393 protein-coding genes, 6 tRNA genes, 4 pseudogenes and 1 riboswitch (1 of these 404 only partly in view) are annotated in these 461,373 nt (G+C 67.8%); of the genes and pseudogenes, 180 read left to right on the top strand and 223 right to left on the bottom strand.

Going from position 1 to position 461,373, the window contains the following annotated elements; translation table 11 throughout:
• The 5 genes from IBX18_RS13615 to rplN all read right to left on the bottom strand — a co-directional run.
• On the bottom strand, positions 1–168 hold the 5' portion of the coding sequence (locus tag IBX18_RS13615) for a WXG100 family type VII secretion target (protein ID WP_194834049.1). Its footprint begins 135 nt before the window's first position; the window shows 168 of its 303 coding nt (coding positions 1–168); it begins with the start codon at positions 166–168; the stop codon falls past the left edge of the window.
• A gap of 191 nt (positions 169–359) precedes the next feature.
• Positions 360–545: a type Z 30S ribosomal protein S14 gene (locus IBX18_RS13610; RefSeq protein ID WP_040731429.1), complete on the bottom strand. Its 186-nt coding sequence runs from the start codon at positions 543–545 to the stop codon at positions 360–362.
• Between the two features lie 2 nt (positions 546–547).
• A complete protein-coding gene (rplE, locus tag IBX18_RS13605; RefSeq protein WP_107654148.1) occupies positions 548–1,111 on the bottom strand; it encodes a 50S ribosomal protein L5 in 564 nt (187 codons plus the stop codon).
• A gap of 1 nt (position 1,112) precedes the next feature.
• Positions 1,113–1,430, bottom strand: a complete 318-nt coding sequence (gene rplX, locus IBX18_RS13600) for a 50S ribosomal protein L24 (protein ID WP_107654147.1) — start codon at positions 1,428–1,430, stop codon at positions 1,113–1,115.
• 1 nt (position 1,431) lies between these two features.
• On the bottom strand, positions 1,432–1,800 hold the full coding sequence (rplN, locus tag IBX18_RS13595) for a 50S ribosomal protein L14 (RefSeq protein WP_107654146.1): 369 nt from the start codon (positions 1,798–1,800) through the stop codon (positions 1,432–1,434).
• A 349-nt stretch (positions 1,801–2,149) separates the two neighbouring features.
• Between rplN and IBX18_RS13590 the strand changes: the two genes are divergently transcribed.
• The 3 genes from IBX18_RS13590 (at position 2,150) to IBX18_RS13580 (ending at position 6,873) form a co-directional block, all read left to right on the top strand.
• Positions 2,150–4,192 carry a M13 family metallopeptidase gene (locus IBX18_RS13590; protein ID WP_373889188.1) on the top strand — a complete coding sequence of 681 codons (2,043 nt, stop codon included), beginning with the start codon at positions 2,150–2,152 and terminating at the stop codon, positions 4,190–4,192.
• A gap of 94 nt (positions 4,193–4,286) precedes the next feature.
• Positions 4,287–6,326: a M13 family metallopeptidase gene (locus IBX18_RS13585; RefSeq protein WP_194834047.1), complete on the top strand. Its 2,040-nt coding sequence runs from the start codon at positions 4,287–4,289 to the stop codon at positions 6,324–6,326.
• A gap of 115 nt (positions 6,327–6,441) precedes the next feature.
• Positions 6,442–6,873: a nuclear transport factor 2 family protein gene (locus IBX18_RS13580; protein ID WP_194834046.1), complete on the top strand. Its 432-nt coding sequence runs from the start codon at positions 6,442–6,444 to the stop codon at positions 6,871–6,873.
• A gap of 66 nt (positions 6,874–6,939) precedes the next feature.
• Here the strand turns inward: IBX18_RS13580 and IBX18_RS13575 are convergent, their stop codons facing one another.
• Positions 6,940–8,037 (bottom strand): MAB_1171c family putative transporter, encoded by a 1,098-nt coding sequence (locus IBX18_RS13575; RefSeq protein WP_194834045.1) that lies wholly within the window; start codon positions 8,035–8,037, stop codon positions 6,940–6,942.
• 44 nt (positions 8,038–8,081) lie between these two features.
• Positions 8,082–9,866 carry an MFS transporter gene (locus IBX18_RS13570; protein WP_194834044.1) on the bottom strand — a complete coding sequence of 595 codons (1,785 nt, stop codon included), beginning with the start codon at positions 9,864–9,866 and terminating at the stop codon, positions 8,082–8,084.
• A 165-nt stretch (positions 9,867–10,031) separates the two neighbouring features.
• Here IBX18_RS13570 and IBX18_RS13565 point away from each other — a divergent pair, with 165 nt between their 5' ends.
• A complete protein-coding gene (locus IBX18_RS13565; protein ID WP_194834043.1) occupies positions 10,032–11,012 on the top strand; it encodes an ABC transporter substrate-binding protein in 981 nt (326 codons plus the stop codon).
• Positions 11,013–11,057: 45 nt separating this feature from the next.
• Entirely contained in the window at positions 11,058–12,410 is a 1,353-nt protein-coding gene (locus IBX18_RS13560; RefSeq protein ID WP_194834042.1) for a SagB family peptide dehydrogenase, read from the top strand.
• Here IBX18_RS13560 and IBX18_RS13555 read toward each other — a convergent pair.
• The 6 genes from IBX18_RS13555 to IBX18_RS13530 form a co-directional block, all read right to left on the bottom strand.
• Positions 12,379–13,473 carry an MAB_1171c family putative transporter gene (locus IBX18_RS13555; RefSeq protein ID WP_194834041.1) on the bottom strand — a complete coding sequence of 365 codons (1,095 nt, stop codon included), beginning with the start codon at positions 13,471–13,473 and terminating at the stop codon, positions 12,379–12,381. The two genes, IBX18_RS13560 and IBX18_RS13555, sit on opposite strands and share 32 nt — an antisense overlap.
• A 149-nt stretch (positions 13,474–13,622) precedes the next feature.
• Entirely contained in the window at positions 13,623–18,656 is a 5,034-nt protein-coding gene (locus IBX18_RS13550) for a non-ribosomal peptide synthetase (protein ID WP_194834040.1), read from the bottom strand.
• Between the two features lie 54 nt (positions 18,657–18,710).
• Positions 18,711–23,237 (bottom strand): non-ribosomal peptide synthetase, encoded by a 4,527-nt coding sequence (locus IBX18_RS13545; protein WP_194834039.1) that lies wholly within the window; start codon positions 23,235–23,237, stop codon positions 18,711–18,713.
• A gap of 11 nt (positions 23,238–23,248) precedes the next feature.
• The gene (gene nbtC / locus IBX18_RS13540; protein WP_194834038.1) at positions 23,249–26,326 is read right to left on the bottom strand and encodes a nocobactin polyketide synthase NbtC; all 3,078 of its coding nucleotides are present in this window, start codon (positions 26,324–26,326) and stop codon (positions 23,249–23,251) included.
• Positions 26,319–27,644 carry a polyketide synthase gene (locus IBX18_RS13535; protein WP_194834037.1) on the bottom strand — a complete coding sequence of 442 codons (1,326 nt, stop codon included), beginning with the start codon at positions 27,642–27,644 and terminating at the stop codon, positions 26,319–26,321. Before IBX18_RS13535 ends, nbtC begins: the two co-directional genes overlap by 8 nt.
• 26 nt (positions 27,645–27,670) lie before the next feature.
• Positions 27,671–28,426 carry a thioesterase II family protein gene (locus tag IBX18_RS13530; RefSeq protein ID WP_194834036.1) on the bottom strand — a complete coding sequence of 252 codons (756 nt, stop codon included), beginning with the start codon at positions 28,424–28,426 and terminating at the stop codon, positions 27,671–27,673.
• Between the two features lie 135 nt (positions 28,427–28,561).
• On the opposite strand from IBX18_RS13530, the gene IBX18_RS13525 reads away from it, so the two are divergent.
• Positions 28,562–29,227: a GNAT family N-acetyltransferase gene (locus IBX18_RS13525; protein WP_194834341.1), complete on the top strand. Its 666-nt coding sequence runs from the start codon at positions 28,562–28,564 to the stop codon at positions 29,225–29,227.
• 26 nt (positions 29,228–29,253) lie between these two features.
• On the opposite strand, the gene IBX18_RS13520 is transcribed toward IBX18_RS13525, so the two are convergent.
• Positions 29,254–30,534: a SidA/IucD/PvdA family monooxygenase gene (locus IBX18_RS13520; protein WP_194834035.1), complete on the bottom strand. Its 1,281-nt coding sequence runs from the start codon at positions 30,532–30,534 to the stop codon at positions 29,254–29,256.
• A gap of 179 nt (positions 30,535–30,713) precedes the next feature.
• Between IBX18_RS13520 and IBX18_RS13515 the strand changes: the two genes are divergently transcribed.
• The 3 genes from IBX18_RS13515 (at position 30,714) to IBX18_RS13505 (ending at position 33,539) form a co-directional block, all read left to right on the top strand.
• Positions 30,714–31,196 (top strand): hypothetical protein, encoded by a 483-nt coding sequence (locus IBX18_RS13515; protein ID WP_194834034.1) that lies wholly within the window; start codon positions 30,714–30,716, stop codon positions 31,194–31,196.
• Positions 31,197–31,303: 107 nt separating this feature from the next.
• Positions 31,304–32,011 (top strand): siderophore-interacting protein, encoded by a 708-nt coding sequence (locus tag IBX18_RS13510; RefSeq protein WP_194834033.1) that lies wholly within the window; start codon positions 31,304–31,306, stop codon positions 32,009–32,011.
• 187 nt (positions 32,012–32,198) lie between these two features.
• On the top strand, positions 32,199–33,539 hold the full coding sequence (locus IBX18_RS13505) for a hypothetical protein (protein ID WP_194834032.1): 1,341 nt from the start codon (positions 32,199–32,201) through the stop codon (positions 33,537–33,539).
• Positions 33,540–33,550: 11 nt separating this feature from the next.
• Here the strand turns inward: IBX18_RS13505 and IBX18_RS13500 are convergent, their stop codons facing one another.
• The 3 genes from IBX18_RS13500 to IBX18_RS13490 all read right to left on the bottom strand — a co-directional run bounded on the left by IBX18_RS13500 (position 33,551) and on the right by IBX18_RS13490 (position 37,859).
• Positions 33,551–35,287 (bottom strand): ABC transporter ATP-binding protein, encoded by a 1,737-nt coding sequence (locus tag IBX18_RS13500; RefSeq protein ID WP_194834031.1) that lies wholly within the window; start codon positions 35,285–35,287, stop codon positions 33,551–33,553.
• Complete coding sequence (locus tag IBX18_RS13495; RefSeq protein WP_194834030.1) at positions 35,284–37,128, bottom strand: ABC transporter ATP-binding protein; 1,845 nt, start codon at positions 37,126–37,128, stop codon at positions 35,284–35,286. Before IBX18_RS13495 ends, IBX18_RS13500 begins: the two co-directional genes overlap by 4 nt.
• A gap of 119 nt (positions 37,129–37,247) precedes the next feature.
• Entirely contained in the window at positions 37,248–37,859 is a 612-nt protein-coding gene (locus IBX18_RS13490) for a maleylpyruvate isomerase N-terminal domain-containing protein (RefSeq protein ID WP_194834029.1), read from the bottom strand.
• Between the two features lie 502 nt (positions 37,860–38,361).
• On the opposite strand from IBX18_RS13490, the gene IBX18_RS13485 reads away from it, so the two are divergent.
• The 5 genes from IBX18_RS13485 (at position 38,362) to IBX18_RS13465 (ending at position 43,796) form a co-directional block, all read left to right on the top strand.
• A complete protein-coding gene (locus IBX18_RS13485; RefSeq protein WP_107654127.1) occupies positions 38,362–38,817 on the top strand; it encodes a TIGR03667 family PPOX class F420-dependent oxidoreductase in 456 nt (151 codons plus the stop codon).
• Between the two features lie 14 nt (positions 38,818–38,831).
• Positions 38,832–39,410: a putative glycolipid-binding domain-containing protein gene (locus IBX18_RS13480; RefSeq protein ID WP_194834028.1), complete on the top strand. Its 579-nt coding sequence runs from the start codon at positions 38,832–38,834 to the stop codon at positions 39,408–39,410.
• A gap of 45 nt (positions 39,411–39,455) precedes the next feature.
• Complete coding sequence (locus tag IBX18_RS13475; protein ID WP_194834027.1) at positions 39,456–40,385, top strand: RluA family pseudouridine synthase; 930 nt, start codon at positions 39,456–39,458, stop codon at positions 40,383–40,385.
• A 210-nt stretch (positions 40,386–40,595) separates the two neighbouring features.
• Entirely contained in the window at positions 40,596–41,339 is a 744-nt protein-coding gene (locus IBX18_RS13470; RefSeq protein WP_107660022.1) for a CPBP family intramembrane glutamic endopeptidase, read from the top strand.
• Between the two features lie 285 nt (positions 41,340–41,624).
• Entirely contained in the window at positions 41,625–43,796 is a 2,172-nt protein-coding gene (locus IBX18_RS13465) for a hypothetical protein (protein ID WP_194834026.1), read from the top strand.
• Positions 43,797–43,879: 83 nt separating this feature from the next.
• Here IBX18_RS13465 and IBX18_RS13460 read toward each other — a convergent pair whose 3' ends face one another.
• The 18 genes from IBX18_RS13460 to IBX18_RS13375 form a co-directional block, all read right to left on the bottom strand.
• Entirely contained in the window at positions 43,880–46,036 is a 2,157-nt protein-coding gene (locus IBX18_RS13460) for an MMPL family transporter (RefSeq protein WP_194834025.1), read from the bottom strand.
• A 33-nt stretch (positions 46,037–46,069) separates the two neighbouring features.
• On the bottom strand, positions 46,070–46,528 hold the full coding sequence (locus tag IBX18_RS13455; RefSeq protein ID WP_194834024.1) for an EXLDI protein: 459 nt from the start codon (positions 46,526–46,528) through the stop codon (positions 46,070–46,072).
• A 442-nt stretch (positions 46,529–46,970) separates the two neighbouring features.
• Positions 46,971–48,173, bottom strand: coding sequence for an MFS transporter (locus IBX18_RS13450; RefSeq protein ID WP_306796252.1), 1,203 nt, complete (start codon positions 48,171–48,173; stop codon positions 46,971–46,973).
• A 123-nt stretch (positions 48,174–48,296) separates the two neighbouring features.
• Positions 48,297–49,100 (bottom strand): phosphatase, encoded by an 804-nt coding sequence (locus tag IBX18_RS13445; protein WP_194834339.1) that lies wholly within the window; start codon positions 49,098–49,100, stop codon positions 48,297–48,299.
• 168 nt (positions 49,101–49,268) lie between these two features.
• Positions 49,269–49,706: a PIN domain-containing protein gene (locus tag IBX18_RS13440; RefSeq protein WP_194834023.1), complete on the bottom strand. Its 438-nt coding sequence runs from the start codon at positions 49,704–49,706 to the stop codon at positions 49,269–49,271.
• Positions 49,703–49,957, bottom strand: coding sequence for a DUF6364 family protein (locus tag IBX18_RS13435; protein WP_194834022.1), 255 nt, complete (start codon positions 49,955–49,957; stop codon positions 49,703–49,705). Before IBX18_RS13435 ends, IBX18_RS13440 begins: the two co-directional genes overlap by 4 nt.
• Before the next feature lie 119 nt (positions 49,958–50,076).
• Entirely contained in the window at positions 50,077–50,349 is a 273-nt protein-coding gene (rpsQ, locus tag IBX18_RS13430) for a 30S ribosomal protein S17 (protein WP_107654117.1), read from the bottom strand.
• Complete coding sequence (gene rpmC, locus IBX18_RS13425; protein WP_039822417.1) at positions 50,346–50,585, bottom strand: 50S ribosomal protein L29; 240 nt, start codon at positions 50,583–50,585, stop codon at positions 50,346–50,348. The genes rpsQ and rpmC overlap by 4 nt, the downstream gene beginning before the upstream one ends.
• The gene (gene rplP, locus IBX18_RS13420) at positions 50,585–51,001 is read right to left on the bottom strand and encodes a 50S ribosomal protein L16 (RefSeq protein WP_025347180.1); all 417 of its coding nucleotides are present in this window, start codon (positions 50,999–51,001) and stop codon (positions 50,585–50,587) included. The genes rpmC and rplP overlap by 1 nt, the downstream gene beginning before the upstream one ends.
• Positions 51,002–51,005: 4 nt before the next feature.
• On the bottom strand, positions 51,006–51,809 hold the full coding sequence (gene rpsC, locus IBX18_RS13415; RefSeq protein ID WP_107654116.1) for a 30S ribosomal protein S3: 804 nt from the start codon (positions 51,807–51,809) through the stop codon (positions 51,006–51,008).
• Complete coding sequence (gene rplV / locus IBX18_RS13410) at positions 51,810–52,211, bottom strand: 50S ribosomal protein L22 (protein ID WP_107654115.1); 402 nt, start codon at positions 52,209–52,211, stop codon at positions 51,810–51,812.
• Positions 52,208–52,489 (bottom strand): 30S ribosomal protein S19, encoded by a 282-nt coding sequence (gene rpsS / locus IBX18_RS13405; protein ID WP_107654114.1) that lies wholly within the window; start codon positions 52,487–52,489, stop codon positions 52,208–52,210. The genes rplV and rpsS overlap by 4 nt, the downstream gene beginning before the upstream one ends.
• 15 nt (positions 52,490–52,504) lie before the next feature.
• Positions 52,505–53,344 carry a 50S ribosomal protein L2 gene (rplB, locus tag IBX18_RS13400; RefSeq protein WP_107654113.1) on the bottom strand — a complete coding sequence of 280 codons (840 nt, stop codon included), beginning with the start codon at positions 53,342–53,344 and terminating at the stop codon, positions 52,505–52,507.
• Between the two features lie 33 nt (positions 53,345–53,377).
• Positions 53,378–53,683 carry a 50S ribosomal protein L23 gene (gene rplW / locus IBX18_RS13395; protein ID WP_040731336.1) on the bottom strand — a complete coding sequence of 102 codons (306 nt, stop codon included), beginning with the start codon at positions 53,681–53,683 and terminating at the stop codon, positions 53,378–53,380.
• Positions 53,680–54,354, bottom strand: coding sequence for a 50S ribosomal protein L4 (rplD, locus tag IBX18_RS13390; RefSeq protein WP_107654112.1), 675 nt, complete (start codon positions 54,352–54,354; stop codon positions 53,680–53,682). Before rplD ends, rplW begins: the two co-directional genes overlap by 4 nt.
• Positions 54,351–55,016, bottom strand: coding sequence for a 50S ribosomal protein L3 (gene rplC / locus IBX18_RS13385; RefSeq protein WP_194834021.1), 666 nt, complete (start codon positions 55,014–55,016; stop codon positions 54,351–54,353). The genes rplD and rplC overlap by 4 nt, the downstream gene beginning before the upstream one ends.
• 14 nt (positions 55,017–55,030) lie before the next feature.
• Positions 55,031–55,336 carry a 30S ribosomal protein S10 gene (gene rpsJ / locus IBX18_RS13380; protein WP_003938093.1) on the bottom strand — a complete coding sequence of 102 codons (306 nt, stop codon included), beginning with the start codon at positions 55,334–55,336 and terminating at the stop codon, positions 55,031–55,033.
• Positions 55,337–55,873: 537 nt separating this feature from the next.
• The gene (locus IBX18_RS13375; protein WP_194834020.1) at positions 55,874–56,284 is read right to left on the bottom strand and encodes a hypothetical protein; all 411 of its coding nucleotides are present in this window, start codon (positions 56,282–56,284) and stop codon (positions 55,874–55,876) included.
• Positions 56,285–56,470: 186 nt separating this feature from the next.
• Between IBX18_RS13375 and IBX18_RS13370 the strand changes: the two genes are divergently transcribed.
• Positions 56,471–56,947, top strand: coding sequence for a hotdog fold domain-containing protein (locus IBX18_RS13370; protein ID WP_135234760.1), 477 nt, complete (start codon positions 56,471–56,473; stop codon positions 56,945–56,947).
• Between the two features lie 12 nt (positions 56,948–56,959).
• Here the strand turns inward: IBX18_RS13370 and IBX18_RS13365 are convergent, their stop codons facing one another.
• Positions 56,960–57,895, bottom strand: coding sequence for a triacylglycerol lipase (locus tag IBX18_RS13365; protein ID WP_194834019.1), 936 nt, complete (start codon positions 57,893–57,895; stop codon positions 56,960–56,962).
• Position 57,896: 1 nt separating this feature from the next.
• Positions 57,897–58,901 (bottom strand): alpha/beta hydrolase family protein, encoded by a 1,005-nt coding sequence (locus IBX18_RS13360; RefSeq protein WP_194834018.1) that lies wholly within the window; start codon positions 58,899–58,901, stop codon positions 57,897–57,899.
• Positions 58,902–59,135: 234 nt separating this feature from the next.
• Here IBX18_RS13360 and IBX18_RS13355 point away from each other — a divergent pair, with 234 nt between their 5' ends.
• Positions 59,136–60,326: a lycopene cyclase family protein gene (locus IBX18_RS13355; protein WP_194834017.1), complete on the top strand. Its 1,191-nt coding sequence runs from the start codon at positions 59,136–59,138 to the stop codon at positions 60,324–60,326.
• On the opposite strand, the gene IBX18_RS13350 is transcribed toward IBX18_RS13355, so the two are convergent.
• The 3 genes from IBX18_RS13350 to IBX18_RS13340 are packed head-to-tail and all read right to left on the bottom strand — an operon-like array spanning position 60,296 to position 62,966.
• Positions 60,296–61,165 carry an ABC transporter permease gene (locus tag IBX18_RS13350; protein ID WP_194834016.1) on the bottom strand — a complete coding sequence of 290 codons (870 nt, stop codon included), beginning with the start codon at positions 61,163–61,165 and terminating at the stop codon, positions 60,296–60,298. The two genes, IBX18_RS13355 and IBX18_RS13350, sit on opposite strands and share 31 nt — an antisense overlap.
• Positions 61,162–61,986, bottom strand: a complete 825-nt coding sequence (locus IBX18_RS13345; protein ID WP_373889187.1) for an ABC transporter permease — start codon at positions 61,984–61,986, stop codon at positions 61,162–61,164. Before IBX18_RS13345 ends, IBX18_RS13350 begins: the two co-directional genes overlap by 4 nt.
• Positions 61,983–62,966 carry an ATP-binding cassette domain-containing protein gene (locus tag IBX18_RS13340; RefSeq protein ID WP_306796251.1) on the bottom strand — a complete coding sequence of 328 codons (984 nt, stop codon included), beginning with the start codon at positions 62,964–62,966 and terminating at the stop codon, positions 61,983–61,985. Before IBX18_RS13340 ends, IBX18_RS13345 begins: the two co-directional genes overlap by 4 nt.
• A gap of 366 nt (positions 62,967–63,332) precedes the next feature.
• On the opposite strand from IBX18_RS13340, the gene IBX18_RS13335 reads away from it, so the two are divergent.
• Entirely contained in the window at positions 63,333–64,859 is a 1,527-nt protein-coding gene (locus IBX18_RS13335) for an aldehyde dehydrogenase family protein (protein ID WP_194834015.1), read from the top strand.
• Between the two features lie 55 nt (positions 64,860–64,914).
• Here the strand turns inward: IBX18_RS13335 and IBX18_RS13330 are convergent, their stop codons facing one another.
• Positions 64,915–66,168, bottom strand: coding sequence for a TetR/AcrR family transcriptional regulator (locus tag IBX18_RS13330; RefSeq protein WP_194834014.1), 1,254 nt, complete (start codon positions 66,166–66,168; stop codon positions 64,915–64,917).
• A 130-nt stretch (positions 66,169–66,298) separates the two neighbouring features.
• On the opposite strand from IBX18_RS13330, the gene IBX18_RS13325 reads away from it, so the two are divergent.
• Both IBX18_RS13325 and IBX18_RS13320 read left to right on the top strand, forming a co-directional pair.
• Complete coding sequence (locus tag IBX18_RS13325) at positions 66,299–67,120, top strand: enoyl-CoA hydratase-related protein (protein WP_194834013.1); 822 nt, start codon at positions 66,299–66,301, stop codon at positions 67,118–67,120.
• 211 nt (positions 67,121–67,331) lie between these two features.
• The gene (locus tag IBX18_RS13320; protein ID WP_194834012.1) at positions 67,332–68,357 is read left to right on the top strand and encodes an SDR family oxidoreductase; all 1,026 of its coding nucleotides are present in this window, start codon (positions 67,332–67,334) and stop codon (positions 68,355–68,357) included.
• 37 nt (positions 68,358–68,394) lie between these two features.
• Here the strand turns inward: IBX18_RS13320 and IBX18_RS13315 are convergent, their stop codons facing one another.
• The 7 genes and pseudogenes from IBX18_RS13315 to IBX18_RS13285 all read right to left on the bottom strand — a co-directional run bounded on the left by IBX18_RS13315 (position 68,395) and on the right by IBX18_RS13285 (position 110,171).
• Positions 68,395–69,630, bottom strand: a complete 1,236-nt coding sequence (locus IBX18_RS13315) for an Nramp family divalent metal transporter (RefSeq protein ID WP_194834336.1) — start codon at positions 69,628–69,630, stop codon at positions 68,395–68,397.
• A gap of 136 nt (positions 69,631–69,766) precedes the next feature.
• Complete coding sequence (locus IBX18_RS13310; protein ID WP_107654101.1) at positions 69,767–70,759, bottom strand: alpha/beta hydrolase family protein; 993 nt, start codon at positions 70,757–70,759, stop codon at positions 69,767–69,769.
• 306 nt (positions 70,760–71,065) lie between these two features.
• Positions 71,066–87,841 (bottom strand): annotated as a pseudogene (locus IBX18_RS13305) (non-ribosomal peptide synthase/polyketide synthase); the annotation flags it as partial.
• Positions 87,842–88,168: 327 nt separating this feature from the next.
• Positions 88,169–100,381: pseudogene (locus tag IBX18_RS13300) on the bottom strand (amino acid adenylation domain-containing protein); the annotation flags it as partial.
• A 248-nt stretch (positions 100,382–100,629) separates the two neighbouring features.
• A complete protein-coding gene (locus IBX18_RS13295) occupies positions 100,630–107,976 on the bottom strand; it encodes an amino acid adenylation domain-containing protein (RefSeq protein WP_194834009.1) in 7,347 nt (2,448 codons plus the stop codon).
• A gap of 295 nt (positions 107,977–108,271) precedes the next feature.
• Positions 108,272–109,258, bottom strand: coding sequence for a LuxR C-terminal-related transcriptional regulator (locus IBX18_RS13290; protein WP_107654099.1), 987 nt, complete (start codon positions 109,256–109,258; stop codon positions 108,272–108,274).
• Between the two features lie 91 nt (positions 109,259–109,349).
• Positions 109,350–110,171: a M23 family metallopeptidase gene (locus tag IBX18_RS13285; protein WP_147136003.1), complete on the bottom strand. Its 822-nt coding sequence runs from the start codon at positions 110,169–110,171 to the stop codon at positions 109,350–109,352.
• 249 nt (positions 110,172–110,420) lie between these two features.
• Between IBX18_RS13285 and IBX18_RS13280 the strand changes: the two genes are divergently transcribed.
• Both IBX18_RS13280 and IBX18_RS13275 read left to right on the top strand, forming a co-directional pair.
• Positions 110,421–111,467 (top strand): nitronate monooxygenase, encoded by a 1,047-nt coding sequence (locus IBX18_RS13280; RefSeq protein ID WP_194834008.1) that lies wholly within the window; start codon positions 110,421–110,423, stop codon positions 111,465–111,467.
• Between the two features lie 60 nt (positions 111,468–111,527).
• Complete coding sequence (locus tag IBX18_RS13275) at positions 111,528–111,920, top strand: SCO5389 family protein (protein ID WP_107654096.1); 393 nt, start codon at positions 111,528–111,530, stop codon at positions 111,918–111,920.
• A gap of 70 nt (positions 111,921–111,990) precedes the next feature.
• Here the strand turns inward: IBX18_RS13275 and IBX18_RS13270 are convergent, their stop codons facing one another.
• The 5 genes from IBX18_RS13270 to IBX18_RS13250 all read right to left on the bottom strand — a co-directional run bounded on the left by IBX18_RS13270 (position 111,991) and on the right by IBX18_RS13250 (position 117,914).
• Positions 111,991–113,628 (bottom strand): long-chain fatty acid--CoA ligase, encoded by a 1,638-nt coding sequence (locus IBX18_RS13270; protein ID WP_194834007.1) that lies wholly within the window; start codon positions 113,626–113,628, stop codon positions 111,991–111,993.
• Positions 113,629–113,684: 56 nt separating this feature from the next.
• Positions 113,685–114,914 (bottom strand): serine hydrolase, encoded by a 1,230-nt coding sequence (locus tag IBX18_RS13265; RefSeq protein WP_194834006.1) that lies wholly within the window; start codon positions 114,912–114,914, stop codon positions 113,685–113,687.
• 132 nt (positions 114,915–115,046) lie between these two features.
• Complete coding sequence (locus tag IBX18_RS13260; RefSeq protein ID WP_194834005.1) at positions 115,047–116,024, bottom strand: cation diffusion facilitator family transporter; 978 nt, start codon at positions 116,022–116,024, stop codon at positions 115,047–115,049.
• Between the two features lie 185 nt (positions 116,025–116,209).
• Entirely contained in the window at positions 116,210–116,596 is a 387-nt protein-coding gene (locus IBX18_RS13255; protein ID WP_194834004.1) for a metalloregulator ArsR/SmtB family transcription factor, read from the bottom strand.
• Positions 116,597–116,954: 358 nt separating this feature from the next.
• Complete coding sequence (locus IBX18_RS13250) at positions 116,955–117,914, bottom strand: PHB depolymerase family esterase (RefSeq protein ID WP_194834003.1); 960 nt, start codon at positions 117,912–117,914, stop codon at positions 116,955–116,957.
• A gap of 181 nt (positions 117,915–118,095) precedes the next feature.
• On the opposite strand from IBX18_RS13250, the gene IBX18_RS13245 reads away from it, so the two are divergent.
• The 9 genes from IBX18_RS13245 to IBX18_RS13205 all read left to right on the top strand — a co-directional run bounded on the left by IBX18_RS13245 (position 118,096) and on the right by IBX18_RS13205 (position 128,566).
• Entirely contained in the window at positions 118,096–119,238 is a 1,143-nt protein-coding gene (locus IBX18_RS13245) for an acyl-CoA dehydrogenase family protein (protein WP_194834002.1), read from the top strand.
• 147 nt (positions 119,239–119,385) lie between these two features.
• Positions 119,386–120,852, top strand: a complete 1,467-nt coding sequence (locus IBX18_RS13240; protein WP_194834001.1) for an NAD(P)/FAD-dependent oxidoreductase — start codon at positions 119,386–119,388, stop codon at positions 120,850–120,852.
• 87 nt (positions 120,853–120,939) lie between these two features.
• Positions 120,940–121,773 (top strand): DUF1542 domain-containing protein, encoded by an 834-nt coding sequence (locus tag IBX18_RS13235; RefSeq protein ID WP_373889186.1) that lies wholly within the window; start codon positions 120,940–120,942, stop codon positions 121,771–121,773.
• 121 nt (positions 121,774–121,894) lie between these two features.
• Positions 121,895–123,274, top strand: a complete 1,380-nt coding sequence (locus tag IBX18_RS13230) for a S41 family peptidase (RefSeq protein WP_194834000.1) — start codon at positions 121,895–121,897, stop codon at positions 123,272–123,274.
• An 86-nt stretch (positions 123,275–123,360) separates the two neighbouring features.
• Positions 123,361–124,266: a methyltransferase domain-containing protein gene (locus IBX18_RS13225; RefSeq protein ID WP_194833999.1), complete on the top strand. Its 906-nt coding sequence runs from the start codon at positions 123,361–123,363 to the stop codon at positions 124,264–124,266.
• Between the two features lie 65 nt (positions 124,267–124,331).
• A tRNA-Arg gene (locus IBX18_RS13220) sits at positions 124,332–124,404 on the top strand.
• A 1,185-nt stretch (positions 124,405–125,589) separates the two neighbouring features.
• The gene (locus IBX18_RS13215; RefSeq protein ID WP_194833998.1) at positions 125,590–126,249 is read left to right on the top strand and encodes a hypothetical protein; all 660 of its coding nucleotides are present in this window, start codon (positions 125,590–125,592) and stop codon (positions 126,247–126,249) included.
• Positions 126,246–127,202: an AAA family ATPase gene (locus tag IBX18_RS13210; protein ID WP_194833997.1), complete on the top strand. Its 957-nt coding sequence runs from the start codon at positions 126,246–126,248 to the stop codon at positions 127,200–127,202. Before IBX18_RS13215 ends, IBX18_RS13210 begins: the two co-directional genes overlap by 4 nt.
• 113 nt (positions 127,203–127,315) lie before the next feature.
• Positions 127,316–128,566 (top strand): hypothetical protein, encoded by a 1,251-nt coding sequence (locus IBX18_RS13205; protein WP_306796250.1) that lies wholly within the window; start codon positions 127,316–127,318, stop codon positions 128,564–128,566.
• Here the strand turns inward: IBX18_RS13205 and IBX18_RS13200 are convergent.
• Positions 128,559–129,698: a site-specific DNA-methyltransferase gene (locus IBX18_RS13200; protein WP_194833995.1), complete on the bottom strand. Its 1,140-nt coding sequence runs from the start codon at positions 129,696–129,698 to the stop codon at positions 128,559–128,561. The two genes, IBX18_RS13205 and IBX18_RS13200, sit on opposite strands and share 8 nt — an antisense overlap.
• 682 nt (positions 129,699–130,380) lie before the next feature.
• Entirely contained in the window at positions 130,381–131,259 is an 879-nt protein-coding gene (locus IBX18_RS13195; protein ID WP_194833994.1) for an alpha/beta fold hydrolase, read from the bottom strand.
• A 97-nt stretch (positions 131,260–131,356) separates the two neighbouring features.
• Between IBX18_RS13195 and IBX18_RS13190 the strand changes: the two genes are divergently transcribed.
• Entirely contained in the window at positions 131,357–134,629 is a 3,273-nt protein-coding gene (locus IBX18_RS13190; protein ID WP_306796249.1) for a BTAD domain-containing putative transcriptional regulator, read from the top strand.
• Between the two features lie 94 nt (positions 134,630–134,723).
• Here the strand turns inward: IBX18_RS13190 and IBX18_RS13185 are convergent, their stop codons facing one another.
• Entirely contained in the window at positions 134,724–135,611 is an 888-nt protein-coding gene (locus IBX18_RS13185) for an SDR family NAD(P)-dependent oxidoreductase (RefSeq protein ID WP_194833993.1), read from the bottom strand.
• 70 nt (positions 135,612–135,681) lie between these two features.
• Between IBX18_RS13185 and IBX18_RS13180 the strand changes: the two genes are divergently transcribed.
• The 3 genes from IBX18_RS13180 to IBX18_RS13170 all read left to right on the top strand — a co-directional run bounded on the left by IBX18_RS13180 (position 135,682) and on the right by IBX18_RS13170 (position 138,677).
• Complete coding sequence (locus tag IBX18_RS13180; RefSeq protein ID WP_194833992.1) at positions 135,682–136,605, top strand: LysR family transcriptional regulator; 924 nt, start codon at positions 135,682–135,684, stop codon at positions 136,603–136,605.
• A gap of 159 nt (positions 136,606–136,764) precedes the next feature.
• Positions 136,765–137,913 (top strand): lipase family protein, encoded by a 1,149-nt coding sequence (locus tag IBX18_RS13175; protein ID WP_194834333.1) that lies wholly within the window; start codon positions 136,765–136,767, stop codon positions 137,911–137,913.
• Positions 137,914–138,017: 104 nt separating this feature from the next.
• Positions 138,018–138,677 carry a DJ-1/PfpI family protein gene (locus IBX18_RS13170; RefSeq protein WP_194833991.1) on the top strand — a complete coding sequence of 220 codons (660 nt, stop codon included), beginning with the start codon at positions 138,018–138,020 and terminating at the stop codon, positions 138,675–138,677.
• Between the two features lie 73 nt (positions 138,678–138,750).
• Here the strand turns inward: IBX18_RS13170 and IBX18_RS13165 are convergent.
• Positions 138,751–138,990: pseudogene (locus IBX18_RS13165) on the bottom strand (ornithine decarboxylase); the annotation flags it as partial.
• A gap of 164 nt (positions 138,991–139,154) precedes the next feature.
• On the opposite strand from IBX18_RS13165, the gene IBX18_RS43090 reads away from it, so the two are divergent.
• From IBX18_RS43090 to IBX18_RS13150, 3 genes are all read left to right on the top strand, one after another.
• Positions 139,155–141,488: a galactose oxidase-like domain-containing protein gene (locus IBX18_RS43090; RefSeq protein WP_194833989.1), complete on the top strand. Its 2,334-nt coding sequence runs from the start codon at positions 139,155–139,157 to the stop codon at positions 141,486–141,488.
• A gap of 110 nt (positions 141,489–141,598) precedes the next feature.
• Positions 141,599–142,606 carry an adenylate/guanylate cyclase domain-containing protein gene (locus IBX18_RS13155; RefSeq protein ID WP_194833988.1) on the top strand — a complete coding sequence of 336 codons (1,008 nt, stop codon included), beginning with the start codon at positions 141,599–141,601 and terminating at the stop codon, positions 142,604–142,606.
• Positions 142,607–142,657: 51 nt separating this feature from the next.
• Positions 142,658–143,422, top strand: coding sequence for an RluA family pseudouridine synthase (locus tag IBX18_RS13150; RefSeq protein WP_194834332.1), 765 nt, complete (start codon positions 142,658–142,660; stop codon positions 143,420–143,422).
• Between the two features lies 1 nt (position 143,423).
• Here IBX18_RS13150 and IBX18_RS13145 read toward each other — a convergent pair whose 3' ends face one another.
• Entirely contained in the window at positions 143,424–144,068 is a 645-nt protein-coding gene (locus IBX18_RS13145; RefSeq protein ID WP_194833987.1) for a TIGR03086 family metal-binding protein, read from the bottom strand.
• 87 nt (positions 144,069–144,155) lie between these two features.
• Here IBX18_RS13145 and IBX18_RS13140 point away from each other — a divergent pair, with 87 nt between their 5' ends.
• The 3 genes from IBX18_RS13140 to IBX18_RS13130 all read left to right on the top strand — a co-directional run bounded on the left by IBX18_RS13140 (position 144,156) and on the right by IBX18_RS13130 (position 146,280).
• Entirely contained in the window at positions 144,156–144,593 is a 438-nt protein-coding gene (locus tag IBX18_RS13140; RefSeq protein WP_194833986.1) for a MarR family winged helix-turn-helix transcriptional regulator, read from the top strand.
• 152 nt (positions 144,594–144,745) lie between these two features.
• A complete protein-coding gene (locus IBX18_RS13135) occupies positions 144,746–145,525 on the top strand; it encodes a metallophosphoesterase (RefSeq protein ID WP_194833985.1) in 780 nt (259 codons plus the stop codon).
• 77 nt (positions 145,526–145,602) lie between these two features.
• On the top strand, positions 145,603–146,280 hold the full coding sequence (locus IBX18_RS13130; RefSeq protein ID WP_194833984.1) for a phosphodiesterase: 678 nt from the start codon (positions 145,603–145,605) through the stop codon (positions 146,278–146,280).
• Between the two features lie 4 nt (positions 146,281–146,284).
• Here the strand turns inward: IBX18_RS13130 and IBX18_RS13125 are convergent, their stop codons facing one another.
• Complete coding sequence (locus tag IBX18_RS13125; RefSeq protein WP_306796247.1) at positions 146,285–147,343, bottom strand: AraC family transcriptional regulator; 1,059 nt, start codon at positions 147,341–147,343, stop codon at positions 146,285–146,287.
• A gap of 96 nt (positions 147,344–147,439) precedes the next feature.
• Here IBX18_RS13125 and IBX18_RS13120 point away from each other — a divergent pair, with 96 nt between their 5' ends.
• From IBX18_RS13120 to IBX18_RS13105, 4 genes are all read left to right on the top strand, one after another.
• Positions 147,440–148,906: an NAD(P)/FAD-dependent oxidoreductase gene (locus tag IBX18_RS13120; RefSeq protein WP_194833983.1), complete on the top strand. Its 1,467-nt coding sequence runs from the start codon at positions 147,440–147,442 to the stop codon at positions 148,904–148,906.
• A gap of 72 nt (positions 148,907–148,978) precedes the next feature.
• Positions 148,979–151,111 (top strand): ABC transporter ATP-binding protein, encoded by a 2,133-nt coding sequence (locus IBX18_RS13115; RefSeq protein ID WP_194833982.1) that lies wholly within the window; start codon positions 148,979–148,981, stop codon positions 151,109–151,111.
• Positions 151,112–151,166: 55 nt separating this feature from the next.
• Positions 151,167–151,904: a CbiQ family ECF transporter T component gene (locus IBX18_RS13110; RefSeq protein WP_194833981.1), complete on the top strand. Its 738-nt coding sequence runs from the start codon at positions 151,167–151,169 to the stop codon at positions 151,902–151,904.
• 439 nt (positions 151,905–152,343) lie between these two features.
• Complete coding sequence (locus tag IBX18_RS13105) at positions 152,344–152,991, top strand: ammonium transporter (protein ID WP_194833980.1); 648 nt, start codon at positions 152,344–152,346, stop codon at positions 152,989–152,991.
• A gap of 103 nt (positions 152,992–153,094) precedes the next feature.
• Here the strand turns inward: IBX18_RS13105 and IBX18_RS13100 are convergent, their stop codons facing one another.
• The 6 genes from IBX18_RS13100 to IBX18_RS13075 form a co-directional block, all read right to left on the bottom strand.
• Positions 153,095–154,279, bottom strand: a complete 1,185-nt coding sequence (locus IBX18_RS13100) for a lipase family protein (protein WP_194833979.1) — start codon at positions 154,277–154,279, stop codon at positions 153,095–153,097.
• A 480-nt stretch (positions 154,280–154,759) separates the two neighbouring features.
• Positions 154,760–154,939 (bottom strand): antitoxin, encoded by a 180-nt coding sequence (locus IBX18_RS13095; RefSeq protein ID WP_107654067.1) that lies wholly within the window; start codon positions 154,937–154,939, stop codon positions 154,760–154,762.
• Positions 154,940–155,020: 81 nt separating this feature from the next.
• Positions 155,021–157,354: an ATP-dependent DNA ligase gene (locus tag IBX18_RS13090; RefSeq protein WP_194833978.1), complete on the bottom strand. Its 2,334-nt coding sequence runs from the start codon at positions 157,352–157,354 to the stop codon at positions 155,021–155,023.
• 51 nt (positions 157,355–157,405) lie between these two features.
• Positions 157,406–157,690, bottom strand: a complete 285-nt coding sequence (locus IBX18_RS13085) for an antitoxin (protein WP_147136100.1) — start codon at positions 157,688–157,690, stop codon at positions 157,406–157,408.
• 37 nt (positions 157,691–157,727) lie between these two features.
• Positions 157,728–158,870, bottom strand: a complete 1,143-nt coding sequence (locus tag IBX18_RS13080; RefSeq protein WP_194834330.1) for an MBL fold metallo-hydrolase — start codon at positions 158,868–158,870, stop codon at positions 157,728–157,730.
• Positions 158,870–159,598, bottom strand: a complete 729-nt coding sequence (locus IBX18_RS13075; RefSeq protein WP_194833977.1) for an enoyl-CoA hydratase — start codon at positions 159,596–159,598, stop codon at positions 158,870–158,872. The genes IBX18_RS13080 and IBX18_RS13075 overlap by 1 nt, the downstream gene beginning before the upstream one ends.
• 90 nt (positions 159,599–159,688) lie before the next feature.
• Here IBX18_RS13075 and IBX18_RS13070 point away from each other — a divergent pair, with 90 nt between their 5' ends.
• Complete coding sequence (locus IBX18_RS13070) at positions 159,689–160,792, top strand: NAD(P)-binding domain-containing protein (RefSeq protein WP_194833976.1); 1,104 nt, start codon at positions 159,689–159,691, stop codon at positions 160,790–160,792.
• Between the two features lie 3 nt (positions 160,793–160,795).
• Here IBX18_RS13070 and IBX18_RS13065 read toward each other — a convergent pair whose 3' ends face one another.
• From IBX18_RS13065 to IBX18_RS13040, 6 genes are all read right to left on the bottom strand, one after another.
• Positions 160,796–161,653: an aldo/keto reductase gene (locus tag IBX18_RS13065; protein ID WP_194833975.1), complete on the bottom strand. Its 858-nt coding sequence runs from the start codon at positions 161,651–161,653 to the stop codon at positions 160,796–160,798.
• Positions 161,654–161,790: 137 nt separating this feature from the next.
• A complete protein-coding gene (locus IBX18_RS13060; RefSeq protein ID WP_194833974.1) occupies positions 161,791–163,314 on the bottom strand; it encodes a carboxyl transferase domain-containing protein in 1,524 nt (507 codons plus the stop codon).
• Positions 163,315–163,400: 86 nt separating this feature from the next.
• Positions 163,401–164,003 (bottom strand): ATP/GTP-binding protein, encoded by a 603-nt coding sequence (locus IBX18_RS13055; RefSeq protein WP_014981574.1) that lies wholly within the window; start codon positions 164,001–164,003, stop codon positions 163,401–163,403.
• On the bottom strand, positions 163,984–164,358 hold the full coding sequence (locus IBX18_RS13050) for a DUF742 domain-containing protein (RefSeq protein ID WP_040731099.1): 375 nt from the start codon (positions 164,356–164,358) through the stop codon (positions 163,984–163,986). Before IBX18_RS13050 ends, IBX18_RS13055 begins: the two co-directional genes overlap by 20 nt.
• Before the next feature lie 7 nt (positions 164,359–164,365).
• A complete protein-coding gene (locus IBX18_RS13045; RefSeq protein WP_011207200.1) occupies positions 164,366–164,779 on the bottom strand; it encodes a roadblock/LC7 domain-containing protein in 414 nt (137 codons plus the stop codon).
• Entirely contained in the window at positions 164,776–168,492 is a 3,717-nt protein-coding gene (locus IBX18_RS13040) for a sensor histidine kinase (protein WP_194833973.1), read from the bottom strand. The genes IBX18_RS13045 and IBX18_RS13040 overlap by 4 nt, the downstream gene beginning before the upstream one ends.
• 316 nt (positions 168,493–168,808) lie before the next feature.
• On the opposite strand from IBX18_RS13040, the gene IBX18_RS13035 reads away from it, so the two are divergent.
• From IBX18_RS13035 to IBX18_RS13015, 5 genes are all read left to right on the top strand, one after another.
• Complete coding sequence (locus IBX18_RS13035) at positions 168,809–170,860, top strand: AMP-binding protein (RefSeq protein ID WP_228540919.1); 2,052 nt, start codon at positions 168,809–168,811, stop codon at positions 170,858–170,860.
• A 179-nt stretch (positions 170,861–171,039) separates the two neighbouring features.
• Positions 171,040–171,426 carry a hemophore-related protein gene (locus IBX18_RS13030; RefSeq protein ID WP_194833972.1) on the top strand — a complete coding sequence of 129 codons (387 nt, stop codon included), beginning with the start codon at positions 171,040–171,042 and terminating at the stop codon, positions 171,424–171,426.
• A 161-nt stretch (positions 171,427–171,587) separates the two neighbouring features.
• On the top strand, positions 171,588–172,301 hold the full coding sequence (locus IBX18_RS13025) for a response regulator transcription factor (RefSeq protein ID WP_194833971.1): 714 nt from the start codon (positions 171,588–171,590) through the stop codon (positions 172,299–172,301).
• The gene (locus IBX18_RS13020; RefSeq protein WP_194833970.1) at positions 172,298–173,668 is read left to right on the top strand and encodes a sensor histidine kinase KdpD; all 1,371 of its coding nucleotides are present in this window, start codon (positions 172,298–172,300) and stop codon (positions 173,666–173,668) included. Before IBX18_RS13025 ends, IBX18_RS13020 begins: the two co-directional genes overlap by 4 nt.
• 73 nt (positions 173,669–173,741) lie before the next feature.
• Positions 173,742–174,911, top strand: a complete 1,170-nt coding sequence (locus tag IBX18_RS13015; protein ID WP_194833969.1) for a hypothetical protein — start codon at positions 173,742–173,744, stop codon at positions 174,909–174,911.
• A gap of 57 nt (positions 174,912–174,968) precedes the next feature.
• Here the strand turns inward: IBX18_RS13015 and IBX18_RS13010 are convergent, their stop codons facing one another.
• The 4 genes from IBX18_RS13010 to pdxH form a co-directional block, all read right to left on the bottom strand.
• Positions 174,969–175,328: an FKBP-type peptidyl-prolyl cis-trans isomerase gene (locus IBX18_RS13010; protein ID WP_107654055.1), complete on the bottom strand. Its 360-nt coding sequence runs from the start codon at positions 175,326–175,328 to the stop codon at positions 174,969–174,971.
• A gap of 42 nt (positions 175,329–175,370) precedes the next feature.
• Positions 175,371–176,681, bottom strand: coding sequence for a citrate synthase (locus IBX18_RS13005; RefSeq protein ID WP_135234698.1), 1,311 nt, complete (start codon positions 176,679–176,681; stop codon positions 175,371–175,373).
• A 187-nt stretch (positions 176,682–176,868) separates the two neighbouring features.
• Positions 176,869–178,152, bottom strand: a complete 1,284-nt coding sequence (locus IBX18_RS13000; RefSeq protein ID WP_194833968.1) for an MFS transporter — start codon at positions 178,150–178,152, stop codon at positions 176,869–176,871.
• 70 nt (positions 178,153–178,222) lie between these two features.
• Positions 178,223–178,951 carry a pyridoxamine 5'-phosphate oxidase gene (gene pdxH / locus IBX18_RS12995; protein WP_194833967.1) on the bottom strand — a complete coding sequence of 243 codons (729 nt, stop codon included), beginning with the start codon at positions 178,949–178,951 and terminating at the stop codon, positions 178,223–178,225.
• 163 nt (positions 178,952–179,114) lie between these two features.
• Here pdxH and IBX18_RS12990 point away from each other — a divergent pair, with 163 nt between their 5' ends.
• Both IBX18_RS12990 and IBX18_RS12985 read left to right on the top strand, forming a co-directional pair.
• Positions 179,115–180,263 (top strand): citrate synthase 2, encoded by a 1,149-nt coding sequence (locus tag IBX18_RS12990; protein ID WP_194833966.1) that lies wholly within the window; start codon positions 179,115–179,117, stop codon positions 180,261–180,263.
• A gap of 97 nt (positions 180,264–180,360) precedes the next feature.
• Complete coding sequence (locus IBX18_RS12985; protein ID WP_306796246.1) at positions 180,361–181,233, top strand: polysaccharide deacetylase family protein; 873 nt, start codon at positions 180,361–180,363, stop codon at positions 181,231–181,233.
• 7 nt (positions 181,234–181,240) lie between these two features.
• Here the strand turns inward: IBX18_RS12985 and IBX18_RS12980 are convergent, their stop codons facing one another.
• The gene (locus tag IBX18_RS12980) at positions 181,241–181,918 is read right to left on the bottom strand and encodes a hypothetical protein (RefSeq protein WP_194833965.1); all 678 of its coding nucleotides are present in this window, start codon (positions 181,916–181,918) and stop codon (positions 181,241–181,243) included.
• 168 nt (positions 181,919–182,086) lie between these two features.
• Between IBX18_RS12980 and serC the strand changes: the two genes are divergently transcribed.
• The 3 genes from serC to IBX18_RS12965 all read left to right on the top strand — a co-directional run bounded on the left by serC (position 182,087) and on the right by IBX18_RS12965 (position 185,506).
• The gene (gene serC, locus IBX18_RS12975; protein ID WP_194833964.1) at positions 182,087–183,211 is read left to right on the top strand and encodes a phosphoserine transaminase; all 1,125 of its coding nucleotides are present in this window, start codon (positions 182,087–182,089) and stop codon (positions 183,209–183,211) included.
• 200 nt (positions 183,212–183,411) lie between these two features.
• Entirely contained in the window at positions 183,412–184,482 is a 1,071-nt protein-coding gene (gene sepH / locus IBX18_RS12970; protein ID WP_194833963.1) for a septation protein SepH, read from the top strand.
• A gap of 280 nt (positions 184,483–184,762) precedes the next feature.
• The gene (locus tag IBX18_RS12965; protein WP_194833962.1) at positions 184,763–185,506 is read left to right on the top strand and encodes a hypothetical protein; all 744 of its coding nucleotides are present in this window, start codon (positions 184,763–184,765) and stop codon (positions 185,504–185,506) included.
• Positions 185,507–185,513: 7 nt separating this feature from the next.
• Here the strand turns inward: IBX18_RS12965 and IBX18_RS12960 are convergent, their stop codons facing one another.
• Positions 185,514–185,798, bottom strand: coding sequence for a DUF2537 domain-containing protein (locus IBX18_RS12960; RefSeq protein WP_194833961.1), 285 nt, complete (start codon positions 185,796–185,798; stop codon positions 185,514–185,516).
• A complete protein-coding gene (locus IBX18_RS12955; RefSeq protein ID WP_194833960.1) occupies positions 185,795–186,595 on the bottom strand; it encodes an RNA methyltransferase in 801 nt (266 codons plus the stop codon). Before IBX18_RS12955 ends, IBX18_RS12960 begins: the two co-directional genes overlap by 4 nt.
• Positions 186,596–186,757: 162 nt before the next feature.
• On the opposite strand from IBX18_RS12955, the gene IBX18_RS12950 reads away from it, so the two are divergent.
• Together IBX18_RS12950 and IBX18_RS12945 are read left to right on the top strand one after the other, a co-directional pair.
• On the top strand, positions 186,758–187,963 hold the full coding sequence (locus IBX18_RS12950) for a GNAT family N-acetyltransferase (RefSeq protein ID WP_194833959.1): 1,206 nt from the start codon (positions 186,758–186,760) through the stop codon (positions 187,961–187,963).
• A gap of 103 nt (positions 187,964–188,066) precedes the next feature.
• Complete coding sequence (locus IBX18_RS12945; RefSeq protein WP_107660004.1) at positions 188,067–188,468, top strand: YccF domain-containing protein; 402 nt, start codon at positions 188,067–188,069, stop codon at positions 188,466–188,468.
• 28 nt (positions 188,469–188,496) lie between these two features.
• Here the strand turns inward: IBX18_RS12945 and IBX18_RS12940 are convergent, their stop codons facing one another.
• Positions 188,497–188,934, bottom strand: a complete 438-nt coding sequence (locus tag IBX18_RS12940; protein WP_107654044.1) for a MarR family winged helix-turn-helix transcriptional regulator — start codon at positions 188,932–188,934, stop codon at positions 188,497–188,499.
• 56 nt (positions 188,935–188,990) lie between these two features.
• Here IBX18_RS12940 and IBX18_RS12935 point away from each other — a divergent pair, with 56 nt between their 5' ends.
• Positions 188,991–189,236, top strand: a complete 246-nt coding sequence (locus tag IBX18_RS12935; RefSeq protein ID WP_107654043.1) for a DUF2530 domain-containing protein — start codon at positions 188,991–188,993, stop codon at positions 189,234–189,236.
• A 6-nt stretch (positions 189,237–189,242) separates the two neighbouring features.
• On the opposite strand, the gene IBX18_RS12930 is transcribed toward IBX18_RS12935, so the two are convergent.
• Entirely contained in the window at positions 189,243–191,300 is a 2,058-nt protein-coding gene (locus IBX18_RS12930; protein WP_194833958.1) for a neutral/alkaline ceramidase, read from the bottom strand.
• Positions 191,301–191,424: 124 nt separating this feature from the next.
• Between IBX18_RS12930 and IBX18_RS12925 the strand changes: the two genes are divergently transcribed.
• Complete coding sequence (locus IBX18_RS12925; protein WP_228540917.1) at positions 191,425–192,039, top strand: TetR/AcrR family transcriptional regulator; 615 nt, start codon at positions 191,425–191,427, stop codon at positions 192,037–192,039.
• Positions 192,040–192,069: 30 nt separating this feature from the next.
• Here IBX18_RS12925 and IBX18_RS12920 read toward each other — a convergent pair whose 3' ends face one another.
• Together IBX18_RS12920 and IBX18_RS43410 are read right to left on the bottom strand one after the other, a co-directional pair.
• A complete protein-coding gene (locus IBX18_RS12920; RefSeq protein ID WP_194833957.1) occupies positions 192,070–195,084 on the bottom strand; it encodes a sacsin N-terminal ATP-binding-like domain-containing protein in 3,015 nt (1,004 codons plus the stop codon).
• Positions 195,085–195,128: 44 nt separating this feature from the next.
• Positions 195,129–196,595, bottom strand: coding sequence for a DUF3027 domain-containing protein (locus tag IBX18_RS43410; RefSeq protein WP_194833956.1), 1,467 nt, complete (start codon positions 196,593–196,595; stop codon positions 195,129–195,131).
• Between the two features lie 17 nt (positions 196,596–196,612).
• Here IBX18_RS43410 and IBX18_RS12910 point away from each other — a divergent pair, with 17 nt between their 5' ends.
• From IBX18_RS12910 to IBX18_RS12900, 3 genes are all read left to right on the top strand, one after another.
• Complete coding sequence (locus IBX18_RS12910) at positions 196,613–197,386, top strand: glutaminyl-peptide cyclotransferase (protein WP_194833955.1); 774 nt, start codon at positions 196,613–196,615, stop codon at positions 197,384–197,386.
• A gap of 54 nt (positions 197,387–197,440) precedes the next feature.
• On the top strand, positions 197,441–199,312 hold the full coding sequence (locus IBX18_RS12905; RefSeq protein ID WP_194833954.1) for an MFS transporter: 1,872 nt from the start codon (positions 197,441–197,443) through the stop codon (positions 199,310–199,312).
• A gap of 64 nt (positions 199,313–199,376) precedes the next feature.
• Positions 199,377–199,883, top strand: coding sequence for a DUF2771 domain-containing protein (locus IBX18_RS12900; protein WP_194833953.1), 507 nt, complete (start codon positions 199,377–199,379; stop codon positions 199,881–199,883).
• A gap of 176 nt (positions 199,884–200,059) precedes the next feature.
• Here the strand turns inward: IBX18_RS12900 and IBX18_RS12895 are convergent, their stop codons facing one another.
• On the bottom strand, positions 200,060–200,491 hold the full coding sequence (locus tag IBX18_RS12895) for a cold-shock protein (RefSeq protein ID WP_186818879.1): 432 nt from the start codon (positions 200,489–200,491) through the stop codon (positions 200,060–200,062).
• A gap of 202 nt (positions 200,492–200,693) precedes the next feature.
• On the opposite strand from IBX18_RS12895, the gene IBX18_RS12890 reads away from it, so the two are divergent.
• A complete protein-coding gene (locus tag IBX18_RS12890; RefSeq protein WP_306796244.1) occupies positions 200,694–200,960 on the top strand; it encodes a hypothetical protein in 267 nt (88 codons plus the stop codon).
• 459 nt (positions 200,961–201,419) lie between these two features.
• Positions 201,420–202,058: a resuscitation-promoting factor Rpf1 domain-containing protein gene (locus IBX18_RS12885; RefSeq protein WP_194833952.1), complete on the top strand. Its 639-nt coding sequence runs from the start codon at positions 201,420–201,422 to the stop codon at positions 202,056–202,058.
• Positions 202,059–202,130: 72 nt separating this feature from the next.
• Here IBX18_RS12885 and IBX18_RS12880 read toward each other — a convergent pair whose 3' ends face one another.
• The gene (locus IBX18_RS12880) at positions 202,131–202,319 is read right to left on the bottom strand and encodes a hypothetical protein (protein WP_040731009.1); all 189 of its coding nucleotides are present in this window, start codon (positions 202,317–202,319) and stop codon (positions 202,131–202,133) included.
• Between the two features lie 201 nt (positions 202,320–202,520).
• Between IBX18_RS12880 and IBX18_RS12875 the strand changes: the two genes are divergently transcribed.
• Positions 202,521–204,815, top strand: coding sequence for a helicase-associated domain-containing protein (locus IBX18_RS12875; RefSeq protein WP_194833951.1), 2,295 nt, complete (start codon positions 202,521–202,523; stop codon positions 204,813–204,815).
• On the opposite strand, the gene IBX18_RS12870 is transcribed toward IBX18_RS12875, so the two are convergent.
• Positions 204,816–205,346 (bottom strand): hypothetical protein, encoded by a 531-nt coding sequence (locus IBX18_RS12870; protein WP_194833950.1) that lies wholly within the window; start codon positions 205,344–205,346, stop codon positions 204,816–204,818. It abuts the gene before it with no gap.
• Between the two features lie 301 nt (positions 205,347–205,647).
• Between IBX18_RS12870 and IBX18_RS12865 the strand changes: the two genes are divergently transcribed.
• Entirely contained in the window at positions 205,648–206,469 is an 822-nt protein-coding gene (locus IBX18_RS12865) for a hypothetical protein (protein ID WP_194833949.1), read from the top strand.
• A gap of 10 nt (positions 206,470–206,479) precedes the next feature.
• Here IBX18_RS12865 and IBX18_RS12860 read toward each other — a convergent pair whose 3' ends face one another.
• From IBX18_RS12860 to IBX18_RS12840, 5 genes are all read right to left on the bottom strand, one after another.
• Positions 206,480–207,883 carry a M1 family metallopeptidase gene (locus IBX18_RS12860; protein ID WP_194833948.1) on the bottom strand — a complete coding sequence of 468 codons (1,404 nt, stop codon included), beginning with the start codon at positions 207,881–207,883 and terminating at the stop codon, positions 206,480–206,482.
• A 70-nt stretch (positions 207,884–207,953) separates the two neighbouring features.
• On the bottom strand, positions 207,954–208,592 hold the full coding sequence (locus IBX18_RS12855) for a LysE family translocator (RefSeq protein WP_194833947.1): 639 nt from the start codon (positions 208,590–208,592) through the stop codon (positions 207,954–207,956).
• Positions 208,593–208,645: 53 nt separating this feature from the next.
• Positions 208,646–209,314 (bottom strand): DUF3239 domain-containing protein, encoded by a 669-nt coding sequence (locus IBX18_RS12850; protein WP_194833946.1) that lies wholly within the window; start codon positions 209,312–209,314, stop codon positions 208,646–208,648.
• Positions 209,315–209,355: 41 nt separating this feature from the next.
• Positions 209,356–211,014, bottom strand: a complete 1,659-nt coding sequence (locus tag IBX18_RS12845) for a DNA repair helicase XPB (protein ID WP_147140431.1) — start codon at positions 211,012–211,014, stop codon at positions 209,356–209,358.
• A gap of 105 nt (positions 211,015–211,119) precedes the next feature.
• Positions 211,120–211,722 carry a GNAT family N-acetyltransferase gene (locus tag IBX18_RS12840; protein WP_194833945.1) on the bottom strand — a complete coding sequence of 201 codons (603 nt, stop codon included), beginning with the start codon at positions 211,720–211,722 and terminating at the stop codon, positions 211,120–211,122.
• A 107-nt stretch (positions 211,723–211,829) separates the two neighbouring features.
• Between IBX18_RS12840 and IBX18_RS12835 the strand changes: the two genes are divergently transcribed.
• The 3 genes from IBX18_RS12835 to IBX18_RS12825 all read left to right on the top strand — a co-directional run bounded on the left by IBX18_RS12835 (position 211,830) and on the right by IBX18_RS12825 (position 214,616).
• Positions 211,830–212,735 carry a sigma-70 family RNA polymerase sigma factor gene (locus IBX18_RS12835; RefSeq protein WP_194833944.1) on the top strand — a complete coding sequence of 302 codons (906 nt, stop codon included), beginning with the start codon at positions 211,830–211,832 and terminating at the stop codon, positions 212,733–212,735.
• A 95-nt stretch (positions 212,736–212,830) separates the two neighbouring features.
• Positions 212,831–214,000 carry a pyridoxal phosphate-dependent aminotransferase gene (locus IBX18_RS12830; RefSeq protein WP_194833943.1) on the top strand — a complete coding sequence of 390 codons (1,170 nt, stop codon included), beginning with the start codon at positions 212,831–212,833 and terminating at the stop codon, positions 213,998–214,000.
• A 67-nt stretch (positions 214,001–214,067) separates the two neighbouring features.
• The gene (locus IBX18_RS12825; RefSeq protein ID WP_194833942.1) at positions 214,068–214,616 is read left to right on the top strand and encodes a dihydrofolate reductase family protein; all 549 of its coding nucleotides are present in this window, start codon (positions 214,068–214,070) and stop codon (positions 214,614–214,616) included.
• 30 nt (positions 214,617–214,646) lie between these two features.
• On the opposite strand, the gene IBX18_RS12820 is transcribed toward IBX18_RS12825, so the two are convergent.
• The 4 genes from IBX18_RS12820 to IBX18_RS12805 all read right to left on the bottom strand — a co-directional run bounded on the left by IBX18_RS12820 (position 214,647) and on the right by IBX18_RS12805 (position 218,146).
• Positions 214,647–215,354 carry a trimeric intracellular cation channel family protein gene (locus tag IBX18_RS12820; RefSeq protein WP_194833941.1) on the bottom strand — a complete coding sequence of 236 codons (708 nt, stop codon included), beginning with the start codon at positions 215,352–215,354 and terminating at the stop codon, positions 214,647–214,649.
• Between the two features lie 68 nt (positions 215,355–215,422).
• Entirely contained in the window at positions 215,423–216,067 is a 645-nt protein-coding gene (locus tag IBX18_RS12815) for a LysE family translocator (protein WP_194834328.1), read from the bottom strand.
• A gap of 211 nt (positions 216,068–216,278) precedes the next feature.
• Entirely contained in the window at positions 216,279–217,370 is a 1,092-nt protein-coding gene (locus IBX18_RS12810) for a 3-deoxy-7-phosphoheptulonate synthase (protein ID WP_194833940.1), read from the bottom strand.
• A 305-nt stretch (positions 217,371–217,675) separates the two neighbouring features.
• Positions 217,676–218,146, bottom strand: a complete 471-nt coding sequence (locus IBX18_RS12805; protein WP_194833939.1) for a carboxymuconolactone decarboxylase family protein — start codon at positions 218,144–218,146, stop codon at positions 217,676–217,678.
• A gap of 174 nt (positions 218,147–218,320) precedes the next feature.
• On the opposite strand from IBX18_RS12805, the gene IBX18_RS12800 reads away from it, so the two are divergent.
• Both IBX18_RS12800 and IBX18_RS12795 read left to right on the top strand, forming a co-directional pair.
• A complete protein-coding gene (locus IBX18_RS12800; RefSeq protein WP_194833938.1) occupies positions 218,321–218,485 on the top strand; it encodes a DUF5993 family protein in 165 nt (54 codons plus the stop codon).
• A complete protein-coding gene (locus tag IBX18_RS12795; RefSeq protein WP_194833937.1) occupies positions 218,485–219,114 on the top strand; it encodes a disulfide bond formation protein B in 630 nt (209 codons plus the stop codon). The genes IBX18_RS12800 and IBX18_RS12795 overlap by 1 nt, the downstream gene beginning before the upstream one ends.
• Before the next feature lie 12 nt (positions 219,115–219,126).
• Here the strand turns inward: IBX18_RS12795 and IBX18_RS12790 are convergent, their stop codons facing one another.
• A complete protein-coding gene (locus IBX18_RS12790) occupies positions 219,127–220,005 on the bottom strand; it encodes an oxidoreductase (RefSeq protein WP_194833936.1) in 879 nt (292 codons plus the stop codon).
• 27 nt (positions 220,006–220,032) lie between these two features.
• Positions 220,033–223,554: a non-ribosomal peptide synthetase gene (locus IBX18_RS12785; RefSeq protein WP_194833935.1), complete on the bottom strand. Its 3,522-nt coding sequence runs from the start codon at positions 223,552–223,554 to the stop codon at positions 220,033–220,035.
• A gap of 131 nt (positions 223,555–223,685) precedes the next feature.
• Here IBX18_RS12785 and IBX18_RS12780 point away from each other — a divergent pair, with 131 nt between their 5' ends.
• A complete protein-coding gene (locus IBX18_RS12780) occupies positions 223,686–225,299 on the top strand; it encodes a (2,3-dihydroxybenzoyl)adenylate synthase (protein ID WP_194833934.1) in 1,614 nt (537 codons plus the stop codon).
• A 106-nt stretch (positions 225,300–225,405) separates the two neighbouring features.
• On the opposite strand, the gene IBX18_RS12775 is transcribed toward IBX18_RS12780, so the two are convergent.
• Together IBX18_RS12775 and IBX18_RS12770 are read right to left on the bottom strand one after the other, a co-directional pair.
• Positions 225,406–226,722, bottom strand: a complete 1,317-nt coding sequence (locus IBX18_RS12775; RefSeq protein ID WP_194833933.1) for a salicylate synthase — start codon at positions 226,720–226,722, stop codon at positions 225,406–225,408.
• Positions 226,723–226,825: 103 nt separating this feature from the next.
• Positions 226,826–227,593: a DUF2127 domain-containing protein gene (locus IBX18_RS12770; protein ID WP_194834327.1), complete on the bottom strand. Its 768-nt coding sequence runs from the start codon at positions 227,591–227,593 to the stop codon at positions 226,826–226,828.
• A gap of 130 nt (positions 227,594–227,723) precedes the next feature.
• On the opposite strand from IBX18_RS12770, the gene IBX18_RS12765 reads away from it, so the two are divergent.
• From IBX18_RS12765 to IBX18_RS12755, 3 genes are all read left to right on the top strand, one after another.
• A complete protein-coding gene (locus IBX18_RS12765) occupies positions 227,724–230,186 on the top strand; it encodes a glycerol-3-phosphate 1-O-acyltransferase (protein WP_194833932.1) in 2,463 nt (820 codons plus the stop codon).
• Positions 230,183–231,598 carry an HAD-IB family hydrolase gene (locus IBX18_RS12760; RefSeq protein WP_194833931.1) on the top strand — a complete coding sequence of 472 codons (1,416 nt, stop codon included), beginning with the start codon at positions 230,183–230,185 and terminating at the stop codon, positions 231,596–231,598. The genes IBX18_RS12765 and IBX18_RS12760 overlap by 4 nt, the downstream gene beginning before the upstream one ends.
• A 160-nt stretch (positions 231,599–231,758) precedes the next feature.
• Positions 231,759–232,193 carry a DUF6069 family protein gene (locus tag IBX18_RS12755; RefSeq protein WP_194833930.1) on the top strand — a complete coding sequence of 145 codons (435 nt, stop codon included), beginning with the start codon at positions 231,759–231,761 and terminating at the stop codon, positions 232,191–232,193.
• A 72-nt stretch (positions 232,194–232,265) separates the two neighbouring features.
• Here the strand turns inward: IBX18_RS12755 and IBX18_RS12750 are convergent, their stop codons facing one another.
• The 8 genes from IBX18_RS12750 to IBX18_RS12715 form a co-directional block, all read right to left on the bottom strand.
• The gene (locus IBX18_RS12750) at positions 232,266–232,967 is read right to left on the bottom strand and encodes a polyprenol monophosphomannose synthase (RefSeq protein ID WP_107654018.1); all 702 of its coding nucleotides are present in this window, start codon (positions 232,965–232,967) and stop codon (positions 232,266–232,268) included.
• Positions 232,968–233,243: 276 nt separating this feature from the next.
• A complete protein-coding gene (locus tag IBX18_RS12745; protein ID WP_194833929.1) occupies positions 233,244–233,411 on the bottom strand; it encodes a hypothetical protein in 168 nt (55 codons plus the stop codon).
• Between the two features lie 113 nt (positions 233,412–233,524).
• Complete coding sequence (locus IBX18_RS12740) at positions 233,525–234,205, bottom strand: GAP family protein (RefSeq protein ID WP_194833928.1); 681 nt, start codon at positions 234,203–234,205, stop codon at positions 233,525–233,527.
• A 91-nt stretch (positions 234,206–234,296) separates the two neighbouring features.
• Complete coding sequence (locus IBX18_RS12735; RefSeq protein WP_306796243.1) at positions 234,297–235,154, bottom strand: sulfite exporter TauE/SafE family protein; 858 nt, start codon at positions 235,152–235,154, stop codon at positions 234,297–234,299.
• Positions 235,155–235,630: 476 nt separating this feature from the next.
• A tRNA-Phe gene (locus IBX18_RS12730) sits at positions 235,631–235,704 on the bottom strand.
• 59 nt (positions 235,705–235,763) lie between these two features.
• A tRNA-Asp gene (locus IBX18_RS12725) sits at positions 235,764–235,837 on the bottom strand.
• A 28-nt stretch (positions 235,838–235,865) separates the two neighbouring features.
• Positions 235,866–235,938 (bottom strand) — tRNA-Glu (locus tag IBX18_RS12720).
• Between the two features lie 95 nt (positions 235,939–236,033).
• Positions 236,034–236,699, bottom strand: coding sequence for a TetR/AcrR family transcriptional regulator (locus IBX18_RS12715; protein WP_147140395.1), 666 nt, complete (start codon positions 236,697–236,699; stop codon positions 236,034–236,036).
• A gap of 862 nt (positions 236,700–237,561) precedes the next feature.
• Between IBX18_RS12715 and IBX18_RS12710 the strand changes: the two genes are divergently transcribed.
• From IBX18_RS12710 to IBX18_RS12690, 5 genes are all read left to right on the top strand, one after another.
• A tRNA-Lys gene (locus tag IBX18_RS12710) sits at positions 237,562–237,634 on the top strand.
• 162 nt (positions 237,635–237,796) lie between these two features.
• Entirely contained in the window at positions 237,797–238,390 is a 594-nt protein-coding gene (locus IBX18_RS12705; protein WP_194833926.1) for a DUF937 domain-containing protein, read from the top strand.
• 318 nt (positions 238,391–238,708) lie between these two features.
• Complete coding sequence (locus IBX18_RS12700) at positions 238,709–239,680, top strand: acyl-ACP desaturase (protein ID WP_107654014.1); 972 nt, start codon at positions 238,709–238,711, stop codon at positions 239,678–239,680.
• Between the two features lie 453 nt (positions 239,681–240,133).
• Entirely contained in the window at positions 240,134–241,279 is a 1,146-nt protein-coding gene (locus IBX18_RS12695) for an acyl-CoA dehydrogenase family protein (protein WP_194833925.1), read from the top strand.
• A gap of 148 nt (positions 241,280–241,427) precedes the next feature.
• Positions 241,428–242,294: an SDR family oxidoreductase gene (locus IBX18_RS12690; protein ID WP_194834326.1), complete on the top strand. Its 867-nt coding sequence runs from the start codon at positions 241,428–241,430 to the stop codon at positions 242,292–242,294.
• Between the two features lie 30 nt (positions 242,295–242,324).
• Here the strand turns inward: IBX18_RS12690 and IBX18_RS12685 are convergent, their stop codons facing one another.
• Complete coding sequence (locus IBX18_RS12685) at positions 242,325–243,368, bottom strand: AraC family transcriptional regulator (RefSeq protein ID WP_194833924.1); 1,044 nt, start codon at positions 243,366–243,368, stop codon at positions 242,325–242,327.
• Between the two features lie 122 nt (positions 243,369–243,490).
• Here IBX18_RS12685 and IBX18_RS12680 point away from each other — a divergent pair, with 122 nt between their 5' ends.
• The 9 genes from IBX18_RS12680 (at position 243,491) to IBX18_RS43085 (ending at position 253,467) form a co-directional block, all read left to right on the top strand.
• Entirely contained in the window at positions 243,491–244,477 is a 987-nt protein-coding gene (locus tag IBX18_RS12680; protein WP_228540907.1) for a MaoC/PaaZ C-terminal domain-containing protein, read from the top strand.
• Positions 244,474–245,673 carry a lipid-transfer protein gene (locus tag IBX18_RS12675; protein WP_194833923.1) on the top strand — a complete coding sequence of 400 codons (1,200 nt, stop codon included), beginning with the start codon at positions 244,474–244,476 and terminating at the stop codon, positions 245,671–245,673. The genes IBX18_RS12680 and IBX18_RS12675 overlap by 4 nt, the downstream gene beginning before the upstream one ends.
• A gap of 45 nt (positions 245,674–245,718) precedes the next feature.
• Complete coding sequence (locus IBX18_RS12670) at positions 245,719–246,153, top strand: SRPBCC family protein (RefSeq protein ID WP_107654010.1); 435 nt, start codon at positions 245,719–245,721, stop codon at positions 246,151–246,153.
• A gap of 29 nt (positions 246,154–246,182) precedes the next feature.
• The gene (locus IBX18_RS12665) at positions 246,183–247,061 is read left to right on the top strand and encodes an SDR family oxidoreductase (protein ID WP_194833922.1); all 879 of its coding nucleotides are present in this window, start codon (positions 246,183–246,185) and stop codon (positions 247,059–247,061) included.
• 101 nt (positions 247,062–247,162) lie between these two features.
• Positions 247,163–248,305 carry a tRNA dihydrouridine synthase DusB gene (dusB, locus tag IBX18_RS12660; protein WP_194834324.1) on the top strand — a complete coding sequence of 381 codons (1,143 nt, stop codon included), beginning with the start codon at positions 247,163–247,165 and terminating at the stop codon, positions 248,303–248,305.
• Between the two features lie 191 nt (positions 248,306–248,496).
• Entirely contained in the window at positions 248,497–250,740 is a 2,244-nt protein-coding gene (locus IBX18_RS12655; RefSeq protein ID WP_194833921.1) for an LCP family protein, read from the top strand.
• Positions 250,741–250,841: 101 nt separating this feature from the next.
• Positions 250,842–251,504: a phosphate signaling complex protein PhoU gene (phoU, locus tag IBX18_RS12650; RefSeq protein ID WP_135234648.1), complete on the top strand. Its 663-nt coding sequence runs from the start codon at positions 250,842–250,844 to the stop codon at positions 251,502–251,504.
• A gap of 161 nt (positions 251,505–251,665) precedes the next feature.
• Positions 251,666–251,959: a type VII secretion target gene (locus IBX18_RS12645; protein ID WP_194833920.1), complete on the top strand. Its 294-nt coding sequence runs from the start codon at positions 251,666–251,668 to the stop codon at positions 251,957–251,959.
• Positions 251,956–253,467, top strand: coding sequence for a hypothetical protein (locus IBX18_RS43085; RefSeq protein WP_194833919.1), 1,512 nt, complete (start codon positions 251,956–251,958; stop codon positions 253,465–253,467). Before IBX18_RS12645 ends, IBX18_RS43085 begins: the two co-directional genes overlap by 4 nt.
• Before the next feature lie 82 nt (positions 253,468–253,549).
• On the opposite strand, the gene pstB is transcribed toward IBX18_RS43085, so the two are convergent.
• The 6 genes from pstB to IBX18_RS12610 form a co-directional block, all read right to left on the bottom strand.
• Positions 253,550–254,326 (bottom strand): phosphate ABC transporter ATP-binding protein PstB, encoded by a 777-nt coding sequence (gene pstB, locus IBX18_RS12635; protein ID WP_194833918.1) that lies wholly within the window; start codon positions 254,324–254,326, stop codon positions 253,550–253,552.
• Between the two features lie 9 nt (positions 254,327–254,335).
• Entirely contained in the window at positions 254,336–255,238 is a 903-nt protein-coding gene (gene pstA / locus IBX18_RS12630; protein WP_194833917.1) for a phosphate ABC transporter permease PstA, read from the bottom strand.
• A complete protein-coding gene (pstC, locus tag IBX18_RS12625; protein ID WP_194834323.1) occupies positions 255,238–256,209 on the bottom strand; it encodes a phosphate ABC transporter permease subunit PstC in 972 nt (323 codons plus the stop codon). The genes pstA and pstC overlap by 1 nt, the downstream gene beginning before the upstream one ends.
• Before the next feature lie 93 nt (positions 256,210–256,302).
• Entirely contained in the window at positions 256,303–257,415 is a 1,113-nt protein-coding gene (gene pstS, locus IBX18_RS12620; protein WP_194833916.1) for a phosphate ABC transporter substrate-binding protein PstS, read from the bottom strand.
• 242 nt (positions 257,416–257,657) lie between these two features.
• Positions 257,658–258,578, bottom strand: coding sequence for a mycothiol synthase (mshD, locus tag IBX18_RS12615; RefSeq protein ID WP_194833915.1), 921 nt, complete (start codon positions 258,576–258,578; stop codon positions 257,658–257,660).
• A gap of 196 nt (positions 258,579–258,774) precedes the next feature.
• On the bottom strand, positions 258,775–259,539 hold the full coding sequence (locus IBX18_RS12610) for a response regulator transcription factor (RefSeq protein ID WP_194833914.1): 765 nt from the start codon (positions 259,537–259,539) through the stop codon (positions 258,775–258,777).
• 195 nt (positions 259,540–259,734) lie between these two features.
• On the opposite strand from IBX18_RS12610, the gene IBX18_RS12605 reads away from it, so the two are divergent.
• From IBX18_RS12605 to IBX18_RS12580, 6 genes are all read left to right on the top strand, one after another.
• Positions 259,735–260,532, top strand: coding sequence for a DUF2993 domain-containing protein (locus tag IBX18_RS12605; protein ID WP_147131000.1), 798 nt, complete (start codon positions 259,735–259,737; stop codon positions 260,530–260,532).
• Complete coding sequence (locus tag IBX18_RS12600) at positions 260,529–260,969, top strand: thioredoxin family protein (RefSeq protein ID WP_194833913.1); 441 nt, start codon at positions 260,529–260,531, stop codon at positions 260,967–260,969. Before IBX18_RS12605 ends, IBX18_RS12600 begins: the two co-directional genes overlap by 4 nt.
• A gap of 288 nt (positions 260,970–261,257) precedes the next feature.
• Complete coding sequence (locus IBX18_RS12595; protein WP_194833912.1) at positions 261,258–261,755, top strand: DUF4395 domain-containing protein; 498 nt, start codon at positions 261,258–261,260, stop codon at positions 261,753–261,755.
• A 29-nt stretch (positions 261,756–261,784) separates the two neighbouring features.
• Entirely contained in the window at positions 261,785–262,618 is an 834-nt protein-coding gene (locus IBX18_RS12590; protein ID WP_107653991.1) for a sulfurtransferase, read from the top strand.
• A 5-nt stretch (positions 262,619–262,623) separates the two neighbouring features.
• Positions 262,624–262,929, top strand: coding sequence for a DUF1416 domain-containing protein (locus IBX18_RS12585; protein WP_040730884.1), 306 nt, complete (start codon positions 262,624–262,626; stop codon positions 262,927–262,929).
• Between the two features lie 191 nt (positions 262,930–263,120).
• Positions 263,121–263,828 (top strand): FABP family protein, encoded by a 708-nt coding sequence (locus IBX18_RS12580; RefSeq protein WP_194833911.1) that lies wholly within the window; start codon positions 263,121–263,123, stop codon positions 263,826–263,828.
• Between the two features lie 359 nt (positions 263,829–264,187).
• Here the strand turns inward: IBX18_RS12580 and cydC are convergent, their stop codons facing one another.
• The 5 genes from cydC to IBX18_RS12555 all read right to left on the bottom strand — a co-directional run bounded on the left by cydC (position 264,188) and on the right by IBX18_RS12555 (position 271,462).
• A complete protein-coding gene (cydC, locus tag IBX18_RS12575; protein WP_194834322.1) occupies positions 264,188–265,840 on the bottom strand; it encodes a thiol reductant ABC exporter subunit CydC in 1,653 nt (550 codons plus the stop codon).
• A gap of 98 nt (positions 265,841–265,938) precedes the next feature.
• Positions 265,939–267,717: an ABC transporter ATP-binding protein/permease gene (locus IBX18_RS12570; RefSeq protein ID WP_194833910.1), complete on the bottom strand. Its 1,779-nt coding sequence runs from the start codon at positions 267,715–267,717 to the stop codon at positions 265,939–265,941.
• Between the two features lie 3 nt (positions 267,718–267,720).
• Positions 267,721–268,743: a cytochrome d ubiquinol oxidase subunit II gene (cydB, locus tag IBX18_RS12565; protein ID WP_194833909.1), complete on the bottom strand. Its 1,023-nt coding sequence runs from the start codon at positions 268,741–268,743 to the stop codon at positions 267,721–267,723.
• A gap of 9 nt (positions 268,744–268,752) precedes the next feature.
• Positions 268,753–270,249 carry a cytochrome ubiquinol oxidase subunit I gene (locus tag IBX18_RS12560; protein WP_194833908.1) on the bottom strand — a complete coding sequence of 499 codons (1,497 nt, stop codon included), beginning with the start codon at positions 270,247–270,249 and terminating at the stop codon, positions 268,753–268,755.
• Positions 270,250–270,541: 292 nt separating this feature from the next.
• Positions 270,542–271,462, bottom strand: a complete 921-nt coding sequence (locus IBX18_RS12555; protein ID WP_135234634.1) for an aminodeoxychorismate lyase — start codon at positions 271,460–271,462, stop codon at positions 270,542–270,544.
• Positions 271,463–271,656: 194 nt separating this feature from the next.
• Here IBX18_RS12555 and IBX18_RS12550 point away from each other — a divergent pair, with 194 nt between their 5' ends.
• From IBX18_RS12550 to IBX18_RS12535, 4 genes are all read left to right on the top strand, one after another.
• Positions 271,657–272,769, top strand: a complete 1,113-nt coding sequence (locus tag IBX18_RS12550) for a folate-binding protein (protein ID WP_306796242.1) — start codon at positions 271,657–271,659, stop codon at positions 272,767–272,769.
• A gap of 122 nt (positions 272,770–272,891) precedes the next feature.
• Positions 272,892–273,632 (top strand): MOSC domain-containing protein, encoded by a 741-nt coding sequence (locus tag IBX18_RS12545; protein WP_373889185.1) that lies wholly within the window; start codon positions 272,892–272,894, stop codon positions 273,630–273,632.
• Positions 273,629–274,582 (top strand): asparaginase, encoded by a 954-nt coding sequence (locus IBX18_RS12540; RefSeq protein WP_135234632.1) that lies wholly within the window; start codon positions 273,629–273,631, stop codon positions 274,580–274,582. Before IBX18_RS12545 ends, IBX18_RS12540 begins: the two co-directional genes overlap by 4 nt.
• Before the next feature lie 176 nt (positions 274,583–274,758).
• The gene (locus IBX18_RS12535) at positions 274,759–274,965 is read left to right on the top strand and encodes a DUF3073 domain-containing protein (protein ID WP_194833905.1); all 207 of its coding nucleotides are present in this window, start codon (positions 274,759–274,761) and stop codon (positions 274,963–274,965) included.
• 146 nt (positions 274,966–275,111) lie between these two features.
• Here IBX18_RS12535 and purM read toward each other — a convergent pair whose 3' ends face one another.
• From purM to purF, 6 genes are all read right to left on the bottom strand, one after another.
• Entirely contained in the window at positions 275,112–276,188 is a 1,077-nt protein-coding gene (gene purM / locus IBX18_RS12530) for a phosphoribosylformylglycinamidine cyclo-ligase (protein WP_107653981.1), read from the bottom strand.
• A gap of 221 nt (positions 276,189–276,409) precedes the next feature.
• The gene (locus IBX18_RS12525; protein ID WP_373889191.1) at positions 276,410–278,086 is read right to left on the bottom strand and encodes an ABC transporter ATP-binding protein; all 1,677 of its coding nucleotides are present in this window, start codon (positions 278,084–278,086) and stop codon (positions 276,410–276,412) included.
• An 11-nt stretch (positions 278,087–278,097) separates the two neighbouring features.
• Positions 278,098–279,108, bottom strand: a complete 1,011-nt coding sequence (locus tag IBX18_RS12520; RefSeq protein WP_228541039.1) for an ABC transporter permease — start codon at positions 279,106–279,108, stop codon at positions 278,098–278,100.
• A 92-nt stretch (positions 279,109–279,200) separates the two neighbouring features.
• Complete coding sequence (locus IBX18_RS12515) at positions 279,201–280,211, bottom strand: ABC transporter permease (protein ID WP_255528054.1); 1,011 nt, start codon at positions 280,209–280,211, stop codon at positions 279,201–279,203.
• A 122-nt stretch (positions 280,212–280,333) separates the two neighbouring features.
• Complete coding sequence (locus IBX18_RS12510) at positions 280,334–281,950, bottom strand: ABC transporter substrate-binding protein (RefSeq protein WP_228540900.1); 1,617 nt, start codon at positions 281,948–281,950, stop codon at positions 280,334–280,336.
• Positions 281,951–282,521: 571 nt separating this feature from the next.
• Positions 282,522–284,102 carry an amidophosphoribosyltransferase gene (gene purF, locus IBX18_RS12505; RefSeq protein ID WP_135234629.1) on the bottom strand — a complete coding sequence of 527 codons (1,581 nt, stop codon included), beginning with the start codon at positions 284,100–284,102 and terminating at the stop codon, positions 282,522–282,524.
• A gap of 235 nt (positions 284,103–284,337) precedes the next feature.
• Between purF and IBX18_RS12500 the strand changes: the two genes are divergently transcribed.
• On the top strand, positions 284,338–285,606 hold the full coding sequence (locus IBX18_RS12500) for a YhgE/Pip domain-containing protein (RefSeq protein WP_194834319.1): 1,269 nt from the start codon (positions 284,338–284,340) through the stop codon (positions 285,604–285,606).
• A 67-nt stretch (positions 285,607–285,673) separates the two neighbouring features.
• On the opposite strand, the gene IBX18_RS12495 is transcribed toward IBX18_RS12500, so the two are convergent.
• Positions 285,674–286,066, bottom strand: a complete 393-nt coding sequence (locus tag IBX18_RS12495; RefSeq protein ID WP_194833903.1) for a sterol carrier family protein — start codon at positions 286,064–286,066, stop codon at positions 285,674–285,676.
• Between the two features lie 10 nt (positions 286,067–286,076).
• The gene (locus tag IBX18_RS12490) at positions 286,077–286,847 is read right to left on the bottom strand and encodes a phytanoyl-CoA dioxygenase family protein (protein ID WP_194833902.1); all 771 of its coding nucleotides are present in this window, start codon (positions 286,845–286,847) and stop codon (positions 286,077–286,079) included.
• A gap of 204 nt (positions 286,848–287,051) precedes the next feature.
• Here IBX18_RS12490 and IBX18_RS12485 point away from each other — a divergent pair, with 204 nt between their 5' ends.
• From IBX18_RS12485 to IBX18_RS12475, 3 genes are all read left to right on the top strand, one after another.
• Entirely contained in the window at positions 287,052–287,585 is a 534-nt protein-coding gene (locus tag IBX18_RS12485; RefSeq protein ID WP_194833901.1) for a hypothetical protein, read from the top strand.
• A gap of 137 nt (positions 287,586–287,722) precedes the next feature.
• Positions 287,723–288,373 carry a TetR/AcrR family transcriptional regulator gene (locus tag IBX18_RS12480; RefSeq protein ID WP_194833900.1) on the top strand — a complete coding sequence of 217 codons (651 nt, stop codon included), beginning with the start codon at positions 287,723–287,725 and terminating at the stop codon, positions 288,371–288,373.
• On the top strand, positions 288,370–289,530 hold the full coding sequence (locus IBX18_RS12475; protein WP_194833899.1) for an FAD-dependent oxidoreductase: 1,161 nt from the start codon (positions 288,370–288,372) through the stop codon (positions 289,528–289,530). The genes IBX18_RS12480 and IBX18_RS12475 overlap by 4 nt, the downstream gene beginning before the upstream one ends.
• 58 nt (positions 289,531–289,588) lie before the next feature.
• On the opposite strand, the gene IBX18_RS12470 is transcribed toward IBX18_RS12475, so the two are convergent.
• From IBX18_RS12470 to IBX18_RS12460, 3 genes are all read right to left on the bottom strand, one after another.
• Positions 289,589–291,049 carry a serine hydrolase gene (locus IBX18_RS12470; protein ID WP_194833898.1) on the bottom strand — a complete coding sequence of 487 codons (1,461 nt, stop codon included), beginning with the start codon at positions 291,047–291,049 and terminating at the stop codon, positions 289,589–289,591.
• Between the two features lie 204 nt (positions 291,050–291,253).
• The gene (locus IBX18_RS12465; RefSeq protein WP_306796240.1) at positions 291,254–291,859 is read right to left on the bottom strand and encodes a CPBP family intramembrane glutamic endopeptidase; all 606 of its coding nucleotides are present in this window, start codon (positions 291,857–291,859) and stop codon (positions 291,254–291,256) included.
• A gap of 26 nt (positions 291,860–291,885) precedes the next feature.
• Positions 291,886–293,601 (bottom strand): alpha/beta-hydrolase family protein, encoded by a 1,716-nt coding sequence (locus IBX18_RS12460; RefSeq protein WP_194834318.1) that lies wholly within the window; start codon positions 293,599–293,601, stop codon positions 291,886–291,888.
• Positions 293,602–293,884: 283 nt separating this feature from the next.
• Here IBX18_RS12460 and IBX18_RS12455 point away from each other — a divergent pair, with 283 nt between their 5' ends.
• Positions 293,885–294,175 (top strand): YiaA/YiaB family inner membrane protein, encoded by a 291-nt coding sequence (locus IBX18_RS12455; protein ID WP_107653970.1) that lies wholly within the window; start codon positions 293,885–293,887, stop codon positions 294,173–294,175.
• 57 nt (positions 294,176–294,232) lie between these two features.
• On the opposite strand, the gene IBX18_RS12450 is transcribed toward IBX18_RS12455, so the two are convergent.
• Entirely contained in the window at positions 294,233–295,933 is a 1,701-nt protein-coding gene (locus tag IBX18_RS12450) for an alpha/beta-hydrolase family protein (protein WP_194833896.1), read from the bottom strand.
• Between the two features lie 131 nt (positions 295,934–296,064).
• Positions 296,065–298,359 (bottom strand): phosphoribosylformylglycinamidine synthase subunit PurL, encoded by a 2,295-nt coding sequence (gene purL, locus IBX18_RS12445; protein ID WP_194833895.1) that lies wholly within the window; start codon positions 298,357–298,359, stop codon positions 296,065–296,067.
• A gap of 273 nt (positions 298,360–298,632) precedes the next feature.
• Here purL and IBX18_RS12440 point away from each other — a divergent pair, with 273 nt between their 5' ends.
• Positions 298,633–299,958, top strand: a complete 1,326-nt coding sequence (locus IBX18_RS12440; RefSeq protein WP_194833894.1) for a glycosyltransferase 87 family protein — start codon at positions 298,633–298,635, stop codon at positions 299,956–299,958.
• On the opposite strand, the gene IBX18_RS12435 is transcribed toward IBX18_RS12440, so the two are convergent.
• From IBX18_RS12435 to IBX18_RS12420, 4 genes are all read right to left on the bottom strand, one after another.
• Entirely contained in the window at positions 299,910–301,205 is a 1,296-nt protein-coding gene (locus tag IBX18_RS12435; RefSeq protein WP_194833893.1) for a M18 family aminopeptidase, read from the bottom strand. The two genes, IBX18_RS12440 and IBX18_RS12435, sit on opposite strands and share 49 nt — an antisense overlap.
• Before the next feature lie 28 nt (positions 301,206–301,233).
• A complete protein-coding gene (locus tag IBX18_RS12430) occupies positions 301,234–302,697 on the bottom strand; it encodes a S1 family peptidase (protein ID WP_194833892.1) in 1,464 nt (487 codons plus the stop codon).
• 105 nt (positions 302,698–302,802) lie between these two features.
• Positions 302,803–304,023, bottom strand: a complete 1,221-nt coding sequence (locus IBX18_RS12425) for an ABC transporter permease (RefSeq protein WP_194833891.1) — start codon at positions 304,021–304,023, stop codon at positions 302,803–302,805.
• Entirely contained in the window at positions 304,020–304,928 is a 909-nt protein-coding gene (locus tag IBX18_RS12420) for an ABC transporter ATP-binding protein (RefSeq protein ID WP_194833890.1), read from the bottom strand. The genes IBX18_RS12425 and IBX18_RS12420 overlap by 4 nt, the downstream gene beginning before the upstream one ends.
• 399 nt (positions 304,929–305,327) lie before the next feature.
• On the opposite strand from IBX18_RS12420, the gene IBX18_RS12415 reads away from it, so the two are divergent.
• Positions 305,328–305,762: a hemophore-related protein gene (locus IBX18_RS12415; protein WP_228540898.1), complete on the top strand. Its 435-nt coding sequence runs from the start codon at positions 305,328–305,330 to the stop codon at positions 305,760–305,762.
• 875 nt (positions 305,763–306,637) lie between these two features.
• On the opposite strand, the gene IBX18_RS12410 is transcribed toward IBX18_RS12415, so the two are convergent.
• The 4 genes from IBX18_RS12410 to IBX18_RS12395 form a co-directional block, all read right to left on the bottom strand.
• Positions 306,638–307,486, bottom strand: coding sequence for an SAM-dependent methyltransferase (locus tag IBX18_RS12410; RefSeq protein ID WP_194833888.1), 849 nt, complete (start codon positions 307,484–307,486; stop codon positions 306,638–306,640).
• 240 nt (positions 307,487–307,726) lie between these two features.
• Positions 307,727–308,749: an alpha/beta hydrolase family protein gene (locus IBX18_RS12405; RefSeq protein ID WP_194833887.1), complete on the bottom strand. Its 1,023-nt coding sequence runs from the start codon at positions 308,747–308,749 to the stop codon at positions 307,727–307,729.
• A 309-nt stretch (positions 308,750–309,058) separates the two neighbouring features.
• Positions 309,059–310,234 carry a lipase family protein gene (locus IBX18_RS12400; RefSeq protein WP_194833886.1) on the bottom strand — a complete coding sequence of 392 codons (1,176 nt, stop codon included), beginning with the start codon at positions 310,232–310,234 and terminating at the stop codon, positions 309,059–309,061.
• Positions 310,235–310,570: 336 nt separating this feature from the next.
• The gene (locus IBX18_RS12395) at positions 310,571–311,002 is read right to left on the bottom strand and encodes a MarR family winged helix-turn-helix transcriptional regulator (RefSeq protein WP_194833885.1); all 432 of its coding nucleotides are present in this window, start codon (positions 311,000–311,002) and stop codon (positions 310,571–310,573) included.
• 52 nt (positions 311,003–311,054) lie between these two features.
• On the opposite strand from IBX18_RS12395, the gene IBX18_RS12390 reads away from it, so the two are divergent.
• Positions 311,055–312,131, top strand: coding sequence for a substrate-binding domain-containing protein (locus tag IBX18_RS12390; protein ID WP_194833884.1), 1,077 nt, complete (start codon positions 311,055–311,057; stop codon positions 312,129–312,131).
• Positions 312,132–312,200: 69 nt separating this feature from the next.
• On the opposite strand, the gene purQ is transcribed toward IBX18_RS12390, so the two are convergent.
• Both purQ and purS read right to left on the bottom strand, forming a co-directional pair.
• The gene (purQ, locus tag IBX18_RS12385) at positions 312,201–312,878 is read right to left on the bottom strand and encodes a phosphoribosylformylglycinamidine synthase subunit PurQ (protein WP_107653957.1); all 678 of its coding nucleotides are present in this window, start codon (positions 312,876–312,878) and stop codon (positions 312,201–312,203) included.
• 73 nt (positions 312,879–312,951) lie between these two features.
• Positions 312,952–313,188, bottom strand: a complete 237-nt coding sequence (purS, locus tag IBX18_RS12380) for a phosphoribosylformylglycinamidine synthase subunit PurS (protein WP_194833883.1) — start codon at positions 313,186–313,188, stop codon at positions 312,952–312,954.
• Between the two features lie 128 nt (positions 313,189–313,316).
• Here purS and IBX18_RS12375 point away from each other — a divergent pair, with 128 nt between their 5' ends.
• A complete protein-coding gene (locus tag IBX18_RS12375; protein ID WP_147131056.1) occupies positions 313,317–313,961 on the top strand; it encodes an MBL fold metallo-hydrolase in 645 nt (214 codons plus the stop codon).
• A gap of 60 nt (positions 313,962–314,021) precedes the next feature.
• Here the strand turns inward: IBX18_RS12375 and IBX18_RS12370 are convergent, their stop codons facing one another.
• Positions 314,022–315,386: a dipeptidase gene (locus IBX18_RS12370; protein ID WP_194833882.1), complete on the bottom strand. Its 1,365-nt coding sequence runs from the start codon at positions 315,384–315,386 to the stop codon at positions 314,022–314,024.
• Between the two features lie 247 nt (positions 315,387–315,633).
• Here IBX18_RS12370 and IBX18_RS12365 point away from each other — a divergent pair, with 247 nt between their 5' ends.
• Positions 315,634–317,031, top strand: coding sequence for a glutamate decarboxylase (locus IBX18_RS12365; RefSeq protein ID WP_194833881.1), 1,398 nt, complete (start codon positions 315,634–315,636; stop codon positions 317,029–317,031).
• Positions 317,032–317,261: 230 nt separating this feature from the next.
• Here IBX18_RS12365 and IBX18_RS12360 read toward each other — a convergent pair whose 3' ends face one another.
• A complete protein-coding gene (locus IBX18_RS12360; RefSeq protein WP_194833880.1) occupies positions 317,262–317,963 on the bottom strand; it encodes a DUF2334 domain-containing protein in 702 nt (233 codons plus the stop codon).
• Positions 317,964–318,047: 84 nt separating this feature from the next.
• Positions 318,048–320,228, bottom strand: coding sequence for a S9 family peptidase (locus IBX18_RS12355; protein ID WP_194833879.1), 2,181 nt, complete (start codon positions 320,226–320,228; stop codon positions 318,048–318,050).
• A 146-nt stretch (positions 320,229–320,374) separates the two neighbouring features.
• On the opposite strand from IBX18_RS12355, the gene IBX18_RS42035 reads away from it, so the two are divergent.
• Complete coding sequence (locus tag IBX18_RS42035; protein WP_228540896.1) at positions 320,375–320,725, top strand: alpha/beta fold hydrolase; 351 nt, start codon at positions 320,375–320,377, stop codon at positions 320,723–320,725.
• Positions 320,719–321,069 carry an alpha/beta fold hydrolase gene (locus IBX18_RS42030; protein ID WP_228540894.1) on the top strand — a complete coding sequence of 117 codons (351 nt, stop codon included), beginning with the start codon at positions 320,719–320,721 and terminating at the stop codon, positions 321,067–321,069. Before IBX18_RS42035 ends, IBX18_RS42030 begins: the two co-directional genes overlap by 7 nt.
• 10 nt (positions 321,070–321,079) lie before the next feature.
• Here IBX18_RS42030 and IBX18_RS12345 read toward each other — a convergent pair whose 3' ends face one another.
• Positions 321,080–321,313: a hypothetical protein gene (locus tag IBX18_RS12345; protein ID WP_194833878.1), complete on the bottom strand. Its 234-nt coding sequence runs from the start codon at positions 321,311–321,313 to the stop codon at positions 321,080–321,082.
• Between the two features lie 166 nt (positions 321,314–321,479).
• Between IBX18_RS12345 and IBX18_RS12340 the strand changes: the two genes are divergently transcribed.
• Together IBX18_RS12340 and IBX18_RS12335 are read left to right on the top strand one after the other, a co-directional pair.
• Positions 321,480–322,685, top strand: a complete 1,206-nt coding sequence (locus IBX18_RS12340; protein WP_194833877.1) for a sensor histidine kinase — start codon at positions 321,480–321,482, stop codon at positions 322,683–322,685.
• Positions 322,682–323,350, top strand: coding sequence for a response regulator transcription factor (locus IBX18_RS12335; RefSeq protein WP_194833876.1), 669 nt, complete (start codon positions 322,682–322,684; stop codon positions 323,348–323,350). The genes IBX18_RS12340 and IBX18_RS12335 overlap by 4 nt, the downstream gene beginning before the upstream one ends.
• Positions 323,351–323,399: 49 nt before the next feature.
• On the opposite strand, the gene IBX18_RS12330 is transcribed toward IBX18_RS12335, so the two are convergent.
• The 6 genes from IBX18_RS12330 to IBX18_RS12305 form a co-directional block, all read right to left on the bottom strand.
• On the bottom strand, positions 323,400–324,359 hold the full coding sequence (locus IBX18_RS12330; RefSeq protein WP_194833875.1) for an alpha/beta hydrolase family protein: 960 nt from the start codon (positions 324,357–324,359) through the stop codon (positions 323,400–323,402).
• Between the two features lie 138 nt (positions 324,360–324,497).
• Positions 324,498–324,920, bottom strand: coding sequence for an HIT family protein (locus tag IBX18_RS12325; protein WP_194833874.1), 423 nt, complete (start codon positions 324,918–324,920; stop codon positions 324,498–324,500).
• 271 nt (positions 324,921–325,191) lie between these two features.
• Entirely contained in the window at positions 325,192–325,728 is a 537-nt protein-coding gene (locus IBX18_RS12320; protein ID WP_194833873.1) for a hypothetical protein, read from the bottom strand.
• A 64-nt stretch (positions 325,729–325,792) separates the two neighbouring features.
• On the bottom strand, positions 325,793–327,214 hold the full coding sequence (gene purB / locus IBX18_RS12315) for an adenylosuccinate lyase (RefSeq protein ID WP_147131080.1): 1,422 nt from the start codon (positions 327,212–327,214) through the stop codon (positions 325,793–325,795).
• A gap of 6 nt (positions 327,215–327,220) precedes the next feature.
• On the bottom strand, positions 327,221–327,865 hold the full coding sequence (locus tag IBX18_RS12310) for a TetR/AcrR family transcriptional regulator (RefSeq protein ID WP_107653948.1): 645 nt from the start codon (positions 327,863–327,865) through the stop codon (positions 327,221–327,223).
• Between the two features lie 125 nt (positions 327,866–327,990).
• Positions 327,991–329,112, bottom strand: a complete 1,122-nt coding sequence (locus tag IBX18_RS12305; RefSeq protein ID WP_228540893.1) for a pyridoxal phosphate-dependent aminotransferase — start codon at positions 329,110–329,112, stop codon at positions 327,991–327,993.
• Positions 329,113–329,226: 114 nt separating this feature from the next.
• On the opposite strand from IBX18_RS12305, the gene IBX18_RS12300 reads away from it, so the two are divergent.
• Positions 329,227–330,216, top strand: a complete 990-nt coding sequence (locus tag IBX18_RS12300) for a M23 family metallopeptidase (protein ID WP_194833871.1) — start codon at positions 329,227–329,229, stop codon at positions 330,214–330,216.
• Here IBX18_RS12300 and purD read toward each other — a convergent pair.
• Complete coding sequence (gene purD, locus IBX18_RS12295; RefSeq protein WP_194833870.1) at positions 330,209–331,486, bottom strand: phosphoribosylamine--glycine ligase; 1,278 nt, start codon at positions 331,484–331,486, stop codon at positions 330,209–330,211. The genes IBX18_RS12300 and purD overlap by 8 nt on opposite strands.
• Positions 331,487–331,646: 160 nt before the next feature.
• Here purD and IBX18_RS12290 point away from each other — a divergent pair, with 160 nt between their 5' ends.
• Both IBX18_RS12290 and IBX18_RS12285 read left to right on the top strand, forming a co-directional pair.
• Positions 331,647–332,024, top strand: coding sequence for a PH domain-containing protein (locus IBX18_RS12290; RefSeq protein WP_194833869.1), 378 nt, complete (start codon positions 331,647–331,649; stop codon positions 332,022–332,024).
• A 45-nt stretch (positions 332,025–332,069) separates the two neighbouring features.
• Positions 332,070–332,495, top strand: a complete 426-nt coding sequence (locus tag IBX18_RS12285) for an HIT family protein (protein ID WP_194833868.1) — start codon at positions 332,070–332,072, stop codon at positions 332,493–332,495.
• 114 nt (positions 332,496–332,609) lie between these two features.
• On the opposite strand, the gene IBX18_RS12280 is transcribed toward IBX18_RS12285, so the two are convergent.
• Positions 332,610–333,509: a S8 family serine peptidase gene (locus tag IBX18_RS12280; protein WP_194833867.1), complete on the bottom strand. Its 900-nt coding sequence runs from the start codon at positions 333,507–333,509 to the stop codon at positions 332,610–332,612.
• Positions 333,510–334,078: 569 nt separating this feature from the next.
• On the opposite strand from IBX18_RS12280, the gene IBX18_RS12275 reads away from it, so the two are divergent.
• Positions 334,079–334,657, top strand: a complete 579-nt coding sequence (locus IBX18_RS12275) for a hypothetical protein (protein WP_194833866.1) — start codon at positions 334,079–334,081, stop codon at positions 334,655–334,657.
• A pseudogene (locus IBX18_RS43405) lies at positions 334,555–335,541 on the top strand (nucleotidyl transferase AbiEii/AbiGii toxin family protein). Before IBX18_RS12275 ends, IBX18_RS43405 begins: the two are co-directional and overlap by 103 nt.
• 114 nt (positions 335,542–335,655) lie before the next feature.
• Here IBX18_RS43405 and IBX18_RS12265 read toward each other — a convergent pair.
• The 3 genes from IBX18_RS12265 to IBX18_RS12255 all read right to left on the bottom strand — a co-directional run bounded on the left by IBX18_RS12265 (position 335,656) and on the right by IBX18_RS12255 (position 337,088).
• Positions 335,656–335,727, bottom strand: a tRNA-Thr gene (locus IBX18_RS12265).
• Between the two features lie 113 nt (positions 335,728–335,840).
• Entirely contained in the window at positions 335,841–336,083 is a 243-nt protein-coding gene (locus IBX18_RS12260; protein ID WP_011207082.1) for an MbtH family protein, read from the bottom strand.
• Positions 336,084–336,254: 171 nt separating this feature from the next.
• A complete protein-coding gene (locus IBX18_RS12255) occupies positions 336,255–337,088 on the bottom strand; it encodes an alpha/beta fold hydrolase (protein ID WP_194833865.1) in 834 nt (277 codons plus the stop codon).
• A 165-nt stretch (positions 337,089–337,253) separates the two neighbouring features.
• Here IBX18_RS12255 and IBX18_RS12250 point away from each other — a divergent pair, with 165 nt between their 5' ends.
• The 4 genes from IBX18_RS12250 (at position 337,254) to IBX18_RS12235 (ending at position 341,413) form a co-directional block, all read left to right on the top strand.
• Positions 337,254–337,424, top strand: a complete 171-nt coding sequence (locus IBX18_RS12250; RefSeq protein ID WP_167768913.1) for a hypothetical protein — start codon at positions 337,254–337,256, stop codon at positions 337,422–337,424.
• Positions 337,425–337,515: 91 nt separating this feature from the next.
• Entirely contained in the window at positions 337,516–339,072 is a 1,557-nt protein-coding gene (locus tag IBX18_RS12245; protein WP_107661294.1) for a trehalose-6-phosphate synthase, read from the top strand.
• Positions 339,073–339,138: 66 nt separating this feature from the next.
• A complete protein-coding gene (locus IBX18_RS12240; protein WP_194833864.1) occupies positions 339,139–339,873 on the top strand; it encodes a response regulator transcription factor in 735 nt (244 codons plus the stop codon).
• Between the two features lie 58 nt (positions 339,874–339,931).
• Complete coding sequence (locus IBX18_RS12235; RefSeq protein WP_194833863.1) at positions 339,932–341,413, top strand: cell wall metabolism sensor histidine kinase WalK; 1,482 nt, start codon at positions 339,932–339,934, stop codon at positions 341,411–341,413.
• Between the two features lie 13 nt (positions 341,414–341,426).
• Here the strand turns inward: IBX18_RS12235 and IBX18_RS12230 are convergent, their stop codons facing one another.
• From IBX18_RS12230 to IBX18_RS12175, 12 genes are all read right to left on the bottom strand, one after another.
• Complete coding sequence (locus tag IBX18_RS12230; protein ID WP_228540887.1) at positions 341,427–341,912, bottom strand: h domain protein; 486 nt, start codon at positions 341,910–341,912, stop codon at positions 341,427–341,429.
• On the bottom strand, positions 341,909–342,712 hold the full coding sequence (locus IBX18_RS12225) for a hypothetical protein (protein WP_194833862.1): 804 nt from the start codon (positions 342,710–342,712) through the stop codon (positions 341,909–341,911). Before IBX18_RS12225 ends, IBX18_RS12230 begins: the two co-directional genes overlap by 4 nt.
• Positions 342,709–344,136, bottom strand: coding sequence for an MCE family protein (locus IBX18_RS12220; protein ID WP_194833861.1), 1,428 nt, complete (start codon positions 344,134–344,136; stop codon positions 342,709–342,711). Before IBX18_RS12220 ends, IBX18_RS12225 begins: the two co-directional genes overlap by 4 nt.
• The gene (locus IBX18_RS12215) at positions 344,133–345,425 is read right to left on the bottom strand and encodes an MCE family protein (RefSeq protein WP_373889184.1); all 1,293 of its coding nucleotides are present in this window, start codon (positions 345,423–345,425) and stop codon (positions 344,133–344,135) included. Before IBX18_RS12215 ends, IBX18_RS12220 begins: the two co-directional genes overlap by 4 nt.
• Positions 345,422–346,678 carry an MCE family protein gene (locus IBX18_RS12210; RefSeq protein ID WP_194833860.1) on the bottom strand — a complete coding sequence of 419 codons (1,257 nt, stop codon included), beginning with the start codon at positions 346,676–346,678 and terminating at the stop codon, positions 345,422–345,424. The genes IBX18_RS12215 and IBX18_RS12210 overlap by 4 nt, the downstream gene beginning before the upstream one ends.
• Positions 346,675–347,739, bottom strand: coding sequence for an MCE family protein (locus tag IBX18_RS12205; RefSeq protein WP_147131132.1), 1,065 nt, complete (start codon positions 347,737–347,739; stop codon positions 346,675–346,677). Before IBX18_RS12205 ends, IBX18_RS12210 begins: the two co-directional genes overlap by 4 nt.
• The gene (locus tag IBX18_RS12200; protein WP_194833859.1) at positions 347,739–348,761 is read right to left on the bottom strand and encodes an MCE family protein; all 1,023 of its coding nucleotides are present in this window, start codon (positions 348,759–348,761) and stop codon (positions 347,739–347,741) included. Before IBX18_RS12200 ends, IBX18_RS12205 begins: the two co-directional genes overlap by 1 nt.
• Complete coding sequence (locus IBX18_RS12195) at positions 348,758–349,954, bottom strand: MCE family protein (RefSeq protein ID WP_194833858.1); 1,197 nt, start codon at positions 349,952–349,954, stop codon at positions 348,758–348,760. Before IBX18_RS12195 ends, IBX18_RS12200 begins: the two co-directional genes overlap by 4 nt.
• A 6-nt stretch (positions 349,955–349,960) precedes the next feature.
• Positions 349,961–350,812, bottom strand: a complete 852-nt coding sequence (locus tag IBX18_RS12190) for an ABC transporter permease (protein ID WP_107653934.1) — start codon at positions 350,810–350,812, stop codon at positions 349,961–349,963.
• Positions 350,813–350,816: 4 nt separating this feature from the next.
• Entirely contained in the window at positions 350,817–351,581 is a 765-nt protein-coding gene (locus IBX18_RS12185; protein WP_107653933.1) for an ABC transporter permease, read from the bottom strand.
• A 341-nt stretch (positions 351,582–351,922) separates the two neighbouring features.
• Positions 351,923–352,825: a 3-oxoacyl-ACP reductase gene (locus IBX18_RS12180; RefSeq protein ID WP_194833857.1), complete on the bottom strand. Its 903-nt coding sequence runs from the start codon at positions 352,823–352,825 to the stop codon at positions 351,923–351,925.
• A gap of 45 nt (positions 352,826–352,870) precedes the next feature.
• On the bottom strand, positions 352,871–353,059 hold the full coding sequence (locus tag IBX18_RS12175; RefSeq protein ID WP_107659980.1) for a ferredoxin: 189 nt from the start codon (positions 353,057–353,059) through the stop codon (positions 352,871–352,873).
• A gap of 156 nt (positions 353,060–353,215) precedes the next feature.
• Between IBX18_RS12175 and IBX18_RS12170 the strand changes: the two genes are divergently transcribed.
• From IBX18_RS12170 to IBX18_RS12160, 3 genes are all read left to right on the top strand, one after another.
• Positions 353,216–354,409 (top strand): acyl-CoA dehydrogenase family protein, encoded by a 1,194-nt coding sequence (locus tag IBX18_RS12170; RefSeq protein ID WP_194833856.1) that lies wholly within the window; start codon positions 353,216–353,218, stop codon positions 354,407–354,409.
• Positions 354,410–354,430: 21 nt separating this feature from the next.
• Positions 354,431–355,528 (top strand): acyl-CoA dehydrogenase family protein, encoded by a 1,098-nt coding sequence (locus IBX18_RS12165; RefSeq protein ID WP_194833855.1) that lies wholly within the window; start codon positions 354,431–354,433, stop codon positions 355,526–355,528.
• Between the two features lie 259 nt (positions 355,529–355,787).
• Positions 355,788–356,222 (top strand): hypothetical protein, encoded by a 435-nt coding sequence (locus IBX18_RS12160; RefSeq protein WP_194833854.1) that lies wholly within the window; start codon positions 355,788–355,790, stop codon positions 356,220–356,222.
• 79 nt (positions 356,223–356,301) lie between these two features.
• On the opposite strand, the gene IBX18_RS12155 is transcribed toward IBX18_RS12160, so the two are convergent.
• On the bottom strand, positions 356,302–356,889 hold the full coding sequence (locus IBX18_RS12155) for a TetR/AcrR family transcriptional regulator (RefSeq protein WP_194833853.1): 588 nt from the start codon (positions 356,887–356,889) through the stop codon (positions 356,302–356,304).
• Between the two features lie 100 nt (positions 356,890–356,989).
• On the opposite strand from IBX18_RS12155, the gene IBX18_RS12150 reads away from it, so the two are divergent.
• The 3 genes from IBX18_RS12150 (at position 356,990) to IBX18_RS12140 (ending at position 359,049) form a co-directional block, all read left to right on the top strand.
• A complete protein-coding gene (locus IBX18_RS12150; protein ID WP_194833852.1) occupies positions 356,990–358,171 on the top strand; it encodes an FAD-dependent monooxygenase in 1,182 nt (393 codons plus the stop codon).
• Positions 358,172–358,234: 63 nt separating this feature from the next.
• On the top strand, positions 358,235–358,699 hold the full coding sequence (locus IBX18_RS12145; protein ID WP_194833851.1) for a hypothetical protein: 465 nt from the start codon (positions 358,235–358,237) through the stop codon (positions 358,697–358,699).
• On the top strand, positions 358,696–359,049 hold the full coding sequence (locus IBX18_RS12140; protein ID WP_194833850.1) for a hypothetical protein: 354 nt from the start codon (positions 358,696–358,698) through the stop codon (positions 359,047–359,049). The genes IBX18_RS12145 and IBX18_RS12140 overlap by 4 nt, the downstream gene beginning before the upstream one ends.
• A 108-nt stretch (positions 359,050–359,157) precedes the next feature.
• Here IBX18_RS12140 and IBX18_RS12135 read toward each other — a convergent pair whose 3' ends face one another.
• Together IBX18_RS12135 and IBX18_RS12130 are read right to left on the bottom strand one after the other, a co-directional pair.
• Positions 359,158–359,988, bottom strand: coding sequence for a thioesterase family protein (locus IBX18_RS12135; protein WP_306796239.1), 831 nt, complete (start codon positions 359,986–359,988; stop codon positions 359,158–359,160).
• 26 nt (positions 359,989–360,014) lie between these two features.
• Positions 360,015–361,667, bottom strand: coding sequence for an acyl-CoA synthetase (locus IBX18_RS12130; protein ID WP_194833849.1), 1,653 nt, complete (start codon positions 361,665–361,667; stop codon positions 360,015–360,017).
• Between the two features lie 97 nt (positions 361,668–361,764).
• Here IBX18_RS12130 and IBX18_RS12125 point away from each other — a divergent pair, with 97 nt between their 5' ends.
• A complete protein-coding gene (locus IBX18_RS12125; protein ID WP_107653924.1) occupies positions 361,765–362,547 on the top strand; it encodes a crotonase/enoyl-CoA hydratase family protein in 783 nt (260 codons plus the stop codon).
• A 51-nt stretch (positions 362,548–362,598) separates the two neighbouring features.
• On the opposite strand, the gene IBX18_RS12120 is transcribed toward IBX18_RS12125, so the two are convergent.
• Positions 362,599–363,015: a VOC family protein gene (locus IBX18_RS12120; protein ID WP_107653923.1), complete on the bottom strand. Its 417-nt coding sequence runs from the start codon at positions 363,013–363,015 to the stop codon at positions 362,599–362,601.
• A gap of 191 nt (positions 363,016–363,206) precedes the next feature.
• Here IBX18_RS12120 and IBX18_RS12115 point away from each other — a divergent pair, with 191 nt between their 5' ends.
• Positions 363,207–364,205, top strand: a complete 999-nt coding sequence (locus IBX18_RS12115; RefSeq protein ID WP_194833848.1) for a sigma-70 family RNA polymerase sigma factor — start codon at positions 363,207–363,209, stop codon at positions 364,203–364,205.
• A gap of 425 nt (positions 364,206–364,630) precedes the next feature.
• On the opposite strand, the gene IBX18_RS12110 is transcribed toward IBX18_RS12115, so the two are convergent.
• Positions 364,631–366,187, bottom strand: coding sequence for an acyl-CoA synthetase (locus tag IBX18_RS12110; RefSeq protein ID WP_194833847.1), 1,557 nt, complete (start codon positions 366,185–366,187; stop codon positions 364,631–364,633).
• A gap of 22 nt (positions 366,188–366,209) precedes the next feature.
• Positions 366,210–367,247, bottom strand: coding sequence for an LLM class F420-dependent oxidoreductase (locus IBX18_RS12105; protein ID WP_194833846.1), 1,038 nt, complete (start codon positions 367,245–367,247; stop codon positions 366,210–366,212).
• 146 nt (positions 367,248–367,393) lie between these two features.
• Here IBX18_RS12105 and IBX18_RS12100 point away from each other — a divergent pair, with 146 nt between their 5' ends.
• From IBX18_RS12100 to IBX18_RS12080, 5 genes are read left to right on the top strand one after another with little or no spacing between them, the layout of a single operon-like run.
• Entirely contained in the window at positions 367,394–368,353 is a 960-nt protein-coding gene (locus tag IBX18_RS12100; RefSeq protein ID WP_228540885.1) for a Zn-ribbon domain-containing OB-fold protein, read from the top strand.
• 12 nt (positions 368,354–368,365) lie between these two features.
• Positions 368,366–369,421 carry a thiolase domain-containing protein gene (locus IBX18_RS12095; RefSeq protein ID WP_194833844.1) on the top strand — a complete coding sequence of 352 codons (1,056 nt, stop codon included), beginning with the start codon at positions 368,366–368,368 and terminating at the stop codon, positions 369,419–369,421.
• Complete coding sequence (locus IBX18_RS12090) at positions 369,418–370,584, top strand: thiolase domain-containing protein (RefSeq protein ID WP_194833843.1); 1,167 nt, start codon at positions 369,418–369,420, stop codon at positions 370,582–370,584. Before IBX18_RS12095 ends, IBX18_RS12090 begins: the two co-directional genes overlap by 4 nt.
• A 5-nt stretch (positions 370,585–370,589) precedes the next feature.
• Positions 370,590–371,480 carry a TIGR03619 family F420-dependent LLM class oxidoreductase gene (locus IBX18_RS12085; RefSeq protein WP_194834314.1) on the top strand — a complete coding sequence of 297 codons (891 nt, stop codon included), beginning with the start codon at positions 370,590–370,592 and terminating at the stop codon, positions 371,478–371,480.
• On the top strand, positions 371,477–371,890 hold the full coding sequence (locus IBX18_RS12080) for a nuclear transport factor 2 family protein (RefSeq protein WP_107653917.1): 414 nt from the start codon (positions 371,477–371,479) through the stop codon (positions 371,888–371,890). Before IBX18_RS12085 ends, IBX18_RS12080 begins: the two co-directional genes overlap by 4 nt.
• A gap of 75 nt (positions 371,891–371,965) precedes the next feature.
• Here IBX18_RS12080 and IBX18_RS12075 read toward each other — a convergent pair whose 3' ends face one another.
• On the bottom strand, positions 371,966–373,267 hold the full coding sequence (locus IBX18_RS12075) for a cytochrome P450 (RefSeq protein WP_228541013.1): 1,302 nt from the start codon (positions 373,265–373,267) through the stop codon (positions 371,966–371,968).
• A 98-nt stretch (positions 373,268–373,365) separates the two neighbouring features.
• Here IBX18_RS12075 and IBX18_RS12070 point away from each other — a divergent pair, with 98 nt between their 5' ends.
• Positions 373,366–374,529, top strand: coding sequence for a steroid 3-ketoacyl-CoA thiolase (locus IBX18_RS12070; RefSeq protein WP_194833842.1), 1,164 nt, complete (start codon positions 373,366–373,368; stop codon positions 374,527–374,529).
• A gap of 362 nt (positions 374,530–374,891) precedes the next feature.
• Entirely contained in the window at positions 374,892–375,308 is a 417-nt protein-coding gene (locus IBX18_RS12065) for a helix-turn-helix domain-containing protein (RefSeq protein ID WP_011207048.1), read from the top strand.
• A gap of 322 nt (positions 375,309–375,630) precedes the next feature.
• Here IBX18_RS12065 and IBX18_RS12060 read toward each other — a convergent pair whose 3' ends face one another.
• The 5 genes from IBX18_RS12060 to IBX18_RS12040 all read right to left on the bottom strand — a co-directional run bounded on the left by IBX18_RS12060 (position 375,631) and on the right by IBX18_RS12040 (position 380,172).
• Positions 375,631–376,641: a hypothetical protein gene (locus tag IBX18_RS12060; RefSeq protein WP_194833841.1), complete on the bottom strand. Its 1,011-nt coding sequence runs from the start codon at positions 376,639–376,641 to the stop codon at positions 375,631–375,633.
• The gene (locus IBX18_RS12055; RefSeq protein WP_107653913.1) at positions 376,638–377,153 is read right to left on the bottom strand and encodes an ImmA/IrrE family metallo-endopeptidase; all 516 of its coding nucleotides are present in this window, start codon (positions 377,151–377,153) and stop codon (positions 376,638–376,640) included. The genes IBX18_RS12060 and IBX18_RS12055 overlap by 4 nt, the downstream gene beginning before the upstream one ends.
• A gap of 88 nt (positions 377,154–377,241) precedes the next feature.
• Positions 377,242–378,261 carry a hypothetical protein gene (locus tag IBX18_RS12050; protein WP_194833840.1) on the bottom strand — a complete coding sequence of 340 codons (1,020 nt, stop codon included), beginning with the start codon at positions 378,259–378,261 and terminating at the stop codon, positions 377,242–377,244.
• Between the two features lie 176 nt (positions 378,262–378,437).
• Positions 378,438–379,349: an SDR family oxidoreductase gene (locus tag IBX18_RS12045; protein ID WP_194833839.1), complete on the bottom strand. Its 912-nt coding sequence runs from the start codon at positions 379,347–379,349 to the stop codon at positions 378,438–378,440.
• 31 nt (positions 379,350–379,380) lie between these two features.
• Positions 379,381–380,172: an SDR family oxidoreductase gene (locus tag IBX18_RS12040; protein ID WP_194833838.1), complete on the bottom strand. Its 792-nt coding sequence runs from the start codon at positions 380,170–380,172 to the stop codon at positions 379,381–379,383.
• A gap of 97 nt (positions 380,173–380,269) precedes the next feature.
• Between IBX18_RS12040 and IBX18_RS12035 the strand changes: the two genes are divergently transcribed.
• From IBX18_RS12035 to IBX18_RS12015, 5 genes are all read left to right on the top strand, one after another.
• Positions 380,270–381,034, top strand: coding sequence for an enoyl-CoA hydratase family protein (locus IBX18_RS12035; protein WP_194833837.1), 765 nt, complete (start codon positions 380,270–380,272; stop codon positions 381,032–381,034).
• 14 nt (positions 381,035–381,048) lie between these two features.
• Entirely contained in the window at positions 381,049–381,933 is an 885-nt protein-coding gene (locus tag IBX18_RS12030; protein WP_194833836.1) for a CoA transferase subunit A, read from the top strand.
• Positions 381,930–382,688, top strand: coding sequence for a CoA-transferase subunit beta (locus tag IBX18_RS12025; RefSeq protein ID WP_194833835.1), 759 nt, complete (start codon positions 381,930–381,932; stop codon positions 382,686–382,688). The genes IBX18_RS12030 and IBX18_RS12025 overlap by 4 nt, the downstream gene beginning before the upstream one ends.
• A complete protein-coding gene (locus IBX18_RS12020) occupies positions 382,685–383,746 on the top strand; it encodes a nitronate monooxygenase family protein (protein ID WP_194833834.1) in 1,062 nt (353 codons plus the stop codon). Before IBX18_RS12025 ends, IBX18_RS12020 begins: the two co-directional genes overlap by 4 nt.
• 271 nt (positions 383,747–384,017) lie before the next feature.
• On the top strand, positions 384,018–384,884 hold the full coding sequence (locus IBX18_RS12015; protein WP_194833833.1) for a LysR family transcriptional regulator: 867 nt from the start codon (positions 384,018–384,020) through the stop codon (positions 384,882–384,884).
• 7 nt (positions 384,885–384,891) lie between these two features.
• Here the strand turns inward: IBX18_RS12015 and IBX18_RS12010 are convergent, their stop codons facing one another.
• The 5 genes from IBX18_RS12010 to IBX18_RS11990 all read right to left on the bottom strand — a co-directional run bounded on the left by IBX18_RS12010 (position 384,892) and on the right by IBX18_RS11990 (position 389,891).
• Complete coding sequence (locus IBX18_RS12010; protein WP_373889183.1) at positions 384,892–386,085, bottom strand: acetyl-CoA C-acetyltransferase; 1,194 nt, start codon at positions 386,083–386,085, stop codon at positions 384,892–384,894.
• A gap of 10 nt (positions 386,086–386,095) precedes the next feature.
• Complete coding sequence (locus tag IBX18_RS12005) at positions 386,096–386,716, bottom strand: TetR/AcrR family transcriptional regulator (protein WP_194833832.1); 621 nt, start codon at positions 386,714–386,716, stop codon at positions 386,096–386,098.
• An 80-nt stretch (positions 386,717–386,796) separates the two neighbouring features.
• A complete protein-coding gene (locus tag IBX18_RS12000) occupies positions 386,797–387,525 on the bottom strand; it encodes a hypothetical protein (protein WP_135234556.1) in 729 nt (242 codons plus the stop codon).
• 328 nt (positions 387,526–387,853) lie between these two features.
• Positions 387,854–388,648 (bottom strand): SDR family oxidoreductase, encoded by a 795-nt coding sequence (locus IBX18_RS11995; protein ID WP_194833831.1) that lies wholly within the window; start codon positions 388,646–388,648, stop codon positions 387,854–387,856.
• Between the two features lie 37 nt (positions 388,649–388,685).
• A complete protein-coding gene (locus IBX18_RS11990) occupies positions 388,686–389,891 on the bottom strand; it encodes an acyl-CoA dehydrogenase family protein (protein WP_373889190.1) in 1,206 nt (401 codons plus the stop codon).
• A gap of 85 nt (positions 389,892–389,976) precedes the next feature.
• Here IBX18_RS11990 and IBX18_RS11985 point away from each other — a divergent pair, with 85 nt between their 5' ends.
• The 8 genes from IBX18_RS11985 to IBX18_RS11950 all read left to right on the top strand — a co-directional run bounded on the left by IBX18_RS11985 (position 389,977) and on the right by IBX18_RS11950 (position 398,306).
• A complete protein-coding gene (locus IBX18_RS11985; RefSeq protein ID WP_194833829.1) occupies positions 389,977–391,530 on the top strand; it encodes a FadD3 family acyl-CoA ligase in 1,554 nt (517 codons plus the stop codon).
• A complete protein-coding gene (locus IBX18_RS11980) occupies positions 391,530–392,408 on the top strand; it encodes an enoyl-CoA hydratase (protein WP_194833828.1) in 879 nt (292 codons plus the stop codon). The genes IBX18_RS11985 and IBX18_RS11980 overlap by 1 nt, the downstream gene beginning before the upstream one ends.
• Entirely contained in the window at positions 392,408–393,550 is a 1,143-nt protein-coding gene (locus tag IBX18_RS11975) for an acyl-CoA dehydrogenase family protein (protein ID WP_194833827.1), read from the top strand. The genes IBX18_RS11980 and IBX18_RS11975 overlap by 1 nt, the downstream gene beginning before the upstream one ends.
• A complete protein-coding gene (locus IBX18_RS11970) occupies positions 393,547–394,569 on the top strand; it encodes an acyl-CoA dehydrogenase family protein (protein ID WP_194833826.1) in 1,023 nt (340 codons plus the stop codon). The genes IBX18_RS11975 and IBX18_RS11970 overlap by 4 nt, the downstream gene beginning before the upstream one ends.
• Positions 394,566–395,618: an acyl-CoA dehydrogenase family protein gene (locus IBX18_RS11965; protein WP_194833825.1), complete on the top strand. Its 1,053-nt coding sequence runs from the start codon at positions 394,566–394,568 to the stop codon at positions 395,616–395,618. The genes IBX18_RS11970 and IBX18_RS11965 overlap by 4 nt, the downstream gene beginning before the upstream one ends.
• 118 nt (positions 395,619–395,736) lie before the next feature.
• Positions 395,737–396,180, top strand: a complete 444-nt coding sequence (locus IBX18_RS11960; RefSeq protein ID WP_306796238.1) for a MarR family transcriptional regulator — start codon at positions 395,737–395,739, stop codon at positions 396,178–396,180.
• Positions 396,181–396,191: 11 nt separating this feature from the next.
• On the top strand, positions 396,192–397,439 hold the full coding sequence (locus IBX18_RS11955; protein ID WP_194833823.1) for an MFS transporter: 1,248 nt from the start codon (positions 396,192–396,194) through the stop codon (positions 397,437–397,439).
• A 114-nt stretch (positions 397,440–397,553) separates the two neighbouring features.
• Entirely contained in the window at positions 397,554–398,306 is a 753-nt protein-coding gene (locus IBX18_RS11950; RefSeq protein ID WP_194833822.1) for a DUF427 domain-containing protein, read from the top strand.
• Between the two features lie 70 nt (positions 398,307–398,376).
• On the opposite strand, the gene IBX18_RS11945 is transcribed toward IBX18_RS11950, so the two are convergent.
• Together IBX18_RS11945 and IBX18_RS11940 are read right to left on the bottom strand one after the other, a co-directional pair.
• On the bottom strand, positions 398,377–398,634 hold the full coding sequence (locus tag IBX18_RS11945; protein ID WP_194833821.1) for a type II toxin-antitoxin system Phd/YefM family antitoxin: 258 nt from the start codon (positions 398,632–398,634) through the stop codon (positions 398,377–398,379).
• Positions 398,635–398,704: 70 nt separating this feature from the next.
• Positions 398,705–399,622, bottom strand: a complete 918-nt coding sequence (locus tag IBX18_RS11940) for an AraC family transcriptional regulator (RefSeq protein ID WP_194833820.1) — start codon at positions 399,620–399,622, stop codon at positions 398,705–398,707.
• Positions 399,623–399,717: 95 nt separating this feature from the next.
• Here IBX18_RS11940 and IBX18_RS11935 point away from each other — a divergent pair, with 95 nt between their 5' ends.
• A complete protein-coding gene (locus IBX18_RS11935) occupies positions 399,718–400,767 on the top strand; it encodes a saccharopine dehydrogenase NADP-binding domain-containing protein (RefSeq protein ID WP_194833819.1) in 1,050 nt (349 codons plus the stop codon).
• 72 nt (positions 400,768–400,839) lie between these two features.
• The gene (locus IBX18_RS11930; RefSeq protein WP_147141182.1) at positions 400,840–401,250 is read left to right on the top strand and encodes a cupin domain-containing protein; all 411 of its coding nucleotides are present in this window, start codon (positions 400,840–400,842) and stop codon (positions 401,248–401,250) included.
• 75 nt (positions 401,251–401,325) lie between these two features.
• Here IBX18_RS11930 and IBX18_RS11925 read toward each other — a convergent pair whose 3' ends face one another.
• Together IBX18_RS11925 and IBX18_RS11920 are read right to left on the bottom strand one after the other, a co-directional pair.
• Positions 401,326–401,655: a hypothetical protein gene (locus IBX18_RS11925; RefSeq protein ID WP_147141181.1), complete on the bottom strand. Its 330-nt coding sequence runs from the start codon at positions 401,653–401,655 to the stop codon at positions 401,326–401,328.
• Positions 401,655–402,869 carry a Rieske 2Fe-2S domain-containing protein gene (locus IBX18_RS11920; RefSeq protein ID WP_194833818.1) on the bottom strand — a complete coding sequence of 405 codons (1,215 nt, stop codon included), beginning with the start codon at positions 402,867–402,869 and terminating at the stop codon, positions 401,655–401,657. Before IBX18_RS11920 ends, IBX18_RS11925 begins: the two co-directional genes overlap by 1 nt.
• Before the next feature lie 198 nt (positions 402,870–403,067).
• Between IBX18_RS11920 and hsaA the strand changes: the two genes are divergently transcribed.
• From hsaA to IBX18_RS11885, 7 genes are all read left to right on the top strand, one after another.
• Positions 403,068–404,231, top strand: a complete 1,164-nt coding sequence (gene hsaA / locus IBX18_RS11915; RefSeq protein ID WP_373889182.1) for a 3-hydroxy-9,10-secoandrosta-1,3,5(10)-triene-9,17-dione monooxygenase oxygenase subunit — start codon at positions 403,068–403,070, stop codon at positions 404,229–404,231.
• Between the two features lie 88 nt (positions 404,232–404,319).
• On the top strand, positions 404,320–405,198 hold the full coding sequence (gene hsaD, locus IBX18_RS11910; protein ID WP_194833816.1) for a 4,5:9,10-diseco-3-hydroxy-5,9,17-trioxoandrosta-1(10),2-diene-4-oate hydrolase: 879 nt from the start codon (positions 404,320–404,322) through the stop codon (positions 405,196–405,198).
• Entirely contained in the window at positions 405,198–406,103 is a 906-nt protein-coding gene (gene hsaC / locus IBX18_RS11905; RefSeq protein ID WP_194833815.1) for an iron-dependent extradiol dioxygenase HsaC, read from the top strand. The genes hsaD and hsaC overlap by 1 nt, the downstream gene beginning before the upstream one ends.
• A 62-nt stretch (positions 406,104–406,165) precedes the next feature.
• Complete coding sequence (gene hsaB, locus IBX18_RS11900) at positions 406,166–406,732, top strand: 3-hydroxy-9,10-secoandrosta-1,3,5(10)-triene-9,17-dione monooxygenase reductase subunit (RefSeq protein ID WP_147141170.1); 567 nt, start codon at positions 406,166–406,168, stop codon at positions 406,730–406,732.
• A gap of 32 nt (positions 406,733–406,764) precedes the next feature.
• Positions 406,765–407,040 (top strand): type II toxin-antitoxin system Phd/YefM family antitoxin, encoded by a 276-nt coding sequence (locus tag IBX18_RS11895; protein ID WP_194833814.1) that lies wholly within the window; start codon positions 406,765–406,767, stop codon positions 407,038–407,040.
• On the top strand, positions 407,037–407,444 hold the full coding sequence (locus IBX18_RS11890; RefSeq protein WP_194833813.1) for a type II toxin-antitoxin system VapC family toxin: 408 nt from the start codon (positions 407,037–407,039) through the stop codon (positions 407,442–407,444). The genes IBX18_RS11895 and IBX18_RS11890 overlap by 4 nt, the downstream gene beginning before the upstream one ends.
• A 137-nt stretch (positions 407,445–407,581) precedes the next feature.
• Positions 407,582–408,910, top strand: a complete 1,329-nt coding sequence (locus tag IBX18_RS11885; protein ID WP_306796237.1) for an NAD(P)/FAD-dependent oxidoreductase — start codon at positions 407,582–407,584, stop codon at positions 408,908–408,910.
• 42 nt (positions 408,911–408,952) lie between these two features.
• Here IBX18_RS11885 and dmpG read toward each other — a convergent pair whose 3' ends face one another.
• Genes dmpG through IBX18_RS11865 form a run of 4 tightly spaced genes read right to left on the bottom strand, consistent with a single transcriptional unit; the run spans position 408,953 to position 413,355 of the window.
• Entirely contained in the window at positions 408,953–409,990 is a 1,038-nt protein-coding gene (gene dmpG, locus IBX18_RS11880) for a 4-hydroxy-2-oxovalerate aldolase (RefSeq protein WP_194833812.1), read from the bottom strand.
• Between the two features lie 12 nt (positions 409,991–410,002).
• Entirely contained in the window at positions 410,003–410,914 is a 912-nt protein-coding gene (locus IBX18_RS11875; protein ID WP_194833811.1) for an acetaldehyde dehydrogenase (acetylating), read from the bottom strand.
• 10 nt (positions 410,915–410,924) lie between these two features.
• Positions 410,925–411,710, bottom strand: coding sequence for a 2-keto-4-pentenoate hydratase (locus tag IBX18_RS11870; RefSeq protein WP_194833810.1), 786 nt, complete (start codon positions 411,708–411,710; stop codon positions 410,925–410,927).
• 1 nt (position 411,711) lies between these two features.
• Positions 411,712–413,355, bottom strand: a complete 1,644-nt coding sequence (locus tag IBX18_RS11865; RefSeq protein ID WP_228540876.1) for an FAD-binding protein — start codon at positions 413,353–413,355, stop codon at positions 411,712–411,714.
• A 113-nt stretch (positions 413,356–413,468) separates the two neighbouring features.
• On the opposite strand from IBX18_RS11865, the gene kstD reads away from it, so the two are divergent.
• Together kstD and IBX18_RS11855 are read left to right on the top strand one after the other, a co-directional pair.
• Positions 413,469–415,175 (top strand): 3-oxosteroid 1-dehydrogenase, encoded by a 1,707-nt coding sequence (gene kstD / locus IBX18_RS11860; RefSeq protein WP_194833809.1) that lies wholly within the window; start codon positions 413,469–413,471, stop codon positions 415,173–415,175.
• Positions 415,175–416,041 (top strand): MaoC family dehydratase, encoded by an 867-nt coding sequence (locus IBX18_RS11855; RefSeq protein ID WP_194833808.1) that lies wholly within the window; start codon positions 415,175–415,177, stop codon positions 416,039–416,041. The genes kstD and IBX18_RS11855 overlap by 1 nt, the downstream gene beginning before the upstream one ends.
• 30 nt (positions 416,042–416,071) lie before the next feature.
• On the opposite strand, the gene IBX18_RS11850 is transcribed toward IBX18_RS11855, so the two are convergent.
• The 6 genes from IBX18_RS11850 to zapE form a co-directional block, all read right to left on the bottom strand.
• Complete coding sequence (locus IBX18_RS11850) at positions 416,072–416,560, bottom strand: hypothetical protein (RefSeq protein WP_194833807.1); 489 nt, start codon at positions 416,558–416,560, stop codon at positions 416,072–416,074.
• On the bottom strand, positions 416,557–417,831 hold the full coding sequence (locus IBX18_RS11845) for a DUF58 domain-containing protein (protein ID WP_194833806.1): 1,275 nt from the start codon (positions 417,829–417,831) through the stop codon (positions 416,557–416,559). Before IBX18_RS11845 ends, IBX18_RS11850 begins: the two co-directional genes overlap by 4 nt.
• 227 nt (positions 417,832–418,058) lie before the next feature.
• A complete protein-coding gene (locus IBX18_RS11840; protein WP_194833805.1) occupies positions 418,059–419,021 on the bottom strand; it encodes a MoxR family ATPase in 963 nt (320 codons plus the stop codon).
• A gap of 29 nt (positions 419,022–419,050) precedes the next feature.
• Positions 419,051–419,548, bottom strand: a complete 498-nt coding sequence (locus IBX18_RS11835; RefSeq protein WP_135234528.1) for a hypothetical protein — start codon at positions 419,546–419,548, stop codon at positions 419,051–419,053.
• Positions 419,545–420,462: a DUF4129 domain-containing protein gene (locus tag IBX18_RS11830; RefSeq protein ID WP_306796236.1), complete on the bottom strand. Its 918-nt coding sequence runs from the start codon at positions 420,460–420,462 to the stop codon at positions 419,545–419,547. The genes IBX18_RS11835 and IBX18_RS11830 overlap by 4 nt, the downstream gene beginning before the upstream one ends.
• A 179-nt stretch (positions 420,463–420,641) precedes the next feature.
• A complete protein-coding gene (zapE, locus tag IBX18_RS11825; RefSeq protein ID WP_194833803.1) occupies positions 420,642–421,667 on the bottom strand; it encodes a cell division protein ZapE in 1,026 nt (341 codons plus the stop codon).
• A gap of 62 nt (positions 421,668–421,729) precedes the next feature.
• On the opposite strand from zapE, the gene IBX18_RS11820 reads away from it, so the two are divergent.
• On the top strand, positions 421,730–422,341 hold the full coding sequence (locus IBX18_RS11820; protein ID WP_194833802.1) for a TetR/AcrR family transcriptional regulator: 612 nt from the start codon (positions 421,730–421,732) through the stop codon (positions 422,339–422,341).
• On the opposite strand, the gene IBX18_RS11815 is transcribed toward IBX18_RS11820, so the two are convergent.
• Together IBX18_RS11815 and IBX18_RS11810 are read right to left on the bottom strand one after the other, a co-directional pair.
• Complete coding sequence (locus tag IBX18_RS11815) at positions 422,314–422,751, bottom strand: NUDIX domain-containing protein (protein WP_194833801.1); 438 nt, start codon at positions 422,749–422,751, stop codon at positions 422,314–422,316. The genes IBX18_RS11820 and IBX18_RS11815 overlap by 28 nt on opposite strands.
• Complete coding sequence (locus IBX18_RS11810; RefSeq protein ID WP_194833800.1) at positions 422,748–423,329, bottom strand: TetR/AcrR family transcriptional regulator; 582 nt, start codon at positions 423,327–423,329, stop codon at positions 422,748–422,750. Before IBX18_RS11810 ends, IBX18_RS11815 begins: the two co-directional genes overlap by 4 nt.
• 83 nt (positions 423,330–423,412) lie before the next feature.
• Between IBX18_RS11810 and IBX18_RS11805 the strand changes: the two genes are divergently transcribed.
• On the top strand, positions 423,413–424,534 hold the full coding sequence (locus tag IBX18_RS11805; protein ID WP_228540874.1) for an agmatine/peptidylarginine deiminase: 1,122 nt from the start codon (positions 423,413–423,415) through the stop codon (positions 424,532–424,534).
• 9 nt (positions 424,535–424,543) lie between these two features.
• Here IBX18_RS11805 and IBX18_RS11800 read toward each other — a convergent pair whose 3' ends face one another.
• From IBX18_RS11800 to IBX18_RS11775, 6 genes are all read right to left on the bottom strand, one after another.
• Entirely contained in the window at positions 424,544–425,716 is a 1,173-nt protein-coding gene (locus tag IBX18_RS11800; protein ID WP_194833798.1) for a lipid-transfer protein, read from the bottom strand.
• A gap of 49 nt (positions 425,717–425,765) precedes the next feature.
• Entirely contained in the window at positions 425,766–426,185 is a 420-nt protein-coding gene (locus tag IBX18_RS11795; RefSeq protein WP_194833797.1) for a MaoC family dehydratase, read from the bottom strand.
• A complete protein-coding gene (locus IBX18_RS11790) occupies positions 426,182–427,108 on the bottom strand; it encodes a bifunctional MaoC family dehydratase N-terminal/OB-fold nucleic acid binding domain-containing protein (protein WP_194834311.1) in 927 nt (308 codons plus the stop codon). The genes IBX18_RS11795 and IBX18_RS11790 overlap by 4 nt, the downstream gene beginning before the upstream one ends.
• A 46-nt stretch (positions 427,109–427,154) precedes the next feature.
• On the bottom strand, positions 427,155–428,315 hold the full coding sequence (locus tag IBX18_RS11785) for an acyl-CoA dehydrogenase family protein (protein ID WP_194833796.1): 1,161 nt from the start codon (positions 428,313–428,315) through the stop codon (positions 427,155–427,157).
• Positions 428,300–429,364 carry an acyl-CoA dehydrogenase family protein gene (locus tag IBX18_RS11780; protein ID WP_194833795.1) on the bottom strand — a complete coding sequence of 355 codons (1,065 nt, stop codon included), beginning with the start codon at positions 429,362–429,364 and terminating at the stop codon, positions 428,300–428,302. The genes IBX18_RS11785 and IBX18_RS11780 overlap by 16 nt, the downstream gene beginning before the upstream one ends.
• A 67-nt stretch (positions 429,365–429,431) precedes the next feature.
• On the bottom strand, positions 429,432–431,585 hold the full coding sequence (locus tag IBX18_RS11775; RefSeq protein ID WP_194833794.1) for an acyl-CoA dehydrogenase: 2,154 nt from the start codon (positions 431,583–431,585) through the stop codon (positions 429,432–429,434).
• 140 nt (positions 431,586–431,725) lie between these two features.
• On the opposite strand from IBX18_RS11775, the gene kstR reads away from it, so the two are divergent.
• From kstR to IBX18_RS11740, 7 genes are all read left to right on the top strand, one after another.
• Positions 431,726–432,451, top strand: coding sequence for a cholesterol catabolism transcriptional regulator KstR (gene kstR, locus IBX18_RS11770; RefSeq protein WP_147142792.1), 726 nt, complete (start codon positions 431,726–431,728; stop codon positions 432,449–432,451).
• Between the two features lie 375 nt (positions 432,452–432,826).
• Entirely contained in the window at positions 432,827–435,397 is a 2,571-nt protein-coding gene (gene otsB / locus IBX18_RS11765) for a trehalose-phosphatase (protein WP_194833793.1), read from the top strand.
• A gap of 175 nt (positions 435,398–435,572) precedes the next feature.
• A complete protein-coding gene (locus IBX18_RS11760; protein WP_194833792.1) occupies positions 435,573–436,457 on the top strand; it encodes a metal ABC transporter solute-binding protein, Zn/Mn family in 885 nt (294 codons plus the stop codon).
• 29 nt (positions 436,458–436,486) lie between these two features.
• Positions 436,487–437,401: a metal ABC transporter ATP-binding protein gene (locus IBX18_RS11755; RefSeq protein ID WP_228540985.1), complete on the top strand. Its 915-nt coding sequence runs from the start codon at positions 436,487–436,489 to the stop codon at positions 437,399–437,401.
• A gap of 29 nt (positions 437,402–437,430) precedes the next feature.
• Positions 437,431–438,267 (top strand): metal ABC transporter permease, encoded by an 837-nt coding sequence (locus IBX18_RS11750; protein ID WP_147142813.1) that lies wholly within the window; start codon positions 437,431–437,433, stop codon positions 438,265–438,267.
• A 307-nt stretch (positions 438,268–438,574) separates the two neighbouring features.
• Positions 438,575–439,747 carry an acyl-CoA dehydrogenase family protein gene (locus IBX18_RS11745; RefSeq protein ID WP_194833791.1) on the top strand — a complete coding sequence of 391 codons (1,173 nt, stop codon included), beginning with the start codon at positions 438,575–438,577 and terminating at the stop codon, positions 439,745–439,747.
• A 55-nt stretch (positions 439,748–439,802) separates the two neighbouring features.
• Positions 439,803–440,612, top strand: a complete 810-nt coding sequence (locus tag IBX18_RS11740) for an enoyl-CoA hydratase/isomerase family protein (protein WP_194833790.1) — start codon at positions 439,803–439,805, stop codon at positions 440,610–440,612.
• Here IBX18_RS11740 and IBX18_RS11735 read toward each other — a convergent pair.
• The 6 genes from IBX18_RS11735 to carD all read right to left on the bottom strand — a co-directional run bounded on the left by IBX18_RS11735 (position 440,609) and on the right by carD (position 445,145).
• On the bottom strand, positions 440,609–440,887 hold the full coding sequence (locus IBX18_RS11735; RefSeq protein ID WP_194833789.1) for a DUF4190 domain-containing protein: 279 nt from the start codon (positions 440,885–440,887) through the stop codon (positions 440,609–440,611). The genes IBX18_RS11740 and IBX18_RS11735 overlap by 4 nt on opposite strands.
• Positions 440,888–440,982: 95 nt before the next feature.
• Positions 440,983–441,963 carry a 23S rRNA (guanosine(2251)-2'-O)-methyltransferase RlmB gene (gene rlmB, locus IBX18_RS11730; protein WP_194833788.1) on the bottom strand — a complete coding sequence of 327 codons (981 nt, stop codon included), beginning with the start codon at positions 441,961–441,963 and terminating at the stop codon, positions 440,983–440,985.
• Entirely contained in the window at positions 441,963–443,393 is a 1,431-nt protein-coding gene (cysS, locus tag IBX18_RS11725; protein WP_194833787.1) for a cysteine--tRNA ligase, read from the bottom strand. Before cysS ends, rlmB begins: the two co-directional genes overlap by 1 nt.
• A gap of 65 nt (positions 443,394–443,458) precedes the next feature.
• Positions 443,459–443,926 (bottom strand): 2-C-methyl-D-erythritol 2,4-cyclodiphosphate synthase, encoded by a 468-nt coding sequence (ispF, locus tag IBX18_RS11720; RefSeq protein WP_194834310.1) that lies wholly within the window; start codon positions 443,924–443,926, stop codon positions 443,459–443,461.
• 2 nt (positions 443,927–443,928) lie between these two features.
• Entirely contained in the window at positions 443,929–444,654 is a 726-nt protein-coding gene (gene ispD / locus IBX18_RS11715; protein WP_194833786.1) for a 2-C-methyl-D-erythritol 4-phosphate cytidylyltransferase, read from the bottom strand.
• Between the two features lie 2 nt (positions 444,655–444,656).
• A complete protein-coding gene (gene carD, locus IBX18_RS11710) occupies positions 444,657–445,145 on the bottom strand; it encodes an RNA polymerase-binding transcription factor CarD (protein WP_011206964.1) in 489 nt (162 codons plus the stop codon).
• A 361-nt stretch (positions 445,146–445,506) separates the two neighbouring features.
• On the opposite strand from carD, the gene IBX18_RS11705 reads away from it, so the two are divergent.
• Together IBX18_RS11705 and radA are read left to right on the top strand one after the other, a co-directional pair.
• Positions 445,507–446,214, top strand: a complete 708-nt coding sequence (locus tag IBX18_RS11705) for a hypothetical protein (RefSeq protein ID WP_306796235.1) — start codon at positions 445,507–445,509, stop codon at positions 446,212–446,214.
• 122 nt (positions 446,215–446,336) lie between these two features.
• On the top strand, positions 446,337–447,749 hold the full coding sequence (radA, locus tag IBX18_RS11700) for a DNA repair protein RadA (protein ID WP_194833785.1): 1,413 nt from the start codon (positions 446,337–446,339) through the stop codon (positions 447,747–447,749).
• Between the two features lie 25 nt (positions 447,750–447,774).
• On the opposite strand, the gene IBX18_RS11695 is transcribed toward radA, so the two are convergent.
• Positions 447,775–448,464 (bottom strand): hypothetical protein, encoded by a 690-nt coding sequence (locus tag IBX18_RS11695; protein WP_194833784.1) that lies wholly within the window; start codon positions 448,462–448,464, stop codon positions 447,775–447,777.
• 122 nt (positions 448,465–448,586) lie between these two features.
• On the bottom strand, positions 448,587–449,210 hold the full coding sequence (locus tag IBX18_RS11690; RefSeq protein WP_107659967.1) for a carbonic anhydrase: 624 nt from the start codon (positions 449,208–449,210) through the stop codon (positions 448,587–448,589).
• A 90-nt stretch (positions 449,211–449,300) separates the two neighbouring features.
• Between IBX18_RS11690 and IBX18_RS11685 the strand changes: the two genes are divergently transcribed.
• A complete protein-coding gene (locus tag IBX18_RS11685; RefSeq protein ID WP_306796234.1) occupies positions 449,301–450,197 on the top strand; it encodes an A/G-specific adenine glycosylase in 897 nt (298 codons plus the stop codon).
• A 22-nt stretch (positions 450,198–450,219) separates the two neighbouring features.
• Here IBX18_RS11685 and IBX18_RS11680 read toward each other — a convergent pair whose 3' ends face one another.
• Positions 450,220–450,966 (bottom strand): alpha/beta fold hydrolase, encoded by a 747-nt coding sequence (locus tag IBX18_RS11680; protein ID WP_194833783.1) that lies wholly within the window; start codon positions 450,964–450,966, stop codon positions 450,220–450,222.
• A 94-nt stretch (positions 450,967–451,060) separates the two neighbouring features.
• On the opposite strand from IBX18_RS11680, the gene mhuD reads away from it, so the two are divergent.
• The 4 genes from mhuD to IBX18_RS11660 all read left to right on the top strand — a co-directional run bounded on the left by mhuD (position 451,061) and on the right by IBX18_RS11660 (position 453,223).
• Positions 451,061–451,375, top strand: coding sequence for a mycobilin-forming heme oxygenase MhuD (mhuD, locus tag IBX18_RS11675; protein WP_135234505.1), 315 nt, complete (start codon positions 451,061–451,063; stop codon positions 451,373–451,375).
• 71 nt (positions 451,376–451,446) lie between these two features.
• Positions 451,447–451,612: riboswitch (cobalamin riboswitch) on the top strand.
• Between the two features lie 65 nt (positions 451,613–451,677).
• Complete coding sequence (locus IBX18_RS11670) at positions 451,678–451,872, top strand: CbtB-domain containing protein (protein WP_039794710.1); 195 nt, start codon at positions 451,678–451,680, stop codon at positions 451,870–451,872.
• Positions 451,863–452,696, top strand: coding sequence for a CbtA family protein (locus IBX18_RS11665; protein ID WP_373889181.1), 834 nt, complete (start codon positions 451,863–451,865; stop codon positions 452,694–452,696). The genes IBX18_RS11670 and IBX18_RS11665 overlap by 10 nt, the downstream gene beginning before the upstream one ends.
• Before the next feature lie 35 nt (positions 452,697–452,731).
• Positions 452,732–453,223 (top strand): hypothetical protein, encoded by a 492-nt coding sequence (locus IBX18_RS11660; protein WP_194833782.1) that lies wholly within the window; start codon positions 452,732–452,734, stop codon positions 453,221–453,223.
• Positions 453,224–453,297: 74 nt separating this feature from the next.
• Here the strand turns inward: IBX18_RS11660 and IBX18_RS11655 are convergent, their stop codons facing one another.
• From IBX18_RS11655 to IBX18_RS11645, 3 genes are all read right to left on the bottom strand, one after another.
• The gene (locus IBX18_RS11655; RefSeq protein ID WP_107653849.1) at positions 453,298–453,738 is read right to left on the bottom strand and encodes an OsmC family peroxiredoxin; all 441 of its coding nucleotides are present in this window, start codon (positions 453,736–453,738) and stop codon (positions 453,298–453,300) included.
• A 191-nt stretch (positions 453,739–453,929) separates the two neighbouring features.
• Complete coding sequence (locus IBX18_RS11650; RefSeq protein ID WP_107653848.1) at positions 453,930–454,250, bottom strand: multidrug efflux SMR transporter; 321 nt, start codon at positions 454,248–454,250, stop codon at positions 453,930–453,932.
• A 1-nt stretch (position 454,251) separates the two neighbouring features.
• Positions 454,252–454,899: an FMN-dependent NADH-azoreductase gene (locus IBX18_RS11645; protein ID WP_194833781.1), complete on the bottom strand. Its 648-nt coding sequence runs from the start codon at positions 454,897–454,899 to the stop codon at positions 454,252–454,254.
• A 159-nt stretch (positions 454,900–455,058) separates the two neighbouring features.
• Between IBX18_RS11645 and IBX18_RS11640 the strand changes: the two genes are divergently transcribed.
• Positions 455,059–455,661, top strand: coding sequence for a TetR/AcrR family transcriptional regulator (locus tag IBX18_RS11640; protein WP_194833780.1), 603 nt, complete (start codon positions 455,059–455,061; stop codon positions 455,659–455,661).
• Positions 455,662–455,713: 52 nt separating this feature from the next.
• On the opposite strand, the gene IBX18_RS11635 is transcribed toward IBX18_RS11640, so the two are convergent.
• Positions 455,714–456,565: an ABC transporter permease gene (locus IBX18_RS11635; RefSeq protein ID WP_194833779.1), complete on the bottom strand. Its 852-nt coding sequence runs from the start codon at positions 456,563–456,565 to the stop codon at positions 455,714–455,716.
• The gene (locus tag IBX18_RS11630; protein WP_194833778.1) at positions 456,562–457,464 is read right to left on the bottom strand and encodes an ABC transporter ATP-binding protein; all 903 of its coding nucleotides are present in this window, start codon (positions 457,462–457,464) and stop codon (positions 456,562–456,564) included. The genes IBX18_RS11635 and IBX18_RS11630 overlap by 4 nt, the downstream gene beginning before the upstream one ends.
• 160 nt (positions 457,465–457,624) lie before the next feature.
• Here IBX18_RS11630 and IBX18_RS11625 point away from each other — a divergent pair, with 160 nt between their 5' ends.
• Positions 457,625–459,103 (top strand): sensor histidine kinase, encoded by a 1,479-nt coding sequence (locus IBX18_RS11625; RefSeq protein ID WP_228540872.1) that lies wholly within the window; start codon positions 457,625–457,627, stop codon positions 459,101–459,103.
• 8 nt (positions 459,104–459,111) lie between these two features.
• Positions 459,112–459,774, top strand: a complete 663-nt coding sequence (locus IBX18_RS11620; RefSeq protein ID WP_194833777.1) for a response regulator transcription factor — start codon at positions 459,112–459,114, stop codon at positions 459,772–459,774.
• Here IBX18_RS11620 and IBX18_RS11615 read toward each other — a convergent pair whose 3' ends face one another.
• Complete coding sequence (locus IBX18_RS11615) at positions 459,775–460,422, bottom strand: vWA domain-containing protein (RefSeq protein WP_194833776.1); 648 nt, start codon at positions 460,420–460,422, stop codon at positions 459,775–459,777.
• Between the two features lie 106 nt (positions 460,423–460,528).
• Positions 460,529–461,373, bottom strand: an 845-nt coding sequence (locus IBX18_RS11610) for an AAA family ATPase (protein ID WP_194833775.1), incomplete at its 5' end; no start/stop codon positions are given.

The following is a 461,373-nucleotide window of genomic DNA, read 5'->3' as shown; positions in this document are numbered from 1 at the left end:
GTCCCACGCGGCCGTGAAAGCGCCTGCGTTGTTCCCCGCCCAGCTGTCGATCGTGACCTTCGTGTCGGTGACCAGCGACGAATACCCGGACTTCAACTCGTCCGCGATCTGGTAGGCCATCCGCCCCAACGCTTTCACCTCTTCGGGCTCGACCGATAGATCTCCCATGGCCCACTCCTCTCGATGGTGACGCAGGCGGTGCTTTATCCCCGTTTCTTATATGACGCACCAGGCACCGCTGCGGTTCCGTTGGATTCGCCCCACACCGCGAATAAACGCGCAAAGGCACGGCCTCCACTGGAGGCCGTGCCTTTGTACGGGTTCCCGCTTACGCGGGCGCACTCACGAAGAGCGCAAGCTCACCAGGAGCTCTTGTGCACGCCCGGCAGCTCACCGCGATGCGCCATCTCACGAAGGCAGACGCGGCAGAGGCCGAACTTGCGGTAGACCGCGTGCGGGCGACCGCAACGCTGGCAGCGGGTGTAGGCGCGAACGGCGAACTTCGGCTTGGCCTCAGCCTTGATCCGCAGTGCTTTCTTGGCCATCGTCAGTTCTCCTTGAACGGGAAGCCGAGGTGCTTGAGCAGGGCGCGGCCCTCTTCGTTGTTCGTCGCGGTGGTCACGACGGTGATGTCCATACCGCGCGGACGGTCGATGGAGTCCACGTCGATCTCGTGGAACATCGACTGCTCGCTGAGGCCGAACGTGTAGTTGCCGTTGCCGTCGAACTGCTTCGGCGACAGGCCGCGGAAGTCGCGGATACGGGGCAGCGCGATGGAGACCAGACGATCCAGGAACTCCCACATGCGATCGCCACGCAGGGTGACCTTCGCACCGATGGGCATGCCCTCACGCAGTTTGAACTGCGCGATCGACTTGGTCGCCTTGCGGATCTCCGGCTTCTGACCGGTGATCAGCTCCAGGTCCTTGACGGCGCCGTTGATCAGCTTCGCGTCCCGGGCGGCGTCGCCGACACCCATGTTCACGACAACCTTGACCACGCCGGGGATCTGCATGACGTTGGCGTAGTTGAACTCGCTGTTCAGCGCGTCCTTGATCTCGGCGCGGTAGCGCGCCTTCAGACGCGGCTGGGTCTGCTCAGAGGTAGTCATGTCAGATGTCCTTCCCGTTGTTACGGGAGATCCGGACCCGCTTGCCGCTCTCCTCGTCGGTCCGGTAACCGACGCGGGTCGGCTTGCCATCGGAGTCGACGATCATCACGTTGGACACGTGGATCGGAGCTTCCTGGGTCACGATGCCGCCCGAAGAGGCGCCGCGCTGGTTGGCGGAGTTCGCGACGTGCTTCTTGATCCGGTTCACGCCCTCGACCAGGATGCGGTTGCGCTCGGGGTAGGCCTGAATGACCTTGCCCTTGGCGCCCTTGTCCTTACCCGAGATGACGAGCACGGTGTCGCCCTTGTGCACCTTCATGTCAGAGCACCTCCGGGGCCAGCGAAACGATCTTCATGAACTTCTTCTCGCGCAGCTCGCGGCCGACCGGGCCGAAGATGCGGGTGCCACGCGGGTCGTTGTCCGCCTTGATCAGCACGGCCGCGTTCTCGTCGAACTTGATGTACGAACCGTCCGGGCGACGGCGCTCCTTGGTGGTGCGCACGATGACGGCCTTGACGACCTCACCCTTCTTGACGTTGCCACCGGGGACAGCGTCCTTCACGGTAGCGACGATGATGTCGCCGATACCGGCATAGCGACGCGACGAACCACCGAGAACGCGGATGCAAAGGATTTCCTTCGCGCCCGTGTTGTCGGCGACGCGCAGTCGCGACTCCTGCTGAATCACTTCAGCTCCTCCTGGACCTGGATGTATACGCACGCCGGATTGCCGACCCGACGGGCATGGTCAGTTGCCCTCCGGACGCGTGCCTGCCAGCGGTTTCGTGGCTCTGAATGTGCAACTCGAGAACCAACCACTGGGGGTTCACTGCCGGATTGCGGGCATAGCTCCCGCAGGCAACCGGTCTAGTGTAGGTGAATCCCCAGGTCGTTCCCAAATCGGGGGTCGGTCGGGAATCCAGGAGGTGCGGACGCGCCCCGGGAAACTCGGGCTAGCAGGCGCGCGCCACTACCCTCGGATCGAGCAAGATCAACGAAGCACCGTTCGGCTCGACCGTACCGAAAAGGGGATGCTCTTGAGCTCGTCCGCTCGTCTCGATCGCCGCGCCTTCCTGCTCGCCCTGGCGGCCGCGCCCGCCGCGGCGGCGCTGGCCTCCTGCTCCCAGCAATCACAGGTCTCCGATGTTCGGCTCACCGGCGTCGATCTGGCGGGTGCGAATCCGGCGGTCCGACCGCAGGACGACCTCTACCGCCACGTCAACGGCACTTGGTTGCGCGACTATCGGCTGCCGCCGGACAAGTCGTCGTTCGGGTCGTTCGACGAGGCCAACGATCGCACCGAGCAGCAGTTGCGCGGCATCGTCGAGGGCATCCGCAATCCACAGCCGGGTTCGACGCAGCAGCAGATCCGCGATCTGTACGACGCCAGGCTCGATCGCGAGGAGATCGAGCGACTCGGCATCACACCTGTCGCAGACCTGCTCGCGGCGATCGACGGCGCGGCGACAAAGGCGGACCTCGCTCGCGTGATGGGCTCGCTGCCGATCGCGGGCCTGATCGGCTTGCAGGTCGTGGTCGACCAGAAGAACTCCGCCAATTACATCGCCATGGTCAGCCAGTCCGGCATCGACATCAATCTGGACGAGCAGTACTACCGCGAGCCCGAATACGCCGAGCAGCTCGCGGCCTACCGCACCTATCTGGAACGCATTGCCGCGGGCGCGAAGCTCACCGATCCCACCGGCACCGCGCAGCGGGTGCTCGACCTGGAGACCCGGATCGCCGCGGGCTACTGGGACAGCGTCCGCGATCGGAATCCCGACACCACCTACAACCTGCTGAGCTGGACCGAATTGACCAGGCTCGCACCGCAATTCGACTGGGATCCGTGGCTGACGGGCAGCACCGACCGGCCCAAGCAGCTCTTCGACAGCATCGTCGTCCGGCAGCCCTCGTTCGTCACGACCGCAGGACAACTCTGGGCCGAGGTCGATATCGATCGGTGGCGGGAGTACCTGCGCCTCAGCGTCATCAAGGAATTCGCGCCCTACCTGCCCAAGGAAATTGCCGACGCCGCCTTCGATTTCGTCGACAAGGCACTGCAAGGCCGCGATCAACGCCAGGAGCCCTGGAAGGACGGCCTCGCGACGGTCAGCCTGTATCTCGGCGAGCCCTTCGGCAAACTGTATGTGGAGCAACACTTTCCAGCGCAAGCCAAGGATCGGGCCAAGGCGCTGGTGGCCGATTTGATGGACGCCTACCGGCAAGATTTCACCAACTCGTCGTGGATGTCGCCGCCGACCAGGCAGGCGGCGCTGGCGAAGCTGGACAAGATCGTCGCCAAGATCGGCTATCCGGACAAGTGGATCGACTACTCCGGAGTGAAGATCACCAGGGGCAAGCTGGTCGAATCTCTGCGCGCCGCAAGGGCTTTCGAGGTCAACCGATCCCTCGTCAAGCTCGGCACACCGGTCGACCGGGCCGAGTGGGGCTTCCCGCCCCAGACGGTCAACGCGATGTATGACCCGACCGCCAACGAGATCACCTTCCCCGCCGCCATCCTGCAGTCACCGTTCTTCGACGCCGATGCCGCACCCGCGGTCAACTTCGGCGGCATCGGCGCGGTGATCGGCCACGAGATCGGACACGGCTTCGATGACCAGGGCGCCAAGTACGACGGCGACGGCAATCGACGCGACTGGTGGACCCCCGAGGACATCGCCGCCTTCGAGGCCAAGACCAAACAGCTGATCGAGCAGTACAACGCGCTGGTGCCCGACGGCTTGGATCCGAGCAAACACGTCAACGGCGCACTGACCGTCGGCGAGAACCTCGCCGACCTGCGCGGTTTGCAGATCGCATTCGCCGCATACCGCGCCGCCGCACGGCGCGACGGTACGGAACCGGACCTGAAGACCGTGTTCCTGTCCTGGGCCAGGATCTGGCGGCAGCAGGCGACCAAGCAGACCAAGGAGCGGCTGCTCACCATGGACGTGCACTCGCCCAACGAGTTCCGCGCCAATCAGGTGGTCCGCAATATCGCCGACTTCTACAGCACCTTCGGCGTCGTGGCGGGCGACAAACTCTTCCTCGCACCGGATCAGCGGGTCACCCTGTGAGATGGGGCAGCCGGTAGCACCGCGGGCGGGTAGCCTCGGGCGAACAAATTGCGCCTGACGAGATGCGGCGGACCGCATCGGGAGAGGAATCCGCGTGACACGTCTCGGACAGCTGGACCGTCGTGCCTTCCTGATCGCGCTCGGGGCGGTGCCGGCCGCTGCCGCGCTCGCGTCCTGCGCGAGCGATACCAAGGAGACGAGTAAGACGCTCACCAGCGTCGACATGGGTGGTGCGGACGAGGCGATCCGGCCGCAGGACGATCTGTACCGCCATGTCAACGGGAAGTGGTTGCGCGAGTACCAGTTGCCGCCGGACAAGACGTCCTTCGGCTCCACGAGTGAGGCCTTCGAACGCACCCAGCAGCAACTGCGCGAGATCGTCGAGGGCATCAAGGATCCCAAGGACGGCTCCGAGGAGCAGCAGATCCGCGACCTGTACGACGCCAGGGTGGACTGGGACACGATCGAGCGGCTCGGGATGACCCCGCTGGCCGGGCTGTTCGCCAAGGTGGACGGCGCGGCGACCAAGGCGGACCTGGCCAAGGTGATGGCCGAGTTGCCGATCGGCGGCTTGATCGGACTCGGTATCGGCACGGACCGGAAGAACTCCAACGCCTACATTCCCTCGGTCGGCCAGTCCGGGCTCGGGCTCGGCGAGCAGTACTATCGCAAGCCCGAGAACGCCGAGGTGCTCGCGCAATACCGGGTCTTCCTCGAACGTATCGCCGCGGGTGCGGGTTTCGCCGATCCCGCCGCGATGGCGCAGCGCGTGTTCGATCTGGAGAAGCGCATCGCGCCCGCGCATTGGGACAATGTGCGCAACCGCGATGCCGACGCGACGTACAACCTGTTCAGCTGGAAAGACATGGTCGCTCTCGCACCGGGATTCGACTGGGACCCGTGGCTGGCGGGGAATACCGACCGGCCGAAGCAGCTGTTCGACACCATGGTGGTCGGCCAGCCGTCCTTCATCACGGCGGCGGGCCAGCTGTGGACCGAGGTCGATATCGCCACGTGGCGTGACTATTTGAAGCTGAGCGTGCTGCGCGAGTTCGCACCGTTCCTGCCGAAGGCGATCAACGACGCGAACTTCGAGTTCAAGGGCCGCGTGCTCAACGGTCAGGAAGAGCGGCCGGAGCGCTGGAAGTACGGTGTCGGCATCGTCGACGAGAAACTCGGCGAGCAGCTCGGAAAAGTGTACGTGGAGAAGTATTTTCCGCCCGCGGCCAAGCAGCGCGCGAAGGAAATGCTCGATGATGTCATCGCCGCGTATCGGGAGAACTTCACCAACTCGTCCTGGATGTCGCCCGCGACCAGGGAGGCGTCTCTGGCGAAGCTCGACAAGATCGATCCCAAGATCGGTTACCCGGACAAGTGGGTCGACTACTCCAAGCTGAAGATCACCAAGGGCAAGCTCATCGAATCATTGCTCGCCATCAATGAATTCGAGGTCAAGCGCGCCTTCGCCCGGCTCGGTGGTCCGGTCGACAAGACCGAATGGGGAATGTCGCCGCAGACGGTGAACGCCTACTACTCGGCGAGCTCCAATCAGATCGTCTTCCCCGCCGCCTACCTGCAGCCGCCGTTCTTCGACAAGGACGCCCAGCCCGCCGTCAACTTCGGCGCCGTCGGGGCCACCATCGGCCACGAGATCGGCCACGGCTTCGACGACCAGGGCTCGAAATACGACGGCGACGGCAATAGGCGCGACTGGTGGACCCCTGAAGATCGGGCCGCCTTCGACGCCAAGGCCAAGCAGCTCGTCGACCAGTACAACGCATTGGTGCCGGAAGGGCTCGAGCCGAGCCAGCACGTCAACGGTGAACTCACCGTCGGTGAAAATCTCGCCGACCTGCGCGGCTTGCAGATCACGTTGGCCGCGTTCCGAATCGCCGAAAAGCGGCGCGGCATAGACGATCCCGACTACCGCACCATGTTCCTGTCCTGGGCCCGCAGCTGGCGCGAGAAGCAAACCGAGGAACTCACGGTCCGCTACCTCTCGTCGGATACCCACTCTCCCGCCGAGTTCCGCTGCAACCAGGTCGTACGCAACCTGGAGGAGTTCTACCGCACGTTCGGTGTCAAGGAAGGCGACAAACTCTTCATGGCACCGGATCAGCGCGTCACCTTCTGACCGCAGCCCTCGGCTTCTCGCATGCACCCAGCGTGCGGGAAGCCCGGGCTGCTACGTCGAAAGCGACGTCCGATTAGCGCCGGTCCCGGCCGACGGACCTGGGCAGACTGGGCGCATGACTCGATCCACCACTGATCCGATGACCGTGTTGACCAGCATGTATGCGGCCGAGGCGCAGTACATGGCGGCGGGTGGGCCGGGCAGTGCTTCGTTCGACCTACTCGCCCCGTATTTCGCCACCGATGTGGTGCTGCACCAAGCTGCCGGATTGCCTTACGGCGGAACTTGGCATGGGCACGCGGGCATGGAGCAGTTCTTCCTCGCAATGGCGCGCACCTGGGAAATCTTCGAACTGCTGGAACAGAAGTTCCTGGCAACCGGCGAAACACCGGTGGTGCACACGCTGGTCCGCGCCCGCGCCCGCACAACCGGCCGCGAGCTCACTTTCCCTATCCTGCAGGCGATTACGATCACCGACGGCCGGATCGCGGAGGTTCATCCGTTCTACTGGGACACGGCGGCTATCGCGGCGGCCTGTGCGCCCTAGCCAGAGGACCGTGCCGCTTCCGCAAAGGAAGTCGTTGTGCCGTAACCGCTTTCCGCATCGACCAGTTCATGGATGAAGTCGCGGCTGATCGACATACGTGAAGGCGGCTGCTCGGGCGCGGGCCTTCGGCCACTCGCGGGCGAATTCGAGTAGGTTCTGCAGCTCAGACGTGCGATCGCCGGTCGCGGGCGGTATGGCGTATCGCTCGGGGTCGGCGGCGTAGCCGAACGCGTTGCCGCGTGCTTTTATCTGGACCGCGTAGGCGAGTCGCAGTGCGTAATCGGCGACGCTGGTCTCCGGTCGAATTGCCTGGTCGGTACCCAGATCGGGCATATAGGGCCGCAGGTGCAGCGCGGCGTCTTGGATCTCGACTGTCATGCGATACAGACGTGGCGCGGATTCCTGTTCGGACGCCTGCTCCTGGCTCAGGACCACCTCGGGCATCGCATCGGTGAGGTCGCGCCACAGCGGTTGCAATCGGCGGCAGGCCCGCCCGCTGCTGTCCCAGCCGATCAGCGCCATTATCGCGAGCACCAGCGGGACCGCGATCAGTCCGGCAAGGATCGCGAAGGCCACGCCGGCCGCCGCGATCCACGCGATCCCCGCGTTCTGCGGCGCACTCCCGTGCATCGCCCGCCAGATGGTGACGGTTCCGGTCAGTTCCCAGTAGAGGACAACGACGAGCAAACCCCAGTAGGCCAGCTTTTCCGTGGTCGAAGAACCCGCGGTGCGCAGCTCCCGGACGCAGGCCAGCGCGACAAACAGGCCCGAAACCATCCCCAGCAGATTGCAGCCCAACCACACCACCGTGAACAACGTCGGCGGTCCGACCAGCACTGCGATCGCGACCGCCGCGGCCAGGGCGTGGTAGCGCCGCTGCCGTAGCGGCGCCGCCGCGGTGTCGCCGTCGGCGAGCGTCCGCGCGAAACCATAGAGATTGGCGCCCGCCAGGACGCCGCCGACCAGGAACAGTTGGGGCGCAAGCCCGTCCAAGTGCAGGGTGGCCGCCGAGCCATACAGCGCCAGCGCGCCGACATACCAGCTCAGCGCGGAATTGATGCGACGGTCCAGAGTCGTTTCGTTGACCAGGATCCACCTGCCGACGACCACGGAGATCCCGATTACCGCTATCGGCAGCACGATCCATAACGGGATGTCACTCATCGCTGTCGAGCTTAGAGCCAACCGCTGAGCAGCGGGACCGCCGATCAGTGCGCGGGAACGGGGACGGTGTGTGCGAGTTCTTCGGCCTCGGCAAGCTCGGACTGCTCGTCGTGCACGTATTTGTTGCCCGCGAAGAACGATGCGGCGGCGGCCAGGAACATCATGATCGCGGCAACGACGAACACGACGACCAAGCCGGTGTGGAAAGGACCGGTGAGCAGGTGGGGGAAGAACTCCTGACCGGTGAGGGTGTCGGCCTGCACGCCGGGCCTGGTCAATTCGCCGGTGGGGCCGAGCAATTCCTGGATGGGATTGAAGCCGAGGAAAGCGGCGATCATGCTGGCCACCGGGGGCAGCCCGGCGACGTCGGCGGCGGCCGCCGCGGAAACACCCTGGGCGCGCAGCCCGGCATCCAGTGCCGAGGGCAGGCTGGCGGCGAGGCCGACGACCATGAGCGAGAAGAAGATGCCCATGGACAGCGCGTTGCCGCCGTTGAACAGCGTGCCGCGCATGCCCGAGGCCGCGCCGCGCTGTGCGGCGGGCACGCTGGACATGATGGCCGCGGTGTTGGGCGAGAAGAACAGTCCGCTGCCGATGCCGTTCAGCAGGATGATCGCGGCGAACACCCAATAGTTGAAATCGACGGGGACGACCAGCAACAGCAAGAAGGTCAGTGCGGCGATCAACGCGCCGCCGGTGGTGAACGGACGCGAACCGTAGCGATCCGACAGCCAGCCCGAAATCGGCCCGGCGGCAAGGAATCCTACGGTCAGTGGCAACAGATAGATACCGGCCCACAGTGGGGTCGACTCGAAGCTGTAGCCGTGCAACGGCAACCAGATGCCCTGCAACCAAATGATCAACATGAACTGCATGCCGCCGCGACCGATGGAGACCATCAGATTGCTGAAGTTGCCGAGACCGAAGGCACGGTTGCGGAACAGCGCGAGATGGAACATCGGGTCGGCGACCTTGCTCTCCACCACACAGAACATGCCGAGCAGGGCGATACCACCGATCACCGATCCGAGCACCCAGGGACTCGACCAGCCGGTGGCGTGGCCGCCGTAGGGCTGAATGCCGTAGGTAATGCCCGTGAGCAGCGCGGTGAGCCCGAGCCCGAAGGTGATGGTGCCCGCCCAGTCGAGCTTGCCCGCCGACCGGACGCCGACCTCGTGCAGCGAGCGGTACGACCAGAGCGCACCGAGCACACCGATCGGAACGCTCACCCAGAACACCGCGCGCCAATCCCATTCCGACAGCACGCCACCGATGAGCAGGCCGAGAAAGGAGCCCGCGACCGCCGCAACCATGTTGATGCCCAGCGCGGTACCGCGCTGCTTGGCCGGGAAGGCATCCGTGAGGATCGCGGCCGAGTTCGCGGTCAACATCGCGCCGCCGACGCCCTGGAGCACGCGCCAGACGATGATCCACATCGCACCGGCGCCACCGTGGAACGGATCGAAGGACAGTGCCAGCGCGCAGCAAGCGAAGGCAGCAAAACCCCAGTTGTACACGCGAACTCGGCCGAAGAGGTCGCCGAGCCTGCCGAACATGACGACGAGCACCGCCGTCGCCAGCAGGTAACCCATCAACATCCACAGCAGGTATCCGACATTGCCCGCGTCGAGCGGGTTCAGACCGATACCCCGGAAGATCGCGGGCAGCGAGATCAGCACGATGGACGAGTTGATCGCGGTGAGCAGCACCCCGAGCGTGGTGTTGGTCAGCACGATCCACTTGTAATGGGGGTGATCCCGGTCGTATCGCGCCCTACGGCGCACGGTGCTGACCTCGCCGAAGTCGAGATCGGTGGATGGAGTCGTCACGGCAGCCCCTCACAGATGATTACCTCGGCAAACTATATAATTAGCCGATCTAACTATCAACAGGTGGCCGACCAGCGCGCGAGTTAGATAGGTTAGCCTTGGCTGAATTGCCGGGCGGTATCTCGACCGAACGCGGCGGAGCACTTCCTCGAAGGGGGCCAACTGATGGAGTCTGTTCGGATGTCGCGCTGGGCAAAGGCGACGGTTGCCGTCGTCGCGGCCGCGCTGACGCTGGGCCTGACCGCCTGCGGCTCGTCGAGCGACGACGCGGATGCCGGGGGCGAGCCGGTGACCATCACGCACGCACGCGGCTCGACCACGGTGCCCGGCACCCCCAAAAGAATTGTCACCCTCGGCAATCAATGGCTCGACACCACGCTGGCGCTCGGTGTGACGCCGGTCGGGTACGTGGATAACGTCGCGGCGACGACCAAGAGCACACCGCCGTGGGCGCCGAAGACACTGGATGCCGCGAAGGCGCTGAACACGATTGGCAATATCGCCGAACAGGTGGCGGCACTGGAGCCGGATCTGATCCTCGCCGATCCGTTCGTCGCCGATCAGAAGACCTACGACGAGCTCTCCAAGGTGGCCCCGACCCTGCCCGCGCTCGACAAGAACACGGTGACGCCGTGGCAGGACCTGGTGAGCGCGCTGGGCAAGGTGCTGCGTAAACCGGACGCTGCCGCGAAGGTCATCGCCGACGTCGACCAGAAGGTCGAGGCGATTGCGCAGGCCAATCCCGGACTGAAGGGCAAAACCTTCGCCAGCACCTGGTTGGCGAGCGCCGCCCAGCTCATGGTGCTCATCGATCCCAATGACGGATCCAGCAGGCTGTTCGCGAAGTTGGGCATGGGCATTCCGAAGGACCTGACCGAACTACCCGGAAACCAGGGTGGACGAGTGGCGTTGTCACCGGAGCGCGTCGACAAGCTCACCGCCGACCTGCTGCTCGCCGGCTACTCCCCCGGCCTGGACGAGAAGTATCGCCAGCTGCCCGGCTACGGCGACCTGCCCGCGGTACGCAAGGGCTCGGTGGTGTTCCTCACCACCCAGGAGATCAGCGCGATCAATCAGCCGACGGCGCTGTCGGTGCCCTACATCCTGAACAAACTGGAGCCAGCCTTCGCCGCCGCGGCGAAGTAGCCGACGCTTCCCCACCATCGGATCGACAAGCGGAGGTCAGCGGTTTTGTCCGCCGTCATATATCCCGACCAGACCAGGTACGCGCTGCGTGCGGGTGTCACGTGCCTGACCAGCGCCGCGGGCGCGGTGTTGCTCGATCCGCCGCGCAACGAGCGGCTTTCCGACCTCGATAGCGGGCAGCTGCAGGCGCTGCGGACGCTGAATCAGGGTCCGGCCACGGTGTCGCAACTGTCCGCCGGATCGGGTACCGATGATGTCGCCGGGCTGATGGACCGGCTGACCGACGGCGGCTGGCTGTCGATCACCGTGCGGGACGGCGGTCGCAATCTGTACAGCATCCGGCCGTTCGGGCAGCCGCCCACGCGGCCCGCCACCCGGCTGCCGTGGCGCGCGACGCTGTCGAAATTCGCCGTGCTGCATCGGGATTCGGACGGCTTCGTACTCGAGCACCCGCGGTCCTGGTGCGATGTGCGGATCCACGATCCGAGACTGCTCTCCCTGCTCGACGGTTTCGGCGCAGCCGAGTCGCCGCTAGCGGTCTCGATCAAGTCCCAGCTCGCGGCGGATCTGCACTGGTGTGGATTTCTCGTCGCGGATCCGGACGACGAGGAGCAGGACTTCGCCTCACGCAGCTGGCATGCCGCCGATTTGTGGTTCCACCGTCGCCGGACGCTCGGCGAGCGCTCCACCCCATTCGGCACCCCGACGTGGGGCGAGCAGAGTTTCCCGCAGCCGCCCGCACGGAAGCCGAATTATCCCGGCGAACCGGTGCCGCTCGCGACGCCCGACCTGGCCGCTCTGCGCGCCACCGATCCGACGCTGACCGCGGTATTCGAGGAACTGCACGCCAACCGCGCGCCCGATACTCCCGCCCCGATCACCCGGAACAGGTTGGCCGAGCTGCTGTATCGGACCGCACACACCCGAACTGCCGGTCCCGGTGCGGAATCGGCTGCGCCTTCCGATCCGTCCGGCGGCAGCGGGTACGAATTCGAGTTCTATCCGATCGTGCGGCAGGTCGCCGGGCTGACACCGGGCATGTACCACTACAACTCCGTCGACCACGTGCTGCGACCGGTGGCCGACCTGGATTCGCCTGCGGTGCAGCGGCTCCTGCGCCCACTCTCGGCTACCGGCGCGGATGACGCCGCATCACAGCTGCTGTTGCTGCTCGCCGCGCGGACGGGGACCGCACAGCAGGTGCCCTATGCCGACATCTTGAAGCGCGTCGGAGTCGTGATGCAGACCGTCTCCCTCGCCGCGGCCGCGATGGGACTCGGCACCTGCGCCGAGGGCCGCTGCGACACCACCGCATTCGCCACCGCGGCGGGCGTGGACGAGCTGGTGGAGTGCGCGGTCGGCAGCATCATTGTCGGCTCACCCGCGCGCGACCGCTGACCGAGGCGCGAGCTTTCGGCCAGTGGCGGGCCAGGTCGAGCAGGTGGCCGAGCTCGGAGGTCTTGTCCCGCGCGGACATCTGACGCCGATGCGACGGCTGTGCGCCGACCGGTGGGTGCCCCTCGGCTCGGGCTCGTGCCGCCAGGGCGAGCTGCGTGGCGTAGGTCTCGACGGACGACTCGGGCCCGTCGCCGACGGATAGATGCGGCCTGAGTTGCAGCAAGGCGTCGGTGATTTCCACCCGCATCCGGTACAACCGTGACTCGGGATCACGGCCACGGCCGACACCCGCGGGCAGCACCACCTCGGGTACCGCCGTGGTGAGATCCCGCCAGAGCAGCGCGAGCCTGCGCAGATGTCGACCGGTCCGATCCAATCCGGTGCGCGCAGCGATCATGTGCGCCAACGGCACGGCGATGATGAGCGCCACCAGCACACAGAACAGGCTCGACACCACACTCCACCTGGCCGAGAGGGCGCCGGGTGGTTTGCCGTCGAAGGCCTGCACCATCATCAGGGCCGCCCCGACGAACCAGCCCGTCGTCAACATGAGCAGGCCGAGATACGGAACCCGGGTCAGCAACGAGGCTTCCGCTCGGATATCGCGCACACAGGCCCGCGCGATGTGCACACCGGCCACCAGCAACGGAATATTGAAAACCGCCCAACTGACCACCGTCGACACCCAGAAGTCCGCTCCGCCAACACCTTCCGCCGGACCGGGCAGCACCGCCGTCAGGCCGCCCACAACGGCCATGATGTCGTAGCGGCGCTGACGATCGTGGGTACCCGCCGGGTCGGCGCCGACGAAAAGCTTTGCCACCCCGTAGATATTGGCAACCGACAGCACCGAGCAGAACAGGTAGAGCTGAACCGCTGCCGCTTCGTGGCCCGCGGCGAGCACGCAGTGCTGCATCACCGCCCCGACCGACACCCACGCGGCCGCGCGAGTGACGAGCCGGGCGGTGAGCGTGGCGTCGACCAGCAGCCATCGAGCCAGTGTGACCGCGCACAACGCCGCGATTGCCGCGATGACCACCGGCATCGGTGCGGGCGCAGTCATCGCCGCAGTCCAGCTCGGCGCGCCGAGGCGGGGACCTCGGTCGGCACCAGAGACGACATCGACATTTCCCTACGCGTTCGACTGATCAGCGGGAGCTGATATTACGGGGTCTCCCCGCCCAGGGCTGTGGCGTAGCCGGCAGGATCCGTTCAGCCCTGGGCGGCCCAGGAGTTTCGCAACGCGGCCAGGGCCGCCTCGGACAGACCCGACGTCGACATCGGCTCGTGCCGATGTTCCTCGACGCGTGGTTGTACCGACTCCGTTGCCGAACAGTCCTTGCCCGCCGAGTCCACTGCCGCCGACAGTGCCGCGATGGTGGGATGCTCGAACACCAGCTGCGGAGTCAATGCGAGGCCCGCCTCGGCCGCGCGCGCGGCCAATCGAATCGCGATGACGCTGTCACCGCCGAGCGCGAAATAGCTGTCCGAGCGGTCGATCTCGGTGATCTCCAGCAATTCTTCGAGCAGTGCTACCAGGACTCGCTCGGTGTCTGTGCGCGGCGGTCCGGCCTCGGCGGTCGCCGCGGTCGCGGCATGGCGCACCACGGTGCGCGCGGTGTCCCAACCGTCCGGCCGGATGTCCAGCTCGCTGAGCGACACCTCGGCATCGGACGCGAACGCGGTCATGATCGCCGCCAATGTGTCGGCGAACAGTGCCCCGGTCGCCTCGTCGTAGAGGTCGGCATTGAGTACGACTCCCACCGCGAGCGCGCCGGTGGGTTCGACCAGGAAATCCAAGTGCACATCGACGAAGGCCGCGTCGTACTGCGGCGTGAGCACGGTGACTGTCGTCTCGCCGCGTGGTCCGAAGCCGACCGGACGCGGACGGTGCCCGAACTGCATCATCACCTGGAACAACGGATTGCGAGCCAGTGCCCTTGGCGGATCGAGTGTTTCGACGATCCGCTCGAACGGCACATCCTGGTGCGCGAGGGCGCCGAGCGCCGTTTCGCGGGCGCGATCGAGCACGGTACGCAGCGTCGGGGCACCCGACAGGTCGTTGCGCAGTACCACCATGTCGGCGAACAATCCGACGAGCCGCCCGACCTGCGCGTCGATGCGGTTCGCGATGGTCGCACCGATCGGCACATCGTCGCCACCGCCGAGGGTGTGCAGCAGCACCGCACTGGCCGCCTGGCACAGCATGAACTCGGTCGCACCGCAGGACTCGGCGAGTGCGCGCGCGGCGTGCCAGGTCGCCGCCGGGATGATCCTGGTCGTGGTGAGCCCGGTGTTGCCGAGGACAGCGGGCCGCGGACGATCGTGTGCCACCGCAATCTCGACGGGCAGCCCGGCGAGTGCGTCACGCCAGTAGTCGAGCTGGGCCCGACCGTAATCGCCGAGCTCGTCGCGGCCGGGGTTACGGTCGAAGGTCTGTCGCTGCCAGCTCGCGAAATCGGGAAATTGCAGGCCGAGCGCGGGCCAGTCGGGAGCGGCGCCACCCAGCCGGGCGCGGTAGGCCAGGATGAGATCTTCGATGAAGATCCGGCAGGATTCGCGGTCGGTGATCAGGTGATGCATCAGCACCGACAGCACGTGTGTCTCGGGTCCCAGCTCGAACAACCGAGGCCGGATCAGCGAGTCGCCGGCAAGGTCGAAGACGTGCGCGGCATCGGCGGCCAGCGCATCCGCCAGCCGAGCCGCGATCTGGTCCGGCGCGCCGTCGAGCACGACAGTCGGCACCGGCACTTCGACCGCTTCCCGCACCCATTGGTACGGCGTCCCCTCGTGTTCCGGAAAGACTGTGCGCAGCGCGTCGTGCCGGGTAATGACGTCACCGACCGCCGCGATGAGCATGCCGGTGTCGATCGGCCCGTCGATTCGGATGGCGAACCGGAAGTTCTCCCACTCGAACGCACCTTGCAGTTGCCGCCGCAGCCACAGCGCCCGCTGCGAGTACGACAGCGGAACGCGTTCGGGCCGTGGCTGTGCACCGAGCGTCGAAGCAGGCGCGACCGCGCTGCGGCGCAGCACTGCCGCGTCATCGAGATCTGCACCGTGCTGATCGCGATAACGCTCGACCAGGTGTGCGGCCAGCTCCGCGACCGTCGGCGCGTCGAATGGCGCGCGCACGTCGATCTCGACGCCGAAGGCGGCGCGCACCACCGTGACCAGCCGGACGGCCAGCAGGGAGTGGCCACCGAGCTCGAAGAAGGAGTCGTCGGCACCCACTCGGTCGACGTCGAACATCTCGCCGTACAGCGCGGCCACTCGAACCTCGATGGGCGACTCGGGCGCTCGGTAGCTGCGGGTCAACACCAGTTCCGGCTCGGGAAGCGCCCGGCGATCGAGTTTGCCGTGCGCGCTCAACGGCACCTCGTCGAGCACGGCGAACGCGGCAGGCACCATGTGCTCCGGCAGCGCGGCTGCGACGGCGGCGCGCACCTGTCGCGGATCGATGTCGCTACCAGGTTCCGGTACGAGATAGGCCGTGAGGAGCGGCCCCAGCGTGTCGTGCTCGGTGACGATCGCGACACACTGTGCGACGGTGGGGTGATCGGTGATCGCCGCCTCCACCTCACCGAGTTCGATCCGAAAGCCGCGCACCTTCACCTGCTCGTCGGCGCGCCCGATGAATTCGATCTCGCCTTCGGCGGTGCGCCTGGCGAGATCGCCGGTGCGATACAACCTTTCCCCGGCCAGGAACGGATCGGCGACGAATCGCTCCGCGGTCAGCGCGGGCCGGTCCAGGTAGCCCCGCGCGAGCTGCCGACCGCCGAGATAGATCTCGCCGACCACCCCGGGCGGCACCAACCGCATCGATTCGTCGAGCAGATAGACGTAGACGTTGCGGTTCGGATATCCGATCGGCACTATCCCGGCACCCTGTGGGCCGTCGACCGGCATCGAGGTCGAGCAGACGACCGCTTCGGTCGGCCCGTAGTGGTTGCGCATTTCGGCGTCGAATTGCGCGGCGAACCGGTCGGCGAGCTCACCGGGCAGCGCCTCACCGCCGATCGGTACGTGCCGCAGCGCGCGCCAGTCGTTCGATTCGGGCAGCATCAGCAGGGCCGACAGCAGCGAGGGCACCATCTGTAGCACGGTGATGCCGTGCCGCGCGATCAATTCGGTGACATACGGAATGTCGCGGTAGGGATTGGCTTTCGGGACGACGATGCTCGCGCCCGCGATCAACGGCAGGAAGAGCTCGGGCAGCGACGCGTCGAAACTCACGGAGGTCGCCTGCAGCGCCCGCTCCGGCACGCTCGCGTCCCAGTCGGCGGCGAAACACACGAGATGGTCGGCGATCGCCGCGTGCGAGACCGGCACGCCCTTCGGCTTGCCGGTCGAGCCCGAGGTGTAGATGACATAGGCGAGATTCGATGGGCGCAGCGGCGCCAACCGATCGGCATCCGTCGGATCGGCATCCGGTAACTCGCCCGCTTCGGCTTCGGCCGCCGCGACATCGACGGCATTCAGCGACAGCGTCGGCCGCGCATCCGACAACAGATAGTCGATCCGGTCCTCGGGGTAGGCCGGGTCGATCGGAAGGTACGCGGCACCGGCTTCGAGCACCGCGAGGCTGGCGACGATGAACTCGACGGAGTTCGCCATCCGCAGCGCCACCAGCTGTTCGGGCCCGATACCGCGCCGAATGAGCCAGTGCGCAAGACGATTGGTGCGCTGGCGCAGCGCACGGTAGGTGAGCTCCTCGGTGTCCGACAGCACCGCGACCCGGTCCGGCGTCGCCGCTGCCTGCCGTCGCACCAGCTCGACCAGCGTGGTCGCGGGTGCGTCGATGAGCGGTCCGTGCGACGCGGCGAGAATGGCAGCCCGATCATCGGGGCCGAGCATGTCCATATCGCGCAGCGGGCGGTGCGGATCGCGGACCACGCGATCGAGCAGCCGGAGATAGTGCCGCAACAGCTGAGCCACGAGCGCTCGGTCCAGCTCGTCGACGAGATAGGTGGCCGCCACGTGTGCGCCCGCCTCGTCGAGGACCACCATCAGGCCGAGAGTTTCCTGCGCGACCGAGCTGTCCCACGGCAGTTCGGTGGCGTCGATCCCGGGCAGGTCGAAGCCGTTCGCCCCGCCACGCACGCTGAAACTCAGCTGCACCAATTGGGCGAGGCCGTCACGCCCGCCGACCCGGTCGGGACTCACTTCGCGGACCACGCGCTCGACGCCGACACCCTGGTGTGCGAATGCGTCGAAGCAGGCGTCTCTGGTCGAATCCAACAGGTCCGCAAAGGTTTGCGCAGGCGACGGCGCCGCGCGCACCAGCAGGGTATTGCCGAAGTACCCGATGAGCGCCTCGGCGCCGCGGCCACGGCGATCGGTCACCGGCACCGCGACCAGGAAATCCGTTGCGGCCGTGTATCGCTGAACCAGCGCCTGAAACACGGCGAGTAGCACCGTGAACGAGGTCGCCGAGTGCTCGCGGCCGAGCCTCGCGACCAGCTCGAGCAATTCCGCGGACAGCGGAAGCACACACTTGCCCGCGGCGCGCGTCGCGCCGTCGGCTGCCCGCGCGCCGGGCAGTTCGAGGCGCTCCGGCGCGGGGGTCAGCGTGGTGCGCCAGTACGCCAGATCGGCCGCGTCGTCGGCGGCCCGTTCGGTGAGTGCCACATCGGCATACTGGGAACGGATCCCGGGCAGGACGCCGCCGCGATAGGCGGCGTTCAGCTCGGCGAAGAAGACCGGCCAGGAGTCATCGTCCCAGCCGATGTGGTGGATCACCAGCACCAGCACGTGTTCGGTCGGGCCGGTGCGCACCAGCGTCACGCGCAGCGGCACGTCGGCGGTCAGGTCGAACGGGCGCGCGAATTCCCGCTTGGACAACACCTCGAGCCGTCTGCGCCTGCCGTCCTCGGGAAGGTCGCTGAGATCGTGGTGCTGCCAGGTCGTCTCGGCGACGGCGTGCGAAACCTGGTACGGAATACCGTCGGCGCCGACATGGTAAGTGGTGCGCAGGATTTCGTGCCGTGCGACGACGGTGTCGAAGGCCGTACGCAAGCGTGCAACATCGAGCGGACCATTGAGACGGTAACCGACGCACACATTCAGCGTGGTGTCATCCGGTTCGACCGTCTGCAAGAACCACATCCGTTGCTGCGCAGGCGAAAGCGGACCAGGCTCGCCCGCGCGCCTGACCGATTCTGCGGCGGGAGTCGTCGCCAAGGCGCGTTCCCGCAATCGTTGCTGGAGCAACTGCTTGCGGCGAGCGAGGATTTCGTCTGACATAGCGGTCCTTCGAGGTGTGGATTCGATACGGCTGAACGGCGCGTGGACCGCCGATCAATCGGCGCCGACGGCAACCGTGGCCAGCCCGCGGTCCATGGCGTCGACGGCGGCGTGCCAGAGCTCGCCCAGCCGTCGCGCCGCCTCCGCGGTGAATATCGCGTCGCTCCAACGCAGGTAGGTGACCAACTCCGGACCGTCCGCGGTGGTGCGCACCGCCGCGATGACGTCGAGGGCGTAGCGCAGCGGGAAGTCCGGCTCGGCGACGAGCGGCAGGCAGCCGTGCAGCACCGGGTCGGGGATCGGCGCCCACGGCCTGCCCGCCCCGGTCAGGTCGAAGCGACCGAGGTAGTCGAACAGGACCTGCGGCTGCGGCGCGTCGACCAGCTCGGGTGCCGCATCCAGATAGCGCAGCACGCCGTAGTCGATGCCGTTGTTCGGCATGTCGGCCAAGTGCGTGGTGACAGCATCGAGCAGAGCCAAGGCGCGGCCCGGATCCCGCTGTGCGGTGATCACATCCACGCAATCGCCGCCGACGCCGAGCCGGGCGGGCATGATACTGGTGAACCACCCGATCGTGTGCGCGGTGTCGATGTCCGCGCCGAGCACCGCGTCCTCTCTGCCGTGCCCTTCGAGCGCCAGGTAGGTTCCCGCCGTCGCGTCCTGACCGCGCTCGGTGCGCCAACTCGCCAAGGTCATGGTGAGCGCGGTAAGCAGGAATTCCCGCACGCCCGCGGTGCTGCGACGCAGTCCATCCAGGATCGACGCGGTCATCTCCGCTGACGCGGACACCGGGTGCACCTGATAGGAAGACCAGGTATCGGAGGCCGGATCGGGCAACCGGGTGCCGAGCACCGGGTCGGGCGCGGCAACCTGGCCGATCCAGTACTCCCGCTGCGCCGAAACCGCTGCGGTGCCCGCGCGTTCGCGGAGCCGACGGGCCCATTGCCGGTAGTCGACGTGTTCGACCGGCGGGGTCGCCGCGTGCCCGGCGACGATGCGCGCCCAGCTCGCGGCGAGGTCGGCGCCCAGGACATGCCAGGAAACCGGGTCGATGGCCAGGTGATGGACGGTCAGTAGCAGTACGTCCGGGGCGTCGCGCCGGACGAACCACACCGTCCGCAGCATGTCACCGGTGTGCGGATCGATCTCGTCGAGGACCGCACGACTGCGCGCCGCCAGCGCCGCCGGAAAGTCCGTCCCGACCTCGACCATGGACAAGATGTCCGCTGCCCGCACACTGCCGGGTGCGCGCGTGACAAGCTCGTATCCCGTTGTCGTGCTGGTGAATACGGACCGCAGAAGGTCGTGCCCGTCGAGCAGGGCTTGCAACACCGAGGTCAGCCCGGCTCGGTCGATGTTCTCGGGCAGTTCGAGCAGATTGCTCAGACCCAGCCTGCGATAGCCGCCGTACTCGTGCATCCACGACACGATCGGTACCGGACCGACGACGCCGTAGTCCCGCGTCCTCGGCACCTGTTCGGCGCGCACGGTCGCGTCGACGCGCGCGCCGAGCTCACGAATCGTCGACGCGCCGAGCACCAGCTTCGGACTGATCGAAATGCCTTCCCGGCGTAGCGCGTTCACCAGGGTTATCGCCACGATGCTGTCGAGACCGAGACCGACCAGATCGTCGTCGATTCCGGGCACCACACCGCCGCACAGTTCGGCTACGGCGGCGCACAGGCGCTGTTCGGTCGCGCTGCGCGGTCGCGCCTGCACAGTCTCCGCGGCCGACTCCTCGGCGAGTAGCTCGAGTCGCTTGGCATCGAGCTTGCCGTTGCCGGTCACCGGCAGCTGCGCGACGACCAGGATCCGGTACGGAACCATGTAGGCAGGTAACCGCTCACCCAGCGCGCTGCGCAGTTCCGCAGGGCTCAGTCCGGCACCGACCGCGCAGGCGAGCAATGCGGGTCCACCCGCCTTGCGCACCACGATCACCGCGGCGTTCCGCACGCCGGGCAGCGCGAGCAACGCGCTTTCGATATCGCCGATCTCGATCCGATAGCCGCGAATCTTGACTTGGTCGTCCGCACGCCCCAGGTAGGCCAGCTCACCATTCGGCATGCGGCGCACCAGATCTCCGGTGCGATACATTCGCGCACCCGCTCGGAAGGGGTCGGCGACGAATCGCTCGGCGGTGATTCCCGGCTGCCCTACGTACCCGCGCGTCACCTGGGCACCGGACAAATACAATTCACCGGCCACCCCGATCGGGACCTGGCGTAGCCGCGAATCGACGACGTAGCCGGTCATCCCGGTGACCGGCGTACCGATGGTCGGTTCCGCATCCGGTCCGGCCACCGCGGCGACCACCGCCTCCACCGTCGTCTCCGTGGGGCCGTAGCAGTTGTGCACGGCGATATCGGCGAGGGCGCACAGTCGTTGCCACAGCGGCACACCGATCGCTTCGCCACCGAGCGCGAGGACCGACAGCGGCGTGTCCGCGTCGACCAGCCCGGCCGCGGCGAGCTGAGCGAACATCGACGGCGTCGTGTCGATCATGTCCAGCCGGTGCCGCCGGACGCCGGCGACCAGCCGCTGCGCATCGCGCATGTCCTCGGCGTCGAAGAGGTGGACGGCGTGTCCGTCGAGCAGTCCGATCAGCGGCTGCCAGGACGCGTCGAAGCTCAGCGACCAGGCATGCGCGATGCGCAACGGCCGGCCGAGCCGGGCGACCGCGGGGCGGTACACCCGGTCGCGGTGGTCGGCGAAATACGCGGTCAACGCGGCGTGGGTGCCGAGGACGCCCTTGGGTTCTCCGGTGGATCCCGAGGTGAAGATCAGGTAGGCGCCGTGCTGTGGCCGCGGTGGTTTCGGCTGCAGACCGGACGCGCTGTCGACGAGCTCTGCATACGCCAGCACCCGCGGACGTTCGGCAAGAGTGTCGAGCGCGGGCAGGCCCGCATCGTCCACCACGACCAACCGCGAACGAGACTGGCGCAGAATGGATTCGATGCGGGCGGGGGGCAGTTCACGGTCGACCGGGACGTAGGCCGCACCGCTGGCGAGCACCGCGAGGATCGCGACGATCGACTCCGCAGAACGAGGGAGAGCAAGGGCGACAACATCTTCCGGGCCGACGCCGTGAACGGTCAATGCTCCGGCCATCCGCTCGACAGCGTCGGACAACTCGCGGTAGGTATACCGCCCGCGCTCGGTGCTCAGCGCGAGCGCATCCGGTGTCGCCGCCACCTGGCGGGCGAACAGTTCCGGCACGCTGACCTCACCTACATCCGGCGCGAGCGCTGCCGGGGCTTGCGGATGTTCGCCGGGCAGCAGGATATCCATGGCGTCGGGGCCGAGCTCGCCGATCACGGGCAGTTGCCGCAACACCGAGAGCAATCGAGCGCCGATATCGCGGCCGGACAACGCGCCGAGCACCGCTTGCACGGCCTCGATCGTCACGACCAGATGCCCCTCGTACAGGAACGAGGTGACCGCCAAGGGGTAGTGCGTCAGGCTCTCCGACGTGATCGGCCGGAACCGGGTGCCGTCCGCGGTCACGGTGGGGCGCAGGACATCGGCCATGGGCGCGTTCTCGAACACGAACAGCGTGTCGAAAAGGGCTCCGGAACCGGCAGCACGCTGGATCGACGACAGACTCACGTAGGCGAGTTCGCGCATCGGTGCCGACTCACGCTGCAGCCGCAGGCAGCCGTCCAGCACGGTGTCGGCGCCGACGTGCACCCGGACCGGGATGGTGTTGATGAACAGGCCGATCATGGTTTCCACGCCGGACAGCTCGTCCGGCCGGCCGGAAACGGTGGTACCGAACACGATGTCGCGCCGGTCGCACAACCTGCCGAGGACGACGGCCCAGGCGTACTGCACCACCGTATTCATGGTGAGCCCGTTGGTTCGCGCCCATGCCGTCAACAACGCGGTGTCGGCCGGGTCGAGAGTCGAGGTGTCGATGGTGGGGACGATGGTGTTCACCGTCGCGTCCGCGCGATCGGCCAGGTGCAGTGGGTCGACCTCGGCGAGGTAGGCACACCAGCGGTGCAGTGCGGCGTCGGTATCGCGCGCCGCGAGCCAGCCGATGTAGTCCCGGTACGGACGTGGCGGGGGCAGCGCGTCCGCCGCCGCGCCCGCTTCGTACAGTGCATAGAGCTCGCGGAAGAACACGCCGAGGGACCAGCCGTCCAACAGGATGTGATGCGCGGTCAGCACCATCCGTCGCGACTGATCCGGCAGCGTGAGCAACAGCACGCGCAACAGAGGGCCACGCGCCAGCTCGAACGGGCCGCGGGCTTCGGCGGCGACGACATCGTCGAGTTCGGCTGTGCCGACGCTGCGTTCGGCCCACGGCAGCTCGGCTACGGTGGGTACGATCTGCACCGGTTTCGGCAGATCGCGGTCCCAGAAGGACGCGCGCAGATTGGCGTGCCTGCGCAGGATCATCTCGACACTGCGACGCAGCAGCGCGATATCGACCGGGCCTGCCACCTCGAAGACGAACTGGAAGGAATACAGGTCGCCCTCGCCTGCCAGCCTGGCCAGCGTGAACAGGCCCTCCTGCAAGGGGCTCAGCGCAAGCACGTCCTCGATGTCCGGCACGGTCGCCTGGGTATTCTGCGTCATCCGGCGACTCCTCAGCTTCGGTTCTCGGATACGAGCAGCACGACATCGTCCAGCGAGGCGCCGGCCAGAATCCGCGTCACCGGTACGTCGCGGTCCAGCGTCGACGCGAGCCGCGCGTGCAGGTCGAGTGCCTGCAACGAGTCGAACCCGAGTGCGACCAGTGGGACCGAACTGTCGATCTCGTCGCGGCCGTCGGTGAGCATCACTCGAGCGACTTCCCGCCGAATAATCTGCGCGTAGTCGACGGGCACGTCTGCGGCTCGGACCGATTCCACTGTGGCCTGCGCAGGCTCCGCGAGTACCGGCCGCGGGACCGCAGGCGCCAGTGCGGTCAGCGCCGGCGCGAAAACCGATGCGAGACCGGCAATCTCGATAGTCTCGCGCAGGCGATCCCACTGTGCCGACAGGACAACGCTGTTCGCGCTGCGGCCGGTGAAGCCGGCGGTTATCGCCGCCGCGGCGTCCATCGTGCGCAAACCGGCGCCGAGGACCCGGGTCTCGGCCTCGCCGTGCTCCTGAGCGGACAGCCCCCACAAACCCCACTGCACCGCAACACAATCCAAACCCTGCGCACGTAGCCGCACAGCGAGGCCGTCGAGCATGCGATTCGTGCCCGCATAGAGGGCCTGCCCGCGACCACCGAGGCTGGCCGCGAACGAGGAACACAGCAGCACTGTGCAGTCGTCGGCCAAAGGCACCGCGCGCAAAACCTCGCCGACCCCGAGCACCTTGGCCGCGGTCGCCCGGCCCACCGCCGCGGGATCCAGCTGGGACCACACGTAATCGACCGCCGCATGCACGACGACGCTCGCAGGCCGCTGGGCATAGCGGCGCGCCAAGCCCGCGACCGCGGCCGAGTCGGTGATGTCGCAGGCGACCACCTCGATCTCGGCCGGACCGAGGGCGCGGATCTGCCGCAATCGTTCGGTGAGCGCAGGGGTTTCACCGGTCCGGCTCACCAGGGTGATCCGGTCCGCGCCGTCGCGTACGAACCGTGCGCAGAACTCGCGGCCGACATGTCCGGTACCACCCAGAATCAGCACGTCGCGCGGTGGCGGCGCAGGCGCAGTGGACCGTTCGGCCACGACAAGTCGTTTCGCATGCAACTTGCCGTGTCGTATCGCGACTTCCGGCTCGTCGCCGACATGGACCGCCTGAATGATCTTGTCGGCAACCGCTTGCGGATCCTGGTCACCGACCTCCCCAGGCAGATCGAGATGCCGGAAAGCGACGCCGAGATGATCGAGCCCGAGGCAACGAAACGCCGCGCTGATCGCCGCGTGACCGAGCGCGGGCAGGTCGTCCGGCGTGACCGCCTCCGCTCCAGTGGTCACCAACCAGCATTCGGTGACCCCTGGTGCCAGCGTGGTCAATCGCGCTGCGGCCGAGGCAAACGCGGCGAGTTCGGCTACTGCGCCGGCCTCGTCGGTGGCGCCGACCGTCGGCAGCAACAGCATGACCGTATCGAATTGTTGTGCACTGCTGAATATTTCGGCACTGCTCGATATTTCGGCGCCGAATCGAGGGGCACGCGCGTGCAGCAGCGCCGCCAAGTCGCCGTCGCGCTCGTCGTGGTCGATGAGCAGCACCGTCCGCGGCGCCGTCAGTGATCGCTGAGCCAGGGTGGTCCACTGCTCGTGCAGCCGGACCGGTGCTGCGGCGGCTGTCACGACGGTAGCGGCCTGCGGCTCTGATTGGTACGGCGCCCACAACCTTTTCGTGCTCATCACCGTCGCGGGGAAGTCACGCAGCGGCAGCGAAGGTACCCGCTCGTCAGCCCCACTGCGCAAGCTCTGCCAGGGGTAATGCGCGTCGTTCACCGCGATCTCCGCCACGTTCCTGGTGAACTCGGCCAGACCCACCGCTGTGCGTTGCGAGGTTCCCACGACCAGGAAATCTCGCGCGCTCGATCGCGAACTGGGCGACCGGGCCGACAAGTTCTCCCGTATCGCGGGCTGCAGCGTCGGATGCTCAGCGATCTCGACGAACGTGTCGACGGTCTCGGCGGCCGCCATGATCGCTCGATCGAAACGGACGCGGTTGCGCATGTTCCAGTACCAGTACTCTCGATGGGTCAGGTCCTGCGTGACCACCGCGCCGAGAGTTGCTCCGTAGCAAGCGATCTCGCTCGGCAGGAAGGTGGAGTCGGCGAACTCGTCTTCGAGCAGCTGCTGGAACTCGGTGCGCAAGCCGGTGATCATCGAGGTATGCGCCGGGAAGGACAGCTGGAGCTGCCTGGCGAAGATTCCCTTCGCGGTCGCGAATTGCACGAGGTCGGCGATGGTTTGCCGCTCGCCGGAAACACCGACCAGCCGTGGCGCGTTGACCACGGAGACCTCCGCCCAGCCGGAATGCCTGGCCAGCAGTTCCTCGCAGTCCGCACGACCGGTGCCGAACACCGCCACCGCGTACTCCTGCGGTAGCCGTTGCTCGAGCAACTCGGCGCGATGCGCCACGATCAGCACGGCGTCGCGCGTCTCGAGGGCACCCGCGACCGCACAGGCAGCGAGCTCGCCCTGGCTGTGCCCGACAGTCACCACCGGGTCTACCCCGACGGATCGCCACATCGCGGCCAGGCCGATCAGGTGAAACATCCTGGCGGGCTGGACTTCCGGAAGCGAACCGGCGGGCGCCGCCACAGTGCCGAGCAGATAGCGCAACGCGCGGTCATCGCCGAACCGGTCGCGGTGCAGGGCCGCGCAGTCATCCACCGCCGCGCGATAGGCAGGCGAGAGTTCGTAGTAGAGCTTGCCCATGCCGGCATGCTGGCTACCCTGCCCGGGGAACACGAAACCGATCCGTCGCGGCGCGGCCGGGCCGTCGGAAGTCACCAGGGCGGGGTGCGCGCTGTCCGTGCACACGGCGCGCAGCGCGTCGAGCAGATCCGCGCGCTCGGTCGCCATGATCAGTGCCCGGTATCGGCGCGCGATCCTGGTCCGAAACAATTGGCCGGCCAGGCGTTCCGGCGTGGTGTGCGGGTTGTCGTGCAAATACGCCAGGATCGCCGCCGCCTCGGCGCGCACGCCGTCGGCACTGTCGGAGGAGAGCAGGACCGGGACGGTGTTGTCCGGCAGCCGGTAGTTACCCATTGTTGTCCTCCTGAACGGGCATACCGACGATCGCGTGCGCGTTGGTCCCGGCGACACCGAACGCCGACACCGCCCCGTAGCGGACCCCGTCCACCGGATCCCACGGTTGATATTTCGTGGCCAGGCGCAGGCTGGTGGCGCTCCAGTCGACCGCTTCGGTCGGATCCTCCGACCAAAGGCTCGGCGCCACATGACCGTTCGCCCCGCACAACAGCACCTTGATCAGGCCGAGGATGCCTGCGGCCGCTTGCGTATGACCGATATTCGACTTGGCCGACCCGAGCAGTGGCCCACGCTCACGCTCCGGCGCGCCATAGGTCCGGATCAGGGCCGACAATTCGAGCGGATCCCCCACCGGCGTTCCGGTGCCGTGCCCCTCGACCACTCCGATGTGCTCGGCCGAGAGATCGGCGGCCGCGAGGGTGTCGCGGATCAATCGTTCCTGTGCCCGCGCGTTCGGCACGGCCAGCGGCGCCCCTTTGCCGTTGTGGTTCACCCGCGAGCCGAGCAGCCTGCCGTAGATGTGATGGCCGAGTGCCCGGGCACGTGACTCACGTTCCAGCACAATGACTCCCGCGCCCTCGGCCCACAGTGTTCCGGTGCTGCCCGCGGCGTAGGCCCGGCAGTGACCGTCGGCGGACAACGCCTTGTTCTTGGCGAACTCGACGAACATGCCCGGCGAACCCATCACGCACACACCGCCGGCCAGGGCCCATTCGCATTCGTTGGCCCGGATCGCCGCCGCCGCCTGATGCACGGCGGTCAAACCCGAAGCGCACGAGGTGTCGACGCTGATCGACGGACCGGTCAACCCGAGACTGTGCGAGATTCGTCCGGCTACCGCACCCAGCGTGGTGCCGGTCATCCGATAGCCGCTGTGTTCGGTGACCTCGGCCATCCGTGGGCCGTACTCCAACGGCGTCGCACCCATCCAGCAGCCTGCGGCGTTCCCATCCAGCGCACCGGGATTCAAGCCCGCGTCTTCAACTGCCCGCCAGGCGACGCGCAGTCCGACACGCTGTTGCGGGTCCATGGCGACCGCTTCGCGCGGTGTGATCCCGAAGAATCCGGGATCGAATTCCGCTGCACCCCGCAGAAATCCACCCGCGTCGCACACCTCGGCCCAACCCTGGTTATCGCCGAGGGCGAATAGCTGTTCGAGCGGCCAATCCCGATCCCGCGGAAAAGGTCCGATGAGTTCCCGCGAGCCGGCCAGCGCCGACCAGAATTGCCCTGGACTATCGATGCCGCCGGGCGCCTCGACGCCTATTCCTACGATGACTACGCCGTTTTCGTCCCCCGAAACCGATACTGCCATGGTGCACCTAACGTGAACGAGCGGGTTTATCTGACGTAAACCGCTGCGGAGGAAAGCAATTCGGCAATGCCGTCGATATGGTCGTGCACATAGAAGTGCCCTCCATCGAAAAGAGTCACCGCGCCGCCTCGGCTGCTGTGCTCCACCCATGGCCGCAGTTCGGCGGCGGTCACGAACTCGTCGTCGGCGCCCCCGATCGCCTCGATCCTGGCCGCTACTCGCACTTCCGGATCGCAGACGTAGTTGTCGAACGCGCGGTAGTCAGCCTTCAGCACCGGCAGGGTCAGCCGGATGATCTCGCGGTTGGCCAGCACCTCGGCGCCGGTGCCGTTGAGCGCTACCAGCCGCTCGAGCAGGGCGTCGTCCTCGGTCGGCAGCGGTGGGGTCTGCGCGACCAAAGCCGGCGCGACCGCGCTGGAGGCGCCGAGCAGCGCCACCGGCACACCGGCAGCCTCGGCCTGCCGGACGAACTCGAAGGCCACCATCGCGCCGATGCTGTGACCGAAGACGGTAATCGGAACACCGCGGTGCCAAGGAGATTCGACGAATTCCGCGAGAGTCCCCGCCGCGAGCTCGGCACAACTGGCTGCCAATGGTTCGGCGGCCCGGTCTTGGCGTCCCGGGTACTGCACGATGACAACGTCGAAATCGTCGCTGAGTCGCTTGGAAAAGGTGCGGTAGGTCGATGCTCCCGCGCCCGCGTGCGGAAAGACGACCAACGGTGCCGAGTCCGCCGCGGCGGGTTTATGGAATTTGCGAATCCACCCGAGATTGTTGGACATACGACTCCTCCAGATAACCGGCTACCAGCACCTCGACGGCATTGCCAGCACTCCAACGGCAACCATGCCGCAGCGAACGTTAGCATAGGCTAACCTCACTTCAATGCTCAGTCACTACCCACGGAGCTCGACATGATGAACACCACCGGAACGCGCTACGTCCTGGCCCGCGAGCAGACCGACCTCTCCGACGAGGTGCGCGCCGCGCCTGCCCCGCCGCTGCCGACGGTGTCCGAACCGTTCGGCCTGCGGGTCGCCGATCCGGACGGATCCGACCCGATGATGCTGAGCGAGTGGATGCACCGGCCACACCTGCTGGCAGCCTGGGAACAACCATGGTCGGCCGAACGGCGCGAGCAGGACCTGCGCGCGCAGCTGGCCGGAACGTATTCCCTGCCATGCATTGTCAGCTTCGACTTCGCCGCCGATGACCGACCGGAGCTCGGTCGGCGCGACGTGGCATACCTGGAGCTGTACCGCGCGGCCAAAGATGAGATCGCCCGCCTCTACCACGCCGATCCCTACGATGTGGCAATGCATCTCGCCACCGCGGAGCAGGACTTGACCGGGCGTCGCATGATGGCAGCGTTCGCCGCCCAGTTGTTGCCCGCGATTTTCGCGGCCGAGCCGAAGTGCCGCCGCATCATGGTCGACCCGGACCATCGCAATGTCGCGGTCCGGCGCGTCGCGGAGCGCTTCGGCGCCCCTAGTCTCGGGGAATTCGACATCCGGCCCGATCGCCGGATCACGCTCTACACCCAGCCGCGCACGCCCGTGGACATGCCGACACTGCGACGCTGACCGCGGTAGACGCTGCGCACGCATCCTCAGGTGACAGCTCGCGCGAAGTGCGGCCGCGCTCCCTTGGCCGCTGTCTGCGAACACAGCACCCGATCCGAGAGTTCGCCCAGACAACTGAGATTCGGAAATCCGGGCCCCTGTGCGACGGCGGCCAAATTGGGTAGATAGAGCTTGGCGTCCAGGTTCGCGACCGCGAGGTCGTAGCCGATCGATGCCTCGATTCGCTGGTGGGTCGGCCGACCACCGATGGCCAACTCCAGCAGATCGGTCGCGTCCTGATCGAACAGGTCGAGAAACCACAGCGGTTGCCCACCCGTCGCATCGATCACCAGATCGAAGACGTGCGATTGATCGGGCCGCATGTCGTTGCGCAGCGTCAGCGCGATTCCGTCGCCCTGCTCGGTTACCCGAACAGCACGGCCCTGCAGATGATGCACCCGGCTGTCACCGAGCAGACTTTCCTGGACACGGACCGAGAAGACACCGCGATCGGTTCTGCGGATGACGTCGCGACGTTCCTGGATGCTCAATGCCGCCCACTTGACCGGGTCACTGAACAGCGAGTTCTCGAAATAGCTTTCACCGCGGGTGTAGATCGTGGCCATCGGTGAGACCACCGAGATGGACAGCATGCCGTGGCGGACCAACTCGTCCAGTGCCGAGCCCGCGGTCTCACCGCCACCGATCACCGCGACCCGAGAAGAGACGGGCAGCGCGCGGCGACCGGCCAGGTCCCAGAATTGCGCGATGGTCAGCACCCGCGGATGGTCGGCGATGGCGCGCGAGCTGGCGCCGGGACCGGTGATCATCAACTTGTCGCCGGTCAACTGGACCGGGTCACCGCTGGGGCCGGTCGCGGTGAGCTGCCAGCCGTCGACCGCTGCCGCAACGGATCGCACGGTGCCTGTGACGATTTCGAGGTCGATCCGGCGCGCCACCCACTGCAGATACTTGGCCCAGACGTGATGGTGCGGATTCGGGCGCCCTCGGTCGACCCATTCGGCGTAAGTGCCGTGCTCGACCAGGAAGGAAGTCCAGCTGTAAGCCGTCATCGCCGCGTTGATCTCCGCGTTGCGGCCGCGCGCCCAGGTCGAATGATACGGGAAGCCGATGTCCTTTTCCGGGCTGGTGCCGAGGCGATGTTGACCGTCGGTCCAGCCGCCGCTCGGCAGCCAATTGCCGCCGACCACATGCGCTTCCACGACGACGACGCGCGGGGCGGGCAGGCCGAGTTCGCGGAGCACCTTCGCCTTCGTCGCCACCGCAAGGGCTTTCGGCCCCGCGCCGACTATCAGAAGCGTTTCCACCGATTCTCCACTCTTCTCCGACACGCAAACGGCCGCGTTGCGTGCATTCCGACGCACACGTGTCGGTGCCCACAATCCGAAACTCTTCGTCGCTATGTTTGCATAGCCTTACCTTATATTGAACACCTGTGCCGCAAATAGCGGCGGCACTCACACCCGTGACCGATTGGATGACATTGATGACCAGCAACTCGAACAAGCCGCTTTTACGCCGTGCGGCAACGACATTCGCACTGACCGCTGCCGTGCTCGGCGGCGCGACGGCTACCGCGATCACCGCTTCGCCCGCGCTCGCGGCCCCACTTTCGGCGCCGATGCACGCTGCGGCGCCGAGCGCGGCCGAGCTGACCACCAAGCTGCGCCTCGCCGTGAACACCGGCGCGCCACGGTCCGCCAGGGCCGCTGAGCTCGAATCCGGTGAAGCCGGCGTGGCGACCATGGACAAGATCGGCGCGATACTGCTCGCCGCCCCGCCGAGCCTGCGGTACAACGTGGTCAACCCCTCCGTCTCCGGCGATCGGATCGACGCCCAGTTGCGGGTCACCACCGAGGGCTACCCCGATTTCAACTACGACGCGTCCTGGAAGCAGCTCGACGGCACTTGGAAGTTGAGCCGCGCGTCCGAGTGCAGCATCGCCTCGGCGCTCGGACTTTCCTGCTGAACCCGACCACCTTGCCGCACAAGGTCCGTCGTCGCCGGTCGGGCGACGACGGACCGGCACACAGCCACCGGCGCGACAATCGACTTTCGTTAGGCTAACCTAACGACATGGGTAAGGGATTCAATGGTCTGCTCGTCAAAGCATGGGGCGGCACCGACTACCAGATCACGGTGACGTCGACCGAAGTCGTCACCGACAAGTACCTGCGACTCGGCTTCACCGCAGGTGGTCTGCTCGCCGACAATCCCGTGCATCCGACGCAATGGGTGCGCTGCTGGTTTCCCGACAGCACCGGCGAGAAGCTGCACCAGCGTGGATACACCCTGGTCGACCCCGATCCCGCCGGCGACCGCTTCGCGATCGAATTCGCCATCCACAACGGACATGCGGCTCGGTGGGCCCAGAACGCCGCCCCCGGAGACAAGCTCGACGTGACCGTTCTCGGTTCCGACTTCCAACTGCCCGAGGCGACGCCCAGCGAGTACCTTGTTTTCGGCGACACCGCGTCGATCCCCGCGATCAACTCGCTGCTGGACGCGATCGGTGACGTGCCGGCCAGGGTTTGGCTGGAGTGGCAGTACGAGTCCGACCGGCAGATTCCGTTGCGCGGCAAGCCCCATCACCAGGTGACCTGGGTGCAACGTATCGACGACGGCCGTTTGCTCCGCGAAGCCGCGCACGAGCTCGACTGCCCGGACAATGTGTTCGCCTGGGTGGCCTGCGACGGTCACACCACTCGATCGATCGTCAAGTCGCTCAAGCAGGTACACGGTGTGCCCAAAACCGCCATGAAATATCAGGCGTACTGGAAGTAGTCCGTGCGGCGTAGCTGCCTTCGCCCGATACTCACCCGGGCATCTGATAGGTCATCCCACAGGATGAATCGAATCGCGACCTGCGCCCGACGCGCGGTGCCCCGCCGGTCCGCAAGGCTGACAGTCGGATTCGAGGCCGGTCGCACAGCAGCTCCGTAGCCCGGTATCCGGAGCGGAGGTCAGCTGGATGTCGACCCTGGACGTGGTGCTCGTGCTGGCCACCCTGGCCTTCGCGGTGACCGCGATCGCCGCTCCGCTCCGCGCGCGCCGGATCAGCTCCGTCGCGGTGCCGGGGCTGGTAGCCGCAGGCGTGACGCAGCACCTGATCGAAGGGTTCTACTGGCAGTTCGCGCCCACCTACCTATTGTTCGGTGCGACGGTCGGACTCGTTGTCCGGCAGTCGAAACGACGCGTCGACGGGCCACGCAGTCGGTGGCTGACCAGTGCCCGAGTCGGCGTGGGGTTTCTGACGCTGCCCGCCGTGCTTGCGTGGTCGCTGGTTCCCGTGCCGGCCCTGCCGCGGCCGAGCGGACCGTACGCGGTGGGTACCGAGATCTTTCGCTGGGTCGACCGGGACAGACCCGAGCCCGCAACGGACTCGGTCGAGGACCGGCGCAATGTCGTTGTGCAGGCCTGGTATCCGGCCGACCCGGCAGCGAAGGGTCGATCCTCGCCGTATCTCGACGGGCTGGACCGGTTGCCGAAGCAGGTCTCGCTGCTGCCCGGATACCTCATGCGCGGCTACCACCGTATCGATACCCATACCCGGTTGGACGTCCCGGTCAGCCCGGACCACGAACGCTGGCCGGTCGTGTTGTTCTCGCCCGGATACGGTGCTCCGCGTGGGTTCTACACCGGGTTGATCGCCGATCTCGCGAGCCGGGGCATCGTGGTGCTCGCCGTTGATCATCCGTACGAGGTCGCGGTCACCGAACTCGCCGACGGCACCCTCGCAACACCGCGCCCGCACTTCCTGGACGACGATCCGGACCAATCGCGCTATATGAGCGGACAACTCGACGTTCGCGCGGCCGATCTGCGCTTCGTGGTCGATCAGCTACAACGCCCGAATACGCTGGGGCCGAGCCTTTCCGATCGACTCGATACCGGACATATTGCCGCAGTAGGGCATTCGTTCGGTGGCGCGGCCGCGGCGGCAGCGCTGGCGGGCGACCATCGGCTGATGGCCGCGGCGAATATCGACGGCACGTTGTACGGCACGCTGCCCCAGCAGTCGCTGACGAAGCCGTTCCTACTGGTGCAGAGCGATTATGCGGAGACCGAACACTACGAGCAATTCCTGGAAGGCAACGGATCGTTGCTCGCCCGCTCGACAGCACCGGTCTTCCGGCACGAGATCAGCGAGGCCAACCACTACAGCTTCACCGACGCTCCCCAATTCCTCGCTGAGCCAGTCAGATTCCTGGTGGCCCAACTGATCGGCGGTTCCCGAGGTCCGCGAGAAACGCAGCGGGTGACCAACGACCTGTTGACCGCGTTCCTGCGGGAACCACTCAGCGTGCCCTAGTGCAGTTTCGATCAGACCGCGACCGGCTCCAACCGCCATCCGGCGGCGCGTGAGCGTTCGTTCCAGAAGTCGGCGTAGCGTCCGCCCATCGCCAGAAGTTCAGCGTGCGTGCCGCGTTCGACGATCCGGCCGCCGTCGAGGAACAGGATCTGGTCGGCGTGCGCGATCGTGGCGAGTCGATGCGCGACGACGACTACTGTCTTGCCCTTGGTGAGCTGGTGCACGCCGCGGACGACGACCGCCTCGCTGTGCGGATCCAGTGCGCTGGTCGCCTCGTCGAGCAGCACGATCGGCGCATCCTTGAGCAAAGCGCGGGCGATCGAAACCCGCTGCCGCTCACCGCCGGACAGCGAGACGCCGCCTTCGCCGACCGCGGTGTCGAGACCGTCCGGCAGTCGCTCGACGATCTCGTCCACCCTCGCCGCCTCGGCCACGCGCCACACCTCGGCATCGGTGGCAGCGGGTTTGCCGATCCGAATGTTGTCCGCCACCGAACGATTGAAGAGATAGACGTTCTGAAAGACCAGCGACAGCTGGTTCAACAGCGACTCCGACGGTTGGTCGCGTACGTCGTGTTCACCGACGACGACCCGGCCCGAATCGGCGTCGTAGAAGCGCGCGGCCAGCCGCAACAGTGTGGTCTTGCCCGCGCCGCTCGGTCCGACGATCGCGGTGGTGGTGCCCGCGGGCACGCTGAAGCTCAGCCCGGAGACGACCGGCTCACCCGGTCGGTAACCGAAGCTCACATCATCGAAGACCACGGACGCGACACCGGGTGTGACGGGCGTTGTCGCCTCGGGCAGCACCGGCTCGGCCAGCAGTTCGCCGACCCGGTCGACCGCGGACGCGGCAGCACGCAGGCCGTTGCCGAGCTGAGCGGCCTGATTCAGCGGCTCGATGAATCGGGAGCTGACGGCGATGAGCGCGATCGCGGCGGCGGCCGAGACGGCACCGTCGGTGACCAAGCCCACCACCACATAGGTGAGCACCAGGAAGACCGCCTGGACGAACAGCGAGAACACGATCAAACCAGGTACCGCGGTGAACACCATCCTGGTCATCGCGGAACGCTGGCGATCCAGCGCCGTGTCGAGTGCGCCGCCACCGGTGCCGGGCGCGCCGAACGCCCGCAGCACCGGCTGTGCCTGCGCGAATTCGACCACCCGCGAATCGGCCTCGGACGCGGCGGCGTGCATGCGCTGATCGGACCCGGTATATGCCCGGTTGGCCAGCGTGTTCACCAGGAAGAGCACTGGTGCCGCGAGCAGCATGGCAACACAGATGCGCCAATCGATGAGCAGCATGCCGACCGCGACACCGAGCGGAACCAGGATGCTGTTGAGCACCTTGGCAAGTAGATAGGCGACGGTTCCCTGGATTTCCCGTACGTTCTCCACAGCGATCCTGGAAAGCTTTCCGGCACTCTGGTTTTCGAACCAGCCGAGCGGAAGCGCATTGAGGTGATCGCCGATCCTGGTCTGCAGCCGCAACTGCATGCCGACCGCGATGCGCAGACCGAGCACCGTTTGCAGATAGCCGAAGATCGCCACGCCTGCGACCGCTGCGGTCATCAGCAACGTCCAGAACCAGGCCAGGCCGAGATCATGATCGAGCAGTGCCGCCAGCACCGGAACGAGCATCAGATACGCGGCCGCCTGGCTCAGGGCCTGCGCGGTGATCGCGGCGAACAGTTTCGGTGTCAGCGGGGCGAATTCGGCCGGGACGAGCCCGAGTACCTTACGAATCATCGCGTCGCTTCCTTCTCGATCAGCGCAACGGCATCGAGCGCTTTCTCATTGATTTCCCAGAGCCGCTGATAGGTGCCACCCGCATCGCGCAGACTACGGTGGTCACCCTGTTCCACCACGGTGCCGTTCTCCAACACCAAGATCCGGTCCACACCGGTGATGGTGTGCAGACGGTGCGCGATGACCAGCACGGTACGGCCCGCCACCAGTACGGCCAGGGCGTCCTGCACCGCGGCCTCGGATTCCGGGTCCGCGAAGGCGGTCGCTTCGTCGAGCACCAGCACCGGGCGGTCGGCGAGCAGCGCTCGCGCGATCGAAAGCCGTTGCGCCTCACCACCGGACAAACTGGCATCGACGCCGAACTCGGAGTCGTAGCCACGCGGCAACGCGACAATACGGTCGTGGATCTGCGCCGCCCGCGCCGCCCGCTCCAGTGCCTCGTCGTCCGCATTTCGATCGGCCAGCCGCAGGTTTTCCCGGATCGTGCCGCGGACCAATCGCACATCCTGGAAGACGAAACCAACGGTACGGTAAAGACCTTCGGTCGAGTACTCGCGAATATCGCGCCCTCCGATGGTGATTCGGCCGGAGTCCACGTCGTAGAAGCGGGGCACCAATTTGGCCAGGGTCGACTTGCCCGAACCACTGGGGCCGACCAGCGCGGTGATGGTGCCCGGCGTCAACTCGATATCGACATCGCGCAGCACTTGATGATCCACGCGGTAGCCGAAGCAAACCGACTCGAAACGCACCTCCCCCGCCGCGGCCGACACGGGCGAAGCGCTCGTCCCAGCAACCAATTCGGGTGTCTGCTGCAATTCGTGCAGCCGCAGCGCGGCGGTACCCGCGGTACGCAGCGCCTGACCGCCGTAACCGAGGCCGAGCAGCGCACTACCGAGGCCGAGGCCGACCAACAGGAATGGCAGCACGTCCAGCGGCGTCAGCCAATCCGAGCCGACTCCGACCAGACCGGCGACCACGATCACGATCATCACGAACACCGGCGCGATCGCGATGTCGGCGGCCGCCTGCGATCGGATCATCGGCGACTTCCAGCGGTCCAGACTGCGCGCCTGACCGTCCACAGCCGCCTGGAACTCGTTGTGCGCCTTGCCCGCCTGGCCGAACGCCCGCACGACCTGGATGCCGTCGACGAACTCGATGGTCGCCTCCTGCACCCGACGCTCCCAGCGGTGATAGATGGCCAGCCGATCCCTACTGTCCTGCCCCATCATCTTGCTCAGCACGATCCCGTAGGCCGCCAAGGGAACCAGCAGTATCAGGGTCAACCGCCAGTCGACCGTCACCAGATAGCCGAGGGTGACCACCGGCACGACCAGCGCACCGACGAACTCCAGTCGCGCGTGCGCGACCAGATAGTGCAGCGCCTCGACATCGTCCTGGAGGTACTTCTTCACCTCGGTGGAGGTGCGCTCGCCGAACCAGCCGAGCGGCACTCTGCTCAGCTTGGCCGCGAGCGCCCGACGGACGGTGAGCTGGTAGCCGGCGTCGACCAAGTGTGTCCAGGTCAGCGCCAGGGCCTGCAGCAGGCCGCGCGCCACGAGCACGATCATCGCCGTTCCCACCAGTCGCCACACTCGATCGGTGTCGACCTGGTCGGCGAGCAACTCCCGGCACGCCTCGACGATCAGCACGAACGGCACCACGGCGCAGACCGAGGCGACAGCCATAATCAGGCTCGCGAGCGTCAGCGCCCCGCGCACGGGCGCCAGGATCTCCCTGCGCGCCAAGGCCTCCGCCTTCTTGCGCGCTTGCTGCGCCGCACGCGGCGGCCGGTTCCCCGTCTCCGCCGCGGGCAGCGGCGCGAGCTCCACCGTCATAAGTTGTTGCCTCTCGCCATCATCGCCAGTGCCCCCGAACCGGACCCATCGTCACACACAATGCGCCCGAAAGGTAGGTTAGCCTAACTTTCCTTCGGCGAGGGTGGCGGGCCAGCCCGCTACCGCATCACCGGCAGCACTGCTACTGCGCTCCGCCCGGTCGCGGCCTCGATGAAGTCGGCCGGGTCGGCCACGGCGGCCAACACCTGCACGACGCTCTGCAACGTGGCCTGCGGCACCGGCGGGCCGCCGACCGCCGCGATCAGATCGAGCAGGTGCACGGTGAGGTCGACGACGGCCACCTCGAGCAGGGCCTGAAAGGTCACGGCACCGAGGTACGGATGCGGCAGCACGGTGGCCGGATCGATATCGCCGAGTTCGGCGAGGGCTCGCGGGCCGTCCTCGGTGAAGCGGCGCAGCAGTGCGTCGGTGTCGATATGCTCCGCCGTTTCGCTGGCTTGCACGGCGATGTCGTCGGCTGCTGTGTGCGCTAAACCGCCGGGAGCGTTGAAGATTCGCAGGATCTCCGCTCCGTTGGCGGCTGCGGGCGGGCCCGTCACCCTGGCGTCACGCATCGTGGCCATGATCGCGGGATCGGGCGCTACATGCGCGAACAGTGCGCGCACCGACCAGCCGGGCAGCCGCGTCGGCGTCGCCCATTGTTCCTCCGTCAGGGCAGCCCCACGTTCGGCCCACGCTCGCCAAAGTGCCTCCAGCATCTCGGTGTTCATTCGACCTCCTTCAGAAATGCGCGCGTTTATCGCCGAATAGCTTGTCGCGCTGCGGACTTGTTCTGGTTACCTGCGAAAACGGCTTCGTACACAAGGCTTTCCGATGTCCATCACCTCGGGGAACGCTCCATGAACGGTGGCTCGACCAGGCCCGATAGCGCGGATACATGGCTAGCTTTCACCATACGGAAACACCACATTGGAGTCGTGAATATGTTTGTTACACGGATCATTTCCACAATTTCGTCGTGTTCTATCGACCCGGGTGCGCTGACACCGGATCAGGCCCACCGCGCCATGCAGGTGCATTTGAACTGCAGCGTGGATATGTGCCGGATGCGCCGCCGAGCAAGGCGGACGTTGGTGGAGGCGCGGCGGATGGTTCTCGACGAGCGAGCGACGCCGTAGCCCGATCGCGCACCGATCCGGGATGGACCGGGGCCGCGACAGCCGAAATGCGCCGAACAGGAATCGTCCCGGCTGTCGCGGTGTTGTCCCGAGCATGACCACAACGGCATCCGATCGATCCGCTGCTGCCCCCGTCGTCGATCCGAGCACCGACTTCGGTGCCAAGGTCGCCGAGCGCCTCGACAAAGAACGCGTCATCTGGCTGACCACCGTCGGGGCCTCCGGTACCCCGCAACCCAACCCGGTCTGGTTCCAGTGGGGTGACGACGAGTTCCTGCTGTTCAGCAAGCCCGATCAGGCCAAGCTGCGCAACCTGGCCCGCAACCCGCGCGTTGCGCTGAACTTCAACGCCACCGAGTGGGGCGGCGAGGTCGTCGTGTTCACCGGCACCGCCCGCATCGATGACGTGGCCGCCACGCCTGACGAAATCGCCACGTACACAGCGAAATACACCGACGGGCTGAAGGACATCTCGATGACCGCCGAGCAGTTCTTCACCGAATACTCCGCTGTGGTCCGGATCCGCCCGGATCGCCTGCGCGGCTTCTGAATTCGCGCGCCACAATGTTCGAACCCGTACCGCAGTCGGCCGCCTGGCAGCATCGCGGCGCGCGCACCGGTTTCGAGATCGCCTACTTCAAGGTGACCGAGAGCGGCGTGCAGATCGATGGATGCACCACGGCGGTCGAGGACGGCCGCGCGTGGGCGGTGGACTATCAGCTCACCCTCGACCCGTCGTGGCACACCCGGCGAGCCAGGGTCGCGACCCGGCGTCCCGGCGGCTGGCACACGGTCGCGCTGGACACCGATGGCGCGGGCAATTGGACGGTCGACGGGGTGCCGCACGCCGGGCTGAGCGGTTGCCTCGATGTCGATCTGGCGGCTTCGGCACTGACCAACGCGTTCCCGGTGCACCGGCTCGGCCTCGACGTCGGCGCGGCGATCGATGCGCCGGCGGCCTACGTGCACGCCGTCGGACTGGAGGTGACCCGGCTGGAGCAGGTCTACCGCCGGATCGCCGACGACGGTTCGCACCAGCGGTTCGCCTACCAGGCACCGCAGTTCGATTTCCGCTGCACGCTCACCTATGACGAGTCCGGTTTCGTCCTCGACTACCCGGGCATCGCGATACGCGCCCACTGACCCGGGGGCGCGCGGCGAAACCCCCGGCGACTAGGGTCGATGCCGATGAGAAGGCGGCAGCAACCGCCGTTGCCGAAGCGGCACGGCCTGGACCCGGCCCGGCTCCGGCTGCCGGAGGACGGCGACTGGGCGACGATTCGCGACCATTTGGTCGAGCGGCTGCCCCGGGTGGATCCGGCCCGGATCGATGAGTTGCTGCGCGACGGCGGGATCGTGGATCTCGACGGCCCGATCAGGCCGGACGCGCCCTATGTTCCCGGCGGCGCGGTGTGGTTCCACCGCGACCTGCCGGTCGAGACGCCGGTGCCGTTCGATCTCACCATCGTGCACCGCGACGACGACCTGCTCGTCGTGGACAAACCACACTTCCTCGCGACCATTCCGCGCGGCCAGCACATCCTGCAGACCGCGCTGGTGCGCTTGCGCCGCGACCTCGAGTTGCCGGACCTGATCCCGGCGCATCGGCTGGATCGGGTGACGGCCGGGCTGGTGCTGTTCATCATCAACCCGGCGCGGCGCGGGGCGTATCAGACGATGTTCCACAAGCGGACCGTCTTCAAGGAGTACGAGGCGATCGCGCCGTACGATCCGGCGCTGAACCTGCCGCGCGTCGTGCGCAGCCGGATCATGAAAGAGAAGCATGTGCTCGCGGCGCAGGAGGTCGAGGGCGAGCCCAATGCCGAGACCTCGATCGAGCTGGTCGAGCATCGCGACGGGCTCGGCCGGTATCGGTTGCGCCCGTTGACCGGCCGGACCCATCAGCTGCGGCTGCACATGAACGGCCTCGGCGTCCCGATCCTCGGCGACGACTTCTACCCCGTACTGACCGACAAGCCGGTCGACGACTTCACCCGGCCGCTGCAGTTGCTCGCCGCGTCGCTCGAGTTCACCGATCCGATCAGCAACGTGCCACGCCGCTTCGAGACCACCCGCAAGCTGCAAGCCTGGACCGACCCGGTGGGATGGGCCGGCTGACAAGCACTGGCAGTCAGCCGGCCCGGGGCGCCCGCCGCGGTGGCTCAGGCCACGTCGGGCGCGGCTCCTGTAACTGAAACAAGTTCTAGTCACAGTAACCGGTGCCACGCGCCACCACATCGAGACCGATGGATCCGGCCGATTCGGGTATGCCGACCACAAATGACCGACCACGCGGCAGGCCCGGCACCCATCCGTACACTGGGCGGGATGCTCGCACAGGACCTCGCGGAAACCACTCCGCCCCGCCACAAATTGCATGCATATGCCGACGTGGCCGTGGTTGTCGTGGTCCTGGCGGGGACCAATCTGATCGCGCACTTCACCACCGCCTGGGCCAGCATTGTGACCGTGCCCGTGGCCGCCCTCGTGCTGCTGGCGTTGATGCGCCGCCGCGGCATGAACTGGCATGAATTCGGCCTCTCCCCCCGGCATTGGCGACGCGGCACGCTCTACGCGCTCGGCGCGGTCGGCGTGGTGCTCGCGGCGGTGGCCATCGGGGCGGCGCTGCCGATCACCCGGCCGTTCTTCCTGGCCGATCGCTACGCCACCATCTCCGGCGCGCTGATCGCCTCGATGATCGTGATTCCCTTGCAGACGGTGATTCCCGAGGAGCTGGCGTTCCGCGGCGTGCTGCACGGCACGCTCGATCGGGTCTATGGCGCGCGCGGCGTCTTCGCTGCCGGATCACTGCTTTTCGGGTTGTGGCACATCGCCTCGTCGCTGGGTTTGACCAGTAGCAATCGCGGGCTTTCCGGATTCGTCGGCGGTGGCGTCATGGGGCAGATCATCGGGATTCTGCTCGCCGTCGTCGCCACTGCGGCCGCCGGTGTCGTATTCACCTGGCTGCGCCGGCGCAGCGGCAGTCTGCTGGCGCCGATCGCGCTGCATTGGTCGGTCAATGGCGCGGGAGCGCTGGCTGCTGCCATCGTTTGGCATACCACTATGAATTGAGCGGCCGCGGTGGTCGATCGCGCGCTTTTCTCACCACGCACGCCGCCGAAATCGTGCACGTCGCATAGGAATTCCCGCCTTGTCGGCCGCCGCTTCAGGCGCTAATTCAGCTCGGGTCCAACGGCGTGTTGCTTTAAGCGGCGTGTCACGCGAACGTCCGAGATATTCGCACTGGTTTTCGAGCGTCGGCATTGACCTCGGCCGGTGGCCGGTTTAGCCTCATTGCGATCACACATACGTTCGAGCAAGTAGGTCTGCTGACGATCTGCTCCGGGAAGGCTCGCGATGCGCGACGAACAATCCACCGGTAGTTCCGAGATCGCCGCGTTGGCGCAGCGGGTCGAGACGGCCCGTGGCAAATTGCCGCTGCAGCACGATACGGCGCTGTTCGAGGTGTTGTCCGAGGGGGAAATCGGGGCGGAACGCGAGCTCGCGGAATGGGTTCGGGCGCAGCGGCGTAAGCAGCGGCGGCGGGCGGTCGAAGAAGAGCTGGCCACGGAGAAGCGAGATCGCCGGACGGCGGCCAAGATTCGGCGAGCCGACGAGGCGGACGAGCGGTGGCATCGGCGGGCGCTGGCCGCGCGGCGGCGGGTGTCCAGCGAGGACGCGCGGCTGGCCCAGCTCTACCGGCGCGCCGAATGGTCGTCGCGGGCGCTGATCGCCGTCGTCGTGCTCGGTATGGTGTGGGCGGGTGTGAACGTGCAGCACAACCTGGTGCCCAGCGGCGACATGTCCGATCCGCTGTACTGGTTGAGCTACGGGATCGAGGCGATGATCTCGATTCCGATCATCACCATCATGGTCGCCGCGACCACCGCCGCCCGCTGGGGACGCGAGCTCGCCCGCGGCAAGGTGATCTTCTTCGAGACCGCGCTGCTCGGCACCACCATCGCGTTGAACGCCGGGCCGCATGTGGCCACAGGTTCGTGGGGGCGCGCCGCGGAATACTCGATCGCGCCCATCATGGTCGGCGTCGTGATCTGGTTGCACGCATGGGTTTCCGCGCGTTATGCGCTACTCATTGATGGTGCGCCGGTGGTGGACCGGGACACTACGGTTCGGCATCGGGTCAGCGAACGGGATTCACGGGTCGGGCTCACCGTCGATGCGCCGGATGATCGGCGGTGGTTGCTCGGTGGGGCCGATTCCTACGAGGCGACGGTCGCTGCTCGGGTGCCTGGAGCCGAGCGGGTGGACGCGGGGCCGATGGGTGTCGATCGGCAGTCGGCGGAATCGCGGAGCGGTGAGGCGGATGCGGTGACCGCGCCGACGGCCAACGGGCATGCGGTGCCTACGTTCTCAGCCGAGAGTGCCCACCGGCCGACCCAGGCCCGCGCTGACGATTCTCGCCCTGCGGCCAATGGTCATGCCGTGCAATCAGTTCCGGCTGACGATCAGCGGGAACCGAATTCGGCGCCCATAGCTGGCCGTGCCCCCACCAACGGCCATACCGCAGCGCCGTTCTCGGCCATCAACGGCCATCCGCTGCCCGTCGAGTTGCGCGACCCGCGTACCGCGCTGCCCATCGACAGTGCGCCCGCCGCGACCAACGGATCTGTTCTGCACGCCGATTCGGCCAACGGTGCACCTCAGGACACAGCCGCCACCTCGAGCCCCACCGGAACAGCCGCGCAGCCGCCTTCCCGCACCGTCGCGTCCAGCAACGCCCATCCGTTCGCGACCAACGGCCACGCCGTGACGAACGGCCGCGCGGTCTCCGACGACGAGCGCACCGCGTCAACGAATGGCCAGCCGGTCAATGGTGCCGTCCGCACCACACCCAGCAGCGGCGACACCGCACACACCAACGGACGCGCTGTCGCGCCGCCGAACGGCCAGCCCACACACAACGGGCACGCGATGCCGCTGTTCCCGATAGACGACATGCCGCGTGAACCCGCCGATTCCGGACCCACCGCCCCGGCACCCGGGCCCATCGCAGACGCGTCGCTCGGCGACGAGCCAGAAGAGCCTCACCCTGGTGACCCCATTCGGAAGGCCGCAGCAACGATCGCCGACACTGTCGCACAGGCGATCTCGGGGGAAACGGTTTCTCGCCCCACCACCAGCCGCCGAAAGTCGGCCGCCGCAGGCATCTCCGATGCCGAGATCGAACAACTCGTCTTCGAGGAGAACCCGGAACCGCCGCGCCCCAGCCAGCGCGCCGAGCCCGCCAGCATTGTCGGGCGCGCTCCCATGGCGGACATGGAGCAGGAGCTCCTGGACGACGAGGACGAGATCGATGAGGACGACGAAATCACCGCTCTCGCACACGAGATCGCCCGTCGCGGGATGTCGAATCTCTCCGTCGAGCAGCTCGCCGAGATCCTTCGGCTCGCCGACGAATCCTGGCTGACTCCGGGCATTGCCAATGAGGTCGGCGTCTCCCGTGCGGCCGTAGCCCGTGCGGTAGAGGCGGGGATCAAGGTCCGCCGCCCGTTCGCCATCAGCGGCTGATCGCGCGCGGGTCGTTCCCGCTGGACAGCAGCAGGGCTGCCCGCCGGAGTGACCGGAGGGCAGCCCTTTTCCGCTCGGCACGATCAGCGTGCGGTCGGCGCCGTCACCTCGCTGGTGGCGTGCGCCCTTCGCTCCGCGAACGCACCAGGCTTCTCGTCACCGTGCCCCGGCCACCACGCACGGTGCCCGAGCAACGCCGTCAGCGCCGGGGTGAAGAACATCGCCATCACAAAGGCCGCGATCCCGATGCCGACGGAGATGGCGAACCCCATCTGCGAGAGCACGTTGTTGCCCGCCAACATCATCGAGGCGAAGGTGCCCGCGAGGATCAGGCCCGCGGCCGCGACCGTCGGACCCGTGTGCTGCAGACCGAGCGCCGCCGCCTGCCGCGGATCGCGCCCCTCCCTGGCCTCTTCGCGCAACCGGGCCACCATCAGGATGTTGTAGTCCGTGCCGAGCGCGACCACGAACAGGTACATGATCACCGGCAGCGTGAAGATCAGGCCGGTCTCCCCCTGGAGGTGCTGGAACACCAGCACCGCGGCGCCGAGCGTGGCGGCGAAGCCGAGGAACACCGACGCCATCAGATACCACGGCGCGACCAGACTGCGCAGCAGCAAGGCCAGCACGATCATGATCAGGATCGCCGCCACCGGGAACACGATCGCGTAGTCGTGGTTCATCGCGTCCTGGAAGTCGACGAAGATCGCCGTCATCCCGCCGACGGCTGCGGTCGTGCCGGCCGGCGCGGCCGCATGTGCGGCGTCGCGCAACGGATTACGGACCGTCTCGATGGCGGCGTCCGACTCCGGTGCGGAGGTGAGCGTCACCTGGAAGTTGGCGGTTGCCTTGTCCGCGGACAGCTGCGGCTCCGCCACCTGGCCGACGCCGGGCACCGCGATCAACGCTGTCCGGTAGGTCGCGAGCTGATCGCTGGTCAGCGCGCCGTTGTCGGCCCGCAGCAACACGTCCGACGGCTGGGTGGCGCCGGCGGGCATGCCCTTGAGCAGTTCCTTGTTGTAGACCACCGATTCGGACGCATCCGAGGTCGAGCCCGAACTCAGATCGAATGTCGGATTGAAGCCGACGGCCAGGATGCCCAGCGCGACGAGCAGACCGCCGGAGACCACCGCGAAGGCGGCGGGACGACGGCCGAGCGCCGCACCGAGTGCGGCGAAACGTGCACCCTTCGGCTCCGCCTGCCACGCCTTGGACGGCCAGAACACCTTGGTACCCAACAACGAAACCACGGCCGGGACCAATGTGAGACCGGCCAGCAGCGCCACCGCGACCGCGATGGCCAGCGCGGGACCGAGTGCCCGGAACATGCCGAGCGTGGACAGGGTCAGTGCCATGAACGCGATGATCACCGCGGCCGCTGCGGAGGTGATGGCCTCGCCGACCCGGGCGACGGCGCTGACCATGGCGGTCTTCGGATCTTCCCCCGCCCGCAGCCGTTCCCGGTAGCGGAACATCAGGAACAGGATGTAGTCGGTGCCGACGCCGAACAATACGACCAGCAGGATGGCGTTCACCGAACTGTCCACCTTGAGGTCGAAGGCCTCGGCCGTCATCGCGATCAGCCCACCGACCAGACTGGAGACGGCGCCGATGGTGACGATCGGCAGCAGCGCGATCACCGGGCTGCGGAAGATGATCAGCAGCAGCACGAGGATCAGGACGATCGTCGCGACACCGATGATCGCCATGCCTTTCTCGCTCGACTCCATCTGATCCAGCATCTGCGCCGCCTGACCGGTGATGCCGGCCTTCAGTTCGCCGCCTTGCACTTCCGTCTTCAGCGCGTCACGCAGCGCCTTGACCGCGTCGTTCTGCGTCGTGTCGCCCGCGCTGGTCACCTTCGTCAGCTGCACCGCGATCACTTGGATCAGCCGGTTCTCCGACGGCGGAATCGGCTGCAGCCCAGTGACATCCTTGATGTTGGCCGCACTGAGTTTTGCGCCGACGGACGCCACCGCGGCCGTATCGCTGTCGCTCAACTGCGCTCCGTCTGAGCGGGCGAAGACGATCAGCGCCGCGGGCGCCGCACTCTGCGGAAAGGCCTTCTGTTGCATGTCGAGTGCCTGGATCGACTCGTAATGCGAAGGCAGGAAGTCGGATTGGTCGGTGGTCGATTTGAGTTGCGGCGCCGTCGCCACCACACCGACGATGATGAGCAGCCACAGGCCGATCACCTTCCACGGATGGTGCACGACCAACTGCCCGAGTCGAGCAAACATGGGACTGAGTCCTTTCGGTATCCGAGCTGCCGCTCAGATGTCGAGATCCTCGATGGGAGGGTGCGCGGAAGTGTCGGTGAGTGTGCGAAAGATCTTGGCGGGCACCCGCTCCCGCAGTTCCTCGAACGAATCCACCACCTCCAGCGTGCGGTCGCCCCAACTCTGATTGTCCAGGTCCACCCCGCCACGCCAGTTCTTCTTCTGCATCTTCTTCAATTCCTTGACCCAATCGGCCACCACCGAAAAATCGGTCCACTCCGCACTTTGCTTGTGCACCACGTACTTCCCTTTACGGCTCAGATAGACCCGGACCAGCTCGACCCCGGCCTTGGTGACCTGCGTCGACTCCCCCACCCGCCGCCCGGCAAACCGCTGCACCCGCCCACTCCCGGGCCCCACCTTCAGCACGACTTCCCCAAATCCCTCCGGGTCCGCCTTCTCGAAGTCGACACCCCCCTCGACCACAACCGCCTGCACCGATTCACTACTCATGACGACTCCATCCATACGTAAATGCGCATGCACGCATCGATCCAGAACGACGGGCCCCTCATTCGCCCCGCCGGCCCAGATCCTCAGTCAATTTCCCCGGGCCACTGCACACCAGCACCCGTCGCGATCACTATATGTAGATGTATACGTATAACGCAAGACCTGGTGAAAACCTGACCCCACCACCGATCACCACGGGTCAGCGGGACCTCGCTCGCCCACGACACGGGGACTACCACAGCGGAGTCGTCAGATACGCGAAACCTGTTGTCGACCAGTTGGTTTCGAAGGACGAACCACTGGAATCCCCTCATGCCGAGGCGGGCATTCAGCCACTCATGGCCGAACTACCCACTGCCACAACAGTTCGGTCGAACAGCTCCGATCGGAGGCACATCCGACAGCGGCCCCTGACCGCGATGTCTCGAATACCGGCCGAGGCTCAGGCGCCGACTTGGCTCGGTTGTTTGTCGACGGCTGGGCGGCGGCGGTTGTGCAGGGCGAGGAGGAGGGGGATGCCCAGGCCTATGCCCAGTCCGAGTGCGGCAGCGGCGCCGAAGCCTGCGGGGAAGCCGCCCGCGTCGATGGCGATGCCCGCCATGGAGCTGCCGATGCCGTTACCGAGGGTGAGGGCGGCGCTGTGCCAGCCGATGGCTTCGCCGCGGCCGCCTTCGGGGACGATTCGGCTCATCTGGTCGATGGAGGCGGTAATCGTTGGGGCGCAGAATAATCCGGCGACCAGGCCGGTGATGGCGAGGGAGATGGGGCCGACGGCGAAGGCCATCGGCAGGGTGACGGCCCCGAGCGCGGCGAGCAGGAGGTAGGTGGAGATCTTGCGGTGCAGCGCGCCGTAGGTGAGGCCGCCGACCACCGAGCCGAAGCCCCAGACGGCGAGGACGACGCCGAGCCATTTCTGCGCGTCGAATTCGCGGATGGCGGAGACGAAGGTCAGTTCGGAGCCGGCCAGGACGGCGATGGCCGCGCTCGCGCCGACGCACAGGGCGACGAACTCCAGGCGGAACCAGCTGCGGCGCGGGACGGCGACGGCGTTCGCGCGGTCGGCGTCCTGGGCGGAGCGCAGTGGCGGATTGCGCACCCAGAGCAGGATGCCGGCGAGCACCAAAGTCATTTGCACGAAGAACAACACCATCGTGGTCGACCAGATGCTGGCGGCGGCGACGCCGACGATCGGCCCGACCATGAAGGCGCACTCGACCGACACCGACTCCAAGGCGAGCGCGGGCTGCCGGTTCTGCTCGGTCGTCGCGGCGATGACCGCCTGCCGGACGACGGTGAAGATGGGGACGTCGAAGAGTCCGGCGATCGCGGCGAAGATGAGCAGCGGCACATAGTCGACGAACGGCGCGATCGACCAGCACACCGCGCCGACCAGAATGGACGGCGCGACCGTGCGGCGCAGTCCGAATCGATCGAGCAGGCGCCCGCGCCATGGCCCGCTCAGCGCGATGCACACGGTGGCGATGGTGCTCAGCACACCTGCCTGCACGTAGGAACCGTGCAACGTCTGCACGACGTGGAGTGCGAGCAGCACGGCCCCGGCGAAGAACGGGATGCGCACCAGCGCCCCGAGCAGCAGTACGTTGCGCACATCCGCACTCGCCAAAACCACCCGATAGGACCGCACCAACCGAGCTTGTCACGCGATACCGACAAGCCGCCACCGATTTATCCCATGAATTTTGCCGCTGCCACTTGCTGCCCAATGATCAAGCAGTAGTTGACATTTGCGCTCGGCCGTCGGGCCGGTTCAGCCAGCGAGACCCGCGCGGTCGAGCAGGTAGTCGGTCATGGGTTCGTAGTATTCGGGGAAGACGCCGTCGTCTAGTGGGACGGTAACCGCGATCTTGCCTTCGGCGCGGCCCGCGAACAGGGCCGGGTCGTTGGAGTCCGCGAAGCCGACAGTGTCGATGCCCGCTTCGCCTGCGGCGCCGGCCCAGCCGTGGTCGGCGATGACGAGGTCGGGCCAGGGGTGCGGTTCGGGGCGGTCGCGCAGTTCTTGCAGCATCGCCTGCATGGGGTTCGGGTCGTGCGTGTGCTGCAATCGGCCGCCGGTGCTGAGCGCGGCAACGCCTGAGCTGTAGACGATTTCGCGAATCCGCGAGCCGTTCGCGGTGATGACGGGGTACGACCAGCCCGCGGCGGGGGTGAGCACCTCGCACCCGGCGGCGCGCAACGCGTCTTCGACTGCGCGGTAGACGCCCATGAGCGGCCCGGGGTGCCCGGTGGCCAGCAGCACCGTCTCGTGATTGCGCGCGGCCTGCCCGATTCTGGCGCCCATCTCGTCGAGGGCCTCGATGGTCAGATCCACCCCGATGGTGTCGGTGCCTTGCCGGTGCCGCGGGTCGGGGTTGACCCCACACAGCCGCGCCATCATGTCCAAGGTCTCGTCGAACGTCCAGTCCTTCAACGCCAACCCGAATTGGTACCCGGGATCCTTGGCGACCATTCTGCGGTAATGCGCCAGGTTTCCCTCGCGTGGCGTCGCGACATCGCCCGCTATCCGAGTCTGTAGCAAGTGCTTACGCAGCAGCGCCCGGTCGTATGGCTGCACCAACAATCCCACCTCCGCATCGGCCGGCACTGCTACCGAGGCCAGATGCTTCGACGCAGTGTTCGCCGTCAACACGACACTACAAGGACGGGCGCGACCGGCAACCGCAGTACGCGCCCGCCGGACTGTTCAGTTCTCGCCGCGATCTCCCGCGGGTCCGGATCTGGGCTACCCCGCTCGTTCGAGGAAGGGGTTGCGCACCTCCAGCCCGAGGAAGCTGCGGCCGTGTTGAAGATCTTCCGACAGTAGGTATTTCGCGCCGGACCAGGAAGCTGCCTCGATGATCAATGCGTCCCACCACGACACCATGTGTGTTTCGGCAAGAAATGAAGCGTTCATGATCACCAGCGGGTCGGTGTCGCGCGCGCACCATTCGCTGTAGGTCGCAATGACCCGGCGGGCCTTCGCTGGACTCATCCGTGGCGTCAACTTGCGCGTCGCCACGTTGTAGAACTCCTGCAGCACCTGGGTGCTGAGCAAACCGACGCCGCGACGCCACAGGTCCGCGAGGACATCTCGAGCGATCCGGTGCCGTTCCCCGGCTTCGATGTCGTGTGCGTAGATGAGGATGTTGGTGTCTATGAAGGTGCGCTCAACCGCGATCACGCGTACCTCTGCTCCCCTCGGTCGTAAAGCTCCTCTCGCGTCCACGTGACGCGCCCCCCGTGCCCTTCGGCCTCGGCCATCAGCTGGAGCGCCTGCTGTTTGGCGTACTCGTAGCGCTCGGCGTCTTGAGCGAGCTCGCGCAGGTACTGCGTCACCAGCGCGCTGACCGACGTGCCCCGTTGTACCGCAATCACCTTCGCGGAGGTGATCACCTCTTCATCGAGCTGGATCGTCAGATTACGTTTGGACATGCCACATGTATACCACGTGCGCCACGTGAAAGTAACGTGGATATCGAACTGCCGCGCGAAACGACGAAGGCCCGCCTCCCAACCGGGAAGCGGGCCTTCGCCTTACAGACCGAAAAGACCTACTTGGCCTTCTCCAGCACCTCGACCAGACGCCAGCGCTTGGTCGCCGACAGCGGTCGGGTCTCCATCAGCTGGACGCGGTCGCCGATGCCGGCGATCTCGTTCTCGTCATGCGCCTTCACCTTGGAGGTGGTGCGAATGATCTTGCCGTAGAGCTTGTGCCGGTTACGGTCTTCCAGCTCGACGACGATCGTCTTGGTCATCTTGTCCGAGACAACGTAGCCAACTCGAACCTTGCGGCTGGCGCGCTGCTGCTCTTTCTGTTCGCTCATGCCGCATCTCCCTTGTCAGCGGGTCCGGAGGCCAGACCGAGCTCGCGCTCGCGCATGACCGTGTAGATGCGCGCGATCTCGTGACGAACCACGCGCAGCCGACGGTTGTTGTCCAGCTGACCCGTCGCCATCTGGAAGCGCAGGTTGAACAGCTCTTCCTTGGAGTCGCGCAGCTTCTGCACCAACTCTTCTTCGGTGAGCTCGCGGAGCTCTGCGGCCGGTGTTTCGGTAGCCATCAGAACTGCTCCTCCCTGGTCACGATCCGGCACTTCATCGGGAGCTTGTGCATCGCGCGGCGCAGGGCCTCACGAGCGATCTCCTCATTGGGGTAACTCATCTCGAACATCACGCGGCCGGGCTTGACGTTCGCGATCCACCACTCCGGCGAACCCTTACCGGAACCCATGCGGGTTTCGGCAGGCTTCTTGGTGAGCGGGCGATCCGGGTAGATGTTGATCCAGATCTTGCCGCCACGCTTGATGTGGCGGGTCATCGCGATACGTGCCGACTCGATCTGCCGGTTGGTCACGTAAGCAGGCTCCAGCGCCTGGATCCCGAACTCGCCGAACGCCACCGAGGTGCCGCCCTTGGCCATGCCGGAACGACCGGGGTGGTGCTGCTTGCGGTGCTTGACCTTACGAGGCATCAGCATTGCGTCAGCCCTCCTGTGTCTCTGCCGGAGCGTCCACCACCGCGGTGGCGGCGCGCCCGGCCTCGGTGCTGGTCGCCGTGGTACCGGCGGATCCGGAGCGACGCGGGCGAGACGGACGCTCGCGGCGCGGACGATCGCGATCGCCTGCCGGAGCGGCCGCGGCGGCGAGCTCACGCTTGCCACCGACGATGTCGCCCTTGTAGATCCAGACCTTCACGCCGATGCGACCGAAGGTGGTCTTGGCCTCGTAGAGGCCGTAGTCGATGTCGGCGCGCAGCGTGTGCAGCGGCACCCGACCCTCGCGGTAGAACTCCGAGCGCGACATTTCGGCGCCACCGAGGCGGCCCGAGCACTGCACACGGATGCCCTTGACGTTCGGCGAACGCATGGCCGACTGGATGGCCTTACGCATCGCACGACGGAACGCCACGCGGTTGGACAGCTGCTCGGCCACGGCCTGAGCAACGAGCTGCGCATCCGATTCGGGGTTCTTGACCTCGAGGATGTTCAGCTGCACCTGCTTCTTGGTGAGCTTCTCCAGCTCGGCCCGGATGCGATCGGCCTCGGCGCCACGGCGGCCGATGACGATGCCCGGACGAGCGGTGTGGATGTCGACGCGAACCCGATCACGGGTGCGCTCGATCTCCACCTTGGAGATGCCCGCCCGCTCCATGCCGGTGGCGAGGAGCTTACGGATGGCGACATCTTCCTTGACGTAGTCCGCGTACTGCTTGTCCGCGTACCAACGCGACTTCCAGTCGGTGGTGATACCGAGGCGGAAGCCATGGGGATTGATTTTCTGTCCCATTTACTTTGCCCCTCCCTTCCGGCGGTTGCGAGTTGCTCCACCGGCGGTGGGGATGCTCTCGACCTCGATGGTGATGTGGCTGGTGCGCTTGCGGATGCGGAACGCACGACCCTGGGCGCGCGGCTGGAACCGCTTCATGGTCGCACCCTCGTCGACGTAGGCCGTCGAGATGACCAGGGTGGCCGGGTTCAGGCCGAGGTTGTTCTCGGCGTTCGCCGCGGCACTGGCCACGACCTTGGCAACTGGCTCGCTCGCGGCCTGGGGCGCGAACTTCAGGATCGCCAGGGCATCCTCGACTCGCTTGCCGCGGACCAGGTCCACGACGCGACGAGCCTTCATCGGGGTCACGCGAACGTGCTTGGCCGTCGCGCGTGCAGTCGGATTCTGAGTGTCAGTCGTCATCGCCGCTTGCTCTTCCGGTCGTCCTTGATGTGGCTCTTGAACGTCCTGGTCGGCGCGAACTCACCGAGCTTGTGCCCGACCATGTTGTCCGAGACGAACACCGGCACATGCTTGCGACCGTCATGGACGGCGAAGGTGTGGCCGATGAAATCGGGGATGATGGTCGAACGACGCGACCAGGTCTTGATGACCTGCTTCGTGCCCTTTTCGTTCTGCACGTCCACCTTCGCGAGGAGGTGGTCGTCGACGAACGGGCCTTTCTTGAGGCTGCGTGGCATTTCTTACCTCCTCCTTCAGCGCTTGTTCTTGCCGGACTTGCGGCGGCGGACGATGAGCTTGTCGCTCGGGCGGTTGGGCTTGCGGGTACGGCCTTCCGGCTGTCCCCACGGCGAGACCGGGTGGCGACCACCGGAGGTCTTACCTTCACCACCACCGTGCGGGTGGTCGACCGGGTTCATCACGACACCACGGACGGTGGGGCGACGGCCCTTCCAGCGCATACGGCCGGCCTTGCCCCAGTTGATGTTCGACTGCTCGGCGTTGCCGACCTCGCCGACGGTGGCGCGGCAGCGCACGTCGACGCGGCGGATTTCGCCGGAGGGCATACGCAGCGTGGCGTAGGAGCCTTCCTTACCGAGCAGCTGGATGCTGGATCCGGCCGAACGGGCCATCTTCGCGCCGCCGCCCGGACGCAGCTCCACCGCATGGATGGTGGTACCGGTCGGGATGTTGCGCAGCGGCAGGTTGTTACCCGGCTTGATGTCGGCCGTGGGGCCGGACTCGATCGGGGTGCCCTGCGCGATGCCCTTGGGCGCGATGATGTAGCGCTTCTCGCCGTCCACGAAGTGCAGCAGCGCGATGTTCGCGGTGCGGTTCGGGTCGTACTCGATGTGCGCGACCTTGGCCGGGATGCCGTCCTTGTCCAGTCGACGGAAGTCGATCAGACGGTAGGCCCGCTTGTGGCCGCCACCGCGGTGCCGGGTGGTGATGCGACCGTGCGCATTACGACCACCCTTGCTGTGCAGCGGACGGATCAGCGACTTCTCGGGGGTCGACCGAGTGATCTCAGCGAAGTCCGAAACGGACGACCCGCGGCGACCCGGGGTTGTCGGCTTGTACTTACGAATTGCCATGAGTTCTTCTCTTCTTTCTGGAGTCCCAGGCGCTTACGCGACCGGGCCTCCGAAGATCTCGATGGGCTTGCTGTCGGCCGAGATGGTCACGAGCGCGCGCTTAGTGTTCTTGCGCTTGCCGTAACCGAAGCGGGTCCGCTTGCGCTTGCCCTGACGGTTGGCGGTGTTGACGCTGGTAACCGTGACACCGAAGACCTTCTCGACGGCGATCTTGATCTGCGTCTTGTTGGAATCCGGGTGCACGATGAAGGTGTAGGTGCCTTCCTCGATGAGTCCGTAGGACTTCTCCGAGATGACCGGCGCCAGCAGGATGTCGCGGGGGTCGGCGATGGTGGTCACTTGCTCTCCTCCTGTGCCGCCTCGGCGGGGCCGTGCACGAAGGCGTTGAGAGCCTCCACGCTGAACACGACCTCGTCGCTTTCCAGCACGTCATAGGTGTTGAGCTGGTCCGGCGCGATCGGGTGCACGAACTCGAGGTTCTGCACGCTCTTCCAGGCCGCGATGTCCTCACGTCCGAGGACGAGGAGGAACTTCTTGCGGTCCGACAGCTCCGCGAGGAAGCTCTTGGCCGTCTTGGTCGACGGGTCCTGCCCGGCAACCAGTTCGGTGATCACGTGGATGCGCTCGTTACGCGCCCGGTCCGAAAGTGCTCCACGCAGTGCGGCGCGGATCATCTTCTTGGGGGTGCGCTGGCTGTAGTCGCGCGGCTGCGGGCCGTGCACGACGCCACCACCGGTGAACTGGGGCGCGCGGGTCGAGCCCTGACGGGCGCGGCCGGTGCCCTTCTGCCGGTACGGCTTCTTGCCACCACCGCGGACTTCACCGCGGGTCTTGGTGGAGTGGGTGCCCTGGCGGGCCGCGGCCAGCTGCGCGATGACCACCTGGTGCATCAGCGAGATGTTCGCGGTCGCGTCGAAGATCTCCGCGGGGAGATCGACGGTGCCATTGGTCTTGCCGCCCAGTTCCTTGACCGGCAGGGTCAGGTTGGCCTTCTTTTCGAGGCTGGTCATGCGTGCGCACCACCCTTCACTGCGCTCTTGACGATCACGACATTGCCGCGACGACCCGGGATCGCTCCCTTGATCAGCAGCAGGCCGTTTTCGGCGTCGACCTTGTGAACCGAGAGGTTCTGCGTGGTGACGCGGTCATTACCCATGCGGCCCGACATGCGCATGCCCTTGAACACGCGGCCGGGGGTGGCGCAGCCACCGATGGAGCCGGGGCGACGGTGCACAGCCTGCGCACCGTGCGAAGCGCCCTGACCGGCGAAGCCGTGACGCTTCATGGTGCCGGCGAAGCCCTTGCCCTTGCTGGTACCCGTCACGTCGACGTAGGTGCCCTCTTCGAAGACGTCGGCGTTGATCTCCTGGCCGACCTCGAAGGTGGACGCGTCGGCGACGCGGATCTCGGCAACGTGGCGACGCGGGGTGACACCGGCCTTGGTGAACTGGCCGGAGACCGGCTTGTTCACCTTGCGCGGGTCGATGGCGCCGAAGGCAACCTGGACGGCGCTGTAGCCGTCGCGTTCCACGGTGCGGATCTGGGTGATCACGTTCGGTCCGGCCTTGATGACGGTCACGGGAACGACGCGATTCTTCTCGTCGAACACCTGGGTCATCCCGAGCTTGGTGCCGAGGATGCCCGCCGCGGGCCTGTTCTTGTTGTCAGTCATATCTCCAGTCCCCGTCACTGAATGTTGACGTCGACGCTGGCCGGGAGGTCGATGCGCATGAGCGCGTCGACCGTCTTCGGCGTCGGGTCGAGGATGTCGATAAGCCGCTTGTGCGTACGCATCTCGAAGTGCTCGCGCGAGTCCTTGTACTTGTGCGGCGAACGGATGACGCAGTACACGTTCTTCTCGGTCGGCAACGGCACCGGCCCGACGACACGGGCCCCAGTGCGGGTCACCGTCTCAACGATCTTGCGCGCTGACGCGTCGATCGCCTCGTGGTCGTAGGCCTTGAGCCTGATGCGGATCTTCTGTCCCGCCACGCTAAGTGTCCTTTTCTCCGCTTATACCTTCGTGATCCGGAAGCTGGCTTCCGTACCACCCTCAATTTGCACAGCCCGAACACACGAAGACGTCTCACGTGAGACCACGACCGAGCACGCATGCTTCGGTCCTCGCCGCTGTTCATCTGTCATGGTTCTCCGGTCCACGCGGTCGGGCGTGTCGCCCATCCGCTCATTCTTCGGCACTGGATCGAACTTCATCTCAGGCCTGGAATCGTGTTCCCGGACGTACCCACACCGGATGAACCGGTGAGGTACACGATTGGTACTGCTCGCCTTCCCTAGCCATCCCGTCTCAACTCGGAAACAGGCACGGCCCGGTGCAAGGCAACCCGAACAGTATGCCCGACGCGCTCGGCTACTTCAAATCCGGCCCTCGCGAACGGCTCCGCCCAGGTCATCGGCGTGCCGGCAAGGCAACCAGAGCGGCGGCCGTGCCGATTCCGAGGAACCGGCACGGCCGCCGCCGTTCGTTTTTTCGAAGATCCGACCCCACCCCGCCGGAGGCCGATCAGGTCAGCGCAGCACCTGGACGATCACATACTTCGAGTTGTCGTAGAGCGCCGGATCGACCACGGCGATCGCGATCGAACCACTGCGCGTGTTGGCCGCCTCCGCGGTGACGCCCGCGAACTCGAGGTCGTCGCTGTACTGGATGCCGTCGATCAGCTCGCCGCCCTGATAGACGGACTCCTCGTCGAGGTAGAACAGCCCGTCGGTGGTCAGCGGACCGTTCAGCACGCCCATGAGCGGACTGCGCTGCAACGCGACCGTCTCGTTGTGATCGAGTTCGAGGCCGAGATAGATGCCGTCCTGCGGCGCGATGACCGGAGTGACGGCGGCGGCCTGGCCCGCCCCTGCGGTTGTCGCGAGGACAGCGCCGCCCAGCGCGATACCCAGCGTGGCGGCGATTGTGCGAATACCCATGCTCGAGAACTCCCGGTTCCCCTCTACGCCAACAGAAATGGCGTCGGCCCCCAGTTTCGTCACCGATCGACGCAACGGATCAACATAGCAATTCGGACAGGCGACCAGATAGCCCCCGAGCCCGCTGCCACCGTGATTTGGGGCACACTCGACAGACCGAACTTACTCCGCAGTAAGATGAGCCCCATGACGAAAGCGACCGCGACCTACCGCAGCTGGCAGAAACTGCCGGACAATCGGCTCGGCCACACGCTGTTCTCGCTGGGCATGGTGGCGCGGGTGCCGTATTTCGGCACGGTGCTGCCGAGCGTGGTGCGACTCGAGCCGGGCCTGTGCGAGGTGACCTCGCCGAAGTGGTTCGGCATCCACAACCATCTCGGCACCTACCACGCCATCGCCGCCTGCAACCTGGCCGAGGTGGCCATGGGCATGCTGAGCGAGGCGACCGTGCCGGAGACGCACCGCTGGATCCCGAAGGCGATGAACGTGCAGTACCTGGCCAAGGCCGAGACCGGCCTGCGGGCCGTCGCGAAGCTGCCGGAGGTGCCCGACTTCGCGGCGATCACCGAGGGCCGGGACCTGATCATTCCGGTGTCGGTCTACGACAAGCACGGCCTCGAGGTCGTGCACGCCGACATCACCACCTGGATCACGCCGAAGTAGTCGCACCTGTTCTCAGCAAGGCAGCGGGCGGTTGTCGTTCGCCAGTGCGCCGAGCACCGCTGCGGCCGCACGCGGATCCCCCAGCAGCCCACTGTGATTGGCGATGTCGGTCGGGCAGCCGTCCTGCAGCCAGATATTGCGGTTGTCACCGGTGGGCGCGGTGAGCAGCGCGGTCTCCTGTGGGGTGATGATCTCGTCGGCGCGGGAGGCGAGGGCCGTGTACCGGACACCGGGCACGGTCTCGCCTCCCGCGTTCAGCCGGTTCAGCAGCGGTGACCCAACCACCTGCTGCTGACCCGGAGTTCCGAAGACCTGGGCGGCGATCTGCGCGTTCTCCAGACCTATCGAGGCCAGGTCGGGGTAGTTGTCGCGGAGTCCGGCCCAGGTCGAGCCCCGGTACGGGGTACCGAGCGTGATCACCTGGGTCACCGCGGCCGGGCCGTGCGAGCGCAGGTACTGACGGATCACATTGCCACCGGTGGAGTGACCGACCAGCGCCACCTGCTGCGCGCCGGTGGCCTTCTGCACGGCCTGCACGACGTCGCTCAACTCGGTCGCCATCCGATCGATGTCGGCGACGCCGTAGATGGTGCGGCCGAGCACCGCGGCGCCGACCGGGCCGATACCCACTGCGCTGGAACCGGCTTGGCCGCTGACCACATCACGCAGGCCCGGGGTGGGGCCGAGATTCGCCGCGAAGACACAGTGACCCTCGGCCCGCAGCAGCGGTGCCAGCATCGCGAAACTGTTGGCCGCGTCGGTGCCCGAACCGTGTACGAGCACGACCGGCTGCGGGTGCACCGCCAACGGACGGCAGGCCCAGTCGTTGGCGCCGGCGAAGGCCGGGATCGGCGGGGCGGCCGCCGCGGCGGGCGCGTGCCATACCGCCGCGCAGGCGGCAGCGAACATCAGGCCGGCGATCCGCGCGGCCTGTTTGCGAATCCACATCTCAAATTCCCAACGGAGCAGACAGCGCGGGCCACGAGTTCTTCAACGCGTCTTCCCAATATCCCCAGGAATGGGTGCCGTCCGGGTGAATGTCGTACGTTGCCGGAATACCGAGCGTATTCAAGCGGGTCTGCATATTGCGTGAGCAGTAATTGGTGGCCGCCTCGATGGCGCCGCCCTTGATGAGCTGGGCCGCGATACCGTCGACGCCGGGCAGCGAATACTTGCCGTTCAATTCGTCGTATTTTCCGGGGATGCCGCCGCCGCTGGAAATATAGATGGACTTGCCGCGCAGACCCTCGGCCTGCACGTACGGGTCGTTGGCCGCCCAGCGCGGGTCGTTGGCCGCGCCGTACATGTTGGCCAGCTTCGCCCAGCCCCAGGTCTCCACGGTGAGCTTCATGAACTCCTGGCCGACCGGGTCGCTGATCTGCGCGCAGCCGCTGTAGGCGGCGACGCTGGAGTAGAGGTCGCCGGTGGTCGCGGCGAGCGCGAGCGTGGTGGTGCCCGCCATCGAGAGGCCCGCGATGGCATTGCGCCCGCTGGTCGCCAGATATTTATCGATGAGGGGCGGCAATTCGCGCGTCAGAAAGGTCTTCCACTTCTGCTTGCCCAGGCGCGGATCGTCGTTGATCCAATCCGCGTAGTAGCTGAACATGCCGCCGATCGGCGAGACCACGTGCACATTCTTGTCCGAAAGGAACTGCAGCGCATCGGTTTCCGTCTCCCAGGTGACGCCGTCCTCGCCGCCGCCCGCACCCTGCAACAGGTACAGCACCGGCCGCGGCACGCTGGTGTCGGCCGCCCGCTGGGTCTCCACCTGGATATCGCGCTCCATGGCCGCCGAGTGAATTGTCAAGGTGAGCTTTCGCGCATCATGCTCTTGCACCGCAACAATTGCGGACTCCGCGGGCGCACCGTGCGCCGACGCCGGCATAACCGCGAATACAGCCGCACCGGCTGTGACCGCGAGCACACCAAGCCTACGGAGGGTATTGCCACTCATGATTCCCCTTCTCCTGAACGCGGAAACCACCCGCGTCCGGCACCGAGACTACGGTGTGACACAGCACTTTTTCATCACTGAAGTTGCTGGGCCACCAATTCTGGGGGCACCGTGAAAAGCAATTCTCGGACCGCACGCATTCACCGTGTTCGGTTTAATGCGAGACCCGATTTCCGGGGGCTCGATGTGCGCGGACAGTTGCGTCGGCCCGGCCGCAGCGGATTGAATGCCCTCATGGGTGTCAGCGCGGTCCGAGATGTCGACGTGTGCGTGGTCGGGCTCGGTCCGACCGGCCGGGCGCTGGCGCATCGTGCGCTGCGCGCCGGGCTCAGCGTGACCGCGGTCGATCCGCGGCCCGATCGGCTGTGGCCGCCCACCTATTCCTGCTGGGTCGACGAACTGCCGGACTGGCTGCCCGCGAGCGCGATCGCCAGCACGATTCCGCAGCCCACCGTCTGGACAAAAACGGCGCTCCGCATCGATCGCCCTTACTGCGTGCTGTCGAAAACGGGCCTGCGCGAGGCGCTCCCGCTCGACGAGGCCACCGTGCTGGCGGGCCGCGCCACCCAGGTCGACGCGCACGTCGTCACCCTCGCCGACGGGACGTCGGTGACCGCTGCGACGGTTTTCGACACCCGCGGCCTGCCCACGCTCGGCCGGCGCCGGGCCGCTAGCGCGCACGGCATCTTCGTCGCCGCCGAGACGGCCGCGCCGATGGTCGAGGAGGGCGAGGGGCTGCTGCTGGACTGGCGTCCGGAGAACGGCGCGGGGCCCGACGAGCCGCCGTCGTTCCTCTACTCCGTGCCGCTCGGCGACGGCACGGTGATCTTCGAGGAGACCAGCCTCGGCCTGCGCGGTGGCATGCCGCAGCACGAACTGCGCAAACGGACCCTGAATCGGCTTGCCGCGCACGGCATTCGGCTCACCGGCACGGAACCGACCGAGGCCGCGCACTATCCGCTCGATCAGCGGCCGCCGAAAAAGGGCGTCGCCCAGGCTGTTCCGTTCGGATCACGCGGCGGCATGATGCATCCCTGCACCGGCTACAGCGTCGCCGACTCGCTGGCACTGGTGGACACCGCGATCACCGCGCTACAGCAGGGCCGCGACCCGATCGCCGAACTGTGGCCGCCCCGCGCCCGATTGGTGTACTGGATGCGGATGCGCGGCTTATGGGGACTCGGCCGGCTGACCACCGAGCAGTCCATCGCCATGTTCGACGCGTTCTTCAACGCCTCACCGCGCGGACAGCGCGCCCTGCTGTCCGCCCACGACGACTACACCGCGCTCGGCGCGGTCCTGTTCAACACCGTCGCGCACACCTGGCCGTTCCACTGGCGCTACGACCTGGTCGGCTGGACCCACCGCAATCGCTGGCTCGACTACGACTTCGATCAGGCGCCGGTCTCGGCCGCCCGTCGATAACCGCGCACCGCGGGGTAGGCGAACACCAAGATCAGGCCCAGCGTCCACAACACGGTCTTCATCAGCGGCTCGGCGACCGGTCCGCCGTAGGACAGGCCGCGCATCGCGTCGATCGCACAGCTCATCGGCTGGTTCTGGATCGTCGACTGCAACCAGATCGGATAGGCGAACGCCGGTGCGAAGCCGGTGTTGAAGAACATCAGCAGCGTGTTGATGATGCCGATGATGTTCACCAGCATCACACCCTCGGTGACGGTGGCCAGCGCGGTGACGAGCACGGCGAAGGCGACACCGAACAGCACCGGAATGCCGATCAGGGCAAGGCCGGCGAGCGGGCCCTGGTTGAACCGGAAGCCGAGCAGCAGCCCGACGCCGACGACGAACAGGGTGGTGACCAATACCCGCACCGCTTCGGCCAGCAGGCGTCCGGTCAGCCCCGCCGCCCGATGGATCGGCATGGTCCAGAACCGGCCGAGCAGGCCGGACATCTTCTCGCCCTTGAAACCGAGCGCACTCACCACCGCGCCGGACATCGCCGCGACCAGCGTGAGCAACGCCATCTGCGCGTAGATGCTCGGCTGGCCGGTGTAGTTGGTGATCGACTTGCCGAGCACGATCTTGAACATCAGCAGCGTGAGCGCCGGGTACACCAGCGTCTGGATCGTGGTCGCGGGATCACGCGCCCAGACCAGCAGCAGACGCTTGCACTGGATCAGGCTGTGCGTGAACCAATTGCGCAGCGAGTTCTCGGGTGTCGCCGCGACCTCGGGCAGCGGTGTCTTCCAGGAGATCTTGTCGGTCTCCTCGATGGGCGCCATGGTGGCCTCTACCGAACTCATGATCGCCTCACGCTTGCCCAGATCGACAGTGGGATGAACACGAGCGCGAGCCCGATCACCCAGGTCAGCGGTACCCACAACACCTGCCACGTGACACCGCCCGCGGCCATGTCACGCAGTGCGAAGGAGAACTGGGAGATCGGCTGATTGCGCACGAATCCCTGAATCCATTCCGGGAAGCTGCGTTCCGGGACGAACCCGCAGGACAGCATGCCGAAGATCAGCGTGGGCAGGGTCAGTGCCTGGCTCAGCGATTCCGGGCTCTTGGTCAAACTGCCGAGGGCGTCGGCGCCGAGCGCCAGCGTGGTGCCGACCGCCAACGAGAACACACAGAACAACACCGCCTGCCCGAAGCCCGCGACGAAGCGGAAGCCGATCAGGTGGCCGAAGATGACGGCGGCGGTCAGCGAGGTGACCGAGCGAACCAGCCCGGCGGCGATCCGCGCCGACAACGGCACCAGCATGCCGATCGGCATCGTCTGCATTCGGGTACTCAGCCCGGTCAACGCCTCGAACGCCGCCAGCTGGGCGTTCGACATCATCGTGAAGGCCATGGTCTGCAGCACGATGATCGGCATGACGTACTGGGCGTAGTCGATGCCCTGGAACTTCATCACCAAGCGCAGCGGAAAGTAGAACCCGAGCGTGAACACCAAGGGCGTCACCACCGCGACGATCAGCTCGCCCTTGGTGGCCATGGTCCAGACGATCCGGCCGGACAGCGCGCGCCACTGCGCGAACGAGGACAGTCGAGCCTTGGGTAGGTCCGCGAACAGTGCGGCCGCGTCCGCGGCCCGATCGGGGGCAGTAGCCGTCGTCACGCCGTCCCACCCGAACGTCCGGTGATGGACAGGAAGACGTCGTCGAGCGAGGGTCGGCGCAGCGCGATGTCGGCCAGGTCGATGCCCGCGCTGTCGAGGCGACGCAGTGCCTCGGTGAGCGTGGCCGCACCCTCGGGGGCCGGGATGGAGAGCCGGTCGCCGCCGTTGATGTCGGCGAGTACCGCGGCGGGCACCAGGTCGCCGAGGGCATCGGCGGTCGGGCGCAGCTGCGTCGGGTCCAGCGGGACCACCTCGCAGTAGCTGCCGCCGGTCTTCTCCTTGAGTTCGTCGGCGGTGCCCTCGGCGATCACCGTGCCCTTGTCGATGACGATGATGTTGTCGCTGAGCACGTCGGCTTCCTCGAGGTACTGCGTGGTCAGCAGGACCGTGATGCCTTGGGCCTTCAGCGCGTTCACCAGATCCCACACGCCCTGACGGCTGCGCGGGTCCAGGCCGGTGGTCGGCTCGTCGAGGAACACCACCTCCGGTCGCACCACCAGGCCGCACGCGATGTCGACCCGGCGGCGCATGCCACCGGAGTAGTGGCGCACCGCCCGGCGGCCCGCGCTCACCAGGTCGAACTCCTCGAGCAGGGTGTCGGCGCGCTTACGGGCGGTGCTCTTGGTCAGACCCATCAGGCGACCGAAGAGTTCCAGGTTCTCCCGGCCGGAGAGGTTCTCGTCGAGAGCGGCGTACTGGCCGGTCATCATGATCGACCGGCGCACCCCCGCCGCGTCCTTGAGCACGTCGTGCCCGGCGACCACGGCGGTGCCGGAGTCCGGGCGCAGCAGCGTGGACAGGATCTTCACCATCGTCGTCTTGCCCGCACCGTTCGGGCCGAGGATGCCGAGGACGGAGGCGCGGTCGGCAACGAAGCTGACCCCCTGCAGTGCATGCACATCGCCGAACGACTTCCGGACGTCCGTCACCCGGACCGCTGGCTCACTGGCATGCAGATCTGCTTGGTTCAAGCTCGGCATCAACTCTCCACTATCGGCAATTGCGACGACTCGGGGGCCGCCGGAGCGCGCGCGTATACGTCCCGATGAATGATCCGTAGCGCTTGGCGTGATGTTACCGGCATGCAGGATTCACACCGGGTCGCCCGCGCGGTACCCAACAGGACCGCCGATTAATTGTGTCCTTACTCACACTCGCCGATATCCGTCCGGCGCGGCGCAGATCGGCGCTGGTGGACCGTGTCAAGGGCAGCGTGGCGGCAGCGGACGAGCCTTGTCGGCCCGGCGCGGCGACCATAGTCTGCTAATCGGGGGAACACTCACTCGTCCGCGGCGGCCGCTCCACCGGTGGCCCGCACGCCGATTTCGACACTGCGAGAGGTGATCATGGCCGAGTCCGCGCAGCCACGAGTGGCGGCGCAGCCGGGAGGATCTGGCCGATCGAACGTGCTGACGTCCTACGACCCGCGCACCGGCGAGACCGTCGGCAACTACGCCGTCATGGGCGCCGGGGAAATCAATCGCACCGTGCGTGGTGCCCGTTCGGCCGAAAAATGGTGGGCCGAACTGGGATTCAGCGGACGCAAGCGCTGGCTGCTCGACTGGAAACGCGACATCACCCGCCGCGCAGGCGAATTGGCCGAGATCCTGTCCGAGGAGACCGGAAAGCCGGAGGCGGACGCCGCGATCGAGGTGATGCTCGCCGTCGAGAACCTGGACTGGGCGGCCCGGAACGCGGCGCGCGCACTCGGCAGGCAGAAGCTCGGCTCCACCTGGCTGACCCGCAATCAGCGCGCGTCGGTGGGTTACCTGCCGCTCGGCGTGATCGGGGTGCTCGGCCCGTGGAACAACCCGGTGTTCACGCCGATGGGGTCGATCGCCTACGCGATGGCCGCGGGCAACACCGTGGTGTTCAAGCCGCACGAGCTGACCACCGGCGTCGGCGTCTGGCTGGCCGACAGCTGGACCAGGCTGGCGCCGAATCAGCCGGTGCTGCAAGTGGTTACCGGCGATCAGGCGACCGGCGCCGCGCTGTGCCGGGCCAAGGTGGACAAGATCGCCTATGCCGGTTCGGAGTCCGGCGCGCGCGAGGTGATCGCGCTGTGTACCCAGACGATGACGCCGGTGGTCGTGGAGCGCAGCGGCAAGGGCAGCATGATCGTGCACGTCGACGCGAAGCTCGACGACGCCGCCGAGGCCGCGGTGTTCGGCGCGATGGCCAATGCCGGGCAGAACGCCACCGGCATCCAGCGGGCCTACGTCGCGGAGTCGGTGTACGACCGATTCCTGGAGCTCGTCGTCGCCCAGGCGGTCAAGTTACGGCCCGGCGCGGACAAGCGCGCGTCGTACGGTCCGATGATCCTGGAGTCGCAGGTCGAGGTGGTGCGCAAGCAGGTTCGCGACGCGCTGGCCCGCGGCGGTCGCGCGGTGGTCGGCGGACTGGATTCGATCCGCGAGCCGTATATCGAACCCGTCGTGCTCGCCGAGGTGCCCGAGGAGAGCCTGGCGATCACCGGCGAGGGCATCGGGCCGGTGCTGGTGGTGAACAAGGTGACCAGCATGGCGGAGGCCGCCCAGCGCATCAACGCCGTGGGCAACGATGTCGCGGTCTCGGTCTTCACCAGGGACGTGCACGAGATCGAGACCTTCGCCGAGCACCTGCGCGTCGGCGTGGTCACCATCAACTCCTCGACCGCCTACGCGGGCATCCCCGCGCTGCCCTTCGGCGGCGTCGGCGAGTACGGGCAGGGGCACAGTCACGGCGATCAGGGGCTGCGGGAGTTCAGCCACACCCTGGCCATTGCCCGCAAGCGCTATCAGGCGCCGGTCAACCTGTCGACGTTCGACCGTCACCCACGCCATCTGCGTTTGGCCAGAACCATCTTCCGCATTCGGCACGGTCGCCGCGCCTGAATTTCCGCACACTGCTCGGCTTTCCGTACAGCGACTCGGTGTGCGGAAAGCCGGGTTACGCCTCGGAACCGAGCAGGACCGCTTGCATCAAGGCGGTCACCCGGGCCAATTGCGCAGGGCGGGAGTCGAACCGGAGCAGACGACCGACGTCGATCACCTGACCGATGGCGGCGTGCACCCGGAACCGAGCCTCGACCGGATCACCGTCGAGCAGGTTGGCCCATTCCAGCACGTTCTGGCGTTGAATGGCGCGCAGCTTGTGCTGCTCGGCCTGCGGCAGATTGCTGAACTCGGCGTAGTACACCGGCATGATCTCCGGCATCGCGAAGGTCAGGCGGGCCTGCCGCTCGGCGATCCGGCGCACCGCGTCCTCGCGGCTGGTGGCCTCGGCCAGTGCCTCGGTGATCGCGAGGGCGACCCGATCGCCGGTCCGATAGAACGCGGCGGCGAGCAGGTCGGACTTGCTGGCGAAGTAGCGGTACACGCTGGAGGCGTTGATGCCGACGGCCGCGCCGATCTCCTCGATGCTCGCCTCGTGATAGCCCTGCCTGCCGAAGATCCGGATCGCCTCGGTGAGCAGTTGTTCGCGCTTCGAGGACACCGGCAGGCCCCGCGTGACGGGTCCTGGATCCGGCTCCGGCGGGGCGGGCGGCAACTCGGCGCGCAGGATCGCCCACGACATGTCGTGCAACAACGGCAGCAGCCTGGCCCCCGACAACGCACTGCGATGCGCGGAGATGCTGGCGATCGCGCTGAGCACCGCGGCCGCCAACATGGCGACATCCGCGGGTGGCGCCGCCGGACGCAGCAGTGCGATGGGCTCGGCGAGTGTGCCGTTCAAATCGTCGTAGATCTGCCGGATCCGGACTCGATCTTCGCGTTCCAGGTAGCGCCGCTCCCAGCGGTACAGCCCAGCCTCGCGGCGGATCTCGATGGTGTGTTCGCTGATCGCGCGGATCAGTGCGTCCAGCCGCTGCGCCGGCTCCAGTTCCGTGTCGTCCGCGGCGCGGGCCACGTTCAGCAGGTGGCGCGCGCCCTCTTCGGCCGCCGCGACGAGCAAGGCGTACTTGTTCGTGAAATGCCGGTACAGCGCGGGCCCGGAGATCCCCACTTCGGCGGCGATCTCGTCCACGCCGACCGGGTAGTACCCGCGATCACTGAACGCGCGCGCGGCCGCCCGGATGATCTGCACCTTGCGGTCCTTGGGCCTGCGGCGCACGGGGCTCGCCGCGGTCCGACCGCCACCGCCGCCGGAATCGGCATCCGGCCGCGCGGAAGCGAGGCCGACCTCGCTGCGATCCGCGACCATGCACCTCTCCGTTCTCCGGCGGCGCCGCTGGTTGACAGCGCCCGACAATGGAACCTAAGTTAACCACAATTCGCAAAGTTAACCAGTATTCATGGCAGAGTAGCTGCTGAGTTGCAGCGTAGGAGCAGACATGAGTAATTCCGATTCTGCGGCATCAGTCGCGTCCGCCACGCCTGCCACGGGCTTTTCGGCGGTGCACGACGGCAAGGTGCTGCGGGTGACGATCACCAACCCGAAGCGCAAGAACGCCGTCGACTACGACACCATGGTCGCGCTCGGGGACACCTTCGTCGCGGCCGCCGCGGACCGCTCGGTGCGGGTGATCGTGCTGACCGGCGAGGGCGGCGATTTCTGCACCGGCGCCGACCTCTCGGCCACCGCGCGCGAGGCCCAGCGCGGTATCACCCCGGACATGACCATGGACGCCGCGAACCGTCTGGTGAAGGCCATCGTCGACGCCCCGGTCCCGGTGGTCGTCCGCGTCAAGGGCTCGGCGGCGGGCGTCGGCGTGGCCATCGCGTTGGCCGCCGATCTGGTTTATGCCAGCGAGGACGCCTACCTCCTGCTGGCCTTCATCAACATCGGCCTGATGCCCGACGGCGGCGCGGCCGCCATGATCGCCGCCGCCGCGGGCCGCCCCCTCGCCGCGGAGATGGCGCTGCTCGGCGAACGCCTGCCCGCCACCGCCGCGAAGCAGGCCGGCCTGTTCACCGCGGTGGTCCCCGAAGCCGAACTCGACGCGAAGGTCGAGGCCGCCGCCGCCAAACTCGCCGCAGGCCCGCGCCGCGCCCTCGAACTCACCAAGAAGGCCCTCAACCAAGCGACGCTGACCGCCCTCGACACCGCCCTGGCAGCCGAAAAGTCCGGCCAGACCGAACTATTGACCTCCCCCGACTTCATCGAGGGCGCCACCGCGATGCTCACCAAGCGCAAAGCAGTCTTCACCGACTGACCCATCCACACTTCGGACTCCGCTCCGAGCACCGGACGCCACCGAACATCGGATCCCCTCCAGAACAACTGATTTCGCAAGCACATGGGTAACTCCTCGGGCACGGGCCAACCCAACTCACCACCCGACCGCCGGTCGCCGACGCGACATCCAACGCGCACGAGTCCGGCCTGAAGTCCCGGAGCGGCGGCCCGAGCTAGGCTCATCGGCTATGGGCTACCTGGTTACCGGGGCAACTGGGTTCATCGGTCGGTTCCTCATCCCCGAGCTGCTGAAACGCGAGGGTGACATCCACGTACTGGTACGGCCGGGCGCCGAGTCCGCCGACCGGTTCGCCTGCTGTGCCCGCGAGTGGGATGGTGCGGATCGGGTGCTACCGGTGCCCGGCGACCTCGGTGCGCCCGGGCTGGGTATCGACCCGACGTGGCTGGCCGCGCACCGCGGCGCGATCGACCATGTCTTCCATCTGGCGTCCAGCTACGACCTGGCGGAGCGGGCCGACGGTACCCGGCATGTGGTCGATGTCGCCGAAAGCTTGAAAGCCGGTCTGCTCCATCATGTCTCGACGGTGGAGGTGGCCGGCTCGGCCGAGGGCCTGTTCACCGAGGACATGTTCGACGTGGGCCAGGTGTTGACCACGCCGACGCAGCGGGCCAAGTTCGAGGCCGAGCGGATCGTGCGCGCGGCCGCGCTGCCCTGGCGGATCTACCGGCCCTCGATCGTGATCGGTCATTCCCGGACCGGTGAGATCGACCGGATCGACGGCCCCTACTACTTTTTCCGGCTGCTGCGCATGGGTGCGCAGTTGCCGCGCATCCTGCCGGTGCTGGTGCCCAAGCTCGGCGAAACCAACATGGTCCCGGTCGATTTCGTGGCGCGAGCGCTGGATCACACTGCGCACCAACCCGGCTCGGACGCGACGACCTACCATCTGGTCGATCCCCGTAGACAGAGCGTGGCCGAGGCGTTGAACCTGTTCGCCGACGAGGCGGGCGCGCCGCACCTGGTCGAGGTGATGCCCAAGCGCGCGCTCGACATGGTGTTGCAGGTGCCGGGCGCGAGCTGGGTGCTCCCCCGCGTCGGTGTCCCGCAAGATGTGTTGGAGCACAGCGAGTTCAGCTGCTGGTTCGACTGCCGCAACACCACCGCCGCCCTCGCGGGCACCGACATCAAGGTGCCGCCGCTGGCCGGTTATGCGCCGCTGATCTGGAAGTACTGGATCGAGAACTGGGTCTGACGATCGGACCCCGAATGCCCCGGCGGCCGTACTGCTTTCAGGCGCCGGTGAGCGTCAGATAGATCAGCGCGACATTGAGTGCCGAGATGATGGCGGCGATCAGCCAGGCCAGTGCGGTGGTGACCCGATGGTTGACGTCGTTGCCCATCAGGACTCGATCGCTGGTGAATCGCACCAGCGGGATCAGCGCGAATGGGATACCGAACGACAACACCACCTGGGAAATGATCAGTGCCCGAGTCGGATCGATGCCGACGGCCAGGATCACCAGGGCGGGGATCAAGGTGACCAGGCGGCGCACCATCAGCGGGACCTGCTTGCGCAGCAGGCCCTGCATGATCATCGCGCCCGCGTAGGCGCCGACCGAGGTCGAGGCCAGTCCGGAGGCGAGCAGGCCGATGGCCAGCAGCAGCGCCGCGACCGGTCCGAGCGCGTCGCCGACGGCGGTGTGCGCGTCCTGCAGCGTCTCGATTTCCCGGTCGCGCAGCGTATTCGCCGCCATCAGCAGCATGGCCAGGTTCACCGTGCCCGCCAGCACCATGGCCAGTGCGACGTCCACTTTGGTGATCTTGAGCAGCCGCACCCGCAGCGGCCCGGGCGCCGGATGTCCGTGCCGGTCCCTGGCCAGGCCCGAATGCAGGTACACCGCATGCGGCATCACCGTCGCGCCGATCATGGCCGCGGCGAGCAGCACGCTCTCGGCGCCCTGGAACCTGGGCACCAGTCCGCCGAGGGTGCCGCCGACCGAGGGCGGTGAGATGAACACGCTGGCCAGGAAGCCGATGGCGATGACGGCGAGCAGCCCGGTGATCACCCGCTCGAACGGCCGCTGCCCGCGCCGGTCCTGCACCAGCAGCAGGCCCATCGACACCACGCCGGTGATCACGCCACCGACCAGCAGCGGCAGCTGGAACAACAGGTTGAGTGCGATCGCGCCGCCGACCACCTCGGCCAGATCGGTGGCCATGGCGACGGTCTCGGCCTGCCCCCAGTAGCCGAGCCGGGTCCACTTGCCCGACCGCTCCCGCACCGCCTCCGGCAGCGACATGCCGGTGACCAATCCCAGCTTGGCGGAGAGGAATTGGACGAGACCGGCCATCACGTTGGCCATCACGATGACCCACACGAGCAGATACCCGAACTGCGCGCCCGCGCTGATATTCGACGCCACATTGCCGGGGTCCACATAGGCGATCGCCGCCACGAAGGCCGGCCCCAGCAGGAGGCTGGCCGCACGGGCCCGCTGGGACACAGACTTAGCGGACTCGACCATCGTTGCACTCACGGAACAGAATTTTACGGGTTCCCAAACTTTTTGGTTAGCCCTACCCCTGAAAGCCGACCGCCTGGTCATACCCGAAGGTATAACCAGGCGGTCAGTCCGTATTCAGTTGGTGAAGCGGAGAGCCTCAGATGCCCAGGCCGCGGGCCAGCACCGGCCACGACAGCTGGAATTCGTCGCGCCAGTAGCCCCACGAGTGGGTGCCGCTGTTGCGGAAGTTGTAGGTCGCCGGGATGCCCAGCGAGTCCAGCTTGCCCTTGAGGTTGTTGGTGCAGTAGTTGGTGCCTGCCTCGATCACGCCGCCGATGATGATCTGGTTCGCCAGACCGTAGGCGCCGGGCAGCGCGTACTTGCCGTCGAGGGTGTCGTACTGGCCGGGCAGGCCGTTGCCGGTGGAGATGTAGAGGTCCAGTCCGCGCAGGCCTTCGGCGTGCACGTACGGGTCGTTGGCCACCCACTCCGCCGAACCCTGCGGGCCCCACATGTTGTCGGTGTTGCCGCCGCCCCAGGTCTCGACGGTCAGCTTGACGAACTCCGAGCCGACCGGGTCACTGGTCTGCGCGCAACCGCTGTAGGCCGCGGCCGCCTTGTACAGGCCCGGCTTGGCGATCGGCAGCGCGAGCACGGTGGTGCCCGAGGTGGACAGGCCCGAGATCGCGTTCACGCCGTTGGTGCCGAGCGCGCCGTCGATCAGCGGCGGCAGCTCCTCGGTGAAGAAGGTCTTCCACTTGTTGCGCCCGAGCGCCGGGTCGTCCTTGATCCAGTCGGTGTAGTAGCTCCACTTGCCACCGATCGGCTGCACCACGTTGACGTTCTTGTCCGAAAGGAACTGCAGCGCATCGGTCTTCGCCTGCCAGGAGGCGTCGTCCTGGCCGCCACCCGCGCCGTTGAGCAGGTAGAGGGTCGGGCGCGGCACCGAGGCGTCGGCCGGGCGCTGGACGTCGATGATGACCTTCTGGTCCATCGCCGCCGAGTACACGTACAGCCGGATGTTGCGCGCATCCTTGTACTCGGCCTTGGTGATACGTGATCCGTCCGGGGCGGTCGGGTTGGCGAGCAGACTCTTACCCTCGATGATCGGGTCGGCTGCCGACGCGGTGGTCACGCCGAGACCGGTCATCACTCCCGCAAGGACCGCCGTGGCCGCGATCGCCGCGGCGGCACGTAGGCCGCTGCGCCGGGTCTGTCGACGTATCAATTTCGCACCTTCGCTTCGTCTCGAGATTCCATCTGCATTCCCCTTTGGAGCGCTTGCGAGTCGCGCATGCGCGAGGCCGCGCGCGCCTGCGGTGGATGCCCTGGACACACCACGGCAGACCATACGGCTTATGTAGTCGCGGCAAAAGGGGTGATCGTTACCGCAAGGTTGCCCCATCATGCCTGAACTACCCCGATTCCGGCGCGCCCGACCCACCTTCGCACACACCTAGTGCGCCCGCGGGTCGAGCAGGTCGGACAGGCCCGGCCCGATCTCGGCCAGCGCCTCCGGCGTGGTCATCTGATCGTGTGCGACGCCGACCGGGTGATCTTCGACACGGCCGTCGACGAACGGTTGCCAGTTGGCTGCCGCGGTCTCGTGCCCGGCCGCGCTGTAGTAATCGAGCCTGCCGCGGAACACCTCGGGGCGATGCTCGGCGATGAGCTCGGCCGACCGCACCGCGCTGCGGTAGATCCGGCGCACCCGCTCCGGCGTGAGCACGGCCATGTCCGGCGGGATGGTGGCGTGCAGCGCGGCGAGCGCCTCGTCGCTGAGGTCGTGGATATCGCCCTCGGTGGGCAGCAGCGCGTCGGCGCCGATACCGAGCTCGCTCAACGCCTCCCGGATCGCGGCCCGGAAGTCGGTCACATCGATGTCGGGGTGGCTGTCCAGCATGGCCAGCAGCGCGACTTCTTCACCCGCGGCCTGCAGTTCGGTCGCGACGGCGTGCGCGAGCACACCGCCGAGCGACCAGCCGAGCAGCCGGTACGGCCCGGCCGGTTGGACAGCGCGGATCTCCGCGACGTACCGGCTCGCCATCTCGGCCAGCGACACGGGCAGATAGCCGTCTTCGGTGAGCGCGGGCGACTGCAGACCGAAGATCGGCCTGCTGGCGGGCACGTAGCGGGCCAGACCCGCGTAGCACCAGGACAATCCGTACATCGGGTGCAGGCAGAACAGCGGCTCGGCGGCGGCCGTGTCGTGCGGCACCCTGGTGCGGATCGGCAGCAGCACACCGAGCGCCGCGTTCGAGTCCAGGTCGTAGTCGTGGTCCCCGGCCAGCGCCGCGAGGATGCGGGCGGCCAACGCGCCGGGGGTGGAATCGGTGAAGAACCACTGCACCCAAACCTCGGCGCCGGTGAGCGTGCGCAACCGGCTGACCGCACGAGTGGCGACCAGTGAATTGCCGCCGAGATCGAAGAAGTCGTCGTCCAGGCCGACCCGTTCGACGCCGAGGATCTCGGCGAACACCTCGACGATGGTCCGCTCCAGCGGGGTGGTCGGCGGCCGGTACGGGCGGGCGGCGAGTTCGGGGACCGGCAGCGCCTTGCGGTCGAGCTTGCCACTGGCGTTGAGCGGCAAGGCATCCAGCACGACGAACGCCGACGGCACCATGTACGACGGCAGCGCGCCGCGCGCGTGCAACAGCACCGCGGTCTGGTCGACGGTCTCCCCCGGCATGGCGACCAGGTAGGCGACCAGCCGATCGCCCGACGAGCCGCCGACGAGGGAAACGGCGGCGTGGCGCACCGATTCGTGGCCGAGCAGCACGGTTTCGATCTCGCCGAGCTCGACGCGCTGACCGCGCAGCTTGACCTGGAAGTCGCTGCGCCCCAGGTACTCCAGCGCACCAACGCGCCAGCGGACGATGTCACCGGTGCGATACAGGCGCGTACCGCCCTCGTGCGCGACGAAACGCTCCGCGGTGAGGGCGGGGGCACCGAGGTAGCCGCGGGCCAGCTGTACGCCCGCGATGTACAGCTCGCCCGCGGCGCCGGGCGGCACCGGGCGCAGCTGCCGGTCGAGCACGTGCACCTGCGTGTTGGCCACCGGTGTACCGATCGGAACCGCCAGTGCGGCAGTGTCTTCCACCCGGTAGTCGGTCACCACGGTCGCCTCGGCGGGCCCGTACCAGTTCACCAGCTGGGTATCCGGAATGGTGTCGGCGAAGGTCGTCGCGGTCTCCGCGGACAGCGCCTCACCCGCGGCGAACACCCGGCGCAGGCTCGGGTAGTCCGCCGCCGCATCCGGCACGAGGAAGGCATCCAGCATGGACGGCACGAAATGCACCGTGCTGACCGCGTTCTCGGCGATGACCTTCGCCAGATACACCGGATCGCGGTGACCGTCCGGCTCGGCGACGACGATCGAGGCGCCGGTCTGCAAGGGCCAGAACAACTCCCAGGTGGAGATGTCGAAGGTGATCGGCGTCTTGTGCAGCACCACGTCGCCGGTGTCGTGCGGATAAGCCCGCTGCGCCCAGCGGAACTGGTTGACCATCTGCCGGTGCGTGATCACCACGCCCTTGGGGCGGCCGGTGGAGCCGGAGGTGTAGATGACGTAGGCGACGTTGTCCGGGTGTAGTCCGCTGTCCGTGCGCGCGACTGAATCCAGCGGCAGGTAAAGCGTGTCCACCGCGACGACCGCGATATCGGTGTCGGTGACGAAGGCGTCGCCGGTGGTCAGCACGCAGGCCGGGGCGGCACTGGCCAGCACGTATTCATTGCGCTCGGCCGGGTGATCCGGGTCGATCGGCAGGTAGCCCGCGCCGGCCCGCAGCACCGCGTAGACGGCGACGACCAGGTCGGCACCGCGCCGCATGGCCACGCCCACCAGCGATTCCGGCCCGACGCCCCAGCGGGCGATCTCCGCGGCCAGGGCCCGAGAGCGCAGGTCGAGCTCGGCGTAGCTGAGCGTGACGTCGCCGTAGCGCACCGCGACCGCGTCCGGCGTGCGGGCCACCTGAGCGTCGAACAGCGACAGCAGCGTCGCGTCGTCCCGCAGCTCCGGCACCTCGGTGGCGTTGCGGGCGGCCAGCTCGGCCCGCTCGCTGTCCAGCAGCACGTCGATGTCGGCCACGCGCGCCTGCGGGTTGGTCACGAAGCGGCGGATCAGGGCCGAAAGCCGTTGCGCGAGCGCCTGTGCCGCCGTCTCGTCGAACAGGTCGCGCAGGTACTTCACCGAGACCCGCAGCTGACTGTCCAGCACCACCATCACGGTGAGCGGGTAGTGCGTGCCGTTGACCGCGCCGACGCCGGTGACGCTCATGCCGTCGATGGCGCTGGCCTTGTCCAGGCCGTCGCGGTCGACGGGGAACGATTCGAACACCACCAGGGAGTCGAAAAGCCCTTCCACGCCGACGGTTTCCTGAATATCGCTCAGCCCGAGGTAGTGGTGGTCCAGCAGCCCGGCCTGTTCGGCTTGCAGCTGGCGCAGCAGCCCGCCCAGGGTGTCGGTGGCGCCGAGGCGCACCCGCACCGGGATCGCGTTGAGGAACAGCCCGACCATGCTCTCGACGCCGTCCAGCTGCGGCGGCCGCCCGGAGACGGTGGCGCCGAAGACCACATCGTCGCGATCGACGCTGCGCCCGATCAGCAGACCCCACGCCGCCTGCACGACGGTGTTCACGGTGACGCCGAGACCCGAGGCGAGCCGGGTGAGCGCGGTGGTGTCGGACTGGGCGAGCTCGAAGCCGACTTCGCCCACCCCCGCCGAGATTTCGCGGCCCGGATCGACCGGTGCCAGCGGCGTCGGCTCGGTGATCCCGCTCAGCGCGGCCCGCCAGGCTTCGCGCGCGGCGTCGGCCTTCTGCGCGGCCAGCCAGGCCAGGTAGCCCCGGTAGGACGGCACCTTGGGCAGATGCCGGGAATTGCCGCCGAGCGCGTACAGCGTCAGCAGGTCCTTCATCAGCAGCGGCATCGACCAGCCGTCGATCAGGATGTGATGGCTGGTCACCAGCAGGTGGTACGTGCCGGTGGCGGGTCCGTCCGCGGTCGCGGGATCCGCAGCGGCGGACCGGATCAGCGCGAACCGCAGCAGCGGCGCGGTCCGCATATCGAAGTGATCGGCCAGGTCGGCCGCCTTGATGCCGGCCAGTTCTTCGGCAGCGGCCTCGGGCGCGAGCTGACCGAGATCGATGTAGCGCCACGGCACTTCGAGCGAGTCCTGCACGACCTGCAGTGGATTGCCCGCGTCGTCCTCGGCGAAGGCGACGCGCAGGTTGTCGTGCCGGTCCAGCACGCCCTGTGCCGCGGCGTGCATCCGTCCGGTGTCCACCGTGCCGCCCAGGTCGAGGATGAACTGGGTGGTGTAGACGTCCACCGACGACTCGGCGAGCAACGCGTGGAACAGCATGCCCGACTGGAGCGGGGTCACCGGCCAGACATCGGTGAGGGTCGGGTAGGCGGCGGCGAGCCGGTCGATGGTGGGCTGCTTCAGCCGAACCAGCGTGAAGTCCGACGGCGTATAGGTGACCCCGTCCGCCCGCAGCCCGTGCTCGGCCAGCCCGCCCAGCGCGTAGATCCAGTGCTCGGCAAAGGTTTTCACCTCGTCGGCGGCGAATACCGCGGCGGCGTAGTCGAACCGGGCCACCAGGCCGTCGTCGGCGGCGTCGATTGTCAGGTCGAGCAGCAGGTCGTCGGCCGGGGTGTCGGTGTGCACCCGGGCCGGGCGCAGATCCCGGTAGCGCAGCGCGAATCGACCACGGCCGAGCTCGCTCAGTTCGGCGGCGGTGTCCGCATTGAGGTAGCGCAGCAGGCCGTAACCGACGCCGTGCGAGGGCACCGAGCGGCGCAGCTCCTTGATCTGGGCCAGCGCGGCCCCGGCCGCCGGACCGCCGACGAGCGCGTCGTCGGCGTCGATCCTGGTGAGCCGCAACGGAAGCGGGAACTCGGTGGTGAAGCCGCCGACCATGCTCTCGTCGGCATCGGTCGCGGACCGCTCGTCGGCGGACAGCCGGATCACCGTACCGAGGGCGCGGGTGACGGATTCGCCCGCCGAGGTCTGCAGCGCCAGCGCGACCGCGGTCAGCAGGACGTCGTCCACGGTGGCGTGGTAGGCCGTCGCCGCGGCGACCACCGCGGCGGCACCCTCCGCGGTGATGGCCAGCGAGACCCGGCTGCGCACCCGCAGATCGCGCCCGTCGGCCACATTCCCCTCGGGGACGGTTGCCAGAATCCGCTCCCACCAGCCCAACTCGCCGACGGTGCGCAGATCGTGCGCCTTGGTCGAGAGCGCGCGAATGAGCACGCCGAGGCCCGATTCCGGCGCCGCGGGTGCGGCGTGCCTACCGCGGCTCCAAGCCGCGGTGAGCTGATCGACCATGGTCCGCCACGAGATGTCGTCCACGACAAGGCCGTTGGCGACGACGATCAGTGTGGATCGACCCTCGGGGCCGCCGGTCAGCACGAAGTGGATATTGCGACCCTGCTCGGGATCCAGCGCCGCGGCGGCGGCCTGCACCACATCGTCGACGGGCAGCGTGGTTTCGCCGTGCTGCGCGTCGAGGCGACGGAACGCCTCGCCCGTGCGTTCGTCGGCGGGCGGGATCCGCAGCACCGGGGTGTCGCCCGAACGATCCAGCCGCACCCACAGCATCGGATGCTGATCGAGCACCTTGCCGACCGCGGTGTGCACGGCTTCGACGGCGCAGCTCTCCGGCACGTCGAGCGCGATGGCGCGCACCTCGACGCCGGTGTCGAGCAGCCGGGCCGCGTGCGGCGTCAACGGCAGATCGCCGGATTCGTCGCCCGGCCCGTCCTCGACCGTGGCGGCCTTGGCCAGCGCGGCGACGGTGCGCAGCTCGAAAACGTCACGCGGGGCGAAGGTCACGCCACGGACGCGCGATCGCGACACCACCTGGATGGAGACGATGCTGTCGCCGCCGAGGGCGAAGAAATCGTCGTCGAGGCCCACCCGGTCGATGCCGAGCACCTCGCCGATCACCTCGGCGATGGTCAGTTCCGCCCGGGTCTGCGGTGCGCGGTACGCGGTGGTCTCGCGGGCGGGTTCGGGCAGTGCGCGCCGATCCAGCTTGCCGACCGGCGTCAGCGGGATCTCGTCCAGCACGACGATGGCGGTGGGCACCATGTACTCCGGCAGGACGGCGCCGAGCTCTTCGGTCAGGTCCGCGACATCGAGCGTGACGCCCGTGCCGGGCAGCACATAGGAGACCAGCATCGTCGCGCCCGAACCGGATTCGCGGCCGAGGGTGACCGCGAACTCGACGCCGGGCTGCGCGGTGAGCGCGGCGTCGATCTCGCCGAGCTCGATCCGGAAACCACGCACCTTCACCTGGAAGTCGTTGCGGCCCACATACTCCACCACCGGCTCGCCACCGGAGCGGGCCCAGCGCACCACATCACCGGTCCGGTAGAGCCGCTCGCCAGGAACCCCGTACGGGTCCGCGACGAACCGGCTCGCGGTCAGCCCCGGCTTGGCGTGGTACCCACGCGCCAGCTGGATGCCGCCCAGATACAGCTCGCCCGCAACACCTTCGGGCACCGGACGCAGTCTGCGGTCCAGCACCAGAGACCGCATACCGCGGATGGGGCCGCCGATGGTGACCGGCTCCCCGGGCCGCAGCGGGTCGCTGATGTTGGTCATGATCGTGGTCTCGGTGGGGCCGTAACCGTTGTAGAAGCGCCGGTTCTCGGCACCCGCCCACTTGGCGACCAGGTCGGCGGGCACCGCTTCGCCGCCCGCCACGATCGCCTGCATGCCCGCGAGCGCGTCCGGGTCGAGCGAGGCGAGCACCGAGGGCGTGAGGAAGGCGTGCGTCACCCCTTCGTCCCGGATGAGGTCGGCCAGTTCGCTACCGCCGAACGTCAGCGGCGGCGCGACCACCAGTGCGCCCGCCGAGCCGAGCGCGAGCAGCAGCTCCAGCATCGAGGCGTCGAACGACGGCGAGGCGAAAGCCAGTGCGCGGGTGGACTGGTCGAGTCCGTACCGCTCCACCTGTTCGGCACTGAAGTTGGCCAGGCCCGCGTGCGTGACCACCACACCCTTGGGCAGCCCGGTGGAGCCCGAGGTGTAGATGACGTACGCGGCGTTGCTGCTCCGGATCGGGCCATGGCGTTCGGTGAGGCTGATCGGGCGGTCCGAGCGGGACGCGACGTCGAAGGTGAAGTCGCGATCGTCGAGCACGAACCAGAAACGCCCGCCCGCCAAGGTGGGCAGGGCACCCAGCTCGGCGGTGAGCGTCACGCCCAGTGCCGCACCGGAATCGGCCACCATGTGCGCGATGCGCTCGGGCGGGTAGGTCGGGTCGATCGGCACGATCGCCGCGCCGGTCTTGGCGATCGCCCACAGGGCGAGCAGGGATTCGACCGAGCGCCGGACCGCCAGCGCGACCAGCACATCCGGGCCCGCGCCGCGATCGATGAGTGTGCGCGCCAATTGCGAAGAGGCGGCGTCGAGTTCGACGTAACTGAAGGACCGGCCGCCGACGACGAGGGCAGCACCGGTGGGATTCCTGGTGACCGCCGAGGCCATCAGCTCCGGCAGGCTGCGCGGCGCCACGGCGTCGCCGCCCGAGCGGGTGACCAGCTCGGCCCGCTCCGACTCGTCCAGGATCTCCAGGTCGCCGACGGCGGTGGCCGGATCCTGCGCGACGGCGGCCAGGATGCCGCGGAAGCGGCGACCGAACTCGGCGACCGTGTGCTCGTCGAACAGGTCACGGGCATAGGTGAATTCGGCGGCGAGGCCGGCTTCGGCGCCCGCCTCGGTGCGCTGCTCGCGCACGGTCAGCAGCAGGTCGAACTTGGCGGTGTCCGCCGCCGGATCCAGCGCGGCGAAACTCAGGCCGGGCAGCTCGAAGCTGGTGGCGGCGAGGTTCTCGAAGGACAGCGCCACCTGGAACAGCGGGTGGCGACCTGCGGAACGCTCCGGATCGAGCACCTCGACCAGCCGCTCGAACGGGGTGTCGGAGTTGGCGAAGGCGCGCAGGTCGGTCTCCCGGTTGGCCGCGAGCAACTCGGTGAAGCCGAGGTCGGCGGCGACCCGGCTGCGCAGCACCAGCGTGTTGACGAACATGCCGATGAGATCGTCGAGTTCGGGCTCGCCGCGGCCCGCGATCGGGGTGCCGATGGCGACGTCCTCGGTGCCGGACATGCGCGCCAGGAACACCGCGAGCGCGGTGTGCACGACCATGAACAGCGTCGCGTTGTGCTGTTTGGCCAACCCGACAAGCGCGGCATGCACCTCGGCGTCGACGACGAAATCGGTTTTGCCGCCCGCGAAGCTCTGTGCGGCGGGCCGTGGCCGATCGGTCGGCAGGTTCAGCTCGTCCGGCAGATCGGCGAGTTCGGTTGTCCAGTAGGCGAGTTGGGCGCCCGCGAGGGACTCGGGGTCGTCGTCGCTGCCGAGCACGCTGCGCTGCCAGAGCGCGTAGTCGGCGTACTGGATCGGCAGCGGTGCCCAGGAGGGTGCCTCGCCACCGCTGCGAGCGGCGTAGGCCAGCATCAGATCTCGGGTCAGCGGACCCATCGACCAGCCGTCCGCGCTGATGTGGTGCGCGACGAACACCAGGACGTACTCGGTGGCCGCGAGCTGGAACAGCCTGGCGCGGAACGGCACCTCCATGGTGACGTCGAAACCGGCGGCGACGATGCGCTGCACCTCGTGCGCCACGCGTTCCTCGCCGATCTGCGCGGGGGCCAGATCCACCGAGACCTCGTGCGGCGCGAGGACGCGCTGCTCCGGACCGTCCATCGTCTCCGGGTAGACGGTGCGCATGATCTCGTGGCGCGCGACGAGGTCGGCGACGGCCTGCTGCAACGCGTCAACATTCAGGTCGCCGGACAGCCGGATGGCGGCCGGGATGTTGTAGACGGCGGCGGAGGTGTCGAACTGGTTCAGGAACCACATCCGCTGCTGCGCGGAGGACAGCGGAATGTGCTCGGGGCGCGGCTGGGCGACCAGCGGAGTGCGGGTGGTCTCCGCCGTCGTGTGCTCGACCTTGATCGCGAGTCCGGCCACGGTGGCGGCCTCGAACAGGGCGCGGACGGGAACGCGGGCATCCAGCGCGGCACCGATGCGCGCCGCGACCTGGGTGGCCAGCAGTGAGTTGCCACCGAGAGCGAAGAAGTCGTCGTCGGCACCGACCCGCTCGACACCGAGCACCTCGGCATACACCGACGCGACGATCTCTTCGATCGGTGTCGACGGAGCACGGAACACCTGAGCCTCGAACTCCGGCTCCGGCAATGCCTTCCGATCCAACTTGCCGTTCACGTTGAGCGGCAAGGCGTCCAGCACCACGAACGCCGACGGCACCATGTACGACGGCAACGCTTCGCTCAGCACCGACTTCACCTGCGCCACCTCGAGACCGGCGTCCTCGGACGCCTCGCCATCGGCGGCTTGGGCAGCGAAGGCGGCGGCCTGCACGGCGAATGAGGCGGCGGGCCCGGCCGGGGCGACCGGCTCGGCTCGGCCGACCAGGTAGGCGACCAGGCGATCACCGGTCTTGGGATCGGACTTGGCGACCACCGCGGCCTGCGCGATCTCCGGCAACGCCAGCAGCGCCGCCTCGATCTCACCCAGCTCGATCCGGAAACCACGGATCTTCACCTGGAAGTCGGTGCGGCCCTGGTAGTTCAGCTCGCCGTCGCGGTTCCAGGCCACCAGGTCACCGGTGCGGTACATGCGCTCGCCGGGCTGGAACGGGTTGGCCACGAACCGATCCGCGGTCAGATCGGTCCGGCCGAAGTAGCCGCGGGCGAGCTGAGCGCCCGACAGGTACAGCTCGCCGAAGACGCCGACAGGTACCGGGCGAAGTCGCGAATCCAGCACGTAGACCTGGCTGTTCCACTCGGGCGCACCGATCGGCACGGAGCCGTTGTCGGCCTTGCTCACCCGATGATGGGTAATCGAGACCGCGGCCTCGGTGGGGCCGTACAGATTGAAGAGTTCCGCCTCCGGACGCGTCGCCAGGAAGCGCTGCGCCAGCGCGGCGGGCAGCGCCTCACCGATGGCGAGCACCCGCCGCAACGGCGACGGTTCCGGCGCGGATTCCGTGCCGGTGTGCACCAGCAGCGCGTCCAGCATGGACGGGACGACATGCAGCGTCGTCACCGCTTCCCGGGTGATCAGCTCGTTGAGGTAGGCCGGATCGCGGTGCCCGTCCGGCGCGGCGATCACCAGCTTGCCCGCGCAGGCCACCGCCGACCAGAATTCCCAGACCGAGAGATCGAAGGTGGCCGCCGTCTTCAGCAGCACGGCGTCGCGCTCCGACAGGCCGAATTCGGCTGTCTTCCACTGCAACTGGTTGGCGATGGCGGCGTGTGAGACGGCAACGCCCTTCGGGCGACCGGTCGAGCCCGACGTGAAGATCACGTACGCGGTGTTCGCGGGCCGCAGCGGCGCAAGGCGTTCGGTGTCGGCGAGCGGTCCGCTGGGGAAGGAGCTCAGGACGAGCTCATCGATGGGCACCACGGGCGCGACCTCGGTGTCGAAGCCGGCGTCCGCGTTGGTGAGCACGCACACCGGTGCCGCGGTCTCCAGGATGTAGCCGGTGCGCTCGGCGGCCTGGTCCGGGTCGACCGGTACATACGCGCCACCGGCTTTGGCGACCGCGTACATGGCGACGACCAGGTCCACCGAACGGCGGAAGGCGAGCGCCACCCGCGACTCCGGCCCGACCCCGATCGAGATCAGGTAGCGGGCAAGGCGATTCACCCTGGTGTCCAGCTCGACGTAGGTCAGCTCGTGCCGGGCGCCGTCGGGCAGGTCGGCCACCACGGCGACGGCCTCGGGTGCCGCCGCCAGCACCGCGCGCTGCAGGAACCACGGCAGCGTCACGGCAGCGTCGGCCTGGTGCGCGGTGTCGTTCCACCGGGACAGGACCGCATCGCGTTCGGTAGTGGCGAGCAGGTCGATGTCACCGACGGGAATCGTGGCGTCGGCTACGACGGCGGCGAGGATGCGCGCGAGCCGCTCGGCGAAGCCCTGCACCGTTGCGGCGTCGAAAAGATCTGTCGCATAGGTGAAGAACCCGCCCATGCCGGTGGGCGTGCCGGACTCGTCGTAGCTGTCGCCCACGATCAGGTGCAGATCGAACTGCGACACATCGAGATTCGCGTCGACGCCGGTCACGGCCAGGCCGGGTAGCTCCAGCGCGGTGCGCGCGATGTTCTGGAACGACAGACCCACCTGGAACAGTGGGTGATGGGCGGTCGAGCGGGGCGGGTTGAGCACCTCGACCAGTCGCTCGAACGGGATGTCCGCGTGCGCGAACGCCTGCAGGTCGGTATCACGCTGCTCGGCAAGCACATCGGTGAACGCCGCGCCGCCATCGACCGTGGCCCGGAAGACCACGGTGTTGACGAACATGCCGATCAGGTCGTCGAGTTCCCGCTCGCCGCGGCCGGCCACCGGGGTGCCGATGGCGATGTCGCCGGAACCGGACAACCGGGCGAGCAGCACCGCCAGCGCGGTGTGCACGACCATGAACAGCGTCGCACCATGCGCGCGTGCGAGTTCCACCAGACCGGCATGGGTGGCGGCGTCGATCTGTACGTCCACCCGGGCACCGGCCATCGACGCGATGGCAGGCCGCGGCCGATCCGTCGGCAACTCCAGCAGGTCGGGCAGGCCCGCGAGCTGCTTGCGCCAGAACAGGATCTGCTGCGCGGCAATCGATTCCGGGTCGGCCTCGTCGCCGAGCACCGCCCGCTGCCACAGCGCGTAGTCGGCGTACTGCACCGGCAATGGATTCCACCCGGGCGCCTCGCCTGCGGTCCGCGCGGCGTAGGCCACCATCACGTCGCGCACCAGCGGGCCCATCGAGGACGCGTCCGCCGCGATGTGATGCACCACCACCGCGAGGACGTGATCCGATTCCGCTGTGCCGTCGGTAATTTCGAGCAGGCGCACGCGCACCGGCACCTCGTCGGTCACGTCGAACGGTGTCGACGCCAGCGCATACACCTCGCCGGGCACCTCCGCCGCGGCGACGGGACGCGCGGTGACGTCCAGCTGCACCCGGCTCGCGGGCAGCACCACCTGGATCGGGCCGTCCGCGTTCTCCGGGTACACGGTGCGCAGCACTTCGTGCCTGCTCACCACGTCGTCGAGGGCCGCACCGAGGGCCGCGACATCCAGCGCGCCGGTGAGCCGCAAGGCGAACGGCAGGTTGTAGGCGGCCGAACCCACCGCCGCGTCACCGTCGGACTGGTCGAACCGATTGAGGAACCACATCCGCCGCTGCGCGAGCGACAGCGGCAACTGGTCGGGGCGGGCGATGCTACCCAGCGGCACGCCGCGCGCGCCGTGCGTCTGCGAGTCGATGGCGGCGGCCAGCGACTGCACCGTCGGCGTCTCGAACAGCGTCCGCACCGGGACCCTGGCATCGACCGCGGCACCCAGGCGGGCCACCAGCTGGGTGGCGATCAGCGAGTTGCCGCCGAGGGCGAAGAAGTCGTCGTCGGCGCCGACCCGGTCGAGGCCGAGTACCTCGCCGAACACCTCGGCGACGATCTCCTCGACCGGCGTTGCGGGCGCCCGGAATTCGCGCGCGGTGAAGGACGGCTCGGGCAGCGCCTTGCGATCCAGCTTGCCGCTAGGGTTCAGCGGGAAGGCGTGCAAGGCGACGATGGCCGTCGGAATCATGTAGGCGGGCAGCGTCGCCGCGATCGCGGCGAGCAGTTCCGCCTGCTCGACCCGCTGTCCCGGCCCGGCGACGACATAGGCCACCAGCTGATCGCCCAGCGTGGACCGGCTGACCAGCGCCACCGCCTGGTTCACCGAAGGCTGGGCCAGCAGCGCGGTCTCGATCTCGCCGAGCTCGATGCGCTGGCCGCGGAACTTCACCTGGAAGTCGGTGCGGCCGAGGTAATCCAGCCGATGGGACCGGCCGGCGGCGCGGTCGCGCCACACCACCAGGTCGCCGGTGCGGTACATGCGCTCGCCGAAGCCGAACGGGTCGGCCACGAACCGATCCGAGGTCAGATCGGGACGGCGGACGTAGCCGCGAGCCAGCTGGTCACCGGACAGGTACAGCTCGCCGGGTACCCCGGCGGGGACCGGGCGTAGTCGCCCGTCGAGCACGTAGACCCGGGTGTTCCACTGCGGCAAGCCGATCGGCACCGTACGGATATCCGAGCCGTCGGCCGGCCAGTAGGTCACCGACACCGCGGCCTCGGTCGGGCCGTAGAGGTTGTGCACCCGCGCGTCCGACACCGCGGCGAACGCGGCGACGGTCTCCGGCGGCAAGGCCTCACCGATCACGAAGACGTCCCGCAGGGTCGGGCAGGCACCCGCTGCGGTGTGTGCGGCGAACACGGTGAGCATCGACGGCACGAAGTCGGTGACGGTAACCCGCTGCGCGGCAATGGTTTCCGCGACGTAGACCGGGTCGCGATGCCCGTCGTGGGTGGCGACGACCAGTTTCGCGCCGACGCGCAGCGGCATGAAGAAGCCCCACAGCGACACGTCGAAGGTCGTCGCGGTCTTCTGCAGGTAGACGTCGTCGGGGCCGAGCGGGTACTCCGCCAGCATCCATTCGATCTGATTGTTGATCGCGGCGTGCGAGACCGCGACACCCTTGGGGCGACCGGTCGAACCCGACGTGAAGATGACGTACGCGGGATGCTGCGGCAGCACCGTGCGCACCAGTTCTTCGTCGCGGACCGGTGCACCGTCGAAGGCGTTGGTATCGACCGTATCCAGGGTCAGCACCGTCGTCCCGGCGGGCACCTCGACCGCATCCTTCGACGTGGTCACCACGCAGGCCGGCTGCGCCGTATCGAGGATGTGCGCGATCCGCTCGGCCGGATGATCCGGATCCAGGGGCACATACGCGCCACCCGCGGTCACGATCGCATACATACCGACAACGAGGTCGAGGGACCTCCGAATCGCCAGTCCTACCAGCGACTCCGCACCGACACCCTGCGAAATCAGCAGCCGGGCAAGCTGGTTGACTCGGCGATCGAACTCACGATAAGTAAGCTCGGTGCCCTCGTAAGCCAGCGCGACAGCGTCGGGATACGCCGCCGCCGCCCGCCGGTATCCGTCGAGCAGCAGTTCGGGAGCGACCGCGTGCCGGGTCTCGTTCCAGCCGACGAGAATCCGCGCCAGCTCATCCGGCGCCAGTAGATCGATCTCCCCGACCGCGCGATCCGGGTCGGTGCCCACGGCGGCGAGCAGGCGCTCGAAGCGTTGCGCGAACTCCGCGATGGTCGCCTCGTCGAACAGATCCGTGGCATAGGTGAACTGCGCCGAGAACCCGTCCTCGGCCTTGGGCACCACGGTCAGCTGCAGGTCGAACTTGGCCACCGCGCCGTCGAATTCGACCGCGTGAGCGGACAGGCCGGGCAGCTCGACGTGCGCCTTGCTCATGTTCTGGAAGAACAGCGCCACCTGGAACAGCGGGTGGTGGGCCTGCGAGCGCACCGGATCGAGCACCTCGACCAGCCGCTCGAAGGGTAGCTCGGCATGCGAGAACGCGGCCAGGTCCGTCTCTTTGGTCGCGGCGAGCAGCTCGGCGAACGAGGCGCCGGGAGCGATCGGCGTGCGCAACACCAGGGTGTTCACGAACATGCCGATGAGCCCGTCGAGCTCGCGCTCGCCACGGCCGGCGACGGGGGTGCCGATGACGATGTCGTCGGTGCCGGTGAGCCGGGCGAGCAGTGCGGCGAACGCGGCGTGCACCACCATGAATTCCGAGGCGCCCGCCCGCTGGGCCAGCTCGGTGAGCCCGCGATGGACCGCGGCGGACACCTCGAAGGTGTACTCCGCTCCGGCGTTCGAGGCGATGGCCGGGCGTGGCCGGTCCGCGGGCAGGTCCAGTCGATCCGGGATGCCGGCCAGCGCGTCGCGCCAGTAGGCGATCTGCGCGGCGGCCACCGAGTCGGGGTCGTGCTCGTCGCCGAGCACCTCGCGCTGCCACAGCGTGTAATCGGCGTACTGCACCGGCAGCGGCGGCAAGGCGGGCGGTGCGCCGTTGCGCCGAGACAGGAAGGCGCCGAGCAGATCCCGCAGGAACGGGGCGACCGAGGCGCCGTCGGCGGCGATGTGGTGCACGACCACGACGACCACGTGTTCGCTGGGCGACAGTTCGGCCAATGCGACGCGCAGCGGCACCTCCGCGGCGACATCGAACCCGGCCAGCGCGAGCCCGCGCAGCCAGTCCGCCAGCTCGTGCTCGGCGAGCGGCTTCGGCGCCAGGTCCGGAACAGCCTGTGCCGCAGGAAGAACCACCTGGTAGCCGGTGCCGTCGATGGCCGGATACACGGTGCGCAGCGTCTCGTGCCGTTCGATCACATCCATGATCGCGGCCTGCAGCGCCGACACGTCCAGCGCGCCGGACAGCCGGACCGCGATCGGAATGTTGTTCGCCGCCGACGCGGTGTCGAACTGGTTCAGGAACCACATCCGCTGCTGCGCCAGCGACAGCGGAATGTGTTCGGGCCGTTCGGTCGGCGCGAGCGCGCGCCGATCCCCGGCACCCTTCAACGACTCCATCCGCTCGGCCAGGCCTGCGACGGTGGGTGTCTCGAAGATGAGCCGCGCGGGCACCCGAGCGGACAGGGCGGTGCCCAGCCGGGCCGCCGCCTGCGTGGCGATCAGCGAATTGCCGCCGAGTTCGAAGAAGTGATCGTCGGCGCCCACCGGGGCGCCGGGTCCGAGCAACTCGGCGAAGACGTCGGCGACCAGCTCTTCCAGCGGGCCGACCGGTGCGCGGAACACCTTGGTCTGCAGGCGCGGTGCGGGTAGCGCGGCGCGGTCGAGCTTGCCGACCGGCGTCAGCGGGATCGCGGCGATCACCATGACCACCGTCGGCACCATGTGCGCGGGCAGGCGCTGCTCGGCGACGGCGGCCAGCTCGGCGGCGTCGGCATCCATGCCCGGCGCGGAATGCACGTAGGAGACGAGAATCGTGGCGCCGCTGTCCAGTTCGTGGCCGACGGTGACCGCGAAGTCCACCGTCTCGTGCGCGGCGAGCACCGCGTCGATCTCGCCGAGCTCGATGCGGAAGCCGCGAATCTTCACCTGGAAGTCGTTGCGGCCCAGATACTCCAGCGCACCGTCCGCTGTCCAGCGGACCAGGTCGCCGGTCCGGTACAGCCGAGAGCCGTTGGCGTCGAAGGGATTCGCGATGAAGCGGGCCGCCGTCAGCCCGGCCCGGTCGTGGTAGCCCCTGGCCAGCTGCGCGCCGGTGATGTAGAGCTCGCCGACCGTCGCGCCGCTGACCGGCACCAGTTGCTCGTCCAGCACGTACTCGGTGACCGCGCGGATCGGCCCGCCGATCGTCACCGGCGCGTCCGGGACCAGCGGCGCACTGATGTTCGTCATGATCGTGGTCTCGGTGGGCCCGTACCCGTTGTAGAACTCCCGGACCCGCTTGCCGGACACCGGTACCACCCAGCGCCGCACCAACTCCGGCGGGCACGCCTCGCCACCCGCGACGACCACCCGCAGCTCGTCCAGCCCGGCGGGATCCACCGACGCGAGCGCCGCGGGCGTGATGAACGCGTGTGTCACGCGTTCCCTGTGGATCAGCGCCGCGAGTTCCTCGCCGCCGAACACGGTCGGCGCCACCACGACCATGGTGGCCGCGCCGCCGATCGCGAGCAGCAACTCCAGCACCGAGGCGTCGAACGACGGCGACGCGAAATGCAGCGTCCGCGAATCACCCGTCACCTGGTAGCGCTCGCGCTGCTCGTCGCAGAAGCCGGACAGGCCGGCCTGGGTGACGACGACGCCCTTGGGTGTGCCGGTGGATCCGGAGGTGTAGATGACGTAGGCCGGGTGTTCGGCCCGCAGGGGGCGCACCCGGTCGATATAGGTAACCGGGTCCGCCGGGAACTCCTCGAGCCACCTGGCGCAGTCGGCGGTGTCGATGGCCAGCCAGTCGACCCGGTCCGGCAGTTCGTCGCGTACCGCGGCGACGGTCAATCCGCAGACCGCGCCGGAGTCGGCGACCATGTGCTCGACCCGGTCGGCCGGGTAGTTCGGATCCACCGGCACGAAACCGGCGCCTGCCTTGGCCACCGCCCAGACCGCGATCACGGACTCGATCGAGCGCGGGATGCCGACGGCCACCAGGTCCTCGGGGCCGACGCCACGGTCGATCAGCAGCCGCGCCAGCCGGGTGGACCGCTCATCGAGTTCGGCGTAGCTCAGCTCCGCCAGCGTGCCGGTGGCGTCGGCGAGGACGACACCGAGGCCGTTCGGGTTCGCCTCGACGGCCGTCGCCATCAGCTGCGGCAGTGTGGTGACCCTGGCTCGTCTGGTTCGGGTAGGCCGAACTCTGGCTGGGCGGGTCATGCGCACACCGCTGCGCGAGCGTCGTCATACCGCTGCCCGACCGACCGAACCATGGAGATGCCTCACCCTGCCTGTTGTCGCCGCACACACGCCTCGCTGGCCCCACCCCCATGGACATCGAATGCGCGCATACCCATCGTTACCGACCGCACCGGCACACACCGAACACAGCCCTCGCGATCTGTGCCACAGACCGCTCCCCGACCGCGCGAAACGAGCGCCGGGAACGATTATTCCCTGCCGAGGCGCGATTGGTGATCTCACCTCGGCCGGGGCCGCTCAGCTCGAGGTATCGAGCAGAACGGCCAGCTGAGCACCGATGTCGGCCAGCGCCTCCGGTGCGGTCATCTGCGCGTGCGTCACCCCGATCGGCCGGTCGTGCACCGCACCCGTGACGTGCGGAGCCCAGTCGGTCGCAGTGGCGCGAAGCACATCCGCGGGATCGGCCACGGCGGCGCTGAAGTACTCCAGCGTGCCGTGGAACACCCCTGGACGGTGCTCGGCGATCAGTTCGGCCGAGCGGACCGCGCTGCGATAGATGCGACGCAACCGTTCGGGGGTCAGTGCGACCAGTTCCGGCGGGATCATCGCGTGCAGCGCGGCCAGCGCCTGGTCGCTCAGGTCGTAGATGTCGTCCTCATCAGCGATCAGGTCGCTGCCGAGCCCGAGTTCGGCCAGCGCGCCGCGCACCGCCGCGCGGAAGCCCGCGACGTCGGGCTTCGGGTGGCTGTCCATCATGGCCAGCAGCGCGACCTGCTCGCCGTCGGCCTGCAGCTCGGTCGCGATCGCATGGGCGAGCACGCCGCCGAGCGACCAGCCGAGCAGTTGGTACGGCCCGTGCGGCTGCACGGTCCTGATCTCGCTGACGTAGCGGTGCGCCAGCTCGGCGATCGAGGCGGGCAGTTCGCCGTCCTCGGCGAGCGCCGGGGACTGCAGGCCGTAGATCGGCTGGTCGGCGGGCAGGAACTGGGTGAGCCCCGCGTAGCTCCAGGCCAGGCCGTACATCGGGTGCAGGCAGAACAGTGGTGCCGCGGTGCCGCCGGTGCGGATCGGCAGCAGGACCTGCATCGCGGCGTCGGCGTCGGACTCCCCCGCGGTGTCGATCCGCGCGACGAGGCCGGCCACCGTGGCATCGGTGAAGAACCACTGCACGCTGACCGTCGCGCCGGTGGCCTCGCGCAGCCGGCCGACCGCCTGCGCGGCCAGCAGCGAGTTGCCGCCGAGTGCGAAGAAGTCGTCATCGAGCCCGACCGTCTCCGCGCCGAGCAGCTCGGCGAAGACCTGTGCGACCGTCTGCTCCAGCGGCGAGCTCGGTGCCCGGAAGACGGTGCCGCTGACGAATTCCGGAGCAGGCAGGGCCTTGCGGTCGAGCTTGCCGTTCGGCGTCAGCGGGAGCGCGTCGAGCGACACGATCGCATCCGGCACCATGTAGCCGGTCAGGAACTGCGCGGCCTGGGCACGGACGGTCACCGGTTCGACGGCGCTGTCGGCGACCACGTAGCCGATGAGCCGATCGCCGTTGCCGTCCGAACGGACCAGGGCGACAGCCTGATTCACGCCGTCACACCGCAGCAGGGCCGCCTCGACCTCGCCGAGTTCGATCCGGAAACCGCGCAGCTGCACCTGCTGGTCACTGCGACCGGCGTATTCGAGCTGCGCCTTGTCGCCGCAGTCCCGCCAGCGGCCGACGTCACCGGTGCGGTACATCCGAGAACCGGGTGCGCCGAACGGGTTCGCCACGAAGCGGGTCGCGGTGAGGCCGGGCCTGCCCAGGTAACCGCGGGACAGTTGCGCGCCGACGACGTGGATCTCGCCGGGCACGTCCAGCGGGGTCGGGTGCAGGCGCGGGTCGAGCACGTACGCGTCCAGGCCGGGGATCGCGCGGCCGATGGCGCTGGCCGGATTGTGCCGGTCCCGCTCGTCCAGCGGCAGGAACGACACGTGCACCGTGGTCTCGGTGATGCCGTACATGTTGACCAGACGGGTTGCCGCGCCGTGCCGTTCGTACCAGCGCTCCAGCTTGCGCAGATCCAGGGCTTCACCGCCGAACACCACATAGCGCAGTGCCAGCGCGTCCGGCTCGGCGGTCCGGTCCGCCTCCACCAATTGGTAGAAGGCGGACGGGGTTTGGTTCAGCACCGTCACACGTTCGCGAATCAGCAACTCGCGGAACTGTTCCGGCGACCGCGAGGTCAGGTAGTCGACCACGACAACAGCGCCGCCGTGCGCGAGGCCACACCACAGTTCCCACACCGAGAAGTCGAAGGCGAACGAGTGGAACAGCGTCCAGACGTCGTTCTCGTCGAATCGGAACAGGGTCTGGGTGTTCGCGAACAGCTCGACGACATTGCGGTGTGCGACACCGACGCCCTTCGGCACACCGGTCGAGCCCGAGGTGTAGATGACGTAGGCCAGATTGTCGGGGTGCAGCGGCGCGAGCCGGTCCGCGTCGTGGATGGGCGCGTCGGCGAAAGCCGCTGTCTCCTCGAACAAGACGACGGGCAGGTCACCGGTGGGTACGGCGGCGCGTTCGTCCAGCGTGGTCAGCACGCAGACCGGGGCGGCGTCGGCGAGCATGAATTCCAGCCGCTGCGCCGGGTAGGTGGAGTCGATCGGGAGGTAGGCGGCACCGGTGGCGAGCACACCGAGCAGCGCGACCGGCAGGTCCTCGGTGCGCGGAACGGCAACGGCCACCAACGATTCCGGGCCTGCGCCCTGGGCGATCAGTGCGCGGGCCACCTGGTTGGCGCGGCGTTGCAATTCACGGTATGTGAGCGTCGCGGAGCGACTCGATGAGGGGTGGTGGTCGGGCGACGGGTGGGCGAGCGTGCGGTCACCGAACCGGATGGCGACAGCGTCCGGGCGACGCCATACCTGATCGGCGATGAGGCCGGGCAGCGTGGCGCCGGGCACCCAGGCGCCCAGCGAATTCCATTCGTGCAGGACGAGTTCGCGTTCACCGGCGGCGAGCAGGTCGATATCGCCGACCACTACCGCATCGTCGGCCGCCACCGCCGCGAGGATGCGGCGGAAACGGTCGGCGAAGTTCTGCACGGTCGCGGCGTCGAACAGGTCGGTCGCGTAGGTGAGGACCGCCGAAATGCCCTGCGTGTCGGGCTGTTCCGCGACGGTCAGTTGCAGGTCGAACTTGGCGGGCTGGACCTGCGGGTCGATGCCGGACACGGTGAGTCCGGGCAGTTCGAGCGAGGTCTGCGCCAGGTTCTGGAAAACCAGCATCACCTGGAACAACGGATGCCGCGCCGCGGAACGGACCGGATCCAGCAGCTCCACCAGGCGTTCGAACGGCAGGTCGGCGTGGCCGAAGGCGGCCACGTCGGTCTGCCGGACGTCGGCGAGCAACGCGTCGAAGGTGGCGCCCGGCTCGATCTCGTTGCGCAACACCAGGGTGTTGACGAACATGCCGATCATGTCGTCGAGTTCGGCCTCGCCACGACCGGCCACCGGAGTGCCGATGGCGATGTCGGTGCTGCCGGACAACCGCGACACCAGGACGGCCAGCGCCGCGTGCACCACCATGAACAGGGTCGAGTTGTGCTGCTGAGCAACGCGATCGAGGGCGGCGTGCAGATCCGCGTCGAGCTCGAAGTCCAGCGTCGCGCCCCGGTAGGAGGCCGAGGCCGGCCGCGGTCGGTCCACGGGCAGGGCCAGTTCGTCGGGCAGCGCGGCCAGCGCGGTGCGCCAGTATTCGGCCTGCTGAGCGATGAGGCTCTGCGGGTCGTCCTCGGCGCCGAGCACGTCGCGCTGCCAGATGCTGTAGTCCGCGTACTGGACCGGCAGCGGTGCCCAAGCCGGTGCCGCGCCGCCGGTGCGGGCGGCGTAAGCCAGCACCAGGTCGCGGGTCAGCGGGCCCATCGACCAGCCGTCGGCGCTGATGTGATGCGCCACGAAGACCAGGACATGGTCGGTGGTGTCGGCGACATGGAACAGCTTCGCGCGGAACGGCACCTCGGTGGTGACATCGAAACCCGCTGCGACGACGCGATATACCGCGTCCGGCACGTCGGCAGCGTCGATGCGTGCCGGCGCGAGATCGACCGGCACCGCTGCGGCGATGGACTGCACCGGGCCGTGCTGGGTCTGCGGATAGGTGGTGCGCAGGATCTCGTGGCGGGCCACCAGGTCGCGCACCGCCGCTTGCAGGGCGGCGACGTCGAGGTCGCCGGACAGGCGGATGGCGGCCGGGATGCTGTAGACGGCCGAGGCGGTGTCGAACTGGTTCAGGAACCACATGCGCTGCTGCGCGAGCGACAGCGGGATCTGTTCCGGACGGGGCCCTGCGACCAGGGCTTTGCGGCCGCCGGTGCCCGCGTGCTGTTCGACCTTGACGGCCAGGCCTGCGACGGTAGAGGCTTCGAACAGAGTACGAACGGGGACACGGGAATCGAGTGCGGCACCGATGCGCGCCGCGACCTGAGTGGCCAGCAGGGAATTACCGCCGAGGCCGAAGAAGTCGTCATCGGCACCGACCCGCTCGACACCGAGCACCTCGGCATACACCGACGCGACGATCTCTTCGATCGGCGTCGACGGAGCACGGAACACCTGAGCCTCGAACTCCGGCTCCGGCAACGCCTTCCGATCCAGCTTGCCATTCACATTGAGCGGCAACGCATCCAGCACCACGAACGCCGACGGCACCATGTACGACGGCAAACCAGCGGTCAGCGCCGACTTCACCTCGGCGACTTCGACACCGGTGGTCGCGGGGACCAGGTAGGCGACGAGACGGTCACCGGTGCGCGGGTCCGACTTGGCGACGACCGCGGCCTGGGCGATCTGCGGCAGCGCGAGCAGCGCGGCCTCGATCTCGGCGAGCTCGATGCGGAAACCGCGGATCTTCACCTGGAAGTCGGTGCGGCCCCGGTACTCCAGCTCACCGGAGGCCTTCCACGCCACCAGGTCACCGGTCCGGTACATCCGCTCGCCGGTCTGGAACGGATTGGCCACGAACCGATCCGACGTCAGATCCGCCCGACCGAAGTAGCCGCGGGCGAGCTGCGCACCGGCCAGATAGAGCTCGCCGGAAACGCCGACCGGGACCGGCCGCAGCCGCGAATCCAGCACGAAGACTTGGCTGTTCCACTCGGGCGCACCGACCGGCACGGACGCCTGGTCGTTACGGGTGACCCGATGGCTGGTGATGGACACCGCGGCCTCGGTCGGGCCGTACAGGTTGAACAGTTCGACGCGGGGATAGTCGCGCAGGAAGCGTTGCGCCAAGCCACCGGGCAGCGCCTCGCCGATCGCCAAGACCCGCCACAGGGAGGTCGGGAAGTCCGCCGTCGCCAACGCGTCGAGCATGGAGGGAACCACGTGCAGCGTGGTGACCCACTCGCGGGCCATCAACTCGTTCAGGTACGCCGGATCCTGATGACCATCGGGTGCCGCGATGACCAGACGACCACCACACACCGCCGCCGACCAGAACTCCCATACCGAAAGGTCGAACGTCGCAGCCGTCTTCAGCAGAATCGCATCCGCCGCATCCAACCCGAACTCAGTGACCTTCCACTGCAACTGATTCGCAATAGCCGCATGCGAAACCGCAACACCCTTAGGCCGACCCGTCGAACCCGACGTAAAGATCACATACGCGGTATTCGCCGGACGCAACGGCGCAACCCGATCGGCATCGGTTACCGGGGAAGAATCCAGTCCGTCGAGGTCGAGCTCGTCGATCCGCACCAAAGGTGCTACCGGGGTATCGAACTCGGCCGCAGCGTTCGTCAGCACACACACCGGTGCCGCCGACTCGAGGATGTAGCTCGTACGCTCGGCCGCCTGCGCCGGATCCACCGGCACATACGCGCCACCGGACTTCGCCACCGCGTACATCGCCACGATCAGATCGATCGACCGCGGGAACGCCAGCGCGACCCGCGACTCCGGGCCGACACCGATCGAGATGAGGTACCGGGCAAGGCGATTCACCCGAGCATCCAGCTCGCCGTAGGTCACCTTCGCGCGACCCGCGGGCAGATCCGCTACCAGCGCCACGGATCGCGGATCCGCCGCCACAGCGGCATCCAACAGCGAGACCAGCGTCGCCGACTCGTCGACCTGCTGCTCGGTCACGTTCCAATGCGCCAGCACCGCATCGCGTTCGGCCTCGTCGAGGATCTCGATATCGCCGACCGGCACCCGTGCGTCCGCCACCACGGCGGCGAGAATCCGCGTCAACCGCTCGGCGAAGCCCTGCACCGTCGCGGCGTCGAAAAGATCTGTCGCATAGGTGAAGAACCCACCCATGCCGGTGGGCACACCCGACTCGTCGTAGCCGTCGCCCACGATCAGATGCAGATCGAACTGCGACACAGCCAGATCCGCGTCCAGTCCCGCGACCGTGAGCCCGGGCAGTTCGAGCGCGGTGCGCGCGATGTTCTGGAACGACAGGCCCACCTGGAACAGCGGGTGATGCGCGGTCGACCGCGGCGGGTTGAGCACCTCGACCAGGCGCTCGAACGGAATGTCCGCGTGCGCGAACGCCTGCAGATCGGATTCCCGCTGCCTGGTCAGCAATTCGGCGAACGATTCACCCGACTCGAACTGTGTCCGGAACACCACGGTGTTCACGAACATGCCGATCAGGTCGTCGAGCTCGCGCTCACCGCGGCCGGCCAGCGGCGTACCGATGGCGACGTCCGTAGCGCCCGAGAGCCGGGCCAGCAGGACGGCCAGCGCGGTGTGCACGACCATGAACAGCGTCGCACCGTGCGCCCGAGCAAGTTCCACGAGACCGGCATGGGTGGCCGCATCGATCTGCACGTCCACCCGCGCACCGGCCATCGACGCGATCGCTGGACGCGGCCGATCCGTCGGCAACTCGAGCAGATCCGGCAGGTCGGCCAGGTGCGCGCGCCAGAAGCTGATCTGCTGCGCGGCAATCGATTCGGCGTCGGACTCGTCGCCGAGCACCGCCCGCTGCCACAGCGCGTAATCGGCGTACTGCACCCGCAGCGGCGCCCAGCTCGGCGCCTCGCCCGCGGTCCGCGCGGCGTAGGCGATCATCACGTCGCGCGCCAGCGGGCCCATCGAGGAACCGTCGGCGGCGATGTGATGCACCACGACGGCCAGGACATACGTGTCCGCCATGCCGTCGACCTGCAGCAGCGCCACCCGGACCGGGACCTCGGCGGTCACGTCGAACGAACTCGACGCCAGCGCGTACACCGCGCCCGCGACGTCGGCCTCGCTCAGTACCCGCGGCGTGACATCGAGGGCAACACCGTTGGGCGGCAACACCACCTGGACCGGGCCGTCGGCCGTTTCCGGGTACACGGTGCGCAGCACCTCGTGCCGCGCCACCACGTCGTGCAGCGCCGCGCCGAGCGCGACCACATCCAGCGCCCCGGTCAGCCGCAGCGCGAACGGCAGGTTGTAGGCGGCCGAGCCGGCCGTCTCGTCATCCTGGTCGAAGCGGTTGAGGAACCACATCCGGCGCTGCGCCAGCGACAACGGCAACTGGTCCGGCCGCGCGATGCTGCCGAGCTCGACGCCGGGGCGTCCGTGCACCTGCGAGTCGATCACCGCCGCGAGACCGGCCACGGTGGGCGCCTCGAACAGCGTCCGCACCGGCACCCGGCCGCCGACCGCGGCGCCGAGCCGCGCCACCACCTGGGTGGCGATCAGCGAGTTGCCGCCGAGGGCGAAGAAGTCGTCATCGGCGCCGACCCTGGCCAAGCCGAGCACCTCGCCGAACACGCCGGCGATGATCTCCTCGACCGCCGTTGCGGGGGCACGGAATTCACGCGCGGTGAACATCGGCTCCGGCAGCGCCTTGCGATCGAGCTTGCCGCTGGGGTTCAGCGGGAACGCGTCGAGCGCGACGATGGCGGCCGGAACCATGTAGGCGGGCAGTGTTTCCGCGACGGCGGCCCGCAGCTCCTGCGGGTCGATGTGCGCGCCGGGCGCGGCGACCGCGTAGGCGACCAGCTGGTCACCGAGCGTCGACTGGCTGACCAGTGCGACGGCTTGGCTCACCGAATCGTGGGCGAGCAAGGCGGTTTCGATCTCGCCGAGCTCGATGCGCTGGCCGCGGAACTTCACCTGGAAGTCGGTGCGGCCGAGGTAGTCCAGCACCATCTCGTCGTCGGCGTCGGCACCGGAGGCCTTGTGCCACACCACCAGATCGCCGGTGCGGTACATGCGCTGACCGGTGCCGAACGGGCTCGCCACGAAGCGGTCCGCCGTCAGGTCCGGTCTGCGGACATAGCCGCGGGCCAGCTGGTCACCGGCCAAGTAGAGCTCACCCGCCACACCGTCGGGAACGGGGCGCAACCGCGAGTCCAGCACGTAGACCTGAGTGTTCCACTGCGGCAACCCGATCGGCACCGAGCGGGTATCCGATCCATCGGCCGGCCAATAGGTCACCGACACTGCGGCCTCGGTCGGCCCGTAGAGGTTGTGCACGTCCGCATCGATCACCGCGTGCACCGCCGTGACCGTCTCCGGCGGCAGCGCCTCGCCGATCACGAAGATCTGCTCCAGCGTCGGCACCGCGCCCTTCGCGGTGTGCGCCGCGAAGATCGTCAGCATCGACGGCACGAAGTCGGTGACCGTCACCGACTGCGCGGCAATGGTTTCCGCGACGTAGGCCGGGTCGCGATGACCGTCCGGGGTCGCGACGACCAGTTTCGCGCCGACCCGCAGCGGCATGAAGAAGCCCCACAGCGACACGTCGAACGTGGTCGCGGTCTTCTGCAGGTAGACGTCGTCCTGATTGAGCGGGTACTCCGCCAGCATCCACTCGATCTGATTGTTGATCGCCGCATGCGAGACCGCGACACCCTTGGGGCGGCCGGTCGAGCCCGAGGTGAAGATGACGTACGCGGGGTGCTGCGGGAGCACCTTCCGCAGCAGCTCGTCCTTGCGGACCGGGGCGCTGTCGAACTGGGCGAGGTCAGCGGTGTCGATGGCCACCGTGTGAACACCGGCGGGCAATGCGGCCGCGTCGGTGGAAGTTGTCACGACGCAGGCGGGTTGCGCGGTATCCAAGATGTGCGCGATCCGCTCGGCCGGATGATCCGGATCCAACGGAACATACGCACCACCCGCGGTCACGATCGCATACATGCCGACAACCAGATCCAGCGAACGCCGAATCGCCAGTCCTACCAGCGACTCCGCACCCACACCCTGCGAAATCAGCAGCCGGGCAAGCTGGTTGACCCGCTGATCGAACTCACGATAGGTGAGCTCAGTGCCTTCATAGGCCAGCGCGACAGCATCCGGGGTCGTGGCCACCATCTGCCGATAGCCGTCGAGCAGCAGGTCCGGTGCCACCCGCTGCCGGGTGTCGTTCCACTCGAACAGGATTCGATCCCGCTCGACCAGCGACAGCAGATCGGCATCGCCGAACGCCCGGTCGGGATCGGCGGTGACCGACCGGAGCAGCCGGCGCAGCCTGGCGGCGAAGCGCGCGATCGTCGCCTCGTCGAACAGGTCGGTGGCATAGGTGAACATGGCCGACAGACCCGCGTCGTCGCCCTCGTGCGGGGTGACGGTCAGCTGCAGGTCGAATTTGGCTGCCGCGCCGTCGAGATCGAGGGCCGCCGCGGACAGCCCCGGTAGTTCCAACGCGGGCTTGTCCATGTTCTGGAAGAACAGCGCCACCTGGAACAGCGGATGGTGCGCCTGCGAACGGGCGGGATCGAGCACCTCGACGAGTCGCTCGAACGGCAGCTCGACATGCGAGAACGCCGCGAGGTCCACCTTTTTGGCGGACTCGACCAGCGCACGGAACGACTTGCCCGGCGCGGTGTCGGTGCGCAGGACCAGCATGTTGACGAACATGCCGATCAGGCCGTCCAGCTCGGCCTCGCCACGGCCCGCCACCGGGGTACCGATGGCGATGTCGGCGGATCCCGACAGCCTGGCCAGCAGCGCCGCGAAGGCCGCGTGCACCACCATGAACAGTGAGGCGCCGGTGTCCAGTGCGATCGCCTCGAGCTTCGCCCGGATCTGCGCGTCGACCTCGAACGTGTAGACCCCGCCGCGGCCGGAGGCCAGCGCGGGCCGGGGTCGATCCGTCGGCAGCTCGAGCCGGCCGGGCAGACCCGCCAAAGCGGTACGCCAGTAATCGATCTGGGCGGCGGCCACCGACCGTGGATCGTTCTCGTCGCCGAGCATCGCGCGCTGCCAGAGCGCGTAGTCGGCGTACTGCACCGGCAGCGGCGCCCAGTCGGGCGCGGTACCCGCGGCGCGCGCGAAGTAGGCGACGGTCAGGTCTTGCACCATCGGCGCCATCGAGGTGCCGTCGGCCGCGATGTGATGCACGACCACCGCGAGCACGTAATCGTCGCTGCCCACCTGGAACAGCGCCATCCGCAGCGGCACCTCGGCCGCCACATCGAAACCGGCCAGCATGAACTCGGCCAGCGTGTTCGGCAGTGCCGACGCCGCGACCTCGGTTACCACCAGCTCCGGAGTCGCCTGCGCCGCAGGCAACACCACCTGATAGCCGGTGCCGTCCACCGCCGGGTAGACCGTGCGCAGGGTCTCGTGCCGCTCGACCAGATCGGCAACCGCCGCCCGCAACGCGGGCACGTCCAGCGCGCCGGACAGCCGGATCGCGAACGGAATATTGTTCGCCGCCGACGCGGTGTCGAACTGGTTCAGGAACCACATCCGCTGCTGCGCCAGCGACAGCGGAATGTGTTCGGGGCGCGGCATGCGCGTCAGGGCCTGCCGCCCGCCCGAGCCCGCGATCGGCTCGAGCCGGGCCGCCAGACCGGCGACCGTCGGTGCCTCGAAAACCGTCCGGGCCGGGACCCTGGCGCCGATCTGCGCGCCGAGCCTGGCCACCACCTTGGTGGCGATCAGCGAGTTGCCGCCGAGTGCGAAGAAGTCGTCGTCGGCGCCGATCGCGGTATCGGCGTCGAGCAGCTCCGCGAAGATGCCCGCGACCAGCAGCTCCAGTTCGCCACTGGGCGCACGGAATTCCTTGGTCTGCAACTGCGGTGCCGGTAGCGCGCGCCGGTCCAGCTTGCCGACCGGGGTCAGCGGGATCTCGTCGAGCACCGTGATGCTGGTGGGCACCATGTGCGCGGGCAGCTTGCGCTCGGCGAGCGCGATCAGCTCGTCGGTAGCCACCGCCGCACCGGGAGCCGCCAGCACGTAGGAGGCCAGAATCGTGGCGCCACTGTCGAGTTGGTGGCCGATGGTGACCGCGAAGTCCACGCTGTCGTGTCCGGCGAGTACCGCGTCGATCTCACCGAGCTCGATGCGGAAACCACGCACCTGCACCTGGAAGTCGTTGCGGCCCGCGTACTCCAGCCTGCCGTCCGCCGTCCAGCGGACCAGGTCGCCGGAGCGGTACAGCCGAGAACCGGTGGGGTCGAACGGGTTCGCGATGAAGCGCGTCGCGGTGAGCGCGGGGCGCTCGTGGTAACCGCGCGCCACCTGGGCGCCCGAAATGTACAGCTCGCCCACCACGCCGTCCGGCACCGGCGAAAGCCGCTCGTCCAGTACGTATTCGGTGACGCCGCGGATGGGCCCGCCGATGGTCAGCGGCGCGTCCAGCTCCAGCGGCGCGCCGATATTCACCACGATGGTGGTCTCGGTCGGTCCGTAGATGTTGAACAGCGCGCGCATGCCGCCGGACACCGGAAGCAGCCAGCGCCGCACCAGATCCGGCGGCCACGCCTCGCCGCCGACCGCGACGACCCCGAGATCGTCCAGACCGGCGGGATCGATGGAGGCCAGCGCGGCGGGGGTGATGAACGCGTGGGTGACCCGCTCACGGCGCAGCAGCTCGGCCAGATCGTCGCCGCCGAACACCGTCGGCGCGACCACGACCATGGTCGCCGCGCCGCCGAGCGCGAGCAGCATCTCCAGCATCGACGCGTCGAACGACGGCGACGAGAAGTGCAGGGTGCGTGCGGTACTGGTGACGCCGTAGTGGGTGCGCTGCTCCTCGCAGAAACCGGCGATCCCGGCCTGGGTGGCCACGACGCCCTTCGGCGCACCCGTCGAACCGGAGGTGTAGATCACCCAGGCCGGATGCTCGGCGCGCAGCTGACGCACCCGATCGGCGTTGGTGATCGGCTCGGTCGAGTGCTGTTCGAGCGAGTGCAGCGTCGAATCACCGTCGATGGCAAGCCATTCGACCTGCCCGGGCAGCTGGGTCGCCGCCTGCCTGGTGGTCAGGCCGAAGACCGCGCCGGAGTCCTTCACCATGTGTTCGACCCGGTCGGCCGGGTAGTTCGGGTCCACCGGCACGAAGCCGGCGCCGGACTTGGCCACCGCCCAGACCGCGAGCACGGACTCGATCGAGCGCGGAATGCCGATCGCGACGAGGTCTTCCGGGCCGATGCCGCGGTCGATGAGCAGCCGCGCCAACCGGGTCGACCGCTCGTCGAGCTCGGCGTAGCTCACCTGCGCCAGTGTCGCGGTGGCGTCGGCGTAGCGCAGGGCGATGCCGTCGGGGTTCGCTTCGACAGCCGTCGCCATCAGCTGCGGCAACGTGATGACGCGGGGCCGCCGGGTTCGGGCCGGGCGGACACGAGCGGGACGCGTCATGCGGTCACCAGTGCCAGGGTCTTGCTTCCCCGTCGCCGAGCCGACCGCACGTCCCCCACTACACGAACCATGAAACTCTGCTCATCCTGCCTGTCGAACATGTTTACGCCACACTTGCAACGGCTGCCCTGATTCGGCAAACCGGTCCCGAGTGACCCTAGTCATGTTTTTAGGGGCTTGCACCCGGTACTTGACGGGTTTTACCCCGCACGCAGCAGATCGGACAGGGCGACCACGGTCGCCACCTGCGTCCATGCGCTGTCGACATCGGCGCCGTCGGCGAGCGCCACCGTCCGCAGATCCGCCAACGCCGCCGGATCGAGGGTACCGAGTCCCGCTCGGTCGGTCAGCAGGTGGCTGACCCACTCGTCGGCCAGCGCCTCGGTCAGGTCGGCATCGGCCGGGACGAGCACCATCGACGCCCCGCACGAGCCTGCGGCCACCGCCTCGATCAACGCCAGCTCCGCCGAGCCGCCGAACTGGAAGGTCCGCGATTCGAAGGTCAGCTCGGTGTCGGTGCGCAACCGGTCTGCCGCACCGGCTAATTGGTCGTAGTCGAGCGTGCGCGCCCCGACGAAGGCCGGGTCGGTGCCGCGCAGCACCCGCGTGCGGTGTGCGTAGGTGACCGGCCGCGGCGATTCGGCCGCGATCTGGGCGGCCACCGCGGGATCGTCGAGCACGAGCCAGTCGACCTCGCCTGCCACCGGCGCCGTGGCACCGGTGAGCCCGGTCTTCACGACCGGTCCCGCCGGAATCGGCGCGTCGAGCGAGGCCACCGGTACCACCGCGGCCCCGGCCTTGAGCACGGCCCAGGTCGCCACCACGGCATCGACCCCGCGGTCGAACCGCACGGCGACACCGTCGCCCGGGCCGCAGCCACGGGCGGCGAGCACGCGCGCCAGGCGGGACGAGCGGGCATCGAGTTCCTGGTAGCTCACCGCGTCCTCACCGAAGACCAGCGCGGGACCGTCGGGGTCGTCCTCGACCACGGCGGTCAGCGCCTGCGTCAGCGCGGTGCCGGTGGTGGCGGTGCCGCCCTTGGCTGCGGACTCCTGCGCGGACTCCGCGGCGGACTGCACCCGCTCGCGCTCTTGCGCGTCCAGCAGGTCGATATCGCCGACCCGCACCAGAGGATCGGCCACCACCGCGGTCAGCACCCGGTCCAGCCTGCGGCACAGCGCCTGCACCGTCGACTCGTCGAAAAGGTCTGTCGCGTAGGTGATCGCGGTGATCAACTCGTCGGGCGCACCGTCGGGGCGGTGCCGCGGGTCGACGTTCACCTGCAGGTCGAACTTTGCCGCGATCTCGCCGCCGTCCAGTCCGGTGACGGTCAGGCCGGGCAGCTCCAGCGACGGCTGCTCGTTGTTCTGGAACGAGAGCACCACGCCGAACAGCGGGTTGTAGACCGAGGCGTGACCGGCGGCCACCACCTCGGCGACCCGTTCGAACGGGATGTCCGCGTTGGCGAAGGCGGCCAGGTCTGTCTCGCGGGCCCGGTCGATCAGTTCGGCGAACGTCACGCCGGGCTCGACAGCGGTACGCAGCGTCAGCGTGTTGACGAACATGCCGACCAAGTCGTCCAGCGCGCGTTCGCCGCGGCCCGCGATCGGGGTGCCGATGGCGATGTCGCTGCTGTTCGACTGCCGGGCCAGCAGCACCGCCAGCGCGGCGTGCACGACCATGAACAGCGTCGAATTGTGTTCGCGCGCCAGCCGAACCAGCGCCGCGTGCACGTCGGGCGACACGGCGAAGCCGGTGGAGGCACCGCGCATCGACGGGATGGCGGGGCGCGGGCGGTCCAGCGGCAGGTTCAGCTCGCCGGTCAGCCCGTCGAGCTGGCTGCGCCAGTACGCCAATTGCCGTGCCGCGATGGAGTTCTCGTCGTCATCGGTGCCGATAACCGTGCGCTGCCAGCCGGCGAAGTCGGCGTACTGCACCTCGAGCGGCGACCAGCGCGGCGAATTACCGCCGATGCGAGCGAGATACGCGGTCACCAGATCGCGCGCCAGCGGTGCCATCGAGGCGCCGTCGGCGGAGATGTGGTGCACGACCAAGGCGAGCAGGTGCTCGTCCTGGCCGACCGCGAGCAGCAGCGCCCGCACCGGAACCTGTTGCGTCACATCGAAGCCGGTGGCCATCAGCTCGGTGATGCGACCGAGCGGATCCGCGGTGGTGACCGTCTCCAGGCCGCCGGGCAGTGCCTCGCCGACCGAGAGGATCTCCTGGTAGGCCACTCCGGACGGGTCCGCGGGGTAGCGGGTGCGCAGGGTCTCGTGCCGCTCCAGCACGTCGGCGACGGCGTTGCGCAGCGCGGGCACGTCGAGCACGCCGGACAACCGGATGGCCAGGGGGATGTTGTAGGCGGGCGAGTCCGGATCGAACTGGTTGAGCACCCACATCCGTTGCTGGGCAAGCGAAAGCGGCACCCGATCGGTGCGCGGCATCCGGGCCAGCGGCGGCCGCGCGCCGGCCGCCTTGGCCGCGCCGGGCACCACGCGGGCGGCCAGCGCCGCGACGGTGGGCGACTCGAACAGTTCGCGCACCACGAGGTTCGCGTCCAGTGCCTCGTTGATCCTGGCGACCACCCTGGTGGCGAGCAGTGAGTTGCCGCCGAGGCCGAAGAAGTCGTCGTCCAGGCCGATCTCGTTGGCACCGAGCAGTCCGGCGAACACCTCGGCGACCGCCTGCTCGACCGGCGAGCCGGGCGCGCGGAAGGTGGCCGTGCTGAGGAACTCCGGTGCGGGCAGGGCCTTTCGATCCAGCTTGCCGTTCGGCGTCAGCGGCAGCACGTCCAGCACCACGAGCGCGTCCGGAACCATGTAGCCGGTGAGGAATTCGCCCACCTGACCGCGCAATTCGAGCGGGTCGAGCTGAGCACCGGTGTCGGGCACCACATAGCCGATGAGCCGGCCGCCCGCGTTCTCGTCGGTGCGCACCAGCACCACCGCCTGGCTCACGCCAGGGCAGCGCACCAGCGCCGACTCGATCTCGCCGAGCTCGATGCGGAAGCCGCGCAACTGCACCTGCTGATCGCCGCGGCCGGCGTATTCGAGCGTCGCCTGCCCGCCGAAGCCGACCCAGCGGCCGATGTCGCCGGTGCGGTACATCCGGGATCCGGGCGCGCCGAACGGATTCGCGACGAACCTGGTCGCGGCCAGGCCGGGGCGGCCGAGGTAACCGCGGGACAGCTGCTGACCGGCGACGTAGATCTCGCCGGCCACGCCGACCGGCGACGGGTGCAGCCGATCCTCGAGCACGTAGGCGTCCAGGCCGGGCAGCGCGCGGCCGATGACGCTGGCCGCGTTGTCCACCATCTGCTCGTCCAGCGACAGGTACGACACGTGCACCGTGGTCTCGGTGATGCCGTACATGTTCACCAACCAGGGCGCGTCCACCGCGTGCCGGTCGTACCAGCGCTGCAGCTGGCGCAGGTCCAGGGCCTCACCGCCGAACACCACGTAGCGCAGCGCGAACTTGGCCTGGTCGGCGGTCTGCGCGGCCCGGTCGGCCTCGGCGAGCTGATAGAACGCCGACGGCGTCTGGTTGAGCACGGTGACCTGCTCGCGAATCAGCAACTCGCGGAACAGTTCCGGGGACCGGGAGGTGAGGTAGTCGACCACCACGACGGTGCCGCCGTTGGCCAGCGCGCACCACAGCTCCCACACCGAGAAGTCGAAGGCGAACGAGTGGAACAGGGTCCACACGTCGGTCTCGTCGAACTCGAACATCATTTGGGTGTTCGCGAACAGCTGCACCACATTGCGGTGCGCGACGCCGACACCCTTGGGCACGCCGGTGGAGCCGGAGGTGTAGATGACGTAGGCCAGGTTGTCCGGCCGCAGCGGCGCGGTGCGTTCGGCGGACCGGATCCGGCCGTCCGCGAAGTCCGCCGTGTCCTCCAGCAGAATCACCGGAATATCGCCCGCGGGAACGGATTCCAGCTCACCGGCGGTGGTCAGGATGCAGGCCGGGGCCGCATCGGTGAGCATGAATTCCAGCCGCTGCGCGGGGTAGGTCGTATCGATCGGCAGGTATCCGGCACCGGCGGTGAGCACCGCGAGCAGCGCGACCGGCAGCTCCTCGGTACGCGGAACCGCAACGGCGACTAGGGATTCCGGGCCGACGCCCTGGGCGATCAGCGCCCGCGCCACCTTGTTGGCGCGGCGCTGCAACTCACCGAAAGTCAGCGTGGTGTCGCCGTAACGGATCGCTCCGGCGTCCGGACGACTGCGGGCCTGGGCACCGATCAGGTCCACCAGGGTCACCTCGGGCACCGCGGCACCCGGGCTGTTCCACTCGTGCAGCACCAGCTCGCGCTCGCCCGGGGCGAGCACGTCGATGTCGCCGATGGTCACGTCGGAATCGTTCGCGACCGCACGCAGGATCCGGCCGAAGCGATCGGCGAAGTCCTGCACGGTGGCCTCATCGAACAGATCGGTGGCGTAGGTGAACGCCGCCGAAATGCCTTCGGCCGCACCGTGCCTGTCGATCCGTTCCACCAGCGCCAGTTGCAGGTCGAACTTCGCCAGCGGCATCGCGAGATCGACCGCCGACACCGAAAGGCCGGGCAGTTCCAGCTCGGTGCGCGCCAGGTTCTGGAAGGTCAGCATCACCTGGAACAGCGGGTGCCTGGCCGCCGAGCGCGCCGGATCCAGCAGCTCGACCAGCCGCTCGAACGGCACGTCGGCGTGGCCGAACGCATCGACGTCGATCCGGCGCACCTCGCGCAGCAGGTCGTCGAACGTCGCGCCGGAGTCGATATCGGTGCGCAGCACCAGGGTGTTGACGAACATGCCGATCAGGTCGTCCAGCGCGGCCTCACCGCGGCCGGCGACCGGGGTGCCGACGGCGATGTCGCGCGTGCCGGACAGGCGAGCCAGCAGCACGGCGAGGGCGGCGTGCACGACCATGAACAGCGTCGAATTGTGGTTGTGCGCCAGGCGGCTCAGCGCGGCGTGCACCTCGGGGCCGATCTCGAAGCCCAGCGTGGCGCCGTGGTTGGAGGACACCGCGGGACGCGGCCGGTCCGCGGGCAGCTCCAATTGCTCGGGCAGCGCGGCCAATTGGGTGCGCCAGTACTCGATCTGCTTGGCCAGCACCGATTCCGGATCGTCCTCGGCGCCGAGAATCTCGCGCTGCCAGATCGCGTAGTCGGCGTACTGCACCTCGAGCGCGGGCCATTCCGGTGCGCCACCGCGCATCCGGTCCAGGTAGGCGGCCATCAGGTCGCGGGTCAGCGGGCCCATCGAGAAGCCGTCACCCGCGATGTGGTGCACCACGCAGACCAGCACGTGCTCGGTGTCGCTCAGCTCGAGCACCCGAACCCGCACGGGCGGTGCGACGGTCACGTCGAAGCCCTCGGTCACCACCGCGGCGACCAGCCCCGGCAGCTCGGCCTCGGTGGCCTGCTCGACCACGAACTCTGGCACCGCGCGCGGATCACCGGTGGCCAGCACCCGCTGGTAGCCCTCGCCGTCGACCTCCGGATACACCGTGCGCAGCACCTCGTGCCGCTCCGCGAGATCGCGCACGGCGGCGCGCAGCGCGTTGAGATCGAGGTGTCCGGACAACCGCACCGCGGCCGGAATGTTGTTGACGGCACTGGCCGGATCGAACCGGTTCAGGAACCACATCCGCTGCTGCGCGTAGGACAGCGGTACCCTGGCCGGACGCGGCCGGGCGTGCAACGCCTGTCCCGCAGCCGAACCCGCATGCTGCTCGACCCGTTCGGCGAGCGCGGCCACGGTGGTCGCCTCGAACAGCAACTGCACCGGCACCCGCACCTGCAACGCCGAGCCGATCCGGGCGGCGGCCTGCGCGGCCAGCAGCGAGTTGCCGCCGAGCTCGAAGAAGTCGTCGTCCACGCCGACGCGACCCTCGTCCCCGGACATCAGCAGCGCGGCGAACACGTCGGCGACGATCTCCTCGACCGGCGTGGACGGCGCGCGGAAAGCCTTGGCGGCGAACACCGGAGCAGGCAGTGCCGCGCGGTCCAGCTTGCCGACCGGGGTCAGCGGGATCTCGTCGAGCACCATGATGGCGGCGGGAATCATGTACGCGGCCAAGGACTCCCCGAGGAACTCGGCGAGTTCGCCGGTGTCCACGGTGGTTCCGGGTCGCGGCAGCACGTAGGACACCAGCGCGGTCGCGCCGGACGGCAGCGTCTTGCCGAGCGTGGCCGCGTAGTCGATGTCCGGATGCGCGGTCAGCGCGTTGTCGATCTCGCCGAGTTCGATACGGAAACCACGGATCTTGACCTGGAAGTCGGAGCGCCCGAGATACTCGATCACGCCCCCGTCTTCGGATTCGGTGCGGCGCACCAGGTCTCCGGTGCGGTACAGCCGCGCGCCAGGAGTGTCGGTGTCGGCGCCGAACGGGCTGGCCACGAAACGCTCCGCGGTGAGCCCCGGCTTACCCAGATAACCCTGGGCGAGCGCCGGACCGGACAGGTACAGCTCGCCGACCACACCGGCGGGCACCGGCCGCAGCCGCGAATCCAGTACGAACGCACCGACTCCCGGAATCGCCGAGCCGATCGTGATGACGTCGTCGGGCAGCATCCGCGCCGAGCTCGTCGCGAGAATGGTGGCCTCGGTCGGCCCGTAGCCGTTGTAGAACTCGCGGTCGGCGGCCCAGCGGCCCACCAGTTCCGGGCCGAACTTGTCGCCGGCCACCACCACGACGCGCAGGTCGTCCAGGCCGGTCGGGTCGACCGATTCCAGGGCGCCCGGCGTGATCAGCATGTGCGTGACCCGTTCGCGGCGCAGCAGATCGGCGAGTTCGTAGCCGCCGAACACCGACGGCGGCGCGATCACCAGCGTCGCCCCCGTGGAGAAGGCGAGCAGCAACTCCAGCACCGACACATCGAAGTTCGGCGAGCACACGTGCAGCACGCGCGAATCGGCGGTCACCCCGTAGTGGTCGCGCTCGGCGGCCACCAGGCCGGCCAGGCCGGTGTGGGTGACCACGACGCCCTTGGGCCGCCCGGTCGAGCCGGAGGTGTAGATGACGTAGGCCGGGTGCCGCTCGTCCAGCGGACGCACCCGGTCGGTGTAAGAGATCGGGTGCTCGGGCCGGGCGGCGATCCGCGCGGCCTGCACCGGATCGTCGAGCTCGATCCAGTACACGCCGGTGCCGAGCACCGGGCGGTGGGCCGAGGTGGTGAGACCGACCACGGCGCCGGAATCGGAAAGGATGTGGTTGATGCGATCGGCCGGGTACGCCGGATCGACCGGCACGTACGCCGCGCCGGTCTTCGCGATGGCCCAGACGGCGACCACGGACTGCAGGCTGCGGGCGATACCGATGGCGACCACGTCGCCCGGTCCGACACCGCGCTCGATCAGTTCCCTGGCCAGCCGCGAGGAGGCCGCGTCGAGCTGGCCGTAGGTGAGCTGGCGTTCGTCGTCGAGCTGGCCCGACGGATTGAAGCGAACAGCGACCTCATTGGCCTCGGATTCGACGGCGGCGGTCAGCAACTGCCCGAACAGCGGGCTGCCCGACCTGCGGCGACGGCTACCACGAGCGGAACGACGGGCAGTTTCCATTCGAGTGCATTCACCTCTCGCATCGAGCTAGGACCCGGCCCAACCCCCATATCAAGGGCGTATCGTCCGGGGCCAGCGCGGTCCGAGCAATCATATAAGGGACTGTTCGGTGTCCACGCAGTGCTGTCTTGGATTAATACGGCCCGCTGACAGCGGTCCGCCCCCTTGTTGGGCTCCTGTTCTCACGTCGTACATCCGCCGCTACCCCCATGGAAGCGGTGTCTTGCCAGATGCCAGGGTTTATATCGGTCTCGAGCCGGTCGCGTTGCAGGAGTACCCGGATCGGTGAACTAGTTCACAACCAACCACGCCGGGTTGCCTGCACCCCGGCCTGGAATCGGGTGCTCGCGCCGAGCCGCTCCAGCAGTCGCGCGGTCCGGCGGACCACAGTACGCCGCGACATACCGAGCCTGCGCGCGATGGTGTCGTCGGTGGCACCGAGACCCATCAGGGTCAAGATCGCGCGGTCACGTTCGTCCAGCGCCTCCGCCGTCGGGTTCACCGAGATCGGAGCGGCCAGTGACCACAGCACGTCGAAGGTTTTGATCAGCAGATCCAGCGCGGGTGAGCCGGTGATCCGCAAGCCCATGGGGTCCGGGCGGCGTTCGTCGACGTGCAGCACCAGGCTAGCGCGTTCGTCGTCGCTGATAATCATTTTGAACGGCGGCTCGGGCAGCGTGCGCGCCTGTGCCCCACTGGCATTGGTGGACAGCGCGTGCCGCAGCCGTTCCGGATCCTGATAGATGGTGTCCTGGTAGAGCGTCTGGTAGCGGATGCCCTCGCCGAGCCGGCCGCGTTTGAGCAGGAACAACTGCCGCTCACGCTCGACATCGCTCAGATACGGTCCGCGCTCGATGACCTTGACGCCGCTGCGCGCCGCGGTCTGCATCTCCTCGAAATCGGCGAGCATCTCCAGGCGTTCGAAGACCGGCACCACGGCGCCGTTGCTGCGCGGCGAGCGGCGCACCGAACGGAACGTCTCGCTGAGCCGCGCTGCGGCCGTGTGCATCTGGTTGATCTGCTGCTGTCTTCGCCGAGCCTCGGCCTCCGACAACGACTCCGGGGCGTGGGCGTCCCACACCGCGGGCGCGCCGTCGGGAGTGCTCACGCGCACGGCGGCGCGCAAGTCACACAGCACGTCCAATGAGGCCGCGGCCGCCTCCTCCGAAACGCCCAGATACTGCGCGATATCGGCGAGACTCGATCGCGGATGATGCACCAGCACGGCATAGGTCCGGCCGTGTGGTGATCCAGGCTCGAAGATGTCGCCCAGCTCGGTCACGGCCCGAGCCTATCGACCGACCGGTCCTTGTGGGGAGCCCTGCCCGCAGAGAGGCGGGGGGATCGGCGGAATATCAAGCCCGGCAGCGAAATCAGTGCGCCGAGGGGCCCCACTGCAGCGGCACACCCTTGGCCGCGAGGTACCGCATCGGATCGATCTTGTTGCCGCCCTGGTCCCAGATCTCCAGGTGCAGGTGCGGACCGGTGGAGTTGCCCCGGTTGCCGACGGTGGCGATCACGTCGCCCGCGTTCACCCGCTGGCCCGCCCGGGCGAGCATCTCGTTCACGTGGCCGTAGACGGCGATGGTGCCGTCGTCCTGCTGCACGCGGACCCAGAGGCCGAAGCCGGACGCGGGGCCCGCCTCGATCACGGTGCCGTTGCTCACCGAGTGGATGGGGGCGCCGATCTGGTCGGCGAAGTCGAGGCCGTAGTGGAATTCGCCCCAGCGGCTACCGAATCCGGAGCTGACCTCGCCGGCGACCGGGCGCACCGCACCCGACGGCGCGGGCGCGACCTGCTGCTGCACACCCTTGAGGATCTGCTCGGCCTGGGCCAGCGGGCCGGCGATCTCCGGCGGCAGGTTCGGCAGGCCGAACGGGGCGGCCACCGGCGCGGCGACCTGGGTGGCGACCGGCGCCTCTGGGGCCGGAGCCTCCGGCGCGGGGGCGATCTTGGTCTGGGCGACCGGCATGATGCCGGTGCCACGGAATGTCATGGGGGCGTCGGCCTCGTCGCCGTCGTGCGCACCGGGCAGCAACGGGCTGGCGACGGCCGGGGCGATCTGGGTGACGGTGCCGATCAAGGCGCCCGCGGCGACCGCGACACCGGCGGCGGCCTTCACCCGCTCGGTCGCGGTGGACTCGACGCGATGCCGCGTCGGCCGACCCGAAATCTCATCGCCGATAAGGCTCATGACGGTAATGGAACTGGGGCCTACCCGATGGTGCGACAAAGCTGCGTCCTTGCGTCCGAAGAACAGGTGGTTCAGCGGGTGCCGGGCCGCTCGCGAGCCGGGTTCGGTAACGATCCGATCAAGCTTGCGATGTAACGGTTTGGCATCCGTTGTGATGGGAACTCTACGCCAGCGTGACCATTCCGCAACCTTCTGCGCAAAGACGCAGGTAAACACTGGGTCGGGCGTCCAGTAAGCCACACTGGAGCCGTGATCATCGATGATTTGGCCGTCCCCATCGTGCTCGCGCCGATGGCAGGCGGACCCTCGACGCCCGAGTTGACCGTCGCCGTCACCGAGGCCGGTGGCTTCGGATTGCTGGCCGCCGGTTACCTCAGTGCGCACGACACCGCCGCCCGGATCACCGCGACCCGCGCCGCGACCGACGCACCGTTCGGCGTCAATCTCTTCGTACCGGGCCCCGCGACCCCCGCCGACCGCTACGCCGGATATCTCGCCGAACTCGCGCGGACCCATTCGGTCGGCGAGGCGAAGTACGACACCGACGACTGGGCCGCCAAGCTGGACCTGCTCGTCGCCGATCCGGTCGCGGTCGTCTCGTTCACCTTCGGCTGCCCGACCGCCGAGGAGATCGCCCAGCTGCATGCGGTCGGCTCGGAGAGCTGGGTGACCGTGACCTCGGCGGCCGAAGCACGGATCGCGGTCGAGCGAGGCGCCGACGTGCTCATCGCGCAGGGTGTGGAGGCGGGCGGGCACCGCGCGACCTTCGTCGACCGCCCCGAGGACGACGCCACCGATCCACTCAGCGTGCTCGTCCTGCTGCAGATTTTGACCGCGACGACGGATCGACCGGTAGTGGCCACCGGCGGTATCAGTACCGGCGCGGGCATTGCGGCAGCACTCGCCGCGGGGGCGGCGGCCGTGCAACTCGGCACGGTGTTCCTGCGCTGCCCCGAGGCGGGTACCAATCCGGTGCACCGCGCCGCGCTGGCCACGGAAACCCCGACCATGCTCACCCGCGCCTTCACCGGCCGCCGGGCCCGTGGCCTGCGCAATCAGTTCATGGTCGAGCACAGCGCGACGGCACCCGCCGCGTACCCGGAGATCCATTACGCCACCGCACCTTTGCGGGCCGAGGCCCGGGCCGCGGGCGACCCGGACAACGTGAATCTCTGGGCGGGGCAAACCCATTCGCTGGCGCCGGAGTTACCGGCCGGCGAACTGGTCCGCACGCTGGCGGCCGATACGAAATCCGCACTGAACGCAGCACTTTCGCGGCGAATCCAGGTTTGTTGACAACGACTTTCGATTAGAATCGGGACGCATCGCATCGGCCATCCACTCTGGAGGAGCGCTATGTCTCTCGATGTCCCCACCGCACTGCTCGAACGCGCCGAACGCGGCGAAGTCGACGACGCCGACTTCGTCGAGGTCGTCCGCACTTCGTTGCCCTACGCCTGGGAAGTGGTGAGTCGGGTGGCCGGCGAACTGCGTTCGGGCACCGCGGAATACGCCGACAACGTGGTTCCGCCGCCGGACGAGGTGGCCCGCGGGCAGCTGCTGCGCGCCATGGCCTCCGACGCGATCCGCGGCGGCCTGGAGCGGCACTTCGGCGTGAAGCTCGCCTTCCAGAACTGCCACCGGGTGGCCGCCTTCCCGCTCGCCGCGGTCGGCGGCGAGACCTACAGCACGTTCATCGGCACCAGGGCCCAGCTGCTGAATCAGAACCCGGAACTGCGTAACTGCTGATCGTCGAACGCAACGGCCCGGCGCGGCAAGGGTTTCCGCCGCGCCGGGCCGATGCGTCGACCGAGTCCGATCAGGACAGCGTGGTGACCGTCAGGTCGCCGTCGGCGTACTGGGCGCGCAGCCGCTTCTTGTCGAACTTGCCGACGCTGGTCTTGGGCACCTCGGCGATGAACGTCCAGCGTTCCGGCAGTTGCCATTTCGCGAACTTGTCGGCGAGGAAGTCACGCAGCTCGTCGGCCTTGGCCTCGGCGCCCTCGGCGAGCACGATCGCGACCAGCGGCCGCTCGTCCCACTTCTCGTCCGGCACGCCGATCACGGCCGCCTCGGCGACGGCGGGGTGACCCATCACGGCGTTCTCCAGGTCCACCGACGAAATCCATTCGCCGCCGGACTTGATCACGTCCTTGGACCGGTCCACCAGGGTCAGGTAGCCGTCGCTGCTGATCTTGCCGACGTCACCGGTGCGCAGCCAGCCGTCGTCGAACTTGTCCGGGTCCACCTCGGCGCCGTCCGGTGCGTAGTAGGAGCCGGTGATCCACGGACCACGAACCTCCAACTCGCCCAGCGCTTCTCCGTCGTTCGGCAGCACGGTGCCGTCGTCGCCGACCAGCCTGGCCTGCACGCTCGCCGGGAATCGGCCCTGGGTGTAGCGGTACTCCCACTCGTCCTCGCCGGTCACGCCGGTCGGCGGATGCGCGACGCTGCCGAGCGGGGAGGTCTCGGTCATGCCCCACGCGTGCAGGATCCGCACACCGTGCTTTTCCTGGAAGGTACGCATCATCGACGGCGGCACCGCCGAGCCACCCACCACCGCGGTGCGCAGATGCGTGATGTCCTGCGGGTGCGCGGCCAGCCCGGCCAGCACGCCGCCCCAGATGGTCGGCACCGCCGCGGCGAAGGTCGGCTTCTGCGCCGCCATCATCTCCAGCAGCGGGCCCGGCTGCAGGAACCGGTCGGGCATCAGCACATTCGCGCCCGACATCAACGCCGCATACGGGATGCCCCACGCGTTCGCGTGGAACAGCGGGACGATGGCCAGGATCGAGTCCCGCCCGGTGAAGGCCATGCCGCTCGGCGAGCACACCTGCATGGCGTGCAGCCAGTTCGAGCGGTGCGAATACACCACGCCCTTCGGGTCGCCGGTGGTGCCGGAGGTGTAACACATTGCCGCGGCGGATCGTTCGTCGATCACCGGGAAGTCGTAGGTGTCCGGCTGTGCGGCAAGGAGTTCGGTGTAGGCGTGCACCTGCACGCCCTCGGGGGCGTCCAGCGTCGACGCGTCGCCGTTGACCACGATGACGTGGCGGACCGTCTTCAGGTTCGGCAAGTACTGGGCGAACATCGGCAGCAGGGTGCCGTCGACCAGCACCACCTTGTCCTCGGCGTGATTGGCCACGTAGACCAGCTGATCGGGGAACAACCGGATATTGAGCGCGTGCAGCACCGCACCCATCGCGGGTGCCGCGATGTAGGCCACCATGTGCTCGTTGTTGTTCCACATGAAGGTGCCGACCCGATCGCCGATGCCGATGCCCAGCTCGCGCAATGCGTTCGCCAGTCGGGCGGCGTCCGCGCCGAGTTCGCGATAGGTCATGGTGCGCACGCCTGTACCGGTCCAGGTGGACACGGTCGAATCGCCGACAAACGTCGATGCGTAGCGCAGCAACGTCGCCAGCGACAACGGCTCGTCCTGCATAGTGCTCAACATCGGAACTCCTTCTTCTTCAGTGACCTGTCCCGCCTCTCCGCGGATTCAGGCCAGATTCAGGTGCAACGGTAGTTGCGTCGGCGGCCGGCGGTAACGCTGTGCTTGGAATTAGCCCGTCCCCGGCGAGTTACCGATGTGCTCACGAAATCAGTCGGCGAATGAGCAGGACGCCGCCTGCGTAGACGAGGGCCGAACAGGCTCACCACCCGGCCGCCCAGCATCGGGCCGTAGCCGAAGCCGAAGTTCATGCCGAGCGACAGGTCGGGCTCGATCCTGGACTGCGGAACGAGGGCGGCGGCAATGGTTTCCGGCCGCATCACCCGGACGCCGTCGAGTTCGCCACCGCGCCGGAAGATCTCGTAGAAGCGCGACAGCTCGTTCGCGGTGCTGACCACGTTCGCCGCGGGCGCGATGCTGCTGAGATAGGCGGGGTCGTTGCCGGTTTCGACGGCCTCGGCGAAGGACACGCCGAGCAGCCGCTCCATCGCCAGCGACAGCGGCGGCAGCGGGGCGATACCGGTCCGGTAGTTCCGCGCGAGGGCGGGAAAATCTCGAGGTGCCACACCGTAATTGGTCCAGCGGAACCCCAGCGGGTTCAGGATCTGCTCGGCGAGCACGGTGCGGATGTCCTTGCCGGTGACGCGGTGAACCACTTCGCCGAGGATGAATCCGCCGGATAGCGCGTGGTAGGACTGAAATCGGCCGGGTGCGACGGACGGCCGCACCGCGCACAGATTCCGTACCAGCAGTGCGCGATCCGCGACGGCTTCGGCGGTGAGTGCTTCTCTCGGCAGGTTCGCCACCCCGGAGCGGTGCGCGAGCACCTGCCCGACGGTGATGGATTCCTTGCCGTGGCAACCGTATTCGGGGATATACCGGCAGATCGGCGCGTTCAGCTCGATCAGGCCACGGTCGACGAGCAGGTGCACGACGAACGCCGTGACGCCTTTCGAGGCCGAGTAGGTGACGAACGGGGTGCTCGGAGTGGCGGGCACCTTCGGTGTCTCCGGGAGATCGTCCGGGCCGTTGCCGTGCGCGTGGCCGAGTGCTCGGTCGAAGACGACAACTCCGTGCCGACGGACACAGACCTGGATCGCGGGATGGACGCCGCTGCGATACACCACCTGCATCCGCCGCCAGATCCGCTCGGCGTAGTCGGGCGGCAGCCCTAGCTCGGTCGGTTCCGCCTCGTCGCCGACGCTCGCGACGGACTCGATGTCGTCCGGAATCCGGCTGCGATGTAGCAGGTCAGGCAGCTTCGAGAGGTTCCGGACGCGAGTCAGCATTGTTCACCCCACACTGACCATGAGCCACATCACATCGCGAATGCTACCCAACGGTAAGGCGGCTAGGGCGGGCCCGATCACTAATGCGCTCCGGAGAGTAAACCGATGGCGTCTGCCCTCAGTCGTGGCAGGTCAGCCCGCATGCGCCGGGTAGGCGTGCACGACGGCGGTGTTCAGCTTGGGGACGACGTGGGTGAGGGTGTGCTCGGCCTCGTGCGCGACGCGGTGCGCATCGGCCAGGGTGATGGTCGGTGCGACGTCCAATTCGACGTCGGCGTGCAGCCGATGCCCGATCCAGCGCATCCGCAGGCTGCGCACGCCTTGCACGCCCGGCTCGGCGGCGAGGGCCCGCTCGGCGGCGGTCACCAGGCCCGGCTCGACCGCATCCATCAGGCGGCGCAGCACGTCCCTGGCCGCGGTGCGCAGCACGGCGAGGATGGCGACGGTGATCAGCAGGCCGATGATCGGGTCGGCCAGCGGGAATCCGAGCGCGACACCCGCCGCGCCCAGCAGCACCGCCAGCGAGGTGAATCCGTCCGTGCGGGCATGCAGGCCGTCGGCGACCAGGGCGGCCGAGCCGATGCGCCGTCCGGTCCGGATGCGATACAGCGCGACCGTCTCGTTGCCGAGGAAACCGATCACGCCGGCCAGCGCGACCCAGCCGAGATGCTGGATCGGCACCGGCGCGATCATCCGGCGAACCGCCTCGTACCCGGCGATCAGGGCCGACAGCGCGATCATGGCGACCACGAACAGGCCGGCGAGATCCTCGGCGCGACCGAATCCGTAGGTGTAGCGCCGGGTTGCCGCGCGGCGTCCGAGGGCGAACGCGATCCACAGCGGCACCGCGGTCAGCGCGTCGGAGAAGTTGTGAATAGTGTCGGCGGCCAAGGCCACCGAGCCGGACGCCAGCACGACCAGCACCTGCAATACCGCGGTGACGCCGAGTACGGCCAGGCTGATCTTCACCGCCCGGATGCCGACGGCGCTGGCTTCCAGTGCGTCATCGACGCTGTCGGCCGCGTCGTGACTGTGCGGCACGAAGATCTCGCGCAGGACCCCGCGCAACCCTTTCGGATGCTCGTGGGTGTGCCCGCCGTGCTCGTGCATGTGCGCATGCACTCCGTGACTTCGGTTGTGCGCGTGGGGTTCCGGGTGCACATGTCGGTGCCCGAAACCTGGAGTGCGTCCGCCGTTTTCGTGATGGCCGCCGCCGAGCTCGGGGCCGGGCTCATCCGTCGCACTCACCACGTCACACTCCGAGAGATGTTGTCCAGTAACATGTTTCGTGCAGCTCATTCCGCTGCCCGCCGTCCCGGTAGCGCGCGAACGGTGGCCTCGTCGCGGTGATGCGGCGGCACTCCGGGGCCGGCGTGCTCGGCGTTGTAGACCGCGTCCACCACCAACTGCCGGACGTGCTCGTTCTCCAGGCTGTAATAAATCGTGGTGCCGGAGCGGCGGGTGCTGACCAGCCGCGCCATCCGCAGTTTGGCCAGATGCTGGGAGACCGAGGGCGCGGGTTTGCCGACACAGCCCGCGAGGTCGTTCACCGAGAGTTCGCGGTCGACCAGCGCCCACAGCACCTGAACCCGGGTCGCGTCGGCGAGCATCCGGAAGACCTCGACGACCAGACCTACCTGGTCGTCCGCCAGCGGGCGGGCTTCCTGGTTATCTGCATTCATACGCAGATAATAGAGCAGACGGATGGGCGCGGCTACCCCGAATCGCACGCGCCCGTGTCCCCCTCGGACCGGAATGGCGGCGACACCCCCTGCGTGGCCGCCGACATGCCGGTCCGTCCCGATCGAACCACTCACATACTTAGTCGCTATGGCACTACTGCGCCAGGCGACCTGCCGAATATCATCCCGAATGAGACAAAACCAGCCGGTCGGCCAGTACTGGCTATCCCTTGGCGACCGCTGTGACCTGCGCGAATTCAGCCATGCGCCAGCAAAGTTCGAGCCATCGAGATGCACTCACATCTGCACGTGCATCGCGAGCCGACCGGTCGGCTCGGTCCGATTGCGCGCCGGACGCTCAGCCGCACGCCTGCCGAGGGCCGCCGAGCCGTTGTGCCAGTAGGAAATTCATCAGCTCACGCTGCAGGGCGAGCCCGCGCTCGGACTGCATCAGCAGCCCGCCGCCGATGTGGTCAGGCCCGATGGGCGTACGGAATTCGGCGAGGACGCAACCGCCCGCGTCGTATCGCTCGATGGTCGTCGGCACCGGATTTGCGCTCGCCGTAACCGTGCTGGGCACCGCGGGCACGGCGAGATCGCTTGCGAGACGGTAGGCGCCGAGCCACTGCACCAGGTTCGTGCGCCCGATCGGATACAGGCTCGTCTGATCGGCCAAGTCCTGCAGGAAGAACCCGGGCACCGGCCTGGCCCGCTCCCCCATCGCCGCCACGATCGACGCGCCACTCAGGTCGGCACGGAACGTCTGCGGATCCAGTTGGTACGGCCCGCCTGCCATCGGTGCGATGGCCGCATACAGGTCAGGGTAGGTCGCGGCCAGCACGGTGGACATCGCGCCGCCCGCGGAGTATCCGCCCACGTAGACCCGCGACCGGTCCAGCCCGAACTCGCCGATCAACGCGGCGGTGAGGTCGGCGATGATCGACGACTCCCCTTGCCCGCGTGCTTGATTCGCCGGATCGAACCAGTTCCAGCAGTACCGGTCGTTGGCCTCTTCGGTCTGGATCGGGTAGGCGAGGACGAATCCGAGTTCGTCGGCGATCCTGGTCAGCGTGAATCCGGTGTCGGCGAGCTGGCGCCACGGGTCGGTGCAGCCGTGCAGGTAGATCATCAGCGGCTTGCCCGCCGGGTCGCCGGGCGGGACATGCAGGTAGTAGTCGCGGGTGCCCGCCGCATTGGCAAAGCCGCGCTCGACCACCGCCTGCGCCGATGACGGCGCGGTCAGCAGGAATTGCATACTCAGCGCCATCAGGGCGAGCACGACGACGAACCTGCCGCGACGAGTAGTACCGCGCACCATCGATTCCTTCCAGCGAGGGTCACGGTCGAATGTACCGGGCGCCAAATAATAAACGGGCACAGTGGATTCCACGCGTCCCGAACGAGCGCCGGCAACCTCGGCGCGACCTACCGCGCCGGCTACCCGATCGATGGGGACGACCTGGCGCCCCGGACGGCGGCGGACTCGCTAGCGTAGGGGCATGCCAGTGGATCGAATGCTGCCGACGTCCGAGGCTCGGGACCTGCTCGAGCTGACCCGCGATATCGCCGACAAGGTGCTCGAGCCGCGGGTGGTCGAGTGCGAGAAGACCGGGACCTTTCCCGACGGCGTCTTCCCGGCCCTCGGTGCGGCCGGCCTGCTGAGCCTGCCGTATCCCGAGGAATTCGGCGGTGGCGCCCAGCCCTACGAGGTGTATCTGCAGGTACTCGAGGAACTCGCGGCGCGCTGGGCGGCGGTCGCGGTGGCGGTCAGCGTGCACAGCCTGTCCTGCCATCCGCTGTTCACCTTCGGCACCGAAGAGCAGCAGCAAAGCTGGCTCGCGACCATGCTCTCCGGCGAAACCATCGGCGCGTACAGCCTTTCCGAGCCGCACGCCGGTTCCGACGCGGCCGCGCTGCGCTGCCGGGCGACGAAGGTCGATGGCGGATACCGGATCAACGGCGCGAAGGCCTGGATCACCAACGGTGGTCGCGCCGATTTCTACACGCTCTTCGCGCGGACCGGCGAAGGCTCCCGCGGCATTTCGTGTTTCCTGGTACCGCGCGACACCGAGGGCCTGAGCTTCGGCAAGCCCGAGGAGAAGATGGGCCTGCGCGCCGTGCCGACCACCACCGCCGCCTATGACGATGCGTTCCTGCCCGTCGAGCGGCTGATCGGCGAAGAGGGACAGGGGCTTTCGATCGCCTTCAGCGCCCTGGATTCCGGTCGGCTCGGCATCGCCGCCGTGGCAACGGGTTTGGCGCAGCGCGCGCTCGACGACGCGGTCGCCTACGCCAAGGAGCGAGAAGCCTTCGGCCGCCACATCATCGACCATCAGGGGCTCGGTTTCGTGCTGGCCGACATGGCCGCCGCCGTCGACTCGGCTCGTGCCACCTACCTCGACGCCGCGCGCCGGCGCGACGCCGGACTTCCCTACTCGCGCCAGGCGAGCGTCGCGAAACTCATCGCCACCGACGCCGCCATGAAGGTGACCACCGATGCCGTCCAGGTCTTCGGCGGGTACGGCTACACCCAGGACTTCCCGGTCGAGCGCTACATGCGCGAGGCCAAGGTGATGCAGATCTTCGAGGGCACCAATCAGATCCAACGCCTGGTCATCGCCCGCCAGCTCGCGGGCAACTGACCGCCGCACCCGTCGTCGGTATCGCACCGGCGGCGGGGTCTGCGGACCTGAAAGCGTGCGGACTTTCGCGGCAGATATGGCCGAAAATGCCGATTCATTGACCGCGGATCTCTTCGGACCTGCGGGTTCGCACCTTAGGCTCAGATCATGACAACGCCGTCCATCATCATTATCGGAGCCGGGTTCGCGGGGCTCGGAGTGGCGCTCGAGCTGCGGCGGGCCGGGGTGGAGACGTTCACCATCCTGGAGCGTGCCGCGGATCTGGGCGGGGTGTGGCGGGAGAACACCTACCCCGGCGCCGCGTGCGACGTGCCTTCGCCGCTGTACTCCTGGTCGTTCGAGCCCAAATCCGATTGGCCACGGCGTTTTTCGGAGCAGCGCGACATCCACGAGTACATGCGCGGTGTCGCAGGCAAGCACGACCTGGAGCGGTTCATCCGGTTCGGCACCGAGGTGACCGACGCCGAGTTCGACGAACAGACCGGCCGCTGGACCGTCACCACCGCGGACGGTGCCCAGCTCACCGCCGATATTCTCGTGCCCGCGGTCGGTCAGCTGTCCCGGCCCGCCATGCCGAACATTCCCGGCATCGACACCTTCGCCGGCCCCGCCTTCCACTCCGCCGAGTGGGATCACGACGTCGAACTGAGCGGCAAGCGGATCGCCTGCATCGGCACCGGAGCCAGTGCGATCCAATACATTCCACGCATCCAGCCCGAGGCCGCGCACCTCACGCTGTTCCAGCGCTCGGCGGCGTGGGTGCTGCCCAAGTTCGATACCGAATACAGCACCACGCACAAGGCGGTGTTCAAATACCTGCCGCCGACCCGGTTCGCCGAGCGGTTCGCCATCTGGTCACTGTTCGAGGTGCTCGCGCTGGCCCTGACCGATATTCCGGCGATGAAGACGCCGGTGATCGCGCTGGCCGACCGGCACCGGGCCAAGCAGGTCCCCGACGCCGGCCTGCGCGCGAAACTGACTCCCGATTACGCGGCGGGCTGCAAGCGTGGCCTGTTCTCCAACGAGTACTTCCCGGCGCTGGCCCAGCCGAATGTCACCGTGGAGACCACCGCCATCGAGGCGATCACGCCCACCGGTATCCGGACCGCCGACGGCGTCGAGCACGAGGTCGACGTGATCGTCTACGGCACCGGGTTCAAGGGCACCGAGTTCCTCGCGCCGATGAACATCTACGGCATCGGCGGTCGCAAGCTGACCGACGTCTGGGGTGCGGAAGGCGCACGGGCCTTCCTCGGCCTGTCCGTGCCGAACTTCCCGAACCTGTTCATGATGTACGGCCCGAACACCAATGTGGGCTCCGGCTCGATCATCTACATGCTGGAATCGCAGGCGCGCTACATCCGTCAGGTGGTGCAGTACCTCACCGACCGGCCCGGCCGTTATCTCGCCGCCCGCGCGAATGCCGAACAGCAGTGGGACGACTGGCTGCAGCGGCGGCTGAAAGATACGCCGTGGAACTTCTGTTCCAGCTGGTACCGCAACGCTGCGGGTAGGATCACCAACAACTGGCCGGGCGCCACCGTGCTCTACCGTTGGAAGACAAAGACTTTCGACCTGGCCGACTTCGACGAAGCACAGGCGGACGCGCGCTGACCCGCGCCACCGTTTTTCAGCCGGGTCTCAGCAAGCGCCCAGTAAACTGGACGCCAGTTCGGATCCCGGCAACGGAAGAGGTGCGCGGTGTTGTGGCTACTGATCGTCGTGGTGATCGTGGCGGTGGGCGCCTTCGTCCTCGTGCTGGCCCGGCAGAGCAAGCAGCGCACCGCCGACGCGCTCGCTGACGCGCTGGCCGACGCCCGCCAGGTCAACGAGCGGCTCGGCGGTCAGATCTACAACCTCAGCGGCAGTAACGAGGCGGCCAAGCAAGCGTTGGTCGACGCGTCCGAACGGCATCTCGCCGCCGGGTCGCAGCTGGATCAGGCGCGCACGCCCACACAGGCGCGGCTGGCCAAGCAGACCGCGGTGGAAGGGTTGTATTACATCCGGGCCGCGCGTAGTGCGATGGGCATGGATCCTGGGCCCGAGGTGCCCGCTCTCGACGGGCAGGACGCCGCGGGCAAGGTCACTGAGCAGCGGGTAATCGAGCACGAGGGGCGGGAGATCGCGGCCTCGCCCAATCCCTCGTCGGCGACACCGAACTACTACCCGGGTGGTCGGGTGGCTGGGCGGCCGGTGCCCGCGGGCTGGTACTCCGAGCCCTGGTGGAAGCCCGCGCTGATCGGCGGGGCCTGGGGGATCGGGTCGGCGCTGCTGTTCTCGTCGCTGTTCTCCGGGATGGCCGGGGTCGGGTATGACGCGCAAGGGTTCGAGAGTGGGTACGGCGACGGGTTTCAGGACGGGTTGGCCGCCGGGGACAGTGGGTTCGAGGCGGGTGGCGACAGCGGTGCGGTCGACTCCGGTGGGTACGAGTCCGGCGGTGACACAGGCGGGTTCGATGGCGGTTGGGACAGTGGCGGGTTCGATAGCAGTGGTGGGTTCGATGGCGGTGGTGGGTTCGATGGTGGGAGCTTCTGAGACCCCGTTGGCGAACTGACGGCAAATTCGCTGTGCGTGCCGAGTAGTACGGTTAACCCCACCCTCATTCGACCTGCCTCCCCGGTTGCCACCGCACCGAGCCATGGTGAACCGTGGACGAATGACCATGCAGCGCAAGCGAACCGCAGCCATCGCCGCCGCACTGGTGGCCGTCGGCACGATCACGGCCTGCGGGAATTCCGCGGATACACCGCCCGCCGTCGACTTTCCATCCGGCTTTTGGCAGGTGGACGATTACGGCAGCGTGCTTTCCGTGCATGCCGACAAGCTCGAGAGCTACCAGCTGACCGCGCTCAGCTGCCTGAAGGACGACACCGCAGCACGTTCCGGGAACCAGGGCCGTTACGTCACCGAAGACAAGGACGTACTCACCCTGCGCCCCGGCGGCAGTCCGGATCAGGCCACGCTGCACATCGACGGGTCGCCCGGAGATCGCACGCTACAACGTCTTTCCGCTTTACCGCTCTCGTGCACCAGCTCGGTCGTGCCCGCCGCCTTTGACGTCTTCTGGCAGACCTTTCAGGAGCACTACCCTTTCTTCGCGGCGAAAGGCGTTGACTGGCAGCAGGTTCGGGACAAGTCTCGCGAGCGCGCCGTCCGGGCCGAGCAGCGCGGCGATGATGACGCACTCTTCACGGTGCTGCGGGAAATGGTTGCGCCACTGCACGACGCCCACGTGGTCGTATCGGCAGGCGACGGCAGGTTCTTCGGCACGGTCAGGCCGGGAACGACCATCCCCAGCCCGCAACTCGACCAACAGGTCAAGGAGTACGTGCAACGCCGCGACCTCCAGCAACATCCACTGACCGAATACGCCAACGGCCGCATCGGCTACGCCGACCTGCCCGGCCAGAACTACGGCTACCTGCGGCTCTCCGCGTTCAGCGGCTACACCACCGAGCGAACCTTCGCCGCCGACAGCGCCGAACTCGACCGCGCCATGGACGCGATATTCACCGAGGACCGGCGTATCCGGCTGCAAGGACTCATCCTGGACCTGCGGATCAACGGCGGTGGCTCGGACAGTCTCGGCCTGCAACTGGCCGCCCGGCTCACCGACCGCCCGTACTTCGCCTACGCCAAGAAGACCCGCACCGTCGGACCCCAGCCGCAGCGCGTCGAACCCGCGCACGGGGCGTACGCAGGTCCCGTCGCGATCCTGACCGGTGGCTCCACCGTCAGCGCCGGCGAGACCTTCACCCAGGCGATGCTCGAACGGCCCTCGCGCACAACACGAATCGGGCAACCGACGCAGGGCGTGTTCTCCGATGTCATGCAGCGCAAGCTGCCCGGCGCCGGCCACGAGGACTGGTGGTTCGGCGTGCCGAACGAGGAATTCCTCACCTCCGACGACCGCACCTTCGACGGCACCGGCATCCCACCCGAACTGACCGAGCCGGTCTTCACCGAAGAAGAGTTCGCCCTGAACCATGACTCCGCCTTCGATCGCGCGGTCAGCTGGCTGACCAGCGGCTCTTGACGGTTCGAGCAAACTGTCTGAGACTGTCAGCATCGGGAATCCGAATCGACTGGCGGCGACTGGTCGAGCGAGCATCGGGAGAGCTCATGACGCTGACCACCGCCGACTATTCAGTCGAGGACTTCCGGACGCGATCCTTCCGCTGGGCCAAGGAATGCTACGAGTGGTCCAGAGTCCCATTCCTGCCCGCGGGCGAGCGAGTCGGCCGAGTCTACGACGTAGTCGGCCCCCGTAACCTGTTCGGCGAAGACTCCCTGTTCATCAATCTCGGCTACTGGCGCGACAACCCGGCCACCCTCGACGAGGCGAGCCGGGACCTGGCGCGCCTGGTCGCCCGCGAGGCCGAACTCGGCCCCGGCGACATCCAACTCGACGTCGGCTTCGGCTACGGCGACCAGGACTTCCTCTGGGCCCAGGAATTCGAGCCCGAGCAGATCATCGGCGTCAACATCGCGGTTGAACAGATCGAGATCGCCACCCGCCGCGCCGCCGAACTCGGCCTGGCCCACCGCATCCGCTACCAATACGGCTCAGCAGTCGACCTCCCCTACCCAGACGAGTCCTGCACCAAGGTGACCGCCCTCGAGTCAGCCTTCCACTTCCCGTCATACCCAAAGTTTTTCGCCGAGGCCCACCGCGTCCTCCGCCCCGGCGGCAAACTCGTCACCGCCGACATAGTCCCCCGCACGACCCCCACCACCCGCGCCCTCCTCCGCCTGACCGACCACCCCAGCCCCCTACCCAAAACCGACATCTTCGACCTCCACCACTACCGCCGAGCCCTAACCACCGCAGGCTTCAGCAACGCCACCACCTACTCCATCCGCCGCCACGTCTACACCCCCCTAGCCGCCTACCTCACCAAACGCCTCCGCGACCCCGACATGCGCCGCGTAAACCCAGCCCTCCGCCTAGCCTTCAGCCACCCCGCCCTCACCCTCTGGGGCCCCTGGGCCGACTACATCATCGCCGTCGGCACCAAGTCCCCTTGAATCCGTTTCGGTCCAAACGCCCTCCACCCGGTAGACTCCCCGACGTCCCGGTGGGAACCGGGCCAGCCCTCGTAGCTCAGGGGATAGAGCACCGCTCTCCTAAAGCGGGTGTCGCAGGTTCGAATCCTGCCGAGGGCACGTAGAACATGGGTAACTGGGGGTGCCCATGCAGTGCGGTTTCGCGCTGTGCCCCCCCCCCCGATGCGGACGAAAGCACAGCGGCGGGTTCTTGGGTTGTAGTCGGCCGCACGGCGGTTGGTCCCGCAGGGTGTCGGGGGCGGCGGTGAGGTGCAGCGCCAGACGGGCTGGCTCATGGATCAAGTCGGGTTGCTGGCGGACGGCTTGTTGGCGCAGGGTGTCCAGTTCGGCGTTGCTGCTCGAGTTCGCTGAACCGGTGACGTAGCCGCTCGGCCCACGCGTCGGCGAGTTCGTAGCTGCTGGTGATCGGGCGGGATTCGCGTTCACCGAGGTGATTCGCTGCTCGATGTCGTGGCAGTCGCCGAAGGCGTGGCCGCGTAGCTGTTGGCGCAGCAGCGTGGTGCGGTCGGGACCGAAGACCCCGTTGGTTGAAGAACTTTCGAGGCATTCCAACAGGGCTTCGCGGACGTACACCGAGCGGGTGTGGTCGGCGTATTCCTCGGGTTTACCGAAGAGGTCCGGCTTCGGTGCGCACGTGTAGTAGCCGTAGTGCTTGTGGGTCTTGCCGAACATTCTCTTCCACGGGCCACTCAAGCAGGACTGCGCGGATGAAGGCGCGGAACACCCGCATTACGGGACGATCGTCTTGTCACTTTTCTTGCCACTAGTAACTGGTCTACTACTGCCGGGGCGAGGCAGTCAAGAACGTCATCCGAGCCGTGACAGCAGCACTGCCTCGCCGAAGGCCTACGAGTGCGTTAGCCGAGCTGAACGAAGTGCTGCAACAACCTCTCGCACCAGCCCGACAGCGACCGCAACTGAAGATCATCACGGCGGGACTTCTGCACAGACGCCAGCAACCACGACATCCCATCGCCCGAGGCGACACCACAAGACCGCAACCCAACACAAAGGCGACAACTGGCGACACCGAGAGGCGACAAGCCCGCTCCATGGCGACAACCCGGCCGACACCTATGGCGCTGCTGCCTCATCCCCTCCGCAATGTGGCGGTACCTGGGCACACATCGGTTCCGGGCCGCTCAGCTTCAATTCGGGCGGCGCCTGGTCTGGCGCGAGAGCGCGATCCTGGTTGGATCGATATTCGAGATGGGCTATCTTCCAGCGTAATGACCGCTGCCGCATGTTTGAGGCCGAGATACAGCGTTGGCATATCCTCAGCGGGTGACCTCGCTCGCACCGCCCCGAAAAGTCCTCACCGTTGACGCCGTGCGCCGCAGCATCGACACACTACACAAGCCTTTCATCCACGAGCAGTTCCTCGCGTATCTGCACATCCGCAAGCGCGGGATCGAGGGAGGGTCCATGACGAGCATTGAGCCGGTTTGGACCGAAGTCAGCAAGCTACTGGCGGTCGACGGAGGGCCGCCGAACAAGCCGAACTACCTGCCGTTCTCGTCGCGAACCACGCATGACCCAAGCCGCTACTGGAAGAATCGGAACATCCCTGGTAGCTACGCGCCGAGTTCGCTGCGGAAAACGTCGAGGTTCATGCTCGATGCATCCGAACGCAAGTTCAGTCTGCCAGCGGATCACGCGCAGCTGGCGTTGAACGTACACCTCAACAATCATCGCCAGCCAGCCTGGCCATTCGCGGGGTTCTTCCTCCGCAACTACAGCTTCGACTCGTCGGCTGCAACGGCCGCTGACTTGATCGACGGGTTCTGCCAGGTATTCCGATTCGACTCCACCGCCGCTGGCTCGGATTTCGATACCCTGTTCACCACCGGAGCTGAACCCGATGTCGCGTGGTTCGAATCCATGCCGGTCAAGGCCACAGAGGAATCGGCAGACATGGTCACGTTCGGGGAGGGAGACCGATGACTAATCTGATCGCTGACAGCCGCCGCCTCACTGCTGACGAACTCGGAATCGGTTCTGACGCCCGCATCGCGGTGTCACATGGGTCGAGCGCGCCGGATGCACCTCTACTGTCTTCGGAAGACTCGCGACTGAAGGAGATCGCACGGCTGCTCGATCAGTTCGGTGGGGTCATTCTCAGCGGCCCACCTGGTACGAGCAAGTCATGGCTGGCCGGTGAAGCCGCCGCGCTCCTTACCGACGGCGACACCGATCGCCAGGCGTTCATCCAGTTCCATGCCTCGTACCAGTTCGAGGACTTCATGGAAGGATTTCGGCCGAAGAAGAACGGCAACGGTTTCATCCAGAAAAAAGGCGTGTTTCTGCAACTGGTGGAGGCCGCTGTCACGGACATGCAGGAGCGACCGCACGTGCTCGTCATTGACGAACTCAGCCGTGCAGACGTTGGCCGCGTATTCGGAGAAGCTCTAACTTACATCGAGAAGTCCAAGCGCGGCATTCCGTTCACTTTGCCATCAGGGGATGAGTGCATCATCCCCAAGAACCTGTGGCTTATCGCCACAATGAACCCGCTAGACCGTGGCGTGGACGACGTGGACGCGGCGTTTGAGCGTCGGTTCGCAAAAATCGAGATGCTGCCCGACACTGATACGTTGCGAAAAATTCTCAGCGCCAACGGTGCTCCCGAGGGACTTACCAATCGACTGCTGGCCTGGTTCTCGAAGACCAATGCTCGCGCGAAGAATAACCCGGCGGCATCTATCGGCCACGCCTACTTCTCTTCAGTTGTCGACGCGGACAGCCTGCAGGACGTGTGGAAATACCAACTCCACTATCTTATCGACCGAGCCTTCAAGTACGACGAACCAACGCACAAGGAAGTCGTGAACGGGTGGAACAAGGTTCTCGCGACTAGTCAGGCAGACGATATTCTTGACACCGGCGAGCAGTCGTGAGTCCCGTCGTCACACACCTGACTGCACCTGGACGCACGCTGCTGACATGCATCGAGTACGCCGAGATAAAGGTGGCACCCGAACTGGTACTGCGCAGCGACGGCACTCTTCGAGTGTCGGACGACGTGCTGAACCGGTACGTCATGACCGATTTCAAGAACGGGAAGCTCCGCTTCCTTGCCCGCGGTGTCAGCGGAATCTTCGCCCTCACTGATGATCTCAGCGTTCAGGTCCGACCGAGGTTCCCGCTGACAAACCTGACCCACATGGTCACGGTGTGCGGTTACGTCCCCACGGCACTTGCCGCGCTGCGGCCCTACCACGTCACCGATCGTTGGGAAGACTGGATGCTCGATGTCGTCACCGACGCGTTGTTGGTCGCGGTCGACACCATCGAGGAACGCGGTCTCTTTCGCACCTATCACCGACGGACGGATAGTTCCTCCTACCCACACGGACGGATCGAGATCGCCCCGACGATCAACCAGTTCGCCTCCCGCGGGATCGACCACAGAGCGGTGTACTCGTGGTTCGAAAAAACAGCCGACAACCCGGCCAATCGCTGCCTGAAGGCCGCTACCCGGTTCCTCCACAGCAGATACCGCTCACGACAACCCATCGGCGAGGTTCGACACCGCATCGCCCGCCTCAGCAACGCACTTCGTGTGCTCGACGAAGCTGCCGACGACCGTCACCACACCTTTATGAACGACGCGATCGTCCGATCATCGGCCGCGCTACCCGAGGCCCGCACGTACTACCGGTCAGCGCTCGACCTGGCCGTGGCAGTCCTCAGTGGGCGCGGCCTCGATCTGGATGCCGAGACTGGATCCATCTCCGCGGGCTCGCTGCTGGTCAAGACCGAGGACCTATTCGAAAGCTTCGTCCGCCTCAGTCTGCAACGAGTCCTCACAGACCATCCCGAGTTGAGAGTTCTCGACGGCAACGTCTCGCCGGGCAAGCGACCGCTTTACGAAGCAGTCGCCGATGAGGAAAAAGCGTCTCTTCCGGAGCACTCTGAAGTGGGAAAGGGCACCGACCCGAACGCCACACCCGACATACTCTTCACCCGGCACGGCGGGGGCGTGCCGCTGGTGGCGGACGTCAAGTACACCAATGTGACCCGATACGCCGACCGAGCCGAACTTGAGCAGGTGGTGGTGTACGGCGTGCGTTATGGCAGCCCGGCGGTGTTGACGATTCATCCTCGCCGCAAGTACGCCGCAGGCGGCCTCGTGATTTGTGGGCGCGTGGGCGAGGTTCTCGTCGCCCAGTACCGCATAGACCTGGCTGCCGACGACCTCGACGCTGAAATGGCTGCGATGGCGCAATCGCTGGTCGAGTTGATCGCCGCGACTAGCTGACCTGCTTCACCACCCGAGGGGCCTGATGATCAACCATCGGGATGAGGTCCACCCCCACCGCGTCACGTCCGAGGCTCATCGCGACGTTGAGGGTGGTCCCCGTTCCTACGAATGGGTCGAGCACGACTCCGCGTGAGGGGGTGTCGTGGCCGCAGTCGGTCCAGCCTGTCGTCACCTTCTTGGCGAAGGTGAACTCGCGAAAGTACCCACCAAGGATCTCCTTCGCTTCGGCGGCGAGGGCTTGCACGGCCTTACTGTTGCGCCCTGTACCGGATTGGAACTTCGTGGCCTTGCCCACATCGGAGACACCAGTGGCCTGGATAGCGCGAATGTGTTCGTCGGTGAGGCCGGCCTCGTCGGCAAGCTCCATCGCGCGACGAGCCTGAGGACGGCTGGGGTCGAGGATGCGGGTGCGCTCAAGTACTCGAGTTCGAGGTTTGCCGCACGTTTCGCAGACCTGCGGAGGGCAGCCCAGCAAGATCGCTCGGCGAACCAGCTCCTGGGGGTACGGCGCCAGGTGCGCGCTCATATTGCGCTCGGGGTTGATCTGCCAGACGTCGCCGGGGTTGGCCCCATTTCCGTAGGCTTCTGAGTACTCGTACAGGTCGTAGTAATAGCTCTGTTTTGGTGCAAGGTGGATGATGTACTCGTGCCGGTTGGCCAAGCGGTTTTTCGCTGGCTCCGGCATCCCGCCATCCTTTGTCCAGATGATGCGATTGCGGACCAACCAGCCATTGTCGACGGCGGCGGCTTCAATGCGGCCGGGGATGCCTACCAGAGACTTCTTGTAATAGGTGTCGCCGACATTGAGGAATACCGACCCCGTGGGGCGCAATACACGCTTCCACTCGTCTAGGCAGTCCATCATCGCCGAGACGTAGCCCTGAGGAGTTGCCTCCTGTCCGATCTGATCGTCGTGGCCGTAGTCCCGCTTCTGCCAGTACGGGGGCGATGTCACGACGAGATCCACCGAGTCGGCGACCAGAGTGGTGTCACGGGCATCGCCGGTAACGATCCTCTTCTCGGCCTTGCGTAGCCCCTGTTCCCAGTCGGCTAACTCCCCTGTGCCGACGACGCCCAGATTTGGCTTCTGCTCGGGCTCAGGGGAGCTGGTATCCGGGGCGATCGACACTGGGTTCTCCTTCAGGCGGGCGCAGTGACAGCATTGCGGGTTTGGTTGGCCAGATCATGTATGTAAGCGCCCCGTGAAGGGCCAAGATCGGACCGCGCTGTAACACCGTAGCCAACCCCACCGTCAGATTCGGAATCTCTCAAGATCAATGACCCCAGGCGTGTCATGCCATCTAGCCGCTGGTCGCCTCGCGCAGGTTGTTTGTTCCATGCGACCGGGGGGATGCTTGTCGGCGGTTCTCGGATGACGGCACCGCTGGATCGTGGCGGGAGACGAGCACGGGCGAAGTCCCCGAGTCCTAGTCGCGTTGCCCACGTCGTAGCAACTCGCCTACACCGAGCATGGCGGGCGCGTTCGCATTCGGCCGCGCTGCCACGACGCAGCATCCGCCCGCATCACATGGGAAGTTGACTTCAACTACCAAGTTGTCACCGCGCGTTCCCATCTTCGATGTGCCGCGCTGAGGGCGCGGCGAAGAGGGGGTATAGGAACCCACCCGGAGCGGCGGGCCAGCATTGCCAGATCGGATAGCAATCCGCGATGAACAGGCGTTTTCCGGCGTCCTATGCTTAGCATGTCCTGCCGACGGCACAGCGAAACAGTTCGCCCGCATATGGGCATGGGCACTCACTTTCACCTATCACAGGCAGCACTGGCGTGCTGTCCGTGCCGGTCTGTGGGGTCAGCGGGTCAGTAGGGCGCGGATGGCTTGGGTGACGGTGGCGGGGGATTCTTCGGCCATGAAATGGCCGGAGGTGACGGTGGTGTGGGTGAGGTTGGGGGCCCAGGGTTTCCAGAGGGCGGGGGCGTCGAAGCCTAGGGCGGCGCCCCAGTCTTGCTGGAGGACGGTTACCGGCATGCGGAGGTGGTTGCCGGTGGTGCGGTCGGTGCGGTCGTGGTCGAGGTCGATGGTGGCGGAGGCTCGGTAGTCGGCGACGATGCTGGGGATGGCGGCGGCGGAGGCGGTGAGGTAGGCGGCGCGGAATTCGGGTGGGATGGCGGCGGGGTCATGGGTCCAGGTGTCTAGGAAGTGGGCGAAGAAGAAGTCGGGGGTGGCGGCGATCATTTTTTCGGGGAGGCCGGGGGGTTGGGCCATGAGGTAGAGGTGGAAGCCGACGGCGGCGGTTACGCCGTGCATGACGTCCCACATGTCGAGGGTGGGGAGGACGTCGAGTGAGGCCAGGTGGGTGATGGTGTCGGGGTGATCTAGGCCGGCGCGGATGGCGACGAGGGCGCCGCGGTCGTGGCCGGCGAGGGCGAAGCGGTCGTGGCCGAGGGTGCGGGCGACGGTGACGATGTCGGCGGCCATGGTGCGCTTGGAGTAGGTGGTGCCGTCGGCGTCGGCGGGCTTGTCGCTGTCGCCGTAACCGCGCAGGTCGGGGCAGATGACGGTGTGGTCGGCGGCGAGGTCGGCGGCGACGTGACGCCACATCAGGTGGGTTTGCGGGAAGCCGTGCAGCAGCACGATGGGGCTGCCGGAACCGCCGACCGCGACATTCAATTCGACCTGGTCGGCGACGGCGATCCGCTGGTAGTCGAATCCGGTAATCTTCGGTGCCATGAGGTGTCCTTCCGATGTTCGTTGGTGACGGTGGACAGTCTTTTCTCGCGCACTCAGCAACTGGTCAGCAGCGACTGAGTACGGCGTCGGCGGACGCGTGGCGCAGCTGAACTTCGGCGTTCTCGGCCCGATCGGCGCCGAGCGCGCCGGGACGCCACTGCCGCTGAAGGGGCCGAAGCATCGCGCGGTGCTCGCGCGGTTGCTCGTCGCGCGGGGGCGCATGGTCACGGTGGATCAGTTGATCGACGACCTGTGGGAACGGCCGCCGAGCGGTGCGGTGGGCGCGATCCAGACGTTCGTCGCCGAGCTGCGGCGGGTGCTGGAACCCGACCGCGCACCACGTACACCGGCACAGGTGCTGGTGACCGTCACGCCGGGATACGCGTTGCACACCGAGCCGGATGCGGTGGATGCGGACCGGTTCGAGACCGCCGTCGCGCGGACGGCGGAACTGCTCGCCGCGAAACACTTCGAGCGCGCATTGACGATGGCCGACGTGGCGGCCGCACTGTGGCGCGGACCCGCCTACGCGGAATTCGCCGAACAGGGTTGGGCGCGTGCCGAAGTCGATCGGCTCGACGGGCTGCGACTGCTGGCCGTCGAACATCGGGCCGCCGCGCTGATCGAGCTCGCGCGGCCCGCCGAGGCCGAATCGGCGCTGAATGCCTTGCTCGCCGAACATCCTCTGCGCGAGCACGCTTGGCAACTGCTCGCTGTCGCGCTCTATCGCTCCGGCAGACAGAGTGACGCACTTGCCGCCTTACGCCGCATCCGTCACCTGCTGCGCAGCGAGTTGGGCACCGACCCCGGACCGGAACTCCAGCGGGTGGAGGCGGACATCCTGGCACACGCGCCGCACCTACTTTCCTCGGCCGTACCCGCCCGAACATCCTTGCCCGGCAAGGATTTCGTCGGTCGTCGGCAGGAGTTCGCCGCCATACAGCACGTTGCGAACGAAGTAGCCGGGCACGGCCGCACCCGGCTGGTGCTGCTGGCGGGCGAAGCGGGAGCCGGTAAAAGCGCTCTCGCCGAAGAGGTTTCGTCTGTGTTGACCGACGATGGCTGGATCGTCGCACGCGGCGAGAGTCCGGCCGACCTCGGCGTTCCACCGAGCTGGGCCTGGACCAGGATCCTCGCGGCGCTGACCTCCGCAGGGGCAGCACACGAGCGTCCTCCAGCGAATAGCGACGAACAACCGAACAACGAAGCCACACCCACAGATCCGGTCGAGGCGCGCTTCCTGTTCCACCGTGCCGCGGCCGACTATCTGGCGTCGGTGGCGCAACGCGCACCGGTCCTGCTGGTATTCGACGACATCCACAACGCCGGTTCGGAAACCCTGGATCTGCTATCCGTGCTCGTCACCGGCGGTATCGCGGCACCGGTGCTGATACTGGCGACGTACCGCAGCACCGACATCACCACCGAACTCACTGCCGCGCTGGCCAAGATGGCGCCCGTCGAGCCGGTTCGTGTGTACCTGAGCGGTCTGCCCGAAAACGACACCGTCGCACTGGTGCGCGCAATCGCCGGACCGGATATCGCCGAGCGCGACGGCCATCGAATTCACCGGCGCGGCAACGGTAATCCGTTCTTCGTTCGCGAGCTGGCCCGGCTGCTTCGCGACGAGGGGCCCGACGCACTCGACGCCGTCCCGGCGGGCGTGCGCGAGATCATCCGGCATCGTCTGGCGATGCTGCCGCAGTCCGCGCAGACCCTCATCCAGCAGGCGGCGCTACTCGGTGAGGAGGTCGACCGCGAGATCCTCATCGAGCTCGCGGGCGACACCGCCCGGGCCCTCGATGACCTCGAGATTTCGCTGACAGCAGGGCTGTTCACCGAATCGCCCGACGAATCACTGCGATTCACCCACGCGCTGGTGCGCGATACCGTGTACCGCGACATCAGCGGTCCGCGCCGGGCCGGATGGCATGGCGAGATCGGCGAGCTACTCGAAAAGATCGGCCTCGCAGATGTTTCCGTCTTGGCACATCATTTCGTCCGCGCGAACAGCCGGGCCACCGCGGCGAGCGCAGCCCGGTACGCGGGTGCCGCGGCGGTCGCGGCGGAACGAGGCTTCGCACTCGCCGAGGCAGTGCGGCAATGGCGTGCAGCCCTCGAAGCCTTCGACCGGATGCCCCGGCCCGATCCGGCCGCGCGACTCGACGCGATCACCGGTCTCGCTCGGACGCTCGCGGTCACCGGCAACCTGGCCGAGGCGAGGCACTACCGTGGGCTGGCCATCGAACAGGCCGGACAGTGGGCCGATCCGGTGCAGGCCGCACGAGTGATTAGCGCGTTCGACGTCCCCGCCCTCTGGACCACCAACGACGACCCTGGCCTCGCACGCGACATTGTGACCGCCGCCGAACGTATCCTCGCGGCCCTGCCCGCCGAGCAGCGTGAGCTGCGCGCCAGGCTGTGCACGACGGTTGCCCTCGAACTGCGCGGCGCAGACGACGACCGCGGTCTACGCGCCGCCGAAGAAGCCGAAACGATCGCCAGGGAGCTCAACGATCCCGCCCTGCTGGCATTCGCCCTCAACGGGCGTTTCATGCATACCTGCCAGCGCACCGGCCTGAGTGCCGAACGCGCTCGCATCAGCGACGAACTCACCGCTGTCGCACGGCAGCACCGGCTGGTCACCTTCGAGGTGCTCGGCAACTTGATCAGCATCCAATCAGACTGCGCTACAGCCGATTTAGCATCAGCAGACATACATGCGGCCACAGCCGACCAGCTGGCCACCGAGTACGAGCTTCCGATGGTCGGCGTCTTCACCCACTGGTACGCCGCGCTCCGCACCGCACTCACCGGCACCCAGCACGCCGCCGAGACCGCTTACCGCACCGCCGCCAGGATGCTCACCGGCAGCGGCATGCCCGGCGTCGAACAGGGCCTCCTCCCCCTCGCATTACTGTGCCTCCGACTCCAGCACCGGCTGACGCCCGGTGACGACGCAGCGGCCTGGGGACCGTACGAACCATGGGTCCGCCCGATCATCTTGTTGGACAACGGCCTTCGTGCCGAAGCTGCCGCCGCCCTACAAGAAGTCCCCGACTCTCCACGCGACCTGCTGCTCGAACTACGCACCTGCCTCGTCGCCCGCGCCGCCCACGCCCTCGCAGACATATCGACCATGCAGCGCTGCTACGACCAACTCCTACCGGCCGCAACCGAACTCGCCGGCGCGGGCAGCGGCCTCATCACCCTCGAACCTGTCGCTTACTACCTGGCAGAGCTGGCCACTGCCCTCGGCAACCCGGAAGCCGCCGAAACGCACCGCCAGCAAGCACTCACCCTCGCCCGCCGAGCCCACTCGACCCACCTCATCGAGGCCGTCACCGCGTCACTGCGCACACACGAATAGTCCTCACAGGCTCGCGACTCACGACCATTCGACTCACCTCGACAACCGAGAACCGCAGCAGCCCAACCTCCTTGCCCGACTGATGCCGACGACTTCACGGAGTAAGCAGAAGATCCTGCTCGACAGGCGGTTTCCCGGAATACCAAGGCACCACCCGACCAAAGCGAATCAGTTCTCCATACATTGCTGGATCAACGCCCGGCGTCAGCGCCAGATCGAGCACAGCGCGGGCCGCCTCGTCCGGTGTCTGCGCATGACTGAAATCGCTGAACCACGGCCGCGACGTCGCGGTGTCGACCATGCCGGGACACACTGCGGCAACCAAGGTGCCACTGGCCAAGTCACTGTCGCGACGCTCAGCGGCCACCGCGCGCACAGCGGCAACCTGAGCCACCTTCGACGGCACGTTCAGCCAACGCGGCCACCCTGCCTCCTGCACGGTCTTCGAATGTATTGCGCTGCGCCAAGATTCGACGGCCTCCTCGACCTGATCAAGAGTGGCACCATCGAACAGTGGACGCAGTCGCTCAGGCAAGTGCCCCAGCGCACCCAATGTGCTTGCCACCACAAGCAATCGCCCACCGGGCCGCAGCATCGGACCGAAGCTGCGCAGGACAGCATGCGTCGCAGTGTTGGAGACATCGATGAATTCATCGGCCATCGCCGACTGGGACCGATCGGGAGTGAGCCGAGTGATGGCGTTGGAGAACACAAGGTCCACACCGCCGTAGCTGTCCCACAGCTCCGCGGCGAAATCAGCGATGCCCGCAGTATCGGCAACATCGAGCACCCGGCCCTGCACCTGACTCCGGGTGCCGGCTGCCTCCGCAACCTCGGCCGCGGCCTCCGCAACTCGCTGCGCATGGCGTCCGGTGAGCAACACCAGATCAGCCGCGTCCATCCGGGCCGCCAGCCCTTCGGCCAGCGCCCGCCCCAAACCTTGATTCGCCCCGGTCACCAGGGCAATACGTGCGACATTCATGACTCCAAACTAGGAACGCCGCAACCATGAGTCCAACGAAAGTCAGGCACACCTGGTATGCGTAGAACTCATGGACTTCACCGACGTCTCGCTCACCGCGCTGCGCGTTTTCCGCGCCGTCGCCGAACAGGGCACCTTCACCGCAGCGGCGGGCTCACTCGGTTACACCCAGTCCGCGGTCTCCCGGCAGATCGCGTCGGTCGAGCGGATGGCGGGTACGGAACTGCTCGAGCGTCGTCGTGACGGCGTAAAACTCACGGCGGCAGGACATCTCGTGTTGCGCCGAGCCACCACAGTGCTGGAGCAGATCGACGCGACGGCCCGCGAACTGTCCGGGTTGCCCGCCCAGACGGCGACGGTACGGGTGGGCTGGTTCCCCAGCACAGGTGCCGCGCTGCTGCCGAAAGCCATTGCGGCACTGCGCCGAACCCATCCCGGCATCACCGTACGGAGCCGGGAAGGCAGCACACCCGCACTGGTTCGCGCCTTACGCGCCGGCAGCGTGGACCTCGCACTCCTCGGCTCCGAGCCACCGTTTCGGCCGCCGGATACCGAGTCGCCCGCGCTCATCCTGCAAACCCTCACCGAGCGCAGCCTGTGCGTGGCCGTACCCGCCGCGCACGCACTCGCGCGCGGCGACTACATCGACGTCGCCGACCTGCACGGCCGGCAGTGGATCGCCGGGCCGAACACCACGGACGACCGGCTGATGGGCGTCTGGCCCGGACTGGACGAGCGCGCCGAGATCACGCACACCGCGCGCGATTGGCTGGCCAAGCTCCAATTGGTCGCCGCGGGTTGCGGACTCACCACCCTCCCCGCCATCCTGGCTCCCGCCGCACCGCCCGGCGTGCGCATCCTGCAGGTCCGCGGTGGCCCACAGGAACAGCGGCGTTTGCTGCTGGCACACCTTCCGTCCCCGCTCAGCGACGCGGCGGCCCGGACCGCCGAAGCACTCCGGGCCGCCGCGATCGAGCTGGACATACCCCGCTGACCACTCACCGCGACTCCACCCCGCGGTGCACGACGACCCGACTCAGCGCGGAGTACCGTGGATTTGCTTGTAGTTTGCTTCCGCTCGTTGCAGCACCTGCATAACCGTCCTGAGCTGCTCTTCACCTGGTCGCCCGCCCAGCACAAGGAGAAGTCTTCGATGCGCGTTATTCGTGGTTGGAAGAGTGTGGTGGCCCTGGCGACAGCCTCGGCAAGCGTCCTGCTCGGTCTCCAGGCCGCACCGGCCACCGCGGAAACTCCGGGAACGCTGATCTCATCGACCCCGCGGGCCGACGGCTGGCGGCCGATGCCGAACGGGTCGGTCATCACCTACTGGATGGCCGGGTCGGACGGCACGCCACAGCAGGCCAGCGGGGCCCTGTTCGTGCCGACGGGCACGCCGCCGCCGAACGGGTGGCCGGTCATCGCGTTCGATCACGGAACCACCGGCCTCGGCCGCGGGTGCGGTGGCGAGTCCGATCCGAGCACGGCGCCGCACTCGCATTGGCATACCGAGGAAGACGACATCATGCTGCGCCTGATCGACCAGGGCTTCGCCGTGGTGGCTCCCGACTACCTCGGGCTCGGACTGTTCGACACCGGCCCGCACCCGTACCTGGAGCTGAAGACCGAGGCGACCGCCACCATCGATCTGCTGCGCGCCGCCCGCTCCGCGCACCCCGAGCTGTCGCGCACCTGGGCCGCGTTGGGCCCCTCGCAGGGTGGCCAGGCGGCACTGGGCACCGGTCATCTCCAGTCGAGCTACGCCTCCGACCTCGACTACCGCGGCACCATCGCGATCGACCCGGAGTCCGATGTCGAAAAGGCGCTGCCCATAGCGGGTCCCGCCATTCCGACGGTGCCGGGAACGTCGGAAACACTGGGCTTCTTGACGAGCATTTTCGCCGGCTTCCGAGCCGCGCGCCCCGATGTCGACTTCAATCAGTATCTGAGCCCGGCGGGGCGGACGCTGCTCGATGAGATCGGCACCATGTGTAAGCCGGAGATCGAGGCAAGGGTGGAGGGTGTCGGCATCGGCGAGTTGCTGTCGAAGCCGTTGTCCGACAGCCGTGTCCGAGCCGCTTACGAGTCCTATCTGACGGTGCCGACCAGCGGCTACGACGCCCCGATCCTGTTGCTGCTCAACGTCACCGATACGACGGTCCCTTCGCCGCTGCACGCGGCACTGGCCGCTCAGTTCGCCGCCAACGGGGTCGACTTCCAGACCGTCACGGGCACCGGGACGCATACCCAGCTCAACCCCCAAATGTGGTCCGCCATCGACGCTTTCCTCACTCGCGTCCGGTAGCAGGCGCACCTGGCGAGAATCCGTTGGAACCTGACGGTCGAGCTACTTCTCGTGGACCGGCGCGGCACTTAGCGTCGTAATCACCGAAGAGAAGGAGACTTTCGATGCTCGCACAGTTCGTACTGTTCGACGGATTCGATCCGCTGGACGTGATCGCGCCCTACGAGGTGCTCGGCGCTGGCGGCACGGTCACCGGTGGATCGCTCGAGGTCGAACTGGTCTCCGCAGAGGGCGAACGGGAGGTGCCCAGCGGCGTAGCCCCGGTGTCGTTGCGGGCCACCGGGCGGCTGGATCCGGAACGTGCGGACCTGGTCATCGTGCCCGGTGCGATGGGCCGGATGCCGACGGACGCGGAGGATCACCGGGACGACAGTGTGCTGACCATCCTCGTCCGAGCCCTCGGCACCGAACTGGCTGCCCTGCTGAAGGAAGCAATGGATCGGCCGGGGCTCACCGTCGCGAGCGTCTGCGGCGGCTCGCTGTTGCTCGGGTTCGCCGGCTTGCTCACCGGCCGTCCAGCGACCACGCATCCGCTGGGCATGACGGCACTGGCGCGCACGGGGGCGCAGGTGGTGGACGCCCGCGTCATCGATGACGGTGATCTGATCTGCGGTGCGGGCGTCACCTCCGGTTTGGACGTCGGCCTGTATTTGCTGGAACGCGAACTCGGCCCGCAGGTCGCCCACGCCGTGGAGCAACTGATCGCCTACGAACGTCGCGGAACCGTCTGGCGCAATACGGGTTCCGTACCCGTCGCCGCCTGATCGGCTAACCGCAAGTCATCATCCGTTCGCCCGCCACCCCATCCCAGCGGAGCGTCTCTGCCCGGTGAGTTGCTCAGCGGGCGACCACGCGGATGGTCTTCAACTCCGAATCCGCGGGATCCGGGACGTTCATGCCCGCATCGATGCCGGAACGCAGGTACTCGATCACAGCGTCATCGACCAGTTCACCGGGCAGGATCACCGGTATCCCCGGCGGGTACGGAGTGACCTGCTCGGCCGCGATCCGGCCCGCGGACTCCGCGAAGGGAACCGTGTTGGGGCTGAAAAAGGCGTCCCTTGGCAGCATGACGGTCTAGTGGTACTCGGCCAGTGCGTCGACAAGCGGCGCCTTCGAGTGATCCACGTTGGTCGAGTACCCACGCCCCAGCACGGCACACTCCGGGCTACGCCCCCGTTTTTCGGTAACCACGAAAGGATGGTCTCGCCGGATCGGCGGCGACGGACGACCATATAAGTGTGGCCGGACAGTTTGTTCCCGTCCCGGGGTGGTTCGCCTGGGAAAACCAGGATTGCGGCGTCGCGGTCGCGGATATCGACGGCGACGGAAACACCGATGTCGTGGTGTTCATGGTGGACAACCCGGAGGGCCAGAACGCGGGTTTCTACCGGGTCGGCTCGGGGTTCGCGGCCGACGGCACGGTGCCCGCGTGGGGGCCGTGGCTGGAGGTGCCGGAGTGGTTCGGCTGGGAGAACCAGGGTGCGGGGATCGCCCTGGCCGATCTCTCCGACAACGGCCAGCTGGACCTGGTCATCTTCCTGGTCGACAATCCGCCGGGCCAGAATCAGGGCTACTACCGGATCGGCCGCGACCTGGCCGCCGACGGCACGGTGACCGGCGGCTGGACACCGTGGTTGCCGGTGCCGGACTGGTTCGGCTGGGAAAACCAGGGCGCCGATATCTGTCTCACGGTGCTCGACGGGCAACCGGTGCTGGTCCTGCTCACCGTCGACAACCCGCCGGGTCAGAACAGTGGCCAGTTCCGGCTGGCTAAGGGCCTGGGGGCGGACGGCTCGGTGGCCGAGTGGACACCATGGCTCGCGGTGCCCGACTGGTACGGCTGGGAAAACCAGGGCGCGGGCCTCGCTGTCGCGGATCTGGACGGTGACGGCAGGCCCGAGCTGATCGTGTTCGCGGTGGACAATCCGGTCGAGGGCAATGTCGGGGTGTACACCATCGGCTGGGGGCTGGACGGCTCCGGTCACGCGGTCGACGGCTGGAGCACGTGGTCCACGGTGCCCGACTGGGGATTCACCGAAAATCAAGGTGCCGCAACGGCTTTACTCACCAGACCGGGTGCGCCGCCGGAGCTGGTCGTCTTCACCATCGACGCGCTGCCCGGCCAGAACGCGGGTTACCTGCGGGTGGTCGAGCTCGAGACCGACCTGATGCACGCCGCGCACATGGGTGTGTGGCGGATCCTGGATTTCGACACCGAGATCAACCCGGTGCACGCCGCGCTGCTGCACACCGGCGACGTGGTGTTCTTCGCCGGCTCGGGCAACGACCCCGATCGCCACCACGCGCACGACTTCCGCACGCGCGTATGGCATTACCCGAATCCCGGACTGGACTCGGTGGATACGCCGATCGACCTGTTCTGCGTCGGCCAGGCCATGCTGCCGGACGGCCGGCTGCTCGCGGCGGGCGGCACCGAACGCTACGACCCGTTCTACGGCCTGCCCGACGCGCTGATCTTCGACCCCGCCGCACTGTCCTGGAACCGCATGCCGGACATGGCTTTCGGGCGCTGGTACCCCTCGCTCGTCACAATGCCGGACGGCAACGTGGTCTCGGTGTCGGGTCTCGGCGCCGACAACTTCCTCTCGGTGGTGCCCGAACTCTTCGACACCGCGACCCAGACCTGGTCGCAGCTGCCGGTTCCGGGCCCCATCCCGATGTACGGCCACCTGGTGCTGCTCGCCGACGGCCGCCTGTTCTACACCGGCGGCCAGTACGGTGGCAACAACGGTATGCGGCCGTCGATCTGGGATCCGGCGACCGGCGCGACCACCGAGGTGCCCGGCCTCGCCGATCCGGGCTCACGCAACCAATCCGCCAGCGTGCTGCTGCCACCCGCGCAACAGCAGCGGGTGATGATCCTCGGCGGCGGCGGATTCGATATGCACAGTCCCGCACCGGCTTTGGCCGACACGCGGATCGTCGACTGTTCCGGGCCGACACCCGTCTACCAGCCGGGCCCGCCGATGGACCACGCCCGCATGCATCTGAGCGCGGTCATCCTGCCGGACCGGACCGTGCTGGCCACGGGCGGCTCGGGCATGGAGGAGATGGCGCACGCCGCGCCGCCGCACGCCGAGATCTTCGACCCGGCCACGAACCGCTGGATGCACACCGCGAAATGTCGCGTCCCCCGGCTCTACCACTCCGTCGCCCTGCTCACCCCGGACGGCAAGGTGATCACCGCAGGCTCCAATCCGGCGCGCAAGACCGAGGAGCTGCGGATCGAAATGTATTGGCCGCCCTACCTTTTCCAGGGTGACCAGCCCGAGCTCCAGCTCGGCGCCGAGTCCGCGACGTACGGTGCGGCCATCACCGCGACCAGCGCCGCGGCGCTGCGGGAGATCAACCTCGTCCGCCCCTGCGCGTGCACCCACTCCTGCGACAACGAACAACGCCTGGTCGACCTCGAATTCACCAGCACCGCACCGGATTCGGTGACCATCACGTTGCCGGACAACCCCGCGCTCGCGCCACCGGGCTGGTACCTGATCTTCGCCGTCGACACCGGCGGCGTGCCCTCGCTCGGCCGCCGGCTACGCCTCGGCTGACACGCGGCTAACCGTTCCTAGGACACGCCGACCGGGCCGCCCGCTGTGAGGTGGCCCAATGGTGGCGGTGTTTGCGGCGAGTAGCGCCGCGGTCGTCGTAAGGTACGGGCATGGTGCCCACCGAGAAGTCCGAGTTGGTGCAGTCGATCGTCGAGTCGTATCTGCTGGACGGGGCCAGGCAGTACAGCCGCACCGACGTCGCCGACCAGGCAGGCACCACCACGGCGCTCACCAAGCGACTGTGGACCGCCCTCGGCTTCCCGGCCGGGCTGGACGACGACGCCGTCGACTACACCGACGCCGACATCGCAGCCCTGCGCAACTTCCGCGACCTGAACGTGCTGGCCTCGGCCGACTCGCGGCAGCAGGCGGCGACCGCGCGCACCCTCGGCCAGGGCATGGCGCGGCTCGCGGAGTGGCAGGTGGACCTGGTGCTCGCCGAGATCGGCGAACGCATCGCCGCAGCCGACCCCGCCGCCGACCCCGAGGAAACGGTGCGCACCGCCACCGAGGGCACCATCGCGACCCTCGAAGAGCTCAATACCTACGCCTGGCGCCGCCACCTCGCCGCCGCGCTCTCGCGGTCGCTCGATCCGGGCACCTCCGCCGGGGACACCGTGCGCGAACTGGCGGTCGGCTTCGCGGACATGGTCGGCTACACGCGACTGACCAGGCACCTGCACCCCGACGAGCTCTCGCTGCTGCTCGAGTCGTTCGAGTCCACCACGACCGCCGCGATCACCGAGAACGGCGGCTGGGTGGTCAAGAACGTCGGCGACGAGGTGATGTTCGCCGCGAACAGCGCGGCCAACGCGGCCCGCATCGCGCTGGCCATCCAGGAGTCCACCATGATGGTCGGCGGCACCCCGGAACTGCGCGTCGCGGTGGCCTACGGCGCGGTGCTGCAGCGGTTCGGCGATCTGTACGGCTCGGTCGTGAACATCGCGTCCCGGCTCACCGGTGTCGCCCGGCCCGGCACGGTACTCATCGATGACGAGGCCGCCGCGGCGCTGGACGGCGAGCCCGAGTTCCTGATCAAGAACCTGCGCAGCGTCCGCGTCCGCGGCTTCAATCGGCTGCGCCCGCACATCCTGCGGCGCAACGAGAAGAACCACTGAGCACCGCTTCGAGCGCGGTACCTGCCGCGACCTAAGCTCGTTCCAGTGGAGATGGACTGGTCCGAGCTGCGCGCGCGATTCCTTGTCGAAGAAGACGCGGCGATCCTGGCCTTGCACAAGCCCGCCGGCATCTCGGTCACCGGCGAGCGGCACGACACCGACCTGGTCGAGATGGCTGCCGCGGCGGGCGAAACGCTCTATCCGGTGCACCGCATCGACAAGGTGACCTCCGGACTGGTGCTGCTGGCCAAGGAACTCGGCGCGCACGGCCAGTTGACCAGGCAGTTCAACAAGCAGACCGCCGAAAAGGCCTACCTCGCCATCGTGGCGCCGGGCGAACTGCCCGACACCGGGACGATCGACCTGCCGCTGAGCGTCGGACGCAAGAACCGGGTCCGCATCGCGGCGCCGCGGGAGAGCATTCGCCGCGACGCGGACCGCTGGTTCGTCGCCGACGCCGATCTGCTGGATACCAAGAACTATCCGTCGCGCACCGAGTTCGCCACGGTGCTGCGCCGCGACGACCACGCGGTACTCGCGCTGCGCCCGATCACGGGTCGCCGCCACCAGATTCGGGTGCAGCTGGCCTGGATCGGCCACCCCATCGTCGGCGACCCGCTGTTCGACAAGTCGGGCGCACACGAGCGGACTTACCTGCATTCATGGCGGCTCGGCCTGACGGCGGACTGGCGTACCCCACCGGAACTCGCACTGGCGGCGACACCCGACGCGGACTTCTGGCGGCCGATCCAGGCCGAGCCGAACGAACCCGCCGACCTGCTACGCCGCGCGGGCGAGTTGCTGCGCGGCGCTTAGTTCAGTGCGGCCATTCCGGCGACCGGCCGAGCATCGCGACGATCCGGTCCAGCCGATCCGCACTCGATGACGGCAACACCGGGCCGAATGCGGCACCGGGCGCCAGCCGGATCTCGCCGCCGGGAACCGCCTCGGCCACCGGGAACGCGGCATCGAGAACTTCGTCGTCGAAGTGCACCGGCAACCCCAAAGTCTTTGCCACATCCCAGGAATGCACGACGTAGTCGATGAAGTGGAAGCTCACCGCCTGAGCTCCGGAGAACTGGAAGTCGGTACTGAACTCCACCAGCGGAACCTTGCGGTCGAGCACGCCGGGTTCGGCGAACGCCGCGAGGACATGCTCGGCGGCGGCGCGATAGCTCGCCACCGGGTCGGTACCGAGTGCGCGCAGCTTCCACTGGACCGGGTCGGCGTCGCCACGGGATGCCGCGGCGAATCCGTAATGCTGGGCGATCATGTGCGTCAACAGGCCGTGCAGCGTCCAATCGGCGCACGGCGTCGGCTTGCTCAGGTCCGCACCGGTCAGTTGCTCGACCAGGCCGATGCTCGTCCGCACCGCCCGCTCGTTCAACGCGATGAGATCGACGGCGCTCATCAGCGCGTCGAGGGTGCGCAGTTCTGCGCTGGTATCCGAATCGGTCGCCATCTATGGCTGCTCTCTACTAGTCCAAATAATAAGTACGCGCCTATCGTATGCTCATGCTTATCATCTGCCAAGCAGTATTTTCTTCCCATGCCGCACGCTCATCGTCCCGATCTCGCCGCGATGATGGCCCCACTCATGCGGGCGCTCATGGCGGCGGAACTGCCTGTGCTCGAACGACATGAACTGTCCATGTGGGGCTATGCGGTGCTGCTCGGGCTCGGCAAGGAGCCCGTGTACACCCAGGCCGCACTGGCCAAGTCGATCAACGCCGACAAGACCCGCATCATCCCGGTGCTCGACGAGCTGCAACAGGGCGGGTTGATCCGGCGCGAACCCGATCCGGCGGACCGGCGCGTCAATCTCGTGTCGATCACCCCGGCCGGGCGCGGTCTGCGCGACCGGGTGCAGGCCGAGATCCAGGAGGTGGAGAATCGCCTGCTTTCGCAGTTGCCCGCGGCGGATCGGCGCGTCTTCCTGCACTCGCTGCAGACCTTGGCAACGCACGCCGAAGAGCAGTCATCGTGAGCGCAAACACAGACCACCGCGCAGGTTTCCGCTGGTGGCGAGCCTCATGGCGACGCGTAACACGCAGGTCAACTAGCCTTATTACGTGCCGCGCACGGGAGGCGGGCACACTCTGACGCAACGGAGCGATCCCCCAGAGAAAGCGAACGCCGATGATCCTGGTGGCTCAGGTCAGCGACACACATTTCGATCTCGGCGCCCGCAACGCCGAACGGGTCGAGCAGGTCATGGCCTTTCTCAGCGGCCTGCGCCGCAGGCCGGACGCGATTCTGGTGACCGGCGACATCACCGACGGGGGCAAGCCCGACCAATACGCGCAGGCCAGGCTCGCATTCGACATCGACATTCCGGTGTACGCGATCCCCGGCAACCACGACGATCGCGCCGCCTTCCGCGGCACGCTGCTCGGCGAACCGGCCTCCACCGCGCCGATCAACCACGCCCATCGGATCGGGGATCTGACCGTCGCACTGCTGGATTCGAGCATTCCCGGCGAACCGAGCGGCCGGCTCGCCGACGAGACCTACACCTGGCTGCACGATGTGCTGGCCACCGCCCCGGCCGACAAGCCCGTGCTGCTCGCCCTGCATCACCCGCCCGCGTACCTGTTCAGCCCGATCGTGGACGAGATCTCGCTCCAGGAGCCGGAGAAGTTCGCCGAACTGGTCGCCGGCGACAAGCGCATCGTCGCGGTGCTCACCGGGCACGCACACTCCGCGGCGACAACGACATTCGCGGGGCGTCCGCTGCTGGTTGCGCCGAGTACCGCGTCGGTGCTCGGTGGCATCTGGGAGCTCGACCTGCCCGACCATGTGATGGACTACGCGCCCGACCCCGCCGTCGCGCTGCACATGATCGATGAAAAGCACAGCCTGACAACACATTTCCGCAGCATCCCGATGGGCGGCTGGCTCGGCGTCGCGCCGAACTGAGGCGGGCCCGGCCGTTTAGCCGACCGGGGCCCGGGCAGTCGAGGGATGACAGTTCCCCTCGATTCGAAGGAACTCCGATGACCGATCTCGCCGCTTCAGTAGTGCGCAGCACCTTCGCCGTGGGAGCCAAGCTGCGCCATGCCAGGGTCTTTCACCCCGACGGCCTGCACCTGTCCGGGCGGCTGCACGCGGAAAGCGAGTACGAGCACCTGTTCGGCACGGGTGAGCGGGCCGTGATCGCGCGCCTGTCGAAGGGCGCGGGCACGCCGGGCAGCCTGCCGGATGTGCTCGGCTTGGCGTTCCGGGTGCTGGATCGCCACGACGAGCCGTGGGATTTCGCGCTGGCCACCACCGGCGGCGGACCGCTGAGCAAGTTCCTGATCACCCCCGCGCGTGGCTGGGTCAGCGCCAGGTACGGCAGCCTGATGCCCTACCGGGTCGGCAAGACCGCGCCGCTGTGGTTCTTCGCCGAGCCGGACACCGGCCAACCCACCTCCGCGTCGCTGGCGGAGCTGACCGAGCACCTGCGCGCGCAGCCGATCTCGTTCACCCTGCTGGCGAGCGGGTTGACGGGGGCGACCCTGCGTCTCGCCGAGTTGACGCTGCGGCTCTCGGAAGCCGCGGACCATCGGACGGACTACTTCGACCCGATGCTCAATCACCCGGACGGCGTGGAGCTGTTGCCCAGGATCGTCGGCAAGGTAAGGGAATTCGCCTACTCGGGCAGCCGGACCGGACGCGGCGAAAGGGCCTGACCGGTCAGCGCCGCACGGCCCGTTCGCGGCGATAGGCAGCGGGCGTCGCGCCGGTCCAGCGCTTGAACGCGTAGATGAACGTCGACGATTCCGCGTAGCCGAGCCGGATCGCGACGTCGCTCACCGAAAGCGGTGTCGCGGTGAGCATCTCCTCGGCCAGCGCGCGGCGCACCTCGTCTAGCAGCGCGCGGTAGCTGGTGCCCGCGGTGTCGAGGTGGCGGCGCAGCGTGCGCGTGCTCATATTGAGATCGCGTGCGACGGAGTCGATTCCGGGCGGCGCGGTGAAGCCGTCGGCGCCGCCGGGGACCAGGCGTTCGCGCACCTCGGCGGCGATGCCGGTGCGGGCCCGGCGACGATCCACCAGCTCCCGGCACTGGGCCAGGCACATGGCCCAGGTCTGCTCGTTCGCCTGCGGCAGTGGCTGATCCAGCACCGCGGGCTCGATCGCGAACAGGTTGCGCGGCTGCCCGAAGCGCGGGCGCACACCGGTGACCTCTTCGAGCCGATCGGCGTATGCCGGTTCCGCGAAACGGAACTCGGCCCTGGCGAGCGGCAAATGCCTGCCCAGTAGGTCGCTCATCACCTGGTGCATGGCGGTGACGTCCCGTTCGACCAGGAACTGCCGGACATCGGCCGGAATCAGCTCGTCGTGCACCCAGGCCACGAACTCCCCCGCCCGCCACTCCCCGACGGGCAGGCAGAAGGTGAAACTCAGCTCCAGGTAGCGCAGCGCGAAGGAGATCGCCTCACCGAGCGTCGGGCTGCTGACACACGCGAAGCCGAAGATGCCGAAGGTGGTGATCCGGTAGCGGCGGCCGACCTCCACGCCGAGCGCGGGCCGGTCGGCGAGTTCGCGCACCAGATTGCGGACCACGGCGAGTTCGATGTGCGCGTCGATCTGCCCGTCCGGGTCACGCAGCAATGCCTCGGACAACCCCGTTCCGGCGAGCATGCGCCCGGCGGACACACCGTGCTCGGCGGCATAGCCGACCATCAGCGCCACGCTGGCTATCCCGCGCGGAAAGTTCCAGTCACGGATCCCCGGATCCTGCACCCGCTCCACAGCGGACAGTATGCGGCCTGCTTGGCCGAATTTCTCGATCGGCTATCCGTGCGCCCCCTACAGTGGAATCATCTTCGGTGTTGTGAGGAGTGTCACATGACAGCGGGCAACCGGCCATCAGCCCTCATCATCGGCGCGGGCTTCGGCGGCATCGGGATGGCGATCGAGCTGCGCCGCAACGGTTTCGACGACATCACCATCCTGGAGCGGGCCGCCGACCTCGGCGGCGTGTGGCGGGAGAACACCTATCCCGGTGCCGCCTGCGACGTGCCGTCCCCGCTGTACTCCTTCTCGTTCGAGCCGAAACCGGACTGGCCACAGCGCTACTCCGGGCGCGAGTCCATCCACGCCTATCTGCGCGGCGTCGCGGAGCGCAACGGCGTATTCGACACGATCCGGTTCGGCGCCGAGGTGACCGATGCCGAATTCGACGATGCCGCCGGCCGCTGGACCGTCCGCACCGCCGACGGCGCCGCCAGGACGGCCGACGTGTTGATCTCGGCGGTCGGTCAGCTGTCACGGCCCGCGCTCCCGAATATCGCGGGGCTCGACACCTTCGCGGGCGCGGCGTTCCACTCCGCCGAGTGGGACCACAGTGTCGACCTGCACGGCAAGCGCGTGGCCTGCATCGGCACCGGTGCCAGCGCCATCCAGTACATCCCGGAGATCCAGCCGGAGGTGGAGCAGCTCACCCTGTTCCAGCGCACGCCGGCCTGGGTGATCCCGAAGTTCGACACCGACTACTCGCCCATCCAGCATCGGCTGTTCGCCCGCCTGCCCGGCGCGCTGCTGGTCGAGCGCTTCGGCTGGTGGTCGATCGCCGAGTTCGTCTCGCTCGGACTGGTCGAGTTCCCGGCCATCGCCAGGCTGGTGGCGACGCTCGCCGAGCGTCATCTACGCAAGCAGGTGGCCGACCCCGAGCTGCGGGCCAAGCTCACCCCCGACTATCCGATCGGCTGCAAGCGCGGCCTGTTCTCCAACGACTACTACCCCGCGCTGACGCAGCCGAATGTGCGGGTGGAGACGACTGCGATCACCGAGGTGGTGCCGCAGGGCGTGCGCACCGCCGACGGCACCGTGCACGAGGTCGACGTGATCATTTACGGCACCGGCTTCAAGGGCACCGAGTTCCTCTGGCCGATGCACATCTACGGCCGCGCGGGCCGCAAGCTGTCCGACGTCTGGGCCGACGGAGCGCACGCCTACTACGGCGTCACGGTGCCGGAGTTTCCGAATCTGTTCCTGGTCTACGGGCCGAACACCAATCTCGGTGTCGGCTCGATCATCTACATGATCGAATCGCAGGCCCGCTACATCCGCCAGGCGGTCGAGCTGCTCGGCCGGCACCCAAGGCACTCGCTGGAGGTTCGCGCCGATCAGGAGGCGCGGTTCAACGAGGCCCTGCAACAACGCCTCGCTCGCACCCCGTGGAACTTCTGTGCCAGTTGGTACCGCAATGCCGCGGGCCGCATCACCAACAACTGGCCCGGCTCGCAGACCAGTTATCGCCGCAGGCTGCGCAAGCTCGACCCCGCCGATTACACCCTCACTCCGGCCGCATGACGGCCACCGAACGGAGTGCCGCCGGGACGCGCCCGCACACTGACCGCCCGCGCGCACTGGCAGACTTATGCCGTGACTGGACGCCCGATAGCTGACGGCACGGCCGAACACGGGCCGCTGCGACCGATCGAGCTGGCGTTCGGCGCCGTGCTGGGCGGTGCCACCGTCGGATTGGTCACCGTCGGCTCGGTGATCCCGTTGGCGGCCGCGCTGAACCTGGTCGCCGCGGTGCCGATGGGGCTGCTCGCACAGCGCTATCGGCTGCGCGCGCTGGTCACCGCCGCCGTCGCGGCGACCGTGGTCGCCTTCGTCGCCACCGGCCTGCTGGCCACCACCGGGCTGATGGCGACCGCCACCATCGCGGGCATCATCGGCACGACCAAACGACGTGGCGGCGGGCTGGCCGCGGTGCTCGGGCTTTCTACCCTCGCCGGTCTGGTCTGGGCCGGCTTCGCGGTCGGCATGCTGCAACTGCTCTCCGCCACCAGGAACCTGCTGTTCGACACCGTCCGCAACACCTCGCGCGGCATCCAGGAACTCGCGGAGCGCCAGGAACAGCTGGCGCCACTCGGCCGCGCGGCCGTCGACGTCACCGATTCCGTGCTGCGCTGGTGGTGGCTCTGGGTCGGCAGCGGCGTGGTGACGGGCATGGTGGCGACCGCGCTCTTCTCCTGGTTCGTGCTCGGCTCGGTGCTGGATCGGCTGGCCTGGCTGCCCGGTCACGACCGGCTCGACGCGCCGCCGGACGATCGCGCGATCGCACCGCTGCCGGTCACCCTGCGCGGGGCGGGATTCCGCTATCCGGGCGCGGTGCGCGACGCGCTGCGCGACATCGACCTCACCGTGGACGTCGGCGAGTTCGTCGCGGTCGTCGGGCACAACGGCTCGGGCAAGTCGACGCTCACCCGGCTGCTCGCCGGGCTGCCGCCCACCACCGGAACCGTGCAGCGACCCGGTTCCGCGGGGCTCGGACACCTCGGCGGCACCGCGCTGGTGTTGCAACGGCCGGAGAGCCAGACCCTCGGTGTGCTCGTCGCCGACGATGTGGTGTGGGGGCTGCCCACCGAACTCGCCGCGGACGTCGACGTCGCCGGACTGCTGCGCGAGGTCGGGCTGGACGCCATGGGCGACAAGGAAACCGCCACCCTGTCGGGCGGGCAGCAGCAGCGGCTCGCGGTCGCCGCGGCCCTCGCCCGGAAACCCGCGCTGCTCATCGCCGACGAGGCCACCTCGATGATCGACCCGCAGGGGCGCCGCGAACTCGTCGAACTGCTTGCGGCACTGCCGAAACGCCACGGGATGGCGGTGGTGCTGGTGACCCACCACGAGGCCGACGCGGCCGCGGCGAGCCGAGTGGTGCACCTGGCGCAGGGCCGCGCGGTCGAGCGGCTGGCCGCCTGGCCGCGCCCGGTCCGGGACGTGCGGCGCAGGCCGATGGGTGAGCCGCTGCTCGAACTGCGCGACGTCCGATACACCTACAACCGCGGCACACCGTGGGAAGCGGCGGCGCTGCACTCGGTGGACCTCTCGGTGCGTCGCGGCGAGGCGCTGCTCATCGTCGGCGGCAATGGCTCGGGCAAGTCCACGCTGGCCTGGATCATCGCCGGACTGGTCGCACCGACTTCGGGCCGTTGCGAACTCGACGGCAAGGCGGTCACCGCGCAGATCGGCCGGGTCGGGCTGGCGTTCCAGCATTCCCGGTTGCAACTACAGAAGCAGACGGTCGGCACCGAGATCGCGGACTGGGGTGGGCGGGCCACCGGATCCGGGGCCGTCGGCCGGGCGCTGGACGCGGTGGGGCTGGATCGATCGCTGGCCGCGCGGTCGATCGAGGAACTCAGTGGCGGACAGGCGAAACGGGTGGTGCTCGCCGCGATCGTGGCCAGCCACCCGCAGGTGGTCGTGCTCGACGAGCCGCTGGCCGGGCTCGACCCAGAAGGGCGGGCGGACATCGTGGAACTGCTTGCGCGGCTGCGGGATTCCGGTTTGACGTTGATCGTGATCTCGCACGATGTGGAGGACATGTCCACGGTGTGTGATCGGACGGTGCACCTGCGGTCCGGGCGGATACTGGCGGGAGATGCGGTGCCCGACGCTGCGCCAGCGACCGATAACTCTGCGCCCGAGCATGATTCCCGCACTGCGGCGCCGCCGCACCGGTCGGGCGAACCCGCATGGCGGATCGAGCACGGAGGCCAATCATGAGTGACCGACGCGTGACGCCGCATGTTGCGGATTTGAAGGCCAGCGAGGTGCAGGCATGAGTGTTGTTCTATTCCGCCGGGTTCCGGTGCAGAGCCCCGTGCACGACCTGTGGGCCGGTACCAAGATGATCGGCGCGTTCCTGATCAGTCTGCTCATGTTCCTGCCGACCTGGCCGGTGCTCGGCGTGATGGTCGCGTTTCTGGTGTTCATCGGCGTGCTGGCCCGCATCCCGCTCGGCACGCTGCCGCGCCTGCCCTGGTGGTTCTGGGGATTGCTCGGGATCGGCGGGCTGGTCAACGCCGCGGTGGACGGCCAAGCGGTGCTGCGTTACGCGCAGACGGTGGTGCTCGGCCTGCTGCTGGTCGCCACGTCGTTCCTGGTCGCCTGGACGACGCCGATGAGCGATATCGCCCCCGCGCTGGCCAAACTCGGTGCGCCACTGCGCAAACTCAAGCTGCCCGTGGATGAATGGGCCGTGGTCGTCGCCCTCACCCTGCGCGGATTGCCGCTGCTGATGGAGGAGATCCGGGTGCTGCGCGCGGCCCGCAAACTCCGCCCCAAGAACACCCTGGTCGCGCTCGCCACGGAGAACCCGCTGATCGACATCCTCACTGCCGCCATGGCCGTATCCACCCGGCGCGCAGGCGAACTCGGCGAGGCGATCACCGCGCGCGGTGGCACGGGCGAACTCGCGGCCTACCCCAGCTCCCCCGGTCGCCGCGACGCCGTCGCATTGATCGTCGTCGTCGCAGTGTGCGCAGGCGCCTTCACGCTCGGCATCGCGCTCCTGTAGCCGCACGCCGACGCTTCCAGGACCGGGCCAAGCCACGGTGCGGCCCTGGCGGTCGTGGTGTTGCCAGATGGATTCTTATCCGAATCTGAATGGTTGCTACTCCGGTTCGCGGCGCTGCTTTTGGTGTGCGGTGATGGGTGCCGATGCGGTGCGGTTCGAGCGGAACGAGACATCGATTCGCGCACGGGTCATCGTGCGCACCGATCAGGGTCCTGCACAGAAAGACGTGAATAGCCAACGGCTATAACCTGTTTCGCGGTATTTAAAAGGATTGCTGCCCCCTATTTCATGGGCTGTAGCACCGTCGAGGCAGTAGAGTTATCTGTGGAGTAGCTGTCCGTCGAATCACGTGGCCGCGCACCGCAGTGGGGGAAAGGAATTCGGAAGTGCGCGCCGTTTCTCCGATGCTTGAAAACCTGATGAAGAATGGAACACCCGAATGATTTTCCGCAAGATCACTGCGGCCGCAGTGCCTCTCGTCGCCGCGGTCGCGGTCGGCGCGGGCACCGCCCATGCGCAGCCCACCGCCGCGCCGACTCCTGAGATCGGTTACTCGGCACAGCTGGTGGGCGACACCATCATCACCACACTCACCGGCGGATCGTTCGAGCTGGCGGGCAATGTCGTCGACATCAAAGACGAAGCCGGGAACACGGTGGTCACCATGCCGCTGGCGTTCCGGCAGGACGGTCTGGAATTCCCGCTCCCGCACGCGGTGCGCGACGCGGGCCGCGTGCTGGAACTGACCGTGGTCAAGGACCTCACCCAGGCGCGCCCGGTGGCGACCCCGATCGCCTCGCCGTTCGAGAACCAGCGCGCCCAGGACGCCTTCCTGACCCAGTTCGGCATCGCCACCGCGATCGGCGGTTTCATCGGCACCGTGATCGGCGCGCTGGTCGGGCTGACCGGCATCCTCGGCGGGCCGACGGTGATCGCCAGCGTGCTGGCGGGCGCGGCCATCGGCGGGGTCATCGGCACCATCGTGGCGGGCGGTCCCACCCTGATCGTCGCGGGCATCGACCTGATCAACACCCTCGCCGCGCCGCCGGGGACCACGAAGTGGATGGATGACCCCCGGTCGCGGTAGGAACTGACCCGGATCGACCGAACGCGGCCCGCACCGAATCCTCGACAATTCGGTGCGGGCCGCGACATTGTCTGCGCGCCAAGGGTTGTGACCGGTCCGTGCGCTACCTCGCGCGGCAGCCGGGTGCGACCGGCGCACCCGCCACCCGGTCCGCTAGATAGGACATCGCGCCGAGCGCCTCGCCGACCGCGGCCGGGTTGTGGCCGGGCAACGCGGAATGCACGGAGGTGACCGTCGCGCCCTGGGCGCAGTAGCGGCCGAGGATGTCGGTGAACCCGGCCACGGGGACCACATCGTCAGTGGTGCTGTGGTACAGGTACATCGGGACGGTGGGCGCGGGGTTGCCGAGTTCGTGCGGGTCGGTCGCCGCGCGGAAGGCGGGGTGCGCCAGCAGGTTCGGCACCGCGGCGTAATCGTCGACGCGCGCGTTCATGTATTTCGCCACCAGGTCGGGGCCGCAGGCGGCACCGTCGGCGGCGATCATCGCGCGGCCACGGTCGTTGAGCAGCTCCATCAGGCCCGCGTTCGGATTGTCGCGGACCGCCGCGATCACGATGAGCATGGCCAGACCCGCCTGCATGGTGCCGTCCACATGCTGGGCGATGGCGGGCCAATTCGACGGGACGCCACCCGCGGCAATACCGGCGAATCGCACGTCCGGCGCATAGTGCGGCTGCATCTGGGCGGCCCACAGGGTGGCGAAGGCACCCCCCGAATAACCCCACGCGGTAACGGGAGTCGCCGGTCCGAGCCCCGCGGCGGGCAGGGCGCGGGCGGCCCGAATACCGTCCAGCACGCCGCGCCCGGAATTGACGCCGTCGAGGAACCTGGCTTGCGGACCCTCGTAGTCGCTGGTCACCACGGCCCAACCGCGGCTCAGCGCGGTTGCCATGAACGGGATGTCGATCAACGCCTGCGCACCACCGGGGTCGCCGCCGCCGCGCAACGCGTAGGAGGGCGCACATCGAGTGCCGAGGCTGTCCTCGGCGATCTGATAGGACAGCAGCGGGCGGGGGCCCGGGCCGAGCCACGGCAGCATCGGCACCATGATGGTGGCCACGTCGGCCACCGGGTTGCCGCCCGCGTCGGTGCTCCGGTACTTCACCTGCCACGTCGAAATCGGTAACGGCAGACCGAACAACGTACTCTGGCGCGACTCCACGATCGCGCCCTCGGGGTAGGCGGCGAGGTCGGCGGGCGCAGCGTAGAACGGGTCGGCGTCCGGCGGCAGCACCTGTGCTCGCGCGCTGCCCGGCGCCATGATCAAGGTCGAAGCCAGCGCAAGCACCGACAGGATGATCGCTGACGAGCCAAACCGAGCCACTCTCTTGCCGAGGCCCCGAGTCGGCGGACCGAAGGCCGTTGTGCTGAGGAGTGAAGTCCCCCTACCGATTCCGTGCGGAGTCGCCATGGCAGGCAACCTACCTTGCGCGCGGCCGAACCGTTCGGCACTCGCGCGACGTTTCCCCGACACCCCTAACTTGTTGCCGGACCGAAATACTCGGCCGACCAGTATCGATAGCGCGGGCACACCGGCTCCGGCCGGTTCATGGCTGCTGCGCATGGGGACCTCCCCTGTCCGGTGCGGCCACGACGCCGTGCGCCGGATACGGGTCCGCGCCGACGCACTCGGGCCTCGAGGCCATTCACGGTACTGACCGTTCCGGACCTCCGGCAACGGTCAACCCGTGGTCAGACCCATCGCCGCGAATGTCCGGCGCGGCCCGGCCCTGCGTGTCGAAAGTGCCTCAGGCGCAGGCGAGCCGGGTCACTTCTGCTCGCGCAGCGCCTTCTTGGCGGCTTCCTGGGCGGAGTCGACCTGGCCTGCGTACTTGCCACCGGTCTTCTGGTCGACCAGGTCGCCGGCCTTGTCGATGACGGTCTCCACCTTGTCCGCGTGCTGCTGGGCCAGGTCGACAGCCTTGTTCGCCAGGTTCTTGAAGTCCACTACACACTCCTCGTTCGAGATGGGTCCACCAGCGGATCACTGTAATCGGCGCGGCCGTACGGGTGTACGCGCCGGTACACCTCAGTCCGTGGCGCCCAGCCACGCCGGATGCCACAGGCGGCCGGTCTCGGTCCAGTTCATGAAGCGCACCGTGCCATGGATTTTCGGGGTCACCCAGACCGCTTCCTTGCGCTCCTCTGCGGTCAGGTCGTTGTCGAACGGGCTGGTCTTACGCTCCGAAGGGCTCAGCCGTTTGGCCAGCTCCCGCATGTCGGTGTCGTTGAATCCGGTGCCGACCCGGCCGACGTAGATCAGCCTGCCCTCGTACGGGATGCCGACGAGCAGCGACTTGAAGTCCCTTGCGTCGCTGCGCCGCCAGCCGCCGATGACCACCTCCTGGGTGCGCCAGTTGCGCTGCTTCACCCAGGAGTGGCCGCGTTTGCCGGGCAGGTACACCGAATCCTTGCGCTTGGCGACCACGCCCTCCATGCCCTGGTCCTGGCTGTAGCGCACCGCGTCGGCTCCGGAGCCGTCCAGTCGCGGCGGCACGAGCAGCGAGGGCGCGGTACCGGCGAGCGCCTCCAGCACCCGGCGCCGATCCGAATACCGTTTGCGGACAAGCGAAGTGCCGTCCAGATACAGCACGTCGAAGCCGACGAACACGGCCCGCGCCGCATCCGCTTGGAGCAGGCCGAGATTGGCCACCCCGTGGTCGTCGAAGACCACCGCCTCGCCGTCCAGGACCACGTTGTGCCCGGCCAGCTCGTCGCCGAGCACCGCCATCCCCGGGTAGCGGTTGTTCACCACGATGCCGTGTCGGCTGCGCAAAGTGACTGTGCCGGACTCGATTTCAGCGATCAGCCGGAAGCCGTCCCACTTCGTCTCGAAGCACCACTCGTCTGCGGTGAGATCCGCGACGTCACCGGGGGTCGCGAGCATCGGCGCCAACCCCCTCGGGAAGGGCGACGGCCCGCTCGACACCCGGATGATGCGGCCGGACGGCTTGGCGGGCTCTTCGCCGAGACCGCTCGCGGCCCTATCACTCGGATCGGCTCCGTCGGGATGCTGCTCGCGCATCAGATGCATCAGCCACTGGTTGCCGTTGGTCTGGATCAGCGCGTAGCGCCCGTTGAGCCGCTCGCCGTGGAATCGGACGATCACCTCGTCGTCGCGCCACTTCTCGGTGTCGTAGGTGCCGGAATCCCAGATCGTCATCTCGCCGGCGCCGTACTGCCCCTTCGGGATGGCGCCGTGGAAATCCAGGTACTCCATCGGGTGGTCCTCGGTGTGCACGGCGAGCCGGTTCTGATCCGAGGTGGTCGGCGGGCCCTTCGGCACCGCCCAGGACACCAGCACGCCGCCGCGTTCGAGCCGCACATCCCAATGCAGCCGCCGCGCATGGTGTTCCTGCACGACGTAGCGATTGCCCGCCCCCGGTTCCGGCCGCTCGGCGGGCACCGGCTCGGGTGTTCGCGCCGGGTCGCGCATCGATCGATACTTGGCCAGCGCGTCGGCACCGGACTCCGGCGACGCGGTATTGCCCTGCGGCAGTGCCGGATCGAGCTCGGCGAGCAGGTCGCCGTCGGCCTGCCAGCGGGCGAGGACCTCGTCGAACCGCAAGTGCCGCAGCTTCTTCCGGTTCTCGATTTCCTGCCAGGTGCGCGGCGCCGCCGCGGTGGGCTCCGCGCGACCGCGCATGGAGTACGGCGCGATCGTGGTCTTGGCGGCGTTGTTCTGGCTCCAGTCGAGGAAGATCTTGCCGCCGCGGGCCGCCTTCGCCATCGTCGCGGTGACCAGATCCGGGTGCAGCCGTTCGAGATTCGTGGCCACCTGCTTGGCCACGGTGGACGCGCCGCTCGAACTCACCTCGCGATCCAGCGGGACATAGATGTGAATTCCTTTGCTACCACTGGTGACCGGGAACGCGCGCAGGCCGATGTCCTCGATCATGTCGCGTACCGCGAGCGCCACCCGCGCGCAATCCGCCAGCTCCATATCGGGGCCGGGATCGAGGTCGAAGACGATGCGGGTCGCCGGCCCGACCGAGTCGCCGTCGAAACGCCATTGCTGCACATGCACTTCCAGCGCCGCCTGCTGCCCGAGCCAGGCCAGCCCGGCCTCGGAGTCGATCATCGGATAGGTGACCTTGCGGTCGGAGTGCTGGATGGTGTGCCGTTCGAGCCACGACGGCGCGTGCGCGGGGAGGTTCTTCTCGAAGAAGGAAGGCTCGTCGACCCCGTTGGGCCAGCGCTTCCTGGTGACCGGGCGACCGGCGATATGCGGCAGCATCGCCGGCGCGATCGCCGAATAGTAGGCGATGACTTCGCCTTTGGTGGTGCCGGTGGCCGGATACAGCACTTTGTCGAGGTTGCTGAGTTCAACCTCGATACCCCCGAACCGCCGGCGGGAAGCCATGACAACGATTTTAGAGGCGGGGACCGACAAAAAGCGGGCCCCCGCCGCTCGTCAGACCTGTGTGCCCGGCTGATCCGGGGTGCCGGGCTGATCCGGGGTGGTGCCCGGCGCGCCCGCACCGCCCGGCTGACCCGGCGCACCCGGCTGATCCTCCGGCGGGACCACCTTCTTGGCGGCCTCCTTACCCTTCGCGATCTTGTCCGAGTACTTGCCCTGGGTCTTCTGGTCGATGAAGTCGCCGCCCTTGTCGATGGCGTCGTTGATCTTGTCCGCGTTCTTGGCCGCCGCGTCCTTGCCCTTGCCGACGAGGCCCTTCAAAGTATCTGCGAAGCTCATAGCTTTCCGATCCTTCCTCTAGCCCACTAGCAGGATGTCAACCCACATCTTCCCACCATGAATCCCGCAGTGGTACACCACCGGGGTCGACCCGCTGGCCGGGCATCGGAATCGCGATCGCGGTGCCCGCCGCCTCGGCCGCCGTCACCATCCGCCGCACCGGCTCGGACCACCCGTGGAACGCCAGATTGAAGGTGGCCCAGTGGATCGGCACCAGCAGGCCGTGGCCTGCGTCACCCGCGCACAGATCGGCGTGCGCGCGGACCGCTTCCTCCGGATTCATGTGCACGTCGCGCCACCGCTCGTCGTACGCGCCGATCGGCAGCAGCGTCAGATCGAACGGGCCAAGGGCCGCACCGGCTTCCGCGAACGCCTTGGTGTAGCCGGTGTCACCGCCGAAGTACGCCCGCTTGGTCGGCCCGACGATCGACCAGGACGCCCACAGGGTGGTGTTGCGGATCAGCCCGCGGCCGGAGAAGTGCCGCGCCTCGGTACAGGTGAGCACCAGATCGGAGCCCTCGTGGGCCCGGCCCAGCGCGGACAGCGAAACCGAACCGCTCCAATCCAATTCGATGATCCGGTGCTCCGGCACGCCCCAGTGCCGCAGGTGCGCGCCGATGCCGATCGGCACCAGGAACGGCGCGGTCTGGCGCAGCACGAGCTCGCGAACGGTGTCCTTGTCCAGATGGTCGTAGTGGTCGTGCGAGATGAGCACCGCGTCGACCGCGGGCAGCTCCGCCAGCGGCGTCGGCACCGGATGCATCCGGGTCGGCCCGACCAGCGCGGACGGCGAAACCCGTTCGCTCCACACCGGATCGGTGAGCACCCGGTAGCCGTCGATCTCGATCAGCGCGGTGGCGTGGCCGTACCAGGTGACGGCCAGGTCGGCGGCCGACTCCGGCAGCTGCGGCGTCTGCAGCGGGATCACCCCGGTCGGGCGGCCCACATTGCGCTTGGTGAACGCCGAAACCAGCAGCGACGGCGCCGATCCCGCGGCCAGCTGACTACTCGGTTCGGTGTTGTGGAAATGGCGGTCGCGGTAGGTGGTCGCGCCCGCCGCGTACGGCTGGATGGCCGAGATCGAGGCGCCCATCGCGGATGGGATGCCCCACGCCGCCCGGACCACCCAGGTGAGGCCGAGCGCGCCCGCCGCGGCACCGGCAATGCTGCGGATGTTCATCATCGCCCCACGAATTTCGCGGCGCGCTTCTCTTGTCTGGCCAGCCTGCCCTCCTGCGCGTCGGCGCTGGACCACGCCGCCTCGAGCGCGTCGCGCTGCTGCGCGGTCTCCGGCTCGCGGGTGCCGTCGTCGTTGAGCACCAGTTTCATGTGCCGCAGCGACAGCGGGGCGAGCTCGGCGATCTGCTTGGCCCAGGCCTGTGCGTCGGCCAGCGTGCCGAGCCGGTTGGCGAAGCCGAAGGCGTAGGCATCGGCCGCCGTGACCGATTCCGCGCCGATCAGGATGGTCCGGGCCGGGCCGCCGCCGATCAGCGAGACCAGCCTGCGCATCGTCCACCGGTCGACCGAGATGCCGAGCTTGGCCGCGGGGATCGCGATGTAGGCGTCCGGCCCGATCACCCGCAGATCCGAGGCGATGGCCAGCTGCACGCCGGCGCCGAGCGCACCGCCGTTGATCGCCGAGATCACCGGCACCGGCACGGACTCGACGGTGTGCAGCATCTCCATCAGCCCGGCCAGGAACTCCTCGGAGTAGACACCGGACAGATCCGCGCCCGCACAGAAGATGGGGCCGCGGCCGGTCAGCACGATCACCCGTGCGCCGTCCGCGACGGCGGCGATGACGGCTTCGCGCAGCAGCGTGATGAGCTCGAGGTTGAGCGCGTTGCGCCGCTCCTCCCGCTGAAGTTCGATGGTCACTACGTCACCGTCTCGGCTAACTCCGAGCATGCGACCTCCCCAACTGAGCGATCCGTCTGGTTACATTCACTTTGCCACAGCCGACGGCGCAGACCGCTCAAGCGGATACGATCTCCGGCTGTGCCGACAGACTTCGAAATCCTGGTGATCGGCGCTGGTCAGGCCGGACTGTCGGCCGGTTACCACCTCCAGCGCCTCGGGCTACGCCCCGAACAGGACTTTCTCATCGTGGACCATGCACCCGGCCCCGGCGGGGCCTGGCAGTTCCGCTGGCCCTCGCTCACCCTGACCACCGTCAATCGGGTGCACGACCTCCCGGGCATGTCGTTCGCGAAAACATTGCCGCCGGGCTCGGAATCGGCACCCGCGGCGACCGCGGTGCCGCACTACTACGAGCTCTACGAGAAGCGCTTCGACCTGCGGGTGCGCAGGCAGGTGACGGTCACCGTGGTCTGCGACCGGACCGAGGACGGTAGCCCCGCCGAACACGGGCCGATCCTCAACGCCGAGACCGACGCGGCGGGCACGATCCGGGTGCGCGGCCTGATCAACGGAACCGGCACCTGGGAACACCCCTTCATCCCCCGCTATCGCGGCGCGGAGACCTTCGCCGGGCGACAGCTGCACACGCACGACTACCGCACCGCGGCGGAGTTCGCGGGCAAGCACGTGGTGGTGGTCGGCGGCGGTGTCTCGGCGGTGCAGTTGCTCGACGAGATCTCCCAGGTCACCTCGACGACCTGGGTGACAAGGACCGAACCGGTCTTCCGCGACGACTCCTTCGGACTCGAGGACGGACGCGCGGCGGTGGCCCAGGTGGAGGACCGGGTACGCCGGGGCTTGCCGCCCGGGTCGGTGGTCTCGGTGACCGGGCTGCGGCTCGACGATCGCCTGCGGGCCGCCAAGGCACGCGGCGCGCTGCACCGGCTGCCGATGTTCGACCACATCGAACCGGACGGGGTGCGCTGGGCCGACGGTTCGTTCCAGCACGCGGAGGTGATCCTGTGGGCCACCGGATTTCGCAGCGCACTGGACCATTTGGCGCCGCTGCGCCTACGCGGGCCCGGCGGCGGCATCACCATGACCGGGCGGCTCGCCACCCAGGTGGCCGCGGATCCGCGCATCCACCTGATCGGTTACGGGCCGTCCGCGAGCACGATCGGCGCGAACCGCGCCGGGCGCGCGGCGGCCACGGAGCTCACCCGATATCTGAAGGCGCAGTGACCCTCAGTCCTCCAGGCCCATGGTGAGCGTCTCCGGGTCGCCGCCGATGCGCGAGCCGGTGTCCAGCGCGTTGATCGCGTCCAGCTGATCGCGGGACAGTTCGAAGCTGAACACGTCGAAGTTCTCCGCGATCCGGGACGGGGTGACCGACTTCGGGATGACGATATTGCCGAGCTGCAGGTGCCAGCGGATGATCACCTGGGCCGGCGTGCGGCCGACCGCGGCGGCGACCGAGGTGATGGTCTGATCGTCGAGCAGGGTGCCCTGGCCGAGCGGGCTCCACGCCTCGGTGGCGATCGCATGACCCGCGTGGAACTCGCGTAGCTCGCGCTGCGCGAGCCGCGGATGTAGCTCGATCTGGTTCACCGCGGGGATCTCACCGGTCTCGCCGATGACCCGTTCCAGGTGCGCGGGGTTGAAGTTGGAGACGCCGATCGACTTGACCCGGCCCTGGGTCTTGAGCGCCTGCAACGCGCGGAAGGTGTCCACGTAGCGGTCGGCCTTGGGCACCGGCCAGTGGATCAGGTACAGGTCGAGGTAGTCCAGGCCGAGCCGCTGCATGCTGGCGTCGAACGCGCGCAGCGTGGAGTCGAAGCCCTGCTCGGAGTTCCAGACCTTGGTGGTGACATAGATTTCGTCGCGCGGCAGCCCGAAATCGCGGATCGCGCGACCGGTCCCCTCTTCGTTGCCGTAGACCGCCGCGGTGTCGATACTGCGGTAGCCGACCTCCAGCGCGGTGGTGACAACCGAGGTCACATCCTCCTCGGGCACCTGGAACACACCGAAGCCGAGTTGCGGGATCACGTTCCCGTCGTTGAGGACGATCGAGGGGACGGCGGAGGTCTCGCTTCTGAAGGTCACCCTGCGACGGTAGAAGTGTGGCGGCGAGCCGTCAACGCTGCCCCTTGGCGTGTTGGTCTCCGGTTTACCGCTCGACCTGCACTTTCGTGCCGTCCGACAGTGATGGTGATGACTCGATGGCCGCTGCGGGCGCGGCTCTAGCCGTCCGCCTGGTCGACCGCGCCCGGCAGGCCGAGCCTGCGGTAGCGCTGCTTGCGCAGCGCAAGGAGTTCGGCGGCGGGTCGGTTGCGCAGCCCGGCGAGCTCGCCGGAGACGGCGGCGACCATGCGGCGGGCGAAGTCGACGGATTCGTCGGCGGCGTCGAGGAATTCGGGGACGATGCGGTCGACGACACCGTCGGCCAGTAGGTCGGCGGCGCGGATGCGTTGGGACTGCGCCAGTTCAGCGGCGTGCTCGGTGTCGCGGTAGACGATGGCGCTCGCGCCCTCCGGTGGCAGCGGGGCCAGCCAGGCGTGGGTGGCGGCCAGGACGCGGTCGGCGGGCAGCAGGGCCAGCGCGCCGCCGCCGGTGCCCTGACCGAGCAGCACCGAGATGGTCGGCGTGTTCAATGTCACCAAATCCGCGATGCAGCGGGCGATTTCAGGGGCCAATCCGCGTTCCTCGGCCTCCTTCGACAGCGCGGCACCCACCGTGTCGATGACCAGAACCAGCGGCAGGCGCAACTCCTCAGCAAGCGCCATGCTGCGGCGCGCCTCGCGCAGCGCGGCGGGCCCCATGGGGTATCCGTCCTGCTGCCCGGAACGGTCGTGACCGAACACCACGCACGGCTGGCCGCGGAAGCGCGCCAGCGCGTGCACCACGGTTCGATCGGATTCACCCTGCCCGGTCCCGCTGAGCGGAACCCGTTGCGTCACATGACGTAGCAAGTCACGAATGCCGGGCCGCTCCGGGCGTCGGGAGATCTCCACGGATTCCCATGCCGAGACCGGCTCGGCGGCCGTGCGTCGGCCCTGGATCGGATCTTGTTCACCCACAGTCGAATCCGGCACCGGGACGCCGCTGAAGACGCTGAGTGCGCGGTGCGCGATGCGGCGAAAAATGCGGACCGTGACGGCGCCGTCGATAACACCGCGGCGGTACAGATTTTCGGCGGTCTGCACGCCCTCGGGAAAGGGCTCACCGTACAGGGCCTGATACACGCGCGGGCCGAGGAAGCCGATCAAGGCGCCGGGTTCGGCAAAAGTCATGTGCCCCAACGAACCCCACGACGCGAACACGCCGCCCATGGTGGGGTTGCGCAGGTAGACCAGATAGGGATGGCCCGCGCTCTTGTGCGCGGCGACCGCACCGGCGATCTTCACCATCTGCACGAAGGCGACGGTGCCCTCCTGCATCCGGGTGCCGCCGGAGGTCGGCGAAGCGACCAGGGGCAGCCCGAGTTCGGTGGCGCGCTCGACGGCCGAGACGATCCGCTCCGCCGCGGCGACGCCGATCGAGCCCGCCAAAAAGCCGAACTCGCAGGCGATTACGGCCACTCTGCGGCCGCGCAGCAGTCCCTCGCCGGTGAGCACCGATTCATCGGTGCCCGCCGCGACCGCCGCCGTGCGTAACGTCTCGCGGTACCGCGGGGTCGCGGCCACCGTGATCGGTGACCGGTCCCAGCTGACATACGAGTCGGTGTCGAGCAGTTGCCCGAGCAGCTCGCGCGCCGAAATCTTCACCGAGGGAGCTTATCCACTCGGCAACCGGCGGGCGGGACGCTGACCGTTTCGAGCGACCTGCGAACAGCCGCTCAGTGCGCAAACGGTCAGTAGCCCTGCATCACCTTGCGCAGGGCGTACTCGGTGAGCGCGACCAAGGCCTGCTTGGCCGGCTCGCGACGCCGAGCGTCGATGGACAGGATCGGCACGTCCGCGGGCACCGCGAGCGCCTGCCGGATGTCCTCGATCGGATACCGCGGCGCGTCGTCGAATTCGTTGAGCGCCACCAGGAATGGTAGGCCGCGCGCTTCGAAGTAGTCGACAGCCGCGAAGCTGTCCTCCAGTCTGCGGGTGTCCACCAGCACCACGGCGCCGATGGCGCCGCGGATCAGGTCGTCCCACATGAACCAGAATCGGTACTGGCCCGGCGTACCGAAGAGGTACAGCACCAGATCGTCGGCGAGGCTGATCCGGCCGAAGTCCATCGCCACCGTGGTGGTCGACTTCATCGGAATGCCGGTCAAATTGTCGATTCCGGTACTGGCATTGGTCACCAATGCCTCGGTGCGCAGCGGAACGATCTCCGAGACAGCACCCACCATCGTGGTCTTACCGACACCGAAGCCACCCGCGACGACGATCTTGGCCGACGTCGGCTTGCTGGTGCGGGTGTCGACCTGCGCCGTCGAATCAAATACGCCGGAGTCCACTGAGAACCCTTTCGATCAGCTCGCGACGTTCATCGTCGCTGGAATCGTCTTTCAAAGTCGCCGAAACGCGTACATGCCCGGCCTCGATCAGGTCGGCGACCAGCACGCGTGCCACCCCGATGGGGATACCAAGTCGGGCTGCTACCTCGGCAACGGACGGCGATTCTCTGCACAACTCCACGATTGACGTCTCGATGTTGGTCAGTTCGAACTGCCGCTCCAGGGCGACCGGATGCGATGCGACGAGAGCCTCCAACGCCAACTCGACCGCGGGCCTCGTTCGGCCTGCGGTCAACGAGTATGGGCGGACGAGACTGGGCTCGGCGCTCCCCAAGCGGTGATCTTCTATGTCCATCCCACCATCAGGAACCCATCGTGACGCGTGGCGTGGCCTGAACTGTCTGGCCAACCCGCTCGACCAACAACGCCATCTCGTAACCGACCTGACCGATGTCGCACGACGTGTTGGTCAGCACGGCAAGGTACGAGCCGTCGCCGACCGCCATGAGTAGCAGGTAGCCGTGCTCCATCTCGACGACGGACTGCAGCACGGTGCCGCCCTCGAACAGGTTCGAGACACCGACCGAGAGGCTGGCCAGTCCGGCGGTGACGGCCGAGAGCTGCTCGGCACGGTCGACGGGCAGCTGAGCGCTCGCGGCCATGAGTAGGCCGTCAGCCGAGACCAGGACGGCATGGGCTACGCCAGGAACCTCGTTGGCGAAGTTCGAAACCAGCCAATCCAGCTGACGATTCGTACCACCTAGATCGGGGTTCATCGGTCTCCTTTATCTCCGGTTAAGTTCATTGCTCTCATTGCGCGGCCATCCCGGACGCCCTGCTGATGACGACTCAAGCTGGACCTGATCGTTTCTGGATCACGGCTCGGTGCCCGTTCCACCGCACCGTTGACGGCGCCCGGGACCAGCCTTCCGCCCGGATTGCGTTGCGGCAACCCAGCCGCCGTCCTCGTCTCGGATTGTGCCTCGCTGGCCCGGCGAGCCGCCTGCCAACCCTCATCACCCGGTGACTCGAAGGACGCGGCCACTTGGGACCTGTCCATATTCGGGTCTGAGAGCCACGCCGACATCATTTCCGCGAAAATCGGTGTTCCGCCCATGACGGAGTCGCCGGTTTCGACCGCGGGCTGCAGCCTGGTCTGGAAGAACGACGCCGTCCTGGACGGGTTGGCCCGGTAGCTGTGCCTACCCGGGTCGGCGCCGGCGGCTTCGGTGTCCTTCGGCTGCTCGTCGCTGCCGGGCAGCGTACCGCGTCCGCGCTGCGAAAGACCAAGTCCCGGCGTGGAATCCCGCTGGGGCAGACCGTCACCCGGTTCGCGCTGCGGCAGATTCGGCGGCACCTGGCTGCCCGGCTGCCGCTGTGGCAGCCCGGTCGGCGTCGCGTCCCGCTGCGGCAGGCTCGACGCCGCCGCGTGGCGCTGGGGCAGACCACCGGCGTTGGGATCACGCTGGGGCAGGCTCGAATCCCGCTGCGGCAAACCACTGGCACCCGGATCGCGCTGCGGCAGACCACCGGACGCGGTATCCCGCTGCGGGAGCCCACCGGCGCTCGGATCACGCTGCGGCAGAATCGAATCCCGCTGCGGCAAGCCACCCGCACTCGGGTCGCGTTGCGGCAGACCACCGGCGGTCGGGTCGCGTTGCGGCAACCCACCGGACGCGGACTCCCGCTGCGGGAGACCGTTCTCGCCACGCTGACGCTGCGGCAGACCACCGGCGCTGGGATCCCGCTGCGGCAAGCCACCCGCGCTGGGATCCCGCTGCGGCAGACCGCCCGCGCTCGGATCACGTTGCGGCAGACCACCCGCATTGGGGTCCCGCTGCGGCAGGCCGCCCGCGCTCGGGTCGCGTTGCGGCAACCCACCGGACGCGGACTCCCGCTGCGGCAGACCGTTCTCGCCACGCTGACGCTGCGGCAGACCACCCGCAGCCGGATCACGCTGGGGCAGACCGCCCGCGCTGGGATCACGCTGCGGCAAGCCACCGGCACTCGGATCACGTTGCGGCAGACCACCAGCGTTGGGATCACGCTGCGGCATCCCGTTCTCGCCACGCTGACGCTGCGGCAGGCCGCTGGGCGGCTGGGCGAGGCCACTGATGCTCGGCTGCGGCACGCCGTTGTTGCCCGGCTGCCGCTTCGGCAGTTCACCCGAGTTCGCGTCCCGCGGCGGCAGTCCCGTCACGGTCGGCTCGGCCGGGGCACCCGGCTGCCGCGGCGGCGGACCGCCGGGAGCGAGGTTGCGCTTGGGTAGGTTCGCGGCGGCGAGCTTGCCGCGCTGCGGTGCGCTCGACTGCTGGCCCGGTGCGGGTCGCAGGGTCGGGCTCGCCTGCTGCGCGTTCGATTGCAGGCCGGACGCCATGCTGTTGCCCGGCTGCCGCTGCGGCAATCCGCCGCCGGCCGGAACCGGACCGCTCGGATTCGCATTGGGGTTGGTGATCGGAATCGGCCCGCTGACACCCGGATCCACGGTGACCATGACGTTGCCGCCGGGGGTCCGGGTGATCGCCCGCATCTGCATCGAGGACGGGGCGGACGGCCGCTGCCGCTCGGGGGCCTGCGGGGACGGGGTGACGGGCTGGGCCGTGATCGGCTTGCCCGCCACGATCAGATTGCCGGGCACGTGCACGGTCACGGTGACGCCGGGATCGCGCGCGGTGTCGAAGGTGGGACGCAGCCGCACGGTGAGACCGTGCCGCTCGGCCAGCCTGCCGACCACGAACAGACCCATGTGCCGCGCGGTGTCGGGGCCGGGCTCGGCGGTCTGTTCCAACCGCCGGTTGATGTCGGCCATCTCGGTGGGCGGCATACCGATGCCTCGGTCGGCCACCTCGATGAGCATGCCCTGGTCGTGCGCCTGCGCGAAGGTGAACTTCACGTCGGTCTCCGGCGGGGAGGCGCGCAGCGCGTTGTCCAGCAGCTCGGCGAACAGGTGCGCCATGTCGGAGGCGGCGGGCTCGACCAGCGAACCACGTGGTGTGGCACCCAGTTTCACCCGCTCGTAGTCCTCGACCTCGGAGATCGCGGCGCGCAGCACGTCGGCGATCTCGACCGGGGCGGACTTGGCGCGACGCTGCCTGGTGCCCGCCAGGATCAGCAGGTTGTCGCCGTTACGGCGCATGCGGGCGGCGAGATGGTCCAGCCGGAACAGGTTTTCCAGCAGGCGCGGGTCCTTCTCGTCGTACTCCATCGCCTCGATCAGGCTGAGCTGATGGTCGACCAGCGACTTGGACCGCCGGGCCAGCGTCTCGAACATGTCGTTGACCTGGGAACGCATCTGCGCCTGGTCACTCGCGAGGCGCAGGGCCTGGCCGTGGATGTCGTCGACGGCGCGGGCCAGCTGGCCGATCTCCTCGGTGCTGCGCACCGGCATCGGTTCCAGCGGCACCTCTTCCGGCGAGGCGCCGTTGCGGAGCTGGGCCACCTCGTGCGGCAGGTCGCTCTCGGCCACGCGCAGCGCGGCGAGGCGCAATCGGTGCAGCGGCACGATCATCGAGCGCGCGACGAACACGGCGAGCAACAGCGCGGCGAGGATGGTCGCGACCACGACGCCGGTGTAGGTCCACGCATCCCGTTGAGCGGTGGACACCAGCGCGTTCATCGCGCTGTCGATGTCCTTGGTCGCCCGGGTCACCACGAGTTCGTAGACCGCGAGACTGTCGGTCAGCGACTTCTTCAGTTCGCCGACCGGAATCCGACCGGCCTGTGCCTCCGGGCTGTTCAGCAATGTGACACGAGTGTCGATGCCCGCACGAAGATCGGCGATCGAGGTGTCACCGTCGGAGAACCGATGTGACAGCACGCCGAGCAGCGAACGCTCGGTGTTGGCCGCGGTCAGGAAGCCCGGCGTACCTGCCTTCGGGTCCTTCAATACGCCTGGGAACGCCGCGACCTCACCGACCAGCGTGGCTCGGGTGTTGAGCGAATCGACCAGGCGCAGCTTGGCCGTATCCACCGCGGTGTCGCTGACCTGGCCGACCGTCGTCTCGACGATCCGCACACTGTCGTTGCGCACCCGGTCGATCAGACCGATGGCGTCCTCGCTCGACCCGGTGTTCACCGCTTTGCCTTGCTGGCGAACGGCTTTTGCCTGGTTGAGCATGCTGTCCAGCGCCGCACGGGCACCGGCGACACCACTGAGCTTGTCGGCTGCCTTCTCCGCGTTGGCGATCGCCTTGTCGAGATCGGCGAGGTTCTGATCCGTCACCACGGACACGTTCGGCGCGACGGCGATCATCTGCGAACCGACGGTCGTTGCCGTCTGCGCACTCAGCGCCGTGACCGCGGGGATGGCCCCCACGTTCTCGGCGACATCGGCGAGCCGACCCGAGTTGGTGAACTCCGATGAAATCCTGGACACGCCAAGGCCTACCGCGACCGCCAGCGGGACGGCCAGCACCGCCGTCACCTTCCAGCGCAGGTCCCAGTTGCCGAGCGCCCAGCGCCTTCTGCCGGACCTAGCGGCCTCACGCATCTCCCACTCACTTTCCAAACTGGCCCCAACCACGCGCCATCAGCGAACCTCCACACGCATACTGGCTCGACAGGCGGAGCTGGCCGAGAACTGCGGCTGGCCGAGAAATTGCGTCTACGACGGCCCAAATAAGTGACATCAGATTCTAACGGATCAATAACTTCTTGGGTGACTCCGAGTAAGCATGCGATCCTTGACCTGCCCGTTCCAGGCAAAACCAATGGTCACAACACCCACCCGGGCGTCGCGTGAAGTCTGCCACAATCAACCAGATCTATCGAGGCGGGCATCGAGGCGAGGCTAGGGAGTCACGGGTTTGAACGTGCGGCACGAGTACCGACCGGTCTATCAGACCAGCTTGGTCGACCCCGCCGAGTTCTGGGCCGGGGCGGCTGAAGCGATCGATTGGGAGGTTCCGCCAACCCAAATCGTGGACCCGGCCGCTCGTCCGGTGGCCAGGTGGTTCACCGACGCTCGCCTCAACACCTCCTTCAACGCCCTCGACCGGCATGTGCACGGTGGCGCCGCGGCGGAGGGGGGCCTAGCGAATCAGCCCGCCTTAATATACGACTCCGCTATGACCGGCACCAGAGGCGTTTTCACGTACGCGGAGCTGCTGGAAGAGGTAGCCAGGTTCGCAGGCGCGATGAGCCGGCTCGGCGTCGTCGCGGGTGATCGCGTCGTCATCTACCTGCCGATGATCCCCGAAGCCGTAATCGCCATGCTGGCCTGCGCGCGGATCGGCGCGGTGCACTCGGTGGTGTTCGGTGGCTTCGCCGCGCCGGAGCTCGCCGCGCGCATCGATGACGCGAAGCCAGTGTTGATCATCACAGCATCCGGCGGCCTGGAACCGGGCAAACAGCTCGAATACCCGCCGATTGTGTTGCAGGCCTTGGACCTCGCGGAGACCACCGCGCCGCGCACCGTCATCGTGAAGCAGCGCCCGCAGTTCCCGACCATCCACTTCTCCGCGCCGCAGGCCGCGACCGAATCACTGCCGAGTTCATCACAGACCATCGCGGCGCAATGGCTCGATTGGGACGACGCTGTCCGAGGTGCGCCACTGGCCGAGCCGGTCCCGGTCGCCGCGACCGACCCGCTCTACATCCTCTACACCTCGGGTACCACCGGGAAACCCAAAGGCGTGGTGCGGGACAACGGCGGACACGCGGTTGCCCTCGCCTGGTCCATGCGCAATATCTACGACGTAGGCCCCGGCCAGGTGATGTGGACGGCCTCCGACGTCGGCTGGGTCGTCGGGCACTCCTACATCGTCTACGCGCCGCTGCTGGTCGGCGCGACCACGCTGCTGTACGAAGGCAAGCCGATCGGCACCCCGGATGCGGGCGCGTACTGGCGAGTGATCGCCGAACACAATGTTCGCGTGCTGTTCACGGCGCCGACCGCGCTGCGCGCCATCCGCAAGGCCGACCCGGACGCCGCGCTCGCGCACGGCCACGACCTCTCCTCGCTGCGCGCACTGTTCTGCGCGGGCGAGCGACTAGATCCGGCCACCTACGCCTGGGCCGACGAGATACTGCTCGCCGACCGCACGGACTGCCCCGTCGTCGATCACTGGTGGCAGACCGAGACCGGCTGGCCGATCTGCGCGAATCCGCTCGGTCTGCAACAACTTCCGATCAAGGCGGGTTCGGCGTCGGTGCCGGTGCCGGGGTATCGCCTGCGGGTGCTCGATTCCGAGGGCAACCCGGTGCCGCCGAATACCGAGGGCAACATCGTGATCGGGCTGCCGCTGCCGCCCGGCACGCTGACCGGGCTGTGGCACGACGACGAGCGCTACAAGCGTTCGTACCTGTCCGCCTACCCCGGCCACTACCTCACCGGCGACTCCGGGTACTTCGACGAGGACGGTTACCTCTATGTGCTCGGCCGCAGCGACGATGTGATCAATATGGCCGGGCACCGGTTGTCGGCCGGCAGTATCGAGGCGGCCATCTCCGGCCACGAGGCGGTCGCCGAGTGCGCGGTGATCGGACTGCCCGATGAACTCAAGGGGCACCGGCCGCTGGCCTATGTGGTGCTCAAGTCGGGGGTCGAGGTGGACCCCGCGCAGTTGCGGGACGAGCTGATCGAGCGGGTGCGCAGCCAGATCGGCGCGATCGCCACGCTGCACGACGCCGTGATCGTCACCGCGCTGCCGAAGACCCGCTCCGGCAAGATCCTGCGCAAGACGATCCGGCAGATCACCTCCGGCGATCCGTACGAGGTGCCGTCCACCATCGAGGATCCCGCGGTGCTCGAGGCGCTGGAGGAGCAGATCCACGCGGCACGCGATCTCCCGCCGCTGAGCGAATTCGGGCCGGACTCGGCTGCCACCCCGGTGACCTCGGCGCCCGGCGGCGAGTAAGGCCAGCTCAGCCGGTACCTGCGTGCTCATGAGATCAGTTGTCTCGCTGGGTATTCCGTCGTAGATCCCGGCTCGGAGAGTCGACTGCTCAGAGATTCCTTAGGAAGCGTTCACACGCGTGCCAGTGCGGCGGCCTAGCGTCGAGGGCGCTAGTACCCCTCGATATTTGGAGTCACACCATGAAGCGTTCCGTTGGCCGTCCCGCTGTCGCCGCATTCGCCGCAGGCGGGCTGGCCACTGTCGCCATGTTCCTCAGCCCCGCCATCGCCTCCGCCGACCCGATGGAGCTCGCCGGCCCGCTGCTCACCTCGGACTGTTCGTTCGCCCAGGTCGACGCCGCCCTGCACGACAAGGCACCGCAGCTCGCCGCCATGCTCGACGCGAACCCGAAGCAGAAGGCCGAGCTGCAGCGCAAGTTCGATCAGCCGGTCGAGCAGCGCCGCGCCGAACTCCAGCGGGCCATCGACCAGAACCCGGGCGCGGTCCAGGAAGCCCAGAACGACCCGCGCTACAACCAACTGCGCGACACCATCCGCACGGTCGCCGATTCTTGCCACAGCTACTGACGGGCGCCGTTCCCCGATGACCACAGGTCACCTGATCTCGTGAGGACATGGGTAACTCACCGGGTACCGGCTGACCTGCCCGTTATCTCACCGCCGGACGCCGACGCGACGATCGCGACACTCGAGTCTGGCCTCGAGTCTCGGAGAGGCGGGGGAGCACAATGACAGATGTGACGCCTACTTCCACCCCGACCGTCCTCGTCGTCGATGACGACGAGGACGTGCTCGCCTCGGTCGAGCGGGGGCTGCGGCTGTCCGGGTTCCATGTGCTGGTCGCCAGGGACGGGGCGCAGGCGCTGCGCAGCGTGAACGAGCACGCGCCGGACGCGATCGTGCTCGATATGAACATGCCGGTGCTCGACGGCGCGGGGGTGGTCACCGCGTTGCGCGCGATGGGCAACGAGGTGCCGATCTGCGTGCTCAGTGCGCGCGCCTCGGTGGACGATCGCATCTCCGGGCTGGAGTCCGGTGCCGACGACTACCTGGTCAAGCCGTTCGTGCTCGCCGAGTTGGTCGCGCGGATCCGGGCGCTGCTGCGCAGGCGGACCGACACGCAGTCACCCGCGACGCCGGGCGCGATCACCGTCGGCCCGCTCGAAGTCGATGTCGCCGGGTACCGCGCGCTGCTGAACGGCGATGAAATCGAGCTCACCAAGCGGGAATTCGAGCTGCTGTCCACGCTGGCGCGCAATGTCGGCGTGGTGCTGAGCCGGGAACGTTTGCTGGAACTGGTGTGGGGCTACGACTTCGCGGCCGACACCAATGTGGTGGACGTTTTCGTCGGCTACCTGCGGCGCAAGCTGGAGGTGGACGGCGCGCCCCGGCTGCTGCACACGATCCGCGGCGTCGGGTTCGTGCTGCGGGCGCCCAAATGACGCAGGTCACCGCGCCGAAATCCCGTCGGCGCCGGGCCTTTTCGCTACGCACCAGGGTCGCGGGCGCGGCAGCGGCCGGTGCGATCGTGATCGTCTCGGTGATCAGCGTGATCAGTATTCACGCGATCGAACGCAACAATGTGCAGCAATCCGATCAGCAGCTCGCGATCGCCGCGCGCATCGTGCTGATCGAACCGGTCATCGCGGTCCGGTTCGTCAGCTTGACGGGTTTGAACAACGACATGGCCGTCACGGTCCGCGACCACGGCGCGGTCACCGCGAGCACGCCGACCCAATTGCCCGATCTGGCACCGGGTTCGCGCACCGTCCCGGTCGGTGGCACGCCCTACCGAATCCTGTCGACGACCGAGAATCAGCCAGCGGGACGGGTGGTTTCGATCGGCATCCCCGCCGCCTCGGCGGCCGCGGCCACCGCCGACCAGCAGCGCTGGGTACTCGGCGGGGCATTGTTCGCCATCGCCGCCGCGGCGGCACTCGGCTGGCTGCTGGCCGGACGCGCGGTGCGCCCGATCGTGCGGCTCACCCGTCAGGTCGGCGCCCGCAGCGGCCTGCCCGATCCGCATAACCCGCAGACACCGGTGGACGGGTCGGGCGTGCGGGAGGCGGAAAAGCTGGCGGACGCGGTGAATACCATGCTGCAACGGGTGGATCAGGCGCAGTCCGCGACCGCAGCGGCCTTGGAGACCGCGCGTGACTTCGCCGCCGTCTCCGCGCACGAGTTGCGCACGCCGCTCACCGCCATGCGCACCGACCTCGAGGTACTGCGCACCCTGGACCTGGACGAGGCGCAGCGCACCGAGATCCTCGCCGACCTACAGCGCAGTCAAGGGCGGGTGGAGACCACGCTGGCCGCGCTGGAGCGCCTCGCCACCGGCGATCTCACCAACGAACGCGATCATGTCGCCACCGATGTCGGCGACCTGTGCGACCAGGCCGCGCACGACGCCATGCGGCACTTCCCCGGCTTGAAGGTCCGCATCGACAGCGACACCGAGCTGGTCACCCGCGGCCTGCCCGCGGGTCTGCGCCTCGCGGTGGACAACGCGCTGGCCAACTCGGTCAAGCACGGGCGGGCCACCGAGGCGCTGGTGTCCGCGCACCGGGCGCCGAACGGGCACATCGTGATCAGCATCGACGACAACGGTCGCGGCATCCCGGCGCACGAGCGTCAAGCCGTGTTCGATCGGTTCTTCCGCGGTAGCCAGGCGAGCAAGGGCGGCTCCGGACTCGGCTTGGCCCTGGTCGCCCAGCAAGCCCAAGTGCACGGTGGGCGCGCCTATTTCGATGACGGAACGCTGGGCGGCATCCGACTCGTCCTCGACCTGCCCGATCCGACCTGCGCCTGACCGCCGCGGGTCCTTAGCGAACTCTCATAGAAACGCCAGCGGTTGGGTCATGGGGCGGCTCTATCGTCTGGCTGTGATCGGAAAACGCGCCCGCTGGGCTCTTCTCGCCGTTGCTCTCGTCAGCGCTGGCGCGCTCGGTGCCGGCCTCACCGCGTGCAGCCGATCGGACGACGGCCCCACCGGCATCGCCCTGGTGAACGCCGACACCGGGCCGACGGGCGCACGGGTCGTCAAGGCGCTGACGGAAGCGGGCGGATACGAATGGACCGCCGCGAAGCCGGGTGAGGCGAGCACCGACGACTACGCCGCGGTGATCACCCTGCCCGCCGACCTCACCGAATCCATGGGCACCCTGGCCGGTACCCAGCCGCGCCGGGCCAAGGTCACCGTCGCCACCCACAAGAGCGCGGACACCGACCTGGTGAACGGCGCGGTGTCCGAGGTGACGCACCGGGTCGGCGCGGCGGGAGTCGACGCCGCGCTCGCGGCGGTCGGGCAGGCCCGCAGCCAGATGTCGCAAGTGCAGTTCACTGCGCAGTTGCTCAAAGCCGGCGTGAACACGGCCGCTTCGGGCACCGAGCAGTTCAGCGCGGGCGCCGACCAGCTGCTCGGCTTCCTGAGTTTCGCCAAAGAGGGTTCCGCACAGCTGACTTCGGCCATCGCACTGCTGAACTCGACCGTCGACGGCGCCGCCAAGCAGGCGAACGAGCTTGCCTCCGCACTGGATTCGACCGGCATCACGATCGCTCAAGTCGAGCAGACAGCCAACACGGTGAACTCCGGCCTGGACCAGATCCTCCCGCTGCTGCGCGCCCTGCCCTTCGCCAACGATCCGGCGCTGGCCGACATCATCAAGAAACTCGAAGCGCTCCAGGGCATTTCGGGTCAGGCCGGCTCCCAGCTCACCGGCCTCGGCTCGCTGGTCGGCGGCGCGGTCGACCCGAACACCGACCTCGGCACGCTGCTTCGCACCGTGGTCGACCGATTGACCAGTGCCAGTGCGCAATTGAACGAGGGCGCGAAGCTCGCCGAGGGCCTGCCCAAGCTCGCCGACGAGGGCGGCGCCCAATTGGTCAGCGCCATCAGCCAGCTCACCGGCGGCGTCACCCAGCTGCAGACCATCGTCAACAACCTGAGCACCCAGACCGACAAAGCTGTAGACGCCCTCCCCCAGCGCAGCTCGGCCCAGCAGTCCGCGCTCGCCCTGGCCCTCACCGATCCGGTCGAGATCGTCCGCGAGTAGCACGACAGCGGCCCGTGCTCCACCGAGTGGAACACGGGCCGCGGTACGCGTTTCGGTTTAGCTCGCGTCCAGCAGGTCGATGATGAAGACCAGCGTCTTGCCTGCCAGGGGGTGTCCGGCACCGGTCGGGCCGTAGGCCAGCTCCGGGGGGATGGTGAGCTGGCGACGGCCGCCGACCTTCATGCCGGGGATGCCGTCCTGCCAGCCCTGGATCAGGCCGCGCAGCGGGAAGTTGATGGATTCGCCGCGGTTCCAGGAGGAGTCGAATTCTTCGCCGGTGTCGAACTCAACGCCGACGTAGTGCACCTCGACGTTGCCGCCGGGCACGGCTTCTTTGCCTTCGCCCTCGATGATGTCCTTGATCACCAGCTCGGCGGGCGCGGGCCCACCCTGGAACTCGATCTCCGGCTTGGTCATTCGGCATTTCCCCTTCGGTGGGTGATGGTGGTGATGGTGGAACTAACGGTTGGTGATCTCGCGGTAGTCGCGGGCGCCGTAGCCGGTGTAGATCTGCCGCGGGCGGCCGATCTTCAGTGGCTCGCTGTGCATTTCGCGCCAGTGGGCGATCCAGCCCGGCAGTCGGCCCATCGCGAACAGCACGGTGAACATGCGGGTGGGGAAGCCCATGGCCTTGTAGATGACGCCGGTATAGAAGTCGACGTTCGGGTACAGGCGCCGCTCGACGAAGTAGTCGTCGGTGAGCGCGGCCTCTTCCAGCGCCTGGGCGATCTCGAACAGCTCGTCGTTGCCGAGCTTGTTGAGGATGGCGTCGGCGTGCTTCTTGGCGATGGCGGCGCGCGGGTCGTAATTGCGGTAGACGCGGTGCCCGAAGCCCATGAGCTTCACGCCGTCTTCCTTGTTCTTGACCTTGCGGATGAACTCCTTGACGTCGCCGCCGTCGGACTTGATGCCGTCGAGCATCTCCAGCACCGCCTGGTTGGCGCCGCCGTGCAGCGGGCCCCACAGTGCGTTGATGCCGCCGGACACCGAGGTGAACAGGTTGGCGTCGGAGGAGCCGACCAGCCGCACCGTCGAGGTGGAGCAGTTCTGCTCGTGGTCGGCGTGCAGGATGAGCAGCATGTCCAGCGCCGCGGCGACCTCGGGGTCGACCTCGTACGGCTCGGCCGGGAAGCCGAAGGTCATCCGCAGGAAGTTCTCCACCAGGCTCAGCGAGTTGTCCGGGTAGAGGAACGGCTGGCCGACCGACTTCTTGTACGAGTAGGCCGCGATGGTGGGCAGCTTGGCCAGCAGCCGGATGGTGGACAGCTCGACCTGTTCGGGGTCGCGCGGATCCAGCGAGTCCTGGTAGTAGGCCGACAGCGCGTTCACCGCGGAGGAGAGCACCGGCATCGGGTGCGCGTTGCGCGGGAAGCCGTCGAAGAAGCGCTTCAGGTCCTCGTGCAGCAGCGTGTGCCTGCGGATCCGGTCGGTGAAGTCTTCCAGCTGGGCCTGCGAGGGCAGCTCGCCGTAGATCAGCAGGTAGCTGACCTCGATGAAGGTGGAGGAGCCCGCGAGCTGGTCGATCGGGTAACCGCGGTAGCGCAGGATGCCTGCCTCACCGTCGATGTAGGTGATCGCCGACTTGGTCGGGGCGGTGTTCATGAAGCCCGGGTCGTAGGTGACGTAACCCGTGCTGGCGAGCAGCTTTCCCAGCTCGATTCCGTCGTTGCCTTCGGCGGCCTTGGCGACCGTCATCGGGAACTCCCCGCCGGGGTAGGTAAGCACCGGCTTGGCGTCTTCGTCGACGTTGATGATGTTCTCAGCGGGCACGGAAGGATCCCTCTCAGGCTAGAACCGTAGGCATCGTCGCGGTCGGCGCACGATGCACTTGTCTCAACGCTAGACGTTCACCGACGCGGACAACCAGGAGGGTAGTCCTGTGCGACCTCACAAACATCTCGTGGCGGTGTGAGGTCCGAAGTACGCGCCGAACAGCGATTGCTGGATATTCGCAGGCTCATGGTGCCACTATTTCCGCATGTGCGCGCCCTACCCGGTATCGCACGAATGCCGGGAACGCGATCGCGGCGATCACTACGCCGATCACCACGAGAACACCACCACCGGCCGCCGCGACAGCGGTACCCAGACTCGCTGCCGCAAAACCGTGGGCAACATCACCGATTCGGGGCCCACCTGCGACAACCACGATGAACACGCCTTGCAGCCGTCCGCGCATCTCGTCGGTCGCGACCTGCTGCAACATGGTGACCCGCAGCGCGGCCGAGACCATGTCCACCGCGCCGCCGAAGGCCGAGCAGAGCAGCGCGAGCGAGAGCCCGAGGCCCAGGCCCAGTCCGTGCCCGGTGAATCCGACGGCCGCGCCGAAGCCGACCATGGCCAGGCCCCACAGCACGATGCAGACGAGTACGGCCAGCCCTTGACGCTGGATGCGCGGTATCCAGCCGGAGAACACCCCGCCCAGCACCGCGCCCACCGACATGGACGCGAACAGCAGGCCGAGCGCGACCCCGCCGGTGGTCGAATCGCCGAAGGTCTCGTGCGCGATCTGCGGGAACAGCGCGCGCGGCATGCCGAACACCATGGCGATCACGTCCACTGCGAACGAGGCGAGCAGGATCCGCTGGGTAGCCAGATAGCCGAAACCGTCCAGCACCGTGCGGAATCCGGCCTTGCGCGCGGTTCCGGTCGGCGGCAGGGCGGGCAACTTCCACACCGCCCAGATCGTGGCGAGCAGAGCGATGGAGTCGATGAGATAGAGGGTCGACAGCCCGATCACCGGGATCAGCGCGCCCGCCAGCACCGGTCCGGCGATGGCGCCGAACTGCATCACCGTCATGCTGAGCGAATTGGCCGCGGCCAGTTGGTCTTCCGGCAGCAGGCGCGGGATGGCCGCGCTGCGCGTCGGCTGGTTCACCGCGTAGAACGCCTGCTGCACCGCGAACAAGACGAGCACAACCCAGACGTTGTCGATGCCCGACGCGGCCTGCGCCCAGAACGCCACCGCGGTGAGCCCGGTGCCCGCGTTGGTGATGAGCATCAGCTTGCGCCGGTCCATCACATCCGCGAGCGCGCCGCCCCACAGCCCGAACACGATCAGCGGCACCAGGCCGAACAGCCCGGCCAGGCCGACATACCCTGAGCTGCCGGTGATCTGGAAGATCTGCTGCGGCACCGCGACGATGGACAGCTGCGCACCGATCATGGTGACGATGCCCGAGGTCCACAGACGCCGGAAGTCGGGATGTCGCAGCGGAGCGGTATCGGCCAGCAATCTCACCGGCGGGAGCGTAGCGAGTCGAACCCGGCCGGCTCGATACGAGATTTCTCACCGGCCGGCCGGGAATAGTTCAGGGTTGTAGTCGCTCCACCTTCATGGTGCCGTTCTCGACGAGCACCCGAATCCGGTTGTGCAGCCTGCCGCGTCGGCCCTGCCAGAACTCCACCTCGTCCGGCCGCAGCAGAAAGCCACCCCAGTGCGGCGGCACCGGAATCTCGTCGACATTCTCGAAGCGCGCGATCGTCTCGGCCATGGTGCGGTCCAACTCGGCCCGCGACCCGATCGGCTTCGACTGCCGCGAGGCCCACGCGCCCAGCTGCGAGTCGCGCGGCCGGGAGCGCCAGTAGACCTCGGTCGTCTCGGCGGGCACCCGCTCGATCGCGCCGCGCACATGCACCTGCCTGCCGAGCGCGGGCCAGACGAAGGTGGCGGCGGCGAACGGCACGGCCGCGAGCTGGCTGCCCTTGGCCGAGTCGTAGTTCGTGTAAAAAGTCACACCCTCGGGGGAGAGCCCTTTACACAGGACGGTTCTGGCGACCGGTCGCGGCGTGCCGTCGGCCAGCGAAACGGTGGCCAGCACCATGGCGTTCGGCTCCGCGACGCCGACCGCGGTCGCTTGCTCGATCCAGTGGCGCAGCAACGGCTCCCAGCCGCCGGCCAGCCACGTTTCGTCCAGATCGACGTCTTCGCCGCTGCCGAACGGGGCGCCCCCGTACTCGGCGCGCATGCCGGCTAAATCGGCGCTGGGCAGGGTATCGGCCGTCTCCTGGCCGCCGGGTGAATTGTCCAGGTCACGCATGGGCCAGACGTTACTCCGGGGTAGCAAGGATCTAAGGTGTTGGTGATCGGCATGTGCTCGGCGAGCCTCGTTATACCCCTCATCGCCGAGGATCAGGCCTGTTCTAGCGAGCTGCGAGCAGTCGCTACGGAGCGCGTCCCGAAGTGCAAGGAGAAGTCCCGACATGACTACCAGCCCCGCGGTGCCTACCGGGCAGACCGCCGTACCCAGCGATTTCGTCAGCGGCCTCGAGGGTGTGGTGGCGTTCACCACCGACATCGCCGAGCCCGACAAGGACGGCGGCGCGCTGCGCTACCGCGGCGTCGACATCGAGAACCTGGTCGAGGGCCAGGTGACCTTCGGCGACGTGTGGGCCCTGCTGGTGGACGGCGAGTTCGGTCGCGGCCTGCCGCCCGCCGAACCCTTCCCGCTGCCGGTGCACACCGGTGATGTGCGCGTCGACGTGCAGGCCGGCCTGGCCATGCTCGCCCCGATCTGGGGTTACCAGCCGCTGCTGGACATCGACGACGAAACCGCGCGCGACAACCTGGCCCGCGCCTCGGTGATGGCGCTGTCCTATGTCGCGCAGTCCGCGCGCGGCATCTACCAGCCCGCGGTCCCGCAGAAGAAGATCGACGAGTGCAACACGGTCACCGAGCGGTTCATGACCCGCTGGAAGGGTGACCCGCACCCCAAGCACACCGAGGCCATCGACGCCTACTGGGTGTCGGCCGCCGAGCACGGCATGAACGCCTCCACCTTCACCGCGCGCGTGATCGCCTCCACCGGCGCCGATGTCGCGGCCTCGCTGTCCGGCGCGATCGGCGCGATGTCGGGCCCGCTGCACGGTGGCGCGCCCGCCCGCGTGCTGCCGATGATCGAAGAGGTCGAGCAGACCGGCGACGCACGGGCACTGGTCAAGGGCATCCTGGACCGCAAGGAAAAGCTGATGGGCTTCGGGCACCGGGTGTACCGGGCCGAGGACCCGCGCGCCCGCGTGCTGCGCGCCACCGCCAAGCGGCTCGCCGCGCCGCGCTACGAGGTGGCCGCCGCGCTGGAGCAGGCCGCACTGGCCGAGCTGCGTGAGCGTCGCCCGGATCGGGCGATCGAGACCAACGTGGAGTTCTGGGCCGCGGTGATCCTCGACTTCGCCGAGGTGCCCGCGCACATGATGCCCGCCATGTTCACCTGTGGCCGGACCGCGGGCTGGTGTGCGCACATCCTCGAGCAGAAGCAGCTCGGCAAGCTGGTGCGCCCGGCGGCCATCTACACCGGACCGGCGCCGCGTCAGCCTGCCGATGTCGCGGGCTGGTCGAGCATTCAGCACGCCTAGCAATAGCTGGAACGCATTACCGCGAGCCGAATGTCCTGCACCGACAGGACATTCGGCTCGCGTAGCATCCGGGTCCGGACGGACGAAGGAGGGCCGGGTGCAGGAACGAGGGATGTCGCGACGGATGTTCGGCGTCGCCGCCGCGCTGGCCGCCGGGTTCGCCGCCACCGGATGCGGGACCGCACACAGCGATACTGCGGCCGCAGCACCGAGTTCGACCCGCGCCCGGACCTCGATCGGCGACGCCGCCGTGGCCTCCAAGACCGCGCCGCCGCCGGACAACTCGCCCGCCGCGGTGGCCGCCAGGCACGCCGCTGACCAGCCGCAGCGGTGGGGCGTGCAAATGCAGGGCATCACAAGCACTTTCGAGGCCACCGGCAAGCAGCTGGCGCTGACCTTCGACGCGTGCGGCGGGCCGGGCAACAACGACATCGACGACTCGCTCATCAACTTCCTTGTCACCCAGCAGATTCCGGCGACGCTGTTCCTGAACAAGCGCTGGATCGACGCGAACCCGGTGCGGGCCGGCCAGCTGGCGGTGAACTCACTGTTCGAGCTGGCCAATCACGGTGTCGCACACAAGCCGCTGTCGGTGAACGGCCGCGCCGCCTACGGCATCGCGGGCACCGGCTCGGCGCAGGAGGCGGCCGACGAGGTCTGGGCCAACCACGAGCGGCTGACCGGACTGGTCGGCAAGCCGCCCCGCTTCTTCCGCGCGGGCACCGCGCACTACGACGACGTCGCAGTCGCCATCGTGCGCGAATTGGGGGAAACCCCCGTCGGTTTCAGCATCAACGCCGACTACGGTGCGACCGCGAGCGCCGCCAAGGTCCGCTCCGCGATGAATGCCGCTGCGCCGGGAGCGATTTCGCTCGCCCACATGCACCGCCCGCAGTCCGGCACCGGCACGGGCATGATCGCCGTCCTGCCGACCCTGCGCGAGATGGGGTTCACCTTCGTCCACCTGTGAGGCTGGGTCAGTCCTCGCCGAGGGAGGCGGCCCAGTCGACGGCCACCGACTCGCCGTGGTCGACGGTGAAGAAGGCGACCTCCAGGTGCTGGCCCAGATCGATCAGGCCGATCGCGGGCAGCGGCACCGGTTGCACGAGCCGGACCAGCCACGGGGTCGGCTCGTCCCAGGCGCGCAGCTCGAGGTCGAGGCGCAGCACCGGATCGTCGCGGCCGACGTAGTCCGCGGCGACCGGGGCCGCGGCGAGCACCGTCGCGTCGGCGCGGCGGCCGTCGGCGAGAATCTTCGCGACGCTGACCCGGCCGGTCTCCGCGAAATCGGGCACGTACAGCACCAACCGATCCCGGTCGCCGGGGTCGACCCGGCAGCACACGACATCGCCCGGCTGCATCCACTCCAGGTTCGCCGCGGACACCCGCTGCCGCACTCTGGCGTCGTATGGCGCCGTCCCGTCGACCTCGACCCGCACCCAGAACACCTGGCACGGCGACGAGCCGTCCGCGTCGTGCTCGCCCGCAACCGCTTTGTTGCTCGGCCGCACGCCGAGGATTGTTGCCGAGCCGAGGGTGCCGTGTAGCAGCAACTCCCGGCGCGCGCTGTCGGATATCGCGCCGATGCGCAGCCCGAAGGTCCGTGGTCGTCGACCGAGCAATCGCCACCCCGAATTAGCCGGCGCCATGTTCATGGGCGCAAAGGTTAGCTGGAGTGTGGTGCGCGACACAGCAATTCCACCGCAACCGGAGTGGACCGTGACAATTCCGGCACAGGGCACCCGCGCGGGCGCCGGTGGCAGAGGGCACAGCTGCCGACCCGCACGAACCGAGCTGGTCCGACACGCTTTACCCTGTTTGGCATGACCACTGCGTTCCCGACGATTCCCGACGACCTCAAGCCCGCCGACGGACGGTTCGGCTGTGGCCCCTCCAAGGTGCGACCGGAGCAGTTGCAGTCTCTGGTGACGGTCGGCGCCTCGGTGTTCGGAACAAGTCACCGGCAGAAGCCGGTGAAAGATGTGGTCGCGCGGGTGCGCTCGGGCCTACGCGAACTGTTCGGCCTGCCCGACGGTTACGAGGTGGTGCTCGGTAACGGTGGCACGACGGCGTTCTGGGATGCCGCGGCGTTCGGCCTGATCCGCGAGCGTTCGCTGCACCTGACCAACGGTGAGTTCAGCTCCAAGTTCGCCGCCGTGGCCAAGGGCAACCCGTTCATCGGCGACCCGATCGTCATCTCGGCCGAGCCGGGCAGCGCGCCGGAGCCGGTGTCCGACCCCGCGGCCGACCTCATCGGCTGGGCGCACAACGAAACCTCCACCGGTGTCGCCATTCCGGTGCAGCGCCCGGCAGGTTCGGAGAACGCGCTGATCGCCATCGACGCCACCTCGGGCGCGGGCGGTCTGCCGGTGAACATCACCGACGCCGACGTCTACTACTTCGCGCCGCAGAAGTGCTTCGCCGCCGACGGTGGCCTGTGGGTCGCGCTGATGAGCCCGGCCGCGCTGGCCAGGGTCGACGAGATCAAGGCGAGCGGCCGGTGGACCCCGGAGTTCCTGTCGCTGCCGATCGCGATCGACAACAGCACCAAGGATCAGACCTACAACACCCCGGCGCTGGCCACCCTGCTGCTGTTCGCCGACCAGATCGAGTGGCTCAACGGCAACGGCGGCCTGGACTGGGCGGTCAAGCGGACGCTGGATTCGTCGTCGCGCCTGTACAACTGGGCCGAGTCGAGCGAGTACGCCACGCCGTACGTCACCGACCCGGCGCACCGCTCGCAGGTGGTCGGCACCATCGACTTCGCCGACTCGGTCGACGCGGCCGCGGTGGCGAAGGTGCTGCGTGCCAATGGAATCGTGGACACCGAGCCGTACCGCAAGCTGGGCCGCAACCAGCTGCGTGTGGGCATGTTCCCGGCCATCGACCCGGAAGACATCAGCCAGTTGACCCGCAGCATCGACTGGGTCGTGCAGAATCTGGGCTGAAACAGCCGAATCCGAGCGCGACACGCCACAATCGACACGCCGCTTCCGGCGGTGCGCCAAGTCGAACAGAGCAGATTAGCGGGGTGCGGGAGTCTGCACAGAGATTTCCGCCCCGCGTGTCTCGCCCCACGGATCCCAGAAGTGCACTACTGTTTCGGAAAGTGGGCGGTGTCGCGAGTCGACGCGGTAAGGAGGTAACGGTGCGTGAACTTCGAGTGATCGGGGTGACGCCCGACTCCACGCACATCGTGTGTATCGACACCGAGTCCGGAGCGAAGTACCGGCTTCCCGCCGACGACAAGCTACGAGCCGCAGCACGCGGAGACCTTGCCCGATTCGGCCAGATAGAGATCGAAATGGAAGCAACTATGCGTCCTCGCGATATCCAGGCTCGAATCCGGGCCGGCGCCTCCGTCGACCAGGTCACCGAAGAATCAGGCATGCCGGCCAGCCGCGTCGAGCGGTTCGCCTACCCGGTGCTGCTGGAGCGTGCCCGCGCTGCCGAACTCGCGCAGAAGGCGCACCCCGTCCGCCCCGACGGCCCCGCCGTGGAAACCCTCATCGATGTCGTCACCGCCGCCTTCACCGAGCGCGGGCACAACATCGAAGGCGCCGAATGGGACGCCTGGAAAGACGAAAAAGGCTTCTGGGTCGCCCAATTGCAGTGGCAGAACGGGCGTTCCGAAATCGCCGCGCACTGGCGCTACCAGCCCGACGCGCACGGCGGCTCGGTCTCCCCGCTCGACGACCCCGCCTCCGACCTGATCGATCCCGACTTCGGCCGAGCGCTACGCGGCCTCGCGACGATCCTGCCCGCCGAGCCCGAGGTGGCCGCGCCCGCACCGCAGCCCGAACCGGTGGTCGAGCCACGCCCCACCCCGGCGGCACCGCCCGCGCGCCCCGCCGCCCGGCAGAGCCAGCCCACCCTGGACGAGTACTACGAGCAGCGGGCCGTCGCGGCCGGTGGCAGCAGCACCCCCGCCATCACCGCGGGCGCGACCGCAACCCCCACTGCCGCAACCACGACGACGCCCGCCGCGGCGAGCCAGGCACCCGCGCCCACCGCGCCGGCACCGACTCCGCCGGCCGAGCCCCCCGCCGAAACCGCTCCGCCCGCACCCGCCGCGTCGACGAAGCCCGCCGCCGAGGAACCGGCCAAGCCCGCCGCCAACGGCAAGACGACAGCCAAGCCCGCCCGCACCAAGCGCGGCAAGGCACCCATGCCGTCCTGGGAGGACGTCCTGCTCGGAGTGCGCAGCTCGGGCCACTGAGCAAGACCCACAAGCTGAACGACAAGAAGGCACGCCACCACGGTGGCGTGCCTTCGTCAGCTACGCCGCAGCATTGCGCGCGACCGGATAGCCGGTTCCCCAGCGTGTTCAGAAGCGGAAGGTGCGCCTGGACGGGCTCGAGGCGAGTAGATTTTTTGGTGTGTTGTCGACTGCGTGCGACGGCGTCGGGTGATTCACCGCAGCGGTGAATTGTTCGAAACCCCGTGCGTTGCTCGAAGTTCGCGGAGCTGATTCGTGCAACCATCGGGAGGTGCCGGAAATGCTATCGAAAGCTTCGTCCCTCTGGTACGTCGACGCACTCGATCCGTTGACGGTACTGCGCGCCAACCATGATCCGGATCCCGATGCCGCACTGGCGCTTGCGAAACAGCTGCACAGCGACCGGGACGTGCTGCCGATCATGGTCGGCACGCTCGCGGGCTGCGCGGGTCCGGACCTCGACGAGGTGTACATCGGTTGCTACCCGGGCGTGACGGTGGTGTGTTCGGCGCAGGCAGCCCGCATCCACCCGACCGAGCTGCCGGAGTTGCTGGTTCGTCCGCTGGCCTCCGAGCACACCTATCTGGTGTCCTTCGACACCGCGCATGGCTGGGGCGCGTTCGCGCACTGGGAGCGTGGCGAATTCCGCAGGGCGTTCAGTTCCAGCCGGGTGAACATCTTGGAGGACGAGGGCCTGCCGCTGGTCTGGGAGCGCCCGTACTGGGCGGGCGAACATCCGGTGCGCTGGCACGCGGGCGAGCTGCCCGACCCGCAGACGCTGCCGTTCGACCCACCCGATTTCGCCGACGCCGCCAACAACGAATGGCTCGGCTTCCACTACCGCGCCCCCGCCGCCGAGGGCGCGCTGGTCCCCGGCGACGTCGCGGTGTGCGGGTTCACGCTGTACCCGAAAGGCCAAGCGCCCGACCCGGCCACCCTCGCCCCGCCGCGGCACGAGCCGGACAATGTGCGCCCCAAACGCGGCCTGTTCAGCTGGCTACGCGGGCACGACCGGGTGTCCTGACCACGTCTCAGCCCGCTAACCCGTTGATCAGCAACGCCACCCAACCCAGCAGCACGCCCGCCGCACCACCGCCGACCACCCACCTGGTCACCGGTTCCCACCGCATCCGCCAGGCCGTCGGCGCGGCACCACCCGCCGCGATCAGGTTCACCGCCACCGCGAGCAGCGGATGCACCTCGGCGAGCGCACGACCGAAGGAGAACACCGCGACCGCGGCCAGCAGCGCGACCATGATCGCGACGCCAACGCCGGCGCCCCACGGGGTCGGACCTTGATACGGCGGGTAATTCACATCCGTACCCGCTCATAGAAAGCCATTGCGGCCGCGGTGGCGACGTTGAGCGAGTCGGTGCCGGGTGACATCGGGATGCGCGCCCGTACATCGGTGGCTCGCATCGCGTCCTCGCTCAAACCCGGTCCTTCGGCACCGAGCAGCAGTGCCACCCGCTCCCCCGTCATCGCCGTGGCCAGATTCACCGCCGCCGGGTTCGGCGTGAGCGCGATGATCTGGAACCCCTTGCGCCGCAGTATATCCAGACCGTCCGGCCAGTCGGGGACGGAAGCGAACGGAACGCGCAGCACGTGACCCATGGACACCCGCACCGCGCGCCGGTACAGCGGGTCGGCGCATCGGTCACCGAACAGGATGGCCGCCGCGCCGAGGCCCGCCGCGTTGCGGAACATCGACCCGATGTTCTCGTGATCGTTGACACCCTCCAGCACGGCGACCGTGCTCGCCTTGTCGAGCACCTCGTCCAGCTCCAGCGCCGCGGGCCTGCGCGCGACGGCGAGCACACCGCGGTTGAGGTGGAACCCGACCACCTCGGCCATCACCTCGGCCGAGGCGCGGTAGTAGGGCACATCGACGGCGACGAGATCGTCCGCTAGTTCTTCGCGGCGCTTCTCCACGCCGAGCAACGCGGTCGGCGCGAACCGGGAGTCCAGCATCCGCTGCACGACCACCACACCCTCCGCGATCACCAAGCCCTTCCGGCCGGGCAGATCGGGTCGGCGGTCGGCGGACTTCAGGTCGCGGAAGTCATCGACCCGCGGGTCGGCGGGGTCGTCGATATCGATCACTTCGGCCACGGGCTACATCCTGCCGGGTAAACCGGACAAACACCGGAACAGGTGTGATTTCCGCCGGTGGGGAGGCGCGTGCAGGAGCCGCACCGACGGTTGGCGATGGCAGCTCGTGCGCCCGCCGAAATTGGAGTGCGGCGCGGTATCGCGCCGTGGGAGGGTGCAACGATGACGCTGACGCACGGCATCACTATCCGATCGGCCACCCCCGAGGACGCGACCGCGATCCGGACGCTGGTGGCCACCTCCTTCGGCGGTCGACCGGACGAGGACGAGCTCGACCGCTATCGACAGCTGTTCCCACCGGCGGACGCGATCGTGGCGGCGGACGGCGCGCGGATCGTCGGACACGTGCAGTCCAGGACGATGACGGTGACCGTGCCCGGCGAACGGGCGGTCGACGCGTGCGGAATCGCGGCGGTCGGTGTGGCGCCGACGCATCGGCGGCGCGGGATTCTGATCGCTATGTACACCGAGCAGCATCGGCGCACCGAGGCGGCCGGGCTGCCGCTGACCATCTTCACCGCGAGCGAAGCCACCATCTACGGACGCTTCGGCTACGGCCCGACGGTGCGCGAGAACGCGGTCACCATCGATCGCCGCTTCGCCGAATTCCGGCCGACCGCCCCGGATCCGGGCGGTGTCGACCTGGCGGCGCCGGACGAGGTGGCCGAGCACATCAAGACCGTGTACGACCGGTGGCGCAGGCTCGTGCCCGGCGCGCAGGTGCGCCCGGACGCCTCCTGGGCCGGGCTGTTCGCCGACGCGGAACGCTCCCGGCGCGGCGGCACCAGCCTTTTCGTGTTCACCCACCCGGATGGCTATGCCCTGTACCGCTACCACTATCGCGAGACCGGCATGGACGTCGACGTGGTCGAGCTGCGCGCGGTGACCACCGAAGCTCACGCCGCGCTCTGGCGGGCGCTGCTCGGGCTCGATCTGGTCAAGCAGGTGTCGGTCACGCTCAGCGACAACGATCCGCTGCCCTACCTGCTGACCGACACTCGGCTGGTGCGGACCACCGGACGCTACGACGGACTGTGGTTGCGGCTCATGGACATTCCCGCGGCGCTCACGGCACGCATCTATCAGCGGGACCTGGATCTCGTACTCGCGGTGACCGATCCGTTCCGCGAGGCGGGCGGCACGTTCGCGCTGACCGTGCGCGACGGCCTCGCCGAGTGCGCGCCGACCACCGGGGCCGCCGATATCGAACTCGGCATCGACGTCCTGGGCAGCATGTACCTCGGTGCCTACCCTGCCCGGGTATTCGCCGCCGCAAACCGCCTGCAGGCCAAGGACAGCAACCATCTGCGCGCCATCGAAGAGGCCTTCGGCACCGACCGCGACGCCGTACTCGGCTGGTTCTTCTGAGTCATGCCGTCGAGTGGCACAGGGTGGCGGGGCCCTGTGCCACTCGCGAACTGTGATCGAGGAGAAATGTCCGGATCGCCGCGCTGCTGGCATGCTGGTGGGCATGAAGCCGATTCAGCTCGTCCTCAACGTTCTCTGGCTGGTGTTCGTCGGGTTGTGGATGGCACTGGGCTACATCCTGGCCGGGATCATCTGCTGCATTCTCATCATCACGATTCCGTGGGGCATCGCGTCGTTCCGGATCGCGGCGTACGCGCTGTGGCCGTTCGGCCGGACCACGGTGGAGAAGCCGGGCGCGGGCACGGGGTCGCTGATCGGCAACATCATCTGGGTCGTCGTCGCGGGCTGGTGGCTCGCGCTCGGCCACCTGCTCACCAGCATTCCGCTGTTCATCTCGATCATCGGAATCCCGTTCGGCTGGGCCAATTTGAAGCTGATCCCGCTGTCGCTGTTCCCGCTCGGGCGCGACATCGTGGACAGCGACCAGCCGTTCGGCGCCCGATAGCACCGGCGAAAGCACCGGCCGGGCAAGGTCACTCGGATTCGGCGACGATCTGCTTCATGATGGCGACGGCCTTGGTGAGCACCACGACCTGATCCTCGGTGAGGTTGGACAGCTGCTCGGTCATCCAGGCTTCGCGGGCGTGGGTCTCATCGGCGATGAGGGCGCACCCCGCGTCGGACAGCGAGACGATGATCTGCCTGCCGTCGGTCGGATGCGGCTTGCGTTCGACCAAGCCGAGATCGGTGAGCGAGGCGATGACGCGCGTCATCGACGGCGGCTGGACGCGTTCCTTGGCGGCAAGCGCCCCGGGGGTCATCGCGCCGTCGCGAGACAGGGTCGCGAGGGCGGAGAGCTGCGTCAGCGAAATCTGCGAGTCGGCACGGCGGCCACGCAGATGACGCGTCAGACGAACCACCGCCAGTGAGAGCTCACCAGCGAGGGCTCGAACATCGGATGGCGTTGTCACAGAGGTGAACGATACGGGAAGGGTGCGCGTCCGACGTGTGTTCTCGCCGCTAGGCTATGACTGTGACGCAGAAAGTGCCCCAGATCCCGGCGCGGCTCACCGACCCGCGGCCGGTGCTCGCGGTCGGCAGCGCGCTGTGGCTGCTCGCCACCGTGGTGGTGTGGGCCACCGGCGACCGGTGGGCTTCGGTGCTGCCGGTCTGCCTGATGGGCATGGTGGTCGGCGTGCTCGCGCTGGGTATTTTCCTGATCCAGCGGCGCGGGGCGCGCCGCGGCGACAAGGGTGCGCAGACGGGGCTGTGAGGCCGCTCAGCCGACCTGGAAGTCGTTGGTAGTTCCGGTGAACGGGTGCAGTGCGCCGTCGGGGCTCAGGCTGTCGGCGTAGTGCTGGAACCGATACCGCCCCGGCGTGGCGTCGGCGGGAATGTCCCAGGTGAATCGCGCCACGGATTCGGCCGTGCCGCGCTTGCTCCAGAAGAACTTCACCGCCCATTCGCCCTCGTTGGCCACCCGCACCCACTCCCCTGACGCCTGCTGTCGCTGCACCTCCAGGAAGGTGCCGTTGCGGCGGATGTTGTGTTTCGGGTGGGCGGAAACGAATTCGGCGGCGACCTGCGTGCCCGGGGCATACGCCGGGGCGGGCTGGGTCAGCACGTCGCCGAAGGTACGACCGGGCGGGACGGTGTCCGGTCCCGCACCGGGCTGGAAATTCGGCTGCAGGTTGGACACATCGCGCGGGGCCGGACCGCGCGGCACCACCTGGCGGGCGGCGAATGCCGTTGCCAGCCGGGCGAATTCCTGCTGGTACGCGCAGAGGGTGTAGCGGCCGAACAGGGTCGAGGCGCCCTCGTACTGCTGGGAGTCGTATTCCTCAGGGGTGGTGACGTATTCGTGGTAGGCGTTGGCGTAGCCCTGCAGGAGCACCTGCTCCAGCGGCACGCCGAGCGCGGCCGCGACGGCACGGCGCACGCGCAGGCCCGAGGCGATGGTGAACTCGCCGCCCGCGGCGGCCAGGTAGAGCTCGCCGAGCCGAACGAGCTGGATCGGCAGCACATTCGGCACCCACGCGACCGGCGGCATCAGCCCGAACGGCACGGCAATCGCCTTGGGCGCCTGGGCATCCGCGAGCCACCCGGGCACGGGGGCGTCCTGGCCACCCAGCGCCTGCAGGAACGGATTGCGCACCCCCTCCGGGATGGGCGCGCCGGGGAGCCCCGGGCCGTCCTCGATGCTGCCCGCGATGAGCGAGACCCCCGCCGCCGCGGGGGCGGTGCGCCTGGGCTGTCCGTCCGGGGTGAACCGGCCGTCGACGGCGATGTCGGCCAGGTCGATGTAACAGAGCATCGAGTCGACCGGACCGCTCATCGATCGCGCTTGGGCCAGTGCGGCTTTCGACGCCGCATACTGGCGCTCGCCGATGATGCGGGTGTTCTCGAACTCGTCCTCGGTGGGGCCGGAGCCTTGGCGCAGATTCAGGTTCGGCGACATGTCGCCCGCGTTGGTCTGCGCGAAGGCGGCGACGAAATCCGGTGCGCCGTCGAGGTAGCGGACGCCGTGCTCGATGTGCTCGTAGGCGAAGGACGCGTAACCCTTGTTGTCCGAGCTGATCAGGCGATTCTCGTTGGTCATCGAGGTGTTGTGAGTGGCGAACCAGGTGATGGCGCCGACCTGCCGACCACCCTTGACAAGGGAAAGCGCGGTCACCGCCGGATCGATCGCATCCGGGAAGTGTTCTTTGTCGGCAACCGGATTGAGTTCCCAGGCCACCCGCGACCGGTTGACGCTCGCATTGTGCAGCTCGCCGCGCCCGAGCGCCAGCGAACCGGGGCCGAGATCGGCGTCCGCGGCGGCGATGGCCGCCACGATGCCGTCGACCTCCGCGTCGTACACCTGCTGCTGAAAACCCAAGATGGACAGGTTGTATGCGTAATCGTTACTGGAGCCGCCACAGGTCGCGTGCGAGTGCGTCGAGGTGAGCAGCACGTTCTGCTCGGTGTACCGATCGCCGAAGCGGCGGGCCAGCTCGGCGAGCACGCCGCGGTGCACGGACTGGAAGATCATGCCGTTCTCCGCGACGACGAACACGATGCGCCGCCCGCCGTGGCCGATGATGAATGCCCTGGCGCGCGGGCGCAGGTGGATGCCCGCCGTCTGCTGCTCGAGCTGGGAATAGCCCATCATTCCGCATTCGGCGGCCGGACCGGTGATGTCGGAAAGCCCGACACCGATCTCGTACCCACCGGAACCGGGAGCGGCCGACGCTGCGGCTCCGAGCGGGCCGGACATCGCGGGCACCGCAGCCGCGGCGGCCAGCGTCGCCGAACCGACAACGCTTCGAGCAAGAACGGTTCTGCGCGACACCGACATACGCGTCTCCTTCGATCTGATGGCACTGAACCACACAACTGGTCACTCGTCCAGTCGAGATTTTTCCACCGACGAATTGACTGCACGCTTCGCGAGCGCTTAACTCCCTTGGGTGTCCTCCCGATTGAGCGTCGAAGAAAGACGGGCCCACCTTATCGAGGCCGCGATCGGTCTTGCCGAAAAAAAGGGCGTTGCGGGCGTGACCACGCGCGATGTCGCCCAAGCGGCGGGCGTCTCGCTTGGTGTGGTCCATTACTGTTTCGAAAACAAGGATGCGCTGATGACCGAGCTGGTCAAGGCGCTGTCGATGGAATTACGCGATTCCGTCGACGCCAATGAAACAGTATGGCAGGACGTCGGAAGTGGAAAAGAAGCACTTCAAAAATTGATCCGCGCGGGACTGGAACTCATGTGGCTCAACATAGAAGCCACTCCGGAACGTCAACTGCTCACTTATGAAACGACGACTTACGCACTGCGCGAGGGTGAGCAAACTCCGGCGAAACTCGCGATTGCCCGCGAGCAGTACAACTTCAACGACTCCACCGTCGCCGACATCCTGGAACACGCGCGCGACGCGACCGGGAATCAGTGGTCGGTTCCGCTCACCTCGCTCAGCCGATTCACCCTCAATGTGATCGACGGAGTGGTGCTGCGCTGGCTGGTGGACAACGACAGCGAGAGCGTGCGTGCGCAGCTGGATCTGCTCAGCCACATGATCTCCGAGTACGCGGCTTAGTCCGCTATCGCTGCGGCACAGCCGGATTCGCTACCGCGGCAGCCGGAAGTGCACGGTGTCGCCCTCGCGCCACCAGGGCACCGAGGCGGTGGTTTCGACGGCGCCGTGCAGACGTACCGTCAGGTCGTCGTGCAGCACCAGGTCGCCCTCCTGCGGCGGCAATGAGAAGAGTTGCCGCAGTACTACACCCAGCGGCTCGGTGGACCAGCTGGTGCGACGGCCCGCGCTCAGCACCTCGGCGGTGACGGACTCCGAAACCAGCGGCAGGTCGAGCAGCGTCGCCAGCGCGGGTGCGGTGTCGATGTCGCCGACTACCAGGCGATTCGGGGGCAGCGCGAAACCGAACCAGGGCTGGTCGAGGACGACGGCCTGCGCCGGATCGATGACCGCGCCGGACAGAGCGCGGACCTGATCGGGCAGCTCCAGGTCGGCGAGATCGAGGTGCTCCGCGGCGACAGCGGCGGCCAATCGCGCGTGAGTTCGCGAAATGACCTCGGGGGTAGGCGTTTTCGCGAAATCCGCGAGAGCCTCGAGCAAGGCTGCGGCCAATTCCGGAGTGATCACCGCCGGATCGGCGAGTATTGCGCGGACCGCGGCAGCGTCCTCCGTCAGGCCGGGCACGGCGAATGTCGGGAGTAGGCTGGCGAATTCGGTGTCCGTGGGGTGGCGGAACAAACCCAGGGGCGTGCCGTCGATGCGTGCGTTGGCGCGCAACCACCACGCCGTGTAGCCGTCGCGGTCGGTGAGCAGACGGCGGGTGCGCGGGGTGGAAGCCAACTGCCACAACGCTTCCGGCCACGCGGCCTCGTCCACCAGGTCCAGATCGCGGACGGCGGCCAGCTCCGGCGGGTCCTCCGGCAGCGTCGACCACCAGGTGTCCTCGTCGTCCAGGTCGTGGTCCGGGCCGGTCGGATCGGCCTCGACCACCACGCTGAAATCCCAGCCGACGCCGATGGCCCGTAGCGCTTGTGCGCCATAGCGTTCCACCATGGCGGGGTCGATCGAGCTGAACGGTGAGTCCTCGACCAGCAGCTCGCGCAGCGGTGCGTCGGGCAGCAGCAGTTCGTCGGCGGGCCGCGATTCGCCGTCGGCAGCGGGCAATTCGAGCAGCCCGAGCCAGGACGGGAGCGCGGCCGGATCGGCGTGCGCGGCCAACCGGAGCACGGCATCGGTGATGTCCGGGTCGTCCGGGTGGTCTTCCAGCTCGGCGCGGAGATCAGGTTCGCTCAGCAGATCTTCGGCGGTCGCCGAACGCGCCCCCAGCCGGGCCAGCAGCGGGTGCGCCGCCTCCGGGTGCACGAGCCTGGCCCAATGCACCGGGATCGCGACCTCGAGCTGGTCGTCGAGCACCGCGGTACGCGGGCCGGTGACCAGACGACCGTCGGCCAGCGGAACAGCCAGCGCGCCAAGCTCTTCGGCCGCCAGTGGATCCACCACGAACGGTTCCAGCGCCGCATACAGCGCGTACCACCAGTGCGGCGGGCGCTCCAGCCCGCTCGACAGTTCCGCCAAGCGTGCCAAACCGAGGCGGTGCACATCCAGCACGCCGAGCGCCTCGGCCTGCCCGCGGCCGGACAACTCCGGGATCACCAGTGGGCCCACGACGTCATCGAGCAGTCGCGCCAATTCCTCGGTCAGTCCGGTGAGTGCGCTTGCCCGGGTCGGGACGGCGACGTCGATCTGTTCGCGGGGCGAATCGGCAAGCAGCCCACCGGGCGAATCGTTGAATGGCCCGCCGAGCGAGTCGGTAAGCGGCCCGCCGAGCGGATCGGCAAGCGGTGCGTTAACCGAATCGGCAGTCGGTGCTTCGAAAGATTCGGCGCTTGGTGCGTCGAACAAGGTGAAGCTGTCGGCTTCAGGGGTCTTGCCTGAGGGCGAGCTCGATGCCGCCGTGCCGGCTGTGGCGGGCGAACCGTGGTGCGGCGCGGGGTCGTACAGGCCGGTGGCTGCGTCGTCAGCGACTTCAGGGGTGGTGGGCCGGGTGGCGACGACCGGCAGCCAGGGATGGGTCTGGAGGTCACGCACGAGGGCCTCGCGGAGCAGGCCGTCGGCTTCGCTGCGGGCGAAGGCGGGGGTGGGGACCAGGACGAGGCGGTCGCGGGGCGGCAGGGCGCGGGCGAAATCGGCGTAACCGGTGGCCAATTCGGTGAGGCGGGCGCCGGGGAGCAGGCGGCGGCGGTCCGGTTGCATGGGGATGTCGGCGATCAGCAGGGCCGGGAGGGACAGTTCCTCGTCGGAACGGGTCGGGGCGCGCAGCACATCGGGGGCGGCGGGGATCGGCCTGCCGTTGCGGATCGGGAGCAGCCAGCGGGCGTGTGGTGCGCGGTACTGCCACCAGACTCGGTGTGCGTCATCAGGACCGGCGACGCGCACCTCCTGCAAGCCGTTCCCGAGATCGGCGGTGGTGTTGGTGACCTCCGCCGTATCGATCGTGATGCTCTGTAGCGCAGGCAGTTCCAGCAGCAGATCGATGGCTTCCGCGTGCATAGCCGCGAGCAATGCGGCGGCGTCCACATCAGGGCGCAGCCGCAGCACGACCTCGGTATCGAAGCCGGCCATCGGCGCGGTCTCGATCGGCCAGGTCATCCGCAGCACCGGTGGTGTGAAACCGTCGGCGTCCTCCGCTGGACTTCCCGGGATATGAATGCTGTGCTGCCGCAGGGCGTCCCACGTCAGCTCGCGAGAGAACCGCAGCGACCCGGTGGCAGAACGCAATTCGATCTCATCGCTGACCGACAGCACCGCGGTGAAACCGACACCGAACCGTCCGACAGCGGTGACATCCGACTTCCCGGACGCCCGCAGCGCGGTGAGCGCGTGCACCCCGGAGACATCCAGCGGCGCACCGGCATTGGCGACATGCAGCGCCTCGCCGTCCAACCGAACCAGCAGCCGCCCGGCGACACCCGCCTTGGCAGCCGCATCCGCAGCGTTCTGCGCCAGCTCGGTCAGCAGCCGGTCACGGTACCCGGCCCGCACCAGATCCGCCTCGGTCGCCGCGTCCTCGCGCAACCGGGTCGGCGAATCACGCCATGCGGCAAGCACACCCGCCCGCAACGCCGACGTGCCGAACGGGTCGGCCGTCTCGGTCAGTTCTGCGGCGATGACTCGACCGCCCGGCCCTCAGCCACCTCGGCCGCAGCATCGGCAACCTGCTCGTCACCCGCAGACGCCTGCGCGACTTCAGCGTCGTCAGCCTGAGCCGCCGCGTCGACAGCCACCTCGCCCGAGTTATCCACAGGGGACTCGGCATCCGCAGTGGCGTCGCCACTTTCGTCGGCGGCCCGCGCAACCACAGCCTCGTCGGCAGCGCTGTCCGCCGCACTCGGCTCCGCTGCGACGCTCGACTCACCTTCCGCCACCGCATTGCCGGCCGCGGTGTCCGAAGCAGACTCGGTAACCGCAGCGGCAGAGCCACCTTCGTCACCGGCTTGCACGCCGGCACTCGGCACGGAATCCGAAGCAACCGCGTCACCCGCGGCAGCACTGTCGGTTTCGGCGACTGCGCTCGGCGCCTCGGTGACCGCGGCAACTGCTGCACCGGCCTCAGCGACCGCGTTCGGCGTCTCAGTGTCCGCGGCAACTGCCGCATCGGCCTCGGCAACCGCAGTGTCGGCGTTCGGCTCGGACTCGGCAGCCGGCGCATCGGCCGATCCGGACTCGGCACTGGGCGCTTCCCCAGTCGGTGTCGTCTCGGCGACAACAGCGACGTCCTCCGACGCAACGGACACGTCGGGCGTTTCCACCACCGGTGCGACCGCATCCGTGGCAGCCGCTTCGACCGCAGGGGTTTCCTTGACCGGCGCCAGCTCCTCGGCGGGGATCAGCTCCACTGCGGCATCGTCGAACGCCTCGTAGAGCGGCGAACCACCGCCGGTGGGGGCGACGGTGTCGGAGTGGGCGCCGCAGCCGTAGGCGGCGTGTACGACGTGGCCGTCGGCGCCCATGGCGTTGCCGCAGACACCGAAGGCGGCGCGCAGGGATCCGGCGAGCGGGAGGTAGAAACCGCACAGCCCGCAGGTGGACGGTGCCGCCTTGGCCATCTCGGTATCGGGGCCGAACTCGCCGTACCAGCGCTCGGCGGCCATTTCGCGGCCCTCGAGACTCAGCACCTGGGTGCGGCCGAGGCCGATCTCGGTGGCGACCTCGTCGACGGCCGGGTCGCCGTTGGCGACGTAACCGGGCACCAGGCGCGGGTCGTTCGGCTGCGGGGCGAGCAGGTCGCCGGGCGCGAGATCACCGGGCCTGATCCGCTGGTCCCACGGCACGAAGTCGGGCGCGACCAGCGCGTCGGGGCCGGGCAGCAGCGCCGATTCGCTCACCGTCGCATAGTCGGCCTCCGGTGGGGCCGCCACCACGACCGCCCACTGCCAGCCGCGATAGCCGGGCAGTGTGGCCTCGAAGCGGTGGGTCGCCGCGCTGTCGTCCTCGGTAGCCACGCCGAGATGCGCCCCGACACCAGCTGGTTCCAACGCCAGGAGCGCACGGCGGGCCAGATCGACGGCGTCGGCCAAAATCGGCCTGACACCGGACTCAGAAACAGAAACTGCGCTCACGGCCTACATTTTGCCGTATGAAACGCAATCGGCGTTCGTTGGCCATAGGTGTGCTGGTCGGTCTGGTCATCTGGAGCGGGTGTGGGGCGGCCGAAGAACCGTCGCCCACGATGAATATCGAGGTCGTGGCCACCAGGTCGCACGATCCGCGCGCCTTCACCCAGGGCCTGGAGATCCACGGTGAGGTGCTCTACGAAGGCACCGGTCTGTCGGGCGCGTCGAGTGTGCGGGCGACGAACCTCAGCACCGGAGCCGAACTGGCCAGGGCCGACCTGCCCGCACCCTTCTTCGGCGAGGGGATCACCCTGGCCGGGGACACCCTGTGGCAACTGACCTGGCAGAACCACATCGCCTTCGCCAGGGACCCGCACACCCTGGCCGAAGTCGGCCGCGCGCCCTACGAAGGCGAAGGCTGGGGACTGTGCACCCGGGCCGGGCGGCTGGTGATGAGCAACGGCACCGACACGCTCACCTTCCGCGATCCGGTCACCTTCGCGCCGACCGGCTCGATCCGGCTGACCAGCAACCACAACGCACGGCTCAACGAACTCGATTGCGCCGAGGACGGTTCGGTGTACGCCAACGACTGGCCCAGCGATCGCATCCTGCGCATCGATCCGGACTCCGGCCAGGTGCTCGCCGTCATCGACGCGGGCGCGCTGCTGCCACACCTGACGCGGACGAGCGAGGACACGCTCAACGGCATCGCACAGATTCCCGGCACCGACCGATTCCTGCTCGCCGGCAAGAACTGGCCGACCACCTTCGAGGTCCGCTTCGTGCCCGCCTGAGTACCGCACCCGCGATTCGCTTGCGATTCGCGGCGGCGGGGAAGTCCTGGAGACATGCCCCGCCGTCCGCGACGCGACGAACGTCACCTTCCGCCGACACCTTCGAGAGCGAGTGAACACCCAGTACCGAAGTACGACAGAATTGACGACGTGACTCCCCGCGAACCTTCCGGTCCCGACCGTGATCGGTGGGACGGCGAGGAGTACCCGCCGGTCGAACGGCATCCCGGTTTCGATCGGTATCCGCCGCCGAACGCGCCCGCGGGCCGCAGGCCGCTGCCGCCGCTGGACAAGACTCCCCGGCGCGTCTTCCCGCATCGCCCGGAACCGCCACGCCGCCCGGAGCCGGAGCCCTCGGCCCCGCCGCCCACCGCACCACTGCCCGAGCAACCGGACGCTGCCGCGCCCACCGAAGCTCCCCCGCCGCCCGGCACCGCGCGGGTGCCCCGCAAGCTCACAGTTACCCGCGTCGCCGCCATGCGCGGCCGCCAGCTGACCGAGAAAGGCATCGCCACTTTCCAGCGCGCGGCCAAGGCCGACGGCGCGGACAAGTCCGGCCTCACCGCGCTCACCTACGCCACGATGGCGAACTTCGCCCTCGACGCCGCGGTCGCCGTCTCGCTGGCCAACACGCTGTTCTTCGCCAGCGCCACCGCGGAGAGCAAGACGAAAGTCGCGCTGTACCTGCTGATCACGATCGCACCGTTCGCGGTGATCGCCCCGCTGATCGGCCCCATGCTCGACCGGCTACAGCACGGGCGCCGGGTCGCGCTGGCGACCTCGTTCGCGTTGCGCGCGGTGGTCGCGGTGGTGCTGATCCTCGAATTCGACAGCTGGGCACTGTATCCGCTCGCGCTGTGCATGCTGATCGGCAGTAAATCGTTCTCGGTACTCAAGAGCGCGGTGACACCACGCGTGCTGCCACCGGATATCGACTTGGTACGCACCAACTCTCGGCTCACCGTGTTCGGTTTGGTCGGCGGCACCATCGGCGCGGGCGCGATCGCCGCACTCGCCGCGGCGATCGCCGACTCCAAGGGCGCGCTGATCTTCGCGATCGTGATCGCCTGCGCCGGAACGTATCTGAGCTTGCGCATCCCGTCCTGGGTCGAGGTCACCGAGGGCGAGGTGCCCGCGACGCTGAGCTATCACGCGCCCACCGAGGTCCTCACGCCGGAGAAGGAAGCCACCACCCCGCCGCGCAAACGCAGGCAGCCGCTGGGCCGTTCGGTGGTGACCGCACTCTGGGGCAACAGCGCCATCCGGGTGCTGACCGGATTCCTGACCTTCTACGTCGCGTTCGTCGCCAAGGCCACCGAGCACCGCCCGGCCCAGCAGGCCGCCATGCTCGGCGTGGTCGGCGCGGCGGCGGCGCTGGGCAACTTCACCGGCAATGCCACCGGCGCCCGGCTCAAGCTCGGCAAACCGACGCTGATCGTGCTCGCCTGCACCGCCGCCTGTGCGCTGGTCGCGCTCTTCGCGACGTTCACCAACAATCTGCTGGGTGCGGCCATCGCCACCGTGGTCGCCTCGGGCACCAGCGCGCTGGCGAAGGTGTCGCTGGACGCCGCGATCCAGGACGATCTGCCGCCCGAGTCGATCGCCTCCGGTTTCGGCCGTTCGGAAACGGTGTTGCAGCTCAGCTGGGTGGTCGGCGGCTCGGCGGGCGTGCTGCTGCCGACCGACTACTGGAAGGGTTTCGCGGTGATCACCGCCATCCTGGTGATCGGCCTGGTGCAGACCTTCGTCAGCTACCGCGGCCATTCGCTGCTGCCCGGCCTCGGCGGAAATCGTCCGCAACACGCGGAGCAGGAAGTTCCGCCGACCCGGCCGATGCCACACACTGCGAACGCATACCGTAGGCCGGCGTCCAGTGGCGGCGAGACGAGCCGTATCCAACCAGGAATAGGAGACCCCAGCCAGTGAGCGAGCGAACCTTCGATACAGCAGCTGTACTCACGGCGCGGCCGTGGGTCAGCGAGGTGGCGGCGTGAAGAACCCCCGCACCATCCTCGCGCTGGTCGTCGCCGCCCTACTCGTGTTCACCGTCGCCTTCGTCGGCGTCCTGGTGGTCCTCGTGCGCAACGCCGACGAGCACGACCCGGTGATCACCGCCTACGCCCACGGCAAAACCGTCGAGGTCGAACCGTACGTGTACTGCTCGGTCAAAATGGAAGACTGCCGCTACGGCCAAACCGTCCAGCTGGACGTCCCGCCGGACTACCCCTTGCAGCTGTCGCTCCCGAAGCAGATCGCCGACGCCCCCTGGCTGGCCCAGCTCGTCTACGCCCGCCCCAACGGGGACCGCATCGACCAGGTGATCAACCACACCAACTTCCCCGAGGGCGCCATGGCCGTCACCATCGACTCCCGCCCGGAACCCGACCTGCGCCTCGTCGGCCTGGAACTCCAGCTCCCGATCCTCGCCCTGGACAAGGACACCGGCAAGGAGTTCTACCTCCCCCACGCAGCCTGGTCGATCAGCACCGCGACCTAACCGCGCGCAACATCACTCGGCAACCCAGCCAGCACAGCGCGAGTCTTACGAGCGCCGTTCGTGGCCCGTCTCGCGTCCGAGCTGTCGAAGCGCATGCGCCGAAGGCGCGAGTCTCGACAGCTCGGACGTGAGACACCCAGGGGCCACGAACACGCCGCGGCCACGCGGCCAAAAATTCAGTGGTCGAGTTCGCGCGCTACCGCGCGGACAACCTCTGAGATGCGTTGTGCGGTCTTGCGATCGGGGTAGCGGCCCTTGCGCAGGTCCGGCTGCACCGTCGCTTCGAGCAGGGTGATCATGTCTTCGACCATCCCGTGCAACTCGTCCGGTGTGTGCCTGCGGGCGACGGGCTCCTTGCGGGCGCGCTCGCGTTCCTGGCGTTCTTGGCCCTGGCGGACCGAGGGCGGCGCCTCGAGCAGTTTGAGGCTCAGCGCCTGCGGTCCGCGGCGGCCCGCGGCCATCCCGAATTCGACGCGCTGGCCCGGCTTGAGTCCTTCGACTCCGTCGGGCAGCGCGGACGAGCGGACATAGACGTCCTCACCCTCGTCTTGGGAAAGGAAGCCGAAGCCCTTTTCGACGTCGTACCACTTCACCCTGCCGGTCGGCACTGCGCTCACCCGTTCATCATCGAAAACTCGGACCCCACCGGCCCGAGCACATCTGTCCACGGAACCTGCTGCGGCACAACGCCACGAACAGGTCCTTCTTCTGTTTGCGAAAAGAACGCGCCCAGCAGTGATGCGGGACGCGCGTGCCTAAGAGTCTACCCCGGTGCCCATAACGCAAGCACATCAGTTTTACGGTCATGCGGTGACGAACCCTCCCGCTCCGCCACCGTCCAGCGACGCCGATCCCGCATCGAGTGGGAGCGGTGGGCGCAGGCCGGGTGATTGGTTGCTGCAAGTCGCGCTGGGGCTGTTCGCGCTGGGATTGCTGGCGATCATCGCCATCTTCTTGATCCCGGTGCTGTCGGACGGCACGCCGGGGCTGTGGCTCTATTTCGCCGCGATGCTCGCGCCGCTCGGGTTTCTGGTCGCGATCGTGTTCACGCTGCGTTCGGGTCGACGCTCGCGCTGATCGACGTGATTGTCGACCGGTCGCGGTGACTCCGACCTGGGCGTCGTGCCGATCTGACGGAACGGCCACCAGCGGGCTGCGAACGGGTTACCCGAGTCTGTCGTTACCAAATCCCGACTGTGATCCTAGTCACATAACGGAGAGGTCACGGACCGGTGACGGACCGGCACTGCTCTGAGCGCACCGCTTCTAGCTGCAAAGAAGGGGCTACGTCGGCGTTGAGACCGCACCGAGACCCGCTCGTACACGCCGGTTATCAAATGGTGATTTTTCTCGGCGATCGTCGTACCGTTCTTAGCGAGCCGGGACAACCGGCAACCACCGGCCCGCCGCACCGAACCTCGCCCCGCGGGACCCGGAAACCCGACGGAAACGTAGGGGCGAGGGCGGGCATGACGACCTCTCAGTCCAGCCCGACCGATGACCTCGCAGGTGCGTCGAGAGGAAGACGAACCCGATATGAGTGGACGCCATCGCAAGCCAAGCTCCACCGGGCGCACGGTTGCCAAGGTTGCCGTGACCGGCGCGATCATGGGCACCGCAGGTGTGGCCCTGGCAGGCAACGCCAGCGCGGCACCCGACTCCGACTGGGATCGCCTCGCACAGTGTGAGGCCGGCGGTAACTGGGGCATCAACACCGGCAACGGCTACCAGGGCGGGCTGCAGTTCTCGCCGAGCACCTGGAAGGCCCACGGCGGCGGCGAGTATGCCGCCAGCGCCAACCAGGCCACCCGCGAACAGCAGATCGCGGTCGCCGAGAAGGTGCTCGCCTCCCAGGGTTGGGGCGCCTGGCCCAGCTGCTCCTCCAACCTCGGCCTGAGCAGCGCACCCACTCCGCGTTCGGCTCCCGCCACCAACGAAACCCCCCGCTGGAACCCCGCGCCCGCGCCGCAGGCCCAAGCCCCGCAGGCCGCGCCGGACAGCACCCAGCAGGTCTTCACGGCCGTCGACCGCGCGCTCGAGGTCGTGCAGGGCCAGGGCGTTCAGGTGCCCAAGGAAGCCTTCGACTTCTTCAACGCCGCCAAGGCGAGCAACACCAAGCTCGATCCCGCCATCGTGAACTTCTACGAGGCGAACAAGGGCCTTCTGCCCTCCTGATCGACCACGACTAAGGCCCCGCATCCGAGGATGCGGGGCCTTAGTCGTATCTACGGACTTTCCGTCCGGAAATCAGCGGTTGATCACCGTGTTCGGGTGCATGTAAGGCAGCTGATCCGCCGGGACCGGAAACTCGGTGTCCTCACCGTACGGCGAGAGCCCACCGGAACGGGTCGACGAGAGTTCGGTGACCGCGTGGTCACCTTCGGCGACCTTCGGCCAGCCGTTGTCGACATAAGGTTTCTTCGATTTGTTCACCACGAGCCTCATGCTAATGCCGCCGCTGCGAGTCTTCAGGCCGGACCCTGGTGTGGCGCTCGGCACATCGGCGGCCGGCGGTAGGGACGCACTGGAGTCAGCCGATATCCAGTGAGTTACCCGCGTGCTACCGAAATCGGGCGTGACGTGGGTATCCGATGTGCGCCCCGGCAGGCCACGGCCCGAGACCGTAGGCTGGATCGGATGACCGCGACCTCCTTAGCCGGGTGGCTCGGTGCGCGTACTGATGCCCAATTGGTAACGCTGCTGGAGCTCCGGCCCGATCTGGCTGTGCCGCTGCCCTCGTCGATGGCCGTGCTGGCCGCGCGGGCCGAGCAGCGCGCCTCGGTGCTGCGCGCCACCGATGACCTGGACACTCTCGATTTCGCGATCCTGGAAACCCTTGCGGTGCACGGGGTGACGCGGACCGACAGCAACGGCGCCCCGCTGACGCGCGCCGAGTTGCACGTGCAGCTGAGCGATCGCGTGCCCGCCGCCGCGATCGACGCGGCCATCGAGCGATTGACCGCCCGCGCCCTGGTCTGGACCAGCGAAGACGAGCTGCATCTGATCACCGCGGCCGTCGAGGCGCTGCCCTGGCCGATCGGCAGCACCACCGAGATCCCCGATTCGCTCACCGAACCCGAAGTGCGCGAGGCACTGCCCGAGCTCACCTCGGCGGCGCGGGCACTGCTGGACAAGCTGGCCAGCACCGGCCCACGCGGGCGCACCAGGGACGCCGCGCCGGGCACCCCGGCCGACCGGCCGGTCCAGCAGCTACTGGCCCGCAGGCTGCTGAACCGGATCGACGACGAGACCGTGGAGTTGCCCGTCACCGTCGGACAGGTGCTGCGCGACGAACCGGTCACGCATCCGCACGCGTTGACGCCGCCTGCCCCGAAACCGAAGAAGCAGGCCGCCGCCGACGTGAACGCCGTCGCGGCAGGCGAAGTGGGCGAACTGCTGCGGCACTGCACCGCCGTCCTCGATATCCTCGGCCAGGCACCGGCCCCCGCTCTGCGCGCAGGCGGGCTGGGCGTGCGGGAGCTACGCCGCATTGCCAAACAGACAGGCATCGACGAGCCCCGCGCGGGTTTGCTGGTCGAACTGCTGGCCGCCGCGCGACTGATCGAAAAGGGTTTGCCAGACCCGCCGCCGGAGGTCGATTCGGCCGACGATTTCTGGGCGCCGACCCCCGCGGTCGACGCCTGGCTGGAGGCCCCACTGGCCCGCCGCTGGGTCGCCTTGGCCATGGCCTGGCTCGAATTGGACCGGATGCCATGGATGATCGGCATGCGCGACGCCAACGACAAACCCCTCGCGGCCCTCGCGCTGGAGCTGCGCAACCCGCACGCGCCGCGCGACCGGCACGCCATGCTCGGCCTGCTCGCCGAGTATCCGTCCGGCAGCGCCCTCACCCCCGCCGATATCGGCCGCGTGCTCGCCTGGCGGCAACCGCGCTGGCGCAGGCACTTCCGGCTGGAGGCGGTGGAGCAGACGCTGGCCGAGGCCGCCGCGCTCGGCTTCGTCGGCCGTGGTGCGCTCGGCTCACCGGCCCGCGCGCTGCTGCACGGCGCGCCGACCAGTGCCGCCGATGCCGAGGCCGCGATGGAAGCGGCGCTGCCCGCGCCGGTCGATCACGTGCTCGTCCAGGCGGATCTGACGGTGATCGCGCCCGGCCCGCTCACCGCCGAATTACAGCATCGGGTCGAGCTGGTCGCCGACGTCGAATCCGCCGGTGCGGCAACGGTTTACCGCATCAGCGAAACGTCGGTGCGGCGCGCGCTCGATGCCGGGCTCACCGCGGCCGAACTGCACGCGCTGTTCACGAAGCATTCGCGGACCCCGATTCCGCAGGCGCTGACCTATCTGATCGACGATGTCGCCCGCCGGCACGGGCAGTTACGCGCGGGCATGGCCCAGTCGTTCCTGCGCAGCGACGACCCGGCGCTGCTGGCCCAGGTGCTGGCCGCGCCGGTGGCCGGGGCCCTGGCGCTGCGGGCCATCGCACCGACGGTGGCGATCGCCCAGGCACCGCTCGGCGAGGTGCTCGAGCAGCTGCGCGCGGCCGGTTTCGCGCCTGCGGGCGAGGATTCCTCGGGCATCATCGTGGATCTGCGCCAGCGCGGCGCCCGGATCTCGGCGCGGCCCAATGCCAGGCCGCCGTGGCGGCCGACGCCGCCGAGCACCGAACAGCTGGAACTGCTCGTCACCGAGCTGCGCGCGGCCGACCGCGCCACCAGCGCCCGCTCCGGACAGTCGGTGCGGATGGACGGCACCCGCACCAATACCGCGGCGACCCTGGCGCTGCTGCAATTGGCGGCGCGGGTGCGGCGGTCGGTGAACATCGGCTACGTCGACGCCTCCGGCGTGGCGACGCAGCGTGTGGTGGAACCGCTCAAGGTCGGCAACGGCCAGCTCGACGCGCTCGACCCGGTGACCGGCGCGGTCCGGCACTTCACGCTGCACCGGATCGCGTCGGTCGCCCTGCTCGAATGATCAGGCCTTGGGCTTGGCCAGGCAGAAGGTGATCTTCGGGGTCTCCGAGATCAGCCGGAAGCTGTCCGCGTCGGCCCCGCACAGCAGCTCGTCGGCCTCGCCGTCGATCCGCTTCACCACCTTGAAGCTCGCCTCGGGGGTGGTGCAGTCCACGTGCTTGTAACCGGTGGCCGGACTCTCGTTGTAGCAGCTGTCCTGCTTGAAGTTGGGCGCCAGGCACAGGAACGCGGTGGTGCCGCCCGCGAGGGTCTCCTCATAGGAGGTGTAGTCGGTCGGGCACTCGGTCTTCTTGTCGAAGGTCTGCGCGATCTTGTAGACCGCCTTCTCCGACGAGCAGTCGACCGGCTCGGTCTTGGCGTCGGTCGACGAACTCTTGGTGACATTGATGCAGTCACCGACATTGGCCTTGGCCGTGTCGGACTTACTGGCATCCTTGGCCGCCGAACAACCGACCACCGTGACGACCACCGCCGCCACCGCTACGAGGGCAAGCACCACGCGTGCCAGCAGCCTCGCTCCTGGAAACTTCACCTGAAAACCTCTCTCACCGAACACATTCACGCCGCTCGCGAACGCGGTGAGGATACCCGGACGCCGAGTACGGCCGCATCAGCTCCTGGGGTGATATCAGTGGACGGGATGCGACGGGCCTAAAACATGTAGGACATGCCGAGCAACGCGTACCCGAGGATCCTCGGGAGCAGACTGCCGAGCACTTGCAATCCAAAGAAGTTCACTAGCAACGCCTTTCGCGTATCACCCATAACGTGGACGTTCGTCCAATACGTGGGTTCTTTCGCTTCGACAGACCGAGTCGTTACGCTTGGCCAGTATGACGCTGGACGACGTTGCCCGCGACTTGTATGGACTCGCTCCGAGTGAGTTCGTCGCTGCCCGCACGGCCCAGGTCAAACAGGCCAAGGAGGCGGGCGACAAGGAGCTCGCGACCGCCATCGGCAAATTGCGTAAGCCCACGGTCACCGCGTGGACGGTGAACCTGCTGGCCCGCGAGGCGCCCGCGGACGTCGAGGCGCTACTACAGCTGGGCGCGGCACTGCGCTCCGCCCAGCGGAAACTCTCCGGCGACGAGCTGCGCAGCCTCACCGGGCAGCGGCAGCAGGCGGTCAACGCGCTGGCGAAGAAGGCGGGAGCACTGGCCGAGCAGCACGGACACCCGGTGAACGAGAACGTGCTGCGCGAGATCGGCCAGACCTTGACCGCGGCACTGGCCGACCCGGACGTCGCCGAGCAGGTGCACTCGGGAACGTTGGCCACCGCGGCGACCTACGAGGGATTCGGCCCCGCCGGTCCCGGCCTGGTCGCGGTCGACGACGAGGCACCCGAGCCCGCCGCCGAGGAACCAGCCGAGGACAACCCTCGCCGGGAATTGGACGACGCACTGGAGGCACTCGAATCCGCCCGGGAGGCAAGGGATTCCGCGCACGAAGAGGTCGAGCGGGCAGCCGATCAGCTGGGTGACATCGACGCTCGAATCACCGAATTGAAAGAAGAACTCGCCCGCGCGGAGCAGGAGCGGCAGTTCTGCCGCACGACCGAACGCACAGCCCAGGACCAGTTGCGTTCGGCACAGCGACAGCTCGATCGAGTGGAGCGGTGGGTCGAGCGGGCGCGCGAGCGCGTCGACGGCGACTAGCGAAACCGGCTCAGCCGCGCAGGCCGCCCGGGAAGAGGTACTCCTCCGGCGGCGGCGCCGCCTGGTTGAGCCAGGCGTCGAAGAACCCGGTCAGGTCCGTAGCCGACTTCGACTGGACGAACGTGCGGAACTCCGGCATGGACGCGTTCCCATACACGTGGCGCGCGTTGAACTCTCGCACCGCCGCGAAGAACACGTCGTCACCGAGCTGCTTGCGCAACGCGTGCAGGAACAGCGGACCGCGGTAGTAGACGGAGGTGAATTCCGTTCCGGCACCGGGGTTTCCCAGCGGTATCTGCCAGAACTCACTGTTGCCCAGGAACTTCTGAATGGTCTCGCGGTACTGCTGGTCGACGTCCATGCCTTCCTTGTGCTCCGGCCAGAGGTAGTCGGCGGTGTAGCTGGCGAAGCATTCGTTCAGGCAGATATCGGACCACTGGCGCACCGATACCGAATCGCCCCACCACTGATGCGCGATCTCGTGCACCACGGTCGGCAGGTCCGTCCACGGCGCGTAGATCGGACGGGTCTGGGTCTCCAGCGAGAACATGATGTCGGCGTCCACGTAGATGCCGCCCGACGAGTCGAATGGGTAAGGGCCGTAGAGGCTTTCGATGAAGTCGAGGATCTCCGGCAGCCGCTGCTCGGTCTCCCGGTTGCGTTCGGCCCCCGGGGCGAAGGCGCTGATCAGCGGAGTACCGTTGGCGCGCTGCTGGTCCAGGAAGCTGAACTTGTCGATCGCCACGGTGGTCAGGTAGCCGAGCACCGGCTGGCGGGCCTCCCAGCTGACGGTCCGCCGCTCGCCCTGCACCACGTCCTGGGTGCGCAGACCATTGGAGACGACCTCCCATTCCGCGGGAACGGTGGCGTGCAGCGCGAAAGTGGCCTTGTCCAGCGGGGTGTCGTTGAGCGGGTACCAGGTGGTGGCCGAATGCGGTTCGCCCGCGGCGAAGGCGCCGCCGCTCGGCGCGAACGTCCAGCCCTCGCCCTCGGTGTGCACGGCGGGACCGGCGTAGTCCACGGTCACCGTGAAGGGCAGGCCGGGCAGCAGCGGCAGCATCGGCGTGACGGTGAGTTCGTGCGCGCCGTTGCGGTGGAACGCGGCCGGCAGGTTGTTCACCGACACCACCCGCACGTCCGGCCCGGCGAAGTCCAGGTTGAACGCGCGCAGCGCCTGGGTCGACACGGCGTCGATGCGGGTCGACCCGGTGAGCTGGTGGCTGGGCGGGTCGTAGTCGATGGTGACGTCGTAGTGGCGGACGTCGTAGCCGCCGTTACCGTCCTCGGGGTAGTACGGGTCGCCGAGCCCGGACGACCCGGTGATCGGGTCGGGCGGCGGTTCGGCGGCAGCGGGCACCGCGGCGGTGACCAGTGCGCCCACGACCGCGGCGCTTATCCAGCCGGACAACCTCATTCGACAACCACCCCTTTTCGCCCCCCACCTTTCGGTACGGCCGTACCGACCCCGATGGATGGTAGCCGGTTCAGTCCGTGCTGCCGCTGAGCGCCACCGACGCGCCGAGGCCGACGATCATCATTCCGCCTGCTCCACCGACCGCTTCGAGCCTGCGCGGCGAGCGGGCGAACCAGGTCCGGGCCGAGGCCGCGAGCAGGGCCCAGGCACTGTCGGACACCACGGCCACCGCCAGGAAAACGGAGCCGAGGATCAGGAATTGCAGCGGCAGCGAGCCGGCGGCGGGCTCGGCGAAATGCGGCAGGATCGCCGCGAAGAACACGATCGCCTTGGGGTTGGTCAGCCCGACGATGATGCTCTGCCGCAGCACCTTCGCATCCGGCACGGACTCGATCGTGGTGCCCAGCGCGGCACGCAGCGACTTGCGCTCACGGAACGCCTGGACCCCCAGGTACATCAGATACAGCGCGCCCGCGAACTTGATCACGGTGAGCGCCAGCGACGAGGCCATGAGCAAGGTGCCGAGCCCCACCGCGACCAGCAGCAGCACGAAGAAGACACCGATGCAGTGCCCGGCCACCGAGAGCAGCGCGGCGCGCCTGCCGAGCGTGAGCGCTCGCCCGATGGTGAACAGCACACCGGGTCCGGGGACGATGATGAGGATGGTCGCCGCCGCGAGGAACGCCAGCAGGTTGGACACTGGAACCATTTACGGAGTCTAAGCGGGCGCGCAACCCGAAAAAGGGTAGATCGCCGGCAGACTCAGGAGCCGAAGTCGCCGGGCAACTGGTCCGGATCGAGCAGCAGCCGCTTGGCAGGCGCGCGCCGCACCTTGTCGGTGAGCGCGAGATTGTCGGTGAGCAAACGCCATTCGATGTCGCTGATCGCGGCGCGGGCGCGTTCGATGACCTCCGCGTCGGTGGTGCCCCAGGCGATCGGCATGGCGCTGACCGACTGCCAGCGCTCGCCCACCTGCCGCGGCGCCCGGTCGGTGCGCACCGCGACCGCGGGCACCCGCTCCCCCGCCTCCGCCGCATGGCCGGGCAGCGCGCGGACCCGGCGGATCACCAGTGCGTAGCGGGAATCGGTGGCGCCCGGCTTGGCCACATCGACCAGGGCGAGCAGCACCACGCTCGACGGATAGGTCTCCGAGACCACCGCGGGCACGAGCTCACCGTCGGTGTACAGCTTGTCGATGCTGGCGTGCCGCGCGGTCCAGAAGGCCACCCACAGGGCCACCACCGCGCCGAGCACGAAGGCGACGGCCAGCAGATAGGCCCACGGGTGGTCCAGCCAGATCAGATACGCGGCGCACGCCGTCGCGACGACCGCGGCGGCCAGCGCCATGACTCGTAGCCGCCGCTGGTCGGCGAAGACTTCGTTGACCGCATGGGCATGCTTGCGGTCCACCGGAAATTCGAAGCGTCGCACGTCCCTATTCCTAGCACAGTTTGCGGAGGAAAAGCCTCCACTTATCCGATGGCCGGACCGAGCAGGTCGTCGGCGTCCATGATGCGGTAGGCATACCCCTGTTCGGCCAGAAAACGCTGACGGTGCGCGGCGTATTCGGCATCGAGGGTGTCCCGGGCCACCACCGAGTAGAAATGGGCTTGGCCGCCATCGTGTTTCGGCCGCAGCAGCCTGCCGAGGCGTTGGGCCTCCTCCTGCCGGGAGCCGAAGGTGCCCGAAACCTGCACCGCGACCGACGCTTCCGGCAGATCGATGGAGAAGTTGGCCACCTTGCTCACCACCAGCACCGGGATCTCGCCCTGCCGGAACGCCTCGAAGAGCTCTTCGCGCTCTTTGGTTTTCGTCGAACCCTGGATCACCGGCGCGTTGAGCGCCGCGCCGAGCTCGTCCAGCTGATCCAGGTAAGCGCCGATCACCAGGGTCGGCGCGTCCGCGTGCTTGGCCAGGATGGACTGCACCACGGGGATTTTCGTGCGCGCGGTGGAGCACAGCTTGTAGCGCTCCTCCGGCTCGGCGGTCGCGTAGGACATCCGCTCGGCGTCGGTGAGCGTCACCCGCACCTCGATGCACTCGGCGGGCGCGATCCAGCCCTGCGCCTCGATGTCCTTCCATGGCGCGTCGTAGCGCTTCGGGCCGATCAGCGAGAATACGTCGCCCTCGCGGCCGTCCTCGCGGACCAGCGTCGCGGTCAGGCCGAGGCGGCGGCGCGACTGCAGATCGGCGGTCATCCGGAAGACCGGCGCGGGCAGCAGATGCACCTCGTCGTAGATGACCAGGCCCCAGTCGCGGCTGTCGAACAGCTCGAGGTGCTTGTACTCGCCCTTGGTGCGCCGGGTGATCACCTGGTAGGTCGCGATGGTGACCGGGCGGATCTCCTTGCGCTCGCCGGAGTATTCGCCGATCTCCTCCTCGGTCAGCGAGGTGCGCGCCAGCAGCTCGCGCCGCCACTGCCTGCCCGCGACGGTATTGGTGACCAGGATGAGCGTGGTCGCCTTGGCCTTGGCCATCGCCGCGGCGCCGACCATCGTCTTGCCCGCGCCACACGGCAGCACCACCACGCCGGACCCGCCCGCCCAGAACGAGTCGGCGGCCATTTCCTGGTAGTCGCGCAGGTGCCACTTGTCGTCGGAGTAGTCCAGTTCGATCGGGTGCGCCTCGCCGTCGACGTACCCGGCCAGGTCCTCGGCGGGCCAGCCGATCTTCAGCAGCATCTGCTTGATCCGGCCGCGCTCGGAACCGTGCACGATCACCGTGTCGTCGTCGAGGCGGGCACCGAACATCGGCGCCAGCTTCTTGTGCCGCAGTACTTCCTCCAGCACCGCCCGGTCCAGGCTGACCAGCACCAGCCCGTGCGCCGGATGCTTGACCAGCTGCAACCGCCCGTAGCGCGCCATCGTGTCCACGATGTCCACCAGCAACGGCTGCGGCACCGCGTACCGGGAGAAGCTGACCAGCGCGTCCACCACCTGCTCGGCGTCGTGCCCGGCCGCCCGCGCGTTCCACAGCGCCAACGGGGTCACCCGGTAGGTGTGCACATGCTCGGGCGCCCGCTCCAACTCGGCGAACGGCGCGATGGCCTGCCGCGCCGCGTCGGCCAACTCGTGGTCGACCTCCAACAGCAGCGTCTTGTCGCTCTGCACAATCAGCGGACCGTCCGTCACAGCCCCTCCTCGCGTCGATTCTCCGACCATTCTCCCTGAGACCTCCGACAGCCCGGCACGGCCGGGTCCCTGACCACGACAATCGCGGACTCGGCGCGGGCAGGCTCAGTGCGGTCGAGGCGTCTGTTCGAGGGCGCGGTGGAACTCCGCGGGCCAGTCGAGGGCGGGGCCCGGCGGGTCGGTGGGCAGGCGGGCGGCCAGCCAATGGTCGCGGCGGCGGCCGCGCTGCAGGCTGCCCTGACGTGACAGGCCCTCATAGTGGAAGCCGGCCCGCCGGGCGACCGCGGCGGAGGCGTAGTTGCCGACGAAGGCGCGCCAGCTGATGCGCTGTAAGGCCAGGCCGGCGGGGCGGAAGCCGTAGTCGCAGACCAGGTTCACGGCCTGGGTCATCAGGCCGCGCGACCGCGCGCCGGGGGCCAGCCAGTAGCCGATCTCGGCGGACGACTCGTCGCGTTCGCCGAGGCCGATCATGCCGACGACGGGGCCGCTCTCGTACAGGCGCAGGGCCCAGGTGGGGCTGTGGCCCGCCCAGCCCGGTCGGACGATGTCGTCGATGAAGGTCTGGGCATTGTCGCGGGTGTAGGGCACCGGGATGGTCACCCACTCGCCGATGGACGGGTCCTGACAGCACTCGGTGATGACGTCGATGTCCGCCTCGGTGGGGATGGAGAGCCAGACGGTTCCGTTCGACAGCGCTTGTGCGTCCATCGAGTCATGTTGTCACGAATCGCCCGGTGGGATCATCGGGTTTACCGCGTGTTCAGTCGGCGGCACCGCGGTAAATCGACCCGCCGGGAGCTCGTACAATCTCCCTGATGGTTGCCGCTCTGCTTGCCGGATTGTTCGAATCACATCGAGCGCATCTGCTCTCGGTCGCGTATCGGCTGACGGGCAGCGTCGGCGACGCCGAAGACGCGGTACAGGAGAGCTGGCTGCGCTTGGCGGGCGCCCGGCAATCCGAAATCGACGACCCGCGGGCGTGGCTGACGACGGTGGTGAGCCGCATCTGTCTGGACCGGCTGCGCAGTGCCGCGGTGCGCCGGGAAAGCTATGTGGGGCAATGGCTGCCGGAGCCGGTGGTGACCGGTCGGACGCCGTCGAGCACGCCGGACCCGTTGGAGACGGTGGTGCGCAGGCAGGAATACCGCCTCGCGGCCATGGTGGTGCTGGACAGCCTGACCCCGCCGCAGCGGGTGGCTTTCGTACTGCACGACGGGCTTTCGGTGCCGTTCGACGAGATCGCCGAGATCCTCGAGGTGTCCCCCGATGCGGCCAGGCAGCTCGCGGTGCGGGCGCGCAAGGCCGTGGCGCAGACACCGCCGCCGGTGCCCGATGCCGAGCACGAGGTCGCGGTGCAGCGGTTCCTGACGGCGCTGCGGTCCGGGGATGTCGGCGCGGTAACCGCTGCGCTGCACCCGGATTCGGTGGTGATCGGCGACGCCGACGGGACCACGTCGACCGCGGTGAACATCCTGCGCGGCGCGGACCGGATCGCTCGGTTCTACCTGGGGCTGGTGCGCAAGTACGGATTGGACGGCACCGACGTGGAGCCGGCGTACGACTACGAATTCGCTTCGGTCAATGGACAACTGGGGTTGGTGGTCGCCGCGGGGAACGGGCATCCCGCTCGGGTCATGGGCTTCACCGTGTGCGACGGACTGGTTTGGGGCACTTACGATCTCGCGAACCCGGCCAAGCTCACCGGCATTCGATTGGGTTGAGCCCGTCCCCGACCCGCCGTAGCAGACCGGGTACGGATCCGTCGACCCCCGATGTGGCCGGATTCACACCACGAATGCTGAGCTAGTCTCCGAACATGCCTTCGCAACCCGCCACCGTTGCTCGACTGCGCCCGTTCGCCGCCACCATCTTCGCCGAGATGACCGAGCTCGCCGTCCGGTACGACGCGGTCAACCTGGGCCAGGGTTTTCCCGACACCGACGGGCCCGCCGGCATGCTCGAAGTCGCCAGGCAGGCCATTGCCGACGGTCTCAACCAGTACCCGCCGGGGCGCGGGATGCCGGTGCTGCGGCGGGCGATCGCCGACGACCGGGCCCGCCGCTACGGCACCCAGTACGATCCCGACACCCAGGTGCTGGTGACCGTCGGGGCGACCGAGGCGATCAGCGCCGCCGTGCTCGGTCTGGTGGAGCCGGGGTCGGAGGTGGTGTTGATCGAGCCGTACTACGACTCCTACGCCGCCGCAGTCGCTTTGGCGGGTGCGCAACGACGCACCGCACGACTGGTCGCCGACGGCGATCGGTTCGTGCTCGATCTGGACAGCCTGCGCGCCGCGATCACCCCGGCGACCGGGATGCTGATCGTCAACTCCCCGCACAACCCGACCGGCACCGTGCTCGGCCGCGCCGATCTACAGGCGATCGCCGAAATCGCCTGCGAGCACGACATTCTGGTGCTCACCGACGAGGTCTACGAACACCTCGTGTACGACGGCGTCGAACACATCAGCCTGGCCACGCTGCCCGGCATGGCCGAGCGCACCATCGTGGTGTCCAGTGCGGCAAAGACTTTCAACGTCACCGGCTGGAAGACCGGCTGGGCGTGTGGCCCGGCGGGGCTGATCGACGGCGTGCTCGCCGCCAAGCAGTTCATGACCTTCGTCGCGGGCGGGCCGTTCCAGCCCGCGGTCGCGCATGCGCTGAACCACGAGCTCGAGTGGGTCGCCGGACTGCGGGACACGTTGTCCGACCGGCGTCTTCGCCTTTCCGCGGCGCTCGCCGACACCGGGTTCGGCGTGAAGTCCAGTGCGGGTGGCTACTTCGTGTGCGGCGACATCACGGCCCTCGGCGCGTCCGACGGTCTCGCCTTCTGCCGCGAGCTGCCCAAGCGGCTCGGCGTCGCCGCCGTCCCGGTCAGCGTCTTCGCCGACGATGCCGCGGCATGGAGCCATCTGGTGCGCTTCACCTTCTGCAAACGCGACGAGACGCTCGACGAAGCCGTGCGCCGCCTGCGGACGGCCGGCTGAACCGCGCGCGGAAATCCGCCGGAAAACCTGACATACCCTGTCAAGATTCGCTGACAGGGTATGACGCATGGCAACCCAATACTTCACCGCGACCAGCCTCGACGGCTACATCGCCGACGAGCACAACTCGCTCGACTGGCTGTTCCAGATCGACGACGCCGACGGCTCCGCAGACCACCACATCACCGAGTTTCTCGGCAACGTCGGTGCGATGTGCATGGGCGCGACCACCTACGAGTGGATCGTGGCCAACGACCCGCCGGAGAACTGGGCGAAGAACTACGGCGACCGCCCGTGCTGGGTCTTCACCCATCGCACACTGCCTGCAATCCCCGGCGCCAATCTGCGTTTCGTGTCCGGCTCAGTCGAGTCGGTGCACAAGGAAATGGCGGAAGCCGCAGGCGAGCAGAATATCTGGGTCCTCGGCGGTGGCGACCTGGCCGGTCAGTTCGCCGACGCCGGGCTGCTCGACGAGATCATCGCGGGCATCGCGCCGGTGACCTTGGGCGCGGGTGCGCCGGTGCTGCCGCGCCGAATCCTGTCCGCGCGAATGAAACTCGTCGAGGTTACGCACATGGGGCAGTGGGCGGAGCTGCGCTACCGGTTGTCGCGCTAGCCGTCGTGCGGCACCCGTCCTGCATTCCGCTCAGGACGGGTGCGGCAGCGTCGGATCGGCCGGTGGCCTGCTGCGTGGATACCGACGGGCCTGCGGCGCATGCCATCCGAAGCGCAACGCGAGCAAACGGAAGGCGATGGCGCCGAGCGCGGCCAGCGCCCCGGTCCACGCCTGATAGACGCCGAAGTGCAGCAGTGTCGCGGTGGCGGCGGCACCGATGAGGGCGGGCACCGCGTAGATCTGGTCCGGCCGAAGCACATTCGGCGTCTGCCCGCCGAGCAGATCCCGGATCACGCCGCCGCCGATCGCGGTGACCAGGCCGAGCAGCGCCGCCGAGGGGGCACCGAGGCCGCGTGAGTAGGCGATGACCGTCCCGGTCACGCAGAACAAGCCGAGCCCGAAGGCGTCGGCGACCTCGAGCGGACCGCGGGTCAGCCGCCGCGACGGATGCCAGAAGAAGATCACCGCCGCGGCCAGCATCGCCGTGTACAGATAGCTGAGGTCGACGAACGCGGCGGGCGGTGTGCGGCCGATCAGCAGATCCCGGATGATGCCGCCGCCGAGCGCGGTGGCGCACGCGAGTACCAGGATGCCGAAGATGTCGAAATCACGCCGCACGGCCAGCAGCGCACCCGAACTCGCGAACGCGAACACCCCGAACAACTCGCCGAGATGCTGCACCGCGTCGACCGAGAGCCCGAAGTGAGCGGCCGACACCCCCGCACCGAAATCCACCATGCCGCTCACCGTGTCATATCCCGCCGTACATACCGCACGGACAGGCGCGGATGAGACGGGTCGCAGCGTCAGGCTGGAACGGGGCGGGCGCGATCAGTAGCGACGAGGACCGCGATGGTGCCGAGCATGGTGCCCATGACGTACCGCTGGGTGCGCAGCCAGAGCGGGCGGCCGGTGAGGAAGGTGGAGATGCTGCCCGCGCCGAGCACGATCAGCCCGTTCACCGTCAACGCCACCGCGATCTGCACCAGTCCGAGGCACAGGCTCTGCAACCAGACCTGTCCCTGATCGGGCGCCACGAACTGCGGGATCAGCGCCATGTACATGATCGCGATCTTCGGATTCAGCAGGTTGGTGACGAACCCCATCGTGAACAACCGCCGCGCCGGATCCGGAGCCAACGCCGAGGGCGCGAATACCGAAGTCCCGCCCGGCCGCAACGCCTGCCACGCCAACCACAGCAGATAAGCCGCACCGGCCAGCTTCACCGCGAGATACAACCCGGGCACCACCGCGAACACCGCCGCGATCCCCACCGCCGCCGCGATCAGATACACCCCGAACCCCGCCGCGACACCGCCCAGCGACACCAACCCCGCGCGCCGCCCCTGCGACACCGTCCGGGAAACCAGATACATCATGTTCGGCCCCGGCGTCAGCACCAACCCCAACGCCACCACCGCTACCCCGAACACCGCCGCCATTTCGATCACACAGTCGATCGTCACGCACCCACGCCGCCCAGTCTCGGTCCACTTCGAGGTTGCTGGCCCGGTGATCGACGGCGTGCCGTGACTGTCAGCTTCCCGCCGGGGTGCCCGGGCGGGAAGCTGAAAACAGCTGTGTTCGATTGGCGGCGTTCGCAAGCCCTGCGTGGTTACGCTGCGCTACCGCCTCCGGGCCGGTCGCTCACGCCGCGCGCGGTCAGAGGTTACGGCGCTCTTGGATCGCGTCCGCGAGCCGGTCGAGCTGGCGGGCGGTGGTGTCCCAATCGAGGCAGGCGTCGGTGATCGACTGGCCGTAGGTGAGCTCGTCGGCGTGGCCGAGGGTCAGATCCTGCCGACCGGCGACGAGGAAGCTCTCCAGCATCACGCCGACCACGCCGGGTTCGCCGACGGCCAGCCGGGCCGCGATGTCGGTGACCACGTCGACCTGCTTGTTGTGGTCCTTGTTGCTGTTGCCGTGGCTGGCGTCGACCACCAGTCGCTGCGGCAGCCCGGCCTTCTCCAGCAGCATGCACGCCTCGGCGACGGACGCCGCGTCGTAGTTCGTGCCGGAGGTGCCGCCGCGCAGGATGACGTGGCAGTCGGGGTTGCCGGTGGTACGGATGAGCGAGGCGCGCCCGTCCAGGTCGGTGCCGGGGAACACGTGGCTGGCCGCGGCGGCGCGGACACCGTCCACGGCCACCTGCACATCGCCGTCGGTGCCGTTCTTGATGCCGACCGGCATGGACAGCGCGCTGCTCAGCTGGCGGTGCACCTGGCTGGCCGCGGTGCGGGCGCCGATCGCACCGTAGGAGACCAGGTCCGCGATGTACTGCGGGGTGATCGGGTCGAGGAACTCACAGGCCACCGGCAGGCCGAGCGCGCTGATGTCGGCGAGCAGCTTGCGGCCGAAGCCGAGGCCGGTGTTGACGTCGAAGGAGCCGTCCAGGTGCGGATCGTTGATCAGCCCCTTCCAGCCCAGGGTGGTGCGCGGCTTCTCGAAGTACACCCGCATCACCACGTGCAGCCGGTCGTCCAGCTGAGCGGCCTTGGCGGCGAGGTGGCGCGCGTAGTCGAGGGCGGCGGCCGGGTCGTGCACCGAGCACGGGCCGACGATCACCATCAGGCGGTCGTCCACACCGTTGAGCACATCCACGGTGGCCGCGCGGCCACGGCGGACCGTGTTCGCGAGTCCGTCGGTGATCGGGTGCACACTGCGTACCTCGGCGGGCGAGCGCAGCGGGCTCACGCTCAGGGTGCGTTGATCGTCGAGATCAGAATGCCGCGCATCGATGTCGGCTGCGGTAGTCATGGTCGTGGGTTCCTTTTCTTCGGCCGACCCCACGGACGTGAAACCCCGTCGAGCCGGTCCATAATCCGGCTCGGGGTGGAATGTTGTCAGCGCAGCTGGCGGCCGCAGACCTGCCCACCCAGGGCCGGCTTGCTAAACCAGAAATACGCGCGCTGCACGTCAGGGACTGTACCAGGCAGGTACCGAGGGGAGCGGGGACCGTGCCGTATCGCACAGTGCGGGCCGGTCGCGCATATCGCGCTGCCCGCCGAACGTCAGGCCGGACACCGGCCCGACGTTCGGCGCGCGGCGGCATTGCCACCAGCTCAGCCCCACTGACCGGGTACGTAGTCGCCGGCCGGGGTGCGGGCGATGACGTTCATCCGGTTCCAGGCGTTGATCATCGCGATGGCGGCGATCAGCGCGGCGATCTGGTCGTCGTCGTAGTGCTTGCGCACCTCCTGCCACACTGCGTCGCTGACAGCGCGGCCGTCCCCGATCCGGGTGGCTTCCTCGGTGAGCGCGAGCGCAGCCCGCTCGGCCTCGGTGAACACGGTCGATTCGTGCCAGGCGGCAACCAGATTGAGCCGCACGGAGGTTTCACCGGCGTGCGCAGCGTCCTTGGTGTGCATGTCGGTGCAGTAGCCACAGCCGTTGATCTGGCTGGCGCGGATCTTCACCAGTTCGTAGGTGGCGGCGGGTAGGCCGGAGTCGTTGACGACCTTGGACGCCGTGACGAGTCGCCTGGCGAAGCTGGCGGCGATGGCGTTGGCGTGCAGGTTGAAGCGGGGTTCCATGGGGTGCCTTCCTTCGTTGTTCTGCGTCTGCACAGAGACGACGACACTGGTCGGCAGAGTGTGACTCGGCGGCGCACGTGACTTGGGCCACTCTCGATTTCGATCAATCGTCGCAGCTCAGGGCGCGGCGTGTCCACGGTCGACATCCCCAGACCGGAGTAATGTTCGTCAGCTATGGATACGCTCATCTTCGGCGGCCTGCTCGCGGTCCTGGTAATCCTGTGCGGGCAGCGCTCCCGGCGGATGGTGCTCGGCGCCTGGTGGGTGCTGTTGATCGCCTCGCTGCTGCTGATGGCGCATCACATCACCGGCGGACTCGGCCTCGGGTTGAACTACTGATGGCCACCGAGATCGTGCCCGTCCGGACGACGGAAACCGTTGCAGGACAGCTCCAGTACTGGCTCGCCGTGCTCTTCGTGGTGGGCTGGACCGGCGTGATCTGCGGCGGGCTCGGCGTGCAGTTCGGCAGCTGGGACTATCCGTGCCCGCTGTGCATGGTGCAGCGCATGTTCATGGCGCTCGCCGCGCTGGGTGCCGCGGTCATCGTCCGCAAGGGCATGACCGGGGCGATCGCCGCCCGCGACTACGCGACGGGCTGGGGACTGGCCATAGTCGGCTGTGTCGCAGGTGGATTCACGTCCTGGCGGCAGACCATGCTGCACATCTTGCCCGGCGACCCCGGTTACGGTGCGCCCGTGCTGGGTCTGCACCTATATGTCTGGGCCCTGATCCTTTTCGTTGCCGCGATCGCGACCGTCGGTGCGCTGCTGTCGTTTTCACACGGCACCGCGGCGCAGACCATCCCGACGATTCCGCATCGACTGATCGGGCTGATCGCGCTGTGGTTCCTCGGCATCGTGCTGGCGATCAACCTTGTTGCGGTCTTCGCGCTGGAAGGGTTCCACTGGTTCCTGCCGGACGATCCGAGCCGCTACCAGTTGTTCTACGACCTGCACATCCTCAGCTGACGCGGCGGGCGTTCACTTCGCGAAGTCGTAGGTGACGCCGGTCAGCTTCTCCGACAGTTCCCACAGTCCGCGGGCGACATCGGCGTCCCGCGACGCCCTGGACGAACCGGAGACACCGGGGTAGCCACGCAGACCACGCAGGCCGGTCGGACCGTAGTAACCGCCCGGTTCGACCTCCGCCGTGGCGGCATAAAGCGTTGGCAGCGCACCCATTTCGGCGTTCTGCGCGAGCACCAGGTTGCCGAGCCACATCACCGCGTCCAGGATCGACTCGGTGTGCGACTGCAACTCGGTCGAGGCGTAACCGGGGTGGGCGGCGACGGAGATCTTCGATGAACCCGCTGCGGTCAGTTTGCGCTGTAGTTCGTAGGCGAACATCAGGTTGGCCAGCTTCGCCTGCCCGTACGCGGCCCAGCGCTGGTACTTGCGGCGCTCCCAGTTGAGGTCGTCCAGATCGATCTTGCCGATGGTGTGCGCGCCGCTGGCGACGGTGATGATCCGCTCCGAGATCTTGTCCAGCAGCAGCCCGGTCAACGCGAAGTGCCCGAGATGGTTGGTACCGACCTGCATTTCGAAGCCGTCGGCGGTCCGCAGCTCCGGCAGCGCCATCACGCCCGCGTTGTTGATCAGCACATCGGCCGGTTCCGCCGCCGCGGCAAACTCCCGCACCGACGCCAGATCCGCGAGATCCAGCTTGCGCACCACCGCGCGGTCGCCGAACGGCGCGGCCACCTGCTCCCCCTTCGCCACGTTCCGGCAGGCGAGCACCACCTGCGCGCCGGCCCCCGCCAGCGCGCGCACCGTGGCCGCCCCCAGCCCACTGTTCGCGCCGGTCACGATGAACGTGCGACCGGTCTGATCGGGCATCGACGAGGTATCCCACCTGCTCATACCGGCGAGTCTAAACCGGCTACCGGCTCAGGCCCGAGCAAGCACCTCGTCGTCGCTCATCGCGGCGACCTCCAGGTAAAGCTCGGCGACGCCGTGCAATCGGTCGGGTGTGCCGAGGTCGGTTTCCCTGGCCGTGAGCCGCTGAGCGAGGTCGGCGACGGTGCGGCCGATCAGGAGGTCGGCCACCAGCGCGTGGTCCACATCGAGCCATTCGCGCACGCGGGCGATGGCCGTGGTCGCCAGCACCGAATCGCCGCCCGCGGCGAAGAAGTCGTCGTGCACACCGATCTTCTCCAGGCCGAGTACTTCCGCGACGATCGCGGCCAGTGCCGCTTCCAGCGGACCGCTCGGCGTCGCGTCCCGTGCTTCGGTGTCTGCCGGTTCGAGCAGGGCGAGTACGGCGCGGCGATCCAGTTTCCCGTTGTCGGTCAACGGCATTCGGTCGAGGAGCTCGATCCTGGACGGAATCATGTAGCCGGGCAACAGGTCCGAGACCGCTGCGACGATCTCGTGGGCGGTGCCGGTCGCGCCGGCGACGGCGGCGACGAGTTTCGGAGCCGCGCCGCCCACCACGGCGGCCACCGCGTGCCGGACACCGGGGGCGCTGCGCAGTCCGCTCTCCACCTCGCCGAGCTCCACGCGGTAGCCGCGGATCTGCACCTGATGGTCGGCGCGGCCGAGGAATTCGATGGTGCCGTCCGGCCAGTACCGCGCCAGGTCGCCGGTTCGGTACCAGCGGATGTCGTTGTGCAGGACGAAACGTTCGGCGGTCCGCTCGGGGTCGTTGCGGTAGCCCGCCGCGACATTCGCGCCGCCGACCCAGAATTCGCCGGGCACCCAGTCGGGGCAGTCACGACCGGCCGCGTTGACGACCCGGCAGCGCACATTGCGCAGCGGGACCCCGAAGGGCACCGTCGTCCAGTGCTCGGGCGGGTCGGTGACCTCGCAAATGGTGTTGTGGATGGCGGTTTCGGTCGCACCGCCGAGGCCGGCGAAACGGCAGCCGGGCACCTGGCGGGCGAGCCTGCGCGCCAGGTCGGCGCCGACCCAGTCGCCACCAAGGGTTACCGCGCGCAGCGAATCGCCGAGCTGGTCGCCGCCGACGTCCAGGATCATGTCCAGCATGCTGGGCACACAGTTGAGGATCGAAACCCGATGGTGCCGAAGCAGTTCCACCCAGGTGGTGGCTTCCGCGCGCTGCTCGGCGTCCAGTGCGACCACGGCGCCGCCCACCGAGAACATGCCGAACATGTCGTAGACCGAGGCATCGAATTCCAGTGCGGAGAGCCCGAGTACCCGGTCGTGCGCGCCGACCTCGAACCAGCTGTTCACCGCGTCGATGGTGTTCATCGCGGCGCTGTGCGGCACGTCGACTCCCTTCGGCACGCCGGTGGAGCCGGAGGTGAACAGCACGTAGGCGATCGCGTCCGTCTCGGGAATCACCGGTTCGGAGAGTGGGTTCGGATGATCGCGCGCCGTGGACAATGGCACGCAGGTGATCTCGGTGCGGCCGAGGTCCGCGCCGTCGACGGTGAGCGCCGCGACCACGTCGCCGGTGCGCAGGATCTCCGCGCGGCGCCCGACCGGCTGGTCGAATCCGATCGGGAGGTAGCAGGCGCCGACGGCCAGCACACCCAGCACGGCCAAAATCTGATCGGGCCCCTTGGGCAGTTGCACTGCGACCGTCTGGCCCTGTCGAACTCCGTTGTCTCGCAACGCTCCTGCGACAGCGAGTGCCTGGGCGGCCAGTTCGCGATAGGACCAGCCGCCGTCGACGCCCCACAGAACCGCGGGAGAATCGGGGGTAGCGATGGCGTGCTGGAAGAAGCCCTCGTGCAGCACGCGCCCGCTGACCGGTCCGTCCGTCGCGTTCACCGCGGCGCGCACCGAAGCCTGCGCGACCGGCAGTCGCACAGCGGCTTCGGCATCCCACCCGGCTGAGCCCGCGAGTCTGCCGATGGCGTCGGTGTAGCTGGCGAACATGGTGTCGATCATTCCCGCGGGGAAGGCCGATTCCCGCACATCCCAGTTGAGCAGGAGTCCGCCGCGTACCTCGGTGACCTGCGCGTCCAGCAAGACCTGCGGGCCCTGCGAGATGATCCAGACCGGCTCGCCGAAGGTGTCGGCCACCGACTCGGCGAACAACTCGCCCAGGTTCAGTGCGCTGGTGTAGACGATGGGCGCGAGCACCGGCTCGCCGCGCTGACGCCCCAGATCGCGCAACACCTCCAGGCCCGAATACGCGGTGTGCGCGCCACTTTCGTGCATGGCGCGCTGTAAGGCCTTGGCCCGCTCCGTGACCGTCACGTCCGCGCTGACATCCACCTCGAGCATGATCGACGAGGTGAAATCGCCGATGACGCGCTCCACGTCCGGATGCACCGGTTCCCGATGGAACAGCGGCACATTCAGCAGGAACCGGCTCTGCGCCGACCAGCCGCCGATGGTCTCGGCGAACACCGCGGCCAACGCCATCGCCGGGGTGATGCCGCGGGCATGCGCGGCGGCGAGCAGGCGCTGCTTCGCCTCCGGCGCGAGCCAATGGTCGTAGCGGACGGTACGGTGCGGGTCGGTACGTTCACTGACCGGAATCGTCGGCAGCTCGGGTGCGCCCGGCAGCTCGGGCAGCCGCTGCTGCCACCACTGCCGATCCCGCTCCCACGCGGCGGTGTCCGCGGTGCGCTCGGTGCGGTAGCGCCGATAGCTGTAGCCCTGCGGCAGCAACGTCGCGCCGTGGTACAGCTCGGCGAGGTCGGCGATCAGCACCCGGTAGCTCATCGCGTCACCGGCCAGCATGTCGACATCGAGGTGCAGCCGGGTCCGGTCGTCGGCGAGCAGACTCAGCGTCACATCCAGCACCTGGCCGTCCTCGATCGCCAGCCGCTGATGTGTTTTGCTGTCGCGCAGGCGAGTCAGTTCCGCCTCGGCCGCGTCGCCGGAGAGTTCGCGCAGATCGACCACCGAGAAGACCGGGCGCCCCGCCGCCGCCATGGTCTGCTGCGTGCCGTCCGGCAGAAACCTGGTGCGCAGCATCGGATGTGCGGCAACGAGGTCACCGACCGCGCGCTCGAGCCGCACGGGATCGACTGCGGTGCCGTCGAATTCGACGTACAGGTGCGCGGCGACACCCCCGAGATCCTGCTCGTCCGACCGGCCGATCCAGTAGGCATGCTGCATTGTCGCCAGCGGGAAGGGGGCGAATTCGTCCTCGGAAGCCGCGTCGAGGTCCATCGTTTCGGCTACCTCGGGGTTCGCGGCGATCTCGTCGTCGGCCCCGAGCAGCTGCGCCCATTGCGCGACCGTCGGCGCGGCGGCTAGCTGGGCGAAGTTGATGTCGGCGCCGCGCTTTCGCCAACCGCCGGCCAGCTTCATGGTGCGGATGGAGTCCAGGCCGAGCTGGATGAGGTCGGCGTTGTCGTCGATCGCGTCGGCGGGCACGCCGAGGTGCTCGGCGAGGGCGGCGCGGATGTCGGCGCGTGCGATCACCGGTCCCCTGGCTGCGCTGTCCTTACGTTCCGCCCCGTCCCCCGGTCGCTGTGCTGGCTCCATCTGGCGCTGTCACTCCTTGGTCGCCGCCGTGTCCGGCGGATCGAGACTGCTCGATCGAGCGTATCGCATTGAGATAGGGTTGCCTTACCTATGTTCGCCGGGATCGGCGTGAGCTATCTGTGAGGCAGACCGTGACTTCGACATCCACCCCGCATCGCGACGGTTATGTGCCCTTCCCCACCGCGGCGGGCGAGGCGTATCGGGCGGCCGGGTACTGGCGCGGGCGCGCGCTGGGTGACCTGTTGCGGGAGACCGCGCGGCGGCATCCGCACCGGCCCGCACTGCTCGATGCCGAGGCCACGCGCAGTTATGCCTGGCTGGACGCCGAGGCCGACCGGATGGCGCACGGACTGCTGGCGTTGGGCATCGCGCCCGGCGACCGGGTGGTGGTGCAGCTGCCGAACGTGCCGGAGTTCTTGACCGTGCTGTTCGGCTTACTGCGCGCCGGAATCATTCCGGTGCTCACCCTGCCCGCGCACCGGCGGGCCGAAATCGAGCACCTGGCAGCGCTTTCCGAGGCCGTCGCGTACATCGTCATCGATCAGCTCGGCGATTTCGACTACCGGGAGCTGGCCGCCGCCGTGCGCACGTCGGTGCCCTCGCTGCGGCACGTGCTCGTGATCGGCGAGCCCGGGTTCGGCATCGACCTGAATTCGGTACCGCGCGAGGGCGGGTCGCTGCCGGAGATCGACCCGCACGATATCGCGTTGATGCTGGTCTCCGGCGGCACCACGGGTCTGCCGAAGCTGATCGCCCGCACGCACGACGATTACGCCTACAACGCCACGGCAAGCGCCGAGGTGTGTGCGCTCACCGTGGACGACGTCTACCTCGCGACTTTGCCCGCGGCGCATAACTTCCCGTTGGCCTGCCCAGGCATCCTCGGCACGGTGAGCGTCGGCGGCGCGGTCGCCTTCGTCACCGATCCCAGTCCGGAGAGCGCGTTCGCGACCATCGAACGGCACGGCGTCACGGTGACCGCCGTGGTGCCGCCGCTGGCCCAGCTGTGGTGTGCCGCAACCGAATGGGAGGCGGCCGACCTGAGCTCGCTGCGACTGCTCCAGGTCGGCGGCGCCAGGCTCGCGGAGGTCAATGCCCGCGAGGTCGGACCCGCGCTCGGCGCCACCCTGCAGCAGGTGTTCGGCATGGCCGAGGGACTACTCAACTTCACCCGGCTCGACGACCCCGACGAGCTGTTGCACACCACGCAAGGTCGGCCGCTGTCGCCCGCCGACGAGATCCGGATCGTCGACGCGGCAGGCAACGATGTGGCACCGGGCGCGGAGGGCGAACTGCTCACCAAGGGCCCGTACACCATTCGCGGCTACTACCGCGCGCCCGAGCACAACGCCCGCGCCTTCACCCCCGACGGTTACTACCGCAGCGGCGACCTGGTGCGCCGGTTGCCCAGCGGGCACCTGGTGGTCTCCGGCCGGATCAAGGACGTCATCAATCGCGGCGGCGAGAACATCTCGTGCGACGAGCTCGAGGAGCATCTGCTCACCCACCCGGCCGTCCGGCACGCCGCCGCCGTCGGCCTGCCCGATCCGGCCCTCGGCGAAAAGGTCTGCGCCATACTGGTGGTCGACGGCGAGATGCCGACCCTGGCCGAGATCAAGACCTTCCTCGCCACGCGCGGCTTGGCGACGTACAAGCTGCCCGATGTGTTGCGCCGCTCGGCGCAGCTGCCGATCACGGCCGTCGGCAAGATCGACAAGAAAGCACTGCGCGCCACCGAGAGCTGACGGGACTGTCGAAACAGCGGCTTGCCGGTACAGCATGCCGGTGAACACAACGGGCAGCACACCTTTCGATGCGCTGCCCGATGGCGGTACTACCCGGAGGAGTTCGCTACTGCGCCCGCACCACGTAAGGCGCAATGCTGCCGAGCTTTTCGCAGGTCTCCTCGAATTCTCGCTCCGGCTTGGACTGCGCGACGATGCCCGCCCCCGCGCGCAACCAGGCGCCTTCGGTGTTCTGATAGATCGCGCGCAGCACCAAGGTCGCCTCCAGTGCGCCGTTCGGCGAAACCGTCACCACCGCACCGGAATACAACCCGCGCGGGTCGTGGTCGAGCCGGAACACCGAGTCGATGCCCGCATGCTTGGGGATCCCGGAGGCGGTGACCGAGGGGAACAGCACCTCGAGCGCTTCCCAGCTGGACCGGTCGGCCGCCAGCCTGCCGCACACCGTGGAGGACAGGTGCTGCACGCTGCCGCGTTCGCGCACCGCCATGAAGTCGGAGACGGCGGTGGTACCCGGATCGGACACCGAGGCCATCTCCGCGAAGGAGGTCTGCACCGAGATCGCGTGCTCCACGATCTCTTTGGGGTCGGTGAGCAGGTCGGCCCGCGCCGCCATATCGATCTCCGCGCCACGGCCGAAGGCACGGGTGCCCGCGACCGGTTCGGTGGTCACCAGACGGTTCTGGTCGACCGAGGCGACGAGCTCCGGACTGAATCCGGCCGCTTCGAGCCCACCGAGCCGCAGCAGGAACGAACGGGCGGGCGTGTTGTGCGCGCGACCGAGCCGATAGGTCGCGGGGATGTCCACTACGAACGGCAGATCGACCTTCCGCGACAGGATGACCTTCTGATAGCGGTTCGCCTCGATCTCACCGACCGCCTTGGCCACCCGGTCCGCGTAAGCCGTCGGGTCCAGCCGGACATCCGTCGGATGCGGCTGCGGCAGTTCGGTTTCCTGCGATTCGGTGATCAGGTCGTGGATATCACCGGTCTCCGCCGGGGTAGCACCGGAGACCCGGATGCCGAACTCACCGATCCGCACCTCGATGCGCGGAATCATCAACTGCACCAGCGTGGTCCGCGGGTCCAGGTACTGGGTGGCGTCGAACGCCCATGCGCAGAACTCGAATCCGATCCAGCCGTAGGCATTGCGTCCGTCGAGCGGCAGCGAGCCGAGTGCCCGATCGACGACGCCGGCCGGGCGGCCCTCCCACCGGGTCGCGGTGGTCTGCCCCTCCCAGGTGACCCGCAGTTCCTCGACATCCAGTTCGATGCCGCCGATCGGATCGGCCGCGAACACCCACTCGCCCGGTCGCTCGTACATCACGTACTCACCGAACCGATCGGCTCCCGCCAGCCGGGACATCGCTGCCGCCGGATCGGTCACATACTCAACCCGCAAGCGTTCGTCCGTGGTCGACAACGATCCTCCAAAGCTCTAGCTGGCCCATCTTTGGAGGTAAGGTTAGCATTACCTGATTACGCGAGTACTGTGCTCGCGGACACAGCGACCGATAATTACGCGGCTACTTCGCCGGAACAGCCAGCGCGGAGCGCTCGACGCTCAGCAAACTCTCCGCACTGTGTTCCGCGTGGTACGCGGCCGCGCCACCGCGCAGCCCGAACAGCCGCTTGGAGTACAGCAGCCACACCACCGCGGCGATATTGACCAGGAGCGCGCCGACCCGCAGGGCGGTCACCTTCTCGGTCAATTCGTAGATCTCCAGCGGCAGAAACAGACTCGTCGCGACGACGGCGAAGTACTCGCCCCAGCGTTTCACCAGCCACAGCCCGAGTGCCTCGATGCCCTGCAGCGTCGCGTAGACGAAGATGCCGATCGCCACCCACAGCAGCGTCGTGTTCGACAAGGAGAACGCCTCATCGATCAGATGCACGATCTTGGACCGATCGATATCCCAGCCGATCTGATCGGCGAACGGCCGCAGCAGCGGCAGATCCTGATCGAACGCGGCCCGCATGGTCTCCCGCGATGACCGGAACTTCAACACCCCCAGCGCGGCGACCACGAGCAGCAGCCCGCGCAGCAACCGCTCGATCGCCAACGCCCGCATCAGCCAGCGATCTCGCAGCAGCCGCCCACGCGGCACCTCGGGCGCATGATCGGCGGGCCCCGAACCCACCGGCGCACCCGGCACGAAGGTCCCGCACCGCAGACAGCGCCACGCCACCCCGGCCACGGTGTCGACCCGCAACCGTTCGGCCAGCTCCGCCTCGTCCGGCGCATAGGTGTAGTGACCGTGCCAACCGCACGCGCGTAAGGCCCAATCCATCAGCGCAGCGTAGATCGCCGCGCCGACGGAACGCGGGATCCTGGCCGCGCGTTCAACTTGCACGCCCGAGTGCCTGCGCGAAACAGACCTGGGGGGATTCAATAGGGAGATCTCAGTCGGAGGGAACCAGAGCATGATCGAGCACCGTGGCGGAGCGCCCGCGGACATCGGGCGAGCGACGGCACCGGGTTCGGTGGTGGCGCTGGTGGACGCGGCATCCGGGGTGGAGCGCGAACTCATCGGCAATTGGTTGGCCGAGGGCGGTATCGCCAAGGAATTCGGCACCGATGCCCCGATCACCCAGTTGGATCTGGACGCGGGCGCCATCGCTACCCGGATGGTCGGCAGGCACGATGATCCGCTGGTGGTGCCGGTGCGCGTGCTCTGGCTGCCGCCGGAACGCGACGGCGTCCGCCGGATCACCTTCGCGGACATGGCACTGCTGACCAACCCGCGCAAGCCGAACCGGCTCGCACAGCGGAAGCTGGTCGGCCAATCGAACCGGCATGTGGTGCTGACCGGGCAGCCCGCGCTGCTCAGCGACCTGCGCACGAACAACCCGGAGGCCGCCGCGCTGGTCACCAAGGGCAGCGCCGAGCCGTTCGCCCGCGCCATCGTGCGCGCCGCGGTGGTGGCGCTGGAACGCGCCGAGCGCACCATCATCGGTGACCGGTACAAGGTGCCCCGGCTGGTGGCCGAGGAAATCATGGACTCCCCCGACTTCGTGCGCAGGCTCGAGCTCATCGCCGACCAGATCGGCGCCGCCCCGCACGAGGTGTATCGCCGCGCGGAGAAGGCGTTGAACGAACTCGTCGCCGCGCAAAGCAGATTGGTCTCCGACCTGTTCACCCAGGCGATGCGGCCGATCCACGCGTCGACCTGGAAGGTGGACTCCGACGATTCGGGGCTGGCCGCTCTGCGCGACCTCAACCGCCGTTATCCGCTGGTGTTCCTGCCCTCGCATCGCTCCTACGTCGACGCGTTCGTGCTCGGTGATGTGCTGGCCCGCAACGACTTCCCGCCCAACCACGTGATCGGCGGGGCCAACCTCAGCTTCTGGCCGATGGGGCCGATCGCCCGGCGCACCGGAACCGTGTTCATCCGGCGCAGTTTCGGCGACGACGAGGTGTACAAGGCGGTCGTCGAGGAGTACTTCGCCTTCCTGCTGGCCAAGCGCTTCAACCTGGAGTGGTACTTCGAGGGCGGTCGCACCCGCACCGGCAAGCTGCGCCCGCCGCGCTACGGGCTGCTGAATTACCTTGCGGCGGCGGTGCGTGCCGACCGGGTCGAGGACGTCATGCTGGTTCCGGTGTCGATCACCTACGAGCGGCTCAACGAACTCGGCGCCATCGCCACCGAACAGGTCGGCGGCCGGAAGAAGCCCGAGGGTCTCGCCTGGCTCGCGCGTTACATCCGGAGCCAACAGCATTCGGCCGGGCACGTGTATGTGCGGTTCGGCGAACCACTTTCGGCTCGCGACCGGCTCGCGGCACACGGCGACCCGCTCGTCACACCACCGTTGACCATCCCGCTGCACCGCACCGAACCCGCACCGGCCGGGCTCACCGAGATCGGTCAGGGCGAGCCGGAGGCGCCCGAGGCCGCCGAGCTGGAGCGGAAGGCCGTGCAGCGGTTGGCATTCGAGATCGCCGTCGGGATCAACGCGGTCACGCCGGTGACGGTGAACGCGCTGGTCACCCTCGCACTGCTCGGTGTGCACGAGCGCGCGCTCACCCTCGGTGAGGTGCGCACGGTGCTGGCTCCCGTGCTCGGCTACATCCGCAAGCGCGAGCTGCCGCACGGCGAACTGGACACGCTGCAGGACGATCAGGGCCTGGCCGTTGTGCTGGAACAGCTTTCGCTGGCGAAGGTGGTGACGGTCTATCGCGGCGGGTTGGAGCCGGTGTACTCGATCGAGGCGGGCGCGCACCTCGAGGCCGCGTTCTACCGCAACAGCGCGGTGCACTGGTTCGTGCACCGCGCCATTCTCGAACTGTCCATCCTGGCCGCGCTCGACAGCGACGGCGCCGACCAGCTGAGCACCGGCTGGGACGAGGCGTTCCGGCTGCGCGACCTGTTGAAGTTCGAGTTCTTCTTCCCCGAGCGGGCCGAGTTCGCCGAGCAGATCACGGCGGAGATGCTGCTGCTGGATCCGCAGTGGCGCAGCCACACCCGCGACAACACCCTTGGCTCCGAGGTGATGGCCAAGCTCACCGACTCCGGCTTCATGATGGCGCACCGCGTGCTCCGCTCGTTCTTCGACGCGCAACTGGTGGTGGCCGAACGACTGGCCGACCGTGACCCCGAGATCGAGCTCGACCGCAAGCAGTTCATCGCCGAATGCGTCGCGGTCGGCAAGCAGATGATGCTGCAGCAGCGGCTGCACAGCCCGGAATCGGTCTCCACCGAATTGTTCACCAGCGCACTGAAACTCGCCGACAACCACGGTCTGCTCGAACCGGTGTCGAACGACTCGGCCAAGCGCAGAGCGGAATTGACCGAGCGCCGAGTGGAATTCGCGGATCGGCTGCGCACCATCGGCGCACGCATCTCGCAGGCGGCCGCGCTCGATCCGTCCAACCGGGAGACTCGGTGAACAGTGAGCTGCACGCCGCGACCGAGGCGATCCGAACCGGACCGCAGGGTCCCGAGGTGGCCGCGATCTTCGACTTCGGCGGGACCGTCGTCAGCGGGTTCAGACGCCCGAGGCTGTTTCGCCGCCGCAGTGTCGAGGCCGTCCTGCTCGGCGGGATCCGCAACGGCACCACCGACGGTGAATACGGGCGCTACCTGCACCAGCTCACCGAGGCGCTGGCGGGCAAACCGGAGGACGAACTGGCCGCGCTGGGCGAGCGGCTGTTCCGGCGCACCGTTTACGGCCACCTGTATCACGAAGCATGGCAACTGATCCGGACGCATCAGGCGGCCGGGCACACCGTGGTGCTGGCCAGCTCGCTGACCCGCTTCCAGGTCGCCCCCACGGCGGCCGCGCTGGGCATCGAGCAGGTGCTGTACACCCCGATGGCGACCCAGGACGGCGTACTCACCGGTTACGTCGACGGCAAGACGCTGTGGCGCAACGGCAAGGCCGAAGCCGTCCGCGAGTTCGCCGCCGACAACGTGGATCTCGCGCGCAGCTACGCCTACACCGCCAACGCCGCCGATCTGCCGCTGCTGTCGCTGGTCGGTCATCCGACGGCGGTGAACCCCGATGGGCAGCTGACCGCTCTTGCCGCGGAACATGATTGGCCGACGCTGCACTTCCGACCACGGCAAGGCCCCCGCCCGGCCGACTACCTCCGCACCACAGCGGGCTTCGCCGGACTGCTCGGCGGCGCGTTCTACGGTGTCGCGGCCAAGTCGCCCACCAGGGACCGCCGGCAGATGGCCGATGCGCTGCTCGAGCACGCGGCAGGAAACACCCTGAGCATCGCGGGCGTGCACCTGCGGGTGACCGGCGCCGCCAACGCCCGCGCGCCCAGGCCCGCGGTGTTCCTGTTCAACCACCAGAGCCAGTTCGACATCATCATCGTCCCCGAGGTGCTCAACGGCGGCGTCACCGGAATCGGCAAGAAGGAGTTGACCCGCAACCCCGTCTTCGGCCCGCTGATGCGTTTCGTCGGCGTCACCTTCATCGATCGGTCCAGCACCGACAAGGCCAAGGCCGCGCTCGCCCCGGTCGTCGACACCTTGCGTAGCGGGCTGTCGATCGCCGTCGCCCCCGAGGGAACCCGTTCCTACACACCGGATGTCGGGCCGTTCAAGAAGGGCGCGTTCCACATCGCCATCCAGGCCGGGGTGCCGATCATCCCGATCGTCATCCGCAATGCGGGCGAAATCTGCTGGCGCAACTCGATGGTCGCGCGCCCCGGCACGGTGGACGTCGCGATCCTCGACCCCATCGACGTCAGCGGCTGGGATCCGAACGACATGGACGACAAGGTGGCGGCGGTCCGGCAGCTGTACCTGGATACGTTGCTGAACTGGCCGGAGCCCGACGCAGGCTGACCCACGCTCGCGCGAACCCCGTTGCGCCGCCCCGCATTCCGCTGCGGCGGTTTTGCTCCTGTGATTCAGGCTACTCGACGTCCAGCTTGACCTAAACAATTGTTCAGGTTCCACCATTGTTCTCAGTACCAAGCACACAGCTTCGGATGAGGAGAACACCATGACCACCACGCAAACCATCGCCCCCGCCCTGCGTATCCCGGCGGTCAACCGTCCGGTCGCCGTCCTCGGCAGCGTCGTCGTCGCGGTCGCCGTCAACCTCGTCGTCTGGTTGATCGGCGAGGCGGCGGGCGGCTCGTTCGAGGTGGTCGACAAGGGCGTCACCACCTACGTCGGCGGCAGCGGGGTGATCATGTCGTCCGGGGTCCCGCTGCTCATCGGCATGACTCTGGCCGCGCTGCTGTCCTACCGCTGGGTCGGCGTGCTGCGGGTGGCTCAGGTCGTCGGCAGCGTGCTCGCCGTAGCGACCATCGGGCTGACCGTCTCCGCCACCTTCGACACCGCAAGCACCATCGCGCTGTCGGTCATGCACCTGGTGCTCGCACCGGTCATCATCGTCGGACTGGAGGCGCTGCGTCGCGGACTGACCGCTTGATCCGCCACGAACCACACAGGGCCCCATCTCCATTGCGGAGACAGGGCCCTGTGTGGTTGTTCGGTGGTGTGCTCAGACCGACTTGCCGAAGAGCAGCTTCCACGGCATCAGCGCCGACTCCAGCTGCACCTTCAGGCTCATCTTGGAGGCGCCCAGGGTGCGCTCCTCGAAGCGGATCGGCACCTCGGCGATCTCGATGCCCCGCTTGACCGTCCGGTAGTTCATCTCGACCTGGAACGAATACCCGTTGCTGCGGATCGACGCGACGTCGATGGCGCGCAACGTGTCCGCCTTCCACGCCTTGAACCCGGCGGTGGCGTCCTTCACATGCAGCCGCAGGATCAGGTTCACGTAGAAGTTGGCCCACGCCGACAGCGCCTTGCGGTGCCACTTCCACTCTTCGGCGGTGGAGCCGCCCGGCACGTAGCGCGAGCCGAGCACCACGCCTGCGTCGGTGGTCGTAAGCCGCTCCAGCATGGCCGGAATCACCTCGGCCGGGTGCGACAGGTCGGCGTCCATCTGGATCACCACGTCGGCGCCTTCGTCCAGCGCCCGGGTGATCCCGGCGATGTAGGCCCGGCCCAGGCCGTCCTTCTCGGTGCGGTGCAGCACGCCGACCACGTTCGGCAGCTCCGCGGCCAGCTTGTCGGCGACCTCACCGGTGCCGTCCGGTGAACTGTCGTCGACCACGAGCACGTGCAGGTCGGGCACCGGCAGCGCGGTGAGCCGCGCCACCGCAACCGGCAGATTTTCCCGCTCGTTGTAGGTCGGCACAACAACGGTAACCCTCAAGGGTCGCCCTCCCTGCTGATCCTGGTCCAGCTCGCAGCCCACGTCAGGACCACCGAGCATTCGTCTGAGTTCTGAGAAACCGTACTTGATGGACCTGAACAGGGCTCCCTCGCCTCTCCGGGCCTCAGGCCCGGCTCAGCAGGCGCCGGAGAGGTATCGGCGGCGCGCGATAGTCAGCCGGTACCCGCCGAGTTACCCCTGTTCGGACGAAATCGGTTGCCCCTCAGCATTATGCGAGAAGCACCCGTCACCGTCGCGTCAATCCGCGTCCGCGGCATCCGCCTGCGCATTGCGCGCCTTGACGATCTCCAATGCCCGCTCCGCGGTCGCCTGGTCCGGATACGGTCCCATCCGATCCTGGAACCAGCACTGCCGACCTTTCTCGGCGCGCTTGTGCTTTAAGCAGTAATACCAGCGCTCAGCCATGCCTCCAGCATTCCACCGTCAGCCGCCCCCACACTGCTTTTCCAAGATCACGATTGTCGTGCGTGGCACACCATGGAGTGAACTACTCGCGTTTTGCCGCAGCCGTGTGCCACTCACGCGAGGTGACGGAAGTTGACGAGCGCGTTGATGAGCAGAATTGCGCCGAACGTCACGAACAAGACCCGTAATGCGGGAGGCGCGTACCGAGTGAGCACCCGCACGATCGTGCGGTATACCCGTCTGGCTCTCCGTGTTCGCCGGAGCGAAAGCAACAACACCAGCAACGGCGGCAACAAAGCCAGCGCACAGTAGGCGACCACGATCAATGGCCAGAACGCAGGCAACGGATCCTGCGCCGAGATCATCGCCAACCCCGCCAGATACGGCACAGCCGTCGGCGCCTGCACGAGACCAATTGCCATCCCGACGAATCCGAACAACCACGGCCGCCGCCGCAACACCCCCGCCCACGCCGGCGTCCCCCGCTGCCGAACCACCGGCACCGCACTGACCGCGATCAACACCACCCCCAACACCAACTCTCCCCAATATCGCACCCCAGGCGTCAATTCGAACGCCACCAGCTCGCTCAAAAAGTTCAGCCCCAGCACCGTACAGAGCCCAAACCCCGTGGTAACCGCGAAAACCCCCGCAATAAAACTCACCCCACCCGGCACCGGCGACCGCCGCGCGAGCCGACTGTCCGCCACCACCGCCGTGGTAACCCCCACCAACAGCACATCCAGGGAATCCAGCACCGCAAACCCCACGAGCGCCAGCAAAAGAGTCACCATGACCCGGCCAGCCTACGGACGGCCGCGCCATCGGGACATCACGCAGGCGCGACTCACACTTCGCCGCCCCCATGCCCCACTCGCGAGCGGGTTATCGGTGCCGCCAAACCTTGACCGCGGAGACCACCAGCAGCAGGACGAGCACCGGGATCAGGGCGACGCTGGGCACGACACCCAGCAGCAACCCACCGATCACGGTGCCGACGACGGACCCCGCAGCCATGACAAGCAGGAACCGAGGGTTATCACGCACCACCTGAAAACTCTGATCCCGGCTGTAGCGAGCGAACGCAACCAACATCGTCGGCAGCGACACCACCAACGACAGACTCCCCGCGATCTTGATGTCCACCGCGAACAACAGCACGATCGTCGGAATCAGCAACTCACCCCCCGCCACCCCCATCAACGCCGCAACCACCCCGATCCCGACCCCAGCGACCACAGCGGCCACAACCCGGGCGATCGGCGGTAACGACAGCGAACCGAGGGGACCGATGTGACTGGCCGCCAACGCGATTGCCATGAGCACCAGCAGCCCCGCCAGCACCCGATACAGCGTCCGCGACCGCATCCGGGTAGCCCACCCCGCCCCCACCCAGGCACCCACCAAACTCCCCGCAAGCAGGTTCACCGCAACCGACCAGTGCGCCGCAACATCGCTGTACGGCAGCACAACCAACCGAGCAGGCAGCGCAGTAGCCACCACAACCAAACTCATCGCCTTGTTCAGCACCACCGCATGCAAGGCAACAAACCCGAACACCCCGATCAACAGCGGCAGCCGAAACTCCGCACCCCCGAGCCCGATCAACCCCCCGACCACCCCGATCCCCGCCCCCGCCGCGAACACCACCGGCACCGAAGACCCCACCCCCGCAGGCACCCCAGCCACCGGCCGCACAGACCCCTGGCTAGCCGCACCCATGAGACCGGACCCTACCGCCACCACCCCACCCCAAACCTCCCGCAGCTCCCCACTAACGCCACCACGGCGGAGTCCAGGGACAAAGGCCCGCCGAGCAGTTCCGACCCAATTCCCCAGCCGCCCACACCAACGCAACCACAGCCGAACGGTTCAGCGGACGAAGGCCCTCGCCGAGCAGGTCCCAGCCAATTCCCCAGCCACCGAACCAACGCAACCACAGCCAGGCGGTTCAGCGGACAAAGGCTCCCGCCCAGCAGGTTCCAACCAATTCCCCAGCCACCGAACCAACGCAACCACAGCCAGGCGGTTCAGCGGACAAAGGCTCCCGCCCAGCAGGTTCCAACCAAATCCGCAGCTGCCAAACCAACGCAACCACGGCCGGGGGTTCGGGGGGCGAAGCCCCGCCGAGCGGGGCGTGGGGGTTGCACCCCCACAAGACACGAACGAAACGAGCCCCGCACGCGCATTCCGCGTGCAGGGCTCGCCTACGAGTGAAGTGGCCAGGGCCGGGATCGAACCGGCGACCTTCCGCTTTTCAGGCGGACGCTCGTACCAACTGAGCTACCTGGCCGCAGGCACCCGAGTTGAATGCCATACGCGAAACGCCGGATTGCTCCGGCGCCTCTTTTGCGACCCTGACGGGACTCGAACCCGCGACCTCCGCCGTGACAGGGCGGCGCGCTAACCAACTGCGCCACAGGGCCTTGCGTACTACCAACGGTCCGAAGACCGTACCCCCTACGGGATTCGAACCCGCGCTACCGCCTTGAAAGGGCGGCGTCCTAGGCCGCTAGACGAAGGGGGCTCGTCTCCGGATTTCTCCGGAACCGGCTTCAACGGCTGTCCGTTGGGAGCCCGGTTAGCTTATGACAGACCGGACTCGTTTCCCAAACCGGCTGGTCAAAGGCCCAAACTGAGCTCTTCGAGCCGGGCACGTGTGCGCCAGCCGTCGTTGCGGAACTTCTCGGTCCATTCCGGGGTGGCCATGGACTCGACGACGACCTCGAGTGCTTCCTCGAAGCGGGCGCGCAGGTCGATGCCGGTGCCTTGCGCGTCGACCAGGTAGCGCTGGCCGGCCAGTGCGGCGGTCAGCGTGCGGGTGAATCGGTCGGCGTCCGCGTCGGCGCGCAGTTGCCCTTGATCGATGGCGCGGACGGTGAGCGCGCGGGTGGCGCGCCCGAGGATCCGTCCGCCACCGCTTTGCACGTCTCGATAGAAGTCCGGTTCGATGATCAACCGGTATTCGGCTTGCACGATGATGTCGTGTTCCAGCCGTAGCGCCATCTCGTCGACCATGCCGTGCATGATGTCCAGTGGTCCGAGATCCGTTCGGCCGAGCCAACGCTCGGCCGATGCGCGATAGCGTTCGACCGCCGTCTCCAGTACGGCGCGCGCGAGATCTTCCTTGGAATCGAAATGGAAGTACATGGCGCCCTTGGTGGCACGCGACCCTTCCAATATGCGGTTGAGCGATGCAGCGGCATAGCCGCTCTTCCCGAACTCAACGGCGGCGGACCTGATAATCGCCGCACGTGTCCGGCGGGCCCGCTCTTGCTGCCGTGCCATGCTCGAAACGCCTCCGAAGCCTACTCGCCGCCAAACAGCCACCCCCAAAGGAACGGGCCCTTGGCGCGAAGTTATGAGTTTTATCAATACTTCAAACCGGGTTTTCGCCCAGTTTCAAACTTTCGGTACGAAAACTTGCGAAAAACCTGAAACACACCAGCTGGTATAGTTTTCCTGCCCGGGTGCACCGCAGGGGGTGCGCACCCGGGTATTCCTTTGTCTCGGATCTGCCTCCCGCGGCGTTGTGTTCAGGGAAGCCGCGATCGGCCGGACCGGTCGCGACAAGTTCGGGCACATCAACGATAAGCCGAATTCCGAATCACCGGACCAGTCGGCGATTCTTTCGGAATTCATCAAGTCGTCACCGTACCCGGAAACCCCATCCGACACGCGGCAAACCGACGAGTCAGGTAACTGATCGGGTCGGTTTACTGTTACAGCAAACATCTCGCAACCAAACTTCGGCGCATACCCGTTCCCCCAATTCGACAGCGTCGCAGCAACGTTCACCCGAGGAGACCGGCCGACCGGCCCACCGATCCTCGGCCGCGCGCCTGCCCGCTCACCCCACCGGCGCACGCACCCGAGCTCAGACCCCTCACCCCCCGCAAATCCAAAGACATTGCTAGCCAACATGATTGGATGGTAGCCAATTATCGGCGCGATGAACAAAGTTGGGTACCAAATGTTTACCGACAAGATCGTGCGCCACGCGTCCCGCGTTACCAGGCGCCACAACAAGTCTCGGCGCCGGATTGCCCTCACTCGCCGATACCCGCGCACCGCGGCAGCGGCGGACTCGCGACGCGCCCGCTCCCCCATTTGGGCCATCGCGGCAGCGCCTACTACACTGGCCCACCGCGCCCCTATAGCTCAGTTGGTAGAGCTACGGACTTTTAATCCGCAGGTCGTAGGTTCGAGCCCTACTGGGGGCACTCCTCGGGCGCCCGGTGTTCTACCGGGCGCCCGCTCTCGTTTCACAGCGGCCGCAAGCACACCCGGCGCGCGGGACTCGAAAGACCGCACTCCCTCCGAGCATTCCCCTACTGTGAGCCCGACAGGGGCAATCCTGGTCTTCCCTCGACAAGGCGGAGCTGATGACTTCCTTCGATGATTTGCTCGCTCAGGTACCCATCGCCCAGATCGCCGCGAAGCTCGGCGTAGACGAGAACACCGCGACCACCGCGGTCCAGGCGGCGCTGCCCACGCTGCTCGGCGGCCTGCAGGCGAACGCGACCCAGCCCGAAGGCGCGGCCTCGCTGGTCGGCGCGCTGGACAACCACGGCGGCCTGGTCGAGGGCGCGGGCCAGGTGGACATCGACCAGGTCGACGTCGCCGACGGCTCGAAGATCGTTGAGAACGTTTTCGGCGACGAGAAGAACACGGTGATCAGCGCGCTCGGCGCGACCGAGGGCACGGGCGGCAACGACCTGATCGCCAAGCTGATGCCCATCCTCGCGCCGATCGTGCTCGCCTACCTGGCCAAGCAGCTGACCGGCGGCGGCGGAAACGCCGCGCCGCAGACCCAGCCGCAGGCAGGCAACGGCGGGATCGGCGACGTGCTCGGCGGTTTGCTCGGCGGCAGTAGCAAAAGCGGTGGCATCGGCGGCGCGATCGGCGAGGCGCTGGCCAAGAACGCCGGTGGCGCACTTGGAAACGTACTCGGCGGTCTGTTCGGCGGGAAACGCTGACCGGGGCGGACTATACGATCTACCGCTCGGTGTGCGGCCTCGCGCATCCGCGACTCGCAAGCGCTCTGTGCAGTGCAGCACGCCGCGCTAACACTCCTCGGCCCGTGGCGATAATCCCCTCGCTGCGGGCCGAAGCCATACAATCGACAGTGGTCGCCGAACGCCAACGAGGGCGTATGACGTGTATCACGGGGCATCAACAGGCATTCGGATGCGTTTCGCATCACACCTACGGTGCCGTAAGGTATGGCCGCACGGCATCGGTCTACCTTGGGGGATGACCTGCACGACCGGACGCACAGACTGAAGGGTTCATACATGGCAAGGGATCTGACTCAACTCGAGCTTCTTACGGAGTTGGAGCCGGTTGCCGCAGAAAACGTCAACCGGCACTTCTCCTTGGCAAAGGAATGGCATCCGCACGACTACGTCCCGTGGGATGAAGGCCGCAATTTCGCCGCACTCGGGGGCATCGACTGGGATCCCGAGCAGTCCCGGCTGGGCGAGGTCGCGAAAGCCGCCATGATCACCAACCTGCTCACCGAGGACAACCTCCCCTCCTATCACCGCGAGATCGCCGAGAACTTCTCCCAGGACGGCGCGTGGGGCACCTGGGTCGGCCGCTGGACCGCCGAGGAAAACCGGCACGGCATCGTGATGCGCGACTACCTGGTGGTCACCCGCGGCGTCGATCCGGTCGCCCTCGAAGAGGCGCGGATGATCCACATGACCAACGGTTTCGCGTCGCCGACCGAGGCCGACGCGGGCTTCCTGCACTCCGTCGCGTACGTGACGTTCCAGGAGCTGGCCACCCGAGTGAGCCACCGCAACACCGGCAAGGTGTGTGACGACCCGATCGCCGACCGCATGCTCCAGCGCGTCGCCGCGGACGAGAACCTGCACATGATCTTCTACCGCAACATGTGCGGCGCCGCGCTCGATCTGGCCCCGGACCAGACGATCGAGGCCATCACGCTGATCCTGGAGAACTTCCAGATGCCCGGCGCCGGTATGCCCAACTTCCGCCGCAACGGCGTGCTGATGGCCAAGCACGGCATCTACGACCTGCGCCAGCACATGGAAGAGGTGGTGCAGCCGGTGCTCAAGAAGTGGAACATCTTCGACCGCACCGACTTCACCGGTCGCGGCGAGGCCTGCCGTGAGCGGCTCGCCGCGTACCTCGACAAGCTCGGCAAGGACGTGGTGAAGTTCGAGGAGCAGCGCGACCGCATGCTCGCCCGCGAGGCCGCCAAGGCCGAACGCCAGATGGCGAGCAGCACCGCGAGCTGAGCTCGCTTCCGATAGACCTCGAGCCGCCGCCCGGACTTTCCGGGCGGCGGCTCGCGTATGTCCGGCTACCTCAGCCTCAGCAATTACCGAGTTTTGAGGTTTATTGCGTCGAAGATCGCTTCGACGCAATAAACCTTCAAACATTGCGGCCGTCGCTGGGTAGCTCGCAGGGCGCGTCGTAGATTCCACCGGCCCCGGCCATCTTCGAAGTGGAACCAGAAATTCGAACTCGGGTCACCTCGTTCGCCGACCGCAGGTTGTATTCGACTCGAACCCATTCGTCGCGCCATTGATGGGCCGCTAGTCGAAGCGCCGAATCGGTGATTATCCCTTCGCCCGGACGAGAGCGCTGCGGTCATCGGATTCGGGCGGCTCGGTCCTACCCGTACGCCCCGGCGGTTTCTACCGTGAGGACACGACGACGGCGTCGGATGCGCGAAGGGACGGGCGAACATGGCAAGGCACCGCTCACGGTGGATGGATGCGGAGATGGACGCGCTGGCCGAACTGTCGCGCGATTTCTTCGGTAAGGAGTGCGCGCCGCACGAAGAGCGGTGGGCCCAGCAGCAACACATCGATCGCGAAGTGTGGTTGCGCGCCGGCGAGCTCGGCCTGCTGTGCCCCAGCATTCCGGAGGAGTACGGCGGCGGGGGCGGCGATTTCCGCCATGACGCGGTGATCGCCATCGAGCAGGTGCGCGCGCTGGCGCCCAGCTTCGGCGGGCCGGTGCACAGCACGATCATCGCGCACTACCTCGCCGGCTACGGCACCGACGAGCAGAAGAAGACCTGGCTGCCGAAGCTGGCCTCCGGCGAGATCGTCGCGGCGATCGCGATGACCGAGCCCGGTACCGGATCGGACCTGCAGGCGATCCGCACCACCGCGACCGTGCAGGGCGAGGAGTACGTCGTCAACGGCGCGAAAACCTTCATCTCCAACGGTTTCCTGGCCGACCTGGTGCTGGTCGTCGCCAAGACCAACGAGGCGGGCGGCGCGGGCGGTCTGTCGTTGATCGCGGTCGAGACCAGCCGGGCGGGTTTCCGGCGCGGGCGCAATCTGCACAAGATCGGCCAGCACGGGCAGGACACCTGCGAGCTGTTCTTCGACGAGGTGCGGGTGCCGCGCACGAACCTCATCGGCGAGGCCGAGAACATGGGCTTTATCCAGCTGATGCAGCAGCTCGCGCAGGAGCGGCTGATCATCGCCGTCACCGCGATGGCGACGATGGAGAAGACGGTCGAGCTGACCCTGGCGTACACCAAGGAACGCAGCGCCTTCGGCAAGCCGATCTTCGCGTTCCAGAACACCAAATTCACGCTGGCCGAGTGCGATACGGCGGTCACCGTCGGCTGGAGCTTCCTCGACGAGTGCATCGAGAAGCACGTCACCGGCGATTTGGACATCCCGACCGCGGCCAAGGCCAAGCTGTGGCTGTCCGAGCAGCAGAACATTCTGGCCGACCGCTGTCTGCAGCTGTTCGGCGGCTACGGCTACATGGCCGAGTATCCGATCGCGCGGATCTTCACCGACTCGCGGATCCAGAAGATCTACGGCGGCACCAACGAGATCATGAAGGAGATCATCGCGCGCGGGCTATGAGCGTCAGATTTTGCTCCGTCGCAACGTGATTGCCGAATCCGCAATCAATCCTTCGCCGAGCGTCGACACTGGATACAGCGCCGAGGTGGCTGTGATCGACGGCCAGGCCGCCCTGCGGAACCCCACGGGCCACCGGGAGGCCGAGAACATGACCAGTGCACCCAACGGCGACGCCCCGCTCAGCGGCAAGGTCGTCGCGATCACCGGCGGAGCGCGCGGGATCGGCCGAGCCACCGCCGAGGCGTTTCTCGGGGCGGGCGCCGCGGTCGCGATCGGCGACATCGATGTGGAACTGGTCGACAAGGCCGCGGTGGAGCTCGGCGCCGACCCGGCGGCCAGGATCATCGGCCTGCCGCTGAACGTGACCGACCGCGCCTCGTTCGCCGCGTTCCTCGACACCCTCGAAAAGGAGCTCGGTCCGCTGGACGTGCTGGTCAACAACGCGGGCATCATGCCGACCGGGTTGTTCGCCGACGAGGACGAGGCGATGACCGATCGCATCGTCGACGTCAACCTGCGTGCGGTGATCCACGGATCGCGGCTGGCCACCCAGCGATTCCTGGCGCGCGGCAGCGGGCACCTCATCAACATCGCGTCACTGGCTGGGACGCAAGGCTTTCCGGGGCTGGCCACCTACTGTGCGACCAAGCACGCGGTGGTCGGCTTCACCTCCGCGCTGCATCTGGAGCTGAAGGAGCACGGCGTGCAGGTCTCGGCGGTGCTGCCGGGCATTGTGCGCACCGAGCTGTCGGCCGGTGCGAACATGCCGGGGTGGATCGAGCCGATGACGACCGTGGATCCCGAGGATGTCGCGCAGGCGATCGTGCGGACGGTGATCAAGGGCAAGCCGTTGGTGACGGTGCCGCGCAGGCTGGCCGCGATCATCAAGTCCGCGCAGTTGCTGCCGTATCGGGCGCAGCTCTACGTCGCGCGAATCACCGGGGCGACAACGGCTTACGCCCAGCCCGATCCGGAAATCCGGGAGAAGTACCATCGCCGTTTGCGCGGTGAGTGAGCTCGGGATACCCCTGCCGCGTCACTGGATTCAGCTCTCCGCCGGCGGTGCACCGCGATAGGAACCGGGCGGGCTCCCCGTCCAACGACGGAACGCCCGCCGGAACGCACTGGGTTCGGAGAAGCCGAGCCGGGCCGACAGCGCCTCCACCGTCTCGTCGCCGCGCACCAGGCTGGCCACCGCGGCGTCCCGCAGGATGTCCTCGCGGATCTGGGTGATCGAGGTGCCCTCCTCGCCGAGCTTGCGGCGCACCGTCTGTGGGCTCATGGCCAGCCGCTTGGCCACCTCGTCTGCGGTAGGCCAGTGTTCACCCGCCCGGCCGGCTGCCGTTGCCCGCCCACCGTGCAGCCCCCGCGCGAGGATCTTGCGCACCTGCTCGGCGAGCGAGGTGCCGTAGTCGCGCCGGGACAGCACGTCTATCGGCGCGTTGCGGGCCCAGTCGATGAGGTCTTCCTCGCTCTTGGTGAGCGGGGCAGCGAGTAGCTCGCTGTCGAAGGTGATCGCCGCGGTGGCGGCCTCGAAGACGAGCGGGGCGCCGAAGACCAGGTCGTAGTCGGCGACATTGCGCGGCCGCGGATAGGGAAACTCGACCTGGCGCAAGGGAACTCGGCGGCCGATGCCCCAGGAGATCATCCGGTGGATCGCGGCGAGCAGGAACACGGTGAGCAGTTCTTCGGCCGCGGCGAGCACGCTGGTGTCGAGCGTGCACCGGGTGCGCCCGCCGGCCGTGGTCACCACCATCGGCGGCAATCCGGGCAGCAGTCGCTGGTATTCGCCGAACCGCGCGATCGCCGCACCCAGATCGGGGCAGCCGACCAGGCCGAAGCCGACCAGCCGGGTCGACCCGCGCGGCACCGGCGCCGGACCGAGGCCGAACAGTTCGTCGTCGGTGATCCGCCACAGTTGACGCATGGTCGCGGCCATCTGCTCGACCGTCACCCGCGCGCGATCCTGGGCCAGTAGCTCCGGCGCGACCCCGGCGCTGCCGAGCAGCTGGCCGATGTCGACACCTTCGCGTTCGGCGGTGGCGACGGCGGAGCGCACGAAGTCGATCGGCACCGTCCTCGCCGTCACCACTACCTCCTGCGTCCCTGGTCGAGGCGAACCTACCAGGCCGGATGCGGTGAGCGCGGCGGTCACCGAACGTGCGCCGCGCGGTCATCCCGAGCGGGTCTGCCGATTCCTAGCGTTGGGTTATGGGCAACGACGCGACGGCCGAGCGGCCGGACGAGACATCGGGCGCGGCGCTCGTCTGCATGCCGGAGCGCGGGAACTCCCGCAGCACACCGGCGGCGGTGCCGGACGGGACGACCTTCAACCTGGACCGGTTGGGCAGCTGGGGTGCGCGGGACCGGTTCGAGGTGGATCGCGAGCGCACCATCGCCTACGCCGCGGCGACCAACGATCCGATCCGGCAACATCTCGACGGGGTCTACGCGCCACCGGTTTTCGCCGTGGTGCCGATCACCGTGATGATGGCGGACGCCGCGATGTCGGTGGTGCCCGACGATCTGATGCTGCGAATCCTGCACGGCGAGCACGACTTCCGGTTCCACCGGCCGATCGAGCCCGGCGAGCTGCTGGAGGTGCGCGCGCGGCCGGTCGGGATCGAGGGCAAATCCTCGGGCGTGGTCGTCACCTCACACATCGAGACCTACAGCGTGCGCGGCGGCGACCTCGTCAACGAGCAGTACTTCGTCGGCTTCTTCCGCGGCGGCCGATTCGACGGCGCCCGCGGCGAGCCGAGCCCGGCGCACTCCTTCGAGGAGAACCTGCGGGCCCGCGAGCCGGACTTCACCGCGGCGCAGACCTTCGACGCGGATCAGACCTTCCGATACGCCCGGGCCGCAGGCGATCCGATGCCGATCCACCTCGTCGACGAGTTCGCCAAGGCGATGGGGCTGCCCGGGATCATCGTCCACGGCTTGTGCACGATCGCGTTCGTCTCGCACGCACTGATCACCCGGATCAGCCCGGACGACCCGAGCCGGCTGAAAAGGCTTGCCGTGCGGCTGAGTTCGCCCGCATTTCCGGGACAGACCATCACCACCGCGACATGGGCGGCCGGCCACCGGGACGGGCGGGACCGCTACGCCTTCGAAACCTCGTCGGACAGCGACCGATTCGTCATCCAGGACGGGCTCGCGGAGTTCGAGCCCGCAATCGACAAGGAAACAACATGACCAACAGAGTTTTCGTGATCGGTGTCGGCATGACGAAGTTCGAGAAGCCGGGCCGCCGCGAAGGCTGGGACTACCCGGCCATGGCGAAGGAATCCGGCGGCAAGGCGCTGGCGGACGCAGGCATCCGCTACGACCAGGTGCAAGAGGCCTATGTCGGCTACGTGTACGGCGATTCGACCAGCGGCCAGCGCGCCGTCTACGAGCTCGGACTGACCGGACTGCCGGTGGTCAACGTGAACAACAACTGCTCCACCGGGTCGTCGGCGCTGTACCTGGCCGCCAGGGCGATTCGCGGCGGACTCGCCGACTGCGCCCTGGCGCTCGGCTTCGAGAAGATGCAATCGGGTTCGCTGGAGGCCGGGTACACCGATCGCGAGCAGCCGCTACTGCGCCATATCGAGGCGCTGGCCCAGCTCCGGGACTTCGCGATGCCGGTGGCGCCCTGGATGTTCGGCGCGGCAGGCGTCGAGCACATGGAGCAGTACGGCTCCACCCCAACGCATTTCGCGAAGATCGCCGAGAAGAACCACCGGCATTCGGCCGACAATCCGTACGCGCAGTTCCAGGACGTGTACTCGTTCGACGAGATCGCCGGCGCCAAAATGGTTTACGAGCCGCTCGGCCTGACCCGGTTGCAGTGCTCGCCGACCTCCGACGGTTCCGGCGCGGCGGTGCTGGCCAGCGAACGCTTCGTCGACGAGCACGGCCTCGCCGGTCGAGCCGTGGAGATCGTCGGCCAGGCCATGGTGACCGACCTGGAATCCACCTTCGCCACCAAGACGGCGCGCTCGCTCGTCGGTGTCGGCATGAGCAGCGAGGCCGCGCGAAAGGTCTACGAGCAGGCCGACATCGGCCCCGACGACCTCGATGTGATCGAGCTGCACGACTGCTTCTCGCCCAACGAGTTGCTCACCTACGAGGCGCTCGGCCTGTGCGGTATCGGCGAGGGGCACAAGCTGATCGACGCCGGGGACACCACCTACGGCGGGCGGTGGGTGGTCAACCCCTCCGGCGGCCTGATCTCCAAGGGACATCCGCTCGGCGCCACCGGCCTGGCCCAGTGTGCCGAGCTGACTTGGCAATTGCGCGGCGAGGCCGACGCCCGCCAGGTCGGCGACGCGAAAGTCGCGCTGGCGCACAATATCGGGCTGGGCGGCGCGGCGATCGTCACCGCGTACCGCCCGGCCGATCGCTGAATTCGGCACTACGCCAATCGCTTTACCGAATTGAGGAGAACCCCCATGGCGCAAGCCAAGGTTTCCAAGGAGTTTCCGGCCGCCCAGGAGAAGGTGTGGGCGGTGCTGTCCGACCCGAACCGCTTCGCGGAATGGCTGACGGTGCACACCAAGTGGAAGGAGCCGCCGCCCGCCCAGCTGTCGACCGGGGCCACCATGACCGAGGTGCTCACCATCATGGGGATGGCGAACACCATCACCTTCACCGTGGACGACTACGACGCGCCGAACTCGACGAAGTTCTCCGGTACCGGCCTCGCGGGCGCGCGGATCACCTTCACCCTCACCGTTGCGGCCAAGGGCGACAACGCTTCCGAGGTCAGCATCGACGCGGAGTTCGTCAGCCAGATGATGGTCGGCGCCATCGGCGGTGCCATCGAACGCGCCAGCACCAAGGAACTCGACGCCTCCCTCACCAACCTCGCCGGCCTGCTGGTCTGACCGCGCGTACTCACCTCGAAAGGAACGACATGGGATCGCTGGACGGACGCGTCGCCATCGTCACCGGCGCAGGCCGCGGCATCGGCCGGGCACACGCGCTGCTCCTGGCCGCCGAAGGAGCGGCCGTCGTGGTCAACGACCTCGGCGGGAACAACGAAGGCGTCGGCGCCGACGCCGGGCCGGCCCAGCAGGTGGTCGACGAGATCACCGCGGCGGGCGGGCGCGCGATCGCCGACACTGCGAACATCGCCGACTGGGCGGGCGCGAAAGCCCTTGTCGAGCAGGCGATCACCACCTTCGGCGGGCTGGACGTCCTGGTGAACAACGCGGGCATCCTGCGCGACGCGTTCATCGCCGCGATGGACGAGACGCAGTGGGACGCGGTGATCGCGGTGCACCTCAAGGGCCACTTCGCGGTACTGCACCATGCCGCCGCGTACTGGAAAGCACAGTCGAAGGCGGGACAGCCGGTCGCCGCATCGGTGATCAACACCGCCTCCGCGTCGGGCACCTTCCTGCCGAACCCAGGTCAAGCCAACTACGGCGCCGCCAAGGCGGGCATTGCCGCACTCACCCAGGTCGCCGCACTGGAACTGGAGCGATACGGCGTGCGCGTCAACGCCATCGCCCCCGTCGCCCGCACCCGCCTCACCCTCGCCACCCCCGGCATGGGCGCCATGTTCGCCGCGGCGGTCCCCGCCGGCGAGTTCGACGCCTTCGCCCCCGAGAACATCGCCCCCATCGTCGCCTACCTCGCCCAGGAGAACTGCCCCCTCACTGGCCAGGTCTTCGCCGTCCAGGGCGGCGCCATCTCCACCCTCACCGGCTGGACCGCCACCGCAACCATCGAAACCGACGGACCGTGGCAACTGACCGACCTGGCCGCCCGACTCCCCGCCCTCGCCTGATCCAGCGCTGCGACGCCGCTCCCCGCATGACGTACGCCACACTCGCGTGACACCCCCACAGCCTCCTTACGTGCGGAAATGAGAGACTGGACGGCGTGACGATGACTACCGGAGTGCCGAGCGCGCTGCGGATCGGGCCGTATCCGGTCGATCCGGCGGTGGTGCTCGCGCCGATGGCGGGCATCACGAATCTGGCGTTCCGCAAGCTGTGCCGCGAATTCGGTAGCCCGACCTCGATCTATGTCTGCGAGATGATCACGGCGCGGGCGGTGGTCGAGCGCAATGAGAAGACGCTGGAGATGATGTCGTTCGACGCCGACGAGTCGCCGCGGTCGATGCAGCTCTACGGGGTCGACCCGGCCACGCTCGCCGAGGCGGTACGGATCATCGTCGGTGAGGGTTGGGCCGATCACATCGATATGAACTTCGGCTGCCCGGTGCCCAAGGTCACCCGGCTCGGCGGCGGCGCCGCGCTGCCGTACAAGCGGGCGCTGTTCAGCCGGATCGTGCGCGCCATGGTGGAAGCCGCCGAACCGGCGGGCGTCCCGGTGACGGTGAAGTTCCGGATCGGCATCGACGACGAGCACCTGACCTACCTCGACGCCGGGCGCATCGCGGAAGCCGAAGGCGCGCAAGCGGTTGCGCTGCACGCCAGGACCGCCGCCCAGCGCTACTCCGGGCAGGCCGACTGGACCGCCATCGCCCGGCTCAAGGAGGCCGTCAGCACCATTCCGGTGCTCGGCAACGGCGATATCTTCTCGGCCGCCGACGCGGTCCGGATGATGGCCGAAACCGGCTGCGACGGTGTCGTGGTCGGTCGTGGCTGCCTCGGCCGCCCGTGGCTGTTCGCCGAGCTCCAGGCGGCGCTGCGCGGCGAAGAACTGCCCGAACCACCGAACCTCGGCCGGGTCGGCGAGGTGCTGTACCGGCACGGCGCCCTGCTGTCCGAGCACGTCGGCGAGGACAAGGCCATGCGCGACCTGCGCAAGCACATGGCCTGGTATCTGATGGGCTTCCCGGTCGGCGCCGAACTGCGCCGCGCGTTCGCGACGGTGTCCAGCCTCGTCGAGCTGGAAGACCTTGTCGGACAGCTCGATCCGACGGCTCCGTTCCCCAGGGACGCCGAGGGTCCACGCGGAAGACAAGGCTCCCCAGGCAAAGTCGCGCTGCCGCACGGTTGGCTCGACGACCCACAGGACCCGGCGGTCCCGCACGGCGCCGACGTAATGCACAGCGGCGGCTGAGAACCGAGCGACATCGACAGGGCTGACACCCAGGCGAAGCGACGGCGAATCGGGTATCCAAACGACACTGTGGCCAATTCGATTTCGTACTCGAGTGGCCCGCCGTGGCGGAATCGTTATCATTGCGGAATCGGTCATGCCGGTCGAGTACGGCCCGAGGCGGCGACGTAGACGAAAAGCGAGGTTCGTTGGTGGGTGACGATCGGCACGGGCGTTCGCCACGGCCCGGAGATCGCGCCCCGTGGGAGCGCTATCCCACGGAGGACAACACCGAGCGAGACGGTGGCCGGTCGTCCCGGCGATCCCGCCACACCGATGCCACGGCAGACCCGGGTGCCGCCCCGCTGACCGTGCAGGATCTGGTGCAAAAGGTGGACAACGAGCGGTCCGGCCGCCGTGGCCGCCGCGCCGCGGCCACGCCCGAGGCCGCCGCACCGAACCGAGGCGTCCGACGCGGCGAACCGCCTGCCGGATCCGACCCGGCTTATCAACGACCTGCCGAACCCACCCAGCGTCGCCCTGCGGAACCGACGCGACGCCAAGGCGAGCCACCCCGTCAGCCGGACCAGGCGGCCCGCCGCCAAGGGGATCCGGCCGCTCGGCGCCCAGCGGCGCCGGGACGCCCGACCGAGCAGGCTCCGCGCCGCTCGGCCGATGGCCCACCACCGCGCACCGCCGGTTCCCCGGTCGTGCAGGACATCGCCGGCACCCCGGCTGCACGGACCCCGAATCGTCGCGGCCCGAGCGCCGAGGACGGCAGGAAAGCCCCCGCCCCGGCCCGTGGGAAGCCGGAGACGGCCGAAGAGGTCACCGACATCCTGCCGCCGCTGGCCGAGACCACCCGCGCCAAGCGCAAGAAGCCCGACGACGAAGCCGGTGCCGCACAACCCAAGTCCGTCGGCGCCGCGCCGCTGTCCCGCCTGGCGGCCAGCAAGCAGCGCCGCAACAAGCGGCTACGCCTCGCGGGCCGCAGCGCGCTGGCCATGTTCGCGGTGCTCTGCCTGCTCACCACCGGCGGCGGCTGGAGCTACCTACGGTCCACCGGCAACAACTTCACCCAGATCTCGGCGATCGACAACAACACCGACGACGTCGTCGACTCCAATGCCCAGCTCGGCGACGAGAACTATCTGCTCGTCGGCACCGACACCCGCGCGGGCGTGAACAGCCAGGTCGGCGCGGGCACCCTCGACGATGCCGAAGGTTCCCGCGCGGACACCGTCATGCTGGTGAACATCCCGAAGAACCGTTCGCGGGTGGTGGTCGTCTCCTTCCCGCGCGACCTCGACGTCACCAGGCCGCAGTGCAACGGCTGGGACAACGAGAAGGTCCAGTACACCGCCGAGACCTTCCCCTCGGCCATCGGCGACAAGCTCAACGCCGTCTACGCGCTCGGCGGGCCCAAGTGCCTGTTCACCACCATCCAGCGCATGACGGGTAGCGCGATCAACCACTTCATCGCGGTCGACTTCGCCGGCTTCGAGGCCATGGTCGACCAGATCGGCGGCGTCGAGGTGTGTGCGCCGAAGCCGATCACCGACGAGGTGCTCGGCACCGTGCTCGAGCACCCGGGCAAGCAGAAGGTGGACGGCTCGACCGCGCTGAACTACGTGCGGGCCCGGCACGTCTACGGCGAGGAGCGCAGCGACTACGACCGGATCAACCGGCAGCAACGCTTCATGGCCTCGCTGCTGCGCGGCGCGCTCTCCAGCAAGGTGCTCTTCGATCCCGGCAAGCTGAACGGCTTCATCGGCGAGTTCACCAAGCACACCTGGGTCGACAAGGTGCAGCCGTCGGATCTGCTGACGCTCGGCCGCTCGCTGCAGAAGCTGGACGCGGGCACCGTCACCTTCCTGACCATCCCGACCGCGGGCACCACCTCCTACGGCAACGAGATCCCGCGCGAGCAGGACATCAAGGCGATCTTCAAGGCGATCCGCGACGATCAGCCGCTGCCCGGCGAGAAGAAGGTGACCCCGGCCCCCGGTTCCATCCCGTCGGCGCCGCCCGCCCCGCCCAAGTTGAATGCGGTCGATCCGAGCACGGTGTCGCTGCTGGTCTCCAACGCCTCGGGCACCTCGGGCCTGGCGCAGCGCGCGGCGACCAAGCTCGGCAACCAGGGTTTCCAGATCTTCAACATCGGCAACTATTCGGGCGGCAGCGAGGTCACCTCCAAGGTGCGCTACGGCCCGGGGCAGGAGGCCGCCGCAGCGACGGTGGCCAGCTCGATACCCGGTGCGCTGATGGAGTCGGCGAGTGATCTCGGCGGCATCGTCGAGGTCGTCATCGGCGGCGATTTCACCGGCACGGTGCGCGCGCCGACCCCGGTCGGCGATGTCATCTCGAACGTGCCCGCGACGACCGCGCCTGCGACGCCGGTCACCTTGCCGTCCGATCTGGAGCACGTCAACGCCGCCGACGAGACCTGCAAGTGAGCGGAGCCGCGACCTGCGGCAACTCCAGCGCTAACGTTCGGCACCGGTCATTCACCCTCCGTTCGTGACTTGGTCAGCGCCGCCAACTAATGTCTGGTTTCATGCGTGTCATCTACAACGAGCAAATGGCCGATCTCGCCCACCTGCTGGGTGAGATGGCCGGGCTGGCCGGATCGGCCATGGACCGGGCCACCCAGTCATTGCTCCAGGCCGACCTCGCTCTGGCAGAGCAGGTGATCACCGAGTCGGACCGGATCGCCGAGCTGATCCAGGACGCCGAGGAGCGTGCGTTCGCGTTGCTCGCGCTGCAGGCACCGGTCGCGGGCGATCTGCGCCAGGTGGTGAGCGCGATCCAGATCGTGGCCGATGTGAACCGGATGGGCGCGCTCGCGCTGCACGTGGCCAAGGTGGCCCGGCGGCGCCACCCCAACCACGCGCTGCCCGAGGCGGTCAACGGCTACTTCGCCGAGATGGGCCGCATCGCGGTCAACATGGGCGCGGGCGCCAAAGAGGTGCTGGAGACCCGCGACCCGGAGCGCGCCGCGCAGCTCAACGAGGACGACGAGGCGATGGACGACCTGCATCGTCACCTCTTCACGCTGCTGATGGATCGCGACTGGAAGTACGGCGTCGCCGCCGCCGTGGACGTCACCCTGCTCGGCCGCTACTACGAGCGCTTCGCCGACCACGCCGTCGAAATCGGCCGCCGCGTCATCTTCCTCGTCACCGGCGTATTGCCGCCGGACACCGACGTCGAGTCGTAAGCCGCGACTGCCTGCCACGCCGCCGCAGGTTGGCAGGCAGTTTTCCGCCGGGGGGGCTTGACGTCTCATAGTCGAGAGATGAAAGATTGACCGCGCAGTAGAGCGATGCATGACTCGCTGCGCGGATGCCGTTATGGGAGTTACGGCACGAAGGGGCGGAAATGAAGGTCGATCCAACAGAGTTGCGCGCGTTGGCCACATCGATGGACACAATCAGTGGCGAAATCGCCGCGCTGAAAGCGCGTGCCAAGACGGATGCGCTGAGTGCGGCGCTGCCCGGCTCCACGATCACCACGGCGTGCACCACCGCCGGTGACCAGATCGAAGCAGGCTGGCTGCGAATGGCGGAGCGCTGCAAGGCGATAGCCAATATCGCCAAAGGTGGTGCCGCCGATTACGAAGTGACGGACCAGGATTTCCGCGACAGCCTCAAAGCACTCGGCGGCGGACAATGAGGAGCGGCGACCAGACCGCCGCCGCGATTCCGACGCTCAGCCAGGTGCAAACACAGTGGCAGCCTTGGAAACTCAACGAGGCCGGCGAGGAAATCAAGGCACGCAACACCGATTTCGTCACGATGATCGACAAGACCGTCACCCAGATCAGGGAGGCGGGCTCGCACTGGAGCGGCGACGCCTACTACGCCGCCTACGACCGCATCGCCGGCGACCGGGACACCGCCAACAAGATGGCGCAGGAGACGACCGAACTCGCCAACGCGCTGATCAACGGCGGCAACACGCTCACCGGTTACCGGCAAGCGTTGCTGGACAAGGTCACCGAAGCCACCGCCGCGGGTTACAAGGTCTCCGAGGACTGGCAGGTCACCGCGTCGGGCGAGGGCTCGGGCGACGACCTGCACACCTATCAGACGGCGATCACCACCGCCCTCAACGAGATGGTCGGCACCCAAACAGGTATCACCACCGCCATCGAGCAGGCGAACACCGCGGTGCAGACGCAGAGCACCGCGCTGGGCACCGGCGATCCGCTCGATACCCTGACCGGACAGCCGAAGTCGACGCTCACCGCACAGCAGATCAGCGCCGAGCAGCCGGCCAACACGGTGCCCGCCGGGACCGACGAGAAGTCCAAGGAGAATCCGCAGACGCAGGCGGCGGGTACTCCGAAAAACATTGCGGAAACCCAAGATCCGACGAAGACGACTGACCCGACCAAGACAGCTGACCCCACCAAAACAGCTGACCCCACCAAAACGGCTGACCCCACCAAAACGGCCGACCCCACCAAAACGGCTGACCCGACCAAGACGGCTGACCCGACCAAGACGACCGACCCCACCAAGAACACTGCTTCGCCGGGAACCGGTTCCGCCAACGATCCGAACTCCTGGACGCCAGCGAACGTCATCAGCATGGTCACCGCGGTTGGCGCGATCACCGGCAACGTGCCCACCCTGCTCGACTCGATCGGCAAGCTCGACGACAACTGGGACGACACCATCAAGGCGGCCGGTGACGCAGGCAAGGGTCTCCTCGACTCCGCTGGCACCGCGGCCGAAAAGGTGATCAACAGCGTCGATAAGGCGGTCGACAACGCCCCTGGCGAGGCGCCGAAGAAAGACCAGCCCGCTGGCACGCCGCAGTCCGGCACACCCGCAACACCGCAGTCCGGCACACCCGCAACACCACAGTCCGGCACACCCGCAACACCACAGTCCGGCACACCCGCAACACCACAGTCCGGCACACCCGCAACACCACAGTCCGGTACACCCGCAACACCCCCTGCGGCTACCTACACCCAACCGCAGAGCTCACTCGCGGAGCAGACCCCTGCCACCAGCGTTCCCGCGTCCATCGCGAGTCCCGCTGCCACATCCCCCGCGAGCAGCAGCCTCTTCGGCTTGCCCTCACCCACCCGTGGCGCCGAATCCGACAGCGAGCATCGCCCGAACAACTACGTGATCCAACCGGCCGAACCCGCGGAACAGGAATCCTGACGCACCGCGAAAAGCCCGAACACACGACAATGGCCCGCGCACCGCGCGGGCCATTCTTCGTTCGTACCAACCGATTTCGGATTTACCCGAAACGACCGGAGATGTAGTCTTCCGTCGCTTTCTTACCGGGGTTGGAGAAGATCTTCTCGGTGTCGTCGATCTCGACCAGCCGACCGGGCTTGCCCTGGGCCTCCAGGTTGAAGAACCCGGTCTGGTCACTCACGCGGGCAGCCTGCTGCATGTTGTGGGTGACGATAACGATGGTGAATTCCTTCTTCAGCTCGGTGATCAGGTCCTCGATCGCGAGCGTGGAGATCGGGTCGAGCGCCGAACAGGGCTCGTCCATCAGCAGCACGTCCGGGGAGACCGCGATCGCACGCGCGATGCACAGGCGCTGCTGCTGACCACCGGACAGGCCGCCGCCCGGCTTGTCGAGGCGGTCCTTGACCTCGTTCCAGAGGTTCGCGCCGCGCAGCGAGCGCTCGGCGACCTCGTCGAGTTCCTTCTTGCTCCGCACGCCCTGCAGCTTCAGCCCGGCCACCACGTTGTCGCGAATCGACATGGTGGGGAACGGGTTCGGGCGCTGGAACACCATGCCGATGGTGCGGCGCACACCCACCGGGTCGATCTGCGAGCCGTAGATGTCCTCGCCGTCCAGCAGCACGGCGCCCTCGACGCGGGCGTTCGGCGTCACCTCGTGCATGCGGTTGAGCGAGCGCAGCACGGTGGACTTACCGCAACCGGACGGGCCGATGAAGGCGGTGACACTGCGGGGCAGCACGGTCAGGTCCACGTCGGCGACCGCGTGGAACTTCGCGTAGAAGATGTTCAGGTCTTTGACGTCGATCCGCTTGGCCATCTGAGTTTCCTATCGATTCCGCGTGAGCAGCTTGTTGACGACCGCGGCCGCCGCGTACAGCAGCGCGATGAGCAGGATCAGTGTCAGCGCCGCGCCCCAGACCCTGGCCCGGCCTTCGGGCTCCGGGTTCGCCAGCTCCTGGTAGATCATCAGCGGCAGCGAGGCCATGTTGCCGTCGAAGACGTTGCTGTTGATCGACTTGCTGTAGCCGACGAGCACCAGCACCGGCGCGGTCTCGCCCATGACTCGGGCGAGGGAGAGCAGGATGCCGCTGATCATGCCGGGCAGCGCGGTCGGTATCACGATCCGCGCGATGGTCTTCCATTTCGGAACGCCGAGCGCGTATGCGGCCTCGCGCAGTTCGTCGGGAACCAGCTTCAGCATTTCCTCGGTGCTGCGCACCACCACCGGCAGCATCAGCAGCACCATCGCCAGCGCGACCGCGAACGCGCTCTGCGGTGCGCCGAAGGTGGCGATCCACAGCGCGAAGATGAACAGCGCCGCGACGATGGACGGCACACCCGCGAGGATGTCCACCATGAACGTGGTGGTCTTGGCCAGCCAGCCGCGACCGTATTCGACCAGGTAGACGGCGGCCATGATGCCGATCGGCACGGCGATCACCGCGGCGATCGCGGACTGCACGATGGTGCCGTAGATGGCGTGGTACACACCGCCACCGGACTGGTCGGGCAGGATGCCCTTCTGCGACTTCTGCCACCAGTCGATGGAGATGACCGATTCGAAGCCCTTGCTCACCACCATGATGAGCACCCAGGCCAGCGGGATCAGCGCGATGGCGAAGCACAGCCACACCAGGCCGGTCGCAAGGTGATTGCGCAGCCGGCGACTCGTGCTGACGTCACGGAAGGTCGGCGCCTTGATCGGCTTGTCGAGCGTTGTCGTGGTCATTACCCGTTCACCCTTCCGCCCGCGGCGAGCCGGGCCAGCGCGTTGACGACGAAGGTCAGCGCGAACAGCACGAAGCCGGCCGCGATGTAGGCACCGGTCGGCAGCGGCGAACTGAATTCCGAGGCCGAGGCCGCGATCCGGGAAGCGAAGGTATACCCACCGTCGAACAGCGACCAGCCGCCGGCCTGCGCGGAGGTCTTCAATACGACCAGTACCGCGATGGTTTCCCCGAGCGCGCGCCCGAGTCCGAGCATGGAGCCTGCGATCACACCGCTGCGGCCGTAGGGCAGCACGGTCATCCGCACCATTTCCCACTTCGTCGCGCCGAGGGCGTGTGCCGCCTCGACGTGCGCGGGCGGCGTCAGCGCGAAGACCTCACGCGACACCGAGGTGATGATCGGCAGAATCATGACCGCGAGCACCACACCCGCGGTGAAGATCGTGCCGCCACCGGAGATCGTCACATTGCCGTCGGAGAAGAGAAAGAACCAGCCGAGATTGTCGTTCAGGAACTCCTGCACCGGCTTCAGATGTGGCGCGAGGACCAGAAAGCCCCACAGGCCGAACACGATCGACGGCACCGCGGCAAGCAGATCGACGAGCATCGCGAAGGGCCGCGCCAATGGCTTCGGCGAGTAGTGCGTCAAGAACAGGGCGATGCCAACCCCGATCGGCACCGCGATCACCAGCGCGAAGATCGAGCTCAGCACCGTCACCATGAACAGATCACGGATACCGAAGCGGAGATTGTCCGCGTTCGAGGTGTTGAACTCGCTGCTGGTGAAGAAGTTCGCGTCGTTCGCCATGACCGAGGGCACCGCGCGGATCAGCAGGAACAGCGCGATCAGCGCGATAACGGCGACGATGGTCGCGCCCGATGCCGTGGCCAGAGACCGGAAAATGATCTCGGCCCGGTGGTTATGGGCGGGGCGAGCCTTTTTGGCCGGCTCGGTGCTCGGTTCACTGGACATGGGGTCGATGTCTCCGGCCGCCCGCCGGCCCGTCGAATCCGACGAGCCGGCGGCGGTCACCTCAGGGTGCACGGTCATGGCTTCGGCGTGCGATCAGGAGATGGCGTTGATCGCGGTGGTCAGGCGGGTCTTGAACTTCTCCGGGATCGGGACGTACCCGGCCTCGTCGAGACCCTTCTGGCCGTTGCTGATCGCCGAGGTCAGGAACGCCTTGACCGCCTTGGCCGTGTCGGCGTCCTTGTACTTCGAGCAGACGATCTCGTAGGTGGGCAGGATGATCGGGTAGGCACCCGCTTCGGTCGGCTTGTAGAACGAGCTGGTGTCGAGCACCAGGTCGTTGCCCTCGCCCTTGATCTTCGCGCTGTCGATGGCCTTGCCCGCGGACGCGGTATCCAGCTTCACCGGAGTCTTGGAGGCCGAGGTGATGATCTGCGCGATGGACAGGTTCTGCGCCTTCGCGAACGACCACTCGTTGTAGGTGATCGCGTTCTTGGTGCTCTTGACCGCGGCCGAGGAGCCTTCGTTGCCCTTCGCGCCCTCACCGACACCGCCGGTGAACGCCTTGCCCGCACCCTTGCCCCAGGCGCCGTCGGAGGCGGCGTCGAGGTAGAGCTGGAAGTTGTCGGTGGTGCCCGACTCGTCGCTGCGGAAGATCACCGCGATCTTGTCGGAGGGGAGCTTGGCGTTCGGGTTGAGCGCCTTGATCTCCGGGGCGTCCCAGGTGGTGACGGTGCCGTTGAACACCTTGGCGGCGGTCGGGCCGTCGAGCACCAGGTCGGTGACGCCGTCGATGTTGTAGGTGATGGCGATCGGGCCGAACACGGTCGGCAGGTTCCAGGCGGGGGAACCGCAACGCTCCTGAGCCTTGGCCGGCTCTTCCTTCTTCGAGCTGAGCGGCGAGTCGGAGCCGGCGAAATCGGTCTGGCCACCGAGGAACTCGTTGACGCCTGCGCCCGAGCCGCTCGAGGTGTAGTTCAGCGTGTTGCCGTCGCAGTTGGTTTCGTAGGCGGCGACGAAGCGGTCCATCGCGTTCTTCTGCGCCGACGAACCGCTGGACTTCAGCGCCTTCTTGCCACCACAGGCAATCTCCGAATTGGCGTTGTTGCCTTCGGTGCCGGCCGTGTTGTCGTCACTGCCACACCCGACGAGGGTCATGGCACCAACGGCCAGCACACCAACGAGGGCGCTGCTGCGCTTGAAATTCACTGATTCCTCCGGAAAGGCGTCCTACTCGTCCGGTCCCTCACCGGCCCGGACGGGTGATGTGGTGCTGTTCGCGGGGAACTTGCGCACCAGGCAGCCGTGGGCTGCCCACCACTCAACGTAAAGTCACGTGGTTTACAGTTGGACCGAACTGAGTGAACGGCGAGTGAACAGGCAAGCGCGATTAGGGCGTTATGTGTGACATTAGCCGCAGTTTTACTCGGCAGCCCCCGCCGTGGCCCCTGCTATTCAGTTGAGCCCGCCGCATAGGCGACATCGATGTGCGCCGGTGTGAACCCCAGCCGGGTGTAGGTATGCACCGCCGACGTGTTGTCGGCCTCGGTGTAAAGCAACACCTCGGCGAGGCCGCGATCGCGCAGATAATGCAGGCCGACCAGGGTCAGCAGGCGGCCGAGTCCGCGACCCTGCGCGGCCGGATCGATGCCTACGACGTAGACCTCCCCGACCGCCGGCGTCTCGTCGTAATGCACCTTCGTCCAATGGAATCCGAGGACTCGGTCGGGGTGGGCGGTGTCGGTCGCGAGGAACAGCCCCTTCGGGTCGAACCAGGGCTCGGCGCGGCGGGCCTCGATGTCGCGTGCGGTCCAGCCACCCTGCTCCGGATGCCAGGCGAAGGCGGCGTTGTTCACCCGCAACAATTCGGCATCGTCGGCGGCACCGGCATAGGTCCGGATCGTCACCCTGCCGCGCGCAGCAACCTGCGGTAGCTCGGGAGTTGCCAGCGGTCGGCGCATCTGCCACAGCTCGCGTGCGGTGGCCAGGCCGAGCCGAGCCGAAACTGCCTTCGCGGCGGGCAGATTTCCGTGCGCCCAGACTCGGGTATCGGGACCGCCCTCGGTGAGTGCGGCCGCGACCAGTTCGCTGCCGATGCCGTTGCCCCGGGCCGGCGGATCGACCGCGACCTCGGCCATCGCCGGATGTTCGCCGTGTGCCGGTACCAGATTCGCGTAGCCGGTGACGACGTCGTCGCGTACCGCCAGCAGATGCCGTACCGAGGGATCATCGCCCGCGCTCAGCGACAGCACCGCCTGTTCGGAAACGGGGGCGACACCGTCGGTGGCGGTCGCGCGTTCGAGTAGTTGCCGGACGGCGGCTGCGGCGGCCGAATCCAGCCGCTCGGTCCACTGTGCTGCCACGCCGTTCATCGGGCTCCAATCCTCGTTTTCCGCGGCAGCCCGACCGGGCTGCCCACTCGGACAACGTCATTGCGCGGCGCGGCATTTCGCGTCCGTCCGGGCCGGTGCGCGGCCGCCTGGTGACGCGGCGAATACCGGGCTGAACACAGCGCGAACACATAATGACGCGACGGTGTTTCGGATTGGGCGGCTTCGCCCACCGACCTCACTGCACAGAGCCGTTGACCGGAGCGAGCGGCGCGTCGTCCGTGCCCTCCGACTCGTCCTCCGCAGCGGGGGCCTGGTCGTTCTTGCTCGCCGTCCTGGACGGCCGCACCGCCTTGTAGCCGACATTGCGCACAGTGCCGATGAGCGATTCGTACTCGCTGCCGAGCTTCGCGCGCAGCCGCCGGACGTGCACGTCGACCGTGCGGGTGCCGCCGAAGAAGTCGTAGCCCCACACCTCTTGTAGCAGCTGGGCCCTGGTGAACACCCGGCCCGCGTGCTGCGCGAGGTACTTGAGCAGCTCGAATTCCTTGTAGGTGAGATCGAGCGGGCGCCCGCGCAGGCGGGCGGTGTAGGTGCCCTCATCGATCACCAACTCGCCGAGGGTGATCTTGCCGGAGTTCTCCGGACTCGCCACGCCGCCGTTGCGGCCGACCAACAGCCGCAGCCTGGCGTCCAGCTCGGCCGGGCCGGTGCCGGGCAACAGGATGTCGTCGAGTCCCCAGTCTGCGTTGACCGCGACCAGGCCACCCTCGGTGAGCACGGCGACCACCGGCACCGACGACCCGGTGCTGCCGAGCAGGCGGCACAGGCCGCGCGCGGCGGCCAGGTCGGTCCGTGCGTCGACCAGCGCGACATCCGCACTCCCCGCCTCCAGCAGCGAGGAGACCTCGGTGGGCGCCGGACGCACGTGATGCGCCAGCAACGCCAGTGAGGGCAGCACCGCTTCGGGGTTGGGGTCGGAGGTCAGCAGGAGTAGCTCCACAAGCTCTCCTCCCATCTCGTAGCTCCGAGGACAACAGCCGCACTGCCGGGGGCCACGTCGCTGATCACAGGTAATTCGATGCAAGATTAGCGTGTCGACCCCGATGACCTCGTCATCCGGGTCGCCGAGTCATCGTGAGTGATATGTCTGATACCAGAAATGCACCGTCGCGCCGGGGATGGCTAAGGTGCACCAATGCGCAAGCTCATCATCGGGCTGCTGATTCTCGCGGGACTCGCAGTAGTCACTGATTTCAGCGTCGCGGCCTATTCGGAATACCGCGTCTCGCGCGCGCTCCGTAAGGGCGCCGATCTGCCCGCCGATCCGGCGGTGGCCATCCGCGGCGTCTCCTTCCTGGTGCAGGCGCTCGACGGCCGCTACGACAATGTCTGGATCAGGGCGGGTGGAAACCAGCCGCACACACCGGGCGAATACGAGTTCGAAGCGACGCTGACCGGCGTGCGGCTGCCGCTGCGCGAGCTGGTCGACGGCAGCCTGCGCAACGTGCCGGTGGAGCGGGTCGAGAGTTCGCTGCGCATCGGGCCGACCGAGCTCGGTCGGCTGTTCAACATTCCTGACCTGCAGGTGAAGGGCCCGCCCGCGGACAAGTCCGACGGCACCGGCGGATCGGGCGGTTCCGGGATGACCGCGACCGACGGCGTGCTGTGCCTCACCGGCAGCCTGCCGGAGGGGACGGACAAGCAGTTCGCAGGAAAGAAGGTCGCCGTGCGGGCCGAGCTCGTGGTCGACGGCGGCGAGGTGAAGATCACCGCGACCGGTTCCTGCCCGGCCGAGACCGACACCATCCCGCTGGCGCTGCTCCCGCAGCCCGATCAGCCCGCGGTGCTCGCGCGGTTCACCCGTACTATCGACATCAAAGAATTGCCGTTCGGTGTCCAACCCGCCAAGGTGCGTGCAGACGGTGGGTGGATCGTGGCTGAAGGCAAGGGTGTGAATGTGACGATCGACCTCGACCGATTGCAGCAATCATGATTGAAATCACAATTCTGGCAGCGGTGTTGCTCGCCGCGTTGGCGGTGGGCATTTTCCTACGCCGCCGCGAAGGCAAGGTCCGTGCCGCCGATGTAATCGAAATCGGCTCGGCGCGTGCCGATCTGCTCGCCGCCGTCGGCGTGACCGGCACCGGCCCCGCCGTGCTGCACTTCTCCGCCGACTGGTGCGGCCCCTGTGTCGCGGTGCGCCGCGTCGTCGCCGACGTCACCGGCCAGCTGGCCGAGTCGGCGCAGCCGCCGCTGGACATCGAGATCGATATCGATGCCGACCCCGTGCTCGCCAAGGAACTGAACGTGCTGTCCTTGCCGACCACGTTCGTCTTCGATAGTGAAGGCCGCGAACGCTTTCGGATCTCCGGCGTGCCGAAGGTGACCGATCTGCGCTCCGCGCTGGAGCCACTGACTGTTGCCGCCTAGCGGCCTTGACAAGGTCCCCGGACGGCTGTGATCAACCCGGGGTCCAATTCTCCCGCCTGATTAGGTAAACTGTATTCGTGCTTTACAACCACGAGCTGATGCTCACCCGACGCCGCACAGTTGACCTGTGCCGCCTCGGTGGTTGTTGCTGCCTGTGCCGCTGAGCGGTCGGCTCTCCTCAGATTTCCTGACGCCGACCTTTGTCCGCCGTGCGAGTGATCTCGTTGATCCCCCGGCGAACTGGCAATTTTCCAGCCATCAGTCGCATCCAGCGCAGGAGTACGCACAATGTCCACCGAAATCGGTAACACTTCGCAGAATCAGCCAATTCCCCAGGGACAAGTAGACGTTCGCGGACCGCGGTTCGCCGCGTGGGTCACCACCGCCGTCCTGGTCCTGGTGCTGATCGCCGCCATCTTCTCCCCCGTCGCCGCCGCGGTGCTCATCGCCGCGCAAGCCGTCGTCTTCGCGCTCGGCGCCGCCTACGGTCCGCGCAAGCATCCGTACGGCCGCCTCTACGCGAAGTTCGTCGCGCCGCGGGTCGCCCCGACCACCGAGACCGAACCCGTGCCGCCGCTGAAGTTCGCGCAGCTGCTCGGCCTGGTCTTCGCGGTGGTCAGCCTGCTGGGCTTCGCGCTCGGCTCCACAGTTGTCGGCGCGGTCTTCGCCGGCTTTGCCCTGTTCGCCGCGTTCTTGAACGCGGCGTTCGGGATTTGCCTGGGTTGCCAGATCTATCCCCTGGTCGCCCGCTTCCGCCGGATTACCCCGTCCCCGGCACCGAACTGATCCGCTGTTTCATCTCTGAAAGGAACAACATGGCTCGCTCCGATGTCCTGGTCTCCGTGGACTGGGCCGAAGAGAACCTCAACGCCCCCGGCGTCGTCTTCGTCGAGGTCGACGAGGACACCTCCGCCTACGACAACGGCCACATCGAGGGCGCCGTCCGGCTCGACTGGAAGAAGGACCTGCAGGATCAGGTTCGTCGTGACTTCGTGAACCAGGAGCAGTTCTCCGACCTGCTCTCGGCGCGCGGCATCTCGAACGACGACGAGGTAATCCTGTACGGCGGCAACAACAACTGGTTCGCCGCGTACGCCTACTGGTATTTCAAGCTGTACGGCCACACCAACGTCAAGCTGCTCGACGGTGGCCGCAAGAAGTGGGAGCTCGACGGCCGCCCGCTGTCCACCGACGGCGTCAACCGCCCGGCCACCCAGTACAAGGCCGCCGCCCCCGACGTGACCATCCGCGCGTTCCGCGACGAGGTCATCGCCGCCATCGGCACCAAGAACCTGGTCGATGTCCGCTCGCCCGACGAGTTCTCCGGCAAGATCCTGGCCCCCGCGCACCTGCCGCAGGAACAGAGCCAGCGTCCCGGCCACATCCCCGGCGCCATCAACGTGCCGTGGAGCAAGGCCGCGAACGAGGACGGCACCTTCAAGTCCGACGCCGAGCTCGCCGAGATCTACAAGGAAGCGGGCCTGGACGGCGAGAAGGAGACGATCGCCTACTGCCGGATCGGCGAGCGTTCCTCGCACACCTGGTTCGTGCTGCAGGAACTGCTCGGCCACAGCAATGTCAAGAACTACGACGGGAGCTGGACCGAGTACGGCTCCCTCGTCGGTGCACCGATCGAGTTGGGAGCGTAATCAACATGTGTGCAGCACCTACCCAGGGTCAGGCCATCCCGGCAGGCGTCGACGTGGAGAAGGAAACGGTCATCACCGGCCGCGTCCTGAGCACCGACGGCCAGCCGGTCGGCGGCGCGTTCGTGCGCCTGCTCGACGGCAACGGTGATTTCACCGCCGAGGTCGTCGCCTCCGGCACCGGCGACTTCCGCTTCTTCGCGGCGCCGGGCGCGTGGACCTTGCGGGCGCTCTCCTCGGCCGGTAACGGTTCCGCCGAGGTTCGTCCGGAAGGCGCGGGAATCCATCCCGTGGACGTCGCGGTCGCCAAGTAAGAGACCGTACGCAGCTAACGACCCCGGACTTCCCGCACCGTGACGGGAAGCACCGGGGTCGTCTGCATATGCGGCGGTGGTTGTCGATAGACTCCAGACGTGGTCCTCTTCTTCGAGATTCTGCTGGTGGCCGTCGCCATTCTCATCGGCTGGTTCGGCCTGTACGTCTTCTACCGGCTGTTCACCGAGTCATGAGTGATCTCGCGAGCGAAGGTTCCAATCCGGCCGAGCAAGCGAGTGAACAACTGAACGGCAACGGCTCCCCCGAATCGGCTGGTCGCCGCAGCGGCGATCAAGCCGTGTCCGAGGCCGTCGAGCGGGCCAAGACGACCGGCGCCCGCAACATTCCGGTGCTGCCCGATCTGCCGCTGCCCGAGGACACCGCGAACCTGCGGCTCGGGCCGGATCTGAGCTCCTCCATGCTGGCGCTGCTGCCGATGGTCGGCGTGTGGCGCGGCGAAGGTGAGGGCAACAACCCGGAGCGCGGCGATTACCGCTTCGGTCAGCAGATCATCGTCGCGCACGACGGCGGCGACTACCTGTCCTGGGAGTCGCGGTCCTGGGCGCTGGACACCGAGGGCAACTACGCGGGCCCCGATCTGCGCGAGAGCGGTTTCTGGCGGGTCGGCATCGACGGCAACGACGAGGTCATCGAGCTGCTGCTCACGCACAGCACCGGCATCGTCGAACTCTTCTACGGCCAGGCGCTCACCCAGTCCTCCTGGGAGCTCGCCACCGACGTGGTCATCCGCAGCCAGTCCGGCATCGTGGTCGGCGGCGCGAAGCGCTTGTACGGCATCGTCGAAGGCGGCGACCTCGCTTATGTCGAGGAACGCGTCGTAGCCGACGGTCCCCTGGAACCCCGCCTCTCGGCCCGGCTCCAGCGCTACATCGGCTGATCGGGAACGCGACTGCTGATTTCGCGGGTACATGGGTAACTCACCGGGTACCGGCTGACTCGCACCAGCACCTCACCGCCGGTCGCCAACGCTACCGAGCACGCACCTGAATCTGGCCTGAATTCGCGGAGGGGCGGAACAGAACAGCCCCCGAGCCCTACCAAAGCGGGGTTAATCGCTCGGGTCCTGGTCGGACTCAACCAGGGGCTCGGGGGCCGGGTGACTGCGTGGTATTCGCTAGCGCTCGCGCGGCGAAAACACTGCAGCGGTGGCGCTAGCGCGCAGCCACCTCACGCGTCCTTTGAATAACCATTCTTCGAACCACCTCCTTCCTGTGTACTGACGAATTTAGCCACGGATCAGCCGGTCGGCAACGGAATTTCTCCGAGGGCGGAAGTGGGCATCGCACGATCTGCGAAATCGGCTTTCACCTGGGCTGATGCTTCGACTCGGACGATGACGTCGGCATTGTGGTGCGGTGGCAGCTGATGTGTGACGACCACCACAATTCGATCGGGCTCCACCAAACCACTGTCCACGTCCAGCAACTCGCGCAGCAGCTCGGCACCCGCGTCCGCCTCGAGGTGTTCGGTCGGTTCGTCGAGCAGCAATACCCGGGCCGGCGATACGAGTGCTCGGGCAAGCAGGATGCGGCGACGCTGACCGCCCGAGACCGCCGCCGCGCCACCGATCAGATCGGTGTGCACGCCCTTGGGCAGGGAATCGAGCCAGTCGCCGAGACCCACTCTGGCCAAGGCTTTCTCGGCTTCGGCCGCAGTGAGATCGCCGCGGGCAACGCGCAGGTTCTCCAGTACGGACGTGCCGAAGAGATGCGCGTCTTCGGCGAAGAAGGTGACACCGGGCCGGGGAGTATCGAAGAGCCCCGCCCACGCCATCAGCAGCGTGGTCTTTCCGGCACCGCTCGGCCCGACGACGGCGATCCGGCGACCCTCGGGCAGCTCCGGAAGTTGTTGCAATAGAACGTTGTCGAGCCCACGGTCAGCAGGCGCGGGTTCGGCCGCATCGTGCTCGGTCAGCCGACGCAGGGCCGCGCGGGCGGTCGTCAACGCCTGTGCGGCGGCGGGCAGCGGCCCGACCGCCTCGAAGGCCGACAGCGGAAGCAGGACGAGCACGGTGAGCGCCATCGGTGTCATCGCGCCCGGCGCGCCGCCCGACGGACCGTAGAGGGTGATGCCGATCAGCAAGGCGCCCAGCACGCTCACACCGATCGAGAGCGGGGTGGCCGCGGCCGACCATGCGCTGCGTGCGGCCGCCGCATCCTCCGCCGCGACCGCCCGGCGCGAGGCCTTGGTGGCGGCGCCGAGGGCCGCGTCCAGCCGACCCGCGACGCGCAGTTCGGCCGCGTGGTCCAGCACCGTCAGTGCCTGCGCGGTGAACTCGGCACGGTCCGCGCGCACGGCCCGTTCGGCGTCCCGCGCGGCCTTTGCCGACAGCCATGGGGCGACGACCCCCGAAACGGCCAGTGCCCCGGCCAGAATCGCGGCCGCGGCCACCGAAATCGTGGCGAGCAGGCCGATCGCGACCGCGGAAAGCACGACGGCGACCGCGACGGGGACGAACACCCGCACCACAACAGCGCCGAGATCGTCTATGTCGCTACCGATTCGGACCAGCAGGTCGCCCCGGCGCAGCTGCCCGCCCGACCGGCCGGCACCGACGACAGCCGATCGCCGGCCGCTCGACGGCCTGCGCAGCCAGAAGTCGGATCCGGCCAACGTTCGATAGACCGTGGTGCGTGCCGTCGCCATCGCGCGCAGCGCGACGTCATGGGTGGCAAGCCTTTCCAGGTATCGGCACAGCCCTCGTGAAATACCGAGCGCTCGCACGGTCACCACGGCGATGCTCAGATCCAGCACCGGCGGCATCTGCCACGCGCGAGCGATCAACCACGCGGCCAGCGCCGCCAGCCCGAGCCCGCTGCCGAGCGCCAGCACGCCCCAGGCGACGGCCACCACGACCCGCCAGCGGGACAGTTCGAGCAATGCCCACATGCGCCGCAGATCGCCGAGCAGCGTCACAATTTCCGTTGCCGCGCCGACCGGTAGCGCGCCAGGCGTCTTCGCTGCGGCGCCGTCCGCCCTAGCACCCATCAGACCCCCACCTCCGCCCGCTCATCGATCGAGGCGCGTACGTGAACCACCTGATCGGCCGCTGTGAGAACCGTTGGGCGGTGGCCGATCACGATGACCGTCGCGCCGTCTCGAGCGCGCTGCTTCAACGCCGCGAGGACCGCGGTCTCGCTGTCGGCGTCGAGGTGGGCCGTCGGCTCGTCCAGCAACAGGATCGGCCGGTCCGCGGCGAGCACCCTGGTCAACGCCAATCGCTGGCGCTGGCCGAGGGACAGCCCGACGCCGCCCGGACCGACCACCGTGTCCCACCGATCGGGCAGTTCCTCCAGCACCGTGTCGAATCCGGTAGCCACACAAGCGGCTTCGAGGTCGTCGACCACGCGTGCCGGTCCATGCGGAGGCGACGGCTCGGCCTGCGCACCGAACAGTTCGAGGTTTTCGCGCAACGTGCCGGGCACCAGGACGGGGCGCTGCGGCAGCCATGCGACGCGGGCCCACCATGCGTCCTGATCCAGCTCGCGCACATCGATACCGTCGACGGTCACCGCGCCCTGGTCCGGCTCGATCAATCCCAGGATCGCCTGCACCGCTGTCGATTTCCCGCTGCCGTTCGGTCCGGCGAGGACCGTGACGACACCGGGGCGCAGCAGCCCGGACAACCCGTCGGGCGCGAAACCGCCACGCGCCCCGACGGACAGATCGTGCAGTTCGACAACTCCGGCAACCCGTGCAGGCGCTACCCCGCCGGCCAGCGCCACGCTGCCGCTGTCCGGCTCGAGCACCGCGAAGGCCTTGTCCGCGGCCGCCATTCCGTCCTGTGCGGCATGAAACCGCTCCCCCACCATTCGCAGTGGCAGATACACCTCCGGGGCCAGCACCAGGGCAACCAGGCCCGCGTACAGGCTCATCTCACCGAACACCAGCCGCAGTCCGATGGACACCGCGATCAGCGCGACGCTCAACGTCGCGAGCAGCTCGAGCACCATCGAGGACAGGAACGCGATCCGCAGCGCGCGCATCGTCCGCTGCCGCAACGCATCGCCGAGCGCACGCACGCGGTCGGCCATGGTGCCCGGGCGGACCGCCGACGAATCGGCCGCGTCGTGCTCCGGATCCCGTGCCGCGGCAACCACTCCGCCGCGCTCCCGCCCGAGCGCTCGCAACGTCGGCATCCCCGCGAACAGGTCGAGCAGTTGATCCGACAGCCGGGTGGTGGCGGCCAGGGTTGCCTCGGCGCGCCCCTGCGTCAGCAGCCCGATCAGGATCATGAAGATCGGGATCAGCGGCAGCGTGATCACCACGATGAGGCCGGAGAGCGGATCGTGGATCGCGATGACCGCCAACACGATCGGCGGCACCAGTACCGCGAGCAGCAGGGCGGGAACGTAACCGATGAGATAGCCGCGCAATCCCGACAGTCCGGTGCCGACCACGACCGCGAGTTCGGTTCTGCGGGTTTCGAGTTCCCGCGGTGGCAACCGGGCCCCGGCGGTGAGCACCGCGGTCTCCAGCTCGGCCACCACGCCCGCGCCCGCCCGGTGCGCCAGCCGCGACTGCAGCCAGGTGGCCAGCACCCGGCAGGCGATGGCGAGCGTGAGCACCAGCAGCTCGGTCGTCCATGCGCCGAGGCTGCGCTGCCCAGGATCGGTGACGACCCCGGACAGCACCCGGGCCAGCATGACCGCCGCGACCACGATCGATCCGGTGATCACCACGGACAGCGCGACACTCAGCACCAGGTAGCGGCGTGCCGAGCGGGCATACCGCCACAGGCGCGGGTCGACGGGCGGGCGGGCCATGGCTCAGTCCTTCAGCGGGAGCCCGACCGGGGCCGGGATCTGGTCGACCGTGATCCGCTTGCGGAACACCCAGTACGTCCAGCCCTGGTAGAGCAGCACGACCGGCGTGACGATCACCGCCGCCCAGCTCATCACCTTCAGCGTGTACGGGGTGGACGACGCGTTGTGGATGGTCAGGTCGAACGCCGCATCGATGGTGGAGGGCAACACATTCGGGAACAACGACCCGAACAGCAGCGTGGTCGCCGCCGCCACCGTGACGGTGGTGCCGGTGAAGGCCCACCCGTCGCGATCGGCGAGCACCGCGGCGCAGGCGGCGACGAGCCCGAGTACCGCGACCCCCAACGGAATCCACGTCCACCCGGTGCCGTAGGCCAGCTGTGTCCAGAGCCCGAACGCGCCGACGATCACGGCGGTCGGCGCCAGCAGCAGCCTGGCCGTGCGCTGGGCGTCGTCGCGCACCTCGCCGCCGGTCTTCAGCCCGAGGAACACCGCGCCGTGCAGCGCGAACAACAGCGCGGTGGTCAATCCGCCGAGCAAGGCGTAGGGGCCCAGCAGATCCCACACCGAGCCGGCGAACTGCTTCTTCTCGTTCAGCGGCACCCCGCGCACGATATTGGCGAAGACCCAGCCCCACGCGAGCGCCGGAATCCAGGAACCGATACCGATGCCGAGATCGCAGCGGGCCCGCCAGCGCGGATCGTTGATCTTGCCGCGATATTCGATGGCGCAGATGCGCAGGATCAGCGCGACGAGCAGCAACAGCAGCGCCAGGTAGAAACCGGAGAACATGCTGGCGTACCACTCCGGGAAGGCGGCGAACATGGCGCCGCCCGCGGTGATCACCCAGACCTCGTTGCCGTCCCACACCGGCCCGATCGTGTTGAGCACCACCCGCCTTCGCCTGTCGGAGCCGCGGCCCAGGATGGGCATCAGCATGCCGACCCCGAAGTCGAAGCCCTCCAGCACGAAGTAACCGGTGAACAGCACTCCGATCAGCACGAACCAGAACTCTTGCAAACTCATCGTCGGCTCCTAGTAGGCGAACGAAAGTTGTTCGACGGCAGGCTCTTCGGTCCGCGGCCTGCCCGGGCCGCCGGTATCGTCGGGCTTGTCGTCATCGGCGACCACCGGCGCCGGATCGGGCCCGTGCACCACGTAGCGCCGCATCAGGTAGAACCAGACCACCGCCAGCGCGCCGTACAGCAGCGTGAAGACGATCAGCGAGAACAGCACCACACCGGCCGAATGGTTCGACACACCCTGCTGCACCATCAACCGCACGTTCGGGTCACCCGTCGGGTTCGGCACGACAACCCAAGGCTGGCGGCCCATTTCGGTGAACACCCAGCCCGCGCTGTTGGCCAGGAACGGTGTCGGAATCATCAGCAGGCTGAGCCAGGAGAACCAGCGCTGGTTCGGCACCCGGCCGCGCCGGGTGAGCCACAGCCCGGCCAGCGCCAGCACCGCCGAGCCCGCCGCGAGGCCGATCATCGCGCGGAACGACCAGTAGGTGACGAACAGGTTCGGCCGGTAGTCGCCGACGCCGTACTTCTCGTTGTATTCCTTCTGCAGGTCGACCACGCCGGGCAGGGTGACGCCGCTGAACTCGCCCTTGGCCAGGAACGGCAGCACGAACGGCACCTCGAGCACATGGACGACGCTGTCGCAGTTGTTGTGTGTGCCGACCGTGAGGATGGAGAAATCGGGGTCGGTTTCGGTGTGGCACAACGACTCCGCCGAGGCCATCTTCATCGGCTGCTGCTCGAACATCAGCTTGCCCTGGGTGTCGCCGGTGAAGAACAACGCCACCAGCGACACCAGCATCACCCAGGTGCCGACCAGCGCCGCGGGCCGCCACATGGTGCGCGCCTCCGCCAACTGGGTGGCGTCCCCGCTGCGCGCCTTGCGCACCATCCACCAGCCCGCGATACCCGCCACGAAAGTGCCTGCCGTGACGAAGGATCCGGCGACCACGTGCGGAAAGGCCGCCAGCAGTGTGTTGTTCGTGAGCACCGCGACGATGCTCTCCAACTCCGCCCGTCCGGTCTCCGGATTGAACCGCGCGCCGACCGGATGCTGCATGAACGAGTTCGCGGCGACGATGAAGTACGCCGAGGCGTTCACCCCGATGGCCACCATCCAAATCGCGGCCAGGTGCGCGAGTTTCGGCAATCGGGACCAGCCGAAGATCCACAGGCCCAGGAAGGTCGACTCCATGAAGAAGGCGACCAGCCCCTCCAGCGCGAGCGGCGCGCCGAACACGTCGCCGACGAAGCGGGAGTACTCGCTCCAGTTCATCCCGAACTGGAACTCCTGCACGATGCCGGTGGCGACGCCGAGCGCGAAGTTGATCAGGAACAGTTTGCCGAAGAACTTGGTCAGCCGCAGCCAGTGATCCTTACCGGTGATCACCCACGCGGTCTGCATGGCGGCGACCAGAGGCGCGAGTCCAATGGTCAGCGGCACCAGCAGAAAGTGGTAGACCGTGGTGATCCCGAACTGCCACCGCGAGATATCCAGCGCATTCATAACTGCGCCTCGCTACCGCGCAGCTCCGTCATGACCGCCGAGGCGGCTCCGTCATCGGTTCGCTCGCTCACGGTGCCACGACCTCCTCGTCGTCTACGACATGACGTAGTAATACTACGTCGGAGGAGGGTTGGAAGAAGTGAGTCGTAGGACACGACACACGGGGACTTTCGGCCTTCAACAGCGCTTTTGCGCGCTCGCACCGGCCTGCGGACGTGCGAGTAGGACGCACATCACGTCGACCGTTGCCCGTCGGCGGCCGGTGCGGGCAGTCACCGGTCGCCGCGGAGAGTTACCAGTCGCCGATAGCTCCGGCCCGTTCGACGCCACGGTCGACCAGGTCGATGATTTCCTGCGCGTTATCGGGCGCCGACATCCGCAAGCCGTCCAACGAGTTCACCCGCGCGGCCAGCGAGATGCTCGACATCATCCACACGCTGTCGCAGGTGAGCAGGTCGGCGGTGAACAGCGACTTGTAGATACATTCCCACCCCGCCTTCTCCGCCTCGGCGAACAGCGCGCGCTGGGTGACACCCGGCAGCACACCGTTCTTGGCGGGCGGGGTGATCAGTTGCTTGTCCCGCGCGATCACCACGGACGAGCGCGGACCCTCCAGCACCCGGTTCTCGGTGCTGGTGAAGATCACGTCGTCGGCACCCATCCGCGCCGCGAACCGCAGCGCCGCCATGTTGGACGCGTAGGACAGCGTCTTGGCGCCGAGCAGCTGCCACGGCGCGGCCTGCGCCAGGTCGATCGAGATGCCGCGGGACAGCGTCACCACCGCGACACCGTCGGTCCGCGCCTTCTGCACGCGATCCGGCACGGGTAGCACGAGCACGTACGCGGTGGGCACCGGAACGGCGGCGGCGAGATCGCCGGTCGTCACCTTCTCGGTCACGCCCGATAGCTCGGAGTCACGCCCCCGCGTGAGCACCAGCCGCATGACCCCTTCGCGGTCTGCACCCCACTCCTTCGCGGCCCGCTCGACCGCCTCCCGCCACCGCCCCAGTTCGGGCTCGGGCAGATCCAGCGCCTGCGCCGACCGGCGCAGCCGGCCTAGATGAAACTCGATCGCACACGCGTTGCCCGCGCGCACCAGAACTGTTTCGAAAATACCGTCGCCCCGCAATACGCCGATATCGTCCGCATACAACAACGGCGCGTCCGGATCCCGGACAGCGCCGTCGAGTGAGACAAGAACCCGATCTACCATGCGTCGAGAGTAGGCGGTGTTGCTAGGTCTCGCCTATGTCACGGCAGACTTCGCGGCATCTTTTACAAGCTGCCGCCCGAGGTTCACCCGGACGCTGCGCACTCGCCGTCATGAAGGTCTCCGAACGGGCTCGCGCGCACTCCCCCACCGCCCCGGTTCGGGCACCCGACTCCGGGCCCGCCTACAGTGGAAACGTGTCCGTGGTCGTTGCGCCCAGCCCCATCCTCGCTGTTTCGGGAGCCGTCGCGGGAGCGCCGGGTTCGCCCGATGCCGCCGTCGCGTGGCACTACGGTGACCCGCTCGGTGAACAACGCGCCGCCGTCCAGCACGCGGCGGTCGTCGATCGCTCGCACCGTTTCGTCCTGACCATCACCGGCGCCGAGCGGTTGACCTGGCTGCACACCATCAGCAGCCAGCACATCGCCGCACTGGGCGACGGGCAGTCGGCGGAGAACCTGGACCTCGATCTCAACGGCCGGGTGCTGAACCATTTCGTGCTCACCGAGCTGGACAACACGGTCTGGATCGACACCGAGGGCGACCGCGGCCCCGCGCTGCTGGAGTTCCTGCGGAAGATGGTCTTCTGGGCCGACGCCAAGCCGGTGGAGTCCGAGTACACGGTGCTGAGCCTGCTCGGCTCCAAGGCCGCCGAGGTGATCGCGGCCGTCGGCGTCGCGACCCTGCCCGGCACCTACGAGGCAGTGCCGCTGGCCGACGGCGGTTTCCTGCGGCGCATGCCGTGGCCCACCGCCGACTCCTTCGATCTGCTGATCCCCCGCGACCGGCTCGCCGAGTGGTGGACCCGCCTGACCGAGGCCGGCGCCGAACCGGCGGGCATGTGGGCGTTCGAGGCGCTGCGCGTCGCCGCCGTGCGACCCCGCATCGGCCTGGACACCGACGAGCGCACCATCCCGCACGAGGCCCGCTGGATCGGCGGGGCCGCCGAGTACGGCGCCGTGCACCTGGACAAGGGCTGCTACCGAGGCCAGGAGACGGTGGCGCGGGTACACAACCTCGGCAAGCCGCCGCGGCACCTGGTGCTGCTGCACCTGGACGGTTCGGCCGACGAGCGCCCCACCACCGGCGACGACATCACCGCGGGCGGCCGCACCATCGGCCGCTTGGGCACCGTCATCGACCACTACGAACTCGGCCCCATCGCGCTTGCCCTGATCAAACGCACCGTCCCGGCGGACACCGCGCTGACGGCCGGAACGACCGCCGCGGCCATCGATCCCGACTCCGTCCCCAGGGACGACGAACCGCAGGCGGGCAGGCTCGCCGTCGATCGGCTCCGCGGCCGCTGACCCGCCATGGCCATCGAATACCGCAGGGGCGCAAAGCCCCGCGTCGCCCGCTGGGCACCAGCCGAGCGACCCCATCCCGCCTTCCGGCATATCGCCGACCCCCGACCAGGTGACGAGAGGAAGTGACTGTGCGACCAGGTGATACCGGCCGGGTGCTGGCCGTCTGCGTGGTGCACGCCGACCTCGACGTGCCGGGCCGCGTCGGCAAATCCGCGATCGACAAGCGGCCGAGGCCGGGCCGGGTGCCGGTGCGCGCGCTCGGGCTCGACGGCGATCACGTCTGCGACGTCAAGCATCACGGCGGTGTGCACCAGGCCGTCTATGCCTACGCCGACGAAGACGCTCGGCGCTGGGCCGACGAACTGGATCGGGACTTGCCCGCGGGCTGGTTCGGCGAGAACCTGCGCATCGAGGGACTCGCGGTCAGCGACGCGGTGGTCGGCGCGCGGTGGACCATCGGCGACACGCTGCTCGAGGTGAGCGCGCCGCGGGTGCCGTGCGCCACCTTCCAGCACTGGGCCGGGGAAGCCAAGTGGGTCAAGCGATTCGCGCTGCGCAGCGACACCGGCGCCTACCTGCGGGTGCTGACCGAAGGCACGATCGGCGCGGGCGACCCGGTGTCGGTGGTGCACGTGCCGGACCACGGCATCACCGTGCGCGACGTCTTCACCGGCGCCGACCCGGACCGGCTCGCGTTCCTCGCGGCCGCGGAGCCGACCCTCTCCGACGACATCCGCATGCAGATCGAACGCCATGCCCGCAGGCAGGTCAGCGCCGACCGCGCGGCCCGGCAGCGCGCCGAGCAACCAGCAGATCCGGCCACCCGACGTGGCGCCGAACTCGACACGGGAGCACAACTGTGAGTGTGGAACTGGTCGAAGTAGTCCGCTCCGGATTCCGCGAGTGCGTACACCGCGGCTCGGCGGTCATCCTCGATCCCGACGGCGAGCCGACGCTCACCCTCGGCGAGGTGCATCTGCCGATCTTCCCGCGCTCCACCAACAAGCCCATGCAGGCGATCACCTTGCTGCGCCACGGGTTCGAGCCCGTCGACGATGCCGAGCTCGCCATCGCGACCGCCTCGCACTACGGCGAACCCGATCATGTCGCGCTGGTGCGCAGGCTGCTCGACCGCTTCGGCTTCGACGAGAAGTCGCTGGAGTGCCCGCCGGATCTGCCGGTCGACGACAAGGCGCGCGCGGCCGTGCTTTCGGGTTCGCAGGGATCTCGGCGCATCTACATGAACTGTTCGGGCAAGCACGCCGCGATGCTGGCGACCTGTGCGATCAACGGCTGGCCGACCGAGGGCTACCTAGACGAGGGCCACCCGCTGCAGCAGGCGGTGATCGCCACCGTCGCCGATCTCACCGGCGAACCCGAGACCGATCTCGGCATCGATGGCTGTGGCCTGCCGATCATTCCGGTGTCGCTGGTGAACCTGGCCCGGGTGTTCGCGACCATGGCGACCGCCGCGCCCGACGCGCCGGAGCGCCGCGTCGCCGACGCCATCCGCGCCCATCCGCGAGTGATTTCCGGCACCAACGCCCCCGATTTATTGACCATGCAGGCCACCCCGGGACTGGTCTGCAAGATCGGCGCGGACGGTGTGCACGCGGGCGCGCTGCCCGACGGCACCGCGTTCGCATACAAGATCGACGACGGTAGCGACCGTGCTCGAATGCCCCTGACGCTGGCCATTTTGCACCGGATCGGGATCGACTGGACCGACGCGCACGCCGAGCTCGCGGCACCCCCGGTGCTCGGCGGCGGGGCCAGGGTCGGCGTGATCCGGGCGATCCCCGGGGTGCTCTAGCCGGACGGTCCGAGGGCGACAACCGGGCAAACGGAACCACTTCGGCGGCTCTTCAGCCACTCCTGGAAGCGGGACGGCCGGACACACGCTAAAGTGTCTGTCAGGAAGAGTATTAATTCGAACGGGGCCGCCAACCAAACCCCAGGCCGCCCCGCAGTGACGCGAGGGGGTCAGCCATGGGCCGTGGCCGGGCTAAGGCAAAGCAGACCAAGGTCGCACGCGAGCTGAAGTACAGCAGCCCGCCGAGCGACTTCGCGAGCCTTCAGCGCGAGCTTTCGGGAAGCCCCCACTCTCAACGGAGTGGTGTGCTGTCCGATGAGCACGACGCGGACAAGTCCTCATCCACCTGGGAAGAGGACGACTACGACGACTGGCGCCGCTGACTCGGAGCAACGTCTGAAAGGGGAGGACAGCGTTCCTCCCCTTTCAGACGTTGCCGCGCGTTGACGGATACCGCCGAAAAGGCTTACAACGCACCAGCGTCCCGCATCTGAGCGATGCGGGACGCTGGTTTGTGTTTGCGTGAAGCTCAGAACCGTGGGTGTTCGCCGACCAGGACGGCGCGCAGGGCGTCGGAATCCTTGGCCTTCTTGACGGTGCCCAGGGTCCAGCACTCGATGTGCCGGGCGGTGAGCACGGCCAGGGCGCGGTCGACGTCCTCGGGGGCGACGATGGCGACCATGCCGACGCCCATGTTGAAGGTCTTCTCCATCTCGACCCGCTCGACTCGGCCGCGCTGCGCGATCATCTTGAACACCGGCGCCGGATTCCAGGTGCCGCGGTCGAGCTCGGCCACCATGCCCGCGGGCAGCACCCGGCCCAGGTTGGCGGCCAGGCCGCCGCCGGTGACGTGGGCGAAGGTGCGCACGTCGGTCTCGGCGATCAGCGCGAGGCAGTCCTTGGCGTAGATCCGGGTCGGCTCGAGCAGTTCCTCGCCGAGCGTGCGGCCGAACTCCTCGACGTGGCCGGTGAGCGACATCCGGTCGATGTCGAGCAGCACCTTGCGGGCCAGGCTGTAGCCGTTGGAGTGCAGGCCGGAGGAGCCCATCGCGATCACCACGTCGCCGGGGCGCACCCGGTCCGGGCCGAGCACCGCGTCGGCCTCGACCACGCCGACGCCGGTCGCGGACAGGTCGTAGTCGTCCGGGTCCATCAGGCCCGGGTGCTCGGCGGTCTCGCCGCCCAGCAGCGCGCAGCCGGCCCGTACACAGCCCTCGGCGATGCCGGAGACCAGTTCGGCGACCTTCTCCGGCACGACCTTGCCGATGGCGATGTAGTCCTGCAGGAACAGCGGCTCGGCACCGCATACGACGAGGTCGTCGACGACCATCGCGACCAGGTCGAGGCCGACGGTGTCGTGCTTGTCCATCGCCTGCGCTACCGCGATCTTGGTGCCGACCCCGTCGGTGGACGCGGCGAGCAGCGGTTCCCGGTAGCCACCCTTGAGCGCGAACAGCCCGGCGAACCCGCCGAGGCCACCCTGCACCTCGGGTCGGCTCGCCTTCTTCGCCAATGGCCCGAACAACTCGACTGCGCGGTCACCTGCCTCGATATCCACGCCTGCCGCGGCGTAAGAGGCACCACCACTGGGGGTCTGTTCAGTCATTTTCGGGGAAAGCTCCAAACCGAATCGGCGGATAGATGCCTGCTCACGCTACCGGAACCGGATAACGACCTCGCAGCTGTCCCGCCGCTGATCCGCCTCTACGCGTATTTTGCCGGTCGGCAGCGTCGTGGGACTTGACAACCGGACCGGCGGGAGGTTGCTCGTCGGGTGTCGGACTTACCCGACGAGCAACCCGAGTACCTACGAGATCACTTGTCGCGTCACGTGATCTCGGTCGCGAACAATGCCGCGCTCTCCGCCCGGCGCCTGCGCTGCTCCACCGGATCCGGCACCGGCACCGCGGCGACCAGGCGCTGGGTGTACTCCTCGGTCGGTGCGCGCAGGATGCGATCGCGATCGCCCTGCTCCACCACCGCACCGTTGCGCAGCACCACGATCCGGTCGGCCAGCTGGTCGACCACCGCGAGATCGTGGCTGATGAACAGGCAGGCCCACCCGCATTCGCGCTGCAGCTGACCGAACAGCTCCAGCACCGCGGCCTGCACGGAGACGTCGAGCGCACTGGTCGGCTCGTCGGCGACCAGCAGATCCGGATCCAGGACCAGCGCCCTGGCCAGGCTGGCGCGCTGGCGCTGACCGCCGGACAGCTCGTGCGGATACCTGCGCTCGGTGCCTGCGGGCAGCTGCACGTCGTCGAGCAGTTTGCGCACCCGCGCCTTGATCTCCGCGGCGCTGCCCATCTTGTGCACGAGCAGCGGCTCGGCGACGCACTCACCGACGGTGAGCCGCGGATTCAGCGAACTGGCCGGATCCTGGAACACGAAGCCGAAGCGCCGCCGGATCGGCCGCAGCTTGCGCCCGGACAGACCCGCGATGTCCTGTCCGCGCACCTTCACCACGCCCGAGGTCGGGCGTTGCAACGCGGCGACACAGCGGCCGATGGTCGACTTGCCCGAGCCGGATTCGCCCACCAGGCCCAGGGTTTCGCCGGGTCCGATGCGCAGATTCACCTCGTCGACCGCGCGGAACGGCGGCCGCCCGAACGAGCCGGGGAACTCTACGACCAGATCGCACACCTCGAGCACCGGCTCGGCGGTCGCGGCCACCTCTTCGGCCGGACCGTGCGCCAGCTGCTCGGTGCCCAGGTGCGGGACGGCGGCGAGCAGCGCCCGGGTGTACTCCTTTTTCGGGCTCGCGAACAGCTCGTCCACCGGCGCCTGCTCGACCACCCGGCCGTTGCGCATCACCACGACGCGGTCGGCCAGGTCGGCCACCACACCCATGTTGTGGGTGATCAGCACGATGGCGCTGCCGATCCGGTCGCGCAGGTCGCGCAGCAGTTCGAGGATCTCGGCCTGCACCGTCACGTCGAGCGCGGTGGTCGGCTCGTCGGCGATGATCACCTTCGGCTCGCAGGCGATGGCGATGGCGATCACCACGCGCTGCTTCTGCCCGCCGGAGAGCTGGTGCGGGTAGAAGTTGACCCGATGCTCCGGGTCGGGCAGCCCGACCAGCCGGAGCAGTTCGACGGCGCGGGCCTTCGCGTCCTTCTTGCTCATCTGCGAGTGCGCGCGCAGCGCCTCGCCGATCTGGAAGCCGACGGTGAACAGCGGGTCGAGCGCGAGGCCCGGCTCCTGGAACACCATCGAGATCGCACCACCGCGCAGCGCGGTGAGCTGGCGCTCGTTCATCGAGGTGATGGTCTCGGTGCCGAGGGTGACCAGACCGCGCACCCGTGCGGTCTGCGGTAGCAGACCCATCGCGGTGCGCGAGCTGACCGACTTGCCCGAACCGGACTCCCCGACGATGGCGAGCACCTCGCCGGGGTACACCTCGTAGGAGACGTCGGAGACCGCGTAGACGGGTCCGGCGTCGGTGGCGAAGGTGACCGAGAGCGACTCGATGGACAGCGCAGGCTGCCCGCGATCGACGGCCACCGCGGGGGTGGTCATGGTGTCTCCTTCCCGGCAGTACCGTCATTGACCAAATCGACGTTCTTGCTGTCGGTTTCGGTGTCGGCGGCACGGTCGAGTTCGGCCGGGTCGGCGACTTCGATGCCCGCGACGGTGATGGCGTCGCCCGGCGCCGAGTCGACCGAGCGCCGGGTACGCAGGATCGGGTTGAGCACCTCGTTGAGGCTCTCGCCGACCAGGGTCATGCCGAGCACCACGAGCACGATGGCGAAACCGGGGAAGATACCGGTCCACCAGATGCCGTTGGAGACGTCGGACAGCGCCTTGTTCAGGTCGTAACCCCACTCGGCGGCCTGGGTCGGCTCGATGCCGAATCCCAGGAAGCCGAGCCCGGCCAGCGTGAGGATGGCCTCGGACCCGTTGAGGGTGACGATCACCGGCAGCGACTGGGTGACGTTGGCGAAGATGTGCCGGAACAGGATTCGCGTGGTGGACGCGCCGGTCACCCGGGCGGCATCCACGTACGGTTCGTTCTTCACCGCGATGGTCGCGTTGCGCACCACCCGAAAGTATTGCGGCACAAAGACGGCCGTGATGGCCACCGCCGCGGACAGCACGCCACCCAAACTGGTGGACCGGCCACCCGCGACCACGATGGACACCACGATCGCCAGCAGCAGCGTCGGGAACGCGTACATCGCGTCCATGAACAGCACGAGCACGCGGTCCAGCCAGCGCCCGACATAGCCGGACAGCAAGCCGAGCGGCACCCCGACGAACAGCGAGAGCACCAGCGAGATCGCGATGACGAACAGCGCGGTCCTTGCGCCGAAGATCACCCGGGAGAACACGTCCTCGCCGCGGACCGAGGTACCGAACCAGTGCTCGGCCGACGGTGCCTGCTGCCGCGCGAAATCGACTCCGTCAGCGGCGCTTTGGGCGAAGCCGTAGGGCGCGATGAGCGGAGCGAAGATAGCCGCGAGCACGAAGAACCCGACCAGGCTCAGCCCGAAGATCAACGTCACCCGCTGCAAGCCTGCGGTCATCGAGAACAAGCGCAGACCGGGTATCCCCCGGCGCGCCTTCACGGGCACCGGCGGCGCGATGACCGGTTCGTTCAGCAATTCCGGTGCGGTCATCAGAACCTCACCCTCGGATCAATCAGTGCCACAAGGGCATCCACCAGGAAGCTCATCACCGCGACGACCAGCGCGATGAACGCGACGATGCCCTGCACGGCGATGAAGTCACGCGCCGACAGATACGTCGCGAGCTGATAACCCAGGCCCTTCCATTCGAAGGTGGTCTCGGTCAGCACGGCACCGCCGAGCATCATCGCGATCTGCATGCCCATCACCGTGACGATCGGAATCATCGCGTTGCGGAAGGCATGCCGGCCGGTGACCACCCGCTGCGACAGACCACGCGCCCGCGCGGCGTCCACATAGTCGGCCCGCAGGGTCTGGATCAGGTTGATCCGCACCAGCCGCAGGAAGATGCCCGCCGTGAGCAGCCCGAGCGCGATCGCCGGCAGCACAGCGTGTTTCAGCACGTCGAGCAGGTAACCCATGTCGCCGTAGAGGATTCCGTCGATCAGCATGATGTTGGTCTTCGGCGAGACGTGCTGCAGCTGCAGCTCGACATTGGTGCTGGCCCGGCCCGCCACCGGCAGCCAGCCCAGCTGCACCGCGAAGACCAGCTTCAGCAGCAGACCGACGAAGAACACCGGCGCCGCGTAGGCCAGGATCGCGAACAGCCGCAGACCGGTGTCGGTCGGCGAATCACGCCGGGTCGCCGCGTATCTGCCGAGCGGAATGCCGACCGCGAAGGCCACGATCAGCGCCCAGAACATCAGCTCCAGCGAGGCGGCGCCGTAGGTCATCACCACTTCGCTGATCTGCCGATTGTCTTGCGACTTACCGAAATCCCCGCTCAGCAGGCCGGTGATGTACTCCCAGTACTGCGACAGGATGGGCCGGTTCAGCCCGGCCGCCTCCTTGCGAACCTCGATCTGCTCCTGGGTCATCCGCCCACCCATGGCCGCACTGATCGGGTCGCCGGCCACGCGCATCAGGAAGAACACGACGGTGACCAGGATCCACGCGGTCACCGGGATCAACATCAATCGCACACCCAAGTAGCGCAGCAGGGCGAGCTGGCGCGAATCGCCGCCGCCCTTCCGTGCTCGTGGCACGCCGAAGCGCCGGGCCCGGGCCGGCGCTGGCTTCGTTTCTGGAGCAGCTGTCGTCCCGGGCCCGGCTTCGCCGGATGTCACTTGCTCAGCACCGTGTAACGGAACTTGAACGACGCGTCGAGAGTCTGCTCCACTCCCTGCACGTTCTTACCCGAGACGGCGATCTGCTTGCCGGACAACAGCGGAACGATCGGCAGGTGGTTCTGTGCCAGATCCTGCTGCACGTTCTCGAGGATCTCCATCCGCTTGGTCTTGTCGCGTTCGGTGATCTGGGCGATCAGCTGCGCGGTGACGCCGGGATTCTCGAAGTGCGACTGCAGGAAGTTGTTCGGACCGAAGAACGGGGTCAGGTAGTTGTCCGGGTCCGGAAAGTCCGGGAACCAGCCGAAGTGATAGAGCGGGTACGAATCGCGCGCCCGTTCCCGCTGGTAGCTCACCCATTCGGTGGACTGCAGGTTCACCCGGAACAGCCCGCTGGCCTCCAGCTGCGACTTGATCGAGGCGTACTCCTCGGAGCTGCTCGAACCGTAGTGGTCCGGGTTGTACTGCAGGTTCAGCTCGACCGGCGTCGCGACACCCGCGTCGGCGAGGAACTTGGCGGCCTTGTCCTTGCTCGGATCGGCGCCGTAGATGTCCTTGAACGGCTCCGTCGCGCCCGGAACACCCTGCGGCACCGACGAATACGCCGGCGTGTAGGTGTTCTTGTAGATGTTCTTGGCCAGCGCGGCCCGGTCCACCGTGGAGGCGAGCGCCTTCCGCACCGCCAGCTTCTGCTCCGGAGTGCCGCCCGGCATGGTGTTCATGTTGAACACGATGTAGCGCAGCTCGCCACCGGGACCCTCGTGCACGGTGACCTTGCTGTCGCCGCGCAGCGACTCGATGTCGGTCGGCGTCAGCGACCGGTAGGCCACGTCGAGCGACCCGTTCTGCAGGTCGAGCTTCATGTTGTCGGTGGTGGCGTAGTACTTCGTCGAGACGGTCTTGGTCTTCGGGGTGCCGAGGATCCCGTTGTAATCCGGGTTCGCCTTGTACTCGACCAGCTTGTTCTTGTCGTAGCTCGCGATGGTGTACGGGCCGGAGTAGCCCTTGTTCTTCACCACGTCCTCGTCGGCCATCACCTTGTCCGGCGAGTACACCTTCTCGTCGACGATCGGCCCGGCCTGGGTCGGCAGGATCGCCGGGAAGGTCTGGTCGTTGGCGACCTTCAGCGTGAAGTTCACCGTGCGATCGTCCGGGGCCTCGGTCTTCTCGAGGTTGCCGAGCAGCGAGGCGGGCCCGTTCGGGTCATTGATCTTGACCATGCGGTCGAAGGAGAACTTGACGCTCTTGGCGGTCAACGGGTTTCCGTTGGCGAACTTCAGGCCCGGCTTCATGGTGCAGCTGTACACCGTCGGGGTGGTGAACTCGCACTTCTCCGCCGCGTCCGGCTTCGGCGTCGCGTCGCCGGGCGCGAAGTTCAGCACGTACTGGTAGAACTGCGTCTCCGCGACCAGCGAGCCGTTGTCGTAGGCGGCTACCGGGTCGAGCGAGAAGATTTTGTCCGTGGTGCCGGCCAGCAAGCCGCCACCGTCACCACCATCACCGGTCCGGCCGGAACCGCAGCCTGCCAATGACGACGCCACCAGCGTCGCCAGGCCGACGGCCGCGATAGTTCGCGTCCGGGTCCGGCCCCCAGGTGTTCTAGAAACCAACATCAGGGCCCCACTTCTCGAGCGCCGCACCGCGCTGTCCTGGATCGCAGGACAGGTGCGGACGCAATGAACTTCCGATCTGACGGGCACCGTACCCACGAACCATTTCCGGCACGTTGCGTTTTCACAGAAAAAATCACCGGGCCGTTAGCAGGCGTTGCAAATAGTGCACCGAGGGGGCCAGATCACCGGACGAATGTCCAGGAACGCACTGGATCGCCCGTGCGGGCGTCTCGAAGACGCCACGGCACGCAGCCGGACAGTTGCAGCCGTTTACCGCGACGCGCGAAATCGACTCGCCGTGTGCGCGGCGCGAAATGGGCGCGTTTCGGTGCACCGGATGGTGGTTCGTACCAACGAGAAGAGACCGGCTCGAGATAGGCGGTTGGGTGTCGCAGTTACCGACAACGCGGCAGCACGAGGGCTGCGGAAAGAGTGATCCGGCGGGAGGCGGACCGACGACGGAAGCCCCCACGGCAGACGGCCGACCACGACGGCACAGCGGGAATCACCAGTTCGAGGTGGAGCTTCATCACGCAAGGCGCCGGCCCGGACTTCCCGGGCCGCCCAAGCCCTACGGACGACTCAGCGCACTCGCATTCGCGTTCTCGCCCAGCAGCAGCGCCTCCGGCTGCCCGGTGAGCATGCCTTCGAGCACGTTCTTGCCGATGGCCGCCTCGGTGGGCAGTGCGATCGGGTAGTTGCCGTCGAAGCAGGCGCAGCACAGCCGCGAGCGGGGCTGCTCGGTGGCGGCGATCATGCCCTCGGTGGAGATGTAGCCGAGGGTGTCCGCGCCGATGGAACGGCGCACGCCCTCCACCATCTCGTCGAAGCTGCCTTCGGCGCCGGACCCGTTGGCGATCAGTTCGGCGGGCGAGGCGAAGTCGATGCCGTAGAAGCACGGCCATTTGACCGGCGGCGAGGCGATCCGGACGTGGATCTCCAGCGCGCCCGCTTCGCGCAGCATGCGGATGAGCGCGCGCTGGGTGTTGCCGCGGACGATCGAGTCGTCCACCACGATGAGCCGCTTGCCACGAATGACCTCGCGCAGCGGGTTGAGTTTCAGTCGGATGCCGAGCTGACGGATGGTCTGGCTCGGCTGGATGAAGGTGCGCCCGACGTAGGCGTTCTTCATCAGGCCTTGGCCGTAGGGGACGCCCGAACCTTGGGCGTAGCCGACCGCGGCCGGGGTGCCGGATTCGGGCACCGGGATCACCAGATCCGCGTCGACCGGATGCTCCTTGGCGAGCAGGCGCCCGATCTCGACGCGGGTGGCGTGCACCGAGCGGCCCGAGATGGTGCTGTCCGGCCTGGCCAGGTAGACGAACTCGAAGACGCAGCCCTTGGGTTCCGGATTGGCGAAGCGCATCGAGCGCACGCCGTCGGCGTCGATCGCCAGCAGTTCGCCGGGCTCGATCTCCCGGACGAAGGCCGCACCGACGATGTCGAGTGCTGCGGTTTCGCTGGCAACAACCCAGCCACGGTCCAGCCTGCCCAGGCACAGCGGGCGGACGCCGTGCGGGTCACGCGCGGCGTAGAGCGTGTGCTCGTCCATGAAGGTCAAGCAGAACGCGCCCTTCAGCGTCGGCAGCAGTTCCATCGCCGCCTGCTCGATGCTGGAGTCGGCGGAGGCGTGCGCCAGCAGCGCGGTGATCACATCGGAGTCCGACGTCGCGGCGATCGGCTGCGGGCGGCCGTTGGCCACCGTCGCCCCGATGAGCCCGAGTTCCCTTGCGCGGCCTGCCAATTCGGCGGTGTTGACGAGATTGCCGTTGTGGCCCAAGGCAAGTCCGGAACCCACCGAGGTGGTCCGGAAGATCGGCTGGGCATTTTCCCAGGTCACGCCGCCGGTGGTGGAGTAGCGGCAATGCCCGACGGCGATGTGGCCCGGCATGGCGGCCAGCGTCTGCTCGTCGAACACCTGGCTGACCAAGCCGAGATCCTTGAAGACCAAGATCTGCGAACCGTCGGATACCGCGATGCCCGCCGCCTCCTGTCCGCGGTGTTGCAGCGCGTACAAGCCGTAGTACGTGAGCTTCGCCACGTCCTCGCTCGGCGCCCAGACTCCGAACACGCCACACTCTTCGCGTGGCTCGTTCTCGTCCTGATCGGGGGTGGCGGAAGTAGCGTCAACCGGCAGTTCGGCGTTGGTCACCGTTTGCTCCCTGTTCGGGCGGGCTGGGGGCACGTTTCATTCTACGGGTGAAACTTCGATCGCGATCACCGCCACCGCATACCAGTAGCAATCCGGCGTGGCGCAGCGGCCGGGGAATTCGGCGACGGTAGCTGTTACGGTGCGATCCGTGACGACTACCGACAGCGCGGGTTCAGGCAGCGGGGCGGGATCGAACACCGGGGGCACCGCGCCGCAGCGCAGGCCATGGGCACGGCTGGTGCTGTTTCCCATCGGCGTGCTGACGCTGCTGACGGCGTTGCTCGGCATCATGTATCTGGATTACGTCGTCGATCCGGAGAAGAATCTGCACGATTTCCCCATCGCCCTGGTGAACCAAGATGTGGGCGATGTCATCAAAAAGGCCGACAGCCAGCAGCAGGTGAATTTCGGTAACCAGATCACCGACGCGCTGGAGAAGGGCGTTCCTGCGGACAAGGTCGACCTGCGGGTGATCAGCATCAGCGAGGCCGAGCGGCAGATGCAGTCCGGCGAGGTCTACGGCGCGCTGGTCATCCCGAGCGACTTCAGCAAGCGCCTCGGCATCCTCGGTGTCGGCAGCGTGATTCCCGGTGACATGGAACGCCCGATCATCACCCTGCAGACCAACCCGCGCACCGGCGCGTTCGGCACCCAGATCGTGCTGCGGGTAGGCAACCAGGCGCTGACCGAGGTGAACAAGCAGGTCGGCAAGCAGCTCACCGATCAGGTGACCGAGCAGCTGAAACCGCAGGCCGGTGCGCCGCCCGGGCCCGAGCTGTCCGGCGCGGCCCGGGTCGCGCTCGCCGATCCGGTGAAAGTGGTTGTCCAGCAGTACCATCCGCTGCCCGACGGCACCGGCCAAGGGCTGAGCGCGTTCTTCTACGCACTGCTGTTGCTGCTCGCCGGGGTGGTCGGCGCGATGGTCATCCACACCATGATCGACGCCCAGCTCGGCTTCATCCCGACCGAGTACGGGCCGTGGTACGTGCACTATCCGCCGACGCCCATCTCCCGCTTCCGCACCCTGCTGATCAAGTGGGGCGTGATGGTGGTGACCGCGAACATCGTCTCGGCGGTCTTCCTGATCGTCGGCAAAATCCTGGACATGCCGATCGATCATCCGCTGGCGCTGTTCCTCTACAGCGCACTCGCGATGATCGCCGTCGGCGTCACCGGTCTGTCCACGCTGGCCGCGATCGGCTCGGCGGGGCTGCTGGTGAACCTGATCCTGTTCATCATTCTGGGCCTGCCCTCCTCCGGCGGCACCGTGCCGATCGAGGCGACGCCGCAGTACTTCGGCTGGCTGGCCTCCTTCGAACCGATGCACCAGGTGTTCCTGGGTATCCGCGCCATCCTCTACTTCGACGCCAACTTCGAAGCGGGCCTGGCCCGCGGCGTCTGGATGGCCGTGGCCGGCCTCGCGATCGGCTTGGCCTTCGGCGCCATCATCACCCGCTTCTACGACCACAAGGGCCTGCACCGCAGCAACCGCGTCGCCGCCTGAGCAGGGCGGATCCGCGCTCGCTGCGGCCCCCTGGAGCGAGTGCGGATCCCACGAAGGAATGCAGCGATCAGCCTTCGGCTAGACGGGCGATCGGGAGCCAGCGGGCGACTTCGGTCGCCCGGCTGCCCGAGGCCGTAAGCGTGCCGGAGTCGAGGGCGGTGGCGAAGTCCAGCAGGCCGGTGGCCAGCAGCAGCCAGGTGCGCGGGTCGGTTTCGACGACGTTCGGCGGGGTGCCTCGGGTGTGCCGAGGACCTTCGATGCATTGCACCGCGACGAACGGCGGGACCCGCACCTCCACCGAGTGCCCGGGGGCTGCGGCCGCCAAAGTGCGCGCGGTCGTGCGGACCGCCGCCGCGAGTTCGGTGCGCGCGGGCGCGTCCACCGAGTCGTCCCGCAGCCACGCACTCACCGCATCCACCGCCGACCGCAGCTCGGCCGGACTCACCGCTTGTCGAGCCACGTAGCCGAGATTACCGGTCGAGTCCGCGGCGGATGGCGCGCTCCACCGGCGAGTACGCGCCGTCCGGGCGATCCAGTACGCAGGGGCCGCGCGACAGCAACGGCGGCTGCGCCAGAAAACGCGCCGACGTGCCCCGATGTCGTTGCGCGGCATGCACCAGGAAGGGGTGGCAGAGGTAGACGTCGCCGGCCCGGCCGGTGGCCACGGCCTCGGGTAGATCGGCGGTCGCCTGCGCGTACGGGATCAGCGCGAGGTCCGCACCCGCCTCCCCGAACGGTGCCAGCAGGGCGGGCACCCGCAGGTGCGACCCGACCCGGATGCGGGTCGGCGCGTCGTCGACACCGATATCGGAGAACAGGAACAGCATCAACAGGGCACGCCCTTGCGACCACAGATTCACCCGCCAGGTGAAGTAGTCGGTGGGGTCCTCACCCGGGAAACTGACATCGATATGCCAGCCGCCGTCACCGGGCGGCCCGCCCACCGGAAAGCGAACCGGGAAGGTGCCCAGGCTGTTTCGCGGCAGCCAGCGGCCTCGGCCGACGAGCTGATCGAACGCCGCCGTCAAGGCGGGCGCGGTGGCGGCGCGCGCGAACGGTTCGTCGGCGAAGTCGCCGAGCCGGATCACCGGCTGCGTCCAGGTCGAGCGGTCGTCGGGTTCGCAGCCGGTCGCACGCCACAGAATCGCCCGGCCCGCAGCCGCCACTTCACTCGGAAACGCCTGCTCCAGTTTGACGAAGCCATCGGTGATGAAGGATTCGATCTGCGTGTCGTCGAGCATGAGGTCCTTTCGTCGCCCCAACGATGGCCGAGCGCGGGCACGTATCGCCACCGATTTTTGTCCCGCCGCGGCGGCATCCCGGAGCGGCCGACCTGAACGCGCTCGCCTGCGGAGACCAGGCGAAACGTGGAAATGCTTGCGCGGCTGCGCTGCCCCGATCGTCGACGTCTCGGCAAGGCCGCATGCGGCGAATACGCTGCATCGGTGATTGTGCAGGAAGACCAGTTCGCCGCAGCCTTGGCTCGGGCTATCGCCGAAGACCTGAAAGTGCATCCGCCCGCCGGTGCGCTCGTGCGCATCGTGATCCGCTGGTTCGAGGAAGACAACCCGCTGAACTTCGGCGTCCATGTGCTCGACTCCGCGCAACGAGCCGACGTTGCGGCGGAAGACGCGTGGTATCCCCTGGAGTGGGCGAACCTCGAAGACGAAGGTGCGCGATTCGAGCGTCTCTCCGAACATCCCGACGTGCAGCGGACCGGAGCAGCACTCGCCGCCGCGTACCAGGCGGGCACCGTGGAACCGGTCGGCGACGACGCATGGCTGCCGGCCCCGGCCATCCTCGACGCCGTCCGCCGTCTCCCCGCGGAACTACAGGCGGCGGGACTACCGCTCGACGATGACTTCGCGGCGGCGGCAGCACATTTCGAGGGCATGGGACCACTCGCCGTGCTCCAGCAGCTCGCCGCCCCGCACGTTCTTGCCGCTTTGGCGGCACGCGGCGAGCTGCCGACCGAATAGCACTCGGGGTGCCGGCGCCGCTACTCACCGGTTTCGAGACGACCCGCCGCACTCACCCGTGCGCGAATCGCGCAAAGGCTTGCGCCACTGAGCCGCTCGCTTCTACTGTAAGTAAGTAGTTACTTACAGGAGTGCGGATGGCTGATTCGACGCGGGAACGAGTCATGGCGGCGGCGCTGCGGCTGTTCGGCGAGCAGGGTTTCGCGCGGACCACCGTGACGCAGATCGAGCAGGCCGCGGGGCTCTCGGGCGGTTCGGGGGCGATGTACCGGCATTTCCGGTCCAAGGACGAGTTGCTGGTCGAGGCGGTGCGGTCGAAGCTGACCGAGCGGGGCGAATGGGCGTCGCTTCTCGACCCGGACTTCTCCGTGCTGGCCTGGCTCGATTCGCTGGAGCCGCAGGGCTCCACGGTCGACAAGCTGACCATGCTGTGCCGGATGGGGCTGGCCAGGCTCGAGCACGACCGCGATGTGAACCGAATCCTGATGCGGGACAACTCGATCGGGACCGATGTGCTCGAGGTGTTCCGCCGCGAGGAGTACCTGGTCTTCGTCTCGGCGGTACTGCGCGGACTGATGGAGCTCACCGATCCGCAACGGCAGGAACAGGATTGGGAGGCCGCCGCGGCGGTGGTCGTCGGCGCGGTCGCGCACTACTGGCTGATCAGTGACACCTTCGGCGGCGAACACCCCACCGCGGTCGGCCCGGACCGCTATCTGCGCTCCATCGCCGAGATGGTCGTCGCCCGACTGGGGTGGACCGGCACACAGGGAGAGGGAACAGCATGAAAACACACGTCACGGTGATCGGCGGCGGCCTGGCCGGCCTGACCGCGGCCATCGCACTGGCCGAGGCGGGCGCGGCGGTGCGCCTGTACGAGGCACACCACACGCTGGGCGGCCGCGGCCGGGCCACCGCGCCGCCGTATGTCGCCCACGACGGTGCGCATGTCTTCTACGCCGACGGCCCGCACTACACGTGGCTGAAGGAGCACGGCTTCGTCAACGATCTGGGTTGGCCCCGCCCCGGGGACTGGGCGCGGGCGGGTTTCCGGGTCGACGGCCGGGTACGCGCGCTGCCGCCGATCGGCATGCTGCGTGCCCAGGCCCGCGGCAGGCTGCGGGCCCCGGTCGATCAGGACTTCCGCGGCTGGGCCTCGGCTCGCTGGGGCGAGGTCACCGCCGAGCAACTGGCCAACGCGATCAGCGTGGCGACCTATGACGCCGACACCGGCCGCCTGTCCGCGGCCTTCGTATGGGATTTGTTCCAGCGTGTCTTCGGGCCGAATATTCCTGCGGTGCGCTGGGTACGCGGCGGCTGGCAGCGCGTCATCGGCCGAATGGCCGAGCGCGCAACAGAACTCGGCGTCACCATCGAGACCGGCGCGCGGGTAGATCAGCTGCCGACCGACGGGCCGGTGCTGGTCGCCACCGAATTGAGCTCCGCCAGAATGCTGCTCGGCGACGACAGCCTCCAGTGGACCAGCGGCCAGTGCGCCCTGCTCGACATCGCGGTCACCGCGTCGCGCGCCGACCGGACCCTGGTGTTCGATCTGGACGAGGGCGGGTTCCACGAGAGCTACACCATGCAGGACGACACCATCGCGCCGCCGGGTGAATCGCTGTTCCAGCTCCAAATGCCCACCCGCACCGGCGAATCCCCCGGCGACACGCAACTGCGGCTGGGCCGGTTCGCCGACACCGTCCTGCCCGGTTGGCGTGACCGCACCACATTCCACCGCACCGGGGCCGCGAAGGGCCGCACCGGCGCACTCGATCTACCCGGTCAGACCTGGCGCGACCGGCCCGCCATCGACCGCGGCAACGACGTCTACCTGATCGGCGACCAAGTCGCCGCCCCCGGGATGCGTGGCGAAATCGCGATCAACAGCGCGCTGCAAGCGGCCCACCGAGCGGCGAGATCGGCCACGAAGACCGGGGCTTGACCACCGGGGGCACGCCGAAAGGGCCGGGTTATGGCCCGGCCCTTCGGTTTCGGATTGATCAGACGGACTGCTTCGGGGTGGCGCGCATACCTACGTAGCAGACCTCGGTGCCGTCTGCGAGGGTGGCGAAGACGACGGGCATGTAGTCCTCGCTGAACGACGGGCCCGCACCGGACGCGGCGAACACCGTCTCGGCGACCGGGGTGAGGTCCATACTCAGCGGCGGGGACATGTCCTTCATCTCGTCCACGAATTCGTAGAGCATGTGCGCGGAGCCGTCGTCGCGCTTGCTGACCGTGACCACGACGCCCGCGCGGCGGTAGGTGCCGACGAACGGTGGGACGTCCACCTGGACCGGCGGATCCGCGGGCGCGAAGGGCTCCGGCATCTGCACCCCGGCCAGTTCGGCGAGCAGTTCCCGGAACAGCGCGGCGTAAAGCTGGCGTGCGCCACCACCATTGGTGAGCAGAGCGACGGCGACACCCGCCTCGGGGATGGCTCGCAGGTAGGCGTACTGGCCGATCGCGGCGCCGTCGTGACCGAAGCCCTTGATGCCGTCCCAGTCGTACAGGGTCCAGCCCAGGCCCCAGCCGTCCGCGCTGACGGTCCACTTGTCCGGCACGTCGACCTCGCGCTGCTGCATCGCCGCAACGATTTCCGGCGACATCACCGCGGTGCCGTCGGCGGCGCGGCCCCCCTCGAGGTGCATCCGGGCGAACCGCACCATGTCCCCCGCGGAGCTGATGACCCGGGCCGCGGGCGCGACCGAACGCGGCATGATGTCCCACTGCGGCGCCGGATCCGGGTACCGACCAGGCTCGCCCAGGTGGCTCATCGCGACGCGGAACCGCAGGGCCTGCTCCGGCAACGTCATCAGATGGTCGAGACCCAGCGGGGTGGCGAGCAGGTCCTGCACGGCCTCGTCGAAGGTCTTGCCGGTCAGCACCTCGATGACCCGGCCGAGCACCACGAAACCCAGTCCGCCGTAGGACGTCCCGGACCCCGGCTTGCAGTCGAGCGCCACTTCCCTTGCAGCCCGGACATACTCGGCGAGGCAGTTGTCACCGCGGCCGCCGTCGTAGTTGAAGTCGTTGGTCACGCCGCCGGTGTGGCTGAGCAACTGCCGGACGGTGATGGTCTCGGTAGCTTCCTCGTCCGGGGTGGCGAACTCGGGCAGCACGTCGACGACGGGTGCGTCGAGGTCGAGCTTGCCCTGGTCGACCAGTCGCATGATCATCGTGGCGGTGTAGACCTTGGCGACCGAGCCGCAGAGGAACACCGAGTCGGGGGTGACCTCCACACCGGTACCGCGATGCAGGACGCCGCTGGCGAGCTCGTAGACCTTGCCGTCGACCAGGATCGCCAGCGCCGCACCCGGCACGTGGTGGGTGGCCCGGAGTTCGTCGAGGCGCCGCTGCCAGCGCGCAACTGAGAAATCCCGTCCGGTCGAATCGGTGCTGCCCCAGTCGCCCTGCGCCTTCCAGTCACCCTCGGTGCCCCAGCTCACGGTGTTCGACATTGCGCTCTCCTGCTCTGAATCCTGTCGGCATGTACGCCGTTCTCCTGTTGCGAACACTGTACGCACAACGGAACACTGTGCGCAAGTGCGCATGGCGTTCTTCGATACCCGCCTCGTAAGCAGTCGGAGGGTTATGCAGACGTCATGTGCGGCGAGGAAGGAGCTGGCCCGCCGACGGCAGGTACCCGGATGTGTTGAGCCGGTTTACTTTTCGGCAGGACCGATCAGCCGAGCCAGGCGAGGCGCGACAGCGCCACCCACATTGGTGGCCAGATGCAGCATGGCCGGCGCCGTGACGCTTCCGGTGCGGCGGCGCAACCAGCCGAGCGCGAAACCACCCGTAGCCGTGGCGACCACGGTGACCGGAACGCTGTCACCCGCGGCACGGGCCGGGTGCACATGCCAGAGCCCGAAGGTCAACGCACCGAGCACCGATCCGGCACGAGCACCGAAGACGTTGTCCAGCAACGGCTCCAAGGTGGCGCGAAAGATCATCTCTTCGCCGTAGACGGTGCCGATCGGGATATGCACCATGATCCATTCGGCGTCGTCGACCTCCGGCCCGCGATCGATGAACTCGCGCAGCCCTTTCCGCACCGAGGGAATCGCTAGGACCACCCCGTAACCGGCGGCGACCAGCGCAGCGGACACAGCTCCGTATCGAAACCCCTTCGCAGAGAACCATTTCGGCTCACCACGGAAAGCAACGGCATAGGCGGTGGCGAATCCGGCATTGGCGGCGGTCCTGCCGCGCACACCGAGCCTGAGCCCGGGCAGCACCCAGTTGCTCCACGCCAGCGGAATTGCCACGGCGACAACAGTTTCCGTAACTCTACTCACTTGATCTTCCGCTCGAAGTCCTCGGTGGCCTCGATCTCGGCCCTGATCCGGTCGGACATGCCCGCGTTCCAGTCCGGCGGCGCGGCGATGGCCGCCCACCCGTCGAGCACCAGGCTGCCGTAGCGATGCCCGTGCCCGTCGGTGACGCCCTGCGCATTGGTGAGGTCGGCGGCGACCTGCCAGAAGGTGACGAACGGCCACCAGCGCATCTGTGAGGAGACGTCCGCGCCGCGCGGCTCGGACAGCCAATCCGGTTGGGAGAAGATCAGATCCGTGGACCACCAGACGATCGGATCCGACGCGTGCTGCAGATAGGCGATCCGCGGCGGCCGCCACTCGGTGGACGGTCGCGCGAGATCGGCACTGTCGGAGGCGAATCGCACCACCAGCCCGTCGGCGTACACCGGCTGGACCTCCCGCGAACCGGGGTCGCGCCGCGAAACGAACTGCTGCCATAGTCGATTCGAGTTCGGCGGTCCCACCCACAGCGCGCCGTCCACCTTCGTCCGCAGATCGGCCAGCCCGTCGAAAGCGGCCTCGGAGCCCTGCGAACCCAGGCTCTCCCCGTACACCAGCAGCTTGGGGCGCTGCTCCCGCGGCCGCGCGCTCCAGTGCCGGTAGATCGCGTCGAACATGGCCCGGCCCGCGGTCATCGCCTTCCCACGGTCCGCCAGGAACGACAGCACGCTGGGCAGATACGAATACTGCGAGGCGACGATCGCGCTGTCCCCCCCGTACATGTACTCGATCGCGCCCGCCGCCATGGCGTTCACCCAGCCGGTGCCGGTGGTCGTCATCACCACGAGCACCTGCCGATCGAACGCGCCGGTGCGCTCGAGTTCCGCGGCGGCCAGTTCCGCCGGATCCTCTTCTCCCTTAGCCGATTCCAGCCCCACGTAGGCGCGGATCGGTTCGCGGGCCGGCTTGCCGGTGACCTCGCCGATCTTGCTCGCGGTCGGCCCGTGCGAGACGAACCATCGCCCCTCGTACCCGAGGGTCTCCCATTTCGCCAGCGAGGCGGGGCTGCCCGAGCGTTCGGGCTGCACCGGCTGGATCGCGTTCGCCGAGGTGTGGTCGTTGCGCACGCTGAACGCGGAGTTGGCCACGGCGAAGAACGCGCGCGAGGCCACGCCGTTGAAGATGGTCACGGCCAGCAGGACGAGCACGAGGAACCCGGCGGCGGGCGCCAGCTCGCGCGGCACCCGCACCCACTGGTTGAGCAGGCGGGCGAAGAACCGGATGATCTCGCGCACCGTCCGATACACCGAGACCACCGCCACGCCGACCGCCAGACTCAGCAGACCCGTGCGCAGGTAGGCGGGCGTCGTGGTGCCTTCCATGCCCATCAACGCGGTGATCTCGCGCTGCCAGCGCGCCGACTGGACCAGCATCAGCGCCGCACTCAGCGCGGCGGTGAACAGGATCGCGGACTTCACCGCATAACGCACCCAGGTCGGCGGTGGCGGAATCCTGGTCAGCCGCGGCCGCACCCACAGCCGGAACAGCCACTCCAGCACGCAGCCGACGCCATACCCGAGCGCGGCGTTGATCCCGCTGATCAGGCCCTGGAACAGCCAGTCACGCGGCAGCAGCGACGGCGTCACCGACAGGGCGAAGAACACCGTCGCGACGACCAGCCCGGCATAGTTCAGATCGATGATGTCTTCCGCGCGCCGCACGATGACGACGCCGCGCGCACGCAGCTTCGTCATGGTGGAGGCGGGCACGAGCACGGGACTCAGCGCGCGCGGACTTCGGGCGCGGGCGGGTCCGTTGCGATCATCACCGCAACAGTATGGCGGGCGACCCACGGATATTTCTGACACGGTGGGCCGAGGCGGTGTTGCCGCCGGGCAGCCTGGTCGGCCGACTGCGAAGATCGGCTGCGCAACGCGACGCCGTCACAGCGTCACCGACCGCGATCGGCAACTACCCAGACCGCTCGAGTAGTTGTACGCGGTTGCGCGCGTGCGCGTGTCGGCAGACTTCCTAGCTATGAGCACTCCCAACGCACAGTCGAAGACCACCTCGGCCTTCATCGCGCAGGCCGCGATCGCGTTCGGTGTCAGCTTTCTCGGGGCGGGCATCGGAATCTGTTATCTCCCACTGGACATGTGGCAGCGCGGCTTCCTCGCGATGTCGCTGCTGTTCCTGGTGACCAGCACCTTCACCTTGGCGAAGGTGGTGCGTGACCAGCACGAGGCCGCGACCGTACACGGTCGCATCGATCAGGCACGGTTGGAAAAGCTGCTCGCAGAGCACGATCCGTTCAACACCGTGACCTGACGACGCGCCTGGGCGGGCCTTGTGCACGAGGGGTCCCGGCCCGCCCAGGACCGCGTCTTATTTCAGCGAGCGTTCGCGAACCGCCGACGCTTCCAAGTAGTTTCGGATCCGATCCGAGAGCTCCGCCGACCAGTCCGGCGGCTCGGCGAGCGCGGCCCAGGCATCGAGCACCAGCGTGCCGTAGCGATGCCCGTGCCCGTCGTTGACGCCTTGCGCGTTCGGCAGATCCGCGGCCACCTGCCAGAAGGTGACGATCGGATACCACGCCATGGTCGGCGACACATCGGCGCCGCGCGGCTCGCGCAGCCAATCCGGTTCGGTGAACAGCAGATCCGGCGACCACCAGATCACCGGATCGGACGCGTGCTGCAGATAGGCGATGCGCGGGGTGAGCCAGGTGCTCGACGGCCGCCACAGGTCGCCGCGGCCGTCGGCGAACCGCACCACCAGACCGTCGGCGTAGGTCGGCAACACCTCGGGTGAGCCCGGATCGCGACGGGTCACGAATTCGCGCCACAGCCGGTTCGAGTTGGGCGGCCCGACCCACAGCACCCCGTCGGATTTGGTCCGCAGATCCGACAGTCCGGTGAACGCGCCCTCCGAGCCCTGCGAGCCGAGGCTCTCCCCGTAGACGAGCAGTTTCGGCCGCGCCTGCGCCGGCCGCGCCGACCAGTGCTCATACACCTTGTCGAACACCAGCTTTCCCATCCGCGTCGCCTTCTCCTTGTCCGAGAGGAACGACAGCACGCTGGGCAGATACGAGTACTGGGTGGCGACGATCGCGGTGTCGCCGCCGTACATCAGCTCGACGGATTCGGCGCTGGTGGAGTCGACCCAGCCGGTGCCCGTCGTGGTCACCACGACCAGCGCTTTGCGGTCGAAGGCGCCGGTGCGCTCCAGTTCGGCGGCGGCCAGTTCGGCCTGCGCCTCCGGTCCGTCCGCCGATTCCAGGCCGGTGTACACCCGGATGGGCTCGCGCGCGGGTTTGCCGGTGACCCTGGCGATATCGTCGGCGCTCGGCACGTAGGAGACGAACCAGCGGCCCTCCGAGCCGAGGGTCTCCCACTTGGCCAGCGAGTTCGGACTGCCGGACCGTTCCGGCAGCTGCGGCTGGGTGGCATTGGGCGAGGTGTGGCCGTTGCGCACGCTGAACGCCGAATTCGCCGCCGCGAAAAAGGCTTTGGCCAGCACTCCGTTGAACAGCGTGACGGCGAGGATGGTGACGATCAGGGCACCGATCGGCAATGCGAACTGGCGCGGAATGTGCACTCGCGCGGTCAATTCGCCCGCGACCCACCGGATCAGCCACCGGACGGCGCGGAACACCCCGATCACCAGCGCGATCACGGCGGCACTCAGCGCGCCGGTGCGCAGGAAGCCCGTGGTCGTGATGTCGTCCATGCCCATCAGCGCGGTGATCTCGCGCTGCCACCGGGCCGACTGCACCAGCATCACGATCGCGACGACCACGCAGCCGAGCAGCACGGCCACCTTGATCGCAGCCGGCAACCAGGTGGGCAGATCGGCCAATACCTTTGTCACCGAGATGGGTAGCCGCACCCGCGGCCGAATCCACCTGCGGTACGCCCACTCCAGCAGACACCCGACGCCGTAGCCGATGGCCGCGTTGACCCCGCCGATGAGCCCTTCGAACAGCCAATCGCGCGGCAGCAGCGACGGTGTCAGCGACAGCGAGAAGAAGAGCGTGGCAATGACCACCCCGAACAGCGAAAACGACAACTGATTTCGCACGAACATGGGTAACTCACCGGGTACCGGCTGACTAAGCCGGTACCCAGCCGCCGGTCGCCGACGCTCCTCGCTCCGCACCTAAGTCTGGCCTGGATACGCGGAGAGGCGGGGGAGGACCGCTCCAGCCTCAGCTGCCATCAGATGGCACTGGCTCCGAACAACTTCGGCAGCGTGCCCTCGTGCGCGGCCCGCAGCTCGTCCATGGGGACGGTGAACTGTCCTTGCACCTCAACCGAGTCCGTGCCCTGATCGACCACACCGATGCGCACCCACGGCAATTCGCGGGCGGTGCACATCTTGGTGAACCGGGTCTCCTCCGAGCGCGGCACCGCGACGAGCACGCGACCCGCCGACTCGGAGAACAGCGTCACGAACGGATCGGCATCCTCGGGAAGCAGGATGCGGCAACCGGTTTCGCCGGCCAGCGCGGCCTCGACGACGGTCTGGATGAGCCCGCCCTCCGAAAGGTCGTGCGCGGCACTGATCATGCCGTCGCGCGAACCCGCGGTGAGCACCTCGGCCAGCAACTGCTCGCGGGCGAAGTCGACCGTGGGCGGCACGCCACCGAGGTGGTCGTGCACGACCTGGGACCAGATGGAGCCGCCGAATTCGTCGCGGGTGTCGCCGAGCAGGATCAGCGTCTCGCCCGGCTCCAGGCCGAGCCCGGTCGGGATGCGCCGGTGCACGTCGTCGATGACGCCGAGCACGCCGACCACCGGGGTCGGCAGGATGGCGGTCTGCCCGGTCTGGTTGTAGAAGCTCACGTTGCCGCCGGTGACCGGAATGCCCAGCGCCACACAGCCGTCCGCGAGACCGCGGACCGCCTGCTGGAACTGCCACATCACGCCGGGATCCTCGGGCGAACCGAAGTTGAGGCAGTTGGTGACGGCCTTCGGGGTGGCGCCGGTGGTGGCGACATTGCGGTAGGCCTCGGCCAGCGCGAGCTGCGCGCCGGTGTACGGGTCCAGCTTGGTGTAGCGGCCGGACGCGTCGGTGGCCAGCGCGATACCGCGGCCGGTCTGCTCGTCGATCCGGATGACACCGGCGTCGGCGTGCTCGGCGAGCACGGTGTTGCCGCGCACGTACCGGTCGTACTGCTCGGTGATCCACTTGCGGCTGCACAGCTGCGGGCTGGCCAGCATCCGCAGCAGCGTCGCGCGCAGTTCGTCGCCGGTCTTCGGGCGGGTCAGTTTGTCGGTGCTGTCGGCGATCAGCGCGTCCTGCTCGTCCGGGCGCCGCACCGGGCGCTCGTAGACCGGGCCCTCGTGCGCGACAGTGCGCGGCGGCACGTCGACCACGGTCTCGCCGTGCCAGGTGACGATCAGCCGGTCACCGTCGGTGACCTCGCCGATCACCGTGGCCAGCGTGTCCCACTTGCGGCACACCGCCATGAACGCGTCCACGTTCTCGGGGGTGACCACCGCGCACATGCGCTCCTGCGATTCGCTGGAGAGCACCTCGGCCGGGGTCATTCCGGTGGCCCGCATCGGCACCTGGTCCAGTTCGATGCGCATGCCGCCGTCGCCCGCGGCGGCCAGTTCGGAAGTGGCACAGGACAGTCCGGCGCCGCCGAGGTCCTGGATGCCGACCACCAGTTTGGCCGCGTACAGCTCGAGACAGCACTCGATGAGCACCTTCTCGGTGAACGGATCGCCGACCTGCACGCTGGGCAGCTTCTTGCGGCCGGTGCCCGACTCGTCACCGGAGAAGGTGTCCGAGGCGAGCACGGAGACGCCGCCGATGCCGTCGAGGCCGGTGCGCGCGCCGAATAGAATGATCTTGTTGCCGGTGCCGGAGGCGAAGGCCAGGTGCAGGTCCTCGACCCGCATCACGCCCGCGCACAGCGCGTTCACCAGCGGATTGCCTTGGTAGGACGGGTCGAACACGGTCTCGCCGCCGACATTGGGCAGGCCGAGCGAGTTGCCGTAACCGCCGACACCGCGCACCACACCGTCGACCACGCGCCGGGTGTCGGCCGCGTCCGCCGCACCGAAGCGCAGCTGATCCATCACCGCGATCGGGCGGGCGCCCATCGCCATGATGTCGCGCACGATGCCGCCGACGCCGGTCGCCGCGCCCTGATACGGCTCGACATAGGACGGGTGGTTGTGGCTCTCGACCTTGAAGGTGACGGCCCAGCCGTCGCCGACATCGACGACGCCGGCGTTCTCACCGATGCCGGCGAGCATCGAGGCGCGCATCTGCTCGGTGGTGGTCTCGCCGAAGTAGCGCAGATGCACCTTCGACGACTTGTAGGAGCAGTGCTCGCTCCACATCACCGAGTACATCGCCAATTCGGCGTCGGTCGGCCGACGGCCGAGGATTTCCTTGATGCGCGCGTACTCGTCGTCCTTCAAACCCAGCTCTTTATAGGGTTGCGGCACGTCAGGAGTTGCTGCGGCTGCGCTGACGGTGTCGACCTGCGAAGTCACGGGGTGCAGCGTCCTTTCGACATGATCGGGCGCGCTGCGTGGTTACGCTGCGCTACCTCCTCCGCGCTTGACCCGACCATGTCAGGGGTCCTTTCGGGCCGGGAGCGCGAAGCTGGGGATTCGCCTGGAAGTTTAGCCGTGACCGTCGGCGGGCACCGGGCCGCATGGGCCCCGCGCCCGGTTCGCCGGAATCCTGTGTGCCAGGTCACAGGCCGCACGGGCCATCGTGCGCGCCGACGAGGGTCACACACCGGCCACGGATACGCTGGGCCCGTGAACGAACGATCGGGGGTTGCGGATTCCGCTGAGCCGGTTGCCTCGAAAAACCCGAACGCCACCTCGACGGCGCGCGTCCCGTTGTCGCGTGAGCAGCTGCGCTGGCTGCTGATCGCGGTCGGCCTGTTCGCCGCGTCCGCGGCGCTGTCGCTACTGGTGCACTGGTGGTCCGGTTACATCGATCTACAGGTGTACCGCAACGGTGCCCGGGTCTGGCTCGACGACGGCGAACTGTACGGGCCGATGCCGCCGGTCGCCGGAATCGGCTTGCCGTTCACCTATCCCCCGCTGGCCGCGCTGTTCTTCGCTCCGCTCGCACTGATGCCGCTGCCGGTGGCCGAGGTGCTCGTCCTGGTGACCTCGCTGGCCAGCCTGGCCGTCACGCTGCGGGTGGTGCTCGCGCGGATCCGCCCCGAACTGTCCCGGGTCACCGCCTGGACGATCGTCATCGGTGCGGTCGCCCTGCTGCAGACCTTCGAACCGCTGCGCCAGACCTTCGGCTTCGGCCAGATCAACCTGGTGCTGATGGCCGCGATCACGCTGGACTGCCTGGTGCGCAAGCCGTTCTGGCCGCGCGGCATGCTGATCGGCATCGCGGTGTCGGTGAAGCTGATTCCCGGCGGGTACCTGCTGTACTTCCTGCTGCGCAAGGATTGGAAGGCGGCGGGCACGCTGGTCGTCTCCGCGATCGGGGCGGTCGGGCTGGGTTTCCTGCTGTTCCCGAGTGATTCGGCCGAGTACTGGTTCCACACGCTCGCCGACACCGGCAGGATCGGGCCGCCGTATTTCGCTGGCAACCAGTCGATCAAGGGCATGGTGTTCCGGCTCGGCATCGCCGACTCAATGGCCACTGTGCTGTGGATCACGCTGTCACTGGTGGCAGTCGTACTGGCCGCCATCTGGATGCGCAGGCTGATCGACACGGGTGCGACCGTGGCCGCGCTGATGGTGAATGCCGCGGTGGTGCTGCTGGTTTCGCCGGTCTCCTGGTCACACCACTGGGTGTGGATCGCGCCCGCGCTGGTGGTGACGGCGGACGCGATCGCACGCGGCAGAAGTGCCGGACCCGCGCGCGAACGCGGCACCTGGAACACGCGCAGCCCGCTGTTCCTCGGTTCCGTCGGCGCCATGAGCGTCATGTTCCTCATCGGACCGCAGTGGCTGCTGCCGCACTCCGAGGACAAGGAACTCGGCTGGGCCTGGTGGCAGCAGCTCATCGGCAGCAGTTACGTGCTCGCCACCCTCGCGGTGTTCGTGGTCGCGGTGGCGACCTATCACCCCGTGACGGCGGGCGTCAGGAAGGCGGCCAGCGCCGCGGCGTAGGCCGGAACATCGGCGGCGCCCATTATTTCGCGCGCCGAATGCATGGCCAGCTGGGCCGCGCCGACGTCGACCGTCGTCATGCCGGTACCCGCCGCCGTCATAGGGCCGATGGTCGATCCGCACGGCAGATCGGCGCGATGCACGTAGCGCTGTAACGGAACTCCCGCCTGTTCGCAGGCCAGCGCGAACGCGCCCGCACCCGCCGCGTCGGTGGCGTAACGCAGGTTCTGGTTGACCTTGAGCACCGGTCCGCCGTTCACCTGGATGCGATGCGCGGGCTCGTGCCGCTCCGGGTAATTGGGGTGCGTCGCGTGCGCCATATCGCCGGAAGCGCAGACCGAACCGGCCAGGGCGGCAAAGAATTCGCCGCGATCGCCGCCGCGGGACAGCACGATCCGCTCCAGCACTGTCGGCAGCAGATCGGACTGCGCGCCGCGATCGGACTGGCTGCCTACCTCTTCGTGGTCGAAGGTGGCGAACACGGGAATGGCCGCGCCGGGCTCGGCGGCCGCGGCGAGGAAGGCCTGCAGGCCCGCGTAGCAGGTGCCCTGGTTGTCCAGCCGGGGCGCGCTGACCAGATCCTGGTCGCGGCCGACGAGCCGGCTCGGCGTCAGGTCGTGGGTCATCAGCTCCCAGCCGAGCAGCGCGTCCGGGTCGAGGCCGGCCCGCTCCGCGACGAACGCCAGGAAGGAGCGCGGCTCGTGGCCGACGCCCCACACCGCGTTCACGTGGCGCTGCGGGTCCAGCGTGACGCCCTTGCGGTCGTCGGAGAGATGGATGGCCAGCTGCGGCACCCGCAGGATCGGCTCGTCGATGCGAACCAGCTGCTCGCGCACGGTGTTTCCGTCGCGCACGCTGAGCCGCCCGGACAGGCCGAGCTCGCGATCCAGCCAGGAATTGAGCCAGGCGCCACCGTAGGGTTCCAGGCCGACCAGCTGCCAGCCCGCCGACGTCAGATCGGGGTGCTGCTTGACCCGCAGGTTCGGGCTGTCGGTGTGCGCGCCGACCACCCGGAACGGTGTCACCCCGGCGGCGTCAGCCGTCGCCCACGCGACCAGCGAGCCGCCGCGCACCAGGTAATGCTTGCTCGGACCGTCCGCGGGCCACGGCGCCGATTCGTCCAGCCGGGTGAAGCCGTTGGCGTCCAGCTCGGCGGCTACCGTCGCGCAGACGTGGAAGGGCGAGGGCGACGCGTCGATGAACGCGCACAATCCGGTGGCCGTAGCGGCGGTCGTGGAAACGGGCATGCTCGCGATCTTAGGGGGCACCGCCGGATCAGCTGGTGCGGACTTTCAAGCCGGGATGGTCGCGCAGCACCGTGCTCAGCGGCTGACCGAGCAGCACCGGGAGGTGCCCACAGGTGCCGTCGAACAGGGTGGTGGTGGTGACGATGGAGCTGGTGATGCCGACCGCCTTGGTACCCGCCATGATCGGCCCGCCGCTGTCACCTTGATGCCCGCACAAGGTGGTGATGAACATGTCCTCGAACTGGACCGGATCACCGTGTCCCGGCACGCCTTTCAGCCGGGCGACCTGGCCGGAGGCGAGCACCACGCCGCAGGAGTAGCCGGACCGGAATCCGGCCTTGCACACCACGGCGCCGTCGATCGGATCTGCCGTGCCGTCGATGGGCACCACCCCGGTTTCGCGGATCGACGCGTCCGGCACCTGGCTGGTGTTGCTGCCGGTATCCAGCGTGGGCGGCACCACCGACTGGGTCGGCGGCGACAGCTCGCCCGCCGAGACCAGGTTGTTCCGGAACCGGGGCGCGGCCGCCTCGTTGATCCGCAGGATCCCGTAGTCGTACGGGCTGAAGCTGGACACGTCGAAGTAGCCGAGTTCGGTGCCCAGCTTCGGCTTCTCGCCGGGCACGTACTCCTTGTCCGACGTCCCGCGCACCGTGAAGACACGCTGGGGCCCCTGCTTGCGTTTCGCCTGCGCGACAAGGTTGTTGGGGTCGCAGTGGCCCGCGGTGATATTGACCGCGCGGCCTTTCGCGTCGGTGGCGTGGAAGCCGAACGAGCACCGATGGACCTCGCCGTCGACCTCGAAGGCGTAGGACTGGCCGCCGACGATGGCGCCGTCGGGCCCCTCGGCCGCGATGGGCCGCACCTCGTCGGCGGTGTTGTCGGGCCAGGTTTCCGGCATGGTCGCCGCGATCGCCCGCACCGGTCCCGCCTCGGCGGGCAGCTGCGTGTCTTTGGCGACCCGCACCGCGAAACTGTTGTCCGCCATGTCGATTCCGTACCCGAAGATCGACTCGGCGACCGCGCCGGTCTGCGCGGCAAGCCAGCGTTCGAACGCGGCGCGCCGCTCCCGCAGGGTCGCCTCGCTGGCGGACACCGTTTCCACGGTGAATCCCGCCGCCTCGGCGGCCGCCCGTGCGTGCCGGGAACTCACCCCGTCGGTGAGCGAGACGATCGGGCGACCGCCGTCCATCCGGACGCCGGCGAAGGCGGCCGGGTGCGCGATCCGGGCCGACCTGGCGTACTCGGACAGCCGATTCGTCAGCGCGACCCGGCGCGCGTATTCCGCGGCGTCGATGCCGAGGTCGCGCCCCAACGCGTCGATCAGGCTCGGCGGCAAGGAGATTGCCCCGGACGGCGGGGCGGCCGAGACAGGGACAGCCGCCGATCCCGCAGCCAGGGCGACACAGCACATCAGCGCCGCCTGTCGGCAACGACGTAGTGCTGTGCCGCGACCTAGCGCCTTGTCGCGTAGACGGGGACCGAACGACATCGATGAGCCTCCTACCAGAACTGACAGTGGGTGTCGCCCGATGCTATTAGTCACACCAGCCACAAAACGGACTATCCGGTCCAGTCGCGTGTCATTGTCGTTTCACTATGCGTGCGCGCGGAGCGCGGTACGCAGCGACACCCGGCTGCCGGTGAGCAGGACCGCGTTGCCGTAGATCCGGCCTGCCAACCGAGCCACCAGCGCGATGGTCAGCACCATGGCCACCAGCGCGCCCGTCATCTGCCAACCGGGCACGTCGTAGGCCGCCCGCATGGGCATCACCACCGGCGACAACAGCGGGATCATCGACAACACCGTCGCGGAAGTCCCGTGCGGATCGGCGGGCACGATGGACTGCCCGATCAGATACGCCGCGATCAACACCACCGACACCGGCACCGCCACCGACGCGAGATCCTCCTGCCGCGACACCAGCGACGCGGCCGCCGCGACAACAAGGGCATAGAGGAAGTAGCCGAGCAGGTACCACACCACCGCCCAGCCGACCACGCTGCCGACCATCGCCGTCGACAGCTCCAGCACCCCGGTGGCGAAGGCGGTGGCCATCCCCACCGCGGCGATCAGGGCCACCTGGATGATCGTCACGATGCCGATGCCGATCACCTTGCCCGCCAACAGCTCCCACGGCCGGATCGTCGCAAGGAGCAGCTCGACAATGCGATTGGCCTTCTCCTCGACGACCCCCTGCCCGGTCAGCTGGATACTGATCAGCAGCATCACGTAGGTGAGCACGCCGATCACCGCCGCCATGCCGATGCGCGCGCCACGATGAGCGTCGGCCGGCTGCAGCGGCTGCACCGCGATCTTCGCAGCGGCGATCGCGCTCTCCACGGCGGCCGGATCGCCGCCGAGCCAACTGATTTCCTGATGCAGCGCGGCCTGCCTGGCCACCAGGCCGAACGCCGTGCGCAGCCCATCCGGCAGGGCCGATTTCACCACCACCTGCAGCTGTCCGTCCGCGGCGCCGACCAGCAAGGCCGCGAGATCGTCCGCGCGGATCTGCTCTTCACCGGTGGTCCGGTCGAGCACGGTGGTCTCGATCGACTGACCGGCCGCCGCGCCCGCGGCGACCAGCAACGGCTGGAACTGAGCCATATCCGCGGTCAGGCCAACCTTTTCCACGGCGGCGGTGGTGCCCCGATCGATGAAGTGGAACAGCAGCACCGTGCCCGCGACGGCGAGCACGAGGATCGCGGTGATCGCGACGAAGGCTTTCGACCGCACCCGCACGTTGATCTCGCGGCCCGCGACGATGCGAATCGCTTGTGTCGGAGACAGCTTCGGGTCACTCATCCGCTCACTCATGCCGCCACCTCGGCCGAGTCGACGGTCGCATCCCGGAACAAATCGGTCAAAGTGGGCTGCACCCGGCCGAATTCGCGCACCGGCCCGGCGGCCAGCGCGGTGGTCAGCACCAGATGGTCGTCGACGTGGTCCTCCAGGCGCAGGATCCACCGGGACGCCTCGCGCCCGCGCACCGACACCCCCGGCATTCGGGTGATCCAGTCGTCGTCCAGGCCCGGCGCGTCGATCGCGACCAACGCCGGTGCGCGACCGCGCAATTCATCAACTGTCCCACAGGCCACCATGGTCCCGTTCCGGACGATTCCGACACGGTCACACAGTCGTTCGACCAGATCGAGCTGGTGCGAGGAGAACAGCACCGGGCTGCCCTTCTCCGCGCTGCGTTCGCGCAATACCGAGCTCATCACCTCGACCGCAACGGGATCCAGCCCGGAGAACGGCTCGTCCAGCACCAGGACGTCGGGATTGTGCACCAGCGCGGTCGCCAACTGCACCCGCTGCTGATTGCCGAGACTGAGCTTCAGCACGTCGTCCTCGGCGCGCTGCTCGATCCCGAGGCGCAACATCCACAGCTGCGCGGCGGTGGACGCCTCGAAATCCGAAAGCCCGTGCAGCCGAGCGAAGTACTGCAGCTGCGCGCCCACCTTCATCCGCGGATACAGGCCCCGCTCTTCCGGCATGTAGCCGATGCGCCGCCGCGTCGCCAGATCCACCGGCCTGCCGTTCCATCGGACTTCACCCGCGTCGGCGGCCATCACGCCCATGATGATCCGCATTGTTGTCGTCTTCCCCGCACCATTGGATCCGACGAACCCGAACAACTCACCGGGCCGCACGTCGAACGTCATGTCGGACAACGCGACAACGTCCCCGTAGCGCTTGACCAAGCTCGAAATTTCCAACATGTAGAATTCGCACCTTCCACTCGTCGCACGATCGTCTTCGCGTCCACGAGGCGGCTCGATTCGCCGCACCGTTCCGCAGGCGGACGCCGCTAGCGGCACGGCGCCACCATGCCAGGAAACAACCTGCCCCGCCGCATAACACACCGAATAGGCCGGTTTTCTCGTGACGGCACAGCACATCCGCTTATACCGCACGCTCTTCCGATTAATTACGACTGCGCCCGGCCGGTCCATGGATACGACAATCGGCCGTTTCCCCGATCTACCATTCTTTCGTCACGGTGACGCCTTCGGTTCGCGCATGGCGCAAGAACTTTCGGCCGCGATGCGCGCGTTGCCCGCTCATACCACCGACTTTGTTGAGTACCATCACGGCCGGGTCACCGACCCGACAGTCAGATGAACTCTACGAAGGGTGACTACATGACGATGCGCAAAGCCCGATACACGATCGCCGCACTGGCCTTCAGCGGATTCTCCGCCGCCACTGCATTGTTCGGATCAGGAGCCGCGTCCGCCGATCTGGCCACCGACTTGGCGCCCCTGATGACGACGAAATGCTCGTTCAGCCAGTTCGATGCGGCTATGCGCGACATGGAACCCGCTGTCGCGGCCAAGTTCGACGCCGACCCGATCCAGAAGGTCGTTCTGCAAACCACACTCTCGCAGCCGGTTTCCCAGCGGCAAGCGGCATTCGAGATGTTCAACAAGAGCTTCGGCCAGATGACGGCAATGCACGCGAACAACACCACCACCACCGATGCGAGTGCCGATGCGAACGCCGACGCGCGTGCGGCAATCCGCAAAGTCACGGCCTCCTGCGACCGTTACTGAGGCATAGCGCCGACAGCTGACCCCCGGTCGGATCGACGACCACTTCTGCAGACCGACGCCGCTCGAACGCGAATATTTCAGACCTTTTGTTCGGATTATTCATTCGGACACACAGCGCGAAAAAAGCTGCTATAGGCCATTGGTCCAGGTAGATAGGTCGGCGCGAACTTTCCGACACGCCGGGGCAGTTCAGCATTAACAACGCCACACTTGGCATGATCTCTTCTGCTACACCCCAATAAACCGTCCAACGAAGGAGTAACTCGTGCTGTTGTCTGTTACCGTCCCGCTCGGTCTCGGTGTCGCTGCTGCTCTCGGCCTGGTTGTGGCCGCTCTCGGGCTGCTCTGAGCAAAAGCAGCTAATTGAGAAGGCAGGGCCGAGCCCTTCCGGAAGGCGCTCCGGTCCTGCTGCCGATTTTCCGAGATCTGTTCGAGTCGGAATCAGAATCTCGCGCGTCAGACCAACACTCATCTGCCAATGAAGGAGTTATCCATGCTGTTGTCTGTTACCGTCCCGCTGGGCCTCGGTGTCGCTGCTGCTGTCGGCCTGGTGGTCGCCGCTCTGGGCTTGATCTGAGAATCTCGACCCATTGAGCACAGTGGATCCAGAAAAGCTAGGTCCACTCTAATTCCCGAGTCTTGTCGAACCCCATCGAGAATCACCGGGTCGACCACTCACCTGAACCGAGAAGGAGCACACTCATGCTGCTGTCCGTGACCGTTCCCCTGGGCATCGGCCTCGCCGGCGTCATCGCACTCGCCGTGTCGGCGCTGGGCCTGCTCTAAACCATCTCTGAGCCAAACCTAAATGCGGGGCCGAGCGACTGCAGACGCTCGGCCCCGCATTTTATGGTTTTCGAAACAGCACTGCTATCTCACGCCGGAGACATGCGCAGGACACCAGCCCACGGCCGACCGCCGGTATTGCGCGGGTCCGATTCCATCAGCGAAGAAAGCAAGCGCATCTTCAGCGGAAGACGACCGGCCCGGCGCGCGTGCGTGAACACCGATTCCAGATCCGTTGCCGTCCAGCCGCGTTCTTCCAGATAGGCGATCGGATCGTCGGACGCGAAGCGGAACGGCGCGTTCTCGAACATGGTGCCGTACGACTTCTCCATGCCGTTCTGCATCGTCGTATTCATGACATCCACGATCCACCACTGGATGTTCGCGGCGCGCAGTGCGCTCGCCAGCTCGCTGACCTGCTCGTCCTCCAGGTACTGGATGAGCCCCTCGGTGATGACCAGGGTCTTGGCCGGGTCCACCACCGCGGACTCCAGGAACGAACGCAGGGTCGCCGCCTCCGACAGGTCCACTTGATGCCGTTCCAACCGGCACTTGGGTGTTTCATCGGCCAGCAACTGCGTTTTCTCGGTGACCAACCGCGGCAGATCGGCTTCGATCCAGGTCAGCTCGGCAGGCAGGTCGAGGCGGTACGGGCGCGTGTCGAGGCCCGCCGCGAGATTCAGCACCCTGGTGCAACCATGCGCCAGCGAATCGTGAATCAGGTCATCGATAATTTTGGTCCGAACGACGACACCCAGCCCGCTGCGCACTTTCTTCGGCGCCGCCTGGATGATCTCGTAGCCACTGGTTCCTGCCATGCGATCGGCGAATGGATCACAGATTAGTGCGTCTTTTCGGGAAGATTCAATGGCCCGATATGCAGCTGCCCATCGCGCCGTGTCCGAAACATCGTTGATCAGGGTCTCTGTAGATACCATGCAGGCAGGATATACGGCCGATACCGCCGGTCCACGAGCTGCGCGGCGTGTCCTACCGGGCGAATAGCGGCGAGTTGTAACTCCGCTTCGAAGTACGACGAGTCGCACATTTCGGGCAGGTCGGTCGACAAATATCAACGGTACTGCCGGGTGAATACCGAACGGGGCCGACGGCTATCGGATGACAGCCCTCGGCCCCGCTGTGAACTTCCTCGAATTCAACTCACTCGAGCGTCGGTACTACGACAGACCCATCCCGCGGGAAAGGAACGGCCAGGAGTGCTTGAACTCGTCCTGCCAGTAACCCCACGAATGCGTACCCGAGGCGTAGCGGAAGGTCGCCGGAATTCCGAGCGACTCCAGCCGCTGCTGCATATTGCGCGTACAGAAGTTGGTGACGGCCTCGATCGCGCCGCCGACCGCGATCTGATTGATCAGCGTCTCGACACCCAGCTGATTGTCGTCCCCATCGATTTGGGTCCGGCCGCCACCGAGCTGTTCGGCCCGCCCGTCGACCGTGTCGTATTTGCCCGGGCTGCCGTCGCCCGACGACAGATACAGATCGAGCCCGCGCAACTTCTCGGCGTTGATGTAGGCATCGTTTTCCAGCCATTCGGGTGAGCCGGGCGGGCCCCACATGTTCTCCACGTCGCCGCCGCCCATGCCGACCACGGATTTGACAAATGCCGTGCCGAGTTTGTCGCTGGTCTGCGCGCAGCCACTGTAAGCGGCCACGGCCTTGTAGAGACCGGGCTTCGCCATCGGCATCGTGAGCACGGTGGTACCCGCGGTGGAGATTCCCGCGATGGCATTGACACCATTGGTGCCCAGCGCCGCGTCGATCAGCGGCGGCAGCTCTTCGGTCAAATAGGTCTTCCACTTGTTGCGACCGAGTGCCGGATCATCCTTGATCCAGTCCGCGTAATAGCTGAACGGGCCGCCCACCGGGATCACCAGGTTGGCATTCTTGTCCGCCATGAACTTCGGAATGTCGGTCTGCGCCTGCCACGAGGCCAGGCCTTCGCCGCCGTCGGCGCCGTTCAGCAGATAGAGCACCGGCCGCGGCAGGGAGGTATCCGCCGGCCGGACGACATCGACCGGAAATGTCTTGTCCATCGCCGTGGAGTGCACCTGCAGCCGGATGCTGTGATCATCGATTTTTTCGACACCGGTAATACGCGAGCCATCCGGGGATACCGCGCCGGTCGGAATCCCGGCGACGCTCGGATCCGCTGAAGCCGACACCGCGCCGAATCCGGTCATAACACCGACAAGCAGTCCTGCTACTGCGGTACCGGCCACGAAGGCGCACCGGGACCGACGCCTTTCTACGCCTGGGAAAGTCGATTTCATGGGCACCAGCATCGACCATCGCGGTTGCTTATCGAAGCAACGACACACCTTCTTGTCGCACTGACCATGCATTACCGGAACCCTTCTGTTTCTACAGGTTTCGCCGATTCAGCGCGCACCCGGCACCGCGCGTTCGGCCGACATCTCGTTTGCATACACAGGGTTGTCGCAAAGAAACTCGGCGGTGCGCAGCAGATCTCGCACCACCGTCTGGAAACGCTAGTTCTGACCCGTCGTAACGGGTTGGATCCGAGCAAGAAAGGCATCGATGGCCGCGTGCATCTCCCGATTGATCTGGAGGTGTCGGCCCGTACCGACCACCATCTTATAGTCCACTCGATTCACGGTGAATCGGGCTGCCAATGCCGCGTGCAGCGGCGAGGGTACCGAGATGTCGGTCGCGTTGATCAGCAACAGGATCGGCGCATCGTAGCCACTGGTCGGCACACCGAGGTAGTCGGCGAGCACACTCTGGAAGTGCTTGTTGGTCAACGGTTTCGACAGCAGCTGACTGATTCCGACATCGCCGATCCCCTCGACCATCCGGTCCTGGCACAGCCGGCCGACGGTATCGAGCACCTCCCGGCCGCGCGGGGTCAGGTAGCTGTCCATATTCGCGTCCGGCCGCGCGGTGCGCAGTCCGGCGAGCACGCTGGCGACGAAAACGGTGAGGGCCTGGCCGACTTCACTGGGCAGGTCGGGGCCCCACGGTCCGGCCATCGGCAGCAGGCTCTCCGCGTCGGAGGCGGGGTCGATCGCGATCGCGCCGCGGAAGTCGAGCTCCGGCGCGTAGGTCCGGTGCAGGTGCGCGGTCCCCAGTGCGGCATGCCCGCCCTGCGAACCACCGAGGACCACCCAGGTGCGCGACAGTTCGGTGAAGTGCGACCTGGCCGCCTTGATCAGGCCGATGGTCGCGGTGGCCTCGGTCTTCAGTTCGAGGTACGGGTGCGGGCCGGTGTCGAACCGGCCGAGCCCGAGATAGTCCGGCGCGACCACGGCGAATCCTTTGGACAGGAAGCTCGCCACGAATTTGTCCTCGGCGACGCGCAACTCGGGCCAGGGACCGCGGGCCGGATCGGACTGGGCGCCGCAGCCCGGCCCCAGGCCGAAGCTGCCGTGGGCGAAGGCGAGAATCGGCCAGCCGCCGGCCGGGGCCGGACCGGGCGGAATGAGGACCGCACCGCTGGCGGGTTTCGGGGTGCCGTCCGAACCGGTCATCCAGTATTCGACGACCGAGCCATTGCTGACGTTGCGCCAACCCTCGGGCTGGGGCAGCACGGAGATGACCGTTCCCGCGCTCGCCGCGTGTGCGGGTACCGAGACCACCCCGGCGGCGAAACAGGCCGACACAGCGGCAGCCAGGGCCCCGCGTTGCCATGAACCGAACAACCGCATCGGACACCACTTTCCGTTTCGGCGGAGAGAACGTACGCGATGGTGCAGATCGAGATCTTGGTCCGAGTGAAACGGTAATACGCGGCAGAAGTCGCCGACGCTCGCCGCGCGGCGTGTCGAGCAAGAGGATCGCAACCTCGGCAGGCGAGCAGTTACCCGGATGCCGGTAGGTGTCCACGGCAGGCAAACTTCAGGATTGCCGCTACTTCAAATTTTGCTATGACGAGCGGCCACATTAATTCCATTCGGCACGGCACAAAGACGGCCGCGCGCGGATGACCGCGCGTGCGTCCGAGGACGGATCAGACCGCGCGGAAATCGTCGGACGAATTAGTCCTACTCGGGGTTCGCGGAAACAAGTTCCAATAAACGCATGAGCTCGGCATAGCGCCGCGCACCCATTCGCGACCGCAGTTCTTGCTCGGCCCGCGACTCCTCGGCCCGCACCGACGCGACCAGCTCCGCACCGAGTCGGCTCAGCCCGATCAGGATCCGCCTGCGGTCGTCCTGGGCCGCCAGCCGGAAGATCAGACCGCGCTCGGCCAGGTAGTCCGCATGCCGGGTCGCCGAGGACGGCGCCAGCTGTGACCTGGCCGCAAGCTCGCTCATGGTGATGCCGGTCTCACTGGAGAGATTCGACAACATCGACCACTGATCGGCCGTGAGCTGCCTGGCACACAGTGCGGCGTCCAAGTGACGCAGCCAACCGCGTTCTGCGGCACGCAGCGCACCATGCAGCGTCGAATATCCGCTTACAATGGTCGTCATTGTTATTTCCTGCCTGCCATGAATTTCGCTCGAACGAGAAGAAGAGTACCGAATGTCAGCGTTCGGCGAGAGCCCAGAGGGCACTATCGAGATCCTGAACATAGTCCCCATGCAGGGACCGGGCGGGATCGTGGCACCCTCCTGCGATGCGGCGATTTCCCTTGCCGTCGACGAAATCAACCGGGGCACAGGAATTCTCGGCCGGGAAATTCGTACTACGAATATCGATGGCGGGCGGGCGCCGCACGAGGTGGCCAGCGAAGTTTCCGCACTGCTGGCGACCGGCATGGTGGACGCGATCACCGGCTGGCACACCTCCGCGGTGCGCCGCGTGGTGGCCCGCGCGACGGCCAGCCGGGTGCCCTATTTATTCGCCACCGGGCACGAGGGACTGCCGGACGAGTTGCCCGGGGTGTTGATGCTCGGCGAGCACCCGGCGGGGCAGACACTGCCCGCGCTGCAGTGGCTCGAGCGCGAGCACGGCGTGCGCCGCTGGGCCATCATCGGCAACGACTACATCTGGCCGCGTGAGTCGGCCAAGGCGATCCGCAACAGCCTGACCGACCCCGGCGCCATCGTGCTGGAGCGCTTCGTGCCGCTCGGTGCGCCCGACTTCGGCGACTTCCTGGGCCATCCGGCGCTTGATCGGGCCGACGGCGTGGTGATCCTGATGGTGGGCGCGGACGTGTCCCGGTTCAACCGGCAGTTCGCCGCGACCGGACGCGCGGCGACCCAGCTGCGGATCAGCCCCGCGGCGGATGAGAACGTGTTGCTGGCCGGCGGCCCGGGCGCCAACCAGAACTTCTATGCCGCGTCCAGTTTCTTCATCGACGAGCGCACCGCGGACGGACGGGAGCGGGTCGGCCGCTACCGCAAGTTGCACGGTGAGTTCGCACCGGCGCTCACCAGTTTCAGCAACATGACCTATGAGGCCATCCACACCCTGGCCGGGCTCGCGCACGCGGTGGGTTCACTGCGGGTGCCCGACGTGCTCGGCGCCATCGACCACGGTGTGCTGCTGGAAACCCCTGGCGGGCTGCGCGCGTTCCAGGGCAACCAGGCCATCCAGCACGGCTATATCGCCCGTGCGAACGGCGTCGAATTCGACATCGTCGCCAGAATCACCTGAGCCGCACAGCTTTCGAGCCCCACACACTCGCGGAGTGCGTGGGGCTCGAAAAGTATGCGGCTCTGGGTGTTACGCCGAGACCAGGGTGTCCAGCACCGAGAGGAACAGGCCGAGGCCGTCGTCGCTCGGGCCGGTCAGTGCTTCGGTCGCGTGCTCAGGGTGCGGCATCAGGCCGACGATGCGACCGTCGGCCGAGGCGATGCCCGCGATGCCGCGCTGCGAACCGTTCGGGTTGTCGCCCGCGTAGCGGAAGACCACCCGGCCCTCGCCCTCCAGCTCGTCGAGCACGGCGGGAGCGGCCTGGAAACGCCCCTCGCCGGACTTCAGCGGGATCAGGATCTGCGCGCCGGCCTCGTAGCGCGAGGTCCACACGGTGGACGCCGATTCCACCCGCAACCACTCGTCGCGGCAGATGAAGTGCAGCCCCTCGTTGCGGGTCAGCGCGCCGGGCAGCAGGCCCGCTTCGCACAGCACCTGGAAGCCGTTGCAGATGCCGAGCACCGGCAGGCCTGCCTTGGCGGCGCGCACGACCTCGCCCATCACCGGCGCGAACCGGGCGATGGCGCCCGCGCGCAGGTAGTCACCGTAGGAGAAACCGCCCGGCACGACCACCGCGTCGACCTGCTTCAGGTCGGCGTCGGCGTGCCACAGGCTGACCGCCTCGGCGCCCGCCAGGCGCACCGCCCTGGCCGCGTCGACATCATCGAGCGTGCCCGGAAAGGTGATGACTCCGATGCGCGCAGTCATGCCTCCGCCTCGCTGACGCTCGGCTCCGGCATGCCCGCGACGGCAGCTGTATTCAATGGCTCGCTGCGCTCGCTCATGACAGGCGAGTGACCTTCCACTCCTCGATCACGGTGTTGCACAGCAGCGACTCCGCGATCTGCTCGAGCTCGGCGTCACCGACGGTGTCGTCGACATCGAGTTCGAATCGCTTGCCCTGCCGTACATCCGAGATGCCCTCGAATCCCAGGCGCGGGAGCGCACCGACGATGGCCTGTCCCTGGGGGTCCAGGATCTCGGCCTTCGGCATCACCTCGACCACGACTCGTGCCACGCGTTGCTCCTCATGTGGTGGTGGGGGGGTTACCTGAGCAGCGTAGTTGTGCTGGTCGACCGCGGCATCCTCGGGGTCGGCCAAATTCGCCGGGTGCCGCGGCTGCGGTCCGGCAATAGCATGGCGGGATGCGCATAGCTCACTTCGGCCACTCCTGCCTGCTCGTCGAGCTACACGGCAAGAAGGTGCTGTTCGACCCCGGCACTTTCTCGCACGGTTTCGAAGGGCTCACCGGTCTGGACGCCATCGCGATCACCCACCAGCACCCCGACCACATCGATCCGAACCGGATCGAGGCCCTGGTCGACGCCAATCCCGGCGCCCGGTTGCTGGCCGATCCGCAGACCGCGCAGCAGCGCGGCGAGCGGTGGGAGGCGGTGCACGCGGGCAACGTGCTCACCCTCGGCGACCTGCGGATCACCGGCGGTGGCGGCAGGCACGCGGTGATCCACCCGGAGATCCCGGTCGTCGACAACACCGTGTTCCAGCTGGGCACCCCGGACGATCCGGCGCAGCTGGTGCACCCCGGCGACTCGCTGTGGGTGCCGCCGGTCCCGGTCGGCGTGCTCGCGGTCCCGGCGGCCGCGCCGTGGATGAAGCTCAGCGAGGCGGTGGACTACCTGCGGGCCGTCGCGCCGCGCACCGCGCTGCCCATCCACTACGGCATCATCGCGCCGGAGGCACAGGGCATCTACTTCGGCAGGCTGTCCGAGATGGGTCCTGCCGGAACGGAATTCACCGTGGTGGAGCCGGAAGACCAGCGCGAGTTCTAGCACTTCCGGTGCGCCACCTGTCATCCCGGCAGTCGCCGGGACGACAGGTGGCGGCCGTTGCTAGCCGGCTCGGTCGGCGTAGTTCAGCAGGAACAGCGCCTCGGCCAGTGCCATGTGCTCGATCTCGGACGGGTCCACGCTCTCATTGGGGGCGTGGATCAGGCACTTCGGTTCCTCGACCCCGAGCAGCATGATCTCGGCCTCGGGGTAGGTGTCGGCGAAGACGTTGCACAGCGGAATCGAGCCACCCTGCCCCTGCGTGGTGGCGGCACGGCCGTACGAGGCGGCCAGCGCCGCCTCCATCGCCTCGCGGGCCGGCCCGCCGTTGCCGGACCGGAACGGTGCGCCGATGCCGTCCAACTCGATGGTGAGTTCGGCGTTCCACGGCGTGTTCGCCTCGAGGTGCGCGAAGAGTGCCTTGCGCGTCTCCTCCGGGTCGGTGCCCGGCGGGATGCGCAGACTGAGCCGGGCACGCGCCGAGGGCTGGATGGCGGCGGTCGAACCGACCACCGGCGGGACATCGATCCCGAGCACCGTCAAAGCCGGTCGCGCCCACAGCATGTCGGAGACGGAGCCGTCACCGATCAGCTCCACGCCGCGCAGCACACCGGCGTCGGTGCGGAACTGGTCCTCGCCGTACTGCACGCCGGACCAGCGCTGATCGTTCTGCAGTCCGGCGACCGTGGTGTTGCCGTGCGCGTCGCGCAGCGAGGCGAGCAGGTGGATCAGCGCGGCGAGCGCGTCCGGGGCGGCACCGCCGAACATGCCGGAATGCAAAGGGCCCGCCATGGTTCGGACGGTGACGATGACGCTCACGCCGCCGCGCAACGTTTCGGTCAGCGTCGGCACGCCTGCCGCGAAGTTGCCACAGTCGCCGATCAGAATCGTGTCGGCGCGCAACAGATCCGGGTTTGCCTCGACGAATCGCTCCAGCCCGCCGGTGCCCTGCTCCTCGGACCCCTCGGCGACCATCATGACGCCGAGCGGCAGGTCGGGTCCCAGCGCGCGCAACGCCGTGAGGTGCATGACGATGTTGCCCTTGCAGTCCGCGGCGCCGCGGCCGTACCAGCGGCCGTTCTTCTCGGTCAGCTCCCAGACCGGCGTGCGCCAGGCCGCGGGGTCCAGCGGCGGTTGCACGTCGTAGTGGCAGTACAGCAGCACCGTCGGCGCGCCGGGCGGCCCGGGCCGGGCGGCGATGACGGCCTTGCTGCCGTCAGGGGTCTCGTGCAACCCCACCCTGGTCAGCCCCGCCGCGGCGAACGCGTCGGCCACCCACTGCGCGGCCCGCTCACACTCCTCCGGCGGAAACTGGCGCGGATCCGCCACCGACTTGAACGAAACAAGTTGCGTCAGATCGGTTTTCGCCTGCGGCATGAGCGCGGCCACCTTGCTGCGCAGCTCGGCGGTGCGGGAATCGTCGGTCATGGCCAGCGCCTCACTTCTTCGTGTCGTCGCGCTCTTGTCGCGCACCCGGATACGGAAACGGTCCGGCAGCAGCGCCGCTTGCGCACTGTGACACGAACCGCTCAGCTCGAAGGTTGAAGGTAGTCGACCGAGCAGTCCGTGTCGTCCGACTTACCGGCGCCGACAGCGGCCGCCGGGCCGGCCATGTGTGAGGGTGGTGAGTGACTGCAGTTCGGTACCAGCCCGCCGACACTCCGGAGGCCCTCCGATGCCCTACCGCGCAGACTCCGACGACCTGTTCGCCCTACCCGGCATGAGCCGGGTCGCCCCCAAGGCCGGCTTCCCGCAGCACGAGCTGTTCGCCGAGGTCGCCTACGAAATCGTGCACGACGAACTCATGCTCGACGGCGTCTCCCGGATGAACCTGGCGACCTTCTGCAGCACCTGGGTGGACGACCAGGCGCGCAGGCTGATGGCCGAGTCGCTGGACAAGAACATCGTCGACAAGGACGAATACCCGCAGACCGCGGAGCTCGAGCGCCGCTGCGTCCGGATGATCGCCGACCTGTGGCACTGCCCCGACCCGGCCGGCACGCACGGCACCTCCACCACCGGGTCCAGCGAGGCCGCGATGCTCGGCGGGCTGGCGGCCAAGTTCCGCTGGCGGCAGCGCGGCGGCACCGGCACACCCAATTTCGTGTGCGGCCCAGTTCAGGTCTGTTGGGAGAAGTTCGCGCGGTATTTCGATGTCGAGATCCGCCGCATTCCGCTGCGCGGGGACCGCCTGACCATGCACCCGGACGACGTGGCCGCCTACTGCGACGAGCGAACCATCATGGTGGTGCCGACCTTCGGGCAGACCTTCACCGGGCTGTTCGAGGACGTCGCCGGGATCAGCCGCGCGCTGGACCGGCTGCAAGAGGTGAGCGGTTTGGACATCCCGATCCATGTGGACGCGGCCAGCGGCGGCTTCCTCGCGCCGTTCACCGCGCCGGACCTGGTGTGGGACTTCCGGTTGCCGCGGGTGAAATCGATCAACGCCTCCGGTCACAAGACGGGGCTCGCGCCGCTCGGTGTCGGCTGGGCGATCTGGCGCGAGGCTGCGGATCTGCCCGCCGAGCTGATCTTCGAGGTGGACTATCTCGGCGGCAGTGTCGGCACGTTCAATCTCAATTTCTCCCGGCCCGGTGGGCAGGCGATCGCGCAGTACTACGAGTTCATCCGGCTCGGCCGGACCGGATACGCCCGCGTGCAGTCGGCCATCTACCGCGCCGCCCGGCATCTGGCCGCGGGGCTGCGCGACCTCGGGGTCTTCGAGATGATCCACGACGGTGATCCACACCGTGGCATTACCGCCGTGGCGTGGCGCTCCAGCGGGGATCCCGGGTTCAACCTGTACGACCTGTCCGATCGGTTGCGCAGCAGGGGCTGGCTGATCGCCGCCTATCCGCTGCCCGCGGACCGGGACCACGAGACGATCATGCGGGCGGTTATCCGGCACGGTTTTACCGTCGACATGGCCGATCTGCTGGTCGCCGACTTCGACCGATGCCTGAAACAGCTGGCGCGGCATCCGTTTTCGACCTCGCTCACCCGGCAGGAAGCGGGTGGTTTCACGCACAGCGCGACGGCGGTGGTGCCCGACGAGCAGATCGAGCCCGCCTGATCGTGCATGTGCGCGACGTTGTCGACGTGCCGCATCGCAGGCCCTCGATATCACTGCTCCCGGTGCCGTGCCCGCGACGTGGGAGCGCGCGATGCGGAGCGCCGCCGCCCGCTTCACGCCATACGCGAGCGGCGGCGCCGATCGGCCACGCGCGCGGTGCCGATCACTACGGCACCGTCGCGCCCGATCGCTACGCCGCGGTGCCCGACCACACCACGCCGCAACATCTTTCAGGCCGCACGCGCGATGGCGGGCGGCTCCCAGCGGTAGACCGCGCCGACGGCGCCGTGGAACAGGGCGAGGTCGACTGCGTCGAGCATGGCCTGGCGCGGCCCGGACCGCTCCAGCTGGGCGGCCGAAACCGCAAGGCGCAGTAGGCCGCCGCGGCGCGCGATCCGCGAAGCACCCATCACCATGGCCCGGCACCACCACGGTTCGGCGCGGAAACCCTCGCCGATGCCGTACACCCGAACCTTCTGCGCCACATTGTGTTCCAGGTCCAGGATCGAGGTGAGCCCGAGCGCGACCCGGAAGCCGACCTCGGGTAGTGCCTCGATGGCGCCCGCGGAGGCATCCCAGCGGGGCGCGGCAAAGAGGCGGGTGCGCAGTTCCACCCGCTCCATCACCCGGTCCGCGGCGGTGAGCCGCAGCCGCGCCTCGTGCCGGGGCAGCGTGGCGAACTCGGCCCGGCGGCGCTTGGTCGCCGCCTGGTCGTAGCCGTGCAGCACGATCGCGTCGCCGCGCGCCCGGCGACCGCGCAGCCACGCCTGCGTCGCGGGGTCCTCGACCAGCTTGTATTTGCCCTTCAATCGGGGCGCCACCAGCAGCGAGAGTGGCACCCCGCGCTGATCCATCTCGGCGGCGAACTCGATCGCCGCGTCCCGAGTGGTGTCCCTGATTCCGGAAATCGAGACGATCAGCTCAGCGTTCATGAACCTACGGTGCCAGGGGCAGATGTACTGAACGTGCAGGCCGGATGGCCGTGCGACGAACTCCCTGACACACGTTCTCTTCGATCAGGCCTTCGCGCCGGCCGAACCGACCCGGTCCAGCACCCAGGCGTACTCGAAGGCGACTTCCTTCCACTTCTCGTAGCGCCCGCTCACCCCGCCGTGACCCGCACTCATCTCCGTCTTGAGCAGCAGCGGTGCGTCGCCGGTCTTGGTGGCGCGCAGCTTCGCGACCCACTTGGCCGGCTCGACGTAGAGCACGCGGGTGTCGTTGAGGCTGGTGATGGCCAGGATGGCGGGGTAGTCCTTGGCCTCGACGTTCTCGTACGGGGCGTAGGACTTCATGTAGTCGTAGACGTCCTTGTCCGCCAACGGGTTACCCCACTCGTCCCATTCGATGACGGTCAGCGGCAGCGACGGGTCGAGGATGGAGGTGAGCGGGTCGACGAACGGGACGTTGGCCAGGATGCCGGTGAACAGCTCCGGTGCCAGGTTCGCCACCGCGCCCATCAGCAGCCCGCCCGCGCTGCCACCGTCGGCGATCATCCGGTCCGCCGCGGTGACGCCGGTGTCGATCAAATGCCGTGCGCACGCGACGAAGTCGGTGAAGGTGTTCTTCTTGGTGAGGGTCTTGCCGTGCTCGTACCAGAGCCGGCCCATCTCGCCGCCGCCGCGCACGTGCGCGACCGCGAACACCATGCCGCGATCCAGCAGCGACAGTCGCGAGACAGAGAAGGACGGATCCATGCTCGCCTCGTAGGAGCCGTATCCGTAGAGCAGCAAGGGCTTCGGTGCATCCACCGGCAGGCCCTTCTTCCACACCAGTGAGATCGGGATCCGGGTGCCGTCCTCGGCGACGGCCCAATCCCGGTGCTGCTCATAGTCGTTCGCGTCGTAGCCGCCCAGCACCGGCTGCTCCTTGCGCAGCAGCAGATCGCCGGTGGCCGGGACGTAGTCGAACACCTGCACCGGCGTGATGAACGAGGTCAGTCCGATGCGCAGGGTCGGCTGCGCCCACTCCGGGTTCGCGCCCGCGCCCACCGCGAACAGTTCCAGGTCGAACTCGAGCTCACGCCGCTCGCCGTACCCGCTCTCGGTCAGCGGCCAGACCGCGACCCGGGTCAGCGCCTCGCGCCGGTAGCTCAGCACCAGGTGATCGGCGTAGGCGTCGATATCCTCGAGCCGCACGTCGTCCCGGTGCTCGATGAGCAGCCGCAGGTTCGCCGGGTCGGCGACCGGGGCGTCGGCGAGCACGAAGTTCTCCGCCTTCACCCCGTCGACCACGTCGTTGTGCAGGATCAGGAAGCGGTCCTCGCCACCGACCATCGCGTGCTCGGCGGAGTACTCGACGCCCTCGCGGCGCGGCAGGATGACCCGGAATTCGCCCTCGGGGTCGTCGGATTCGAGCACCCAGCCCTCGGTGGTGATCTTGGAGCCGACCCAGATCATCAGGTACTTCTCCGAGCGGGTCGAGGTGATGCTCACCCAGTAGCGCTCGTCGGGCTCGTGGAACACCTTCACATCGGCGGCGGTCGGGCTGCCGAGGCGGTGCCGCCACACGGTGTCGGGACGCCAGGACTCGTCGACGGTTTGGTAGAAGACGTGCGTGCCGTCCAGCGACCAGGTCGCGCCGGGCGCCGTCTCAGCGATCGCGTCGGGCAGCATCTCGCCGGTGCGCAGGTCCTTGAAGCGCAGCACGTAGCGCTCGTCGCCGACGGTGTCCACCGAGTAGGCCAGCAGGTTGCCGTCGTGGCTGAGCGAGAACGCGCCGAGTGCGAAGAAGTCGTGGCCTTCGGCGACCACATTGCTGTCCAGCAGCACCTCTTCGCCCGGCACCTCGGTGCCCGCCTCCAGTTGCGGCGGGGTCCAGGCATCGATGCCCTCGGCGTCGGCCGCGATCGGGCACCGGCAGTGCACGCCGTACTGCTTGCCCTCGAAGCTGCGCGAGTAGTACCAGTAGTCGCCCATCCTGGTCGGCACGGACAGGTCCGTCTCCTGAGTGCGCCCCTTGATCTCGTCGAAGATCGAGTCCCGCAGCTGCGCCAGGTGCGCGGTCTGCGCCTCGGTGTAGGCGTTCTCCGCCTCGAGGTGCGCGATGACCTCCGGGTTCTCCTTGTCCCGCAGCCACTCGTACTCGTCGATGAACACATCGCCGTGATGCACGCGTTCGGTGGGCACCGTCTTGGCGATCGGCGGCGCCGCCCCGTCGAGGTCTGAGATCGTTCCGGTACCGCTGTCGAGAGCCATGCGCTCCACCGTAGCGGCGCGACCCTCGCCCGTCCCGGCAGGACCCGGCAACACCGCTGCTCGAGCCGGTCGCCGCGCTGTCCTGCCGCTCGGTGCGCCCCGAAAATCCGGTGCGCCCAGATCATCGAAATGATCATGATGGGGCCATGAACGTATCCGTCGATGCACCAATTCGGCTCGGTACGACCAGGCTGCCCGATGGGCGGTCGCTCGGCTGGTCGGAGTGGGGACCGCCCGACGGCGTGCCGGTGCTGCTGTGCCCGGGTGCGGCGACGAGCCGCTGGCTCGGGTTCGGCACCGATCTGCTCGCACCGCTCGGGGTTCGTCTCATCTCGGTCGACCGTCCCGGGCTCGGGGTCTCGACGCCGGCGCCGGGGCGGACGTTGCACGATTTCGCCGAGGACATGCGCGGCTTCACCGCGGCGCGGCAGTTGGGTCGCCCCGCGGTGGTGGGGAATTCGCAGGGCGCACCGCAGCAGGCATGTGGGACATGGTGATCGAAACGAGCGCGCCGTCCGACGTCGCCGTGTACCGGCATCCGACGTTCGCTGCGGCCTATCGCCGGGCCCTGGCCGAGGCGTTCGCGCCGGGCGCGGGCGGGTATGCCCGCGACACCGTGCTCGCCATGCGCAGGTGGCCGTTGCGGCTCGACCGGATCGCGGTGCCTGTCGACATTTGGTACGGCGCGCTGGACACCGGCCACTCGCCCGACAAGGGCGCCTTCCTGACCACTCGAATCCCCGGCGCGCGCCGCCACCTCGTGCCCGACGCGGGCGGCGCGCTGCTGTGGACGCATGCCGAAGCGGTGCTGACCACCCTGCTGGAGCGGATGCGCGCCTGATCCTGCGGCGTCAGGCTTCGAGCAGTTTCACCTTGCGGTTCGCGCGGTCGGCGAGCAGGGCGCCGCCCGCGGCGAGGACGACGAGGACTGCGAGTTGACCGCCCCAGCCGCCGGGAACCCAGTCGAGCAGGCCCCATACCTGGGATTTGCTGTGGTCGATCACGAGGCGGATCACGGCTTGGGCGGACGCGACCATCACCACGATGCCGGCGATCTGCAGTCCGACCCATGCGTTCTTGCCCATCATGTTCTCCGTTTTCTAGGTTGGCTGGCAGTGCGCGTCTCATGGTGGTGGCGGCGTCGGTCATCGCACATCGGTCGGCGGTCGACGGGTGATTCATCCTTTGGTCGATCCGAATTCGCCCTGCAGGGCGATGCGCGGGTGTTCGGCCGCCACCTACAGTCACGGCATGTCCACCGCACCCCCGTCGTCAGCGCCGCCGTTGCGGTTCTGGTCGCACGCCTGGCGGACGGCGGCGGTCGTGGCCATCGGTTTGTTGGCATGGTCCGGGACCAGGACGGAGACGGCGCCACTCGAAGGGGCGCTGCTCACCTGGTTCCAGATCGGCGATCCGCTGCTCGGCGTGGTGTGTCTGCTGCTCACTTTTTTGCGGCGCAGGTATCCGGTGTCCATCGCGGCGATCGTGCTGGTGCTGTCGACCGCCTCGGTGAGTTCCAATGGCGCGGCGGCACTGGTGCTGTGTTCACTGGCCACCCGGCGGCGCTACCCCGAGACGATCGCGCTGTCCATCGTCTGCATCGGCACCGGCTTGCTCACCAACAGCTTGATCTACCCGAAAAAGCCTGACGTGCAGCCGGATTGGTATGGGCCGTCGGTGCTCACGGCTGGTGTCGCGGCCATTGTCGCGGTCGGCTTCGCGGTCGGCGCACGGCGAGATCTGGTGTGGTCGTTGCGCTCTCGTGCGGAGACTGCCGAACGCGAACAGCACGCACGAGCCGCCGAGGCGCGGCTACTCGAACGCCACCGCATCGCCCGCGAGATGCATGATGTGCTGGCACACCGCATTTCGGTGGTGGCGATGCACGCTGGTGCGCTCGGCTTCCGCACCGATCTGACCAAAGAGCAGACGACCGCTACCGCGAAAACCATTGCCGAGAACGCCCATCTCGCGTTGCAGGAATTGCGCGAAGTGCTCGGCGTGCTGCGCACCAGCGACGACGCGCGCACCGGCACCCCGGAACCGCCGCAGCCGACGCTCGCCGATCTCACCCGCCTGGTCGACGAGGCGCGCTCGGCGGGCATGGACGTGTCGATCATCGACACCACCACGGCCGACCTCCCGGCGACCAGTGCGCGCACCGCGTATCGCATCGCCCAGGAGGGACTGACCAACGCGCGCAAGCACTCCCCCGGCGCGTCGGTTCGGGTGCGCATCGACGGCGGGCCCGGTCAGGACTTGACCGTCGATGTCGGCAACTCCGCGCCACTGCATCCCGGCTTCGCGCTGCCCTCGTCCGGCTACGGTCTGCTCGGACTGGCCGAGCGGGCCGAATTGGTCGGCGGCACCTTGGATTACGGCCATGATGCGGCCGGCGGCTTTCATCTGCGGGCGGTGCTGCCGTGGCCCGCGGCTGTCGCGACGAGCGACCGGTGAGTGCACGCATCCGGGTGGTCGTTGTCGACGACGAGCCGCTGGCTCGCTCGGCGCTGACGCTGATCCTCGGCGGCGATCCGGAATTGGAACTGGTCGGCGAGGCCGCCGACGGTGCACAGGCGGTCGCCCTGGTCCGTGCGCAGTCACCCGACCTCGTGCTGATGGATATCCGGATGCCGGTGCGGGACGGGCTCGACGCCACCCGCGAACTGCTGCGCCTGGCCGACCCACCGCGGGTGGTCGTGCTGACCACCTTCGATGCCGACGACATGGTGTTGCGGGCGTTGCGGATCGGGGCGCACGGGTTTCTGCTGAAGGACACGCCGCCTGCTGAGATCGTGGCTGCGGTCAAACAGGTCGCGGCGGGTCGGCCGATGCTGTCGCCGAGCGTTACCGCGCAACTGATCTCGGTCGCCACCGCCGGACCGAGCGCCGAGGAGACGGCACGCCGACAGGCCCGCGAGGCGCTCGACTCGCTGACCGAGCGGGAACGCGACGTCGCCGAGGCGATCGGTCGTGGTCTGTCGAACTCCGATATCGCCAAAGAGTTGCGGCTGAGCGTGGCGACCGTGAAGTCGTACACCAGCAGGTTGCTCGCCAAGCTCGGTGCCGAAAATCGGGTGCAGATCGCGATTGTCGTGCTCAATGCGGGCGGGCGCGACTAGGGCCTGTCGCGAAGTCCGGCCGGATGCCTCCGGGGGATGGATCGCCGCGTCAAGCTCCGATCGCCGGTGCGATGGTGGGCCAGGACGCGTGCAGCGTGTCCTGCCAGTAGGACCAGGAGTGAGTTCCGGTGGCGCTGTAGTCGATTCGGGCGGGGATGTCGAGACCGCGCAGCCGCTGCTCGAACGCGACCACGCAGGTGTTGATGCCGACCTCGACCGGGCCGCCGAGGAAGATGTTCTCGGCCAGTTGGGGTTTGATCTCCAGCTCGTGCTGACCGGGGATGCCGGAGCCGCTGGACAGGTAGATCGTCTTGCCGCGCAAGCGTTCTGCCAGCAGCGCCGGATCGTGTTCGGCCCAGGCCGGGCTGCCGGGGGCGCCCCACATATTGAGCGGGTTGCCGCCGCGGTTCGCGATCGAGAACATCACCCCGCCCGTCGCCAGGCCGGTGTCGGGGCAGGCGCTGTAACCCGCGACGGCGCGATACAGCCACGGCTTGCGGGCGGCCAGGATGAAGGCCGCGTTGCCGCCCATGGACAGTCCACCGATCGCGTTCACGCCGTTGCCGTTGAACCAGCCGTCGATCAGCGGTGGCAGTTCCTCGGTCAGGAACGTCTCCCACTGGTAGCGGCCGAATTGGGGATCGTCGGCGGCCCAGTCGGTGTAGTAGCTGGCCTGGCCGCCGACCGGGAGGACCACGTTGACGTTCGAGTCTGCGAAGAATCGCTCCGCGTCGGTGGCGTTGGTCCAGGTGCTCTGGGTGAGGCCCGGATCGAGGCCGTCCAGCAGGTAATAGGCGGGGCGTGGGCCGCCGCCCGCCGGGTGCAGCACCTGCACCTGCACCGTGCGACCCATCGCGGGCGAGTTGATGAACACCGCGGCGCGCGTCGGGCTCAGGTTGTCCACCCGCTCGATCTGCGCGGCCGAGGCCGTAGCAGGCCCGACGGCGGCTGGGCCGAGTACCGCTAGAGCCAAGGTCAGCACTGCCACAGCAACTGGTGTTCGACGCATGCTCACACCTCCATCACCGCATCCCAACGGCTTTTAAAGGTAGCTCACCGCAGGTTATCGGGGAAGAGACGGCGCGTGCTGGCGTTCATGCAGCAATCATCGGATCGAATGCCTGCCCGGGCACTCCGGGTGCACCGCTCAGCGGCTCAGCGCACCGCGAATCGACCCCGCCAGATAATCCAGATCGGCCCGCCGCGGACTGGTCGGCCGCCCGCGCAACCCGAACCCGTCCCCCGGCGTCCGCGGGATCACATGCAGATGCACATGAAACACCTCCTGCCCCGCCGTCACCCCGTCCGCCAGAAAGAAATTCACCCCATCACACCCCACCTCGCTGGCGCGCAATGCCGCCGCCACCCGCTGCCCCACCTGAAACAACTTCCCCCCGACCACCGGATCCAACTCCGCCAGACTCCGCGCCACCACCTTCGGCACCACCAGCACATGCCCCGGCGTCATCGGCCGAATATCCATGAACGCCAACACATCATCGTCCTCATACACCCGGCTGGCCGCCGCCCGCCCAGCAATGATGTCCCCAAAAATCGTGTACGGATTCACCCCGAAACCCTAACGCCCCACCCCAACCCGGCCCGCGACAAATTCACTACCCCGACCGAACAGCGAGGCCCATACTTGCAGCAGCTCCTGGCACTAGCTGGGAGAAGTGGACCCGGCTCGTCACCGGACGGTGGGAAGTCGGATTGCGCGGGCGGCTACACAATTGCGTAGCCGCCGAGCACCGGATGCAGTAGCATTGAGCCAGCTCCCGGCACTAGCTGGGAGAAGTGGACCCGGCTCCTCTCCGGACGGTGAGCGGTCGGGTTTCGCGCTATTTGCGGGCAGCCACCTCATCGAAGACCGCCCGCACCAACGGCGCAACCATCGCCTCCCACTTCCCACCCGCGCCGACGGCCCATGCCACCGCATCGGGCCACCACAGCCCCGGCTCGGTATGCGGTGGGAGATGGACATACGGCAAATCGACCGATGCTTTGCGGAGCACAGCGGCGATGCAGTGCCGATCACGGTGGTCCAAGCCTTCCCGCGACTCGATCACCAGCCGAGCAGCCTGCAAATCCACCAGGTATGTCACCAGTCGAGCCATGCAGTCCGCGCGAGCGTGCATCTCGATCCCTCGCCCGACGAAGACCGCGACCTGCACCCGCTCACATCGCGCCATCGCGGTGAGAATGTGCCGACGTCGCGAGTCCGGCTCCTTGGCGAAGTGCCACCGCCGTTGACCGGGCAGGCAGAGACCGCGGACAAGGGCACGTGCGGCGACCAGCCGGTCGGCCGGAATGGGGGCAGCACAGAGGATGTACCTGTCCCGACGAATCGATTCGTCCACGAACGCGTGAATGGCCACCGAGGGACGATACCGGTCGGCTATGACACCTGCTAGCGAATTCGCGGCGAAAACACCGCTCCCGCTAGAGGATTGGAGAAGGGGTGTAGTTGGCGGCTGCGGGGTGCTGGTCGACCAGTTTCTGGACGGCGGCGATGACGTCGGAGACCTGGGCTTCGGCGGCGCCGATGAAGGCGGACTTGTCGGCCAGGGCGGCGTCGAGGGCGGTGCGGTCGAGGGGGAGGCGGGGGTCGGCGGCGAGGCGGTCGAGGAGGTCGGGTTCGCGGCCCTGCTCGCGCATGGCGAGGGCCACGGCTACCGCGTGTTCCTTGATGACCTCGTGGGCGGTTTCGCGGCCGACGCCGACGCGCACGGCGGCCATCAGGATGCGGGTGGTCGCGAGGAACGGCAGGTAGCGGTCGAGTTCGCGGGCGATGACGGCGGGGTAGGCGCCGAATTCGGCGAGCACGGTGAGGAAGGTTTCCATCATGCCGTCGATGGCGAAGAAGGCGTCCGGCAGCGCGACGCGGCGCACCACCGAGCAGAAGACGTCACCCTCGTTCCACTGCGCGCCGGCCAGTTCGGCGGCCATCGACGCGTAACCGCGCAGCACCACCTGGAGCCCGTTGACGCGCTCACACGAGCGGGTGTTCATCTTGTGCGGCATCGCCGAACTGCCCACCTGGCCGGGCTGGAAGCCCTCGGTGACCAGCTCGTGCCCGGCCATCAGCCGGATGGTGTGTGCGAACGACGACGGACCCGCACCGACCTGGACCAGCGCGGACAGCACGTCGTGGTCGAGCGAGCGCGGGTACACCTGGCCCACGCTGGTGAGCACGGTCGCGAACCCGAGATGCCTGGCGACCTGCTGCTCCAGCTTCGACAACTTGGCCGGATCACCACCGAGCAGATCGAGCATGTCCTGAGCCGTGCCCATCGGACCTTTGATGCCGCGCAGCGGATACCGGTCGATCAGCTCACGCACCCGGCTGAGCGCGATCAGCAACTCGTCGGCGGCCGAGGCGAACCGCTTGCCGAGCGTGGTGGCCTGCGCGGCGACATTGTGCGAGCGACCCGCCATCACCAGCGTCTGATACTCGGCGGCCCGCTCGGTGAGCCGCGCCGCGATCGCGATGCCGTGCGCGTGCACATGCTCGAGCGAGAGCCGAATCTGCAGCTGCTCCACGTTTTCGGTGAGGTCGCGGCTGGTCATGCCCTTGTGCACGTGTTCGTGCCCGGCCAGCGCGTTGAACTCCTCGATGCGCGCCTTCACGTCGTGCCGGGTGACCCGCTCACGCTCGGCGATCGAAGCCAGATCGACCTGGTCGATCACCCGCTCGTAATCGGCGAGCACACCTGGGGGCAGGTCGATGCCGAGTTCCGACTGGGCCCGCAGCACCTCCAGCCAGAGTCGCCGCTCGAGCACGATTTTGTGCTCGGGCGACCACAGCTGAACCAGTTCAGGACTGGCGTATCGGGTGGCAAGGACGTTCGGGACGAGGCTCACGTCTTGTCAGTCTAGTGCGCGGAAACGGTCCGCTTGCTGGGGCGTCGGCGGTGCGACGATGTCGATCACCTCGAGCAGCGCCCCACGGGCCATTCGGCGCGGCTCGGGCTCCAATTCGGTGAGCGCCGCGACGACCGCGCCGTCGACCACCGCGACCAGTCTGCGCAGTTGCTCGGGCCGCACCAACCGGTCGGAGCGGCGCAGCACATCGGCCAGCAACTCGTCGAGCTGCGCGCGGAGCCGTAACTGCACCTCGCGTAACTCGGGATGCCGCGCGGACGCCACCGACCGCTCGTACCGCGCGATCAACTGCCCGCGCGCACCCTCGTCGTGCCACTGCCCGTCGACCCCGACCAGCAGGTCGAGAACCAGATCGACGGTCGCCTCGGCGCCGCGGCGGCGGTGACTCACCTCGCCGACCCGGCGGCGCATCGCGTCGAGTTCCACATTGCCGCTGAACTCGACCGCCCGCGCGATCAGATCTTCCAGCGATTCGAAGTAGTAGGTGGTCGACGCGAGCGGAAGGTCGGCGCGGGTTGCGACCGAACGGTGTCGCACCGCCTCGAACCCACCTTCGAGCAACAACTCGGCGGCAGCAGCTACCAGAGCCTGGCGACGCCGTTCGCCTTTCGGGGTCGTCGCGGTGATCACCGTGCCATCGTGCCAGTCGTCATCAGTTCTTCCAGGGGAAATCAGCGAGGAAAAGCAACCATCGATGTTCTACCGTATCCGCGCCGCTACGGTGCCGAACTGCGGAAAGTTGTTGCTGTACACGACTATCTGTTACCGAGATAGTGCCCTAGACGAACCACGGCTTCCTCGATGTCGGCCGTGGCGCCGGCGAAGGAGAAGCGAACTGTCCGATTTCCGTGCACGGTGTCGAAGTCGATACCGGGCGCGAGCGCTACACCGGTGTGGTCGAGCACGTCGGCACACCACGCGCGCGCATCGCTGGTGAGGTGGCCGATATCGGCATAAGCGTAGAACGCGCCGTCCGCCGGAGCCAGGTCGGTGATGCCGATTTTCGGCAAGCCCTCCAGCAGGATGCGCCGGTTGATCGCGTAGCGGCGCACGTGGCCGTCGAGCTCGGCCTTGGCCTCGGCGCCGAACGCGTGCAGCGCCGCGTACTGCGAGATCGCGGGCGGGCACACGGTGAGGTTGGAGGCCAGCCGCTGCAAGGCGGGGCGTAAGCCGCTCGGCGCGAGCATCCAGCCGAGCCGCCAGCCGGTCATCGAGAAGTATTTGGACACCGATCCGATGACGACCGATTCCCGCGAAGTCTCCCAGGCTGACGAGGTTCCGGTGTCGCCGCTGTCGTAGGTGATGCCGTGGTAGATCTCGTCGGAGATGAGCAACGTGCCGTGCGCCTCGCACCAGCGCGCCAGCGCGGCCAGTTCGGCGGGCGCGATCATGGTGCCGGTCGGATTGGCCGGGCTCGCGACCACCAGCCCCGCCGGGGGTTCGGGCAGCGCCTCCAGCATGGCGACGGTCGGCTGGAACCTGGTTTCGGCACCGCAATCCAGTTCCACCACGCGGCAGCCGAGCGCCGTGAGCGTGTTGCGGTAGGCCGGATAGCCGGGGCGAGCCACCACCACGGTGTCGCCCGGGTCGAAAGCGGCCAGGAAGATCAGCGAGAACGCGCCGGACGAACCGGTCGTGATCACCACGTCGTCCGGGTCGACGGCGTAGCCGTAGGTGACGGTGTGATGCGCGGCCATCACCTCACGCAACGGCAGGATGCCGAAAGTCTCGGTGTAGCCGAGCAATTCGGCTTCGATCGCGGATTTGGTCGCGCGCAGCACCGGCGCGGGCGCGGGGGTCGACGGCTGCCCGGCGGCCAGCACGAGCACATCTCCGTGGGTTCGGGCCCGTTGCGCAGCAGCTTTCCAGACATCCATCACGTAGAAAGGTGGAATGGTCGACCGGCGAGATTCTCTGCACACCCGTCAGACGGTAGCCGGTGCGCAGCGCCTGTCGTGCGCTCCCCTGCTACCGGGGTTATGGTCGGCGTGATGCTCGAGAATGCTCGACGAGCTGGGCTCGACCGGGTGCGCGGAGTGGGTGGCATCGGGGTCATTCCGCCGGACTGGCGTGCCCGGCTCCGGGAACGACCGGCGCGCGGCCCGCGGGCCCTGCTCGATCGGCGCAACGTCCAGGAAATCCTGCGACGACGACCCGATCCGCGGGAACTGTGGCGGCGGCGATCCGAGCTGCGTGCCAAGTGGGACGACAAACGCCCCGACCGCGACGAACTCCTCGCGCTGCTGCGTAAGCATCGAGTGCTGCTGGCCGCGCTCGCCGCGACCGCTGTTTTCGCCGCAGGCGACACCTACTACACCGGCGTGATCAGCGATCGCATCCCGGACCAAGCCCACGCGCAACGCGTCGCCGTGGCCTACCCGCTACAGGTGCAATCCACCCCGCCGTCGGTGCGTCGATACCTGAACGCCATCGCCAACGGTGAACGTCTGCGCGAACAGGCCGTGGTCGCGGCCGCCGCACGCGCCACCTTGGAACGCGCCAAAGCGGAGGCTGCCGCGGCGGCCGCAGGCGAATGGCAGCCGTGGATGGGTGGCGGCTCGACGACGATGCCGGGTGCGGTGCTGCCGGGCGTCGGCGGTTTCGTCATGCCCGCCCGCGGCGCTTTCACCTCCGGATTCGGTTCCCGCTGGGGCACTTTCCACAACGGCATCGACATCGCGGGGCCGATCGGCACCCCGATCTACGCCGTAGCCAACGGCACCGTCATCGACGCGGGCCCGGCCGAGGGCTTCGGATTGTGGGTGCGCATCCGCCACGACGACGGCAGCATCACCGTGTACGGCCACATGTACGACTTCTTCGTCTCGCGCGGCGAACGTGTCCCCGCAGGCATGCAGATCGCCCGCATGGGCAATCGCGGCGACTCCACCGGCCCGCACCTGCATTTCGAGGTGATCGTCGGCGGCCAGCACGTAGATCCGCGCCAGTGGCTGGCCCTACACGGGCTCAACTTCAGCTAGGGACAGCGATCCGGTCCTCGACGGCGGCGAGGCCGATGTCGGTGCGGTAGTGACTGCCCGGCAGTTTGATGGAGGCGATGCGCTCGTAAGCGTGCGTGCGGGCCTCGGCGAGATCGGCGCCGACACCAACCACATTGAGCACCCGGCCGCCCGCGGAGACCAGCGCGCCGTCCTCACGCAGTGCGGTTCCGGCGTGCAGCACCGCGGCGGACTCGTCGAGGGCACCCTCGCCCGCCCCGGAGATGACGTCGCCGATGCGCGGGCGGCCGGGGTAGTTCTCCGCCGCGACCACCACGGTGATCGCAGCACCGTCACGCCAGCGAGGCGGCTCGACCTGGGCGAGCGTGCCGGTTGCGGTGGCGTTGAGCAGCTCGGCCAGCGGGCTTTCCAGCAGGGCGAGCACGGCCTGGGTTTCGGGATCGCCGAAGCGGCAATTGAATTCGACCACCGCGGGTCCGGCGACACCCATCGCAAGACCGGCGTAGAGCAGCCCGGAGAATCCACAGCCACGGCGAACCATTTCCGCCGCAACAGGTTTCACCACATCGTCGACGATCGCGGTGACCGCCTCCTCGGACAACCAGGGCAGCGGCGTGTAGGCGCCCATGCCGCCGGTGTTCGGACCGGTGTCGCCGTCGCCGACCCGCTTGTGATCCTGTGCGGGCAGCAGCGGAACCACCGTCTCCCCGTCGACCAGGCAGAACAGCGAAACCTCCGGCCCGTCCAGGAACGATTCCAGCAGCACCGGGTGCCCCTGCTCGAGCAGTTCGGCGCCGTGATCGCGGGCCGCGAACCGATCGGCGGTGACCACCACACCCTTGCCCGCGGCGAGACCGTCGTCCTTCACCACCCAGGTGGGGCCGAACCGGCTCAGCGCGGCGTCCAGGTCGGCCGGGGTGTCCACGATCTCACTGTGCGCGGTCCGCACCCCCGCCGCCGCCATCACATCCTTGGCGAAAGCCTTCGAGCCCTCGATCCGTGCGGCCGCGGCCGACGGCCCGAAACAGGCGATCCCGGCCGCGCGCACGGCATCGGCGACGCCGAGCACCAGCGGCACCTCGGGCCCGATCACCACGAGATCGGCCGCCGACTCGGTGGCCAGCGCCACCACCGCCTCCGCCGAGCACGGATCGACCGGCCTGGTCTGCGCGTGCTGGGCGATACCCGCGTTGCCCGGAGCAGCGACGATCCCGCTCACCGCCGGGTCGCGGCGCAGCGCCAGGACGAGGGCATGTTCACGGGCTCCGGAACCGATGACGAGTACGCGCACGGCAGACAGCTTAGGTGAAGGCCCCCGGCGAGCTGCGCTCACTCATGAACAGCAGTCGACCATCGAATATCGGTCTCGCGACATGGATGATGGAAAGGGATGGTTCGGACATACCGCGACCGGACCACATCACCCACACCGCGCGAAGGATGTGCACACGATGGGTCTGATCGACGGACTGATGGGCAATGCCGGGCGAATCGATCCCGCCAGGGCGCAACAGGAATACGCGAAACTGATGGGCGAAGGTGAACAGATCTACGCCGCATACCTATTGGTGCGCGACGCGATCCTGTTCACGAACCGCCGCCTGATCCTGGTCGACAAGCAGGGCATGACCGGCCGCAAGGTGAGCTACCACAGCGTCCCCTACCGCGCGATCACCCACTTCTCGGTGGAAACCGCAGGCACCTTCGACCTCGATGCCGAACTCTGCATCTGGATCGCCGGCAGCAGCGAGCCGCTACAGAAGAGGTTCAATCGCCAGGTCGACATCTACGAGGTGCAGGGCATCCTGTCGCATTTCGCGGCGGTCTAGTCGCGGCGAGCGCCGCCCGAATCCGCGGCGCGTAGCCTGCGAATCATGGCTTCTGTCTTCAGCGCGATCATCGCCGGTCAGCTTCCAGGTCGATTCGTCTGGGAGGATGACGAATTCGTCGGTTTCCTCACCATCGCACCGGTCACCCCCGGCCACACCCTGGTGGTGCCCCGCAAGGAAATCGACCAGTGGCAAGACGTCGACGCCGACACCTTCGCCCGCCTGAACCTCGTCGCCCAGAAGGTCGGCCAGGCCGTGCGCGCCGCCTGGGACGCCCCCCGAGCCGGCCTGCTCATCGCCGGCCTCGAGGTCCCCCACCTGCACGTCCACGTCTTCCCCGCCTTCACCATGGGCAACTTCGACATCTCCGGCGCCGACCCCAACCCCACCCCCGAATCCCTGGACGAGGCCCAAACCAAGATCAAGCAAGCCCTGCGCGATCTCGGCCACGGAGCCAACGTCCCCGACTGAAATCGACGGTGGTCCGACCGCCGAAAGTGTCCGGACCACCGTTTCGCTCGCCCAGCACAAGGAAACGAGCGCGCCCTTGCGGACGCGCTCCAGGTGACTCGATCCGTGCTCTGGTCACAGTGGGATACGAAGTAGCAGGTTCGGTGTTCCCGAGTGAACACCGCGAACTGCATCCTGGGTAGCAGCCTGCTCCATCATGTTTTTGATCACGCTCACGGAACTGCTTGGATTGTCAGCCTTTATGAGCGCGATTACTCCGGCCGCATGGGCGGCAGCCGCTTCTGTTCCATCGAGGTTCTTGGTGCCGCCGTCCTTCGACGGATCGTTGATGTTCGCCGTCGGCGCCGCGATCCCCGCCCCCGGCGCGAAGGTGGCGATACAACTGCCCCAGTTGCTGAATTTCGCTGCGGTATCGCCCCTGTCGGTTGCGGCAACGACAATCTCCGTCGCGGGGGCCGGAGAACCGACACAACTGTCTTCGCTTCCGTCACCGGCGCCGATCACGACGGGAATCTCCAGCTGCTGCATAGCTCGGATCGAGTCTTGCAGAAATGCGCGGTCACTGAACTCCACGCCGAGCAAGACCACGTCATTACCTGTCTTGTTCTCTGCCACATATTGAAACCCGGCTACCAGACTCGCTTCAGTACCGTGGCCTTCCGCGTCCAAAATCTGCACGGCGACGATTCGGGCCTTCTTCGCCACCCCGTAGGTTGCCCCGGCAGCGATCCCGGCCAGTGCGGTTCCGTGACCGTTGACGTCCGTGGATGGTTCGCCGGTAATGGCGCTCGTTGCCGTTTCGGCTCGTCCACCGAACTCCGTGTTGGCGGGCTGGACTCCCGTGTCGAGCACCCAGATCGTCACGCCGGCACCTGCGGAGTCGGGATAGGTGTAGGTGCCGGTATAGGGGGCCGGAAGATCGTCGTGCGAGATTCGGTCGAGATTCCACGGCGCTCCGGACTGGACGGCCGCATGTGCGTAGCACGGTTGCAGCCCCGACAGCATCGCTCCCATGACCACGACTACGCCGAATTTCCTTACCGCACGGCGCGTTCCGACCTCCCGCCCGCGCCCCGACAACGACGTCCTAACGCGGGTGCCAGGCATACGCATCATCATTCCTTCTGGTGAGGGGTAGCGGCGCCCGGCCGCGCCGGGTGGTCTGCGACCCGAGCCGCCTCGGTACCGTGTATTCGGAGCCATACAGGTTCGAGATGACACGAGCATCTACCGAATCCGATCCAACGCCGCCGCTGGCGGGCAATGGCTTGCAGCTCTATCTAAGATCGATGGCGTTGTGGGGTTGTCGTCCGCGCCGTGCAGGACCGCTACTACCTGAACGAGCGCGCCGTCACAGACGGACTCGACCAGAGCCCCCAGTCAGGATTGAACTGACGACCTCTCGCATACCTGAGCGCTGTGCCGACCGCGACGGTCCCGCAGGCGGAAGCTCAGTGGCGCCCGCGAGCGACTAGTCATGTGCCAAAGATAGCTGACACGTCGACGTTGACCTGCCCAGGAAATCCTATACAGTCGATGTACAGCTGTATAGGATTTCCTACCCATAGCGAGGGGGTCAGACGATGGACTCGGCGCGAATCCTCACCGAACTCCCAGACACGTTCCGGTTCAACGACGCTGTGCGGCTGATCGGCGAGGGGCGCTTTCGTCGGCTTCTCGCCGATGGACAAATCACCCGCCTTGCCCATGGCCTGTATCGCAAGGCCGGCTGGATCGGCGACGAAGACCTCTTGGCCATCGCCACTCGGGCACCGCGCGCCACACTCGCGCTGCGGTCCGCTCTTGCGCGGCACGACCTGATAGACGACATACCCAGCTCCATCGACATCGCAATCCCGCGCGGCGCCTGGGCGCCGAAGCTGGAAACGCCGGTCAGATGGCACCGTTTCGATGCCACGACCTTCGATCTCGGACGGGACGATTTGAACATCGATCAGAGCCACAGCATCGGCCTCTACTCCGCCCAGCGAAGCATCATCGACGCCTTCCGTCTGCGGCATCTAGAGGGGGAAGACCTGGGCATCGAGTCGCTCAAGCGGTGGCTGCGCAAGGGCGGGCAAGCATCGGAACTGCTGCGGTTGGCGAAGTCGTTTCCCACTGCGCAACGCGGGCTGAATCAGACGATAAGCATCCTGCTGTGAACGCCGCAGATACTGGCGATCGGACATATCGCGCACTGCAGCAGAGGGCGAAGGCCACGGGGCGCAACACGCAAGAACTCTTCGACCTCTACCTGCTCGAGGGGTTCCTCGTGCGTCTGGCCGCCAATTCCCACCGCGAAGCATTCGTCCTGAAGGGCGGCGTGCTGCTTGCCGCATTCGGAAACCGGCGACCGACGCGTGATGTGGACCTGGCCGCAATCGATGTGAGCAATGAGAGCTAGACCATCCTCGGTTTGATCCGTGAGATCCTCGCAGTGCCAGCCGATGATGGACTGCAGTTCCAGCTCGACTCGCTTACCGCGGAGGTGATTCGCGACGACAGTGAATACTCAGGCATCCGGGTCAGCGCCAAGGCCACGTTGAGTCGCGCCAAGCTCAGCTTCCACGTGGACGTGAATGTCGGGGATCCGATTCATCCCGAGCCGACCACCGTGGCCGTACCGCGACTGCTCGACGGCGACCCGATTACAGTCCGCGGCTATCCCTTGCAGATGGTTTACGCAGAGAAGATCGTCACCGCAGTTCAGCGAGGCACTGCGAGCACCCGATGGCGTGACTTCGGCGACATCTGGACGCTCACCCATCACCACCCGATGACGGGATCCGACCTCCAAGAGGCGATCCAGGCAGTCACGACATTTCGCCGGGCAACGATCATTCCCCTCAGTGAAGCCCTCGACGGGTATCCGCTTATCGGCCAGGCAAAGTGGGCTGCGTGGCGGCGGCGTACCGACAACCGGGTACTCCCCGAGCGGTTCGAACTAGTGGTCGCAACCGTCGTCGCTTTCAGCGACCCTCCGCTGTCCGGGCTCGTCACCGGTCAAGTGTGGGACCAGCATCAAAGTTCGTGGGTAAGTGGGTGACTCGGACGTTGCGCTGCAAACAAAGGGTGGTCAGACCGAACCTCGGTCTGACCACCCTTTTGGATGAGCCCTACAACGTGAACGAGCGCGCCCGATGTGGGCGCGCTCGACCGGAGCCCCCTGTCAGGATTGAACTGACGACCTTTCGCTTACAAGGCGAGTGCTCTACCACTGAGCTAAGGAGGCGGGTGACTTCTGGAAAAGCGGTTGCAATCATAGCCGGGCAGGCCGACTGCGTGACACCGGCTTACGGTGTCACGCAGTCGGGTTGTCCCGGCGCGGTATTCAGCTACCGAGGGTCAGGACTGGGCGCCCTGACGGGCCGCGTCGTCGGCGGCCATGGCGTCGCGCAGGCTCTTCGGACGCATGTCGGTCCAGTTCTTTTCGACGTATTCGACGCAGGCAGCGCGGCTGTCCTCGCCGAACACGACGCGCCATCCGGCCGGGACCTCCGCGAAAGCAGGCCACAGGGAATGCTGCTCTTCGTCGTTGACCAGGACGAAGAAGCGGCCGTCCTCGTCATCGAAAGGGTTGGTGCTCAATTTCACCTCACTGGATACTCGCGCTATGTACGGGATCGCTCTTGGATCGCCCGGCGCCGGGTCCGACGAACCGAGGGGTCCACGGACTTGCGCGCCGTTGGAGTCCCGAGCGTTGTTTCGACCCTAGCAAGGGAGACGTTACGCCCGGGCGGTTACCTCGGGCCGGGAAACTCAGCTCGCGAAAAAATCGAGCAGGATCTTGTTCACCGTCTCCGGGCGTTCCAGGTAACCGAAGTGCCCGGCGTCGGGCACTTCCTGGTAGCGCGCACCGGGGATGACCTCGGCGATTTCCCTGGTCAGGTAGGGCGGGATCATCCGGTCGTCGGCGAACCCGACGGCCAGGCATGGCACGGTGATCGCACGGTAGGCCTGCACCCGCTCGAAATCGTGATCCATCCGTCGCTGCGCGCGAATACCGGGCGTGACCGGCCCGCCGGTGAACTCGAACAGGTCGAGCCAGTCGCGGGCCGCGTTGGCATCGGCCATCGTCGCGGGCGAGAGGTTCATCACGGCGGTGATCGCGGCCTCGTACTTCTCGGGCAGTCGCACCCCGCTCGCGTCGAGCTGGTGCTCGCCGAGCGAGAGCGTCTTCTGGAACTGGTCGAGGCGTCCGTGCCCGGCCATGAAGACGGCTTTGCGCACCAGTTCGGGCCGGGCGAGCGCCAATTCCTGCGCGACCCGCGCGCCCATCGAGGTGCCGACCACCAGCGCGGGACCCTCGTCGAGGAGCTCGATCAGCCCGGCGGTGTCGGCGACCAACTGGTCGATGGTCATGCCCGAGGCGGCCTCGAACGACGGCGCGATCCCGCGGTTGTCGAAGGTGCACACCCGGTAGCCCGCGGCGATCAGCGCGGGGACCTGGTGCAACTCCCACACCCGGCCCGGACTGCCGGTGCCCATGATCATGACCACAAGCGGACCCGACCCCTTGACATCGGTACCCCGCGCGCGGTCACCTTTGACCTGGTAGTTGAGGGAAATTCCGTTCACCGTGGCCAGCGGCATATCGACCCTTTCGTGGAGTTGATGCTCAGTCCCACGGTATAGGGGCGGACGGGGTCGGCACACCGGCCGGGGGCTGGTGTGACGCGGGTGCCACCCGCGCCTGGCGGCGCCAGATACCATTGACTATTCGCACGTACGAGCGTAGTGAACCGGGAGGACTTGAAGATGGCCGCGAAGGGCAGCGCGAACGACATCGCGGACGACGATCTGGAACCACTTGCCGATGAAACCGCACGTCAGGCCCAGCGCGTTGTCGCGGCCTACGCGGAAGACGCCGACGAGTGCCGGATGCTGTTGTCGATGCTCGGCATCGGCCCGAGCACCCGGGTCGACTAGAGCCCAACCCCTTTCGACGCCAACGGCGACGTCGACCTACCCGATTCCCCGGGGGACCCAGCGACGCGCAAAGGATGCGTGAGTGGACCAGATGACTTCGTCCGACGACTCCGAGCCCGCCCTAGAACCAGCACCTGACGAGACAACGACCGCACGTACCGGTCCGGCCGAGTCCGGCTCCGGTTTCGTCGTGGTGGCCAACCGGCTGCCGGTCGACCTGGAACGCCTGCCCGACGGCACGACCCGATGGAAACGCAGCCCGGGCGGCCTGGTCACCGCACTGGAACCGGTGTTGCGCAACAACAAAGGCGCCTGGGTCGGTTGGGCGGGAGTGCCCGACGCGGACGTCGATCCCATCATCGAGGACGGCCTGGAGCTGCATCCGGTGCCGCTGACGGCCCAGGAAGTGGCCGACTACTACGAGGGCTTCTCCAACGGCACACTGTGGCCGCTCTACCACGACGTGATCGTGCGCCCGGTGTACGACCGCAAGTGGTGGGCTGCCTACGTCACGGTGAACCGCCGCTTCGCCGAGGCGACCGCGAAGGTGGCCGCCGAGGGCGCCACCGTGTGGGTGCAGGACTACCAGCTGCAGCTGGTGCCGAAGATGCTGCGGATGCTGCGGCCCGACCTGACCATCGGCTTCTTCCTGCACATCCCGTTCCCGCCGGTCGAGCTGTTCATGCAGATGCCGTGGCGCACCGAGATCGTGGAGGGTCTGCTCGGCGCCGATCTGATCGGTTTCCACCTGCCCGGCGGCGCGCAGAACTTCCTGTACCTGGCGCGCAGGCTGGCCGGCCAGCCGACCTCGCGCGGCACTGTCGGTGTGCGCTCCAAACTGGGCGTCGTCCAGGTCGGCTTCCGGACGGTCCGGGTCGGTGCGTTTCCTATCTCGATCTCCTCGGCCGAACTCGACGAGCATTCCCGGCGTCGCTCGATCCGCGAGCGGGCCGCGAAAATCCGTGCGGAACTGGGCAATCCGAAGAACATCTTGCTCGGCGTCGACCGCCTGGACTACACCAAGGGCATCGACATCCGGCTCAACGCGCTCGAAGAGCTGCTGCTGGAAGAGCGGATAGATCCGGCCGAGACCGTGATGATCCAGCTGGCCACGCCGAGCCGCGAGCGGGTGGAGAGCTACATCCAGATGCGCGGCGACATCGAGCGTCAGGTCGGCCGGATCAACGGCGAGTTCGCCCAGGTCGGTCACCCGGTGGTGCACTATCTGCACCGGCCGATCCCGCGCGACGAGCTGATCGCCTTCTTCGTCGCCGCCGACGTGATGCTGGTGACGCCGCTGCGCGACGGCATGAACCTGGTCGCCAAGGAGTACGTCGCCTGCCACAGCGGTCTCAACGGCGCCCTGGTGCTGAGCGAATTCACCGGCGCCGCAGCCGAATTGCGCCAGTCCTACCTGTGCAACCCGCACGACCTGGACAGCGTCAAGGACGCCATCGTCTCCGCGCTGGAGGACGATCGCGACACCAAGCGCCGCCGCATGCGCTCGCTGCGCCGCCAGGTGCTCGCCCACGACGTGGACCGCTGGGCCCGCGCCTTCCTCGAGGCGCTCGCGCAGGACCAGGTCGCGGGCAGCGCCCTGCTCACCGACGACGACGTCTATCCGGAGGAACGGCAACCATCCAGGTAAATCGTTCACAGGAATCACCCAGATAAGGTCCAGCAAGTTCGCAGGTGGATAGCGGACCATGAAGCCATGAGTGGTGCGCCTGCGGAGCAGGCACCCGAGGCGCGGGTGCTGGTGGTCGACGACGAGCCGATGATCGTGGAGTTGCTCGCGGTCAGCCTGCGGTACCAGGGCTTCGCCGTCGACACGGCCGCGGACGGGGCGCAGGCGCTGGACAAGGCGCGCAGCTTCCGGCCGCAGGCGCTGATCGTCGACGTGATGATGCCGGGCATGGACGGCTTCGGCCTCCTACGCAGGCTGCGCGCCGACGGCATCGATGCCCCCGTGCTGTTCCTGACCGCGCGAGACGAGGTGCAGGACAAGATCACCGGGCTCACCCTCGGCGCGGACGACTACGTCACCAAGCCGTTCAGCCTGGAGGAGGTGGTGGCCCGGCTGCGGGTGATCCTGCGCCGCGCGGGGCATTCCGCACCGCGACGGGAGAGTTCCCGGCTCCGCTTCGAGGACATCGAGCTCGACGACGACACCCACGAGGTGTGGAAGGCGGGCGAGCCGGTCGCGCTGTCCCCCACCGAGTTCACCCTGCTGCGCTATTTCATGGTCAACGCGGGCACCGTGCTGAGCAAGCCGCGCATCCTGGATCACGTGTGGCGCTACGACTTCGGTGGCGAGGTCGGGGTGGTCGAGACCTACGTGTCGTACCTGCGCAAGAAGGTCGACACCGGCGAGGAGCGCCTCATCCACACCCTGCGCGGGGTCGGCTATGTCATGCGCGCGCCGAGCCGCACCCGGTCGGCCAAATGAGCGACACACTGCCACGCGGCTGCGAGGTGGGGTCATAAGCGAGGGAACGGTCGCGGCGATGCGCGCCAAGGCTGCCGGCGCGCTCTCGGCGATCCCGTTGCGCGTGACGCTGATGCTGATTCTCGTCGCCACCGCGGGACTCGGCCTGCTGATCTCGGGCATGGTGGTCACCTCGGGCCTGGAACGCTCGCTGACCGACCGTACCGACCAGCAGCTGCGCAACGGCGCGATCGAATGGTCGCGCCGCCGGGTGCCGCCGCCACCCAGCCTGCCCGGCGATCCGCGCCACACCAGCCAGTTCTACGTCCGCTCGGTGCAGGACGACGGCCGGATCTACTTCATCAAGGCGTTCGGTGTCGATGCCGAACCCGCGCTGCCCGAGTCCCCGCCGATCGGGCCGATGACGGTGGGTTCGTTCGGCGGCGGGCCGACCGAGTGGCGGATCTTGACGGTCCGCGTGCCGGACGGCACCACCACGGTGGCGCTGCCGCTCAACCAGAACTACGACATCGTGCAACGCCTCGTCATGCTGGAGCTGGTCGTCGGGCTGATCGTGCTGAGCGCGCTGGCCGTCGCCGCGTATTTCGTGATCCGGCGCAGCCTGCGGCCGTTGCTTCGGGTGGAGAACACCGCCGCCGCCATCGCCCGCGGCGACCTGTACCGCCGAGTGCCGGTGCGCGGCAACAACACCGAGGTCGACCGGTTGTCCAGGTCGCTCAACGGCATGCTCGCCCAGATCCAGCAGGCGTTCGCGAAGACCGAGGCGTCGGAGGCCGCGGCCAAGCATTCGGAGGCGAAGATGCGCCAGTTCGTCGCCGACGCCAGCCACGAACTGCGCACCCCGCTCACCACCATCCGCGGCTTCGCCGAACTCTACCGGCAGGGCGCGACCACCGATCCCGACCTGTTCATGGACCGCATCGAACGCGAATCCCAGCGCATGGGCATCCTCGTCGAGGACCTGCTGATGCTGGCCCGGCTCGACGCGCAGCGCCCGCTGGAGCGGGGCCAGGTCGACCTGCTCGCCGTGGCCAGCGATGCCGTGCACAGTGCGCGCGCTATGGCCGCCGCCGCGGACCCGGACACGCCACGGCGCCGAATCGACGACGCACCCCGGCACCCGATCGACGGCGCACCGCGGCGCCGGATCGAACTCGACATCCAGCCCGGCGAAGGCACTTTGGAAGTCATCGGCGACGAGACCCGGCTTCGGCAGGTGCTGGCCAACCTGCTCAACAACGCGCTCACGCACACCCCACCGGACGCCGCGGTGACCGTGCGCCTCACCCCCACCGCCGACGAGGTCTTGCTGGAGGTCGCCGACACCGGCCCCGGACTACCCGCCGACGAGGCGGACCGCATCTTCGAACGCTTCTACCGCACCGACAGTTCACGCACCCGCACCAGCGGCGGCACGGGCCTCGGGCTGTCCATCGTGCAGGCGCTGGTCACCGCGCACGGCGGCAGCGTCGACGTGCGCAGCGTCGAGGGCGAAGGCAGCACCTTCACCGTGCGATTGCCACGCGAATCCACTGCGTGACAACCGATTCGGCTCAGACCGGGGTGACCTGGTCGACCAGCCAGCGGTCGCCGTCCTTGTTCACGGTGGCCCGGACCCGGCTGCCGCTGGTGGTGCCCTGCGGCGAATCCTTGCTGGTGGTCACCTGATTCAGGAACAGCAGCACCTCGACGTGGGACTTGTCGGCCGAAACCACGCCTGCCGCCTGAGTAGTCGCCTTCACCGAGAGCTGCTTGTCCTTGGCACCGGGGGCGATGGCCTGCGTGATCAGCTTCAGATAGTCCTCGCGGAACTTCGGCGAGAGGTTGTCGGCCGCCTTGGGCAGTTCCCGGTCCACGGTCTGATAGTCGTAGGTGAACATGGCGGTGACCGTCCGGTCGGCGGCGGTCACCGCATCCTTGCGCGCCTGCTCGGCCTGCTGGTCGTTCCAGATCCGTAACCCGTTGACGCCCAGCACGATCAGCGCCGCGACCGCGACCACGCTCGCGGCCGCCAGGAAGATCTTGCTCCGCATTGTCATGCCACGAACTCCACTTTGGATACGGTCAGACCGGAGTTGCCGTCGCTCACGGTGACCCGGAAGCGGTAGAACCGCGTCTGCGGCCCCTCCTGCCCCGCGTTGGTCAACGTCTGTTTGGCCGCGACCAAGATCTTCGCGGAGTCCTCCTCGTCGCTTTCGATCGCCGCCTCCACGATCTCGCCGTTGGAGACGACCTTGGCCTGCTGCACGATGTTCATGAACGGATCGACCCGGCCATCGAATTCGTTCTTGAACTGGCCGGAGGCCAGCGACAGGATCCGGTCGATGTCTTCCTTCGCCGAATCTGCGCGGATCGTCGTGAGGTTCAGGACGGCCTGCCGGGCGGTCTGCACATACTCGGCGCGGCGCGCGTCGCGGGTGTCGAGCGAGTGGGCCTGCACCACCGCGGACAGGGCTGCTGCGATCAGCAGTGCGAGCACCAGGGCGGCGGCTGCGGCCAGCGTGGTCAGGCGGCGAGTGGGTTTCTTCGGCTTCTCGTCGTTCTTGGCATCGGCGGCAGCCCTGTCGAGATCGACGGGCTGACTATCCGCCGAAGCGTCGGCTACGACAGCGGCAGTGTCTGCGGTGTCCGTATCAGCGGCAGCGGACACACTTCCAGCGCTCGACGGCGCGGCGCTGCCCGCTTGCTTACTCAGCGCCACCGCGGTCACCGCCGCAGTACTCGCGCCCTCGACCGGAACCGACGTCACGCCGGCGCTCGCCGTCTCCTCGGCGGGCGGACCCACCGAGCGCACCGCGCGTCGCCGCGTGCGGTGCCGATCTCCGTTGTTCTCAGTCATCGTTGCTGCTCCTCGAGCATCGCCTGCCAGCTCGACGGTACCGTGCCCGAACCGCCCGGTCCGATATCGCCCTGTCGGTAGGTGCGGCCGTCCGGGCCGATGTACTGGCCGGTGGACGGGTCATAGGATCTCGCGGCAGCCGGCGTTCCGGTGCCGTACGCGGCGGGTGCCACCGGTGCCGTCCCCGGGTCGACCGGCGCGGACGCCGACGGTACCGGTTGCGACGGGCCGAACGGGGGGTTGTTGCCTTGCGGGACAAAGCCGGTCCGGCAGAGCTCGGGTGTCGGCGCTCGCACGCCCGGGAACTCCGCGCACGGCGTGTTGCGGATGCCGCGCACCGCGATCGGTGAATCCTGCGGCACCTTGCAGTACAGGCCGGGCGGTGACGGGATCGAGTCCAGCTCGCTGGGTGAGCGCCGCTCGTTGGCGGGCAGGAAGCCGGTCGTGCAGGCGGGCGGGTCGTTGACCACCACCATGAAGTCGACCATCGCGCCGTACTCCGCCGGACCACGGATTATCGTCTTCAGCGCCGCGATCAGCGGCGGGAAGACCACCAGGAGTTGTTCCAGCCCAGCGTGATAGGTGACGCCGACCTGGCCGACGCTGACCAGGTTGGTCAGCAGCAGCGGCAGCGTCGGTCGCAGCGATTCGAACTGCGTGGTGACCCGCTGCATCGCGGCGGGCCCGTCGCGCAGCACGTTGCGCAGCGACGGGTCGTGTTCGCGCAGTTGGTCGGTCACCGTGGCCAGGTCGCTGGTCCACGAGCGGATCGCCGCGTCGGACTCGAGCTGTGTGTCCAGCAACGGCCCGATCTGGTCGATCAGCTTCTTCGTCGGTTCCGCGCTGTTCTGCGCCTCCTGCACCAGCAGCGAGGCCGAGTCGATGAACCGCTGCAGATCGGGTCCGGCACCGTTGAAGGCCTGGAACGCCTCGTCGATCACCTGGCGCAGCCGGGTGTCGGCGACGCTGGACAGCAGCCGGTCGGACTGATCGAGCAGCGAGCCGACGTCCTGCGGAAGTTTGGTGCGCCCCACCGGAATCACCGCACCGTCGGCCAGGTTTCCGCCGGCCGGGCGCTCGGCCGGGATCAGGTCGACGTACTGCTCGCCCACCGCGGAGACGCTGCGCACCCACGCGGTGACATCGGCGGGGATCTTGTAGTCGCTGTCGATCGACAGCTGCGCCTCGACACCGCCGGAGGTGAGCCGGACATCTTGCACGACACCGATATTCGTGCCGCGGTAGGCGACGTTGGCGGTCGGGTAGAGCCCGCCGGTCGCCTCGAGTTGCACCGTGACGTCGTAGCGGCCGATGCCGAGCATCGCGGGCACCTTCACATACACCCCGCCCATCACCACCAGGCCGATCACCGTCAGCACGGCGAAGATCGACAGCTGGACGCGGACGAATCGCGTGAGCGTCATCGGCCCGGACCCCCTTGTGGCGCAGCGGCTCCGGGCAACGGCACGGTCAGCCCGGGGATGGCGGGCAGGCCGGGAATCGGCGGCAGGCCGGGCAGGGTCGGCGTCGGCTGTGCACCGGCGTCGGGCCCGGGCTGCAGCGGTCCGGTGGCCGGGTTGCCGCTCTGCGTCGCGGTATCGGGCGCGAAACTGCCGATCACGCCCTCCACGCCGCCGAATCGACCACCGAGCGGCGTGCCGGTCAGCCAGTTGCTGTCCAACCGCTTGCCGGTCAGGTCGACCGTGATGAACAGGTTCAAGTAGTCGCCCATGATCGCTTTGTCTAGGTTCTTCATCGGGAACGGGAAGGTCGGAATGATCTTCATCGCCTCGACGAGGTTCACCCCGGTGTCGGCCAGCGTCTCCAGCACCGGCGCGAGGCTGCGCAGGTTGGCCTTCAGGTTGTCGCCGCTGCTGGCGATGAGCCGGTCGGTGACGTCGCTGAGGTCGCCCAGGGCGCTGATCGTCGCGGTGATGTTCGCGGTCCGGTCGGCGAGCACGGTGAGCGCGGGATGGATCCGCTCGATCGCGGCCGCGACCACATCGCGCTGCTGGGCCAGCTGGCCGCCGAGCCGGTCCAGTCCGCTCATCGCCGCGATGATGTCGTTGCGCTGCTTGTCCAGGTTGGTGGTGAGTTCGTTGAGTTGCGGCAGCAGATCGCGGATGTCGTTCTCCCGACCGCTCAGCGCCGAATTCAGTTCGCGGGTAATCGTTTCCAGTTGCGAGATGCCACCGCCGTTGAGCACCACCGACAGCGACGACAGCACCTGCTCCGTCGTCGGGAAGGCGCCGGCCCGCTCCAGCGGAATGATGTCGCCGCCCTTCAGCTGGCCTTGCGGCGCAGTGTCGTTCGGCGCGGCCAGTTCGACGTGGTTGCTGCCGAGCAGACTGGTCTGCCCGATCTTGGCGACGGCATTGGCGGGCAGCCGCACACTCGGATTCAGGATGACGGTGACCAGCGCGTGCCAGCCCTCCACCTCGATGTTCGACACCGTCCCGACGGTGACGTCGTCGACCCGGACCGGTGAATTCCTGGTCAGCGTGGTCACATTCGGCATCTGGATGCGCACCTGGTACGCGCCGTCCATGGTGCCCTCGGTGCCCGGCATCGGCAGCGAGTTCAAACCGTCCCACTCACAGCCGGATACGCCGAGCACCAGCGCGAGACCCACCACCACCGTTGCCATCCGGCGCGGTCGCACAGCGCTCTCCCGAGGCTGCTCGCGAGCCATGAATGCGCGAGGCCGCTTCATCGCCCTCCTCCTGGGATAGCAAGTCCGGCAATGCCGTCCGGCACGGTGACCGGCGGCGGTCCCGGCGGCGCCACCTGCCCGGCCAGGCTCGGCGGGCTGTACTTCAACTGATCCGGGAACGCGTGCACCCCGGTGGCCGGATTGAGCATGATCGGCGCGTAATTCATGGCGAGCGAACTGATCACCGGCGCCAGATACTGCGCGCACAGATCGGCGGAACGATCGGAATCGTTGGCCTCCAGCGCCCGCACCGAACCACACAGGAAGCTCAGCGGATCGGCCGTGTTGTTGAGCGCTACCGCGCCGGCCAGGGTTCCCTGGGCGGGCTTGTAGATCTGATAGAAGTTCACCAGCGCCGTCGGCCCCGAGTGCAGCACCCGCTCCAGTTCGGGGCGCTTGTCCACCAGCTGCTGGGTGACGTCGGCCAGTCGCTGCACGCCTTCGGTGAGTTCGGCGCCGCTGCCCTCCAGGAAACGCTTCACGTCGCCGAGCGCGGTATCCAGATTGTCCAGTCCCGCACCGAGTTCCGCGGAGGTGCCGGCCAGCACCGAGGACACCGACGCGAGCCTGCCGCCGAACTGCACGATCTGCTCGTTGCTCGCCGACAGCACGTCGACGAACTTCTGCAGATTGCGGATGGTGCCGAACAGATCGGTGCGCCCGTCCGACAGCGTGTTCAGCGTGGCGGACAGTTCCCGCAACGTATCGCGCAGCTTCTGGCCGTTGCCGTCCATGTTGTCGGCGGCGGTGTTGACGAAGCGGCCGAAGGAGCCCTGTGTGTCGTCGCCGACCGGCCCGAGAGTCGTTGCCAGCTTGGACAGTTCGGCCTTGATGTCATCCCATTCCACCGGCACGGCCGTGTGCTCGAGCGGAATCTCCGCGCCGTCAGCCATTTTCGGGCCGCCGACGTAGGCGGGGGCCACCTGGATGAACCGCGCCGAGACCAGCGAGGGCGAGATGATCACCGCGCGGGCATCGACCGGGATGTCGATCCCACGATCCACGGTCATCTTCACCGTGACGCGGTCCTTGCCCGGCTCGATCGAGTCGATGCGGCCGACGTTGACGCCGAGCACCCGGACCTCGTCGCCCTCGTACAGGCCGGAGGTCGACGGGAAATACGCGGTGATCGTGGTCTTTCCGATCCGGGTGACGCCGGTGTACGCACCGGCCAGCACCAGCGCGGCGACCAGCACGCCTGCGGCGATCAGCGCCCAGCGCGGCAGGTTGCGGGCTCTGTCCAGCATGTTCATCGCGGTGGCTCCTGGAGGGCGGGCCCGATCGACGGCGGTGCCGGGTTGGTGAAGATATTGCGGAGGTCTTCGGGCAGATGCTCCGGCCACACCAGCGCGTCGACCAGCGGCTGCAACTCCGTGCTGGAGGCGTTGACGACGTAGGCGTTGAACCACGGGCCGTTGCCGACCTGCTCGCCGAGCGCCGCGGCGTACGGGCCGAGGCCGTCGAGCGCGTCGTTCAGGTTCTGCCGGTTGCGCTGCAGCAGGCCGAGCACCGAATTCAGTTTGTCCAGGGCGGGTTTCAGCAGTGGCTCGTTGTCGGAGACCAGGCCGGACAGCTGCTTGGCCACCTCGTTCACGTAGACGATCAGCTGACCGATCGCGGCGCGGCGCCGATCCAGCTCGCCGAGCAGGTCGTTGCCGTCCAGCAGCAGCGCGTTGATCTGGTTGCTCCGGTCGGCCAGGATCTTGGTGACGTTCTGCGCCCGGCCCAGCAGCTCGGTCAGGGCTTGGTCGCGGGCATTGATGCTGCGCGACAACGCGGTAACGCCGTCCAGCGCCGCCCGCAGCGGGGCCGGGGTGTCGGCGAAGGTCGCCGAGAGGGTGTCCAGCGTCTTGTCCACCTGCGCCAGGTCCAGGTCCTGCACCGTGCGGCCGAGATCGCCGAGCGCGTCGTTGAGCGAGTACGGCGACGTGGTGCGGTCCAGCGGGATCGTGTCGCTGCGCCGCAGCGCGCCCGACCCGATCGGGGTCACCTCGAGCGACTTACGGCCGAGCACGGTATTGGTCTTGATCGCGGCGGAAGACTTCTGGCCCAGCACGATCGACTCGTCGAGGGTGAACCGGACCAGCACCTTGGCGCCGTCCAATTGCACGTCGTCCACCCGGCCTGTGCGCACGCCGGCCACCTGGACCGGGTCGCCGGGTACCAACCCGCCCGCGTCGGCGAAGTACGCGGTGTAGGTCGCGCCGCCGCGCACGAACGGCAGCCGGTCGAACTGTAAGGCCGACAAGGCAACACACGCCGCGACGACCAGGCCGACGATGCCGATGGTGACGACACGTGATCGCTCGTTCATCAGGGCGTGCACCTTCCGGTCGTCTGCTTACCCGGCAGGTTCACTTGCATCGGCTGCCCATTCGGACCGTCCACGACCAGGTTGGTCCCGCAGATGTAGAGCTGCAGGAACGAACCGTAGGCGCCGATGCGGATCAGCTTCTTGTAGGTCTCGGGCAGCTTGTCGAACACCCACTGCAGCGTGTCCGAGCCCTCGTCGAGATTGGTGGCCAGCCGCCCGGTGTGCTCGATGGTCGAGCGTAGGTCCGGCCGCGCCTGCTGGAGCAGGCCGGTCAGGTCCCGGGTGGCGCCTGCGATACGTGGCAGCGCGTCGCCGATCGGATCGCGTTCGGCGGCCAAACCGCTGATCAGGCGCTGCAATTCGTCGAGTGTGGTGGCGAACTGGTCACCACGCTGATCGATGGTCTGCAGCACCGTGTTCAGGTTGTTGATCACGTTGCCGATCAGCTCGTCGCGGTCGGCCAGCGTCTTCGCGAACGAGCCGCCGCTGTTGAGCAGCGAGACCAGCGTGCCGCCCTGGCCCTGGAAGATCTGCAGCAACGCGCTGGTCAGATCGTTCACCTGCGCCGGATCCAGCCCGCGCAGCAGCGGCCGGAACCCGCCGAGCAGCATGTCCAGGTCGAGCGCGGGCGCCGTCTTGTCCGGGCCGATGGTGCCGCCGTCGCGCAGCATCTCGGTCGAGCCCGGGCCCTCCAGCAGCTCCAGATACCGGTCACCGACCAGGTTTTCGTATCTGATCGTGGCGCGGGTGCTGGTGAGCAGCCGGTACTTGCGGTCGACATCGAACTCGACGTGCGCGAGGTGGTCCTTGCCCACCTTCACCGACGAGACCGAACCGACCGGCACACCGGCGATGCGCACCTTCGAGCCGGGCAGCATGCCCGATGAACTGGTGAACACGGCGTGGTAGCCGTACTCCCTGGCGAAGCGCATCTGGCTGAAAACAACCACCAGTCCGGCGAAGACGAGTGCCATCACCAGCGTGAAGATGAGCAGCTTGACGGTCGTCGCGGTGTTCTTCACAGCCTGCCCACCCCCGGCAGCCCGGCGAACAGCAGCTGGAACACCTTCGGCGCCTCGTTGGGCTTCGTGAAACCCGTGTTCGGCACGTACGGAGCTCCCTGGTTCGTATCGGTGACGACGTAGTCGGCATGGCTGCCCGGCACCCGATCCAGCACGCCCGCGCACTGCGGGCCGCCGGTCGCGTTCACCTTCGGCAGGTCGTTCGGGTACTGGTAGGGCTGCGCGCCGAACATGAAGTTGGTGTTCATCCCGATGCCGGGCAGCTTGCCGCCGAACACATCCTCGGCGAGCGGCATCATCGGGCCGAGGCCGTTGATGATGCAGCCGAGCGCCGGGGCGTACTCGAAAAGCAGGCTCGTGGTGGGGCGCAGCAGGTCCAGCGCGGTGCTGAAATCGCCTTCGTTCTCCCGCAATACCGATCCGGTGGTGTCGGCGAGGCCCGTCAGGTTGGCGAGCATGGTGTCCAGGCTCTGCTGCTCGTCGACCAGCGTCTGGCTGGTGCCGGTGGCGTTGTCGACGGTGCGCAGCAGGTCGGGGACGGTGTCGGCGTACAGGTCGGTCACCGCGCCGGTGCGCACCAGATCCTCTTGCAGCGTAGGCAGATACGGGTTGATGTCGCGCAGGTAGGCGTCGCTGCGGGCGAGCAGGTCGCCCAGCTTCTCGCCGCGACCCTGCAGCGCCGTGCCGAGCGCGGACAGGGTCGCGTTCAGCTTCTCCGGCTCCACCTTGGCCAGCACATCGGACAGATGCTGGAACAGCGTGTTGAACTCGACGGTCACGTGCTGCACCGCCACCCGCGCGCCGGGCTGCAGCGAGGCCGCCGAAGGCTGTTCCGGCACAGTGAAGTTCACGTACTTCGCGCCGAACACGGTGGTGGAACGGATATCCACGCCCGCGTTGGCCGGAACCAGCTTCAGCTGATCAGGATTGAGCGCGAGCTTCAAGCTGGCACCGTCCGAGGTCTGATCGATCGCGACCACCCGGCCGATCTCCACCCCGCGCACCTTCACCTTGGCGTCGGGATCGAGCACCAGCCCACTGCGCGGCGCGTCGACCGTGACGGTGGCCGTCGGGGTGAACCCGCCTACGAACATCACCAGTGCGACGGCCACGATCGCGGCCAGCGCGAGCACCATCGCGGCACCGGCCACTTTGTAACCCGCTGCAGCGCGCAATTGCTTCGAATCCGCCATATCGCTTTACCCGGAGAGATGAAAGTTGCCGGAGGTGCCGTAGATGGCCAGCGAGATCAGCAGGGTCACCGTGACCACCGCGACCAGCGAGGCCCGCACCGCATTGCCGACCGCGACGCCGACGCCGACCGGTCCGCCCGCGGCATTGAAGCCGTAATAAGTGTGGATCAGCATGACCGCCAACGCCATGAAGATCGCCTGGGCGAACGACCAGAGAATGTCGCTCGGGATCAGGAAGGTGGAGAAGTAGTGGTCGTACACGCCGGCGGACTGGCCGTAGATGACCACCGTCGCGAACCGGCTGGCCAGGAACGACGCGATCACCGCCAGCGCGTAGAGCGGCACGATCGCGATCATCCCGGCGAGCACCCTGGTGCCGACCAGATACGGCACCGGCCGGATCGCCATCGACTCCAGCGCGTCGATCTCCTCGGCCACCCGCATCGCGCCCAGCTGCGCGGTCGAGCCTGCGCCGATGGTGGCGGCCAGGCCGATGCCGGAGATCACCGGCGCCGCGATGCGGACATTGATGAAGGCCGCGAAGAAGCCGGTGAGCGCCTCCACGCCGATATTGCCGAGCGAGCTGTAACCCTGCACGGCGATGGTGCCGCCGGCGAACAGCGTGAGGAAGCCGACGATCACCACGGTGCCGCCGATCACCGCCAAAGCGCCGCTGCCCATACTGATTTCGGCGATGAGCCGAATGGTTTCGGTCCGATAGTGCGTCATGGCACGCGGAATAGCCCCCAGGGCCTGTGCGAAGAACACAGCCTGTTTACCGACTGAATCGAGCGAGTCCGACATCCGACGCACTCGTCGCACGGTACGCGGGAAGCGGGATTCGATCACGAAGGCCATGCGGTCACCGCGCCGTGAACTTGATACCAACGGCGGTGACCACCACGTTCACTACGAACAAGGCCATAAAGGCGAAGACGACGGTCTGATTCACCGCATCACCGACACTCTTGGGACCACCTTTGACATTCAGACCCAGATAACAGGCCACCAGCCCGGCGATCAGCCCGAACAATCCGGCCTTCACCTCGGAGATGACCAATTCGGGCAAATGGGTCAGCAGCGTGATGCCGTTGACGAACGCGCCCGGGTTCACGTCCTGCAGAAAGACCGAGAACAGAAATCCGCCGACGATACCGATGGTGCACACCAAACTGTTGAGCATCAGCGCGACGAACATCGACGCGAGCACCCTTGGCACCACCAGTCGTTGCACCGGATTGATGCCGAGCACCCGCATCGCGTCGATTTCCTCGCGAATCGTGCGGGCGCCCAGGTCAGCGCAGATGGCGGTGGCGCCGGCTCCCGCGACGATCAGCACGGTGACGATCGGCCCCACCTGGGTGACCGCGCCGAAGGCCGCGCCCGCACCGCTGAGATCGGCCGCGCCGATCTCGCGCAACAGGATGTTCAGCGTGAAGCTCACCAATACGGTGAATGGAATCGCGACCAACAGCGTGGGCACGATCGAGACGCGGGCGATGAACCAGGACTGGTCGATGAACTCGCGCCATTGAAATGGCCTGCGCACACTGGCTCGCGCTACTTCGGCCGTCAGTTCGAAGAACCCGCCGACTGCCCGCAACGGCACAGCAAGGACCTCGTTCATCTATGAACCTCCTTGCTCAGAACCTGCGTACGCCCTCACGGCACGATTCTTCACCGAGGCCGCACCGCCTCCACGATTAGAACACGTTCACTACGCTGCCGGTAGATGTTTGCCACTTTTGAACTGCACTTTTTCTTTGCATCGGCATATGAATTTGGAACGAGTGTCAGAGATTGATCCCACCTTTGTGCGGTGGCACACGTCTCGACCCCCAATATCTACCAACTGCCCGACCGCCGATCAACAGTTGGACGGCTGATCAGCAGTTTATTGTCAGCGGGGCTTGCAGAAGCCGATCCTCGCTGCGCTTGTTTCACCGTGTCGGATACACCGCACGGAACTCAGTCGAGATCCAACAGGGTCGAGGCCGAGAAAGTCTGCCCCACAGGGCGTTCGGCGAAATAGCCGCCGAGTGCGCCGGCCAGGTCGCCGACCGACCACGCGTCACCGGCCGCGTCGAACCGCTGCTCGACGACGGGGGCCGCCATGAGCGCCACCATGGCGCCGTAGACCACGAACAGTTGCCCGTTCACCGGGTCGGCAGCGGGCGAGGCGAGGTAGGCGACCAGTCTGGCCACATGATCCGGTGACAGCGGGTCCACTTCGCCTTCCGGTGCCGCGCTGAACACCGCTTCGGTCATCGCGGTCCGCGCGCGGGGCGCGATCGCGTTGGCGCGCACGCCATATCGGGACAGTGCCCGCGCGGCCGAGAGGGTCAGCGCGGTGATGCCCGCCTTGGCGGCGCCGTAGTTGGCCTGCCCCTCGGGGCCGAGCAGGCCCGCCTCGGAGGAGGTGTTGATCAGCCGGCCGTAGACCGGCGCGCCCGCCGCCTTGGACTTGCCGCGCCAGTACGTTGCGGCGTTGCGGGACAACAGGAAATGGCCGCGCAGGTGGACCGCGACGACGGCGTCGAAGTCCTCGTCGGTCATGTTGAACAGCATCCGGTCCCTGGTGATGCCCGCGTTGTTCACCACGATGTCGACGCTGCCGAAGGCCTCGTCCGCGGTGCGGATCAACGCGTCGGCCGTCGCGCGTTCGGCGATGCTGCCCGCGACGAACTCGGCTTTGGCGCCGAGCGCGCGGATCTCGGCGAGCGTGTCGGACACCGCATCCGATTCCGACAGATCGTTGACCACCACCGAAGCACCCGCGCCGGCCAGCGCGAGCGCCTCTGCCCGCCCCAACCCCGCACCCGCACCGGTCACGATCGCTACCCGACCGGCAAGACTCACATCATCAACCACGAGCCCGACCCTAGAACGTGTTCCATTCTATGGCAAGGGTCGGTCTCACTGGAGCCGCAAGGCCGCTTTCGGGCACTGCGCCACCGCGTCCTCGACGTCGGCCAGCCGGTCCGCCGGAACGTCGGCCTGCAGGATGTGCAACTGGTCCTCGTCATCGAGTTCGAACACGTCGGGGGCGATTCCGACGCAGATTCCGTTCGCTTCACACTGATCCAGATCGACGCTGACCTTCATGAGAACTCCTTTACCGCGATCCTTGCCGAAGCCTAACAAGCCGACGCCGCCGCAGGTGGCGCCATCGACCCGATTCACCCCCAATACTGGAACATGTTTCAGTGCATATGCAATGATCGGTGCAACCCACATCGACGAAGGCCTGAGGTATTTGCCATGCGCATTGCGTACACGCCGCAGCAGGAGGAGCTACGCGCGGAGCTGCGCGACTACTTCGCGCGACTCATCACCCCCGAGCGCCGGGCAGCGCTCAGCGCGCAGACCGGCGAGTACGGCCAGGGCAACGTCTACCGCGAGGTCGTGCAGGAGATGGGCCGCGACGGCTGGCTCACCCTGGCCTGGCCGAAGGAGTTCGGCGGCCAGGACCGGCCGACGATGGACCAGCTGATCTTCACCGACGAGGCCGCCATCGCTGGCGCGCCGGTGCCGTTCCTGACCATCAACTCGGTCGCGCCGACGATCATGCACTACGGCAGCGAGGAGCAGAAGCGCTTCTTCCTGCCCAAGATCGCGGCGGGCGAGCTGCACTTCGCCATCGGCTACTCCGAACCGGGCGCGGGCACCGACCTGGCCAGCCTGCGCACCAGCGCGGTGCGCGACGGCGACGACTACGTGATCAATGGCCAGAAGATGTGGACCAGTCTGATCGCGTACGCCGACTACGTCTGGCTCGCCGTGCGCACCGATCCGAATGTCAAGAAGCACAAGGGCATCAGCATGCTCATCGTGCCGACCACCGCCGAGGGCTTCTCCTGGACCCCCGTGCACACCATGGCGGGCCCGGACACCAGCGCGACCTACTACCAGGACGTGCGGGTGCCCGCGAGCGCGCTGGTCGGTCAGGAGAACGGCGGCTGGGCGCTGATCACCAACCAGCTCAACCACGAGCGCGTCGCGCTCACCTCGGCGGGACCGCTGGGGCTCGCGGTGAGTCAGACCGTCGAGTGGGCGCGCAACACCAAGGCCGCCAACGGTTCCCGCATCATCGACCAGGAATGGGTGCAGCTCAGCCTGGCGCGCGTGCACGCCAAGGTCGAGTACCTGAAGCTGCTGAACTGGGAGATCGCCAGCCGGGCCGACGCGGGCGGTGACGCCGCGCCACGGCCGTGGGACGCCTCCACCTGCAAGGTGTACGGGACCGAACTGGCCACCGAGGCGTACCGGTTGCTGATGGAAGTTCTAGGGCCGCAAGCTTATCTGCGCCAGGACTCCCCCGGCGCCGAGCTGCGCGGGCGTCTGGAGCGGATGCACCGGGCCGCGCTGATCCTCACCTTCGGCGGCGGCACCAACGAGGTGCAGCGCGACATCATCGCGATGACCGCCCTCGAGCAGCCCGCCGCGGCGCGCTGAGTCGGAAAGCAGGTAGCAGACATGGATTTCACTCCCACCGAAGCCCAGCTCGACCTGGCCCGGTTGACCGGCGAGGTGTGCGGCAAGCTCGTCACCGCCGACCGGCTGCGCGAACTCGACACCGCGACCGAACGATTCGACGAGGCGCTCTGGGGCTCGCTGGCCGAGACCGGCGTGCTCGCCGCGGCACTGCCCGAGGCTGTCGGCGGCAACGACTTCGGCGTGCTCGAGCAGACCGCGGTGCTGCGTGAGCTCGGCAAGCACGTCGCGGCGGTGCCGTATCTGTGGTCGATCGTGGTCGGCGCAGGTGCCTTGGCTCGTTTCGGGGATGCGGCGCAGCAAGATCGGGCGACTCAGGCGGGTGCCGGTCGGGTCATTCTGACGGCCGCGCTCGCGGAGGAACACAACTGGGAGCCGGCCAAGCCCACCACCACCGCCGTCGAGGTGGACGGCGGCTGGCGGCTCACCGGGGCCAAGACCACCGTGCCCTTCGCCGACCGGGCCGACCGAATCCTGGTTCCCGCCACGGTGTCCGGTGCGCCCGCGGTGTTCCTGGTCGATCCGTCGGCGGCGACGGTCACCGCACAGCAGGTGGTCGACCGCTCCCCCGAGTACGCGGTCGAATTGACCGACACTCCAGCCGAATTGGTCGGCACCGTCGAGAACGGTGCGCAGATCCTGGACTGGATGCTCATCCGCGCCTGGCTCGGCCTCAGCGCCCTGCAACTCGGCACCCTGGAACGCGCACTCGAACTGGTCGCCGAATACGCCCGCGAGCGGGAACAATTCGGCAAGGCCGTCGGCAGTTTCCAAGCCGTGGCGCAGCGGCTCGCCGACGCCTACATCGACGTCCAGGGGCTGCGTCTCGCCGTCACCCAGGCCGCCTGGCAGCTCTCCGAGGATCTGCCCAGCGCCGAAGCCGTGCACACCGCCAAGTTCTGGGCGGCCGACGCGGGACATCGGGTGGCGCACACGGTCGTGCACGTGCACGGCGGCGTCGGTATCGACCGGGACCACATCGTGCACAACTACTTCACGGCCGCCAAGCATCACGAGTTCGCATTGGGCGGGGGTACCGATCACCTGCGCGCCCTCGGTGCGCACCTGGCCGCCTCCTGATCGGACGCAGTACCCATTCGGCCCGTCGGCTCGATCGGCGGGCCGAATTCTGTACCCATCCAGATCAGGTGTTGTGCCGAATGCCGGTGAGGTGCCGGCGTTCGCGACGAGTCTCCGCCGCGAACAGGCACCGCTACCCACATCGGCACCTGAGGTCCTGGAGGGCTACTTGGCGGCACGACGATCGACACTCGCGGTTTTGGCCGCGGCCTTATTCCTGAGCTGCATGGGTGGGATAGGCGATGCCCATGGCCAACCAGTGGGTAGAACGGGCGCACTCATCGCCCAGGCCGAGGCCCGCACCGCCAGCGCAAACGCTCGCGGCGCCTCCGCTTTCCAAGCGGTAGGTACCGCCACCGCCAACGAGCCGGTGACGTACACGCAGGAGGTTCGGCCGGTATCTCTCGAAGAAATTCAGTTCCGGCCCTCGTTGCCCGGCGCGGTCAAGGCCGCCACGATCGCCGCACAGGCCGCAACCGCAGCGCTCGCGACCATCGACGAGCTCCCGAACCCGCCGAAGGACGTCCGGCGCACCGCGGCAGCGGCACAACAAGCCGCGGTGAAAGCCGCGGCGACACCGGACAATGTCAAACTCGCGAACCTCGCCGCGTCGGCGGAGAACGCAGCTCTCGACGCCAGTTCCGCCGCCTTCGGCACAACCGCGACCAGGGTCGAGTGGATCCGGACCGGCTAGCCCTACCGGAATCGAAACCGGCCCAAACGAATCGGCCTCGTCGGTCTCACCGGCGGGGCCGATTCGCTCTTTCGTCCGCCTATTGGTCCTTCGCCGACGTGAGGTAACGCTGGAGTGTGGGGGCGATTTCGGCGATCAGTTCGTCTCGGGTGAAGGCGACGACCGGCGGGATGCGCAGGACGTAGCGGCAGAGGGCCAGGCCGAGGAGTTGAGTGACCACGAGGCCGCCGCGACGGGGGGCGTCGGCGGGGTCGCCGAAGCGCAGAACAGCGGGCAGCACCTGCTGGGCGAAGACCGCGCGGAAGCGTTCGGTGACGGCGTCGTCGGTGACGGCCGAACGCAGCAGGGTCAGCAGGACTTCGTTGCCGGGAGGCTCTTCCCAGAGGGCCAGGAAGCGGCGCACCAGTAGTTCGCCGAGCGAGTCCCGGTCGGCGGCGGCCAGGTCGGGCAGGGCCAGATCGATGTCGACCGCGGCAGCGAACAAGCCGTCCTTACTGCCGAAGTAGCGCATGACCATGGACGGGTCGATGGCCGCGTCCGCCGCGATGGCACGGATGGTCGCCTTGCCGTAGCCCTCCGCGGCGAATCGGGCGCGGGCGGCATCGAGGATGGCCGCGCGGGTCGCGTCGGAGCGGCGCGCAGGCGGTTGATCAGGCACGGTCGTCATGCCAACAAGTGTAGGCCAACACCTGTTGACTTACGAAACGCGGCGGCTTACGGTTATGCCAACAATCGTTGGCCCACAGATGTTGACTTCAGGAGTTCTCATGACCACCACCCCGCTGCCGGACACCACCGCCGTCCTGATCGTCGGTGCGGGGCCCGCCGGGCTCACCGCCGCGATCACGCTGGCCGACGCAGGCGTCGATTTCGTCCTGCTCGATCGGCTTGCCGAGGGCGCCAACACTTCTCGCGCCGCCGTCGTGCATGCCAGGACCCTGGAGATGCTGCACGAGCTCGGCATCGCCGAGGAGCTCATCGCGAAAGGCATTGTGGTGCCCCGGTTCACCGTGCACGACGGTGCCCGCACGCTGGCGACCATCCGGTTCGACGGGCTCCCCACGCCGTACCCCTACACCCTGATGACGCCGCAGGACACCACCGAGGCGGTGCTGCTCGCCCGGCTGCGCAAGGCGGGCGGCGAGGTGCGGCGGCCGTACCAGGTCACCAGCCTGGTCAACGAAAAGGACGGCGTGACTGTCGAATACACCGATGGCGACGGCGCTGCCGGTACACTGCGCGCCGACTACGTCATCGGCGCCGACGGTATGCACAGTGTCGTCCGCGAGCAGGCGGGCATCGAATTCGCCGGCGACACCTACCCGGCGTCCTTCGTCCTGGCCGACGTCCGGATGGACTGGCCGATCGCGCGAGACGAAGTGGCGCTGCATCTTTCGCCCGAGGGCGTCACAGTTGTCGCACCACTGCCCGACTCCGCGGAACAGAACCGCTACCGAGTCGTCGCCACCCTCGATGATGCACCCGAACACCCGACCCGCGACGACATCCAAACCGTGCTCGACACCCGCGGCCCCGGCGGCGACATCAAGGTCAGCGAGGTGCTGTGGAGCTCACGCTTCCGCGTGCACCACCGCGTCGCCGCCCACTACCGCGCCGGCCGGATCCTGCTCGCAGGCGACGCCGCCCACGTACACAGCCCCGCAGGCGGCCAGGGCATGAACACCGGCATCCAAGACGCCGCCACTCTCGGCCCCCTACTCGCCCGAGTCCTCGCCGGCGAACCCGACACCCTTCTCGACACCTACGAAACCACCCGCCGCCCAATAGCTCTCGGCGTCGTAGCCTTCACCGACCGAATGACCCGCATGGCCACCCTCCGCCCCCGCCCCGCCCGCACCCTCCGCAACCTCGCCCTCTCAACCCTCACCCGCATCCCCACCGTCCGCACCGCCCTAGCCCACCGCCTCGCCGAACTCCCCCACCGCTGAACGCCAGCGGTCCCACCGGGACAATTAACTGAACTACTTCAGAACTTCCCGTAGGATGGGCGTATGAGCTCCAAGACGTTCCCGTTCAGCGACCTGATTCGTAAGCAGACCTCGGTGTTTCCTGCGCTCGATGACGCCGACGTGATCCTGGAGCGCCGCGACGCCGAGAATCTGGTGCTGTCGCGCTCCGAGCGGTTCGAGGCGAAAGAGACCGCGATCCGGCTGCTCGCCAGGACCATCGCGATCATTGCCAAGACGAACCGCAGCTTGGCCGAGGAAGTGTTCTCCGAAGAGCTGCCGTGGCTGAAGTGGCTACCCGACACGGGGCGCACCGAGGCCGTCAACGAACTCCTCGACCACCTGATCGCCGGGGCCGCCACCGGACTGTTTACCCCGTTCGCCCGCGATCTGGTCGCATGGCAGCACACCGCCGAGATCTACGCCCAGCCAGAATTGGCGCGCCGCCTCGCCGGCCCCTTCGAGCCCAGCGAGTTCACCGAGGTGGCCCGCCCCGGCGGTGCCGAATGAAGCTTCGCAAAGGCGACGAGGTTCCCCGTCCGCGCCCGTGGCGGGTAGTCGTGCACAACCTCAATGCCGCGAAGGGCTGGGCCGAACTGCTGGCGCAGGCTCCCGGCAATCTCGATCGCGCCTGGGTCGACATCACCAGCGACCCACGCAGCGTCGCGAACCCGTCCCGGCAGCATCGACTCAAATTCGAGTTGAAGTCGATCAAAATGGGCGGCGCCGAACTGGAGCAATGGCAGTACGAAATCACCGGCGGCGGCCGGATTTGGTACGCGATCGCCGACGAGGAACGAACCCTGTACCTGACACTCGCAGGCACCGGACATCCCCGCCAGACCGACCGCCGACGCTAGGGGGGCCTTGACTACCGAAGGGCCGCTGCATGATTCGCGGCGGCCCTTCGGGTAGGCAGTCTTACTTGCTACTTGCGCAGGTGTGCGCGTCGGCGGCGCTGGAAGTCGTTATTGGATACCGGCTTTCGCCTGGATGATGTCGCCATTGGTGAAGTCGACCTGGCGGCGGGCGTTGGACAGGGCGGTCACTACGCAGGTGCCGAAGGGGCCGGTTCTGTCGAACAAGGTTGCGCTGCCGACTGCTACACCGTCGGTGCTGAGGTGGCTGTCGGCCTCTACGCCGACCTCGGAACCCACGGGCAGACGGGCCAGCGCCAGCGTCATGTCGGTGTTGATGAAGCCGATGCCGGCGCTGCCCCAGTTGGTCATCAGGCTGGTGGCCTCGCCGATGACTACGGCACCGACGAACGGGGAGGGTGGTTCGCCCTCGATGACCCGCATCGGCGCCTGCCACATGCGCTTTCGGCTGTCGTTCTGGTGCTCGCCGATCTCGGGCGACCAACCCTCGGCGTGCGCGTCACTGCCCCACAGCGGGCGCGTGGGTTCGGTGGCGACCGGCACCGACGGTGGCCGGGGCACCTCCGCCCGCGTCCACAACTGCCCCGGCGGCTGGGCCGACCGCTCGAGGAAGACGACCGTCGCCCGTGCGACGTCCACACCGTCCTGCATCAACGCGGCATCGGCGACGCGGATCCGCCGCCCTTCCCGAACCAGCTCCGTGACTACCGTCAGCGGTTTGGCGAGCGTGGGCCGGAACAGATCAACGGTCAACCTGGCGGGCAGGAAGCCCGGCGAACCATGTTGCCGCTCCAATGTTCTGGCCAGCAGCCCACAGACGGCTGGTCCATTGACCATCGTCGGCGACCAGGCGCTCGCGGCGAACGGCAACGGCTCGAAGCCGCGCGCGGTCTCCTCGAAGAACCCGTAACGGACCGCCACGTCGATCCCCCTTGTTCCCCGGCGTCCTACTTGCTGCTCGCCTCGGCGTGCTCGTCGGCGGGACGGGACTCGGTTTGGGACTTGGCCCAGCGGTAGTCGGGTTTGCCTGCGGGGGAACGCTTGATTTCGTCTACGAACCAGAGGCTGCGGGGGAGTTTGTAGGGGGCTATTTCCTTGGTCAGGAAGGGGCGTAGTTCTTCGATGGTGGGGTGGTTTTCGCCGCGGCATTGCACGACGGCGACTACGCGTTGGCCCCAGCGCTGGTCTTCTACGCCGACGACGAGGGCGTCGAAGATTTCCGGGTGGGTTTTGAGGGCGCCCTCGACCTCTTCGGGGTAGATCTTCTCGCCACCACTGTTGATGCTGACCGAGCCGCGGCCGAGCATGGTGACCGTGCCGTCTTCCTCGACCCTGGCGTAGTCGCCGGGGATGGCGTAGCGAACCCCGTTGAACACCTTGAAGGTTGCCGCGCTCTTGGCTTCGTCCTTGTAGTAGCCGAGCGGGATGTGCCCGCTGCGGGCGAGGAGGCCGACCTGCCCGGAGCCGGGTTCGACCGGGTTGCCTGCCTCGTCGAGCACCTGGGTGGAGGCGTCGATCTTCACCCGTGGGCCGCCGGTGTGGTTGACACCCTTGGCGACGATCGACAGACCACCGAAACCCGTCTCGGAGGAACCAATGGAGTCCGAGATCAACCGGTTCGGCAGCAGCTCGACGAACTGGTCCTTGAGCGCGGGCGAGAACAGCGCGGCACTGCTCGCCATCACGTAGAGGCTCGAAAGGTCGTAGGGCTGACCGGTTTCCGGGTTGCCCTCGATCAGCGCGTCCAGCATCGGCCGCGCCATGGCGTCGCCGGTGATGAAGATGAGGTTGATCTTGTGGCGGTCGATCGCCTGCCACACGCCGTGCCCGCTGAACTCGGGCAGCATCACGGCTTTACCACCGTCGAACAGGCTGTGGAACGTGGCGGTCTGCGAGCCACCGTGGATCATCGGCGGAATCGGGAACCGCACCATCTGCGGGTTGTTGGCCGCACCGGTCTTGGACTGCTGCCATTCGTCCTCGATGGGCTCGCCGGTGATGAAGTTGATGCCACCGCCGAGCACCCGCCACCAGTCCTCGTGCCGCCACATCACGCCCTTGGGCAGCCCGGTGGTGCCGCCGGTGTAGAGCATGAAGATGTCGTCGGGCGAGCGCGGACCGAAGTCCCGTGTACCGGACGAGGCGGCCAGCGCGGTCTCGTATTCGACCGAATCCGCTGCGGTCGCAACGGTGCCGGTCGTATCGTCGTCGACGACGAGAACCGTCTTCAGCTGCGGGGTGTTCGACCGGACCCCGGCCACCCGATCGCTGTAGCGGCGCTCGTGGATCAACGCGACCATGTCCGAATTGTCGAAGATGTATTGCAACTCGTTCTCGACGTACCGGAAGTTCACATTGATCATCACTGCCCGCGCCTTGAACACCGCGACCATCGCCTCGACGGCCTCGATCGTGTTGCGCGAGTAGATGCCGACCTTGTCCCCCGGCTGCACACCGTGTTCGAGCAGGTAGTGAGCCAACTTGTTGGCGCGCTCCTCCAGCTGTGCGTAGGTCACCTCGCGGCCGTCGTCAGCGAGCGCGACGCGGTCGGGCATCAGGTCGATGGCGTGTTCGACAAGGTCCGCTATGTTGTAGCTCACAGGCTAAAAATAGAACGTGTTACTGTTCTTGGCAAGGCCGTAGCGACTGCTTGCAGGTCGCTCGAAAAGATCGGCTTGAAAGTCAGGAGATCTGCTAATGCCGCACTGCCTCGTTGAGAAACGCGACCATGTCCTCATCGTCACGATGAATCGCCCCGAGGCGCGCAACGCGCTCTCGGCGGAGATGATGGCGATCATGCGCGACGCCTGGGATCAGGTGGACAGCGATCCGGACATCAGGGTGGCCATTCTGACCGGCGCGGGCGGCGCGTTCTGCGCGGGCGCGGACCTCAAGGCGATGACCGCGCAGCACCCCGGCGATTCGTTCGCGGGCGGCGGCTGGGACCTGTCGAAGATCGAGGCGCTGCTCAAGGGCCGCAGGCTCACCAAGCCGCTGATCGCCGCGGTCGAGGGCCCGGCCATCGCGGGCGGCACCGAGATCCTGCAGGGCACCGATATCCGGGTGGCCGGCGAGAGCGCGAAATTCGGTGTGTCCGAGGCACGCTGGGGCCTGTTCCCGCTCGGCGGTTCCGCGGTGCGCCTGGTGCGCCAGATTCCGTACACCGTCGCCGCGGACATCCTGCTGACCGGCAGGCACGTCACCGCCGCCGAGGCCAAGGAGATCGGGCTGATCGGGCACGTCGTCCCGGATGGCAGCGCGCTGGACAAGGCCCTCGAACTCGCCGCGCAGATCGCCGCCAACGGCCCGCTGGCCGTGCAGGCCATCCTGCGGACCATCCGGGAGACCGAGGGCATGCACGAGGAAGAGGCGTTCCAGATCGACGCGAAGCTCGGCATGGCCGTGTTCCGCTCGACCGACGCCAAGGAGGGCCCGAAGGCCTTCGCGGAGAAGCGCAAACCGACCTTCACCGGCAGCTGAGACCACGCCGCCCCCGGCACCTTCGGGTACCGGGGGCGGCTCATGCCGGGCTCAATTGCCCGGGTAGTCCATCCAGAACGGCTCCCACTGGTGGCCGTCCGGATCGAGGAAGGTGCGGCTGTACATGCCGACCTGCGCCTCCTGCGCGCGCTTGTCCTCGCTGATCTCCTCGGTGCCCCCCGCGGTGAGTGCCGCGGCGGCGAGCGCATCCACCTCCGCGCTGCTGGTCAGCGCCAATCCGTAAGTGGCGCCGATCTTCTCGGTGGTGTCCGCGACCTGGCGCTTGCTGAAGTTGGTAAAGAACTGCCGGGTCAGCAGCATGAGGCAGATATTGTCGTCGATCACGATGCAGGCCGCGTTGTCGTCGCTGAACTCCTGGTTGACCTTCCAGCCGAGCGCCTCGTAGAAGTTCTTCGACCGGTTCAGCTCGGCGACGGGTAGGTTGAGAAAAATCATCCGGCTGGTCATGTCACGACACCTTTTCGTAGTCCGCCTGTTTAGTTGCGCAGAAATAAGGACGAGACCCGGCCGCTGAACTCATCGCTCGCCCCCACGGCTGTGACCACCCGCACCCGGCGCCGCGGGTGTTGATCTTGCTGGTGCTGGTAGCAAGCTTTCGGGTCTGGGATGTGTCGGTGGGCTGTGGCATGGTGACACCCATGAACGACCCGTCCGGCCACTCCGCCGGCCTTGCTCCCGACGTGCTCGAATCCTTCGAGAAGCACCGCCGGGAATTGTGCGCCTACGCCTACCGCATGCTCGGTTCGTCTTTCGAAGCCGAGGACGCGGTCCAGGAAACCTTCACCCGCGCGTGGAAGTCCTACGACTCGTTCGAGGGACGCGCGAGCCTGCGCTCCTGGCTGTATCGAATCGCCACCAATGTCTGCCTGGACATGCTCGACGGCCCGCAGCGGCGAGCCAGGCCGATGGACCTGAACGGTCCGTCGCGGCCGGATTCACCGTTACCCGCGCCGCAGCCGGACTACGTCTGGATCGAACCGATCCCGAACGCCCTGGCGTTCGGCGCCGACCCGGCCGACCACGCCTCGGCCAAGGACACGCTGCGACTGGCGTTCGTCGCGGCCTGCCAGCACCTACCCGCCACCCAGCGCGCGATCCTGATCATGCGCGAGGTGCTGCGGTTCTCCGCCAACGAGACCGCCGAAGCCCTCACCATGTCCCCCGCGTCGGTGAACAGCGCATTGCAACGCGCCAGGGCCACCATGTCGAAGGTGCAGCCGAGCACGGCGGACAACTACGACGAGTCCAACGAAGACCAGCGCAAGCTGGTCGACAACTTCGTCAAGGCGTTCGAGGCCTACGACATGGACACCCTCACCACACTGCTCAAAACCGATGTGGCGCTGTCCATGCCGCCGATCGAGTTCTGGGTCTCCGGCCCGGCGAACGTTGCCGAGTTCATGCTCGGCCACGGCGCAGGCTGCCGCGACTCGCGCCTGGTCCGCCTGGACGGCGCCAACGGCAACCCCGCCTTCGGTCACTACAAGCCCAGCGGCGAGCCGGGCGTGTGGGTCCCGTGGTCGATCACCGTGCTGGAGCTCGACGGGAACGAGGTTGCGGGCATGAGCTTCTTCCTCGATACGGAGAAGCTGTTCCCGTTGTTCGGGCTGGCAGCGGAGTTGCGCGAAGCGGTCTGAATGCCCTGTCGCCCGCCCCCGGAAGGGTTGCTAGGCAAAGACGGCGCTATGCGCCCGGAGCGGGTGGCGTGAAAGGGGTGTGCACACCGTTTGTGTCAGCCGCACACCCTGTATAGCGGGTGTGCGGCTAGCGAAAAGGGTGTGCGGCAAGCAGATGCGAATCGAGCAGAGTCATATGGTCGCTACCTGATCTTGGGTAGCGACCATATGACTCTGACCATTTCGGAGATGCTCGACAACGCCACCACAGCCAGATGACCACGCCGGAAGCCCGGCGCTACGCACCTGACTCGAGGTGAAAGCCGGGTACGGCACCCGACGCGCCCAGCACTACTCACAGGAAAACCTGGGTGAGTCTTCAGCTCCCCGAGACGGTCATCTCGGGGAGTACTTGGCGTACCCCACCGAGCCGGATCCGCTACGTACTAGGACGCGGGGACGTAGCGCTCGCGGAGTTTGCGCTTGTACAACTTCCCGTTGGGGTCGCGGGGCAGTTCGGGGAGGTAGTCGACCGACTTGGGCATCTTGTACTTCGCCAATTGGGTTGCGGCGAAGGCGAGTAGCTCGGCGGTGAGGTCGTCGGTGCCCTCGATGCCCTCGGCGGGCTGGACGACGGCCTTGACCTCGGCGCCCCAATCCGGGTGCGGGATACCGAAGACCGCGACGTCGGCGACCTTCGGGTGGGTGATCAGGACGTTCTCGATCTCGGCGGGGTAGATGTTCACCCCGCCGGACAGGATCAGGTCGGAGCGGCGGTCGTGCAGGTAGAGGTAGCCGTCCTCGTCGAGGTGGCCGATGTCGCCGACGGTGAACAGGTCGCCGACGCGCGAATCCTCGGTCTTGGCCTTGTCGTGGTGGTACTCGAAACTCGAAGCGCCCATCCGCATGTAGACCAGGCCGGGTTCACCGACAGGCACCTCGGACCCGTCCTCCTCGCTGAGCACCTTGATCACCGACCACGGCCACGCCTTGCCGACCGAGCCCGGCTTCTGCAGCCACTCGGTCCCGTTGATCACCGTGCCGCCGCCCTCGGTGGCCGCGTAGTACTCGGTGACCGTCGGGCCCCACCACTCGAGCATCCTTCGCTTGGTCTCCTGCGGGCAGGGGGCGGCACCGTGCACCATGCTGCGCAGCGAGGACACGTCGTACTTGGCGCGCACCTCCTCGGGCAGCGCGAGCAGCCGATGGAACTGGGTGGGCACCATGTGGCTATGCGTCACGCGGTACTTGTCGATCAGCCGCAGCATGTCCTCGGCGTCCCAGCGATCCATCAGAACGAGCTTGTGCCCCAACTGAATCGAGATGGTCGCGAAGTTCAGCACCGCGGTGTGATAGAGCGGCGACCCGCAGATGTGCACGTGATCGTCGTACGGCGCGAGGCCGAACAGGCCGAAGAACGCATTGGTGTGCGGCGGAACGACATCCGGGTCGGCGCCGGTGAGCGGGCGGCGAACGCCCTTGGGGCGCCCGGTGGTTCCGGAGGTGTAGAGCATCGGCGCCCCGGTGCTGCGGTCGGCCGGTCGGCCGGTGTCCGCGGCGCCCAGCCAGGCCACCGATTTGAAGCCGTCGATCTCACCCACCGAAAAGCGCGCCGTAGCAGGCAATCCCGCCTCATCGGCGGCGGCTTTGGCGGTGGCGGCGAAGCGATCGCCAGCCAGGAACGCCTTGGCCTCGCTGTCCTGCAGGATGTAGGCGACCTCCGGGCCGGTGAGGTGCCAGTTCACCGCGACGATGTACAGCCCGGCCTGGTACGCCGCGAAGTAGGCGGCGATCGCCTCGACGCAGTTGTGCACCATGCTCACCAGCACGTCGCCGGTTTCCAGGCCGAGGCCGCGCAGGCCGGTGGCGTAGCGGTTGGCCAGGGTGGCCAATTCGCGATACGTCACCTCCCGGCCCGCCGGATCGACCATGGCGATCCGATCGGGTTCGGCTTCGGCGATGTTCCACAGACCGAGAATTTTCACTGACTCCTGCGTCGTCATCTTACTGAATCTAGAACGTGTTCTACATATCGACAAGGGGTGCGAGACGACGTAATTGCGCGACATCGGAAACCGACACCAACATCATGGTGACTCCGGCCGCCGACCAGACCCCGAGTTGCTTACGGACATGCCCCTCGTCGCCGATGATCGCCGTGTCCAGAATCAGCTCGTCCGGCACCGCGGCCGCCGCCTCGGCCTTCTTGCCCGCCTGGAACAGGCTGCCGATCTCGTCGACCTCCCGCTCGTAGCCCATCCGCCGGTAGACCTGGGCGTGGAAATTCTGCTCCGGCGCGCCCATGCCGCCGATGTAGAGCGCCATGATCCAGCGCATCCGCTCGATCTCGCTCGCCGCGTCGTCGGTGATCACCACCTGGCAGCTCGCGGCGATCTCGAAGTCCGCGCGCGACCGGCGCGCACCCGCCCTGGCGAAACCCTCGTCGAGCCAGTCGTTGTACATATTCGCCAGCCGCGGCGCGTAGTAGATGGCGAGCCAGCCGTCCGCGATCTCGGCGGTCAGCGCCACATTCTTGGGGCCTTCCGCGCCGAGCCAGATCGGCAAATCCGCACGTAGCGGGTGCACGATCGGCTTGAGCGGCTTGCCGAGCCCGGTCGCACCCGGCCCACTGTAGGGCAACGGGTAGTGCGGCCCGTCATTGGTGACCGGTGCCTGTCGCTCCAGAATCCGCCGGATGATGCCGACGTACTCCCGGGTGCGCTGCAACGGCTTGGCGAACGGCTGCCCGTACCAGCCCTCCACCACCTGCGGCCCGGAGACACCCAGCCCGAGAATCGCCCGGCCGCCGCTCAGATGATCGAGCGTGAGCGCGTGCATCGCGGTTGCGGCGGGCGTTCGAGCCGACATCTGCACCACGGAGGTGCCGAGTCGCACCCGCTCCGTGGACGATCCCCACCAGGTCAGCGGCCCGAAGGCATCAGAACCCCACGACTCCGCAGCGAATACCGCATCGAACCCGGCGTCCTCCGCCGCGACCACCAACTCCCCCGCATTCTCCGGCGGCTGCGCCATCCAGTACCCGAGTTGCAATCCGAATTTCATGCTCCAGCCTTCCGACCTCGCCGGCCGCTCACACAGCCCGTCACCGACACCGCATCTTGCCAGCAGAATAAGAACCTGTTCTACTCGACATTGTGACTCAGGGGAATACCGCATCCGGCGTAATCGCGGATGAGAGAGGGTCGGAATTGAACGCCGCACCTGATGTGCTCAGCGCGCCCCTACGGGTGCGATTCGACTACACGCGGTCCGTGGGACCGACGATCGGCACCTTCTTGACCAAACTGCGCGACCGCAAGATCGTCGGGGTGCGCGGGTCGGACGGCCGGGTGCTGGTGCCGCCGCCGGAATACGATCCGATCACCGCGGCTCCGCTCACCGAGTTCGTCGACGTGGCCGCGGTCGGCACCGTCGAATCGTGGACCTGGGTGCGCGAACCGCTGCCCGGCCAGCCGTTCGACCGGCCGTTCGCCTGGGCGCTGATCCGGCTGGACGGCGCGGACACCGCGCTGCTGCACGCGGTCGACGTCGCCACGCCCGAGGACATGCGGACCGGCATGCGGGTAGCGGTGCGGTGGGCCGCCGAGACCACCGGAACCATCCACGACATCGCCTGCTTCGAGCCAGGTGAAGAGTCCGACACCAGTGCGGCCACGGTCGGCGGCGAGCCGGTCACGATGCTCACCACGCCGGTCGACCTGGCCTACAAGCACACCGCCTCGCCGCAGGAGACCGTCTACCTGCGCGGACTGGCCGAGGGCAAGCTGCTCGGCGGGCGCACCGACGCCGCGGGCAAGGTGTACTTCCCGCCGCGCGGCGCGAACCCGACCGACGGCAGGCCCACCGACGAGGTCGTCGAGCTGCCCGACCGCGGCACGGTCACCACGTTCTGCATCGTGAACGTGCCGTTCCTCGGTCAGCGGATCAAGCCGCCGTACGTCGCGGCCTACGTGCTGCTGGACGGCGCGGACATCCCGGTGCTGCATCTCGTACTCGGTTGCGAGGCAAGCGAAGTGCGGATGGGCATGCGCGTGGAGGCGGTATGGAAGCCGCGCGAGGAGTGGGGCTACGGGCTGGAGAACGTGGACCACTTCCGCCCCACCGGCGAGCCGGATGCCGACTACGAGACCTACAAGCACCACCTCTGAGAGAGGCGCACGTTGACTGACAACGGAACCGACATCGCGGTCGTGGGTTTCGCCCACGCGCCGCACGTGCCGGAGACCTTCGGCACCACCAATGGCGTGGAGATGCTGGTGCCCTGCTTCCAGCAGCTCTACCGCCAGCTCGGCATCACCAAGTCCGACATCGACTTCTGGTGCTCGGGCTCCTCGGATTACCTTGCCGGGCGGGCCTTTTCGTTCATCTCCGCGATCGATGCGATCGGCGCGGTACCGCCGATCAACGAATCGCACGTGGAGATGGACGCGGCATGGGCGCTGTACGAGGCGTGGGTGAAACTGCGCTCGGGACAGGCGGAGACGGCGCTGGTGTACGGCTTCGGTAAATCATCGGCGGGCACACTGCGCCAGGTGCTCACCATGCAGCTCGATCCGTACCTGGTGACACCGCTGTGGCCGGACGCCTGGTCCATTGCCGGCTTGCAGGCGAGGGCCGGACTGGACGCGGGCCGCTGGACCGAACGCGACATGGCCGCGGTAGCCGCGGACGCATTAGCCGCCGGCGGCCGGGCGACCCAGGCCGAAAGTCTGCTCGACGCACCGTATATCGCCGATCCGCTGCGCGCGCACGACATCGCCCCGATCACCGACGGCGCCGCCGCGATCGTGCTCGCCATCGGCGACCGGGCCCGCGAACTCTGCGAGCGGCCCGCCTGGATCACCGGCATGTCGCATCGGGTGGATACGCCGATGCTCGGCGCGCGCGATCTCACCGTGTCCCCCTCCACTTCGGCTGCCGCACAGGCGGTTACCGGCGGTGACACGCACTTCGACGTGGCTGAACTGCATGCGCCGTTCAGCCATCAGCAGCTGATCCTCGCCGAGGCCATCGGCCTGAAGAACGGCACCAAGGTGAACCCCTCGGGTGGTGCACTCGCCGCGAACCCGATGTTCGCCACCGGACTGGAACGGATCGGCTTCGCGGCCAACGCGATCATGGACGGCTCCGCGAATCGCGCACTCGCGCACGCCACCAGTGGGCCCGCGTTGCAGCAAAACCTTGTGACAGTTCTGGATTCGGAGGCGAGCCGATGACCAATCCGGCTGCGGTGCTCGGCACCGGACAAACCCATCACGTGACGAAAAGAACCGATGTATCGATGGCGGGCATGTGCCGTGAAGCCATTGATCGCGCGCTCGTCGATGCCGGCCTCACCATCGCCGATATCGACGCGGTGGTGGTCGGTAAAGCGCCGGACCTGTTCGAGGGCGTCATGATGCCCGAGCTGTATCTCGCGGATGCGTTGGGCGCCACCGGAAAACCGCTGTTGCGCGTGCACACCGCCGGTTCGGTCGGCGGCTCGACCGGCGTGGTCGCCGCCAATCTGGTGCAGGCCGGCGTACACAAACGGGTCCTCGCGATCGCCTGGGAAAAGCAGTCGGAGTCGAATGCCATGTGGGCGTTGTCGATTCCGGTGCCGTTCACCATGCCGGTCGGCGCGGGCGCGGGCGGCTACTTCGCCCCGCACGTGCGTTCCTACATCCGGCGCTCCAACGCGCCGAGCCACATCGGCGCGATGGTCGCGGTCAAGGACCGGCGCAACGGCGCCAAGAACCCGCTGGCGCACCTGAAACAGCCGGACATCACGCTGGAATCGGTGCTGGCCTCGCAAATGCTCTGGGACCCTATCCGTTTCGACGAGACCTGCCCGTCCTCGGACGGCGCGTGCGCCATCGTGCTCGGTGACGAGGAGGCGGCGACCGCCGTCGAGGCCACCGGCAAGAAGGTCGCGTGGGTGCACGGCACCGCGATGCGCACCGAGCCGACCACCTTCGCCGGACGCGACCAGGTGAACCCGCAGGCCGGCCAGGACGCCGCGGCCGCGCTGTGGAAGGCCGCCGGGATCACCGACCCGCTCAGCGAGATCGACGTGGCGGAGATCTACGTGCCGTTCTCCTGGTTCGAACCGATGTGGCTGGAAAACCTCGGCTTCGTGCCGCAGGGCGACGGCTGGAAACTCACCGACAAGGGCGAGACCGAGATCGGCGGCATTCTGCCGGTCAACCCGTCCGGCGGGGTGCTCTCCTCGAACCCGATCGGCGCGTCGGGGCTGATCCGGTTCGCCGAGGCGGCCAAGCAGGTCATGGGCCGGGCCGGTGCCTACCAGGTCGAGGGTGCGCGTAAAGCCTTCGGCCACGCCTATGGTGGCGGGTCCCAGTACTTCTCGATGTGGGTGGTCGGGGCTGATAAGCGATGACCCCGCTGAAGTTCACCCTCGGCATCGCGCTGAGTCCACTGGACCAGCTGCCCGAGCTGGCGAAAACCGCTGAGCAGTGCGGGTTCTCGTCGATCGCGCTGCCGGACTCGCTGTTCTACATGAAGTCCGCGGCGGCGAAGTACCCGTATACCGCCGACGGCAGCCGGTTCTGGGGTCCGGAGACCCCCTGGGTCGACCCGCTCATCGGTGCCACCGCGATGGCGATGGTGACCACGCGGATCCGGTTTTACACCAACGTGCTCAAGCTGGGGTCGCGTAACCCGCTGCTGCTGGCCCGCCAGGTCGGCTCGGTGGCCAACCTTTCCGGCAACCGCTTCGGCTTCGGCGTGGGAATCGGCTGGGCGCCCGAGGAATTCGAGTGGTGCGGGGTGCCCTACGCCCGCCGCGGCGCCAGGGTCGACGAGATGATCGAGGTCATCAAGCTGGTACTGGGCGGCGGCATGGTCGAATTCCACGGCGAGTTCTTCGATTTCGATCAGCTGCAGGTCAGCCCGGCGCCGACCGAGCCGGTGCCGTTCTACGTCGGCGGCCACACCGAGGCGGCGCTGCGGCGGGCCGCCCGGGTGGGTGACGGCTGGACCTCGGCGATGATGACCTACGACGAGCTGTGCCGCACCATCGGCAAGCTCGACGCGCTGCGCGCCGAATTCGGGCGCGGTGACCAGCCGTTCGAGCTCCAGGCGGTGTGCGTCGACCGGTTCGGCCGGTCCGGCTATCAGGACCTCGCGAACGCGGGCGTGACCGACGCGATCGTGGTGCCCTGGCTCTTCGACGGCATCGGCTTCGACGGTGAACTCGCCGCCAAACAGGACTCGCTGCGCCGATTCGCCGCGGCGAACATCGAAGCACCGATCGTCGCGGAGGTATCGGCATGACGAGCGACCATCCGGCCCGGACTGCCGGGCTCGCGTCCCAGGCCGCGGTGCGGGCCAGGGACAAGGCGGCGTGGGTCGCACTGTTCGCCGAGGACGGCATCGTCGAAGACCCCATCGGCCCTTCGGGTTTCGACCCGGAGGGCAAGGGGCACCGCGGCAAGGAGGCGATCGCGGCGTTCTGGGACAAGGCGATCGCACAGACGGAGTCCATCGAGTTCCTGTTCGGCGACTCGTTCGCGTGCGGAAACGAGATCGCGTTCACCGGGACCATCCGCAGCACCCTCGGCGGCCACCAGATCGACGCCGACGGTGTGTTCACCTACCGGGTCGACGACACCGGCAAAATCGCTGCGCTGCGGGCATTTTGGGAGGTCGACCGCGCGATGGCCACCGCGAAGAAGGTCGGCTGAGCACACCGCAACGAGCGAAGGGCCCTCGTACCGGATGGAATCTCCGGTGCGAGGGCCCTTTTCGAGGTACCGGCCTCAGTGCGTGACGGGACAGCCCTTGAAGTCGACCGGGAATTCCTTGATCCCGTTGAGCCAGCCGGAACGCAGCCGCTTCGGCTCACCCAGCTTGCTGATGTCGGGCAGGTGATCGGCGATGGCGTTGAAGATCAGGTCGACCTCCAGCCTGGCCAGGTTCGCGCCGACGCAGAAGTGCGCGCCGGTGCCGCCGAAGGACAAGTGCTGGTTGTCCTTTCGCAGGATGTCGAACCGCTCCGGATTCTCGAAGACGTCCTCATCGAAGTTCGCCGAGCGGTACAGCATGACCAGCCGCTGGCCTTTCTTGATCTGCACGCCGCCGAGCTCGGTGTCTTCCAGCGCGGTCCGCTGGAACGAGGTGACCGGCGTGGCCCACCGGATGATCTCGTCGGCGGCGGTGGCCGGACGTTCCTTCTTGAACAGTTCCCACTGGTCCGGGTTCTCCATGAAGGCGTTCATGCCGTGCGTGATGGCGTTGCGGGTGGTCTCGTTGCCCGCCACCGCCAGCATGATCACGAAGAAGCCGAACTCCTCCTCGCTGAGCTTGTCGCCGTCGACATCCGCCTCGATCAGCGTGGTGACCAGGTCGTTGGCCGGACATTCCTTACGCGCTGCGGCCATTTGGTATGCGTAGCCCAGGATTTCGGCCGAGGCCATTACGGGATCGGCGTCGTTGTCCGGGTCGTCGTAGCCGGTCATGTCGTTCGACCAGGTGAACACCTTCATCCGGTCTTCCTGCGGGACGCCGATCAATTCGGCGATCGCCTGCAGCGGCAGTTCGCAGGCGATCTGGGTGACGAAGTCGCCGGTCCCCGAGGCGGCGGCCGCCTTGACGATCGATTCCGCGCGCGCCGAGAGTTCGGCGCGCAGGCCGTTGATCGCGCGCGGGGTGAAGCCGCGCGAGATGATCTTGCGCAGCTTGGTGTGCTCCGGAGCGTCCTTGTTGATCAGGACGAAACGCTGCAGTTCGATCTGCTCGCGGGTGATGTCGTCGTTGAAGCGCGGGATGGCGGTGTTCTCGAAAGTCGAGAACACGTCGCTGCGCCGTGATACCTCTTTGACATCGGCGTGCTTGCTGACCACCCAGAAGCCCTCGTCCCGGAAGCCACTGACCTCCACCGGCTGTGGGTTCCACCAGACCGGTGCGGTGCGACGCAGCTCGGCGAACTCCTCGACGGGAACCCGCTCGGCGTAGATGTCGGGGTCTGTGACGTCGAATCCGTCCGGCAGATTCGGCCGGACATTCCGAGGGTCTACCACCAGATGTCTCCTTCGACAAACTGAAACACGTTCTATAATCATTGAAGCATAGGTGGCTGTATCAGGAAAGAAACCGGACAGAACCACCTCGAATCCCTGGAGAACTCGTTACAGTTTTCCGTCCCATAGAAAGGTTGGACATGGGCACACCCGTCATCGTCGAGGCCGCTCGCACCCCCATCGGCAAGCGCGGCGGCTGGCTGTCCGGCCTGCACGCCGCCGAGCTGCTCGGCCTCGCGCAGCGCGGACTGCTCGAGCGCACCCACCTGGATCCGGCACAGGTCGAGCAGGTGATCGGCGGCTGCGTCACCCAGGCGGGTGAGCAGTCCAACAATGTGACGCGCGTCGCGTGGCTGCACGCCGGGCTGCCCTGGCAGGTCGGCGCGACCACCATCGACGCGCAGTGCGGCTCGGCCCAGCAGGCCAACCACCTCATCGCCGGGCTCATCGCGACCGGTGCGATCGACATCGGCGTCGCCTGCGGCATCGAGGCGATGAGCCGAGTTCCGTTGGGCGCCAATGTCGGCGAGCACGCCGGACCGCGCAGGCCGGCGTCCTGGAACATCGACCTGCCCAACCAGTTCGAGGCGGCCGAGCGGATTGCCGAGCGGCGCGGCATCACTCGCGCCGACGTCGACGCGTTCGGCGCCCGTTCGCAGCGACTGGCCGGACAGGCCTGGGCCGAGGGGCGTTTCGACCGCGAGGTGCTCACCGTCACCGCGCCCGCCGTCGACAAGGCGGGAAACCTGACCGGCGAGAAGCTGGACGTGTCCCGCGACCAAGGCCTGCGCGAGACGACCGTCGAGGGCCTGGCCAAGCTGAAGCCGGTGCTGGAGGGCGGCATCCATACCGCGGGCAGCTCGTCGCAGATCTCCGACGGCGCCGCCGCGGTACTCCTGATGGACGAAAAGGCCGCGCAGCGAGCCGGATTGCGCCCCAGAGCGCGGATCGTCAGCCAGGCGCTGGTCGGCGCGGAGCCGGAGTTCCATCTCGACGGCCCGGTACAGGCCTGCTCGCGCCTGCTGGAGCGGTCCGGGATGAGCATCGGGGACATCGATCTGTTCGAAATCAACGAGGCCTTCGCCTCGGTGGCACTGTCCTGGGCGTCGGTGCATCAGCCGGACATGGACCGGGTCAACGTCAACGGTGGCGCCATCGCGCTCGGCCATCCGGTGGGCTCGACCGGATCCCGGCTCATCACAACGGCTTTGCACGAACTCGAGCGAACCGGCCGCAGCACCGCCATGGTGCTGATGTGTGCCGGTGGCGCATTGGCGACAGGGACGATCATCGAGCGGATTTAGGGCCGTCGACCCCCCGAAACCGGTTTGTTGAACGTTCATCTCCCAGGCCCGGAAACGTGTCGTACGCCACACATTCGGCTCGACTTGCAACTAGATGAGACGTCAGCTATCTTTCCGCTATCAGGATTGTGTCCGGGAAGACCTCCACGACGGGCCAGAACCGGTCCGTACCTCGGCTTCTCGAGAGCCGTTGGGGTGACCCGCAAACGCAACGGTCGCAGTACCTTCGCGGGACCGGCACCTAGAAGCTTCAAGGAAATCCGGAATCAGGCGTAGGTTTTCAGTTACTGAGCCGCTAATATCAATGATACGTATCCGAGATAACGACTGTTAGTACAGCGAAGGGAATTGGGCGGCTCACAATGGCTGATTTCGCGGCGCGGCTGAACAAGCTGTTCGAAACCGTGCATCCCCCGGGGCGTAAGCCGCACACCAACGCGGAGGTTGCGGCTGCGCTGACGGCCTCCGGACATCCGATCTCGAAACCGTACCTGTCGCAGTTGCGGTCGGGACAACGGACGAACCCGTCCGATGAGACGGTGGCCGCCCTGGCGAAGTTCTTCAAGGTCAAGCCGGACTACTTCTTCAACGACATCTATGCCGCCAAGATCGATCACGATCTTGAGTTGCTGTCCCAGCTGCAGGGCTATGGACTGCGACGGCTGTCGAGTAGAGCGTTCGACCTGTCCGAAGAATCTCAGAACCTCCTCACGTCCATGGCGGAGAAGTTGCGGGCAAGTGAAGGCTTGCCCGAAATTCCTCCGGATGGCACCGAATAGGTTCTCTTGCACGGAAGCACAGTGCGACCCTCCGGGTCGCACTGTGCTGTGTTATGTGCGCGTCCAATACGTGAAGCAAGTGGGCATGCCCGAGAAAATAGGGGCATGCCCTGTCAAGGCCTCTGGCGATGCTCGATCATCAGTAGATGCACGCACATTCGACAATTCTCGAACTTGTACGCCCGCAAGTTTTCCTCGGACAACTGATTTCGTGTGAACGCGGGTAACTCATCGAGTCCAGCGCAGAACTCAGCCGGGTGCACGACACCGGCCGGCAACCACACTCAGCGGTACGCGGAATACGCGCCTGCGGCGCGTGCGCTCAATTTCGGACGGGCTCCAGGGTTGTCGCGTCATAGGCCCGGGCGATGGCCTGGACCCAGCCGCGAGGACTAATCCCCTCGGGCGGAGCAATCCACCGTGCGTCGAGCGCCACATCGCCCAACGGGTTTCTCGCCCACTGCGCCACCGTCTCCGCGCGATCGGCGACCGATCGCGGCGGCGGCGCCACCGCGGCGAGCACCACCCCACCGCCGGACTGGAGGTAGAGGGCGTCCATGATCTGCGCCACCTGGTCGGAGGCGCGCAGCTGGGTGGACGTACCGGTCTGGTCGTGCGCCACCACCTCGGGGAACCGGCCGACCATGATGCGGTGCAGCAGCTTGATCTGGCGCAGCAGCAGCCGCGCGCGCACCCACAGCTCCACCACGATCCATATCGCGCCGAACGCGATGAGCAGACTCGCCACTTCCCACGCCTGCCACGCCCAGTTCGGCTGTCCCGGCGGCACCGGCGGCGCATCGGTGAACGCGCGCTGAATCTCCAGCACCGCAAGGCCCGCGACGACCGCGGTTCCGGTGGTGTAGATCGCGATGCCCCGGCCGAGCGTGGTCCAGTCGAGGTTGCGCAGGCCGGTGATGACGATGAACAGCGCGCCGAGGGTGACGACCTCCCAGCCGAAGGTGAACGACCAGGCGATGGTGATGGTCACCGAGACGATGCCGATGCTGTAGATCGCCATGGCGACCTGACGCAGGTTCTGCCGGGAGCAGATCGGCCAGGCGGCGAAGGCGACCACCGAGGTGGCGGCGATGAAGACGATCCAGGCCGACACCACGACACCGTCGGAGAGCCAGCCCGCGCGCACGCCCTGCGGCAGCAGATTGTCGATGGCCACCGCGATCTCCGGGACCGCGACGGTGGCGGCCAGCGCGACGGCGGCGACCGCGACCACGATGGCCACCCGGGCCGTCGTCGCCGGCTTGACCAGCACCCGTCCTACCCGGGCTCCTGCCGCCATCCACACCAGCAGTGCCGTCAACCAGAGGGTCATCCCAGAGCCTCATCGAATCGAAGGACCGAGACGCCTGCGCCACGGCTGTTGAACACGCGGAGTCTGGTCATCAACATGGCGGCGAAGGTCTCGGCCTCCCACTCGGCCAGCTCGTCCGCGCCGTCGTCGACGATCTGCTGGTGCGCCCGCTGGCTCAGCATGTACGCGATCAGATCGTCGCTGGCCTCGAGCGTCACCTCGGGCGCGGGTGCGCCCTCGTGGTTGAACACGATGTGCCCCAACTCATGTGCGAGGGTGTGCTCCCGGCTCGGCAGCGACTGGGCGAGCACGATCACGTCGCGATCGGGGTAGAGCCTGCGCTGACCGCACACGCCGGGACCCAATTGCGCACTGGCGATTTCGATTTCGCGGCGCCGCTCGCTCGCGATGGCGAGCACCACCTCGTCGAGGGTGGTGGCGTCGGAGTCCGCCGCCACGGCGCAGACGGCATCCACCGCGGCGGCCACCCGCCGGTAGGACCGCGAAGTGTTCTGAGTCTTGCTTTCGCTCATGCCTGCACCTCGCTGACGCTCGGCTCCGGCATGCGCGAAGCGCGCTGTGACACGATTCGTTCGCTCCGCTCACTCATGCCAGCACCCCTCACGGCCTCGGGAAGAACATGGCACGGGCGGCGTCGACTCGGGCCTGTGCGGCCGAGGCACCCTGGAAACTGACTGCGCCGGAACCGGCTCCGGCCAACCCGAGTGCGAGCAGGCCGCCGATCACCGACAGCAGTTTGGGTTTGGGCAGCCCGTCGTTGGCGCTCGTCGGGCGCACGTCGGGGTTCGGCTTGGCGGGGGCCGCCTGCGCCGCCGGTGGGGCGGGCGGGGGCGGCGGTGGCGCGGCCGGTGCGGGCGCGGCCGCCGGGGCGGGCACGAGTGCGGGCAGGGCCGGGATGCCCGGCAGCGCGGGCGTCGGCACCGGTGGGATGGCGACGGGCGGCAGCGCGGGCGGGACAGGCGGGGTGGGGATCGGGATCAAGAGCAGCAGCAGTGGAGCGGCCGAACCGACGGCCGCCGAGCCGACGGCAGCGGAACCGACTGCGGCAGAACCGGTTGCCGCGGAGCCGACGCCCGCGGAACCTACTCCGGCGGAGCCAACGCCCGCGGAACCCACAGCGGCCGAACCAACGCCTGCCGACCCGACTGCGGCCGAACCCGTTCCGCCGACACCGATTCCGGCGGAGCCCACCGCAGCGGAGCCCGTTGCCAAGGCACCAACCCCCGCGGAGCCGGTGACACCGAGCGCGGCGGAGCCGGTGCCGAGGACGACGCCGAGACCGGCCGAGCCCGAACCGAGCGTCAGGCCGAGTCCGGCGGAGCCGGTACCGAGCAGCGCGCCGAGACCGGCCGAGCCTGCGGCGCCCGCCGAACCTGCCGCGGCCGAGCCACCTGCCGCAGCGGAGCCTGCCGCGGCCGAACCGGCGGCTGCCGAGCCCGAGCCGATGGCGGGATTGGTGGGCACCGCACTGACGTCTGTCGGCTGCCCGGGTACCGACAGCGGCAACCAGGTCTCCCCGCCGTCATACGGCGGCGGAGCGGGGTCGGCAGCGCACTGTGCGCACTGCCCTGCGGGCTGGGCTACCGCCGCAACCGGGCCGAGTAGCGCAAAGCCGGCCACAGCTCCAGCTACTGCAACCACACGGAACGTGCGACCAACGGCCATGCGCCGAGCCTTCCCCTCATTCGTAAAGCGCAGATCTCACCCGGTCGCGACTCTCACACGGGACTTTTAACGGATGGGGGCCATAGTAAACCCCTATCGTTACGTGCGCAGGAAGAAGGTCGGAAGCCCGCTCAGGCCCCGTACACCGGTTCGGGCGGCATCCCCTTGGCAATCAGGTCAGCTACCACCGGGCCGAGCTCGGCAGGCGCCCACCTGGCACCGCGATCCACCGCGACACCGTGCCGCCACCCGTCCGCAAGTGCGATTTTCCCGCCCTCGACCTCGAACATGCGTCCGGTGACCGATGCGGATTCTGGGCTGCCGAGCCAGACGACCAGCGGCGAAATGTTCGCCGGAGCCATCGCGTCGAAGCCGTCTTCCGGCCGTGCCATGGTCTCGGCAAACACCGTTTCGGTCATCCTGGTTCGGGCCGCAGGTGCGATGGAATTCACAGTGACGCCGTAGCGAGCGAACTCCGCGGCGGCCGTCAGCGTAAGTCCCGCAATACCGGCTTTGGCCGCGCCGTAGTTGCCCTGGCCGACGCTGCCCTGCAGTCCCGCACCGGAGCTGGTGTTGATGATTCGGCCGTCGACCGGACGACCGGCTTTGGACTCGCCGCGCCAGTACTCGATCGCGTGCCGCATGGTGACGAAATGGCCCTTGAGGTGCACGCGGATCACCGCGTCCCACTCGTCCTCACCGAGGTTGACCAGCATCCGGTCGCGAACGAATCCAGCATTGTTGACGAGCACGTCGAGGCCGCCGAAGGTATCGACCGCCTGCCGGATAAGCCGTTGGCCGCCTTGCCAATCCGCGACGTCGTCGCCGTTGGCCACGGCGGTGCCGCCGAGCGCGGTGATCTCCGCCACCACCTGTTCGGCGGGGGTCTCGGCGGTCACGGCGCCGTCGAGGGCCGAGCCGAGATCGTTGACCACCACCTTCGCTCCGGCCGCGGCGAAGGCGAGTGCGTGCGCGCGGCCGATGCCGCGGCCCGCGCCGGTGACGATGACGGTGCGGCCTGCGCAGATCTGCTCGGTGTCCATACCTGTGTCCTCTTCGTGGGGTCCGTTGTCTTCAGGACTGTTGCCGACCGGCCGCCGCGGTGGACGCGGCCAGGAAGGCGGGGCGCTCACCACCGCCGTGCACCAGCAGGGCGGCGCCGCTGACGTAGCAGGCCAGCGGGGAGGCGAGGAAGACGGCGCAGCGGCCGACGTCCTCCGGGGCGGCCATCCGGCCGAGCGGAATGGTCTGGCCCACCGCGTCGATGCCGTCTTGGTCGCCGTAGTGCAGCCGGCTGAGTTCGGTGTCGACCGGGCCGACGACGAGCGAGTTCACCCGCACCTTGGGCGCCCACTCGACGGCCAGCGAGGCGGCCAGGCTGTCCATGCCCGCCTTCGCGGCACCGTAGGCGGCGGTGCCCGGTGAGGCGCGGTGGCCGCTGACGCTGGAGATGTTGACGATCGTGCCGCCGTCCGGCTGCTGCTGCATCACCGCGTTCGCCGCCTGCGAAACCAGCAGCGGCGCAAGCAGGTTCAGCTCGACGATCTTGGCGTGGAAGTTCTTGCTCGCGGTGGCGGCGAGCGCGAACGGCGCGCCGCCCGCGTTGTTGACCAGGTGATCGAGGCGGCCGTGTCGCGCGACGACGGTGTCGATCAGCTCGCGCACCGCGTCGGCGTCGCGAATGTCACAGGCCAGGAACTCGATCGCGCGGCCGTCGGCCTCGACCGGTGCGTCGGCGGGACGGCGGGCACAGGCGATCACCGTCGCACCCGCTTCGAGGAAGGCCCTGCTCACACCGGCACCCACGCCGCGGACACCGCCGGTCACCAGAACGACGCGGTCGGCCAGATCGATTTCGAGTGCCACCGTGCTAATCTACCAAGCAACTGCTTGCTTTGCCAACGCTGGGCCGCGGCCGAGCCGGGTCTCACGATGGGCTGGGGCCTTCACGAAGGGATAGGCGATGGGGATCAACCGTCACTGCGAATCAACCGGCATCACCGTGGTCACGGTGGACTACCCACCGGTCAACGCCATACCGACGGCAGGCTGGTTCGACATCGCCGACGCGATCCGGGAGGCGGGGCGGGACAAGGAGACGCGAGTCGTGGTGCTGCGCGCCGAGAATCGCGGCTTCAACGCCGGTGTCGATATCAAGGAGATCCAGAGCAAGCCCGGTCATCAGGCGCTGATCGACGCGAATCACGGCTGCTTCGAGGCGTTCGCGGCGGTCTACGACTGCCCGGTGCCGGTGATCGCAGTGGTGCAGGGCTTCTGCCTCGGTGGCGGGATCGGGCTGGTCGGCAACGCGGACGTCGTGATCGCCTCGGACGACGCCACTTTCGGGCTGCCCGAAGTGGATCGCGGCGCGCTCGGCGCGGCCACCCACCTGTCCCGGCTGGTGCCGCAGCATCTGATGCGGGCGCTGTTCTACACCGCGAGCACCATCACCGCGCAGCAGCTGCACCACTTCGGGTCGGTGTACCAGGTGGTGCCGCGTGCCGAACTCGACGCCGCGGCAATGGAAGTCGCCAAGAACATCGCCGCCAAGGACGGGCGGGTGATCCGCGCGGCGAAGCGGGCGCTCAACGGCATCGATACCCAGGACGTGCACCGCAGTTACCGGTACGAGCAGGGATTCACCTTCGAACTCAATCTCGCCGGCGTCGCCGACGAGATCCGCGCCCGGTTCGACGACGATCTGGCCGCGCGCAAGGCCGAGCAGTAGGAGATCGGAAAGTCATGCGAGACAAGCGAATGTCGCTCGACGAGGTCGTCGGCGAGTTGCGCAGCGGAATGACCATCGGCCTCGGCGGCTGGGGGTCACGGCGCAAGCCGATGGCGCTGGTGCGGGCCATCCTGCGGTCGGATCTCACCGACCTGACGGTGGTCAGCTATGGCGGGCCCGACCTCGGTCTGCTGTGTTCGGCGGGCAAGGTGCGCAAGGCGTACTACGGCTTCGTGTCACTGGATTCGGCGCCGTTCTACGACCCTTGGTTCGCGCACGCCCGGACCTCGGGCGCGTTGGTGGCGCGCGAGATGGACGAGGGCATGCTCAAGTGCGGGCTGGAGGCGGCCGCGGCGCGGTTGCCGTTCCTGCCGATCCGGGCCGGGCTCGGCTCGGATGTGCCGAACTTCTGGGACGGCGAAATGCGCACGGTCGCCTCGCCTTACCCCGATGCCGACGGCCGGACCGAGACCCTGATGGCGATGCCCGCCCTGAATCTCGATGCGGCGCTGGTGCATCTGAACATCGGTGACCGGCACGGCAATGCCGCTTACACCGGAGTCGATCCGTACTTCGACGACGTGTACTGCCTGGCGGCAGAGCGCCGGTATGTGTCGGTCGAGCGGATCGTGGAGACCGACGAGCTGGTGAAAACCGTGCCGCTGCAATCATTGCTGCTCAATCGGATGATGGTGGACGGGGTGGTCGAGGCACCCAACGGTGCGCACTTCACCCTGGCCGGTGACAGCTACGGCCGGGACGAGAAGTTCCAGAAGCATTACGTGCAATCGGCCAAGACGCCCGAGGCGTGGCAGCAGTTCGTCGACACGTACCTGGCCGTCTCCGAGGACGAGTACCAGGCCGCCGTCCGCGAGTTCGCACAGGAGGCGAAGAAATGAGCTCGACCGAGACGATCACCCGCGCCGAGGTCTGCGCGGTCGCCTGCGCGGAGATCTTCAGCGGCGCAGGGGAAATCATGGCGAGCCCGATGTCGCCGATGTCGATCATCGGCGCGCGGCTGGCCAAGCTGACCACCGAGCCCGATCTGCTGCTCTCCGACGGTGAGGCGCTGCTGTTCGCCGACACTCCCCCGCTGGGCGGCAAGGCGCCGATCGAGGGGTGGATACCGTTTCGCCGGGTGTTCGATGTGGTGGCCTCCGGTCGACGGCACGTGGTGATGGGCGCCAACCAGATCGACCGTTTCGGCAATCAGAACCTGTCCGCGTTCGGTCCGCTGCAGCGGCCGACCCGGCAGATGTTCGGGGTCCGTGGCGCACCGGGCAACACGGTCAATCACGCCACCAGCTACTGGGTTTCGCGGCACACCAGCCGAGTCTTCACTGATCAGGTCGATATCGTCGCCGGCGTCGGTTACGACAAGGTGGACCCGGCCAACCCGGCCTTCCGGTTCCATAACCTGCACCGGGTGGTCAGCAACCTGGGCGTCTTCGACTTCGCCGGACCCGGCCACACCATGCGGGCGCGCAGCCTGCACCCCGGCGTCACCGCCGCCGAGGTCGCCGAGAACACCTCGTTCGAGATCCACGGACTGGCCGACGCCGAGGAGACTCGACTGCCCACCGCCGAGGAACTGCGCCTGATCCGGGATGTCCTCGATCCCAAGAACATCCGGGACACCGAGGTGCCGTCGTGACCGGCCGGTTGCGCACCGCGCTGACCGACCTGGTCGGTGTCGAACATCCCATCGTGCAGACCGGCATGGGCTGGGTCGCGGGCCCGAGCCTGGTCGCGGCCACCGCCGAGGCGGGCGGTCTCGGCATCCTCGCCTCGGCCACCATGACCTACCCGGAGCTCGAAGCGGCGGTCGCGAAGACCAAGGCGCACACCGGGAAACCGTTCGGTGTGAATATCCGCGCCGACGCCACGGACGCGCCCGAGCGGATCGATCTGCTGATCCGCGAAAAGGTGGCCGTCGCCTCGTTCGCGCTCGCGCCCAAGCAGGACCTCATCGCCAAGCTGAAAGACGCGGGGGTGGTGGTGATTCCGTCGATCGGCGCGGCCAAGCACGCGGTGAAGGTCGCGTCCTGGGGCGCCGACGCGGTGATCGTGCAGGGTGGCGAGGGCGGCGGGCACACCGGCCCGGTGGCCACCACGCTGCTGCTGCCGTCGGTGCTGGACGCGGTCGACATCCCGGTGGTCGCCGCGGGCGGCTTCTTCGATGGCCGCGGCTTGGCGGCCGCGCTGGCCTACGGTGCGGCGGGCGTCGCGATGGGCACCCGCTTTTTGCTGACGCAGGAGAGCACCGTGCCCGAGGCGGTCAAGCAGGAGTACCTGCGCAGGCAGCTGCAGGACACCGTGGTCTCCACCAAGGTCGACGGCATGCCGCACCGGGTCCTGAACACCGAACTGGTGCAGCGCCTGGAGCATTCGGGCCGGACCCGTGGCCTGGCCGCCGCGGTGGCCAATGCCGCCAAGTTCAAGAACATGACCGGCATGAAATGGTCCACCCTGGTGCGTGACGGACTCGCCATGCGAAAGAGCAAGGACCTCACCTGGTCTCAGGTGGTCATGGCGGCCAATACGCCGATGCTGTTGCGCGCTGGTCTGGTCGAGGGCAATACCCAGGCGGGGGTGCTCGCCGCCGGTCAGGTCACCGGCATCATCGAGGACCTGCCGACCTGTCAGGAGCTCATCGACCGCATCGTCGCCGACGCGATCGCCCGGATCGAAGGGTTGCAGAAGAACCTCTGAGTCGCCGACGTACATGCCCCGCCCTGCCCAGGGGCGGGGCATTTCGCGCGTTCGCCTCGAGCGTGCAGTGCTACGCCGCTTCGGGTGCTTGCCGTCCACTCGGGCCGATCGACGCATTAGCTGGTCAATCGACCAGCTAACCTGCCCTTTCAGGCTGATCCGCGACCATCAATCCGCTCTACCTGCGGTAGCAGCGCACAATTCGCTTTGCTGTAAATGTCCGACACAGTCAAGTGGAGCACCCCCTAGTCACATAGCTACCATGTCGCAAATGGAGATCTATCACCTACGCTGCTTCCTGGCAGTCGCCAGCGAGCTCGACTTCACCAAGGCCGCGCAGGCGTTGCAGATGTCCGTCCCAGCGCTGCGTCAGCGCATCGAAGTACTCGAAACCGAAGTAGGCGCACCACTTTTCGACCGCTCTACCCAGTACGTCCGGCTGACACCGGCCGGCGAACGACTTGTGCCGCAGGCATTTTCGATAGTCAGCGACGTCGACGCACTACGTGACCAACTCGCCGACGAGCAGCCGATCGCCGTCCGCGTCGCCGTCCCGGAACTGCTCGGTTCCGATATCGGCGACCGGGTCACCACCGCGCTGGCCGATCTCGCGTCCGACTACACCTGCAACCTCGAGCACCTGCGTTCGGCCGACATGGCGGCGAGCCTGCGCGCCAACCACATCGACCTGGCGCTCTCGCACATCCCGTCCGCCGGTGCGGAAGTCGACTCCGTCGTCATCGCCACCGAACCGATGGGCGTACTCGTCGACGCCACCCTGTTCACCGGACGTACCTCGATCCGACTAGCGGACCTGGATGGCTTCACTCACATTCGAGGACCCGAACACTGGGAGCTGACCCACGACGCCCGAACCGCTTTGTCCGGCAAGGGCATCGACGAAAGCATGGAACGCTTCAAAACCATCGACGGCCTGCTCATGATGCTGCGCCGAACCCGCGCCTTCCTGCTCGCCCCCGTCGACTCCGAGGGTCTGTCCGCCGTCGACCGCACCGAATTCCGTTTCCTGCCGGTCGAAGACCTGAACCTCGAGGTCAGCACCGCATTACTCTGGCGCGCCGACGACGCGCGGTTCGGCCGGCTCGCCGCCGACCTCACCGCACGCCTGGCCGTCTAGCCGCGAGTCAGCTGCCGAGCCGCTCGATGATGGTGGCGTTGGCGGTGCCACCACCCTCGCAGATGGTGAGCAGGCCGTAGCGGCCGCCGACGCGCTCGAGTTCGTTGAGCAGCGAGGCGAAAAGCTTTGCGCCGGTGGCGCCGAGCGGGTGGCCGAGGGCGATCGCGCCACCGTTGACATTGACCCGCTCCGGGTCCGCGCCGGTCTCCTTCAACCAGGCGAGGACAACGGGAGCGAAGGCTTCGTTGATCTCCACCACGTCGATGTCATCGATGGTCAGGCCGGTCTTCTCCAGCGCCCACTTGGTCGCCGGGATCGGCGCGGTGAGCATGAAGATGGGGTCGGCGCCGCGGGCGCTGACGTGGTGGATGCGCGCCCGTGGCGTCAATCCGTAGGCTTCGACGGCCCATTCGGAGGCGAGCAGGGTTGCGCTCGCGCCGTCGGAGATCTGGCTGGCGACGGCCGCCGTCAGGGGGCTGCCCTCGGCCAGCGGCGGCAGCGAGGCCATCTTCGCCAGGCTGGTCTCGCGCGGTCCCTGATCGATCCAGAAGTCGCCGACCGGCACGATCTCCCGATCGAAGCGGCCGTTCTTGATGGCGTCGCGGGCCCGCTCATGGCTGCGCAAAGCCCAGCGCTCCATGTCTTCTCGGCTGATGTTCCACTTCTCGGCGATCAACTGCGCGGCGCGGAACTGGGTGACCTCGGCGGTGCCGTAGCGATGGTCCCAGCCTGCGGAGCCGACGAACGGCGAGTCGAAGCCGTACTCCTTGCCCGCCAGCATGGCCGACGAGATCGGGATGGCGCTCATGTTCTGCAGCCCGCCCGCGACGATCACCTCGGCGGTGCCGCTCATGATGGCCTGCGCACCGAAATTGATGGCCTGCTGACTGGACCCGCACTGCCGGTCGACGGTGACGCCGGGCACCTCCTCCGGATAACCCGCCGCCAACCATGCGGTGCGGCCGACATTTCCGGCCTGCGGGCCGATGTTGTCCACACAGCCGACGATCACGTCATCGACGTTGCCCGGGTCGATCGGGCTGCGGTCCAGCAGCCCGCGCAACGCTGCCGCGCCGAGGTCGGCGGGGTGCACGGCGGCCAGCGCGCCGCCGCGCTTGCCGACCGGGGTGCGCACCGCATCGATCACGTAGGCGTCCCGCAGCGGGGTATAGGGGCGGCGGGGTGCGGATGGTGCTGACATCAGAGAACTCCTACGTGGTGTGCTTATCGGAGACGGTGAGCCCGTCGAGCACGATGGTCAGGTACTGCTTGGCGAGGTTGTCGACGGTGATGGCACCGCCCGGCTGGTACCAGCGCACCGCGACCCACACGGTGTCGCGCAGGAATCGGTAGGCCAGTTCGACGTCGATCTCGGGCCGGAAGCTGCCGTCGGTCACCCCGTTGGTGAGTACGCGATGCCAGAGCTCGCGGAACTCGCGGTTGTAGTCGGCGATGTAGGTGAACCGCTCGGCGGTGCGCAGGCGCTTGGCCTCGGCCTGGTAGATCGCGACTGCGGCGTGGTGCCGGTCGAAGGACTGGTAGGACGCGATCACCAAGGCTTCCAAGGTGTCTCGCGAGCTGAGCCCGGCGCCGACGATCTCGCGGTAGTGCCCGAACAGATCGTCGAGGAAGCCGCGCAGGATCTCGTCCACCATCGACTCTTTGGAATCGAAGTGGTGGTAGAGGCTCCCCGATAGAATTCCGGCCGCATCGGCGATGTCGCGCACGGTGGTGGCGCGCAGTCCGCGTTCGGCGAACAGTTCGGCCGCCAGCGCGAGCAGTTCATTGCGCCGTGCTGATTTCGAAGCGTCGGGTGCGGTCACATGGGCCATAATACAACCAAGCATTTGCTTGGTACAGGGCGGCGCGCGGTTGATCCGTCCAGCAGTGCGGAGATGTGTCGCAGACCTGCTCAGCGCACCGAATAGCGCAGCGGCGAGGACACCGATAGGTCCGCCAGCAGCCGATCGCAGATCACCACGGGCGCGATGCCCGCTCTGGCCAGCCGGGCCACCAGCGCAAGCCTGCGTTCGCAACTGTCCCATTCAACCGTGAGCTGCCCGCGCCCCGGCCCGGCGTCCACCGTCGCCATCACCCGCGGCGGGCCGTAGGCCATCGGCTCTTCGATCAGCTTGAGCACCATGCCGCGCTGCCAGGCCTGATAGGTATCCATATCGGCGCCGATCACCAGCTTGTCGGTGGCGTTGCAGAGACCCTGCGCGATCTCCTCGTCGAAGGCGACCCGGTCGAACCGGAACTTCCGGCACTTCGCCACCACGTCGAGCAGGTCCGCGCGCACCTCGCACAGCAGGGCGGACTGCCGATGTCTGCGCCGGTCCTGCTCGGTCTCCGCGTGATCGGTGCCGAGCCCGATCTGCTTGGCCCGCTCGCGATCTCGGGCCATATCGGCGCGTAGCGCGCCCCGCGGGTCGCGGGTGACCGCCCGCTCGTCGACGGCGTACTGCTCGAGAATCTGGGCGGCGCGCATGGCGGTCGCGTACTCGGAAGTGTGCTCGATCAGCTCGGCGCCGAGAGTTAGCGCGGCGAGTACCATGCTGTCCAGTCTGCGCCTGGCTAGCACCACCTCGCGCACCAATTCGAGTTCCAGTTGTTCGCGGGCAGCTGGGCTATCCAGGCCCATAGCCATCGCCCCTTTGGAGAGTGCGGGATCCGATGTAATCCAGCATGGCACACCCCGGCCGCATCTGGCTTGGGCTTTTCTACCTGATCAGCCGCCCATTTGCTCGATGTACGCGGAGCGCTGGAAGGCGAACGCACTCTGGCGCGTCCGTGCACATACGGATCACCCGGCTCACCCGCCCGTCCGGTCCGTGCGGCTCGCCGCGCCGAACCACCGGTTACCGGACAGCGATTGGATAGCTCGATAGCGAAAGATGTTGGGAAACTACGGCGGATCGCCGAATTCCCGGGGTGCCGTTGTCCCGATGCACGAAAATATTGCCTGCCGCTCAGGCGCGCTGACTGCTGACCGAAACGACCTCACCGGTCAGATACGAGGTGTAGTCACTGGCCAGCATGGCGATGGTGGCGGCGACCTCCCAGGGCTCGGCGGCCCGGCCGAAAGCTTCCCGCTCGGAGAGCCGGTCGAGCAGTTCGGTCGAACTGACTTTGTCCAGAAAAGCGTGCCTGGCGATGCTCGGCGCGACCGCGTTGATCCGCACCCCCAGTTCGGCGGCCTCGACGGCACTGCACCGAGTCAGCGCCATCACACCGGCTTTGGCCGCGGCGTAATGGGCCTGACCGTGTTGCGCGCGCCAGCCGAGCACGCTGGCGTTGTTGACGATCACGCCGCCGTGGCCCGCGGCACGGAAGTAGCCCAGCGCCGCGCGGGTGCAGCGGAAGGTGCCGTTGAGGGTGATGTCGAGGACGCGATCCCACTGCTCGTCGGTCATGTCGACCACCGGGGTCTCGCCGCCGAGTCCGGCGTTGTTGACCATGATGTCGATCCGGCCGATCGCCGCGGCCGCACCCTGAACCAGCGCGTTGACCTGCTCGGTGCTCTGCACGTCGCAGGCGATCGAGGCGACTCTGCGGTCCGGGAACTCGGCCGCGAGTTCGGTGGCCGTCTCGGCCAAACGCCGCTCGTGCCAATCGGAGACGACCACATCCGCGCCCTCGGCGAGCAGCCTGCGCGCGGTGGCCGAGCCGATGCCGGTGCCCGCCGCGGCGGTGATGACGGCGGCACGGCCGGTCAACAGACCGTGCCCGGGGATGGGAGCCGGCGCTACCGATAGCCCGCTCATGACTGCGCCTCGCCGGCGCTCGCCTTGGTCACAGACCTCATGGACGCGCCTCTCGCGGCAGACCGAGCACGCGCTCGGCAATGATGTTGCGCTGCACTTCGTTCGAACCTCCGTAGATGGTGTCGGCGCGGGTGAACAGATACAGCCGCTGCCATTCGTTCAAGTCGTTCTCCTCGGCCACCAGGCCGGCCGGGCCGAGCACGGCCATGGCGAGCTCGCCGAGGCCGCGATGCCAGTTGGCCCACAACAGTTTCGCGACCGAGGCCTGTCCTCCGTCGTCCACGCCCGCGCCCTCCATCGTGCGGATGGCGTGCGCGCGCAGCACCCGCAGGCCGACCCAGGCCCGGTCGATCCGATCGGCGATGAGCGGATCGTCGGCGGCCCCGGTGCGGCGGGCCAGCGCCTCGACGTCGGCCAGCTCCCTGGCGAACCTGATCTGCTGGCCGAGGGTGGAGATGCCGCGCTCGAAGGTCAGGGTGCCCATGGCGATGCGCCAGCCCTCGCCCGGCGCGCCGACCACCAGGTCCGCGGCGGTGCGCGCGTCGTCGAAGAAGACCTCGTTGAACTCCGAGGTGCCGGTGAGTTGGATGATCGGGCGCACGTCGATGCCGGGCTGGCGCATCGGAACCAGCAGGTAGGACAGGCCCTTGTGGCGGACCGAGCCGCGCTCGGTGCGGGCGATCACGAAGCACCAGTCGGCGACGTGGGCCAGCGAGGTCCAGATTTTCTGGCCGTTGATCGACCATTCGTCGCCGTCCAGCCGCGCCGAAGTGGTGATCGCGGCCAGGTCCGAGCCCGCGCCCGGCTCCGAATAGCCCTGGCACCACAGCTCGCCGACGGTGCGGATGCCGGGCAGGAAGCGGTCCTTCTGCGCCTGGGTGCCGAAGGCGAGCACGGTCGGTCCGAGCAGTTCCTCGCCGACGTGCGAAACCCGGGCGGGCGCGTTCGCTTTCGCGTACTCCTCGTGGAAGATCACCTGTTGGCGCACGGTCGCCTCGCGGCCGCCGTACTCCTTCGGCCAGCCCAGACAGGTCCAGCCCGCGGCGGCCAGGTGCCGGTCCCAGGCCAGGCGCTCGTCGAAGGCCTCGTGTTCCCGGCCCGGTCCGCCGAGCCCGCGCAACTCGCGGAATTCGCCGTTCAGGTTCTCCGCCAGCCACTCGCGCACCTCGGCGGCGAATCGCGCGTCCTGCGTCGCGGAAAACCGCCCGCCGGACGCGGCGGTGTCGGATTCTGAGGTCTGGATCGCACCCACGCCGGTAGGATAACCTACCAAGCACTTGCTTTGTAGGGCGCTCGCATAAGTGCCCGACACGGACGTAAGGACCACCGTGACAACCCCTGCTCTGACGACTCCGCTGGCGCTGCGGCATGCCGCGGCCACGTTCGGCACCGCCCCCGCCCTCGCCGACGGCGCGGTCCGGCTGGACTGGACGCAGCTGCTCGCGGCGGTCCAGGAGGTGGCGCGGGCGCTCATCGCGCGCGGCGTGCAGTCCGGTGACCGGGTGGCCATGTGGGCGCCCAACACCCACCACTGGGTCGTCGCGGCGCTGGCCGCCCACTATGTCGGCGCGTCGCTGGTGCCGTTGAACACCCGCTACGTCGCCGACGAGGCCGCCGACGTGCTGCGCCGGGTCGACGCCAGGGCGTTGTTCATCGCGGGCACCTTCCTCGGCCGCGACCGGCTCGCCGAATTGCGCGTGAGCGCACCGGAACTCGATATCGAGACCGTCATCGTCATCCCCGTCGAACCGGGCACCCGGACCAGCGACGAGACCGCGTTCGACTGGTCCGAGCTCGCCGGAGTCGCCGAGAAGGCCACGCCCGCCGAGGCGGAAGAGCGGGCGTCGGCGGTGAGCCCCGAGGACACCGCCGACATCTTGTTCACCTCCGGCACCACCGGCCGCAGCAAGGGCACCGTGGTCGCCCATCGGCAGGCGCTCTCGGTGGTGCGGGCCTGGGCGGAGTGCGCGACATTGCGCCGCGACGACCGGTATCTGGTGGTCAGCCCGTTCTTCCACAACTTCGGTTACAAGGCGGGCATCCTCGCCTGCCTGGTCACCGGGGCCGCGATTATCCCGCAGGCGGTGTTCGACGTGCCCGCCACCATGCGACTGGTGAGCGAGGAGAAGGTGACGGTGCTGCCCGGGCCGCCGACCATCTACCAGACGATTCTCGACTACCCCGACCGCGACAAGTTCGACCTCGGCACGCTGCGGGTGGCCGTCACCGGGGCGGCGACCGTCCCGGTGGTGCTGATCGAGCGGATGCGCGCGGAGCTCGACTTCGACGTCGTCATCACGGCTTACGGACTGTCCGAGGCGGCGGGATTCGGCACCATGTGCCGCGCGGACGACGACGCGGCGACCATCGCGCGCACCTGCGGCCGCCCGATCGCCGACTTCGAACTGCGCCTCGCGCCCAACGGCGAGGTGCTGCTGCGCGGGCCGAACGTGATGCTCGGCTACCTCGACGATCCGGAAGCCACCGCGGAAACCATCGATGCCGACGGCTGGCTGCACACCGGCGACGTCGGCACGCTGGACGAACGCGGATACCTGAAGATCACCGACCGGCTCAAGGACATGTACATCTCCGGCGGGTTCAACGTGTACCCGGCCGAGATCGAGCAGGCGCTCGCGCGGTTGGACGGCATCGCCGAGTCCGCCGTGATCGGCGTGCCGGATACCCGAATGGGTGAGGTGGGCAAGGCTTTCGTGGTCCGCAAGCCGGGCGCGACGCTCACCGAGGACCAGGTGCTCGCCCACGCCACCACCGTGCTGGCCAACTTCAAGGTGCCGCGGTTCATCGAATTCCGCGACCAGCTGCCCTACAGCGCCGCCGGGAAAGTGCTCAAGCGTCAACTACGTGAGGAGATTTCGTAATGTCGGAACCGATCCCGGACGAGGGTGACGTCGTCACGTACGAAGTGCGTGGCCGCACGGCGATCGTCACGCTGAACCGGCCGGACTACCGCAACGCGCAGAACTCGGTGATGACCTACGCCCTCGACGCGGCGTTCGAGCGGGCCGTGGAAGATCCCGAGGTCGGCGTGATCGTGTTGGCGGGCAACGGCAAACACTTCAGCGCCGGGCACGACATCGGCACCCCGGGACGCGATCACCACATCCGCTATCCGAACAAGGCGGCGCTGTGGTGGGACCACGTCGACAAGGTCGGCGGCGATCAGCGCTTCGCGCGTGAGCTCGAGGTGTATCTCGGCATGTGCAGGCGCTGGCGGGAGATCCCCAAGCCGACCATCGCCATGGTGCAGGGCGCCTGCATCGCCGGCGGGCTCATGCTGGCCTGGGTGTGCGATCTGATCATCGCGTCGGACGACGCGTTCTTCTCCGATCCCGTTGTCCGGATGGGCATTCCGGGCGTCGAGTACTTCGCGCACCCGTGGGTGATGGGCCCGCGCGCGGCGAAGGAGTTCCTGTTCACCGGTGATCGGTTCGGTGCGGCGCAGGCCAAGGAATGGGGCATGGTCAACCGGGTCGTGCCGCGTGCCGAGCTCGCGGACGAGACGCTCGCGCTGGCCGAAAAGATCGCCGCCATGCCGCAATTCGGTCTCGCGCTGACCAAGAAGGCGGTGAACCAGGCGGAGGATCTGATGGGTATGCGCACCGGGATGGACTCGGTGTTCGGGCTGCACCACTTCGCGCACGCGCACAACGCGGAGGTCGGCGCCGACTCGCTGGGCGGCATGAACGCCAAAACGATGAAGGCGCAGGCGACCTCGACCGAGAACGGGGCGACGTAGTGGATCTCGATATCGACCAGGCGACCCAGGAATTCCAGACCGAAGTCCGGGAGTTCCTCGCCGCCAACAAGCCCGCCCAACCGCTGCCTTCGATGGACACGCAGGCCGGATTCGAGGCGCACCGGGCCTGGGAGCACACCCTCGCCGACGCTCGCCTCTCGGTGGTCGCCTGGCCCGAGGCCTACGGCGGCCGCGATGCCTCCCTGCTGCAATGGGTGCTGTTCGAGCAGGAGTATTACGCCGCGGGCGCGCCGGGTCGGGTGAGCCAGAACGGCATCTTTCTTTTGGCCCCAACGCTGTTCGAGCACGGAACCCCCGAGCAACTCGACCGGATCATGCCGAGAATGGCACGCGCCGACGACATCTGGGCCCAGGCCTGGTCGGAGCCGGAAGCAGGCAGTGACCTCGCGGGCATCCGTTCCACCGCCCGCCGCACCACCGGCGGCTGGCTGCTGAGTGGCCAGAAGACCTGGAGTTCCCGAGCTGCCTACGCGGACTGGGCCTTCGGCCTGTTCCGCAGCGACCCGGCGGCCGAGCGGCACAAGGGACTGACCTACGTCATGTTCCCGCTGTCCGCGGATGGTGTTTCGGTGCGCCCGATTCCGCAGCTGGACGGTGAGCCCGGCTTCGCCGAGATCTTCCTCGACGAGGTGTTCGTGCCCGACCGCGATGTGATCGGCGAGCCCGGCGAGGGCTGGCGGGTGGCCATGAGCACGTCGAGCAACGAGCGCGGCCTGTCGCTGCGCAGCCCCGGCCGGTTCAGCGCGACGGCCCAGCGGTTGATCGACCTGTGGCTCGACACCGGCGACCCGGCCAACACCGCACAGCGCGACGCCGTGGTGGACGCCTGGATCGGCAGCGAGGCCTACCGGCTGCACACCTTCGGCACGGTCACCCGGCTCAACGAGGGCGGCAAGCTCGGCGCGGAATCATCGATCACCAAGGTGTTCTGGTCGGAGCTCGATATCGCGATGCACGAGACCGCGCTGGAGGTGCTCGGCGCGACCGCCGAGCGATCCGGGCCGTGGACCGACGGCTATCTGTTCGCGCTGTCCGGCCCGATCTACGCGGGCACCAACGAGATTCAGCGCAACATCATCGCCGAGCGGCTGCTCGGACTACCGAGAGGGAGCAGCCGATGAGGTTCGCGCTCAGCCCCGAACAACTGGACTTCGGCACCAGCGTGCGCAAGCTGCTCGACGCGGGCCGCACGCCCGCCGCGGTCCGTAACTGGGCGTCCGGCGATCCGCGCCCCGGCCGCGCGCTGATCGGTCAGCTGGCCGGCGCGGGTGTGCTCGGGCTGGCCATCGACGACGAGCTCGGCGGTGTCGGCGCGGAGCCGATCGATCTGGTGGTGGCGTTCGTCGAACTCGGCCGCGCCGCCGCGCCGGGTCCGCTGGTGGAGACCGCCGCCGCGATACCGGCACTGCTGCAAGCACTTCCGGACAAGAGCCCGGCGCAACGCTGGCTGCCCGGCTTCGCCAAAGGCACCGCGCTGGGCACCATCGCTTTCGCATCGCCGGAGCAGGGCAGGGTGGCGCTGGACGCCGACAGCGCCGAGGTGGTGCTGATCGCCGACGGTGCTCAGGTGCACACCGCGCATCGGACGGGGCTGGTGCGGTCGATCGATCCGGCGCGCCGCCTGTTCAGCGTCGCGGCCGACGAATTGGTCGCCGAGGGCGACGAGGTACCGGACGCCGTCGCCGTCGCGTTCGACACCGGTGCGCTGGCCTGCGCGGCACAGTTGCTCGGTGCGGGCCGCGCGCTGCTGGACGCCGCCACCGGATATGCCAAGCAGCGCAAGCAGTTCGGCAAGCCGATCGGTGAGTTCCAGGCCGTCAAGCAGAAGCTCGCCGATGTGCTGATCGGACTGGATCTTGCCGAACCGCTGCTGCACCGCGCCGCGCTCACCATGGGCGAGGCGACCCGCGGCCGCGACGTCTCGGCCGCCGTGCTCGCCTGTGGCGACGCGGCGCACCAGGCCGCCAGAGCGGCGTTGCAGGTACACGGCGCGATCGGCTACACCGCCGAGTACGACCTGTCGTTGTGGTTGACCAAGGTCACCGCACTCCGTTCCGCCTGGGGCACAACAGATCTGCACCGTGCACGGATCGCCCGCGCGCTGCGCGAGGCGGCCGTGCCGCAGCGAGGGACCGCATGACGAACACCGAACTGCAGGAGTTCACCGCCTCGGTGCGGGCGTTGCTCACCAAGCACGCCGGGTCCGCCGCGGTGCGCGCGGCGATGGACACCGACCTCGGTTACGACCCGGCGCTGTGGCGGCTGCTGTGCGAGCAGATCGGGGTCGCGGCGCTGGCCATCCCCGAGCAACACGGCGGTGTCGGGGCGAGCCTGGTCGAATCCCTGGTGGTGGTAGGCGAACTCGGCCGCGTCCTGGCCGGGGTGCCGATGCTCGGCTCCGCCGTTCTCGGCGTCCAGGCCGTGCTGTTGTCCGGCGACGCGGCGGCGTGCGACCGGCTGCTGCCCGAGGTCGCGGAGGGTACCCGCACGCTCGCGGTGTGCTGCGCAGGCGAAAGCGGTTGGGACGAAACAGGAGTACAGGAGTCCGGCGGAACCCTCACCGGCACCGCTAGCTACGTGCTCGACGGCCATACCGCCGACACCTTGATCGTGCTCGCCTCGACCGGTTTCTTCGAGGTCGCTGCCACTGCGGCCGGGGTCGCACGGCGCGTCGTGCCGACCATGGATCCGACCCGCAAGCTGTCCGAAATCACCTTCACCGCAGCCGAAGCCCACCGCCTCGGTACCGGGGATCCCGCGCCCGCCATCACCCGGCTGCGCGAAATCGCTTGGGCCGCAGTGGCCGCCGAACAGGTCGGTGCGGCCGCCCGCTGCCTGGAGATGACGGTGGAATACACCAAGTCCAGGGTCCAGTTCGGTCGCCCGATCGGCAGCTTCCAGGCCCTCAAGCACCGCATGGCCGACATGTACGTGCTGCTGGAATCGGCCGAGTCCGCCTCGGCGGCAGCCACCCTGGCCGTCTCGGAGAATGCCGCCACCGCCGCCGAAGACGTCTGGGTCGCCCGCCTGCACTGCTCGGACGCGCTGAGCACGATCGTCGCCGAAACCGTGCAGCTCCACGGCGGCATCGCCATCACCTGGGAACACGATGCGCAGCTGTTCTTCAAGCGCGCCCACGGGACCGCCCAGCTCTTCGGCACACCCCGCCGCCCGGTCACTCTTACCTGAACACCCAGGTCACAGCCCCGGTACGGACTGCGTACCGGGGCTGTTCTCTGTCCGTGATCGACTTCACGAGACATATATAGTTAGCTTATGTAATAATATTCTGGTGCAGCAGGCTCAGGTGAACACAGCGGATGACATCGTCGTCGATCTACTCGTTACCGCGGGCAGGCTCACTCGGCTGGCCGGGGTGATCAGCGGCGACGACCTGCCGCGGGCGGTGTTGCGGGCACTGGCGGTGCTCGACGAACACGGCGCCGTGCGGGTCAGTGAATTCGCCAGGATCGACCGCTGTTCGCAGCCGGCGGCAACGACGCTGATCGGCAGGCTGGTCGCGGATGGCTTCGCGACCCGGCGCAAGGACGCGGCGGATTCGCGGGCCGTCGTCGTCGAACTCACCCCGGCCGGACGCAACCGGCTCACCCAGGCGCGACAGGCGTTCGCCGCCGCGCTCACCACGCGGTTGGCCGGTTTCGACACCGAACGCCTGGCCCGCATGGACACCGATCTGAACGAACTGCTGGAGGCCCTGAAAAAGGCTACGTCACAGCACAATCCGACATAGAGGGAACATTGATGAGCACATTGGCTCCCGCCCGCGCCGACGGCGCGGACACCAGTGCGGCCACCGGCCAACCGAAAGCCGTGTGGGCCGTTGCCTTCGCGAGCGTGATCGCGTTCATGGGGATCGGGCTGGTAGACCCCATTCTGAAACCGATCGGCGAGCAACTGCACGCCTCGCCGTCGCAGGTCTCGCTGCTGTTCACCAGCTACATGCTGGTCACCGGCGTGGCCATGCTGATCACGGGCGTGGTGTCCAGCCGATTCGGTGCGAAGAAGACCCTGGTGGCCGGTCTGGCCATCATCATCGCGTTCGCGGCGCTGGCGGGCTTGTCGGACACCGTCACTCAGATCGTCGGCTTCCGAGCAGGCTGGGGTCTGGGCAACGCCCTGTTCATCGCCACCGCGCTGGCCACCATCGTCGGCGCGGCCAGCGGCGGCGTCGCCCGCGCGATCATCCTCTACGAGGCCGCGCTCGGCATCGGCATCGCGACCGGTCCGCTGCTCGGCGGCGTGCTCGGCGGAATCAGCTGGCGTGGACCGTTTTTCGGTGTGTCGGTATTGATGGCCGTCGCGTTGGTCAGCATCGTCGTGCTGCTGCCCGAAGGTCCTAAGCCGACGCATCACACCTCGATCGCCGCTCCCTTCCTCGCGCTTCGGCATCGCGGCCTGCTGACCGTCAGCCTCACCGCGCTGCTCTACAACTTCGGCTTCTTCACCCTGCTGGCCTACACGCCGTTCCCGCTGGACATGGGCACCTATGCGATCGGCTTCATCTTCTGCGGCTGGGGCGTGTTGCTCGCGCTGGCGTCGGTGTTCCTGGCGCCGCGGTTGCAGCGGCGGTTCGGTTCGCTGCCGATGATGGGGCTCGCGCTGGCCCTGTTCGCCGCGGACCTCGCGGTGATGGCGGCGTTCGCCGAGCACAAGCCGGTGCTGATCATCGGAACCGTGCTGGCCGGATTGTTCCTCGGGGTGAACAACACCCTGATCACCGAGGCCGTGATGATCTCCGCGCCGGTCGAGCGTTCGACCGCCTCGGCGGCCTACAGCTTCGTCCGCTTCGCCGGTGGCGCGGCCGCGCCGTATCTCGCGGGCAAGCTCGGCGAGCACAGCATCGCGCTGCCGTTCTGGGTCGGCGCCGCCTGCACCGCGGGCGCGGTGCTCGTCCTGCTGGCCGGGCGCGCGGCGCTAGCGCACATCGACGACCACGATCCGGCGCCGCACAGCGTCGCCGAGGCGCAGGCGATCACCGTCGGCGACTGAGTTCACCGCCCAGCTGCCTGGACCCGGGCACCGGGTTCAGGCAGCTGTCGCGTTCGCCGATCGTGCTCGCTCACACGCTTGCTCAGGCCCGCAGCGGGAGTACCGTCGGATGCTATGGGCGATGCGCAGCGAGGCCGGGTCAAGATCGAAACCAGCCAGAAGCGAGTGCGGGTATTTCTCGGCGGCCACCTGGTGGCCGACACTGCCCGGCCGGTCCTGGTGTGGGAGGGCCCGCACTATCCGACCTACTACATCCCGGTCGCGGATCTGCACGTAAAGCTCGAGCCGACCGGTAAGTCCCACCACTCCCCCAGCCGCGGCGACGCGACCGAATACGACGTGGTCGTGGACGGCACCACCGCCACTGCGGCCGCCCTGCGCTACCACGATTCACCGCTGCCCGAACTGAACGAGCTGGTGCGGCTCGAGTGGAACAAGATGGACGACTGGTTCGAGGAAGACGAGCCGGTCTACGTCCACCCCCGCGACCCCTACTCCCGCGTCGACATCCTCGCCAGCTCCCGGCACGTGCGCGTGGAGATCGACGGCGTCACCGTCGCCGACTCGCACTCCCCGCGAATCCTCTTCGAAACCGGCCTTCCCGCAAGGTATTACCTGCCGATGACCGATGTCCGAATGGATCTACTGCACCCGTCGGACACGCACACCAGCTGCCCCTACAAGGGCACCGCCGACTACTGGACCGTCCGCGTCGGAGACAAGGAATACCAGGACTACGTGTGGGGATACCGCACGCCGCTACCCGAGAGCCAGAAGGTCGCGGGCCTGGTCTGCTTCTACAACGAGAAGGTCGACACGTATGTCGACGGGGAACTCCAGGAACGCCCGCACTCGCCGTTCAGCTGAGTCGGTCAGCGGTAGCCGGTCAGGCCGTCCGCCGGCTTTGCCCGCACAGACACAAAGGCCCACAGTCACTTCAACTGTGCGCCTGTGGAAAAATGTCGGCGAGCACTTCGGCCATGCTGGAGGTCTTCTCGCCGGCAGCGAGGCGTGCGGCGGTCTCCCGCGCCAGCATTTCGTCTTCGGCGTCGTTGGCCGCTTCCACTACCGACAGGGGAACCAGCGCGGTGGCAGGGGTGCCATCACGAAGAATGATCACCTGCTCACCGGCCTCGGTAGCGTCGAGGTATTTCGCCAGGTTGGTGCGTAGTTCCCGGGTACTGATCTCGCTCACGTCCCGAATGTACACACCATCGTGTACACGACGGCGATTCCGTGTGCGGGAAATCAGGAGGTGCGGGGCATCAGACTGCGACGAGCGGGGGCTGGTCTTCGGCGCGGCGGTATTGGCCTGGGGCGAGGCCGTATTCGCGCTTGAAGGCCTTGGCGAAGGCGAATTCGGAGGTGTAGCCGACCTTTCGGGCCACCGTGCCCAGGGGGGCGTCGGTGTCGCGGAGCAGGCGGGCGGCGGTGAGCATGCGCCAGCGGGTGACGTATGCGAGGGGTGGTTCGCCGACGATGGCGGTGAAGCGTCGCGCCAGCGTGGCGCGGGAGACGCCGGCGACGCCGCTGAGATCAGGGACGGTCCAGGACCGGGCGGGCTCCTCGTGCACGGCACGCAGGGCTGCCGCTACCGCCGGGTCGGCGAAAGCGCCTGCCCAGCCGGTGGATTGAGCGTTGGACTGCTCGTCCAGCCAGGCGCGCAGGATGAAGAGCAGCAGCGTTTCGAGTAGTGCCGGAACGGCGGCGTCGCTGCCGGGGCGGGGTTCGGCGATCTCGGCGGCGAGCAGGTCGACGGCGCCGCGCAGGGCCGGATGCCGGCCGGGGCGGGCGGGCAGATGGATGAACTCGGGCAGTTCGTCGAGCAGCGGGTGGCTGCGTTTCTTGCCGAGTTCGTATGCGCCGCAGAGCAATGCCGCGCGCACGCCGGGACCGGTGAGCTCCCTCGGCTCGCCTACCTGCGCCAGCTCGGTGACCGGGCTGTCGAGGCTGTCCACCAGGTCGTGGTCGGCACCGCGGGGCATGAACACGACGTCACCGACACCGAGGGCCAGCGGTGCGCCGGTCGGTGGTACCAGCCAGCAGGAACCTTGCAGCACCACATGGAAACCGGCACCCGGCACCACGGGGTAGCGGCGGCCCCACGGGGCGTGCCGGATGAACAGCCCGGAGGTCGGGCTGCCGGTGCGGATGGCCGCGATGGTTTCGCTGAGTATGTCCACCTGAACACCATAGCGCTTCCGTGGTGAGCGTTTGAGATATATCAGCGAGCAATACGACCATTGGTTTACTCACCGCTGGACCATAAGTTTGTGTCATGACATCGACGAGCAGCACCAAGACCATCGCCGTTTACGGCGCCACCGGCATCACCGGCGGCTACGTCCTCACCGAGCTGCGCAGGCGCGGCTTCACCCCGATCCTGGTGGGCCGCAACGCGGCTCGGATCCAGGCCGCCGCGGCGGCCGCCGACCTGCCGGACGCGCAGATCCGGGTCGCCGATCTCACCGACCACGATGCGCTGGTGACCGCGTTCACCGGGGCCGACGTGGTGATCAGCAGCCTGCCCGCCTACGTGACCCACGGACCCGCGGTGCTGGCGGCGGCGATCGACGCCGGGGCGCACTACACCGATATGTCCGGCGAGCAGCTGTTCCTGAAGCAGGTGTTCGACGAGTTCGGGCCGCGGGCCGAAGCAGCCGGGGTGACTCTGGTCTCCGGCATCACCGACAGCAATCTGCCCGGCGACCTGCTCGGCTACCTGACCACCCGCCGAGTGGCCGGCCCGGCCGAGGTGGTGCTCAGCCATCTGAGCAAGGGCCGCGGCAACGGCTCCAAGGGCAGCGCGAAGACGGTGTTCGCCAGCCTCGACTGGTTCCGCAGCGGCGGCTGGAACTACGCGGACGGCGAATTGCGCACCGGCGCAACGGCTCGGCACGGCGAGATGACCTTCCCTGGCGACGCGGCGCCGACCGCCGTCGCGAAATTCCCGCAGCCGCCGGTACTTACGATCCCGCGCCATTCGGACGTCTCCTACGTCGAGGGCGTGCTCGCCACCTCGATCCTGGACACGCTGAGCGGGTTCACCGAGGAGGTCATCGACACGCTGCCCGATGCACCGAGCGCGAATCTGCGCTACGACCTGGTGGTCGACGCGTTCGGCACGGACGGTCGCACGGTCCGCGGTGTCGTGAGTGGTGTGCACTCGTATCGTGATTCGGCGCTGATGGCGGTGGAGGTCGCCGTACGGCTGGCCGACGGCACCGCGAAGCCGGGAGCGCTCGCGGTGGCCGAGGCCTTCGATGCCGCCGAATTCCTCGACACCCTCGCGCCTTTCGGCATCACCTGGCGCATCGAGGAGCGCTGAGCCCGCTGTTCGGAAAGGCGCTGCAAGGGCGCCGTCCGGCGCCACCGGCCGAAGATCAGGCATAGTCGAACGATGACCGACAACCGACCCGCACTCGCCGAAGCCCTCGATCTGGCACCGCACCCGGAGGGTGGCTGGTTCCGCGAAACTTGGCGCAGCGCCGTGGAATTCGAGCCGAAGGGCTACGAGGGCGCACGCGCCAGCGCCACCGCGATCCACTTCCTGCTGATGCCGGGTGAGCAGTCGGCGCCGCACACGGTCCGCTCGGACGAGCTGTGGCTCTGGCATCGCGGCGGACCGCTGGTGCTGAATATCGGCGGTGAGGAGGTCGTGCTCGGGCCCGATGTCGAGCACGGTCAGGTGCTACAGGCGGTGGTGCCGGGTGGGGTCAGCCAAGCCGCCCGACCGGCCGGCGACGAATACGTGCTGGTGAGCTGCTTCGTTTCCCCCGGGTTCGACTTCGCCGACTTCCAGATGGACTGAAGGCCGGACGAGTTCGGCGACGCCGAGCACACGTCGGTGCCGCCGGACGCGGCGTGACCCGCACGAAATCTGCGACTAGTCGGGAACTGGGACGACACCCTCGTCCACAGCCCACTTGATGGTCTTCTCCAGCTGAGGGCACGAGTCGGGCCGACCCGGACCATGCCCCTTCTTGCTGAGCTCCGCGAAAACCGGGCAGTGCGTCTGCGGCGGCTCGGTCCACTGCACCGAGGTCTGGTGCGAACTGCTCTTGCGCACCAGCACCTGACTCTGGCAGGCCTGACACCGCAGCGGTGTCAGGCCCTGCTCCAGATACCGTTCCTTGTCGACCACGGTCTGGGCGCGCACTTCGGCCTGCCGCGCAGGCTGGTCGGCAAAGTCGGGTGCTTTCGCCCAGGTAACCATCAGACTCCGGCCTCCGCTTGGTCGGTGGCGGCCTCGTCGGCCTCCCGCTTACGCCGCAGGTTCTCGGCGACTTCCGCCTCCCACACCTCGTTCGCCTTGGTCGTGTCCACCTCGAACTCGAAGCGCTGGGTCATCTTCTCGGTGACGTCGGCCAGGTCGACGTAGAACTGGTCGTACCAGCGACGCAGCTGGTAGACCGGGCCGTCTTCCTCGCACAGCAGCGGATTCTCGACCTTGGACTTGTGCTTCCAGATCTCGACGTCCTGCAGGAAGCCGACGCTGATGCCCTCGGTCATCTTGGCGGCCAGCTTGTCCGCCATCTCGCCGTCGACGCCCTGCGGCTTCTCCAGCGTGATGCCCCACTGGAGCACGAAGGAATCCTGGGTCACCGGGTAGTGGCAGTTGATCAGGACGCTCTTGACCTCGTACCCGCTGTAGATGTTGACCAGCGGATTGATCATGTAGGACGGCCCGAAGTAGGACGCCTCCGAGCTCAGCGTGGTGTCGCCGCCGTACTTGGACGCCATCCCGATGTCCGGCCTGCCCTTGGTCTCCAGGAACTGAGTGGCGATATGCCCCTCGAAGACGTTCTTGAAGTAGGTCGGGAAGGCGAAGTGGATGTAGAAGAAGTGCGCCATGTCGACCACGTTGTCGATGATCTCGCGGCAGTTCGCGCCCTCGATCAGCATGGAGTTCCAGGTCCAGTCGGTCCAGCCGTTGTCGAGCTGCTCGCTCGGGTTGCCGTCCGCGTCGGTGTAAGGCCCCTTGATGTGCGGAATGGTCACCTCCGGCGGGGGTTGACTGCCCTCGACGTCGTGCCAGACGAACAGCTGACCGTTGCGCTCGAGCGTGGTCCACTTCCGGGTCCGCGCCAGCGGCGGCACCCGCCGGCCATAGGGAATCGCGGTGCATTTACCGCTCGTGCCGGACCAGCGCCAGTCGTGGAACGGGCAGGCGATGTCGTCACCCTTGACCTCACCCATACTGAGATCGCCACCCATGTGCCTGCAGTAGGCGTCGAGTACGCGCAGCTCGTCGTTGCTATCGGCCCAGATCACGAGTTTGGTGCCGAACACATTCACCGCGTGCGGCTTGCCGTCGCGGAACGACTTGGCCAGACCGAGGCAATGCCATCCCCTCGCATAGCGGGTGGGTACGGTGCCGACATCTAGCTCCCGGACCTTCGCACCGCTCCCCTGTGGGGTAACTGCCATCGCGAATCCTCCTCCTTCTGTACTAGAACACGTTACAAAAATGTCGCGTTCCACGCCAGCGATTCACGCCACTTCCTGCACATGTCCGTCTATGGCCACAGATAGACACCCGTTCTCGACAGAAATAGGAACCTGTTCTAGTCTCAGAGGCAAATGACTACCGGTTATCCAATTGACCAGGCAGGAGCAGGTCCCGAGATGACGCAAGAAGTGACCGAACGGGTCGACGCGCTGTTGCCGATGCTGCGCGAGCGCGCGCAGGAGGCCGAGGACCTGCGGCGCATCCCCGACGAAACCATGAAGGCCCTGCAGGAGACCGGATTCTTCCGGCTCCTACAGCCCAAGCAGTGGGGCGGCCACGCGGGTGACCCGGTCGTTTTCTACGACACCGTGCGCAAGCTGGCCAGTGCCTGCGGGTCCACCGGCTGGGTGGCGGGCATTGTCGGCGTACACAATTGGCACCTGGCGTTGTTCGCGCAGCAGGCACAGGAAGACGTCTGGGGCGAGGACACCGAGGTGCGGATCTCCTCGTCCTACGCGCCGATGGGCGCGGGCACGGTGGTCGAGGGCGGCTACCTCGTCAACGGATCCTGGGCCTGGTCCTCGGGTTGCGACCACGCCACCTGGGCGGTGCTCGGCGGTCCGGTGATCAAGGACGGCAAGCCGGTCGACTTCGGCAGCTTCCTCATTCCGCGCGACGACTACCGCATCGACGACGTCTGGAACGTCGTCGGCCTGCGCGGGACCGGGTCCAATACCGTTGCGGTGAAAGACGTTTTCGTGCCGTCGCACCGGTTCCTGAGCTTCCGCAAGATGAGTGAGCAGAAGTCACCCGGGCTCGAGCAGAACACCGATCCGGTCTACAAGATGCCCTGGGGCACAATCCATCCCACCACCATCGCGACACCCATCGTCGGCATGGCCTACGGCGCGTACGCGGCGCACGTCGAACATCAGGGCAAGCGGGTACGCGCGGCCTACGCGGGCGAGAAGGCGAAGGACGATCCGTTCGCCAAGGTGCGCATCGCCGAGGCGTCCAGCGATATCGACGCTGGCTGGCGTCAGCTGTCGGGCAATGTCGCCGAGGAATACGCATTGCTGGCCGCAGGCAAGGAGATCCCGTTCGACCTGCGGGTGCGGGCCCGGCGCGATCAGGTGCGCGCCACCGGACGTTCGATCGCCGCCATCGACAAGCTGTTCGAGAGCTCCGGCGCCACCGCACTGGCGAACGGGACACCGCTGCAACGCTTCTGGCGCGACGCCCACGCCGGACGGGTGCACGCGGCGAACGATCCCGAACGGGCATACCAGATGTACGGTCAGCACGAGTTCGGGCTGCCCGTCACCGACGCGATGGTGTAGGAGCTGCTGTGAGTGAGCGTCAGCGAATGAACCGAAACTACAGCGCCCTGGAAGGCACGGCGGAGCCGAGCGTCAGCGAGGTGGAGCTGTGACTTCTACGGTGGAGATCACCGCCGAATCGACCTCCCGCTACGCGCAGGTGCGCCCGGATCTGCGGCTGCACTACCACGAGGCAGGGGTCGGCAACGGGCCGACGATCGTGCTGCTGCACGGCGGCGGGCCCGGCGCGTCCTCCTGGTCGAACTTCGGCCGCAATATCCCGGTGCTGGCGCAGAACTTTCACGTGCTCGCCGTGGACCAGCCCGGCTACGGACAGTCGGACAAGCCGACCGAGCACCCGCAGTACTTCGTGCACAGTGCCTCGGCACTGCACGACCTGCTCGAGCACCTGGAGATCAGCGGGCGGGTGCACCTGCTCGGCAATTCGCTCGGCGGCGGCGCGGCCGTGCGGTTCGCGCTGGACTACCCGGATCGGGCCGGGAAGCTGGTGCTGATGGGTCCGGGCGGGTTGAGCACCAACCTGTTCGCGCCCGACCCGACCGAGGGCGTGAAGCTGCTCGGCAAGTTCAACTACCAGCCGACCAGGGAAAACCTGGAGGCGTTCCTGCGGATCATGGTCTTCGATCAGTCGCTGATCACCGACGAGCTGATCGATGAGCGGTTCGCCGCGGCCAGCACGCCGGAGTCGCTCGCCGCGGCGCGGGCGATGGGGAAGTCCTTCGCCAGTGCGGATTTCGAGAAAGGCATGCTCTGGCGCGACGCCTATAAACTGCGTCAGCCGGTGCTGTTGATCTGGGGGCGGGAAGATCGGGTCAACCCGCTCGACGGCGCACTGGTGGCGACCAAGCTGATCCCGCGCGCACAATTGCATGTGTTCGGTGGCTGCGGGCACTGGGCACAGCTGGAGAAGTTCCACGAATTCAACAGGCTGGCAAGCGATTTCCTTGCCGGCGCCAAGGAGAAGTGATGGGGATTCGATCACTGGCGTATCTGCGCGTCGAGGCGACCGACATGGCCGCCTGGCGCGAGTACGGGCTCAAGGTGCTCGGCATGATCGAGGGCAAGGGCGGGAACCCGGACGCGCTGTATCTGCGGATGGACGAATTCCCGGCCCGGCTGGTGATCTCGCCCGGCGACAAGGACCAGTTGCAGATCTCGGGCTGGGAGACCGCCAATGCCCAAGAGCTGCAGGACATCCGGAGCCGACTGGAAGCCGCCGGCGTGCCCTACAAGGAGGGCACCGCCGCGGAACTGGCCGATCGGCGGGTGCACGAGCTGATCCGTTTCGACGACCCCTCCGGCAACACCCTGGAGGCGTTTCACGGTGCGGCACTGGAACATCGGCGGGTGGTGAGCCCGTACGGGCATCGCTTCGTCACCGAGGAGCAGGGGCTCGGCCACGTCGTGCTCAGCACCGAGGACGACCAGGCCGCGCTGGAGTTCTACCGCGACGTGCTCGGCTTCCGGCTGCGTGACTCGATGCGGCTGCCGCCGCAGATGGTCGGGCGCCCGGCCGACGGTGAACCCGCCTGGCTGCGCTTCTTCGGCTGCAACCCGCGGCATCACTCGCTGGCGTTCCTGCCCATGCCGACCCCGAGCGGCATCGTGCATCTGATGCTCGAGGTGGAGGCGGCCGACGATGTCGGGCTGTGCCTGGATCGCGCACTGCGCAAGAAGGTTCCGATGTCGGCGACGCTCGGCAGGCATGTCAACGACAAGATGCTCTCCTTCTACATGAAGACGCCGGGCGGGTTCGATGTCGAATTCGGCTGCGAGGGGCTCGAAGTCGACGACAATGATTGGATTGCCCGCGAGTCGACCGCCGTGAGCCTGTGGGGTCACGACTTCAGCGTCGGGCAGCGCCAGCAGTGAATGCCCCGGGGACGGCAGACGGCGAAGCCGGCGGGGTGGGTGAGCAGGGAGCGAGCGAAGCGATGACCCACCCCGAGATCGATGCGCGGGCCTTTCGTAACGTGCTCGGCCAGTTCTGTACCGGCATCACCGTCATCACCACCTTCGATGATGCCGAGGCGCCGGTCGGTTTCGCCTGCCAGTCCTTCGCCGCCCTCTCCCTCGACCCACCCCTGATCCTGTTCTGCCCCACCAAGACCTCGCGCTCGTGGGCGGCCATCGAACAATCCGGCCGCTTCTGCGTGAACGTCCTCGCCGAGGAACAACGAGAACTCTGCGCCCGCTTCGGTTCCCGCGAACCCGACAAATTCGCAGGCGCTCCCTGGCACACCTCCCCCCTCACCCTCCCCGTCCTCGACGATGCCCTCGCCACCATCGAATGCACGGTGGACAGCGTCGTAGACGGCGGCGACCACTACATAGTCATCGGCCGCGTCCAAGCCCTCACCGAATCCACCACCACCGGCCGCCCCCTCCTCTTCTACCGCGGCCAATACACCGCCATAGAACCCGACAAAACCACCCCCGCCCCCTGGCGCGCCGACCTCGACCACTTCCTCACCACCACCACCCTCGACACCTGGCTGTAGCTCAACGCGCTACACGTGGCTACACTTGCACCATGAAGGTGATCACGCAGCGGGAATTCCGCAACAACTCTGCGGCGGTCATGGATGCTGTCGAAGCCGGCGAGACGTTTCGGGTCACCCGCAACGGTGTCGAAGTCGCAGAACTGCGACCGGTCCAGCGACGGCGACGTTTGACCGCCGAGGAGCTCGTCGAGCGGCATCGCCGATTGCCTCGGGTGGACTACGCGCAGATGCGCCAGGAAGCAGACGAATTCTTCGGGACCGAAGACCGTATCGGGGACGACGACGTGTGGGGGACACATCCATGAGTGACGATCGCAGGACTTCGGGCGTGCTGGATACCTGCACGTACATCGATTTGGACACTCTCGATCCGGATTGCCTGCCGAAGCTGCCTGAGATCACTGCGATCACGTTGGCCGAACTACATCAAGGCGTCGCGATGGCCAAAGATCCCGTCACCCGCGCGGCACGGGCGGAGCGGTTGGGCGCCGCCATCGTGGAGTTCGATCCGCTGCCATTCGATGAAGACGCAGCGACACGATACGGAACGCTGGTCGCACTCACCCTCGCCGCGAAGCGTGACCCTCGCCCGCGCCGGATGGATCTGCTCATCGCCGCCGTCGCGTCTTCGCGGAGTCTGGCGCTCTACACCCGCAACAGCGAGGACTTCCGTGGCCTGGAAAGCATGGTCGAAATCATCGCTGTCTAACGCTTTCAGCTACTGATTCGCAGCGAGGCATGACTGCTCGACTGCGGGCAAGCCCCTGTGCCGTCCCCTTGGGCGAGACCTGATGACGGTTTCGGATGGGGGAATCGCGGTGGAGGGGCGATTTGTAGGAGGTGGCTGTGGCTGAGGACAAGAGGGCTGGGCCGGAGCGGGTGGTGATTGTCGGTAGTGGGTTTGCCGGGTTCACCTGTGCCAAGCGGTTGTGCAAGGTGTTGGGGCGGGCGGGGCAGGAGGTGGAGGTCCTGCTGGTTACGCCCAATGACTACATGCTGTACACGCCGTTGCTACCGGATGTGGCCGGTGGGGTGATCGATCCGCGGTTCGTCGCTGTGTCGCTGGCCGATGCGCTGCCGCGGGTGCGGTTGGTGATAGGTAAGGCCGAGGACGTCGATCTGGACAACAAGACGGTCAGGGTGAGCAGTGAGCATCAGGCCGATCGCGAATTATCTTGGGATCGGCTGGTTCTGACGCCGGGGTCGGTGACGCGGCTGTTCGATGTGCCTGGCGTCGCCGAGCATGCGCATGGACTCAAAACGGTGGCCGAGGCGCTGTATCTGCGCGAACAGTTGCTGCGGCAACTGGAGTTGGCCGACTTCGAGGATGATCCGGAGGTGCGCAAGGCGCGCAGGACCGTGGTTGTCGTCGGCGCTTCCTATGCGGGTACCGAGCTGATCGCGCAGTTGCGGGCGTTGGCCGATGCCTATGCGGCCCGGCGCGGATTCGATCCGGCCGAGGTTCGCTTCGTCCTGCTCGACATGGCCGAGCGGGTGATGCCGGAGGTCGGCGACCGGCTCAGCGACAAGGTGCTGGGCGTGCTTCGCGAACGGGGCATCGACATCCGGTTGAAGACCTCGCTGAAGGAACTGACGGAACGGCAGGCGGTACTCACCGACGGGACCGTCGTGCCGACCCACACGGTCGCCTGGGTGACCGGTGTGACCGGCGCACCCATGTTGGAATCTCTCGGCTTGCCGATGGAACGCGGACGCTTGGTGGTCGACGCGAACCTGTCCGTGCCCGGTCACCCCGATGTCTTCGCCGGTGGTGACGCGGCGGCGGTGCCAGACCTCACCAAACCCGGCAAGATCACCCCACCGACCGCCCAGCATGCCTCCCGGCAGGGTAAGGCGCTGGCCCGGAATGTGGCCGCAAGTCTCGGTATCGGCGGCGCCGCGCCGTACAAGCACCGCGACATGGGTTTGGTAGTCGATCTCGGACCGCACTTCGCGGTGGCGAATCCGTTGGGCGTCAACCTGTCCGGCTTCCCCGCCAAGGCCGTCACGCGGGCGTACCACACCATCGCCGTGCCGCGCCCGGTCAACCGCTGGGCGATCACCCTGGGCTATCTGACCAATTCGATTACCCCACGGCCGCTTTCGCTACTGGGACTGGTGAGTCCCGAGGAGGCGAGCTTCGACAGCAGCGAAGGGATCCCGACCCGACGATAGGAGCGGGCCGCGAACGGCACTGACGTTCGCGGCCCAGCCCACTCAGACGGAGACGGCCGCCTGCTCCCGCTGCAACTCCAGGGCGATGTCGATGAGCTGATCTTCCTGCCCGCCGACCAGTTTGCGCTTACCCGCGCGGACCAGCATCTCGGCGGCGGAGACGCCGTACCGTTCGGCCTGACGCTCGGCATGCTTGAGGAAGCTGGAGTAGACCCCGGCATAACCCATCATCAGCGAAGACCGGTCGAGCAGGCACTCCTGCGGCATCGCGGGACGAACCACATCTTCGGCGGCATCGGCGATGGCGTAGAAGTCGATGCCCGTCGTGATGTCGAGCTTGTCGCACACCCCGACCAGGGCCTCGACCGGAGTATTGCCCGCGCCCGCACCGAACCGTCTTGCGCTGCCGTCAATTTGAGTGGCACCCGCCCGGATCGCGTAGATGGAGTTGGCGACCGCCAGATCCAGGTTTTCGTGACCGTGGAACCCGACCTGCGCATCATTGCCCAGCTCGGCGACGAGGGCGGCGACACGATCGGTGACCTGGTCGAGCACGAGTGCACCGGCCGAGTCGACGACGTAGACGCACTGGCAGCCGGCGTCCGCCATGATCCGAGCCTGCTTGGCCAGCACCTCCGGCGGCTGCGAGTGCGACATCATCAGGAAGCCAACGGTTTCCAGCCCGAGCTCGCGGGCCAGGCCGAAGTGCTGGATGGAGACGTCGGCCTCGGTGCAGTGGGTGGCGATGCGGCAGATCGAGGCGCCGTTGTCCTGGGAGATCTTGATGTCTTCCTTGACGCCGACCCCGGGCAGCATCAGCACCGCGATCTTGGCCTGGGTCGCCGTCTCCGCGGCGATCTTGATCAGTTCCTGCTCAGGGGTTTTGGAGAAGCCGTAGTTGAACGACGAACCGCCGAGGCCGTCACCGTGGGTGACCTCGATGACCGGCACCTGCGCGCCGTCCAGGGCGGCGACGATGTCGCGGACCTCGGTGGCGGTGAACTGGTGGCGCTTGTGATGGGATCCGTCGCGCAACGAGGTGTCGGTGACGCGGATGTCGAGTTCTGCTGAGTAAGCCATGTTTTCGCTCCCTTACACCCGTGCCGAGACAATTTGCCCGGCGATGACCTCGCCGACCTGCGTTGCGGCAGCGGTCATGATGTCGAGGTTGCCCGCGTACGGCGGCAGGAAGTCACCCGCCCCTTCGACCTCGACGAACACCGAAACCTTCGCCATCCCACCGGCGATCACCGACGGCGGATCGAACTGCGGGTCGTTGAGCAGGCGATAGCCGGGTACGTACTGCTGGATGTCGGCCACCATCCGGTGGATGGAGTCGGTGATGGCCGCGGTGTCCGCATCCTCGGGGATCGCGCAGAAGATGGTGTCGCGCATGATCATCGGCGGCTCGGCCGGGTTCAGGATGATGATCGCCTTGCCGCGCTGCGCACCACCGATGGTTTCGACACCACGGCTGGTGGTCTTGGTGAACTCGTCGATGTTCGCCCGGGTCCCGGGGCCGGCCGAGACCGAGGACACCGACGCGACGATCTCCGCGTAAGCGACCGGCACCACGCGGGATACCGCCGCGACGATCGGGATGGTGGCCTGCCCACCGCAGGTGATCATGTTGACGTTCGGCGCATCGAGATTCGCGTCGAGGTTGACCGGCGGCACCACGGCGGGGCCGACGGCGGCGGGCGTGAGGTCGACCGCGCGGATCCCCGCTTCGGCATACTTCGGCGCGGCAGCGCGATGCACGTACGCCGAGGTCGCCTCGAAAACCAGTTCGGGCAGCTCGGATTGGGCCAGCAGCCAGTCCACCCCTTCGGCGGAGGTCTCCAGCCCGAGCCCGCGGGCGCGCTTCAAACCCTCGCTGTCGGGGTCGATCCCGATCATCCACCGCGGCTCGATGCTCGCCGAGCGCAGCAGCTTGTAGAGCAGATCGGTACTGATATTGCCGGACCCGACGATCGCGGCGGTGACGGTCCCGTTCTCGGACACCACATGCCTCCTAAATGAATTGCAAACGGACAGAACCGAGCCCGGCGAACTCGGCATGGAACGCGTCGCCCGGACGGGCGTCGATGGCGCGGGTGCACGAGCCGGGCAGCACGATGTCGCCCGCCTTCAATCGCACGCCGAAACTCGCGACCTTGCGGGCCAGCCAGGCCACCGCGATCACCGGATCGCCGAGCACGGCGTCGCTGCGCCCCTCGGCCACCACCTCACCATTGCGGGTGAGCACCGCGTCGATCGCCTTGATGTCGATGTCCTTGGGCGCCACCCGCTCCGGGCCGAGCACGAAGCCGGCGGAGGACGCGTTGTCGGAGATGGTGTCGGTCAGCCCGATCTTCCAGTCCTTGATCCGCGAGTCGATCAGCTCGATGGCGGGGGCGAAAGCGACGGTCGCGGCGAGCACGTCGTCCTCGGTGCAGTCCGCGCCGGGCAGGTCGGCGCCGAGCACGAAGCCGACTTCCACCTCGACGCGCGGAAACAGATAGCGGCCCGCCTCGACCGGAACGTCCTCGTAGACTTCCATTTCCGCGAGCAGATGCCCGTAGTCGGGTTCGTCCACGCCCATCATCTGCTGCATGGCCTTGGACGACAGCCCGACCTTGTGCCCGACCACCCTGGCGCCGCTGTCGAGCCTGCGCCGGATATTGATCAGCTGGATCTCGTAGGCATCGACCACATCGATGTCCGGGTACCGGGCCACCAGCGGATCGATCGCCACCCGATCCCGTTCGGCGAGCTCGAGCTCGTCGGCCAATTCGATTCGTACCGCATCGGTCAGCACGCTAGTTTCCTTCCACTCTTGCTTGATCGAGCGCCCCGAGCTGTTCGGACAGCACCGGCACGGTGCCGGCCGCGGCCCGACCGGCCCGGCGGCCGGAGAAGATGCAGTCCGACAGCGAGAGCCCGCTGACGTAGGACTCCGAGCAGATACCGACGGCCGTCCTGCCTGCGGCGAAAAGGCCCGGAATGTCGGTCCCGGCAGTCGATTTCACCGCGCCGGTGTCCTCGTCCACGACCACGCCGCCGAGGGTGAGCATCGGGCACGGGTTGGCCAGGCTCGGTCTGATGCCGACATCCAGCAGCCAGAACGGCCCGGTATGCAGCAGTCTGGTGAACTCGGCCGGCTTGCCGACCGGGTCCGGCGTGCCGTGCTCGATCGCGGCGTTGTGCGCGTCCACCGTCGCCCGCAGCCCGGCCACGTCGATGCCGGCCCGCGCCGCGACGGCTTCGAGGGTGGCGCCGCGAATCGCGGTGCGCCGCATCGCCTCGAACTGGCCGCGCTGGAACCAGGCGCCCTGCTTGCCGATCTGGTCGATCGCGGTGCGCATGAGATCGTCGTCGGCGAGCAGCCAGCCCTTGCCGCCGTGTTCGGTGATGAGCGCGTGCCCGACGGCCGCGCCGTACCTGGTCTCGTCGATGACGCGGCGGCCAGCCGCGTCGACCAGCACTGCGCCGGTAAATACGCTGGGCGGCAACAGGAACCGCCACGCGGAGACATTGCCCATCCGATCGGTGGCCGCACCGGCCCGCTGCGCGAGCAGGATGCCGCTGCCGTCGTCACCGGTGGTGCCGAGCGCGAGGCCGCCGCGATAGTCCGGCGCGTATTCGCGCAGCATCGCGCGGTTGGCGATGAAGCCACCGGCACTGAGCACCACGCCACGACGGGCGAGTACGCGAATAGTCTTGCCGTACTGACGATCCAGCCGGACGAGGCGCTTCTCCAGCGCGGCGCGCAGCGGCGGATAATAGATGCCGGGCTTGGCGGCGACCTTGGCCAAGCGGGTGTACCGATCACGGACCCGGCCCGGTGCGTCACGCAGCGTCCGACACTCGACACCGATCACGGTGCCCACCTCATCGGTGATGAGTTCGGTTGCCTGCGTGAGCGTTTCGACTCGGACGCCGAGCCTGGAAGCGGCGGCTGTGAGCGGCCCCGTCAGCTGCTTGCCGGAGGTACCCTTGCCCTTGACCCGATGCCCACGCTGCGCCGCCGGGATATCCCGGAACGCACCGGAGATCTCGCTGCCCGAGTAGTACAGGTAATAGCTGTCGTTCGGGTACGAGGTCTTGTACGGGCACAGCGACGCCTCGAACGGAACGCCATGGCCCTTCAGCCACTCGATCATCGCCGGGCTGCCGTCCACGAAGCGGCGCAGCGTCGCGGGCGACACCGCGTCGCCGACCTCGCGCCCGAGATACGCGAGCATCGCCTCGGGCGTATCCGCGACGCCGGCCTCCTGCTGCACCGACGTCCCGCCGCCGGCGTAGATGATGCCGCCGGACAGCGCCGACGCCCCGCCACCGGCGAACCGCTCCAACGCGAGCACCTGCGCGCCGTCGGCCGCCGCTTCCAGCGCGGCAGCGGCACCGGCCGCGCCGAAACCGACAACGACCACGTCGGCAACCAGGTCCCAATCGAACCCCATGTAGTTCACTCCGGTCTGAAACTGAAACGAGTTTCTCGGTAGATGAGAAGCCGAGTAAGTCTTCTGCCACACAACATAGACCAATGGCCGCATCATTCTATAACGTGTTCTACATGATTGATCGGGAATACGATGTGGTGGTGGTCGGCAGCGGCGCTGCGGGCATGACCGCCGCCCTCACCGCCGCCCAGCACGGGCTCAGCGTGGTGCTCATCGAGAAGGCCGCGCACTACGGCGGGTCCACCGCCCGCTCCGGCGGCGGTGTCTGGATCCCCGGCAACAAGGCGCTGCGCGCCTCCGGCCGACCGGACGACCGCGAGGCAGCGCGCACCTACCTGCACAGCATCATCGGCGACGTGGTGCCCAAGGACCGGATCGATACCTACATCGACCGGGGTGCGGAAGCCTTCGACTTCGTGCTCGACCACACCCCGCTGAAGATGAAGTGGGTGCCGGGCTACTCCGACTACTACCCCGAGGCCCCCGGCGGTCTCGGCGAGGGCCGGTCCTGCGAGCCCACCCCGTTCAACGCCAAGGTGCTCGGCGCGGAGCTGGCCAACCTGGAGCCACCGTATGCCAAGGCGCCGCTGAACGTGGTGGTCATGCAGGCCGATTTCGTCCGGCTCAACCTGATCCGCAGGCACCCGAAGGGCATCATGCGCGCGCTGCGGGTCGGTGCGCGTACCTACTGGGCCAAGGCCACCGGCAAGCACATCCTCGGCATGGGCCAAGCGATCATCGCCGCGATGCGCAAGGGGCTGCTCGACGCGAATGTGCCGGTGCTGCTGAACACTCCGCTGACCGGGCTGGTAGTGCAGAACGGCGTGGTCACCGGGGTCGAGGCGGAGCACGAGGGCGAGCAGGTCACCTTCACCGCGCGCTACGGCGTGGTGCTCGGCAGCGGCGGTTTCGAGCACAACGCCGAGCTGCGCACCAAGTACCAGCGCCAGCCCATCACCACCGAGTGGACCACCGGCGCGGCCGCCAATACCGGCGACGGCATCTTGGCGGGCATGGCGGCGGGCGGCGATGTCGGCTTCATGGAGGACGCCTGGTGGGGTCCGACGATGTTCAAGGGCGGGCGGCCGTGGTTCGCGCTGGCCGAGCGCAATCTGCCGGGCACCATCATGATCAATGCCGAGGGCAAGCGCTTCGGCAACGAGTCCGCACCCTACGTCGAGGCCGTGCACACCATGTACGGCGGCGAATACGGCCAGGGCGAGGGCCCGGGTGCCAACATTCCGGCCTGGCTGGTCTTCGACCAGCGCTACCGCAACCGCTACATCTTCGCCGGATTGCAGCCGGGCCAGCGCTTTCCCAAGCGCTGGCTGGAGAACGACAACATCGTGCAGACCGACACCCTCGACGAGCTGGCCGACAAGATCGGTGTTCCGGCGGCCGACCTCGCCGCCACCGTCGCCAGGTTCAACACCTTCGCCGAGACCGGCAAGGACGCGGACTTCGGTCGCGGCGACAGCCATTACGACCGGTACTACGGCGATCCGACGGTGAAGCCGAACCCGTGCTTGGCCGCGCTGGTGCAAGGTCCGTTCTATGCCGCGAAGATCGTGCCCGGCGATCTCGGCACCAAGGGCGGTCTGGTCGCCGACACGGCGGGCCGGGTGCTGCGCGAGGACGGCAGCCCGATCGAGGGCCTGTATGCCTCGGGCAACTGCTCGACCCCGGTGATGGGCCACACCTACGCGGGTCCCGGCGCCACCATCGGACCCGCGCTCACCTTCGGATACCTGGCCGTGCTCGATATCGTCGAGAAGAAGGCCGCGCAGCCCACCCGCCCGCTGCCGGACAAGGAGTCCTGATGCCGATCGATCCGAAAATCGCACTCGGGGCCGAACTTCCGAGCCGCGAGTTCTCCTGGACACCGTCCGACGTGCAGCTGTACCAGCTGGGACTCGGTGCGGGCACCCGCTGGACCGAGCCCGCCGAGCTGCGGTACCTCGACGACCGCACGCCCCAGGTGCTGCCGACGTTCGCGACCGTGGCGCCGACCCTGCACGAGACCGAGCCGCCGCGAGTCAGCTTCCCCGGCATCGACATCGACCTGGCCAAGGTGGTGCACGGACATCAGGAGGTCGAGCTGCACCGCCCGATTCCCGCCTCGGGTAAGGCCACGAGCACCGGCCGGATCACCGAGCTGTGGGACAAGGGTTCCGCGGCGGTGGTGGTCCAGGAGCAGACCGTCACCGGTTCCGACGGCGCACCGCTGTGGACCGCGCGGTCCTCGATCTTCGCCCGCGGCGAGGGCGGCTTCGGCGGCGAACGCGGACCCAGCACCAAGACCGAACTGCCGGATCGGGCACCGGATTTCGACGTGACCACGCCGACCCTGCCGCAGCAGGCGCTGCTCTACCGCATGTGCGGCGACCGCAATCCGCTGCACTCGGATCCCGAATTCGCCCGCGCCGCCGGGTTTCCCGCGCCGATCCTGCATGGGCTCTGCACCTACGGCATCGTGTGCAAGACGGTCACCGACGCGGTGCTCGGCTCGGATGCGAGCCGGGTCACCGGTTTCCGGGCCCGCTTCGCCGGTGTGCTCTACCCGGGCGAGACGATCCGGACCCGGATCTGGCAGCAGGACGACGAATTGACCATTGCCGCAACGGTGGTCGAACGCGAGGATGCGCCGGTGCTCGGCGACGTCACCTTACGGTTCAGCGCCGCCTGACAGTCCTTCGATCTGCCGCAGGCGAGTGCGCTACGCGGCAGATCCGGGGGTGTTCGGCTGCGTTTCGGTGACGCCCGACGGGCGAGATACGGTGCGGCCCCGACGGACGGCGGCACCCTGGACTATCAACGCGTACAACACCAGCACCAGGATCGGGGCGGCGAGCGGCGCCCAGGCCAGGCGCAGCGGGAGCAGCGCGGCCCCGACGGCCACGGCGGCGAAGCCGACCGCACCCGCCACCGAGGGGACGGTGGTGGGTACGACGCCGTGCGGTGCGGTGACGGTGGCGGCGTTCAGCAGGTAAGTGGTGGCAACCAAACCCATTGCCGCGGCGGCGAGTACGCCGGGATTCGCGACGGCCAGCACGCCGATGGCCAGCAGCACGGCGAGCACCGCGAACGGTCGGAACCACCAGCCGAGGGCGACCAGGACCAGCGCGGGGACGGCGGCCCACGGTTCCAGCAGCGCGACCGAGGTGACCAGGAGTACGCCCGAGAGGACGGCCAGGAATCGGGTCATCGGCGCACCCGGACGGTGCGGCGGTGTTCGGGCAGCACGCGCATGATCTGGTCGAGCCGGGTCTCCGCGGGCCAGGCCACGATGTCGACGCCGACGGTGCCCATGTCGCGATACATGGAGGCGCGCTCGAGCTGCCACATCTTGGCCAGCGTCGGATCGAGATCGTCGCGGAACGGCGTGCCGCGCAGGACATCCACCACCACCACGACGTGCCCGCGCTTGCGCAGATCGATCAACGCGAGCGCGAACTGGGTGTCCAGCAGCGTGGAGAAGGCGACCACGATGGCGCCGAGCGGCACCGCCGAGTGCGGCGCCAGGGTGCCGGTGGTCGGGATGTACTCGTCGCCGACGTCGAGCACCGTGTCGACGATCCGATAGAACTGGCGACGGCCGATATCCGGGCGCAGCCAGCGCGGCTGCCTGCCGAGGCAGACGACGGCGGTGCGGTCGCCGGCTTGCAGAGTGGACTGCACCACCTGCGCCGCGCCGCGCACCGAAAGTTCCAGGGAATCGGTGGCGGGGCCCGGCGCCTGCTGCGAGGTATCCACCAGCACAACGACATCCGCGGAACGGTTGGTCAACCGCTCGGTGACGTAGAGCCTGCCGCGACGCGCACTCACCGGCCAGTTCACGATGCGCAGCTGATCGCCCGGGGCATAGGCGCGGATGTCGGCGTACTCGACGCCAGGACCGTGCCTGCGGGTCAGGTGGGTACCCAGCCGTTCAGGTAGCTCGGTACGCGGCAGCCGCATTCGCTGCGGATCGGTGATCGGGTAGACGAACAGTTGCCCGGCGGGCAGCACCGCGGTGGCTACGGCGAGCCCTGCCGGGCTGAGCGCGGAAACCCGCACCGACACCGGATAACGACCCCACCGATCCGCCGACAAGGCCAGCCGCAGACCGGCGGGCGCGCTGCCGGAATCATTGGACTCCTCGATCTCGATGCCCAGTGCCGCAACCACTTCCGGCTGCAACCGCAGTAGCGCGTGCCCCTGCTCGACGAAGGCGGCGACGGTCAGCACCACCTCTTCGGACTCGAAACACCGCAGCGTGCCGCCGCCGTCGACCTGGATCTTGGTCGCGGACTGCTGCCACCGCGCGGTCGCCAGCACGCCGAGCAGCGGTGCGGCGAAGACCACCAGCTGCCACCGCCCCAGCACCACCGCGACCACCAGCGCCGCCGCGGCGCAGATCGCCAGCATGAAGACCAACGGGGCAGGGCGCCAACGCAATTCGGCCTCGACAGCGGTGCTCGCGTCGCGGTGTTTCATGGCTTCGCCTCGCCGGCGCTCGGCTCCGTCATGGACATGGCACGCCGGCAAACGATTCGCTCGTTGCGTTCGCTCATGACTCCACCTCGCTGACGCTCGGCTCCATCATGCGCGAGGCGCACTGGCACACGATTCGCTCACTGCGTTCGCTCATGACTCCACCTCGCTGACGCTCGGCTCCATCATGCGCGAGGCGCACTGGCACACGATTCGCTCACTGCGTTCGCTCATGTCACGGTGGCGCGCGGCACGGGCAGGCGGCGCAGCAGTTCGGTGATCACGTCCTCACCGCGGATCCGGCGTACCCACATCTCCGGGCGCAGCGTGATCCGGTGCGCCATGGCCGGAATCGCCAGGGCCTTCACATCTTCCGGAATCACATAGTCGCGCCCGAGCAGCAGCGCCCTGGCCCGCGACATCTGCACCAGGTCCAGCTCCGCGCGCGGACTCGCGCCGACCTCCACCTGCGGGTGCGCCCGGGTGGCCGTGGCGAGCGCGACCACATAGCTCACGACATCCGGATGCACCGTGACGTACTCGACCGATTGGCGCATCTCCAACAGCCCGTTCGCGTCCACCACCTGGTTGACCTGCGGCGTGGTCGAACCGCGCTCCAGCCTGCGCCGGATCATCTGCTTCTCGTCGTGCTCGGACAGGTAGCCGAGCCTGAGCTGGATCGCGAACCGGTCCAGCTGTGCCTCCGGCAGGGGGTAGGTGCCCTCGTACTCGATCGGGTTGTCGGTCGCGAGCACGATGAAAGGCTGTGGCAGCTGGAAGGTTTCGCCGTCGATGCTGACCTGCCCCTCGGCCATCGACTCCAGCAGCGCGGCCTGGGTTTTCGGCGGGGTCCGGTTGATCTCGTCCGCGAGCAGCACATTGGTGAAGACCGGACCGCGCCGGAAAGTGAAGCGGCCCGAGGACATGTCGTAGATGGTGGACCCGAGTAGATCGGCGGGTAGCAGGTCCGGCGTGAACTGCACGCGGGTGAACTGCAGGCCGAGCGCCGCGGCGAACGATCTGGCGATCAACGTCTTGCCCAGGCCGGGCAGGTCCTCGATGAGGACGTGCCCGCCGGCCAGCACCGCGATCATGATCAATCGCATTTCTTCCTGCTTGCCGACGATCACCCGGGATAGCTCCCTGAGCACGGCGTCGCTGCGCTGGACGGTGACATCCATCGGCATCGTCATGTGTGTACCCGCACTTGCCTCAACCCATTTCACATTCTCTGCAGGCGGCTCAGGATCTCGTCCAGCGCCGCCCGTCCCGGTGCCCTAGTGGTCTGATCACGCAATGCCGAGTTGGCCGGGTCCACCCAGCGCCACAGTTCCGGCCCGAACAGATGAATACCGGCGGCCTCGGTCGCCTTGCGGTTCTTCGCGACCCGCTGCCCGCTGGACAGCTCGAACTCCTTGGCCAGCAAGGGGCGCAGGTGCCGGTCCCAGTCGGCGCGGGTGCCCTCGGCACGGTCGGCGAGCATCTGCGCCCTGGCGTGCCAGCGGCGCAGCATCTCGGCGGGGCCGTTCTCGATCTCGTCGATATCCTGGTAGGCCCTCGGCTCGGCGCGGTCGCGCAGCGACCACACCAGCCAGGCCAGAGCCACCGCCACCGGGACCGCCGCGACGAGCAACAGCACCCCTCGCGCCCGGTCGAGGGTGACGAGCTCGATCAGCGCGACGACGGTCGCGGCGCCGAGGACAATGGCCGTTCGGTTCAAGCCGCCGCCTCTCCCTGCAGGTCCGCCAGGACGATCCGCAGCAGCTGCTCGGCCCGCATGCGCTGCCACGCGAGCATCGCGTGCGGGCTGAACCTGGCCTCCTCGAACAGCGCGACCAGCTCCCTGGCGGACGCGTCGTGCAGCGCGCCGCGTTCGAAGGCACGCGCGAGCACCTCCATCGGGGTGTCCGAAATCAGCGGTGCGGCAGCGCGATCGAAGGCGAGCCCGCGTTCCATCGCGACGTAGCAGGCGATGATCGCGGTGCGCGGGTCCTGGCCGGGCACATTCATTGCTGCCAAACCCATTTCGGCCGCCCTGGCGAGTGAGTCCACCGCGGTCGGCGGGACCGGGACCAGCGGTGCCGGTGCCGGTGCGGGCTTGCGGCGGGCGGCCACCGCGACCACGACGAGGCCGGCGATGGCCACCGCGATCAGCGCGAGCGCGGCGATGGCGGTCAGCAGTAAGGCGGTGCCGGTCAATTCGGCGGGGGTGGCGCCGGGGTCCGGCGTCGCGGTGCTGAAGTCGTCGACCGGCTGGCCGGTGGCCGGCGCGGATGCCGGTGGCGGGGGCGCGCTTTCACGTCCGACGCCGACGAAGAACACCGCCGAGGCGGCCGCCAGCACCAGGGCGAGCACCGCCAGTCCGGCCAGCACCAGCAGGCCGACGCGGCCGAGGCGCCACTGCTGGCGGTCGGTGTCGCGGTCGGGTTCGGGCATGGCCAGCGGGAGGCGGTGCTGGCTGGCGATCACGCCCGCGATCAGGATGACCATGGACACCATGAGCAGCACCGGCATCAGCGCCACCGACAGCGCCGACGGCGCCGAGCGGCTGTCCCCACGGGATTCGGTCACGCCGGGCAGGTATCCGCGCAACGCGATCGCGGCAGCGGCGAGCAGCGTGATCAGCACGATCACGCGTAATATCGGCGCTCGCGCCCCAGCCACTGATTACCACCACATCTGAGTACTGCACAAAACAGCCACATAGTTACATGCCGGATGGTCCGCTCGGGAGGGAATCGAATACTTCGGAATACATCCTCTTTAACAGCGTGCGGTGCCACTTCGGTGCAGGTCGCCGACTTGTTGCACAACTATCCGATGCGGGACGGTACCAATTGGGATAGTTCACAAAGACGGCTGGCGAGTCGCGCGATATCGGGGACGCCGCAGACGCCGGCGACCAAGTCCGCCAAGGGGACCCGGGCGTGCACGATGAGTTCGCGATCGGCGTCGTAGAGCACATCGACCACGTTGACGAAACGCATCGCCCAGTCCGGTGGCACGTCGTGTAACGGCGGGACGTCGCAGATGATCCAGCGCCGGAAGCGTTGGGACAGTTCGACATAGTCGGCGGCAGCGGTGGATGTGCCGCAGAGTGCGGCGAATTCGATGGTGAGTGTGGTGTCGTCGGCGGATAAGGCGAACAGCCGACGGGTGCCGATTTGCACCGATACCGAGTCGGCAGTCAATTTTTCGCCGTTCGGATGTTCGACCGGGAGCGGTGGGGTGTCGTGCGGCAAGTCTGCGGAAACAATTCGGTATGCACCCGCGACGAAACCCGTACTGCGGGTGATTGTTCGGTCTGCCCGAGTGCGATAGTCCACCGGACCATCCACCGAGACGACCTCGAGGTTGGCGGTGATGCGGGCGATCGTCGGCAGGAACCTATCGTGAAACAGCGGATTCGGCAGTAGCTGCTCGGGTGGGTAATTCGACGTCACCACCAGCGTCACCCGGCGCGCGAACAATGCGTCGAGCATTCGCGCGATCAGCATCGCATCGCCGATGTCGTGCACATGGAATTCGTCGAAGCAGACCAGCCGAGCATCACCGAGCAACGCCGCGACAGCCGCATCGATCGAACCGGTCGCATGCGCGGCTGCGTGCAACCGGACAAAGAACTGATGAAAGTGAAAGCGCCGCTTACGATCCGACCCCACCCTGGCGAAGAACCGATCCATCACCATCGTCTTCCCCCGCCCCGGCCGCCCCCACAAATAAACCCCCCGGCCCCCTTTGACCGGCCGCCCCCGCCGATTCACCAACTCCCCCAGCCGCCTCATCGCCCGCACCTGCTCCGCGTCCAGGACGATCTTCGATGCCGCGTCGCTTTCCATGAGACCTCCTTGTCCTCTACATTTGTAGAGGACAAGGTCAGGCCGAGCCAGGAAAGGTGAGCATGTCCACAACCGACCGGCGCGCACTCATCGTCGATGCCGCCATCGAACTGATTGCCACCCAGGGCATTCGGGCACTGACGCACCGCGGCATCGATGCCGGGCTGGGCCTGCCCGCAGGTTCGTCCTCGTACTACTTCCGTACGAAACGCGCTCTGATCGAGGCCATCGTGGAACGGATCACGGCCCGCTCTCGCGCGGACTTCATCGCCGCCCAACTCGACCTGACCGGACCCGTGGATCCCGATGCCACCGCGCGCGGAATCGCCAGCTGGCTGGATCGCCTACTCAGCGAACGCCGTAGTCACCTGATCGCCCGGCACACCCTGATCCTCGAATTGCTGTCGGACGCCGACCTGCACGCGCGCCTGGCCCACAGCCTGTTCTCCACCGAGCGCGCCCGAGACTTGTTCCACGCCATGGACTGCGCCGACCCCTCGGCCACAGCCGCCGACTTCGTCGCCCTCATCGAGGGCGCGGTCTTCGACCGATTCGCGGGCAGCCGGGCCGATCTCGCCCCGGGCAGCCCGGAGAGCGTCCGCCAACTCGCTACCCTGCTGGGAATCTTCTTCCGCGGCGTAAGTCTTCAGGCAGGCCAGCCGCGTTCGCTGTAGGGGGTGCCGGTGAAGTGGGCTCGGATGCCTGCGGCGGAGTAGGGGATGATGTTGTCGGGGAGGGCGTCCAGGGGGAACCAGCGGAGTTCGTGGGATTGGTCGGGTTCGCGGTTGGTGGGGGTGCCGGTCCAGTGGTGGGTTTCGAAGAAGAGACCGAGGCGGGGGTCGCGGCCGGAGCCGACTACGTGGGCGGTGTGGATGTGGTGAAGGTCGGCGGGGTCGATGTGTACCCCGGTTTCTTCGTTCGCCTCGCGGGTCGCGGCGGCGGTGGCGGATTCGCCCGCCTCCAGTTTGCCTGCGGGCAGGTGCCAGCGGCCGTCGAATTCGTCGTCGCTGCGGCGTTTGCTGAGCAGCAGTCGGCCGTCGCGGATGAGCAGGATGTGCACATCGACCAGGTGCCGCGTGGTCATGCGGTTGCTCCCGCGCCGAGTTCGAGAGCGACTGCGCCGCTGACCAGTTCGCGGGCACGCGCCAGTTCGAGGGTGCCGCTGAGCCAGCGCATACTCACGCCTTCGATCAGGGCGGTGAGGCGTTCGGCGGCGTCGGCGGGCGCGATATCGGCGGCCACGGTGCCCTGCTCCTGGGCACTGCGGATGAGCCAACCCAGATAGTCGGTCCAGCGGACAGTGGCCTCGCGGAGTTGCTCGCGCAGCTCCGGCTGGAAGATCGCGGACGCGCAGAATTCGCCCCACGCGATGCTGTTCTCGATGACCAGCGGGGTGTCCTGGAGTTCGAGCAGCAGCAGTTGCTCGAGATGGGCGACCGGGTCGACGGCGGGGTCGATCTCGGTTTCGGTGTAGCGCTCGGCCCGGGTGCTGATGAAATCCAGCGTCTGCTCGAGCAGGCCCGCACGGTCCTTGAAGTGGTAGTAGATCAGCGAGGTGGACACGCCGGCCGCCTCGGCCAGTTCCTCCACCCGCAGACCACGGACACCGCGCTGCGCGACCACGCGGGCGGCCGACTCCAGGATCGAATCACGACGAGACATGCGGTCAATGGTACCGTGGAATCCTGACTGAAATTTCAGTCAGGAATAATAATCGACTCCCGGAGCCCGTGATGGAGACCCACATGTCCCGCCGATCCGCCTTCAGCGTCCTCACCGGCCTGCTCGCCGCGGGGGTCTCGGCATGCGGCTCAGCCGACCCGTCCACACCTGGCACCCCCGAGCAAGCGGGACCCGGCGGCCGTTTCGGCGCCGAGTGGGAGAGCCATGCGCGCACCTACCTGGCGTGGCCCGCGCAGGAGGCGGTCTGGGGGCCGTACCTCGACGACGTCCGCAAGGACATCGCCGGGCTGGCCCAGGCGATCGCCGAGTACGAGCAGGTGGTGCTGCTCGCACGGGACAGTCAGCGCGACGCGGCGCAGCGGGCGTGCGGCAGCGGTGTCGAGGTGATTTCGCTTGCGGTGGATGACCTTTGGGCCCGCGACACCGTCCCCGTCTTCGTGGAACAGAACGGCAGGGTCGTCGGCGTCGACCTGAACTTCAGCGGTTGGGGCAATAAGCAACCGCACGACAATGATGGTCCACTAGGCCGGAAACTACTGTCGCGCTACGGGATTCCCCGATACCAGGCCCCTTTCATCGCAGAGGGCGGCGCGCTGGAGACCGACGGTGAGGGCACCCTGCTGGTCACCGAGAGTTCGATCGTCAATGACAACCGCAATCCCGGCAAGAGCCGCGACCAGCTCGAAACCGAACTAAAGCAGACCCTCGGCATCGAGAAGGTGATCTGGTGTGCGGGCGTGCGCGGCGAGGACATCACCGATGCCCACATCGACTGCCTGGCCCGCTATGTCGCGCCCGGAGTCGTACTGCTGGACACCGCGTTTCCCGGATCGCCCGCCGACTCGTGGTCGCGATCGAGCGAGCAGGCCAGGCAGGTGCTGGCTGAGGCCACCGACGCGCGCGGCCGCAAGCTGGAGGTCGTCGACCTGCCGCAGCCCGACCCCGATCGAATCACCGGCTACGGCGACCAGTTCGTGTCCAGCTACGCGAACTTCTACATCGCCAACGGCGCGGTGATCCTGCCGGAATTCGGCGACCGGCAGGCCGATGACCGCGCGCAGGGCATCCTGCGCGACCACCTGCCCGGCCGCGATGTGGTCGCGGTGCCGATCGATGAGATCGCCGCGGGCGGCGGTGGCATCCACTGCTCGACGCACGACCAGCCGGGCACACCGCCGCATTAGCTCACCGATTCAGTTGGCGCTGAGCACCAAGCCCGAGGTCGGTACGCCGGTACCCGCCGTGACCACGATGTTCTCCAGATCGGCCACCGGGTTCACCGAGGTGCCGCGAATCTGACGGACCGCCTCGGCAATGCCATTCATGCCGTGGATGTACGCCTCGCCGAGCTGCCCGCCGTGGGTGTTCAGCGGGAGCCTGCCACCGACCTCGATGGCACCGTCGGCGATGAAGTCCTTGGCCTCGCCGCGGCCACAGAAACCGAGCTCCTCCAGCTGCATGAGGACGAACGGGGTGAAGTGGTCGTAGAGGATGGCGGCCTGCATATCGTCCGGCCGCAAACCACTCTGCGCCCAGAGCTGGTCACCGACCAGGCCCATCTCCGGCAGGCCGGACATCGCGTCGCGGTAGTAGCTGGTCATCACGTACTGGTCGGCGCCGGAACCCTGTGCGGCGGCGGTGATCACCGCCGGACGCTGCGGTAGGTCACGCGCCCGTTCGACACTGGTGACCACGATGGCGACACCGCCGTCGGACTCCTGGCAGCAGTCGAGCAGGTGCAGCGGTTCGGCGATCCACCGCGAATTCTGGTGATCCTCCAGGGTGATCGGCTTGCCGTAGAAAAAAGCATCCGGGTTCACCGCGGCGTGCTTGCGGTCGGCCACCGCGACTCGGCCGAAATCCGCACTGGTGGCGCCATATACGTGCATGTAGCGTCTGGCCACCATGGCGACCTGCGCGGCCGGGGTACCCAGACCCTGCGGGTAGGACCAGCCCGCATCGATCCCCGACGAAGTGGGCGCGGACGCCAAAGCCGTGGAGAACTGGCCGAATCGGGACACCGAGCGCTCGTTGAAGGCGCGGTAGGCCACCACCACATCGGCGACGCCGGTGGCCACCGCCATGGCGGCCTGCTGGATGGTGGCGCAGGCCGCGCCGCCGCCGTAACCGATGTGGCTGAAGAACTTCAGCTGCGGAATACCGACGGCCCGGGCCACCGCGGCCTGGGTGTTGGTGTCCATGGTGAAGGTGGTCAAGCCGTCGACGTCGGCCGGCGTCAGACCGGCGTCGGCCAGCGCCGCGGTGACTGCCTCGGCGGCCAGGCGCAGTTCGCTGCGGCCGGAATCCTTGGAGAAGTCGGTCGCGCCGATGCCGACGATGGCCGCGCGGCCCGAGATACTCGGCATCGCGGAGCGATTCCCTGAGGGGTGACGGGTGGGTGACGGGTGGGCCGACTCACTCATGCGAACTCCGGTAGGCGATAATGGCTTTCGCCGTGATGTGGTCGCCGAGGCTGTCCTTGCCGACCACGTCGATGTGGATGTCGTCACCGTCGATGGCGGCCACGGTGCCGGTCAATGTCAGGGTGTCCCCGGCGTACAGCGGCACCCCGAGGCGCAGCGCGATCGACTTCACCACCGCGCGCGGCCCGGCCCAGTCGGTGACGAAACGCTGCACCAGCCCGGTGTCGGTGAGGATATTGACGAAGATGTCCTTGGAACCGCGGGCCACCGCCTTGTCCCTGTCGTGATGCACATCTTGAAAATCCCTGGTGGCCAGGGCGGTACTGATCACGAAGGTCGGATCGGCGGTGATCACCAGCTCGGGCAGCACGGTACCGACCTGCACGGAGGTCGGCTCGACAGTCGCTGTCATGCGGTCACCTGCCAGAACGGCAGCGTCGCTTCGTCAGCGAGCTTCTCGAACGCCACCTGGACGGGCAAACCTACCTGCACCTCGGCGGGTTCGATGCCGCGTAGTTCGCCGAGCATCCGCACCCCTTCCTCCAATTCGACCAGCGCGACGACGAAGGGCAGTTGCCGCCCCGGCACTTTCGGCGCGTGGTGCACGACATAGCTGAATACGGTGCCGCGTCCCGAGGCGACGACGTAGTCGGTCTGCTCCGACTTGTCCTTCCACAGCGCCGGGATCGGCGGATGGCGCAGTGAACCGTCGGGCAGCTTTTGGATGCGCAGCTCGCCCGCTTCGGTGCCCTCCCAGAAGAACTCGGTATCCCAGGAGACCAGCGGCTTGACCCGTTCTCCGGCAGGCGCTTTCGGCGCGGCACCGGTGCCGGGCGCGAATTTCAGCAATCGGAACAGCATTTCGGCGACCAACTCGTCGCCGACGTGCCAGCTGGTCTGGAAGGTGACGAACCAGCCGTCCCCCAGCGCCGTCCGCTTCGGACCGCGTATCTCGGACAACCGGCTGGTCACCGACACCTGCTCGCCGACATTCAGATAACGGTGATAGGTCTGCTGGCAGTCGGTGGCGACGACCGAGGTGTACCCCGCCGCGTCGAGCAGCTCGGTGGCCTTGCCCAGCGGATCGTCGGACGGCCGGAAGCCGTTGAGCCCGAACATCGTCCACACCTGGGCCATGGCGGGCGGGGCGACGATGCCCGGATGCCCCGCCGCCTTGGCGGCCGCCTCGTCGACGTAGATGGGATTGGTGTCGCCCAGCGCCTCGACCCAGTTGTTGATCATCGGCTGGTTCACCGGATCCCGCCCGAAGCGGGGCGCGCAATCACCGGCCGCCTTGATCTGTTCGGCCTCGGCGACGATCGCCTCCGGACTCATGGTTTCCGGCACGCGCGGCTCCTTCTCGACTAGCAATGTCTGGGGGCTATCGGGGTACTCGCGGCAGCTTCAGCCCGGCCGTGGCGACCAGCTCGCGCATCACCTCGTTGACGCCGCCGCCGAAGGTCACCACCAGGTTCTGCTTGGTCCGCCGGTCCAGCCAGGTGAGCAGTTCGGCGGTGCCGGGTTCGGCGGGATCGCCGTAGCGGCCGACGATCTCCTCCGCCAATCTGCCCGCCTCCTGCAGCGATTCGGTGGAGAACACCTTGGTGGCCGACGCGTCGGCGATCACCCCGGCCTGGTCGCCGTCCACGGTGGCGGCCACCTGCCAGTTCAACAGCTCGTTCAACCGGACCATGGCGTGGATGCGGCCGAGCGAACGGCGCACGTCGGTCTCGCCGAGCACGCCGCGCGGCTGCGCCCAATCGCGCACCCGGTCGTAGAGCTGCTCGATCTTGCCGGACGGACCGAGACTGACCCGCTCGTGATTGAGCTGGGTGGTGATCAGCCGCCAGCCCGCGTTCTCCTCGCCGACCAGCATGTCCGCCGGCACCCGCACGTCGTCGAAGTAGGTCGCGTTGGTGTGATGCGCGCCGTCGCAGGTGATGATCGGCGTCCAGGAGTAGCCGGGATCGGTGGTGTCCACGATCAGGATGGTGATACCCCGATGCCGCGACTCGACCGAACCGGTGCGGCAGGCCAGCCAGACGAAGTCGGCCTCGTGGGCGCCGGTGGTGAAGATCTTCTGCCCGTTGACGACCCAGTCACCGGAGTCGTCCCGCACGGCCGAGGTACGCAGCGACGCGAGGTCGGTGCCTGCCTCGGGTTCGGAGTAGCCGATGGCGAAATGAATGTCGCCGGAAAGGATTCCGGGGAGGAACTTCTTCTTCTGCGCGTCGGTGCCGAACTGTTGCAGCGTCGGGCCGACCGTCAGCAGGGTGACCAGCGGCAGCGGCACATCCGCCCGCACCGCCTCGTTGAAGAAGATCTGCTGTTCGACGGGCCCGAATCCCTGCCCGCCGTACTGCTTGGGCCAGCCGACGCCGAGCCAGCCGTCGCGGCCCATCCGGCGCACCACGTCGCGGTAGGCGTCGCCGTGCCGGTTCACCGCCATCGCGGCTTCCTCTTCGGGCGTCACGAGACTTGCGAAGTACGAACGTAATTCGTCGCGCAGCTTGCGTTGCTCGGTGGTCAGGTCGATGAACATCTGGCCCCCAATCGATCGAGTCGGAACGATGCGCCGCCGAGCCAGCGAGCGATGTCCTTGGCCTGTGAGTAGTAGCGGTGCATCGGGTGGGTGATGTCCACGCCGAGACCGCCGTGCAGGTGGTGACACTTCTGCATGGCGGCGGGGAGGTCGGCGGCCACGCTGTAGGCGAGCACGTCGAGATCGTCGTCGATCCGGGCCTGATGCTGCGGGCTGGAATCGTCTTGCGCCAGCGCCCAATTCGCCGAGACCGCGGCCACGTGCAGGGTGCGCGAGACAACGTACAGGTCGGCGATCTGCTGGGCGACGGCCTGGAATTCGGCCAGCGGCCTGCCGAACTGGCGCCGGGTACGCAGGTGTTCGGCGGTGAGCACGAGTGCGCCCTTCAGCAGTCCGTCCGCGACGGCGCCGATCGACGCGAGGGCTAGTCGGTGCAGGTCCGCGAGCCCGCCGGGCAGCAGTTGCTCGGCCGGAATCAATACTCGATCCAACCGCACGGTGCACTCGGGAATGCCGCCGGAGACCGGCGACGGCACCCGGATCAGCCCCTTGGCGTCCGAATCGATCAGCGCGATACCGGAATTCGTCGGGATCAGCAGCCAGCGGGCCTCTTCTCCGTACGGCACGGCGACCTTGTGGCCGGTGACCCGCACCGAGTCGCCGTCGACGACGGCGGCCGTCTCCGGCTTGACCGCGAACGGGGCGGCCGGCTCGCTGAGCGCCGCGGTGAGCACCGCGCCCTTGGCCACCTCCGGGTACACCCGCTCAGCGAGACTGTCCGGCAGCATCGACAACAGCGGCAGCAGCCCGAAGCCGAGCGTGGGCAGGGCGGGCACCGCGACCGCGTCCATCGCCAGCTCGGTCAGCAGCACCGATACCTCGGGCAGGCCCATACCGTCGCCGCCGAATCGCTCCGGCAGTGCGACCGAGAGCAGTCCGCTCTCGACCAGGCTCGGCCACAACGCGTAATCACGGGCCGGTTCCCGCTCCAATAAACTCACGACGACCTCGGCCACCGCGTCCTGGCCTTCGTCTCTGGTGAAATCCACAGTTACTCCAGTCGATTCAGTATCGCTCCGCGATTCGATGGGGGGCGGTGGTCGGGCGGCGGGTGGGCTAGCTGTCGGTGTCGCGGGGTAATCCGAGAATTCGCTCACCGGCCACGGTCAGCAGGATCTGTTCGGTGCCGCCTGCGATCGATAAACAGCGTGTGAGCAGGAATTCTTTTACCACTTCGCAGTCCTGCGCACCGGCGGGACCTGCCGTCTCCGCGGCGAATTCCGCGACCGCCTGGCGATGCCGCACGCCGACCAGTTTGCGCACGCTGCTCTGCGCGCCGGGGTCGGCGCCCGCCAGCATCTTGACGGCGGCGCGCTGCTCCAGCAGCAGGCCCCCGATCGCCTCGGCGACGAATCCGCCAAGCCGGTCGTTCACCAGTTCCGCACCCGGCCCGATGGCGGGCGACTTAGCGATCAGCTCTTCGAGCACCGGACCGATCCCGTTGCCGCCCATCGCCACTCGCTCGGTCGACAGCGTCGAACGGGCGATCTTCCAGCCGTTGTTCAGCGCGCCGACCACGTGGTCGTCCGGGACGAAGACGTCATCGAGGAACACCTCGCTGAACCGCGCCTCGCCGGTGATCTGCACCAGCGGACGCACCTGCAGTCCCGCGCTGCTCATGTCGACGAGGAAGTAGCTGATGCCGCGATGCTTCGGCGCGTCGGGATCGGTGCGGGCCAGGCAGATTCCCCAGTTCGCCCGATCACCGAGCGACGTCCACACCTTCTGCCCGCGCAGTACCCAGCCGCCGTCCACCTTCTTGGCGGTGGTGCGCAACGCGGCCAGATCCGATCCGGCCTCCGGCTCGCTGAACAGCTGACACCAGACCACCTCGCCGCGCAGCGTCGCCCAGGCGAAGCGATCGATCTGCTCCTGGGTGCCGTGCTGCAACAGCGTGGGGACGGCCCAGCCGCCGATCGCCAAATCAGGCGCGGCGAGCCCGGCCCGCCGCAGTTCTTCCGAGATCAGCAGGCCCGTCATCGGATCCGCGCCACGACCGTACGGGCGCGGCCAGTGCGGCATGACCAGACCCGCCTCGACCATGGCACCGCGCTGCTGGTCGGCGGGCAGCGCGGCGATCCGAGCCACCTCCGCCGCCAACTCGCCTGCGCTGTCGCCGTCCACGGCCGCAACACCTTCGGCCGCGAAGACCCGGTCGGCGCCGGTGGTGCGCCGCTGACCCGCGCGGGTCAGCTCGGTCACCCTGGCCCGCCAGTGCGCCGCCCCACCGAGCAGCTGGCGCAACGCCACCGCCCGGCGCAGGTAGAGATGCGCGTCGTGCTCCCAGGTGAAGCCGATGCCGCCGAGCACCTGGATGCAGTCCTTCGCGGTATCGACCGCGGCGTCCAGCGCGGTGGCCGCGGCGATCGCGGCGGCGATGGGCAGCTCCGCGCCGCCCTCGTCCACCGCGGCCGCGGCGTCGGCCGCGACGGCCCGGATCAATTCGGTCCGGCAGAGCATCCAGGCGCAGATGTGCTTGACGGCCTGGAACGAGCCGATCCTGCGGCCGAATTGCTGACGGACCTTTGCGTATTCGACCGCGGTCGTCAGGCACCAGCCGGCCAGGCCGGCCAGTTCGGCGGCCGCGAGGACCACGACCAGATCCTGCACCGCGTGCGGTGACACGAAGATCTGATCGGCCGGTACCCGCACGTCGGCGCAGTGCACCCGGGCCAGCGGCGTGCTCAGGTCGAGCGGCGAAAGCGGTTCTACCCGAAGCCCTTCGGCGTCCGGCGGCAACAGCACCCAGCGCTGCCCGTCCGGCGTGGAAATCGGCAGCAGAACGGCGGTTTCCGGCGCCGCGCCGAGCACCGAATCCCAGGAACCCGCGAGCAACAGTTCATCGGCTGCGGCGGGTACGCTGACCTCCGCGCCGACAACGAAGTCGAGCGCAACCCCGCACGGCAACTGCTCGTCGAGCCGCCCCGCGGTGATCAAATTGGCCAATGCTGTTGCCAGCACGGGCCCGCCGACCAGATCGTGCGCGGCCTGCTCGACCAGCACGGCGAGATCGGCCACCGAACCGCCCGCGCCGCCGGAATCCTCGGCGACGGCGACCCGGAAAATGCCGAGATCGGCAAGGCCCGGCCAGTATGCGCGCCAGAAGGTGCTCGGATCGGTTCGCATTGTTGCAATTGGACGCACCGAACCGGCCCATCCGCGCATCGACTCCTGGACGGCTTTATGCTCGTCAGTGGTGGCGATGGTCACACTCCGTACCGCCTTCCCGGCGTGACTCCCACACCTAGAACATGTTCTAATATCCTAGCTGTGCGGAAGTCAAGAGACGACCGCCGAGCCGATACTCGGGCCAGATCCACGAACGACGTTTCCGGAAAGGACTCTCACCAATGGCCAGTCCCTCCCGATCGCAGCCGGCCGACTCGAACGCGGCGGCACGAGCGACGGCCGCGGAGGCGGTAGCGGAGCGTGACCACGGAGCGGCCCGCGAGCGCCGCCAATCCAATACAGCGCCGGCTACCGCGACGGTCACGACACTCAGCGAGGACGAGCTGAGTTCGGCCGCGCAGCGGGAACGGCGTAAGCGCATCCTGGACGCGACGCTGGCGCTGGCCTCGAAGGGCGGATACGACGCGGTGCAGATGCGCGCCGTAGCCGAACGCGCCGATGTCGCAGTCGGGACGCTATATCGGTATTTCCCCTCGAAGGTGCACCTTTTGGTGTCGGCGCTGTCCCGCGAATTCGAGCAGATCGAGGGCAAGCGCAAGCCGCTTGCCGGACAGTCGCCGCAGGAGCGCATGCACCTGCTGCTCACCCAGATCACCCGGATGATGCAGCGCGACCCGTTGCTCACCGAGGCGATGACGCGCGCGTTCATGTTCGCCGACGCGTCCGCGGCCGCCGAGGTCGATCGGGTCGGCAAGGTGATGGATCGGGTCTTCGCCCGCGCCATGAACGACGGCGAACCAACCGAGCGTCAGCTGGCCATCGCCAGGGTGATAAGCGATGTGTGGCTGTCGAACCTGGTCGCCTGGCTGACCCGGCGCGCCTCCGCCACCGACGTGACCGAGCGCCTCGAGCTGACCGTCGACCTACTGCTCGGCGACCGCAGCTAGCACTCGGACAGCCAGCGCATTCCCGGCAAATCGGGGCCGCGCGCCGCATTCGTGCGGAAAATCACATTCACGCCGAGAACCGGGCGGGCGCATCGAAATCGCGCCCGCCCGGTCTGCTCGGCAGGGGTGGGTAGCGCGGGTTTTGCGGGCACCACCGGGGACCCGTAGCGCTTCGGCATGATCGCAGCGCACGCGTCGAACCGACCTCTCCCGGCCGCTCGGACCCGAGTTCGAGCGCTCGGCACCCATGCCGGGTCGAAGTCGCGGAAAATCGGATACAGCGCACGCACAGCGGCGGGCGTCGGTGCGGCAAATTAAACCCAGTATTGTTCTGCCCGCCCATGAAAAAACTCCTCCGATCACTAGGTTGGATGCGTGAGCGCACAGGATCTGCCACTGGAACTTCGTCGTGCACTGTCGACGGTCGCGCGAGTGCCAAGACTGTTGGTCGCATCGGACTATGACGGGACGCTTGCGCCCATCGTGTCCGACCCGGCGAAGGCCTTTCCGCACCGGGAATCGGTGAGCGCATTACGCGCGCTCGCCGGGCTGACCGGCACTACCGCCGCGGTCATCTCCGGCCGCGCGCTGCGAGACCTCGCCGCGTTGTCGAGACTTCCGGTCGAGGTGCAACTGATCGGTAGCCACGGCTCGGAATTCGACGTCGGCTTCGTGCACGCCATCGACAACGACGCCAAACAACTGCTCCAGGAGGTGCAGACCGCGCTGACCCAGGTCGCCGCGGAGAACCCGGGTGTCACCGTCGAGATCAAACCGGCCAGCGTCGCGCTGCACGTGCGCAACGCCAGCCCGGAGATCGGGCACCGGGCCTTGATGCAGGTCCGGCAGGGTCCGGCGTGCTGGTTCGGCGTGCAGGTGACCGAGGGCAAGGCCGTCATCGAACTGGCCGTGGTGCAGACCGACAAGGGCACCGCGCTCGACACCATCCGGCATCAGGCCGCCGCCTCGGCCGCGGTGTTCTTCGGCGACGACGTGACCGACGAGAAGGCCTTCCGCGTGCTGTCCGGCCCGGACCTCGGCATCAAGGTGGGCGACGGCGAGAGCCAGGCCAAGCATCGGGTCGACAGCACCGAGGACGTGTCCTGCGCGCTGGCGTACCTGCTCGAAGAGCGGCGCACCTGGCTGGCGGGCGCGAGCGCGCCCCGGATCGAGCGGCTGACCATGCTGGCCAGCCCGCGCTCGGTGGCGCTGCTGACACCCGACGCGACGGTCACCTGGTTCTGTCATCCGGAACCGGATTCGGCCGCGGTGTTCGCGCATCTGCTCGGCGGACCGCAGGCCGGGCACTTCACCATCGAGCCGGAGCGACCAGGCCTGCCGCTCTCGCAGCGCTACATCGACAGCACCATGACGGTCGAAACCCGTTGGGCCAAGCTGCAAGTGGTGGACTACCTGCCCCACGATGTGGCCGCCACCCGCACCGACCTGACCCGGGTGATCACCGGTGACGCCAAGGCCGTGGTGACCTTCGCACCGCGCCCGGAATTCGGCCAGGTGCCGGTGAGCATCGAGGCCTCGGAGAACGGCCTGCGGGTGATGGGCACCAACGATCCGATGGTGCTGCGCTCCCCCGGCTTGACCTGGGAGATCCTCAGCGACGGCACGCACGATTCGGCGCGCGCCGTGGTGGACCCGTCGAAGGGTCCGATCGTGCTGGAAATGCGTTGCGGCACCTCCGATCTCACGCCGGCCGAGACCGACGAGCTGGAGCGGCGGCGGGCGGCGGAGAGCTACTGGTCGCAGTGGGCCGGTTCGTTGCAGCTGCCGTCGCTGAAGCCGGATCTGATGAAGCGCTCGGCGCTGACCCTGCGCGGTTTGGTGCACGCGCCGTCCGGTTCCATCCTGGCCGCGGCCACCACGTCGCTGCCGGAAGACATCGGCGGCGTGCGTAACTGGGATTACCGGTACTGCTGGTTGCGCGACGCGTCGCTCACCGCGCAGGCGCTGGTGTCGCTCGGCTCGCTCGGTGAGGCCGAGGACTTCCTCGGCTGGGTGCACCGGGTGCTGGAGACGCTGCCCGGCCCCGAGCGCCTGCACCCGCTGTACACGCTGTACGGCGAGACGCTGCCGCCGGAAGCCGTGATCGACCAGCTGCCCGGCTACGCGGGTTCGCGCCCGGTCCGGGTCGGCAACGCGGCCAACATGCAGGTGCAGCTGGACGTGTTCGGCCCGATCGTCGATCTCATCGCGAGCCTGTCGCACGCGCGAGAGGTGCAGGGCATCACCGATCCGGCCCAGGCCCTGCCGGACGCGGACTGGGAACTGGTGCGCGCCATGGTCTCCGCGGTGCAGCGGCGCTGGCAGGAACCCGACCACGGCATCTGGGAGATCCGCGGCAACCCGCGCCACCACGTGTACTCGAAGGTGATGGGCTGGCTGACCGTCGACCGGGCGCTCACGCTGGCGCAGAAGTTCGCCCGCGAGGTCGACCCGGCCTGGACGGTGCTGCGCGACACCATCGCCGACGAGGTGAAGTCCAAGGGCTGGAACGACGAGGTCCAGTCGTTCACCGCGGCCTACGACGGCACCGACCTGGACGCGGCGACCCTGCACATCGGGTTGAGCGGGCTGATCGATCCGTCCGATCCGCGCTTCGCCGCGACCGTCGTCGCGACCGAGGCCGAATTGCGCAGTGGCTCAACGGTCTACCGGTACCACCACGACGACGGCCTGCCCGGTGGCGAGGGTGGCTTCCACCTCTGCGCGGCCTGGCTGGTCGAGGCGTACCTGCTGATCGGCAAGCGTTCGGACGCGGAGGCGCTGTTCGCTCAGCTGGTCGACGTGGCCGGGCCGACCGGTCTGCTCAGCGAGGAGTACGACCCGGTTGCCGAGCGCTCGCTCGGCAACCACCCGCAGGCCTACAGCCACCTCGGCCTGCTGCGCTGCGCCCAGCTGCTCGGCCAGCCGGTGGAGGCGCTCGTCTGAGCCTCTTCCACCCGTTTTCCCGGACCGGGCCCGCCGACGATCGACGTGTCGGCGGGTCCGGCTCGTGTCGCCGGCGCGCGGTTGCTAAAGTGAAACAGAAACCATTTCCATTAAGCTGCGTCGTGTCACCGCTCGAGTGCGTCACCAGCTGTTGAGCGTCACAGGAGTACCCCACATGCAGACAAGCCTCGCCAGACGGTTCGCCGTCGCCGCTGTAGGGGTAACCGCCGCGCTCGGGCTCACCGCCTGCGGCAGCGACGCGAAGGATTCGGGTAAGCCGACCGTCGTCGCCTCCACCGACGTCTGGGGCAATATCGCCGCCACCATCGCCGGACCGGACGCCTCGGTCGAGTCGATCATCACCGACCCCGCCGCCGACCCGCACTCGCACGAGACCTCCGCCGTCGAGTCCGCCAAGCTGCGCGACGCCGACCTGGTCGTCTACAACGGCGGCGGCTACGACGAGTTCGCCGAGAAGGCCGTGGCCGGTCGGGACAAGCGCACCGTCGACGCGTTCGAATCGCGGCCGAACAAGGCCGACGAGAACGAGCACGTCTTCTACGACCTGAACACGGTCGCGGTGGTCGCCGACCAGATCGCCGGCAGCCTCGGCGAGCTGGCCCCCGGTGCCGCGAGCGCCTTCACTGAGCGCGCCGCCACCTTCAAGAGCGGCCTGGCCGCGATCACCTCGATCGCGACCAAGTTCGCCGCCGAGCACCCGCAGACGCCGGTGCTGCAGACCGAACCGCTCGCGCACTACCTGCTGCTCGCCGCCGGCGTGACGGATCGGACGCCGCACGAGTTCCAGGAGGCGATCGAGCAGGAGACCGATCCCGCCCCCGCCGCGGTCGCCGCGACCCGGGAGCTGTTGACCGGCAAGCAGGTTCGCGCGCTGGTCTACAACGTGCAGACGCAGGACAAGATCACCAAGGAGCTGCGCTCGGTCGCGCAGTCGAACGGGCTGCCGATCGTCGAGGTGACCGAAACCCTGCCCGCAGGCACCGATTACCTGCAATGGCAGACCAAGAACGCCCAGGCCCTCACCGCGGCATTGAGTTGAGCGGTGCGGCAGCAACCAAGGGGGCCACGCTGACCGAGCACACCCAGCGGCGGGCACTGTCGAACGACGCCTCGGCGGTCCGGCTCGACGGGGCCCGGTTGTCCTTCGGCGACCGCACACTTTGGCAGGACCTGGCGCTCGACGTGGTGCCCGGTGAGTTCGTCGCGGTCCTCGGGCCCAACGGATCCGGCAAGACCTCGCTGCTGAAGGTGCTGCTCGGCCAGCTCGGGCTCAGCGCGGGCACCGCCGAGATCGCGGGCGCGCCTGCCCGCACCGGCAACCCGGACATCGGCTATGTGCCGCAACAGAAGACGATCGACGCCGGGGTGCAGCTGCGCGGCGTCGACCTCGTCGGCCTCGGCTACGACGGCCACCGCTGGGGGCTCGGGCTCCGGGCGCGGGCCGAGCGCAAGCGCAAGGTCGCGGCCGCCATCGCCGATGTCGGCGCACAGCGGTTCGCGGACGCGCCGCTGGAGACCTTGTCCGGCGGTGAACAGCAGCGACTCCGGGTGGCGCAGGCGCTGGTCGGCGATCCGAAGGTGCTGCTCTGTGACGAGCCGCTGCTCAGCCTGGATCTGGCCAACCAGCGACTGGTGGCGGATCTGATCGACCAGCGCAGGCGAACCCACGACACCGCAGTGCTTTTCGTGACGCACGAGATCAATCCGATTCTGCCGCTGGTGGATCGGGTGCTGTATTTGGTGGACGGCAAGTTCCGGATCGGCACACCGGACGAGGTGATGACCTCGGCCGTGCTGTCGGAGCTGTACCAGACCGAGGTCGACGTGCTGCGGGTGCGCGGCCGGCTGGTGGTCGTCGGGACCGGCGACACGATGGATGCGCTCGGCACGGCGGGGGCGCACTGCCACGGTGCCGACGGCTTCCGCACCGACGCGCCGGAAATCGTCGGCGCCGAACGGGATTCGCGTGAGGTCCGCTCGTGATCGACAAACTGTCCGGCGTGCTCGGCAAGATGTTCGACTTCAGTACCACCGCGAACCTGCTCTCCTACGACTTCGTGCAGCAGGCTGTGCTCGCCGCCGCGCTGCTCGGGCTGCTGTCCGGGGTGATCGGGCCGCTGATCATCAGCAGGCAGATGTCGTTCGCCGTGCACGGCACCAGCGAGCTGTCGCTCACCGGTGCGGCCGCGGCGCTGCTCGCCGGCATCGGGGTCGGCGTCGGCGCCATCGCCGGGTCGGTGGTCGCGGCGGTGTTGTTCGGCCTGCTGGGAACGCGTGCCCGCGAACGTGATTCGGTGATCGCGGTGGTGCTGTCGTTCGGGCTCGGTTTGTCCGTGCTGTTCCTGTGGCTCGGGCCGGACCGGGCGGGATCGAAGTTCTCGCTGCTGACCGGGCAGGTCGTCAGCGTGGGCAACGGAGGCATCACCCTGCTCGCCGCCTGCACCGTCGGCGTGCTGGCCGTGCTCGCGATCGTTTACCGGCCGTTGCTGTTCGCGAGCTCGGACCCGGAAGTGGCGGTGGCGCGCGGTGTTCCGGTGCGCGCCCTCTCGATCGTGTTCGCGGTGCTGCTCGGCATCACGGCCGCCTTCGGCGTGCAGATCGTCGGCGCGCTGCTCGTGCTCGCCCTGTTGATCACGCCCGCCGCGGCGGCCGCGCAGCTGACCGCGGATCCGGTGCGGGCCACCGTGCTCGCCGTGGTCTTCGCCGAGATCGCCGCGGTAGGCGGGATTCTGCTGTCGCTGGCACCCGGCGTTCCGGTGTCGACGTTCGTCACCACCATCTCGTTCCTGCTGTACCTCGTCTGCCGGGTGGTAGGTACCCGGCGTCGGCAGGCCGCCCGCGCCCGCTGAGCATGCGCTCCGAACAGCCTCCGCCCGGTTCGTAAACAAGCCTCGCTCCAGCTCTCGGGATCCGCACTGCCTCGGAGGTCCCCTGAAGAGTGCAGGTCCAGAGAGTCGGTGCGGATCTCGGCGGGAGGCGCATGGACAGGTTGAACATGGCCGCAGATGTCTACGCGTCTGTGTTTCGGGGTGCCTAACGTTCGGGTAACTGACCCGGGTGAGTAACTGCCGTTCCATTGAGGGCGGGTGCCTTCAGTCGCTCGACCAGGGTTTCGTATGCTCGACGCACGCACCCCCGAACGATTGGTGACCAACGATGATCGACTTCTCGATACCCGCCGAGCTCGCCGCCGAACGCGATCGAGTGCGCCGGTTCGTCATCGACAAGATCGTGCCGTTCGAGCGGGATCCCCGGCTCACCGCGCACGGGCCGACCGATGAGCTGCGACAGGAACTGGTGGAGCTGGCGCGCGAGGAGAAGCTGCTTACCGTGCAGGCGCCGGAAGCGCTCGGCGGGCGCGGGCTCTCACACCTGGAGCAGGCGGTGATCTACGAGGCGGCGGGCTGGTCCACCCTCGGGCCGATCGCGATGAACTGCGCGGCGCCCGACGAGGGCAATATGTTCCTGCTGTCCAAGGTGGCGAACCCGGAACAGGTCGAGCGCCACCTCGCGCCGATGATCGCCGGGCAGCACCGCTCGGTGTTCGCCATGACCGAACCCGACGGCGCGGGCTCGGACCCGGCACAGCTGGCCACCACCGCCACCTTCGACGGCGAGAACTTCACCGTCAACGGCCGCAAGTGGCTGATCACCGGGGCCAACGGCGCCAAGACGTGGATCATCATGGCCCGCCTGGCGGAGAACCCGCACCTGCCCGCTGGGCCGACGCTGTTCCTCACCGACGGCGATCAGCCGGGCATCGTCATCGAACGCACCATGAACACGATGGACCGCAATTACGTTGCCGGACACGGCGTTGTCCGCTTCGACAACCTCACCCTGCCGCAGTCCGCGCTGCTCGGCGACGCCGGCCAAGCGTTGCGCTACGCCCAGCTGCGACTGGCCCCGGCCCGGCTCACCCACTGCATGCGCTGGCTCGGTGCGGCCGAGCGCGCGCAGAGCATCGCCGTGCAGCACGCACGCACCCGCACCGCGTTCGGCAAGCCGATCGGCGAGCACGAGGGTGTGTCGTTCATGTTGGCGGACAACGAGATCGCGCTGCACCAGTGCAGGCTCACCATCTGGCACGCCTGCTGGCTGATGGATCAGGGCGAGAAGGCGCGGCACGAGAGCTCGATCGCGAAGTCCTACGTCTCCGAGGAGCTGTTCAAGGTGGCCGACCGGTGCGTGCAGGTGCTCGGCGGCATCGGCATCAGCGACGAGACGGTGGTCGAGATGATCTTCCGCGACATCCGCGCCTTCCGCCTGTACGACGGCCCGACCGAGGTGCACAAGTACGCCATCGGCCGCAAAGTACTGCGTGGCTGAGTGAGGTTTTTCGGGGCCGGGTCGGCGCGGGCCAGGCTCGACTAACATCGCTGGCATGAGTTCGGAACTGCACGTCGATGTCTCCGCGGGCATCGCCGTGCTCACGCTCAATCGGCCCGCTCAGCAGAACGCCTTCACCCCGACGATGGCCGCCGAACTGGGTGCCGCACTGCGTCGCTGCGATGCGGAAGACGCCATCCGGGCCGTCGTCATCACCGGCACACCGCCCGCGTTCTGCGCGGGCGCGGATCTATCGAGCCGGGTCGGCGATGTCAGCGCCACCATCGAGCCCGCGCCGTGGCGGGTGCGCAAGCCGGTGATCGCCGCGGTGAACGGGCACGCGGTGGGCATCGGGCTCGCCCTCGCACTGCAGTGCGACCTGCGGTACATGGCGCGCGACGCGGTCTACGGACTCAATCAGATTCGGCGCGGCGTGCTCGCCGACGGCTACTCGCACTGGACGCTGCCGCGGCTGGTCGGCATGGCCAACGCCGCCGACATCATGCTCACCGGCCGCACCTTCGACGGTGACGAGGCCAAGGCGATGGGCCTGGCCAACGGCTGCCTGGCCGGCGGCGAGGTGCTGCCGATGGCACTGGCCGTCGCGCACGACATCGCCAACGGGTCCGCGCCGCTGCCGGTGGCGATGTCCAAGCGCCTGCTGTGGGAGGGACTCGGCATGAGCCCGACCATGGTCGGCCAGTTGGAGTCCGACCTGAACGAGCACGTCGGCAAGAGCATCGACGGCGGCGAGGCGATGGCGGCGTTCAAGGAACGCAGGCAACCCCAGTGGACCGGCAGCGTCAGCGAGGAATGGCCGGCCTGGGACGACAAGGGTGACCAGGAACGACCGAGCCTCGATTAAGCGTTGCCGCCGAGCAGGATCATCAGATAGAGCAGCGCGAAGATGATCATGAAGGCGGTGCCGATGATGCCGAGGATGTAACCGACCACCACCTGAACGCGGCCACCGTAGGCGCCGTGGGATTCCTCGATCTGATCCAGCGCGCGCTTGCCCATCGCCCATGCCACCGGCCCGAGCACGCCGCAGCAGAGCACACTCGCGACGCCGAGCCACAGCACCGCCGTAGCGTTCGGGTGCTCGACCGGACTCCCGATGGGCTGATTGGGTATGACCACACGCCGAATTCTACGGGGGTGGAGTCCATTTGCCGCCCAATGCCGTGGCCCGACTTCGCGTCGACCGGCCGACGTCCAGGACGCGACCGATCGAATCAGACCCGGCGCTGCCGGGCGATCTCGGCGAGGACGACGCCCGCGGCGACCGAGGCGTTGAGGGATTCGACCGGGCCCGCCATCGGGATGCCGAGGATCGAGTCGCAGTTCTCGCGCACCAGGCGGGACAGGCCCTTGCCCTCCGAGCCGACCACGATGACGGTGGGCTCACGGCCGTCGAAGTCGTCGAGGGTGGTGTCGCCGCCGGCGTCGAGGCCGACGATCTGAAAGCCCTGCGAGGCCCAATCCTTCAGCGTGCGAGTCAGATTCGTGGCCCGCGCGACGGGCAGCCTGGCGGCGGCACCGGCGCTGGTGCGCCAGGCGACCGCGCTGACACTGGCGCTGCGGCGCTGCGGGATCAGCACGCCGTGGCCACCGAAGGCGGCCACCGAGCGGATCACGGCACCGAGATTGCGCGGATCGGTGATGTTGTCCAGCGCCACCAGCAGGGCGGGCTCCGGCGTATTGCGGACCTCGGCGAGCAGGTCGTCCGGGTGGGCGTAGCGGTACGGCGGCACCTGCAGGGCCACACCCTGATGCAAACCGTTGGCGCTCAACCGATCCAGGTCACCACGTGGCACCTCGAGAATGGAGATGCCCGCGTCGGCGGCCATCTTCACGCTCTCGGACAGCCGTTCGTCGTTCTCGGCGCCCAGGGCCACGTACAGGGCCGAGGCGGGCACACCCGCACGCAGGCACTCGACCACCGGGTTGCGACCGAGCACCATCTCCGGGCTGTCGTCGTCCTTGCGGCCGGCCGCACGACCCGCGCTGCCCCGAGGACCACCGCCGGCCTTGGCCGCGGCCTTGGCAGCAGCAGCGGCCCGCTTGGCCGCGGGATGCTTGGTGCGCGCCTCGGCAGGCGGGGTCGCGCCGCGGCCTTCGAGCCCGCGCCTGCGCTTACCGCCGGAGCCGACGACGGCACCCTTCTTGGTGCCGCCCTTGCGGATCGCACCACGACGCTGCGAATTGCCTGCCATTACCCGGCCTTTCCAGATTGTGACGCGTCCGGCCCCGTGTGCGGCGCAGCGCCAAGGGCCCATTCCGGCCCATTTTGCGTGTCGGTGACCTCGATTCCGGCTGCCTGCAATCGATCGCGGGCGGCGTCGGCGCTCGCCCAATCCTTGTCTGCTCGCGCCTGTTGACGGCGGTCGAGCTCGGCGCGCACCAGCACGTCGAGCGCGCCCAGTGCCGCCGACGAGTCGCGTGGGGTGAACCAGTGCGGATCCAGCGGGTCGACACCGAGGATACCGAGCATGGCGCGGACCTGTCCGGCCAGGTCCCGTGCACTGTCGATCGCGCCCGCTTCGAGCGCCTTGTTGCCCTCGTGCACGACGTGATGGATCTCGGCCAGCGCCTTCGGCACGGCGAGGTCGTCGTCGATGGCCGCGGCGAACGCGTCGGTCCACTTGCCGACCGGCACCTCGCCCGCGCGGTCCACGGTGCGGTGCACGAACGCCTCGATGCGTTGATAGGACTGGGCGGCGTCGTGCAGTGCCTTGTCCGAGTACTCCAGCTTCGAGCGGTAGTGTGCGCTGCCGAGGTAGAACCGAAGTTCCACGGCGCGAACGTGTTTGAGAACGTTGGGCACCGAGAGCACGTTGCCGAGCGACTTGGACATCTTCTCGCCGCCCATGGTCACCCAGCCGTTGTGCAGCCAGTAGCTAGCGAAACCGTCACCGGCGCACTTGGATTGGGCGATCTCGTTCTCGTGGTGCGGGAACACCAGATCCATACCGCCGCAATGGATGTCGAATTCGGGACCGAGGTAGAATTCGGCCATCGCGGAGCATTCCAGGTGCCAGCCCGGCCTGCCGGGTCCCCACGGCGACGGCCAGGTGGGTTCGCCCGGCTTGGCGGCCTTCCACAGGGTGAAGTCGCGCGGGTCGCGCTTGCCTTCGCCCGCGCTCTCGCCCTGGGCCACGTCCTCGAGCCGATGCCCGGACAGGCTGCCGTACTCGGGGTAGCTCAGCACGTCGAAATAGACGTTGCCCTCCGACGGGTACGCGTGCCCGCGGTCGATCAACCGCTGCATCATCTCGATCATCTGGGTGATGTGGCCGGTGGCCCGCGGTTGGATCGACGGCGGCAGCACGCCGAGGGTCTCGTAGGCGTTGTCGAAGGCGCGCTCGAAGGTGGCCGCCCACTCCCACCACGGCCTGCCCGCCTCGGCGGCCTTGATCAAAATCTTGTCTTCGATGTCGGTGACATTGCGGATGAACCACACGTCGTAGTCGTGCGCGAGCAGCCAGCGGCGCAGCACGTCGAAGGCGACGCCGCTGCGCACATGGCCGATGTGTGGCGCGCCCTGCACGGTGGCGCCACACAGGTACACCGACGCGCGGCCGGGGACCAAGGGCGCGAAGTCGCGCATGGTCCGCGTGTCGGTGTCAAAGAGGCGCAATGTCACGGCGTTCGATCCTAGCTGGTAGATAGGCCTGTATCCGGACCCGGTTCAGGTCCGTCGGAGCTGGGTCAGCGACAGGCTTGTAGCAGGGCGGTTGCTATCGCGGCAATGCCCTCGCCGCGGCCGGTCAGGCCGAGGCCGTCGGTGGTGGTGCCGGAGACCGAGACCGGCGCGTCGAGCAGTTCGCCGAGCACCTGCTGGGCTTCGCCGCGGCGCGGTCCGATCTTGGGTCGATTGCCGATCACCTGGACCGCCGCGTTGACGATCTCGAAACCGGCCTCGTCGAGCAGCCTGCGCACTTCCTTCAGCATGGCGGCGCCGGAGACGCCCGCCCATTCCGGGCGGCCGGTGCCGAACACCGCGCCGACGTCGCCGAGTCCGGCCGCCGACAGCAGCGCGTCGCAGAGCGCGTGCGCGGCGACGTCGCCGTCGGAGTGTCCGGCGCAGCCGTCGTCACCGTCGAACAGCAGGCCCGCCATCCAGCAGGGGCGGCCTACCTCGATGGGGTGCACATCGCTGCCGATACCGACTCGCATCGTCATCGGGCCACCGCCCGCCGGGCGTCGGCGCCGTCGAGCACCGCGTGCGCGAGCACCAGGTCGAGCGGGGTGGTGATCTTGAAAGCCAGGGGGTCGCCCGGAATGGTGTGCACCTGGGTGCCGAGCAGTTCGACCAGCCCGGCATCGTCGGTGGCCTGGACGCCCTCGGACAGGTAGGCCGAGCGCAGCAGTTCGGCGGCGAAGCCCTGCGGAGTCTGGATGGCGCGCAGTTGCGCGCGGTCCGGGGTGCCGGTGACGGCGCCCGCCGCATCGACGGACTTGATGGTGTCGGTGACCGGCAGCGCGGGGACCACGGCGAGATGTCCGGCGCGCAGCTCGGCGGCGACCCGGGCGATGAGCTCGGGTGGCGTCAGGGCGCGCGCGGCATCGTGCACGAGGTAGTAGGCGGCCTCGGGTGCGGCGGCGAGGCCTGCCCGCACCGAGTCGATGCGTTCGGCGCCGCCGACGACCACGTGTACCGAATCCGAGGGCGGCAGCAGGGCAACGGCGCTCTCGACGAATTCGGCGGGAACCATAACGATGATCCGGTCGACCGCGCCGGAGGCGATCAAGCCTTCGACGGCGAGCCGGACCATAGCGCTGCCGCCGACCGGAACGAACGCCTTGGGTGTGGCTTCACCCAGACGCACGCCACGACCGGCGGCAGGCACCAAAGCAACGACGGTTCCGTCGGTGAGACGAGCACCGTTGTCGAGTTTGTTCACGGTCAGGAAGCCGCGGCGAGGACCTCGTCCAGCAGCGTCTCGGCCTTGCCGTCATCGGTGCCTTCGGCGAGCGCGAGCTCACCGACGAGGATCTGACGGGCCTTGGCGAGCATCCGCTTCTCACCGGCGGACAGGCCGCGATCCTGCTCACGACGCCACAGGTCGCGGACGACCTCAGCCACCTTGTTCACATCGCCGGAGGCGAGCTTCTCCAGGTTGGCCTTGTAACGGCGGGACCAGTTGGTCGGCTCCTCCGTGTGCGGCGCGCGCAGGACCTGGAAGACTCGATCGAGACCCTCCTGGCCGACGACGTCACGTACGCCGACGTATTCGGCGTTCTCAGCGGGAACCCGAACAGTCAGATCGCCCTGGGCGACCTTCAGGACCAGATACTCTTTTTGCTCACCCTTGATGGTGCGAGTCTCGATAGCTTCGATCAGCGCCGCTCCGTGGTGGGGGTAAACGACGGTGTCTCCGACCTTAAAAATCATGTGTCCCGTGCCCCTTTCGATGTTCACAGTTTAACATGCGACTCGGTAACGGCGCGATCAACTGTGCAGGTCAGGGCCACAACGAGGCAGCCGTGGGGCTTGACAGAACCCGCATGGTGTGCATTACGTTGTGCCAGAACAGGTTAACTCCCCGCACTGTCCCCGTCCCGGCCCCCCACCTGAGCTGGCAGTGCGTCCGCGATCCCGGCGGCGCTCGACCGATCTGTTATCAACGACCCGCGCGTCGCGAGCCCCGGCTCCCGGTCCGCAGCGGGAACTACTACGCTCCCTAGTTATTACTCTCCCTTGCGGAGTGAGCCCGGTCGACATGGAGGGACAACCCGTGACTGCCCTGAAAGCTGTGACCGCCCTGAAAAAGGTGCGACGTCGCATGGTGCCGGTTGCCGCACTCGCCGCAGGCGCGGCGATCGCGCTGACCGGCTGTAGCTCGGGCCAGATCTCGCAGACCGCCGACCAGGTGGCCGCGATCAACGGCAACAACGCCGACGTCGGCAAGATCGCGCTGCGCAACGTGCACATCGTCTATCCCGCCGGTGGCACCGAGTACACCAACACCAAGGGCGGCAAGGCGGTCATCGCGCTGTCGATCATCAACAACAGCCCGTCCGTGCCCGACGAGCTGACCAGCCTCACCTCCGACCTCGGCACGGTGAAGATCACCCCGGCCACCGGCAAGTCGAAGGTCGAGCTGGCCCCGCAGCAGACCGTGGTCGCGGCCACCAAGCCGGTCAAGCCCGCGACGCAGGCGGGCGAATCGCACAGCGCGGCGCCGACCTCGGCCAAGCCCGGCACGCCGGACGCGCACGGCGACGACCACGCCACCGCCCCCGTGGCCACCGACGATCCGGCGGCCCAGCCGATCCTGATCGAGATCACCGGGCTGACCAGGGACATCACCCCGGGCCTCACCTACAACGTGGCGTTCAACTTCAAGCAGAACGGCACCGTGCAGGTCCAGGTGCCGGTCGACGCGGGCACGCACACCGAGCGGCACGAGTCGGACCTCTCCGGCCCGGCCGAGGTCGAGCACAAGGGCGGCGGGCACTGACCGTATAGCCCCCTTTACGAGACGGCTGCCACATCCCTCGGATGCGGCAGCCGTTCGTTTATGCCGCCACGCGCGGTCCCGGCGGCGGCCTTGTTGTCGGACGCGGTACGTAAGGTGCGCGTGTGGCAAAGACCAAGTCGATCTTCCGGTGCTCCGCCTGCACGCACGAGGTCGCCAAGTGGGTGGGTAAGTGCCCCGACTGCGGGGCGTGGGGCACCGTCGACGAGGTCGCCGTCGCGGCGACGGGGGCAGGCTCCCCCGCCCGGCGCGCGATGCTGCCGAGCACCGCCGCCGCCCCGATCTCCACCATCGACTCCAAGATCACCCAGGCGCGGTCGACGGGGGTCAGCGAGCTCGACCGGGTGCTCGGCGGCGGCGTCGTGCCCGGCTCGGTGGTGCTGCTGTCCGGCGAGCCCGGCGTCGGTAAGTCGACGCTGCTGCTCGAGGTCGCGCACCGCTGGGCCAGACAGAACGACGCGAAGGCGCTCTACGTCACCGCCGAGGAGTCGGCGGGCCAGGTGCGGCTGCGGGCCGACCGGACCGGCGCGGTGCACGAGCGGGTGTATCTGGCCGCGGAGTCCGATCTGTCGATCGTGCTCGGGCATGTCGAACAGGTGCGGCCGACGCTGCTGGTGGTCGACTCGGTGCAGACCATGCTCGCGCCCGAGGTGGACGGCGTGATCGGCGGCGTCACGCAGGTGCGCGCGGTCACCGCCGCGCTGACCTCGCTGGCCAAGGCGACCGGGATCGCCGTGCTACTGGTGGGCCATGTCACCAAGGACGGCAATGTCGCGGGCCCGCGCACGCTGGAACACCTCGTCGACGTGGTGCTGCAGTTCGAGGGCGACAAGAACTCCACGCTGCGCATGGTGCGCGGCATCAAGAACCGCTTCGGCAGCGCCGACGAGGTCGGCTGTTTCGAACTGCACGAGGACGGCATCGCCTGTGTCGACGACCCGTCCGGGCTGTTCCTGCACCACCGCACCGATTCGGTGCCGGGCACCGCGGTCACCGTGGCGATGGACGGCAAGCGGCCGCTGGTCGCCGAGGTGCAGGGCCTGACGGTGGAGACCGAGATCCCGAATCCGCGCCGCGCGGTCAGCGGCCTCGACTACAACCGGGTCGCCATGGTGCTCGCCGTGCTGCAGAGCCGGGGCAAGGTGTTCATCGGCAAGTCCGATGTGTACGCCGCGACGGTCGGCGGCATGCGCCTGCTGGAGCCCGCCGCCGACCTGGCCATCACGCTCGCCATCGCCAGCGCCAATTCGGAGGTGGCGATTCCGGCGGGCTGGGTGATCCTGGGCGAGGTCGGGCTGGCCGGCGAGGTACGCAAGGTGACCGGGCTGGAACGCAGGCTGGCCGAGGCCGAGCGGCTCGGCTTCACCACCGCGCTGGTGCCGCCGGGCTATGCCCCGCTCAAGCGCGGCGGCATGAAGATCCACGAGGTCGCCGACGTGCGCGCGGCCATCCGCATCACCGGCACCCGCAAGCGGCGCGCGGCGAAGGAGGCGACCGAGGTGGCACCCGATTTCTAACGGGGCCAACCTAATTCGCGGCGGCTCAGGTGGTGGTCAGGTTGAACGGCTCCGGCGAACTATGCAACGAACCGAATTGCGCGATGACCTGATAGGCGCCCGCGGGCACCGGCACCCGCTCGCCGACGCAGCCCTGCTGCGACGTGGTGCCCGACCAGCGCACCGTGAACAGCGCCTGCTCACCGGGTTTCAGGTTGCGCGCGTTCGACTCGTCCACCGGCGAACAGTCCGAACTCGTCCAGAACCGGCGCTGGCCGTCCAGCGACAGCACCGACGCCTGGATCTGCGCCAGGTTCATGTCCCGCTGGCACTGCACGCTGGAGATGTTGGTGATGACGATCCGGAAGTTCGGCTGCTCGCCGACCCGGTAGGTCGGCTGATCCACGCTGATCTTGATGGCCAGCGACTGATCGGGGCACTGCCCCGTCCCCGCGGCAGGCTCGTTCGACGCCGACGAGGCGGCACTCGACGGTGCGGGCGTGCCGGATTCGCTCGGCTCCGCGGCCTTCGTCGTCGAGGCATCGGCGGGCTTGCTCGCCGTGCTGGACGACGAGCTTGCCACGACGGGCTTCGAGTCACCGGGCGAGTCGCCGCCGCCGGAGACCGTCAGTACCAGCCAGATGACCAGCGCCAGCGCGACGACCAAGGCGCCGATCGCCAATGCGCGACGACGCCAATAGATCTCCGGTGGCAGCGGTCCATTCGGTTCCAGCACGCCTCAACGGTAAGGGCACCATCGGGCGCAGCGACTCATGCCTGCGGCGTGTCGGTCCGGAATAGGTGATCGTGGCGAGTAAATTCCGGCCCGCACGCAGGGGAAACTCCGGCGACCCCGGCTCAGGCGAGCTCGCCGATGTTGCCGACGACACGCTGCAACTTCACCTGGCCGTCGGCGAGCTTGTATGTGACACAGGCGATCGCGAGCTCACCGGTCGCCACCCGCTGCGAGATGATCATCGACCGCTGCATGAGCAGCCTGCTCGTCTCCACCACGTGCCTGGCCTCCATCTCGTCGACGGTGGACAGGCCCTCCCTGCGGCCGATCAGAATGGACGGCGTGACCTTCTCGACCACGCTGCGGATGAATCCGCCGGGCACCTCACCGCCGTCGAGCGCGTCGATGGTGGCCTTCACCGCGCCGCAGCTGTCGTGACCGAGCACCACGATCAGCGGCACGTCGAGCACCTGCACGCCGTACTCGATCGAACCGAGCACCGAGCTGTCGACGACGTGGCCCGCGGTACGCACCACGAACATGTCACCGAGTCCCTGATCGAAGATCAGCTCGGCGGCGACTCGGGAGTCACCGCAACCGAACAGGATTGCGGACGGGTGCTGGCCGCTGACGAGCTTGGCTCGGTCATTGGCGCCCTGGCTAGGATGCAGCAGCGCACCGGAGACGAAACGGTCGTTGCCTTCACGCAAAGACTTCCAGGCACTGACCGGATTGGAATCAGGCATACCGATCATTGTGCACAAGGCTCGTGTTACGAGCCAGTTCGTTTGGTTACAGGTCGGCAAATACCGACCGGCAGCAGTAGGACAGGAACAGTGAGGAAAGCTCCGAACAGCATCGATGCGGACGTGTTGCTCGACTGGTATCAGGAGACCGCGCGCGACCTGCCGTGGCGTCGCGCCGAGGTCACCGCGTGGCAGATTCTGATGAGCGAGATCATGCTGCAGCAGACCCCGGTGGTCCGGGTCGAGCCGATCTGGCGCGAGTGGGTGGCGCGCTGGCCGGTGCCGTCGGCGATGGCGGCCTCCTCGCAGGCCGAGGTGTTGCGGGCCTGGGGCAAACTCGGCTATCCGCGCCGCGCGCTGCGGCTGCACGAGTGCGCCAGGGTGCTCGCGGCCGAGCACGGCGATGAGGTGCCCGCCGATGTCGAGGTGTTGCTGAGCCTGCCCGGCATCGGGGCGTACACCGCGCGGGCGGTCGCGTGTTTCGCCTACGGGCAACGGGTTCCGGTGGTCGACACCAATGTGCGCCGGGTGGTCGCCCGCGCCGTGCACGGGCGGGCCGAGGCCGGAAACCCGTCCTCGCGCGATCTGCCGGAGACCGAAGCCCTACTGCCGCAACAGATCGACCGCGCCGCGGTGTTCTCGGCCGCGCTGATGGAGCTGGGCGCGACCGTGTGCACCGCCCGCACACCGGACTGCACCCGCTGCCCGCTGCCGACCTGCGCGTGGGTCACCGCGGGCCGTCCGGTCTCCGAAATCGTCCGTCGCACACAGAAATACGAGGGCACCGACCGCCAAGCCCGCGGCCGCCTGCTCGACGTGCTCCGCGGCGCGACCGGTCCGGTGGAACGGGTACGGCTGGATCTGGCGTGGCCCCGCGACCCAGGCCAGCGGGCCCGCGCGCTGGACTCGCTGCTGGTCGACGGGCTGATCGAGCAGACCGTCGACGGCCTGTTCGCCCTCGCCGGCGAAGGCGGCAACGCCCCCTGACCGTGTGCGGCTGTGCTGAGCGCTACGGGTTGAGGACGCGGCGGAGGAAGCGTTCGACCTCGGCGCGGTAGTGCTCGGGTTGGTCGTCGTGCACGAGATGGGCTGCGCCCGTGACGAGTATGTGCTCGGCGTCGGGGTGGACTTCGGCCATCTGACGCATCTGGCCGGGCGGGGTGATGGTGTGCTCGCCCTCCAGTAGCAGGGCGGGCACGCGGATGGCGTGCCACTGCGGCCAGAAGTCGCGACTGCCCCATTCCTCGGAGATGTCGCGGAAGGTCGCGACCGAGCCGTGCAGCCGGTAGCCGTCCGGGCCGTGCTCGAACGAGTTGAGGAAGTACCGACCGGCGACCGGCCCGAAGAACTTCAGCACCGCCGCCGCGTCCGGAAACGGTTGCGGCCACGCCTCGATCATCGCCGCCCAGTTCGCCGCCGTGCGGCCGGTGAAATCCGGGGCGATGTCCTCGATCACCAGCGCGCGCACCCGCTCGGGGTGCGTCGCGGCGAAGACCCAGCCGTGCAGCGCGCCCATCGAATGCCCGATCACCACCATGGGCTCGGTGATGCCCGCGGTGGCGGCGGTCAGGTCGGCGACGAAGGCCTCGGTGGTCAGTTCGGCAGGCGCCGGTCTGCCGTGGCCCGCGGCATCGAAGGTGTAGACGTGGCCGTAGTCGCGCAGCCAGTCCAGTTGGTCGTGCCAGGTCCGGGCGCTGCCCATCAGCCCGTGCAGCAGCAGGATCGGCACCCCCGCTCCACCTTCGTCGTGCAACACCCCGCCGATTCTGCCGGGTCTGCGCGCGGCGTGCGCACTTCCCCCGGATACGGCCCATACCGAGCGGCCGCTCGCGGGTCGTATTGTCGAGGCCATGGCTGTTGTGAAGATCAACGCGATCGAGGTTCCCGAGGGCGCAGGCCCCGAGTTGGAGAAGCGGTTCGCCCACCGTGCGCACGCGGTCGAGGGTTCGCCCGGTTTCCTCGGCTTCCAGTTGCTCCGGCCGGTCGCCGGGGATAACCGGTACTTCGTTGTCACCCAGTGGGATTCGGAAGAGTCGTTCGCGGCCTGGCGGGACGGGCCCGCGCGCGAGGCGCACGCGGGTGAGCGGCAGAAGCCGGTCTCCACGGGTGCTTCGCTGCTCGAATTCGAGGTGGTCCTCGACGTGGCCGCGAAGCCCGCGAGCTGACGTAGTTCAGGGATGGCCGGGCGGGCTGACCTGCCCGGCGACTCGCCCGACGGCGGGGCGCGGTCCGCGCTGGTCATATTGACGTCGGGTGCCTCCAGGTGTCACAGTTCGAAGGACAAAACGCGAGGGTGATGCGGTAATCCGGTGCGATTCCGGAGCGGTCGCGCCACTGTGTTCCATGCATCGAGCTCCTGGGTGCCGGACAGCCAGACACCGGCACTCTCGCCCCCATTCGACGACGGGACGCTGAAAGCGCTGTGGAGGACGGATGTCCGACCTCGCGCATCCCTAGGAGGACTCGCATGGCCATCGCGCATTCGCCGAGCCGGGCAACCGATTCACTCGCCACTGTGCTCGTCACGGTAGGTGTCGTTCTTCTCGCATTGCTCACGCTGTACCTGGTCGGCTTCGACCAGGGCGTCATCTCGCGCAGCGGGATGTATCTGCATGAGCTGATGCACGACGGACGTCACCTGCTGGGGCTTCCGTGCCACTGAGCTCACCCACCCCGCCGACTCCGTCGGCTGCCGTCCCCCTGGTCGGTTCCCTCAAGACCCTTCTACTGCGCGGACTACTGGCAGGCTTGATCGCGGGCTTGCTGGCCGCATCGGTCGGCTACTTCGTCGGCGAGCCGAAGGTCGACGCCGCCATCGCCATCGAGGAAGCCGGTTCCGCCGCGGATCATCCGCACGGCGCGGAACCGGAGGCGAGCGGCGGACATTCGCACGGCGACGCGGAAGAACCACTGGTCAGCCGCGCCGGGCAGAAGGCGGGACAGTTCCTCGCCCTCGGCCTGGCCGGCCTGGCGCTCGGCGCGATCTTCGCCTCGGTCGCGCACTTCGCGCGGCGCTACACGACGTTCTCCGGGCCGAAACTCGCACTGGCGCTTGGTCTCGGTGGCTGGGCCGCGATCGTCGCGGTGCCGTTCTTCAAATACCCGGCGAACCCACCCGCGGTCGGCGATCCGGACACGATCAACCAGCGCACCCTGCTGTGGTTGGCGGCGGTGCTGCTCGGCCTGGTGGCGGTCGGTGTCGGCGTGTACGTCTACAAGGTGCTGCGCGGGCGGCTGAGCATGCTGCGGCTGATCGCCGGACTCGCCGCGTTAGTTCTCGTCACGGCGGTGGGCTACATCCTGCTGCCCGGCGTCGACGAGGTGAAGGCGGACTTCCCGGCCAGCCTGCTGTGGCAGTTCCGGGTGGCGTCGCTGGCGCAGACCGCGACGCTGTGGGCCTGCCTGGCCCTCGGCTTCGCCGCGCTCACCGAATTCGCCACGCGCACTGATACTCCGGTACGAGAGTCGATCGCTACCGCGGGCTGATCCGCATCCAGAAGAAGAGGGGCAGTGTCGGTGTCATGACCGACACCGCCCTTTCTCTTTGGCCCGCACCGCTTCGCTCGGGTGCGCCCGTCGAGCCGCCACGCGCCATCCGTATCGCCTACCTCGGCATGGTCGTCGCACTGCTCGCCGGGGTCGCCGAGGCGATTGTTCGGATTGCCGCACTGCTCGAACGCGAAGAGGTCGACGTGGCGAGCATGGCGACGGGTCTCGCCGTGCGGCTGGGCATCTATCTGGTGGTGCTGCTGGTCGCCATCCGGATGACGCACGGCGCCCGCTGGGCCCGGCTGGTACTGACCTTCGGGATCGGCGTGATCGGCCTGCTGTCACTGGTCATCGAACCGCTGGCCGCGCTGCTGTCCGCCGACAAGTTCGGCGACCTGTTCGCGAATATCACCGTCGAATCCGCGACCATCGGCCTGTTCCGCGTCATTCACATCGTCGCGGTCCTGGTCGCCATCCCCGCGATGTACCGCCCCGAAGCCCGTCGCTTCTTTCGCCGGGCCTGAGCATTTCGCATAATCACATGGCTTTCCGCACACCAGCCGGTGTGCGAAAAACCATGCGGCGGTGCGAGTGCCAACTACGCCAGGGCCGCGTCGAGCAGGATGTGGTCGACGCCCGCGAGGGCCTTGCTCACCGGGCAGCCCGCCTTGGCGGCCTCGGCCGCGGCGGCGAAGGCATCGGCGTCGATGCCGGAGACCTTGCCGCGGACGGTCAGCTTGATGCCCGAGATCCGGAAGCCACCGGCCGGGTCGGGGCCGAGGGTCACGTCGGCGGTGACGTCCAGGCTCTCCGGGGTGCCGCCCGCATTGCCGATCTGCGCCGAGAGCGCCATCGCGTAGCAGGACGAGTGCGCGGCCGCGATGAGCTCCTCCGGGCTGGTGGTCCCGTCGGCCTCGTCGGCGGAACGCTTGGGGAACGACACGTCGTACTTGCCGACCCCGGAACTGGCCAGCTCGACCTGCCCCGACCCCTCCTGAAGAGAGCCGGTCCAAGCGGTACGAGCGGTACGTGTAGGCATTAAAATCCTTTCGCTGGTAAGCAATTTCCGATGCAGCCCCCGAGCTTAGCCAGCCCGCCGCCCCACGTCTCGGGGTCAGACTAGAGCGCCGTATCAGCAACCTCAGCGACGCGGCGCACGATCGATCCGCTCGCGATCAGTGGCCTTGTCCACGCGAAACATGTTGCTGCGTCTGCGCTTCGGAGTCCTGCCTATTCCGGATTGGTGACCCGCGCCAGCACGATCCCGCCGAGGATCAGCGAGAGCGCGAGCACCCGCCCCGCACTGAGCGGGTCCTTGTGGACCACGATCCCGAGACCGATGGCCCCGATCGCGCCGATTCCGGTGAACACCGCGTACGCGGTACCGACGGGCAGGGTCTGCATGGCCCTGGACAGCAGATACACCGCGGTGGCGCCGAGCACGAAGCAGATCACGGTCGGCACCAGCCGGGTGAAGTTCTCCGTCGGCTTGATGCTCTGCGACCAGACGATCTCCACCAGACCCGCGATACCGAGCAGCACCCAGTTCATGTCAGTACTCCTTCGCGAGGGCGCGCGCGGTCTCCATGGCCAGCGCGTACGACTCGTCGTGCTTACCGCGCAGGTGTGCCAGCGCGGGATCCTGCCTGGCATTGGCCAGTTCCGCATTCACGAAAACGGTGTCCTGGACCGCGAAGTGGCCCGCGAAGAAGTCCCGCAGAAAACGCTCCTGATAGTCGAAGGCGGCCTTCGGTGCGCCAGGTGCGTACGCGCCGCCCCGGGCGGTCATCACGACGAAACGGCGGTGTCCCAAGGACATTCGAGGGAAGGTCACCTGATCCAGCCAGGCCTTGAGCGAGGCCGGAATCGAGTAGTTGTACATCGGGGTGCCGATCAGGATGACGTCCGCGGCCAGCACCTCGGCCAGCAGCGGCTCGATGATCGCCCACGCCGCGGCCTGCTCCGGTGTGCGCACCAACTCGCCGAGTCGGTCCAGGTCGGTGCGGTCCTGCGCGAGCACCGCATCGCACAGCTCGGTCCACGCCGCGTCGATGAACGGCACCGGCTCGGCGGCCAGGTCCCGGTAGCGGTAGCCGCCGTCCGGGTTCGCGGCGCGCCAGGCTTCGGCGAACGCCGTGCTCAGCTCCCGGCTGATCGAACGGGTACGGGCGCTCGCATCCAGGTGCAGCAGGTTGCTCATGGTCAGACCTCACTCTGTGGTTCATGTCGTCGATGCGGGCGTCGACCTTTGCCGACACCTCTGCATCAAATGGACAACATGTCCACTTGATGCAGAACCGACCATAACCACAAACGGACATGCTGTCCACTTACCCCGGAAACCGGTACAGTCAGCGGCATGACCAGCCACAGGGATCTGCTCACCGGGCAAGCGGCACCCCCCTCGGTCGTGCCCGAGCGCGCGGACGCGGCACGCAACCGGGCCAAGGTGCTGGCCGCGGCCGCCGAGCTGTTCGCCACCCGCGACCCGCGCACCGTCACCATGGACGACATCGCCAAGGCGGCGGGCGTCGGCCGCGGCACCCTGTACCGCCGCTACCCGGACACGAATTCGATCGCCGTCGCCCTGCTCGACGAACACGAGCGGGCACTGCAAGAGCAGTTGCTCGGCGGCCCGCCACCGCTCGGCCCCGGCGCGCCGCCCGCCGAACGGCTGGCCGCGTTCTACGCCGCGATGGTCGAATTGCTGGACGCACACGCGGATTTGGTACTCGGCGCGGAAACCAGTGGCGCGCGGTTCGCGACGGGCGCGTACGGGTTCTGGTACGCCCATGTGCGAGCACTGTTGGTGGCAGGCAAGATTCATGAACCCGATGCCCTCGTTGATTCACTTCTCGCACCCTTGGCGGCGGAGGTGTACCAGCAGCAACGCAGCCGAGGCCTGACCCCCGCGCAAATCGCCGACGCGCTGGGTCAGCTCGCCCGCTCCGTGCTCGGCTGACAGACGAAAGCCGTTGGTGGTTGTCCACCAACGGCTTTCGGTTCAGCGTCGCTCACACGAGATCGCGGCTGCGCATCAGCCACAGGGTCCCCGCCACGAAGACCACGATGTAGCCCCCGAGCACGATCAGCGCTTCGGTCCGCGAAAGGATGTCGAGCACACCGGGCGTCCCGGCCCCCACGGTCCGCATCGCACCGGCCAGCGAACCCGCGGCCGTACCGGGCAGGTGATCGGTGATCACCGCGATCGGCGCGAAGATGGCCGCGACACCGCGTAGCAGGTTCTCCACCACCAGCACCCAGACCAGCCCGAGGCCGACGGCCAGCGCGGGCCCGCGCGCGACAACCCCGATCAGTGCGCCCGCCAAGGTCCACATGCCCAGAATCGCGATGCCCGTAAGTATTCCGAGCGCCGACTGGTTCAGCGACGGCAGCGCGAGGGACTGCGACTGAGTCGCGCCGATCAGTGACGCCACCCCGATGTCCACCACGAACGCGGTGAGCACCAGCCCGACCACCACGGCAATCAGGCTCACCACCGCGCCGCCGACCGCACTGATCCGCGACGGCCCCTGGGTGAACACGGTTTTCCAAGTGCCCCAGCCGAATCCGCTGCCGGTGGTCAGCGCGCCGAGCACCAGCATCAGCGCACCACCGAACATCGCCATGCCCTGGGTGAACACCGCGGGCACCGCGGCGGGCAGCATCTGTTGCAGCAGCGCCTCTTTCGGCAGGCCGTTCGACATGCGGGTCGACTCGCCCGAGGTGTAGGCGAGATAGTTGAACAGGTAGGAAAACGTCAGGTTCAGCAGAATCCAGGTGCCCAGGACAATCCAGAATGCGGGCCACTTCCGCAGCCGCAGCGCCTCGGCCCTGGTGCTCGCCAACAGGTCTTTCACGGTCATTTCGCCACTTCCAGCTGAGTCATCTCGAAAAACACTTCTTCCAGGGACTTTTCGTCGATCCGCAGTTCCAACAGGTCAGCGCCCGCTTCGACGACCGCCCGCGCGACGGCGGGCGCGGTGCCAATCCCCGCCTCGATCCGGATGCCGCTCGCGGTCAGCATCGCGGCGCGTTCACCGACCACCGCCCGCACCGCGGGGAATGCCACTTCCAGCGGGTCGGCCCGCAGCAGCAGCGAGGAGCCGCCGCGCAGTTCGGCCACGGTCGACTCGACGAGCAGCTTGCCCTGCGCGATCACGCCCACCCGGTCGCAGATCTCCTGCACCTCGCTGAGCATGTGACTCGACAGCAGCACCGTGTGCCCGTCGCCGGCGAGAGTGGTGATCAGCTCCCGCATTTCGGCCATGCCCTGCGGGTCCAGGCCATTGGTCGGCTCGTCCAGGATCAGCAGATCGGGCATGCCGAGCAGCGCCGCACCGACCCCGAGTCGCTGCTTCATGCCGAGCGAGTAGGTGCGGAACTTGTCGTCGGCGCGATCGGCCAGGCCGACCCGGACCAGCGCATCCTCGACCGCCGGGTAGCCGATGCCGCGGTATTTCGCGAGCACCCGCAGGTTGTCCCGCCCGGATAGGTACGGGTAGAAGCCGGGCCCCTCGATGAGCACGCCGATCCGGCGGACCACCGCGGGGTCGCCCGGCGCGTGCCCGGCCACCGTCGCGGTACCCTCGCTCGGGCGGATCAGCCCGACCAGCATGCGCAGCGTGGTCGTCTTGCCCGCGCCGTTCGGACCGAGGAACCCGTAGATCTCCCCGGCCGCAACGCTCATGCTCACGCCGTCCACCGCGGTATGCGCGCCATAGCGTTTGGTCAACCCTCGGGTGACCACCATCGAATCTGTCATGCACCAAGAATCCGCCGCAGGCCGGTCCGCCACATCCGCCGCGCGGCGACGTTCGGTGTACGTAAAGCGCACTACGCTCCTGCGTTACCTGAGTAATACGTAGCGAGGCGGACGCCGAACCGCGGGTAAGCCGAATAGGCTGCTGTAAGTGAGGGCAGGGATGATGAGTCGAAGCTCGCTTGGCTGGGATTGGGGCGTGGCGCTGGTCGTGGCCGCGCTCCAAATCGTGGGCGGCACGTTCGCGAACATGAGAATGGGCGAGAACTCCCTCGACTTCGTCGGGTACCTGCTACTACTCGCCGGTCCGGTAGCGCTGATCTGGCGACGGGCCCGGCCGCTGCCGGTGCTGCTCGTCGCCTTCGGTGCCTGCCTGATCTATTCGACGCTCGGCTACGGGTACGGGCCGATCTTCTTGTCGCTGATCATCGCCTTCTTGACGGCGGCGAGCACCGGATCACGGTGGTGGACTTACCCACTCGTGCCGGTCGGCTACTTCGTGCTGATCTGGCCACTGCCCGCGCTGCTCGGGCGCGGAGCAAACCTCTGGCAGATCTTCGCGCTGATGGCCTGGCTCGTCGTGCTGTTGTGCGTGGTGGAGGGCATCCGGCAGCGCAAGACCGTGCTGATCGCGCGCAGGCAGCGGGCCGAGGCGGCGCGCCGGGACGAGGAAGCGCAGCGGGAGCGGCGGGCCAGCGAAGAGCGCCTCGCCATCGCCCGCGAGCTGCACGACGTACTGGCGCACAGCCTTTCGCTGATCAACGTGCAGTCCTCGGTCGCGCTGGAGCTGTTCGACAAGAAGCCCGAGCAGGCCGCCTCCGCCCTGGACGCGATCAAGACGGCCAGCCGCGACGCGCTCACCGAGGTGCACACGCTGCTGCACTCGATCCGCACCGGCGGTACGGTCGCCGACGAAACAGCCGACGCCGAGGACGAATTCGCCGAGGTCGAACCCGACGCACCGAACCGTCGCCGTCCGCGCGGCTGGACCGGGCGCAATGCTGCTGGCGCCGAGCGAGTTTCGGCAGCGGACGAGCAATCGAGCAGGGCCGGTGGCGAATCCACCGAACCCGAGCCGCGCCCGGCCGCACCGCGTGCGCCCGCGCCGAGCATCGCCGAGCTGGACACGCTGCTGCAGCGTGCCCGCGCGGCCGGATTGACGGTGGGCACCAAGATAATCGGCGAACCACAGCAGCTGCCCAGCGTGATCGACGTGGCGGCCGCGCGCATCATCCAGGAGTCGCTGACCAACGTGGTGCGGCACGCGCCGGGTGCGGAAGCCACGGTGACGGTGCGCTACGCCGCGCAATCGGTCGACCTCACCGTCGACAACTCCCGCCCGACCGCCCCCGCGGTGAGGTCGGGAACCAGCGGCGGCAACGGGATCATCGGCATGCGCGAGCGGACCCACGCCCTCGGCGGCGCGCTCACCGCCGGGCCTCGCCCCAGCGGCGGATTCCGGGTCGCGGCGCGACTGCCGTTGCGGCCGATGGCGCCGAGCGCACACCGCCCGCTGCCCAGCCGCGCCGACAACGCGGCACCGCCCAGCCGCCCCGACGACGTGGCCCGGCCCGACAATGTGCGGCCGATCCGGCCGGACGACAAGGCGCAGCAGCACAGCGCACCCGGGCCTGCACTGTAGGAGACGCAATGGCTATTCGGGTCCTGGTGGCCGATGATCAGGCGCTGGTGCGCGGCGGTTTCGTCGCGCTGCTGGCGGCGCAGGACGGCATCGAAGTGGTCGGCGAGGCGGACAACGGCGAACAGGCCGTGCGGATGACCCGCAGTCTCACCCCGGACGTGGTGCTGATGGACATCAGGATGCCCATCCTGGACGGCCTGGCCGCCACCAGGATGATCGCCGAGGACGACAAGCTGGCCGAGGTGAAGGTGGTCGTGCTGACCACCTTCGAGCTCGACGAGTACGTCTTCGAGGCGATGCGTTCCGGCGCAACGGGTTTCCTGGTCAAGCACACCGAGCCGGCCGATCTGGTGCGCGCCGTGCGGGTGGTCGCGGCCGGTGACGCGCTGCTCTCCCCCGGTGTCACCCGTCGGCTGATCGCCGAATTCTCCGCGCACGCCAAAACCCCGCCACCGGCAACGCTTTCCGAGCTCACCGACCGCGAGCGCGAGGTGCTGGTCCTGGTCGCCGAGGGGCTCACGAATGCGGAGATCGGCGAGCGGCTCTTCATGAGCCCGGCCACCGCTCGCACGCACGTCAGCCGCATTCTGATGAAGCTCGGTGCCCGCGACCGCACCCAATTGGTCGTGCTGGCTTATGAATCCGGCGTGGTGCGGCCGGGGTGGCACTGACTAGGCGCTACCGGGGTTCGACTGTTCGCGCTCGGCGGCGGTGAATCCGCCACGTGCGGCACCGGGCGGTGCGGTCTGCAACCGGGCCGAGCTGGCCGACGCGGCGCGGAAAACCCCCGAAACTCCCTGCGGCGCGGCGGCATAGGTGATCGAGTTGCTCGGGTCGAAACCCATTCCGGTGCCGATCGCGACGGCGTCCATATTCGCGCCGAGGAACAGGAAATTCCAGCTGTAGACGTCCTGCTGCTGAGTGATCAGCGATTTCACCGCGGTATGGGTCCACTCCTTGCTCGAATTCTCGTGACCGTCGGTGAGCACCACGACGATCACCGTGCCCGGGCGTTCGTGTTCGGGCCGTTTCGCCAGCTCCGCGCCGACGTCGGTGACCAACCTGCCGACCGCGTCGTACAGCGCGGTCATCCCGCGCGGCTGCAGGTCGAGCGGCGGGACCTGCGCGACCGGGCGGTTCGCGTAGACGCATTCGTATTCGGTGTCGAACTGCGCCAGCGTCACCTCGATCGTCTTGGGCAGCTTGCGCTGTTCCTCGATGAAGGCGCTGAACCCGCCCTCGGTATCGGATTTGATGGACTGCATCGACCCCGAGCGGTCGAGTAGTACGGCGATCAGTGTCAGGTCTGGATTTGTCATGTGCACCCCCGGATCGGTTCTACGAACCCCATCCAAAGTACGCCCGTCTACGCACCCACGGAAAAGGCCCGCCCCCCAAAGGGAGCGGGCCTTTTGCGTAGTGCTTCTACTCGCCCGCGGCTTCCGCGGTGCCTTCAGCGGCACCGGTCAGCACGACCTCGGGCTTGTCCTCGTCCTTGTCCGCCTTGGTCAGCTTCGTCTTGCCGACAAAGGTGAACTTGGCGTCCTCGCCGGAGCCTTCGCCGTCCCAGCCTTCGACGTCGACGTAGACGGTTTGGCCGGGGCCGATCTCGCCGAAGAGGATCTTCTCCGAGAGTTGGTCTTCGATCTCGCGTTGGATGGTCCGGCGCAGGGGCCGGGCACCGAGCACGGGGTCGAAGCCACGCTTGGCCAGCAGGGCTTTGCCTTGCTCGGACAGCTCCATCGACATGTCCTTGTTCTTCAACTGGACCCCGACTCGGCCGATCATCAAATCCACCATCTGCACGATCTGATCGGTGGTGAGCTGGTGGAAGACGATGACGTCGTCGATGCGGTTGAGGAACTCGGGCCGGAAATGCTTCTTCAGCTCGTCGTTGACCTTGAGCTTCATCCGCTCGTAGTTCGAACCCTGGATATTGGACTGGGTGAACCCGAGCCCGACGGCCTTGGAGATATCGGAGGTGCCGAGGTTGGAGGTGAAGATCAGCACCGTGTTCTTGAAGTCCACCGTCCGGCCCTGGCCGTCGGTGAGGCGACCGTCCTCGAGGACCTGCAGCAGGGTGTTGTAGATCTCCTGATGCGCTTTCTCGATCTCGTCGAACAACACCACCGAGAACGGCTTGCGCCGCACCTTCTCGGTCAGCTGCCCGCCTTCTTCATACCCGACGTAACCGGGAGGGGCACCGAACAGCCTGGATGCGGTGAACCGGTCATGGAACTCGCCCATGTCGATCTGGATCAGCGCGTCAT

It is taken from the genome of Nocardia sp. XZ_19_369, from assembly GCF_015355715.1.
GTDB lineage: Bacteria > Actinomycetota > Actinomycetes > Mycobacteriales > Mycobacteriaceae > Nocardia.
This window is presented reverse-complemented; position numbering and strand designations above follow the sequence as displayed.

Coding starts and splice junctions, on each gene's coding strand:
- IBX18_RS13610 (WP_040731429.1), bottom strand. CDS start 545: ATGGCCAAGAAAGCACTGCGGATCAAGGCTGAGGCCAAGCCGAAGTTC.
- rplE (WP_107654148.1), bottom strand. CDS start 1,111: ATGACTACCTCTGAGCAGACCCAGCCGCGTCTGAAGGCGCGCTACCGC.
- rplX (WP_107654147.1), bottom strand. CDS start 1,430: ATGAAGGTGCACAAGGGCGACACCGTGCTCGTCATCTCGGGTAAGGAC.
- IBX18_RS13580 (WP_194834046.1), top strand. CDS start 6,442: ATGACTCGATCCACCACTGATCCGATGACCGTGTTGACCAGCATGTAT.
- IBX18_RS13575 (WP_194834045.1), bottom strand. CDS start 8,037: ATGAGTGACATCCCGTTATGGATCGTGCTGCCGATAGCGGTAATCGGG.
- IBX18_RS13565 (WP_194834043.1), top strand. CDS start 10,032: ATGGAGTCTGTTCGGATGTCGCGCTGGGCAAAGGCGACGGTTGCCGTC.
- IBX18_RS13555 (WP_194834041.1), bottom strand. CDS start 13,473: ATGACTGCGCCCGCACCGATGCCGGTGGTCATCGCGGCAATCGCGGCG.
- IBX18_RS13550 (WP_194834040.1), bottom strand. CDS start 18,656: ATGTCAGACGAAATCCTCGCTCGCCGCAAGCAGTTGCTCCAGCAACGA.
- IBX18_RS13545 (WP_194834039.1), bottom strand. CDS start 23,237: ATGACGCAGAATACCCAGGCGACCGTGCCGGACATCGAGGACGTGCTT.
- nbtC (WP_194834038.1), bottom strand. CDS start 26,326: ATGGGTAACTACCGGCTGCCGGACAACACCGTCCCGGTCCTGCTCTCC.
- IBX18_RS13535 (WP_194834037.1), bottom strand. CDS start 27,644: ATGGCAGTATCGGTTTCGGGGGACGAAAACGGCGTAGTCATCGTAGGA.
- IBX18_RS13530 (WP_194834036.1), bottom strand. CDS start 28,426: ATGTCCAACAATCTCGGGTGGATTCGCAAATTCCATAAACCCGCCGCG.
- IBX18_RS13525 (WP_194834341.1), top strand. CDS start 28,562: ATGAACACCACCGGAACGCGCTACGTCCTGGCCCGCGAGCAGACCGAC.
- IBX18_RS13515 (WP_194834034.1), top strand. CDS start 30,714: ATGACCAGCAACTCGAACAAGCCGCTTTTACGCCGTGCGGCAACGACA.
- IBX18_RS13510 (WP_194834033.1), top strand. CDS start 31,304: ATGGGTAAGGGATTCAATGGTCTGCTCGTCAAAGCATGGGGCGGCACC.
- IBX18_RS13505 (WP_194834032.1), top strand. CDS start 32,199: ATGTCGACCCTGGACGTGGTGCTCGTGCTGGCCACCCTGGCCTTCGCG.
- IBX18_RS13500 (WP_194834031.1), bottom strand. CDS start 35,287: ATGATTCGTAAGGTACTCGGGCTCGTCCCGGCCGAATTCGCCCCGCTG.
- IBX18_RS13495 (WP_194834030.1), bottom strand. CDS start 37,128: ATGACGGTGGAGCTCGCGCCGCTGCCCGCGGCGGAGACGGGGAACCGG.
- IBX18_RS13490 (WP_194834029.1), bottom strand. CDS start 37,859: ATGAACACCGAGATGCTGGAGGCACTTTGGCGAGCGTGGGCCGAACGT.
- IBX18_RS13485 (WP_107654127.1), top strand. CDS start 38,362: ATGACCACAACGGCATCCGATCGATCCGCTGCTGCCCCCGTCGTCGAT.
- IBX18_RS13480 (WP_194834028.1), top strand. CDS start 38,832: ATGTTCGAACCCGTACCGCAGTCGGCCGCCTGGCAGCATCGCGGCGCG.
- IBX18_RS13475 (WP_194834027.1), top strand. CDS start 39,456: ATGAGAAGGCGGCAGCAACCGCCGTTGCCGAAGCGGCACGGCCTGGAC.
- IBX18_RS13470 (WP_107660022.1), top strand. CDS start 40,596: ATGCTCGCACAGGACCTCGCGGAAACCACTCCGCCCCGCCACAAATTG.
- IBX18_RS13465 (WP_194834026.1), top strand. CDS start 41,625: ATGCGCGACGAACAATCCACCGGTAGTTCCGAGATCGCCGCGTTGGCG.
- IBX18_RS13460 (WP_194834025.1), bottom strand. CDS start 46,036: ATGTTTGCTCGACTCGGGCAGTTGGTCGTGCACCATCCGTGGAAGGTG.
- IBX18_RS13455 (WP_194834024.1), bottom strand. CDS start 46,528: ATGAGTAGTGAATCGGTGCAGGCGGTTGTGGTCGAGGGGGGTGTCGAC.
- IBX18_RS13435 (WP_194834022.1), bottom strand. CDS start 49,957: ATGTCCAAACGTAATCTGACGATCCAGCTCGATGAAGAGGTGATCACC.
- rpsQ (WP_107654117.1), bottom strand. CDS start 50,349: ATGAGCGAACAGAAAGAGCAGCAGCGCGCCAGCCGCAAGGTTCGAGTT.
- rpmC (WP_039822417.1), bottom strand. CDS start 50,585: ATGGCTACCGAAACACCGGCCGCAGAGCTCCGCGAGCTCACCGAAGAA.
- rplP (WP_025347180.1), bottom strand. CDS start 51,001: ATGCTGATGCCTCGTAAGGTCAAGCACCGCAAGCAGCACCACCCCGGT.
- rpsC (WP_107654116.1), bottom strand. CDS start 51,809: ATGGGACAGAAAATCAATCCCCATGGCTTCCGCCTCGGTATCACCACC.
- rplV (WP_107654115.1), bottom strand. CDS start 52,211: ATGACGACTGACACTCAGAATCCGACTGCACGCGCGACGGCCAAGCAC.
- rpsS (WP_107654114.1), bottom strand. CDS start 52,489: ATGCCACGCAGCCTCAAGAAAGGCCCGTTCGTCGACGACCACCTCCTC.
- rplB (WP_107654113.1), bottom strand. CDS start 53,344: ATGGCAATTCGTAAGTACAAGCCGACAACCCCGGGTCGCCGCGGGTCG.
- rplD (WP_107654112.1), bottom strand. CDS start 54,354: ATGACCAGCCTCGAAAAGAAGGCCAACCTGACCCTGCCGGTCAAGGAA.
- rplC (WP_194834021.1), bottom strand. CDS start 55,016: ATGACTGACAACAAGAACAGGCCCGCGGCGGGCATCCTCGGCACCAAG.
- IBX18_RS13375 (WP_194834020.1), bottom strand. CDS start 56,284: ATGGGTATTCGCACAATCGCCGCCACGCTGGGTATCGCGCTGGGCGGC.
- IBX18_RS13370 (WP_135234760.1), top strand. CDS start 56,471: ATGACGAAAGCGACCGCGACCTACCGCAGCTGGCAGAAACTGCCGGAC.
- IBX18_RS13365 (WP_194834019.1), bottom strand. CDS start 57,895: ATGTGGATTCGCAAACAGGCCGCGCGGATCGCCGGCCTGATGTTCGCT.
- IBX18_RS13360 (WP_194834018.1), bottom strand. CDS start 58,901: ATGAGTGGCAATACCCTCCGTAGGCTTGGTGTGCTCGCGGTCACAGCC.
- IBX18_RS13355 (WP_194834017.1), top strand. CDS start 59,136: ATGGGTGTCAGCGCGGTCCGAGATGTCGACGTGTGCGTGGTCGGGCTC.
- IBX18_RS13350 (WP_194834016.1), bottom strand. CDS start 61,165: ATGAGTTCGGTAGAGGCCACCATGGCGCCCATCGAGGAGACCGACAAG.
- IBX18_RS13340 (WP_306796251.1), bottom strand. CDS start 62,966: ATGCCGAGCTTGAACCAAGCAGATCTGCATGCCAGTGAGCCAGCGGTC.
- IBX18_RS13335 (WP_194834015.1), top strand. CDS start 63,333: ATGGCCGAGTCCGCGCAGCCACGAGTGGCGGCGCAGCCGGGAGGATCT.
- IBX18_RS13330 (WP_194834014.1), bottom strand. CDS start 66,168: ATGGTCGCGGATCGCAGCGAGGTCGGCCTCGCTTCCGCGCGGCCGGAT.
- IBX18_RS13325 (WP_194834013.1), top strand. CDS start 66,299: ATGAGTAATTCCGATTCTGCGGCATCAGTCGCGTCCGCCACGCCTGCC.
- IBX18_RS13320 (WP_194834012.1), top strand. CDS start 67,332: ATGGGCTACCTGGTTACCGGGGCAACTGGGTTCATCGGTCGGTTCCTC.
- IBX18_RS13315 (WP_194834336.1), bottom strand. CDS start 69,630: ATGGTCGAGTCCGCTAAGTCTGTGTCCCAGCGGGCCCGTGCGGCCAGC.
- IBX18_RS13310 (WP_107654101.1), bottom strand. CDS start 70,759: ATGACCGGTCTCGGCGTGACCACCGCGTCGGCAGCCGACCCGATCATC.
- IBX18_RS13295 (WP_194834009.1), bottom strand. CDS start 107,976: ATGGAAACTGCCCGTCGTTCCGCTCGTGGTAGCCGTCGCCGCAGGTCG.
- IBX18_RS13285 (WP_147136003.1), bottom strand. CDS start 110,171: ATGAGCCTTATCGGCGATGAGATTTCGGGTCGGCCGACGCGGCATCGC.
- IBX18_RS13275 (WP_107654096.1), top strand. CDS start 111,528: ATGTCTCTCGATGTCCCCACCGCACTGCTCGAACGCGCCGAACGCGGC.
- IBX18_RS13270 (WP_194834007.1), bottom strand. CDS start 113,628: ATGTTGAGCACTATGCAGGACGAGCCGTTGTCGCTGGCGACGTTGCTG.
- IBX18_RS13265 (WP_194834006.1), bottom strand. CDS start 114,914: ATGCTGACTCGCGTCCGGAACCTCTCGAAGCTGCCTGACCTGCTACAT.
- IBX18_RS13260 (WP_194834005.1), bottom strand. CDS start 116,024: ATGCACGAGCACGGCGGGCACACCCACGAGCATCCGAAAGGGTTGCGC.
- IBX18_RS13255 (WP_194834004.1), bottom strand. CDS start 116,596: ATGAATGCAGATAACCAGGAAGCCCGCCCGCTGGCGGACGACCAGGTA.
- IBX18_RS13250 (WP_194834003.1), bottom strand. CDS start 117,914: ATGGTGCGCGGTACTACTCGTCGCGGCAGGTTCGTCGTCGTGCTCGCC.
- IBX18_RS13245 (WP_194834002.1), top strand. CDS start 118,096: ATGCCAGTGGATCGAATGCTGCCGACGTCCGAGGCTCGGGACCTGCTC.
- IBX18_RS13240 (WP_194834001.1), top strand. CDS start 119,386: ATGACAACGCCGTCCATCATCATTATCGGAGCCGGGTTCGCGGGGCTC.
- IBX18_RS13230 (WP_194834000.1), top strand. CDS start 121,895: ATGACCATGCAGCGCAAGCGAACCGCAGCCATCGCCGCCGCACTGGTG.
- IBX18_RS13225 (WP_194833999.1), top strand. CDS start 123,361: ATGACGCTGACCACCGCCGACTATTCAGTCGAGGACTTCCGGACGCGA.
- IBX18_RS13210 (WP_194833997.1), top strand. CDS start 126,246: ATGACTAATCTGATCGCTGACAGCCGCCGCCTCACTGCTGACGAACTC.
- IBX18_RS13195 (WP_194833994.1), bottom strand. CDS start 131,259: ATGGCACCGAAGATTACCGGATTCGACTACCAGCGGATCGCCGTCGCC.
- IBX18_RS13185 (WP_194833993.1), bottom strand. CDS start 135,611: ATGAATGTCGCACGTATTGCCCTGGTGACCGGGGCGAATCAAGGTTTG.
- IBX18_RS13180 (WP_194833992.1), top strand. CDS start 135,682: ATGGACTTCACCGACGTCTCGCTCACCGCGCTGCGCGTTTTCCGCGCC.
- IBX18_RS13175 (WP_194834333.1), top strand. CDS start 136,765: ATGCGCGTTATTCGTGGTTGGAAGAGTGTGGTGGCCCTGGCGACAGCC.
- IBX18_RS13170 (WP_194833991.1), top strand. CDS start 138,018: ATGCTCGCACAGTTCGTACTGTTCGACGGATTCGATCCGCTGGACGTG.
- IBX18_RS13155 (WP_194833988.1), top strand. CDS start 141,599: ATGGTGCCCACCGAGAAGTCCGAGTTGGTGCAGTCGATCGTCGAGTCG.
- IBX18_RS13150 (WP_194834332.1), top strand. CDS start 142,658: ATGGACTGGTCCGAGCTGCGCGCGCGATTCCTTGTCGAAGAAGACGCG.
- IBX18_RS13145 (WP_194833987.1), bottom strand. CDS start 144,068: ATGGCGACCGATTCGGATACCAGCGCAGAACTGCGCACCCTCGACGCG.
- IBX18_RS13140 (WP_194833986.1), top strand. CDS start 144,156: ATGCCGCACGCTCATCGTCCCGATCTCGCCGCGATGATGGCCCCACTC.
- IBX18_RS13135 (WP_194833985.1), top strand. CDS start 144,746: ATGATCCTGGTGGCTCAGGTCAGCGACACACATTTCGATCTCGGCGCC.
- IBX18_RS13130 (WP_194833984.1), top strand. CDS start 145,603: ATGACCGATCTCGCCGCTTCAGTAGTGCGCAGCACCTTCGCCGTGGGA.
- IBX18_RS13120 (WP_194833983.1), top strand. CDS start 147,440: ATGACAGCGGGCAACCGGCCATCAGCCCTCATCATCGGCGCGGGCTTC.
- IBX18_RS13110 (WP_194833981.1), top strand. CDS start 151,167: ATGAGTGTTGTTCTATTCCGCCGGGTTCCGGTGCAGAGCCCCGTGCAC.
- IBX18_RS13105 (WP_194833980.1), top strand. CDS start 152,344: ATGATTTTCCGCAAGATCACTGCGGCCGCAGTGCCTCTCGTCGCCGCG.
- IBX18_RS13090 (WP_194833978.1), bottom strand. CDS start 157,354: ATGGCTTCCCGCCGGCGGTTCGGGGGTATCGAGGTTGAACTCAGCAAC.
- IBX18_RS13085 (WP_147136100.1), bottom strand. CDS start 157,690: ATGAGCTTCGCAGATACTTTGAAGGGCCTCGTCGGCAAGGGCAAGGAC.
- IBX18_RS13080 (WP_194834330.1), bottom strand. CDS start 158,870: ATGAACATCCGCAGCATTGCCGGTGCCGCGGCGGGCGCGCTCGGCCTC.
- IBX18_RS13075 (WP_194833977.1), bottom strand. CDS start 159,598: ATGCTCGGAGTTAGCCGAGACGGTGACGTAGTGACCATCGAACTTCAG.
- IBX18_RS13050 (WP_040731099.1), bottom strand. CDS start 164,358: ATGGACATAGAAGATCACCGCTTGGGGAGCGCCGAGCCCAGTCTCGTC.
- IBX18_RS13045 (WP_011207200.1), bottom strand. CDS start 164,779: ATGAACCCCGATCTAGGTGGTACGAATCGTCAGCTGGATTGGCTGGTT.
- IBX18_RS13040 (WP_194833973.1), bottom strand. CDS start 168,492: ATGCGTGAGGCCGCTAGGTCCGGCAGAAGGCGCTGGGCGCTCGGCAAC.
- IBX18_RS13030 (WP_194833972.1), top strand. CDS start 171,040: ATGAAGCGTTCCGTTGGCCGTCCCGCTGTCGCCGCATTCGCCGCAGGC.
- IBX18_RS13025 (WP_194833971.1), top strand. CDS start 171,588: ATGACAGATGTGACGCCTACTTCCACCCCGACCGTCCTCGTCGTCGAT.
- IBX18_RS13020 (WP_194833970.1), top strand. CDS start 172,298: ATGACGCAGGTCACCGCGCCGAAATCCCGTCGGCGCCGGGCCTTTTCG.
- IBX18_RS13010 (WP_107654055.1), bottom strand. CDS start 175,328: ATGACCAAGCCGGAGATCGAGTTCCAGGGTGGGCCCGCGCCCGCCGAG.
- pdxH (WP_194833967.1), bottom strand. CDS start 178,951: ATGCGTGACCTGGACAATTCACCCGGCGGCCAGGAGACGGCCGATACC.
- IBX18_RS12990 (WP_194833966.1), top strand. CDS start 179,115: ATGACTACCAGCCCCGCGGTGCCTACCGGGCAGACCGCCGTACCCAGC.
- IBX18_RS12980 (WP_194833965.1), bottom strand. CDS start 181,918: ATGAACATGGCGCCGGCTAATTCGGGGTGGCGATTGCTCGGTCGACGA.
- serC (WP_194833964.1), top strand. CDS start 182,087: ATGACCACTGCGTTCCCGACGATTCCCGACGACCTCAAGCCCGCCGAC.
- IBX18_RS12965 (WP_194833962.1), top strand. CDS start 184,763: ATGCTATCGAAAGCTTCGTCCCTCTGGTACGTCGACGCACTCGATCCG.
- IBX18_RS12950 (WP_194833959.1), top strand. CDS start 186,758: ATGACGCTGACGCACGGCATCACTATCCGATCGGCCACCCCCGAGGAC.
- IBX18_RS12945 (WP_107660004.1), top strand. CDS start 188,067: ATGAAGCCGATTCAGCTCGTCCTCAACGTTCTCTGGCTGGTGTTCGTC.
- IBX18_RS12935 (WP_107654043.1), top strand. CDS start 188,991: ATGACTGTGACGCAGAAAGTGCCCCAGATCCCGGCGCGGCTCACCGAC.
- IBX18_RS12930 (WP_194833958.1), bottom strand. CDS start 191,300: ATGTCGGTGTCGCGCAGAACCGTTCTTGCTCGAAGCGTTGTCGGTTCG.
- IBX18_RS12910 (WP_194833955.1), top strand. CDS start 196,613: ATGAAACGCAATCGGCGTTCGTTGGCCATAGGTGTGCTGGTCGGTCTG.
- IBX18_RS12905 (WP_194833954.1), top strand. CDS start 197,441: ATGCCCCGCCGTCCGCGACGCGACGAACGTCACCTTCCGCCGACACCT.
- IBX18_RS12885 (WP_194833952.1), top strand. CDS start 201,420: ATGAGTGGACGCCATCGCAAGCCAAGCTCCACCGGGCGCACGGTTGCC.
- IBX18_RS12875 (WP_194833951.1), top strand. CDS start 202,521: ATGACCGCGACCTCCTTAGCCGGGTGGCTCGGTGCGCGTACTGATGCC.
- IBX18_RS12865 (WP_194833949.1), top strand. CDS start 205,648: ATGACGCTGGACGACGTTGCCCGCGACTTGTATGGACTCGCTCCGAGT.
- IBX18_RS12860 (WP_194833948.1), bottom strand. CDS start 207,883: ATGAGGTTGTCCGGCTGGATAAGCGCCGCGGTCGTGGGCGCACTGGTC.
- IBX18_RS12855 (WP_194833947.1), bottom strand. CDS start 208,592: ATGGTTCCAGTGTCCAACCTGCTGGCGTTCCTCGCGGCGGCGACCATC.
- IBX18_RS12840 (WP_194833945.1), bottom strand. CDS start 211,722: ATGGACGCACAAGCGCTGTCGAACGGAACCGTCTGGCTCTCCATCCCC.
- IBX18_RS12835 (WP_194833944.1), top strand. CDS start 211,830: ATGGTTGCCGCTCTGCTTGCCGGATTGTTCGAATCACATCGAGCGCAT.
- IBX18_RS12830 (WP_194833943.1), top strand. CDS start 212,831: ATGCCTTCGCAACCCGCCACCGTTGCTCGACTGCGCCCGTTCGCCGCC.
- IBX18_RS12825 (WP_194833942.1), top strand. CDS start 214,068: ATGGCAACCCAATACTTCACCGCGACCAGCCTCGACGGCTACATCGCC.
- IBX18_RS12820 (WP_194833941.1), bottom strand. CDS start 215,354: ATGGTGGATTTCGGTGCGGGGGTGTCGGCCGCTCACTTCGGGCTCTCG.
- IBX18_RS12810 (WP_194833940.1), bottom strand. CDS start 217,370: ATGACTACCGCAGCCGACATCGATGCGCGGCATTCTGATCTCGACGAT.
- IBX18_RS12805 (WP_194833939.1), bottom strand. CDS start 218,146: ATGGAACCCCGCTTCAACCTGCACGCCAACGCCATCGCCGCCAGCTTC.
- IBX18_RS12800 (WP_194833938.1), top strand. CDS start 218,321: ATGGATACGCTCATCTTCGGCGGCCTGCTCGCGGTCCTGGTAATCCTG.
- IBX18_RS12795 (WP_194833937.1), top strand. CDS start 218,485: ATGGCCACCGAGATCGTGCCCGTCCGGACGACGGAAACCGTTGCAGGA.
- IBX18_RS12790 (WP_194833936.1), bottom strand. CDS start 220,005: ATGAGCAGGTGGGATACCTCGTCGATGCCCGATCAGACCGGTCGCACG.
- IBX18_RS12785 (WP_194833935.1), bottom strand. CDS start 223,554: ATGGAGCCAGCACAGCGACCGGGGGACGGGGCGGAACGTAAGGACAGC.
- IBX18_RS12765 (WP_194833932.1), top strand. CDS start 227,724: ATGATCGAGCACCGTGGCGGAGCGCCCGCGGACATCGGGCGAGCGACG.
- IBX18_RS12755 (WP_194833930.1), top strand. CDS start 231,759: ATGACCACCACGCAAACCATCGCCCCCGCCCTGCGTATCCCGGCGGTC.
- IBX18_RS12745 (WP_194833929.1), bottom strand. CDS start 233,411: ATGGCTGAGCGCTGGTATTACTGCTTAAAGCACAAGCGCGCCGAGAAA.
- IBX18_RS12740 (WP_194833928.1), bottom strand. CDS start 234,205: ATGGTGACTCTTTTGCTGGCGCTCGTGGGGTTTGCGGTGCTGGATTCC.
- IBX18_RS12715 (WP_147140395.1), bottom strand. CDS start 236,699: ATGGCACGGCAGCAAGAGCGGGCCCGCCGGACACGTGCGGCGATTATC.
- IBX18_RS12705 (WP_194833926.1), top strand. CDS start 237,797: ATGACTTCCTTCGATGATTTGCTCGCTCAGGTACCCATCGCCCAGATC.
- IBX18_RS12700 (WP_107654014.1), top strand. CDS start 238,709: ATGGCAAGGGATCTGACTCAACTCGAGCTTCTTACGGAGTTGGAGCCG.
- IBX18_RS12695 (WP_194833925.1), top strand. CDS start 240,134: ATGGCAAGGCACCGCTCACGGTGGATGGATGCGGAGATGGACGCGCTG.
- IBX18_RS12690 (WP_194834326.1), top strand. CDS start 241,428: ATGACCAGTGCACCCAACGGCGACGCCCCGCTCAGCGGCAAGGTCGTC.
- IBX18_RS12680 (WP_228540907.1), top strand. CDS start 243,491: ATGGGCAACGACGCGACGGCCGAGCGGCCGGACGAGACATCGGGCGCG.
- IBX18_RS12675 (WP_194833923.1), top strand. CDS start 244,474: ATGACCAACAGAGTTTTCGTGATCGGTGTCGGCATGACGAAGTTCGAG.
- IBX18_RS12670 (WP_107654010.1), top strand. CDS start 245,719: ATGGCGCAAGCCAAGGTTTCCAAGGAGTTTCCGGCCGCCCAGGAGAAG.
- IBX18_RS12665 (WP_194833922.1), top strand. CDS start 246,183: ATGGGATCGCTGGACGGACGCGTCGCCATCGTCACCGGCGCAGGCCGC.
- dusB (WP_194834324.1), top strand. CDS start 247,163: ATGACTACCGGAGTGCCGAGCGCGCTGCGGATCGGGCCGTATCCGGTC.
- phoU (WP_135234648.1), top strand. CDS start 250,842: ATGCGTGTCATCTACAACGAGCAAATGGCCGATCTCGCCCACCTGCTG.
- IBX18_RS12645 (WP_194833920.1), top strand. CDS start 251,666: ATGAAGGTCGATCCAACAGAGTTGCGCGCGTTGGCCACATCGATGGAC.
- IBX18_RS43085 (WP_194833919.1), top strand. CDS start 251,956: ATGAGGAGCGGCGACCAGACCGCCGCCGCGATTCCGACGCTCAGCCAG.
- pstB (WP_194833918.1), bottom strand. CDS start 254,326: ATGGCCAAGCGGATCGACGTCAAAGACCTGAACATCTTCTACGCGAAG.
- pstA (WP_194833917.1), bottom strand. CDS start 255,238: ATGACCACGACAACGCTCGACAAGCCGATCAAGGCGCCGACCTTCCGT.
- pstC (WP_194834323.1), bottom strand. CDS start 256,209: ATGTCCAGTGAACCGAGCACCGAGCCGGCCAAAAAGGCTCGCCCCGCC.
- mshD (WP_194833915.1), bottom strand. CDS start 258,578: ATGAACGGCGTGGCAGCACAGTGGACCGAGCGGCTGGATTCGGCCGCC.
- IBX18_RS12605 (WP_147131000.1), top strand. CDS start 259,735: ATGCGCAAGCTCATCATCGGGCTGCTGATTCTCGCGGGACTCGCAGTA.
- IBX18_RS12600 (WP_194833913.1), top strand. CDS start 260,529: ATGATTGAAATCACAATTCTGGCAGCGGTGTTGCTCGCCGCGTTGGCG.
- IBX18_RS12595 (WP_194833912.1), top strand. CDS start 261,258: ATGTCCACCGAAATCGGTAACACTTCGCAGAATCAGCCAATTCCCCAG.
- IBX18_RS12590 (WP_107653991.1), top strand. CDS start 261,785: ATGGCTCGCTCCGATGTCCTGGTCTCCGTGGACTGGGCCGAAGAGAAC.
- IBX18_RS12585 (WP_040730884.1), top strand. CDS start 262,624: ATGTGTGCAGCACCTACCCAGGGTCAGGCCATCCCGGCAGGCGTCGAC.
- IBX18_RS12580 (WP_194833911.1), top strand. CDS start 263,121: ATGAGTGATCTCGCGAGCGAAGGTTCCAATCCGGCCGAGCAAGCGAGT.
- cydC (WP_194834322.1), bottom strand. CDS start 265,840: ATGTGGGCATTGCTCGAACTGTCCCGCTGGCGGGTCGTGGTGGCCGTC.
- IBX18_RS12570 (WP_194833910.1), bottom strand. CDS start 267,717: ATGGCCCGCCCGCCCGTCGACCCGCGCCTGTGGCGGTATGCCCGCTCG.
- cydB (WP_194833909.1), bottom strand. CDS start 268,743: ATGAGTTTGCAAGAGTTCTGGTTCGTGCTGATCGGAGTGCTGTTCACC.
- IBX18_RS12560 (WP_194833908.1), bottom strand. CDS start 270,249: ATGAATGCGCTGGATATCTCGCGGTGGCAGTTCGGGATCACCACGGTC.
- IBX18_RS12555 (WP_135234634.1), bottom strand. CDS start 271,462: ATGGTAGATCGGGTTCTTGTCTCACTCGACGGCGCTGTCCGGGATCCG.
- IBX18_RS12535 (WP_194833905.1), top strand. CDS start 274,759: ATGGGCCGTGGCCGGGCTAAGGCAAAGCAGACCAAGGTCGCACGCGAG.
- purM (WP_107653981.1), bottom strand. CDS start 276,188: ATGACTGAACAGACCCCCAGTGGTGGTGCCTCTTACGCCGCGGCAGGC.
- IBX18_RS12520 (WP_228541039.1), bottom strand. CDS start 279,108: ATGACCGCAGGCTTGCAGCGGGTGACGTTGATCTTCGGGCTGAGCCTG.
- IBX18_RS12510 (WP_228540900.1), bottom strand. CDS start 281,950: ATGTTGGTTTCTAGAACACCTGGGGGCCGGACCCGGACGCGAACTATC.
- IBX18_RS12490 (WP_194833902.1), bottom strand. CDS start 286,847: ATGCTCGACGACACGCAGATCGAATCCTTCATCACCGATGGCTTCGTC.
- IBX18_RS12480 (WP_194833900.1), top strand. CDS start 287,723: ATGGCTGATTCGACGCGGGAACGAGTCATGGCGGCGGCGCTGCGGCTG.
- IBX18_RS12475 (WP_194833899.1), top strand. CDS start 288,370: ATGAAAACACACGTCACGGTGATCGGCGGCGGCCTGGCCGGCCTGACC.
- IBX18_RS12470 (WP_194833898.1), bottom strand. CDS start 291,049: ATGTCGAACACCGTGAGCTGGGGCACCGAGGGTGACTGGAAGGCGCAG.
- IBX18_RS12460 (WP_194834318.1), bottom strand. CDS start 293,601: ATGACGAAGCTGCGTGCGCGCGGCGTCGTCATCGTGCGGCGCGCGGAA.
- IBX18_RS12455 (WP_107653970.1), top strand. CDS start 293,885: ATGAGCACTCCCAACGCACAGTCGAAGACCACCTCGGCCTTCATCGCG.
- IBX18_RS12450 (WP_194833896.1), bottom strand. CDS start 295,933: ATGTTCGTGCGAAATCAGTTGTCGTTTTCGCTGTTCGGGGTGGTCATT.
- IBX18_RS12435 (WP_194833893.1), bottom strand. CDS start 301,205: ATGCCCGTTTCCACGACCGCCGCTACGGCCACCGGATTGTGCGCGTTC.
- IBX18_RS12430 (WP_194833892.1), bottom strand. CDS start 302,697: ATGTCGTTCGGTCCCCGTCTACGCGACAAGGCGCTAGGTCGCGGCACA.
- IBX18_RS12425 (WP_194833891.1), bottom strand. CDS start 304,023: ATGAGTGAGCGGATGAGTGACCCGAAGCTGTCTCCGACACAAGCGATT.
- IBX18_RS12420 (WP_194833890.1), bottom strand. CDS start 304,928: ATGTTGGAAATTTCGAGCTTGGTCAAGCGCTACGGGGACGTTGTCGCG.
- IBX18_RS12415 (WP_228540898.1), top strand. CDS start 305,328: ATGAACTCTACGAAGGGTGACTACATGACGATGCGCAAAGCCCGATAC.
- IBX18_RS12410 (WP_194833888.1), bottom strand. CDS start 307,486: ATGGTATCTACAGAGACCCTGATCAACGATGTTTCGGACACGGCGCGA.
- IBX18_RS12405 (WP_194833887.1), bottom strand. CDS start 308,749: ATGACCGGATTCGGCGCGGTGTCGGCTTCAGCGGATCCGAGCGTCGCC.
- IBX18_RS12400 (WP_194833886.1), bottom strand. CDS start 310,234: ATGCGGTTGTTCGGTTCATGGCAACGCGGGGCCCTGGCTGCCGCTGTG.
- IBX18_RS12395 (WP_194833885.1), bottom strand. CDS start 311,002: ATGACGACCATTGTAAGCGGATATTCGACGCTGCATGGTGCGCTGCGT.
- IBX18_RS12390 (WP_194833884.1), top strand. CDS start 311,055: ATGTCAGCGTTCGGCGAGAGCCCAGAGGGCACTATCGAGATCCTGAAC.
- purQ (WP_107653957.1), bottom strand. CDS start 312,878: ATGACTGCGCGCATCGGAGTCATCACCTTTCCGGGCACGCTCGATGAT.
- IBX18_RS12375 (WP_147131056.1), top strand. CDS start 313,317: ATGCGCATAGCTCACTTCGGCCACTCCTGCCTGCTCGTCGAGCTACAC.
- IBX18_RS12370 (WP_194833882.1), bottom strand. CDS start 315,386: ATGACCGACGATTCCCGCACCGCCGAGCTGCGCAGCAAGGTGGCCGCG.
- IBX18_RS12365 (WP_194833881.1), top strand. CDS start 315,634: ATGCCCTACCGCGCAGACTCCGACGACCTGTTCGCCCTACCCGGCATG.
- IBX18_RS12360 (WP_194833880.1), bottom strand. CDS start 317,963: ATGAACGCTGAGCTGATCGTCTCGATTTCCGGAATCAGGGACACCACT.
- IBX18_RS12355 (WP_194833879.1), bottom strand. CDS start 320,228: ATGGCTCTCGACAGCGGTACCGGAACGATCTCAGACCTCGACGGGGCG.
- IBX18_RS42035 (WP_228540896.1), top strand. CDS start 320,375: ATGAACGTATCCGTCGATGCACCAATTCGGCTCGGTACGACCAGGCTG.
- IBX18_RS42030 (WP_228540894.1), top strand. CDS start 320,719: ATGGTGATCGAAACGAGCGCGCCGTCCGACGTCGCCGTGTACCGGCAT.
- IBX18_RS12345 (WP_194833878.1), bottom strand. CDS start 321,313: ATGGGCAAGAACGCATGGGTCGGACTGCAGATCGCCGGCATCGTGGTG.
- IBX18_RS12340 (WP_194833877.1), top strand. CDS start 321,480: ATGTCCACCGCACCCCCGTCGTCAGCGCCGCCGTTGCGGTTCTGGTCG.
- IBX18_RS12330 (WP_194833875.1), bottom strand. CDS start 324,359: ATGCGTCGAACACCAGTTGCTGTGGCAGTGCTGACCTTGGCTCTAGCG.
- IBX18_RS12305 (WP_228540893.1), bottom strand. CDS start 329,112: ATGGATGTCTGGAAAGCTGCTGCGCAACGGGCCCGAACCCACGGAGAT.
- IBX18_RS12300 (WP_194833871.1), top strand. CDS start 329,227: ATGCTCGAGAATGCTCGACGAGCTGGGCTCGACCGGGTGCGCGGAGTG.
- IBX18_RS12290 (WP_194833869.1), top strand. CDS start 331,647: ATGGGTCTGATCGACGGACTGATGGGCAATGCCGGGCGAATCGATCCC.
- IBX18_RS12285 (WP_194833868.1), top strand. CDS start 332,070: ATGGCTTCTGTCTTCAGCGCGATCATCGCCGGTCAGCTTCCAGGTCGA.
- IBX18_RS12280 (WP_194833867.1), bottom strand. CDS start 333,509: ATGGGAGCGATGCTGTCGGGGCTGCAACCGTGCTACGCACATGCGGCC.
- IBX18_RS12275 (WP_194833866.1), top strand. CDS start 334,079: ATGGACTCGGCGCGAATCCTCACCGAACTCCCAGACACGTTCCGGTTC.
- IBX18_RS12255 (WP_194833865.1), bottom strand. CDS start 337,088: ATGCCGCTGGCCACGGTGAACGGAATTTCCCTCAACTACCAGGTCAAA.
- IBX18_RS12250 (WP_167768913.1), top strand. CDS start 337,254: ATGGCCGCGAAGGGCAGCGCGAACGACATCGCGGACGACGATCTGGAA.
- IBX18_RS12245 (WP_107661294.1), top strand. CDS start 337,516: ATGACTTCGTCCGACGACTCCGAGCCCGCCCTAGAACCAGCACCTGAC.
- IBX18_RS12240 (WP_194833864.1), top strand. CDS start 339,139: ATGAGTGGTGCGCCTGCGGAGCAGGCACCCGAGGCGCGGGTGCTGGTG.
- IBX18_RS12235 (WP_194833863.1), top strand. CDS start 339,932: ATGCGCGCCAAGGCTGCCGGCGCGCTCTCGGCGATCCCGTTGCGCGTG.
- IBX18_RS12230 (WP_228540887.1), bottom strand. CDS start 341,912: ATGACAATGCGGAGCAAGATCTTCCTGGCGGCCGCGAGCGTGGTCGCG.
- IBX18_RS12225 (WP_194833862.1), bottom strand. CDS start 342,712: ATGACTGAGAACAACGGAGATCGGCACCGCACGCGGCGACGCGCGGTG.
- IBX18_RS12220 (WP_194833861.1), bottom strand. CDS start 344,136: ATGACGCTCACGCGATTCGTCCGCGTCCAGCTGTCGATCTTCGCCGTG.
- IBX18_RS12215 (WP_373889184.1), bottom strand. CDS start 345,425: ATGAAGCGGCCTCGCGCATTCATGGCTCGCGAGCAGCCTCGGGAGAGC.
- IBX18_RS12210 (WP_194833860.1), bottom strand. CDS start 346,678: ATGAACATGCTGGACAGAGCCCGCAACCTGCCGCGCTGGGCGCTGATC.
- IBX18_RS12205 (WP_147131132.1), bottom strand. CDS start 347,739: ATGAACGAGCGATCACGTGTCGTCACCATCGGCATCGTCGGCCTGGTC.
- IBX18_RS12195 (WP_194833858.1), bottom strand. CDS start 349,954: ATGGCGGATTCGAAGCAATTGCGCGCTGCAGCGGGTTACAAAGTGGCC.
- IBX18_RS12190 (WP_107653934.1), bottom strand. CDS start 350,812: ATGGCCTTCGTGATCGAATCCCGCTTCCCGCGTACCGTGCGACGAGTG.
- IBX18_RS12185 (WP_107653933.1), bottom strand. CDS start 351,581: ATGAACGAGGTCCTTGCTGTGCCGTTGCGGGCAGTCGGCGGGTTCTTC.
- IBX18_RS12175 (WP_107659980.1), bottom strand. CDS start 353,059: ATGAAGGTCAGCGTCGATCTGGATCAGTGTGAAGCGAACGGAATCTGC.
- IBX18_RS12170 (WP_194833856.1), top strand. CDS start 353,216: ATGCGCATTGCGTACACGCCGCAGCAGGAGGAGCTACGCGCGGAGCTG.
- IBX18_RS12165 (WP_194833855.1), top strand. CDS start 354,431: ATGGATTTCACTCCCACCGAAGCCCAGCTCGACCTGGCCCGGTTGACC.
- IBX18_RS12155 (WP_194833853.1), bottom strand. CDS start 356,889: ATGACGACCGTGCCTGATCAACCGCCTGCGCGCCGCTCCGACGCGACC.
- IBX18_RS12150 (WP_194833852.1), top strand. CDS start 356,990: ATGACCACCACCCCGCTGCCGGACACCACCGCCGTCCTGATCGTCGGT.
- IBX18_RS12145 (WP_194833851.1), top strand. CDS start 358,235: ATGAGCTCCAAGACGTTCCCGTTCAGCGACCTGATTCGTAAGCAGACC.
- IBX18_RS12140 (WP_194833850.1), top strand. CDS start 358,696: ATGAAGCTTCGCAAAGGCGACGAGGTTCCCCGTCCGCGCCCGTGGCGG.
- IBX18_RS12125 (WP_107653924.1), top strand. CDS start 361,765: ATGCCGCACTGCCTCGTTGAGAAACGCGACCATGTCCTCATCGTCACG.
- IBX18_RS12120 (WP_107653923.1), bottom strand. CDS start 363,015: ATGACCAGCCGGATGATTTTTCTCAACCTACCCGTCGCCGAGCTGAAC.
- IBX18_RS12115 (WP_194833848.1), top strand. CDS start 363,207: ATGAACGACCCGTCCGGCCACTCCGCCGGCCTTGCTCCCGACGTGCTC.
- IBX18_RS12110 (WP_194833847.1), bottom strand. CDS start 366,187: ATGACGACGCAGGAGTCAGTGAAAATTCTCGGTCTGTGGAACATCGCC.
- IBX18_RS12105 (WP_194833846.1), bottom strand. CDS start 367,247: ATGAAATTCGGATTGCAACTCGGGTACTGGATGGCGCAGCCGCCGGAG.
- IBX18_RS12090 (WP_194833843.1), top strand. CDS start 369,418: ATGACCAATCCGGCTGCGGTGCTCGGCACCGGACAAACCCATCACGTG.
- IBX18_RS12080 (WP_107653917.1), top strand. CDS start 371,477: ATGACGAGCGACCATCCGGCCCGGACTGCCGGGCTCGCGTCCCAGGCC.
- IBX18_RS12075 (WP_228541013.1), bottom strand. CDS start 373,267: ATGATTATAGAACGTGTTTCAGTTTGTCGAAGGAGACATCTGGTGGTA.
- IBX18_RS12070 (WP_194833842.1), top strand. CDS start 373,366: ATGGGCACACCCGTCATCGTCGAGGCCGCTCGCACCCCCATCGGCAAG.
- IBX18_RS12065 (WP_011207048.1), top strand. CDS start 374,892: ATGGCTGATTTCGCGGCGCGGCTGAACAAGCTGTTCGAAACCGTGCAT.
- IBX18_RS12060 (WP_194833841.1), bottom strand. CDS start 376,641: ATGACCCTCTGGTTGACGGCACTGCTGGTGTGGATGGCGGCAGGAGCC.
- IBX18_RS12055 (WP_107653913.1), bottom strand. CDS start 377,153: ATGAGCGAAAGCAAGACTCAGAACACTTCGCGGTCCTACCGGCGGGTG.
- IBX18_RS12045 (WP_194833839.1), bottom strand. CDS start 379,349: ATGGACACCGAGCAGATCTGCGCAGGCCGCACCGTCATCGTCACCGGC.
- IBX18_RS12035 (WP_194833837.1), top strand. CDS start 380,270: ATGGGGATCAACCGTCACTGCGAATCAACCGGCATCACCGTGGTCACG.
- IBX18_RS12030 (WP_194833836.1), top strand. CDS start 381,049: ATGCGAGACAAGCGAATGTCGCTCGACGAGGTCGTCGGCGAGTTGCGC.
- IBX18_RS12025 (WP_194833835.1), top strand. CDS start 381,930: ATGAGCTCGACCGAGACGATCACCCGCGCCGAGGTCTGCGCGGTCGCC.
- IBX18_RS12015 (WP_194833833.1), top strand. CDS start 384,018: ATGGAGATCTATCACCTACGCTGCTTCCTGGCAGTCGCCAGCGAGCTC.
- IBX18_RS12010 (WP_373889183.1), bottom strand. CDS start 386,085: ATGTCAGCACCATCCGCACCCCGCCGCCCCTATACCCCGCTGCGGGAC.
- IBX18_RS12005 (WP_194833832.1), bottom strand. CDS start 386,716: ATGGCCCATGTGACCGCACCCGACGCTTCGAAATCAGCACGGCGCAAT.
- IBX18_RS12000 (WP_135234556.1), bottom strand. CDS start 387,525: ATGGGCCTGGATAGCCCAGCTGCCCGCGAACAACTGGAACTCGAATTG.
- IBX18_RS11995 (WP_194833831.1), bottom strand. CDS start 388,648: ATGAGCGGGCTATCGGTAGCGCCGGCTCCCATCCCCGGGCACGGTCTG.
- IBX18_RS11980 (WP_194833828.1), top strand. CDS start 391,530: ATGTCGGAACCGATCCCGGACGAGGGTGACGTCGTCACGTACGAAGTG.
- IBX18_RS11970 (WP_194833826.1), top strand. CDS start 393,547: ATGAGGTTCGCGCTCAGCCCCGAACAACTGGACTTCGGCACCAGCGTG.
- IBX18_RS11965 (WP_194833825.1), top strand. CDS start 394,566: ATGACGAACACCGAACTGCAGGAGTTCACCGCCTCGGTGCGGGCGTTG.
- IBX18_RS11955 (WP_194833823.1), top strand. CDS start 396,192: ATGAGCACATTGGCTCCCGCCCGCGCCGACGGCGCGGACACCAGTGCG.
- IBX18_RS11950 (WP_194833822.1), top strand. CDS start 397,554: ATGGGCGATGCGCAGCGAGGCCGGGTCAAGATCGAAACCAGCCAGAAG.
- IBX18_RS11935 (WP_194833819.1), top strand. CDS start 399,718: ATGACATCGACGAGCAGCACCAAGACCATCGCCGTTTACGGCGCCACC.
- IBX18_RS11930 (WP_147141182.1), top strand. CDS start 400,840: ATGACCGACAACCGACCCGCACTCGCCGAAGCCCTCGATCTGGCACCG.
- IBX18_RS11925 (WP_147141181.1), bottom strand. CDS start 401,655: ATGGTTACCTGGGCGAAAGCACCCGACTTTGCCGACCAGCCTGCGCGG.
- IBX18_RS11920 (WP_194833818.1), bottom strand. CDS start 402,869: ATGGCAGTTACCCCACAGGGGAGCGGTGCGAAGGTCCGGGAGCTAGAT.
- hsaA (WP_373889182.1), top strand. CDS start 403,068: ATGACGCAAGAAGTGACCGAACGGGTCGACGCGCTGTTGCCGATGCTG.
- hsaC (WP_194833815.1), top strand. CDS start 405,198: ATGGGGATTCGATCACTGGCGTATCTGCGCGTCGAGGCGACCGACATG.
- hsaB (WP_147141170.1), top strand. CDS start 406,166: ATGACCCACCCCGAGATCGATGCGCGGGCCTTTCGTAACGTGCTCGGC.
- IBX18_RS11895 (WP_194833814.1), top strand. CDS start 406,765: ATGAAGGTGATCACGCAGCGGGAATTCCGCAACAACTCTGCGGCGGTC.
- IBX18_RS11890 (WP_194833813.1), top strand. CDS start 407,037: ATGAGTGACGATCGCAGGACTTCGGGCGTGCTGGATACCTGCACGTAC.
- dmpG (WP_194833812.1), bottom strand. CDS start 409,990: ATGGCTTACTCAGCAGAACTCGACATCCGCGTCACCGACACCTCGTTG.
- IBX18_RS11865 (WP_228540876.1), bottom strand. CDS start 413,355: ATGGGGTTCGATTGGGACCTGGTTGCCGACGTGGTCGTTGTCGGTTTC.
- kstD (WP_194833809.1), top strand. CDS start 413,469: ATGATTGATCGGGAATACGATGTGGTGGTGGTCGGCAGCGGCGCTGCG.
- IBX18_RS11855 (WP_194833808.1), top strand. CDS start 415,175: ATGCCGATCGATCCGAAAATCGCACTCGGGGCCGAACTTCCGAGCCGC.
- IBX18_RS11850 (WP_194833807.1), bottom strand. CDS start 416,560: ATGACCCGATTCCTGGCCGTCCTCTCGGGCGTACTCCTGGTCACCTCG.
- IBX18_RS11845 (WP_194833806.1), bottom strand. CDS start 417,831: ATGAAACACCGCGACGCGAGCACCGCTGTCGAGGCCGAATTGCGTTGG.
- IBX18_RS11840 (WP_194833805.1), bottom strand. CDS start 419,021: ATGACGATGCCGATGGATGTCACCGTCCAGCGCAGCGACGCCGTGCTC.
- zapE (WP_194833803.1), bottom strand. CDS start 421,667: ATGGAAAGCGACGCGGCATCGAAGATCGTCCTGGACGCGGAGCAGGTG.
- IBX18_RS11820 (WP_194833802.1), top strand. CDS start 421,730: ATGTCCACAACCGACCGGCGCGCACTCATCGTCGATGCCGCCATCGAA.
- IBX18_RS11815 (WP_194833801.1), bottom strand. CDS start 422,751: ATGACCACGCGGCACCTGGTCGATGTGCACATCCTGCTCATCCGCGAC.
- IBX18_RS11810 (WP_194833800.1), bottom strand. CDS start 423,329: ATGTCTCGTCGTGATTCGATCCTGGAGTCGGCCGCCCGCGTGGTCGCG.
- IBX18_RS11805 (WP_228540874.1), top strand. CDS start 423,413: ATGTCCCGCCGATCCGCCTTCAGCGTCCTCACCGGCCTGCTCGCCGCG.
- IBX18_RS11800 (WP_194833798.1), bottom strand. CDS start 425,716: ATGCCGAGTATCTCGGGCCGCGCGGCCATCGTCGGCATCGGCGCGACC.
- IBX18_RS11795 (WP_194833797.1), bottom strand. CDS start 426,185: ATGACAGCGACTGTCGAGCCGACCTCCGTGCAGGTCGGTACCGTGCTG.
- IBX18_RS11790 (WP_194834311.1), bottom strand. CDS start 427,108: ATGAGTCCGGAGGCGATCGTCGCCGAGGCCGAACAGATCAAGGCGGCC.
- IBX18_RS11785 (WP_194833796.1), bottom strand. CDS start 428,315: ATGTTCATCGACCTGACCACCGAGCAACGCAAGCTGCGCGACGAATTA.
- kstR (WP_147142792.1), top strand. CDS start 431,726: ATGGCCAGTCCCTCCCGATCGCAGCCGGCCGACTCGAACGCGGCGGCA.
- IBX18_RS11760 (WP_194833792.1), top strand. CDS start 435,573: ATGCAGACAAGCCTCGCCAGACGGTTCGCCGTCGCCGCTGTAGGGGTA.
- IBX18_RS11750 (WP_147142813.1), top strand. CDS start 437,431: ATGTTCGACTTCAGTACCACCGCGAACCTGCTCTCCTACGACTTCGTG.
- IBX18_RS11745 (WP_194833791.1), top strand. CDS start 438,575: ATGATCGACTTCTCGATACCCGCCGAGCTCGCCGCCGAACGCGATCGA.
- IBX18_RS11740 (WP_194833790.1), top strand. CDS start 439,803: ATGAGTTCGGAACTGCACGTCGATGTCTCCGCGGGCATCGCCGTGCTC.
- rlmB (WP_194833788.1), bottom strand. CDS start 441,963: ATGGCAGGCAATTCGCAGCGTCGTGGTGCGATCCGCAAGGGCGGCACC.
- ispF (WP_194834310.1), bottom strand. CDS start 443,926: ATGCGAGTCGGTATCGGCAGCGATGTGCACCCCATCGAGGTAGGCCGC.
- carD (WP_011206964.1), bottom strand. CDS start 445,145: ATGATTTTTAAGGTCGGAGACACCGTCGTTTACCCCCACCACGGAGCG.
- IBX18_RS11690 (WP_107659967.1), bottom strand. CDS start 449,210: ATGCCTGATTCCAATCCGGTCAGTGCCTGGAAGTCTTTGCGTGAAGGC.
- mhuD (WP_135234505.1), top strand. CDS start 451,061: ATGGCTGTTGTGAAGATCAACGCGATCGAGGTTCCCGAGGGCGCAGGC.
- IBX18_RS11670 (WP_039794710.1), top strand. CDS start 451,678: ATGGCCATCGCGCATTCGCCGAGCCGGGCAACCGATTCACTCGCCACT.
- IBX18_RS11660 (WP_194833782.1), top strand. CDS start 452,732: ATGACCGACACCGCCCTTTCTCTTTGGCCCGCACCGCTTCGCTCGGGT.
- IBX18_RS11655 (WP_107653849.1), bottom strand. CDS start 453,738: ATGCCTACACGTACCGCTCGTACCGCTTGGACCGGCTCTCTTCAGGAG.
- IBX18_RS11650 (WP_107653848.1), bottom strand. CDS start 454,250: ATGAACTGGGTGCTGCTCGGTATCGCGGGTCTGGTGGAGATCGTCTGG.
- IBX18_RS11645 (WP_194833781.1), bottom strand. CDS start 454,899: ATGAGCAACCTGCTGCACCTGGATGCGAGCGCCCGTACCCGTTCGATC.
- IBX18_RS11640 (WP_194833780.1), top strand. CDS start 455,059: ATGACCAGCCACAGGGATCTGCTCACCGGGCAAGCGGCACCCCCCTCG.
- IBX18_RS11635 (WP_194833779.1), bottom strand. CDS start 456,565: ATGACCGTGAAAGACCTGTTGGCGAGCACCAGGGCCGAGGCGCTGCGG.
- IBX18_RS11630 (WP_194833778.1), bottom strand. CDS start 457,464: ATGACAGATTCGATGGTGGTCACCCGAGGGTTGACCAAACGCTATGGC.
- IBX18_RS11625 (WP_228540872.1), top strand. CDS start 457,625: ATGATGAGTCGAAGCTCGCTTGGCTGGGATTGGGGCGTGGCGCTGGTC.
- IBX18_RS11620 (WP_194833777.1), top strand. CDS start 459,112: ATGGCTATTCGGGTCCTGGTGGCCGATGATCAGGCGCTGGTGCGCGGC.
- IBX18_RS11615 (WP_194833776.1), bottom strand. CDS start 460,422: ATGACAAATCCAGACCTGACACTGATCGCCGTACTACTCGACCGCTCG.